We start from the raw sequence: 461,373 nt of genomic DNA, 5'->3' as shown, positions 1-461,373 counted from the left end.
GCTCGGGACTGCTGGGACTGCCTGGACTCGTCGGATCCGGGCTAGTGGGCTCCGCCGGCGGAGGTGGCGGTTCCGGAGCGGGCGCGTGGGTCGGATCGATGGTGTTCTCCATGATGCTCTCCTAGTCTCCTGACTTCACGCCAGGTTCCTTCCATTCAAGGACAGAATGCTCTGGCAGACAACCCCTTAGGGAACTCTGAGGCAGTCTGCTTTGATGGCCCAAGCGCTGCCTCGGTCGGTTTTGCCGCCCGGAATATTAGGGTCTGAAGGCTAATGGATGTCTTCCGATCCTGGTTCCTGCACTGCAGTCGTTGGATCTGCCGGCCGATCTGGCGTGGCCGGAGCTGTTGGGTCAAATGGCGGAGGTCCAATTGGTCCATCGGGAGCTGGACGATTTGGTGGATTCGTCGGATCGGGCGGGTCATTCGGTGTCGTCGGTTCCTCAGGAATACTCGGCCGGGCTGGATCTGGCGGCAACGTGCGGCCTGAGTCTTCTGCCGAATGCGGATTTGTCGACTCCATGATCAGTCCTCTGCTTTCGATCGGCGCTCGCTTAGCAATACGAGTGAGACCATTCAAGATCCAGCGACTTGGTAAAGCAAGAGGCTTCAGGCAATACTCAGCAGAAAATAAGTGCAGCGAGGCCCAGCGCCGTCTGACGGCAAGCGCTGGGCCTCGCTGGATGCTCATGGGCGCGGGCGGGCATTACTGGTGCCACCGGCCCATTACTTTCGCTCAGGCAATATTGCTGCGGTCAAACGCGTCCAGACTGATGCCTTGTTCCAGAATCAGCTTGGCCCATTCCTTTGCCGAGTGCAGGCTGTGATCGCGGTAGTTACCGCAGCTCACCGCTTCGGTGCCCGGAACGTCATCCCAGGTGACTCGCTCTGCCAGATCTTCAAGTGAAGACTTGATCGCTTTGGCAACTTCTTCAGGAGTTGGCTCGCCCCAAACAATCATGTGGAACCCGGTACGGCAACCGAAAGGCGAGAAATCAATGAGACCTTCGAAGCGGGTACGGATCAGACCCGCCATGGTGTGCTCGATGGTGTGCAGGCCAGCGGTAGGGATCTCACCGTGGTTTGGCTGCACAAAACGAATGTCGTAGTTCGTGATGGCGTCACCCTTGGGGCCACGCTCAACGCCGATCTTACGCACGTAGGGAGCCTTGACCTTGGTGTGGTCCAGGGCAAAACTTTCAACAGCTGCAAGTTCAATTTCACTCATGGTTTCAGTCTATCCGCTCCCCCATTAGCAAAATTGAAAAACTTCATAGCCCGTAACCGATAAACTCGAGTGAGCATGCTGGCCGTCGAATCTGTTTCCGGTCAGAATCAAAAAGACTTATTTGTTGTTGAGAGGAACCGAATGTCGGACCAGAAGACCCTGCTCGTATTCGCGCACAGTGATGAAGCATCTGCCTTCGCAGACGTGCCACACATCGTATCCGGAGTAGGGAAGGTCAACGCTTCGGTAGCACTTGCCGGTGCGCTTCCCGACGGCGGCATAGAGCGAGTTATCGTTTTGGGCACCGCAGGGGTAGTCGGTAATGCCGACGAAGACCGTCCGAGCTTGGATACAATTTACCAGGTGACTCGTTTGATCCAGCACGATTTCCCATTGGCCTCAGATGATGTGGTGCCAACCGGCGAGATCCTACTGCCTGATACTCAAGCCACTATGGCTACCGGAGATGTGTTTGTCAGCAACGACGAGCAGCGCGCCCACATTTCCGGCTTGAATGCGCAGCTGGTAGATATGGAAGGTTACGCCTACGCGAGCATGTGCCAGCGTTTTGACGTTCCACTGCAGATCTTCAAGGTTCCTTCGGACTACGCCGATAGCTCCACCAGCATGGACGATTGGGATGCGATTGTCATCGCCAAGAGCGTTCAGCTACGTGAGTTCTATGATGCGCACCTGATTCCGGCTAGCCCAATTAGCTAGAACTACCCTATATTCGGTCTCTGAGCTGTAGGTTCCTAACGGAATCGACGGCGAGGATACCCTAATCACGCAGAACCCCGGCTTCGCAGATTAGCCGGGGTTTTATCGTCCTAGACGATCTTGCATTGACTATTTTCAGGACAAGAGTCCCGAGATCAAACGTGTTCCGTGAGCAAGTTTTCCACAGCCCTAGTCGCATTCTCGAATATTCAATATGATTCATCTATGATCCAACATACATCGAGCACCTCTTGCCAAAGTGGTGCCAATAGTGGAACCATAGAGATATGTCGGGAATAGACGACATAGAAGTTAAAATGAGGGAGAGCCCAAAGAACGTTAAGTTCGCTGACATTCGCAAAGTTTGCGATGCGCACTTTGGACTACCCAGAAATCGGGCAGCAAGCCACTTAGTATATAAGACTCCTTAGCCCGGTGATCCTCGAGTTAATATTCAAAATAAAGACGGAATGGCTAAGCCTTACCAGGTAAGGCAAGTTCTCGAGGCAATCGAGAAAATGAAGGAGATGAGCGGAGTTGACTAATTTGCCTACACCGGCAGTCGCAGCTCACTATAAATACAACGTGTCTTGGTCTCCGGAAGATGATGAGTTTATTGCAACCGTTGCAGAATTCCCATCATTGTCATGGATGGATGAAAACCAGATCTTGGCCCTGACTGGTCTGCGCGATCTTATCGCCGAAGTTATTCAGGATATGAGAGATTCCGGCGAAGAGGTGCCTGTCCCTTTTTCGGTTCGGAAATTCAGCGGGAGCATCCGTGTACGCGTTAGCCCGGAAAAGCATCGAGACCTAACCATCGCTGCTGCCGACCAGAGAGTTTCACTGAATCGGTATCTTACAGAACGCTTAGCTTCCTGCTAAAGGTATGCGCCAACGTAGTACATCTACATTTTAATTTAGTCGTTGCAACTTTGCGCGTTGCAGTGGCTAATTTGTGCCCCTCTCCGATTGCCTTCAGTTAACAATCGCGTCTGGGCAGTAGAAAACCCCGGCTCACAAATGTGAACCGGGGTTTTCAAACTAGAGGAGAGTATTACTCTGCTGCTTCTTCCGAAGCCTCGTCCTCTTCAACAACTGGAGACAGCGACAGCTTTCCGCGGTCATCGATCTTGGTGATCTCAACCTGGATCTTCTGGCCGACCGAGACTACGTCCTCAACATCATCGACGCGCTTGCCGTCGTTGATCTTGCGCAGCTCGGAGATGTGCAACAGTCCGTCCTTGCCTGGGGTCAGCGAGATGAACGCACCGAAGGTGGTCAGCTTCACTACGGTACCCAAGTAACGCTCGCCAATCTCAGGAACCTGAGGGTTGGCGATGGCGTTGATGGCCGAACGTGCGGCTTCAGCGGACTCACCGTTGGTGGCGCCGATCAGCACGGTGCCGTCATCTTCAATCGAGATGTCAGCTCCGGTGTCTTCCTGAATGGTGTTGATCATCTTGCCCTTCGGGCCGATGACCTCGCCGATCTTATCCACTGGGATCTTCACCGAGATGATGCGTGGCGCGTAGGTGGACAGCTCATCCGGGGTGTCGATGGCCTGGTTGACCACGTTCAGGATGTGCAGGCGAGCCTCGCGAGCCTGAGTCAGCGCTGCGGCGAGCACCGATGCAGGAATACCATCAAGCTTGGTATCAAGCTGGATCGCGGTGATGAACTCAGGAGTACCAGCCACCTTGAAGTCCATATCACCCATGGCATCCTCGGCACCGAGGATATCGGTCAGGGCAGCGTAACGGGTTTCGCCGTCAACGGTGTCCGAAACCAGACCCATAGCGATACCTGCAACCGGTGCGCGCAGTGGCACGCCGGCGTTCAGCAGCGACAGGGTCGAGGCGCAAACCGAGCCCATCGAGGTCGAGCCGTTGGAGCTCAATGCCTCAGAGACCTGACGGATTGCGTATGGGAATTCTTCACGCGTTGGAAGAACAGGCACGATGGCGCGTTCTGCCAGGGCACCGTGGCCGATTTCGCGGCGCTTAGGTGAACCCACACGGCCGGTTTCACCGGTCGAGTATGGCGGGAAGTTGTAGTTGTGCATGTAACGCTTGCGGGTTACCGGGCTCAACGAGTCGATCTGCTGTTCCATCTTGAGCATGTTCAAGGTGGTGACGCCCATGATCTGGGTTTCGCCACGCTCGAAGATTGCCGAACCGTGGACGCGAGGCAGAACCTCAACCTCGGCGGAAAGCTGACGGATGTCAGCTAGACCACGGCCGTCGATACGGATCTGCTCGGTCAGGATGCGCTGACGCACGATGTGCTTGGTCACGGCACCGAAAGCCTTGGAGATTTCGCCTGCACGCTCGGCGAAGGCTGAGCCTTCACCGGTAAGCGATGCAACGATCTCGTCCTTGAATTCGCCGGCGGCGTTGTCGCGATCCTGCTTGTCTGCGATGGCGTAGATTTCTGCCAGGCGGGTGGAAGCTGCTGCTTCAACCGCTGCGTAGGCGTCATCTTCGTAGTCGCGGAAGATTGGGAACTCAACGGTTTCCTTCGCTGCACGCGAAGCCAAATCGGCCTGCGCTTCGCAAAGTACCTTGATGAATGGCTTAGCAGCTTCCAGACCCTCGGCAACGACCTCTTCGGTTGGCGCGGTAGCGCCGCCCTGGATCAGTTCCCAAGCGTTGTCGGTAGCATCGGCTTCAACCATCATGATGGCTACGTCGTCGCCTGCAACACGGCCGGCAACGACCATGTTGAACACGGCGTTCTTCAGCTGGCTGTGCTTAGGGAATGCAACCCACTGGGCGCCTTCTCCATCGTCAACCAAGGCAACGCGAACGCCACCGATTGGGCCGGAGAATGGCAGACCCGAAAGCTGAGTAGACATCGAGGAAGCGTTGATTGCTACAACGTCGTACAGCTCATCTGGATCGATAGCTAGGACGGTCACAACAACCTGAACCTCGTTGCGCAGGCCCTTGACGAATGCTGGGCGCAGTGGGCGGTCCATCAGACGGCAAGCCAAGATGGCTTCGGTCGATGGGCGGCCTTCGCGGCGGAAGAAGCTGCCCGGAATACGGCCAGCTGCGTACATGCGCTCTTCAACGTCCACGGTCAGTGGGAAGAAGTCGAAGCCTTCGCGTGGGTGCTTACCGGCCGAGGTGGCCGAGAGCAGTACGGTCTCTTCGTCGATGTAAACCATTGCAGCGCCAGCGGCCTGCTTAGCCAAACGGCCGGTCTCAAAACGAATGGTGCGGGTACCGAAGCGACCGTTGTCGATCTGTGCTTCGGCGAATTGAATTTCTGGACCCTCCATTAAGGGGGTTCTCCTTTCGATCGCTCCCATAGCTGACGAGCGATCCGTGACGCCCTACCCAGATCTGGTCTTCGATCGAGACCCGCGCTTCAGCCATCAATAGGCTAAAGCGAAAGCCACTACCGAGGACCGCGATACTGGCGGTCAGGACTCACGGTGACGCGGTCAAGGGAGTGTTTTTATCGTTGAGGTCTTGGCCAGCGGCCAAGTCCTACCCTAAGCCTACCGGGAATTGGCAAAAGGTGCAGTTCCACGCGATTTTCGCGGGTGTCTGACCGCGACGGCAGGTGCCTGAATTCAACTCTGCCAAAGTTCTTGTTTGATTCCCGATTGGGTTCAGCGAACCCACCAACTGGCGAGTGCAATATATAGGTCAAGTATTTTCGGCTCTTTCCACTGCCCTGGTTCGTGCCTTTGGCGGACACCTCCACTGCTCAGCCACTACCATTTGGCGCTCATCACCTCTTCCTGGAGCTTCCAACTCATTGGCATGAGCCACCACGCCATCGGTTGATGATTCCACTATGTCGACACCGAACTTGGAATTTGGATTGAGGTGAGACTCCGCCTATGAATGGATGACGTTGGCAAAAGACGGGAAGATGTTGTTATGGACAATAAGGCGTGTTCTGACCTTTGGACCTGATGTCCGATGGGAGGTTCGCGCACACACAAATAGAGGCTGGCTATATTCGCTAGATCGACATATGGACTAGCCCTCTAAATGAAAACCTTATGAATAAAGGCAAACACGAGGTCAAAGCCCGTTGGGAAGATCGTAAAATCCATTTGGTGGTTGAATCGGTTACCGATTCGCGATCTACTGGCGTGAGCTCCGAGTACCTTGACGGTACTGGGTTCACACTTGCCCGCATCTTTTTGAAGCTAAAGGTTTTCATTCATGAACCAGACCCCAAAAAACCACGCTCGCAAAGCGCGCCTTCCTCTTGCAGTCATCGCAGCCGGTTCACTGGCCTTAGGCGGTATCACCGGTGGAACGATGCTTACTGCCCCCGCCATGGCGGCCCAAACAGCGGAAGTCAGCGCAGCTTCGCCAGCAGCTGATGTACCCCCAGTCTTCCAGTATGGCCCCTTCAAAGTTGGCAACCCTGGAGAAGAGCTCATCTCCTTTGACTACGAGAAGAGTGATCCGGAAAATGGTGTCATCTATCTGACTGACAACGCTGGTTCAGCCAGTGAAGGTGACGAAGTTTCGATGGGTGCATCTTCGCTGCCCCAAACTGGGGTTACCTTTGCCGCCAAGTATGAAGACGGTCAATTTGCCTACAATGGCCCTCGCGATACACCAAATAGTTATCTGACTTGGTCCGGTATGGATAGTGGGCGACAAGTAAGCTTCGGAGCATACATCGGAGCCGACTCTGACAATTATCAAGGTGGAACACACTACATTCCGGCTAATTCTCCGACGCTAGTCGCTGACAAAATCGAGAAAAATAGCAACACGCCGATTCTTCCGGTTGGGACTGAGTCTTGGACCTTCAATATCCCAGCGGGCCAAAGTTGGATTGCGGATTCGAAAGTCACAGTTTCGTACTGGAGCGATGCCCCAGATGCCCCCGATAAGGGGTTTATGTACTACGACTTGAACGTTGATTCATTCTCCGACGGCCAGCTCGTAGTATCGGACGCAGTATTGCCGAAGCTCTCTGAAGGCGACGGCTATTTCGTTACTTTTAGAGGCGCTTCGGAAGAAGAAAGCGCCTCGGTCTATATGGGACTCTATGGGCAGCTCCCCAGTCCCACCCCGGAACCCACTACCGAGCCGACTGTAGAACCAACTGCTACGCCAACCACGGAACCTACTGCTGATCCAACGACCGAGCCTACCGAGGAACCAACCACCGAACCCACGGAAGAGCCAACGGCTACGCCAACATCCGAACCAACTTCGGAACCGACTGCGGAGCCGACAACTGACCCAACCACGGAACCTACGGTAGAACCAACGGCTACGCCAACATCCGAACCAACTTCGGAACCGACCACGGAGCCAACGGCTGAACCGACAGTAGAACCGACGGCGACTCCAACGTCCGACCCTACCGAGGAACCAACAGCTGAACCGACCACGGAGCCAACGGCTGAACCGACAGTAGAACCGACGGCGACTCCCACGTCCGACCCTACCGAGGAACCAACAGCTGAACCGACAGCTGAACCGACCACGGAGCCAACGGCTGAACCAACGCAAGAACCTACCTCAGAACCGAGTGCACCGACTGAAGTCCCCGAAGCGCAGGACCCAGAGTCAGGCGATCAGGTAGCTCCCGGCGAGGAAAATCTCTCCCACGACAGTGATTCCTCCGCGCCAGAGACAGGTAAGTACGTCTTTAACACCAATGGAGATGTAGAAGATGGGTCAGTTACCGTCACCTACCGCACCTCACCGGATGCCAAGCCACAGACCGTAGAAGGCTCTGTAAAGGAGGGCAAGCTCACCGTGCAAGGTGATAAGACCTTCACCGATAACGTCAAGGACTTCAACCAGTTGCTCATCACTGTCAAGGACGCGGAAGGAAAAACCATCTCTGCGCTCTTGTCGGGCAAGAGTGTTCTTGCGCTGCAGTCAGACATTGTCGATAACCGACTAGGTCTTCCACTCGCCGAAGCCGGTTCGAAAGAACTAATCTTCGACGTGCCAACGGGTTTCCCGACTTTGACCGCTGAGAACTTCTACTTCGATCTCAAGTTCACCGATACCAAGGGCGAACCTGCCACCGTCGCGAACGTGGAATACACCGTGGATGGCAACAAGCTGAGAGTCAGCGACCCACGAGTCGCGAAGCTCACCGCAGGAACCTACTACCTCACTGGTACTCAGCAGAACGAGGAAAACAACGCCGCAGCGATCGAGAATCCTGCAGCTGAGTCTGTAGTTACTGTTTCTACTTGGTTCGGCCTGTTCGATCCGGCAGTCGAAGAATCACCAGTTCCCACTGACGAACCAACCGAGAAACCAACTTCGGAGCCCACGGAAGATCCAACCACGGAACCATCTGCCACGGTGATGCCAACCCAGGACGCACCAGAACAGGAAAATCCGAAGGATGAGGAATCCAGGAACAAGGACTCCAACAATGATGAGCTTGCCGACACCGGTGCCAACGACGGTTTGCTCATCGCAGGCAGCGTAGCACTTGGCTTGATTATCCTAGGTGGAATTGCCCTCGCGCTCCGTCGCCGAGGACGCCACAGCTAACCTGGGCGCTTAGCAAAGCTAGCAGGGTTCATAGACCGGTGGGCCGACATAGAAATATGTCGGCCCACCGGTCTATTTTTTATCCACAACAATTCATCGAGCTAATTGCCCTCAGCTAACGAGGGCAATTCTTTTGAGCCAAGAACGTACCTGCGTGGCTACTGCGAGTCCTGCGGTGCCGTCTGCATCTCTACGATCAGGGCAGCAGCAATCGAATCGAAAGCGCCCAATGTGGCATAAAGCTTGATCGGATCCTGCGGCAATGGCCAACTGGAGAGTTTCACTGCCACCATCTGCGCTGGACGGTTAATGTAGACCATCTGTCCATGAATACCCATGCACAGCACCACGTCATTCCCAGGATATGGAAACCACATTTGGTTCCGGTACATCCCACCGGGCATACGGTAATCCCCCGGACTAGCAGCAAAAGCGTCTCGTGAATCCGGATCACCTTCCAACGTTTGTGCTATCCATTTTTCAGAGAGCACACGTTCCCCGGTCAATGACAGTCCGTCATTGAGGAATACTGCACCAAATCGGGCCATATCTCGCAGCGTGGCATTGATGCCGCCGTCGAAAGTTCCGGTCCCGTACTGATCAATGCATATCGTCGCGTCAGCTTCGCTACCCAGTTTGCTCCATAAGACTTCAGACATCAGCTGTGGCATTGCGGTTCCTGAAGCGGCTTCACACACCCAGCCGAGCATGTCAGTCTCGCAGGAGCGATACTCAAATACTCCGCCGTGAGCTGTTTTGCGTTGAAGTGTTTTCAGGAACGGGTACATCCCGGTCGGTCCAGGCGTACTGGTTGGTGCCCAACCGATAGCCTCCGACATCCGGCGGATCCCGGAGAGTGGATCCAAATAATTTTCGGAGAAATCAATTCCTGAACACATATCGAGCAAGTGGCGTACCCTCGCCCCGGCATAACCTGAGTCGGCTAATTCGGGGATATAGCCCGTGATCTGGGCCTCGGGATCTAGAACTCCCGAGTCACATAAGGAACCGGCCACGGCACCAATGAGAGATTTACTCATCGACATCAAAAGGTGCGAAGAATCTTCAGTCATCTGCCCGAAGTATTGTTCTGTGATCACTGTGCCCCGATGCGAAACCATCCATGCATCGGTATGTGTCGTAGCCATGATCGATCCAACCGTCACCGGCGGAGCACCCGGAATGCTGGACGGTGCCAGTACTAAATCCAGATTGCGAAGCCCAACGGGGAGCTCAGAAGGCGATGCTGAACCGCGTGGAATTTCGGCTGTGGGCAAGAAGTCAGCCATATGCTGAAAAGACCAGTGCAGGTTCTCAGGCAATTTCCAATTCAGTGCGTTGATTGCGCCAACGCCAGTACCAGCGTCTATTTGAGTGTCATCCATGAGAGATCCTTTCAGCGCCACTCCAGTTAGTAAATGGGAGACTACCATTGAGTAACTCGGATGTGTCTCTTGGACTGTCACGGACCAGTTACTTAGGTTCATACCATGACGGCAATAAATGAGAGCTAGGTTCTTCCCGGTACTTCCGACCCGTGTTCCTTGGATTTATCCGAGCTAGCTGGGAATTGGCAAACAATCGGGCTCGTCGGGATTATTCTGGCTATTTGCGCCGTTGTAAATTTCCGGAACACCCGCTTTGCCCGATCAGATCTACCCGATTCTTTTGGGGTAAAGCGCATTTACTGAGTATGAGGAAAGAGAACTATGACAACCATGGTCAATGCATACGCTGCACCTTCGGCTACCGAAGGATTAATTCCAACTCAGATCGAGCGACGCGAGGTAGGTCCGCGCGATGTCCTGATCGACATCAAGTTCTCCGGCATCTGCCACTCGGACATTCACACCGTGCGCGGCGAATGGGGACCTCGGTCCTACCCATTGGCTCCAGGCCATGAAATCGCCGGTATCGTGACCGAGGTCGGATCCGAAGTCACCAAACACAAGATCGGTGACCGTGTTGGTGTGGGATGCATGGTTAACTCCTGCATGGAGTGCGAAAACTGCCTCGCTGGCGACCAGCAATTCTGCGACAGCTCCGTCGGAACCTATGGTTCAGTCGATCGCGATGGGACCATCACCCAGGGTGGGTATTCCACCCACGTGGTGGTCACCGAAAACTTCGTCTTGAGCATCCCAGAAGGTATCGAGCTTGATGTGGCCGCGCCGCTACTCTGCGCCGGCATCACCACTTTCTCCCCACTGAAGCGCTGGGGTGCAGGCCCTGGCAAGAAGGTGGCAGTGGTGGGCCTTGGCGGTCTAGGCCATATGGCCGTGAAGATCGCTAGCGCTATGGGAGCCGAAGTTACCGTGCTCTCCCAGTCGTTGAAGAAGAAAGACGAAGGACTGAGCATGGGTGCCAGCGATTACCGCGCCACCAGCGACGAGAGCACCTTCAAGGATCTGCACAAGAACTTCGACCTGATCATTAACACGGTCAGCGCCTCGATCAATATCAGCAATTACCTTGAGCTGCTGCGGGTCAACGGCACCATGGTCAATGTGGGTGCCCCGGCGGAGCCATTGCCGGTGAATGCCTTCGCTTTGATCGGTGGACGCCGTTCGTTCGCCGGTTCACAGATTGGCGGCATCGAAGAAACCCAAGAGATGTTGGATTTCTGTGCCGAGCATGGCATTGGTGCTGAAATTGAGGTCATTGGGGCCGAGCAGATCAACGATGCCTATGAGCGCGTGATGAAGTCCGACGTTCGCTACCGCTTCGTTATTGACACAGCATCCTTGGTCTAAAAGTAGTATCCAGCGTGCTGCGGACGGCGTTCGAACTAATGATTTACAGTTGATAGTTCGAACGCCGTATCCGCATGCGGCTTCGGGACACAGCTAACGATTACGCAAAACGCTGCTCGATTACAGAGGAATCTCAATGACCGCTCCTGATTTCGCCGAATACTCTTGGAATCATCTTGAACGTGGCAGCATCCTGGTAGTCACGCTCAGCGGACCGGCCTACCTCAGGCTCATGGACCCGGAAAATTTCGCCGCGTTCCAAGATTCAGAAGATTACGATTTTCGAGGTGGATTAGCGCGTAAAGCACCGTACCGAATCAAGGTTCCCCGTTCAGGCCCCTGGTATTTAGCGGTTGATCTCAGCGGATTGAGAGTCCGCGGGGTACGCCACGCAGTGAGCGTCGAACCGCCACGGCGGCTCGACGGTCCACTAATCGACAAGTTCGAGTGAGAGCTCAACTAGATTTTGCGCGTTCATACCCGGCCAACCATGCAGTATTTCCAACCACTGCGCCGGAATAGCCCGTAGCCCACAAGCGGCACCGACCAACGATCCAGCAATTGCAGCCACGGTATCGGTATCGACCCCGCCGCGTACCGCAGCTTCGACAGATGCGACGAGGCGCTCGGCGCTCCCACCGTCAGCAGCTTTGGAAACCATGATGGAACTCCAAGCTCCTTGGAAAGCTTCAACCACCCAGCCATTATGTGAGAAATCGCGTGGGCGTTTTTCTTCAGCCTGCTGGATACGCCGTTCCCAAACTAAGGCGCGTTCAGGATCTAGCAGTGGTAGCCCTACGCGGATATTTAGTTCTGCGGTGAGTAAGGCGTGACGCACTGCTAGTGTCCATAATGCGCAGGCTTCGGCGGCCTCATCATCGAAGTGAGTCAGTTTACTAATCTTGACTGCCGCCTGGTAAGTATCGTCCGGCGTACGGTCTAGATAGGCCAAGGCGATGGGAGCAGTGCGCATTAGGCTTCCGTTGCCTCCCGAGCGACCTGTTTGCCGGTGAATCGCAGTCGCGGCCGCGACTGCATCCGCCGTGTTCGGAGCATCCCGCTTATCAACCCGCGCGGTTTGTTCAGCCGCACGGAGAACAGCCCGCGTCTGGGTACCCACGTCCGGCGCATCTTTCGCCCAGACAGCCCACTGGCGCACCATGTAATCAGATGCGCCTGTGTCGAGTTGACCTTCGGAGTTCGCTAGCGCGCGTGCAATCACGATTGCCATCGAGGTATCGTCTGTCCACTCTCCGGGGGCAAAGTCACCAAGCCCGCCACCGATCATGGCTACTGGTTGGTTAGCCGGCATAGGGGAATCAAATTCGTACCCCGCGCCAAGAGCATCTCCCGCGGCCATACCTGTAAGAACTCCACAGATACGGTCTTTCACATCAGACGAAAACTTCATACTATCCCCATCAGAACACTTGCACTTTGCCAACGTATTGGCGGTAAATCCAAGTTATCCCGTGTAACCGACACTTTTAAGCATTCAGTCTTTAGGGTTGCCAAGTGGAAACACAAGAAGTGATCCCGACGCGGTTGCTACCGTCTTCCCGTTTTTATCTACAACTTCTCCTTCGGCGAAGATCACCCGTCGTCCCGGCTTGGTAACAGTTCCGGTGCAACGCAGCGGTCCGCTATCGGCCAACACCGGACGCAGGTAGTTCACTTTGATTTCAATGGAGGTGTATCCCATTCCTGCCGGAAGCGTCGAGTGTGCGGCGCAGCCAAGTGCAGAGTCCAACACTGCGCAAACTAGTCCTCCATGCACGGTCCCAATCGGGTTATACAAAGACTCATCCGGTGTACTTGTGAAAGTTACCGACCCTTCGATGACTTCAACTAGATCCATATTGAGATGCGACGCGATTGGTGCACCAGGAAGTTCACCGGACGCCATCTTTTTCAGATATTCCAGTCCGGAAAGTAAAGGGAGCTGTTCCATGGCGCCAGCAGGATCTCGCCACTTCACAAGTTTTTCACGTGCGTCAGTGCTAGCTTCCATTGATATGACTCCTTTAGCCTTGAACTTCGGTTGATTTTTCGGGCAACGGCACATTTTGTAAGCGCAGTTGCCCGCGGGCCAGCACCTTGGAACTAGCGTCATCGGTGATGATGACTTCCCATAATTGCTGGGTACGTCCTTGATGCAAAGCAGTGGCCTTCACTAAAGCCAATCCGGAACTGCCTGGCCGTAAAAAATCTGTGGCATTGTGAACACCGACAGCAAATTGTCCGTACTCGTTGACTGCGAAGCTCGCCCCAATACTGGCGGCACTTTCTACGATTGTGGTGAACAGTCCTCCATGCACCACTCCCCACGGCGTGTGATGATTTGTTCCTAATTGCACGTGTCCGCGCAAGGACGTGGCGTTGAGTTCATCAACGACAAAGCCGGTAGCAGCCACAAACTCGCTGGACTCAGTTCGCGTCATACCTGGCAGAAGTTCTTCATTCGTATTCAATCTCTTGCCCTTCAAAAGCTGGCTGTTATATTTGAAGCTAGCTAGATCGTCAGGATCTGTCAACGGTAAGGGGCCGCTTTGAACATGCAGTGGCTGGACTACGACACCGAGAACTGTTCTATTCAGCGCGCCTTGGAAATCGTCGGTGAAAAGTGGAGTTTGTTGATACTCCGAGAAGCATTTAATGGAGTGCGTCGATTTGATGCGATCCGCAGTCACCTCGGGGCTTCCGAAGCGATTATCTCCGCCCGGCTAAATTCCCTCATAACCAGTGGAATACTCGTAGCCACACCATACAAGGAACCTGGCCACCGTACGCGTAACGAATATCGCCTCACCCCGAAAGGCTTGGATCTTTATCCAATAATAATTTCGCTGCTTCGTTGGGGCGACAGATACGAGGCAGATCCCGCCGGACCACCGATACTCATCAAGCACCGCGATTGTGGCGAGCAGGTTTCTACCGTGGTGCAGTGCGCGCTCGGGCACGTTCTAGACTCGCCACGAGAGTCTCAGGTATCCCCCGGGCCCGGGGCGAAACTGCGCGGATCAGTTCACTAAAGTTACGGTCTTGCCGGCAATCAATTTCGCAGTTTCCAGTGAATTTTCTTCAGCGCTGCATCTCTTATCGCTGATCTCTGCGCGACGCTTGCGGTGGACCTGCCGTTGGCTCTCCAAGGCTTGACGCCCCGTCCAGCATTGTGAGCCGGGCCTTAACTTGCTCTAAATCAATCTTGAGTTGGTCAACAGTCGCACGGTAATTATTGAGCTCTCGCTTTCGACGTCTAGCAGCTCTGTAACTCATAACCACGACGAGAAGCATCAGTGGAACAGCGATGAGTAGCGCCCAGCCGCTCTTCGTGAAGAAATCCAGTGCTACCGGAAGCGCCTGTTGGAACGCCACAAGCGAGTTCACACTTCCAACCATTGATTGGAGTGCGGAATTTAATGGGTCCAAATATTGCCCGACGAGAGGTGTTTCGCTCAGGGAAGGTGCGCTGAGCGGGACGGTTCCCTCCTGCGCCCACCTAGAATCCCCAACGGTCCGCAAAACATAGATCCCCGTGCCTGCGTTAAGCACTGCAAAGAGCACCACAGAACTAAGAGCTACCCATTGCAGTTGTCGCCGTTGCCAGATGCCCATCACCGCAGCGAAAACTGCGACGCATACCCAAATCGCGACCGATAGGTCTTCTAGGCTTAAACCGCGCAGTAGATCCATAAAATTTCCCGCCTATTCACTGTACGAGCGCCATCGGGCCCCTAGCTCAAGGCAAGCCTACCTGAGGAGAAAATAGTGCCACAGGTCTCAGAACTTACTTCTGAGCACTCCCAAAGTTATCAAGCCATCGATGGGCCCATTCCGCGAAAATGTTACTGTGCAGTAACTCACCGTGGTTCAGATGAGCGAAATATAGCCAAAAAGACTGTGAGTTTCTTGCTAACCGCTGAAAATAGTGTGCCCGTGTACGCACTGTGCGCCAACAAGGAATACGGTAGAGATAGACGTTTTTTATTATGGCTCATAAAGCATCAAACTACTTCTACTTCGTTGCGTCCGAGCACGGCGCGACAGCCCCGACACAAAGGCTACATTTTGAACGGCAACGCCACTTTTAAACACCACAACGTGGCCCTCTTAGCGGTAAATAGCGTACTTGCACCAGAGGTCATGAGTTCAGCAGAATTCGACGAGCGACTGGCTCCAAGCCTCAAGCGTCTGCGTCTATCTAAGAAGTTGCTTGAACGGGTGTCGGGCGTAAAAGAACGCCGGTGGTGGTCGGAGGGTGTCGAGTTTGACGACGCTGCAATCGTTGCTGGTAAAAATGCGCTTACGCAGGCAGGTGTGGAACCGGGCGAGATTGGTCTCCTGATTAATACCTCAGTCACCCGCCGCAACCTAGAGCCTTCGGTAGCTTCCAAGATCCATAATGGTTTGGGTTTACCATCCTCCGCTATGAATTTTGACATAACAAATGCCTGCCTAGGATTCGTCAATGGTATGAGCTTGGCAGCAAACATGATTGATTCCGGGCAGATCAAGTACGCATTGATCGTGGCTGGCGAAGATTCCCGCCCGACTCAAGAAACGACATTCCAGCGCCTGAATCATGAGAGCTCTACTCGTGAAGATTACATGCGCGAGTTTGCGACTTTGACCCTTGGTTCGGGCGCAGCTGCAGCCGTCATTGGCCCCGCAGATCTGCATCCGGACGGACACCGCATCATTGGTGGCGTCTCCCGCGCTGGTACCGAACATCATGAACTGTGCGTAGGTGGCCCGGCAGGAATGTACACCGACACCAAGGGATTGTTGGACAACGGCCTTGAACTGGTGGTAAATGCTTGGGATGAAGCCCAGGAATCCGGATGGAATTGGAAGTCCATGGATAGGTATGTCACCCACCAAGTTTCCAAGTCGTACACCAACGCCATCATCAAGGCTGTGGGTCTGGTCAAGGATCGCGTTCCGATTACCTTCTCCAAGTGGGGAAACGTTGGCCCAGCCTCTTTGCCGATGACCCTGTCGCAGGAAGCTGACACCTTAAAGCCAGGCGACCGTGTTCTGTGCATGGGCGTTGGTTCAGGATTGAATACCGCGATGATGGAGATTGCCTGGTGACCGAGCTTTTCCCCGGTGTAGATGGAATTTATTCGAATTATCTAGAGGTTCCTTCCACTTCAAAAGTGGATGATCCAGGGACGCTGCACATGTGGCATCTGCTCGATAACGAAGACGAACTTCTAGCACGAGGAATTGAGCCCATCGGCACCCTCGTGTGTGTCCATGGCAACCCAACTTGGTCTTACCTCTGGCGCAGCCTGTTGAACCATGTCTCGGCTAATGCCCTGCCGTGGCGCGTCGTCGCAGTGGACCAGCTAGATATGGGATTCTCCGCACGTACCGGCAAGTTCCGTCGGTTAGCTGACAGAGTTAATGATTTGGGAGACCTAATCGACTCGCTCGGACTCAGTGGCAAGGTCACCACTGTGGGTCATGACTGGGGTGGTGTCATTTCTCTGGGATGGGCCATCAGCCACCAGAATCAGCTGGCCAACGTCATTTTAACTAACACCGCGATTCATCCTGCTGGCTTTGAACTCCCCGCGGCCTTGAAGCTCGCTTCGCATCCTGCGGTTCATGGCTGGGGCACCAAGACCACCAGCGCATTCTTACAAGTAACCCACTCACTGGCCCAGCCTGCGCTGGATCCAGAAGTCCGCAAAGCATTCATGGCACCTTACACAAGTGCTGCCAAACGCGATGGCGTAGCGAACTTTGTGGCAGATATTCCTTTTGCCGAAGACCATCCCAGCCGCTCAACGCTGAACGAAATTGCGCAGGCCGTACGCACGCTCACCGTTCCGGTCTTGATGTTGTGGGGTCCCAAAGATCCAGTCTTCTCAGACCGCTACCTACGCGATCTAATGGGTCGACTCCCGCACGCGCAGGTGCACCGCTTCGAGGGCGCCAGTCATTTGGTAGGCGAAGACAAAGATATCGCCACCCCAATGTTTGACTGGTTGTCCAGCAATCAGAACTCCACAAATTCTTCACGAGCAGACAGCCTCGGTGACTACCGGCCAATGCTCGCAGAGTTGGATTCACGCACCACAGATCACAGCGTCGCTGTGGTAGATATTAATCCTCCACGGTCCCTTTCCTGGTCAGAGTTGGGCCAGCGAGTCAACGCTTTGGCCGCAGGTCTCCAGGAAATTGGTGTTAAGGCCGGAGACCGCGTTAATTTACTAGTTCCTCCGGGCATTGAGCTAACAACTTTGATCTATGCTTGCCTGCGTTTAGGGGCTGTCATAGTAGTGGCCGATGCTGGACTCGGCACCAAGGGTTTGGGACGCGCCATCAAGGGCGCTGGGCCAAGCTATCTTATTGGTATTGACCGGGCACTCACCGGGGCACGACTATTCAACTGGCCAGGTACCAAAGTTTCAGTGGAAACCTTGCCTGCCGCCAAGCGCAAACTATTAGGCGTTGAGCATTCTCTTCCCGAGCTTTTCGAAGTAGGAAACAAGCTCTCATCGAAGGCTTCAAATTTTGTGTCGGCCGAACCAGATGCTGACGCCGCGGTGCTTTTCACCTCGGGTTCGACCGGCCCTGCTAAGGGTGTTGTTTATACACACCGTCAGTTGGGCGCAATGCGCGACACCCTGCGCGAAACTTACAATCTCAAAGCCGGTTCTGCCCTTGTTGCTGGCTTTGCACCATTTGCCTTGCTTGGTCCAGCATTGGGCGCTACCTCGGTCACTCCAGATATGGATGTCACCGCACCACGTACGCTGACTGCCTCCGCCCTAGCAGACGCTGCGGTGGCCGTAGATGCAACGACGGTATTCGCCTCGCCCGCAGCACTGGCCAACGTTTTGAAAACCAAGAATTCCTTGGATGCAACCCACCGGGAGACTCTCGCGAACGTTTCGGTGATGCTCTCGGCTGGTGCGCCCATTCCAGAACCATTGTTAGCCAAAGTCCAAGAGCTTGTACCTAACGCACAGGTACACACGCCTTATGGCATGACCGAGGCACTTCCCGTCACAGATATCGACCTTGCGGGTATTCGCGCTGCAGGCCAGGGCAACGGTGTATGCGTTGGTACGGCCGTCGCTGGCGCAAAAGTAGCCATTGCCCCCATAGATTCAATGGGCATCGCGGGAGACCAACCGGAATACACGCCTCACGTCACTGGTGAAATTCTGGTGCGCGCCCCACATATCAAGGATCGTTATGACCGGCTTTGGATTACCGAGCAGGTAAGCATTTCAATCCCGGGCTGGCATAGGACCGGAGATGTTGGACATCTCGATGATGACGGACGGCTTTGGGTAGAGGGCCGGCTTGGGCATGTATTGAGTACCGCTAAAGGTGCAATTACCCCGGTAGCCGCTGAACACGCAGTTGAGTCTGTGGCCGGCGCTGGTCGCGCCGCATTGGTGGGCGTAGGACCGGCCGGCACGCAAGCTGCCGTAGTCGTAATGGAAACTATTCCGCCAGCGCGCAAAGCAGGCCCCGCAAGCAACGAGTTATCGCAAAAAGTTCGTAGTGCCGTCGCCGAAACCGGCGTGGACGTGGCTGCAGTTTTGATTGTTTCATCGCTGCCAACTGACATTCGTCATAACTCCAAAATCGATCGTGCCGCACTAGCTACTTGGGCAACTGCCACGCTCGCCGGCGGAAAGGTCCGCCAGCCATGAGCACAGCAGCAAATAATACAAAACCTCGTCGTGTCTTGGTTACCGGAGCCAGTGGCATGCTCGGTGGGGCGGTAGCTCAGCTATTGCGCGACAAAGGGCACCAGGTTCGAACTTTCCAGCGCGGTGCTTCAAGCCAAGCAACGGACGAGATCCGTGGTTCACTCACCGATCAGGATGTCGTGGCCACAGCCGTAGAATCCATGGATGCGGTGATTCATCTGGCCGCGAAGGTCTCCTTTACCGGCCATTGGAACGAATTTGTCGCCACTAACATCGATGGAACAGCAAATTTGTTAGCGGCTGCGAAAAGCGCCGGCATTAAGGATTTTGTTTTTGTTTCCTCGCCGTCGGTCGCTCATTTCGGCAATTCGTTGGCGGGCGCGTCAGCAGGTGTTGCGAACCCGAATTTGGCTCGCGGAAACTATGCTCGCTCTAAGGCAGCTGCTGAGCTAAGTGCACTGGCCGAGGACTCCCCCGAATTCCGGGTGGCTGCTATTCGACCACATGTGGTGTGGGGCCCTGGCGATACTCAACTGGTTGAGCGCGTGGTTGACCGTGCCAAGAGCGGCCGGCTTCCTCTGCTAGACAGTGGTGTGGCACTTATTGATACTACGTACATTGATAATGCTGCCTCGGCGATTGTTCGCGGGCTGGAACGCATGGATTACGCCCACGGACGTGCACTTGTTGTCACCAATGGTGAACCTCGCCCGGTGGGGGAACTCATTGCTGGAATCTGCAAGGCTGGTGGAGCTCCGGCTCCGAAACTCAATGTTCCCGGTTGGTTAGCGCGTGGTGCTGGTTCGGTCATCGAGAAGGTCTGGCTGGCCGCAGGTTCTCGCAACCTAGTGCATGATGAGCCGCCGATGACTCGGTTCTTGGCCGAGCAGCTTTCAACCGCACACTGGTTTGACCAACGCGAGACGCACGAAGTGTTGGATTGGAAGCCAACGGTAAGTATTGACGAAGGCTTGGCAAAACTTACAACCTACTATGGGCAGTTATAACTCAAAAGTACGTAGCCGTTAGACCTCTGGCGGTGGCCGTTCCAGGTAGCGCGACCCCGAAGCCTTGGGGGAATCTTCGGGGTCGCTATCCTGAACGTTGGTTTTCCGAGTCTTGGGGGTACCCAGGAAATACTGCGCAGGAGGTTTAGAGGCTGTTTGGAACGCTAGATATCGTAGTTGGTCCGTAGCACTCGCGCTACATCCTGGATTTCTAGATTCCTGCTGAACTTCTATGTCTCCATCATCGCTGGTGGGCCAATTGGTCAACAAGAGACAAGATTTCAAATACTGATAAGAGATGGCCCCATCGCAAGACCGAGACGTCTCGCAGCCCTCTTAAGGCTTGCTTCTTCGCTTTCCAGCATCTTGCGTTGCGAAGGTAGAGAAACTGCAATCGCGCCAACCATCCCGCTATTCTGAATGGGAGCCGCGTGACAGGAAATACCTAGTAGATATTCTTCTTTATCTGACCAAATATTGGAACCGACGGACAAGTTGCGCTCCAGACCGCCCCGGCTAGTAATGGTGTTAGGCGTTAGATCATACAGATCGTGTCGGTTGATGTAATCATCACGCAGTTCGTCGCTGAGGTTTGCCAAAATCGCCTTGCCGAATGCCGTTGCATGCCCGGATTCATGCACTCCTACCCACAAATCTACGCTTCGCCCTTCGGGACCTTCGACCATTGCTAGGAGATGGATCTCGTCATCCTGGTAAGTGGTTAAATACGTGGCTGCGCCAAGCTCATCACTCAACGACCGAAGCACTGGGCGAACCCGTGGCACCAGTTCTTGTATCTCATCATTTTGCACCGTAAGTGACGATGCACCGAGCGCATATCCACCATCAATTTTGCACAGGTAACCCTCAAATTCGAGGGTCCGCAGCAAGTGATAGGTCGTTGGTAAGGGAAATTCGGTGACTCGTGCAAGCTTCTTCGCCGAAACGGCAGTACCGCTCGCCGCAACAGCCTCCAAAAGGCGCAATGCCTTCTGCACAGACCCAATCAAAGTTGGTTGTGCCACTTCACACCCCCATGAAAAGCTGAGATCCCAGAGACAGCAGTGACCTACATCATAACCTAAGCTGATTAGAACCGTTGGGGGCTCTAAATTCTGTCAAATTTTGCACCCACATAAATCGACACTCACCGCAGTATCTGGCTTACCGCGAACGACCAGACAGAAATTATTTGGGGGAATTTTACTCTCTGAGATTGTAAGCAACATTCATAGATCGGCCGCTTCGAAACATCCTTGCTAGCATTCATCGGTGGCGAGCACTCTGCGCTAAATTGAACTAATGAGCAAAAAGATTTCGTATCAGGGCGAAGCCGGATCCAATTCGAATATGGCCTGCACCGAGCAGTTCCCCGATATGGAAGCCATACCTTGTGCGAGCTTTGAAGACGCCTTCGCCATGGTGGAAAGCGGCGAAGCCGATCTTGCCATGATCCCGATTGAGAACTCGATTGCGGGACGAGTTGCCGACATTCACGTTTTACTCCCCGAATCTGGACTACAGATTGTCGGCGAGCACTATTTACGTATCCGTTTTGACCTGTTGGGACTTCCTGGAAGCAGCATTGAAGAAGCTACCGAAGTCCATAGTCATATCCATGCACTAGGACAGTGCCGCAAGATCATCCGTGAGAACAAGCTGATACCAGTGATCGCTGGAGACACCGCAGGTTCCGCGCGCGAGGTCCGAGACTGGAACGACCCGACCAAACTATCTCTGGCACCACCACTTGCTGCCGAACTGTATGGACTAGAAGTACTAGCTTCTTCGGTAGAAGACGACGAAACGAACACCACTCGTTTCGTGGTTCTTGCGCGGAAGCAAGAGCTCCCCGCGCGCGCTAAACTACCCGAATCTGTGATCACCACCTTGGTCTTCCACGCTCGCAACGTGCCTAGCGCACTGTACAAAGCATTAGGCGGATTTGCTACCAACGGGGTAAACCTGACCCGCATGGAAAGTTACATGCTCGACTCAAGTTTCGCTGCCACAATTTTCATGGTTGACATCGAGGGCCATCCCGAAGATCTACCGGTACGCCTTGCCCTAGAAGAATTGGACTTCTTCACTTGGGAAATCAAGATCCTAGGCACCTACGCAGCAAGTGAGCATCGCCAAAAAATCTCTGCCTCCTTCGTGTAAAGGTTGGCAGCTCAATAGTCTCCGATTCCTCGGTACTCACTCCTAGGTGTTGGCGTTATTTGCTGTGCCTCAAGGTGAAATACCGAGCACGAATTTCTCTGAAACGACATCAAACCTCCCCCTCAATAGATGCTTTAAAATTCCAAAAAATGAATAACTGATAAACTCAAGGGTGGAGTCCCTTGAACAGGACAAGTTTTCCCTCGGCATGTGAACGTTTTCTATGCGTGACTGGTCGACTGGTTTAGAGCATTTTTGTTGAATTGCGCGACGCTGACGAACTCGATTGTTGGTTCGATTCTCGGCGCGCAACTGATATAAGGCTTAGATAGCCGGAGAGGTACGTTTGACTCAACGCGTCGCCATCATTGGAGCAGGACCCAGCGGCATTGCCCAGCTGCGGGCATTCGATTCTGCCAAGAAATCCGGGCGAGAGATCCCTGAGATCGTCTGCTTTGAAAAGCAAGACGACTGGGGAGGCCAGTGGAATTACAACTGGCGTAGCGGCATCGACAAGTACGGCGAACCAGTACATTCGAGCATGTACCGCAACCTTTGGTCTAACGGCCCCAAAGAAGCCCTAGAATTCGCCGAGTACACATTTGATGAGCATTTTGGCCGCCCAATTTCTTCCTACCCACCACGTGCAGTGCTGTGGGATTACATCAATGGTCGCGCCGAGAAGTCCGATGTTAAAAAGCACGTTCGCTTCGCTACTGTGGTGCGTTGGGTTGATTTTGACGAGAGCACCAACCTATTTACTGTCACCACCGAAGATCTCAAGACCGGGCAAACGGAAACTTCCGAATTCGATCACGTCATTGTGGGCTCCGGACACTTCAGTTTCCCTAACGTCCCAGATTTTAAGGGCATTGAAACGTTCCCTGGCGAGCTTATGCATGCCCACGATTTCCGCGGAGCTGAACGCTTAGCAGATAAAGATGTTCTGCTGATCGGAGCAAGTTATTCGGCTGAAGACATTGGTGTCCAATCATTCAAAATGGGCGCACGCTCAGTCACGTATAGCTACCGCTCAGGTCCTATGGGGTTCGACTGGCCAGAAGGCATTGAGGAACTCCCCCTCATTGACCGCTTCGAAGGTTCAACCGCGTACTTCAGCAACGGCATGTCCCGCTCATTTGATACGGTCATCCTGTGCACCGGATACTTGCACCACTATCCATTCTTGCCCTCTGACCTGGCATTGGATTCACCAAACAACGTTTACCCGGATACTTTGTACCGCGGTGTTGTTTCTGAAAACAACGACAGCCTGTACTACCTTGGCGCTCAAGATCAGTGGTTCACCTTTAATATGTTTGATGCCCAGGCTTGGTACGTTCGCGATATAATTTTGGGTGAGCTAACCATCCCTTCGCCGAGCGAACAACGCGAAAGCATCGATGCATGGCTTGAACGTTTTAACGCTATCGAAACAGCAGAAGACGAAGTGAAATTCCAGGCCGACTACATACGGGATCTCATTGAACTGACGGACTACCCGATGTTTGATTTGGATGAGGTCACCCGAACCTTTATGGCTTGGAAAACGGATAAGAAGAAAAATATCCTGACCTACCGCGACAAGGTTTATCGTTCAGTGATGACCGGTACGATGGCAGACAAGCACCACACTCCATGGCTCAGCGAACTGGATGACAGCATGGAACGCTACGTTTCCGCTGCCCCGCGAGAAAAACTCGAAGATCTCGCCTCCAACGAGCACTCCAAGTCGAGCAAGGCATAGCTAAATCTTGACCTTGCAGCTTTAGCCTTGACCGCATAGTGGCCTTGCACCGAGTACCTAGTGCAAGGCCACAGCCATGTCTAGAACTTTATTCGCCTCAGATACACCGAGCCTGCTTTAGTCCTGATGACGTGTTTAATGGCTAGTTACTCCACGAGTACCGGCGTTCAGGCCGGCCTACTCCTCCATAACGCAGATTGACCTGTGCCAGATTTTCATCGGCCAGGTACTCCAGATACCGGCGAGCGCTCACCCGTGAGGTGCCGAGTTTTTCTGCAGTTTCTGTGGCGGAAATGGGTTGTACCGCCTCTTTGACGATGTTTTCTACCAGTGTCATAGTCTCGGCGCTGCATCCCTTGGGCAGTGGACGGCGATTTTGTCCGCTGAGTCCAAAGAGCCGATTGACGTCTGCTTGTTGCAGTTCTTGATCGGCTTGATGCAATGGCTGATATGTTTTCAGATAATGTTCGAGTCGTTCATGTAGGTCTTCGCGGGAGAACGGCTTCATCAGGTAGTGCACGATTCCGCCACGCAGCGCCCGTCGCACGGTGTCCATTTCGCGTGCCGCGCTGATGACTAGAACGTCGAGGTCTGGCTGAATGTCGCGCAAGCGTTGCAACAGGTCTAGGCCGTTCATGTCTGGCAGGTGGATATCGAGCAAGACGAGGTCCGGTGACAACGCAGTGGCTGCTATTAGTGCGTCTTTGGCCGAGTGAGCTACTCCCACCACGGAGAATCCTGGCTCGTTGTTGACGAACCCGGAGTGAACCTTGGCGACCATGAAGTCATCATCAATCACCAGTACTTTGATCACGAGTTGTTTCCTACTTCCTGAGTGTGGCGGTGAATTGCGCGCCACCAGCGTTGATGGCTTGCACGTCCCCTGCGCGCCGCCGGCAGACTAGCCTGGTTAGCGCCAGTCCAAAACCTCTTCCGCCGGATACTGTGGTGTCTTTGGTTGAGAATCCTTGAGTAAAGATCTCATTGATTGCCGCGTCATCTATCCCGGATCCATTATCGCTTACCTGAACGATTACGTGGGTTTCGGATTCTTCGATGCGTAGCTCGATGTGCGGTTGAGTCACTGCTGATACCGCATCCATCGCGTTATCTACGAGGTTGCCGATGACCGTGGTGAGGTCTCGTGCTAGTTGCTCATCATTACGTCCAAGATGTGAATTCTCGGCGACGCTTAGCTTGATCCCCCGTTCCGTCGCCACACTGGCCTTGGCGATCAATAGCGCAGCAATGGTCGGCTCGTTGATCCTGGCCGCAACATCTTCAAATAGTTTGCTTCGGCTGAAGCTCACCCCATCAATGAAACCCACTACTTCATCATATTCACCTAGCTGGATCAGCCCCGAGATGGCATGTAGCTGGTTGGCAAATTCGTGGGTCTGTGCCCGCAACATGTCCGAGGTTGCCTTACTGTCGCCTAATTCTTGTTCTAGGAGAGTTAGCTCGGTTCGGTCACGAAAGGTGGTGACCGATCCGAGGTCGCGTCCGGCGACAGCCACCGGCATTCGATTGAAGACAAGGACTTTCTCGGCCACGAGGAATTGACGATCGGGGTGATTCTGCTTGGTGGTTAGTGCACGGGTCACCTGCGGTGCGACCTTTAGCTGTTCCAGTGTTTGGCCTACACAGTCATTGGGTAGCTGCAGTAGTTCAATAGCAATGTCGTTGGCCAGCATCACTCGTTGGTCGGGGGAAACGGAGACGATTCCTTCTTTGACCCCGTGTAGCAGGGCTTCGCGGTGCTCAAAGAGTTCTGAGATTTCCCGAGGTTCCATGCCACGAGTTTGACGTTTAACTCGTCTGGAGAGAAGTACGGAGCCGACCGTTCCCAAAAGCACGGACACCAAGAGCGTAAATAGGGCGCTGGGTGCGATCTCGCGGATCACCGCTTGCGTTGAAGGATATTTTTGTCCGGCACTGACAATGCCCACCATTATCCCCTCATCGTCTAGAACCGGAACTTGTGCGATCAGCACATGATTTCCGTTGCGCCAGATATCTCCGGTCCACCCTCGACCTTCTATTACCTGAGATTGCGGATGAAGAATTGAGGTTCCTACATCGTCAGGGAAACTAGAGGTGATCACTTCGCCTTGCGGGTCAGCAACGGTGACGAATTGCAGTCCAGAGGTGCTTCGTACCGATTCCGCCATGGCTGGCAGCGCTGAGCCCATTTCTGGTTCGGCGCCCGGAAGCATGATGCGCATCAGTGGGTTAGCGGCCAGTGATTCTGCTGCTGCAAGACTGCGTCTACCTTCTTCTTGCTCAAAATTATTTGTTGCTTGAGTTGTGGAAACCACTACGACACCGGTAAGTACCACGGCAATGATCAGCAGCTGTAGGACGAGGTACTGCGCTGCCAGCGAGATTCGATTGGGAAACATTTTGCCGAACCATGCCTTGATCGCCCGCACTGCCCCACCTCTTGCCTACCGTTTTGTTATCACCGAACATTTCATTGTCACGGGTGCACCCATGCAACTGGCAACTTTACCGACAATTTACATGAAGCAGATCACGTTTTTTGGTTACACAATGAACAGTATTTTCTTTGCGTACGCAAGAGTGACCTGCTTCACTCTTGCACTTAGGGTTGAACTATTCGCACCCGATGAAAGCAAAGAGGCTGAATCAATGAAAACCTTCAAATCCATGCGTGTCATGGCAGCAGTTGCCGCTGCAGCAGCGCTGGCCCTAACCGGCTGTGGCGTCACAAGCTCCGGTTCCGACTCCGATTCCAGCACTTCCCCCAGCGCCGAGAGCGGCCCGCTGAAGGATCTGCGCATCATGGTTCCTAATACTCCCGGCGGCGGTTACGACACCACCGCTCGTGTGGCGGCCAAGGTCATGGACGATGCTGACATCGCAGCAAACCTGGAAGTCTTCAACCTTGCCGGTGCTGGCGGCACCGTAGGTCTTGCACGACTGGTCAATGAAAAGGGCAATGGAGATCTGGCCATGTTGATGGGGCTTGGCGTAGTGGGCGCTAGCTACACCAATGAATCAGATGCCAAACTCACCGAGACCACCCCGATTGCCAAGCTCATCGAAGAGCCAGGCGCCATCATGGTCTCCAAGGATTCCCCATACAAGACCATTGATGACCTAGTAGCTGCCTGGAAGAAAGATCCAGGAAAGCTCTCGGTCGGTGGCGGCTCCTCACCAGGCGGTCCGGATCACCTGTTGCCAATGCAGCTAGCAGAAGCAGTGGGCATCGATCCTAAGCAGGTGAACTTCGTTTCCTACGACGGCGGTGGCGATCTTCTTCCAGCCATCTTGGGCAACAAGCTCGCATTCGCAGCCTCCGGCGCTGGCGAATACATGCAGCAGATCGAAGAGGGCTCGGTTCGCGTGCTGGCTACCAGTGGCGACAAGCGTCTCGAAGGTGTGGATTCTCCAACTCTGAAGGAATCCAACATTGATCTAATCTTCTCCAACTGGCGCGGACTAGTAGCCCCACCGGAGATCTCAGATGCTGATAAGGCGAAGTGGACCGATGCCATCACCAAGATGCACGAGTCCGCGGAGTGGAAGGAAGCATTGAAGACCAACGGTTGGACCGATGCGTTCATGACCGGTGACGATTTCTCAGCATTCCTTACCGGGCAGGATGAGCGCGTAGCAAACGTACTCAAGACCCTGGGTCTGGCGTGAGCGAAGTAACCACAGTGAAGAAGAAGCGCGTCGAACTCCTGTTCGCCGCGTTTCTTTTTCTGGTGGGAATCATTGTGTTCGTTGATGCGTCGCAACTTCATGTGACGTACTCCCAAGCCGATGTGGTGGGCCCTAAGGCTCTGCCCTACGCGGTCTCTGGGATTCTGGTTCTGTCATCTATTGCCCTGGCCATCACCGTTCTCCGCGGAAACCTGGCGGAGGGCGAAGAAGGCGAAGACGTTGATCTGAGCCAGCCCTCAGACTGGAAGGTTCTTCTCCCACTGCTGGCAGCATTTGTGATCAATATTTTATTGATCAACACCGCCGGCTGGGTTATCTCGGGAACGATCTTGTTCTTTGGCTCAGCAGTGGCATTGGGAAGTCGCCGATATGTACTGACGGCCCTGATCTCCATAGCTATGGCTTTTGGTACGTTCTACGGCTTCTATCTAGGTTTGGGAATCAAACTTCCAGCCGGAATTCTCTCGGGGGTGCTGTAAATGGAAACTCTTAGTCTCCTCATGGATGGCTTCGCCTCAGCACTAACACCTATCAACTTGTTGTTCGCGCTCGTTGGCGTGATCCTCGGTACCGCGGTGGGTGTCTTGCCAGGTATTGGCCCGGCTATGGCAGTTGCGCTGTTGCTTCCTGTCACCTACGGCATGGAAACTTCCAGTGCCCTGATCATGTTTGCCGGTATTTACTACGGTGGCATGTACGGTGGCTCGACCACCTCGATCCTGCTCAACACTCCGGGTGAGTCTTCAACGGTGATCACCGCCATAGAGGGCCACAAGATGGCCAAGAACGGTCGCGCAGCCCAAGCGCTAGCTACCGCCGCCATTGGGTCATTCGTTGCAGGCACCATCGGCACCGCGCTGTTGGTCGGTTTCGCACCGATCGTGGTGAAGTTTGCAGTTAGCCTTGGCGCACCAAGTTACTTCGCCATCATGGTCCTCGCATTGATTACCGTGACCGCAGTGCTCGGTTCCTCAAAAATCCGTGGTTTCGCTGCCCTGGGTCTTGGTCTGGCCATTGGTTTGGTTGGCATGGATCCGGTTTCCGGACAGAGCCGTCTGACCTTCGGCTTTGCACCTTTGGTTGATGGTTTAGATATCGTAGTGGTCGCCGTAGCTATTTTTGCCATCGGCGAGGCACTCTGGATTGCCGCTCACCTACGCAGCAATCCATCACGCACCATTCCAGTGGGCCGTCCTTGGATGGGCAAGGAAGACTGGAAGCGTTCGTGGAAGCCTTGGCTGCGCGGTACCGCGTATGGATTCCCATTCGGCGCACTTCCTGCCGGTGGCGCAGAGGTACCCACCTTCTTGTCCTACGTGACGGAAAAGAAGCTTTCAAAGCATCCTGAAGAATTCGGTCATGGTGCTATCGAAGGAGTTGCAGGTCCTGAAGCTGCCAACAACGCTTCAGCTGCCGGTACGCTCACTCCGATGCTTGCACTTGGTCTACCAACCAACGCTACTGCTGCGGTGATGCTGGCCTTCTTAACCATGAAGGGTATTCAGCCAGGTCCGTTGCTTTTTGAAAATGAGCCGGCCTTGGTTTGGACACTGATTGCCAGCCTGTTTATTGGCAACACCTTGCTACTGCTGATCAACCTGCCGTTGGCGCCAGTCTGGGCCAAGCTGTTGAAAATCCCGCGTCCGTTCTTGTACGCAGGTATCTTGTTCTTCGCCACCTTGGGCGCGTTCTCTGTCAATATGCAGACCGCAGACCTATGGCTGTTGCTGTTGATCGGTATTCTCGGCTTTGCACTTCGCCGTTTCGGTCTGCCGATTCTTCCACTGATCCTCGGTGTGATTATTGGTCCAATGGCCGAGCAGCAACTGCGTAAATCATTCCAGCTTAGTGCCGGTGAGGTTTCAGGCCTGTGGAGCGAACCAGTAGCAGTAACGGTGTACATCATTATTGCCATTCTGTTGCTCGTCCCATTGATCCTCGCGTTCCTTCGCAAATCACGTGGTGGCTCTTCAGAGCTCACCGCGGGCCTCGCATCAGGTGGAATGATCAGTGAAGACGAACTGGACAAAGTCGAATCTCAGCAGCCATCGAGCGGACGCCATTCGACCGAAGATGATCTGGATGGAAAGGACAAGCCATGACAGTTGTTGTTGGATATCTGCCCACTCCACAAGGAGAAGCAGCGTTAGAGCAGGCAATCGTCGAAGCGCAACGTGCGAAGGTAAAGCTTGTGGTGGTGAACTCCTCCAAAGGTGATGCACTAGTTGATGATCGACTGATCGATGCCCGAGAATTTCACCTCCTCGAAGAACGGCTTACCTCGGCGGGGTTAGATTTCTGGATCGAACGCTCCACACAAGGTCACGATGCTGCAGACGAGGTATTACGAGTTGCCCAAGCACAACGAGCCCAACTCATCGTGATTGGTTTGCGAAAACGAACCACGGTAGGAAAATTCATCATGGGTAGCACCGCGCAACGCATCCTGATGCAGGCAGGTTGTCCGGTCCTCTCAGTGAAGGCCGACGGCACCTGGTAGAGATAATGAAAACTGAAGCCGGGTGTGCAAGAGATTCTCTTGCACCCGGCTTCAGCATTTTATTGCTAAATACCGCTTACCACTATTGCTTGTAAGGGTTCTCAGGTGGGGTTTGGCCACCTTCTGGATTCTGACGATTCACCGGACGTGTCGGATCCGCCTGAGCCGCGGGGCGAACCTGTGGGTTCGTTGGTCCGGCTGGGTGTGGAGGGACTTCGCCGAATTGCTGTTCACTCGGAGGAGTGCCACCCGCCAAACGCACAAGCTCAGAGGTGTTCTCTGCAGTTCGGATCTGCGCGATAAGCGATTCCAAGCTTGCACGTGCCAACGCGAGGTAAATCAGCGTAAATAGTGGGCCAAGAATGAGTAGCACCAAGATGCCAAACATGACGCTCTCGGTGAAGGCCAAGACCGTGAAACTGATGTAGCCCACTGCCAACATGATCATGATCAGGATGTAGACAATCTTGATGATGGACGGCGTGACAAATTTGCGGAAACCAAAATCGAATAGTGCTTTCAATGTTCAATCCTCTTTCTCTTGGGGATGCGACTGATCTGTTCGAGGCTATCGTTAACCAAGGAGAATATCCTGAAACATGACAAACTATTTTCAGTTGAACCGAAAGAACGGAAATTTAACTACAAGGTTCAATCAACTACTGGAATGATCCTCTACATATCTCAGTACCCAAGTAAACTTGCCGCAACATGAAAGCATTGCATACAAGAGGAATTAGGCTTCCAGAATGAATCGCGAAATTTCCTGACGCTTGTCGTAAATCGCCTGACGATTATCGGCGTTCGAGTACTTGAAGTCCATGATTCGTCCGATCACATGCCACAGTTCCGTTGTAGGGATATAGCTGTCTGTGGAAATAGGGGCTCGAAGGTTTGGGTCCCAGTAGCCAAAGTTTTTAAGAACCTCAGATACATGAACGAACTCTCTCGCCTCCGTTGTAGCTTTCGTATATCTGTCCAAGTTATAGCCACCGGCGCAGAGTACCCACTCCGAAAATGTCGCATCAACTTCTACGTCCTTCGTTACCACAGAGCGCAGTTCATTGAGGATATAGCGAACCATCGCCAGTGGATCTTGGAGCAGCGAAGAGCCAAGCTTTGTAGCGATGAGTTTACCCTTGTACTTTCGGATCAATCGAAGCTTAATAACTACGTCGCGCATGATTGAAATGGTGGGCAGATCAACTTCCCGTTTCACCTTGCCTCGTTCGTAATCGATCCCGTTCAATTCGCAATGAGTCATCAACTCGGCAATCATTGCTGGGGGCATCCAACCGGCTTTGGTCAGGGTGATACCTTGATCCGTGCACATTTCAACCAGGGCAGTAAAAGGCTGGAGAAGCTCAACAAACCATTCCGGAATTTGTTCGCCGGTAGGCTCGAGTCCAATGTGGCAATGCGCGAATACTAAGGACAAATACTGCCGAATTCCCTCGTGAAATCGGGCGGTCCATTGCCCGGCCGCGTTAGCGCCGGTGAAACCGTTAGCAAGAAGTTTCAGGCGCGCGTTAGCAAAATCGATATCGAAGGTATCTGGATCAAACGCTTTCCAGGGTCCCCCTCTCCACTCCATCCAATCCACGGTGTCTTCGTCTTCGTCGCTACGTTCTGTGGAGCGATATATCTCTAGCTTGTTAGACCAGCCGCCAAGTCCCCCACTGTCTTCCAAAGGAGCGCGCAACTGACCTTCCAGAACTCTATATTTAGAGTCTTCAGGCTTCGTCTCGCGTCGAGACTCAACAGTGATTCGATGGATCCAGTCATCACCAAAATCGTATTCAAAATAGAGTTCGTCATTTGCGACCCGCAGAGCCTGACCTAGTGTGGTGTCTTCTAAAGACTCTCCGTCGCCGCTCTCAGCGCGCATCTGTTCGTCATACCATTTGATGGCCGACTTCGAACCGAGTTCAGTGTATGGACTGAGGTTCGTAAAAGCCTGCAGATGAGCATGTTCCCACCCCATAGCAATTTGCACCGCTAACCCGACTTCGTCAAGTGCAACGCTGTCTTCGATCTCAAGTCTGCGCCAAATTACTGGTTCTGAGCCGACCAACTCAATTCGAAGGGTCAATATTTTGTGAAGGGTAAGAACATTACTCATGAAACGAGTCTAGAGGCCGTGGCGGCCTAATACATAGGTACTCGCCACGACCTCTAGAAACTACTTCCTTGCCTGCCTAGGCCTTGTTAATAGCTTCCTTCAGCGAAGCAAGGATCAGCGCCACCGAGGAAGGGTTAGCGTTTGGTCCCATCAGACCGATACGCCATACGGTGTTCGCATACTGTCCAACGCCACCACCGATTTCGATGTTGAAACGCTCCAGCAAGTAAGCGCGGACCTTCGCCGAGTCCACACCTTCGGGAACCTTCACTGTAGTCAGCTGTGGCAGGCGGTAACCCTCGGCTGCAAACAGCTCCAAGCCCATCGCTTCGATACCGTCCTGCAATGATTTGCCCGCTTCTTGGTGCCGCTTGGTGACCGCATCCAATCCTTCGGCGAGAATTCGATCGATACCGGCTTCAAGCGAAGCCACCATGGCCACTGGTGCAGTGTGGTGATAGGTTCGTCCACCACCGGTAGTACCGGTGGTGTAACCGCCGAGTAGTCCAAGATCTAAGTACCAGGATTGTGGTTTCTGCACACGACGTTCGAAGGCACGGTCCGAAATGGTGAATGGTGCAAGCCCCGGGGCCACACCAATGCATTTTTGTGTTCCGGCATAACCAATGTCAATGCCCCACTCGTCGGCCAACACTGGCATACCACCAATGGAAGTCACAGCGTCAGTGATCAGCAGCGCGTCACCCTTGATGGCTCCCAGCGCCGCAATGTCTGAAACTACGCCCGTGCTGGTTTCGGCGTGCACGCCGGCAATAACGGTTGGGTTCGGGTGCGCCGCGGCAACGCGCTCGGCGTCGATTGGAGTTCCGTATTCGTGATCCACCCGAACGATTTCTGCACCGACTCGCGAGGCAACCTCGCACATGCGCTCGCCGAACAGTCCGTTGATCGCAATAACCGCGACGTCGCCTGGGTTGATGGTGTTAACGAAGGCGGCTTCCATGCCTGCCGAACCGGTAGCACTGAGCGGCAGGGTGCGGGAGTTCTTGGTTCCCCACAAGGTGCGTAGTCCATCGCCCACACGATCCATGCGTGCGATGAATTCAGGGTCCAAGTGTCCCAGCAATGGCAAACCCAGTGCGGCAGTTGCTTCTGGGTAAGGGTTACATGGACCAGGGCCGAACAAATGACGTTGCAGAACAGTCGCGCTCATGACTACTCGCTCTCCTTGTAGGTACTGAAATCTCCTTCAGCCTAACCTCAATTCAGATAAAAACGAAAGTAGAATTTCACACAGCAGAATTATTTGTCATTCGAGGAAGGCAGATAATATTTGCGCCCGCTTCCAGAATCTGCGTAATGCGCAGTTCCTATGCCCATAGCGTTGCACCAGTTTTGTCCATTAGACCCAAAAAATCCCCGTCTCCCAATGAAGGGAAACGGGGATTTTCACACCGAAGCGTGAGACTACTTGCGTAGGCCCAAACGCTCGATCAGCGCACGGTAGCGCTCGATGTCGGTGTTCTTGAGGTAGCCGAGCATACGACGACGACGACCAACCAGAGCCATCAGGCCACGGCGGGTGTGGTGGTCATGCTTGTGCTCTTTCAGGTGCTCGGTCAGGTCCTTGATACGACGGGACATGACTGCAACCTGAACCTCAGGCGAACCGGTGTCACCCTCGTGGGTGGCGTAAGCCTTGATGATTTCATTCTTTACTGCGGCATCTAATGCCATAACAAACTCCTGGAGTTGGACCGCGTTAATAAGTCAGTGTGTACGCCAGAGCGTTCACGGTGGTTCTTCGCAACCGCGGACTGCAGCGTGAACCATCGTCAATCATATCACCGACGCACCCGTCGGCGCGCCCTCCAAGCATGGGTGAGATAGGGCACTTCAACAATTTGTTCGGCCGCGTAGCCCAAGTGTTCACACCAATACCAGCGAAGATTGTTTTCCACCTTGGTCCGGGTTTCTTCTTTAGAACGCCGATAGTAGCTTCGCGAACGTGTCAGCTCCAAGATTCCGTGAAGGTCTAATTTCATGAACCAATGCCAAACCCCGGATTCTGGGGTGCTGAAGTCTTTGCCTAGCGGCGGAGCCAGCTCCGGGCGGTGCACATCGCCGGCATGCATGATGCGTGCTAGCCGGTGAACCCAAGGGACTTGAACGTCTAATTGATTCCAGAGCAACACCAACGAGCCCTCATCATGAAGCAAACGTGCGGCCTCGGCGCTAGCAAGCGGCGGATCCACCCAGTGCCAAGCTTGAGCGTAGGTAATTAGATCTGCGCTATCTTCGGGTAACCCGGTTGATTCTCCCGAAGCACATACGGTGTGCACTTGGGGGGTGCGTTCTTTGAGCACGCTCAACATATCGGCTGACGGGTCCACCGCCCAAACCTCAAGCCCTGCTTCGATTAGTTGGGCGGTGAAAATCCCCGAGCCGCAGCCTATATCGATGGCCAGTTTGGCCGTACGTCCGGCCAAAGAGAACTCGAGTGATTCGCGCGGGTAAGCGGGACGAATGCTGTCGTAGTCTTTGGCTCCTACTTCATACGCGGAAGCTAGATCAGTGCGACGCTCGGCCTTCATGGTGAATGCACGCTTAGGTAGTGCAGGAATTTCTGGCATAACCTAGTGTGACTCGGTGGCCAATACGCTTCGCGCCTGCACCACGTCATCATTCATCTGCTCAATCAGTGCTTCGATACCGCGGTAGGCAACCATCGGGCGCAGGTGCGCGGTGAACTCCACGACGATCTGCTGACCGTAAAGGTCAAAGTCTTCAAAACCTTCTTCGGGGCGGTCAATGACGTGGGATTCAACCACGCGAGATACACCCTCGAATGTTGGGTTGGAGCCGACGGAGATTGCAGCTGGCCAGCGCACGCCGGCCTCGTCAATAACCCATCCGGCGTAGACCCCATCGGCAGGGATAATCCCGGCTGCGTCCGGAGCAAGGTTAGCGGTAGGGAAACCGAGCTCGCGTCCCCGTGCAGCTCCGTGCACGACTTCGCCACGCATCCGATGCGGACGACCAAGAATTGCCGCGGCGGCTTCTACGTTGCCGGCAGCGAGTTCTTCACGAACCCAGGTGGAAGACAAGCGTCGTTTGTCACCCACATCTTGTACACCGATCACTTCAAAACCGTATCTGGTTCCAAGCTCACACATGTAGTCAAAATCGCCGGAGTTGTCTTTGCCGAAACGTACGTCGTGGCCAACCACCACGGCTACGGCATTGAGCTTCTCCACGATGATTGAACGCACGAATTCTTCGGCGCTCTGGTCCGCAAATTCAAGTGTGTAGTGAATCATCAGTGTGGCGTCTAAGCCAACACTGGCCAGTGTGTCGACGCGGTCTTCGATCCCCATGATGAGTTCAGGTGCAGAACCCGGGCGGTGCACCTGCGCCGGGTGTGGATCGAAGGAGATGGCAACCGATTTAGCCGAACGTTTTTTAGCCTGCGTGACTGCCGAGTCTAGGACTTCGCAGTGCCCCAGATGGACGCCGTCGAAGTTGCCGATGGTGACAACAGTGGGAGCCATGTCCGCGGGGACTGAGTCGAGGCCCTTCCAATAGTGCACTTTGCTCCTTTTGACTCTGCAACGAAAGTTAAATTGTTTACCGAGGTAATTCTTGCACGTCTTTAGGCGTGACGCTCATTACGATTACGGAAGAGCCACCACAGGCCGACTATCGGTAGCAACAACGGAATGTAACCGTAGCCCTTGCCAAAGTAGCTCCATACGGAGTCGTGACCAAAATGAGCTGGCATGGTGAAGGACAGCAAGCCGACTACAAGTACACCAAGAAGTTCAAAGCTGACGGCAAATACCGAAACCTTCCAAGCTCCCGGCTTCTTCGAAGCCAGGGTGAACGTGGCCAAGATATAAACCAGCCCAGACAACAATGACAGTGTGTACGCTAGCGGTGCTTCAGAGAAGTCACGAAAGAACATTTGATACAGCGCTCGGACGGTCGCCGATAGCGCCAGCACCCCGTAAACCGCAATAATAATGCGACCTAACCCGGAGGTACGCCCGGGGCGGGGAGCCTTATTTACGCCGCGAGCCTGTGCGGCTTGAACGATACGTGAATTGCGTGGTTTTTCGCTCATGCGATTACTCCTACATGCCAGATTTGTTCCATACGGAACAGCATCACAAAGGTGATGGCTCCCGAAACAGCTAAGACGGTATTGGCCCAACGACTCTTGTCGCTAACCGCCCAGAAGAAAGCAATGGGTGGCATGATCAATGCGGTCAGTAGATAACCCCAGAATTCCCAAGGCTCACCGAGGACCATTTCTCCCCCGACCTGACGTATGCCGGCGGCTACCGCATAAACAATCAGGAATAACTCGGTACCAGCGGTGGCTACTAACGCCCAATCATCCGGGTATCGCCGAATGACGGTAGCGATAAGGCCAAGCAGTACGGCGAGCGCACAAATAATTGTGCCGGCAATGAAAAAGCCGTTAAGGACGAACAAGGCTGAGCCTTTCTGAAAGTCTCAAATAAAAGTGAGTTACTGCTTTCCGGTGAAGACTATTTGCCCTCGGGCTTTTTCGCCCTTATCGGCAATGAGGGCAACCAATGCACCATCTGGCGCGAAAGCCGCGACGAGGTCATCTGCCGGTTCATCCATAACGTTCTTAGATGCGGTGATGGTTCGCCCGAAGGACAGCTCTGATGCTTCTTCTTCGGTCAGCTGGCGGTTAGCAAAAAGTGCTCCGGCTGCTTTTTCCAAGGGAAGTACCTCGAACTCTTCGGCGAGCTCTTCAAGTCGCTTAGATTTTTCGATGGAGTATGGACCCACTTCGGTGCGGCGCAATGCAGTGAGGTGCCCACCGACGTGGAGCGCTTCGCCGAGGTCTCGGGCCAGAGCACGAATGTAGGTTCCTGAGGTGCAAGAAACTGTTACGTCAACATCTAGCACCTTGCCACCAACTTCGCGGCGGATCTTGTGGATGTCAAAGCGTGAAATGGTCACCGGGCGTGCCTTCAGCTCTACCTGCTCACCAGCGCGAACGCGGGCGTAGGAACGCTTACCGTCTACCTTGATGGCGGAAACCTGGCTCGGGATTTGTTCGATATCTCCGCGAAGCTTCGAGATCTCGCGTTCAATATCTTCATCTGTTACCGCAGCGGCGATGCGCTCAGAGATGATGTCACCTTCGGCGTCGTCGGTGACGGTGTTCTGTCCCAGACGGATGGTGGCGGTGTAAGTCTTGTCGTGTCCCACGATATAGGTGAGTAAGCGTGTGGCTTTGTTAACCCCGATCACCAGCACACCGGTGGCCATCGGATCAAGGGTGCCAGCATGGCCCACCTTGCGGGTTCCCGCGAGACGGCGGATGCGACCCACTACATCATGGGAGGTCATTCCCTGGTCTTTGTCGACTAATACGAGGCCTGAGGCCTGCTCTTCAGTATTCTGCCCGGCTTTACTCACGCCTACCAGTATAGGCGTTATATAGACGGTGCCTGCGGTGATGCGTGTCATGCAGTTGTCGCGTTGATTTTGGAAGCATCCCATTGCCCGATCCCCCAGAAAGCATCCAGTAATTTCGAAGTAAGCTCTGTTCACTGACTATTTAGGCTCCGCCTTGACCAGAGTTTCTCAAGTAGATAGGTTCGGATAACCCGATTTCCCCGACAACTTCCTAGGACAATTTGCAAGACAACAAACCAAAACCACACGAATTGCTCATCTTCGTTCTTTTCTTGTTGGGATGTGTGTTGTTTGCGGGTCTGCCCGTAGCACTTGGTTTCTTGACTCCACTGGCACTGCCCGTGCTAGGTGAACTCAAAGCTGGGCTGTGGGGTTGGGTTCCGATACTAACTATTGGATTCACACTGGTTGTAATGCTCTCCGGTGAGATTACCGACCGAATTGTTCTTCACTCTTTTAAGGGCGCGGGCAAATGGGGAATCGAGACTCTGCAGTCCCTACTGACTTTTGCAGTGCTGGTATTGCTTTTCAATTTGGTGATGGACACCTACACTTTGGCCCTGACGAGTGCAGCCGTGGCGGTCGTGCTGTATCTACTTTTTGCACCATTGATCAGCAAGATGTACAAGAAAGTGCCACACGGTTCTTGAGAATCTCATCTACTCTTTCTTGACAGTCCGTGCAAGACCTATTTTTGTAGATAGGCACCCACCATTCAGCAAACTGTCGATTCGCCGAGAGGGCAGCAACCTAGCTTTCGGTGCTAAGCCTGGCGTTCGCTGCAGTCCAGTGCTCAACCATGCTTGCGCCTCCATGCCGGTCACCTTCATCAATAATGAGTGTGCTGTTCGGCCATAACCGGTGCAGTTTCCACGCAGTTGCAGCTGGGCTAGAAATATCTCGGCGTCCGTGAATCAAAGTTGCCGGTATGTGCTGAATCCGATTCATGCGTTTAAGGATCTCGGACTCGTCTGTAGCAACTATTGACCAGTAGTGCGTGGTTAGCCGGACAAAGGCAAGTCGAAATGCCTCGTTGTCCCACCGAGCGTCGCGAACGAATCCATCAGTCCCTATGGAGACGTGAGTATCTTCCCACAAGGCCCATTCCTTAGAAGCTTCATTACGGATTTTAATATCTTCAGAGTTCATCAGTCGCCTGTATGCCTCGATTAAGCGCCTCGACCCACGCTTATATCCGGTGACATTATTTTCCGCATATGAGGCAAGTCGTTCCCACGCTTCAGGAAAAATCTTCCCCACGCCCTCGGTAATCCATCGAATTTCGTCCTGGCTGGTTGTAGTCACCGCAAATAAGACGATGCCACGCACCCGCTCGGGGTGAGCCTGGGCGTAGGCAAGAGCTAGCGTGGAACCCCACGAGACACCATTGAGGATCCACGTATCAATCCTCATCGATTCGCGCAGCCGTTCGATGTCGTCAATGAGCCGCTCTAGCGTATTTGAGCTCAGGGAAGTATCAGCTACCGAAGCGTGCGGCTTTGAACGGCCGCAACCACGTTGTTCAAAGCCAATAACTCTTGTTCTGTCCAAGTCGAAACGATGACGATAGCCACTTTTGCCCAGCGTTCCACCAGGACCTCCATGAATAAACAAGGCGGGCAAGCCGTCGGGGTTTCCCCATTGTTCCCAATAGATACTCTGCTCGTCACTCACATCGAGTATCCCGTGCACTGGCTCAAAATCGGTCATTGGTGCGCTTTACCTTTCAGTTACTAGTACTTGCTACGATCACGAGCGCACATGGTGCTGAGAAACCAATAATTGCCAATGTAAGACGTCACAGGTTCCGAACGAACCTCGTCGGCACAACCGCTTTCACCTATTGATATTGGAACATCGAGTCGCCAACAACGCGCCATGAGTACGCGTAGGGCTAATGGCGCGTTGCACTGTATCGCTCACCGCGAAGCCTGCGTCCTCGACCCGGGAAACAAATAGTTCCATAGGCCAGCTATAGGCAGTAGTAACAGCATGATCAAACGAGACTAGCTCGGGGCCAGTAAAAAACCCGAGGGCCAAACCACCGCCTGGCCGAATACACCGCGCAAATTCAGCCAGTGGCGTCTTGAGCTGTTCGGGATCGGTATGAATCAGCGAATACCAAGCCAACACCCCGCCTAAGCTTTGCGCTGGCACATCCAGCGCTTCGGCTCGACCTGGCCGAAACTTCACGTCCGGGTAAGTCTGCTTGGCGATTGACAGGAATTCCGGCACCGGTTCAATGCCTTCGATATCATTTCCGGATCCCGTAAGAAACTGTGTCCATTGCCCCGGGCCACTTCCCACATCAAGTATTTTTCCCTTGACCTTGCGGGCCCACCCCTGAACCAGACTTAGATCTTCATCCGCGATATGCTCTAGCCCGCCAACCGCGTCAGCGTATTCCAAAGCTCTGGCACCGTAGGCCGATCTGACAGCTTCAAAAGTCATGGCCTCACTCTAATCGCTCAGAGAAATGTGGCGGAGTCTGGACTTTCTCGATGCTTCGCCTGATTTTCAGGCCCCGGGGGTGAAGTTCGTCCACAGATCACAGGATGTGTTGATCTGACTAGATTAAGAAAAGGTACGTCTAAACCTGACAAATGTCGTGTAACCTGCGTGTTTGCTACTGAAATTCATCTTCTATGTGAGCCCCACCCCGCGAGAGCCAAATAGACATGTAGAGTTTTTCCTAGTCGGTGACGTTGCTTAATTGCACCCACCATTCGAGAAAATTTCATTTGAAGCGTTGCGCCAGAACAACGGATAATCTCCGAATTGTTTGGCAATCACCAGAACCCCCTCAGAAGGAGACCAGCGTGAAAATCGCCGTCCTGACCAAACAGGTACCCGATACGTGGTCGAGCCGTCGCTTGGACCTGCAAACCGGAATGCTCGATCGCGAAGCAGCGGATCTCGTTGCCGACGAGATCTGTGAGCGTGCCTGCGAGGTGGCTTTGCAAGCCGAAAAAGCACTTGGCGAGGTCGAGGTGATTGCGGTAGCCATGGGCGGGGACAAAGCAGCCCTTGCACTACGTCGGTTACTGTCCATGGGGGCACATTCAGCGGTGCACATCTCTGACCCGGCGCTCGCCGGCTCAGACATGATCTCTACCGCCCGAGTTTTAGCCGCTGCCCTTGAAAAACTCGACGTTGATCTTGTCCTGGCTGGAAATGAATCCACCGACGGCAAGGGTGGCATGGTTCCGGCGATGATCGCCGAACTAATGGACCGCCCGTTCCTGCCCTACGCAGATGAGCTTGAGATCAGCGCAACCGAGGTGACAGGTTCAAGCCAGCTTTCCGAGGCAACCATGAAGCTCAGCGTGGCTTATCCTGCGGTAGTTTCCGTTACCGAGAAATCGGCCGAACCTCGCTTCCCGAACTTTAAGGGCATCCGCGCAGCGAAAACCAAGCCGTTGGAAACCTGGACTCTGGCAGATCTAGGCATCGAAGCGGGACCAGAGTCCGCCTTCTACCGTTCGGTGATGGTGTCCGCAGAAGATCGTCCAGAGCGCGTGGCCGGTCCAAAGATTACCGATGACGGAACGGCAGCAAAGCAGCTGGCCGATTTCTTGGCTGAGAAGCACTTTATCTAAGTCCCCCTCTCAGTTTTCCGTAATCTTTAGTCCCCCACGACTTATCCTTGCTCAGGAGAATTCACCTCATGTCAGTAAATAATCAGCCGGTTGTTGTCCACGTTCAGGTCGCAACCGATGGAACACCTCAAAACACCACCGCAGGCCTGCTTGGCACGGCAGCTCAGTTCGGCAGTCCGGTAGCGGTTGCTGTCTGTGCCACCGGTCAAGAACAGCAACTAGCGACCAAGCTCGGCGAACTGGGTGCTGCCGAAGTACAGGTTCTGCCTATCGATTTAGATGCGCTCGCACTCGGCTCCGCAGATGTCGCCGCTTTGGCTTCAGTCATCAAGACGACTTCACCGGCCGCCGTTCTCATCTCCAATACCGCCATTGGACGCACCATTGCAGGTCGTTTGGCGATCCGTGTTGAAGGCGCAGTAAGCGTTGATGCAGTATCGGTGCGTTGGGCAGATGATGAGCCAATCGCTTTGCACTCAATCTTTGGCGGCGACGTCACCTCGGAGTCCACCGTTGAAGGCGGGCCGCGAATTATTACCATCCGTCCAGGTGCCTCCGATCTCAAGGCGGAAGCAGTTGCTTCTCCGAAGATCACCGTCATTGAGCCTTCGGCACTACCTAAGGTTTCTAAAGGTGCGCAGATCCGCTCGGTTGAGTCGGTACAAACCGATGCCAGCCGCCCAGACTTGCGTAGCGCCAAGATTGTCGTTTCCGGTGGACGCGGCGTGGGCTCGGCCGAGAAGTTCGAGATTGTCGAACAGCTCGCAGATCACTTCGGTGCGGCGGTTGGCGCCTCGCGTGCGGCCGTCGATTCGGGCTATGTTTCCCCGAAGTTGCAGGTTGGCCAGACCGGCGTCATTGTCTCTCCCGAGCTGTACATTTCCTTGGGTATCTCCGGAGCTATTCAGCACCGTGCAGGCATGCAGACCGCCAAGACTATTGTTGCCATTGATAAGGACGAAAACGCCCCAATCTTTGACCACGCCGACTTTGGCGTAGTGGGCGACTTGTTCACCATAGTTCCGCAGTTGCTCGAAGAAATTCGTACCCGCAAAGGATAATCGTGGGCATTGTCCACTCAGGTAGGTTCCGGCCCCGCAAGATCCGCCGGATACGACGACGCGATGAGGTTCAACGATCATGACCAAGCAACGGATGGCAGGCTACATCCCCCTGCGTTCCAAGGGCGGTGTGCAACCCGAAGCACCTGCCAATGCCAAAGAAATACACACGACGCAACCGGTGACTGCCGAGCCAATTGAGGCTCCCGTACCAATGCAGGCCACGCCAGCTGCGGTGACCCCACCAGAACAGAAAGCTGTGCCAGCTGAAGCACCTGTGCCAGTAGTTCCAGCGGTAACCCCAGCGGAAGCTAGCCCCGCCGCAGCGGCGAGCGAAGTTTCATGCCCGGAGACTACGTCAACACGTCAGCGTATGGCCGGTTACACCCCCTTGCGGTTGCGCGACGGGGTTGCAGCCAGCGTAGCGGCAACGACGCCATTCGGCGCGGCTACCGCCTCTCCAACAGCGGTTCCAACCGATGAGCCACCCACTGATGTGGCTCCGGACGCCGTTCAGGCGCAGGTGGCCCCATCCGTTGAATCGGAAAGCACACCAGTCACCGCTGTGGCTGCAACGCCCGTTGCCGAGGCACCTGCAATCCCAGCTTCCGTACCGTCGACGATTCCAGCAAACCGGATGAAGGGCTACACGCCGTTGCGTCCACGCGATGGCTCAACCGGATCTGAGGCTGTCTCAGCAGACCTTGCAGCCGAGGAATCCTTCAAGGGACAGCCTGTCGCAGAACCGGTATCCGAACCGGTAGCCGTTGCGTCGGCAGCCACCGACCAGCCCGAGGCTTCGCAAGAAGCCGTGGCAAGCAAACCGGTGGCAGAAGAAGTTCTTGCGCCCCAGACACCCGCCGCGGCTGCAAAAATCACGCCTCCAGTGACGGACTCCGAGTCCCAGGCCCCAGCGACGCCAGCAAAGCAGGATGCTTCATCGATCAAGATGAAGCCTTGGGTCAAGCCGGCAGTCATCATCCTTGGCGCAGTATTACTGGCACTGCTAGTAGTACTGGCGGCCCGTGGCCTGCGTCTGATTAGCCCGGTCCAGGATTTCATTGGCACCTATGACGGTCACTCGACCATGCCTGACTCGGCGCCCACGGGTATTCCTGGATGGCTCGGTTGGCAGCACTTCCTGAATATGTTCTTTATCGTGCTGATCATCCGCACAGGCTTGCAGGTGCGTCATGAAAAACGTCCGGCGGCTATGTGGACTCCGAAGCCTAACTCGTGGTTCTCCCCGAAGGGTAATAGTCCAAAGAAATACTCGCTGAGCATCTGGACCCACCAGGCTTTGGATGTGTTGTGGGTAGTGAACGGCGTGATCTTCGTGATTCTTTTGGCCGTCACCGGTCAGTGGATGCGCGTGGTCCCAACCAGCTGGGATATTTTCCCGAATATGCTCTCTGGTGCACTGCAGTACGCTTCGCTCAATTGGCCTGTGGAGAACGGCTGGATCCACTACAACGCCTTGCAGATGGTCTCCTACTTCTTGGTGATCTACATTGCCGCACCGCTCGCAATCCTGACCGGCGTGCGCATGTCCAGTTGGTGGCCAACACAGCCGAAGGCACTGAATAAGTTCTACCCGGTTGAAGTGGCTCGCAAGATTCACTTCCCGGTCATGCTCTTCTTCTCGGCATTCATCGTGGTTCACGTGTTCTTGGTACTGACCACCGGTGCATTAAAGAATCTGAACCACATGTATAGCTCTCGTGATGCGACCGATGCATGGGGACTAGTGATCTTCTTAGCTTCCGTAGCGGTTATTGCCGCTGCTTGGATCTTCATGAAGCCAATGTTCTTGCTACCGGTAGCCTCAGCGACGGGCAAGATTTCCAAAAACTAGGTTCCACTTCACAAGGCGCCTGCCAAACTTTCCCTTGAAAGTTCGGCAGGCGCCTTGTGTTTTTCGCTAGCTAACCAAGTTCCGCCTCGAACAGCAACAGCTTGGAAGCCCCGTCATCTGCGCGCACTGAATGGATTTCTTCGGCTTCTGCGAGCCGTTCAAACCCGAGGTTCGCGTGTAGCGCTCTGGAGGCCTGATTCTGTTCGTTGGTGAAGTAGTACGCGTACTTGGCGCGTTGGCCTATCCACCGAAGCCGTGCGGCCGTGAGCTCCGCCCCTATCCCCTGCCGTCGCCAGCCCGGATGCACGATGATGCCTCCAAGATAGTGTCCTGCCGGAGCAATCCCGTCGGCTTGTGCATGCCAATGAGTCTTGGCTAATCCAACAATCTGTGAATTGTGCACGGCCACTTGGACGGTCTTGGTTTCACCGGACGCTAATGATGCTGGCGCCCAGGGAAGCAGTCCGCCGGCCCGGCATAGTTCGGCAATCGGCTCAAAATCTGCCTCTTCTGCCTGGCGTAGTTCAAACCATCGCTGGTCATTGCTTGCCGCATTGATTGCACTCACCTCCAGACTTGTACGTGACTAAAGGAAATTATTCGCTGCGTAGCGCCTTGATGACTTTTTCTACCCTACGGGTCCGGGTATCTTCGCCGCGCGCCGTGATGATCGGATCAACGTGGCCGCGTTGCTTGCTGTAGGAGAGCTTGTTCCAGGCATCGGCGAGCTCTGGTTCAGCCGATAGCAGCACGGCCAGCGGTTCGGGTACCTCAACGGTGCGTGGTTCTTCGTCAAGCTCCAACTGCACCGTAATCTCATCTCCCGCACCTTTGCCAGTAGCTTCGCGAGTCTCCGAATTGAAAGAGATGAGAAACTGTCCTGCCATCGAGGCAATGGTATTACGGTAGGTATACTCCCCATTGATTTGCACCGTCACCGGGACGCGTTTTCCGCGGCCAAAACCAAACACGATGTCATCGGGCACAACGATTCCCACGTTGTTACCGCTAGCTGCTACGAGGGTCGTGGTGAATTCTGGCATGAGTTTTACCTTTGATCGGAGCCTACGGTGTGAGCCCACGCTATCCCAAGACCTCCGAGGTGACTAGTCATAAACAACAAATTCAGCTTCGCTGTGAGGGTAATTCGTACGCCGACTGAAACCAACAAACGCCCCGGGTAGCACGCACACTGTGCGCACCGCCCGAGGCGTTGGTGTTCAGACTAAACGTTCACAAGCCTTTAGGCTTCTTCTTCGTCTTCGTCCTTCTTGTATGGATCTGCGTCACCGGCGAAGGACTTGCCTTCACGCAGCGAGGCGACCTCGGCGTCCTTTTCCCGGGCCACGGCCAGCAGTTCATCCAGCTGCGAAGCATTCTCTGGAATCTCATCTGCCACGAAGGTCAGGGTGGGGGTCAACCGGATGGTCAGGTTACGTCCAAGTTCCTTGCGCAGTGCGCCGGTTCGCTTAGCCAAGATCTCGGCAATTTCAGCCTTGATCTCACCCTCGCCGAACACCGTGTAGTACACGGTGGCGTGCTGCAGGTCGTTGGTGACGCGTGCGTCGGTCACGGTCACGTTGTCGATGCGCTCATCTTTGATGACGGTGCGCAGCGACTGGGCCATGAGGACCTGCACGCGCTTGGCCAGGCGGGCCGCGCGGGCTGAATCAGCCATGGTTCTCTCCTAATGAAAATTGTGGTGAAACTGAGCAACGTGGGCGCCAGCCGGTCAGCTGACCGGCAAGCGCCCACGTGGTACTTAGTTAAGGATTAAGCTCGTGGCTTTTCGCGCATCTCGAAGGTTTCGATGATGTCGCCTTCCTTGACGTCGTTGAACGAGCCCAGGCCGATACCACATTCGAAGCCCTCGCGGACCTCTGTGACGTCGTCCTTTTCGCGGCGCAGCGAATCGATATTCAGGTTGTCTCCCACGACCTTGCCATCGCGAACCAGGCGTGCCTTGGTGTTTCGCTTGATGGTGCCGGAGCGGATGATCGAACCTGCGATGTTGCCGAACTTCGAGGAGCGGAAGACCATACGAATCTCGGCGCTGCCCAGGGCAACTTCCTCGTATTCTGGCTTCAGCATACCGGTGAGGGCTGCCTCGATGTCGTCGATTGCGGAGTAGATGACCGAGTAGAAGCGCATGTCGACGCCTTCCTTGTCGGCCAGGTCTGCCACGCGCTCTGCCGGACGCACGTTGAAGCCAATGATGATGGCGTTATCAACGGTTGCCAGGTTGACGTCGTTCTGGGTGATCGCGCCGACGCCGCGGTGGATCACGCGCAGCTGCACGTCATCGCCCACGTCAATCTTCATCAACGAGTCTTCCAGTGCTTCAACAGCACCGGAGGCATCGCCCTTGAGGATCAGGTTCAGCGTATCGATCTTGCCGTCTGCCACAGCCTGGTCGAAGTCTTCCAGGGTGATGCGCTTACGACGCTTGGCCAGCATTGCGTTACGCTCTGCGGTCTCGCGCTTGTCAGCGATCTGGCGGGCGGTACGCTCGTCATCGGTGATCAAGAAGCCGTCACCGGCGCGAGGCACCGAGGACATGCCCAAGACCTGGACCGGGCGCGAAGGCAAGGCCACGTCGAGGTTCTCGCCGTTTTCGTTGAACATTGCACGCACACGGCCGTGGGCGGTGCCCACCACCATGGTGTCGCCAACTGCCAAGGTACCGGACTGAACCAGCACGGTGACAACCGAACCGCGACCCTTATCAAGGTTCGCTTCAATGGCCACACCGCGGGCTGACTTGTCAGGGTTTGCCTGCAGTTCGAGCACGTCAGAGGTCAACAGCACCGCGTCAAGCAGTTCGTTGATACCTTCACGCTGCAGCGCGGAGACGTGGATGAACATGGTGTCGCCACCGTATTCTTCGGGAACCAGACCGTATTCGGCGAGCTGGCCCTTGACCTTGTCAGGGTTTGCAGCTGGCTTATCGATCTTGTTGACCGCGACGATGATTGGCACGCCAGCGGACTGTGCGTGGTTCAGCGCCTCAACGGTCTGTGGCATGACGCCGTCATCTGCTGCGACAACCAGTACGGCAACGTCGGTGACCTTGGCACCACGAGCACGCATGGCGGTGAACGCCTCGTGACCCGGGGTGTCAATGAAGGTCATCGCGCGCTCGCGGTCCTCGTGCTCGTGGACGATCTGGTATGCACCGATGTGCTGGGTGATACCACCGTGCTCGCCTTCGATAACGTTGGACTGGCGGATCGCGTCAAGCAGACGGGTCTTACCGTGGTCAACGTGACCCATGATGGTGATGACCGGAGCGCGCTCTTCGAGCTCGTCCTCGCCTTCAGCCTCAAGTTCGGCGTCAAGGTCAAGGCCGAAGCCTTCGAGCAGTTCCTTGTCTTCGTCCTCTGGGGAGACCACTGCAACCTTGTAGCCCAGCTCTGCGCCGAGGACCTCAAAGGTTGCCTCGTCCAGGGACTGGGTGGCGGTAGCCATTTCACCAAGGTGGAACAGTACGGTGACAAGCGCTGCCGGGTTGGCACCAATCTTGTCTGCGAAGTCGGTGATCGATGCGCCACGGCGCATACGGATCTCGGTTGCCCCGTTGCCGCGTGGAACGTTTACGCCGCCCAGCGACGGAGCACTCATCTGCTCCAATTCCTGGCGCTTAGCGCGCTTGGACTTGCGCTGCTTGCCGCGTCCTGCGCCGCCCTTACCGAAGGCACCGCCAACGCCGCCACGGCCACGTGGTGCGCCTGGACGGAATCCGCCACCGGCACCTGGTGCGCCACCGGTACCGCCTGGACCGCCGCCGCCTGGGCGACCGCGTCCGCCGGCACCCGGACGACCGCCGGCTGCTGGAGCCGGACGATCGGTGCGGTTAGGCATCATGCGTGGGGTTGCGCCGCCTGCTGCGGCACCCGGACGTGGGCCACCTGCGCCAGCGCCTGCTGGACGAGGTGCTCCTGCGCCTGCTGGGCGTGGACCGCCCGCGCCGGCACCGGCTGGACGCTGTCCGCCGGCACCCTGTGGGCGTGGTCCGCGACCTGGTGCGCCACCTTCACGTGGTGGGCGTGGGCCGCCGGTACCCTGACCGCCTGCGCCCTGTGGGCGTGGGCCGCGACCTGGTGCGCCACCATCGCGTGGTGGGCGTGGTCCGCCAGTTCCGCCTTCGCCGCGCATGCCCTGCTGAGCAGAGAATGGCGAGTTGCCCGGACGTGGACCGCCTGGACGCGGGCCACCGGCTCCGGCGCCCTGTGGGCGTGGTGCACGGTTGCCGCCTTCGCGGTTTCCACGGCGTTCGTCGCCGGCTGAGCGCATTCCCTGCTGTGAGGAGAATGGGCTGTTGCCCGGACGTGGGGTACCTGCTGGCTTAGGTGCTGGCTTTGGACCGGGACGTGGACCGCCTGGAGCCGGAGCCGAAGGAGCCTTGGCTGCCGGGGCCTCGGAGGCTGCTGCCTCTGGAGCCTTAGCTGCTGGGGTCGCTGGAGTAGCAGGTGCCGCTGGCGCAGCCGGAGCTGACGGGGCAACTGGTGCCTTGGCAGCAGGTGCTTCGGCAGCCTTCGGAGCTGGCCGCATACCTGGCTTTGGGCCACCGGCACGTGGTGCTGGCGTGGCGCCTGCTGGCTTTGCAGCCGGTGCCGAACCTGGGAAGGCTTCGCGCAGTTTGCGCGCTACCGGAGGCTCGACGGTTGAGGATGCCGAACGAACGAATTCGCCCATATCCTGCAATTTAGTCAATGCTTCTTTTGAAGTAATTCCGAGCTCTTTAGCGAGCTCGTGAACGCGGGGTTTAGCCACATCTCTCCTGTATCGATGTGATCGGCTAGAACCCCGGGTTCAATAAGACTTGGGTGTTCTGGCTGATCAACGTTGTAATTCGTGAAATTCTTCCGTCGCACGGTTAATCACGCAAAACTGATTGTTCATCGTTGTGCGCTCAACTTAGCGGACTCATCGGGTTGCCATCAGATTTCTGACCCGCTTTCATCATGATTGCCAGATAGCCGGCCTTTTACCGACTGATCTTCGTATGCAGCGAACTGCTGTGCCACGCAGGAATCATTCACCGCGCTTCTAAAAGCTCGGGAAAACGCCTTGCGCCGCACAGCATGCTGCACACACTTTTCTGTCCTATGGGTCCAGGCTCCCCGCCCTGAGGCGGCGGCCGAAAGATCCAGTTGCACACCGCGTAGCGGCGCTTCCTGGTTTAATACCCAACGGAGTAGCTCATCTTGAGATGTGATGGTTCGACAGCCAATGCACGTACGTTGCTGATGCAGTTTCATGCGAGCGCCATCCTCACCTTCCACAACTTGTCAACGAGCCAACTACTAGTCTAGCGCGTTTGAGCCCCGGTGCGTGCGTGAGGTTCAGATCACAGGCACACCGAGGCTGAAAAACGTGCTAAGCAAATCTTTCTTCCACGCAGCGTTCTTTGCTGTCCGGAAGAGCAGCTTTTTAAAGCTGTGGTTCCTTACCGCCGGAGACGGCGATGATGTCAATACGCCAACCGGTGAGCTTGGCGGCCAGACGCGCGTTCTGGCCTTCCTTGCCGATAGCCAGAGACAACTGGCTATCCGGAACCACAACTCGAGCCCGGCGCTCATCTTCATCAAGGATCTCTACCGAGACGACCTTCGATGGTGACAATGCAGACGCGATGAATCTGGCTGGATCTTCGTTGTAGTCGACGATGTCGATCTTTTCGTCATTGAGTTCGTTCATCACCGAGCGCACGCGGGTACCCATTTCACCGATGCAAGCGCCCTTGGCGTTCACTCCGGCCTGGGTGGCGTGCACCGCGATCTTGGTGCGGTGGCCAGCTTCGCGAGCCAGCGCTTCAACGACAACGGTGCCGTCTGCGATTTCCGGAACTTCCATTTCGAAGAGCAGGCGAACCAGGTTTGGGTGTGACCGGGACAAGGTGATAGCCGGACCCTTGGTACCGCGTTCGGCGGACACCACGTAGGAACGCAGTCGCGCACCGTGGACGTAACGCTCGCCAGGAGCTTGTTCAACCGGTGGCAGCAGCGCTTCGACGTCACCGATTTTGACCTGCACCATGTGCGAGGAATGACCCTGCTGGATCACACCGGAAATCAGGGTACCCACACGTGAGGAGTATTCCCCGACAACTACTGCGTCTTCGGCTTCGCGCAGACGCTGCATGATGACCTGGCGTGCGGTCGAGGCAGCAATGCGGCCAAAACCGTGCGGGGTGTCGTCAAATTCGCCCAACAGCACGCCGGCATTGTCGCGGTCCTCTACGAGGATCGCTACGTGTCCGGTGCTTGGCTCGATGTGAGCGCGAGCGCCTGGCATAGCGCCATCGGTCTTGTTGTAAGCCAGCAACAGTGCCGACTCAATGGTAGGGATCAGCACATCCATAGGGATGTCGCGGTCTTTTTCCAGGATGCGCAGCGCATCGAGATCTATATCCACGCTTAGCCCTCCAAATCTTCGTTATTAATATTTTCAAACAGCGCGTCGTCGAAATTGATTTCCGGGTCTACGACTGCCTTGCGGATGTCAGACAGGGCAAAGGTCTTAGGATCATCAATCTTGACCTTCATACCCTTCTTAGCAGGCTCGTGGTGTACGGAAATCACGACTTCGGTGTCTGTTACCTCAGTCAGTCGGCCGCGCAGCTTGGTGCCATCGCTCAGGGTGAATTTCACCATCCGGTTCTTCGCGCGAACCCAGTGACGGTTCAGGCTCAGCGGACGGGAAAGACCTGGGGAGCTTACTTCGAGTTCATAAGGATCTGCAGACGCAAATTTGGCGTCCTTGTCCAGTGCATTTGAAATGGTGGTGGTAACTTCGCCCAGTTCGTCCAAGATCACCGATTCGGTGCCTTCGGCTTTGTCGACGAGGACCTGGACAAGCAGCTGCTTGCCCGAGGGGCGCACAGAGACCTCTTCCAGGACCAGCCCGTGGGATTCCACTTCCTTCTGAAGCACAGTCGTCAACCGTAGCGCTTCTTGTTCGGTATCGGCCGGCTTAGCGGTCATGGATATCCTCCCACATTATTCGATGTTGTTCTTTAAGGGTATATGCACCCGCGCAAGATGAGAACTGCTTAATGGCCTCAGGTGAAAGAACTCACGCCCAATTCGCACCGATGGCGAGTTTGAGCCGGGTTCTGCACCGTGTTTCGTGGCATGATCGATACGCCATGACTGAGAATTCCACGCCAACAGCATCTAACCGCAGTACACGAATCAAACGTGCACCGGGGTGGATTGCGCCGGTTATTGCCGCAGTGCTCTGCATGGCACTCACCTGGGGCATAGGGATGAGCCTATTTCGCGGAAGTCTAGAAAATCGTGGACTGCCCGAAGAGATCCGTGACAGTTCTGCCGAACAACGGCAGTTATGGCAGTATGGCTCGACGCTGGCGAATCTCGGCTCTCAAGCTAAAGCCCTGGCCGCGGTGGCCGATAAGAAGACCGCCCCTGCACTCAACGATTTAAGTTCCACCCTGAGTTATGGCGCGCAACTGACCGGACAACTGAGCTTTGATGACCAACCCAAGGTTGAATTGGCGCAAGCTTTCACTCCGGCAGCGCTCTCCGAACTCACAGCGAAAGTCACGCAACTCAGTACCGTGCTCCCAACTCTGCCAGCGGACCAAAGTCACTTGGGCGGAGCGCTAACCAAAATGGCGTACCAATCAAATCTTCAGGCGCGCAGCGCGCTGCGCACGGTGCAGTCGCAAAAGAAGGTTAATCAGCTTCCCACCCCGCTGGTTGCCGGCGCCGGTGATACCGCAGGAGAACCGGTTGGCTGCCTGACTGATCTGAGCCGGTTACCCACCACTTCCGAAATTACCGATCCGGCATTGGCCGATGACGTATTGGTGGCCCGTGCGTTGGACCGTGGTTATGCCCTGGACTACACCTTGCAATTGCAGGCAGCCCGCGGCTCCAATGACCAGGCACCCAAAATCGAAGAGCGCCGCGCAAAACTCAATGATGAAATTCGCTCCGTGCGTTCGGTCTTGCCGGATAACTGTGCAGATCTGCGGCAACCGGCCTACGTTCTACCGCAAGATGGTCTGCAAGATCTGAGTTCGGTGGCCACCGCCGCGGAAGAAGACTTTGCCACCCAGCTGGTGCTGGCCTCTGGCGCGTCCGCAGATCGCGCGCAGGATACCTTGGCGAAGACCACCTGGCAGGTCCTGCAGGATCAACGCCAACGCGGACTAAACCTGCAGCTGTTTGCTCCAGTTAAGCAGTGAACTTACCTGCTCAGAATGATGCCCTCATCTGCTCCCCTATGACAAGATGCTCTTAACTGCATGAATTTAGGAGGGTCCGTGGCTATATTCCTCGGCGACGTTCACTGCTCCACGCTGAGTTCGCATTCGCTGACTATCTTCACAGCAACCCATAAGACTCTGGAAAGCCGTTGCCGTGGTTGCTCTGATGCGTTCCGGTCCCACCCAGAATTTCCCGGGATCTCCAAGTCGCTCCACGGCCGGCCGCTCCATGCTTGATCGGGTGAAGGTCTTAAGCCGTACCGTCGCTTGGCAGCGATCAATCATTGCCCTTGCCGGTTTTTTCCTCGAAATGTATATCTGGTACGCGCGTAATCCCCGGGAGTTTAACGGTTCAATTTCCTTGTGGATCATCGCAGCGGTTTCTTTCTTGGGATACTGCACACTGGTGTATTCACGGTCATTTGTTCCTGCCTATTTGACGATGCTGGTGCTGAGTACCGTTTGCCTCTTCGTGCCCGGAGCGCCGACCATGATGGCTGGCTTCCTGATAGCGCTCTTTTTTCTCGCCAGGCATCTGCCGCCGCCGCGTGCTTACCTGGCCCTGCCAGGCGCGATTATTCCGATCCTCACTGCCTCTTTCGCTTCCACGAAGCTACAACTGCTAGGCAATCTCACCTCAGCGCTTCCCAGCTTCTTTGTGATGACCCTATTGGTACTCTCGGTGTGGTTTTCCGCTGTGGCCTTGTCCCGTTATGAACACGCGTTGCGTACCGAACGTGCGTGGGCCATTCAAGCTCGCGAAGAAGCGACAATAATGGAGCGGCTGCGGATCAGCCGCGACCTTCACGACAGCGTGGCGCATGCGCTGACCGCCATAGTGTTGCAAACCGCGGGCTTGCGCACCGTGCAACGCACCAACTCCCGAGCTGTAGATTGGGACGCCGCGTTGGCGGATGTTCAACAAACCGCAGAGCAAAGTATCCGAGAACTCCACCGGTTACTGGGAATATTGCGCAGCGAAGACACTAAGGAACCGGGGTCACTGCCTCGCGAGCTAGATGATATCGCAGAGCTCATCGACGCGGCTCGGGCTTCAGGCGTAGAAATTTCAGAGAAAGTTACCGGCACCAAGGGTCCCATCGATCCAAGTATTGGCCACGCAGGCTACCGGGTAGTGCAAGAAAGCTTGTCCAATGTCATGCGCCATGCGGGGCAAGGCGCCAAGGCATCGGTTGAAATACACTGGGATCCGTTGTCATTAACAATTGTCGTCCGGTCAATTTCCGGTGCGGTTAAAACTCCGGGGCTCTCCGGAGGATTCGGACTTGTTGGATTGCGCGAACGCGTCACTATCAGCGGTGGAACTTTAGTCGCTGAACCGACTAAGGATGGGTTCTTGGTCAAGGCAGTATTGCCAGCCAAGAACGATCAGGATTTACGCGAGCAAGCTCAAATAGACGATGCAGGGTGAAAGGCGAGTTAACGAAGTGAATACCGAAAATTCCTCAATTCTTCCTGCGCAGCTCAAGACGAAAACGCGAGTGCTCATCGTAGACGATCAACACATGGTCAGAGCCGGGATTTCCATGCTGCTTTCGGCAGAGCCAGACGTTGAAGTTGTTGCTGAGGCTGGATCGGGTATCGAAGCACTGTCAATGGCTCGTGAATACGCCGTCGATGTTGTGCTCATGGATGTCCGCATGCCTGGCATTGACGGCGTCGAAGCGACGAGGAGACTTGTTCAAGAAACACGTGAGTCCCGGGATCATCTGGTCCGGGTACTGATCATGACTACCTTTGACGACGAAGAAATTGTAGCTCAAGCCTTGCAGGCAGGGGCCAGCGGATATCTGCTCAAACATGCCTTGCCTACCGAAATTTCCATCGCGATTCGGCGTGTGGCAGCTGGCGAAACCTGGCTGGATGCCACGGCCGCAACCCGGCTCGTCAACCGAATTCGGGCAAGCTCCACGGACCTACCCGATGTCTCAACTTTATTGACCCGACGCGAACAGGAAGTTCTGCGGTTAGTCGCCGCGGGAATGTCCAACCACGAAATCCGGGACTTGCTGGTCCTCAGTGAAGCAACGGTGAAAACACATGTTGCCCGGATTCTTTTCAAAACCGGTTCACGGGATCGAGCGTCGGCGGTCGCGTTGGCCTATCGTTCAGGTTTTTCCCTGCCAAATGACCCCGTGCCGAAACGAAGCTGAGTGTTACCCGTGAAAGATACCGTGCTGGTATGACGCGGCCGATCCATAATTTTGAGATTCTTAAGTGAACGTCAGGTTGATCCGCTCGAAGTAGGGATTTCTCTGGCACAGCGGGAACTGTTGTTACCAAAAAACGTCCTAGAAGACGTTCAGCTTTCGCGGGCACCTGCAAGGAGGGAGAAAGATTGGTTGTGGCAATACAACCGATTCGACTCTTCAAGCCGCACCGGCCTATGGGGATGGGCCAGAGCTGATTGATGTTGATTCTAGGTAAGGCAATATGGGGACATTGCCTCTAGAGATTGTCGGTTCGCTTTTAAGCGAACCGACAATTTTTGGTTAAGCGGCCGAGCGGTTTCGGTGTTCATGCAAAGTGCTGAGAGGCATTTATGCCTAAGGATTCCACGTCCGAAGCTGCCCACTCAGTGATGCGCACCTGACTGCGAGGTGCTTGACCTCGATTAGGCGAATAACATGTCGGAACCGAGTTTGATTATCAATGCGCAAACGACGATCACGAAGATGATCCGAATGAACTTGCTGCCCTTGGATATTGCCATGCGAGCGCCGAGGTAGCCGCCGGCCATGTTCATCACGCCCAGAGCCAAACCGAGGCCAAAAACTACGTGCCCGGCGGGGATGAATAAAACCAGCGCACCAAAGTTGGTGGCAAGGTTGACGATTTTTGCTTTGGCCGAAGACTGCAAGAAGTTGTAGCCGAGCACCGTGACCATGGCGATGATCAGGAACGATCCGGTGCCCGGTCCAATCATTCCGTCATAACCACCAATAATCAGACCGATCAGAATTGCGCGTAGGTAATGACCGCTGCCTTGATACCGTAGTTTGCTTAGCTCTCCGGCCGCAGGTTTAAAAATTGTAAAGGCCAACACCGCGACCAGAGCGGCAATAATAATCGGCTGGATCCACCGTTCTGGAAGGACCGTCGCAATGGCTGCTCCCCCGAAAGCACCAAGCATCGCCATCAACGCCATGGGAATGGCGGTCTTTAGATCCGGACTAGTTCGCCGGTAATAGGTAATGGCACTGGTTGTTGTGCCAAAAATTGAGCCCAGCTTATTGGTAGCCAAGGCCTGCACAGGGCTCATTCCGGGAAAAAGCAGCAGCGCGGGCAACTGGATCAATCCTCCACCACCGACAACCGCATCAATCCAGCCCGCCGCGAATCCTGCAAGTAAAAGCAGGATCAGCGACGTCCAAGTGAATTCAAGACCGTCAAGTGACAAAAAAGAAAGAATCTCCGGCACCGCGCTGCTACCTCTATTCATTTACTACTGGTGAAACGCACCGGTATTAAGCGGTCAATTCCTCCACGACATCGGCCAGTGCCACGTCGCGGCGTTCGCCGGTCGCACGGTCCTTGACCTCAACAACTCCGTCGGCAAGTCCGCGGCCAACCACCACGATGGTTGGCACGCCGATGAGCTCTGCATCGGAGAACTTCACACCAGCGGAGACCTTCGGGCGGTCATCAAAGATGACCTCCATGCCCTTAGCTTCGAATTCCTTGGCAAGGTTGTCGGCTGCTGCCAAAAGCTCTTCACCCTTACCTGTCACCACAATGTGGATGTCCGCCGGAGCAACCTGCTTAGGCCAGGCCAGGCCATTCTCATCATGATAAGCCTCGGCCAGCGCCGCCACCGCACGGGTGACACCGATTCCATAGGAACCCATGGTCACTACGGAAAGTTTGCCGTTCTTGTCCAGTACCTTCAGGTCCAGCGACGCAGCATACTTACGGCCGAGCTGGAAGATATGTCCCATTTCGATACCGCGTTCGGTACGTAGCGGTCCGGAACCATCCGGTGCTGGGTCGCCTTCGCGGACCTTGACTGACTCGATGGTGCCGTCAAAGGAGAAATCACGTTCAGCCACCAGTCCGAAGACGTGCTTGCCCTTTTCATTGGCGCCGGTAATCCAGCTGGAGCCGGAAACAATGCGCGGATCTACTAGGTAGATGATCCCACTGGAAGCTTCGGTACCAAGTACCTGCTGATCTAGTCCGTTGCCTGGGCCAATGTAGCCCGCGATCAGTTCCGGGTGCTTGGCAAGGTCTTCGGCGTTAGCAGCTTCGACAGCTACTTCACCATTGATCTGCAACGCAAGGCCGATGGTTGCTTCGGCTCGCTTCAAGTCGACCTGACGGTCACCTGGGATACCGATAACAACCACGTGACGGTTGCCTTCTGGATCAATGACAGCGACAACAACGTTTTTCAGGGTGTCAGCTGCGGTCCATTGGCCTTCGGCGCGCGGGCGCAGCTGGTTAGCCGCCTCGACCAAGGACTCAATGGTTGGCGTATCCGGGGTGTCCAGTACTTCGAAGGCCGCGGCATCGCCGAAATCAATTGCTTCCGGAACCACCGTGGTCACTGCTTCGACGTTCGCGGCATAACCGCCTGGCGAACGCACGAAGGTATCTTCACCAACAGCAGTTGGGTGCAGGAATTCTTCAGACTTGGACCCACCCATGGCACCGGCCTGCGCGAACACAGGAACAACTTCAAGGCCCAAACGTTCAAAGATTCGGACGTAGGCGCCTCGGTGCGCAGCATAAGCTTCGTCCAGGCCCTCATCATCAATGTTGAAGGAGTAAGAATCCTTCATGATGAATTCGCGACCACGCAACAGACCCGCACGTGGACGAGCTTCATCACGGTACTTATTCTGAATCTGGTACAGGTACGCCGGAAGGTCCTTGTAGGAGGAGTACAAGTCCTTGACCAACAAAGTGAACATTTCCTCATGGGTCGGAGCCAGTAGGTAATCGGCTCCCTTGCGGTCCTTCAGACGGAACAGGCCTTCGCCGTATTCAGTCCAGCGACCGGTCTGCTCATAAGGTTCACGAGGTAACAATGCCGGGAAGTGAACTTCTTGGGCGCCAATGGCGTTCATTTCTTCTCGAACAATGGCCTCTACCCGAGCAAGCACCTTCAAGCCCAGTGGCAGCCAGGTGTAAATGCCCGGTGCTGCGCGGCGAATGTACCCGGCACGAACTAGCAGCTTATGGCTGTCTACTTCTGCTTCAACGGGATCTTCGCGCAAGGTGCGCAGGAACAGGGTGGAGAGCTTCAAAACCACGCGGGGCGTCCTTTTCCGTCCGTCAACTCCCGAGGCGTTTTCGGGTGCCGACCAGCTATGCAAAATCAAATGGGTTTCGGCCATAATCTCGACCATCTTCAATCCTACCGCTTCCCGCCACTTGCCAATAAATTCAAGGGATACACGAGATCGGGTTTCGCCGACAGCGGCCTATAAAAGACCTCGGCCGGGCCGTTTCCTACATGCCAGTAACCTCGTTCTTCGGTTCCATCTTCTTGATCCTTGCTACTAGAACCTGTTTTAGCGTTTCTTCGGTCACTTTTCGGTGTGCGCCTGAGGGGACTTCGGTGCTCGGACGACAAAATCCCGGAGTCATTGGGTGAGAGGAATTCAACAGCCCTAATTCCTGGGAAAACTACTTTCGGCTATTTTAGTTTGCCTAAGCTTTCACTACCCTTGACGAGGGATTCCAACCCGTTCAGATAGCCCTACGTTGGCGACATATTCAATTGATTCGGAAAACAGCATTCAGACCACTGTATTTCAAATGAATTTCAGGATAAAGACCCTTAGTGCGAATTCAGCACATACACAGCGGGTCCGGAGAAAGTGTAAGGAAGCAGAACTCGGGATCGGTAGTACGTCTTGTCGAGCGCAAATACCGGGGTGGATGTCCCCTTGCATCTAGCCTTGAGTTGCAAGCCCAAATATTTCCAGTAGTGCCGAAGAACAATGTCGTCGCTCTGCGACCCGGCGCATCCCCAAGAACATGCGACTACCGCACGAGCTACTCAGGGAATCCGTGTTCCTTCTGCCCACCGCTGATGCAGGGCTTTGAGACCTCTCGCTTTACTGGAGGATCTTCACCGGCAGTGAGCGCTGCTTGATACGTCACTTCGGAATGGCAGCGGTTCACATCCACTTATTGAGAATGCCACGCAACGCATTGGACGCGAAAGATTTTCTCTAACTTACGTTCTGCAGCCCGGATTTTGTGAGGCAACCGATGCTTTCAACTAACTATTTTGTTCTCCGCTGATCAAAATGCCGCCTGAACCCTTCAGCGGGCACACGCGGCATTCATGAAAACAAATCTAGCTACTGAGTCTTCTTCAGCTCGGCAACAGCGACGTTCAATTCTTTGGTGAGTTCATCTAGCTTAGTTTGCTCGTCATCGACCTCGCCCGAGTAGGCAACAGAAACCATGTTCGGGCCAACGAAGCCCTGTAGCGTGAGGCTGCCCATGGGAACCTCCTAGCCATCCATGGAAATATTCGACTTGGTGGCGACAGTCAGTTCCGCATCCGAAGTAGCCTCGAGAATTTCGGCTGAGGCGTTCAACTTCATACCCTGCATCTCCATAGAGAACTTATCGCACCCCTGCAGATCCTTAGTTTCCGCTGCTTTCTTGTCCGTCGCCAGCTTAGCGTCATCCTCGTAGGATGCAACGCTGTAGCTGGTTGATTCGCCAGGCTTTTCGCCGGCAACGATGGCCGTGGCCATGTTAATGCCCGTGATATCTTGAGAACTCTGCTGAACAACTAAATCGGCGCATTCAGCTGGTTCGATCTTCATGCTCTCGATCATTTTTTTGGCCTGGGGAGAGACTCAGCGATCGCGGCACTATCAATGACCTGTGCGCCGGATTTGTCAGCCACAAGTTTTTCGACAATCGTCTTGACTGCAGCCGCGTTCAAAGGTTCTGCTGCTACAGCTTCTTGTGTAGGCTGTGCATCGCCCGAGGCTGCGGGAGCATCGGTGCCCGCATCGGAACAACCCGCTAGAGCGAGCGCGCCGGCAAGTGGAAGTAACCACAATGAGCGTTTTTCATGATTCAATCCTCACGTCGAGTAGCTTTCGGTTCCACTGTATTTGAATATTGGTTAGAAATAAAAGACATTCGTGGGTTTATTGCACCAATTTGATTTCGTCAAACGCTTCACTTCACTACAACGACAACGCTTCACGCAAAAAGCTCTGGAACTTGCTTGAGGAATCCGAAAATGCGCACTGCCCACGCAGGAGCACCCAAAGTAATTTTTCATGCTCCACACCGTATCCCGAGTTACTGGCTCAATTTCCGTATATGGACATAGGTTAGAAATAAAGATGCACTTCGCATTTACTGCAGTGCTTTGATTTCCTCAAATGCTTGATCCGCTAGCTGCATAGCTTCACCGGCAAGTAATGGCGCTTCCACAGTACCGCTAGAAAAAGTCACCAGTACGAAGTTGTTTCCTTCGAGGGCTTGAACCGCGACGGAATTCAAGTGCTGATCTGCCCCGACTTTCATTTGCGTAGCCATGGTCAGCGACTGATTCGCAGTGGAATCAAGCTTCAGGATCTGCCTGACTGCGTTGACATCCTGCCCAGAAACACTCACCGTGATAGTTTCGCAGCCATCTATATTAGGCAACTTTAAGGCCTCTGAGATCTTTGCACGCGTCGCGTCATCCGTAATCGAGAAAATCTGGATTACTTTACCGGTAGCGTCACCTTGGACTGTGGCTGAAGCCGCTACAGTCCCCGTCAGGTCGGTGACGCTATATTTTTCCTGCTCTTTGGCACATTTTTCAGGTTTGATTCCGCTCGCACCAGACATGCTCTTAGCCTGTTCCAACTGGGGTTTCATCACCTCGTTGTTCAAGATCTGGGCTGAAGAGTCATCCCCCACCAACTTAGTGACCACGTTCTTAACCTGGTCTGCTGACAGCGTCTTACCTGACTTCGACTCTTGTTGCTGCGACGGCTGGGAGCTCGGCGCGGAGGATGCCGCATCGTCCCCACCGCTTGAGGAACAACCGCTCAGGGCCAGCATCGCGGCCAGAGGAAGTATCCATAGGGAACGTTTAGTCATTGGTCATCCTTAGAATGTGCCACGGGCTACAGCCGGGCTGGAAGTACAAGATTTTGTGAAGCCAATAAAAGGCTATTCGAGTTGCTCAAACAGCGCGTCTATACGTTCTGCGCCATGTTGAAGTTGTTCTTGAGTCTGTTTCGCCGAGGTTTCCTGCTGGAAACCAATCATGACGTTGCCACGAGCGGCACGGATTACCAGCTGCTGTTGCGTCGTCGATCCGTCACTGCTAGTAACCACATATGCGTCGTTTAACTCGGCTTTGGTCTTCAAAGACTGTTTCGCCAAATGATAAGCACGTGTTTTTCCATCAATGGTCACCGAGTATCTAGCGCATTCACCACTAGCTTTCGATTCGCTTTCCCACTGGTTTTTTAGTGCTTGGACTTCTTGGTAGACGGCGACCGTCAGATAACGGTCATCAAACTGTACCGCTGCCATTTTTGAATTTGCTAGCTGTTCGGTAACCGGGGCAGCAAAGGTCACACCGCACTTACTCGGCGATACGCTCAACCCCTCAATCCATGCTTGGGCCTCTGGGATACTCTTCCGCAATTTCGCGTCAGAAATGACCTCTGCCCTCGAATCATCTTTGACGAATTCCTTCAAATGACTTTCAAGTTCGTCTGCGTTGATTTGCAAAGCGGTGCCGGAAGTTTCTTCGGTCGGTTCAGCCGGTGTGCTGCATCCGCTAAGGAACAGTCCGGCGAGGCAAAGCCCCGAGACAAAGTAGAGTTTGGTGCGTCTGGCTAGAGCCACAGAATTTCCCGTCACGATAGTTACTGTCCTCGAGTCTAGAAGACGGGAGCCTACTCATCGTGGATTGTGACCATAGAAGGTGACAGAAGGCCGTATTTAGGGGCTAGAAGAGGATGGTTGCAAAAGTTCCAACCTGCTCAAAACCAACGCGTTCGTAGGACCTGATAGCAGCTTGGTTGAAGTCGTTGACATAGAGACTGACAGTTGGAGCAAATCGTAGGGCGTAAGCAACCGTGGCCGCCATATATCCAGCGGACATGCCCTGACCTCGATATCGGGGACTGATCCACACTCCCTGAATCTGCACTGCAGCAGTGGTGACCGTGCCCAGATCCGCTTTGAAGATGATCTCACCGTATTCATCAGTGTCGATGAGCGTATGGCCTTCACGAATCAACTGGCGTACCCGGCTGCGGTAGTACCCTCCGCCATTTTCTAACGGAGAATATCCGAGCTCCTCTTCAAACATGGCAGCACTGGCCGGTAAGACGAGGTCAAAGTCCTGCAAAGTAGCCACACGCAGCGAACGTATCGCCACCGCTTCAGAACGGCGGCGGATACTCATCATTGGTTGATTTTCTCGTACGTCAAAAAAATCTTGCGGACCGGTAGCAAGCACTTCACGCATAGCCAAGACGGTTTGCGCTGGTCCGAACACCGAAGCGAAGCGTTGTCTGGTGTCTAACGCATATTGGGCGTAGGCACGAGCATGTTCATTGCTCATGGCGGTAGGCGCAATATTTGCACCCACCCAGCAGGCTGATTCCAACCCGTCCTCGCCGTTAATGCCCAGCAAGTGCGCGAACCCATCTGGGACGGCAGAACGGTGCAGAGCAAGCTGGGAACGAGTAAAGATATTGGCGACAGGGTCTTGATCAAGCAATGCGAGTAGGGCCGCAGTGTCCCTGCGGCCCAACACTCGAACTTCCCCCGGTGGGCTCTGTCTAGCTGACGGAGACCACGGGAGAACCCGAGGTAGGATTCTCGTCATTGTCCAGATCCATCTGTTCAGCTAAACGATTAGCCTCTTCAATGAGAGTTTCGACAATCTGGTCTTCGGGGACGGTCTTGATGACCTCGCCCTTGACGAAGATCTGTCCCTTACCGTTACCGGAAGCAACTCCAAGGTCAGCGTCACGAGCCTCGCCTGGGCCGTTGACAACACAACCCATCACTGCAACGCGCAATGGAGCCTTCATACCCTCTAGGCCAGCGGTGACCTTTTCAGCCAACGTGTAAACGTCGACCTGTGCACGACCACACGATGGGCAGGAAACAATGTCGAGCTTACGGGGACGCAAGTTCAACGATTCAAGAATTTGGTTGCCCACCTTGACCTCTTCGACCGGAGGGGCCGAGAGCGAGACACGAATAGTGTCACCAATGCCACGCGAGAGCAAGGAACCGAAGGCCACAGACGACTTGATAGTTCCTTGGAAGGTAGGACCTGCTTCGGTCACACCTAGGTGCAAGGGCCAATCTCCAGATTCAGCCAAAAGCTCGTAGGCACGAACCATGATGACCGGATCGCTGTGCTTGACCGAAATCTTAAAGTCGTGGAACCCATGCTCTTCAAAGAGGGAAGCTTCCCAAATGGCTGATTCGACCAATGCTTCTGGGGTCGCCTTGCCATACTTTTTCAGCAGTTTCGGGTGCAGCGATCCACCGTTGACACCGATACGGATCGAGGTACCGTGATCTTTCGCAGCAGCTGCGATTTCTTTGACCTGGTCATCAAACTTGCGAATGTTGCCTGGGTTTACACGAACAGCTCCGCAGCCAGCCTCGATCGCAGCAAAAACATACTTCGGCTGGAAGTGGATGTCAGCAATGACCGGGATCTGCGATTTCATCGCAATAATCGGCAACGCCTCAGCATCTTTATCGGTCGGGCATGCGATGCGCACGATATCGCAACCGGCGGCCGTCACCTCAGCGATTTGCTGCAAAGTTGCGTTGATGTCATAAGTCTTGGTGGTAGTCATCGTCTGTACGCTGATGGGCGAGTTCGAACCGATGCCCACACTGCCGACATTAAACTGACGAGTCTTACGACGTGGAGTAATTACCGGCGGTGGTGCCGCCGGCATGCCGAGTTTGACCGACGTCAATGGATGCCTCCGAAGTGATTGTAGGTTTTTCTATACCAAGTATCGCACCGTCTGGCGTGCTAGTGGTAAGGATGCGAGAAAAGCCACGGCGAAGCCGTGGCTTTTCTCGCAAATTCACGGATATAAGCTTAGTTGGCTTCGGCTACCGTGCGAATGTTTGCCAGTACTTCGGCAACCTGCCCAACAACCTCGGAATCATCCTTCGGGTGAAGTTCAGCAAAACGCACCACAGAGTTAGGGATGGAAAGCTTCACGTCTTCCAAAACGTTTGCACCGGCGATGGTCAATGCCTTGCGAGCCTCATCCTGTGCCCATACGCCGCCGTACTGGCCGAAAGCAGTACCGATGACGGCAGATGGCTTGTCCTTCACGGCACCAGTACCGAAAGGACGGGACAGCCAATCGATGGCGTTCTTCAGTACCGCTGGCATGGTGCCGTTGTACTCCGGGGAAATCAGCAGGAGTGCGTCTGCTTCACCGGCTGCATCGCGAAGCGCCTGAGCTGCTGCTGGCACGGCACCTTCAACATCGTGATCTTCGTTGTAAAACGGAAGGCTTTCAAGGCCCGAGTAAACGCTGACTTCAACGCCTTCTGGTGAGTTCAATGCGGTTGCTTCAGCAAGCTGCTGATTTGTTGAACCTGCACGAAGGGAACCAACCAGGGTAAGGACCTTAGTAGCCATATTATGTTGCTCCTATTTTGCGAATCGAAAAGTAGATAAAGCTGACGCTTCATCTATTCCAACGAGCAGTTCTCCAATTCAATTCCGAAGCCTTACGTGACATGAAGCACTAGACCGATGAAAGCAGCAACGGCATTGTTTGCGCGCCGCGGCAACGTCTCCTATGGAAAAACCCAACGTTGCACAAGCAATCGTTGGGTTTTTTGCCACAAATTTGGGTTAGGAAGCGAACTCGGAAAGCAGACCAATAACCGGATTCCATTCGGTGATGGTTGCCTTGGCCAGGCCACCGACTTTGTTGAACGGATCAAGGGCTAGTACTTCTTTTAAAGCTTCTTCGCTCGCCGCGACAAATATCAGCAACGCACCGTCAAGTACCGGAGTGGGACCAGAGGCCAGTAGTCGAACGCTGCCCTCCCCCAAGTACTCAGTAAGGAAAGCTCGGTGGGCCGGACGGTGCTCGTTGCGCAGTTCCGTAGAATCCTGCGCATACTCGTATTCAACAGCAAAAACAGTCATGGCTAAAGCTTATTTCTTTCAAGGCTAGAAGATGCTTATTGGTTTGAAAATGTCCGCGTATATTAAGAGGCCGCCCATCAGCAACATTGCTGCCGCCACCACGTAGGTGAGAGGCAACAACTTAATGGTGTCTACCGGCGCCACATTTTTGCGGCCAAAGATGCGTGCCACGGTTCGCTTCACACCCTCATATAAGGCACCAATCACATGCCCGCCATCTAGGGGTAGCAACGGAATGAGGTTAAACGCGAACAACGCGAGGTTTAATCCGCCCGCTAGGGAAAGCAGAGAGGCAATCTTGTCCCCCATCGCGATTCCTTCGTGGGCGTTGATTTCACCGGCGATACGACCCACACCCACAATAGAAACCGGACCGTTTGGGTCTCGTTCTTCCGTACCGAAAGCGGCCTGCGCAACGTCAACCATGCGTTGCGGTAGATGCAAAATAACGTTGCCAATCGTCAGCAGCTGGTTTCCCACCACACTAGGAACTTCGGTCACTGGTTGAGCTATATTCTCTACCTGCGAGCTCATTCCCACGAAGCCGACCTGCGCAGTTTTCATGGTGCCGTTTTCATCAGTAACCGGGTAACCCTGGTCATCTAGTACCGGGCGTTCGGTCAAATATGGCTTGAGCGTGGTCTGTTGCTCCACTCCTCCGCGGGTATACGTCAGAGCAATGCTCTGACCAGGATGATCACGAATTACTCCGGTGAGCTCGTACCACGCGTCGTGAGCCACGGCGGTCCCGTTGACCGAAGTGATGGTGTCCCCCGGTAGTAAACCAGCGGCGTAGGCGGGAGCCTCGGTGTCCTTAGCCGTGCATTCGGTTGCATCCGCATTTTCGGCGCTTGCAATGCACTGGTACACCTCGGAAACTGTCGTGGTTGTTGTGGGAACGCCAAATCCGGTAATCACCACACCAATGAGCAAGAATCCTAGCAAGAGGTTTACGAACGGGCCGCCGAGCATGATGATGACGCGCTTGTAAATGGGCAGCTGGTAGAAAAGCCGCCCTTCGTCGCTGCTTTGTACATTTTCGTTGGCTTGCGAGCGGGCATCATCCACCATCTGGCCAAAGATCTTGTTAAAGAATCCTGGTTTCTTCTGCTTCCCGGCTTCAGTGGCCGGACGTGGCGGATACATGCCCACCATGGAGATGTAGCCGCCTAGGGGCAGCGCCTTGAGCCCGTATTCGGTTTCTCCTCGCTTGAACGAGAAGATCGTTTTGCCGAAGCCAATCATGTATTGCGGAACACGCAATCCAAATTTCTTGGCGGGAATCAAATGTCCCACCTCGTGCAGAGCAATCGATATGGCAATGACAACGACCATGAAGAGCACGCCGCCAAGGAACATTAGTACGTTCATGCTTTTTCCTTCAGCAACGCGGTGGCGTGGGCGCGCGCCCACTGATCTGTCTGGAGAACTACTTCAGCCGAAAGCTCCGCATTAACAGGCGTATATGCGTCAAGCACGCGGTTAATGGTTTCAACGATATCCGTGAAACGAATCCGGCCTTCGTGGAAAGCTTCAACGGCGACTTCATTTGCCGCGTTGTACACAGCCATGTGGGTCCCGGAGGCAGCAGCTGCCTGTTTCGCCAACTTCACCGCGGTAAACACCGACTCGTCCAATGGCTCAAAGGTCCATGAGGACGCGGTGGAAAAATCGCAGGGTTTTGCGGCGCCAGCGACTCGGTGTGGCCAATTGATGCCCAGCGCAATTGCCAGACGCATATCCGGCGGAGAAGCTTGCGCGATCACCGAACCGTCGATGAACTCAACCATTGAATGCACAATAGATTGGCGGTGAACTAAGGGTTCGATGCGCTCTAGTGGCACACCAAAGAGCAGGTGGGCTTCGATAACTTCCAATGCCTTGTTGACCATGGTCGCCGAATTCGTGGTCACCATGCGTCCCATATCCCACGTTGGATGCGCCAATGCTTGTGCTGGGCTCACCTCGCGGAGCTGTTCATAGCTATAACCGAAGAAGGGGCCACCTGACGCGGTGACAATCAATTTGGAAACTTCTTCCGGTGTCCCAGAACGCAGTGCCTGAGCCAGCGCGGAATGCTCGGAATCGACCGGAGAAATCTGTCCGGGGGCCGCGATTTGCTTAACGACTTGCCCGCCGATAATCAGCGACTCTTTATTTGCCAGCGCCAGGAGGTGTCCGGCCTTGAGCGCAGCGATGGTTGGTTCCAACCCAATCGCTCCGGTAATACCGTTGAGAACTACGTCGGTTTCACTGTATCCGGCTATCTGCGTCGCAGCATCGGCTCCACTGAGCAGCTGTGGCGCATAGCCGGTCGCACCTGCCTCTCGCGCGGCTGAAGAAATCGCGGTAGCCAGTTCGTCAACATTATCCACTGCGGCGCCAACCACCTCCGGGCGGAACGTGACTGCTTGCTCGGCCAACAGTGTCAGGTTGTAGCCGCCGCTAAGTGCTGTCACGCTAAATTGTTCTGGCGCATTCTTGATGACGTCTAGGCCCTGAGTACCAATTGACCCGGTAGAACCGATCAGTGTGACACGGCGGGGACCATCCGCAGTTTTAAAAGAAGATTGGGTGCTCACCCAATCCATTATGGGCGCTATAACTGTGAGGTCCCAAAGTGCCAATCCATTGGAGCATCAAAAAACAGTTCGGGCCGGTGAACAACCGCGGATAAGCGTTGTTCACCGGCCCGAGTACTGGGATACTTTTACAGTCCGAGGCTGCGGGCAATCAGCATCAATTGCACCTGGGTGGTGCCTTCACCGATCTCCAAGATCTTCGAGTCTCGGTAATGGCGTGCCACCAAGGATTCGTTGATGAATCCGTAACCGCCGAAGATCTGGGTCGCGTCTCGCGCGTTGTCCATCGCGGCCTCGCTGGCCACGAGTTTTGCGTGTGCGGCTTCGATCTTGAAGTCTTTGCCTGCCAGCATTTTCGCCGCAGCCGCGTAGTAGGCCAGACGTGAAGTGTGTACCCGTGATGCCATGCGGGCAATCATGAAGGAGATCCCCTGATTTTTACCAATGGCCGCGCCGAAGCTCTGGCGGGTCTTCGCGTAGTTTACGGCCTCATCAAGGCATCCCTGTGCAGCGCCGGTTGCCAGAGCTGCGATGGCGATGCGGCCCTCATCAAGGATCTCCAGGAAGTAAGCGTAGCCACGCCCGCGCTCCCCCAGCAGATTTTCTTCCGGCACCCGGGCACCATTAAAGCTGAGCGGGTGGGTGTCACTGGCGTGCCAACCGACCTTGTTATAGGCAGGCTCCACGGTAAATCCTTCGGTTCCGCTGGGAACGATGATTGTGGAGATTTCTTTTTTGCCGGTGGATTCGTTCACCCCAGTCACCGCGCTGACTGTGACCAGAGAGGTGATATCTGTCCCGGAGTTCGTGATGAACTCCTTCGAACCGTCGATAACCCATTGGCCATCCTCAACCTTGGCTCTGGTCCGTGAAGCCGAAGCATCAGAACCGGCGCCTGGCTCGGTTAGGCCGAAACCTGCGAGTTTTTTGCCAGCTGCTAGATCTGGTAGCCAAAGCTGTTTTTGTTCTTCATTGCCAAATCGGAAAATCGGCATAGCACCGAGGGACACACCTGCTTCGAGGGTGATGGCGACTGATTGATCGACTCGGCCTAGTTCCTCTAGTGCTAAGGCTAGAGCGAAGTAGTCGCCACCGGAGCCACCGTATTCTTCGGAGATCGGAAGGCCAAATAGCCCCAATTCACCCATTTGTGCGACCACGTCATAGGGGAAGCTATGTTCCGCGTCGTGCTTGGCACTGACAGGAGCAACGACTTGCTGGGCAAATTCACGCACGACATCGACCAGGTCTTGGTACAGTTCGTCGAGTTCGAGATCAATCACGGGCACTCTCTTCTTTCGAGGTTGTCCTCACCGAGGCGACCCTTGTGATGTCGTCTGCGGTGACGGGTTATACGGAACGCGGACGCAATACCTTGGAAGCTGACAGTCCGGCGCGTATGGTTAATTCTTATTAACTGTGTTTTCTACCTACATTTTGACATTAGTGGCGTAGATCATAGTTGTCCAGTTGTGGGCGGGGTTTCTAAGGAGTAAATGCATTGAGCAGATATCAATCTCTCACTGAGCCAACAGATCGCGAGCGCGCCAAGGCAGAACGCCGTGACGCGTTGTTGCGTGAAGCTACCCGGCTCTTTGCGTTGCACGGATATTCAGGAGTGTCCCTAGAAGATCTAGGTGCCGCCTGCGGTATTTCGGGCCCTGCTGTGTATCGGCATTTCGCAGGTAAGCAGGCTTTGCTTATTGCTTTGCTCGTGGACATGTCGAAAGATATCTACGCCGGCGGGCTGGAAGCTGCTGAAAACGGTGGGGATCCATTTCAGGTCTTGTCACGTTTAGTAGATTTTCACACCGATTTTTCACTTTCTCGGCCCGATATCCTTCAGGTCCAGGACCGAGATTTGAAGTCATTACCAAAGTCGGAACTCGCTTTAGTTCGTAAACTTCAAAATAGTTATATCTCTTTATGGACCGAGCAGCTGGCCAAAATGCACCCCACCGGCAGTCCGCAATCGCACCGATTCAGGGCTCATGCGGTCTTCGGGTTGCTGAACTCGACGGCGCACTCCGCACACTCACCACGTACCAAAAAATCAGGGTTAAAACCGTTACTGTCCAATATGGCACTCGCGGCACTAACATCCCCGGTAGTCTAGAACCTAAGTCCCACACATCTTTGGGCGCGTTCAATCGGGCGCGTACCACCTCACGAAAGAAAGGTCTTTATCGTGCAACTACGTGAAGTCCGCCCTTCCGACTTGGACGCCTTCTTTGCTCATCAGCAAGAGCCCGAGGCGAACCTCATGGCCGCATACCAGGCGCGTAATCCGTCAGATCGTGCGGTATTCGATCACCACTGGAGCTCCATCCTCAACGACGAATCGGTGCTGGTTCGCACCATCGAGCACGAGGGTGAAGTTGCCGGATCAATCTTGGTTTTTGATGGCGCGAAGCCAGAAATCAATTTCTGGACCTCCACCAAGTTCTGGGGTAAGGGAATCACCACCAGCGCGGTAGACGCCTTCTTGGCAGAGTTCACCAAGCGTCCGTTGACCGCTCACGTTGTCCAGGACAATCTTGGTTCGCTGAAGGTCTTGGAGCGTCGCGGATTTAAGCAGGTTGGCACGGAGCAGATCTTCTCCAACGCACGCGCCGCAGTTGTCACCGAGATCGTTTTAGAACTCAACGACTAATTTTCGGAGCTTTCAAACTAGCCGTGGTTCACTCAATGACGAGTGAACCACGGCTAGCTTTTAAGCTGCTTCAGGGAAACGAGCAGCCCGTTCATCGCCCACAATTCTCTGGTGCTCGGTGCAAGGCATTAGCCGTCTGTACATCGCATTCCTCCAGGCCTAGGGAGTTGCTCCTTAGTCCTCTAAAATCAAGAACAAACGGCTACGCACACAGCACTACTCTCACGCGACGATGAGAATCAATACAAATCCCCAAAATCCACAGTTCTAGTGGCGAGCAAACCGTATTAGGCGTCTTGACAGACCCAGCCTTCGGGAAGCGCTCCCCCAGCTAAAGATGGGCAACCTTTTGTTGCTCCTGCACACTGAGCGCGGTATCCATCTGCGGATAGATGATCGGCTCTTCTTTAGAATTATGGTTGTCCAACAAGGACAACAATTCTTGACAGTCCGCCATCAACTGTTCATCGGCACTTCCGCTTTGCAATGATTCTTCTAGGACGTCCATCCGGCGCCACAGTTCACCGTGTTCCCGGTGCATAACCATCAACGGCATCATAAGCGTGGCGCGAGGTAGGTCGGGAAACACTACCTCTTCTTCAAGATAAATATGTCGTCGCAACGCGATGACTGCTTCCAGCAACATCTTGGCCCGCTGTTCTGGGCCCTCATGAGTCGAAGCCAGGTAGTTCTCAATCGCCGCATCAATATCATGATGCTCTTTGGTAAAAGCTTCGGCCAATGATCCGTCGGGAACACTCGACACGTTTACAGGCCAAACAACCTCACTCCAGTATTTAGCCAGTGGCCAGCGAATTCTGCTTCAACTCTAGGCAGACAGAGACAAATACGAAAGGGACTGGCTTGTCGAGTATTGCCTCGGCAAACCAGCCCCTTATCCACGCACAGCTCTTCGGCTACTTAGTGCTGTTCAAAATTCTCCATGCATCACGACGTACGGCCTGCTCGATCGGGTCTGGCACCGGAGCGGCGGCCAACAAGCGACGAGTGTAATCGTGGGTAGGTGCGTGCAATACGGTATCAACACGCCCTTGCTCTACGGCCTTGCCGTTTTGCATGACGACCACTGAATCGGCGAGCATATCCACCACGGCCAGATCATGGCTGACGAAGAGGCACGCAAAATTGAAGTCGCGCTGCAAATCTTGGAGCATCTCCAAGACGACTGCTTGAACAGATACGTCCAAGGCACTGGTTGGCTCGTCAGCGATTAGCAATTCTGGATTCATGGTTAGCGCACGAGCGATACAAATACGCTGGCGCTGACCGCCGGAAAGCTCATGTGGGTAACGGTTGATCACGTTGCGTGGCAGCTTGACCGCATCCAGCAGCTCCAAGGCACGCTTGGTCCGAGAGGCCTTGTTTCCGACCTTGTGCACCACCATGGGTTCGGTAATGCAGTCACCAATCGGGAAACGCGGATTTAATGACGCGGCAGGATCCTGGAAGATCACACCGATGTCCTTACGCACAGCACGTGCCTGACGTGTCGATAGCTTAGGCAGGTTATGTCCCTTGACCGCCAGCGTGCCTGCGGCCACCGGTAGCAGTCCGAGTACCGCCTTAGCAATGGTCGACTTACCCGAGCCGGACTCGCCCACGATACCCAGTACCTCGCCCTTAGCGACGTCGAAGCTGACGTTTTCCACCGCACGGAAGATCTTGCCACGCATGTTGTATTCCAACACCAGATCTTTGGCTTCCAGCACCAGCTCGCGTTCCGCCGGGACGGTCGGCTCACTGCGTGGGGCGTTCTCATCGATGATCACCGGAGAAAGCCGGGGTACCGAGGAAAGCAAGCGCTGAGTGTACTCGTGTTGCGGGTGGAGCAAGACTTGCTGAACGTCGCCGGTTTCCACCAAGTTGCCTTGGAACATCACCGCAACTTGGTCTGCCATATCTGCCACGACACCCATATTGTGGGTAATCAGCAAGATACCAGTGTTCAGTCGGTCTTTGAGCTCACGCAGCAGGTCAAGAATTTCTGCCTGCACGGTGACGTCCAACGCGGTGGTTGGCTCATCGGCGATAATCACCTTCGGATCACAGGAGATCGCCATGGCGATCACGATGCGCTGACGCTGACCACCAGAGAACTGGTGTGGGTACTGCTTAATACGTTTGGCTGGATCTGGGATGCCTACCAGGGTGAGCAGCTCGATTGCCCTGTCGGTAGCTTCCTTACCGTATGCCACGTCATGCAGTTCTAGTGCTTCGGTGAGCTGGCGTTCAATGGTCAGCACCGGGTTCAATGCCGTCATAGGTTCTTGGAACACCATGGCGATGTCGGTAGCACGCATCTTGCGCATCTTGCCTTGGTCTAGGCCCACCACGTTTACGTTTCCAACTCTGGCTTCGCCAGTGATGTACGCGTTCTCCGGAAGCAATCCCATGGCGGCGGTGGAGGTGACGGACTTACCCGAACCGGACTCGCCCACCAAGGCAACAACTTCGCCGGGGCGTACAGCTAGGGACAAACCCTTCACCGCGTGTACGTCAGGTCCGGCGGTTTCAAAGGTGACCTTCAGGTCGGTGAAGCTCAGGGCATAATTTTCTGCTGCTTCGGTGCTCATGGCTTCTCCTTACGAGTTGGCAGGGCGAAGAGCCCAGCTCGGCGGCGGCGCTTCTTGCCAGTGTGGCGTGGGTCAAAAGCATCTCGCAGGCCATCGCCGAGGAAGTTCACGCTCAGCGCGATGGCAACGATAATCATGCCTGGCCACCAGAAGAGCCACGGACGAGAGGTGAACGCATTCTGGTACTGGCTGATCAGTAGACCCAGTGAGGATTCCGGTGGCTGGACACCGAAGCCTAGGTAGGACAGCGAGGATTCCAGCAGGATCGCGCCGGCGATCGCGAAGGTCGCGTTGACCACGATCACACCGATGGTGTTTGGCAGCAAGTGTTTGAAGATCACACGCGAGGTCTTGGAACCCATGGCTTGGGCTGCCGCCACGTATTCGCGTTCACGTAGCGAGAGGATCTCACCGCGAACCAGACGGGCCAAGCCCGTCCAGGTGACCAGACCCAAAACGAAGGCCAAGGTGATAATAGAGCCTGAGCTCGCACCGGCGATCTGGCCCAACACAGCGGCCAGCACCAACAGTGGGATCACGATGAACAGATCGGTGATGCGCATCAGTACTTCATCAACCCAGCCGCGGAAGTAACCGGCAACCGCGCCGATGACTGCACCGAGGAATGTGGAGACCAATCCGACTACCACGCCGATGATGATGGACTTCTGTGTTCCTGTCATCACCAGTGCAAAGTAATCTTTGCCAATGGAATCCTGGCCGAAGGGATTTTCTCCCCAGCGGATTCCTTCGCCACCTAACCAGGTAGGCACCAGGCTAAGCGTTGGCTTGCCACCATTGATTACTGCACCAGCGTCTAGATAAGACTTGTCCCACCATCCGGGGATTACTCCCCACCCTACGGAGCTGAAAGCAAAGATGGTGATAAAAACTAGGATCACGCTGGAGGTCATGGCGAGCTTATGCTTGACGAACCGTCCAATGACGATGCGGCCTTGGCTCTTTGAATCTTCGGACTGGCGAGCCAGCTTCGCGTCCTCTACCTCGGCTACGGAGGTGAGGTTCTGCGGCAGATTGTCGTTGGTGTTACTCATCGTTTGTCCTTAATGTCCCAGACACGATTGCTGATGATTGTCATGGCCGCCTAGACGCGAATGCGTGGGTCGAGCATGGCGTAGACAATGTCTGCCAGCAGGTTGAAAATGATCGCTGCGGTACCGGTGACCAAGAAGAAGGCCATTACCGGGTTGGCGTCCACATGGTCCAGGCCGGTGGCGAACATTTCGCCCATGCCCTTCCAACCGAAGACGCGCTCGGTAATCACCGCACCACCGATGAGCCCTGCGAAGTCGAAGGCCGCGATGGTGGCGATAGGGATCATCGCGTTGCGGAATGCGTGACGGAAAATCACCGTACGTTCGCTTAGTCCCTTAGAGCGGGCGGTACGAATGTAATCCTGCTGCTGTACTTCCAGCATTGAAGAGCGGGTGTAGCGCGAGTAGCTTGCCAGCGAAATGATTGCCAACAAAATGGTGGGCAGCAGCAACTGGGTGCCGTTATCCAAGAAGTGATCCCAATAACCGCCCTCAAAGTTCGCGGTAGAGGAACCAATAGTGGAAATTGGGCGGCCCTTGTTGTCCAAGAAGCCCGGCCAAGCACGGAATATGTGGTCGATAACGGTGAGCGCGGCGCCGACAAAACCTGTCACCATTGCTACGCTGGCCGCGTTCTTACGAAGTCGTCCACCCATAAGGCGTCCAACAAGCGCCGGGATCGCTACGGCGAGGATCAGCCCGCCCAAGAGGATCCAGGTGTTCGGTTCGGACATCAGGTAGAAGGTCGCGTAGTAGGCGGCAAGCACGAGCACCACGGTGATCAGCGCCGGATAAAGTACACGTTTTTCCTTCAGGCCAGCCGTCATCGAGGTGGCGGATAGTGCCACCAGCAAGGTCAAGACGACCACGATTGCTGGGCCCATTTGCGGGAAACGGTAGAAGTTCAGCCAGAGCGAGTATTGCAGTACCAAGGGCACAAAGATCGCTACAGCGACGAAGGTCAGAGCACGACGTTTGAGCGAGCCGGCTAAGAACATCTGCATAATCAGGCCCAAGACTATGCCGATGAGTATGGAGGTACCCAAGGATATGTCTGGCGAGGCTATCCAGTCATTAAATCCAATGGCCAGGTATTCCTTCAGCAATACAGCTGCCCAGAAGACTGGAAGTGAGAAGAAGAGGAAGGTCAGGAAGGTGACGATGTAGTCAAGGCCGGAGTATTGACGCACCGCGGTGAGCACACCGATGGCGATACCGAGGATTGCGGCGATCACCGTGGCGATGAGCACCAGGCGCAAGGTCGAGGCGGCAGCGTTGGCAAGGAGTCCCGAGACTTCCACGCCGTTGATATTACGGCCTAAGTCGCACTGTCCAACGAAGCACTTGGAAACGCCGGTCAGCCAGTCCCAGTAGCGAAGGTACCAGGGCTGATCTAGCTCCATGTATTCGATACGTTGTGCCATCAGGTATTCGCGGTTATCTGCGTTACTTTCACGCAGGTCTTTCAGCGGGTCACCCGAATTAATGACCAGGATGTACAGCAGCAGCGAAGCTGCAAAGAGCACACCGATGGCCGATCCAAGTCGTTTGGCGATGAATTTCAACACGGCGTTTATGTCCTACTTTCGTTTCTCACCGGACGATTCGCTTACCTTGGGTGGTGGCGTCAACGAATCATTGTGGGGATGTGGTGGACACACTGCGGGGCCCGACGGTCTATCGGGCCCCGCAGTCGTTCACTCACGGTGTCTGAGCTCAGTGCCTAATGGCAGCTACTCTGCACGTACCCACTGTTCGGCGTTCCAGACGATCTGTGACTGCGTCGCGGTGTGGCGGACATTCTGGATATCTGAACCCGAGGCACTCAGCCCTGGGTGGGCAAATACTGGGATGCCGTACAGGTCATCCCACAAGAGCTTCTCAATCTTCTTGGTCTGCTCCAGGTGTACCGCTGGGTCCAAGGAACTTGCCAAGGTCTTCCATTCGGCGTCAACCTGCTCGTTGGAGTACTGGCCGTAGTTCTGTGGCTTACCGGTGGCGTAGATGTTCTGGCCTGAAGAGATCTGGCCTGAACCTGCCCATGCGAACAGTGCTACGTCGTAGTCACCGCGTTCCTGGGTTCCGCCTGGTGCGAAGAACTTCGGATCTCCAGCGTCTTCGACCTTGAAGCCAGCCTCATCACAGGAGGACTTGATGGCAGCAACTTCGTTGGTGCGACGCTCGTTGGGAGCGGAGTAGCCAATGCGCACCTTGGTGCCCACTGCATCCTCGGCTTCGAGGATCTTCTTTGCCCCTTCAATGTCAACCTGATCGTAGCGACCGTCATAGGAAGCTGAGACAACTTCTTCGTAGTTGTCCTGGAATGGGAATACTTCGCGAGCATTCATGACCACTGCTTCTGGGTTCAGAGGCTTGACCAAGTTGTCGACGATGTTCTGACGCGGAACGCACATGGCAAATGCTTTGCGCAGTTCCAGGTTCTTGAACGCATTCTTTCCACGGAAGTTGAAGTCCAAGTGCTCCCAGGTCAGGGTGTCACCCTGCTGGATGGCTACTTGGTCACCAAGTGCCTCAAGCTGAGCCAAGGTATCAACCGTTGGCTGTGGGTTGATGACGTCGATGTCCTTGTTCTGCAGTGCCTGAACCATTGCAGCGTCTTCAACGAAGCGGAAGTTCAGCTGCTTGGTGGCGGCGGGGGTACCGTAGTAGTCCTCGTTCGCTACCAGGGTGACCGATTCGCCAGCCTTCCAGGATCCGAGCTTGTACGGCCCGGAAACTGGCATGATTTCTTCCTTTGGAAGGGTGCCCGGGTTGGTGTTCCAGCCTTCGTTCCAGAACTTGGCGGCCTTCTTCAGCTTGTCTGATTCACCGGCAAGGATGGCGTTAGCCAGCTCTTCGGTGCTCATGCCAGCTTCCTTGGCTACCACGTGAGCTGGCTGCAGTAGCCAGGACTGCAGCGCCCAGTCAGGGTCCGGGGCCGAGAATTCAACGGTGAATTCCTTGCCTGCAACGTCACCCTGTGGGCCCTTTGGCACGGTATCGCCCAGGTCGACGGAGACCGAGTTGAACAGCGGCTTTTCTTTGGAACCTTCGTTGAGGTTCAAGTTCTGCACGCCCCAGGCCAAGACCGAGTCAGCCACGGTGATAGGCGTTCCATCTGACCATTTAGCATTATCGCTGATGGTGTACTTGATGGTCAGCGGATCGTCGCTGACCTTCTCATAAGAGCCGAGATCTTCGTTCGGGTAGAGCTTTCCATCGGTACCGAAGTACGAGAAGCTTGCGAACATGCGGTCCGTGATAGCGGAGTTGTAAGTCGAGTAGGTGTTCGGAGTGAACCCGTTGTAGCTGATGAATTCTGGTGCGCCCACCGAGACCGCAATGGTGTCGTCCTTGGTAGTGATGTCACCGAGGTCTGCGAGACCACTGTTGGTCACTTCAGCTGAACCGTTCCCGCTGGTGTTGCCTGACTCCGAAGCCTTCGGATCGGTGCCGCTGCCACCTGGTGCACATGCCGACAGGGCCAAAGCCATTGCAGCACCTACTACTACTGCCTTCGAAACACGTTGGAATCGCATTCCGCCTCCTTGAGAATATGAACGATACGAGTTCTGAACCATGCGGTCCACTGTGGAACACATCACATGATGGAACCATTGAGCAATAGACTAACTGGCTTTTGCCATCTTGGATATAGAAAGATCCGCTTCATATCTCTTAGGAACGTTTCCAAAACTTTCGAGTTTCGATTCGCTTGTTACTGGCGAGTTTAGCGACTTGGCTCACTTCCCCCGGGATTTCAAGGATTTCTTTCACATTGGGTTTTTTCAATCAGAAGCGGTGATTGAGCCCCGCCACCACCAAACTCGTTTATAACGTTTTTGCAACATTTATTTCAGATCCGAAAAAACTGAAACATTTCTTGAATAAGTCATTTTTTAACGAACTCAGGGCAGCGACTCTTCGAAGAGTTCACTGCCCTGAGTTGGTGGCAAAAAGCCGAAAAATCCTTAAATCAAGCTGGCACCTGGGATGGCCGACAACAGGTTTCGGGTGTAATCGCTCTTCGCATTCTCGAAAATCTCATCCACCGTTCCCTGCTCAACGAGCTTCCCATGCTCCATCACACAGACGTTATCTGCGATCTGGCGCACAACAGCCAAGTCGTGGGTGATGAACAGGTAGGTTAGGCCCAATTCACGCTGTAGCTCATCAAGCAGCTCCAGCACCTGCGCTTGCACCAGCACGTCCAGCGCGGAGACCGCCTCGTCGCAGACGATCATCTCCGGCTGCAAGGCCAACGCTCGCGCGATGGCAATACGCTGCCGCTGACCGCCAGAGAGCTCGTTCGGGAATCGGTGCATGGTCGAGGCCGGCATGGATACCTGCCCCAGCAGTTCCTTGACCTTCTTCTCGCGAGATGCCTGATTACCAATACCGTGGATGCGCAGAGGCTCCTCGATGGTGCGGTAAATCGAGTACATCGGGTCCAGGGAACCATAAGGGTCCTGGAAGATCGGTTGCACACGGCGACGGTACTTGAACAATTCGCGTTCGCTGAGCTTGCCGATAGCTTGCCCGTCGAAGACGATGTCTCCGGAGGTCGCATCCAGCAGGTTCAGCACCATCTGCGCGATTGTCGATTTGCCCGATCCGGACTCACCGACCACTGCGGTCGTGGTGCCCTTGGGAATCTCAAAAGATACCTTGTCCACTGCGGTGAACTTTTCTTTGCGACCGAAGCCCTTGCGGATGTCGAAGACCTTCGTCAAATTTGAGATCTTCAGCAGTGGTTCGGACTTTTCTGCCACTACTTCGTCCACTGCCATCTCGTGCTTGTCACCACGCTGCGCGGCCAACGACGGCGCGGAGTTGATCAGTCGCTTGGTGTACGGGTGCTGTGGATTGCGCAGCAGTTCCAACGCTGGACCAGATTCAACAACCTGGCCCTTGTACATCACGATGACCTTCTCGGCGCGTTCTGCGGCCAAGCCCAAATCGTGGGTGATCAGCAGGACGGCGGTGCCCAGTTCGCTGGTCATGGTGTCCAAGTGATCCAGGATCTGCTGCTGCACGGTAACATCCAACGCACTGGTGGGCTCATCAGCGATCAGCAAGCGTGGACGGCAGGCCAAACCGATGGCAATCAGCGCACGCTGCCGCATACCGCCAGAGAACTCATGCGGATACTGATTCATCCGCGTTTCCGGATCGGGCAGGCCAGCATCGGCCAAGACCTGCGCCACGCGCTGCTTGGGATTGCTGCCAGCCAGGCCATTGGCTTTCAAAGTCTCTTTGACCTGGAAACCAATTTTCCACACTGGGTTGAGGTTGCTCATCGGGTCCTGCGGAACCATGCCGATGTGGTTGCCGCGCAACTCAACAAACCGCTTTTCACTGGCCTTGGAAATATCCTCGCCGTCAAAAAGAATCTGCCCAGCTGAGACTTCGCCGTTGCTTGGAAGCAGGCCGATGGCCGCCAGAGCGGTGGTGGACTTGCCCGAACCGGACTCACCGACAATGGCCACGGTCTCGCCGGGCATCACCGTCAGGTTGGCGTTGCGCACCGCGTTGACCGGGCCGTCAGGCGTGCTGAAGGTAATGGCCAAGTCTTTGATTTCCAGCAGGGGCTTGGGTTCTGAATTCTGCACCACAGTTAGTTCCCCTTTCGAGACTTAGGATCCAGTGCATCACGCACTGCATCGCCGAGCATGATGAAGCTCAAGACGGTGACGGACAAGAACAGTGCAGGCCACATCAACATCATCGGGTTATTACGAAGTTGAGATTGAGCCGAAGAGATATCGTTACCCCAGCTCATCACCTCAAATGGAAGTCCAAGACCAAGGAAGGAGAGCGTCGCCTCGGCGACGATGTACACACCTAGGTTTACGGTAGCGACGACGATCACCGGTGCCATGGCGTTCGGGATCACGTGCTTGAGCAATGACTTGCCACGCGACAGTCCCAACGCACGTGAGGCTTTAACGAAGTCCGCATCGCGCGCTTCGAGCACCGCACCACGGGTAATACGCGCGACCTGAGGCCATCCGAAAATTGCGAGCGTGACAATAACTGTCCATACGCTTTTATTGTCTCGGAATGCGGGAAGCTGCATGACGATGATGGCACCAAGCACCATTGGAAGTGCAAAGAAGATGTCACCGAGGCGAGCCAAGATGGTATCCAACCAGCCGCCATAGAAACCAGCAAGAGCACCGATGGTGCCGCCAATGAGCACCACGAAGATTGTGGTGAAAATGCCGACCATCAGCGAGGCACGTGTTCCGTGGATGGCGCGTGCGTACACGTCGCAACCTTGGAAGTTATAACCCATCGGGTGGCCTGAGCTTGGTCCTTCATTAGAAAATTCCAAGTAGCAGGAGGTTGGATCAACCGATGTAAACAACCCTGGAATCGTCGCAATAGCGATCACCACGATGATCAATAGCGCAGAAATGATGAACAACGGGCGTTTGCGCAGCGAACGCCAGGCTTCTGCCCACATGGATAGTGGCTTTCCCGTTTCCTTGACCGCATCGACACCCTGCAACGGGGTCTCGTCTAGTGGCGCAACAAAGTGCGGAATGGTGTACTTAGAAACTTTTCCGGCACGGATCTTGCTGATAGGCAATCCGGCCTCAGGATTTTGATTCTGGTTCTCAGGCATAACGGATCCTTGGGTCAAGCAGGGCGTAAAGCATGTCTACGATGAGGTTGGCGAGCACGAAGACGATCACGAGCACACCGACCACCGCGACAACCGTGGGGGTTTCACCCTTGAGGATTGCGCGGTACAGCAGGTTGCCGACACCGGGAACGTTGAAGATACCCTCGGTGACGATCGCGCCACCCATGAGCGATCCCAGGTCGGCACCTAGGAAGGTCACCACTGGGATCAGCGAATTTCGCAGGATGTGCACGTTGATAACACGCCCGCGGCTCAAGCCCTTAGCGGTAGCGGTGCGTACATAGTCCGCCTGTTTGTTCTCGATAATCGAGGTACGGGTCAGACGCAGGACATAGGCGAAGGAAACCAAGCCAAGAACCACCGCGGGAAGAATGAGCTCGCCCCATGTTGCTCCGCCGGAGACGGTAGGTTTGGCCCATTCGAGCTTAACTCCGACGACAAACTGCAGCACAAAGCCCAGCACGAAGGTAGGAATTGCGATCACGATCAACGAAAGGATCAGCACGGTGGAATCAAAGGCCTTGCCTTTGCGCATGCCTGCGATGACACCGAAGAAAATGCCGAAGACTGCTTCGATAGCCAATGCCATCACTGCCAACCGTGCGGTAACTGGGAATGCACGGGCCAGCAGGTCTCGGACTTCCTGTCCGGAGAAGGACATACCCAGATCCAGGGTAACCAAGTTTTTCAAGTACAAGCCATATTGAACCCAGAATGGCTGGTCCAGGTTGTACTGGGCACGTAGCGCGGATTCGACGGCTGGCGTCATTGGCTTACCGCCAGAAAGTGCGGAGATTGGATCTCCGGGGGTCGCGAAGACCAAGAAGTATACGAGCAGCGTGGCACCGATAAACACCGGAATCAGCTGCAAGAATCGCTTGAGCGTAAAAGCTAGCATGAGTGCGTCTCACCTCGAGACGTTGCAAGGCACGTGGCCATTTTTATTTCCTCTTTCCGTCGGCACAAACCAGACGTTCAGATAGAGAGGGAGGACTGACACGCCAAAGGGAGACCCTGATGTTGCCGGGTCTCCCTGAGACGTTTTCAACTGAGTCGAACCTGACTAGGCGACTTAGCTAGTGAATCTATTTGCCGGTGATGGCGTTGTAGATTGGAACACCGTTCCAACCGAACTCGACGTTTGAAACGTTCTCGCTCCAGCCGCCCTGGACTGCCTGGTACCACAGTGGAATAGCTGGCAGATCCTTGAAAAGGATTTCCTGCGACTCGTTGAAGATCTTTGCGCCTTCGGCCGGATCGGTTGCGGCGAGACCTTCCTTGAGCTTGTCGTCGAATTCCTTGTTCGAGTAATCGCCATCGTTGGAACCTGCTCCGGTGCCGTACAGGGCGCCGAGGAAGTTGTACATCGATGGGTAGTCTGCCTGCCAACCGGAGCGGTGTGCGCCGGTCATCTTCTTCTTGGTAACGTCATCGCGCAACGCCTTGAAGGAGGTGTAAGGCTTGGCGACAGCATTGATACCCAGGGTGTTCTTGACCTGGTTGGCTACAGCTTCGACGAATTCCTTGTTGCCGGCGCCATCAACGTTGTAGCCGATGGAGAATTCTTCGGAATCATCCCAGTTTTCAATGGCGTTGGCTTCATCCCACAGCTTTTTGGCTGCATCGGCATCGAAGTCGAGAACTTCACTGCCCGGGATATCGGCACTGTAGCCTTCGAGCACCGGTGCGGTGAATTCTTCGGCCTTGACCTTGCCGCCGAAGTACACCTTGTCGATGATCTGCTGACGGTCAATGGAGCGAGAGATCGCTGCACGACGCAGGTTGCCTTCTTCGCCCTGCTTGAAGTGATCCAAGTAGCCGGAGATGGTGATGGTTGCGTTACCTGCGTAAGGTGCGTTGACCGAACGGTCACCCAGATCGGACTGGTAGTTGGCCAGTGCTGATGGTGGGATCTGGTCCAGTACGTCCAAGTTGCCGGCCATGATGTCCTGGTATGCGGACTCCGTGGACTGGTAGACCTTGAAGTCGATACCGCCGTTAGCGGCCTTACGTGGTCCCTCGTAGGATTCGTTGACTTCGAGCTTCAGGTTGACGTCGTGGTTCCACTCCGCCAACTTGTATGGTCCGTTGCTGACAGGTGCTTCGCCGTAGGCCTTTGGATCTTTGAAGGCTGCTTCTGGAAGCGGCATGAAGGCGGTGTAGCCAAGACGCAGCGGGAAGTCAGACTCCGGCTGGCTCAGTTCAACGGTGAAGGTATTGTCATCGACAATCTTCAACCCTTCCATCTTCTCGGTCTTCGCATTCTCAGCGCTGACTTCTTTGTAACCCTTGATGGATTCGAAGAAGTAGGAGTTCAACTGCGCGTTCTTAGCGGCTGCACCGAAGTTCCAGGCATCTACGAATGAAGCAGCGGTGACTGGGGAGCCGTCGGAGAAGGTGTGACCTGGAACGAGCTTGATGGTGTAGTTCTGGGAATCTGTTGTTTCAATCGATTCCGCGATCTCATTAACAGGCTTGCCCTTGGCGTCATAGCTGACCAGCCCGGTGAAGATCAGGTCCATCACACGGCCGCCACCAACTTCGTTGGTGTTTGCCGGCAATAGGCCGTTCTGTGGTTCGGTGGTGTTAGCGGTGATGACCTTGGTGGCATCGCCCTCGGAACCGCCGTTGGCAGATTCCTCCGGGGTCCCTCCGCCACAGGCGGTTAGTGTCAATGCCAAGGCAGCGGACAAAACCAGCGCCTTCGATGCGTGCGAGTATCGCATCTTTCTTCTCCTCAAAAGTTCGTTGCTGCTTCTGCAATTCACAGATGCCGTGCGCCTCGAAAGTGAGCTATAGCACGTAGTGAACGAGATTACATCAAATATTGCGAAACAACCAATGAATAAATATGAAAGTAGTACTTGAGGTCGATCTGATCAACCAGATATTCTAATTTTCAAGACATGAAGCAACCATGGAATCAAATAAAAATATTCATCATCCCAGGGTCCTCCAGCACTGCGCCGATGCCAGCAAGGAACTCGCTAGCTTCCTTGCCATCGACAACGCGATGATCGAAGGACAGCGCCAACGTTGAGGTGTGACGCAAGGCCACTTGATCCTCGAACTCCCACGGACGGCGCTTGACCTGTCCAAGGGCAAGAATTCCGGACTGGCCCGGAGGAAGAATCGGGGTGCCGGCGTCCACGCCAAACACTCCAACGTTCGTAATCGAGAACGTTCCACCGCTAAGTTGCGCCGGCGAGAGCTTCCCTGCCCTGCCCAATTCAATGATTTGCGTGAGCTCTTCGGCTAAATCACGCAACGACTTTGACTGCGCATCTTTGACCACCGGCACCAGCAGTCCACGATCACTGGCCACAGCCATACCCAAATGCACCGAGCCGAACTCAACGATTTCGTCATTTGCCGCATCCCACCGCGAGTTCAGCGCGCGGTAGGTACCCAGCAAACGGGTGACTATCAACGAAGTCAGTGTCGTGATGTTGAGCTTCACGTCCTTGAGCAACGGATGCTTGCGCAGCTTCTCGACAAGCTGCATCGACTCGGTCAGATCCACGGTAAGGAATTCGGTGGCGTGCGGGGCGGTGAAAGCCGAGTCGACCATGGCCTTAGCCGTCGCGCGGCGCACCGCACTGATCTTTACCCGGCGGTCGCCCGCCACTGTTCCCGTCGTTGCAGGCTCTGGCTGCATGTCCTGCTGCGGAGCACCAATCAGGGCCTCAATATCGGCACGCAGCACCGCGCCGTCGGCACCGGTTCCGCGCACCGAGGAAATCTCGATGCCATGATCCCGGGCCAGCTTGCGCACCGGCGGTGTGCTGCGAGTGGCGGTTCGGCGAGCGCCGCTATCCTCGGCCTGTGAGTTGTGAGCCGATGCCTGGGGCGTTGCCGCTGGCAGTACGGTAGCCGAAGGCTGGTTCTGCGACGCGCGTCCACGGCGAGCCGGGCGATGTCCACTGGTTGCAGGAGCGCCATAGCCAACCAGGGTCGGAGTCCGGTCCCCGGATCCCGCGTCGCCGCTTTCTCCGCGTGGATTCCCGGTATCAGATTCTGCTGCCTCATCTCCAAAGGTCACCAGTGGTCCGCCCACGGGGACTACCTCGCCGGCGGAGGCATGCAGTTTCTGCACAATTCCGGCAAATGGCGAGGGCAGCTCAACGACTGCCTTCGCGGTTTCCACCTCGGCGATGATCTGGTTCAGCGCGACATGCTCGCCTACCTGAATTTTCCAGTTCAAAACTTCGGACTCGGTGAGCCCTTCACCGAGGTCTGGCAACTTGAAAGTATTGGGAGCCATCACTTGGCACCTCCGGCGTGTGTCTCGTTGCGGCGCATGACCGTGTCCACGGCATGCATCACTTTGTCCAGGTCTGGCAAATGATGGGATTCGAGCCGTGAAGGTGGATACGGAATATCAAACCCAGTCACGCGCAATGGTGCATGCTCCAGATAGTCGAAACAGGTCTCGGTGATCTGAGCGCAGATCTCCGCACCGATTCCTGAGGTCCTGCTCGCTTCATGGACCACCACAAGTTTTCCGGTGTGCTTGACCGATTCGGCGACCGTTTCCAGGTCCAACGGATCCAGGCAGCGTAGGTCAATGACCTCCAGGCTCACGCCTTCGTCTTCGGCTGCCAGCACCGCATCATTGAGGGTATAAACGGTGGGGCCATATCCCACCACCGTCACGTCGTTTCCTTGATGGAGCACCTTTGCCTTGGGTGAACCGGTCTGCTCTGGGGTGCTTAGCTCAATGTCCGCTTTTTCGTGATACCGGCGTTTGGGTTCAAAGAAGATCACCGGATCGTCGCAAGCGATCGCCTGACGCAACATCACATAGGCATCTTCCACGCTGGAGGGTGCAAAAACCCGCAATCCCGCGGTGTGGGAGAAATAGGCCTCCGGAGATTCCGAGTGGTGTTCCGGTGAGCCGATTCCGCCGCCATATGGAATACGCACGGTCACCGGCATTTTCACCCGGCCCCGTGAACGGAAGTGCATCTTTGCCAGCTGTGAAACCAACTGATCAAAGGCGGGGTATGTGAATCCATCAAATTGGATCTCCACCACTGGACGGTAACCACGGTAGGCCAAACCGATGGCGCTACCGACGATCCCGGATTCGGCAAGTGGTGTGTCAACCACCCGATGCTCGCCAAATTCGTCTTTCAGCCCGTCGGTAATGCGGAATACGCCGCCGAGGGTGCCAATGTCTTCGCCGAGCAGTATGACCTTTTCGTCTTCGGTCAGCGCGTCACGCAAGGACTGGTTTAGCGCCTTCATCATTGAAACGCTCATAGTCCACCATCCTGGAAATTTGTTAGGTACTGCAGGTAGGTGTCCCGCTCCCTGCGGCTTGGTTCATGCTCTTCGGCATACACATGATCAAAAAGTTCATGTGGTTCAGGATCGGGCATCGTGGTGATGGCCTCACGTAGCTCGGCAGCTAGTTTGTCCGCTGCATTCTGGGCTCGCTGCTGGTAGGACTGCACATCAGCGCCGAGCACCGTCAGGTGATTGACCAATCGATCAATAGGATCCTTGGCCCGCCACTCTTCAACCTGCTCATTTTTTCGGTAACGAGTGGGATCATCGGCGGTGGTATGCGAACCCATACGGTAGGTCACTGCCTCGATAAAGGTTGGGCCTAGTCCATGACGAGCGTGTGCCAGCGCGGCCTTGGTGGCTGCATAAACCGCGAGTACGTCGTTGCCGTCCACCCGCCAGGTCTTGACGCCAAATCCACTGGCACGGTCAGCAATCTGCGTGCGGCTCTGCAAGCCGACCGGCTCGGAGATGGCCCACTGGTTGTTCTGGCAGAAGAACAGCACCGGCGCCTGGTAGCTCGCGGCGAAGACCAGCGCTTCGTTGACGTCGCCTTGGCTGGTCGCCCCGTCCCCAAAGTAGGCCACGGCAACTTCTTTACCACCATCAAATTTGATGCCCATGCCATACCCGGCGGCGTGCAACGCCTGAGATCCAATGACAATCTGCTGGCAAGCAATATTTACCTCATGAGGGTCCCAACCGCTGGCGGTGGCACCGCGCCAGACGCTGAGCAGATCTTCGGCTTTAACGCCTCGGGCCCAGGCAACTCCGTGCTCACGGTAGGAAGGGAAAATGAAGTCGGTATCTTCGGTGGCGCGGATTGAACCAATTTGGGCAGCTTCTTGGCCAAGCAATGGCGCCCAGAGGCCCAACTGTCCTTGGCGTTGCAGCGCCGTGGCCTCATTATCTAGGCGACGCAAGACAACCATGTCGCGGAGGAAATCTGCCAGGTCTTGCTCGGTGAGCCCGGTCAGATGATGGTCTAGTTCTTCGTCTGGAGTTCGTTCTCCAGAGACGTTGAGCAGCTGGTGCGTGGGTAGGCATCCGGCGGCTACGTCGATGTGCTGGGTGGACACGATCGGCATCCTTACTCTCGCGTAGTCAGTGGTGGACGGCTAATTCAGCGCGACCACTTACCTGTGATGCTACTCACATGGCGCAAGTTGCACAATGGCAAGAAAGTAAATAAAGCAAAACGCACTATCCAGACCCGTGAGCGGGTGCTAATGTGCGCATTATGCAACCTTTAGACACCACTGATCGACGAATCCTGCTCTCGCTATCAAAGCTCACCCGAAGAACCGCTTCATCGCTGGCAACAGCGCTTGGCTTGGGCAGAAATACCGTGCAGTCAAGACTCAATCGTTTAGAAACCGAAGTTCTCTCCCCCATAGATCGACGGATCCCACCGACGGCTCTGGGCTTTGGCTTGTTGTCCTTTATTGAGCTGCACGTGGACCAACGTCATTTGGAGGAGATTGCCAAGAAGTTGGCGCAGATCCCCGAAGTTTTAGAAGCTCATGGGCTGACCGGTTCGGCCGATATTTTAGTGCGTGCCGCAGCCGCAAACGCCGAGGAACTTTTCCGCGTGCATGGGTTGCTGTTGAATATCGAAGGAGTCAACCGCGCCGATTCGGCCCTATCCATGGCTGAGCTAGTTCCTTATCGCACCACTAAACTCATTGAACTCTCGCTGGCCCAAGATTTGGAGGGCAAGCGCGGCTAAGAAGGCACTAGTTACCCCAGCGCATCCATCTCTTCGCAAGGGTTCATCCCCGGTTGCGCCCGATGAATACTTGTCGAAAGCTCCGAGACCAGATGCGCTAATTGCGCGGATTGCTCTACATTCAGGCCTACCAAAAGTTCTGCCTCCGCCTCACGCACTTTATTTTCGAGTTCTTTCAACCGCTCTTTACCGTGTGGTGTTGCAATAATCTTGCGCGCTCGTCGATCACTCGGTGCAGGCACTCTTTCCACCAGCAGGGCCTCAACGAGGTCATCGATGAGATAGGTCAGCACTGTGCGGTCAATTCCAAGATGGGCACCGAGCGCCTGTTGGTTGGCGGGGTCACGATGGACCACCGTGGAGAGCAGCTGAAACCCACGCACCGAACCTGGCAGATCCCCCACGCAGTGCGTAAGCGCCAGTTGGTGTCCACGCAAGATCATTCCGAGATGCCACCCAAGGTCTCCGGGCAGGAAATCGCCGAGGGCGGTGTCGTTATGGTGCGCGGCAGTGCGTGAGGTACTCATGATCACCAGCATATCCGAATTTACGGGGTTGCACAGATGTTCTGTTATCAATATAGTCTGCTTTACAGAACAAATTGCTGAAAGGCGGCTCAGCTCGTCATGCAAGAAACCGGTCGATCAACACAAACCATTGGCATCCTCGGCGCCGGGCGCGGAAGCGGTCTCGGCAGGCGAAGTAGCCTCCACCGACATAGTGATTATGGCAATGCCGCTGCATAAATACACGCCGCTCGATGCCCAAGCGTTGCATGGGAAAACCGTCGTAGACGCCATGAACTACTGGGCTGGAGCCGACGGCCAGATTGCAGATTTTGCCCAGCCACTTTTGCCTTCCAGCCAGGTCGTCGCAGGACATCATTCCGGCTCCCACGTTACAAAGTCCTCTCACCACGTTGGTTACCACGAGCTGGAACCTGATGCCTCGCCTGCGCGCACCACAGGCCGCCGGGCTCTTGCCGTCGCCGGAGATAATGCACAAGCTAAAGCTAATGTCCTGGACTTCATCCACCGACTCGGATTCGACTGCGTTGATGCCGGAGCGCTCAGTGCTGGCCGCCAATTCGTACCGGGCAACCCACTGTTCAACGGCCGCGTTGATACGGCGCAGTTATCCGCACTGTTCGCGGACTCAAAATCTCAATCTGATGACCAATTCGGCGAGTAACCAAGGACGGCAAACTTATGGAAATCGGCTCTTACAGTTTCGGTGATACTCAACGAAACTCTGACGGATCATTAGGTTCAACAGCCCAAGCCATCACCAACCTTTTCCAAGCGATCAAGGTGGCTGACCAAAGCGGACTGGATTACTTCGGTATTGGTGAACACCACACCACTACGATGCCAGCTTCTTCTCCTGGCGCACTGATCAACGCCGCCGCGGCAGCAACTAAGCAGATTATCCTAGGAAGTGCCGCCAGTATTATCAGTACCGATGACCCGGTGCGCGTATACCAACAGTTCGCCACGGCAGATATCATCTCCGGCGGCGGACGCGTTGAAATTACCGCCGGCCGTGGCTCTTCGGTCGAGACGTTTCCGCTCTTTGGATATGACCTCCAAGAGTATGACGAGCTCTACGCTCAGAAGCTTGACCTGCTGATGACCATCAACAATTCAACGAATGAAAATGTCACATGGTCTGGCAGTAAACGTCCGGCGTTAGCCGACCTCGCCGTGGTACCTCGCCCAGTTCAAGGAACGCTGCCCATCTGGCTAGCCACCGGCGGAAACGCGGCATCTTCTGCTCGCGCCGGTCAATTAGGTCTACCCATCTCCTACGGAATTATCGGCGGGGCACCACACCGGTTTGCCCCGCTCGCTGAGCTCTACCGGAAGTCTGGTGCTGCTGCCGGACGCAATGAACAAGACCTGAAGATTTCCGTCGCTGCCTTGGGACTTGTCGCACCCACAAAACAAGAAGCGCTGGATCGTTTCTACCCGGGTTGGTACAACTTGAACGTGGAAATGGGCAGACTACGGGGCTGGCCGGCACCGGATAAACGCGCCTATGATTCCCAAGCCGAAGCCCCGGGCGCCTACTACGTCGGGTCCCCCGATGAGGTAGCCGAACGAATCGTGCATTTGCACGGCTACCTCGGACATATGCGCCATTTCTTACAGACCGACATTGGTGGCCTACCGCAAGAACACCTCTTAGAATCCATTACCTTACTGGCCACCGAGGTTAAACCTCGAGTCCAACGCTTATTGGCCCAAAAGTAGATTTTCTCCACAGCACAAAGCAGTGGCCGGGACCGTTCTTGACGACTGGTCCCGGCCACTACCGGTTGTTCACCTACAAACTAGATTGTTGATCGTTTAGTGATCAACTGCCTTCTCGGCACCCACACCGGTCAGCGAACGAACTTCCATTTCTGCCTGCTTGGTGATGTCTTCGGTACCTGGATCGGTAATCGAACCCAACCAACCGAGAATGAAGGCCAATGGGATGGACACAATGCCCGGGTTAGCCAGCGGGAAGATGGAGATATCGATGCCTGGAACCATCGCAGTTGGCGATCCGGAGAATACTGGGGAGAAGATGATCAGCAAGATTGCCGAACCCAAACCACCGTACATGGACCACACCGCGCCGCGGGTCTTGAAGCCCTTCCAGAACAGCGAGTACAGAATCGTTGGCAGGTTTGCCGAGGCTGCTACGGCGAAGGCCAGCGCCACCAAGAAGGCGACGTTCTGTCCCTGAGCACCGATACCACCGGCGATAGCGAAGATACCGATCACGATCACCGTGCGACGGGCAACCTTCATTTCCTTTTCCGGGGTCGTCTTGTCCTTGGCAATCACCGAAGCGTAGACATCGTGTGCGAAGGATGCCGCGGCGGTAATCGTCAGACCAGCGACCACTGCAAGGATCGTCGCGAATGCGACCGCGGAAATCAGACCCAGCAGCAGGGTGCCGCCCAGTTCATAGGCCAGCAATGGAGCCGCGGAGTTCACGCCGCCCGGAGCGGCCTTGATCTTGTCTGGGCCGATCAGCGCGCCGGCGCCGAAGCCAAGAACCAGGGTGAACAGGTAGAAAGCGCCGATCAACCAGATCGCCCAAACTACGGACTTGCGAGCTTCCTTCGCGGTAGGAACCGTGTAGAAGCGCATCAGCACGTGCGGCAGGCCAGCGGTACCAAGCACCAGGGCCAAGGCCAAGGAGATGAAGTCGAGCTTCGAGGTTTCGGACTTACCGTACTGCATACCCGGGTTCAGAATTTCTGGGTTGCCAGCTACCTCGGCGGCTTTGCCCAGCAGAGCTGAGAAGTTGAAATCGAATAGTGCCAGAGTCCAGATGGTCATGACCAATGCGCCGGCGATCAGCAGGCAGGCCTTGATGATCTGCACCCAGGTGGTGCCCTTCATCCCGCCGATCAGTACATACATGATCATCAATGCGCCCACGACGATGATGACCAGTGACTGGCCAAACTTCTCATCGATACCCAACAACAGCGAGACCAGCGCACCGGCGCCAGCCATCTGTGCCAGCAGGTAGAACACGCATACGGCAAGAGTGGAGATCGCCGCGGCAATTCGTACCGGACGCTGCTTGAGGCGGAAGGAAAGCACATCAGCCATGGTGAACTTACCGGTGTTACGCAGTAGTTCGGCCACCAGCAGCAGTGCAACAAGCCATGCGACGAGGAAGCCAATGGAGTAAAGGAATCCGTCATACCCGTTGATCGCGATCGCGCCAACAATGCCCAGGAAGGAAGCTGCCGAAAGGTAGTCGCCGGCGATGGCGGTACCATTTTGGGTTCCGGTGAAGGAACGACCACCGGCATAATAATCCGCCGCGGTCTTGTTGTTCTTACTTGCCTTCAGCACAATCACCAGAGTGATGCCGACAAAGGCTGCGAAAATCGCAATGTTTACTAGCGGGTTACCCACCTGGGTAGCCTCGGCCGCTTGGGCCAGGATCAGCGAAGAATTCATTAGTTCACGCCCTCTTTTTCAAGGCGCTTACGAATTTTCGCTGCCTTAGGATCAAGCTTTTTGTTGGAGAAGTGCACATACATGCCGGTAATGACGAAGGTTGAGACAAACTGCAACAGGCCAAGAAGGATACCCATGTTGACGTTGCCGAAGACCTTGATGGACATGAAGTCGTGGAAGTAGTCGGCAAGTAAGACGTAAGCGAAATACCAGACGAGGAAAAAGATTGCCATGGGGAAAACGAAGCTGCGGTGAGTCTTGCGCAGTTCCTGGAATTCTTCCGAATCCCTTTCCGCCACAAAATCAATGTCCTCTGAGACATCGGGTTGCGGTTCAGCACTCATTGGTGCCCTCCTTGAGCGAATTGCAAAATAGTGATGATGCACACATGTGCGTTGTGACTAAGTTCACTATTGGCTATTTGTGTCCAGCTCACTAGGGGTTGCGTAACATACGTGGCCTAACGGATAAATTCTTGCGCCCAACGGCAGGTTGCCTAACGACGAACGGTTAGCGGTATTGGGTGGCTTTAGGATGGGCTTATGTCTCCCGCGTTGCAGATCACCCTCATCGTCACCATCGTGATTGTTGGCATCGCCATTGTTGGCTACCTTGGTTTTAAGATTTCCCGCTCCACTAAGGAGCTGGGTACCTACGCCGAAGAAGCTACCTTCCAGGCCCTGCACCATATGTCTGTAGCGGTACCGCACCTAGGACGCGGCCTCACCGAAGAAGGGGCTGCAAAAAGTGCCAAGGCGTTACGTAAACTTCTGGGCTGCTCAGCATTTGTGATTAGTGATTCTCAACAAATTCTCGCTACCGACTCGGCTATTGACTTTACGCCCGGGCTTGAAGAGCGCGCTCAGGCTATCGGCATCTCGGCAATCACTAGTCAGAAAACGCAAGTTCATCGCACCCCCGGCTTTGATCTTGTGGCCGCCCCCATATTGGCCGGTGGGCAAGCAGTAGGCACCGTGACTGCGTTGTCCGAACGCGCTGGAGCAAGCTTCGTACGCGCCGTATCTGAGGTAGCGGTTTTCGTTTCTGCCCAGGTCAGCACCGCAGAACTCGACGAGTCAAAAGCGAAGTTGCTCGAGGCGCAGATGCGTGCGCTACGTGCGCAAATCTCCCCACATTTCATCTACAACTCGCTGAACGCCATTGCCTCATTTATCAACACCGATCCGGCCAGGGCACGTGAGCTAGTGATTGAATTTGCTGACTTCACCCGGTATTCGTTCCGCCGGCGTGGTGAATTCACTACTTTGGCCGAAGAGCTCGAGGCAATTGACCGGTACCTGCTGTTGGAAAAGGCGCGTTTTGGGGACCGCATCAAGGTCTCCTTGCAAATCGCTCCCGAAGTACTTACCACCCAAATCCCCTTCCTCTGTCTACAGCCATTAGTGGAGAACGCCGTCCACCACGGATTGGAAGCACGCCCCGATGGCGGGAGAATCTCGATTACCGCCACCGAGGACGGACTACACGCGGTGATCAGCGTCGAAGACGACGGGGCAGGTATGGATCCAGAGCAGCTAGCCTCTGTTTTGGCCGGAACTACCGTCAATATGCATGTGGGACTGCGTAACGTGGATGTCAGGCTACGTCAGCTCTATGGCAACGCCAATGGCCTGATTATCGATACCGCGCCAGACGAGGGAACGCTTATCACCTTAAGAATCCCGAAGTTCCGCCCCCCACAGACCTTAGAACCAGACGTAATGCCCTAAGCAAAGGTAGAGTTTTAGGCATGATTAATGTGGTCGTTGCCGATGATGAACTTCCAGCGGTAGAAGAAATATCTTTTCTGCTCGGACAAGACTCGCGAATCGGAAAAATTCACCGAGCAACCTCCGGCGCCGCAGCGCTCAAAGCCTTAGAAGAAAACGATGTAGATGCCCTGTTCTTGGACATCCACATGCCAGCACTGTCTGGACTGGATATTGCCCGAGTAATCTCCCGTTTCACTCATCCGCCACTGATCGTATTTGTCACCGCAGACGAAGACCAAGCCTTAGAGGCCTTCGAACTGGCGGCTATCGACTACGTGCTTAAACCCATCCGCCCGCAGCGACTGGCCGAATCCGTCCGCCGCATCTGCGAATTGGTTGAAGACGAACCGGCAAAGCCGGAAATGATCACCGTTGATCAAGGTGGCATCACCAAGCTCATACCGCGTGACGAAATCGGTTTTGTACAGGCTCAAGGTGATTACGCCCGGCTACACACTCGCGAGTCCAGCTACCTGATTCGTGTACCGCTCAACGATTTGGAACAGCAGTGGGCAGAATCCGGTTATGTGCGCATTCACCGCTCCTATTTGGTCTCCATGGACAAGATCGAGACTGTGCGGTTGCAAACTGGTAAGGCTGCGGTAGTGGTCAACGGCGTTGAACTGCCGATTTCGCGCCGGGCGCTGCCCTACCTTCGCGAACGCCTGGCCGCAAACCGGGTTCGTCCATTGTGAGCGAACCTTTAGGTCGCTTTGCCCAGCAACGTCCGCAACGTGTGCGGGTACAGGCTCCGCAGGACGCAAGCCTAGACATCCCCGCTACGCGGCCCGAGCAGAGCGCCGAGAACTTTTATGTACGCCAGTTGATCAGCTCCCAGCTACGTCTGGCGGTGGCCGTAGCTGCTGGGTTACTGATCATGCTGGTGGGGATCTCCGCGATCTTGGTTTTTTGGCCTGTGGTCTCGCAGATCATGCTCTTTAATATTCCACTGCCTTGGTGGATTTTGGGTGTAGGTATTTACCCATTGATCATCATTGCCGGCTTGCTTTATAACCGGGCGGCAACACGTAACGAACGGCGCTACCGGAGTATCTCTCGATGACTAACTTGTTTTCCGTGTTGGCTTTGGTTCTTGTCAGCCTGACCACCATGCTGATCGCCTTCTACGGGCTGCGACTATCTCGCACCACCAGTGACTTTTATGTTGCTTCGCGTACCGTGCGACCGTGGTGGAATGCGTCTGCCATCGGTGGCGAGTACCTCTCGGCCGCCTCATTCTTGGGCGTCGCAGGACTGATTGTGCTCAGTGGTCAATCCGGGCTGTGGTTCCCGATTGGCTACACAGCCGGATATTTGATGCTCTTGTTATTCGTTGCTGCACCGTTGCGCCGGTCGCAGGCTTATACGATTCCGGACTTTGCCCAGATCCGCTTCGAAGATTCGATCATGCTACGTAAAATCACCACCTACTTGGTGGTGATCATCTGTTGGTTATATATCGTCCCCCAGATGCATGGGGCGGCATTAACGCTGTCCATTGCCACCGGGCTCCCTGGCTGGATTGGCCCACTTATTGTCGCCGCGGTGGTGTGTCTGACGGTGGTATCCGGTGGCATGCGTTCGGTGACGTTTGTGCAGGCATTCCAATACTGGTTCAAACTTGCGGCCTTAGTGATCCCCACACTTTTTGTACTCTTCCAAGTCTTGCCCGAGTATTCGGTCCCCGAGCGAGCCGCGGCGGTTGCTGGGCAATTAAAATCGATCAGTTCGATGAGCCTGTATGAAACCATCTCGATTATCCTGGCTCTGCTCTTTGGCACGCTCGGTCTACCGCACGTTCTGGTGCGCTTCTATACAAACCCGACGGGACACGCGGCACGCACCACTACGGCGATAGTGCTCTGCCTGCTCTCTGTTTTTTACCTGTTGCCGACCACCTTGGGTGTCTTGGGAATTCTCTACACCAAAGATCTTTCGGCATCCAACGCTGATGCCACCATCTTGCTCTTACCGCACAGTGTCTTTGACGGGGTCCTTGCAGATTTATTGACCGCCGTGGTGGTGGGGGGCGCGTTTGCCGCGTTCTTGTCTACCACCTCCGGGTTGGCAGTCTCATTGGCCGGAGCACTTTCACAGGAGTTCTTCAATGGCACCGTGCGCGGTTTTAGGATCTCCACGGTACTTGCCACAGCGATTCCGGTAGTTGTGGCCTTACTAACTAGCTCGTTGGCGCTAGCCGGTGCTATTGGCAACGTCTTCGCGTTTACCGCGTCGACGATCTGCCCGCTGCTACTACTGGGCATCTGGTGGCGTTCTTTGACTGCGCGCGGGGCGATTGCCGGCATGTTGGCAGGTGCTGCAAGCTGTGGGCTCGCTCTGCTCGGTTCAAGCATGATGCCGAACAACGACTCGTTCTGGGTGTTGATGCTCCGCCAGCCGGCCGCATGGAGCGTCCCACTAGCCTTTGTGGTGATGATCTTGGTATCCAAAAAATCTCCACGGAAGATTCCCACGAATGTCGACCTCGTCATGGCATTACTGCACGTGCCAGAACGCAGCTACAAGTAGCCTGTTTCAGACCCAAAAGTTCGCCCAGACCAGCCGGTACGAGTCGCTAACGAGCTTTCTGTAGTGCAATCAAGCAGGCATCGTTACGCCCCCTAGTACTTAAGGACGATGTACTGATTTCAGTGAGACTGTTAGCCTCGAATGAATAGTTCATCTAACGAAAGTTCGCGTAATCCGCATGTCGAACTTGAGATGTAAGAATCTGCTTTGAGCGTTGCTCACGTCTCGGCTGTCAGAGGGAGAGGACAGGAATGTACGTTTTTATTGGAATTTTTTTAATGATAATCGTTGCCTTTGGGAGCCCATATTTTTGGAATTCCTCTGCTGATCCTTCACTGTACTCAGCGATCACGACCTCAGTTGCTTCGGTACTGTTCATTGGAACAGGGTGGCTCATTGACCGGCGGATACAGCAGAACAAGGCCAAACGCACAGCGGCTGAGATTTAAGGGGCCACGGCCCCGTTTTGATGGCTATGTACTAGCGCATTCAGATCTCAGGGATCCTAAACTGAAACCAGAAAATCTCTAGCGACTCACAGGGAGGATCACAGATGCCCACAGAACACCCTGTTAACGACCCCGCATGGACTCCGCCCCGACTGATCCACACATTCACCGGTCATTTGTTCACCGGAACACTGAAACTATTGGTTGTTGCGCTGCTTTTCTGGGTGTCCACCCTATTCGGTGACTCTATGACCGCAAGTTTGGGAACTAGCATAGGCGTGCTGGTGGCGACTCTGCTCCTCGGAGAGCTTCTCGCCGTAGGTATTGAACGTCCCTTTGTGATTCGAGGAAGACTCAACGAACCTGGCGGCTGGGGTTATAGCGTACTGCCGTTGCTCGCATACCTTCTGACCGGGGCCGTGTTTGCCTTCATTGCGTGGGGCAATTCAGTCACCGCAGTGGTCTTTGGAATTATTCATGCGGCGGTGAACATGGGTTTATTTTTCCTGATTAGGCCCTGGCAGGCAGGTGAAACTCAGCAGGAGACCGACGCGAAGTTGGCCGAGTTCAAAGCCATGACTAAGGAGCACTTCGCAGAGGACATCGTGGAAATTAAAACACGAGCCCGGGAACGAACTAAAAACGCCTACTACGCTACAAAAGACAAAAAACGACGTCAGTCAAAATCTGAAGACCAAGACTAAACGCTTAAACTACATCGCGGCCGCTACGGAACATCTGTTCCCTAGCGGCCGCGGCGTGTTTTGTGCGTGAAAATCTAGTCTATCGAGGCCATCAGCTCGACCACACGGTCCAAGAAGGCATCCACCTGCGACTCTTCATAGCCTTCTGTACCCACCGCAGAGCGGAACTCCACGCGACGTACCGAGTCGACTGCCATAGGCACGTCACGCTCGAAGTAATCGATGAGCTGATCACACAGGCGGTCAACGTCCTCAATGTTGTAGCTCGCTGCGTTTGCTCGAGAAGGGCGACGGAAACGCTCACCCTTAGAACGGTGCAAACGTCCGCGTAAGATCGCTGCGAGGCGGCCGACCTGTTGCAGCCACACTTCTTCACCTTGGTGGGCAATCAGGTCATCACGCTCGCGCTTAGCAAAGACGTCTTCTAGACGGTCCAATGCACCATCAACTTCACGGGCCTGGTAGCCGCCCTTTTGCGGCGCAAAGGTAGTGCGACGGATTAGGTGGCTAGTCACCACGGCATCATCGTTTCCGCCGCCGTTGAAGGTGGCACGCGCCCGGCTCAGAAACGCATCAACCTGCTTAACGTTGTAGCCGAAGTCCTTTTCCGGGACCCGGGAGAACGGAGCATCTTGTTGCTGCGACACGACTATTCCTTAGTTCTAGACGAAAAGTCATCAGGCGTACCGCGATGACGCGGCACCCTTCAATCTTATGTGTTGTGAAATATTTTGGTGCCATAGGCACACCGAATGGTGCAGATCCGTGTGCGGGTCCACACCATTCGGGTTTAGAAGACTGCGACGCTCCACTCCAAGAAGTGCGAGACAAGGTAGGCCAACGGGATAGCGAAGAGCAACGAATCGAGTCGATCCATAATGCCGCCGTGACCCGGCAACAGGTTACTCATATCCTTGATCCCCAGTTCACGCTTAACCATCGACTCGGCGAAGTCGCCAGTTGTCGCTGCGATGGTCGTGAAGCAAGCGAGAATGACGCCAGACCACCAAGGCATGTCCAGCCAGTAGTTCGCGGCCAGCGCGCCAATGACCATGGAACCAACCATGGATCCGGCAAAGCCTTCCCAAGATTTCTTGGGAGAAATCTTTGGAGCCATAGGATGTTTACCGAAGAGCACGCCCACCGCGTAGCCAAAGGTGTCGTTACTGACCACAAGCAACAAAATGGTGGTAATCAGTAGGTTGCCGTTATCCCCGCGCATCACCAGCAAGGCGAAACTAAGTAGTAATGGCACCCAACTGATAATGAAGACACTGCTCATCACCGAGGCCACAGCGCCCTTGAGTCCATCCAAAATTCGGAAGACCAAAGCAAGGACCAGACTACCTAAGTAGGCAAAACTCAACGCATCTAGTCCCCCGAGGATCGCGCTTACGGGAAGGAGCACAGAGGCCAGATACAGCGGGAACTGCTGCACCTCAGTTTTCGCATAGGTTGTCGCACGAGCGACTTCCCACGAGCCGATGCCCGCCAAGATCACGATGAGCGCAACCAGTAGCGCAGGTACCCAGAAAAGTCCCACCATAGCCAGGCCAAGCATGCCCAAACCTACACCGATGGCAGCTGGCAGGTTTCGTCCCGCCCGCGACTTCTTCGGCGGTCCACCGATGAGTAGTTCGGCTGGAATCTCAGCTTCTTCAGGCTCGGCATGTCCAGTTTCGGCTAAGTCTTTGCTATCCGAGTGCGGCGGAGCCGGTTGAGCTTCTGCCGGTGACTTTGAAGCCTGAGTTTTTTCAACGGACCGTCCGGTGGCCGGTACCGGGGCGAGAAGTTGAGCTTTCGCCTCGGCCTTCGCCTTCGATTTGGCCGCATCACTTGCCGGTGTCGGAGCCTGAACCGGCTCCGGCGTTGCTACTGGCTTTGCTGATTGCTGCGTCTTTCCTACAGGCTTGGATGTACCTGGCGTATCAACCGGCGCCTTCACATTAGCCGGACGGATCACCGGCACCGGCTTTGGTGCGGCGTGATCCTTCGACTTTGGCTTTTCCCCTACCGGGATCTTTGCCTTGGCTTCTGCCTGAGGTTCGATACTTTTTGGGGTCGCCACAGGAGTTTGAGGCGGCACTGTCTCGGGGGTGTTCGGTGCTGAAGCCTGTGGCTGCACGCTCTCGGACTTCTCCCCCGACAAAGCACGCTTAAGTTTCGAGGCGCGGGAATTTCCGCGTTCGGCGGCTTCGCGCTGTGCGCGAGCTTCTCGCCGAGTCATAGGCTGGTTTTCGCCGGATGCCACTGAGGGCACCGCCGAAGCGTTGCCCTCAGTGTTGTCTGTCGAGCCTGGCATTAGACTTCCAGCAGCTCTGCTTCTTTTTTCTTCAGAATCTCATCGACCGAATCAACGTGTGACTTGGTCAGTGCGTCGAGTTCCTTTTCAGCGCGGCTGCCGTCATCTTCACCAATTTCGCCATCCTTGACGAACTTATCGATGCTGTCCTTGGCCTTGCGACGGTGGCTACGCACCGCAACCTTGGCATCTTCGCCCTTGGAGCGAGCCAGCTTGACGTATTCTTTACGACGTTCCTCGGTCAGTACCGGAAGCGTAACGCGAATCATCTTGCCATCGCTCGATGGGTTAGCACCGACCTCTGGGTCACCCAAGGCCTTTTCGATAGCTCGCATTGCGGAGATATCGAACGGGCTGATGGTGATGGTGCGTGCTTCAGGCACAGCAAAGGATGCCAGCTGCATCAGTGGGGTTGGGGAACCGTAGTAGTCCACCATGACCTTGGAATACATGCCTGGGTGGGCGCGACCGGTACGGATCGTCGCGAAGTCCTCCTTGGCGGCTTCAATGGTGCGGTCCATCTTTTCGGCGGCTTCCGCCAACGTTTCGTCAATCACCGGTACTCCTCAGTACTTTTACCTTGTGTTCCACGCTCCCCGACCCCCGCAGCACGGGCGATCCTAGGAGCGCAGAACAACTACATCTAATTCAATCCTATGTCACGAACACCCTTATGGGGTGACGGTGGTGCCAATCCGCTCGCCGCGAATGGCGCGGGCCACATTTCCTTCGCCTTCCATGCCGAAGACCAGCATGTTCAAGGCATTGTCTTGGCACATGGTCATAGCGGTCTGGTCCATCACGCGGATGTCGCGTTGTAGCGCCTCGGAGTAGGTCAGGGTGTCCAGCTTCTTAGCGTTTGGATCCTTCTTTGGGTCTGCGGTGTAGACACCATCTACGCCGCTCTTGGCCATCAGCACCTCGTCAGCATCAACTTCGAGGGCACGCTGAGCGGCCACGGTGTCGGTGGAGAAATATGGCAGGCCGGCGCCGGCACCGAAGATGACCACGCGGTCTTTTTCCATGTGGCGGATGGCGCGACGTGGAATGTAGTTCTCCGCCACCTGAGCCATGGCAATGGCGGACTGGACGCGAGTTTCTACTCCGCACTGTTCCAAGAAGTCCTGCAGCGCCAGACAGTTCATGACGGTGCCAAGCATGCCCATGTAGTCCGCGCGGGAGCGATCCATACCAGCGGCTGATAGCTCGGCGCCACGGAAGAAGTTTCCGCCACCGACAACGATGGCTACTTCTACTTCACCAACGGTCGCTGCAATCTGTTCTGCAATTCCGCGCACGGTGGTCGGGTCAACACCGACGTTACCTCCGCCGAAGACCTCTCCGGAAAGCTTTAGCAGGACGCGGCGTCGTTTAGTTTCTGGACTGGTAGGCATGGAATCTATCTCCTGAGGGTTGAGAATTCTATTTCCGGATCTCAAAACTATCTTGCCATCCGGGCTCAAGAAAAGGGAGGTGAGTCACCGAGTATGCTCGGTGGCTCACCTCCCTTATCTTGGTTAGCCGCCGTTCAACGGCGACTGTCGCTTACTGTGTGGCTGAACCCTTAGGCACCAACACGGAAACGTGCGAAGGCAACTGGCTTGGTGCCAGCTTCTTCGAAGACCTTGGCTACGGACTTCTTTGCGTCCTTAGCGAATGCCTGGTCAACCAATACGATTTCCTTGAAGAAGCCGGTCAAACGGCCTTCAACGATCTTGGTAAGGGCAGCTTCTGGCTTGCCCTCTGCGCGTGCGGTCTCATCAGCGATGCGACGCTCGTCAGCAACCTTGTCCGCAGGAACTTCTTCGCGGGACAGGTAGATTGGCGACATTGCTGCGGTGTGCACTGCAACATCGTGTGCAACGGTTGCTGCAGCTTCACTGTCAGCGTCAACAGCCATCAGAACGCCAACCTGTGCTGGCAGGTCCTTGCTGGTCTTGTGCAGGTAAGCTGCAACCTTTGCACCCTCAATGCGGGCGACACGGCGGACAACGATCTTCTCGCCGAGGATTGCGCCCTCTTCGATAACGATCTCAGAAACAGGCTTGCCGTCTAGCTCGTAAGCCAACAGGGCTTCGGCATCTGCCGCGCCGGAAGCCACAGCGGCATCCAGAACCTTGTTTGCCAGCTCGATGAACTTCTCGTTCTTGGCGACGAAGTCGGTCTCGCAGTTGATCTCGACCATGACACCAACGGTGCCATCGACCTTAGCGGCGACAAGGCCTTCTGCGGTCGAACGGCCTTCGCGCTTGGTAGCGCCCTTCAGACCCTTGACGCGGATGATCTCGATGGCCTTCTCGGCATTGCCGTCAGCCTCGTCGAGAGCCTTCTTCACGTCCATCATGCCTGCGCCGGTACGTTCGCGCAGAGCCTTGATATCAGCAGCGGTGTAGTTTGCCACGTGCATCCCCGTTCACTAGGAGGTTTCAAGTTTATGTCGCTCGTGGGACGGGTCGGATAACCAACCCGTCCCACGAGACTTTTTGAGTATCCTTCCGCCCACGCTAGCGCGCGGAAGCAAACTCTAAGAGATAGTCAGATGACTACTTGGCTTCTGGAGCCTCTTCAGCAGCAGCCTCGGCAGGAGCCTCGGTTGCGGCTTCGGCAGGAGCCTCAGCCTTTGCCTTTGCCTTTTCGCCTTCGAGAAGCTCGCGCTCCCACTCAGCCATTGGCTCTGCTGCACCCTCGGTCTTGCCGGTTGCCTTGTTGTTCTTGGCGATGAGGCCTTCAGCAACGGCGTCTGCAACAACGCGGGTCAACAGGTTGACGGAGCGGATTGCGTCGTCGTTGCCTGGGATTGGGTAGGTTACTTCGTCTGGATCGCAGTTGGTGTCCAAGATGGCAACAACTGGGATGCCCAGCTTGCGAGCTTCGTCGATAGCCAAGTGTTCCTTCTTGGTGTCAACGATCCAGATAGCGGAAGGGGTACGGGTCAGGTTGCGGATACCACCGAGGTTGTTCTGCAGCTTGGTCAGCTCGCGCTTGAGCAGCAGAAGTTCCTTCTTGGTGTGGCCCGAACCGGCAACGTCCTCGAAGTTGATCTCTTCCAGTTCCTTCATGCGCTGAACGCGCTTGGAGACGGTCTGGAAGTTGGTCAGCATACCGCCGAGCCAACGCTGGTTCACGTATGGCTGGCCAACGCGGTTAGCCTGCTCAGCGATCGATTCCTGAGCCTGCTTCTTGGTACCGACGAACAGTACGGTGCCACCGTGGGCAACGGTCTGCTTGACGAACTCGTAAGCGCGGTCAATGAACGACAGCGACTGCTGCAGGTCAATGATGTAGATGCCGTTGCGCTCGGTGAAAATGAAGCGCTTCATCTTTGGGTTCCAACGACGGGTCTGGTGGCCGAAGTGGACGCCGCTGTCTAGCAGCTCTCGCATGGTTACGACTGGCATGTCGCAACTCCTCTCAGCAGTGGCGGACCGGACGCGTGCGCGTCCGCGGTAACTGCTCTTAGTTGTTTGGGTTGTACGCAGATTTTCATTTTGAATATCCGCCCTAGTGCGCGATCCTGACTGCTTAGCAGCCTGTCTAAGTCCACCGATTCTCTCGGACCACTGGAACTTATGACCACTTCCTCAAAAAGGATGTGGAACCTCGCACGCGAAGTCAATCCCTTGGGAGGTGAACCAATTTTGGACACACCTCTGACAAGAAACTGCAGTTTCAAGTGTACTACACCGACTTCGCTCCAGAGACCGTGATCTATGGTGATCTAGCGCCTAAAACCCGACCAACGAAGTTACCCACATCTTGCGGTCAATCACCAAAATTCCGCACCTCGTTGCCACAGGCTGAACTTATGAAACCCAAACGACTTTTATTGCTACTCCCGGCACTACTGATTCTGACTTTGGCCCCGCTGGGTGCCCGCGCAGAAACCACACAGAACTATGCGCAACCTGCAGCCGCAGCTCAGTGGCGCTGGCCGCTAGCCGGAGAGCCGAAGATCCTCAAGGCTTTTGATAAGCCGGCCGAGCAGTGGTCGGCCGGTCATCGTGGTGTGGATCTGGCGGCATCTGTTGGTAACCAAGTCGTTGCCCCGAATCGTGGACGTATCACCTTCCGGGGTGTGGTCGTTGACCGCCCCGTGGTTGTGATTGACCACGGGCATGGGTTCAAGACCAGTTTGGAACCTGTGACCAGCGAGCTCTCGGTGGGTAGCTGGGTGGAATCTGGAGCCAAGCTCGGAACCGTGTCGACGGGTGCTCATTGCTCAAATCGCTGTATTCACTGGGGCGTCCGGTTAGATGGAGAATATATCGACCCAGCACTTCTCATCGAAGATTTGCGCCCCTCGATCTTGCTGCCGTTGAACGACTGAATGAGTGAAAACTATGGTTAAACCGTGATCTGAGATTTAAATAGAAGAACGCCGGGTCACTTGTTCATACAGGTGACCCGGCGTTTTCATACTGTAGGGCGTGTCGGACTTGAACCGACGACCAAGGAATTATGAGTTCCCTGCTCTAACCAACTGAGCTAACGCCCCACTATGAGAATTACCGCCGAAGCAGTAACCACACTCGAAATATTCTAGGGCATGACCAGCCAAAATCTCGATTCGAGGTCCTTGCGGCGTCGCCAAGTGCTAATGCGTAGTGACGCTCTGCCCACGATAGAGCGCTTCGAAGGAGTTCATGGTTTTCTCCTGCGCATGATTCATGACCTTTCGGTGCCCCGCAGATCCTAGGCGTTCACGTTCCTGAGGTTCGAGACTTAACACCTTGTCCAGCTTCTGCGCCAGATCTTCTCGGTTACCAGGTTCAAACATATAACCGTTCACACCGACGTCGACAAGGTGTGGCAACGCCATCGCGTTGGCTAGGATCACGGGCTTCGAGGCTGAAAGCGCTTCGAGCGTCACCAAGGACTGCAATTCCGCGGTTCCTGGTTGGCAGAAGACGTCACAGCGCAGATAAGCCTCGCGAAGCTCCTCTTCGCTGACATGCCCAAGGAATCGAACACGGTCACGCACACCTTTTTCATTGGCAATCTTCTCCAACAGTGAACGTTGCTCGCCACCGCCAACAACTTCGAGAATCGAGTTAGGTACCTGCTTCATCAATGCCAGGGCCTCGATTAGCTCGTTTACGTTTTTCTCGACGGCTAGTCGACCAACAAAAAGTATGGTTGGTGCTTCGTTGCGAACAATTTCTTCCTCGTTGCCCAGCTCATAGTTGCCAACTTCGATTCCATTGGATAAAGGCAGCACCTTCGTCAGCCCCGCGTGCTCCTTCATGGCTTTCGCAGCCAACGGAGTCGGAGTGGTCACCGCATCCGCTCTTCCGAAAATCTTCCCCATATCTCGCCACGAGTTGCGGGCAACGATCTTCTTAAACCACTTAGGAAAGGGTAAGAAAGGATCAAGATTCTCCGGCATAAAATGGTTCGTCGCGACGGCTCGCACCCCATGTTTACGTGCGTAAGCCAAGGTCTGCTGGCCAATCATGTAGTGGCTCTGCGCGTGCACGACGTCAGGTTTGATGTCTGCCAAGATCTTGTTGATTTGCGAATTAACTTCCCAAGGAAATGCGATACGGAAATACTCGTGGGTTGGTACCCCGTGTGATTGCAGTCGGTGCACGATGGCTTCGGGGCGAACCTCAGTGTAGGTCTTGCCCTTTTCGCCGCGTACCGCCAATACGTGCACTCGGTGTCCGCGTTCTTTCATGGCACTAGCCAATCGGTAGCAGAACATTGCCGCACCATTAATATCAGGCAGGTAAGTATCGGCGGCGATGACTATCGTCAGCGGTTTTTCCTCGGCCACGTATTGTCCTTGTTCGTTCAACATATTGTCTTGTGGAAGATTTTCTACTGCTTTTATGCATCTTTATGAGACATTTTTTGTGAATGTCTTGCTTTAGCTTTGCGTTCTAGAACATCCGGGTGGTGGCGAGATAACGCCACCACGCCGATGATGGCCAGCACGGCGGCTACCACCATCAAGATCGCCAACACCGCAGGAACATCTGGGCGAAGCTCTCCAAGAATAGAGATGCCGATGGCGATGCCGACCATCGGATCGATCACGGTCAGTCCGGCGATCACCAAATCTGGTGGCCCCTTCGAATAAGCCGTTTGTACAAAATATGATCCGAGTAAACCTGCCACTACCACTGCGGCCAGTGCAATCCACGGTAGCGACTTCCAATCTTGTACTTCGAAATTCAATATCGCAATCGCGATGGTGCGCACGAGTACCGCCACAAACCCAAAAAGTACGCCCGCCCCGACGATATAAAAGAAGGCGCCCAGTTTGTGCCGGAAGAGAAGCACAAGAATTCCAAAGACCACAACCACGACGGCCAGAATCATCTCAATGAGTAATGCCTCGGCGTTATTTACAAGGTGCTGCTCGCCAGTGACGTTGATAGCCATCAAAACGAATGCGGCCGAACCGACCATGCAACTAATAATTGCCAGCACCGTCGGCCTGTTCATGGTGAGCTTGTGTTCTCGCGAATTCACCACGGTGGTTACCACCAGGGCAATAGCCCCAATGGGTTGCACTACGGTCAACGGGGCGCTTGCCAGAGCAAATACGTTAAGCACCATACCCAGGCCCAGCAAGAGCAACCCGCTCATCCACCGCCTGTTGCCCGCCAGTTTCCCCAAGTTTTTCAGGGTGAGCTCTAGCCCGCCCGAAGCTTTCCTCACCGCGCTCGATTGAAATTGAGCTCCAAAGGCAAGGCAAAAGGCACCGCATAGTGCCGCTGTAATAGCGATCCAAACCATGTCAGTGCCTTTCCCAAGAGTTCTTTATTGTCCGAGAGGTCATGCCGCCGGATGGCGTGAAGTCTGCGCGTCACCTCATCGGTTCAGGAACCTAGGAACGCTTGATCCACTTACGGATAATTGCAACAAGCGCAGCCGCCGAGGCAGCGATGATCGCGAAAGGCTTAGCTTTTTCTGCCCGTTCTTGGCCTGCCCGACCAGCCTCGTTATTTTCTCCGGTATTTGCGGAAGGTGTGACGAAGCTACGTGCCTTAGCAGCAGCGTTGGTCACTGATTCTCCGGCATTCTCAGCAAAATGACGTGCTTTATCCAATTTTGCTTTGGGACCCAGAACGCTCTGGCCCAAGTTGTCACGCAGTGCCTGAATCTGACGGCGGCGACGCTTGGTACGAAGAATCAGTTCGTCCGCGCTTGGAGCAGGAGGTTTAGGCTCCTTCTTCTTGTCCTTCGCGTCCTTGTCTTCCTCGTCCTTCTTACGCTTAGGCTCATCCAAGGTGCTGACGTCAAAGTTGCTACCGTCCTTGAGCACACCAATATCGTGGCGGATGCCTCGAATTGCTGCATCAGGAGTCAGTGGCAAGGCCTTCTTGATCTTCAGGTACATCACTAGCGCCAGAATTAATGCCACGATCAGGAAGAACCCGGCAACTATCAATCCTGCGGCCCAGCCAAGGAACCAAATTTCTAAAACATTCACTAGAGTGACGACTACCGCAATCACGAATAGTAAAACAACGACGAGCGCGCCAGCGCCCAAACCCGCTGCCATGCCCAGGCTGATGCCTTTTTTCTTGAGCAGGGTGGTGCCAAGCTTGAGCTCGTCCGTCAGCTGCTGTGGGACAAGCTCTTTGAGTCCATCAACTTGAGCCTTGGCACTCTTCACGCTTGACTTCAGGCTTTCATCTGCTTGCGTCGATTCAGCTTCAGACATGGTTTCTCCATATTCTCGATCGCTCGGCAACCGGTGTTTCCACGCTAGCACCCCGGTTACCGTCTACGTATCAGTCTTCAGGCGTAAACCCCACAGCTCTATCTCATGCCACGGGTGTAAGTGTTAACGATTTGAAAGTCTATCGTCTATTCACTTGAGCTTATAGGAAGCGACCCAATCAATATGTGCGCTTCATTGTTCATAAGCTGTTCATGGCTAATCTGCAGACTAATCGTGTTGTAGAGAAGACAAGCTTTCACCTGATCAATACCTTCATCACGCTGAATGAAGGAAAGTATTAGTACTATTCCCATCAGTCGTCTCCACCTAGCAAGCGGATCAACCAAAACCCACGTGCACTGAAACTGGCGATTATCTAGTAAATATCCTAGCCAACTCGATATGGGCAGTGATATCCGGGTTCCCCCTGATTTTTTGCGGGAAAACCCTAGGCAGCCGAACTCTGAGCTACGCTGCAGCGTTAAGAAAAATAAAACCCCAACCGTTCGAAACGGTTGGGGTTTTACGAGAGCTCCTCCAACTGGACTTGAACCAGTAACCCTTCGATTAACAGTCGAATGCTCTGCCAATTGAGCTATGGAGGAATGCAACGTGTAATACCTTAGCACTGGCCAAGATGGGTTTTCAAATCGACCAACTTCTACGCTTGAAGACGTAAATAGCCCCGACGTTCAAGGGGTTCGGCAGCGATTTTCGACGTTTGGTTCCGCAACACCTCAGCAATTCACTTAGTGATGCGCAGCATAAAAAGAAACGATCATATAGGTCAAGAAGTTGCACCAGCCATGGTTCATCTAGGCTTGTCTCCATGTCTAACAGACTGGTGAACTCCTCAGCTACAAACGAACCACACTTGCAGCGCAATAATCAGTTAATGCTCGCCAGGACGTATTTCGCGGTTCAGGGGGTTGGCGGGTTGTTATGGTGGTTCGCGGTTTTCGTAAGCCCGACCGTCACCATGTTGACGCTTGGCGATCTGCCGCCTCTCTTATTGGCATGGTTCGACATCCCTTTGTTTGCTCTCGCCTCACTGCTAATCGCCTGCAATATACGTGCGGCATTATGGGTGGCGATACCGTGGACCTGGCTCATGACAGGGTTGATGCTTGTCTACGCCCTGATATCCACCAATGCCGGCTGGGGCGCCTTGATCATGCTGGCCGCAAGCTTTGCTTCCGGAGCAGCCGGTCTGGTCTTATGGTTCGGGCGGTTTCCCTCGCAGTGGTTTGCATCTGGCCCTTTTCGCTTCAGGACTGCACGATCCAAACGTACCCGAGCCCACATACGTCAGACCTTCGCCCAGCTACTTTGTTTTTGGTTTGTGTTCCTTGCGCTCTTTCCTTCGCTCATAATCTTTGCTGAACACCGATTCGCAGTGCACGTGAGCTTTGCTGACTGGGTTCGTTTGACTGGTTATGTCTTGCTCTTACTCGCCAGCGCGTTGGGTGTTTGGTCGGCAACCATTATGGCCAAATTGGGACAGGGCACTCCCCTGCCCTCTGCAATGCCACAGTATCTGGTGGTCCGTGGCCCTTACCGATATGTTCGCAATCCTATGGCGGTTGCAGGCATCGTACAGGGAGTCAGTGTAGGGCTGATCGCAAATTCATGGCTCATAATCCTCTATTCTTTGAGCGGCTCAATCATCTGGAATTTGATGGTGCGCCCACTGGAGGAAAGGGACTTGGAAGAAAAGTTCGGTGAAAGTTTCACTCGCTACTGCGCAGAGGTTTCTTGCTGGTTGCCAAAGTTCAGACATACTTCAAAACGAGGATAAACAAAATCACCCTGTTGCTAGCTTTCACAAACTGACAACAGGGTGATTCTTCGGCTCCTCCAACTGGACTTGAACCAGTAACCCTTCGATTAACAGTCGAATGCTCTGCCAATTGAGCTATGGAGGAATGCTACGAGAACAACCTTAGCACTAGCCAAGTCCCGTTTTGAAATCCACTCTTAGGTGCTGCTCCAGTTAATGCTTGAAGGCTAGTTTGTGGTCTTTGCTGAGTTGTTGATGGCAAACTGTGCCAGCTCAATCAACTGGTGCGCAGAGGTTTCCCATGAGTAGTGCGCGGCACGGCGCAGTGCACGCTCTGAGTACTTCCGCCATTCTTCTGGTGCTGAGAGCTGGTGCACCCGGTCTGCGAAGGCCTGGGCGCTATCGGGATGCGCGTAGAGCGCCGCGTCCTGAGCTACTTCTCTAAAAATGGGCATGTCGGTAACGACCACAGGTGTTCCCATGCTCATCGCTTCAACCAGTGGAAGACCGTAGCCCTCTTCGCGAGAAAGCGTCACCAGCGCGGTGCACTCGCCGAGCATCTTCGCATACTGCTCGTCGCTAACCCCATTGTGGAAGATTATTTGGGTACTATCAGGGGTTTTCGCTTCCAACTCCGCGCGACGCTCCGCGCTGATACCACTAAGCAAATGCAGCTGATATTCAGGAAGCAAACTCATGGCTTGAATCAAGGTCTCGACATTTTTGTATTCCATGAACGAGCCCATATATAGCAACGTCTTGGCCGCGACACGATTTTGGTCACGAACAGAGGTTTGTGCCGAGGCGGCATTTGAAACTAAACCAATATGTCGTTTAGTCAACCGATGCTCTCGCATGAGTGTGGCCGTGGTATTTGAAACTGTCGCGACGGCGTCCGCGCGGTTCAGCAATAGTCGTTGAGGGAAGTAGACCTGATGAAACAGGAACCATCCCCATCGAATCGGGGCAGGCAAGAATTTTGGCGCATTCGGGTGCGAATAGTAGATCAGATCATGCAGGGTGAGGATTACCGGAAATTTTCGTCCCAGTGTTCCCATGGTCTGCATCGGGGAGAAAACCACGTCTGGCTGCAACTTATTGATCTGCAGGGCAACGAAGGGTTCTAGGACGCTGGTCGGACCGGAAATTTTTAGGTACGGGACCTCTGGCAGGAGTGCAAGCTGTCGCATGTCATTGATCAGCATCGTTACATCGGCAATTTTCGAGGTAGCCTCAATGAGTCCTGCGGTGTAACGGCTAATTCCATCGTGATGGGTGACCCTGGTATATCGGGCATCAATGACGAGTTTCACGGGCGTATTAGCCTTCTGTTGAGGACGTGGCACTCCAAGCCTATCGGTTACCGCCGGCGCACTTGCGCTACCTCAGGCTGCACCTTGCTGGGCCGAACAATCAAGTAACCGATGAGTCCTACGGCAATAGATAGTGGCCACAGCGCGAGCGCGGCCGGCAGCCCGAACGCTGAACCAATGGCGCCACCAGCCAAGCTTCCTATCGGAACCGCGCCAAAGGTAAACAACCGGCGAGCGCTACTAACCCTACCTAGCAGGTACTCGGGAGTAATATCAGCAACCCACGCAGTGACCGCGACGTTAAAAATGATCAAAGCAACGCCCCAAAATGCTGATTGCACCGCGAGCAGGGTCATGGAAATTGTAGGAGAGGTAAAGGCCGCCAAAAATACCATTGTGGCCAACACAAGTTTGATCATCATGGTGACCGTAGTCAGTTGGGTCGTACTGAAACGAACAGCGATCCGCGTGGCTAGTGCAGCTCCGAGTAGTCCCCCAGCACCGCCAAGACCAGCGAGGATACCAAAGCCGAAGGCTCCAAAGCCTAGATAGTTGATAATGAACAGCGCTTCAACCGCACTGCCTAAGGCCAAACCGAAGTTTGAGCACATCATTGCCAAAGTTACGGCGATCAATATTCGGTTATGGCGAAGGTATGTGAGGCCGGAGCGCCAATGGGTGTCGTGCTCGGCGTTCTGCCCCGTATCTTCCTCCCTCCGCTGGCCGTCTTGGCGAGGAAGTTTGACCAGACAGGCCAAACTCAGCGCGATCAGCGCCAAGACTGCGCTCACGGTCAAGAGTGCTGAGGCCCCGAGGAGAGTAAATGCGGTGCCTGCGGCCACTGGAACGATGATCGCCAAGGACTGATCCGCAGCCGTCAGCCGGGCGATCAATGCGCTGATGGAGCTGGAGCGCTGGGCACCCGAGACCGCATTGAGTTGTGGGACTGCGGAAACTTGAGCGGTTTCCCCTACGACATTGCACATTCCCAGTATCGTCACCAGCAAAAATCCGTAACCGATATTCAACGTGCCGGTGACGGTCAGCAGGAAAAGGCAAACGGTGAGCACGACCTTCACTGCGAGTCCAATGCGCAACAGTCGCAAAGGTCGATAACGGTCCACCAAATAGCCGATGGGAATTGTCGCCACGAGGAAGGCCAGGGAACCCAAGGTGTTCAGAAGCCCCATTTGCCATGCGCTCGCACCCAAGGTGGTGACAAAAATAAGGTCCACAGTGAAATCCGTCAGTGAACGGCTGGCCGCATCACCTGCATTCGAATAAAGGAAACGACGCTCGCTTCGCACATTAGATTTCACCACAGCTCCTGAAAAAGTGTTAGGAAGCTCACCTGAGCCGAGATTGGCAACGATACCGCATTTCCTCTTAAGCGAATAAGAGTTTTGGTAGGTCACTAGTTGTTTTAGGTTGCATCTGATCAATAATTCTAAAAACTTTTCCCCCTCGAGCGCTGAACCCACCCTGCCGAATTCTCGGTGTTTTTGAATTACTTCAACAGCGTCCACCGGCCAGTCAAATACACACTGGGGTTGCAATACATTACTTACTTGTGATGTTAATAGTCTGCAGTTAGGGAAGACTAACCAAACTACATAATTACCATGCGAGGAGTATCCGTGGGAACCTCACTTGAGACCCTGCACATCCCCCAGTCTGAATCACAGCTTTTTGATAATTCATTACTCTGCTCAGACACCTTAGACCACTACGAAGCCGAAGCACGCGAAGCATTATTGCGCGTCACCGACCAACTGGCAGCCGTCGAGTCTCCCACCACGGGACCGAGTCCACACGACCTTCAGAAGCTGGTGTCGGGGATTGACCTCGACGCACCGTTGGGAAACCACGCCGACTCCTTTGATGAACTGAAGAAGATTTACCTCCGTGACGCCGTCTACTTCCATCATCCGAAGTACGCCGCTCATTTGAACTGCCCGGTGGCCATTCCCGCAGTCGCTGCCGAAGCGTTTGTCACCAGCTTGAATACCTCCATGGATACCTTTGACCAGAGTGCCGGAGCAACATTGATTGAGCGCCGACTCATCGACTGGACCACACGGCTCATCGGATACTCAGCAAACACCGCCGATGGTATCTTCACCTCCGGCGGAACCCAGTCCAATCTGCAAGCGATGCTCATTGCGCGCAATATCGCGGTATCCAAAATGACAGGTTCGCTACCGCAACGCCTACAGAATTTGCGTATCTACACCTCCCAGGACGCACACTTCAGCATCTCCAACGCAGCGATGATGATGGGTCTCGGCCATGAAGCCGTGATCGCTATCGGCACCGATGCGTGGCACCGCATGGACGCAGACGCACTTCGCACACAGCTCACCAATGACTTACAGGCCGGCCTGCTCCCCATGGCCATTTCTGCCACCGCGGGAACTACCGACTTCGGTTCCATCGACCCGCTTGCGCCGATAGCTGCCTTGGCTAAAGAAACCGGCGCCTGGTTCCATGTCGATGCCGCTTACGGTGGCGGACTGCTGCTTTCCGCGGTGCATCGCCAGCGATTAGACAATATTGAACTGGCAGACTCGGTCACCGTGGACTTCCATAAGTCCTTCTTCCAGCCCATCGGCTCCAGCGCACTGCTCCTCAAGGACGCGCACTCTTTTGAATCAATCACGCATTACGCTGAATACCTCAATCCGCGGTCGCAAGCGCAACAGACACCGAACCAGGTAGATAAATCGTTGCAGACCACCAGAAGATTTGATGCGCTGAAACTTTGGGTCACTCTGCGCACCCTTGGCGCGCAACGCCTAGGTGCCATGTTCGACCAGGTCCTCAAACTCGCAGAAAGTTTGGAGGCTGAAATTTCGCTGAGACAACAGCTAACGCTGGAAGCCCCGGTGCAGCTAAGCACCCTAGTCTTCAGATTCACTGTCCCCAATGCCCAGTTGAACCAAGCCGAGCATAACGAGCTGACAAATCAGATTCGTCACCGGCTCTACCAAACCGGTGAAGCAATGATCGCGGCAACCACCGTCCGCGGGGAACGCATGCTCAAACTGACCTTGTTGAATCCAAACACCACTATGAAAGACCTCACCGAGATACTCGACGCGATCTGCCGGGTCGGCAACGACCTACTGTTCGAACGCACAGAAGGAGCCCGCGCATGACCCGTGCACTAGCCCAAGAACACTTTGACGTCATTGCCATTGGCGCTGGGCCGTTTAATCTCGGATTTGCTGCCCTCACCGCTCCGCTCCCGGAGCTGAAGGTCGCGGTATTAGACGCCAGCGACCACTTCGTCTGGCACCCCGGCATGATGCTCGATGGTGCACATCTTCAGGTGCCGTTCATGGCAGACCTCGTCACCCTCGCAGACCCCACCAATAAATTTTCTTTCCTGAACTATCTGAAGGAACAGGGGAGAATTTACCCGTTCTATATTCGCGAAAATTTCTACGCCTTACGCAACGAATATAGTAACTATCTCGCTTGGGCTTCGCGCCTACTGCCCAGCGTCCGATTCGGACATCGCGTGCTCTCGGCCGAATACACGGACGGGGCTTACCAGCTATCGGTGCTCACCGCTCAAGGGGTCACCCATTTCAGCGCAGACAAGCTAGTCCTTGGCACCGGATCCAAGCCTTACCTCCCACCGATTATTGACGAAGCAGCCCAAACAACGGGCAAGGTCATGCATTCAAGTGATTACATGTTCCATCGCGAAGAAATCTTCGCTCCACGCCAACAAGCATCCCGCCCGCAGATCGCCTGCGTGCTGGGCAGCGGACAGAGCGCAGCCGAGATCTTTTTGGACCTGCTGCGTAATTTGCCCGAGGAAGACCATCTAATTTGGGCCACCCGCTCGGAACGCTATTTTCCACTGGAATACACCAAACTCACCTTGGAAATGACATCCCCGGAATATATCGACCACTTTCATGCGCTGCCCGTGGAAAAGCGTGACGCGCTCAGCGCCGAACAAAAGGGACTCTACAAGGGCATCAATGCGGATCTGATTGATGAAATCTACGAAGAGCTCTACCAGCGCAGCATCAGCAAAGCGGCCAATGTCCACCTGCGTACCGGCTGCAGTGCAAGCGGTATCGGTGCACTAGGCGAGGGCCTGTCGGTCAGCTTGCGCCACGAACGTACCGAAGAAAACTTGGAGTTCTGCGCCGATACTTTGGTGATGGCTACCGGCTACCGCTCCCGAACCCCTGACTTCCTCAATGGAATCACCCAGCGGATAACATACCTCGCCGACGGGCGGGTCGACGTGGACCGTGAATACTCCATCGGGGCCTGTGAAGATATTTTTGTGCAAAACGCGGAACTGCATACTCATGGGTTTACGGCCCCTGATCTGGGTATGGGCGCCTACCGAAACTCGGTGATCATCAACCGAATCACCGGCCGTGAGGTCTACCCGGTCGAAGAGCGCATTGCTTTCCAACGATTCGGCGCGGCAGAACTGACCGACCTGCCGACCGTAACCACCTCCAGCTCGCGCGACTAAGGAAAGAAGAACCATGACCACCTACACCTTCCGCACGCTCATCCTGCCCGAAGATACCGCGTTGCTCCACGCGTGGATCGCTACCGAACATGCCACCTACTGGGGGATGCCCACCGCAACCGCGACAGAAATAGCTGCCGAATACCGTGGCCTGCTGTCCACAGCGGACTACCAAGTATTGCTGGGCCTTGATGAGACCGGCACCGAAAAATTTCTGCTCGAGCTTTACAACCCGGAGAGCACTGCGTTGGGCGAAGCCTACAATTACGTTCGCGGAGATCGCGGCTTGCACTTCTTAGCGCCGCAAACCAGCGAACCGCAACCGGGCTTCACATTGGAAGCACTCACCCAAGCAATGCGCCACGCCTTCACCCGCCCCGGAGTCGAACGCGTCATCGTGGAACCAGACCTACGCAATAAAGCCATCCAGGCTCTCAACGCTCGGGTGGGTTTCCGCCCGGTCCGCCCGATAGCTCTGTCAGAACCAGACGGATCAATCAAGCAGGCGTTGCTTTCCGTCTGTACCCGAAATGATTTTGAACAAGCAACCGGCCACAGCCTAGGTTCCTCATTCCTCACTCCACCACGCTGGGAGGCCGCCAATCGTCATGTGCTGGCCAAAGCACTCGGCGAATTCTGTCACGAACGCCTCCTTGATCCGGTCGAATACGGCGAGCGGCGCTACTGCGTGCAGAAAGATGGACACCGCTTGATCTTCTCCGCCGGCCGCTACCAACTTAATCACTGGCTTGTCGCCGCAGAATCACTGCAATACCAGCAGCTCGTCAATGATTCATGGCACGAAGCGGAGGTTGATGTCATTGATTTCATCACCTTGTTCTACCGTGAGTTGACGCTCTCCGAAGCTCAGCTGCCGGTCTATCTGGAAGAGCTCTCTTCCACCTTGTCTAGCTACTGCTACAAGCAGGCGCACGCCACCCATACCTCGGCCCAGCTAGCCCAGTTCCCGGGCAGCGCGGCCCAGTCCTTCCAGCTTGTGGAATCTTCGATGACCGAGGGCCACCCCTGCTTTGTGGCTAACAATGGCCGCATGGGTGTAGGCCGCAGCGACTATCTGCGTTACGCTCCGGAAACTGGCTCGGCCCTGAAGCTCGGGTGGGTCGCGGCACACACGTCGCGTGCCCAATTTGATGCCATCGACACCCTCGATTACGAGACACTATTGGCTACACAGTTAGACCCGGAGGAACGCGAATACCTTGATGAAACTCTTGACAGTGCACTGTTCGGTACCGGATTGTCGCCGAGCGACTACATTTACATGCCCGTTCACCCTTGGCAGTGGGAAAACCGTTTATCAATCACTTTCGCGAATGACATTGCGCGCAAGCACCTGATCTGGCTCGGCTATAGCCAGGACGAATACCAGGCACAACAATCGATTCGCACCTTCTTCAATCTTTCTGACCCCACACGTCACTACGTCAAGACCGCGATGTCGATCCTGAATATGGGCTTCATGCGTGGGTTGAGCGCGGAATATATGAAGGTCACCCCCGCTATCAACCAGTGGCTGGGTGAATTGTTTGACAACGACCCGGTGCTCTCCACAGCACCGGTGGCTCTGTTGCGCGAAATCGCCGCGGTGGGCTATCGCAACCCACAGTTTGAAGCAGCTACTAATAAAACCGCACCGCAACGCAAGATGCTCGCGGCACTTTGGCGCGAGTCGCCCATCAGTATGCTCAAATCTGAAGAAAAACTAGCCACGATGGCCAGTCTGCTCCATGTAGATTTCTCCGGGAACTCCTTCGCCGGGGCGCTAATCCGCCGCAGTGGTTTAGCGCCGGCCGACTGGTTGACCCGCTATCTAGACGCTTATCTGGTGCCCTTGGTTCATTGCCTGGCCGCTTATGACTTAGTCTTCATGCCACATGGCGAGAACGTGATTATGGTGTTGGAAAACGGTGTAGTCAAGAAGGTCCTACTGAAGGACTTGGGAGAAGAGATTGCGATTTTATCCGATCGTGTCGAGCTTCCAGAGGAAATCCGTCGGGTGCGCACCGGCGGAGATCCAGTGTTGTCGGTATTCACCGATGTCTTCGACTCCTTCTTCCGTTTCCTTGCACCGTTGCTAGACACCGAGGGGCTCCTGGCGGAGGGGGAATTCTGGACTATCGTCGCGGAACGCTTGTTGGAGTACAGGACGCAGCATCCACAGTTCGCGCAGCACTTTGATGACTTGGGCTTGTTTGCCCCAAGCTTCCCGCTGTCTTGCCTGAACCGTTTACAGCTTCGCAATAATCAGCAGATGTTAGATCTCACGGATCAATCCGGCGGCCTGCTCTACGCCGGTGATTTGGATAATCCGTTGGTTCGGGTGGTTTCCCCGGTTTAGCGGACGTAGGACAATGCTCGCGTCGTTTGGCCTGTGCCGAATGACGCGAGCATTTTTGATTAACCTTGCAGCCTTATTACTGAACAGTGTTCAATGGTTGAAGAATTCCCTGTACAGTGAAGTCAAACATTCTTGAACACCGTTCAATTGGAGATTTCTCATGGCTACTATGACCGCACCAAAACGCATCCCGGTTGACCCTTTTGCCCTAGTCTCAAGGATCAGCGCGGGACATCGACTCACCGTCGCCGAAGCCCACATGATCATCTCGACCTCAGATGAGCAGACACTCACGCTGGTGTCCGCCGCAGGCCTCCTGCGCCGCAAGCACTTCGCCAATACCGTCAAGGTGAACTACTTGGTCAACCTCAAGTCCGGACTATGCCCCGAGGACTGCACCTACTGCTCCCAACGACTGGGGTCCAAAGCAGAAATCCTGAAATACACCTGGCTCAAACCAGAGGAAGCGGTCCGCCAAGCAGGGCTTGGAATTGCCGGTGGGGCCTCGCGGGTTTGCCTCGTGGCCTCGGGCAAGGGACCCAGCGACCGGGACGTCAATCGGGTATCCACCATGATCGACCAGCTCAAAACCGAGCATCCCCAGATCGAAGTCTGCGCATGCCTCGGCATCCTAAAGGACGGGCAGGCCGCACAGCTTAGGTCCGCCGGAGCTGACGCCTATAACCACAATCTGAACACTGCGGAATCCCTCTACCCTCAGATCTGTAGCACCCACAGTTACCAGGAGCGCGTGGAAACCGTCGAGCAAGCGAAGACAGCCGGACTGTCCCCATGCTCCGGATTAATTGTCGGAATGGGCGAAAGCACCGACCAACTCATCGAAGCCGTCTTCGCGCTGCGCGCCCTGAACTCGGATTCAATCCCGGTCAACTTCCTCATGCCTTTTGACGGCACACCTTTGGAAGGCACTTGGAATCTCAGCCCGCTCGCTTGCCTGCGCATCCTCGCGCTAGTACGACTAGCTTGCCCAGACAAGGAGCTGCGTATTGCTGGTGGCCGGGAAATGCACTTGCGTTCGATGCAAGCCACAGCCCTAGAAGTAGCCAACTCAATTTTCTTGGGCGACTACCTGACCAGCGAAGGGCAAGATGCCCGCACCGACCTAGCGATGATCGCCGATGCCGGATTTGTAGTACTCGGGCAGGAAGGCCAGGATTCAGCGCAGATCGCCCAAGCGCTGCACGAAGCCGCCGACCATGCCTCCCGCCAGCCGAGCGATGCCGGCAATGCCAACTCCTCCGGGTGCGCAGGATCCTGCTGTTCCGGTGCGACCGCCGGTTGCGGCACTGGCAAGGCCGAGCCGGTGCTGCGCCGTCGCGGCGCCGGAACTCCAGAAATTCCCAACGCGTGATGGTGAAGCAAGAAAGCCTGCTCACCCGTAAAGCCGCGGTGTTCTACCCTCCCTTGGCCGCACCAGATTCAGTGGCACATTAAAGGTCGCCGCGGTCCATTGCTGCTAGCTGATCAACCCGCCGGCTCCCAAGGAATAATGATCGGAAACTACTCGTTGGGTCAAGTATGAAGAACATCGGATTTCTGTCCTTTGGACACTGGACTGATCACCCACAGTCAGGAACTCGCACTGCCTCGGATGCGCTGCTGCAAGCCATAGATCTTTCGGTCGCCGCTGAGGAGCTCGGAGCGGATGGCGCGTATTTCCGAGTGCATCACTTCGCTCAGCAATACGCTTCCCCATTCCCGCTGCTCGCCGCAATTGGTGCACGCACTAGCCGCATTGAAATCGGTACCGGTGTGATCGATATGCGCTACGAAAACCCGTTGTATATGGCTGAGGACGCCGGCTCCGCAGACCTCATCTCCAATCGCCGGCTACAGCTGGGCATCAGCCGCGGTTCACCGGAGCAGGTAATTGACGGTTGGCGCCACTTCGGTTTTGAACCGCGTGATGGTGAGTCGGACGCAGAGATGGGACGCCGTCATACTGAACGGCTCCTTGAAGTACTTTCCGGTGAAGGGTTTGCCCAACCTAGCCCGAAGCCAATGTTCCCCAATCCCCCGGGACTGCTACGCATCGAGCCATATTCGGAAGGATTACGCGAACGCATCTGGTGGGGGTCCGGCTCTAATTCCACCGCGGTGTGGGCCGCGAAACTCGGTATGAATTTGCAAAGCTCCACACTCAAGGACGACGAATCTGGCAAGCCGTTCCATGTTCAGCAGGCCGAGCAGATTGAACTGTACCGCCAGGCATGGAAGGAAGCCGGCCACCAGCGCGAACCACGTGTCTCGGTTAGCCGAAGCATTTTTGCACTCACCGATGAACGCGACTGGCAGTACTTCGGGCGTGACCGATACAGCTCGGACCAAGTCGGCAACATTGATGCGAAAACTCGCGCGGTCTTCGGCAAGTCCTACGCTGGAGAACCCGATGAACTGGCCGCGAAGCTGGCTGAGGACCAGGCCATTGCCGCGGCAGATACGTTGCTGCTCACCGTTCCCAATCAGCTGGGCGTTGACTATAACGCGCACGTCATCGAATCGATCTTGAAACATGTCGCTCCGCTGCTGGGCTGGCGCTAAGCCAAAGCGCATTGCAGCCCAGCAACTGAAATGATCAAGCGATAATGACGTGGGTTGTCGACGCCATTAAGCCAATGAGATGCAGGACACTAAGCTGTCATTAGTGAGCCAAAAATTTAGCTATCAAAAGACCTGACCTACGGAGAATTATATGAGCAAGCAACTCAACATCGCGTTTATCAAAGCGAGCTGGCATGCAGATATTGTCGACCAAGCTTTAGCCGGCTTCGAAGCCGATATGGACGAGTCCGGCACCGACTACACGCTGAACGTGGTCACCGTACCGGGCGCCTATGAAATGCCGCTTCAGGCGAAGCGCCTCGCACAGAGCGAAAAGTACGATGCCGTAGTGGCTGCCGCACTTGTGGTGGATGGCGGCATTTATCGCCATGATTTTGTTGCCCAAGCAGTGGTCGACGGGTTGATGCGAGTTCAGTTGGACACGAATGTGCCAACGTTCTCGGTGAGCCTGACCCCACATCATTTCCACTCAAATGACGAGCACCAGACGTTCTACTTTGAGCACTTCGTCAAGAAGGGTGCAGAGGCTGCGCGCGCGGTGCGTGCCATCGCTGCGTTAGATCAGTAGCGCTAACAGATTATTCAAAAACTTTGAAGGTGGAGCCGCGCTTGCAGAGCGCCGCTTCGCCTTCTTTGCTTTTAGCTATTTGAATACCAGACTTTCAAGGTCTCATACATACCGCGACGACGGTTGAGTGGACCGGGCATGCGACGCATAGTTCGAGACTAAAGTGTTCCCGACAAGCTCAGATGCCACAATTTTCCGCCACGGCACGCTTCAAACCTACTTGACAGTAGCTGAAGAAACAGTGTGTTCTTACCAAGGGTAAACAGCTGTTTACCCTTATTTGATTCAGCTATTTTGTTAGGCCACCGCCGTGCCGATTCGTTCCGTCCCCTCATGGGCTACCACCACCGTCCTAGCCCTGTGCGGAATGGTAGTGGCGCTCCAGCAAACCCTTGTTGTCCCGCTCCTACCGGATTTTCCGGTGATCCTCGGTGTCTCCGCAGAAGACTCATCGTGGCTGGTCACCGCCACACTGCTCAGCGCCGCAATTTTCACCCCGGTCATCTCACGCATGGCCGACATGTACGGCAAACGCAAGATGCTGATACTGGCGCTGGCCGTCATGACCGCGGGCTCGCTAGTGGCAGCAATTGGCGGAAGTTTTGGCTCACTGATCGCAGGCCGAGCAATGCAGGGATTTGCATCTTCCTTAATTCCTGTCGGCATCTCAGTACTCCGTGATGAACTACCCAAGGAAAAAGTAGCCTCCGCCGTCGCATTGATGAGTGCAACCCTGGGCATCGGTTCGGCCTTAGGCATGCCAATGTCGGGCTTACTTTACAACGCCTACGGTTGGGAATCCCTGTTCTGGGTTTCCGCCGCACTGGGACTAGTTTTCCTCGTGGGCGTGCTGCTGCTGGTCAAAGAATCAAAGATCACCACACCGGGCCGCTTCGACATCGCCGGCGCGCTAGTGCTCTCAGTTCTTTTGACCGCCGCATTGCTCGCAATTTCCAAGGGTGCCAGCTGGGGTTGGACCAGCCCTCTCACGCTGGGTCTTTTTGCCCTTTCGCTCGCATTGCTTGCAGGCTGGATTCCGTTGCAGTTACGCGTCAACCAACCCATGATTGACCTGCGCACCGCCGTCAAACGCCCAGTGTTACTAACCAACGTTTCCTCGTTTTTCCTCTGCGTGGCGATGTTCGTTAACATGCTTATCACCACTCAGCAGCTACAGATCCCCGAACAAACGGGCTATGGCTTTGGCCTCTCGGTATTAGTTGCAGGTTTGGCCATGGTGCCCTCGGGATTGGCCATGGTTGCGCTCTCCGGCGCGGCCGGAGCAATGCTCAATCGTTGGGGCGGCAAACCTACCATTATCTTTGGTGGCGCCATCATGGCGTTAACCTATATTGCCAGAGTCTTCCTCGATGATGCAGTTTGGCAGATCATTGTGGGAGCCACACTGGTCAACGTTGGCGTCGCGTTCTCCTACGCGGCGATGCCAACACTGATCATGAGTGCGGTACCAATTACCGAAACCGCCTCCGCCAACGGCGTGAACGCACTGATCCGCTCGCTAGGCACCACGGTGGCCAGTGCTTTGACCGGACTAATCCTTGCCACGATGGTCGTGGAGTACAACGGCGTTCCCTTGCCCTCGCTTAACGCAATGCACTTATCCTTTTGGCTCGCCGCGTTGGCCGCCATCATCGGTATCGGTATTGCGCTGTTTATCCCTAGTAGCAGCCCAGTGCCTAAAATTGAGACCGATGTCGAAGAGACCATGGTTCATGGCCGGGTCATCATGACTCCGCGACCCGGGACCCAACAACCTGCCATCGTGACTTTTGTCCGCGAGGATGGAGTACCTGGCGACTGGGCTCGTACCGACCACGAAGGTCAATTTAGCGCGGTACTGCCTGGACCTGGCCGTTATGTGGTGGTCGCCAACGCCGCTGGATGGGTTCCCAGCTCCCATTTAGTAACATTCTCCGAAGGCATCACGGAACATGACATTGAACTGCACCATATGCTCTCGCTCAGTGGCGTGGTAGCTTCCGGTGAAACCGTCGTAGCCGGTGCGCTGGTAAGCCTCAGTGCAGGCGCCGGTGACTTCATCGCTGCGACCCACACCGATGATCTAGGTAGTTACACCTTAGATCTTCCTCCGGTGGGTACCTATGTGCTCACGGCAGCTTCGCCGCAGACCGAGACAGCTGCGTCAGTCAAGGTCATTTTGCGTGCCCGGACCGAACGGGTTGATATCGAGCTCCCAGCATGAGCACGGACAATGGGCGGGCACGAATTCGCAAAGCCGCTGCCGGGCTCTTTGGCGAACGCGGATTCCACGATGTCACCGTGCGCGAGATCGCCGAAATTGCCGAAGTCTCCCCCGCGTTGGTGATCAAGCTTTTTGGATCCAAGGCCGAGTTATATACGGTCGCGAACACGGTCACGGTTCCACTCGCAGATTTGGATCTTCCGCGTGAGAGTCTTGGCCGGGCCATGGTGCAGCAGATCCTGAATCGTCGCGAGGATGACGTTATCGATCCGTGGCAAACGCTAGTTCCACGGATCAGACAATCCCCTACCCCGAAAATCACACAACAGGAGTTGCGTGAAAAGTACCTCAATGGGGTCGCTCGGATCATTGGAGACACCACCGAAGACCGTCGCCATGCCTCCGCCGTGGCCTGTCAACTGCTTGGGTTGGCTGAAGGGCTACGAGTGTTGGGATATTTCCCGTCCGAAGAATTTGATCCTGATGAAGTGGTTGAACAGTACGCATACACTGTGCAGATCCACATCGATAGAGTAGCTACTGCGGGCTAATACAGAGATGGGCCAGGCCGCACGGGATATCCGTGCGGCCTGGCCCATGCTCATTAGCAGATTTCGCTAGATTACTTGGTAGCCCAAAGTCCTGCAGCATCATCAAATGACAGGCTCTCAGTGACACGAATTTTCGCGTCGCTCAGTGCCTTTTCAGGCACGTCGAAGACGACCTGGTAAACACCCTTGCCACCATTGGTCAGGGTCGGGACATCCATCGCCGGCTTGGCTGGCGTGGCCATCGAGGTGGTGGTGCTATAGATACGCGAGTCGGCTCCCACAAGTTCTGCTTGCAGGTCAATCCATGCGTCGCCCTCTTCGTCCCCGTTGTAGACCACCGAAAGGTCTACCAGGACGTACTGTCCCTCGGCTTTGTCGTTGTACGGGTTCGCCTTGGCGATTGCCGCGTCAGCGTTCAGATTTACCGAACTAACGTTGACGGAATATTCGCCTATCGTTATTGCCTCGCCCACCTTGAACACAGCGGATTCATCCGCTGCCTGCTCGATAACCTTCTCTGGGGCTGCGACCTCACCGTCCGCAGCATCTTCAATGGCTGCTGAGACACCATCTATGGCTTTGACGTAGGCGGCCTGTGTAACAAAAACCAGGATGATTGCCACGATAGCGATCACGCTTGAGGCAATACCCAGTCCTTTGCTCCCGTGACGCTTGGCAGCGAAGACCAGTGAAACAATACCCAAGATTAGGGCGACAAAGCCGAGCACCGCAGCAAAATTATTAACAATCGGGACCCAGCACAGGGTTAAGGCAACAATCGCGATGACCAAGGCTGCAATGCCTAGACCTTTACCTGCGGTGGACTTAGCCGGCGGGACCGGCGAGTGTGGTGCGGGCTCCAATGGAGTTCCAACAGTCATGATTTTTCCTCAAGTGATGGCAACGCTAAGAAAAGCGTTGAGGTGAACCGCTCACTACCCCATGGTCGTGAGACGATTTGAATCTTGGTTGATCCATCAATGACATTACGGTCAGGCTCCGACACTTTAGCCTGAGCGAGCTTTGAAAGAGCAGATGCTGGATGATACGTCGCATAGGAAATCACACACTGACCAAGGCAACAGGGGCCAGGAATCAACGCCGTACGTGATGATCAGCTGCGCTGGTGGCATCGGCATCAACGAAGCCGCAGGTGGACACTTTATGGCGTGCTCCCAGCTCTGTTAGGCAACGTACAGCACCACTGTAGCTAGCGCTTTCTAAGGCCTCGGGCGGTGAATGCGGCGGCCAATTGTTCAACTGCTGGTGCACCTTGCAGACCAAGCGGGGTCGAATAGACACGGCAGGTTAGCTCTTCGGTTGGGGTACTTGGGAAAAGGTCTAAACCATCGACGGTAATCGTTGGAGATCCGGCAAATTCGGTGCCAAGCACGTCTGCGCGCGTTTTCATCACACGGTGCACCACTGAGGCTCCATCGATTCCTAGCAACTTGAACGCCGCCTCAAGGCGATTAGATGCCACGGCTGAATTAGGACAGTCCTCAATGACCAGCAATTGAACGCGCAAAGTTTGATCTTCCTCGAAAAGTCCTTGGTGGATAACTAGTTACTGAGTCCATCTTCGGCCATGGATGGGCCGGAAGTTGATTCCTGACACCGCAATTCCTACAAACTATCGCCACGCCGACACGCTGAGTTGCAAACAATTCCTAGCCAACGCAGCGGCTGTTGCAGAATTCAAGTATGAGTAGCAAAGACGAAATCCTCTATGGCCGAGACACCCTACGCTACGTCAGGCTGGCCCTACTGGTGGTTCCGCTACTGCTCATGGTGGCCATCGTGATCTATGGTCTGTTAAACGGTAAAGTCGAGGACTCGATCAGTTCCTACTATCTGGGTCCCAGCCGAGATCTCTTCGTCGCGATGCTCGTTTCCACTGGAGTCCTGCTGGTGGTCTACAAGGGCGCTCCCCTAGAAGACTACGCACTAAACCTCGCCGGATTCTACGCAATCTTTGTGGCGTTAGTACCGACAAGACTCGGCCAAACGCTGTCGTCGCTAACCTCATCCGCGCAAATTCAGCTCATTCGGTCAGTGCAAATCTCGATAGTCGCGGTCTTAGTCGTATCTGCGGTGTTTGTCTGGCTTGAATGGAAAACCAAGAAGTGGACTCCACGCGCGCTGCACACGAGTAAACTCAGTACGATTCTGAGCCTTTCGAGCACCGTGGCGCTAGTTGCATTCATCGGCTTGTTGTTTTGGCGAAGCATAGAAGGCACGGACTTTGCCGGCGTTCATTACGCTGCAGCCTTGTTGCTGATCCTCAGCATGGGCGTTGCGATTGCCAGCCATCTTGGACGAGAAGACCTCTGCGAGGTAGATACCAGCGGCGGACGCCCAATACATTATGCGGTGTTACTGATCCTGATGGCACTGGGCATCATCGGTTGGTTTGTACTCAATGCTTTAGGGATAGCCCAGGCGTTATTCATCGTCGAATGGTACGAAATCGGTCTGTTTAGCTACTTTTGGTATTTAGAGTCCCGCAGGTTGTGGGAAGCTCCCACGCCCCGAGAAAAACTTGGTGACTAACCCTCGGATCCAGGATCCCAAACTTGCGTGCAAATGTGAAAAGTCCCGATCCGCAGTGCGGATCGGGACTTCGTAAGCTCCTCCAACTGGACTTGAACCAGTAACCCTTCGTTTTATAGTCAAGTCTGACCAATACCCCATAAAACAGGGGTAAAACGGGATTCCATCAGGGCGAACGCCCCAGAATGATCTACATATCGTACTGTCTCAATACTGTGCTCTACTGACTCATGCACGGAATTTACGACTATAAAACGACTACCTCGCGTCTCGGAAACGCTCAAGGATGACTCGATTATCAGTCGCCATTTTATTGTGCTCAATGTAGTGCTTCCGCGTGACCGTATCGTTTGAGTGCCCAAGCTGTGACGCTGCATGAGTACTGTCAGATTCCCGGTCTATCACGGTGGCCACCGCAGCGCGGAAACTCTTAGGTGTCACCCAAGCCCACTCTTCACCGCGCGCGTCACGCCACACCCTGTTCAGGTTGGCCGGCTCTCGCAGTCCCCCATCACGGTTTGGGAACACGTAGTCATTCCCGTTTGCGCGCAGCCGGCGACGGCGCAGGATCGACACCACAAAATCTGGGATGCGCAATTGCCGTTCACTGCTCTCACTCTTAGGGTTGTCTTGCCTGTGCAACCCGCGCTCTTTGGTGCGCTTCGCGGTGCCTGTGATCTCGATGTACGGCTCATCGCTGAGGATCACGCCGTCTGACCAGCGCAGGGCGAGGACTTCACCAGGACGAACACCGGTGCCTATAAGTACTTCGATCATGTCCAGAACGCTCTGATCCCGTGCGGGGCCGTAGGTGCCACCCGCAGCCCATTCTTTGACGTGCGCTAGTAGCTCTTGAAGCATGTCTGTACTGAGGGCGCGTACCGGCTTGCGTCCGCTCTTAGGTGTGCGGGCTTCACGAACCGGGTTGACGTCGCACAGCTCGTACCGGACGGCCATGCTCATCATCTGGGTTAGGACAGCGCGCGCGGTAACGGCGGCGCTCGGACCCCCAATGAGGACCGACTCCCCGTTAGATTTCGTGTGGGTGCCAGCGTGCTTAGTGCCGACCAATTGCAGAAACTTGTCTGCCCTGCCCGGTGTTAGCTCCCGGATGCGTAGCGAACCGATCTTAGGCGTGATGTGCCGTTCAATGGTCCCCGCGTACTGCTCCAAGGCGCCGGGTGACGCTTCATGCTGTGCTATCCACACTTTGGCGAGATCCTGGATGCGACTGTCCGCGGTCAAATCATCATCGTGCCCGCGGTTGCGTACCGCTATCTTCGCTCCCAATGCGTCATTGGCCGCGCGCTTAGTTCTACCCGTCGCAGTGACGCGACGGGTAACGCCGTCCATGTCCCTGTAGCGACATGTGGCCTGGAATGTGCCAGCGGCGGACTCCACGACTTTGATTGTGCCGTGAGTGCCTAGGCTCAGTGGAGGTCGCCCCCTCATAGGACTACCAGCTCTCAGGTTCGATTTTTCTAGAATGATCCGCTAGCCGGGTGACAAGCTTCCCCGAATGTCACACGGGCGTGCAGTGGTCAGTCTTGAGGCTTTTCGAGTTTCACGACGTTATCTAATGGCTCGTCGTAGATAGCTGGAGTGCCTGGGCGCGACATGCGCCGGGTGAGTTCAGCGACTAGTGCAGCGTCATCGACCTGTGAGAGGTCAGTAGCGTTGGCCACTGCTTCCACTTCATCCCCTGTGAGGAGACCAGCGATACCCAAGGCCTGAATGATTGGGGACTTATAGGTACGGCAGATCGCTACGACAGTATCGAATTTCAGGCCGTCTTGTAGCTGACGGGTGAGGGTCGCTGAATTGACATCGATCTCAGCTGCAATAGATCTAAGACTCTTGCTCCCTGTGATCGTGTCCAGATGGTCTTTGAAGGATATATGTTTCATTCCTTTATCGTGCCTCATAGATGAGTCAGAATCAAGCATTTTTGAGTAACAAAGATTACACGGCACGTACTTTTTCATGCACTGATTGACTCAATATCTACTCAAAGTGTTGCATTCGTGAGTCAGTCCATGCTTTACTGAATTTGTGATTAGAAAACGAGTCACGTCACAACAATTTTGAGTCATCGAATGGAGCGGGATTTTGTACATCACGCCTGGACTACTCGACAAGGTCAAGAAAGATTTCGACATCCCCAGTGATGAAGAACTTTCCAAACTGCTGGGGTGCAGCCGTAGCACTCTCCACAGGATCGACACCCACGAGCAAGGGGTTACGGCACGCGTTTCCACTCTCTTGCACACGAGATTCAGCATTCCGCTGGAAGACATCGCAACTACAAGCGAGGGACGCATTGGAAGAAACCAAGATCCGATACCTGACAGCCGCGGAAGTGGCGGAACAGCTCAAGATCAAACCCCGAACCGTGGATAACTGGCGTTACCGCACAGAACCCTACGGCCCCCCATATACGCACATAGCCGGCCAGGTCCGGTATCCGGCAGAGAAGTTCAACGCATGGTGCGAAGAACAGAACTCCAAAGCAATCCAGTAATCATTCATCAAAGGAAAATTCCATGAGCAACACTGCACAACAGCGCGTACGAGCGCTCAAGGTAGACAACTTCATGCGTTTGCGAACGCTGGACATTCAGTTTGACGGCCACACGATGACTCTTTCTGGCCGGAACGAGCAGGGCAAGTCCACGGTATTGAACTCGATTGTTTGGGCTCTAGGCGGCGGCGCTGCCGGTAAGAAATTCCCCAACCCTATCCACAATGGTGAAACGAAAGCCACGGTAGAAGTCACCCTGGATGATTTCGTGGTTACCCGGACTGCATCAGTGGATCGTAAGACCTCCACTCTCACGGTGACGAGTCGGGACGGCTCCCAGAAATACGCGTCTCCTCAGAAACTCTTGGATGCGCTGATTGGCAAGCTCAGTTTTGATCCTCTGGAATTCTCCCGCATGAACGACAAGGACCAGCTAGCAGTACTGCTGGATTGTGTGGATCTCGGATTCGATTTGCAGGAGCTGGAAGCAGACCGGAAGTCCACCTTTGAAGAACGCACTTTCGTGAACCGTGAAGTCAAATCTCTGGACGCTCAGGTGCAAGGCATTGACGCACCAGACGAGGCACCGGCGCTGGTTGATGTTGGGGTGTTGATGCAGGAACTGACCGCGGCTCAACGAGCCTACGCGGATGTGGACTCTGCTATCCGTGACGTGTCGTCATGGGAAATGAAACTGATCGACGTGCAGACCGCTTTAGACAGGGCACGCCAAGTTTCTGTGGATTTGTTGGCAGCTCGCGACGATCACCGCGACCCTGACGAGATCCAAGAGCAGATCGCCGGGTCCACCGAAGCCAACAAAGCCGGTGAGCTTATCCGTCAAAAGGCTATCTTCTCCGATCAGCTCAAGGCTAAGACTGCCGAGGCTGACGAGCTTAGCAACAAGATCAAGGCGTTGGATAAGAAAAAGTCTGACGCTCTCGCTAAAGCTGAAATGCCTATCGACGGTCTAGGCCTAGATGAGAACGGTGTGACCTTCCAAGGCCAGCCACTCTCCCAGGCATCCAGTGCCGGCCTCACCAAAGTGTCTGTGGCCATGGCTATCTCCCTGAACCCGAACCTGCGCCTCGCTTACATCCGTGACGGCTCACTGCTGGATTCCGAAAACATGAAGATCATTCAGGACATGGCCGAGGCGTGCGACTTCATGGTGCTCATCGAAGTTGTAGACGAGAGCGGCGAGGTCGGAATCGTGATTGAGGACGGCATGGTTGCCACTGATCCCGAATGGTAGCCACCTGCGCGTTTGAGGTTGTCCCAGCGTCATGGAGCGTGGACCCTCACCCACCGGAGTACTGCGAAGAGGTTGTAGAACCCGGTTCTGAGTATTGCTGGAACCACATTGAAAGGGCAACGACATGGTAATCAAGATTGGCGCTAAACCTACTGCACCGCCTGCGAAGCCTGGACTGCTCTTTGAAGCGGAAAAGCATCTCTACCGGATGAACACCTTTACGAACTCCCCTGAGTACAGGCGCGTCTCAGGTGTCACCACAGTCATAGGTAGCACCCTGAACAAGCCCGCGCTTGTGGACTACAAGATGAACTCTGTGGCACGTGCAGTGCGGGAAAACCTCGCTGACGTTCTGGCGATGCACGCAGATGTGAAAGCGTCCCGTCTTCACCCGTTCGATTTCGATAAGAAACTGATCGCGATGTCTGAGGTACGCCGTGACCGTGCAGCAGCACGAGGCACCGCCGTTCACGCTGCCGCTGAGAAAGTCGCTGACGGGCAGAAAGTCTCTGTCCCTAAAGAACTACAGAAACCTGTCGATCACTACGACAAGTGGTTATACGACAACGATGTGGAAGTGGTTCTGAAAGAACGCCCATGCGGTAACCGTACCCATTGGTATGCCGGAACGTTTGACCTCATCTGCAAGTTCCATAGGGGCGCGTATGCGGGGCAGACGTGGATGGTTGACCTGAAAACGTCGAACCAGGTGTACGGCGAAACGGCTCTTCAAACTATCGCCTACAAGAACTGTGAGTTCTACGTAGACGAGGACCAGATAGACCGTCCTATGCCAGAGGTTGAGGGCATTGGTGTCCTGCATCTGACCAAGGAGGGCGCATTCTTGCACCCCCTTGGAGACATGCAAGCGGCCTCCGACGAGTTCGCTGCGATTCTACTTCTCTTCAATTCACGTAAACGCCGTGACGGACTCATTAGGAGGGCATCATGAGTGAAGTTGCAACCCAGACACAGACCACTGCACTGGCGATTAGCGCCACTCAGACGGAGTTCAACGAGGCGCAGGTAGCTACGCTCTCCCAGCTGGGATTGGCTGGGGCTGACCGGTCTAACCTGGCCGTGTTCTTCCACCAGTCCAAGAAAACTGGGCTAGACCCTTTCGCCAAGCAGATCTACATGATTGGGCGCCAAGCGAAAGAACGCGTCCAGAACGAGAACGGCGCGTGGATTGAACGCTACGTCACTAAGTACACGATTCAGACCGGCATTGACGGCTACCGTCTGCTAGCCCGCCGTGGTGCCACACAAGCCAAAGTGAGTCTGTCCGTTGAAGACACTCAATGGTGTGGCGCTGACGGGGTGTGGGTGGACGTGTGGCTGCACTCAGATCCACCGTTGGCCGCAAAGGTCACCGTGTGGCGCGGAGCTGAGCATTTCAGCGCTGTAGCCCTATGGAGTGAGTACGTGCAGACCTACTACAACAAAAAGGTTGGCGAGCACACACCTAACTCGATGTGGCAGAAAATGCCGACAAGCCAACTGGCCAAGTGTGCGGAGGCCGCGGCCTTGCGTAAGGCTTTCCCTCTGGATCTCTCAGGTATATACACCGACGAGGAAATGCCGTCTGTAGACGGTAGCCCAGCCCCGGAGATTGTGGATGAGGGACAAGCAACGATTACCCCTCGTATCCGTACTCAGCGCGCACCGGAGCCAGCCCCGGAGGAACCACCTGTAGAGGAGACGACACCGGAACCTGTGGAGCCTCCTGCCGACGTAGTAGAAGAGGAGCCACAGCATGAAGAACCTGCCCTGCCTGATACCGGAGGAGCTGCTGGACATGATCATGAACCCGCCGACCCTCCCGCCTCCGATCCCTGGACAGATGGACTCCCAGAAGCACCTGCTGAAACCGCCCCCGAACCAGCAGAAGCTGAACCAACGCCGGTTGCAGTCCAAGCCCGTGAACCGGAGCCAACAGCGACCAAGGAACAGATGAACCAGATCAACGGGAAGCTGAAAACGATGGGCGTGACGAACAAGGAACAAGCGTCAACCATGCTTTCCAACTTCGCTGGCCGGCAGATCGACCACTCACGTGAACTCACTGTCACTGAGGCGAACAGTTTCTTGGAGCGCACCTCATGAGTGACTACGCCCGGATTTATGAGCGTGACGGGTACCGCTGCCCACATTGCGGGGAACGTGCAACGTCGGTTCAACATCGTGTGAATCGCCAAATGGGAGGCTCCAAGAACCCTAAGCGTCACGCACCGTCTAACCTGATCGCGTTCTGCTGGGCCGGGAATGTGGGCATGGAGAACGACTCGGAGACCGCGCGGGATGCCCTGGCCAAAGGTTGGAAGCTACCCAGTCATGAGGACCCGGTAGAGAAGCCTTACTTCGATGTCATGGACAACTGTTGGTACTCGATTGACGACGAGTACAACCGTACCCCTTACTACGACCCTGAACTGGAGGAGTAATGGCCGGGGAGTATGTGCTAGTCCGCCGCGCATTGTGGGCTGACGACGTGTTCACGCTGCTCTCCCCCATGGCTCAGTGGTTGTATTTCGCTACTCTCAGCGCACCTTCCATGGAGCTGAACGGGGTGTGCGAATGGCGTAGGAAACACATTCTGAAACGTGCGTCTGCACTCACTGAGGAGGTGCTGGATATGGCTGAACTGGAGCTTCGCGAGAGGCGCGTCATGGTAGTTGATGACGAAACGGAGGAGGCCTTTCTAATCCGCTTCATGCATGAGGACGGGTTACTGAAACAGCCCAATATGGGCGTTGCAGTGCACAAGCTTTACCCGCGTATTGCGTCACCAAAAATTCGGGGGGTGTTCGTCTGGGAGCTACAGAGGTTGCAGATGAATGAGCCGGATTTGGGTGCGTTCAAACATGACAAGAATGGTCGCCCCCCGGTGCTTATGCAGTTGCTGGGGAACAACTCGATTGACCCTTGGGGGGCTGATTTCGATGTTTGAACCCCTCCATAAACCCATCGGATAACCCTTTCATAAAGGGATCTGGAAAGGGTTGCATAAACCCTTTCAGGAACCCTTTCTAGCCCCTAAACGCAAGCCTTCGATAAAGGGATCGATAAAGGGATGCCTCACTACGTACTACTAACTACAGACTCCCTGCACCCTACATCTAACTCCACCGATCGTTGCGTTTCTTAACAAAGGGGGGAACCAAAAAACGATGAATGACAAACCAGGTTGGCGCGAACGCTTCGCCAATGAAATTGAAGCCGGAAAGCAAGAGCAAAGACACCGGATCGAAAACATCGACGCTGAACAGCTCAAGTACGAGCGTCGTCTAAAGCAATTCAAAGAGGCGAAACGTCTCAACCGTTTTATCCCGTCGCAGCCAACAGCAATTGAAAGATCACAACCACGAGAGGAGGAACCGGAATGGTAACCACAGAGTGTGTTCTCGGCTTGGATCTGTCGCTCACGTCTACCGGCCTGTGCATGGCCTACAGCGACCGTCCAGCGGTTCTAGGGGTAATTACCTCTAAGGGGTCCAAGGATGCGTCATGGAAAGACCGTGACGACCGTCTAGGAAAGATTACCTACCAGATCCTTGAGTGGGTCCAGGCGAATCGTGAAGGCGATTTGGTAGGCGTTTTCGTTGAGGGGCCGTCTTACGGCTCCACGGTAGGTCACCAGCACGACCGTAGCGGGCTGTGGTGGCAGGTTTACAGCGCTTACGCGTGGAATGTGCCCGTAGGTGTCATTCAGCCTCAAACACGCGCCAAATACGCCACAGGGGCCGGTAACGCGTCCAAGGACACCGTGCTCGCTGCCACCGTAAAGCAATTCCTTGATTTGGACATCCGAAACAACGACATTGCGGACGCTACCCAGTTGGCCGCTATGGGTGCCAGGTTGCACGGCTGGCCTATCGACGGTGAGAAGTCGAAGCTGTGTCTCACTGCTATGGAAAAGATCATGCGATGAACCGGCGCCACAACGAGCAACACCCGCGGTGCCCGTTCTGCGGGGCATGGGCTCAATGGGACGGCATAGAACTCATCTGCAATAACGTCCGCTGCCGTAGAGGCCCAGCACCCGGAAGTGGTGGCGGGAAATCGAAGATCTGCGGACGCTGCCCACTGCACCGAATGCCGAAAGCAAGACAACCCCAACCAATCGACGGGCAACTAACCCTGGACCTAGGAGGTGAAGACGATGAACCAGCCACTGATCATCATCAATGACGCAGTACTCAGCAGGGCCACAATCCTGTACCGGACTACGCACGACGATGAGCATATTGAAAATTTGGCGAGTGTCTGCCCCATCCCAAACGCGGACATTACTGCCCGGTACGAATGGGCTGAATTCAAACTAGCGTCCACCTGCCTAGCCCACGCTTGCAAGCTCGGATACGAGACCTGGCGGTTGGCGGAGAAGAACGAAAAATATGTGTACGTAGCCCGTCTGATCGTACGCAAATACGACGCTGACAGAGCTAACGAATCGGGGCAGGCATGAAGACCATCGCCGTAGCCCCGACCCCAAGTTATTTGGCTTGGAAAGCTGACCGTGACGCACGGATCAAACGCACTGGCGGGGTGCTACCGGAGGGCATTGCTGCGTGTGGAACGAACGAGGGGTATCTGCTTCACAGGGAGAACGGCGAACGGGCTTGCAGCCCCTGCGCTGAGGCTCACCGGGCGTTCAAGGCAACCACCTTCAACCCGGCCAAAAAACAGTTGAAGCCGTGCGGTACCACAGCAGCTTACAGCAGGCATATCAAGCGGGGGAACCTGTAGACGACGCTTGCGCGGAGGCGATACGGGTCTACAAGCGGGCACTCAAAGGGACTAAACCTTTTACCCCGGCCCCGTGTGGCACTGCGGCAGGCGACGCTCGGCACCGACGAGAGAAGACCCCTGTATGCGACCCGTGTAAGGAAGCAAGAAACAAGAGACGCCGTGAAGAACGGGCAAAAGCCAAAGAGTTGGAGAACAAAGAATGAGCCACAACCTCACCATCACAGATATGTTTTGTGGTGCTGGCGGGTCATCGACTGGGCTTATGCAGATCCCTGGCGTACACGTTCGCACGGCCATGAATCACTGGGACCGGGCGATTGAAACGCACAACACGAACCACCCCGACACTGACCACGTTCTAGCGGACATCAAGAACACAGATCCCCGCTACATCGCGGGCTCGGATATTCTCTGGGCTTCACCAGAGTGCACCAACCACTCAGTAGCGAAGGGCAAGCGCCGCGCAACCAATCAGCCGGACCTCTTTGGGGATTCCATCGCTGACGAGGCCGCGGAAAAGTCCCGCGCAACTATGTGGGATGTCCCCCGCTATGCGGAAGAGCACAAGTACAAAGTCATCATGACTGAGAATGTCGTGGATGCCGCTAAATGGGTGATGTTTGAGGCTTGGCTGCACGCCATGGATCTGCTCGGCTATGAGCACCACATCGTGTATCTGAACTCAATGCACGCCCAATTGGGTGGAATGCCAGCCCCACAGTCACGTGACCGCATGTACGTAGTTTTCTGGTTGAAGGGTAACCGGAAGCCGGACTTCGACAAACTACGCCCACAGGCTTACTGCCCTACCTGCGACAAGGTAGTGCGGGCAGTCCAGTCTTTCAAGAACGGGAAGCGTTGGGGCCGGTACCGCGCACAATACGTCTACCGCTGCCCCTCCACTAAATGCCGTAACGAAATCATCGAACCAGCATGGCTCCCAGCAGCGCACGCGATTGACTGGTCTATCCGTGGCCAGAAAATTGGGGACCGTAAACGCCCGTTGGCTGATAAGACCATGGCACGTATCCAGGCAGGTCTGGAGAAGTACGGTAACACGCGGATCTCGATTGACGCAGTACGCGGCGCTCCCATCCTCTCAGCTGTCGATACTGAGCCCTTCGCGACTCAGACCACGAGCTACACCCGTGGCCTGTTGTCCCCTCTGATTGTGAATAATCTCAGCGGTTCGGATAGCTCACGGACTGACACCGTAGACGGACCACTGAGGACACTGACCGCGGGCGGGCTGCATGAGTCCCTACTGATCCCAGTTGAGGGCCGGGACGGGAAATACGCGCAGCAGGTTCACGATGCCCTACGCACGCAGACGACCCGGAATGAAACCGGATTGTTGACCACGCCTGGTCATCACATGCTCATGGAGTACTACGGCAACGGCGTAACTCACCCGGTGACCAAAGCGATTCCGACGATTCCGACTGTGGACCGCTTCGCAATGATCACCACCATGCGTGGCACCGCCGAAAACCAGCTGGCAAACAGCTCCAAACCCGCCACCGACCCACTGGGCACGCTCACAGCCGGAGGTAACCACCACGGGCTCACTGAATGGACGGTGGAGGACATCAACCAGTGTGAATTCCGAATGTTGGAGCCTCACGAGATTAGCGCTGGCATGGCGTTCCCAGAGGATTACATCATGACCGGCAACAAGCGTGAACAGGTCAAGCAAGCAGGTAACGCTGTCACCCCACCCGCTGCACGAGACATCGGCATTGTCGCCGTCGAATCACTGAACTAGGAGAACCAAATGTTCATCAATCTTTATGCACCATCAGCCGGCTGCGTGCAGTGCAACAGCACTAAGAAAAAGCTGGACGCGATAGGCGCCACCTACACGGTGTTCAAAGCAGACCCGACAGAGGACGTAGACCACTTGTTGGGTGACGCTATCCGGGATCGTGCCAACGAACAAGGACTAGGCCAGCAGTTCCCGTTCGTGCAGGTGTTCAACACTAAGCACGAGCTAGTGATGGAGTGGTGCGGGTTCCGTCCCGACAAGATCGAGGAACTACAGGCGGCACTGTCATGACCACGCAACCGCTCACCGGATTCTTGAGCGAACGACAGAAACGTGTGGAGATCCAAGAACGCTTGTTAGAGGCCCGCCGTGCTGTAGGCCGTGCACAAATACTAGCGAATCAGATTGTTCGTGAAGCACAGGCGTTGCAGGCCCGCACCCTGGCGGACACGGAAACGCACAAGCAGCAGATCCTACGTGACGCACACATGGAAGCGCGGGACATCGTACGGGACGCGAACGACAAGTCTGCTAGGGCGAACGTGCTCTTGAAGAACACGGAAGCGCGCACGCAAACAATGCTGAAACAAGCATCCAAGCGGGTAGAGGATTCCAAGACCAAACGGGCGAACATCATCAGCGGTGCTTATGAGCAGAAACGCCGAATTCTGACCACCGCGAAAGCTGCAACAGGGGACATTGACCTGCTGTATGCGACTACTGACCAGGACTGCCAGCGGATACGCCGGCTAGCTCGTGTGGAGGCGGAGAAAGAAGTGAAACTCATCCGGGAGAAAGCCCGCAACGAGGGGCTGGCTATGGCGGATGTTGAGTTGGATCGCCGGGTGATGCGTGATCTGAACCTTGCCAAGGTGAGGGGTTAGGCCGTGGCTAGTTGTGATGGGTGCAGGCAGTCGTGTTGCAGGGTCCCGTTTGAGGGGGTCTGTGCACGTCAGTGGAAGTGCGAGTGTCATGTACCGAAAACAGAGTTTGACCGGCGCGTGTATGGCACACCGAATAACTGGTTATTCAAACCGATTGGGAAGGACAAATGATGAGCGAAACAATCAACCCGGCAGCACACCTGGGCATGGCACGGGACACTATCGAATTCTTGCGTGTGAAGCGTGAGGAGGACGCACGAGATCTGAGCATTTTGCAGGGCCAGTTCGACTCTATGAGCAACCGGTTCGACGCTATGCGCCGCCAGCGCGACGGGGAACGTTCACGCGCACGGCGAGCCGAAAACCGCCTTGCAACCGCTGAGGCTCAGATAGAGGACGTGCGGGAACTGGCAGACACATGGGAGACCGGCGCAATGCGCTGGGAAGACCCACTGCCGGTACCGCGTGAAGTGAGCCTTATTCGTGAAGCCCTGGGCATCCAGACCCATAACCGTGATCGGGGTGACGCCCTGAATGGAGAGGACCCATCGTGCTCGTGTGGCTACAACGGGACACCGAAAGAATGCTGGCAGTCCCGACGCACACAGGGCGGTGAGCCGAATGAGTAAGCTGCACACACTAACCGCTGACGATGTGGAGTACTGCGACAACAAGAACCGGGGCAGCTACACCGGATTGTTGCAGACGTTCAATAAGAACCTTGGTGATCACGTGATGACCGTCCTGCATGACGAGGGATTGTACCGTCACCTGCGATTCAAAAACCCTAAGAACGGCTTCTATTGGTTCGACCTAATCACTTGGCCAGGTAACCTCACGATCACCGGCGACATGGGAACCTACACGTTCGCTCGGACTGAGGACATGTTCACGTTCTTCACCGGGCAAATCAACACCGGGTATTGGGCTGAGAAGCTGCGAGCAGGAGCCAGCGGAGGCAGATCTGAGGTCAAAAACTATGACGTGGACCTGTGCAAGAGGTGGATTTTCCAAGACTTCTGGGAGTACTCACGCGACATGGACACTGACGTGACGCTCGAATGGTGGAACCAACTCAAGATATACATCCTGGGTGAGTACTCCATCGCAGATCTTTCCTCCACGGAGTCGGCTATAGATACGCTGCGCGACCTCGACATGCCAAAGCGTGCACGCCGCCACTACTCCGACGTGTACGAGCACGCTGACGGCTGGGAACAATACGACTGGCATTTCGAACTCTGCCTAGCGTCCATCGTGGCCGGCATCCGCACCTACAACGCAAGCAAGGCGACCTCCGATGAGTGAGAACGGACTGCACCGCATCCCGCTGATGAAAACAGTTTTGGAGCAGATCACGGCACTGCATGAGCCGCGGTTCATTGGAACAGAATCTGACGGTACGCCTCGTTATGCGTGCTTGCAGTGCTTCGAGGGTGCATGTAAGACCTACAAGCTACTCACTGACGCTGATCTAGCAGGTGGCGACCGTGGCTAGGAACCGTTGGCAGGTGGCGTGCATCAATTGGGGTCACGCGACCGCACCTAAAGCCATTGCCTACCGCATCGCGGACGAGGGCTGGGCAGAGTGCGAAAAGTATTTCCCCACATGGCGTGAAGCCTACGACCACGCAGACCGCACAGCGAGGGGCAAACAATGATCACCCACTACGCCGTCATCAGTTTCAGTGGCGACCCAACCGGAGAACACGGCGATGGCTCCCTAAACGGACAGCCACCGTCCCTAAGCCTTATAGCGGCTGGCAATGAAAAGTTCTGCTGGGAAGCGCTCACCCGTTGGACGGGGAAACAGCCTCTCCGAATGCGGGAGCACGCAGAAGTACTAGCACGCACTAACCAAGGAGACATCAATGGGAATGTTTGACAGCTTCTACGACTCGGAAGAAAACGAGTGGCAGACCAAAGCATATGAGAACCAACTCGCCCTTTACCGCCAGGGCGACGAGCTACCACCACTGGAAGACCACCCGAACGTCACCGACTACCAAGTGGAGATCTTTGGCGGCAGGCGCACGCTAGGAGAACCGGTGGACTCATTCGCCACGGTCATCGGCAACAGGCTAACCACCATCAACACGCCCCGCAACAAGGATCTACCGCGCATCAACTACGGCGGGGCTATGTACCATCCTGAAGCTGAACGAGAACTCGAACTCAGGGCAGACAAATGAGTTTGCACCTGTACCGGGTGACCATCAATTCCTACCCGACACCTGACGGCAAACCCTTCGCGGAACAGTCAGTGGAGTTCTGGCAGAAATGCCTAGACGCGCACTACGACCCTAGCGCCGGTGAGCTTCCCGCTTTCATGGACTGGGACTTTGAGGAATGGATCTACCAGGAAGACCCGCCACAGTACCCGTACTACGAGGGTGGGAACTCGTACGGTGGCCGCGGCGGATTCCATGTGATGACTGATCCACCGATGGTCGTTCCGGTGACGCGTCGTAGGCACTGGTTGTCGCCCTCCGCTGCACGTGCGGAATCAGCGCGACTCCGCGAATGGGGTTGTGAAGTCACCGTGGAGAAGTCCAAACCAATCGAATTCGAGGACACAAAATGAGCCACCTACCCGGCAACCCGTATCCAGAGGATGCAAGTAACTTCGCGGTTGAAGCGTCACAGCGCCAAGCGTGGCCGTCTGCTGAGCGCGTTATTCTCGCTCAGCAAGCCACCACCTACGCCACCCTCGCCCTCGCATATGAGCAGCGGTTAACAACCCTGGCATTACTGTTCAGCGCACCTGACGATGCTGGCGTAGTCACCAACTTGAACTACACCGAAGCTGCCCGACAGCTCTGCGAGGGATTAGGAATGAGGGCAGGGGAATGAGTGCGTATGAGGAACTTGAAGAAGCTTGGATGAACGGCGAAATCAGTCACGCAGAAGCCTGTGAAATCGCGGAAGAAATGGGATATGACAATGAGTAACACCCCGCTAAACGAGGAAGCTGTTGATGCTGGCGCGAAAGCATTATTCCTGCGCGAACGGAAGTTTCACGAGGGATCACTATTCTTCCCGGAACCACCGAACTGGGAAGACCTGAACGGAACCAGCTTGGAGCACTACCGAGACAACGCCCGTGCAGTCCTTTCCGCTCTCCCTACCCCGCTCAAAACCCCAGAGGGCGACACTCTCGAATTTGAGATGACCGCAACCGCAGCTAATGGCGTGCAGATCCCCATGAAGTTCGTTGTCTCCTACCCCACGAACTACGGATTCTATGCGGTGAAAGCGGTGGAAGAACTTTCAACGATGACGACAGAGCTGTACCAGCAGATGATCAACCGTTCGGACATGTCCACGCTTGAAGCACTCATGAACCTAAAGGACGAGGGTAACGACGATGAATAACTACCAGGCGCTTGGCCTCGTGTGCATCGCATTAGCCGCGCTAATCCTCCTCATAGGGATTTGCGCCGCTAGTTTGGCGTGGTGGTAACCATGAAGTACTTCTACGACACAGAGTTCTTTGAAGACAGTAAGAACATCGAACTGATCAGTATCGGCATAGTGCGGGAAAGCGACGGGGAAACCTACTACGCAGTAAACGCCGACATGCCAATGGACCGTATCCGCCAACATGATTGGCTACTACGAAACGTCATGAACAGCATCCCCGTCACCCCGAAAACCTTACTAGACAAGTACATAGCGAACCCGGAAAACCACCACCCACGCCCTGGAGTCACCACGCTACAAGTGGACCGCACCAAATCGTGCGTAAAGCCTGCATGGGTGATCGCCAATGAAGTCCGCGACTTCCTCGCCGTGGGAGAGAAAACTGAACTATGGGCATGGTACGGAGCCTACGACCATGTCGTACTAGCCCAACTCTTCGGAAGAATGATCGACCTCCCCGCGGGTATCCCCATGTACACCAACGATGTCCGCTCACTCGTGGACATTACCGGAGTGGACAAGCTACCCCAGCAGCAAGGCGGCGTGCATAACGCGTTGGCAGACGCACTCCACGTCAAAACCATGTACGACCACATCATGAGGAGCTGGGAAAGGTGAACATCTTCGATCTGAACAAGCAACTCGACCTACACCGACCAGACAACCCGGACGCGGTGCGGGAGGAACGAACCCGCTGGCTTAGCACGGACGGCACCATACGCCACCACCGTAGGGAACTGCTCGTATTCATCAACCCGCTCACCCTGGCAGACCATCAAACCGTCAACCAGTACTTGTCAGATAGTGGTGTCCCAGCAGACGCAGAGATCCGCACCAAAGACACCTACATCAGCACCACGATCACAGCCTCATGGAAAGAGGAAACATGAGGTTCAGCCGCGGCTCAGAGGAATACTTTGTCACCGTCCCATTGCCGGAGCCGACCCCGTTCACCGCCAAAGTCCTCCAAGAATGGTTGGAGAGAATGAACACCCAGCTCGCCACCGCTGTAGGAATCGAGCAAATAGCCGAAACCATGCGACAGACCGGCACTGCGCCTCAACCAAAAGCCGGTAACACCACCATCAAATACCCGACCAGCACACCAACCTGGGGCAGGAGGAAACCATGAAACGCACTTACGGGCATGGCCGGCCACCGGTAGGGGTGATTATCGAGAGCGGTATGCACGCCTACCGGGTGCTGAAGATCCGGGAACCACTCGACGACAGCTACAAGTTCGAAGTGGTCACTGAACGGCTCACCGGCATAGACAAAGGCGACCACTACACCATTCGCCCCACGAGAGACCAACCGTACTGGACATACCTGGATGAGCACTACGCGGTCTGCAACCAGTGCGGCGAACTCCCACCATGCAGCGGTGTAAAAGCCGAACGAGCCTTAGAGAAATCAATGGAAGCCATGGCCGTCCCAGACGGGTACTGCCCAGCTTGCAAGGAACCAATCACCCGCCGACAGAAAAAGCATGTGTTCCCCGGCCCCAACCTGATAAACCCTTTCGGCGCACACACCGTCCAATTCCACCAACGCTCACAATGCGCATCCAGCGCCGCCGAGTACGAGGAACGATGGGTAAACGCCGAACCCGGCAGGGAACGATCACTCCTCACCCTCAAATGCACCGGACACATCACCGTCCACCATGACGGAACCGGCGAATGCCACGGCAGGAACGACGGGACAGACTGCCCCAGCATCTACGCATGGCACCGGAGCCGCGCAGCTTGCTACGCGATGAACCACGGATGCGGGAAACAATGCCGGGCCGAGGGGCACCCAGGCATCCGACTACACCACGACCTCACCCCGGACGGACAGCTGAAAGGAATGCTGAACCAATGACCGCACTAGCTAAAGCCGTCCTATCCGCAGCATGGATTCTGGTTTGTCTCGCCGGGTGGATCATTCTAGGGCTGACCGTACTCAACACGCCTTATTGGTGGACCATAGGCTTCATGGTTACCGGCGCAGTCATCGCCACACCAATGGTCATCTACGCATCGAACGAGGTAAAACGATGAGCACTTACTACGTGTTAGGCGAAGAACCAACCATCCATGGAACAGGTGGGGAGAAAGTATTTTCGCCGTACGACTGTGACCCTGAGTACCACTCCACGATAGAAGAAGCTCAGCGCGAGCTCGAAGATTTCTACCCGAATGGCAAAGCGCCTGATTCCGTGGGCATCTGGAAGATTGAAAAGGTCGAACCATGAGCCAACGATTCACGGATGCAGAACTAGCAGCCGAGCACTGGGCCAAAGCTTGGGAGATCAAATGCCTAACCGGTGACGGATACTCACCAGAGCACGCACTCAGGGAAGGCGAAATAATCTACCGCTTCGCCCGACTCCCCCACGCACACCGGGAACAACCAGACCCGAACCGTACTACGCCGACTATCGCGAAATACGGGCACGTAGCCCCCACCGACGACATGACCGGATAAGGGGACCGGCTACGAAAATACTTGAGGCCGTACACAGTATTCGTGTACGGCTTCATTCATACCCAAAAACAGGGTAGTTCTCACCACTTAGGACCAGCCAACGCGTATACCCGTTGCCTACTGATCCCCAATTCCTTACCCAACACTGTAGGGCTCTCCCCCGCCTCTAACGCCGCACGCACAGCCTCCTCCCTCAGTTGAGCCAACCGCGCCACCTCCACCCGCGCAACACGCCAAGCCTGATCAGCCAACAAAACCTCATCCAAACCAAACACCCCCACCAACACTCAAAACAAAACACCGTAAACAACACATTGACACACCCCACACCGACAACACAACCTTTACACCATATAAGGGGTGACTAGGGGCCGGAGCAACGCGCATGACGGGCAACGCCCCTTTTGCCCACCTGACCTTGTTTTGATGACTCAATAATGTTTGAGACTGACTTGTTTTTGAGTCACAACCGTGGCACTCTATGAGTACAGTCACACGTTGCAAGTTGAGCCTCACCGCTCCTTGGACGCCACCAATCTGGCACACCACACACCCGCACAAAACTTTGGGGAACACCATGAACACGACAGTAAAAGACACCTTCACCGTTGGGGAAGACATTCTCGTTTACGTCCCGAACGAGGGTTGGCTGAACGGGCGCATCACAGAACCTGTAGATGGATCTGGGATGTACGGGATTCACGGACCCGCCGAGGGCAGACAATCACACCCACGTAAGGTGCATAACTCGTCGCTCCTCAAGAGCCCTGGCATTCCGCTCTGCGAAGGTATGAACGTTGAAGCGTATGTGACCGCTGGACCCTACATTTTGGATGCAGGTTGGTATGCGGGCGAAATCGTAGAAACGAGTGTCCGTGCTATCAAGGTCAACATTGTTGTCAGTGATGGATCTGCACACGTTTTCATCTTTCCACCCACGAGTGTGCGTCCGTCGCCTAAGCGGGTTGTTCGTGCACCGCGCAGGGCTGTAGTCCCCACCGTCGCTAAAGACCACAAGTACGTCGCTGAGGACATGGACTTCCGCATAGTCGCCCTAGAAGCCGCCAAGGAACTCCTCGCATCTTCGAACATCACCGACATCATGCGTCTCACCCACTTCATTCTGACAGGCGAAGACCATGATCAAGTTTCGTAAGCGCCGGCTAACCGCCCTCGTCGCTGTAACGCTCGCTTTGCTCCCAGGGTGGGCTGCACTCACAGGCTGGGTTACCTTCCCTGATTGGTTGGCAGTCCTCGCGATGATCTACACAACCACCATTCTGGGAGTCCTGGCACTCATCGCAGCGTCCGCCCTCGCACTGGGTGTCGTGTATCTCATCAACTGGGAAGTCGAGTACCAGCTGGAGTTGGCACGCACCACACGCGCTCACCGCCGTAACGCACTCCGCGTACAGCAGGCACGCTACCGGGACGCAGCATGATCCCCACCAAACAACCAGCGCGCGGCCTCCACATAGCCGGCCTCGTCATCATCTTCACCACCACAGCCATAATCGAACGCCTCCCCTACTGGTTGGCCAGCATCGCCCGCCGCATGGAAACCGCGTTCTTCGAGAAAGACCAGTCCGATGACCAACACCATTGAACCCCTCATCCGAACAGCACGACACGGCAGGATCTACCCCAACCGTGTCCGAGTGTTCAAAGACCCGTACTCCTACCCATCATGGGTGGTGTACAAAGGCTCGCACTGGGTGGGCTCAGCACATTCTCGCCTCGTCGCCAACGTCGCCGTAGACGTACTCATTCAGAACCGGCTCATCCATCTTGGCGGGCTGAACATGCAGGAAATGCTGATCAGCATGACCACGCACCGTGTGGCAGAACGCGGATACCACGAGCAGTGGGAACCAGCGACGTATGGGAAGCACCACGACGGGACCACCGCTGACGTACTCCACATCAAGCACATTGACGGCCCTATCGCGCACTACACAGTCCACCAGGACGGGCGCATATCCCAGAACTTCGCCATGGACGAAATCAGCTTCATAGCTGACGCGACTTTAGACAAGCCCCGTGACTTCCTCCTCAACGAATACGGGTGCGAATCCCTCCGAGACCTCCGAGGCAACGGCATCGACCACACAGGCAAAGCCGTCGCATGGCCCCACCCATAGACGACTGGGGAGACATCCAAATGAACTCCCCCACCCACCGCCCACAATTCACCTTCCGCGACCTCACCAACGGGCGCACCCTCGTCACCTGGACCACCAAAGACCCACAAGGCAACACAACAGGCGCCGGCCACGCAACATTCGAAAGCATCGCCCACGCCCGCCAATACCGCCACCATCCAGGCCACGTACCCGCAGCCGCGAAAGCCTACATCGAACGGAAAATCCAATGAGCACCACCAACCCAGACACAGCGCACACCTGCAAAACATGCGGGAAAGTGCACTACGTGGCATCACTAGCCCGCGACTGCGAAAAGCGTCACGAGAAAGCAGGCTCACGTTGGAACAACTAGAGATCCCACTCAACGAGGTAGTCCAAATCATGGCCAGGCGCATAGGCCAACTCGAGTACGACCTCGCAGTGGCCACCGTCCAAGCACAGGTAGCCATGACCAAGCTCGCAGAACTCCAAGCACAACAGCACACCCCGAAAGCAGGCAAAGCATAATGGCACTCCTAGTAGCCCGCACCTCACTCTCAGACCCCATTGGCCTCTCAGTGCCTCGCAGGGGCATGAACATGGGTGCCAGCCCCTCAACGCTCGACTCCCGCCCGTACACGTATCACGGCACAGACGTGGACGTACTCACACCCAACAAAAAAGCAAAACCCACAGCACGCCCCAAAATCACCAACCGCGGCAACCACGCCACCAACTGCTACTGCAACACCTGCCAACTAGCACGGGCCAGAATGCTATGACCGCCGCAACCACAGACAAGACCACACGCCCAACCACCAGCATGGGCGACAACGACGACTCAGACGACCTCGTACACCGGTTCTGCGATAAGTCCCGCATCACCTCCAGGTGCGGGAAAACCAAAACTGATTGGGTTGTCCCAAACCCCACAGACCTGTACTGCGCAGTATGCGACGACATGCAGAAACGACAGTACTGCTCACACTGCGCCGAGGGCGACGACACATGACCGCCCCATTCACCCCGCAGTACATCGAATACGAGCAAGACGGGCAATGGTGGCTGGACCTCCTCATCCCCGGCGCCGGCTACCGCACCTACGGCCCGTACACGCAACGCACCGACCAATGCCCCCGCTGCCAAAACCCCGAATTCGTGGTTACCAACGGGACAGGCCAATGCCCACGCTGCAACCACCAATGGGAACAACCCCAGCACCCGGAACCATCACCCGGCCAAGTAGGGCACATCAGCATCAACACGAGGGACACGCAATGAGTGAAAAAATCGAAGCCGTCCGCCAAGCACTCCAAGACCTCATGAACGAGGGCGCTAAAGGCCCGCTACTCCTCACCGGCTGGGTTGCTTGCGTGAACGTCGTCATGGAGAACGGGGCCACCATCGTCCTGAAAGCGTCCCCATCTGAACAACCACGAGCCCTGGACTACGGCCTCCTCGCCCTCGTACACGAGTCTGAGACGTCGCAGATCCGCGGGCAGTCATCAATCCGAGATCTTTACCCAGAGGAGGACTAGACCATGACCCGCCGCAACGCCCTTGTGAACAACCTGCACGGCGCTATCTACAACCTCAACTACCAGCTGCACGTAGAACACCTCACCGCACAGCTAGCGCAGAACGTGGACCCGGAAGACATGAGCGCCACACTCCGCCGAATCGAATACAAGGTGTCCACCGGCAAAGCATCCCGCATCCAAGCGATCTCCCGCGAAATCAACAAGGCACTAGCGTGAACCTCCACCCTCGCGAAGAGTGCGCGTTCTGCACCATCATCCACGAATACGCCCCGGCAAAGGACTTCCGATACCACGGCAGTTTCGTCTACTCATTCGTACCGCTCAACCCGGTAACTCCAGGGCACCGGTTGTTCATACCACGCAGGCACGTCCCCACCGCAGCACACGCACCTGAGCTAGTCGCAGACTGCATGAGATCCGCAGCCGTACATGGCTCAGCGATACACGACGAGTTCAACCTCATCGTGAACAGCGGCCCCAATGCCTCCCAAACCGTCCCACACCTCCACATCCACTACGTACCCCGCCGTGAGAACGACGGGCTGCACCTCCCATGGACAGGACAAACCCATTGAGCGAAGCAAAGCAATTCCGTAAAAAGCCCGTCACCATCGAAGCAATGCAGTTCCAAGATCTACGCCCCGGTGAAACCATCCGAGACTTTGAACGCCGAGCAATCGACATAGCCCATTGGTGCGGTGGACGGTTCGACTGTGAGGCCAAGGCCAGTGATCCGACAGACGTTGCCTACTGGATCGACATCCCAACACTTGAGGGCGTGATGAAAGCGCGCCTAGGTTGGTGGATCATCCGAGGCGTACAAGGCGAGTTCTACCCGTGCGAACCGCAAATATTCGAAGCAACCTACGACCAGGTCTAAACCCACCAAAGGAAACACCATGAGCATGACCACCGAAGAATTTCACACACTTTTCGAGCAGACATTCAACGTGCAAACCAACTCCGAGCTACGCCGTGAAGACTACGGCAAAGCCAAAGCCCTCATTGGAGTTATTTCGAAGTCCACCGCTTCACTCTCAGACGTAGTCAAGCTAGCCGACGCACTAGGCCTGAATCTGAGCATTTCAGCGTCATCGAAGCCACTACCCGAACCCCCAGTGGAAAAAGACGACGGCAAGGCAGACAGATAGCCATGGGCCTCCTCCCAACACTCCCAGGCGCTGTACGTGGCATTGTCGCCGTCCGCACCCACGAGGACGGCAAAGAACGGTACACACTGCAATGCGAGAACTGTTATGAAACAGAGGAACCAGCACGCCTCATCCTCATGACGTTTAAGTTCAGGGGCCGGCACCACGGCGAAAACCTGCGACTCTGCCCACCCTGCCGACGCGCAGCCACCAGAGAGTGCCCATGCAGCGGGTGCATGAACATGAGGGAACCACGATGAGCCACAGCCCCGTCTACCGCGAAGATTCACCATTCCAGGACGAGTGCACGTGTGGTTGGCGAGCTTACGGGGCCCGCGACCGATACGAGGGCTATCAGGACTTGAACCGGCATCTTGACCGCGAACGCGATAAAGAACGCGCACAAGCCGCAGCCGAGAAAGAACGTATCCGCCTACTCACCCAAGGACAGAACTGGGACCTACCATGATGCACCCCATGATGCACCCCATGATGCACTCCAATGAGATCCGACTTGAAGCACTCAAACTAGCCGTACAGACCGTCACGGAAACAAAAAACGAACTGAACCCGGCATTGGACGTACTCAAGGTAGCCCGCCAGTACGAGGCCTACATTCTGGATGTCGAAGCCAAATGACACCGCTGGAGCTACTAGAAGCGCACCAATTCGAACCCGGATACCTCTGCAACTCAGACAACCGGTGCAAATGTGGCTATCTCTATAACCGTGGCTACGGGGGCAACCAGAGCCTACGCCAACGGCATGACACGCACCTAGCTCACATGATCGACAACCACATGCAGGAACGGGAAGCGAAGATGCGCCAACTGATCCGCGACCTAACAGACCCCGGCAAGTGTTGGTTCGACCATAACGGGGGTTGCCAAGAACACGGGTACCTCACTTTGGAACCTGGCGAACTCTGCCCGCACGCTGAGGCCACACAACTGCTAGGAGACGAAACCGAATGACCGCCCTCGAAATCCTAGAAGAGCACGAGTTCATGCTCACCGGCGATGTAACGGCAGACGAGGGCACATGGAAAACAGTGTGTTCCGGTTGCGATTGGTGCGAACCATTCAGCGACGCATCATTAGACCTGCACCAACGCCACGTAGCCACGGTTCTGGACGAACACATACGGGAAGCTCGTGCGCAGGAGCTGGAAGATATGGCCAACATCCTGGAATCACGTTTAGCGGGACACACACGGGAGAGTGGGCAAACTATCGCCGGACGCGGAATCATCCGCGAGATCAGAGACCGCGCAGGGAAGGTCCGAACCCAACTATGAGCGTATCCCCATGCAAATACCCCCGATGCCAAGACATCGAAGGCAACCCCGAACTCACCGACACCCAGTTCTGCGCAGCCTGCCAACGCCGGTTCGAACGCCTACTCAACCAGGCCATGCAAGACTACATCGACCTGAAAACCTACCTGCCACGCCCCGCAGTCACCACCACCAGCGGACGCGGCACTGTGAAAGCCGGCTACGGGCACCCACGCGAATGGGCGTCAAGCTTGGCACAGGACATAGTGAAAATCAGTGTCGCCTACACCACGGCTTTCATCAAAGAGAAAGGCACCACCCTCAGCCAGAAATGGGGACCCAGCTACCACCCAGGGCAAAGCGAACTCCTACAAGCCGTAGCCACCAAAGACTACTGGACCAAACACTACGAGGAACTGGCCGAATGGGACCAAGCGCCAGACATGGCCGGCGAACTCGCAGTACTCACCCGCCAAGCAAAACAAGGCTTAGGCCAAGGCCGTAAAGTCACACACCTCATCCCGCCCTGCCCCAAATGCCTCCTACGCGCACTATTCACCTGGGAAGGCTCAGACACCATCGAATGCGGTAACTGCTACCACCGCATGGGCGAACAAGGCTACGCCGACGCGCTCAACGAATCACTGGCAGCACAGCAACGCTACAACTTCCACCGGGTAGACGACCTCATAGCCGAATACGACGCTACTGCCGAAACACCGGAACCTGAGACGGGTCAATCACCTGCACCACAGATGTCAGGTCCCGAGCTACCGCAGCACACGTAGAATCCGTCACTACCAGATCCGGGTTGTACCGGCACTCGTTAGCCCACTCCAGTGATAAGTCATTCATCTGCTCATACGCCGTCTCCTGCTCAGGGGACGGCGTACTTGTATCCCCGTACACGTCTAGAGCAATCATCACCTTGTCTGAAAGCTCAGTTGTGCACTGTGCATGGGTGAGGCTCTGACAGTAAGTATCTGGGGTACTGGGAGTGCTTGGTCCACTCTCAGGAATGCAGCCCGTGAGACACAGGACTGCCAACACCAAAACGTAGGGTGTGTGTGATCTCATAGCTGAACTATACCTTTCAAGTTAAAAGAGGAGCCCCGCCACGGCTGGGGGTCCGTGGCGGGGCTGGATTGTAGGGGGATCTTCGGGGAAGAGGGTTAGAGCATTAGTGGCCTCCTGGGTGCCTGCCGTTTTCCTATGTGGTGATGAATCAATCATGAACGCCTTCTATTGTCGTGTCAAGAGTCTAAACATAAATTCTTTGCGTTCTGCTATTGCATCCAAGTGATTACGGGGAAGTAACTTAAAATAGCTTGTTTAGACCGTTGACACTTAGTGCACCAACGTTTAGGCTCTAAACATAGAAACAGTTACCCGCAGGGCACCAGCCCCGCACCGTCTCCCTTTGGAGGACACCATGGCCACCAGCACCACTGCCCGTCAGATCTTTGCAGATGCGCACAGCATCGCAGGCGATGAGCTACGAGCCCACACATCAGGCGACTTGCACGCCGCCGCCGAACTGGCCGTGGAAGCAGGAGACGCCAAGATAGCGTGCCGACTCGCTTACTACGCTGGCATGGCGACTGTCCTAGAAGACTTATAACCACCGTGGCGGGACTGAAACCCCGCCACCCCAAAACTTCGCCAGCAATGGCAAGACGGGCAGGGCAAAGAGGCTAGCCCGTAGCAAACGACACATGGGGGTACCAAATGTCACTCGCACAACCAGCCTGGACCACAGAATGGCCAATAGCCGGGGGAATCATCAACCCAGCTATCCACGTCTCTGAACCCAGCACCACCAACGGGATCACCGTGCAACTCACCTGGGATGAACTAGATGACAGCACACTAGTCCACATCAAAGAGGGCAACGACGAACTGGACATCACCATAGCCCAGATGCTCAGCCTCCGAGACCAACTCATCGAATTCACCCACATCTACGAACACAGCCGTTAGGGGCCCAAAATGTTACTCAAGATGCTGCAAGCCAAACTGCCGGGATACTTCCCCGACACGTGCACACCAGAACTTTTGGACATGCTTTTCGAAGAACGCCCAGCGTTGCAAGAAATGCGTACTCGAGTCCTGCGCACCCTGAAAACCATTAGGGAACTGGACGAGGACAACCCGCGCCGGCAGGCACTAGAACAAATCCCACCAGAGGACGCCTACTGCCAAGCACTACGCCAGTACCTACAACACGACCAGAACTGCTACAAATCCCGCCAGCAAGGCCGCGAACTCCCCCAGGGGTACGACTACCTAGGCGACGTATACGAGGACTACCTGAACTGGATGGAGGTCAACTCTGCTATTGCGCACCTGGACTTCATCAGCGCATAACCACACACCAAAGAACGGCCCACCATAAAATATGGTGGGCCGTTCTCGTGACTCAAAGATAAATAAGTCTGTTGCAACAATGAGTCAGTGTGACATACACTCAACACGTACCAGTGGCACACCTGTATCCACATCCCAGAGGAGGCAATCATGAGCATTCAGATTGAAAACCTCACCTCCGCCGATTTGGACCAGCTCGTGAGCACCGTGCAAGCTGCCGAAGCCGCAGGCGTACACCCGCAAACCGTAAGACAGTGGCGTTCCCGCGGAAAAATCGAACCAAGCGGCCTAGACAAGTACAGCCGGCCACTCTACAAACTCATTGATGTGCTCCGCACAGAACAAGGGACCAGGTACCGGCGATGAACGAGCTACTAGCAATCGACATCCACTGCGACATTTGCGGGCGTAACTGGGAACTCCGCGACGCGACCATGCCCCAGGCTGAACTCATGTTCAAACTGAGCGAGTCCCACGTACACACGGATGACCAGCTCGCCATGTACATGAACAGCGAACCGGACTACTCCATGCACTACGACGACCAGACCGACACTCAGGATGAAGACTGAACACGAGGCATCTCAGGTAATATCCCGCCGTTGCCCTCTTTAGCTTTCTTGATCATCGTCGCCCGTGAGTACCCTGTAGCCTCGCCTATCTGAGCCCATGAAGCGCCGGCCAATCGTGCCCGTGCAATCACACCGGGCTCTTCCTCCAAGAACGTGCGCACTGCGTGCAGCTGCTCCAGGCGTGTCAAAGCTGCCACTTTAGGGTCTACTGCTGGATCTGCCATGCTGACCAGTTTAGTGAGTGCATCTTCTCCGCTGAGCATTTCGTACCTTCCGGGTATGGCGGGATGTTTAGAGCCTACCCACATGGTGTGTGGGCGCGTCTGCTTGTTCCCGCGCTTTTTGGCGACTTGTTCAATTATAGTGTGTTTAGGGTGTTGACACTATAGATAAGAGTGTTTAGACTCTAAACATGGAAACTCTAGTAATCACCCTCATAGTAGCAACCATCATCTGGGCCGTCCTCGCCGCCGCAATCATCGTATTTATGGCGGGATGTAGCCGAAACTGGAAAGCCGAAAAAGCCGCACAGGAGAAACAAAACAATGCCAATCACGTTTAACGGGGTAGGCGCAAACTGGCCAACCAGTGAACAACTCCGCAAAGACCTAGCCGAGCGAGACGTACCACTCATGCTCAGCTTCTCCCGCGGGAAAGACGCCCTCGCAGCATGGCTTGCCATGCTAGACAGTGGCATCAAACCCCAGAACATCCACCCCATCTACTACGAACTAGTCCCAGGCCTCAAATTCACCAAAGAGTCCGTGGAGTACTACGAGGACGTATTCAAGACAAAGGTAACCACGTTCCCACACCCTGCGATGTACCGCATGTGGAACGCCGGGGTCTACCAGCCGATAGACCGCACCTGGATCATCGAAGCCTCACACATGCCCGAACCGTCGTTCGAAGACATGCAGCAGATGTACCGCGAAGACCACGACCTGCCAGATGACACTCTCATCTGCACAGGCGTTCGTGCAGCCGACAGCATCGCCCGCCGTACCTTCATCAAGAAAACCGGGCCACTCACGACCTCCAAGAACCGCTTAGCGATCATCTGGGACTGGACACGTGGCGAATGCTACGACCGTATCGCAGCCGAAGGCATCGACCTGCCACCAGACTACGAATGGTTCCTACGCCCTCACCCAAGGACTGGGAAACTCGTCAAGAACAGCGGGCGCACCTTTGACGGGCTGGCCGCTCAGTTCCTCGTCCCACTGCGTGAACACGCACCCGAAGATTTTGCCACCATCCTCGAATGGTTCCCACTAGTCGAATTGGACCTGATCCGCAATGAGCAACGATAACGAACTAGACCTCTCCGCCCTACTAGGTGGAGGGCTGGACGTAAACGCGCTCACCCAGGGGTTAGACCTCGACATGGACAGTGGCTTGGATCTGGACGCGCTCACAGGCGTTCCCGCCGAAGAGCTACCCGACCCGCTCGCAGACGTGGACTACACCGACGACCTGGAGGAAGACGCACGCGCCGAATGGGACGCAATCAAAGCGTCCTACAAGAAACAGGACGCACAGCAGAAAGCCCAGTTCGCTGGCCTCTACGATTCCCGCTTCTACTTCTCAGAGGTTTACCAGACCGCTGAGGAATGCGAACAAGCCATGCGCATCCAAGCCCGCATCCTAGGCTTTGATTACAAAAAAGCTGGATTTGGTTACTACCGCGAAGGCAAACAGGTAATGAAGCGTATGCGCCTGCTAGCTGACCGCCTAGGCATCGACATAAGCGACCTCCTCTAAACTTCCCCCATACCCCGCAGATAAGCCCTCACAAATGATTGTGGGGGCTTTTCTCATGCGCCAATGAGGGGGTGAACAACTTTGCGTAACCGACTATCTCGTGTGCGTGCTGGCATCGCCCGTGCAACCCGTGGCATTACTAGCCGTCTTTCCCGCCGCGCATCCAGTGCCGGCAGCTCAGGTTCAGGTTCCTAACCCTTGGAGACCCAATGCGTAACCGATCTCTACGTCAGTACATCGATGGAGGCATAGCCTCCCTAGAAGGCTTTGCCAACCTGCAAGGAAACCGTAACCTCACCCAGCGTGCAGGCTCCGCAGCGTCCTCCGCGTCAGGCTCCTAAAGCTCGTGCAGGGCCCGACCCCAAACGGGCCCTGCACGCAAAAACCATTCCACACCCTCGCCAGGCGCTGAGGGGTACAACGCTTTGCCGCCAGGTGCGGGGAAGGAAACGCCGTCATGGGTAACTCATCAGCGCGGGACAACCGCATCGCGAACACACGCGAACGCCAAAAGAAAGCGCTTGAACTGCGCAAAGCCGGCGCAACCTATGAGCAGATAGCGGAAGCCAACATAGGCTACGCCAACCGGGGCACCGTGCAGAAAGCCGTGAAACGCGCGATCTTAGAGATCCCCCGCGAGGAAGCCAAGGAAGTACTCGCCCTTGAGCTATCCCGCCTCGATGACGCACTACGGGCTATCTGGCCCAAGATCATCACCGGCGACCTATGGGCCATAGACCGGCTCATCAACCTGCAAAACCGTCGCGCACAGTACCTAGGCCTCAACGAACGTATCCCAGAGGACAACAGTGGCGAAGTGAAAGCCGCTCTACTCGGATTCTTGGAAGGCGCCAAAGCGAAAGCCGCCGAGATCGAAGCACGCGAAGCGACCGAACAGGAATTGCCGACAGTCACGGAGGATTAGCCCGTGGCCAACGTAATGTCTGACCGGCAAATAACAGCTGTCGCCAACGCTGAGGGCCGTGTCAACATTTACGAAGGCGCGATCCGCTCCGGCAAAACCTTCGCCTCAATCCTCCGGTGGCTAGCGTTTGTTATCACTGCCCCACCCAACGGGCAGCTGATCATGATTGGCAAAAATAAAGACTCCATCTTCCGTAACGTGTTCGAACCTATCGAATCCGAACCGGCACTGAACATGGTTGCCCAGCACGTCCACTACCGCCAAGGCTCACCGACTGCCCGCATCTTTGGGCGACGTGTCCACGTGGTAGGCGCGAACGATCAGAAAGCGGAATCAAAGATCCGCGGTATGACGGTAGGCGGGGCATACGTTGACGAGGTCACCGTGTTACCCGTGGAGTTCTTCAAACAGCTACTAGGGCGCATGTCCGTAGACGGCGCCAAGCTCTTCGGAACGACCAACCCAGACTCACCCTCCCATTGGCTGAAAACTGAGTACCTGGACAAGATCGACCATCCAGACCCAGAGGTAAAACTCATTGGGTGGAAGCGATTTCACTTCACCATTGACGACAACCCCAGCCTGTCCGACGACTATAAGAACTCGCTACGCCGTGAATACACGGGGCTGTGGTTCCGCAGGTTCATCCTCGGACTGTGGGTATCTGCTGAGGGCGCGATCTACGACATGTGGGACGCAGCCCAATTCAACCGGGACCGACCTAAAGACGGTGGCCACCTCGTGCAGTGGGAAGACCTCCCAGAGATGGAAGACCTGCTGTGTGTGGGCCTCGACTACGGTACGACCAACCCGACCAGTGCAATCCTCCTGGGGATGGGCATTGACGGGCGACTCTACGCCATAGACGAATACCGCCACGTGTCCAAAGACGGCGAAATCCGCCTCACGGACAAGCAACTGTCCGAACGGCTGATCTCGTGGATAGGTAAGAAACACCTCCCAGACTCCACACCGGAACGGCCAAGGGATGACGGGTTCCTAGAACCACGATTCCTCATCATCGACCCTTCCGCAGCATCCCTGCAAACACAGCTCCTCGTGGACGGGGTAACGAACGTGGAACACGCAGAAAACGATGTCACCTACGGCATCCGTAAAGTCGCGTCTCTCATGTCTCAGAAACTCCTCCTCGTGTCATCGCTGTGCCACGGTCTGATCTCTGAGCTTCCCGGCTATTCATGGGACCCAGACGAACAGCTCAAGGGCCGGGACAAGCCACTCAAGACCGCTGACCACTCCTGTGACGCGATCCGCTACGCAGTAGCAACTACCGAACAAATGTGGGCTCGCCGGGTGAACTACCGGGTAGCCGCCTAAACTTAGGAGGCTCAACGTGCCACTGCCAACATCCGACACTAAATGGCCACCAGCACCGTATGACCGGTTGCAAAAGGACATCAGCAAGTGGAACGCCTGGTATACCGGGGACGTGTCCACACTGGCCAGTCTCTACGGTGCACAGGACAACCGTTCAGGGTTCCAAAAGGGTGGGATTGTTGGTGTGGCCAAACGGATGTTCCACGGCTCCCCGCAGTCCAGCGCATCACAAAAGCGTTTGCACCTGCCAATCCCTGCTGACCTCGCACGCACGTCCTCTGATCTGCTCTTCGCTGAGCCTCCAACATTCGTTGTAGGTGACGGCACTTCGCAGGACAAGACCACGCAGGACGCTATCAGCAACATCTTTGGCACACCACAGACCGCCTCCGAACTCCTAGAAGCCGGTGAACTGCAAGCCGCCCTCACAGGCGTGTACCTACGCATCGTGTGGGACATAGAAGCCGGCGACTGGGTAACCATCGACGCGCAAGACGCTGACTCAGCTATCCCAGAGTGGCAGCGTGGCCAGTTGCAAGCAGTGACGTTCTGGCAGAAACTCTCCGGTGGAGGCAAAGGGCAGGTCTTCCGGTTCCTTGAACGCCACGAACGCGGGTTCATCGAATACGGGCTATTCATGGGAGACGACAACACCCTAGGTGTCCGTATCCCATTGGATGACCACCCAGACTCTGCATGGGCTGCTGAGATAGTCGATACCGACTCACGCCAGATGACCGGCGCTACCGGCCTCACCGCCGTATACGTGCCGAACATCCGCCCTAACCGCGGATACCGCAACGTGCCTGGGCTATCACTCATGGGACGTAGCGACTTTGACCAGCTAGAGGGCTTGTTTGATGCAGCCGATGAAACGTACTCGGCGCTCATGCGGGAAATCAACCTGAGCAAGGCGCGCGCAGTCGTGAACTCCACAGCATTGCAGGACAACGGGCCGGGGCAAGGCTCCACGTTCGACAGTAACCGTGAAATCTACTCACCCCTGCAAGGCATTGGCTCACTGAAAGACGGCTCACCCGTCACCCTCATTCAACCTGAGATCCGCTCAGCACAGCTCATCGCCACCACCAAAGACATCATGGGGCAGATCCTCCGAACCGCAGGCTACTCCGGCGCATCGTTCGGCGGTGACGACATGGTAAGCAACTTGACCGCAACAGAGGTCAACAGCCGACGTGAACTGTCCAACCGTACCCGCAACAAGAAAATCCATTACTGGAAAGCCGCGCTCACTGAGCTAGGCAAATCAGCGTTGGAAGTTCAGAGCTTTGTGTACGGCACCACCATGAAGATGGACACGGTCAACGTCCAGTTCCCGAAGCAAACCGACGTGGCCCCACAGGTCATGGCAGCGACCCTCTCACAACTGAACGCCGCTGAGGCTATCAGCATTGAGCAGAAAGTGCGGATGCTCCACCCCAACTGGTCAAGCACTGAGATCAACGATGAGGTAGACGCGATCCAAAAGGAACGCGGCACCCCAGTCACAGACCCTACCAAAATCAAGTTTTAGGTTAGGGGGCCAGCGTGGCATGGATTCCCCCGGAAGACATGGACATGGCCGACGTGATCGACCGTCTAGCCCGTGACGTAGTCGAAATGTACGCAGACGCAGAACAACGCCTCCTCAAAGCCATTCAGGTGGAAGTCCTCACCGGACAGAACACCCCAGGCCTAGAGGAAATGTACTTGCGTATGGGCAAGCTACGCCAAGCAGCCCGTGAGATTGTCGCTGAGCTGGAGACCCGGATGCCGGAAACTGTGGAGGCTGTCATGGCCTCCTCAGTGGAAGGTGGCCGGCAGGCAGTGATCCAACAGCTATCCGCGCTGGGGATCACCACCGACATAGCCGTAGTCAGTGGGGCTGTGGTTGGCTCCGTCGCCGCGGCCTACGTCAAAGCAGACCTCGTCAACAAGCTCTCAGACCTGCACAATCGCATCCTCCGTTACCCCGATGACGTGTACCAGAAAGTCATTGGCAGGAACGTCACCAACGCGATCCTCGGCGCCACCACGAACCGTCTTGCACAGCAGGACGCATGGCGTGAATTCCTCGCACAGGGTGTGTATGGATTTGTGGATAAGTCAGGGCGTAACTGGAATCTGGCGACGTACACGGAAATGGCGACCCGGACCGCGATCATGCGGTCATGGGATGAGGCGCACAACGATCAGATGGGCCATTACGGGCTGGATCTCGTCACCCCGATTGTTCGTCAGGACGCGTGCGACCGTTGCGCACGGTGGGCTAAGAAAATCCTTTCCATCAGAGGCCCCGCTGGAACTCAGATGATCGAGCACGCCACCATCGATGGGCGCTACATCGAAGTTCATGTGCACTCCACTGTGGAGCAAGCACGTGAAGACGGATTCAAGCATCCCAACTGTGTGTGCTCGCTCGTCGCATACCTCCCCGGCCTGTCCATCCCGCATGACGCGGTCAAATACGACCCGGAACTGGAAAAGAACCGGGATGATCTCCGCGCTGCTGAACGGGCAGTGCGTAAGGCGAAACGTGAACTTGCGTTAGCCACCCCGCAGGAACAAGCGGCCTACCGTGCAGACCTCAACGAGGCGCGCGCCAAGATCCGCGACATTGTCAAAAACACCCCTCAGCTACGCAAACGCTACCGGGAGCAGTTGAACCTCGGCGCTACACGCAGTTGACCTATCTAGGCCTTGGCGAGGTGCCAGGAGCTTCACCAAACCCCAGGAGGGCAAAGTGTCCATGAACAAGCAGTTCCCGCACGGGATCGACATCACCGCACCGGGTGGAATCGAAGCGCTTATGGCGTTCCACTTCAAGACGTTCGGCATCGCTCAGATGAATGCGAACGCGGGCGGTGACACAGGAGCAACCAACACCGGGGCCACCGGCACAACCGACGATGGTTCTGGCGCAGGAGCCACGACAGCTGGCGCTGAGACAACTACCACCGAAACCACCGTCACGGGCACACAGGCCACCACCAACGCCCCACCGTGGGGCAGTGACGAGGAATTCAACGCTGAAAAGGCCTGGAACCTCGTGCAGGGGCTACGCGCCGACAAAGCCAAGCTCGCAGACGGACGCGAAACCGCGATCCAAGACGCAGTAGCGAAAGCCGTCAAAGACGCGCAGTCCTCCTACACGCAGGACATCGCCAAAGCTTTGGGCCTCGTCGCAGACGAACCAGACCCAGCCAAGCTACTTGAAACCGTCACCGGGGAACGCGACACGCTCACCGGCGAACGAGACACATGGAAGAACGACGCGCTAGACGCCAAACGTCAGCTCGGAGTCTTCACCGCAGCATCCGTCAACAATGCGGATGCCACCAAACTTCTTGACTCCATGAGCTTCATGAACAAAGTCAAGGATTTCGACCCTGCCGCAGACGACTTCAATTCCCAGGTGGAAACAGTAGTCAAGGCAGCGGTTGAAGCCGACAAGTCACTACGCGTCCAGGCGGCGGCGGCACGTGGCGGAGGCGATCTCACAGGAGGAAACGGCACTGGTCAACACCAGCTCAGCCGTGAAGATCTAGCCGGTATGTCTCCGGCAGAAATCCTCAAAGCCAACAAAGAGGGCCGACTCAAGACCCTCGCCACCAACCCCAAAGAGGGTTAGTCAGGAGATAAGCCGCCATGGCTATCGAAAACTTCATCCCAGAACTGTGGTCCGCCGCAATTCTCGAACCATTCGAGCAGGCGCTCGTGTTCGCGCAGCCACAGATCTGCAACCGTGACTACGAGGGCCAGATCCGCCAGATGGGAGACACCGTCAACGTGACCTCCGTGGGCGCACCTACCATCCGCTCCTACGCCAAGGACACCGACCTCACTTTCGAGGATCTGACCGACACCGGCGCCAAGCTGATCATCGATCAGGGCGATTACTTCGGCTTCCGTGTCAACGACATTGACCGGACCCAGGCCGCGGGTAACTTCGAGGGCTCCGGCGTGGCTCAGGCCGGCACCGGCCTCCGCGACAAGGTAGACAAGTACATCGCCTCTCTCATCAAGACCAACGCGCTCACCGGCAACAAGCTCGGAGATGCCAAGGTCATCGATGATGACCCAGCGTTTGCAGACGCTGCAACTCAGACCACCGCTTACCAGGTGCTGATCAAGCTTCGCGAGAAGCTGGATGTGAACGGTGTACCTACCGTTGGTCGCTACGTCGTGGTCAACCCTGAGTTCGTTTCTGCGCTGCTCATGGACAAGCGCTACACCGACCTGTCTGCCTCCGGTAGCCTCGTGCCCCTGCTCAATGGCCAGGTTGGCCGTGGTGCGGGCTTCGATGTGCTCGTGTCAAACAACCTTGCCACCGTTGGTGGCGCCGGCGCGAACAAGGATTACAAGGTCATCACCGCAGGTGTGGCTGCTGCATCCTCATTCGCTATGCAGCTCACTCAGGTTGAAGCGATCCGTGAAGAGAAGCGCTTCGCGAACATCGTTCGTGGCCTCCAGGTCTACGGCGCAAAGGTCTTCCGCCCAGCCGGTCTGGCCACCGCCAACATCCTGTTGCAGCCACGCGTAGTGCCAACCCCATAGTTCAGGGGACACAAAGCTAGGCGGTGTGGCGTCAACACGTTACCGGCGCTCATGGAATCAACGTGAAGGTTAACCCGGGGGCTTATGCTTGCCGGTTCCTTTCTACCCCTGCAATGGGCTTTCCTGCGCCACACCGCCTTCATTCCCCTGTGTCAGATGGAGGCGCTATGCAAGTCATCAAATTACCTGAACCTGTAGACGGGCTGATCCTCGGCATTCAATTCCGCAACGGTGTAGGACGTACCAACTCACCAATGGTTGCGTCGTTCTTCGCCAAGTACAAGGGTGCCCGTCTAACTACCCCCAGCGAGGTGCACGCGACCATGGCGCGCATGTTCGCCCGCGAACTCGTCCGGCGTGAAAGCTAATGGCACGCGTCTATGCTTCCACCGCAGAGTTCACCAACTCCGTATGGTGCCCCGAACTAGGTGCACCCACAGGCAAGACCTTAGAACGCCTGTTGCACACGGCCTCAGGCCAAGTGGAACGGCTTACCCGGAACGCGTTATACGACACCGACAATGACGGCCTACCAACCAACCAGGCGATTGCTACGGCATTCCGTGAAGCGACGTGTGCACAGGCTGCATACGCTCACGAAACGGGAGACGTTAGTGGCGCCGGCGTTGGAATGTCGAACATGTCGATAGGTTCCCTCAGCCTGGGTGGCTCAAAAGTACGTGCCGAATCCGTCTCAGACATTCAGACCGCGCTCATGTCCACTGAGTCAGTGGACATCCTCGCTAACGCTGGATTACTCACGGGATGGGTTGGTGACGTGTGGTAGCCATACCAGCGAGGCTCATGCCTCACCAGATCTCCTACAAGCCTTTATTGGGGCAGGGACCCAATGGGCAAGTATTCGGGGCTCCAGTGAACGTTGAGCGGGCATACGTCGAAGACAAGATCCAAGTCATCAAAGGCACCAACGGCGCTGATGTGACTTCAAACAGTTTCGTAGTCGTAGACCCCGATGTGGTGGTACCCGCTGAATCACTGATCACAGTGTGGGCAGGTACCCCGCATGAACGGGAATCAAAGCTTGCGGGATCGAACTACTTCAACCATCCGAACGCACCGTCTCATTCGGTCCTGTACTTGGAGTGACCAATGATCGAAGTCAAAGTAGACATGAATTTTGATCGTGCCATGTTCGGTAGCGGGCCAGGTGCCGCTGCTGCCGCTAACGGTCTGAACATCGCGGCGGAACGGCTCAAAGCCCTCTCCGTCCCACTTACGCCTATCGATCAAGGTCCACTCTCGGCAGGAACGTCCGTCATCCCCGCTACACCGGGGAATCTCTTGGCCAAAGTTCATAACGATACTGTTTATGCTGCCCGCCAGCATGAAGAGCTGGGCTGGAAGCACACGAGCGGACGACAAGCGAAGTACTTGGAGAATCCTGCTGAGGAGAACGCTCAGGAGCTTATGGAGATCGTGGCCGCGCAGATACGGCGGGCCATGCGATGAGCTTCACGACTGATCTTCTCAAAGGTATTGCCCGATTACTCGCTGACTCCGGTATTGGCGAATGGAGCGACGACCCGCAGTTCGTTTATACGGGTGCGCTCCCCGCGATCATCCTGAAACGTGTCCCCGCAGACCCTGACAAAGTGATCGTGCTGTCCGCTTATGGCGGGCCAGACCACGAGTACTTACCGATGAGTGATGTGAGTGTCCAAGTACGGGCACGCGGGGCACGCAACAATCCGACCGGCCCGGACGACATCCTAGACGCGGTGTTCGACCTACTGCACAACGCACGATACGTGCCACTGATTGCCGGTGTCCCGCCAGTCAGTCGCATTCATCGTAAATCGTCTGTCCCCATGGGGGTAGACGGAAACAACCGGTGGGAAGTCGCAGACAACTACAAGATTGCCTGCGCACGACCCACCACGAACCGATAACCCCGCACACTCTCGTGTGCTTCACCTGGAGGCAAAGCAATGTCAGTAACCATCCCAGAGCCTACTGCCGGTAGTGTCGCCAACTCTTACGAGCTGTGCGTAGACATCAACACCGGCCCTGTTGGCACCCCTGCATGGGACAACATCCCAGACATCACCGGCGTAAACCCTACGCCCGCTGCACGAATGGTAGACGTAGCCACCTACGCTCACCACGGCAAGTCCGCACAGTCCAAGGTGGGCGAAGACTTCACCATGGACTTCTCCGTAATGGCGATCCGTGACGAGACCGGCGAGTTCCAGCCATACCTCGTGGCCCTGCTGGCGATCTGCTCCCCTGAGAACGTCGGCTCCGCCGCTGTTGGGCACTTCCGTTACTACGACGAGAAGGGCGCAACCTACGCCTACGAGTTCACCGGCACCGTGAACGACACCCGCGCCAACACCGGTAACGCTGACCCAAACCTGTTCAGCTTCAACATCACTTCGATGGGCGACCGCAAGTCGATTGCCAACCCAAACAAGACCGTCTAGCTGACGCACATCTTCTAAAGGAAAAACCATGAGCACCATAAAGATCAAAGAGACCCCGCTCGGATTGTTGCAGGTAGTGACACCGCGCGGGAAGTTCGACATTGAGCCACTCTCAGCCCGCCAGGGTGCACCACTGGCCTCCATGGTCATGGGCGTATCTTTCGCAGGTGAAGGACTCACTGCCGAAGAGCAGGAGAACATGTACCGGCTCGCGCTAGGTCAAAAGAACTACGACTGGATCATGGATAACCTCCGGTTGCCAGACGCCCAAGACTCATGCAACCTCAGCCTGTTCTGGCAGGTGTCCGGGCTTGAAGCCGCAGAGGCATTCATTGCAGGTGGCGTGGAAAAAGCACTGGAGGTCCACATGGCGCGGATGGGCCTCTCACTCTCGACGATATTGCGCCATTTGGCCGCGGAAAACGAGACCCTGTCACCGGACGATTCGAACGATACGTCTACCCCAAGTCATTCAGAGACGAAATCCAACGTCGATCTGGGCGAGGGGTAGCGGGAGACAAGGAAAACGAGTCTTTCGAATGGCGAAACATCCTGGCCAAATGGAACCTCATTGAAGTTGATCTTCACGAGACCTACGGCATCGACATTCTAGATAAGCCCCTCATGAACGCCCGCACCTATGCATGGTTGCGTCGCCGGATTGAGGGGCTTCTTACTACTGATAGCCGTTTATCAAGGGCTTTCCAACGTACTGAATAGGGAGACCACCATGGGCTACGCCCACTACACACTGTCAGACGGGCGCGAAGCCGGTTATGGCGTGGAAGCAACCTGTGACAAATCCGGGTGCGAAACCAAGATTGACCGCGGCCTTGGCTACCTATGCGGCGACAACCCGGAAGGTCATCGTGACGCTGACGAACCAGGTTGCGGTAACTACTACTGCGAAACACACCGCTACGGCGAGCACGACTGCACGAACGCCGAATGTGGCAAACATTCAGCAGACGGCAACTCGTATTGCGGACTCGTTATAGAGCATGACGGGCCGCACAAAGACACAAACGACGATCTCGAATTCACGGAGACCGAAAGCGAATAGGCGGTAGCAATGAGTGAGTTCACTGTAGCGGACCTGACCGCCAAACTACGTTTGGATAAGGGTACCTTCGATTCTGATCTGGCTCACTCCAAGCAGAACGTACAGTCCTTTGGTGACGGGCTAGCTAACGCTGGCAAGCGCGGCGCGCAGACCCTCAAGAGTGGTCTAACCGCCACGTCTGTCGCCACAGGCGTAGTCGCTGGCACTACCGTTGCTCTGCTCAAGAATCTTGTGCAGACCGGTGGAGCCTACAACATCTTGCAACAGAACTCCCGTGCAGCACTGAAAACCATTATGGGTGGTGGCGAAGCCGCTAACGCTCAGATGGACAAGCTAGACGCGTTCGCACGTAACAGCCCGTTCGCTAAAGACGTGTTCATTGGTGCTCAACAGCAGCTCCTCGGCTTTGGTGTAGAAGCAAAAAAGGTCATCCCCATCATGGATGCTGTCCAGCAGGCCGTAGCGGCCACTGGTGGCTCCTCGCAGGACGTGGCCGGCATCGTGGACATCCTCGCTAAGATCCAGTCCACAGGCAAGATGACCGCGGAAGATTTGAACATGCTCGGCGGGCGCGGCATCGACGCTGCAACCCTCATTGGTCAAGCCATGGGCAAGACCGGCACTGAGATCCGCGAATCCATCTCTAAGGGCACCATAGGCGCTGATGAAGCCCTGGACGCTCTAACCACTGGCATGAAAACTAAGTTTGATGGGGCAACCGCTGCCGTCAAACAGCAGATGACCGGCGCACTAGACCGCGTCAAGGGTGCTAGCCGTGACATCGGCTCCGCCCTCGCTGAACCGTTCATCCGTAAAAATGGTGGCGGGCGCATGGTGGAGTGGACTAACCAGTTCGCTGACCTCCTCCGTGCAGCTGAAAAGCAGGCCGGCCCGCTAGTAACCATGCTGAACCGTCGCATGGGTCCCGCATTCAATAACATCTCCACCTACCTAGTGGACGCTAAGAACGCAGTCAACGGGTTCGACGTGAAAGACCTCGAATGGGGTGTAGCGAAGCTAGCAGGCCACGGCCCCGGCATCGCTGCCGTTGCTACCGGCTTCATGGCCATGGGTACGCAACTGCCGATCCTCCGCAACCTTGGCTTTGCTATCAACCCATTGGCCGCTGGCATCACCGCGCTTGTCCTGGCATCCCCAGAACTGCGAGGCGTACTGTCCGACGCGCTGGCCGCGGGTGAACCGCTGATCCCAGTGTTAGGCGAACTAGCAGGCACCATGTCCGGTGCCCTGAACTCTGCCATTAGTGCAGCCGTGCCACTTCTCGAGTCCGGGGTGGAAGGCCTCGCTGGGCTTGTAGAGGCTGGCATACCTGTCATTGGCTTTGTAGGCGACCTAGTCGAAGGCTTCTCACAGCTCCCCGGCCCAGTGCAACTAGCCGTTGGTGGGATGCTCGCGTTCTCTGCCATGAAGGGCAAATTCGACTGGATCGAAAACCTAGGCTCACGGCTAACTAATACCGCTACCGGTGGGCTAGCTAAGTTCCGGTCCCAAATGGACAACCTGCACAATCTCCAGGCACCGAACATCGAGCAGGCTATGATCCGCCCGCTACAACTCCTAGACCGCCAAGTATCACTCACCGCAGACAACTCCCGTCGTGGATTTGCTCGCATCGTTGACGGGGCACGTGTCGCAGGCAAGGGCCTTGGCTCAGGGCTCAAGAACGCCCTCGGCGGCGTGATGAGCGTATTCGGTGGCCCGTGGGGGCTAGCAATTGGTGCAGGCGTTGCAGCACTTGGCGCTTACTCAGCCGCTCAAGCTGAGGCGAAAGCCCGCGTGCAGGAATTCAAGGGCACCCTGGATGAAGCTACAGGCGCTATCACTGACAACACAGACAAGATGGTGGCCAACGCGCTAGCCGGCGACACCGGCGCCAAGGGCTTCTACTTGTTCAACAGTGGTGCTGAGTCTGTCGCTGACACCCTCGGCATCCTAGGTAAGAGCGTGCAAGACACCGCGTCCCTTGTATCCAAGGGTGGTGCTGATTATGACGGCATGATCAAACAGCTGGAGCAGTACAACACTGCCATGGCTGCAAGCACGACGCAGACCGACAACTTCGGAAACGTGATTGCCTCCGGCGACGGTGGGCAGGCACTGGAGAACTGGCGTATGTCCATGGGGCTTACCAGTGAAGCGATGTCTAAGCTATCGACTGTGGACATGACGCACCTTATCGGGGCGCTCAAGACACAGCGTGAAGCTATCGCAGGATCTTCCGACGAGTGGGCTCGTGCAAACGACTCCATGAGCGCGGCGCCGGAAGTGCAGTCTCGGATTTCCGAAGCTATCAGTGCCGTGGGTGACTCCGCAGCAGATACGACGACCCGGCTTGAAGCTTATAAGTCGATCATCGATGCGCTGAATGGTGTAGTCCCAGATCAAGAGGAGCAACAGCGTAAGCTGGCAACCACCTCACGCACCCTGGGTGAATTCTTTGGTGAGACCGGTGAGAACGGCAAGAAGCTCCACAAGGGGCTGATTGACGCTAAGACCGGCGCGGTGGAGTTCTCAGACGCGGGCGACCGCCTCATGGGTATGCTGACACCGTTGCAGGATCAAGCGCTAGCCGCCGCTCTCGCTGCCTCGGACCATGAGAAAGCACTCGGCAACGAGGCAGGAGCCGCAGCCGCCGCAGACGCAGCACTGGAGCCCTACCGTGCACAGATCCGAAAGTTGGGTGAAGACGGAAAGATCTCCAAGGGTGAAGCGGAAGCGCTCTCCAAGACGCTATTCGGTATGCCAGGTGAAACATCCGTAGCTATCACTGACGCTGGATCTGCTGAGGCCTTGTCTATCAAGCTTCAAGAACTGTACAAGCTCGTCATGGCCTCACCTGATGGTGAGATCAGCATCGATGACAACTCACCGGAAGTACGGGCCGGGTTGGAAGCTCTCGGCTTCAAAGTGGAGACGCTACCTAACGGGCGTATCAAGGTCACGGAAACTGGCACAGCTGAAACTGGCAACAAGATCGACGCAACAGCGAAGAAAAAGCGCACAGCGACGATTGGGGCTAAGGCCGCTAAGGAAGCCGCAGAGAAAGCACTCAACGGCACTGCGTCCAAGAAACGCACGGCCACGATCTTCGCGACCGCTGCCACAGGTGATGCTAACCGGCAACTAGACAACGCTGCCCGTGATCGAACCTCACGTATCCGTGTGGTCACAACCAACGTCACGTATGAAAGTACGGGGCGTGGTGGCTCTGGTGGTATCACTCGTGCAGCTGGTGGCCCCGTTCGTGGTCCCGGTACTGGCACCTCTGATGAAGTCCCTGCAATGCTCTCCAATGGTGAGCACGTGTGGACTGCCTCGGAAGTTCAAGCTGCCGGTGGCCAATCGCAGATGTACAAGCTCCGCTCTATGGTCCGTCAAGGCCTCCTAGGCGTGAAGGCGTTCGCTAAGGGTGGTGCTGTCTACCGCGTGAAGAACGGAGATACCCTCTCCGAAATCGCGCAACGGTACGGCACTACGTGGCAACAGCTCGCGAAGTCGAACAACATCAAGAACGCGAACCGTATTCATGTGGGCGACTCAATTACCGTCCCATCGTCAAGCGGTGGTGGCGGGTCTAGTTCGTCTGGTAAGGCTAAGGCTCAGCCGGCGAAGAAACGCAACGTCAAAAAGGTGGACACAAGCGGTTGGACGAACTCGCAGTTCGCCCAACGTCAAGCAGATGTCTACGCCGATCAGATCGAAGACATCCAGGCCACGGTCAAGTCCCGTAAGGCCGCAGTGAAAGCTGCCGAATCCCGGTACAACAAAGCTAAGGGCAAGAACAAGACCACGGCTAAGAAAGCACTGGACAGGGCAGAGAAAACGCTGAAAACGTCTGAGGCAAAGCTGGACAAAGTACAGCAACGGTTGCAGGATCAGAAAGCCAAGACCGCCCGCTTGTACGAGCTGGAATATGATCTCCGGCAGGATCTCCGCCGTGGTGAAGTGCAGGACGCTTTCACTTCCGGTGGGGGCATGTCGCAGGTAGACCGGCTCTTGGATCTGTCCCGCAACACTGACCTGTCCCGTGGCAAACGCAGCCAAGCGGGCGCTACAGGCCGCAACGCTGAACGCCAACTCCTCAAGCTGGAGAAAGCCGCTGAACGAGTCGCTACCCGTCTAGACACGGCTAACGACAAGTACGCGGAACTCCTCGGCGTGAAGAACCAGGTCAAGGATCAGCTCTCAGGTGAGTTTGGCTTTGACACGTTGCTCTCAATGGACACGTTGAAAGACGGCCCTTTGAACGCCGGAATGATCCTCAGCGGTGCGAAGCAGAAAGCATCCCAGATCCGTACGTTCGCCAAGAAATTGGATGACCTACGGAAAAAGGGTTACTCATCGCTGATCATCCAAGAGGTTGCAGCCCTCGGCACGAATGAGGGCACGTACGTTGCTGATGCTCTACTCGCCGGTTCTGGCGGGGATGTAAAGCAGATCAACAAGTCATTCCAGGACATCGAAAAGTACGCGGGTCATGCTGGCGACAACGTCACTAAATCCATGTATGAAGGCGGTATCCAAGCAGCACGCGGGCTCGTGAGGGGTCTTGAAGCTGAGCAAAAGAACATCGAAAAGGCCATGGAAAACCTAGGGAAGCTGATGGAGCGGGCACTGAAACGTGCTCTCGGCATCCGCTCCCCGTCACGGGTAGCCATGGACATTTCGGGGAACTTCGCAACCACGCTGAAAGACAACCTGATCAAGATGACACCCGCTGTCGGTGTCGCTGCAACTGGTTTGGGTGGCGCTATCGCTCAAGGTACCCAGCAGGCAGCGAAGCAACCGCAAATCGCTCAGAACACGATGAAGCGACTCACCACGGAAGAACAGGAAGCGTTGAACGGCCCACGGGTTGTTCAGCACAACAAGTTCTACTACCCAATCGCTGAGCCCACGTCTAAGGGCGTGGAGCGTGCGAACCAACTAGCTAACTTGTAGGAGGTCCGCATGTACACGGTCGATGGATTAGGGCCGGAAGGCGCCGGCTGGTTGCTCTTCATCACAGGGTCCGGTATTCGAGGGACCTCTGGCCGTGTAGGTGGGTTGCTGGAGCTCCCCGGCATGGACGGCGGTATTCCCCAAATGGGGGCGCCGTTCATGCCTGGGACTCTTACCCTCCGCTACAGAATCCTTGTGAGTACTCACGAGGAGTTCATGGCGATAATCGAGAAGTTCAATGGTGTGTTTGGGCAGCGACGGAAGCTGTTGCCCATCACCCACGCCTACAGTGGCTCGGTATCGAGGATGAACTATGGGACGGTGCTGGAAACGATTGTTCCTGAGCCTGTCTCTAATGATTATGCCTACTACCAGGTGACGTTGACGCTACCTGAACCGTTCTGGCGTTCTCCTCTGACCTACACGATCCCAACCCCAGCACTCACTGAAACCCTGACCGCGCAGATCCTCACAAATCTGGACGGGACAGGGCCAATCAATGACGCACTGATCCGCGTCAAGGGCGCGTTCTCCACAGCGGTAGTTGAGGACTATGTGACCGGCGACCGCATCACAGTGAACACGCCGTTGACCGCGACACAGTACGTGGTCATTGACTGTGCTAACTGGACTGCCCGCCGTGTCACCACAGACACGTGGACAGGAGGCACCGACATAAGCGCTCTGGTGTCCTCCAATAAGGGACGCGGCCCAATGCTCACTCTGGAGCCGGACAACGTCATCAACGCCGGACGGTACCGGCTACGTGTCCAAGCCACTAACCCGGCATCCTCCCCCGTTGCGGAAGTACGCGCGCGAAAGTCATACCACTAGGAGAAACAATGAGCATTTCATTCCCCATCGTTGGGACCACAGCCCCTACCGTCCCAGGCCGGTACGACGGCGACAAATACCACCACATCGCAAATGACCATATCGAGGGTATCTACGACTGGGACGGCACTCACTGGGTGCCCCGACAGATAGAGCACTTGTCTTTGGACTCAATCGACGTTGGGCGCAGCAACGTTGGATTCATCCCCGTTGAATCCGGGCATTCGCTGATGCAACACAAAAACCGCAACTAAATAAGGGGGACCCTTGGAAACTCGCGTTCTGATAACTTCACCATTTGCTAGCGACTTCCAAGTAGTCCCTCACTTTTTGTCTGCACAGGTGGTGTGGCCGTTCCGGGATAAGTCCACGATGAACCTGCACTACCCAGAGGCGGGCGTGAAGTCCGGGCTGCTGAACAGTGAGTGCGAGGCCGTCTATGAGTACTTTGACGGTACGAACTGGGTTGAGCCACTAGATTCCCGGTTCCGCCTGTCCGGTAAGGACCGGGACCGTCTGGAGCAAACACCGACAACCCGTTTTGATTTCATCTCGCTCATCCCGTCAATGTTGGAATCTGCTTATGTGTGGGATGACGGTGGTATGGAAACCGACACGGACGGGAATATTCTTTTCTCTGCCGCGTCACCGGGCCGGATACTGCGCACCCTCATCCTGAACGCACAGACCCGCGGGTGGGGCACCGCCCTGGACATGGACTTCACGGATACCCGCGACTCAAACGGCGCACTGTGGACTAGCTCCATCAACCTCTCGCTGAATCCGACACAGACCCTTTTCGAAGTACTGTCCGCGCTCGGCAATCAAGGCGTCGTGGACTGGGCTGGGCAAGGCCGCACTTTGCGGGTATTCAACCCAGATACTTTCTTAGGCCGTGATCGTACCGCCATACGCTTACTCGCAGGGCAGGGCGAAACCTCGGCCCCTGAGCAGACTTCATACCGTGACCGTGCCACCGTGCTACGTGTCGTGGGTGAATCTGGAGAGAAATGGGACCGGCCTAACGGCACTAGCCCGTGGGGCCGGCTGGAGTCCATAATGTCTGCCGGTGGTGTCGCTGATCAAGGCACCGCGTTCCTCCTCTCTGACGAGGAGCTACTGAAACTCTCTGGCGCTCGCGTGTCGCGCACCCGCGAATTCGACCAGGACTCTAAGTACCTCCCTCACCGGGATTACCGTGCGGGCGACCACGTAAGCTACCAGACTGGCACGGGCATGGAATCCATGCGCGTGTTCTCCCTGTCTGTGACAGTGGAGAATCGACTCACCGGCTACGCGGTGCTGGGTGACCGTTTTGAGGACGCGCTCATAGCCGCGGCCCGCAAACAGAACTCACTGGTTATTGGCCGTGTGAATGGTGGCAACGGGCAGCAACCCTCCCCAGAGTCTGACACTCGCACGCCTGCTGTGCCTGCCGGATTCCTCGGCTCATCGTCCGCATACATGGACGCTGAGGGTAACGAGATGGGGCAAGTCTCCCTAGGGTGGACGCACACTGGGAAAGCTACTGACGGAACGGCAATTGAGATTGACCGTTTCGAATTTATGACGCGTGTCTCCGCAGTGGGTGCGAAATATAAGAGTTTCCGCTCGGTGCCAGGTGCTGAACGTGCAGCGTCGTTCTCACCTATTCGGGTGCGTAAAGAAAACAACTCCCCTGAGTTCTATGACTACGCGATCCGCGCGGTAGCTGCAAGTAGCCGTGTGTCCCCGTGGGTGTATCTCAACGGGCTGATGATGGAGACGGACACGACGCCTCCGCCTGTGCCGTCTGCACCGGTGGGCGTGGCCTCGTACGGCACTGTCATTGTCACCTGGGACGGGCTCGGCGCAGGTGGCGAAACTATGCCACCGGACTTCCTGCACACCGAGACAGAGGTGGGGACTAGCCCCGCTGGGCCGTGGCAGTTCGCAGGTAACTTTGAGCGCGCTGGCGCGTTCCCTATCCCGTTCAAACTGGACTATGGCACCTACTGGTTGCGTTTGCGTTCAGTGGACCGTGTAGGGAACAAATCCGAATGGTCTGCCCTCTCCGAAGTCACCACTACACCATTGGTGGATCTCCCAGATGTTCACGATCTGATTGACGAGTGGAATCAGAAACTAGCCGAAGCCCTAGACGGTGTAGGCCAAGCACTGAACTCAGCTAACGGCAAGAACAAAGTCACTCACTCAACATCGTTGCCAAGCATCAATGGTGGCGAGGTTGACGGGGATGTTTGGTGGCGGTATTCCAACAGCCAAATGAACATTCTCATTGGTACGTGGCAGTTCTCTGGCGGGGCATGGAAACCACACTCTTTCGGGCACCAAACATTGGACTCCATCGACCTGGGCAAAGCCACGGTGGGAATGCTTGACGGCATTTACATCAAGGTCAAATCCTTGTCTGCCGAACATATTATGGTTGGCGACTTCACGAACCTCACCACAATTGACCCGCTCGCTAACGTAAACGTCACCACCCCCGCAGCTTTCAGCACGGTGGCCGCTGGCGGGTACACGTACAAAGCAGACGGTGGATCTGAATACCTCATGTTCCTAGACCAGACCGGCCCTGTGCCGTTCGAATCTGGGGACTGGTTGCGTGTGTCGTTTGACGCGCTGGCAACCACTGAGGTGGATGTGCCTACTACCTTGTTTGTGTACCCGAACAAGACCGGAATTTCTGGGTCTGTCTCGGCAGCTGGCGAAACCGTAACGATCACCCCGACTGTGCAGCATTACGCATTCGATATTGAGGTCCCCGACCTGTCATCTATTGGTGGCGGTCGTTCGTGGATTCTTGGTCTTGTGGGTGCTAACGCTCGTGCGGTAGGTGTGCGTAATGTGCGTGCGTACAAGAAAACCAACGCAACCACCATTGCTCCTGACTCGATCCGTACCCCAATGCTGGGCGCGGACATCATCGAGGCGTACCACATCAAGTCCAACACCATTGAGACTGACAACATGATTGGCGGCTTCGCTGACTTCATCGTGATCTCAGGCTCGTTGATCCAGACCCGCATTCTCGCTGACCGTGGCATCAAGCTAGACGGCTTCGATAACCGAATGCGTGCCTGGAATGACCTTGGCGAACAAACACTGAATATCAACGGTGAATCCGGTGATATTTGGCTGGGCAAGGGTGGGCAGTTCCGTGTTTGGGGCGATACCGGCGACACGTGGATAGGCAACGGCACATTCAAGGTTGACGGCACTACCGGCAGTCTTGATATTGGGTACGGCAAGTTCCTAGTTGACGGCACTACGGGCAACGTCCTCATGGAGAACGCCACACTGACAGCCGGCGTGGTACGCACAAGCTCAACAGCTAACCGTGGACTACGCATGGACTCCAACGGGCTCCGTGGGTGGAACACAGACGGTGTACAGCGTTTCTCGTTGGACCCGAACACGGGGCGCATCGTAGCTGAGGGTGAGTTCTCAACATCGACCGCTGGTCGTAGGGTCCGTATCTCTGATACGAACCTCACCGCAGCAGTTGCGATGTATGCAGACGAGACCGACAAGCGCGGTTCAATCTACGCAGTGAAACCCGAATCATCGAACCAGGTTCAGACTGTCTACCGTATGCACGGGGACGCTTCACAGGCGTTTGCATTCCAGTATGCGATGACTGAGAACACCTGGCGTATCGGCACCAACGATACTGAGTTCTTCATTGGTTACGGGCCGTCCGGCGCTCCTACGGCGGATACCTACGTTGAGTCTCCGGTGATCTTTGCCCGCGGGTATAGCCTCACCGCCAATATGGTGATCACGTCTAACGGGATTATCGGCATGGCTACCTCGGCGGCACGGTACAAGCTGGACGTGCAACCGCTCGAACTGTCTGACCAATTGTTGGATATAGAGGTCAAGGACTGGCTAGACCGCACCACGCGTGAGGAACAGCTCGAACTCGACTTTATGGGTGTCCGCACCATGGAACAGCAGGAACGTTTCGAAAACCGGGCACCGGAAGTTCGTATACCGGGTGTTATCGCTGAGCACGTAGCGGCGGTACCAGGCGGACGTAGTTTCGTGGCTTTCAACGCTGACGGTGAAGAGCAATCTGTAGCGTATGACCGTTTGGCTATCGCTCAAATCGCTGTACTCAACCGGCAGTTGAAAGAGGAGCGTGCCCGCAGCGACGGGCTCGAAGATCGCCTAACCGCACTCGAAGCACTACTAACCAAATAGGGGGTACCGTGGCGCGCACAGTGAACTTTGACTTCACCACAGGGCCAAACCCTGCCACCACCGGCAGAATCATCATGGCTGGCACCCAGCTAACCAATGACGGGCCTAGCATCACACTCCCACCCACCTATGTGGCGTACCTCGTTGGGGGGTTGGCATCCATCCCGGATGTGGTGCCAACCCCCACAGACGGGTCTTGGAAGTATCAAGTAAAGCTTGAACCGGACACCGGCGGTGCGTTCTGGTGGATCGTCTCCGTATCGAATCTGACAACCCCAGTAAACTTCAACGCCCTGCCCGTCACTGAATCCATTGCCATGCCGATAGACCGCACCGGCACGCAACTTGAAACGTGGATGAACTCAGTACGGGCGCAGGCAAACGCAGCGAACATCAACGCTACTAACGCCCTCGCGCTCATTGAGGAATACCACGGAGGCTCAGCTAGCCCAACAGAGTTTGAAGCTGTAGACAACTGGGACAGTAAGAAAATTGTTACCTACTCAGACGGCACTGTGCGGGCAATCCCTTACGGCGACATGCCACCTGGACAGCCCGCCACCCCCGGCGCTGTAGCAGGCTCCACGCTTATCACGGTCACTTGGACTCTCGCAGCCGCTGCACGGAAAATTCAACTACTCCGCAACGGCACCGTCATCTATACAGGAGACAGCACCCGGTTCGTGGACCGCGCTGTGACAGACGGTGTGACCTACACGTACACGCTCATCGCCTTTGACCAGTGGAACCAACGCTCCGTACTTTCAGGGTCCGCTACAGCCGCCGCTGACTCGGCGCTAAACCTCACCCCGCAGTGCATCGTCACATGCTGGCCTAACCCGCTACCAATGAACGGCACCGGAATTATCCGAGTCACAGGCACTGACGGTGAAGCGCAGAACCTCGCGCTCACTTTGGGTATAAGCGTCGGGACTATCAAGACGACCCGCGACCCATCTAAATGGATCTACACAGCTTAGGAGAAACCAGTGGCAAGAATCATTGGGCACGCCCATTGGGTGCTCACCAACCCTGACGGGACCATTGCTGGACAGGGCGAAACACACAACATTGTCACAGCCAACGGCGAACAGGTGTATGCGAAGCGTGGCGCCGGCCTAGCAACCCCACCCAACGAACCAATCGGGATGAAGCTCGGCACAGGCTCAACTACCCCATCACGTACCGGGGCCGGGTCAACCCTCGCCACGTATCTGTCCAACAGCCATAAGCTATTTGATTCTGGATTCCCTACGGTCACCACACCATCGGGAACCACGCGCGTCACCTACCAGTGCACGTTCGCAGCGGGCAAAGCAACCAGCGCGTCACCGATCACCGAAGCGGTAATCGTAAACAACGCGCTCGCAGATTCCGACTCGGCAGCATCCAATGTCGTCGCCCGCGTTTTGCTCTCCGGCATCCCCAGTAAATCAGCTGCACAGGAACTTATCGTGACGTGGACGCATGACCTAACAGGAGGATAACCCTTGGCTATTTACAGCATCTTCGGGCAAGCCGCACCCACCGGGATTACCCTGGACGCTGGAACCGAACCAGTCAACTTGGCCACGGGATTCTATGTTGTCGGCGTCGCGGGCTGGCGCGCACGCGGCGCACGCGTGTGGGTCCCAGCCGGCGCAGTAGTTTCACCGACCGGGCACAAAGCCTACTTATGGTCTGGGAAAGACATGGCAACCGCTACCTTGCTAGCGACAGCGGACTTCGCTAGCTTCGGGGCAAACAAGTGGAATGAAGTAGAGTTCAGCACCACCTACGCACTGACTGCGAGTAGCTATTACTGGGTCTCGGTCTACTTCCCAGACGGTGGATTCGGTGCCAAATCATCCGTGTTCTCAGGGAGCGTCCAAGCCCCAGGAGGCACACCACTCTACGGTGCAGCGGATTCTGAAATGGTCCCCGGCAATGCCGCCTTTGCCTATGGCTCTGCTGGCGCGCGAACGGTCATCAAAGCCAACGCGGCAGGTTGGTATGGCGTAGACGTCATCGTTGATGACGGCACCGGTGGCGCTAGTGAAGCGTACATAAGTTCCGTAGCTATCACTGACAGTGTGAACGCTTACCGTTCGGGCGGCGCTGCAACCGTCATTGCTACGGGAACAGCAAAGGACGTTCTCAACGTCACTGACACAGACGTGAAGACATTCAACCTCGATGGGGACGCACGCCGCACCGTACGTCGCTCAATGTGGGAAGACCGCATCAACCTAAGCTCCATGCAGTACGTGGACAGCACCTACGGCCCAGACTTCACCAGCGCTGAACCTAACGAGTTCGGTGTGGAATTCATGGTGCAAGCACCCGTGACCATCATTGGATCACGCATCTACAAACACCCCGAAGCGGCAGGAACCATCCCCGTCACCCTTTGGTCACCCGCTGGCGCAGCATTAGCCACGGCGACGATGAACTGGTCAGCAGACGCAGGAGGCTGGCGAGAAATCCTATTCCCGTCACCTGTAGCTGTATCCCCAGATACCCGGTACGTGATGAGCTACTTTGCGGCTAATGGCAAATGGTGTCAGAACGTATGGGTCTACAACGATATGAACTACTATGAGTGGCCATTCTTTGTAGAACGCTACCTTGAGACATCTACCGGTAAATCCGGGGCATCACGTGTGGGTGGACTAATCACCAGTGAGCACGTCTACCCAACCGGCGTACTGCCACACAACTACTACGTGGACCCCATCGCGCAGTGGGTGGAGAGTGAAGCCGGACCCGGCCCCAACTACTTTGATCAGTTCCCGAACGGCGGGAGTTCATTCGAGATCCCCATGGCCGTGTTCTACCCCGACCCCCCATGGTTAGAGGACTATGCCAGCATCGGAGTGAACACCGCTTGTGGTGTGCCGATCAACGTGCCAGGGTACCGTGAATCAATTCTTGCATCCGGCATGGACATTTTCGCATCGTCAGATGACGGAGTTGCCACGCAGGAGACAGTACTTGCAGACCCGGCAATATCCGCACGTGTCAAAGGGTATTTCTTGTGGGATGAGCCGGACATGGTCCACAACGGCGGCACCCCAGACCAGCTATGGACCCGCTTATCAAATATTAGGCATGTGGACTCTAGCCGACCTATCGTGTTGAACCTGGGCCAGTGGCCCGCTCAGTCAATCAGCTATCAGTGGTGGCCGGTTGGCGCCAAGGTGGATGACGTTACCCCTATGTGGTACGGGTATGGAGAAATACCAGATGTAATCTCTTGCGACTGGTACAACATCACCAAACCCCGCCTCGGAATCTGGACCATGCCAAAACAGGTACAGAAAATGCGTCAACTTTCGCACGGGCGAATCCCCGTATGGGCGTACGTAGAAACGTGCCCCATTGAAACGTCCAACCCATCCCCAGAGCAGATGAAGCGGGCCGTGTGGGCTGCGTTCATCGCAGGGGCTACCGGGATAGTGTTTTTCGATCACCGGTTCGATGAGTTGTGGCACGGGCGCGGGCAGGACTTCGCTTCATCGCTACATGATCCACCAATGCGTGCAGCAGTCCAAGAAATCTGTGCACAAGCCCAGTCGCTAGCGGGCGCTATCAAAGCCAGCCCGCTACAGCTAGTCATCAACGTGGCAAGCACCAACACAACGGCGGGACCAATGGGTGGAACATACGGTGTACCTATCCAACAGACCAGCCGACGCTATGGGCCGTACACATTCGTATTCACCCAGTCCATCCGCCCCGGCACTACAACTGGCACATTCACTGTGCCAGACGCAGCCGGAAAAACTATCACCGTGCTGGGTGAATCGCGCACCCTCACCGCAAACGGGTCCGGGACATTCTCTGACACGTTCAGCTCGGATTACGAGTACCACCTTTACCGGTACACAACATAGGAGGCTATCGTGCCAATCCAAACCACCGCACAAAAGAACACCCTCGCAACCGCTTACGGTGCTGCTGCAACGCATGGTGCTGTGTACACCACCGCACCGGGAGCGACCGCAGGCACTGAACCGACTGGCGTGTACGCGCGTAAGCCACTCACCTGGAGCGCGCCGGCGAACGGAGTCATCACCGCCTCGGCAACGTTCGATATACCTTCCGGGGTAACCGTCGTGGGAACCGGCGTCCACTCCGCGCTCACCGCAGGAACGTACTTGGACGGTGAGGATGTCACCGCGCAGGCGTTCGCATCGCAGGGAACACTGACGGTGAATTACACCTACACGCAGGAATAGTAGTTAGGGGGCTGTCGGCATGGCTGAATATGAGCTATTTACAGAAACCCCAACGTCCGGTGCCAATGCCGATTCGTCGGTTACGGTTGGGTGCGAGTTCCGCGTAGACACTGCATGTGAGCTTTCCGGTGTCAGGTACTTTCACCCAACAGGCGGCAACCTGAATGCACGAACCATGGGCGTGTTCTCGATGTCTTCCGGCGCGCTCGTCGCTGGCCCATATGTGATGCCTATAGGGGTACCTGGGACGTGGTGCGAGCTAACGATTGGCTCGACGGTCGATCTCGTCCCAGGGTATTACCGTGTGGGCTGTTTGCACCCGGCAGGTGACTACCCATTTACATCTAGCTACTTCGATAACATTGATGACACCCCACGAGGTCCAATCACCCTACTCTCAACCTTTTCGGTTACAGGTGGGGCTCAAGGTAGCTACTCGTATGGGGCCTCTCTAACTAATCCCACTTCGCATGGCGGTGGCGGTAATTTCTGGTCAGATGTCACTGTCTCAGATGCTACCGGTGGCGGGGAAGACTACACGGCTAGTGCCAACCTATCCGGGGCTGGGCAACTTGCCAGGGTAATAACAGTGGCGTTCAACAAGGCGCTGAGCCTCAGTGGCGCTGGGCAACTCAGCGGGGCTGTGGTCCCGGTACTATCCACCGCTGTGGCGTTGTCCGGGGCTGGCATAGCGTCATCCTCGCTCACACCGCATATTGCAGTCACCGCGGGAATGTCCGGGGCCGGGAACCTGCAAGCTGGCGCAGAGAGCGCGCGCGTTGTCAGCGTGGATCTTTCCGGCACTGGCGACCTCCTGGGCATCATGCACCCATCATGGGTTGAACAGGCCAACTTGAATGGGGCCGGCGAACTCTCCACAAGCGTCACCCCCGCAGCGACCGTGGACATTCCATTCACGGGCGCTGGCACGCTAACGGCAGACATCCACAGCATCGGCAAGACCGACGTCCAGCTGACAGGCGCCGGCGAGCTAATCGCCGGAGCATCCCCAGCAGTGTCCACTCTCGGAGAATTGACTGGCGCCGGGGTGCTGCAACCCATAGTCCATCCTCACCCGACAGTGGACGTGGATCTCGCAGGCGACGGACAACTAACAGCTACCGCTGATAACAGTCGCACCGTAACAACCCGTCTTGACGGTGCTGGAACCCTATCCACCAGCGCCATAACGGCAGTCACGATCACAACCCACCATGACGGTATCGGCACGCTTACCACTACCAAGCGCATTGCAACCAATACGCAAACCTCATTTGGCGGGATAGGAACACTCACCATCGACCTACCAGACTCACGGCGTGACATTACCGTAACCGCTACCCTCACATCCCCCCAATGGGAGGCCCAACTTATTACGAAACCACGCAATGCGGCACTTCCGTCCCGCAGATGGAGCGCAAACCTATGAGCACGTATCTCAAAGAGTCCATCGAATTTCAACAGATACTCGTCACAGTAGACGGGCAACCTCGTACAGACTTCCAAGTGTCCCTCGTGTCGTATGGGCAACGCCCCGGCGAATGGGCGGCAAACGTCGAAGTAGACGGCAAGCACGGTGTCATGATCGAAAATCTTGAACCGGGAGAGTACTGGATCTATACCAAAGTTGAGGACAACCCCGAAACCCCAGTTCTTCTAGCTGGGCGGGTGTACATCCGATGAGCCCCGAATGGTTCGTACCATTAGCCGCACTCATAGGTGCCGTGCTTGCTTTCGCTGGCGGGCTCGTAGGGCACTTATTCACCGCGAAGAAAAACCGGGCAGATGCACAATCTGATCTGATCGACCAGATCCAGGAGGAACGCGACCGGCTGGACAGGAAATTGGAAGCCGCGGAAACACGGCATTCCAAAGACATCAACCAGCTAAATATTAGGATCACCGGATTCTATGCGGACAAGTCAGCGTCCCGTGGCTACATAAACATGCTGAGGGCTCGTGAAGCCGAACTCATGGCACACATCATGCTCGGCAACCCACCCCCACCACCTGGCGCGTCACCTGAACCCCCTGACGGTTATGTGCCCTAACCCCACAGCCTCACACCATCCGGTGTGGGGCTTTTGCTTTACTCGAAAGATTGGAGTCACCCCGTGACTGTCAAAATGCCAGGTGTGGTTTGGAAGCCCATCAGCCGGAACTACACTAAGCGCCGTCGTGCCCGCACTGACTGCGTCATCCTGCACATTGCAGTGACCGAAGCATCCAGCCTCAAAGGTTGGTTCAATAACCCATCAGCCGGCGCATCCAGCCACTTCTACGTCCGTCGTGACGGCACCATTGAGCAGTACATGGGCGCCGAGTACATCAGCTGGGCTAACGGTGCAGGTAACAGCCGGTCCATCACCGTAGAGACCCAGGGTATGGGCACAGGCTCATGGACTGGCCCGCAGGTGAAGTCGCTGGCTCGTATCTGCTCGTTCGCACACGAGAAGTTCGGTGTACGCACCAGCCTCATGCAGAACTCCCTCCCATCGTCTAAGGGCATTGGCTACCACCGCCTCGGCGTCAACCCGTGGCGTGTGAATGGCGGTGAGCTCTGGTCATCGTCGCGTGGCAAGATCTGCCCAGGCTATGACCGCATCCCTCAGATTCCGACTATCGCAGCCAACGCTGCCGGGGGCACCTACGCGCCGGTAGCTAACCCTGAGAAGCGTCCGGTGAAGAATCCGAAGCCGGTACAGGGCACCAAGAACAAGCACTTGTCCAAGGCACAGGTAAAGAATGTTCAGCGTGCGCTGGCCACATGCGGTATCTACCGCGGCAAGATCGACGGTGTAGCCGGCCCGGTAACCGAAGAGGCTATCGAGTACTACCAGCGCAACCAGCTCTGGGGCAACCTCGTTGCAGACGGCATGTGGGGTCCGGTCTGCGTTGCTCACTACAAGTGGGTGAAGCAGCTCCAGACCGCCATGAACAACTGGAAGGGCTCCAAGATCGCCGTAGACGGAGACTACCGCAAGGTAACCCGTGCCCGCGTCGAAGACATCATGGAACGCAACCACGGCGGCGCATACAAGGGCGTCATCGACGCTAAGCCGGGTCCAGTGTTCTGCAAGATGCTCGAAATCCCAACCCACCCATAACGAGGAGTCCACCATGCAACCGACAGTTGGACGCACAGTGCACTATCAGTCCTACGGCACCCCAGGCGGTGAATATCTGCCGGAACCGCGCGCGGCAATTGTGACCAGCGTCGAAGGTGCCATAGAGGACGCAGATGGTGTCGTGACGCAGTATTTGTCGCTGGCAGTCCTAAATCCGACCGGATTTTTCTTCAACCTCGCAGTCCCTTCCAGCCCTGAACCTAAACCCGGTCATTGGAACTGGCCACCAATCGTCTAAGGAGACAACAATGCTCATCTCAATACTACGAACGTTCATCCCCTATGTGTGGGGCATTGTCGTAGGCTCTCTGCTCTCCGCAGTGCCTGTGCTGGAGCCTCTGCGTGAGCAGTTGCTAGCGTATGGTGACCTGGCCGTGCCAGTGATCGCTGCAATCCTCGCTGGGCTTTGGTACACGCTGTGGCGGTGGCTGGAGCCTAAGCTCCCTGTGTGGCTTGTCCGTGTTGTTCTCGGCTCTGCACAGGCACCGTCCTACGATACTGGCGGTTACGAGCCAGAGGGCACCCTAGGCGCATAAAGCTTCTCCGGTAGCTCCGGGGAGTCGCGCGGTAGCGACTGGACTGCCGCAACGCCCGCTCTGCTGAGTCCTAGGCCACCAGCAGAGTGGCACCACGTGAAAGACCCCCGAACTCATTATGAGTTCGGGGGCTCTTTTCTGTGCCTATGGTGCACGAATTTACACACCGATTACCCTAATGTGCATGGAATTTACGACTAATAAGCGTCTAAAACAGGCGTTTTACCGGAAAATAAGAAAGCCCCTCACCTGCATTAGTGCAGGTGAGGGGCTTCTTTTCGGCTCCTCCAACTGGACTTGAACCAGTAACCCTTCGATTAACAGTCGAATGCTCTGCCAATTGAGCTATGGAGGAATGCAACGAGATATAACTTTACCCGAAGCTCAACTAAAAACCAAAACCAGATACTTAGGTGCCCCGGAGTATTCGCCGGCGCATTTCAAGTTCCATTAGTTCCCTGTTGATCTGGGCGTATTCCTCACCCTCAGGTTCCATTTCGGCACGTTGCAACCGCCCAATAAGCTCCGCCTTGCGGTGTGTGATTTGAAGCTCAATCAGACCATTGATGATGTCGGAGCAATAGCGTGCAAGGTTATGTTCATCCGATGCCGGAATACTCGTCACCGCGACCTCGGAGACGTAGGAACGCAGCTGCTCCGGAACCTCATCACGAATGACTTCAACCCATGACGAAGCAGAAGCTCCGGCGGCGCTGGCGGCCACGATGCCGTCATGCACTGCTGCATGCACTGGAGCCATGAAACGAGCCTCGTAGAAGGCCTGCCACTGTTCTTCGTTGAGCCGGTGCGGCTGCTGAATCACTACTTCCAGTGCCTGTCGTTCTAATCGCATGACCGGGTCGCGACTATCGGGGCGCTCAAAAGCGTTAGCCGATGCTTGTTGCCCCTGTCCTTCGCTCTGGTTACCCCGGGTATCTGGCGGAGTATTTTTTGGCAGCCTGGCTCGCTTGATGGAGGCCGCCACCGAACGGTTGACGTCTTCGTTGTTCATTCCCAACCAGCCGGCAAGTTCCCTCGCGTAGGCCGGGCGAATCGACGAATCACGAATTTGTGCAACGATGGGTGCGGTCTGCCGCAAGGCCTGCACTCGTCCCTCGACGGTATTCAAATTGAACTTCTTCAGCTCGGCACGGATCGCAAATTCAAAGAGCGGGCGTTTTAGTTCTATGAGTTCGCGGACGGCCTCATCACCGCGATGCAATCGTAGATCGCAGGGGTCTGCGCCATTTGGCTCCACGCACACATAGGTCTGCGCGATAAAACGCTGGTCTTCGTCGAAGGCACGCAATGCGGCTTTCTGTCCGGCGGCGTCACCATCAAAGGTGAAGATGACTTCACCACCGGTGCCATCATCTTGCAGGAGTCTTCTGGCTATTTTGATGTGGTCGGTACCAAAGGCCGTGCCACAGGTAGCGACCGCCGTTGTGATGCCCGCAAGATGGCAAGCCATCACGTCCGTGTACCCTTCAACCACCACGATCTGTCTGGTCTTGGAAATCTGCTTTTTTGCCAGATCCAGGCCATAAAGAACTTGAGACTTCTTATACAACTGTGTTTCAGGGGTGTTCAGGTATTTAGGTCCCTGATCATCGTCGTAGAGTTTACGTGCACCAAAACCGATGGTGGCTCCGGACAGGTCGCGGATGGGCCACACTAAACGCCCACGGAAACGGTCATAAATTCCGCGGTTTCCTTCCGCGAACATGCCAGTTAGTTTCAATTCTTCGTCAACGAAGCCTTGAGCACGCAGGTGCTTGAGCAACGCGTCCCAACCCTTGGGTGCATATCCGACGGAGAAGTCCGCAGCAGCCTGTGGTTCAAAACCACGCCCACTGAGGAAGTCACGGGCGGTCTGAGCTTCTTCGGAGGCCAGCTGGGCCTGGAAGAATTCCTCAGCTACCTTGTGTGCATCGACCAGGCGCTGACGCTTGCCATAGTCTTCGCGGCGTGGCCCGGTGCCACCATCTTCGTAGTGCAGTTCGTAGTTGATACGAGCGGCCAGTGACTCGACGGTTTCGGAGAAAGATGAGTGATCCATCTTTTGAATGAACGCGAACACGTCGCCCGATTCACCACAGCCAAAGCAGTGAAAGGTTCCCAGCTGGGGACGAATGTGGAAGGACGGACTGCGTTCGTCGTGGAACGGGCACAGTCCTTTATAGGAGCCCACGCCCGCAGATTTGAGCGTGACGTAGGATTCGACGACCTCGCGGAGGTCGATGCGGTTACGCACCTCGTCGATGTCTTCTCGTTTAATCAGCCCTGCCATGATTCCCATTCTAAGAAGTTGCGCTCGGCATAGGCCGAGCGCGTCACGGGCTGTGCATGAAGCTCAGCCTAGAAAAGCTTTGGTTCGTAACTTTCGCCTTTGACCAGCGACGCATGCCATTCCAGCGCCGAAGCGTCGGTCAGTGAGGCCACCTGGTCGATGACCACGCGCAGTCGTCCTTGTTCATTCGCGGCATCCTTGTAGTCCGCAGCGAAGATCGGTTCGAGGTATTTATCTTCATTATCCGACAATAGATCCACTAGATCAGTCAGTATTTGCCGTTGATTCAAATACATCGGCTGAAGCTCTTCTTTAGTCATCACGAAGTTTGCGGCAATACCCTTCATCACCGCAATCTCGTGTTCGGTCTCCTCCGGGACGATCAGCTGTGCGTTGTACCGGGTGAGGTTTCCCTGCCCAAACTCGCTGCGCGTGGCATCCATTGCTGCCTGACAGAACCGTCCAATAAATTGGCTGGTCATGTCTTTGAGCGCGGCCCGTGCTCGGCGCGAACCATCTGCATGGGAAACCCATTCTGCTGATGCTTCTAGCCGCGTCAGGGCCGCATCGATATCCGACTCATCCGTGGTGGGCAGGTACCAATCCTTGGTCACCTGCAACGCACGGTCACGTACCGAAGATTCCAACAACCAACGCAGCTGAAAGCGTCCGCCGACAATAGCGTCTTCCACGTCATGGACCGAATAAGAAATATCATCGGCCAAGTCCATCACTTGGCCTTCCATGCACACTCGTCCAGGGACCGAATCCGGTCCACTACGCAACCAATCAAAAACCGGCTGGTCATCGGTGTACACACCAAACTTCTTGGTCTGCTTTCCATTGCGCAGCGGTGCCTCTTCGCGTAACCAAGGGTATTTACACGACGCGTCCAAGGCAGCCCGTGACAGGTTTAATCCTGCCGAGTGTCCGTTGTGCCGAAAAGTTTTAGTTTCCAAGCGGGTCAGCAAGCGCAGGGTCTGCGCGTTGCCTTCAAAACCGCCAATGTCTTTGGCCAGTTTATTTAATGCTTTTTCACCGTTATGTCCGAAGGGTGGGTGCCCCAGGTCATGGGCAAGACAGGCGGTATCAACGATGTCTGGATCACAGCCCAATGCCGCGCCGAGTTCGCGTCCCACTTGCGCTACTTCCAAGGAATGAGTCAGCCTGGTGCGCACAAAATCGTTGAGCGTCGGAGAGACCACCTGGGTCTTGGCGCCCAGCCGGCGTAGCGCCGAAGAGTGCAAAACCCGAGCGCGATCACGTGCGAACGCGGTGCGATACGACTTCTTAGCCGGCTCGGGTACCCAACGTTCCTGATCAGCTTCGGTATATCCGTTGATCTGGGTCATATTACGAGTCTAGTGACCTTTTGGGTCACTCGCTGACTTATCCACCGGAGATGTCTAACTCAGCGGCCTTAATCATCACTCGGTGCTCGTCACTCATCTCCCGAGTGGACAACCATCCGTCGGGTAGGTGAGTTTTCTTCGGCGTTCCGGCGCGGCCGCGAGTTCCTTCTGCGGCCGTACCCGGGTAACCCAGATCGAGATCGAGTTCATTCAGCAGTTCACGCAGTCGTTCCAAGGAAGGCACCTGCGCCAGCTGTGAGCGAATGTCGCCACCGACCGGGTAGCCCTTGAAGTACCAGGCGATGTGCTTGCGAATATCGCGCATCCCTTTGCCTTCATCTTCAAAGAATTCGGCCAGCAGTTCCCCGTGACGGTACACGGTATCGGCGACCTCACGTACACCGGGACGGAACCGATCGGCGCGGCCTTCGAAGGCTGCCTGTAGGTCACCAAACAGCCACGGACGACCCTGGCAACCACGGCCAATAACCACTCCGTCTACACCGGTCTGTTCGACCATCTCGATCGCGTCTTCGGCACTGAAAATGTCGCCATTGCCCAAGATTGGCATATCGGGTATTGCTTCACGCAGGGTGGCGATGGCTTCCCAATCGGCCTTGCCCGCATAGTACTGACGCGAGGTGCGCCCGTGCAGGGTTACTGCGGCGGCGCCGTGGTCACGAGCGATCTTGGCTGACTCGATATACGTCAGGTGATCGTCGTCGATGCCTTTGCGCATTTTGATGGTCAACGGCACCTCGCCCTTGGCGGCCTCCGAGGTGGCAGCTTCAATGATGGAGGTGAACAGATCCGTTTTCCACGGTAGCGCCGCTCCCCCGCCCTTGCGGGTCACCTTGGGAACCGGGCAACCGAAGTTCAGGTCAATGTGGTCCGCTCGGTTCTCGTCGATCACCATGCGCACCGCGGCGCGCACGGTGTTCGGATCCACCCCGTAAATCTGGATGGAACGGAAGTCTTCATCCGCGTCATGGGAGATGATGCGCATCGATTCGGTATTACGTTCTACCAAAGCGCGTGCGGTCACCATTTCGGTGACATACACGCCACCACCGTATTCGCGGCACAGTCGACGGAACGCCCGGTTGGTAATGCCTGCCATCGGAGCCAAGATCACCGGTGTTTCAATGGTGTGCTTGCCCAGTTGCAATGGAGGCAGTTCGAGGGTCGGAACGTCGGTCGACGTACTAGTTTGGGTGGGAGAAAGAATCGTCACTAAACAAGTATCTCAAATATGAGCAAATCGCGGGTGAGATCTTTATCAATTCGGAACATTTCATTGCTAGGTTATTCACCTTGGAAACGGCAAAATGAGGGTATGACAAGTAATTTTTCACGAGTGCGCTGGGTCTTAGCAGGCTTAGCGGCGCTATGTGTGGCGTTGGTTATAGCCGCGCTGATCTCGGTGGCACTGCGCCCCACTGCTCCGCTACTTCCACCGAATACCCCCGAGGGGACCATCCAGCGTTATGTGATGGCCATCGCGGATGGAGATTTCGCCGAAGCGAAGGGGTATGTGAAAAATTCTGCCGCCACCGGGCTGTGCGACCCCTACTCGGTGGACAGTCAAGACCTGAACCTTGACCTGGTCAATACGTCGGTCAACGGAAACGGTGCCGTGGTCACCGTGCACTTTGTGGAAAGCTCCAGCGCCTTTGGTTCCCTGCTCGGCATGGGAAATTATCCAGAAACCTTTGAACTGTCCAAGAGTGGAAATGAATGGCGGATTACCTCCGCCCCGTGGCAGGTCACCCTGTGCACCGACGAAGAAATGTCCGGGTACTGAGCATGAGCACGTTATCCGCCCCCCGCTCAAATCAGGTAGTCACCAGCCTGCGTCAGCTCATCTTGCATGGGTTGTTATTCGTATTGCTGATGGTGCTCGGTTCGGGCCTGTCCACCCTGATCACCATGGCTCTTCGGGGGTTTGTCCCCACCTATCCCGGCTCCTCCGAAATCGCGATCGGCCTGTCCTTCACTCTCATTGCCGGGCCGTTGGCCTGGCTCTTATGGCGAGATCTGAAGGAAAAAATTGCTACGTTGCAACCGGCCGATTCGGCGATCTGGACGCTACAGGCCGCGTCGGTCTACGTCATCTCCCTGGCCATGTCAGCGGTGTCCTTCCTGCGTCTTTGTTCCGAACTGATCAGTCCGACACGCGCCGCCGACTGGCAACCACTACTCGGTGCCACCCTTGGCTGGGCGTTGATTTTCATCTGGCAATACCGGATCCTGAAAAGCCCCAAATTTGCGCCGACTCAGCTGCCTTCCCTGCCCGGGGCTTTGGGCAGCGCCTTCGCTCTGGTGCTGTTCGCCCTGTCAGCGGTGGTGCTGGTGGAGCTAGCTTTGGACGAAATCATCTCACCGCAACCAACGCTGATCGGCCCGGCCTCGGCACTGCCAAGCCTCTTCAGTGCCACCGCGTGGACTGCAGGCGCCGGGTTGTTGTGGTGGTGGTTATGGATCGTTCAGCGGGTTCATCAGGCAGTGGACGAATTCACCGACTTCCTCTTTGTTTTGCTCTTCCTCGCGATCCCGGGGGTTCTGACCCTCTTGAGCGCGTGTCTGCTGCTCGGGCTGGTACTCCCACTACCGGGTACAGCCGGTCTCTTCTCCGAAAACTTGTCGACCCGAGCCCCGCTCCTGCTCGCTGCGGTTCTGGTTGGCCTGATGGTTTGGACCTATCATCAGGCCAAGGGTGCCTCGCGGCCCACACGAGTCGCCGAGGCTTCACGCCAGCTCATCAGCGGTGGGGCGCTGGCGCTCGGTGCCAGCGGTCTTGGCATGGTGATCAACGCCCTGCTCGCCGGCCTGGCGACCAGCTATGCATCGGAAACTTCAAACAACGTCCTGCGCTATGGCCTCGGCCTGCTGATTGTCGGCGCTATCGCGTGGGTCTATTTCTTCCGCCCTCAGCGAGCGTCAGACCCCGCCAGCCGGCGGGTATATCTGGTGTTGTTCTTCGGTTGCAGCGCCGTGGTGGCGTTAATTTCCTTGCTGGTCATCGCCTACCGGGTATTTGAATTCTTGCTGGTCACCACCGGCTCGGGAAGCTTACTGGACTTAGTTCGCGCACCCTTCGGTTGGCTGATCGCCACCGTGGCCGTGGCCGTGTATCACTTCGCTTTGTGGCGCTCGGACCGCGCACGCATGTCTACCGAAACTCCGCAGATTCCCACACCGTCCGCGGCATCTACGCCATTAAAGACCTTGATGATTGTGGCGCCATATGGCTGTGAGCCGCTGATGGATGAACTTCTAAAATTGCATTCCGCGCAGCTTCACTGGATACCCAGGGTCGGCCAGCCACCTGAAAAAGAGAAATTACTGGCGCTGATTTCCGAGATCTCCACATCGTTCACTACCGAACCGTCCGGTTTGATGGCGGTGATTAGCCCCTCTGGCGACATTGAGTTCATCTCTCTTGCCTCGCCGCCGGTTCTAGCTGAATAAAATTTCGCCAAGGTTTTCTCCTAACGACCACCCGTCATCGCTGCCATAAGGCTGCGATGGCGGGTTTCGTTTTCTCCAGCTGGCTATTCACCTCCCATCAGCGAGCAAAGAGTTGGCGTTTTTCGGACTGTTCTTGGGTTGCTCTCCTTGAGCAAGCTGCTATAAATCAGGAAGTGTGGAGCTCATTTCTTGGGCAGGCGCCCATTTGCCGATGGCCGAGACTTCATACACGTTCCGTAGAATCCAGCTCATTAAATGCGTAGGACTAGGTCTGACGGCCGTAATCGTGACATACAAAATAATAAAGAGATGATATCGTGTGCTTTTGTGCCACTAAATAGGTGAGCATAACCTTACCAAAGGGGCACGATGCGCGCTCAACTGCAGATCTCCAGTGGCTCTATGGCCGGCCGGGACGAGGACCCGACTGCTCTGAGCGCCATTGATGATCCGTCACGACAAGAGCCTCCAAGTGCCCCCGAAACCGACTTCGAACCAGAACATGCCGGTCTAGCCACCAGCAATGCAAAACGAATGCTTGGATTTGTCCTGGCTATGCTGGCCCTCAGCTTCTGCGTAGTTCTGTCGCTCGCAGTCGGAGCCAAGTGGATTGCCCCCGTGGATGTCTTAAACAGTGTTCGTGGCATCGGCACACCAGAAAATATGGTCATAGTTAACGATTTGAGAGTCCCCCGTACCCTGGTTGGGCTCCTGACCGGATTGGCGCTGGCCGTAGCAGGAGCTTTAATTCAGGCACTGACACGCAATCCCCTTGCCGATCCGGGGATCCTTGGAGTCAACGCTGGTGCCGCATTCGCAGTGGTGATCGCCGTTGCCGTTTTCGGACTCGTGAATATCACCGATTACATCTGGTTCTCATTTGGCGGGGCAATCATCTCAACGGTGCTGGTGTATCTCATCAGTTCGCGTGGCCGTGCCGGAGCTACCCCGATTAAGCTCACGCTCGCGGGAGTCGCGCTGGGAGCTGTACTAGGCGGTGTCTCAAGCGGTATTACCTTGCTCAACCCAGAGGCTTTCGACCGAATGAGATATTGGGGCGCTGGGACATTAAATAACCGGAGCATGGAGATGGTTCTGGTGGTACTGCCATTTATTCTTCTCGGCATCTGCCTGGCGTTTTTCTGCACCCGGTCGTTAAACGCGATTTCCCTGGGCGATGATCTGGCCCAGGCGTTGGGGAGCAACGTGCAACGGACCCGAATAACGGTCATCGTTGCCGTCACCTTGCTGTGCGGCGCGGCAACGGCCGCGGCTGGCCCCATAGGCTTTGTTGGATTGATGATTCCGCACATTGCTCGCTGGATCGTCGGTGCAGATCAGCGTTGGATACTGAGCTACAGCCTGGCGTTGGGTCCGGTTTTACTGTTGCTCGCGGATGTCATTGGCCGCATAGCGGTTCCACCGGGCGAATTGCAGGTAGGCATCGTGACCGCGTTTGTCGGCGCCCCGATACTAATTTTGCTGGTCCGGCGTAAGAAAGTTAGTGGGCTATGAGCATCGAGCCGAGCATCAAATATCAGGCGCAACGGGTAAATTTCGGTCCCAGCCAAATTATTCTTGCATCGCCTAAGGGCCGCTTTTCCATCCGAATGCAGCGTCGTTCCGTGGTTGCCGGCGTCGTAATTGCCGCGGTCGGCATGGTGCTAGCGCTGTGGTCCTTGGCTATGGGGGAAATTAGTTTCACGGCCGCCGAGCTGCTGAACACGATCTTCGGCAATGGCACCGCAGCAAGCGAACGAGTGGTGCTCTCGTGGCGCCTGCCACGGGTTGTCATGGCCCTAGCCCTCGGCGCGGCCTTGGGTGCTAGCGGAGCCATTTTCCAATCGCTGACTCGAAATCCTTTGGGCAGCCCGGACATCATCGGTTTTAACACCGGAGCATATACCGGCGCTCTGGCCGTTATTTTTCTTGCCGGCGGAGGGTACTTCCAGATCGCTGCCGGAGCCTTAGCCGGTGGCCTGATCACTGCGGCTCTGGTTTACCTGCTGGCCTACCGCCGCGGGTCACAAGGTTTTAGATTAATCATCGTCGGCATTGCGTTTAGCGCGCTCCTTGCATCATTTAATTCTTGGCTGATTATTCGTTCGGAGCTGGAAGAAGCGATGTCTGCCGCCGTTTGGGGTGCGGGCTCGCTTAATGCCATCGGGTGGGAACAGGCAAAGCCTGCGTTGCTCGCAGCCATCGTATTTTTTATTGCGGCCGCCATGATTGCCCCGAGAATGCACATGCTGGAGTTGGGAGACGATGCTGCCAACGCCCTGGGTATCCGGGTTGAACGATCCCGTCTACTGCTAATGGTTGTCGGTGTAGGACTCACCGCACTGGCGACAGCTGCGGCCGGGCCCATCTCTTTTATTGCCCTCGCGGCGCCCCAAGTTGCCCGTCGGATAACTCGCAGCGCGGGTGTCCAGCTGGGTTCTTCGGCCATTCTGGGTGCAGTATTTCTGCTCCTCAGCGATGTGATCGCCCAACGCATTGTCCCTGATACGTCGCTGCCGGTTGGGGTCGTCACGGTCAGCGTTGGTGGGGCTTATTTGATCTGGCTATTGCTCCGGGAAGCGAAACGAAATTGAGAAAGACGAGTGAATTGATACAAGCCGATCTGCCGAAGGTAAAGAGCCACCAGCACAACATTGATGCGGAGAATCATGAGGATTTAAGTACTTCCCGGTTGAATGGGCACGATCTGACTCTGGGCTACGAACAGCGAATTGTCTCCCAAGGACTCGACGTGAACATTCCCGATGGTTCTTTTACCGTCATTATTGGGCCAAATGCCTGTGGGAAATCAACGCTTTTACGCGCGCTTTCGCGTCTGCTTAAACCAGTGGCGGGACAGGTGATCCTGGATGGAAAACCCATCCACAGGTTGCCGGCCAAAGAAGTAGCCAAACGATTGGGATTGCTACCCCAATCCTCAATTGCCCCGGAAGGAATCACCGTCGCAGATCTCGTTGCGCGCGGCCGGTACCCGCATCAGAAATTGCTCTCGCAGTGGTCAGCGGCCGATGAGCAGGCGGTATTGGAGGCCCTGCAGGCCACCAAAACCGGCCCCCTGTCCCACCGACTGGTCGATGAACTTTCCGGCGGGCAACGTCAACGAGTCTGGGTTGCGATGGTGCTCGCGCAGCAGACTCCCCTGCTGCTTCTGGATGAACCGACCACATACCTGGATATCGCTCATCAAATAGAGATCATGGAGCTATGCCGACAGCTCAACCGCGGCAATGGGCACACCGTCGTTGCGGTACTGCACGATTTGAACCACGCCTGCCGCTATGCCAGTCATCTGATCGCCATGAAAGACGGCAACGTCGTGGCAGCGGGGGCACCTCGAGAGATTGTTACCGAAGAACTCATTCACGAAGTCTTCGGGCTTCACAGCCAGATCATCGAGGATCCCGTTTCACGGACTCCCCTGGTGATCCCCTTGGGCGAATCCGGCAGCTGGGATTAAGCACACATCTAGAAAACAAGCCACACATCAGGCGGTCCCAAAAAACCGCATCGCATCACATGAAGGAAATACCGAACATGAATGGTTCCACCCGAGTCAAGCTACTCGCAACTCTTGGCCTTGCCGCCGTCATCGGGCTAACCAGCTGCGGGGCGCAAAGCATGAGCTCCACGCAGGACGACCCGTCGTCAAAGGCTTCGCAGGACGCTTGGTCATTTACCGACTCGTCCTATCAAAAGACAACCACCCTGGAGCAGGCACCGGATTCGATCGTCGTCGATTCCTACTCTGCTGCCGCCTTGTGGGATTACGGGGTCCGTCCAACGGGCGTCTTCGGATACGGTCTGACCGAAGATGGCGGACTATCGGTAGGCAATGCGGACGTCAGCCAGATGACCATCATTGGCAAAGACGCAGAATTTAATCTGGAGAAGCTGCTGTCTTTGGACCCCGACGTGATCATCGGCTACGGCAACGCGGAGGGCACGGGCTGGACGTGGTGGGATGAAAAAGTACAGTCCGAAGCCACCTCCACTGCTCCATACCTGCCCATCAAATCCGGTGGACGCCCCGTCAAAGCGGTCATTGAAGACTACGCAGAGCTCGCAAAAGCCCTTGGCGGAGACACCAAATCTGCGTCAGCCGTGCAAGATAAAAAGGAGTTCACCGATCGGCTGAGCACCCTAAAAGAGATTGCGGAGCAAAAGCCCGGGCTGAAAATCATTGCATTGAATGGTTACGACGACCTGTATGTTGGACAGAAAACCATCGGCCAGCTGGCCCTGCTGGAAGACCTCGGATTCGAGATCACCGGCCCAACTGACACGAGCGCATGGGCCTCACTCAGTTGGGAAAAGGTCGGCGATTTTCCCGCAGACGTGGTGCTGAGCTATTCCGGGACGGCGGAACAGGTTAAAGATCATCCGGTGTTCTCCTCACTTCCAGCCGTAAAGGCTCAACAAGTTGTGGAGTGGGATGACAAACGCCCATATACCTATGGAAGTTACGTGCAATGGTTCGATCAGCTGATCGATGTCCTCCAAGACGCCAAGGCTCTGAACTCCTAACGGCTAGGGGGCCCAGCTTTTGCTGAGATCAAGGCAGTGGCGGTTCCCGAGCGGGTCAGCGCTGAACCGTTCCGGAATCGCCACTCGTTGCTGGCATATCCCCTGCCACCTGTCCGGTTTTGCGCCTCGATGACTGGCTGCCCCAAACGCACAAGCCGGCACGCTACATCATCGATGAAGTAAAAAACTGATAGCCCCGCAACGGAAAACCCGGCCAACTTCATTCGAACCGAGAAGCCAAAAGTCAGCCTAGCGGCGGCGTGTCTTGGCACTTCCGCCGCCGCTGACCGAAGCCAGGCCAACCGCCAGCAGGGTGAGCACGGTACCGGCAACGGTGGCAAAACCTATCTGCGAACCTGCGGTAGGCACCACCACATCAAGCAGCAGCGACCCGAGCAGCTGACCGCAAATCATGCACAGGCCGGTAAAAAGCACTCCCAAATGCCGGACCATAAAGGCCGAGACTCCAATAAACACGCAGCCAAGAAGCCCTCCGATGTAGTACCACCACCCAGTGGGGAAGGCCCCGTCGGTCGAGACCAGAGGCAACCGGACCAGCAAGATCAGCCCCAACATCAGCGTGCCGACCACAAAGTTCATCAGGGTTGCGGTCAACGGATTTCCATAGGCTTGGGCTTGCACCCCATTGGACGCCGATTGATAGCCCATGAGCACTCCGACGATAAGAGTAAAAATCATCGGAAACAGCAGCGAGCCAAGTTCCACATCGGTGATGATTCGGGGACTGACCGCCCACAGCACCCCCACCAGGGTCAATAGCGCACCGATCAGCCGCAAGGCACTAATTTTCCGCGGGCCCGCCGGCCCAAATCCAAACCGATCCACAACCATTGACCCCATGGTTTGACCGGTCACCAGACTCACCGTAAACAGCGCCACACCAACTATGGGCACCGCAGTGGACTGACTGACCACCACAAAGGCACCGACGGCTCCAGCGCCCAAATACCACCAAGGAAACCGGCGCTGCGCAATGACCCTCGGGATGGATTGGGCGGCCCGGCGAGGCCCGGGAAACACCAAGTGAATGAGCGTTAATGCCACAAGCCCCACCACAAAACTGACAAGCGCTGCGGCAAAGGGGTCGTCAAGCTGCACCCCCAACGCACCATTAACGCGGCTTTGAATCGGCATCAGCAACCCGGTAGCCACCGCGATGATCAGATATGCCAGCTTTGTCCCTGGGCGCAAGGCCGGGCTTGCCGTTTGATTCACTACTCAGTCTTCCTCAAATTTGCTACACAAATTTTGTGCAGGGAGAACAAAAACGGGACCAGTTCACACAATGAATTGGTCCCGTTTTTGGTTGGTTCAGCTACTGTGGTCGCTCGCCAGAATATGCGTCGTCGAGATGACCGTCGCCTGCTCCACGCTTGCCAGTGCATCCACCAAGGAAGAGAGCACAAACATCGAGGAGTCGACTTCGAGCTTGACCGGGTATTGGTACACCAGCATGGCTACCAGGTCACGGATCGACTCGGCAACCTGATCATCGCTGTATTCCGGGTTGAAGCCCACCAACACGTCGGTTGGTGACTCTTCGCGCGCCGGAATGTAGCTGATCGCGAAGGCCAAGATCTTGCCGCCGTCAACACGTGGCCGGTCACGCAACACGATAGCCCCCTGGGCACCGGTGCGGTCATCCAGCAACATCTTCTGTGCCGAGCCCAAGGTCATCTTCGCCGGGTCCCACTGGTGAGTGGCGTTATAGAAGTCCATCACCAGTTTGGTCAGCTCGACGCTGCCGGTGGCGATGTCCTCGATCACGCGGTCATTGGTGTCAAACACCGGTTCGGCCAGCGCACCGGGTTCAACAATCACGTCACGCGAAACCTGAATCTCACCCAAACCCAGCGCGGCGCAGAAGCCCTGTGCCGCGGTTGCCGGGTCCCCGGCAGTAACCGTGTAACGCGACTTCAGCTCGGTGCTCTGCCCCGCAGGAATCAGTTCACGTAAACGTGCCACCAAAGCCGTGCCCACACCTTGTCGACGCTGCCCCGGAGCCACCTCAACATAAAGCCACAAACGCTGCGGGTGCAACGAGGAAGCAAAAATGACGCCGGCGCCGATGGCTACCGATTCACTGGTCGCCACCAACGTGCGGGAAAACGGCGAATCGCTGTTCTCGCGCAGCATCGTGCGGTCCTGATGGGCGTGCGGGGACAGCGGATCACCAAAGAGCTGCAGCAGTTCGAGGTCATCGCCCGAACGCCAGGGACGAATCTCTAGGTCGCTCATGCGCTCTAGGCTCCGTTCAGACGCTCGGATAGGTAGGTCGTGACCTGGTCCAAGGCCACGCGTTCCTGCGCCATGGTGTCGCGTGATCGGATGGTCACGGCCTGGTCTTCGAGGGTGTCGAAGTCCACGGTGATGCAGAACGGAGTACCGATCTCATCCTGACGGCGGTAACGACGGCCAATAGCCCCGGCATCATCAAAGTCGATATTCCAGCGCTTGCGCAGCTCCGCGGCCAGGTCCTTAGCCTTTGGCGACAACGATTCGTTGCGCGAGAGCGGCAGCACGGCGGCCTTGACCGGAGCCAGACGTGGGTCCAGCTTCAGCACGGTGCGCTTGTCCACGCCACCCTTGGTGTTCGGTGCTTCGTCCTCGGTGTAGGCATCCACCAAGAAAGCCATCATGGAACGGGTCAGACCGAAGGAAGGCTCAATGACAAATGGTACGTAGCGTTCGCCCGATGCCTGGTTGAAGTAGGACAGGTCGGTGCCCGAAGCGTCCTTGTGGCTGGTCAGGTCGTAATCGGTACGGTTGGCGACGCCCATCAGCTCGCCCCATTCTGAACCCTGGAAGCCAAAGCGGTATTCGAAGTCGATGGTGCCGGCAGAGTAGTGCGCACGATCATCTTCGGGCACATCAAACTGGCGCAGGTTTTCTGGGTTCAGGCCTAGATCCAAGAACCAAGCCCAGCAAGCATCCACCCAGTGCTTGAACCATTCATCGGCTTCTTCTGGTGCGGTGAAGAACTCGATTTCCATCTGTTCAAACTCGCGGGTGCGGAAGATGAAGTTACCTGGGGTAATTTCGTTACGGAAGGCCTTGCCAATCTGGCCGATGCCAAAGGGTGGCTTCTTGCGGCTGGCGTTGAGCACGTTGGCGAAGTTCACAAAGATACCCTGGGCGGTTTCCGGGCGCATGTACGCCATGCCAGCCTCGGTATCCAGCGGACCCAAGAAGGTCTTCATTAGGCCGGAGAACTGCTGTGGCTCGGTGAACTGGCCTTTAGTTCCGCAATCTGGGCAGGCGATTTCGCTCATGCCGTCTTTTGGATCGCGACCCTTCTTCGCAACGAATGCCTCGATGAGGTGATCCTCGCGGTGGCGCTTGTGGCACTGGGTGCACTCAATGAGTGGATCGGTGAAGGTCTTCACGTGGCCGGAGGCTTCCCATACTGCCTTAGGCAGGATGATGGACGAGTCCAGTCCCACCATATCTTCGCGCCCACGCACAAAGGACTGCCACCATTCGCGCTTGATGTTTTCTTTCAGCTCGGTGCCTAGTGGCCCGTAATCCCATGCGGAACGGGAACCACCGTAAATTTCACCAGCCTGAAAAACGAATCCGCGACGTTTCGCGAGGGAAATAACCTGATCAAGCTTGGACTGTGGCGCCATCTTCAACTCCAAAGGAAAGTACGAGGCCGCTGGTTGCGGTCCGTAGGAAACACATACCGCTTAAGCCTATCGCGTCCATCTCGTGGGGCGCACCCTTCTCGGGTGACTCAGCACCGTCTGTACTGTGTTTGATCCGCCACAAAAGCCGGTGCGTGGCTGAAAAGCATTCACAGTCCCTCCTCGATGCGAGATGATGGAACCATGGCAAACTCCGAGGTATTCCCCATTCAGATCCGTGACGAATCGATTCGCCTAGGACAGCTACTGAAGCTGGCGTCCTTAGCCGAAGACGGAATTCACGCCAAACAGTTGATCGAAGACGGTCAGGTACTGGTTAACGGCAAGATCGAAACTCGCCGCGGTGCCCAGATGCGCAATGGAGACACGATCTCCGTACGCGGCGAATCGGTAGTTGTCGAAACCGCGTAGTTCAATTTATATTCTGCGCTTGTGGCGATGTCTTGTTTTATTGGAGACACCGCCACAAGTTTTTGTAAGATTAAACTTCTTGCTCGGCCTCGGTTTTCAGGACCACGGCGCTGAGAAATTCATGTACGTGAGCCATCTCCTGCGCATTGACCGAGTGCAACATATTTGAGTAGAGCACCTTGGTGAGATGAACGTCGGTGGTTGCCCATCCATGGGTGTACTCAACTTTTTCCGCCGTAATCACCGGATCTTCTTGATCGCGTCCCCAGAAAAGTGGCTTGCGCAGCTGGCGAAGCTTTTCGTCGTTAAAGAAGCCTGTTCCTTCTTCGGGAACGGCAAAACCGGAGAGTCCCACGACGGTTTTGATGGCCTCCGGCTGATAACGCAGCAACGAAGTTGCCACGGCCATGCCCATAGAGAACCCAAGCAAGCTCACCGAGGAATGTTGCTTGCTAATTGGCTCTAGCCAACTCCACAAATCCGTGATTGCTGATTTCACTTCATTAAAGGAGTAATCCAGATCTTGCATCAGTGGGAACCAGGTGAAACCCGGCCCCAGTGCTTGAGGTGCACGCACGGAGACAATCGTGAATTCCTTAGGCAGCATAGGAGCCAACCCCATGAGGTCTTCTTCATTGGATAGGTAGCCGTGCAAGAGCACGAGCAACGGTGTACCCGCCCGTTCTTCCTCGGGACGAGACCAGATAACTGTAGGATTCCAAGTTTTTTCGTTCACCCAACAAGTCAACCAGAATCTTGCGCACTTTGATCCGCAATAGTGGTCACAAGTCTTTTGTTGCAATAGCGTAAACTTCAAAAATCATCTTACATTCTGTTCATAAACATGTTTGACTAGTGATAATTATTCAAATACGCAGCACCAGCGGTCATAGATCTTTGTGGTCGACAGGGGCCAACTCGCAGAATTACGGGACTCATGGACGAGATGGATATAACACAGCTGATCGATTCTAATGAATTGCAGGATTTCGGTTTCATCGACGAAGACCCTCTGGGTGGTTCAACTTTCGTGGAAACGACCTTTAGCGCTATTCCGTTACTAACGGGAATATTTGCCGTGCTCTTTATCCTTTTCGTGGGCTTCATCATTTACATCGCAGTTCGAAATTACAAGGCAACCAGAAAAGCGGGATTTGATCCATTCACCCTACAGACAGACGTCGCCACCCGGTTGGCTCGCTCGCAGATGCTAGCTCCGAAGAAAACTACGGAACAGAAACTATCCGAGCTAGACGATCTGCTTACACGCGGAATCATTTCTCGCGAAGAATATACGCAAGCGCGAAGCCAAGCGCTGCGCGATTAATTGTTCTCATCCGTTGACATAAAGTTACCCAAGAGTAACAATGTAGGAGTGTCTGAAAACCCAATCTCCGGCCCGGCAGCCCCACCCCAAGAAGTACATCATCCATGGCGGCGTTACGTTGCGCTCGGAGATTCTTTTACAGAGGGAATAGGTGACCCCGATCCGCACAATCCGGGAAGACATCGTGGGTGGGCTGACCGCGTCGCCCAGCAATTAAGTACCACCGTTCCGGATTTCGCCTATGCAAACTTAGCCATCCGCGGACGGCTAATCAATCAAATAGTTGCAGAACAGCTTGAACCAGCAATCGCGCTTAAACCGGATTTGATCAGCATTTGCGCGGGCGGAAATGATGTCATCCGGCCCGGCGGCGACCCGGATAAAATCGCCGAAAAGCTAGATGGCGCCATCAATGAGTTAAGTGGCACTGGGGCCACCATTGTTTTACTGACCGGCCCGGACATTCGCGACACCCCGGTACTTGGTGGGATTCGTGGCAAGGTCGCAATTTACAACGAAAACGTCCGTGCCATCGCCCAACGTCATGACGCAGTCGTGGGAGATCTCTGGGCATTGGGCGAGCTGCGCCAAACACAAATGTGGGATCCGGATCGCTTGCACTTTTCCCCCGCGGGCCACCAAGTGATCTCCGCAATGGTGCTCGATGCACTGAACGTTCCCCACGAACGCGTCATGGACGCGCAATTAGAACACGCAACCCGAAGCTGGCGCGAAGCACGAATTGAAGACCTGCAATGGGCTCGCGAGTACTTTGGTCCGTGGATCCTGCGCAGGATTCGCCACCAGTCTTCCGGTGATGGAGTTAGCGCAAAAAGACCGCTTCCCACGCCCTTCGCCGTGCAGCCGCCGAATGCCTCGCTGGGTGCTGGAGATAGCGCTCCCGGACAAAAATAAAGACACAAAACAAATGGGACGTGGTTTGTTGCACCGATTACTGGTGCGAAAATCCACGTCCCAAATGTATATGACTGCTTAGTTTTTAGCCCTTAGTCATCAAAGACTAGGGCGGTCAGTACTGGGCCAAGTTGCTTGGCGTCCGTCAGGAAACCGTCATGTCCAATCGGTGAATCGATGTAATGCACCGGCTTAGGCTTCGGCAACGAGGCGGCGAGCAGTTCAGACTGCGCCGGGAAGTACAACCGGTCGCTGTTGACCGCGGCGACCACCACATTCACCTTCTCCAGTCGAGCCAGCGCAACCGTGAGCGATTCGTAACCGCGCGCCACGTCATGGCTCATCAAAGCCTCGGTGAGCACCAGGTAGCTATTCGCGTCAAAACGATGAACCAGCTTGGTCGCCTGGTGATCAAGATAGCTTTCCACCTGGTATCGGCCGCGTGGGCCGCGTGTTGTAACAAACGGCTGTTCGCCGGTCTGCGCATTACGCGCAAACCGCGCTTCAAGCTCAGCCTCCGAACGATAGGTAATATGCGCCAGGCGTCGAGCCAGGCCCAATCCGGCATCCGGGCGCACTCCGTTGGCATAGTAGTCGCCCTGCGCAAAGTTGGGATCGAGGCGAATGGCCTCGGTCTGCACCTGCGCAAAAGCGATCTGTTCTGCCGTGGCTTGCGCCGTGGAGGCCATCACCACCACGTTCTTTACGCGTTGCGGGAATTCAACCGCCCATTCAAGGGCTCGTGCCCCACCCATGGAACCGCCGATGACCGTATGCCAGGAGTGCACCCCGAGCAGGTCGGCCAACCGCGCTTCGAGGCGCACGGAATCCTTGATGGTAATAAAGGGGAAGCGTGAACCCCAGGCGTTGCCGTGCTCATCTGGCGAACTAGGTCCGGTGGACCCATTGCAACCACCGATGATGTTGATGGCCACGACAAAATACTTGTCGGTATCAACAGTTAGCCCGGGGCCGACAAAATCTTCCCACCAGCCCGGGGTCTGCGAATCTCCGCGCGATACGTGCGCATCACCGGTCAACGCGTGCTTCACCAGCACCGCGTTGGTCCCCTCCGCGTTAAGCTGGCCCCATGTTTCGTAGGCCAACTCGATCTGCGGTAGGTAGCCACCGGTTTCGAAGGTGTACTCCCCCACGAACGCACGACGCAAAATGCCGTCTTGCCCGTCGGTAAGTTCCTGCGATGGCAGAGTTTCTTCGGTAGTCACTATGGATGCCATGCCTAAAGGGTTTCCTGCAATTCCTGGTGAGAGAGCTGCTTAGTGGCAGCAAAACCAAGTTGCAGATCAGCGAGAATATCCTTGATGTTTTCAAGTCCCACACTCAACCGAACGAGGCCCGGACGCACACCGGCGGCCAGACGTTCGTCTTCGGTCAATTGCGCGTGGGTGGTCGACGCCGGGTGGATGACGAGCGAACGAACGTCACCGAGGTTGGCCACATGTGAATGCAGCTTCAGCGCATCCACAAAAGCCTTGCCAGCTTCGAGTCCACCAGCAATATCGAAGGCAATAATCGCGCCGACACCGTTTGCCGAGTACTTCTGTCCGCGTTCAAACCACGGCGAGGAAGGCAGGCCAGCGTAAGCGACCTTTTCAACCTGCTCCTGGCTTTCAAGCCAGACGGCTACTTCCTTCGCGTTTTGCACGTGACGCTCGATACGCAGAGACAAAGTCTCCAGACCTTGAGCAATAAGGAAAGCATTAAACGGTGCGACAGCCGCGCCCAGATCGCGGAGCAACTGCACGCGAGCCTTCAGAATGTAGGCAAGATTGGCACCAAGGATGCCATCAACGCCCAGATCGCGGGCGAACACCAAACCGTTGTAGGACTCATCGGGGGTGTTGAAGTCCGGGAAACGTTCCGGATCCTTCGCAAAATCAAATTTGCCCGAGTCCACGATTACGCCGGCAATGGCGGTGCCGTGACCACCGAGGTACTTGGTGGCCGAGTGGATGACGATATCCGCGCCCCACTCGATGGGGCGGATCAGATATGGGGTTGCCAAGGTGTTATCAACCAGCAGTGGAACCCCGACCTCATGGGCAATCTGTGAGACTCCCTCGATGTCCAAAATGTCTTGGCGCGGGTTGGAGACGACTTCACCGAAGAAGGCCTTGGTATTTGGCTTCACCGCTGCACGCCACTGATCCAAGTTGTCTGGATCCGCCACGAAGGTGACCTCGATACCGAGCTTGCGCAGCGTGTGCTTGAGCAGGTTCTGCGTTCCACCGTAGAGGCTCGGGCTGGCCACCAAGTGGTCTCCAGACTGAGCCAAGTTGAGAATTGCGAGGGTGGTTGCTGCCTGCCCCGAGGCGACCAGCAGTGCGCCGACGCCGCCTTCAAGATCCGCGATACGGTTTTCGACCGCTTCCTGCGTTGGATTACCGATACGGGTGTAAATCGGCTCCAGCTCCTGCAGTGCGAAGCGAGCCGCGGCGCTCTCGGCGTTCGGGAAAACAAAAGACGTGGTTTGGAAAATCGGCAGGGCACGCGCACCGGTGACCGGATCTGGTTGCTGCCCGGAATGGATCTGACGTGTTTCAAAAGACCAGTTGTTACTCATGGTTTCCTCCATATTGTTTGTCGACTATGGGGGTACACCACTCAAAAACACACCGACGGCAAATTCCTCGTCGAGGAGCTTTCGAAGGGGGTAACCCGCGCTTGTCCTCAACGCTTGGTGCGTCGAGGGCCAGGTCTTCACCCGGGGCACCCCACCGCGGCGGAGGGTTGCCGCCCAGTAAGCCGGGGCTTGTTACTGGGACTCATGACCTGACTCAAGTCTGCCCGATAGCCGAAGAATTTGGCAATATGAGATAGCTTAACGTGACTCAATCGGTCATATAGATCTTTAATGAAGAAATTTATGCAGACTGTTCGATCCCACCATTACCACTTAGGGTCGCCTAAGTCGAGACTGAGATCACATAGTGACATGATGGGGCACATGATGAGGCTAGATCACGTTAGTTACGCATGTGGCCCCGATGGGCTCATGCCAACCGCCGAAAGAATCTCCAAGGCTTTGGGCCTGGAATTCGTCAAGGGGGGCGTACATCCGCGTTTTGGAACGCGGAATGTAATTTTCCCGCTCAAGCACAACCAGTACCTAGAAGTTGTTGAAGTTCTAAACCACCCTTCCAGCGACAAAGCACCGTTTGGGCAGGCAGTACGAGCCCGCTCCGAGCTTGGCGGCGGCTGGATGGGATGGTGCGTTTCCGTTGAAGACCTCTCCAGCGCCGAAGAGCGGCTGGGACGTAAATCTGTTCCGGGAAACCGCAAGTTCCCAGACGGCCGCGAACTCACCTGGCAGCAAGTTGGAATCAAGGGGCTCATCGCTGATCCGCAGGTTCCGTATTTGCTTCGCTGGGACGCAGGAACGGAGGATCTGCACCCTTCGAAGGCTCTAGAGCCTGTAGGTGCGATTCAAAGCATCACTATCGCTGGTTCCCGCGACCGCGTCCTAGACTGGCTAGGCCAGCCAGAGAACGTCAATCTTGGCGCGGTGAGCATGGAATACGAAGCACCCAACGGCACTCCGGGCATCTTGTCGGTCACCTTTGAAACCGACAATGGTTTGGTCACGCTATAACAAAGAACGTCGAAATAAAGGGTAGGTGCGGACGGCAACGTCCTCGCCTACCCTTTGTCGTTCCAACTATCCAAGCCTTTTGCCTAGGACCACCACTTCTTGAGCTTCGTAGCCTAGCCGCTCGTAAAATCCGATCACATCAGTGTTCTCGGTACGCACCATGAGCTGTACTTTGGGCACCCCTTGTTCAGCAAGCCAACGCGACGCTGCCCCCATAATCTCCTGTCCAAACCCCTGGCCCTGCATGCCGGGTTGGACCGCCACGTAATATAGCCAGCCTCGGTGTCCGTCGAACCCAACCATGGCTGTAGCTACCAGTCTTTGCTCATGACGTCCCGCAAGAATCGTAGAGCTCTGATTCTCCAGTGTTTTACGTGCATCTGCCTCCGGATCATTCCATGGCCGCGTAAGCTCGACGCTCCGCCACAGGGCTGTTGCTTCGCCTATTTCGGTCAGTTTGAGTTCACTGATTTGCATAAGTAAAACGTACCGTTGAAAACGTCGTTTATTGCCATTGCGCAATGCTTGCCGTTGTGGGGTTAGCCTCCGATACCGATAGCGGGGCCGAAGAGCATGAACCCGACAAATCCCACTGCGTCCAACAAGAAGTGCGCGATCACCAACGGCATCACTCGCCCATATTTCTGGTAAATCCAACCGAAAATCACACCCATGGCTATGTTTCCCAGCATCGGGCCGACGCCTTGGTAGAGGTGGTAGCTACCGCGGATCAGCGCAGATCCGAGAATCAGCGTCCACGGTCCCAGGTTCAGCTTCTTACCGTAGGTAAACAGGAAACCGAGCATGATCACTTCTTCAAGCACCGCGTGGCGTACGGCAGAAAGCAGCAGCACCGGCACGCTCCACCAATAGTCACCAAGATTAGCCGTGGACAACGCGGTGGTTACTCCCAAGGCACGGCCTGCGGCATATACGCCCAGGGTTCCAAGGCCCATGGCAAGAAACAATCCGGCCCCAAGTAACAGATCTTTACCCGGACGGCGGAAGTCGAACCCTACATCCTTCACGCTTCGGCCCAGGGTGCGGTGCATCAAATACAGTGCGAGAAGAACCGGGATCAGTGCGAAGAAAATATCCAGCAACTGATAGGACAGGTCAAAGTATTCGCGCGTGTTTAACGGATTATTCATCGACGTGGTCTGGTCGCGCAACGGCGCACGGCTCACCTTGTCGGCGAAACTAATCAGTGAATACACCGCGCTCTGCCCCAAAGACAGGGCTAGAACCAAGATGATCTCAAACCTGAGAGTTTTGCGGGTTGCTGTCTGCTCAATTTGTTCAGCGTTCACATTTTCGATCATAGGCTGATCTGACTGTGCGCGTGCTGAGGAGCCTCATGACTAACCTGCGACAACCTGAAGTTGAGACCACCAGCAAGCTGAACAAAAAGAGTGCGAGTGAGTCGTCCTGTGGCATCGGAGGAAAAGGCGGGAAAGGCAATTTGTCGCGTTCAGTCACCGCCTCAGTTAGCTTGTCTGCAGGTGGAGGTGTGTGCATCAAAGCATTCAACGCAAATACGAACTTCACGGTCCAAAGCTCGCTAACTACAATTTTGTCTTCCGCGTCGTCTAAAATGAACTCACGTCAAATGTATGTTGCTCGCCCACAAAGCACTTTCTACATCTTCAAATGGCGGCAGTACACTGCGGGATTCAAAACTTCGAGCGGATCAGGGACTGCAATTTCTCCTACGGGAATCCAGTTCCGAGTAGTTGTTGCCTAACAAGGAATTAATCTTGAGATCAAAAAGCACTCTAATTTTCGCAACAATCGTTGCACTTGCCCTCTCATTCACAGGTTGCTCCGTTGGCAAATCAGAAATCTCCACACCATCAACAGGACCGTCGCTAGTGCCGATGCAAAAAAATGAAATTGCGGCGACCAAAACGACCATCGAAGAAAAGATCCAAACTGTCTCAGTTGGAATTCCACTGAATGGTGGCCAACATTCAGCGGTACTTGGACGCAAAGGCGAAGACACCTCGTCCACCGTGGTATGGCAGGATGACAAGCACCAGGATCAGGGAAAGATCAAAGTCATTTGCACGCCTGAAGGTGGGACTGTTCAGGAACAGATTGATGTCAACGGCTTTTCAAGCTCGCTAAGCTTCATCGTTAATGAATTGCAGGGGCGAGATTTATCGGTTTCGATCGCCCCTACTCACTCTCTAAAAGCTAGTAAGACTGCTTAACCAATCAGCCAAACCCGCAACTCGCCGAATAAGCGAGATCTCATTCGATGTTTTACGTCCGATTCAGATCATAAACGTCTGCCGAAGTATGCGTGGAGCAAACGGTAGTCATTGACCCCATTTATTGTTTAGACGCAAAATGCCCACCCGAGCACGGGTGGGCATTTTCTGCGCATCATTATCGATGCGAACAAGCGACTAGCTCAGAGCTGCAATTGCAGCATCGTAGTCTGGCTCGGTGGTGATTTCCGGAACGATCTGGGTGTAAACGACCTTGCCGGTCTCGTCCAAGACGACGACGGAACGTGCCAAGAGGCCCGCTAGTGGCCCATCTACCTGGGTCACGCCGTAGTCCGAGCCAAAATCCGAGCGGAACACGGAAGCAGCGGTCACATTTTCGATGTTCTCTGCACCGCAGAAGCGGCCCAAGGCGAATGGCAGGTCAGCGGAAACGCACACTACGGTGGTGTTCTCCAGGCCGGCAGCCAGTTCGTTGAAACGGCGAACGCTGGCAGCGCAGACACCGGTATCAACTGATGGGAAGATGTTCAGGACTACGCGGCGGCCAGCCAGCGACTCGCTGGTGACATCTGCAAGGCCGGTGTCGGTGAGGGTGAATGCTGGAGCCTGCGAGCCTACGGCTGGCAGTTCACCAATGGTCTGTACGGGAGTTCCCTTAAAAGCAGTATTAGCCATAGGTCTTGTTTATCATGGATGCCTAATCCGGAGCCATATTTTCAGCCAACAAGCGCAAACAAGTCGCTCACGCCTTGTGCTCATGCAAGACTGTGGAGATGGGCACGAACTACGATGCATATGCGGCCAAGATGCGAGCGCTGACTCTGGACGGTACTGATTTGGAAGTAGTCGCCCGATTCACTGACATGCTATGCCACCGTGAATCACAGGTTCTGGACATCGGCTGCGGCGTGGGCAATACGGTCAATGCGCTGCGCCGCATGGGACACCATGCCTACGGCATAGACCCCACACCCCAAGTCCTGGAGGTAGCTGCAGAGCTATTCGACGGGACCTGGTTCAGGCAGCTGTCAGCGAATCAGCTGGAGAGCGCCTCTTTGCGCAGCCATGGCCTGCCCGAACAGTACGACGCCATTTTGCTGGCCGGCAATGTTCCGGCATTCATCCCACGCGAACAGCTACGTGGAATTTTCAGTTTGGCCGATCAGGTGCGCAGTTCTTCGGGCGTGCTCATTATCGGCACCACCAGCCATACCAAAGGCGGGTCAGCAGACCAGGACGAGCTTCGCCAAGGTACTTCGCTGCAACTGATGCAACGATTCTCCGACTGGCATTTATCTCCCTACCAGTCATATTCCCCGTGGTCGGTCAGCGTCTACGCGCACATCAAGCAGCGTTCCGGGTTCCCGAGCCCAGACGGAATATTCGTATTGCCGTCCTAGTCTCATGGACAGTGAGAGTCGAAATGGCGGCTACCATTTCATCGGCTTCCTCACTCGCCGGCGGGAATCCCCGAGCATAGTGTCCGGTGCAGCACGGTTCTCGGTGGCCTGCGGCAAACCGCTAGATTGCTTTGCCGGCCCGATATACGCTGTGGGTCAGGTTCATTCCGGGACGGTATGCCAGATGCGCAGCAACCGGAGCGTCAAGCACATGCAGATCAGCACGTTTGCCTACCTCGATGGAACCGGTTTGGCCGGCAACTCCGAGGGCCAAGGCGCCGCCGTAGGTTGCCGCTTCGATTGCCTCAGCCAGCGACAGGTTCATTTGGAGCACTGCGGTAGCCACGCAGAAGTTCATATTGCTCGTGTAGCTGGTACCCGGATTGCAGTTGCTGGCCAAAGCAATTCGCACACCTGCATCAAGCAGTTCGCGGCCCGGTGCAAACGGCTGTCGCGTAGACAGGTCGCAGGCGGGCAAGCAGGTTGCTACCGTGCCCGGAGTTCCTGTCCGTGTGGCTGAGTCCCAGCCGGCCCAGCTTCCGGCGAGCGCCTGGATGTCCTCTTCCTCCAGATAATTCACGTGGTCTACAGAGTGGCTGCCGAACTCCACTGCCAGCTGCACTCCTGGGCCAGGACCCAGCTGGTTTCCGTGGACCTTGGTCGCCAGTCCCTTTGCCCTTGCCGCTTCCAGGACCCGGCGAGATTGTTCTTCAGTGAAAGCTCCGCGTTCGCAGAAGACATCGACGAAGTCAACGTTATCTGCCACGGCATCCAGCATCGGGCCAGTTACCAACTCCGTGTACTCATCGGCATCCCATCCTGCAGGTACCAAGTGCGCACCGAGGAAGGTCAAGGAATCAACCAGCGGTTTGCCCAGCACCGAATGCCGGGTCTCTTCATCCACTGCCAGGCCATAACCGGTCTTGGTTTCCATCCATGTGGTGCCCATTGCCAGAGCTTCCGCCCGGCGTGCAGCCACAGCTTCGCTCAGCTCGTTATCGGAAAGCTGGCTGGTAGCTGAAGTGGTGACCGCGATGCCGCCGGCAGCATACGACTGCCCGGCCATGCGTGCCACGAATTCTTCGGCCCGGTCGCCCCCGAAAATTAGGTGGCTGTGGGAGTCAACCCAGCCGGGCAAAACCGCACGCCCGCCGAGATCAATCGATTCATCGGCTTGCGGTGCCTGGCCCATGTCACCGACCCATGCGATCAGGCTGTCTTGGATCAGCACCGCGGCGTGTTCCAGCACCCGGGCGTTTTGGTCAGCCGTAGTCAGCTGTCCAATGTTGGTAAGCAACAGGGTTGCCATGAGAATTCCGCCTTCGTGGTGTTGCTGGTCCTTTAGGCATGAGCCTACCTAGGATTCATGGCTTGGGAACAGAGAACCAGAGGGTGTCCGTCTGAGATTTCAGACGGACACCCTCTGGTTCTGGAACGAGCTCGACTTAGCCCTTGCTGGCTCCTGCCAGCAAACCTCGCACGAAGAATCGTTGCAGTGCGAAGAAGACAACCAGCGGAATGATCATCGAGATGAACGCTCCGGCTGTGAGCAGCTCCCACGATTGGCCATAAGAACCTGAGAGGTCTTGAAGCGCCTTGGTAATCGGAAGTTCCCCACCGGAGGTGAAGACCGTGGCCACCAGCAAGTCATTCCATACCCAGAGGAATTGGAAAATTCCAAACGACGCGATGGCAGGAGTCGCCAGCGGAAGGACGATACGAGTGAATATAGTTCCGTGCCCGGCACCGTCTACTCGTGCAGCTTCAATGACTTCTTCCGGGATTTCCGAAATGAAGTTATGCAGCATGAAGATCGCCAGAGGCAAGGCGAAAATCGTATGGGCAATCCAAACCTTGGCATAGGCGCCGTCGAGCCCATTAACGCCTAGCCCGGGAAGGATATACAACCCACCGATTTTCACGCCATCGGAAAACATCTGCAGCATTGGAACCAGCGCCATCTGGATCGGGACAATCTGCAATGCAAAGACCAAGATGAATAGAGTGTTGCGCCCTTTGAAATTGATCCAGGCAAAAGCGTAGGCCGCCAAGCTGGCAATGATGATCGGGATGATGGCAGCCGGGATCGTAATGACCAAGGAGTTCAAGAACGCCTTGGACAGCGGCAAGCTGTCGCCCGAGACGAACGCTTGCGCGTAGTTCTCCAGCGTAAATGACGGGTTGGACAGGGCCGTCCACCAACCAGTGGTTTTGATGTCGTTGGCTTCACGGAATGAGGAGACAAAAAGCCCAAATGTCGGGATGGTCCAGATCGCGGCGATAAGGAACGCAGCGGCCGTGGCAATTCGAGACGAACTGGCCTTGCGCAGTTTCCCGCCGGTTTTTTCGGTGGCTTTAAGCAAGCGGCGCGAGGAATCACTGACCGTACTCATCGAGTGCCTCCTTGTTTCTTTTGCTGGCGAACGTTGTAGATGATGATCGGAAGCACCAGGACAAACAGGACTACTGCCAATGCGGAGCTGTAACCGGTGCGGCTGCCCAGCTGGAACTGCCGGACCATTTCGTAGGCCAGAACCGTGGTCTCGGAGCGTCCACCGGTCATGGAGGACACGATGTCATAGACCTTCAGCGAAGCAATGGAAATGGTGGTCAGCACAACGATGACCGATGAGCGGATTCCCGGCAGCGTGACATTCATGAAGCTCTGCCACGGGGTGGTACCGTCCAAGGCAGCTGCTTCAAGCTGTTCGGCAGGGACCGCTTTAATTGCCGCGGACAGAATCACCATGGCGAAGCCAGCTTGGGTCCAGATCAGGATGATGACCAGGAACAGGGTGTTCCATGGTTCCAGTCCTAGCCAGTCCACCGGTTTCGCCCCGAAGGCGGTGATGATTGCGTTCAATACGCCAATTTGTTCGCCTTGCCGCACATCATAGAAGAATTTGAAGATGATCGACGCGCCAACAAATGAAATTGCCATCGGCATGAAAACGAGCAGCTTGAAGAACTTCTCACCACGGCTCTTGTCGATGAAGGCGGCGTAGGCCAAGCCGATAATCGTTGAAACCACCGGGGCTACCAAGACCCAGACCAGCGTATTGAGCAGGGCGGTCAAGCCATCGGGGCTGGTAAAGACCCAGGCGAAGTTCGCCAGCCCGGCAAATCCGGAGCCGTCGTTGGTCATGAAAGCACTAATTGCTGTTCGGATGGTTGGGTAAATCAGCCCTATTGCCAGCAAGATCATGGCCGGGGCCAGGAATCCTGTTAGCTGAAGAAAAGTGCCGGCCCCCGACCGTGAGCGGCGGTCATAGAAATACACGGCAAGACCGAGAACGGCAGCCACTGCGGCGACCCACATGACCGAGGCATATAGCCCGAGCAATAAGAGTATTACTACAGGAACGAGCACGGAGGCGAGCAAACGAAGAATTGCGAAGCCACGTCCACGGTTCGTAGAAACCTCAACGAACGCAAGTACCAGGCCGATCACCACGGCAAAGGAAAGCAAAATTACCGGTATTTGAAGAAGCGGTGACAAGCCGGCAAGCCACTGGAAAAAATCAGACACGAATCATATCTCCTTTAAAGCTGGAGAAGGCCGGTTGAACCGGCCTCCCCCACTTATTCACTGGTGACTAAGAGTCGTAACCGGCTTGGATGTTCTCTAGAACTTCCTTGGTGGGCTTCCCATCGATCCAGTCCACAATTCCCTTCCAGAAGGAATCGGCACCGACGCTCTTTGGCATCAGGTCAGATCCGTCGAAACGGAAAGTGGTGCTTGGATCCTGCAGCAGTTCCACCGCAGAGCGCAGCAGATCACTGCTGGCATTTTCTGGATCAAGGCCGGAGTTTGCCGAGATCACGCCACCGAGCTTAACTCGGCTATTGGCCCAGTCTGCACTGGCCAGGTATTCCTGCACCTTCGCAGTGTCTTCGTCGTTCGAGAAGGCCGCGACGAATTCGCCACCGCCGACAACCGAAGTTGGATCACCCTCGTTGAATTGTGGTGCGATGAATGCCCAGACATCTCCGTCAGGAGCTACCGTAGGTGTTTCACCGTCTGCGTTCTTGGCATCAAGGATGAAGCCTTCGAGGAATGAAGCCTGGTGGGTCAGCGGGCAAGTGCCCTTGGCAACTGCGGTGCCGATGTCACCAAACGCGGTGGCATTAATGGACTTTACATCTCCATAGCCTGCGTTGACCTGCTTTGGATCCAGCAAGATCTCGCCAACTGAATCAAATGCGCTGGTGATTTCTGGCGAGGTGAATTCCAGTTCTCCGGACACCCATTTGTCATAGGCTTCGGTGCCCGACTGGCGCAGGACAGCGTCCTCAATCCAGTCAGTGCCTGGCCAACCCGATGCTTCGCCCGAGGCAAATCCTGCACACCAGGCAGGCTCATCGGTCTTCTTGGTAATTTCGGTTCCCAGCGCGGTCATTTCGTCCCAAGTCTTGGGAACGCTGACGCCCCATTCCTCGAACTGCTTGGGCGAATACCAGATGTAGCCCTTGACGCTGGCCATCAGCGGAGCACCATACTGGACGCCGTCCACCTTGCCGTAGTTCTGCCAGTCCTCAGACCAGTTCTTCCCCACTTCAGCTTGGGCGCCTTCAGGAAGTTTCTGCACCTTGCCCGAAGCTACGGTAGCTTCCAGCAAACCTGGCTGAGGGAAGACTGCTAGGTCAGGCGTATCTCCGCCCTGGACCTTGATGCCCAACTGGGATTCGAAGTTCTTGTCGCCGGTGTAGCGGATCTTGATGCCGTTCTCTTCAGACCAGTCGGCCCAGGACTTCTCGAGCAGCTCAGCTTCGGTGCCAGTGACTGGTCCGTAGACATCCACTACTCCGTCGGATTCGGCAACTTGGGTCTCCCCGCCTTGGGCATTGGGATCATTGGGATCTGCTCCCCCGGAGCAACCGGCCAGCAGCAAACCGATTGAGGCCACGGAAAGAGCGGGAACGAGCTTCAACCCACGTTTTGTTTTTTTCATGATGCCTTCCACTTTTGAGTTGTACCCTGCGGGAAGTTCCAGCTTGGCACGAGTGATCCCCTCTATAGTGACGCAGATCATCGACGCGCGTCAACAGCTGAGCGCACGAGACCCGGAGAAAATCCTCAAGAGGGGGCTAAACGGGAGCTATTCCAGAACTTTCCCTGATCACCATGACGGGAGTGACGAGCTGTTGAATGACGTCGCTGGATCGGCCTTCGATTTGTTCCACCAGCGCGTCAACCGCGGTGTGGGCAATAACTTCACCGGAAGGTGCCACCGTGGTCAGCGCAGGCGAAACCATTTCTGCCGAACGGTCACCGATTCCCAAAGCGACAACCGAGACGTCCGCTGGAATCGACAAGCCAGCCATTCCTGCAGCATTCAGGAAACCAGCAGTGGCGAACTCTTTGAGTCCTACCACCGCACTCGGGCGCGGGTTGAATTTCAGGTAGCCGTCCAAGGCTTGCCGGCCACCGCGGGCGTTATTCTCCACGGGCATCTCAACAATTGACATATTCTGTGCCTGCGCTGATTCGGTGATGGCTCGTGCGGTACGGATTGCCGGGCCATTGCCAGCGGCCTGATCTTGTTGCGAAACATTGATGTACATGATGGATCGGTGACCCAATTCGGCCAGATGCTCTATTGCTAGGCGTCCTGCTTCAGCGAAATCATTGTCAACATAAATCACGTCATCGCTGTCATCGGGCCGGCCAATGGAAGCGAAAGGAATTTTGGCGCGACGCAGAACATCAAAGCGCGGATCAGAAATTGAAACCTCCATGAGCAGCACTCCGGCCACTAATTTCTGGGCAACAAGGCTTTCCATGCCCATGACGTCGGTCATCGGGTTGGACCAGAGCAGCATGTGATAGCCCAGGGCACGAGCCCGCTCCATGGCCGCAGTGACATACTCGAACTCAGTGGATGAGTAGCCGTCAACACTGGTTGGAAAATGCAATGCAAGGATGCCGCGACGTGCACCCGCCAGCCCCTGAGCAAAAGCGTTCGGGGTGTAATTCAAGTCCCGCATGGCGGCCAAAACCCGGGTCTTGGTCGCATCTGAGATGGTGCGCCGTCCACTGATCACGTAGGAAACGGTACTGGGAGATACGCCGGCAAGGCGTGCAACATCATCCCTTGTAGCCATTTGTCCTCCGCTTCAACATGCAGTTACGTAGCTTCTATTGAAACACGTCAGTGAACGGGCGCACTGTCAACAGCTGTGCAAATGCCGGCTACCGGCTGGCTACGAATGCCTGCACGCAGGCTTCGATATCCTCAGCCGAATGCGCAGCAGAAAGCTGGACTCGGATACGCGCGGCACCCTTTGGCACCACAGGGAAGCTGAAGGCGGTCACGAAGACGCCCTGCTCCAGCATCTTGCCTGCAACTTCTGCGGCCTTGACCGCATCGCCGAACATCACCGGAATGATGGCGTGCTCGCCGTCAAGCAGATCAAAACCTTCCTCGGTCATCCGGCGGCGGAAGTGCGCCGCGTTTTCGAAGAGCTTCTCGCGCAGATCACCTGAACCTTCCACCAGGTCCAGTGCGGTCAGCGTGGCAGCCACGATGGACGGAGCAAGTGAGTTGGAGAACAGGTAGGGGCGGGCTTTCTGGCGAAGCATCGCCACGATCTCGCCACGGCCGGAAACGTAACCGCCCGAGGCTCCGCCCAAGGCCTTGCCGAAGGTGCCGGTGTAGATATCTACACGGTCAGAGACCCCTGCGTGTTCCGGAGTTCCGGCGCCGGTGGCTCCCATGAAGCCCACCGCGTGAGAATCATCCACCATGACCAATGCGCCATACTTGTCAGCCAGATCGCAGATGGCTTCCAGGGGAGCCAAGAAGCCGTCCATGGAGAACACACCGTCGGTGACGATGATGGTGCGGCGAGCGCCTGCCCCATCATTTGATGCCGCAACTGCTTGCAGCTGAGTTTCCAGATCCGCCATATCCTGGTTGGCATAGCGGAAACGTGCTGCCTTGGACAAACGAATGCCATCGATGATCGATGCGTGGTTCAGCGCATCGGAGATGATCGCGTCTTCCTTGCCGAACAAGGATTCAAAAACTCCGCCATTGGCGTCGAAGCAACTGGAGAACAGGATCGTGTCTTCGGTTCCGAGGAATGCCGAGAGCTTTGCTTCAAGTTCAAGGTGCAAATCCTGGGTACCGCAGATGAATCGGACCGAGGCCATGCCGAAGCCACGTTCGTCCATGGCGTTTTTCGCCGCGTCAATGATGCGCGCGTCATCTGCCAAACCGAGGTAGTTGTTCGCGCAGAAGTTCAGTACCTTACGCGATTCACTGCCCAGGGAACCAGCCATGATCGAGGCCGACTGCGCCGAGTCGATGTGGCGTTCTGCTTTAAAAAGTCCTGCTTCTTTGAGCTGTTCCAGTTCCGCGGACAGCTGGTCTTTCATATCTGTGTACATGTCATATCTCCTAGAAAACTGTCCAGTCCAAAACAACCTTGCCGCCGTGCCCACCGCGTGCGGCGGTGAATCCGTCCTGCCATTCGGTGGCAGGGATGAAGTCGGTAACTACCGAAGCTACGCGTTCGCGCAAAACGTCCGAGGTGGTGAGCATGGCGCTCATGGCGTACCAAGTTTCAAACATTTCGCGCCCATAGATCCCCTTCAAGGTGAGCATGTGGGTGACAACCTTGCCCCAGTTGATGTCGATCGATTCGCTGGGAAGTCCCAGCATGCTGATCTTGCCGCCGTGGTTCATGTTTTCGATCATTTCTGGCAATGCGGTCTTGTGCCCCGACATTTCCATGCCGAAGTCGAAACCTTCGCGCATGCCCAGTTCCTTCTGAGCGTCGGCGACGCGCTGCTTAGAAACGTTGATGGCGAGGTTTACGCCCATGCTGCGGGCCAGTTCCAGGCGTTGCTCGGAGACGTCGGTGATGGCGATGTTGCGCGCTCCGGCATGGCGGGCTACCGCTGCCGCCATCAAACCGATGGGTCCCGCTCCGGTGATCAGGACATCCTCGCCGACCATGGGGAACTGCAGCGCGGTGTGTACCGCATTGCCGAACGGATCAAAAATTGCGCCGAGCAGCGGGGTGATGCGCTCGTCGCGGTGAATGTACACATTGCTTGCCGGAATTACCACGTATTCGGCGAACGCGCCATCGCGCTGCACGCCAACGGAATTGACGTTGATGCACATGTGCGGGCGTCCGGCGCGGCAATTTCTGCAGATACCGCAGACCACGTGGCCCTCGCCGGAAACGCGGTCTCCGACTTTAACGCCGTGTGCGAAGGATCCAACCTCCACGACTTCGCCGTAAAACTCGTGCCCCGGGACCAGCGGTGTGTTGATCATGGCCTGCGCGGCCTCATCATAGGCTTCAATATGCAGGTCGGTGCCGCAGATGCCAGCGGTCATGACGCGGATTTTCACGTCATGGGCTCCGGTCTCTGGCTCAGGCCGGTCAACGAGTTCCAGTCCGGCGTGTGGGCCGGACTTATATAGAGCTTTCATGCTGGTTCCTTTGAGATCGGGCACCGAGGTGCGCACGACAGACTTGGCGTTGCTTCAAGTGTCGCACCCAACACCGCGGGATAAAACCTTAGAAGAACTTCGATTTCCTGATCTAACGATTTAGTATTTACTTCATGGAATTACATCAGTTGCGAATTCTTCGCGAGCTAGCGGACTTAGGTAGCGTCAACGCCGTGGCCAAGGCCCTCTACGTCTCGCCTTCGGCGGTGTCCCAACACCTCGCGCAGTTGCAACGCGGCTTCCCGACTCCGCTGACTCAAAAGGATGGACGCAGGTTGGTGTTAACGGCAGAGGGTAAATTATTGGCATCAGCTGCCGCGTCGGTCGCCTCAACGTTGGCTGAGGTTTCAGCAAAAATCCGCACCCAGGATCAGGACCGCGATGCCCCCGTTCGCATCGCCGGGTTCCACTCTATCGGGCAGACGCTCTTCGCTCCGTTGCTGGCCTACCCGCAAGGCAGCCTACCCCCGCTGCGGTTCTCGGATGAAGACGTATCCCAGCAGGACTTTCCGGCATTGACCTCCGCCTACGATCTGGTCCTCGCCCACCGCATGCCGCATACCGCTCCGTGGCCTGAAAACCAGATCACCGTCATCCCCTTGGCCTTCGAACCACTGGACATCGCGATTCACCGGGAGCACCCGCTGGCAGCCTTCGAGGAATTGACCCCGCAACAGCTGATCGGCGAACGCTGGGTGGTCTCCCGTGCGGGCTACTCCCCCGCCGATGTGCTGGAAACTATTGCCGCTCTGGCCGGCAGCGCACCGGTGGTTGAGCATCGAGTCAACGACTATGCCACCGCCGGTGCCCTAGTGCAGGCCAGTAGCTGCCTAGGAATCCTTCCGCGATATACGGCGCGCAAATCGCTGGACGAGTCGGTGACTTTACGACCCATTAAAGGGCTAAACTCCGGACGACAAATCGACCTGCTACTGCGCGCCGAACATCTGCACCGTGCACCGGTCAACGAGGTGATCGAGGCTATACGCAGTACCGTGCGACGTCTGATGCTCAGCTAATGCCCGCGCACAGCAAGCACACTTGAACATGGTGCTGGTCGATGCGCTGACCGTGGAAGCTGGCAGGATCATCGAGCCGATCATCTACTTCATATCGCCGGTAGGCTCGGCGGGCCCTGAGTCCGCCGAGCCTACCGGCGAAAGGTTCTAGATACAGCACCGCCCGCCCTCAAACCAGAGGACGGGCGGTGCTTGCGAATGCTGCAGATCAGCCGTTGAAGCTGTCAGGATCCGGGCCGGTGCGGCCGCCGCGATCCAGCGCGTCAATCGCGGCTAGTTCTTCGCCGGACAGCTCGAAGCCGAACAGATCCAGGTTCTGCACGATGCGCGATTCGGTGACCGACTTCGGGATGATCACCCGGCCCCGCTGCAGGTGCCAGCGCAGAATTACCTGCGCGGCGGTGACCTGGTGCGCTTCGCCGATCGCCAGGATCGATGCGTCGTTCAGCAGCGCCCCCTGGGCCAGCGGGCTCCACGCCTCGGTGGCAATGCCATGCCCGGCATTGGCGGCGCTGACTTCAGCATTCTGCAAGGCAGGATGCAGCTCAACCTGGTTGACCGCAGGAACAACATCCGTGGCATCAATCAGCTTCTGCAGGTGAGTCGGCTGGAAATTAGAGACGCCGATAGCGCGGATCTTCTTCTCGGCATACAGCTTCTCCAGCGCCTTCCAGGTCTCCACATACAGTTCCTTCTCCGGAGCCGGCCAGTGGATCAGGAACAAGTCCAGGTAATCCAGGCCCAGGCGCTGCAGGCTCTCGTCAAATGCTTTTAAGGTCTGCTCGTAGCCCATGTCCGAGATCCAGATCTTGGACGTGATGAACAGTTCCTCACGGTTAATGCCGGACTCGGCCAACGCCTTGCCCACGCCTTCTTCGTTACCGTAGATCGCTGCGGTGTCAATACTGCGGTAGCCGGCCTTCAGTGCGGCGGCCACGGCGGTGGTGGTTTCTTCGTTCGGAACCTGGAAGACACCGAAGCCGATCTGCGGCATCTGCACGCCGTTATTCAGGGTAACTGCGGGAATAACTGTCGTCATTTCTAACTCCTTAAATTGTGTGGTGGATCAGTGAAAATTGGGGGTTCAGTTAGCCGGGGTCAGTTCCGCCACGACCGGGGCCTTCTTGGCCAGGTTCATGGCCAACAGCATCAGCAGCAGCGCGGCGACGGTGATCGCGGCGCCAATCCAGATTGGCGAGGTATAGCCCAGTCCCGCGGCGATGCCCATGCCGCCGGCCCAGGCACCCAGGGCGTTGCCGACATTAAAGGCGCCGATGTTTGCGCCGGAGGCCAAGGTGGGTGCTGAGCCTGCGTAGCGCATGATGCGGCTTTGCAGGCCAGGCACGGTACCGAAGCCAAAACCACCCATGAGGAACAACGCCACGATGGTGGCCACCTGACTGGTAGCCAGCGCGCCGAAGGCAATGAGGACCACGAGCAATGCGCCAATGAAGATCAGCAGGGTGCGGTCGATGTTCTTGTCGGCCATGCGTCCACCTAGCCAGTTGCCGGCGAACAGACCGGCACCGAAGAGGACCAGCAGCCACGGCACGGTATGGGAATTAAATCCGGAGACTTCGGTCAGGGTGTAAGCGATATAAGTGAAGGCACCAAACATGCCGCCGTAACCGAGCACCGTCACACCCAGCGACAGCCAGACCTGCCGGGATTTGAAGGCTCCCAGCTCGCTGCGCAGCGAGATTGCCTCAGCCGCCTGCTTAAGTACCGGTACCAGCGCCAGGATGCCGATCAGCGCGATCACGCCGATGCCTGAGATCGCCCAGAAGGTGGAACGCCACCCTGCCTGCTGGCCTAGGAAAGTGCCAAAAGGCACGCCCAGTACGTTGGCTGCGGTGAGTCCGGTGAACATGATGGCAATAGCACCCGCCTTCTTATTGGCGGGAACCAGATCGGCGGCGACCACGGACCCGATGCCGAAGAAGGCGCCATGGCACAGGGCGGCGATGACGCGGCCAAGCATGGCGACCTCGTAGGTCGCGGCGACGGCCGTGAGCGTATTACCGATGATGAACAGCACCAGCAGGCCGGCCAGCACGGGTTTGCGCGGCAATCGCACGGTAGCTGCAGTTAGTCCGAGCGCACCGACCACCACGCTGAGCGCGTAGCCGGAGATCAGCCAGCCGGCGGCTGCCTCGCTGACGGCGAAGTCCGCAGCCACCTCCGGAAGCAGGCCCATGATCACAAATTCGGTGAGCCCGATGCCGAAGGCACCGAGGGCCAACGCAATAAGTCCGAGCGGCATGACGTTACTCCTGATAAGCTGGAAGAAATTAGTTGCAGACGCTTGTTATTGCGTCGATGAATATAATAGTTGCACACGCAAGTAATGAGCGCAAGCAACAAATATGGGAGTTGTTATGGGAATCGCAGATGACGCCGTTGAAATCCGCTCACGCGGATGGCGCACTTTGGCGGCATTGCACGGAATAATCGAGGCCGCACTGGAAAAGGATCTCACCGCTCACGCCGGCCTTTCCGTGGTCGAGTTCACACTGCTGGACGCGCTGAACCGGCAAGACGGATGGCATATGCGCATGGCGCAGTTAGCCCGAGCCACCGCATTAAGCCCGAGCGCCACCACCAGGCTGGTCACCCGTCTGGAGGACCGGCACCTGCTCTCGCGCGTGCTGTGCGCCGATGACCGGCGCGGCATTTACACCGAACTGACCGAAGCTGGCCAGGAGCTGTACCTGAGGGCCAAACCGATTCACGATGAAACGCTGGAACGAGTGCTCAACGATGCCGAGAAACTACCCGAGCTGGCCCCGCTGGCCCGGACCCTGCATCAGCTCCCCGTCTCCTAGCCTCCGCATTCGGATTCAAAAAGGAACCACCGATGAACCCAAAATTCTCCGCTCTGCTCTTTGACTGCGACGGGGTCCTGGTGGACTCCGAATCCCTCACTAACGCGGTGCTGCGCCAGATGCTGATCGAGCTTGGATGGAATCTCAGCCAGGAAGAATGCATCCAGATTTTCATCGGCAAGGCATTGAAAGATCAATGGCAGCCAATTCTCGCCCACACCGGATTCCGCATCGACGACGCCTGGATCTCCCGGTTCCGGACACGACGCGACGAGGCGCTGCGCGCGAACCTGCAGCCCATTCCCGGCGCCCTGGAAGCAGTCGCGCAAATTTCCGGGAGCTACGGCAACAAGATCGCCTGCGCCACCGGGGCCGATCGCGGCAAGGTGGAAATGCAGCTCTCGCTCACCGGGCTGGCACCGTTTTTCGGCGACCGGGTGTTCAGCGGCATGGAATACCCGCGCAGTAAACCGGCACCGGATGTCTATCTGGCGGCTGCAGCTGCGCTCGGGGTCGATCCGCGTCAGGCGCTGGTAATCGAAGATACCGCCACCGGAGTCACCGCAGGTGTCGCCGCCGGGGCCACCGTGTACGGATATTGCTCGGGCGGCCCGACCAGCACCAGCCCTCAGGCGCTGACCGCCGCGGGTGCCAGCCACATTTTCACCAGCATGGGCGAACTCCCCGCGCTAGTCTCGTCGAATTAGCGCCCCAGAAAACCCCCGGCAGGGACGATCCGTGGTGCCTCCGGAAACGGCCGTTTTGGCATCAACATCTAAGATCCGGATCAGCCGCTCCGGCACACTCACCTCTTCAGCAGCATATTCAGGGTATCCAAGCCGATTCGTCCCAAGGGGTCGGCGGTGCCCAGCGGCGCGGTGAGCATGGCGTAGCGCAGTGCCCAACCACGCGCCCGCAGCCACATTGCTGTCCCGCGATCTGCAGCGTACCGACGCAACTCTTGATCACGCACCGGCTCGGTAAAGTGCATCCACAGCATTCCCAGATCCGAAGCGGGATCTCCGGCGCAGAGGTCTCCAAAATCCACCAATGCGGACAGTTCAGCCTTGCCACCACCGGTGGTCACAATCGTATTGTGCGGATGCGGATCGCCGTGGAGCCAGCGTGGCGGCCCGCCGTAGGCATCAGCTTCTAATGACTGTTCCCAGATGAATTGCGCACCGCGTCGGTACGTCGTTGGAAGCTGGGAGATCTGCTCTCTGGTGCGTTGATCCACTACTTGCAATTCGCAGCCTCTGAATTCACTGCGTGGCGCATCTTCGGGGGCAGGGCCATGCACCACCGACAAATAGTCGGTAAAAGCCGGCGCATAGGCATCACGTTGCCTTCGCCCCAGCGTCGCCGCGCTGATGCCAGGGACGTAACGGCAGATCGAAAAGGTGAACGGGTAGTCCGCTGACGGCTCCCCGATGAATACCGGAGCCCCCACATCCAAGCCGCTGTCGGACGACAGGCGAGGCAACCATTTCCGCTCCTTGTGCCCGATCTTCTCGGCGAGTGCACGACGAGGCAGTCGCACCAGTAAATCATCACCCAAACGGTAAACCTCGTTGTCCCACCCGGTAGCCAGATAAGTCAGAGTTCTTCCGGACCACTGACTCGCTTGCGCGCAGATCAATTCGCGCACCAACGCCCGATCAATAGACACTTCCGCCGCAGGTTTTGCCGAAACGGCCATTTCTTGGAAGGTCATTGCTCCATGCTAAATCAATCCCGCCAAAGCGATCGCGCGCATTCCGCTCGGTACGAGAATCCGAGACTAGATCTGGGAGATTTTTCATCCACTTTTCGCGGCAAAATCATCCGTGTCATCTGTTCGGTAATAGCGTGCGTGGAAACAACGTGCGGGACAATCGTGCTTTCCGCTACCTTGCGGTTTTCGTTCAGTGCGCTCGAGTTCTAGATGCGGACCTCATGACTAGTACCGCGTTTCTGTCTTCAGTTTGGCTTGGCAGCTCGGCATAGGCCTAGGCAAGTGACTGATTTTCGCGTTGTGTGAATAGGAAATTTAGGATTTGCTGTCCGGCATAGCATTAGCGTCGTGAAGGGAGGCCTATTTCCTTCGTCGATTGGCGGGTTCTCTTTTTCGTTTTTCAGAAACAGTACAAAGCCCCCTAGAACGCGTGCTCGAACACTGGAGCTTAAGGCCACTGGCTGCATAATTCCGAGAAATAACCCCCTTCACCGAACACTCAAAGGGATGTTAATCATCCAAATTGACGATAGCCGTGGCCGCCAAAGCAACGTACTGTGAAGATGGTAGTTCTAATAGGAACCAGTCAGTTTGAACTTGGATTGGATTACCTGACATGCACAGAAGGGCTTCGTGAGTCGCATGCTTGCTTGGTTTGGCTTGGAAGAAAAGGCTAAAAACGAATCGGAACAACCAGACGATGGCGTGAGCGAAAAAACTAAATGGGGATCCCTGCTCCTCTGCCTCGCTTTGGCATTTGCGGTTTTTGCCGTAACTCATTGGCTACTTAGCGGCGCTTCCGGCTTTGCATCCTATGTGCCCGGAATATGCGCCGCAGGCACCCTGCTCATTGGTTCGCTCATTTCCGAACACTCCCTAGCCCGCGGTGAAGACCATTCCCCGGACCCACGCTCCGGCAAAAACTAAATCCCGTAACGTCAATCGCGTGTCGCGCGCGTTGGCCGCATCCTGAGGTCAAATGGTGATCTGGGCCGGCTCCGGCAACGCGGGTGCCAGCGAGTTGAACTTCGAAGCTCTTCTCCACTATCCCACCGCTCCCGCCCACGCTATAAGATTCACCATTCTAAAAAACGGCACCGTCTGGCGAGCGCCGCCACACGAAACCGCCCGCAGAGGCGGCGATGGCCAGACTGATCCGAGTATTACTTCCGAACTCTGGCAACGCCCGCGAGCGATCACCGGAACATCGTGGCTTATGAAGAAAAACAGCGAACCCCGAATTCCTTTGAAAGGAATTCGGGGTTCGCTGTTTTAGTACCGAAGGATGAGTCTTACAGACCCAACTTCTCGATCACGATTTCGCGCACGCGACCGGCATCGGCCTGACCGCGGGTGGCTTTCATAACCGGTCCCATCAGGGCGCCGATGGCCTGCATCTTGCCGCCCTTGATCTTCTCGACCACGTCCGGCATGGCGGCCATAGCTTCATCCACGGCCTTGCCCAACGCATCATCGTCGTTGACCACAGCTAGGCTGCGCTTCTCAACGATCTCGTTTGGAGTTCCTTCGCCATCAACCACAAATTCCAGCACCTGACGGGCGATCTTGTCATTGATCTTCTTCGAGGTGATCAGCGAATTCAGCTCAACGATGGTTGCCGGGGTGACCCCCAGATCCGCAATTTCCTTGTCCGCAGCCTTGGCCAGACGGGCGATCTCGCCCATCCACCACTTGCGGGCTACCGCGGCACTGGTACCGGCGGCAATGGTTGCCTCGATCTCGTCGAGCACGCCCGCGTTGACCACGTCACGGAATTCCTTGTCCGCATAACCCCAGTCGGCCTTCAGTCGCTTGCGGCGATCTGCCGGCGGCTCGGGCAGACGCGAACGCAGTTCCTCAACCCATTCGGCAGTGGTGACGATTGGCACCAGGTCCGGCTCCGGGAAGTAACGGTAGTCATCGGCATCCGACTTCGGACGGCCCGAGGTGGTGCTGCGAGTGTCTTCGTGCCAGTGACGGGTTTCCTGAACGATCTTCGCTCCGGAATCGAGCACCGCTGCGTGGCGTTCAATTTCGAAGTGCACCGCGTGCTCCACGGCACGCAACGAGTTTACGTTCTTGGTTTCGGTACGGGTACCGAACTTGTCCGCTCCCTTGAGCATCAGCGAAACGTTGGCGTCGCAACGCACGTTGCCGCGCTCCATTTTCGCATCCGATACCCCGAGGTTCTTCACGATTTCACGGATGGCGGCCACGTAGGCCTTGGCCAGCTCCGGCGCCCGCTTGCCGGCGCCCTCGATGGTCTTGGTGACGATTTCAACCAGCGGCACACCTGAACGGTTGTAATCAACCAGCGAGTAGTCCGCACCCTGGATACGTCCGGTGGATCCACCCATGTGGGTTAGCTTTCCGGCGTCTTCCTCCATGTGAGCGCGTTCAATCTCCACACGGAAGATCTCTCCGTCTTCCAGTTCGATGTCGATCCAGCCGTCGTACGCGATCGGATCGTCATACTGGGAGGTCTGGAAGTTCTTCGGGGTGTCCGGGTAGAAGTAGTTCTTCCGGGCGAAACCGCAGCGCTCGGCGATCTTACAGTTCAGTGCCAGGCCGATCAGGATGGAGTACTCCACCGCGGTCTTATTGACCACCGGCAGCACGCCTGGCAGACCCAGGTCTACCGGGGTGACGTTGGTGTTCGGGGCGTCGCCGAAGGCATTCGGGGCGTCCGAGAACATCTTGGTTTTGGTATTGAGCTCTACGTGGACCTCAAAGCCGAGCACCGGATCATACTTTTCCAGTGCCACATCAAAGTCGACTAGTTCATCGGTGTAGTTAGACATGTGCTCCCCTTAGGCCTTTGGCGCGATCGACGCGGAATCAATGGCAGGTGCCTGCGAGATCAGGGTGTGGCCCCAGCTCTTTTCCAGCAGTGCTTCCAATGCGGCACCCGCGCGGTACACGCGGGCGTCTTCGAAAGCAGGCGCCAAGAACTGGATACCCACCGGCAGGTCCTCAGACAATCCGCCGGGCACGGTGATGCCCGGGATGCCGGCGAGGTTAGCCGGGATGGTTGCCACGTCGTTGAGGTACATAGCCAATGGATCGTTGTCGTTCTCGCCCAGTTCGAAGGCGACGGTTGGTGCCGTTGGAGACACCAGTACGTCTGCTTGTTCAAATGCTGCGGCGAAGTCGCGCTGAATCAGTGTGCGAACCTTCTGTGCCGAGCCGTAGTACGCATCGTAGTAACCGGCGCTCAATGCGTAGGTGCCCAAGATGATGCGGCGTTTTACCTCATCGCCAAAACCTGCGGCGCGGGTGGAGCCCATGACGCGTTCAATGGTCATTGGGCCGGATTCTGGCAGCACGCGTTTGCCGAAGCGCACGCCGTCGAACTTGGCCAGGTTGGAAGAGACTTCCGAAGGCATGATCAGGTAGTAGGCGCCCAGCGCGTACTTCAGGTTAGGGCAAGAAACCTCGACGATTTCTGCGCCCGCACCCTTGAGCAATTCCAGAGATTCTTCGAAGCGTGCCTGCACGCCAGCTTGGTAGCCTTCACCCTGCAATTCTTTAACCACACCAATGCGCAGACCCTTCAGATCTCCGGTGGCACCAGCTTCCGCGGCAGCAACCAGACCTTCAAGGGCTTTTGGCAGCGAGGTTGAATCCTTCGGGTCGTGCCCGCCGATCAGTTCCTGCAAGTATGCCGAGTCAAGCACGGTACGGGAGACCGGGCCGATCTGGTCCAGCGAGGAAGCCATGGCGATCGCACCATAGCGCGAAACACCGCCATAGGTTGGCTTCACACCCACGGTGCCGGTGACGGCGCCCGGCTGGCGGATGGAGCCACCGGTATCCGTACCCAGTGCGAGTGGGGCTTCGAAGGAGGCAACTGCAGCGGCCGAGCCACCGCCGGAACCACCGGGGATGCGGTTCAGATTCCACGGATTGCGAGTCACACCGTAGGCGGAGTGCTCGGTGGACGAACCCATGGCAAATTCGTCCAGGTTGGTCTTGCCCAACATTGGAAGCTTTGCCGCGCGGATCTTTTCGATCACGGTCGCGTCATATGGGCTCATCCAGCCTTCGAGCATCTTCGATGCTGCGGTGGTGGGCTGGCCCTTGGTGACGATCAGGTCCTTGATGGCAATTGGTACACCGGCAAGTGGGTGCAGCGCTTCGGCTTCGGCTCCGCCGGCTGCGCGAATCGCGTCCACCTCGGCCGCGACGGCGAGCGCCTCTTCGGCGTTCACGTGCAGGAAGGCGTTTAGTGCACCATCAACTTCGGCGATACGGTCCAGGTGAGCCTGGACTGCCTGGACGGAGGTTACGTCGCCAGCGCGCAGCTTTGCTGACAGTGCGGTGGCGGAAAGACGAATCAGATCAGACACAGAATTATTCACCATCCAAAATTGCTGGGACCCTAAAGCGGTCCGAGTCCGAGTCAGGCGCGTTGAGCAGAACTTCATCGATGCTCAGCGTCTGCCCCACCACGTCTTCACGCAACACGTTGGTCAACGGGATTGGGTGGCTGGTGGCTGGAATATCGGAAGAGGCGACTTCGCTGACAGATGCGATGGCATCGACGATCACGCCGAGCTCACCGGTCATCTTATCCAGCTCTGCGCCGCTCATCTCGATGTGGGCCAATTGTGCCAAATGCACAAGGTCCTCACGGCTGATGGCAGACATATATCTCCCTAAAGTGGGCGGATGGGTTTCACAGACAAGTCTATCCCTTGCCCGCCCTCAGCTAGGTCGATTTGGTCTTCAAGCGGTTATGCTATGCGCAATACCAGACCACTGAGCGGTTGGCCTAGCGCGTTTTCCCACGAACCGACCACACCTTGCCCGGTTACTTCGCCTGCGACTGGGCGACGAATCACTTCAAGCGTGCCGCTAACCCCGTTACCTAAGACCCGGACATTTGAGTCTTCTTCGAAGGAATTGTTCTGATGTTGTGGGACAGCCCGGCCGGCAAGAAGTTCATTGAGCTGCGCAGTAAAAACCGGGTCACCGGTCGCGTCATAGATGTAACGCAAGCCGAGAATCCCGTGATCGCTGGTGCCCACGAGATATGCCTCGGCGTCTTCCAGCGCTTCGGCTCGGTAGCTGAAAGGCACGTGGTAAATCACCTCGGAGCGATCGGCACGGTCTGCGACTAAGCGCAGTTCCATACCCACTTCTCCGGCTGGATCCTCCAAACGGAAGCCACCGACGTCCTGTAAGTCTGGAGCGCCCTGACCGTCATAAAAATCCTGCGTCACCAGCCACTTAGCGAGCAACTCATTTTTTGAAGGATTCATGGAGGTGTTGTAGATAATGCCCATGGGCTCAGTCTGCCAAGCGCGCGCTGAGCACACAAGAGCCTAGGGCTAGTGTTGTTCACACTTCTTTGACAAATAGTTTGTTTTTCTCTTTACTAACAAACTTCCGCGTCGACTAGATAGCATGGGTTTCATGTTCGGTGAGGCGCAGTGGAATCAAATGGAACAGGCCCAAGACTATGGAAAGAGCCTGCTCTGTGATGAGCAGGTGGATTTGCGCGAAGTGGAACCAGAGGATCTTGCGCAACTTGCCCAATGGTGGAATGACCCGCGTTGGGCAGTGTTACAACAACGCATTATCAAACCCCGTCCTGCCCAATCGGTGACGGAAATGCTTGCTAGTTGGAGCGTAAATAAACCCCACAGCGGTGATGCTGGGTTTAGCATTTTTGAATGCCAGGATGGACGGCTTATCGGGCACATCACGCTCAGTGGTGGATCCTTACCGCACCGAGCCGCCGAGTTAGCGATCATGCTCGGCGGTGACCAGGTAAACCGAGGTTACGGCACCCGTGCCATCGGCCTAATGCTCAAATACGGCTTCGCGGAGATGGGTCTAAACCGTATAGGGCTGAAAGTCGCCGCCTTTAACACTCGCGCGGTACGCACTTATGAAAAAGCAGGCTTCATCCTTGAAGGACGAGAACGAGAGATCTATTTCCATCAGGGGCGTTTCCACGACCAGCTAATTTTCAGCGTTCTCTCCCGCGATTATTTCGCGGCAGTTACCCCCGCAAGCTAAACAGTGATTACTTACCAACTTTGGTAAGGAAGTCGGCAACTAACGGTCCGGCAGTCTGCGCGCCCCCATCACCGTCTTCGACAAAGGCTGCGACGGCCAGATCCCCTTGGGCGGCAATCACCCAGGCGTGCGCGTTTCGTTCGGCGTCGTATTCGGCGGTACCACTCTTGCCGATAATTTTTGCCCCAGGAACCGACTTTAATGCTTTGAGCGTTCCGTGGTCCACCGTGCCGGCCATCATTTCTTGCAACTGCTCAGCTTCTTTTTCAGTCAGCGCGCTCTTAGCCTTGGCCGGTTCTTTGACCTTCGGGTTCAGCACGAGTTGTGGATGCACGGTGCTGGCGTTAGCAATGGAAGCCATCACTGTTGCCATGCCCAATGGAGAGGATTCCACCACGCCCTGTCCAATCATGTTTGCAGCCAACTCGGTACCTTCGGAGTCATCTGGCACCGAACCGATAAATGCTTCGGCTCCAGTTCCATCATCTGCTAGTAGCCCTAATGAGCTGGCAGCGTCGGCCACCGCTTTGGCGCCAAGTCCCTTACCTGCATTGACGAAAACCGTGTTGCAAGACTCTGCAATGGCTTCTGCGAATGGAATCGTACCCACCGCTTTGGTTGGGTAACCGTCATAGTTTTTGAAACTTTTGCCATCAACCTCGGTACTTGCCGGGCACTGCACCTTGCTCTGGGGTGTTTCGCCGTCACGCAGCATTGCTAGGGCACCGACTACTTTGAAGACAGATCCCGGTGCGTAGCGTCCTTTGAGCGCCGTATTCAGCCCGTTGGTTTCCGGTCCGGATGCGGCCGCGAGAATTTGGCCGGTGGAAGGTTTAATGGCCACGATGGAGGAGGCTGAATCAGTTTCAGCAACCAACGACTCTGCAACGGTCTGCATATTTTCATTGAGCGTCAGTTTGAGGTCTTCGCCCGCGACCGGTTCACTGCTCAGCAGTTCTGCCACGGCCTCGTGGTCCGCGTTGTAGCGGGAAACGGTGACGCCTGAGGCCCCCGCTAATGACTCGTTATAGGCCGATTGCAGACCGGAAAGACCCACCTGGTCACCGGCCTGAATTTTGCCTTCAGACTTTTTGATAATTTCAGCGGTGGCTTGTCCGACGCTTCCAAGGATTGGTCGGGCGAAGGTACGCGTGGGCGCCAAGGGCATCTCATCAGGTTGCGCGACGGCACCTGGGATCCCGGTAATTTCGTCATCGCTCACCTCGCGGCTGGCGTCATCACGCAATACGATGGCCTGCACCCACGCCTTGGCCCCAGATTTTTCGACCCGATTTGCGAACGAATCTTCATCGATCTCTAGCAATTTGGCCAGACTCCGTGCCGAGGAGTCCCACTGATCTGCCTCGGTGCGGGTCTTGTCGATTCCTACCCGTACCACCGGACGATTCTTTACTAGGGCATTGCCGTTACCACCCAGAATCTGTCCACGTTTAGCTTCGCTAAATCGTGCGTCAAGATATTCTCCGGCGACCAAGTCGGGTGCGAGAATCGCCGGGTCAAAGCGCAGCTTCCACTGCTCGGCGTCCTGATCAAATTCCATGACCGCTTGAGTTTCATAGGTGAGGTCGTTCTCGGAGGAGTCAACATCCCACGTGGTCTGCACTGTTGCGGTAGCCGTTTTCACCCCGTCTTGGGCTTCTTCGTCTTCCGCTGCATTCAGCACGGTGTGGGTATGCTTGATGTCGCCCATCGGACCGAATGCTGTTTCGACGCTTTTGTTCGCGGCGCTAGCGTCGCTTCCAGCGAGTGGCACCTGACTAAAGTCCCCGGAACCGAGCGCGGCTGTTAAGGCCTCGGCCGCGGGTTTTGGGTCCGGCGTTGCTGCGCTGCACGCAGTAAAGGTACTGGCAACGAGCGCGGCGACAGACAGGACAACAACACTTCGGGGGAAACGACGCATGGCGTCAGTCTATGCACTTCGAACTGCAGCACGCTAGAACGGCTCGCCACATGTCAGCGTTCGATATGCGGCTTAGTCAGCTAAGTTCAGCGAATACACCACAAGGCGGATATCGGTATTTGGCACTACCCAATCACGTTCGGCTCGGTGGATAAATCCCAGTGACTCGTAAAGACTTCGTGCTGCTAACCAACGTTCACCGGTGGTTAGCGAGACAGTATGTACATCGGCAAGTTGGCGGGCAAAGTTAATCGCAGCCACCACCATCGCTTTGCCAGCACCGGTGCGTTGTACGCCCGGATCAACGCTGAGCATACGGATTTCTAGCTCGCCTTCAAGCGCAATGTCAGCATATTCATTACCGGCTTGAATGAGGGTCATTGAGGCAACAAGATGACCATCCTTGCGCGCTACCAAAATGTCGCAGTATTTATCCCTTCGTGCAACCTGGCGAACAAACTTTAGGTATTCGTGCTGCGGATCAGCAAAGTGCCCGGCCTGCACGTACGCATCAACCGTTAGCTGGCCAATTCGTTCATAGTCGGCCACGGTAGCGGCTTCGATCAGTAATGGGCTACTGGTAACTTTGGCATCATCAATTTCAGACATAGTTCTACTATTTTGTCACCATTTCTGAATCTTCAGAGCCCTTTGTGCGGGTTCTGTCGCCACTTCGAATTCTGTTTAGTGAAGTCTTTCCGCGTGAATTCACGGATGAGCGACCCGGTGCCGAAGGCATGAAGAAGTTGTGATGGTTTGACATGAAATAAAAGACAGCGTTGCTGTGCTGTCTGCCAGCAACCAGTAAACTAGTAAGCATTGCCCTCGGGCATATGGTCTTTCTCTTTGATCACAATGTTGTGCTCGCCTACACCACGTCAATGGCTGAGGAAGTAACTTTCCTTCTAATCACCCCTAATCGGATTGATTTTTAGCTGTCTTCGGTGCGGTGAGAAGTTTTAGAGAAGTACAGACACAACCCAATAATTTCAATTTGTAAGGGACAACATTTTGGTTCAGATCCAAAGATTTGCGCTGCGGCGCGTAGCCTGCCCTCACTAATTTTATTTTTCACTATCAGATCGGAGAGTGAACGACTTGCGCGTTCTCATTGGTTCATCCGCGGAACATGTTGCTCGCATTGCAGCAGATAACGTCCTTGCTGGGTTAGCACACCACGGGCATGGAAAAAATCCCGTACTCGGTGTCGCTACGGGCTCATCCCCCTTGGGCCTATATCGCGAGTTACGTGTGGCGGTTGCCGAAGGACGAGCAGATTTCTCCAACGCGCAAGGCTTCGCCTTGGACGAATACATCGGCATCCCCGATACCCATGAGCTCTCCTACCGTCAGACTCTGATCACCGAAGTGTGCAACACTTTTGGCTTGCCCGTCAGCGGTCTACACACTCCTCGCGGAATGGCAGATTCTGTCGAGGAAATCGAAGCCGCAGCACATGCGTATGACCAGGCTATCAAGGCTTCCGGTGGCGTACAGGTCCAGATTCTTGGCATTGGTAGCAACGGCCACGTGGGGTTTAACGAACCGGGAAGCGCTTTACGAAGCCGTACCCGTATCAAGCGTTTAGCCGCGCAAACCCGTATCGACAATGCACGCTTTTTCGACGGCATCGAACACGTTCCTACCCATTGCGTGACCCAAGGTCTGGGTACTGTTTTGGAAGCTGGACGTCTAGTCCTCGTGGCTACGGGAGAAGCTAAAGCAGAAGCCGTGGCGCTAGCCGTCGAAGGGCCACTGTCCGCGTCGTGCCCGGGGTCGGTTCTGCAACTTCACCAAGACGCTGTGGTTGTTCTCGACGAAGCCGCCGCGGCCGGTCTTAAGAAACGTGCCTACTACGATGATGCGGCGGAAGGCATCAGCTTAGAGAACCTGCGGGTCCACTAGGCCTATTCAATACGGTCATTGGCCTACCGGGAGTGCAAGACTAAGAACTATGGCAGTCTATTTCGAATGCGTCACCCACACTCAGATGAGTCGAACCGAACTTTTTGACCGTTCACGGAGCATCGACGCGCACCTAGGTTCAATGTCTCAGACAAAGGAACAAGCTGTCGCTGGAGTGCAAAGTGGCTTAATCTCATTCGGTGAGCAGGTCACGTGGAAGGCCCGACATTTTGGGATACCGTTTCGGCTCACCACGAAAATCACGGCTATGGATCCAGCTCGCATGTTCATTGATGAACAGTTGCGTGGACCGTTTAAGTCATTCCATCATGTCCATGAATTCTTTGACGTAGACGGCAAGACAATGATGATTGATCGGGTCAGTTTTGCGGCCCCTTTCGGCCCCCTTGGGTGGGTGGCCGAAAGGTTAGTTTTAGGCTGGTACATGCCTCAGCTGATCAGGCAGCGAAATAAATTTCTTTTGGAAAATTAAGGCTCAAACAACAGAGTATCTAGATGATCAAGGACGCTCGGTGCTGACTCGTCCTCGTCGGCAGTAACTGTGAACGAGTGAGAGTATGCGGCGCAGGAGTCTAAGTCCCCACACTCGTCATATGGACTACCTGAAATTAGCAATATGGCTGCCCCTTGGGGGAACTCCACAGGGATCGGGACTTCGTCGCTGAAAGAACCATCGGTATTCACACGAATTTCTCGCGCCTTGATTGGATCTTTTTCGGAGTACTCCGAAATTAGCTGGAGTGTATATTCCTTGCCCTCTGCGTAACCCAGATCGCACTTGGCAGCGGGCGCTGCGACGGTAATCGTCGCTCCTGGCCGGGCCGTCGTTTCAGAAAGAGACATGGCTTCAGGTAAACACTGATCTTGGGCCTTGGAACAACCTGTAGCTAAAAGTAGAGGCACCATCAGCGTGATAGCACCTGCTAAAGCATAAATTCTCTTCGGACTGCTCTTCAAGATTTTTACCTTTCCAGCGCCTGCCACTCCGTCTGAATGTCCATGACGCAGAATCTCGGAACGGTCGCAGGCAATAGACACTTTACTTTCGAGGATCACGACTGTGACCTGATAACTCCTTTATTCAATCCTACGTATAAAAAGAATTGATAGCTAGGATTCAGCCGTGACAGGAAGTAATTATTTTCCTCGCGTGTCCCAACGGCGCGGTTTCTTAGACGCTACTTATAGGCTTAAGGTCGCCCGCATTTAGACTCGCAGGGCAGAGCCAACAGAGCCAACAAGCAAGGGACCGTCTCATTACCGCTCAAATTCAGCGACTCGATTCCCGTAATGACCGTATCGGAAAAATTGCGCTTTTCCTCTCGCATATTTTCACCCCAGTGATCTTAGCCAGCTTGCTGTTGCTTTCTACGCCCTTGCGGCACAGCGAAGTCTCCTGGGTTGAAGTATGCGTTGCCACAGCTTTCACCATGGTTCTTCCGTGGCTGTATCTGCTGTGGTCCACCTACCGCGGAACAGTGACCGATTTACACGTCACCAGGCGCGGCCAACGCCATAAAATATTCGCCCTCACCGCGGTATCGATTGGGCTCGGACTCCTATTGCTTAGCCTGATGGGCGCGAGCCAGCGGATATTTGTTGAAGTACTCTCCATCTTGGCCGGGCTGCTAATGGTGGCAGTGATTAACCTGTGGTGGAAGGTCTCTGTGCACATGGCGGTCGGCTGCTACGTGGCGCTACAACTTTGTACGAGTTTGGCATTGGTCCCACCCGTCCTGGCGTTTATCGCGGTGCTCTCGTGGTCCCGCATTCGTAGCCAACAACATACCCCCTCGCAGGTCTGCGGCGGCGTCATTGTTGGCATAGCCGTGAGCTACCTTAGCGGTTGGATAGCAATGCTCAGCTAACCGCTCCAAAAACACTTCTGGCTCGTACCGCTACCTTGAGAAGGGGCGCAGGTACGAGCCAGAAGTGTTTAACTACACTTTAGGGCTAACCAGTTTGCTGGTATCAACCAGTCCGGCATATTGCCAACCGGGGTATCCCACCGGTCGTCCCACCGGGGTGCCAGTTTCTTCAGCGATCAAGGCACCGGCAGCCCAATCGTATTCTTGAGTTCCAAATTCCGCGTAGGCGTCCAAAGACCCCTCGGCGACCAAACACAAGTCCAAGGCTGCCGAACCAATCCGGCGAATATTGACAAAATCTGGCAGCAGTTCGGTCAGTACGCTTAGTTGGAACTCACGGCGTTCTGCGTCGTAGCCAAAGCCGGTACCCAACAATTTGGCATCCGACTCGACCGGGCCGGTGAGCTGGGTGATCTTCTTGGTACGTAGATCATGCTTCCAAGCTCCCTGCCCCCGTCCGGCGAAGTATTCGACCTGCAGCGCGGGTGCAACGATAGCTGCTGCCACCCATAAGTCGGTACCATCATCTTGTCTCTGGCATACGCCTACCGAGGAGCAGTAATACGCGATGTTGCGCACGAAGTTTGTCGTGCCATCCAGTGGGTCAATACTCCAGCGGTAGCCGCTGGGATTAGCCGGCTTCTGACTGGGGAATTCTTCACCTGTCAGTTCGTCGTTAGGACGTGCGGTGAAAATCGTGGCACGGATGGCTTCTTCCGCCGCGCGGTCAAAATCGGTAACCCAGTCCCCCGCAGCCGACTTTTCATCCGTATTAAACTTTTCCTCATCACGGCCGGAAAGTACCTGGGCACCGGCAGCAGCAGCACGACGTGCCAAAAGTACCAGTGGGTCATGCGCTATCTTTTTGTTCTCCACTTAGGCTCCTTCACTTGCCTTTATTGCGACCTCGCGCGCAGCATCCGGTCCTTGTTCAATCAACACCACAAAGCCAGCCTCATCCAGTACAGGCACGCCTAGGGACTGCGCCTTATCAAGCTTTGACCCGGCGGCCTCGCCGGCCACCAGAAAATCTGTCTTCTTGGAAACGCTCCCGGTGGCTTTTCCACCGCGAATAATGATTGCTTCTTTAGCGGTGTCCCGGGAGAAGTTCTCCAACGTACCGGTGACCACAATGGCCAATGAATCTAGATGCTTGATGACATTTTCGTCTTGCTCATCTTCCATCTTCACCCCGGCGGCTTGCCACTGGGTGACGATGTCACGATGCCAATCAACCTTGAACCAGTCGACCAGGGCTTCGGCAATAATTGAGCCCACCGAATCGATCTGACTCAGCTCATCCACTGCCGTCGGTGATTTCAAGGCTTCCAGGATAGCGTCCATAGACCCGTAGCGGGTTGCAATGGCGCGTGAAGCGTTGGGTCCAACATGACGAATCGACAGGGCGACCAAGACGCGCCAGAGTGGATTGCTCTTAGCCTTTTCCAGTTCTTCGAAGAGCTTTAATGTGCTCTTGGTAGGTGCCGACGGCTTTTTCGCCGTGGCCTTGGTGTAGAAGTATGGAACCAGCTCGAATTTTCCGGTGCCTTCACCCTTGGAGCGTTTTTCGCGCCAGACTTTCACCTCGGCAAGCTGCTCAAGCTTTTCTTTCAGATCAAAAAGTTCGGCTTCGTTGTGGAGCGGACCTGCGCCAGCCGGCAAAATCAATCCGCCCTGAGTGGCGGGGTCTTCACCCGGCCCACTGGTCAACGCCGCGGCAGCCTCGTAGCCCAGCGCCTCGATGTCCAATGCGCTGCGCCCACCGAGGTAGGCTACTCGTTCGGTGAGCTGTACCGGGCACGATTCAGCGTTGAGGCAACGAATATCTACGTCGCCTTCCTTAGCCGGCGCCAGTGGTTGACCACAAGACGGGCAAGAAGTAGGCATCACGAATTCACGCAGTTCCGTATTGCCCTCACGCAAGGCGAGCACTGGACCAACAATCTCTGGGATCACGTCTCCGGCTTTACGCAGGATCACGGTATCGCCGATCAACACGTTTTTAGCCTTAACAACTTCTTGGTTGTGCAAGGTGGCGCGCGCGACGGTGGAACCGGCCACGAGCACCGGCTCCATCACGCCGAAGGGAGTCACTCGTCCGGTGCGACCGACCTGCACCTGGATATCGAGTAGTTTGGTGTGTACTTCTTCCGGCGGATATTTGTAGGCCACCGCCCAGCGTGGCACACGCGAGGTGTAACCTAGCTGTTCTTGTGTGGCCAGGTCATCAACCTTGATGACAATTCCATCAATGTCGTGGATCAGCTCATGGCGTTTTTGACCATTCTCGGCGATAAAGTCGGTGACCTCGGAAAGTGAGGTGACTACCCGACCGTAAGGAGAAACTGGTAGACCCCAATCGCGCATCAGCTCATAGGCTTCGGACTGGTGCGTCATTGCAAAGTCTTTACTGCGACCAAGACCATGGACAAACATCCGCAGTGGGCGCTTTGCGGTCTGTGCCGGGTCCTTTTGGCGCAGCGAACCGGCGGCTGCGTTGCGGGGGTTCGCCAACGGCGCCTTGCCGTCTGCGATCAGCATCTCGTTGTAGGCGTTAAAATCATCGGTGCCGATGTAAACCTCACCGCGGACTTCAAATTCTTGCGGGTATCCATTGCCGCTCAGTTCTTGCGGGATATCGGCGATGGTCAGCGCGTTATGTGTCACGTCTTCACCGGTAGTGCCGTCGCCTCGGGTGACCGCACGCAACAGCTTTCCGTCACGATAGGTCAGGTTCAGCGCCAACCCATCGATTTTTACTTCGCACAACCACTTCATGGGCGATTCGGGATGAAGCTTTAATGCGTTGGCTTGGGCCCGTTCCAGCCACACGGTGAGCTCTTCGAGCGAAAAGACGTCCTCTAACGAGTACATTCGGCTGGCATGGGTTACCGGAGCAAAAGCGCTGCTGACCTCACCGCCGACTTCTAACGTGGGTGAGTCCTGGCCCATCAGAATCGGGTACTGGCTCTCCACAAGCTGCAGATCGTGGAACAGCTGGTCATACTCGGCGTCCGAGACCATCGGAGCGTCTTGCAGGTAGTAGGCCTCGCGATGTGCACGCACTTGTTCCACCAGCGTCGCATAGCGCTCGCGAACGCTATCCGGCGGGGTCATCGTGGAGTCTGTTGGTGTTACTGGATTTTCACTCACGTATCCAATTGTGCCCCAACCAAGCGACGCTTTGACTCTTGCGAGCACCGCGTGTTTAAGAGTCCGCGGCGGGTAACACGTCGATGACTACCACCGCGATATTATCCCGGCCTCCAGCTTCCAGCGCAGCCTGAGTCAAAACTTGAGAAGCCGCTTCTCGTTCCGGGTAGCCAACAAGAATTTCTTGAATTGCTTCTTCGGTCAATTCCCCGCTTAACCCGTCACTGCACAGCAGATAACGATCACCGATGCGCGGCTGCAATACGGTTAAATCCGGTTGGCTGTCGGCCCCGGCACCTAAGGCGCGGGTGATCAGGTTGCGGTGTGGGTGGCTACGTGCCTCGGCCTCGGTAATCTGACCGGCGTCCACCATTTCTTGCACTGCGGAGTGGTCCCGGGTAAGTTGACGCAGTTCCTTGCCCCGTAGACGATAACCGCGCGAATCACCGACGTTGACCAACAGCAAGCTGGTGTACTCGGCGCTACTTTGGGTTTCGGCACTGACCTTTTCGGTCCGTGCCCGATGTTCGGCCAGCATTTCGGGGGTAATCTTGCTGAGCACATCGGTGTTTTGGCTCATTTTAAAGCTACCGGTCCACGGTGGGATCACCATTGGCTGGCTCACCTGGTCACGGCCTGGCCCTGCACTACGGATCAAAGCCAGTGCGCAAAGCGTAGTGCCACCACGCGATTCCAGCACATCTCGGATGCGGTCATCGGCCAGTTGCACCTGTTTTTGAACTTGCTCAACGGTCGGTAACCGGCGCGCTATGGTTTTCAGGCTGAAGGTGTTCAGCTCTTCGAGGGTTTCTACTGCCAGTTGACTGGCTACCTCGCCCGCCTCATGTCCGCCCATCCCATCGGCCACCGCCTGGACCACGTCAGTGATCAGGATGCGGTCTTGATTGTCCTGGCGTTTGAGCCCGACATCTGTTTGACCGCAGACGGCCAGGCGGAAGCTTTCGAAGTTCTCTTCGGAATCCATTTAGTCCAGCACCAGCCTGCCACCCTCACCAGCGGAGAGTTCATAGGGTTGAATTTCACCAAAACCACGCACTGAGGTTATTTCTTGAGCAGTGAGGATAAAGCGTGCGTCTTGTTTCAGCGTGTTCGCGGTAACCGCGTCGGTTAGTACCATTCCGGGCTCCGCCAACGAGGTCAGTCGAGCTGCCAAGTTAACCGTGGGACCGTAAATATCTCCCAGCCGGGAGAGCAAACGTCCCCAGACCACCGCAACACGAGTGCGCGGCAACAGTTCGTCAGCTTCAAATTCACGCGAAAGCGCCAAGGAGATTTGGGCTCCCGCCTGCGGAGTTTCGGCCACGAATAAGACTTCGTCACCAATGGTTTTGACGAGTCGGCCGCCACCAACGGAAATGATTTCGGCGCTCTTAGATTCAAAGCGCTGCACCATTTGGGCGAGGGTGCGTTCGTTCATCCGACGCGACAAGGAGGTGTAAGAAACTAGGTCGGCAAAGCCGACCGCGCGGGCCAGCGGCAGTGGAGTTCCGTCGTCGTCACCCGAATCTTGGTTATAGGCCGCCACTCCGGCTTCGGCGCGTAGTGCAAGACGGTGAATTCCGGCGTTGAGCTGGCGACGCCAGGAGTAAACCAGCAAATCTTCCAACGGACCGATGAGATCAGGCAGACTTTCCAAGAGTTGCCGGCGTGCTTGTCGGTCGCTCATATTCTGGTTGGCGACCATATCCTCGACGATCGCCTCGACCTGCCAGACCACCATGCGGTCTGTCATTTGCCCTACCGAACGCATCAGCGAGATGGCGGTTTCGTCGGTGAGTTTTCCTTCGCGCACCAGGTCAACCATGGTCTTGAGGGCTTCGGTGTCTCGTCCACTGAAAAAGACTTCGTCGTCGCCGAGCTCCGGAAAGCCCATGGCGCGCCAAAGTTTGCGGGCCGAGAGTAGTGAAACACCGGCGTCGGCGGCTACCTCACGACGTTTAAACTCGCGTTGCCCGCCAATGAGACGGTGCTCCAAATCGGCCATGTGGTTTTTGACCGCGTCCGAGGCATGATGTGGAACCTGGAGCGGACTCTTCATGGCTTGGGCCAATTCGGCGATGGGGTCTAGCTCCGCCGGGTTCTCAGGATTAGGGGTGTGCTCGCGGGCTTCTTTGACTGCCTCAGAAGCCGCCTGCGGGGTGTCTGGACGTGATGGATTGGAGTTGTCGGTGCTCATTGTCCAATGCCCTCACTGTTCGATGTATCTACCGCGGCGTTTGTTCTCTGATGCTGGTGCACGTTGTTCATCGTCTCGATGGCTAAGGTGCGGAAATAGGATACTGCGGGCACATGCATGATACGCACATGTCCATGGCTTAATACAACGTCTAAGGTCCCGGGTTTCGTGCTTACCGCCTGTTGCTTGGTGTGCGCAATCAAATCACGCACGGAATAAAGACCAATAGATTCTAGGTCCGAGCGACCATAGGAAGTCCGGAATAAGATCCGCTCGGTGGTCAACACGATGCAGGTGCGTAACCAACGAACCCACGGTGTAACACACCAGATCAGCACAAGTATGAACCACAGTACGGCGGATAAAATCATCCAGAGCTCGGATTCGTTCGTGAGCCAATCAGAAAGGTCTTCACGGGAGAGATAACCGAGTAGAAACGCGCACCCAGCGGTGAGGAATAAAAAGACGGCAAAAGGCTGGCGTAACACTCGGGAATGTTCTCGGGTCTTGATGACCACGCGCTCCCTGTCATGTAACGGCACCTTCATCGTCGAGTTCCTCGCCCCTCCTACCGTAAGTTCTTCCGAACAGTCACCTCATCTAATACTAGTCCGCGTACTCTGCGCTTGGCTCGTTAAGCGTATTTACCGTCGGCGCGCCGCACATGGTGTACGTCGCCGGCCAGAATCCGGTGGCTTTGGCCCGTAGCGTCTTGCACGACAAGTGCGCCATCCTCAGCCAGTTGCACTGCCTTACCCAACAGAGTTGATCCATCGGGGAATTCCACACGTACTTCTTGGCCTAAGGTCGCCAGTCGTTCCGCCACCAGTTCGCGCAGTGAGTGGTTCCCAAAGGGCTCCATGGCCACGTCACTTTGCCCGCCTACCGCTCGGAATGCTGCGTCGAGGGCAACAAACTGACGCAGGTATTCGGCAAGCAATGCCGAGCGATCCACCCGGTGACCGCCGGCTAGGCGAAGCGAGGTCGCTGTTTCTACAGGTAACTCAGCTGGCTCTTGGTCTACGTTCATACCGGTGCCCACCACCACGGCAAAGCCTTGGGGAGTTTGCACCATTTGGGCCAAAATCCCGCAGATTTTCCGGTCACCTGCAAGTAAGTCATTGGGCCATTTGATCCGCGCATTAACTGGAACTAGCTCTTGGACTGCGTGAGACCAAGCCAGCGCCGCCAGCATCGTGTACCAGCTCAACGACTGAGGCTCCATCGCAGTGCCCGGTGAGGCCAAAATGCTCACGGTGATCGCAGACCCGGCCGGTGTCACCCATTCGCGCCCCAAACGCCCCTTGCCCTGTTGCTGGTGCTCGCTGAAGTACACGCTCAGGTGGCTAGCTAGTCCGTCGCTTGCAAGTTGGGCAAGTTCGGTGTTGGTGGAGCCAGAGCTGGTCACTACCTTGATGAAGCCCAGCCGCAGTTGCGCGGCCAGCTCTTCTAAGGGGGCTGAGTCCAGCGCTGCCCGTGCCGCCGAGGTTTCAGGGTTCATCCTTTAACCCTATGACATCTCTTCCGTGGGGAACCTGTTTTTAGAGGAAGATGTCCTCGATGAGTTCAGCCTGCGGATTTACCGCATACTTCTCCAGGTCGCTGATTCCGCACCTTTCGAGCACCTGCACGTCGGTGAAGAAATTCCCACTAACTCCTTGTGGCTCACTGGCAAGAATGCACACCGCGGCGTCCGCCACGATATCGGTGGTGCGAGCGGCTTGGATCATCTTCATCCCACCGGGCATAGCTCGAATGGCGGCGGTATCAATCAACGTTGCCGGCCACAGCGAATTCACCGCAATTCCCTCGTTTTTGAGTTCTTCGGCTAGTCCCAACGTGGTCAGTGACATTCCATATTTGGCCATGGTGTAGCCCAGGTGAAGTCCCGCCCAATGTGGATCTAGATTCAGCGGTGGTGAGAGGGTCAGAATATGCGCGTGTGAGGATTTACGCAGGTATCGCAACGCTGTTTTTGATAACAGGAACGTCCCCCGCACGTTGATGTCTTGCATCAGGTCGTAGCGCTTCATGTCCAGATCATCGGTTTTTGTCAGGTTGATAGCCGAAGCGTTGTTGATGACGATGTCGATGCCGCCGAATTTTTCGACCGCCGCATCCACCGCGCGCTGTACGTCCGCGTCTTCACGCACGTCGCCGGCAACCGCCAAGCCGTGCCCGCCGGCCGCATTAATCTGCTCGACGGCCGTGTGAATGGTGCCTTCCAAGCTGGGGTGTGGCTTATCGGTTTTGGACAGCAAGACTACGTTGGCTCCGGCCTTAGCTGCGGCGAGCGCGATGGCCAGTCCGATGCCGCGGCTACCTCCGCTCATCAACACGGTGCGGCCCTTGAGCCGAGTTATTTCTGGGGCGATCTCACTACGCGATTCATTAGTCATGTGACCTAGGTTACGCGATGTTCCCGCGCTAAGCTACTCATGAGTAACTTATTCTGGTGTGCTTCATGTTCACACCACGGGCGTTTTGTGAGTTTCCTACAACAAAAACCGCAAATAACCCGGTTAGACTGACTTAGTTGGCATTTTTCTTGTGCCATTCCTACACATCAGCAGAACCCGAGGGAGCCGAAGGTATGACGCAGGGCCACACCGAGACGGACGAAGTGACCGATCTGTCCACCACCGCTGGCAAGCTTGCCGAATTCCGCCGCCGCCAGAACTTGGCGCAGGCACCTTCGGGCGAGGTAGCCATCGAAAAGCAGCACGCACGCGGCAAGCACACCGCCCGCGAACGCATTAACATGCTGATGGATGAAGATTCCTTCGTCGAATTTGATGCCCTGGCGACACACCGTTCCACTGCTTTCGGCATGGAGAAGAAGAAACCACTGGGTGACGGACTGGTCTCCGGTTATGGCACAGTAGACGGCCGATTGGTCGCCGTCTACTCACAAGATTTCACCGTATACGGTGGCTCACTTTCCCAGGTTAACGGCGAAAAAATCGTCAAGGTTCAGGAATTCGCCCTGCGCAATGGTTGCCCTATCGTAGGTATCCTCGACGGCGGCGGAGCACGCATCCAAGAGGGCGTCGCCTCGCTGGCGATGTTTGCCGACATCTTCCGCAATAACGTTCATGCCTCAGGTGTTGTGCCACAGATTTCTTTGATCATGGGTCCTAGCGCCGGAGGGGCCGCCTACTCCCCCGCGCTCACCGACTACGTCATCATGGTCGACAAGACCAGCCACATGTTCATCACCGGTCCAGATGTCATCAAGACGGTCACCGGCGAAGAGATCGACATGGAGTCCTTGGGTGGTGCACGCCAGCACAACGCCAACACCGGCACCTCCACGTACCTAGCCACCGATGAGGAAGACGCGGTGGAGTTCTGCAAGGAACTGCTGGGCTTCCTCCCATCCTCAAACCTCGCCGACGGATTGACCGCGGAATTTGATGAAGATCTAGAAATCAATGAAGATGATCTCTCCCTAGATGCGCTGATCCCCGATTCGGCAAACCAGCCATATGACATGCGCAAGGTTATTGAATCCGTAGTTGACGACGAGCACTTCTTTGAGATGCAGTCACTCTACGCACCGAACGTGATGATTGGTTATGCGCGCGTCGAAGGCCGCACGGTAGGCATTGTGGCTAACCAGCCGATGCAGTTTGCTGGCACCTTGGATATCGCCGCCTCTGAGAAGGCCGCACGCTTCGTACGCAACTGCGACGCTTTTAACGTCCCACTGCTCACCTTCGTGGACGTGCCGGGCTTCCTGCCTGGCAAGGACCAAGAATTCCAGGGAATTATCCGCCGCGGAGCGAAGCTGCTCTATGCCTATGCAGAAGCCACCGTGCCCAAGCTAACCGTAATCACCCGCAAGGCTTACGGTGGCGCGTATATCGTGATGGGTTCCAAGAAGCTTGGAGCGGACCTGAACTTGGCATGGCCTACCGCGCAGATTGGCGTGATGGGCGCACAGGGTGCGGTCAACATTCTTTACCGTCGTGATCTGGCCGCAGTGGAAGCCGAGGGCGGAGACGTCGAGGCGCGCCGCAAGCAGATCATTGAAGATTATGAGGCAGAGCTTCTTAATCCTTATCAGGCTGCAGAGTTGGGCTACATTGACGCGGTCATTGCGCCGAGCGAGACCCGTCTACAGCTAGTCCGCGGATTGCGCGCACTGCGTGAAAAGCATGCCACCTTGCCTCCGAAGAAGCATGGCAATATCCCGCTGTAAAGCCGGATTCCGCAGCCAGCATCCACCTTTGAAGGAGTAGCCAGTGACCGAGCAAAGCAACGCACCTGCGGCCGCACAGATTCAGGTGACCAAGGGTAAACCCACCGCAGAAGAACTCGCGGCGGTAACCGCCCTACTCACCGCCATGGGGAGCGCCACGTCTGAGGAGATTGAAGTTCCTGCGGTGCCCGAGCGTATGACTCGACTTCGCAAACGTCGGGCGCTGTCTCCACGTTTGGGCTGGAGCCTAGGCCGACGCTAAGCGATTCGACCCGCAATTCCCCGGTGTTCTACCTTTGGGTAGATCACCGGGGAATTTCATTTTAAGAAGTAGCTTCCAGCAAAAAACCTAAAAGTCTTCAACAAATCTTTCATATCAATTACTGTTAGCTACATGACATCTCCCACAGCGCAGCGCATACCTTCGCGCATCGACGCCATTGCCGAAAACTTCTTTGCTAAGACCCTAGAGCTTGCCCCGGAATACGGCGTTTCTTTTGGGTTACCCGGATACGAAGCCGCTTACTCTGATTACTCCCCCAGGGGAACCGAAGCGCAGATTGAATTAATACGCGAAACCCTCGCCGCGCTGGAGACGACTACGCCCCAAGATGACATCGATGCGGTCACCCTCGATGCCATGCAAGAAAGGCTTGGATTAGATCTAGAGATTGCGCTTTCTGGTCGCACAGAATTAAACAACATTGCCTGCGCCGCGCAGGAAATCCGTTCGATCTTTGACCTCATGCCGCAAGAGCGCGTGGAGGACTTCGAATTTATCGGCATGCGCCTAGTTAACGTTCCACAAGCCATCGACGGATACATCGCATCGCTGCGAGATTCCGCTTCTAAGGGATTGGTCTCTGCCAAGCGTCAGGTCAATATCGTCATGGGTCAATGCGCAGACTACGCCAAGGACGGTGGATTCTTTGACAAGTTAGCTAGCGCAGGAGCTGCCTTAGATCCGTCCCTTTCTGTTTCATTGGACGCTGGAGCAAATCTCGCAAAAGATGCATACCGAAAGCTCGCGCAGGTACTCAACGATGAGTTGCTTTCCCAAGCACCAGAAGCCGATGCGGTGGGCCGCGAATACTATTCACTAATGTCGCGCCGCTTCCTGGGCTCCGCAGTAGATCTTGAAGAAACCTACGCGTGGGGCGTAGCCGAACTGGACGCGATCATCGCCGAACAGCAGCGCGTGGCTGAAAAGATCAAACCCACAGCCAGCATCGAAGAAGCCAAAAAGATCCTCAATGCCGACCCGAAACGCACCCTCGACGGTACCGATGCGCTTAAGTCATGGATGCAGGAAAAGGCCGACGCGGCCATCGTGGCACTACGCGACGTGCACTTCGAGATTCCCGCGCCAATGGACCGTATCGAATGCATGATTGCTCCAACCGAAGACGGCGGGATCTACTACACCGGCCCTTCCGAAGACTTTGAACGCCCCGGACGGATGTGGTGGTCGGTACCTCCTGGCGAGGACCAGTTCACCACCTGGGCCGAGCTGACCACCGTGTATCACGAAGGTGTTCCGGGTCATCATCTGCAAATCGCGACCGCACAGCTGCAGGCCGATACGCTCAACAGCTGGCGCCGACTACTGTGCTGGGTTTCCGGTCATGGCGAAGGTTGGGCACTATATTCCGAACGCTTGATGCACCAGCTGGGCTACCTCGACGACCCGGGCGATTACATGGGCATGCTCGATGCGCAACGACTGCGTGCTGCCCGCGTGGTCTTCGACATCGGCGTACACCTTGGATTAGAAGTACCTTCCCAGTGGGGCACCGGAACGTGGAACGCGGACAACGGCTACGAATTCCTCAAACAGAATCTGGATATCTCCGAGGGACAACTGGACTTCGAATACAACCGCTACCTTGGTTGGCCGGGCCAAGCTCCGAGCTACAAGATTGGTCAGCGCCTCTGGGAACAGGCACGCGACCAGGTGGCCGCGCGTGAAGGTGAAAACTTTGAGCTCAAGGATTTCCACACCCGCGCGCTGAAGCTTGGGTCCGTAGGACTCGATACCCTCAACCGCGCGTTATTAGGCTAACCCTGCCCCGAGCGAATCAAATATGTTGGCTGTCAGATCTTCTGGCAGCCAACAGTTTTAACCACCCAACCTCACGGCGTATAGGTGGACAACTGGATCAAATTGCCACAGGTGTCATCAAATACCGCGGTACTCACCGGTCCCATCTGCGTTGGTTCTTGGGTAAATCTCACGCCCAAGGCTGACAATCGTTCGAATTCGCCCTGCAGATCCTGAACCGAGAATGAGGTCAGCGGAACACCATCGGCAAACAAGGCTTCTTGGAACGGACGCGCGGCCGGATGCGCCACCGGTTCCAACAAAATTTCGACCCCACCTTGATCCTCCGGTGAAACCAGGGTTAACCACTTATATTCACCCATGGGTACATCGTGCTTCTTCACAAAGCCGAGTAGCTCGGTGTAGAACTTCTCGGCCTTAGCCTGATCATCAACCAAGACACTGGTGATATAAACCTTCATCTAAACCCTCCATCTTGTTGCTCTTGCTCGTCATCGGCAGATCCGGTGCTTTCAGTTAATGCATATTTGGTACCCAAAAGCCATCAACTCGGTTAGTCCCCTGCGCGCTGCGCTTTCTGAGCGCAGCTTCAAAAAGAAAACTATGCATCGGTTTATTCCAAGATTTCTCTAGAATTCGGCTCATTCCAGTGACCCTTCACACAAAATGGCCACCCTTTCGTTGGAATAACCGCCGCGCGTCATGTTGCGTAACATTAACTGCAATGGTTCCGCTTTTCCCCCCTACCGTTTTACTCATGTCTAACTCCGCACCATCATCGAGACTGCCTCGTTGGATGACCAGCTTCGGTCCGCAGATTATCGCTGCGTTGATCGTTGGTCTGATCCTCGGCCTAGTCGCAAAGTACACCGGCAGCACCGCCGACGCACCCAATGCCCTGGGTGAAGCACTGCAGATTATAGGATCCAGCTACGTAGCCTTACTGCGCACCGCTGTCATTCCACTGATCTTCTTTGCCGTGGTCGCTTCCATCGCAAATCTGGCCCAGGTCACCAATGCCGCACGCCTCGCGTGGCAGACCCTGCTCTGGTTCGGCATCACCGCACTCATCTCGGTGACCATCGGCATGGGGTTGGGCGCGTTCATGCAGCCTGGCGCCAATACCGGCCAAAGTGCCCCGGCCGAATACGACGGCAAGACCGGGGACTGGCTCGGCTTCCTCACCGGGCTGATCCCAGCAAACTTCTTAGGCCTAGGTGCCAGCACCAAGATGACCGAGGGCGTTGCTACCACCTCGATCAGCTTTAACGTGTTGCAGATCTTGGTCATTGCGATCGCCGTGGGCATTGCAGCCCTGAAGGTCGGCAAACAGGCCGAACCATTCCTCGCATTCTCCGCCTCGATGCTTTCTATCATTCAGAAGGTGCTGTGGTGGATCATCCGCATTGCACCACTGGGCACCGTGGGTTTGATCGGTAACGCGGTAGCCAGCTACGGCTGGGACACCATTGGCGCACTGGGCAAGTTCACCGCAGCCATCTACATTGGCTTGGCCCTTGTACTCTTTGCGCTGTACCCGGTCCTGGTGCGCAGCCACGGACTGTCGATTAAGCAGTACTTCTCCGGGGTTTGGCCTGCGGTCCAGCTCGGCTTTGTGTCGCGCTCCTCGATCGGCACGCTGCCACTGACCCAGCGGGTCACCGAACGCAACCTTGGCGTACCTTCGGCTTACGCTTCCTTCGCAGTGCCATTGGGCGCCACCACCAAGATGGACGGCTGCGCCGCGATCTACCCGGCCATTGCTGCGACCTTCGTCGCTCAGTTCTTCGGCATTGATCTTGGCCTCACCGATTACCTGCTGATCGCCTTGGTTTCGGTATTGGGCTCGGCCGCTACCGCCGGAACCACCGGCGCCGTCGTGATGCTGACCTTGACCCTTTCAACCCTGGGTCTGCCATTGGCTGGCGTGGGTCTACTGCTCGCAGTTGATCCAATTGTCGATATGGGCCGTACCGCAGTGAACGTCGCCGGTCAGGCCTTAGTGCCAACCATCGTCGCCAAGCGCGAAGGCATCCTGAATATGGAGCTCTACAATGCACCGCGTAACGGCGATCCCTTCGCCGACGACTCCGTGGCGGCAACTGCTAGCCAGTCTGAAGCAAACTCGGTAAGCAGCTAGTTCGTTCCCCGGTTTAGTTACCGGAGTACCCAAGCGGTCAGCATTCACCCATCGCGGTGCGTACTGGCCGCTTGTTTTTAATGCACAACCTAATTCGTGGCGCAGAACACGCATTTCATTTTGCACAGCGTGCAAGTTTGCACGTAGTGTAATTATGTGACTTCTCAAAGTACCGGCACACGCCGCGAACTCAATAAGCAGGCGACGCATCAAGCGATCGTCGACGCGGCGTTGCAGCTGCTACGCGAGGGCCACGGCACCGCCATGACTGCCACCCAAATCGCCGAAGCCGCCGGCATCTCCCGGCGCACGCTGTTTAATTACTTCCCCTCCGTGGATGCAATCCTCTCCTATCCGCTGCATGCGGTGCTCGAACATATGGTGGAGACGCTATCGCCACTGACCGAGCATCTTCCGCTCATGCAAGCGGTGGTGCGCGCACTTCAATCCGAGCGGGCCACCGAACTTTTAGGCCAGGTCGCCCAATTTGGGGCTTATCTTCGCCAGCAGGCCAGCGGCGGCTGCTACCCCCAAAATTTCATCGCCTGGCAAAGCGCCACCGGCGAGGTCATCGCAAAGGTAGTCTCGCGCTACCCCCAGGCAGATGCCTACTCAATCCGCGTGTTTACCCACGCGACCTTGGGCGCCGGGCAGGCAGCCTTCGACACCTGGATTGACCAGCTACCCGAGCCTGGTGCCTCGGGACTCCATATCTCCGATGAACTCATCGATTCCTTCCACCGGCTAATTACCCGCGCCATGGAAACGCTCGACGCGGGTTTTAACTCGCTGCTCTTAACTGCCTCAACCTCGCTTCAGGAAGACTAAGCCATGGCTACATACCTCTACCGCCTCGCCTCGTGGGCGCATAAAAACCGTCTACGCATGCTAGCCATGTGGATTGCTGCCTTCATCGCTATCGGCGTGTGCGCCTCCCTCTTCATGGGACAGCTATCTAATACCTTCACCCTGCCGGGCACCGAAACCCAGCGCACCATGGACCGGATGAAAAATGAGTTGCCTGATTTGGCCGGCGGCCAAGGCACCATCGTCTTCCGTGAAGGTTCCAACCGGGCGCTGAACGCAGATCAAAAGTCCGCGATTCAGGATTCCTTGGAGCAGCTGGCGTTGCACCCACAGGTTGTCGAGGCCATGAGTCCCTTCGAGCTGCAAAAGCAGCTTGATGATGCCAAACCGGAACTGGATAAGGCTCAGCAAAAACTGGTTGACGGACAGCAAGACCTTGACAAGGCTAAAGAGCAGATAGCCGACGGCAAGGTGCAGCTGGCCGATGGTAAAGAGCAGATCACTGAAGGGTGGTCCCAGCTCTTTGACGGCACCAAGGAAATCGAGGATGCCCAGCCACAGATTGACGCGGCAGAAAAGAAACTTGCCGCCGGGTGGAGTGAACTTCGCGCAGGCGAGGCCCAGCTGAAAAGCGGTCAGGCACAATTTGATGCGGGTGAAAAGAAATACCAGTCAGGTCTGGCAGAGTACAACGCTGGATACAAGAAGTACCAGTCAGGCAGCAGCCAGTTTGCTGCCGGAGAAAAACAACTTGATCAGGCCGATGCCAAGCTCGCCCAGGGCGAGAAGGAATACCAAAATGGTCTGAAACAGCTTCTAGATGGCAAGTCGCGTGGTGCCTTGGAAAAGGAACTTACCGCCGGCAAAAAGCAGGCCACCGAGGGCCTGGCGAAGGCTGAAGAGGGTCTTAAAACCATCGAGCCGCAAATCTCGGAATTGAACACCCAAATCACCGGTGTTCAGCAGCTGCTGAAGCAGGCCGAAGCCGAGGGTAACGACGCAGATATTGCTAAACACCAGGCCACCTTGCAAGACATGCAGGCGGGTCTTGACCAGCTCACCGCTGCGAAGACTAAGGCCACCGAAGGCAAGACGCAGGCCAACGCCGCGCTGAAACAGATTGCCCAAGCCCAGTCCGGGCTCAGGCAGTTAGATGGCGCCCGTAAGGAACTGGATGCCGGTGCTAAAAAGGCCACCGAGGGACGCAAGGAACTCGAAGCCAACCGTAGCCAACTAACTTCCGCAAAAAAGCAGCTTGATCAGGCAAAAGCCCAGCTTGCCTCGGGCAAAAAAGAACTTGATGCGAATAAGGCAAAACTTGCCCAAGCCCGGGTGCAGCTTGCTTCCGGTCGTGCAGAATTGAACTCCGGACAGGCCCAGTTCGACAAACAAAAGGCCACGTTCGAAGCGGGCAAGGCTCAGCTGGTGACTGCAGAAAAGACGCTGCGCGACTCTGAGACCACGCTCAAGGAAAAGACCAAGGAGCTGGAAGACGGAGAAAAAGAAATCGTCACCGGCGAAAAGGAGCTAGAACGCGGACGCGCAGAGCTAGAGTTCGCCTCCCGTCAGGTCGGCGCCAGCGGCGACATGCGCTTCGTCTCCAAGGACGCCTCCACCGCCGTCTCCCAGGTCAGCTTCCGCATCCAAACCGACGCGTTGACCGCCTCTGACCGTGAAGCAATCACCGCGATCGCCGCAGGCCCACAGGCCACCGGGGTTGAAGTACTTTTCTCCAAGGAAATCCTGCAAGATATTTCCGAGGTCTTTGGTACCGCAGAAATCATCGGTGTGGTCATCGCCGCCGTGGTGCTGCTGGTCATGCTCGGCACGCTCATCGCGGCCGGGCTGCCACTACTCCTGGCACTTCTTGGCGTAGGCGCAGGTGTAGGAACCACGCTGGCCTTCTCCTCAATGTTCTCAATGGCCTCAATTACCCCAGCGCTGGCATTGATGTTAGGCCTGGCCGTCGGTATTGACTACGCACTGTTCATTATTCACCGCCACCGTACCCAGCTGCTGTCCGGCATGGAGGTAGGCGAATCCATCGCCCGTGCGGTAGGCACCAGCGGCAACGCGGTAGTCTTCGCAGGCTTGACGGTCATCATTGCGCTGGCCGCGCTGGCCGTACCAGGTTTGCCATTCCTGACCGTACTGGGGTTGTCCGCGGCCTTCACCGTGCTCTGCTCGGTACTGCTGAACATCACCTTGCTGCCGGCCCTGTTGTCCTTCGCCGGCAACAAACTGGTCTCCAAGCGTGCCCGGAAGAACGCGAAAAAACCGGTGACCAAGGAACCGATCTCGGCACGCTGGGTGCGCATGGTTACCAAGATCGCGATTCCCGTCTCCCTGCTGGTGATCGTGGTGCTCGGAGCAATTGCACTGCCGGTCTCACAGATGCGGACCGCCTTGCCCGACGGCAGCGCCGAAGCCGCCGATTCGCAAGCCTTCCAGGCCTACCAACAGACCAGTGATAAGTTCGGCGCCGGCTACAACGGCCCACTGCTGGTACTCGCCGACCTGCCCGAGGGACTCTCCCAGCGTCAGGCGGATACCAAGTCACTGGATATCGCCGATATGTTGCGCGAATACCACGGCGTGGTAGCAGCCATCCCGGTCACCATGACCGATGACCGTTCGCTGTCCGCCATTCAGGTGATCCCGGAAGGCGGTCCGGCCTCCGCCGAGACCGAGGCACTGGTCCACGAATTACGTGACAACGCCGGAAAGTTCACCGACGCCACCGGAGCGAAGATCGCTGTCACCGGTCAGGTTGCGGCGCAGATTGATGTGTCGGAGAAGGTCACCAGCGCGTTGCCACCGTATCTGGCCATCGTGGTAGGACTTTCACTGATCTTGCTGTTGTTAGTCTTCCGTTCGGTGGTTGTGCCCCTGCTAGCCACCGGCGGCTTCCTGCTATCCCTAGCCGCCGCCTTCGGCGCCAGCGTGATGGTTTACCAGTTCGGTTGGATGTCTTCGGCCTTCGACGTCAATGTCCCTGGCCCGCTGCTCAGCTTCCTGCCGATCTTGCTCACCGGTATCCTTTTTGGCCTGGCCATGGACTACCAGGTGTTCTTGGTTTCGGCGATGCGCGAGCATTACGCCCACGGTGTATCGGCTCGTGATGCGGTACGTTCTGGGTTCTCCATGGCGGCCCCGGTGGTCACCGCGGCGGCGCTGATCATGATTGCGGTCTTCGCCGGCTTCATCTTCTCGCACCTGTCGATGATCCGCCCGCTGGGCTTTGCACTGGCAACCGGAGTACTCTTTGACGCCTTTGTGGTCCGTATGACGCTGATCCCAGCGGTCATGCACCTGCTCGGCGACAAGGCTTGGTACCTTCCCAAGTGGCTGGATAAGATCCTTCCAGACGTTGACGTTGAAGGCGCTAAGCTCAACGCAATGCTTGAACGCAAGGCCGAAGAAAACGCAGCTCACAACCCCACCAAGGAGACCGCCAGCGTATGAGCACCACGATAAGCACGCCGCGATTGCTACTTGCCTCCGCCAGCGCCGGAAGGCAGAAGTTGCTCCGCGACGCCGGCTTGGCTTTCACCACGCAGGTCTCCAGGGTGGACGAAGATGCGGTGCTGAGCGCTGCCGAAGCGGAGCATGGGCCACAAAGCCCGTCGGCCACGGCGTTGCTGCTAGCCAAAGCGAAGGCAGAAAATGTCGCCGGGGACGCCCATCTTGAGGGCACTCTAGTGCTCGGTTGCGACTCGGTCTTCGAGCTTAATTCCCTGGCCTACGGCAAACCTCATACCGCACAGGTTGCCCGCGAACGCTGGCAACAACTGAGCGGCGCTACCGGGATCCTGCATTCGGGACATTGGCTGATCGATACTGCCAATCCGGAAGCTGCTACCGGAGAGATCTCCTCAACCACGGTGCACTTCGCCACCGTGAGCGACGCGGAAATCGAAGCCTACGTGGCCAGCGGAGAACCGTTGCCCTGCGCCGGTGCGTTTACCATCGACGGTTTGGCCTCGGCCTTTATCGAATCCATCGAAGGCAATTTCCAAAACGTGGTGGGTCTCGATATTTTTGTGCTTCGCAAATTGCTGACCCAGTCAGGTATCAGCATCACCGAGCTATGGAAATAGTCTCCATACATCGTGCTGAACGGCGCTTGGCGCGGCATCCCCTGCAGCAAGCGCCGTTCGCTTACCGCTAGACCGAGAGAACTTAGATCATTGAGTGTCCAACGACGTTTCACCTTGCCCGCAGTGGCCACCGCCGCAGCGTTAGTCTTATCCAGTTGCGCTTCGGATGCCGGCTCTAATTCAGGCTTCGAGTCCACCCCAGAAGACACGGTTTACTGTGTTGATCAAGACAACGTCGTAGTTGACGAAGCACAGTGCAATGACGCTCAAGGCTCCTCCGCGCACCATGGCGGCTCGGGCATCGGCACCGCACTCATGTTCTTCATGATCGGCCGCTACGCCGGCGGACTGCGCCCGGGCACCAGGCTTGATCCTACTCAGTCCACGCAGCGTTTTAGCACCACAGACAATGCTGCCCGGACCAAGGCTGGATTATCAGGCACCTTCCGCAATGGCTATTCGGCATCCACCGGAAAACCGGCAGGTTTTGGCTCCAGCAACAAGCAGCGCAGCGGCACCGGTCATTCCGGTGGCTTCGGCGGCGGACACACCGGAGGCTAAGCACAGTGCAACGCAAGATGACCACCGCACGTCCAGATTATCTTTCCAAGGTCCAAGCCGCAGGGCTGGTGTACACACACGATGATGCCCACAGTTCCGCACCGCAGCTCTACAGATACTGGCGCGATGACGCCTACTACGAGCTGACCCCTCAAGAAATCGAGGTGCTGCACCAGGCAGCCACCGCGGTGTTTTCCATGATGGAGGAAGCCGGAGACTATCTGCTCTCTCCCGCTGGCGCCTCGGATCTAGCACGCTTTGGCATCCCGCACCGCGCCATGCGCGCTATCCGCGATAGCTGGAATGAAGAGCCAGCTGCCGGATCTGTCTACGGCCGTTTCGACTTCCGTTTTGGCGGGCTGACCCACCCCGAGCCGGACCAGCGCATCCCCAAACTTTACGAGTTTAATGCCGACACCCCCACCTCACTGGTCGAGTCCCTAGTGCAGTGGCAATGGTTCGAGGATCAGCCTCAGCTAGGCTCCAGCCAATGGACCAATATGTATGAGGACCTGGTGGCGGCCTGGCAGCGAAACCTTGAAATTATCTCGCGCAAGATTGGTGCCGTGCCCACCGTCTACTTTGCCTGCAGTGAAGAAGATACCTCCCACGAGGATCAGATGAATACCCTGGTGTTGCGCGATACCTGCGCCGCGGCCGGATACCGTACCGAAACCATCTATATCGAGAATCTCTGGGTCGATGAGCAGGGACGCTATTGCGCGGGCGAAAACGGCCCGCACATCCAGGTCATTTTTAAGCTGTACCCCTGGGAGCATATGGTGCACAGCGAGAATGCCGATGAGCTTTTCGAGGATATGCGTGACTCGGGATTCGACGGTGCCAGCTACCGTGGTGGCACCATCTGGATCGAACCACCGTACAAGATGCTGTGGAGCACCAAGGCTATCTTGCCGGTGCTGTGGAAGCTCTTCGGCGAGGTTCCGGATCGCTCCCAGTATCTGCTCCCTGCATGGTTTGACGGCCAGGCCCCGTACTACATCCAACGCCTTGGCTACGTGCGCAAACCATTACTCAGCCGCGAAGGTGCCGACATCACCATGTACCTGCCAGACGGTGGCCTCACCCTAGGCGAAGCTCAGGGTTATGGCGAGGAAGGGTTCATCATTCAAGAGCTCGCCTTGCCTCCGGTGTTCCGCCGCGCGGATGAAGCAACGGATGTCAGCACGGTGTTGGGCATCTGGATGATCGATGGCGAGCCTTCTGGTCTTGCGGTGCGTGAAAGTCAGGGACCGATTACCGATAATTTCGCCAACTTCATCCCGCATGTGATTTCCCACTAGCCGGTCCGGATTAAATGCCCCACGTTTTTGTAGGAACCCTCTAAATTTTTTGGTCTAACACCCCGGAATTTGCGGATAAGTACATATAGTTCCCACAAAACCGATAGGCTCCTAGGTGAGAAACCGTAACTTTTTAAAGACAAGGTTCACCCATGAATCCATTGACGAAGGTGCTGGTCGCCAACCGCGGCGAGATTGCAGTGCGAATTATCCGTGCGGCACGCGACGAAGGAATCGAGTCGGTCGCTATCTACGCCGATTCGGACCGCGATGCACTGCACGTGCGACTGGCCGATGAGGCCTACGCACTGGGCGGCACCACGGCCGCCGAATCCTACCTTCGTATCGAGAAGATTCTGGACATCGCGCAGCGCTCCGGCGCCGACGCGGTACACCCCGGCTACGGCTTCCTGGCCGAGAATGCCGACTTCGCGCAAGCGGTTATCGATGCCGGGCTGACCTGGATTGGGCCAAGCCCACAGGCCATTGACCAGCTTGGTGACAAGGTCAAGGCGCGTCATATCGCTGAAAAGGTCGGCGCTCCACTGGTTCCAGGCACCAAGGATCCGGTGGCCTCGGCCGAAGAGGTATACGCTTTTGCCGATGAATTCGGTTTGCCGCTGGCCATCAAGGCCGCCTACGGCGGCGGTGGCCGCGGAATCAAGGTAGTGCGCAACCGCGAGGACATCGGCGAGATGTACGAGTCCGCAGTCCGTGAAGCCATTGCGGCCTTTGGCCGCGGTGAATGCTTTGTCGAGCGGTTCTTAGATGCCCCGCGCCACGTCGAAACCCAGTGCCTAGCAGATAATCAGGGCAACGTCGTGGTCGTTTCCACCCGTGACTGCTCCTTGCAGCGTCGCAACCAGAAGCTCGTCGAGGAGGCTCCGGCTCCCTTCTTGAACGAGGAGCAGGTCACCCGACTCTACGAAGCTTCCAAGGCGATCCTGCGCGAAGCAAACTACACAGGTGCCGGCACCTGTGAGTTCCTCGTCGGACAAGACGGCGTCATCTCCTTCCTCGAGGTCAACACCCGACTGCAGGTCGAGCACACGGTATCCGAGGAAGTTACCGGTCTTGATCTGGTGCGCGAACAGTTCCGCATTGCCCGCGGCGAAGAGCTGGGCTACACCGACCCTGAGGTCCGCGGCCACTCTTTCGAATTCCGAATTAATGGCGAAGACGCCGGCCGCGGCTTCGTGCCAACCCCTGGCACCATCACCAAGATGAGCCTGCCTACCGGTCCTGGCGTCCGCGTAGATTCGGGTATCGAAGCCGGCGAGAGTGTCTCAGGAAACTTTGACTCGATGATCTCCAAGCTGATCATCACCGGCGCCACCCGGGAGATCGCCGCCGCCCGTGCACGCCGTGCGCTGGAAGAATTTAAGCTCGAAGGAATGGCAACGGTATTGCCATTCCACCGTGCGGTCATGTCAGATGCCGCGTTCGTGCCAGAATCAGGCCCCTTCAAGGTCCACACCCGCTGGATTGAAACCGAATTTGCCACCGTCATTGAACCGCACCCAATGCCGATGGCAGAAGCGGAAGAAGCCGACGAACGCACCTCGGTGACCGTAGAGGTTGCCGGCAAGCGTCTGGAAGTCACTCTACCTTCCTCGCTGGGGTCGGTATCGGCCACCGCAGATAAGGGTGCCAAGAAAAAGCGTAAGCCAGGGCGCAAGGCCGGGGCTGCCGCCGCTGGCAACAGTGCAGAGCTGCGTTCGCCGATGCAGGGCACTATCGTGAAGGTTGCGGTGGCCAACGGGGATACCGTCGCCGCCGGAGATCTGATCGTAGTACTTGAAGCAATGAAGATGGAACAGCCAATTACCGCACACCGTGCAGGTACCGTCCAAGGCCTAGAGGTGAGCCCCGGAGAGTCACTGTCCTCCGGAGCGGTGATCGCCTCGATCATCGAAGCGGACTAAGTACCCACCGCCAATTTGGGCCGTTCAAACGTTACGCGTTTGGACGGCCCTGGGCGTTTAACCAATCGGAAAAGGTTTCGCTACCCAGCCGCGCGCCCGGCCCGGGAAGCAAAGAGCCATCACGCATGGCGCGGCTCATCGGCCCGGGTAACGGTATTTCGAACACCCGTTTGACCCGCCCGGTATACTACTCGATGACTCGACAGCACTCAAAGCGGTTATGCTTGCGCACTTGCTGGCGTGCTGGTTCTAATTATTGAATCCGCGGGAGTCGTGGAAAGTTTTAATCTACTCATACAAGGATCAATAGTTTCGTTTGTCGCCATGGCATTTGCGGGAGTGTTGTTCATTTTAGTCCGCAAAGTTTTTGTCGATCACCAATAACACAGAGTACGGCGAAAGTGGATTTTGGTGTTTTGGATATGCAGCCCACCAGCTTCCCTTTGATTTGGAACCCTTGCATTTTAGTGAGACTTGGAGAATATTCGTTTGGTCGAAAATGGCTTGTCTAAAGTACGCCTCTTGACATGGCTTCCGCAGATCCCCCAGCCAAACACGGTCCCCAGAGAGTACATAATGATGTCAGTTACGGTGAGCGCACGTCCCCAGTTCGTGAGTAACTGAGAAATCTCGATGAGCCCACCGAATCCGATAAGAAAGATGAATGCGGCACTGGTTCTCATTTTTGTGAACCACAAGGTAAGAATCATGCCAGGTACAAAAAGAATCGCGTTGAGCGCGGATTCTCGTACAGCAGTTAGATTCAGGCCATACTGGTCAAACCATCCATCAAGGGGAACTAATGAGAATCTTGCCCTGTCCTCTCCTTCGAATTGAATCGGAGCACTTCCACCGTTGGGAATGATGGTAATCATGACGACACCGATATACCAGCAAGCTAAGCACCATAAACCCAGGGTTTCCCGAACGTCTCGTTTGTTTGGCCGCTTCGAAAATCGGCTAACAAAGAGCATCACAATTAACACGATGACGCTAACGAGAAAGAACCAGGGAACGAGCCAACCAAAAGCCCGAATTGCGTTTGTCACGTGTTAGTAGCCTTATCTCCGGTGTAACAATTTTTCCATTGACAGTAACATATCCGACGTTGTCAAGCACATAAATATGGAATTTGAAGGACCACTTTCGCGTGTCGTCAAAGCGTCTTGCACCCGCAGAACCGCAATTCAATGTGAAGTCACCGTTGTTGCGCCGGATAAGACCCGTGGGTTGATTGCTGATTCTCTAGATCTGTACTTTGAGTGAACGAAAAACTCCGTCAGCGTCAGAACGTTTAGGCTCTGGCTGGATACTGAAAGCTGGCATAAGTGAATGAAATTTTCGTTCACTTATATGCCCGATCCCTTTAGAACCCTGTTGCTGGCTATAGCCAGCGCGGGCGGCTTGTTTCGGGTATTTCATCGTTGCGTACGTTACTGGTTCTAGGTTTCTAACCCGAACGAAAATATGGCCGGGTTCCTTCTCCCCCACCTAAAACAACCTGTTCGGCTATCAGCCCTGGATATAAGTTCGAACCTGCGGTTGATAGTGAATGAAATTTTCGTTCACGAAATTCTCTGAACCGGAGGCAGACCCGCAGCAGCCGTTTTGCCCTCTAGCCACGCCCAGGACAAATGAAAGATGGCGTGTAATGCGAATCCTTGCGGACTGCCTTACACGCCATCTTGAAGATTTTTCAGCCGTTATTACTCGACGAATTCTTCCATATCTACATCTTTAGTATCGCGGGTAAGGAACAGTGCCACCAAGGTGAGCACAGCGGCAATTGCCAGGTAGATGCCCACGCCCGTCGTGCTGCCATTTCCAGCGCTCCACAATGCGATTGCCACGAATGAAGCCGGGGCTGCACCAATGACCGAGGACAGGTTGTAAGCAACCGCGGATCCGGTGTAACGCACGTTGGAGGGAAAAAGCTCCGGCAAGTACGAGGCCATCGGACCGAAGGTCAGACCCATGAGGGTGAAACCGACAATCAGACCTGCCATCGCTGCGGCCTGTCCAGGGCCGAAGAATAGCGTCCAGGCTAAACCGAAAATTAGAATTCCAATGGTAACCCAAATCAAGAACTTGCGACGGCCATATTTCTCGGCCAACGGTCCCGAAAGCATAGTGAAAATACCGAAGAATACGACGCCGATAATCAGCATGGTGAGGAAGGTCGGGCGGTCAATTCCCAGACCTGGAACGAATCCTTCAGCGTTAAAGGTTTTGCCGGCCGCTTTCGCAGTAGCCTGCCCTTGTTCAACGGATGATGCTGTAGTGCCGTATGTCAGGGTAAACGAGGTCATTAGGTAGAACAGCACGTAGGTGGCCAACATGATGAAGGTACCGGCCAGAGTTGGACGCCAGTGATGTTTCATCGTGACCGAGAAAGGTGACTTTACGACCTTCTTCTCGTTAAGTACCTTCTGGAATGACAAGGATTCAACGAGCTTCAAACGTACCCACAGGCCAATGATCACCATGACAGCGGAGAAGTAGAACGGTACGCGCCAGCCCCATGCTAAGAACTGTTCTGCGGTCAGGGTGGTCTGCAGGACCACGAAGATCAGGTTAGAAAGAATAAAGCCGACCGGTGCCCCCAATTGCGGGAAGGTGCCGTAGATAGCTCTCTTATTCTTTGGAGCGTTCTCCGTCGCAAGCAATGCCGCGCCAGACCATTCACCACCAAGCGCCAGTCCTTGAGCGAATCGCAAAATCACCAAAGCCAGAGGAGCGAGGACCGTCCAGTGCCCCTGCGCAGCAGGTAGGAAGCCCATCAGGAAGGTAGCGATACCCATCAATAGCAATGACGCAACCAGAGTTCCCTTACGTCCCAACCTGTCGCCGTAGTGGCCGAAGATTATGGAGCCAAGCGGACGCGCAACGAATGCCACACCAAAGATGGCAAAGGAGGACAAGATTGCGTTAATCGGCGTTGCGTTAGGGAAGAACAGCGTAGGGAAAACCAATACCGACGCAGTGGCGTAAGCATAAAAGTCGAAGAATTCGACGGTGGTGCCGATCATGCTGGCGAACAGCACGCGACCTCTGGTGTTTTCCTTTGGCGCTACTGTCTGGTTAGCCTGCGACATGCTGGCGGCTCCTTCTAAGATGCGAATAAAGGCTCGTTTATGACTTCATAATGGTACGTCGAACTGACCAGCATGTGGATATTTGTGTCCAACATTCGGACACATTTCTTCCATCAAGTCATTTTGAACCTGAGTTCGGACACTGACCTGCAGAAAAAGCGCTTCCAAATAATGAGACTAATGACCCTAGATCTCTGCGGCACTTGTACCAAAGATAGAACTTCCTGTGAGGTGATTCGCAAAAGTTGCTTCAAATCCGTCCGTGGCTAGCAACGCGGAACACCATAGAACCTAAAAACCGAAAAAGCCGAGCTTCCCGATCAAAATCAGGAAGCCCGGCTTTTGCTCGGAACGGGTAAAACTACATGCGGCGGTGCAACCGTCGAGCAGCTTCGGCCAACGAACCTGACAAGGATGGGTAAACCGAGAAGGTTTCCGCGACATCGTCTACGTGCAAGCTATTTTGCACGGCGAGCGCGAGCGAGAAGATGAGCTCACTGGCACGTGGTGCAACGACAACGCCACCAATAACGGTTCCCGAACCCTTGCGTGAAACGATTTTCACGAAGCCCTTTTCAACGTTCATCATCTTCGCACGAGCGTTCGTGTTCAGATCTACCTTGATGATGTTGGCCTGGTATTTACCTTCAGCTACTGCACGCTGGGAAACACCAACAGTGGCAATTTCCGGCGAGGTAAAGACGTTCGAGGAGACCAGATTCAAATCCAGTGGCTTCACCGAGTCACCTAGCAAGTGAGCTACGGCGATACGCCCCTGCATAGCCGCTACCGAGGCCAGTGCGAAGACTCCGGTGCAGTCACCGGCAGAGTAAATGTTGGTCACGGTGGTGCGCGAAACGCCATCAACCTTGATATGGCCAGAATCAGTCAACTGCACGCCAACTTCTTCTAGTCCCAGACCTTCGGTGTTAGGGATACCGCCAACTGCAATCAAGCAGTGGCTTCCTTCAAGCACTCGTCCGTCTGCCAGCGAAACGAAGACCTTATCGCCCTTACGCTCAACACCCTCGGCGCGAGCCTGCGAGACAACGTTGACACCGTTTTCTTTAAAGGTGTCTTCAAGTACCGCCGCGGCATCTGCGTCTTCGCCCGGAAGCACACGATCACGCGAGGAGACTAAGGTCACCTTGGCGCCAAGAAGATTGTAGGCGGAAGCGAACTCGGCACCGGTGACACCGGAACCAACGACGATCAGGTGCTCTGGCACCTCGTTCATGTTATAAATCTGAGTCCAGTTGAAGATACGCTCGCCATCTGGTTTGGCGGTAGGAAGTTCACGCGGATGGGCACCGACGGCCAACAGGATTGCGTCTGCTTGGATGGTCTGTTCCGAACCATCAGGGTGACTTACGGCGATGTTTTTACGGTCTAGGAGACGGCCTTCGCCGACCACAATACGCACTCCGGCACGTTCTAGGCCGGTACGGATGTCACTGGACTGCTCCTTGGCAAGTTCCAGCAATCGGTGGTTGACCACCGAGAAGTCGGTTTGCGCGTCATCGATCCCCTCGATGTGGACACCGAAGGTTTCCGCGTGCTGTACACGGCGTACCGCGTCAGCGGTGGCAATGAGGGTTTTTGACGGCACGACGTCGGTTAGAACCGCCGAACCACCCATCCCTGCACGTTCCACCACAGTGACATTGGCACCTAGTTGGGCGGCTCCCATGGCAGCTTCATAGCCACCTGGTCCACCACCGAGGATTACTAAACGGGTTGCTTTATTCCTAGGATCTGCGCTCACATTTTCCATTGTTCCCCATGCACAGCTTTTGCGCACATCACGATCGAGTGAATTTCCTCCATTTGCCACGGGTTCCACCTGACAAAGGGGCTACCTACCGGTAGCGTATTTCACGTGAATGATATGCAAAATGACCCACAGGCGTTGGCGGCACAGGCCGCCCAGGTAATTGCCGAGCAAACTAATGTCGAAAAGCACGACATTGCTCTGGTCCTCGGCTCCGGCTGGGGCGAAGCCGCTGAGCTAATTGGCGAGCGAACCCACACACTCGATGCCACCACCATCCCTGGCTTCCACGCTGCGGCGGTACCTGGCCACCGCGGCACTATTTCCTCGATTCTGACCGAATCGGGCAAGCGCATTCTCGTACTTGGCGCGCGCACCCACTACTACGAGGGACGCGGTGTGCGTTCGGTAGTGCACCCTATCCGTACCGCAGCTGCCGCCGGTTGCACCCAACTGGTGCTGACCAACGGTTGCGGTGGGCTGAACCCGAATTGGACCCCGGGCACCCCGGTCCTGATCTCAGATCACATCAACCTCACGGCGACTTCTCCGTTGGAAGGCGCCACATTTGTGGATCTAACCGACCTATATTCTTCGCGTCTACGCGAGGTGGCTCGTGAAGTTGACCCAACTCTGGACGAGGGCGTCTACGCACAGTTCACCGGCCCACATTACGAAACCCCGGCAGAGGTGCAGTATGCCAAAACCATTGGCGCCGATCTGGTAGGCATGTCCACCGCGTTGGAAGCCATTGCTGCCCGCCACGCTGGAATGGAAATTTTCGGTATTTCTTTGGTCACTAATTTGGCTGCCGGTATTAGCCCCATCCCGCTAAGCCATGAAGAGGTCATTGAAGCCGGTCAGACCGCCGGGCCACGCATCTCCAAACTACTGGCACAAATCATCGCCCGCCTCTAGGCGAGAAACACTTTCACCTGTAGAGCCAAGGAAAACGATGAATCAAACCGAGAAAAACCAACTCCTCGCGCAGGCAGCCGACTGGGCCGCTCAGGATCCTGATCCGGCCACCGCTCAAGAGCTTCGTGCACTGATCTCCACCGTTGAGTCCGGCGATGGACCTGCCCTGGAAGATCTAGCCGATCGTTTCAGCGGAGTACTCGAATTCGGTACCGCCGGGTTGCGAGCCGAGCTTGGTGCCGGCCCAATGCGGATGAACCGGGTAGTGGTGATGCGCACCGCCGCCGGAATCTCCCGCTTTTTGTCCGAGCGTGCCGCCGGGGAGTACACCCCTAAGGTGGTGATCGGTTTTGACGCACGTTATAACTCGGATGTGTTCGCCACGGATTCGGCTGCGGTGTTTACCGCGGCCGGATTTGAGGTTTTGCTGATGCCCTCGGCTCTGCCAACACCCGTATTGGCGTGGGCAGTGCGCACCTTTGGAGCCGAAGCCGGCGTCATGGTCACTGCCAGCCACAATCCGCCGCGTGATAACGGTTATAAGGTCTACGTCGGAGGAAAGGTCGCCGACGAGGTGGGCCGCGGCGCACAGATCGTCTCCCCCATCGACGCACAGATCGCCGCGTTGATCGATGCAGATCAACCCGTAGCGGACATTAAACGCGTCGACTCGGGCTGGACGGTACTGCCGGGGGCCGCAGAGGATGGCGACATCGAAGCGTCCTACCTCGATTCAATCGGCAACGTCATTCCGCGCGCCGATGGTTCGCTTGCCGCCGCGCGAAAGAACTTGAAGGTGGTAGTCACCGCGATGCACGGCGTCGGCGGGCACACCATGCGTTTAGCACTGCTCAACTCCGGGTTCAGCGACGTACATATGGTCCCGGAGCAGGAACATCCGGATCCAGATTTCCCGACCGTGAAGTTCCCTAACCCAGAGGAGCCAGGGGCCATTGACTTGTCCCTTGAACTAGCTCGGAAGCTCGGAGCGGATCTGGTCATCGCTAATGACCCGGATGCAGATCGTTGTGCCGCAGCCATTCACGACGGTAGCGCTTGGCGGATGTTGCGCGGCGACGAGGTCGGATGGTTGCTTGGAGACCAGCTTTCGCGCATCCTCCCGGCCGAGCAGAAGTTGGCAAATTCCATCGTTTCGTCTCGCATGTTGGCGGCTATCGCCAAGGACAGCGGAAGAGAACATGAGGAAACGCTCACCGGATTTAAATGGATCGCGCGCGTGGAAAACCTCGGGTTCGGCTACGAAGAAGCGTTGGGCTACGCGGTGGCCCCTTCGTTGGTGCGTGATAAGGACGGCATGTCCGCGGCGTTAGTTCTCGCAGATCTTGCGGCGGAGCTGAAGGCTGGCTCAAACAGTATCCAGGGCAGGTTAGACGAGCTCGCGGCAAAACACGGCGTACATGTCACTGACCAGCTCTCGATGCGCTTCACCGACCTGTCGCAGATCCCGGTACTGATGGAAAAGATCCGTACTCAGGCTCCGGCGCAGCTTGCCGGAGCGGAAGTTACCGAGGTCACCGACCTTTCTCAAGGCACCGAGAAGCTGCCTGCCACCAACGCCATGGTGCTACACACCTTCACCGGCGCACGCGTTATTGTGCGCCCCTCGGGAACCGAACCAAAACTGAAATGCTACCTGGAAACCGTGGAGCACGCCGAGGATCTGGCCGACGTTCCGGCGGCTCGCGCACGGGCCACGGCGCAGTGCCAAGCGATCAAGACTGAACTTGAAGCATTCCTCACAAACTAATCCGAACCTACGAACGAACAAAAGAGGATCACGATGTCCGAATTAAGTGCTCGCGAAATCGCTGGCTACATTGACCACACCCTGCTAGCGCAGAATGCCTCCCGCGAACAGATCATCACGATCTGCGAAGAGGCGAAGAAGTACGAATTTAAATCAGTCTGCGTCAACCCACTGTGGGTATCAACGGTCTCGCGCGAACTGGCAGAGTCCAACGTGTTGACTTGTTCGGTCATTGGATTCCCACTGGGCACCTCCACCACCGCAACCAAGGTCTTTGAAACCCGCACCGCGGTATCCGACGGAGCCGACGAAATCGACATGGTCATCGATGTGGCCGCAGCGCTGCGCGGAGATCGTGATTCCCTGGTCAACGAGATCTTCGCCATTGCACAGGCAGCCCATGAGGGTGGCGCAATCTTGAAGGTCATCATCGAAACCTGCCTGCTCACCGACGAGGCAAAGGTGCTGGCTTGCGAGGCAGCGAAGGCCGCCGGAGCCGATTTTGTGAAGACTTCAACCGGATTCTCTACCGGTGGCGCGACCGTTGAAGATGTCGCGTTGATGCGTCAAACCGTTGGCCCAGATCTCGGAGTGAAGGCCTCGGGCGGTGTGCGCAGCGTCGAAACCGCGCGGGCAATGATTGCTGCCGGCGCAACACGTCTCGGTTCTAGCTCAGGAGTTGCTATCCTAGAGGGAGAGCAAAGCGGATCCGCTTACTAAGATCCCGCACCCATTCGTTTCCTCAAGGAGAAAAAGTGTACTCGAACGGCAAGAACACCGCCCACTCAGGTGAAGGTCGCCTCGTTGGCAACATCGTTAATACCCTAATCTTCACGGTGATGTTCGCAGCCGGTCTTTACGCCCTGTCTTACTGGACGTTGGAGACCGCTTGGTGGCCAACCATTGCATGCTTCGCGCTGTGCTTCTTGGCCTTTGCGATTCCAATGCACCTGATGGGTCGCGCGGACTCTATCGAAGAGGCAGCCGCAGCAAACGCTGCCCTGTAATTTACGCTTGAACATTGTGGGGAGGCCGAGAGGCCTCCCCACAATTCGTTAACCGGGCGTTCTGCCCTTGCCCGAGATTATTACGCGCACTAGCCTCGACTTATGATCCGCACCTTCAATGAACAGATCGAAGCCTTCTGGCGCAGCGCCAAGGGGAAAAGCTCGCAGAAGCTACGCGAAGAACTCGATGAACTACTCGCTCAGCGGCCAGCCGGCGACGCAGTGGTACTTTTTGAGCAAGCCTCACTCCACGACTATCTCGGCGAAGAAGCCCAAGCGGTGGAACCCTACCGGGCGGCGATAGCCACCGGCCTTGATCCAGAAAAACTGGACGAAGCGCGTATTCAACTAGCCAGCACGCTACGCAACTTAGGCGAAACCGGCCAGGCCGTGCAACTGTTGCAATTGATCCAGGCATCAAGCCACGTGTACCGCGATGCTCAGGCGTTCCTTGCGCTCGCCCTACACGACGCGGGAGATCACCAGGAGGCACTGCGTGTAGCTTTACAGACGCTGGCGCCCACCCTCAGCCTTTATGGACGCCCGGTACATGACTACGCCAAGGAACTGGCGGGCACCATTTAATCGGCACCCGCCACCGGCTACTTAGCGTTGCCCTGCACCGCCGGAGCAGGTTCGAAGATCCCGTAGAGCAGACGCTCGGCCCATTCAAGGATTGCTTCGTCCGCTAGGTCCTTTCCACCCACAGGAGAGGTGCGCGGCTTCGGAATGAAGATCGCGTTGAGCGCAGGCTTGTTGACGGAGCCCGGGTAGAGACGCTCCAAACGAACCTGACGGCTGGCCGGAAGATCCTCAATCTTCGCCGGGGACACCTTGATATGGTTACCGATCTGCTGAATATCACGCAACCCCAAGGCCCTGGCACGCACGCGTAACGCCGCCACCCGCATCAGATTCTCTACCGGCTGCGGAAGCTTGCCGTAGCGATCTTCGAGTTCTTCTTGGACCTCGGCCAGCGCCTCCGTACTTTCGGCGGCGGCAATATTTCGGTAGGCTTCTAACCGCAAGCGTTCGCCAGGCACGTACTCGTGCGGCAGGTGAGCATTCACCGGGAGCTCAATCTTCATCTCGGTGGCTTCTTCTTCGCCCTCACCCTTAAAGTCTGCGACGGCCTCGCCGACAAGACGCAGGTACAAGTCGAAGCCAACCCCGGCGATATGCCCGGACTGTTCGCCACCGAGCATATTGCCCGCCCCACGCAACTCCAGATCCTTCATGGCCAGCTGGTAGCCGGAGCCTAGTTCGTTGTGCGCCGCGACGGCTTTCAACCGTTCCAACGCTACCTCCCCCAATGGCTTCTCCACGTCCCAGAGGAAGTAGGCGTAGGCACGCTCGCGGGCACGTCCCACACGGCCGCGCAACTGATGCAGCTGGGACAAGCCATAGTTATTCGCCCGGTCCACAATCAACGTGTTGGCGTTAGAAATATCCAGCCCGGTCTCGATGATGGTGGTGGACACCAGCACGTCAAATTTCTTCTCCCAGAAATCCTGGATGATCCGTTCCAACCGTGTTTCGCTCATTTTGCCGTGAGCCACCTCAACGCGTGCCTCGGGAACCAGCTCGCGCAGTTCGGCGGCAACACGGTCGATGGACGATACCCGGTTGTGCACAAAGAACACCTGGCCATCACGCATCAGCTCGCGCTTAATAGCCGCAGAAATCTGCTTGTCGCTACGTGGCCCGACGAAGGTGAGCACCGGATGGCGTTCTTCGGGCGGGGTGGCAAGCGTGGAGGTTTCACGGATGCCGGTAAGGCTCATTTCTAGGGTGCGCGGAATCGGGGTGGCGCTCATGGCCAACACGTCCACGTTGGTGCGCATCTTTTTCAGCTCTTCCTTGTGCTCTACACCGAAGCGCTGTTCCTCATCGATAATCACCAACCCAAGGTTCTTAAACTGCACGGTCTTGGACAGCAACCGGTGGGTACCGATGACGATGTCTACCGAACCGTCCTTAAGTCCGGCAAGGATTTCCTTGGATTCCTTGGCGGTTTGGAAACGTGAAAGAGTGCGTACGCGCAGTGGGAAACCCGAGTACCTTTCAGTGAATGTTTGGTGGTGCTGTGAGGCAAGCAGCGTGGTGGGTACCAAGATGGCAACCTGTTTTGAATCCTGTACTGCCTTAAACGCCGCACGCACCGCAATTTCGGTTTTGCCGAAGCCGACGTCGCCGGAGATGAGCCGGTCCATCGGGACCTCGCGTTCCATATCCTGCTTAACTTCATTAATAGCCGTCAGCTGGTCCGGGGTTTCGACATAGGCGAAAGCTTCTTCCAGCTCGTTCTGCCACGGGGTGTCCGGACCAAAGGCGTGACCACGGCTGGCCATACGCGCCGAATACAGCTTGATCAGATCCCCTGCGATCTCCTTGACCGCCTTGCGCGCCTTGGACTTAGTGCTCGCCCAATCTGAACCACCCATCTTGGACATGCTCGGGGCTTCACCACCCACATATCGGGTAATGAGATCCAGCTGTTCCATGGGGACAAAGAGTCGGTCCCCCGGTGCCCCACGTTTGGACGGCGCGTATTCCACCACCAGGTATTCGCGCTTTGAATCCTTGGACGAACCTGAGACCTTACGGGCGACCAATTCCACGAACTTACCGATACCGTGCTGTTCATGCACGATGTAGTCCCCGGTCTGCAACGACAGCGGGTCCACGGCGTTACGCTTGCGCTTGGCACTGAGCTTACGGGTTTTACGGTTTCCGTAGGCACTGGAGCGGCCTAGCAGGTCGGCCTCGGTGAGCAACCCAAATTTCAGTGCTTCGAAGACGAACCCGCGTCCGGCGGTCGCCTGGGTGATTTCGATCAGGCCGGCGGTGGGGGCTTCAGTGAGCAGTTCTACCCGGTGCGCAGGGATCTGGTATTCCTGGAATAGCTCGGAGAGCCGGGCCGCCGGGCCTGGACCTTCGGTGGCAACAACAATCCGCCATTGGTCTTTGATGCGGCCGGAGATGAATTCCATCATCGCCTCGACATCACCTTGGTAACCGCGCGGTTCGCGTGCCTCGACGCGGATTATTGCCGCGCCCAGGTCCAGATCCTCATCGGCACCCAATGAGGTTAATGACCACCAGGAGACCTGCGCGTTTTTGGCATTTTCCACTGTTTGCGCAAGTGACGCAAAATCACCGGATGCGAGCTTGCGCCCCGACTCGGCGGTACTTAAATCTAAAGGCGCGGCAGCCCCATCGGAAGCCGAAGCCCAGGCGGCGGCGAGGAACTCGGCGTTAGTCTCATTGAGGTCGTGGGCACGGGTGCGCACGCGCTCGGGTTCCATTACCAAGGCAATGGAGGACTGTGGAAGTAATGACAGCAGTGGGACCATTTCATCGACCAGCAGCGGGGCCAACGATTCCATTCCCTCTACCGCGATACCGCCGGCAATTTTAGTGAGCATCTCGGTGGCCGCTGGGAAATGTGCTTTTAGGTTTGCCGCACGGCCCATCACCTGTGGGGTGATCAGCATTTCACGGCAGGGGGTAGCAATAATTTTTGTTGGGCCCGCGCCATCTAGCGAACGTTGATCAGCGATAGAGAAGTAGCGCATGGAGTCGATTTGTTCACCGAAGAAATCGATACGTATCGGATGCTCGAGCGTCGGCGGGAACACATCGATAATGCCACCGCGTACGGCAAATTCGCCACGGTGGGTCACCATATCCACGCGTGCATAGGCGGCCGCCGCCAAATCCCGGATGACTTTTTCGAAACCCGGCTCGGCGTCTAGTTCCAGCAGCACCGGACGCAGCTGGCCGAGTCCGGCCACCAAGGGCTGGAGTACGGCGCGAATGGGGGCGATGATGACCTTCAGGTCCGGGTCTTGATCGTTGAGCCTACGTAAAACCTCCAATCGACGTCCCACCGTATCGCTGCGTGGTGAGAGCCTTTCATGCGGCAAAGTCTCCCAGGAGGGGAACTCGGCGATCTGAGATTGTGGCATATAGGCGCTCAGTGAGGCCGACACTTCTTCTGCTTCGCGTCCCGTGGCCGTGACAATGAGCATCACCGCGTGGTTGTTCCCCGCGATAAGTCCTTCGGTTGCGTGCGCCCCAAGAATGGCGCGCATGCCCTGCGGCGCAGCAATCTCTAATTCTTCGCTACGCATTGCGAAGGGTTGGGAGGCGCTTTGCTGGATTCGCCTAAATGACGGTTCCTCGCGCAGGAAGTCATGAAGTCCGGATAGGCTCATGTTGCAAAAGTTCCTCTCACTGAAGGCAAAACAGCTACGTGGCGCACCACAAACAGCAACCGCAAAATCTTTCCGCGGTCGGCGCAATGCCAATATGTTGTTTTATGTTGCCTTCCTAGCCTACCTAACCGGTGAGAGCAGATAGGGTTAATACCGACCAGAAACGGCACGGAACCTAAGTATGTTCCGCACGACCGCCGAACCTTTTTAGATTGGGATTCGCATTCATGGCATTGAACGCAAGCACGCAGATCGCCCACCGCGCGGACCAGGTCATTGCGACCCTAGCCGACCGTGGTTTCGCCGAGCACCTCACCTCGCTCGCCAAGGGCAGCTTAAGCAGCTTCACCGTGGACGGTGACACCGCAGGGGCATTTACCCTGACCACGGTCCGTGCGCTACCCACCGACCGCGTACCAGACTTCGCCCGCAAGTTTGTTGGTGCCTCCATCGACGTCACGCAGGTTGAGCAGTGGAGCGCACCGGATGCTGCAGGAAACCGTTCGGCGACAGTGAAGATCACCGTGGCAGGTGTCCCGGTGACTGTTTCCGGAACTGAATCTTTAAAAGCGGCAGGCGAGAGCACCAACTTCGCAATTGATGCGAAAGTTTCTTCGTCGATTCCCTTCATTGGCGGCAAAATTGCTTCGGCAGCCGAGCCCTACCTGGGCAAGGCACTGAACATGCAGGCCGCACAGGTCAACGAATGGCTTTCTAAGTAAGCAAGCCGTAGTTCAGCACAAATTCCCGGGACAGTGTGAAGATGCACTGGCCCGGGATTTGTGGTTCCAACCACTTTTCACGTTAGGGTGGAACTTAGGTGTGCCGGGAAGTCTGGTCGGCGAACAATTTGTCATTTAACGAAGTAAGCGAGTTTAGCTATGACTCAAACGCCATCTTCGGGTTCGCCAAAGAACCTGTTTTCGCGCCCAAGTTACAAAGAATCTGTGCGTATCGGAGATATCCTACGCAAAGAAACAGTCGGCGGCATGGTTCTCATTGCCGGTGCAATCCTGGCCCTGATCTGGGCCAACACTCCAATGCGAGATTCTTATTTTGCGTTGCGTGATTTCCACTTCGGACCCACCTTATTCGGTGTGGATCTGAATCTCTCCATCGGCCACTGGGCCGCGGACGCCCTCTTAGCAGTGTTCTTCTTCCTGACCGGTTTGGAGTTGAAGAAAGAATTCGCCATTGGCGACCTGCACAACATCAAAACCGCTGCCGTTCCAGTGGCCGCTGCCTTTGGCGGTGTTTTAGTTCCGGCACTGATCTTCGTGGCCATTGCCGCCGGGTCCGGCGGAGGCACCGAGCTACTTCGTGGCTGGGCTATTCCCACGGCAACGGATATTGCCTTTGCCGTCGCGGTCCTCGCGGTAATCGGTTCGGCGCTACCAGCCTCCCTGCGTATTTTCCTGCTGACTCTCGCCGTGGTCGATGACCTGATCGCGATCGTCATTATCGCCTTTGTTTTCACCGATGACCTGAAATTTGAATACCTCGGGCTGGCCATCATTCCGATTATTCTCTTCACGATTCTTGCCCGTTACCTTGGCAAGTTCTTCGCAAAGCGAGCCTGGGCCGCATGGCTGATCCTGTTGCCGCTGGGCATTTTGACCTGGATCTTCGTCTTTGGTTCGGGTATTCACGCAACAATTGCCGGTGTAGTTTTGGGCTTCTGTGTGCCGGTGAAACGCACCGATGGTCGCGAAGGAATAGGTCTAGCCGAACGCTTTGAACACCGATTCCGACCATTGTCCTCGGGCTTCTGTATCCCCATCTTCGCCTTCTTCGCCGCCGGAGTCACCGTCATTTCTCCCGACAAGGGCAGCGGAGGGTTACTAACAGATCCAGTCTTCTGGGGAATTGTCTTGGGCCTGATCTTCGGCAAGCCGATAGGCATCATGGGCTCTACCTGGCTCTTGACCAAGTTCACTAAGGCTTCGTTGGATAAGGACGCACGATGGGGTGACCTCTTCGGGGTGACGCTGCTGGCCGGTATCGGTTTCACCGTCTCGTTGTTGGTCTCCGAGCTATCATTCGGCTTGGAGTCGGCGCATTACGAGCATGCGAAGGTCGCGATTTTGGCCGGTTCATTTTTAGCCGCGATCCTAGGTGCCATCTGGTTGGTTCCACGTAACCGCCGCTATAAGGAGATCGCCGCGCGAGAATCGCGTGATGATGACCAAGACGGCATTCCTGATGTTTATCAGTCGGACGACAAATAACCCACTGACTACGAAAACGGCTTGGGCCTTCACACAAGTGAAGGCCCAAGCCGTTTTATTCTAAATACTAAGTTGCTAGGTCTTGGCCTGTTTAGGCGCTTGCACCGAGCATAGCGGCCTCTGCCGCAACCCAAGCGAGCATTGCGCACTTGACTCGTGCAGGGAATTTAGAGACCCCCACAAAGGCCGCAGCGTCTTCGAGCACCTCTTCATCGGGCACCATGGCCCCACGCGAACGCATCATTTCACGGAAGACTTCCAGCTTGTCCAAAAACTCGTCTTTGGTAAGTTCCGGAAGCATCTCGCTGAGCACCGAGGCGGAAGCCATAGAGATCGAACAGCCGTCGCCTTCCCAACTCATCGCGGTGAAATGATCATTTTCGCCGACTGCCACCCGGACTCGAATCTGGTCACCGCAGATTGGGTTGTGCTGGTGCGATTCACCATGCAGCTCACCGGCGGCAGGGTCCACCAGAGGTGACCCAATGCGCCTCTTGGCGTGATCGAGAATTACTTGCTGGTACAGCTGATCTAATTCATTCATTTAGACTCCAAAGTATTCACGCACGGAGGCAACTGCCTCGATCAGTGCAGTAATGTCTTGCTCGGTGTTGTAAAGGTAGGTGCTCGCACGAGTTGTAGCCGAAACGCCTAAGGCTCGGTGCAACGGCTGGGCGCAATGGTGTCCCACACGCACCGCGATACCGCGCGAATCCAGGTATTGCCCCACATCATGCGGGTGCACTCCGATCACTTCAAAAGGCACCGTGCCAATACGTGCAATGTCTGAGGGTCCAAAAACGCGGACCCCCTCGATGTTGGAGAGTCCTTCAAAGAGCATCGCGCCGAGGTGTTCTTCCCAGCTGGCAATGCGATCCATGCCGACCTCATCCAGGTAGCTGGCGGCGGTAGCCAATCCGTGAGCCTGTGCCACACGCTGGGTTCCTGCTTCGAAACGCTGCGGAGAGGGGAGGAATTCTGCATGTTCCATATCAACGACGGTGATCATCGAACCACCGGTGAGGAACGGTGGCATAGCGTCCAACAGTTCAGCACGGCCATACAAGGCGCCGATGCCTGTGGGGCCTAGCATCTTGTGACCGGAGAACGCCATGAAGTCTACGTCCAAAGATTTCACATCGATCGGCATATGCGGGACCGACTGGCACCCGTCCAATACAGTCAATGCGCCGACCGCTTTAGCGGCGGAAACAAATCGTGCTACATCGGTGATGGTGCCCAAAACGTTCGATACGTGGGTGAAGGCCACCAACTTAGTCCTGCTGTTAATTAGTTCATCAAGCATCTCGTAGCGTAGTGCGCCCTGTTCATCGACCGGGACGTAACGCAGCGTTGCTCCGGTGCGAAAAGCCAGTTCCTGCCAGGGGATGAGGTTTGCGTGGTGTTCAAGTTCGGTGACTAAAATTTCATCGCCAGCCCCCAAACGGAAGCGTTGCGCTTCGTCCCCACCGCGGCCGAGCGACGCGTTGGACATGGAGTACGAGATGAGATTTAACGCTTCGGTGGCGTTGGAGGTCCACACCAGTTCATTGCTGCGCGCACCGATGAACTTCGCTACCGTTTCACGGGCCTGTTCAAAAATATCGGTGGCTTCCACCGCAAGGCTATGAGCCCCACGATGCACCGCAGAGTTGGCATTCTCGTAGTAGTGCTGTTCGGCTTCGTAAACACAACGAGGCTTTTGGCTCGTCGCTCCAGAATCCAGATATACGAGATCCGTGCCGTTGACTTGGTGCTCCAGGATTTCGAAGTCTGCTTTGATGCGCTCAACCTCTGAAAGAGAGAGCGCCTCGGTTGCTTCTGGGTGACCGATTACCGTGTGCACTTGGTCCTCCGAGGTGATGGATATGATTTGCCCGCTCAGATTTAGCGATTAGGCAATGGGTACATTAGCTAATTATTCCACTCTAGATCCCGAATCTCATCTAAGTTAGGCCTTAGTAAGCAATGCCTCATCCAAAAAGAACAGCGCCCGGTGCACTGCCCACTAGGGGAAGTGCACGGGCGCTGTGTCTAAGTTAACTTTACGAAGTGTGAAATTTGCCCTGTGCGGTTTCTAAACCGGAGGAAATCAACAGTTCGACGGCGTCAGCCGAATTATCGATCAGGAAAGGCAAATTTTGTTTCTCTAATTTGGAGAAGTCTTGTAATACCCAGTCGGCAGTATCCATACGACCGGTAGGCCGTCCAACACCTGCGCGAACTCGCAAGTAGTCTTTAGAGCCCATGGCTTTAGAGATATCGCGCAGTCCGTTGTGGCCGCTTTCTCCCCCGCCTCGCTTGAGCTTGACGGTGTCAAAAGCAATGTCGATTTCATCGTGCACCACGATCAAATTCTCGACACCGATGCCGAAAAATTTTGCAAGATTCGCAACCGGGCCACCGGAAAGGTTCATGTAGGTCATAGGTTTGGCCAGCACCACACGTGGTCCACCAACGTTTATTCGTCCCTGAATGATCTGGGCACGCGATGGATGCGTCTTAAATTTCGACCCGACGCGTTTGGCCAATTCGTCGAGCACCATCTGCCCGACATTGTGTCTATTGCCAGCGTAGCCGGGCCCAGGATTCCCGAGCCCGGCTACCAGCCAAGTATCACTACTCATATGTTTTAGCTACTAAAAGCTGTATTCGCTCCGAAGACCGAACTTACGCAGCGATCAGTAGGTCCATGTGATCAACGGTGCGGTTGATTGCGTGGATCTGGATGTCCTTGATGGAGGTCTTAACTTCCTTGCCATCGATGTTCAGAACCAGCTGAACGCCGCGGTCACGGATAGCCAAGGTGGTCTCGTGGATTGGCAGCAAGATGTGCTGTGGCTCGGAGCCTGCACCGTAGATTACTGCTGGGATCAGGCCGTCGCGACGAGCCTGACGGGCTGCGCCCTTGCCGAAATCGGAACGAACTACGGCGTCAAGGTTGACAGATGCCATGATGAATCTCCTTATAGTGATTGAATGCTTCTTTTTACGCCCTGCGTGGACCTGGGAAGCATCCATCATCTGGAGATGAAAGAGCTTTTCCGGCCTTGTCGATAACGGTCACATCAAAAATGATGATTCCCTCGCCTGAGCACAAGTAGAAATTCTACCAGCAAGCGGGCGAGAGTAAAAAATCTGTACCCTACGCCACAACCCTGAAAGACCCCGGCGGCGTTAGCAACAATGCCCGGTAGTGTGGCACGAAAGATCATTCTTCGGTGGCGTCAAGCCATCCGATATAAAGGAGTACAAATGAGCGTCAAACAACCAGCGATGTCACCGTCCGAAATGCCCGTTGCCGAGGTACTCTCCCGTGCCCCGGGCACACGTCGTGACGAAGCCGAGCAGCTACTGGCACTCTTCCAGGAAATCACTGGCTTACCCCCGGTCGTCTGGGCGGAGCGCATCATCGGCTTCGGTGACTACGAATACCGTTACGACAGCGGACATAGTGGACACGCCCCGTTGATGGCGTTTGCGCCAGGCTCTGCAAAACACACTATTTATCTGCAAAGTGATTTCGCGGTAAAATGGCCCGAGCTTCTTGGCGCGCTTGGCCCGCACAAGGCCAGCAAAGCATGCCTTTATCTAGGCCGCTTGTCCAAAGTTAATCTGGAAGCACTGCGCGAGCTACTGGCGGCTTCCTACGCCTTGGCCCTCACCGAAGCCGGTCAGTAACTTACTTGTGGTGGCGCATTAGCCAAAACGGGGAGATCAGATGAACGCTAGTCTGCATACGGTCGCTATTGGCGGTTTGAGCCGGAGCGCACTGAAATCTAAATTACGCGACCGAGGAATTCAGCTTAACGACTTTGCCAACCAGTTAGTGCAGCATCCGGTATTCAATAACGTGCAAGCTCCGATAGTGAAGCACTTTGCCATCCGCAGGCTCGCGGATCTGGGCTTGAACGACGGAGCATCCTTGTCTGAGGTTTTTTCTGCCGCACAACGCCAACAGCTGAGTTTGTGCCCGGTAACCGCGGGGCCATATTTACGCCTGGCCTATACGAACCAGCCCATGTCTAAGCACAGCGTGCTCAACGTTGGGAAAGCTCCGAATAGCTCGCTCACGGTAGCTTCTGTGGCACTAGGCGACGATGAATTCCCCAAAGGATTTTATCTTCGTACAGTCGATGACCAACAGTGGCTACGCGGTTACCGATGCACCGACGAACACCTTTTCTCCGCCGACGACCATTTTATTTTTGTCGCAGGCAGTTAGCCCGATCATCACGGAATGACCGCCGGGAATCAGTGTTTTCAGAATCCCGTTAAATGACCAATGGCCGGCACCCGAAGGTGCCGGCCATTAGCTTGCGAAACGAGAACTACTAGGCGCGACCGTCGAATAGGTTCGTGACAGAACCCTCGTGGAAGACCTCGGAGATGGCGCGTGCCAACATCGGAGCGATCGAAAGAACCGTGAGGTTTGCGAAGCGCTTCTCTTCTGGGATTGGCAGGGTATTGGTGACCACAACTTCGGTGGCACCGCACTCGGCCAGACGCTGCGCGGCAGGGTCTGAGAAGACTGCGTGAGTCGCCGCGATGATGACATCCTTCGCGCCGGCTTCCTTCAACACGCGCACTGCGCCTGCAATGGTTCCACCGGTGTCGATCATGTCATCGATCAGTACCGCGGTACGGCCGGCAACCTGGCCTACTACGGTCTTGGACTCGGCCATATTAGGCACGGTCAAGTCACGGGACTTGTGCACGAATGCTAGTGGGGCGCCGCCGAGGCGTTCGGCCCACTGCTCAGCCACACGCACACGACCGGTGTCTGGTGAGACCACGGTGATTGGGTCATCGCCGACACGGTCACGGATGTAGTCCGCCAACAGTGGGAAGGCGAATAGGTGGTCCACCGGACCATCAAAGAAGCCCTGGATCTGCGCGGTGTGCAGATCGCAAGAAATAATACGGTCGGCACCAGCGGTCTTGAACAGGTCCGCTACCAGACGAGCCGAGATTGGCTCGCGGCCACGGCCCTTCTTGTCCTGACGAGCGTATGGGTAGAACGGTGCAACCACGGTGATACGACGCGCCGAGGCACGCTTCATCGAATCAATCATGATCAGCTGTTCCATCAGCCAATTGTTTAGTGGGGCTGGGTAGGACTGCAACAAGAAGACTTCCTTGCCACGTACCGACTCGTCCGAACGCACATAGATCTCGCCGTTAGCGAAGTCGTAGGCGTTCAGCGGGAGCAGTTCGGTGTCCAGTTCCTTAGCAACTTCTGCTGCTAGTTCCGGGTGTGCCCGGCCGGTGGCCAGGACCAGCTTTTTATCGACATTATGGCTGATTTCACTCATGGGGTTTGCTTTCTCGCTCGCTTCGCTAGCACGTATGAGGTGGTCTGAGGAAATGAATTCCTCGAATGAATTATTCGGAAGCCGAGTTATTCAACGAGGACTTGAATGCGGCATCGGCCGAAGGGGTGCCTGGACGCTTTTCCAGCGTCCAACCTTCGGTGTTCCGCTGCGGAGCCACGGACAACGCTAGTGCGCCAGCCGGGACGTTTTTACGGACGATGGCACCAGCACCGGTGTATGCGCCGTCCCCGAGTTCCACCGGTGCGATGAACACGGTGTTCGAGCTGGTGCGTACATGTGAACCAATCTTGGTTCGGTGCTTCTTTTCACCGTCGTAGTTTGCGGTGATATTGCCACACCCAATATTGGTGTACTCACCGATTTCAGCATCCCCGGCATAACCCAGGTGCGAGAGCTTAGAGCCGCGACCAATGGTCACGTTCTTGGTTTCGTAGAAAGCGCCAATCTTGCCGTCCGGACCCAAGTCGGTTCCGGGACGCAGGTAAGCGAAGGGACCAACGCTGGCGCCTTCGGAGATCCGCGAGTCGGTAGCGTCGGTGCGCTTGACCGTAGCGTTCTGGCCAACCACCACGTTGGTCAAGGTGGTGTCTGGACCAACCACGGCGTTGCTGCCGATGATGGTTTCGCCGTGTAGCTGGGTACCTGGCTTCAGAGTGACATCTTGGCCGATGATGACCGTGGCGTCGATCCACGTGGTCGCCGGGTCAATGATGGTCACACCTTGGCGCATCCAGGATTCGGTCTTGCGCTCGTTGTAGATGCGGGCCAGGTTGGAAACCTGAACGCGATCGTTCGCTCCCTCGATCTGCCAGCGGTCGGCAATCTGCGAGGACGCGACTCGGCCACCGCGGGCACGGGCAATGGCCAGTACATCGGTCAGGTACATTTCGCCCTGCGCGTTGTCGGTGGTGACCTCGGTCAGCGCCGAACGCAGCATGGCTGCATCAAAGGCATAAATACCGGAGTTGATTTCCTTGACCGCAAGTTCAGCCTCGTTGGCATCCTTCTGCTCGCGGATCCCGGAAACTTCACCGTTCTCATCACGCAAGATTCGACCGTAACCCGATGGGTCATCCAGCTCGGTGGTCAACACGGTGACAGCGTTACCGCTCGCTTCGTGGGTGACCACAAGGCCTGCCAGCACTTCACTGGTGAGCAATGGCACATCGCCATAGGTCACGACGACGGTGCCTTCGAGGTCTGGATCTACTGCGTCGAGGCCCTGCTGCACAGCACGGCCGGTGCCAGGAATGTCATCCTGATCGGCGATGGTGATGCTTGGGAACTGCTCAACGATATGAGCTGCAACGAGGTCACGTTGGTGACGCACCACGGCGACCAAGCTCTTCGGTTCCAGCGCGGAAGCGGCGTGCAATGCGTGAGAAATCATTGAACGACCTGCAATTTCGTGCATGATCTTCGGCTTAGCCGATTTCATCCGGGTTCCTGCGCCTGCGGCGAGGACGATAACGGCTACTGGTGCGTTGACCTGATCGCTCAAGTGCTTTCTCCTGCGAAGTCGAGTATGAGATTTCTGGCATCAAAATAAAACCCCGCTGACAGTCTATCGCGATGAGGAAGATCGGCTTAACTGGCGTTCAAAAAGAAAAGCGCCCACGAGGGGCGCTGAGAGCTAAATGGTTCCGCCCGTAGGATTCGAACCTACAATGCACAGCTCCAAAGGCTGGCGTGTTGCCATTACACCAGGGCGGAAAACGTACCTGACGAGCATCACCCGTTAAGCACGCTAATTATTCTGCCACGATCTAGAGTCTGAGTGAAATCGCACAACACGTTAACAAAAGATAATCTCCTCTGCGGCGTTCAGATCGGTACTAAATAGTTCTCGATTTGCGTCGCTTCGTAAACTAGAGGTGTGGCTCATTTACTCGGAGGCGAAGCCCTCCATCTCGAATATCCCACCCACGTCGTATTTGACTCGGTCACCATCGGTATTTCCGAAGGCGACCGTATCGGTCTGGTGGGACGCAATGGCGAAGGCAAATCCTCGCTACTACGCATGCTCGCGGGCAAAATCGAACCTCACTCAGGGCGTGTGACCCGACGTGGAGACGTAACCGTCGGGGTACTCGATCAGAGTGACACCCTCGATTCAGACTCCACCGTGCATTACGCACTGGTAGGAGACATGGAAGCTCATGAATGGGCCGGTGAGGCTCGCATTCGTGATGTCATCGGTGGACTTGTTGCAGACCTGGATTGGGAAGCACAGATTTCAACGCTCTCCGGTGGACAGCGACGCCGTGTCGCCTTGGCTGCACTGCTAGTTCAAGACTGGGATGTGGTCATCCTCGACGAGCCAACTAACCATTTGGACGTCGAAGGTATCTCCTGGCTGGCGACGCACCTGAACAATCGTTGGTCCAAAAGCTCCGGCGGACTGATGGTTGTCACTCACGACCGTTGGTTCCTCGACGAAGTCTGCACCAATACCTGGGAGGTGCACGACCGCTTAGTCGAGCCTTTCGAAGGCGGCTACGCGGCCTACGTACTACAGCGTGTGGAGCGTGACCGCATTGCGGCGGTCACCGAAGGCAAGCGCCAGAACATGATGAAGAAGGAACTTGCTTGGCTGCGTCGTGGTGCCCCTGCACGTACGGCCAAACCAAAGTTCCGTATTGAGGCAGCCAACCAGCTGATTGCCGACGTTCCTCCGGTTCGTAACCCGTTGGAATTGAAGAAGATGGCCACCACCCGTTTGGGCAAAGACGTGGTGGATTTGCTGGATACCGAGGTCAGCTTCGGCGACAAGCGCATCTTGAAGCCATTCACCTGGCGTATTGCTCCGGGTGAACGTACCGGACTGCTCGGTGCCAATGGTGCTGGTAAATCAACCTTGTTGGGGTTGATTGCAGGCACCGTAGTACCTACCGGCGGTACCATCAAGCGCGGCCAGACGGTGAAGCTCGCGGTGCTTGATCAGCAGTTCCGTGAGTTGGAGAAGATCGGCGAAGACCGCGTCCGCGAAGTCCTGGCTGGATTCCGCACCACTTTTAATGTGGACGGCAAGGATCTGACCCCAGCGCAGCTGCTGGAACGTCTGGGATTCTCCTCCGCGCACCTGTCCACCAAGATCAACGAACTTTCCGGTGGCCAGCGCCGCCGCTTGCAGTTGCTGATGATCTTGATGAATGAACCGAACGTCATGATCCTCGATGAGCCAACGAACGACGTCGATACCGACATGCTCGCTGCTTTGGAAGATCTGCTTGACTCCTGGCCTGGCACGCTGATCGTCGTGTCGCACGACCGCTACCTGCTGGAACGTGTCACCGATCAGCAGTACGCGATCCTGGACGGCAATTTCCGGCATGTGCCCGGCGGCGTCGATGAGTACTTGAAGTTGCGCAGCGCCGAAGGGGTCAAGGGGTCAGGCAATCCGGCCGCTGCGTCCTCCAACGGCAGTTCCGCCAACACCAAGGGTCTGAGCGCCGCGGAGCTTCGCGCCACACAGAAGGAATTGAACGCTAACGAGCGCAAGGTCGGTCAGCTGCGCGACAAGGTTGAGAAGACCCATACCAAGATGGCCGCACACGACCAGAGCGACTACGAGGCCTTAGGCAAACTCACTGCCAGAATCAACGACCTTGAATCCCAGATTGATGAACTCGAAGAACGCTGGCTGGAGCTCACCGAAATCCTCAGCTAGCCAGAGCGAGTCGTGCAATAACTAGGCAATTCGAATGAAGTGGTGGTCCAGAATGTTATTTCTGGACCACCACTTTTTTCATTGACGAGTACTCCACTTGATTCGGTTCATCTGCCACTAGGCTAGTGAAGGTATCACTAATTCTCGGCTATCCACGTAGGCTCCGGTAAATGCACACAGCAGAACGTTCGGTCTCGCTGGAGACGATAGTGCAGACAGCCGTATCAGGGCTGCCGCTTCGGATTCGACGCGCCCAACGAACAACGATCAACGAGGGTTCGGCTCATCTCGTTGTTCTGCTGGAGGACTACGCGGCCGTACGAGTGACCCGCGATAGGTTCACTGCTAGTAGGCTTCGCCAAAGGCAACAGCTCGTTGATTCACTTCCAAGCGGCATTGGCTTAACCGTGCCACGTTCGCTCGGACCGGTAGCCGAAATCGAGGGATATGCGGCGGTGGCTACGGAATTCGTCGCCGGCGCTCCTTGCCCTGCCGGTGAAGGTGAACCGGAGGAACTTCAGCGACTGCTGGAAGCAGTTTCTTCAATCGACCCCGTCCCACTTCAGCGGATGCTCAACGAGCCGTTATACTTCTGCGGCGGCGCGAATTGGTATTCCATTCAAATTGAAGAGGTCATTCCAAGAATTTATCAGCAATTTAGAAGTCTTGCCCGCGAGGCCATTGAGGCACTGTCACATCTTGAACCCGAAGAGCAGGTGTTCTCCCACGGCGATCTAGGCGGATACAACGTCATGTGGCATCGGGGTCGGGCCACGGGGATTCTCGATTGGGATTTGTCCTCCATGAGCGATCGGTCTACCGACCTCGCGTCTTTGGGTGTGTGGCACGGCTGGGAGAAGCTCTCAAAAATCGCCAGCCCTCATCAGGTTATTCGGGCCGGCATCCGGCGAAATACCTTTCGGCTCCAACAACTCGGTTTTTTGATCGTCGCGCAAAGGCCGGAAGCGGAAATCTCAGCTGCTATCGGCAGGGCAAATAGATGGATCGCTGAAAATCTCGCCTGCAAATGAAGCAAAGAAGGTACCTTGCGCAGGCGGTCTTCGTAAGTTTTAGGGTGCCAGATGGAAGTTGCCTTTCATTGCAAGATCTACTTGGCGGTTGCTATCGAACTGCGCTGGCCGTTTTCTGGCCCTAATAGTGAACCTTCTGCGGGCACCGGGTACGCCACCCAAATTCAGCGACATTCGGCATGCCTCAGTTCACAATTGCTTCATCTGAGGCGCGAATACATATACATGTCTTTTCGCTGACCACCGACTTCCTGCCAACTACGCAGCAACCCCTCACGTATGTAGCCGCAGCGCTCCGCAGCTCGCCAAGAACCTTCGTTCCAAGGCTCAATGTAAAGTTCCAGCCGGTGAATCTCGGGCAGTTCAAGACCCCACCGCGATAAGGCGTCCAGGGCGGCGGAGGCTATTCCCTTGTTTCGATGAGAAGGGCCAATCCAATAACCGGCACTGGCGCGGCCTTGACCTGAATTCTTCAGCCAGAGTCCAATTTGGCCCACTGCTTGATCGGAGCCTGCATCCGCGATGGCGAATGAATATCCGGATTGATCCACAAGCCGGAGGCGCTGCCGTTCGATGAAATCGAGTATTTCCTCGTCCACGCCGTTGCTTGGAACGGTCGTAATCAAAGGAATTAATGGATCGATCGACGCTTCTCGAACCAACTCAGCATCCTTCGCCTCGAATGGGCGCAGACGATAATCCAAGGCATCCAAAACGGGCTGATTCAAAGGGACCATTTAGAAATCCTAACGGTAGTCAAAGGCTGCAATGGCATATCCAACCACGAGCGCTAGGCTTGCCAGTCAGCGGCCACGTCCACCACGCAGTGCAATCTGGATTAGCTAGACATCGCCTGCACCCACTGCAAAGATTGCCCGACGCGAACAGCAATGAGTCTTTGCACTAGTGAGTTGACGCAACCGGCCGGCTACCCGCTACGGCTAGCCAAGACTGGAGACTGATTTGATATGGGTGGAGAAGCCAACGCCTTGGGACGGCGCGGCCCTAACCAGGCAGATTGTCCTCAATGGCGTTAATGATGGCAGGATCATTAGGCAGCGTCCGCGGGCGGAAACGCATCATTTCACCGGAAGGCAGGATCAGGAACTTCTCGAAGTTCCAGCTGACGCGGCCTGATTTCCCCGCGACATCCTTGGTCTTCTTTAGTTCGGTGTACAGCGGGTGCTCGTTCCTGCCGTTGACGCGAATGCGGTCGAAGACCGGGAAGCTCACCCCGTAAGTGGTGGAGCAGAATTCCTCAATCGCCTCGTTGCTGCCCAGTTCCTGCAGGAACTGGTTGCTGGGGAATCCCAGGACGGTGAAGCCGCGATCCTTGTAGGTGCGTTGAAGTGTTTCAAGGGTGGCATATTGGGGTGCGAGGCCACAGCGGGAAGCAACGTTCACGACGAGGATGACCTGACCTTGGTAGTCGGTCAGGGAGGTCGTGGTTCCGTCCATCTTCACGATGGGAATGACATTGATGTTCATACTTGATTCAGCAATCCGCGCTCTTGTTACATTCCCGGCGGACTAGATTGATCGATGGCACCGTGCGGAGGTCGGGACGTGTTTGGTGCCCGGGTATGCGAGCCGGAGACTTCGGGGATGGGCACCGGTGCTACCCTTTCATCATGCGGATGCTGCTTACCTTTCTCGGAATCGTTGCAATCGTCGCGTACTCCCTTCTCGGGACATTACTGATGAACGATTGGGCTGTAGTGGTCGCGAGCGGGTTGCCGCTGGATACGACGATCGCTGACATGAAGGCAGCGGATCAGCAGTACAGCACCATTCCGGGGCTGGGCTTCGCAGCGCTGGGTATCCTGATGGCACTTGTGTGGGGTGCCATAACGATGTGGTGCCGGGCCGAGCTGCCAGTTTGGGCGGCTTTGTCACTGGGAGCCGGAATCCTGGCACTGGGCGCGCCGGCATACTTTTTCGCCTCGTTCGCCAACCTGAATTCTGTAGGCGATACCTATGCCGAGTGGAATTCCGGGGCGGCATTCGTGCTGGAAGCGCCCTTGTATGCGGCCAGCGGATTCTCGTTCCTGATCGCTATGGGAGCATTGGCTGTACCGCTGACCAAGGCAGTGTCTAGGAAGACCTCACCGGGTCAGTGGCATGGCGGCAAAGATTCCGCCTAGTTCTAGTAATGCCGGTGCTGGCGACGCAGGTTGAGCATCTATGATCTTGACCAGTAGAACGTGCTTGGCAACGGTGCATCAGCATGAGTCCGGCGCACCACGGCCCACCGTAGGGATTATAGGCGTTAAACGTGTCAGATTCTGGCCGCGAAGCTAATTAAGACCAATACGCGCATTGTTTTCTCCCGAGCGGAGAATGCTCTCGAAACCGTCAGATATGTTGCCGAAGACAACGAATTATCGCGTCGTAGAAAATCTCTCTCTGAAAGCCGTCGGCGTCGTCCCCAGCTGGCGGGCAAAGGCTCGCCGAAGAGTCTCATCTGTACCTATCCCACTTAGCTGGGCTACGCGGGTGACGGGGTGGCCTTGAAGGATCAGGGTTTGCGCAGCATCGAGCCGGATCTGCTCCACCCAGCGCGCGGGACTGGTCCCGAGCTCGGCATGGAAGATTCTGTTGAGGTGACGCACGCTCACCCCGGCTGCCGTGGCCATCGAGGTTACCGTGTGGTCCCCGGGAAGATCTGATGCGACCTTTTCCAGCACGGTGCGCAGTAACTCGTTCTTCGCCGCAGGACGACTCAACGCGTGGGAGAACTGGCTCTGCCCACCGGGGCGGTGCATGAACATCACCAGCTCACGCGCCACATTCCGTGCCACTTCGACCCCTAGATCATCTTCGACAATTGCCAGGGCCAAATCGATTCCCGCTGTCACCCCCGCGGAGGTCAGAAAGCGTCCGTCCTGGAGATGGATCACGTCAGGCTCCACGAGGATTTGCGGGTACCACCGCGCCAGCAGGTTCGCGTGACGCCAGTGTGTCGTGACGCGACGACCATTGAGATATCCCAGGGCCGCCAAGACGAACGCTCCCGTGCACACCGAAGCCACCCGCTGTGCCGGAGCGGACAGGGACTGCACGGCGGCCATCAATTCGGCGTCCTGCCGTGGAGTAACCAGCGCCTCTCCGCCGGTGACCAACACGGTGTCACACGATCCAGCCTCTGATACGGCAACCGTGTCAGCCAGCACGAGACCCGACGATGCGGTCACCGACCCTCCCTCGATCGAGACAAAGATCAGCTCGTAGTGCTGGCGGGAGGGGTCGGCCAAGTGGAAAACCTCGGCTGGCCCGCTGGCATCAAGTAGCGTCATTCCATCGAAGACAAGGATTCCGATTCGATGGCTCATGTCCGAAACCGAGGGTTATGTGACAGTAAAGACATGGCTTCACCCTACCTCGTTGCGCAAAAATTGGAAGCAGGCAAACCTTTTTGCAGCCGGAAATTGTTCCCGAGTGGCAGGAACCCGGAGTAAAACAACTGAGAGGCACCATAGACCATGACTGAAATCATTGCAGGCGTGAGAATTCCCGACAGTAAAATGGTCCGAGACGCCACCGACCTACTGCGAGATGTCGCCACCGAGCTGGTGTTTGATCATTCTCGTCGGGTGTTTCTCTTCGGTTCTTTGCGGGGGCAAGAACGAGGGCTCGATTACGATCCTGAGCTGCTGTACGTCGGAGCAATGTTCCACGACCTCGGCTTGACCGAAAAGTATCGCCGCACCGATCAGCGTTTCGAGATCGACGCCGCTGACGTGGCCCGCGGCTTTCTCAGCGAGCATGGTATTGACAGTGAGGCCAGCGACAAGGTTTGGAACGCGATCGCTTTGCACACCACTCCGGAAATTCCACTGCATATGGACCCCGTCGTCGCTCTCGTGACTCGCGGAGTGGAACTGGACGTGTTGGGCATTGGATATGACGCGATCACCGATGACCAGCGTCAAGCAGTAGTCCATGCCCATCCACGCCCAGACTTCAAGAACCAGGTCTTGGCCGCTTTCACCGACGGACTCAAGGACCGTCCGGACACTACGTTCGGCAATGTCAAGGCCGATGTGCTCCAACACTTCTTGCCCGGTTTCAAGCGCGGAGACTTTGTTGAGGTTATTCGAAACAATCCTTGGCCGGAGTGAATTTGACCGATAAGAGGGCACGGTAGTTACCTGGCTTTGGACAGATCCTTCTCGAATAGCAGATTGCGTTCATCGTAGTATGTTTCAGTGACTCCGAGTAACCTCATCCCAAGGCGCTCGCAAACCCTCTGGGAGGCGACATTGAGTGGATCAGTGACGGCAATAACGGTCTGAAGCCCGCTGGTTGCAGCGTCCGTCATGACAGCACTGGCAGCTTCAGTGGCGTAGCCCGCGCCTTGGGCATCAGGGTGTAGATGCCAGCCGATTTCCACCGGAGGTTCACTCGTTGCACTTGCTGAGAGCGGGATATGTTTGAGCAGGACATTCCCCAGTAAGTGACCAGTTTCGCGGGTGGTAACTGCCCATATCCCGTGAATCGGGTCATCAATGGCGCGTCGGCGAATAATTGATTCCACAGCTTCGCAGCGAGTAGTCATCTTCTTTGCATGAGGCCCAAGAAATCTAACCGTATCCCAGCGGGATTCAAGGTCGAATAGAAAGTCCGCGTCGTCCAGTTCCCACGGCCGCATGATTAGTCGCTCGCTGTTGATAATTCTCATTCGTCAATTCTCTACCGCAGCGAGGTCAAATCCAGTGAACCCAAGCTGGCGTCCCGTAAGCCGAACTTCTACCGGGACGCGGTGAGCGTCCCGAGAGCGCATCGGCTTAAGGGCACGCGATAGCGCATCGGGATGCGCGAGAAGGTGCAGGTGAATCTGCCATCGAGCCCTACCGGGCGCGGCCACTACCGAACCGGAAGTCACTCGACGAGGCCTCACTGTGGAAAAATGGAGGGATGACGCTCTCCGACCACGACGCATACATCGCTGCGGCTCCAGAACAGTTCCGCCCACTGTTGGCCACGTTGCGCGCACAGCTCGCGCGCACCCTGCCGGACGCGGAGGAGATCATCAAATACAACATGCCCGGGTTCCAGATCGGACGATCGATCGTCGCGAGCTACGCCGCCTTCAGTAAGCAATGCGGCCTCTATCTCTCCCCAGGCGCCATCATCGCCCATGCCGAAGACATCGCCGCCGCCGGGCTGAAGGCCACCAAGACCGGGATCACATTTCCCGCGAACAACCCCATTCCTTACGACCTCATCGAACGGCTCGCGGTCACCTCGCGGAAGGACCTCGGGCTCTAACCGAGTGCGGCGTTGCAACAAACACGGCATTGCTTGGCATCGCCCTGAGGACGATCCTCTTGCGATCATGGCTTAAGCCGATGCCGCGAAGGGTTGACCGGCGACATGCACGGCATGGCACGACGCACTGCGCCCGATAGGTGAAGGCTCCGTGGGACGCCGTCATTTATTCCAGAGCTAGAATGAGGTCATCTGCGTGCAGCGATGCGTAAAGGTTTCATATCTTTGGATCTTAAGGAATGCGGGTGATGTGTATGTTGATAGTGATTCGTGGAAATTCAGGCTCAGGGAAAAGCACGATCGCGCGCATGCTGCAAACCAAACTCGGGAAACTTACAGCGGTGCTTCAGCAGGATCACTTTCGCAGAGTTATTTACCATGAGCGAGAGCGGAAAAGCCTAGCTTACGCAGACCTACTCGAAATTGCTGCCATTCATTGTCTCAACCGTGGACACAACGTAATCCTGGAAGGGATCTTTAACGCCTCCAGATACGGGGGGATGTTGGAGCGCGTGGCAGAGCATACTGCTGATGCCAGATTTTATTCATTCGATCTCGCTTTCGAAGAGACTGTCATTCGACATTCGACGAGACCGCAAGCTACTGAAATCAGCGATAAAGAAATGCGCGGTTGGTACCACGGATGGCAACCTCTTCCGTTCGTATCAGAGATGCGAATTGTTGCTGATGAAACTCCTGAGCAAATCGTTGAACGTATTTTGCAGCGTCCCATCCGCTAGTAGGAACCTTGAACCTACAACTGTCACTTAGACCGACCTCCTAGAAGAGCGCCCGCAAGAGGAACCTTGACCAGGCATGACCAACAGCGTGAAGTGCGGTGTCGAATCAAGAGGGTATGTGAGACTCGACCTTCGAGTGTTTGGCGCAATGCCAAGCAATGGGCGCCACCTGGGATTCGCGGGCGAATCAACATACGAAGTGAGAGAATAAACCGCATGACATTCCAGATCGAATACGCACGAGACCCATCTGCTGTCCGCCGCATCCTGGAGGCGCTGCCGGAGTGGTTCGGAGATCCGGAAGCGATCGACGAGTACGTTGCCGATGCCGCCAACGACGACTTTGTGAGCATGCTCGCGCGCGAATCTGGAACTACGATTGGTGTTGCCCTTGTCCGTCGGCATTTTCCTGAATCCGCAGAATTGCACCTCATCGCAATCTCCCCGGAAGTGAGAGGCCAAGGAGCTGGGCGTGCACTTATCGACGGCGTCGCCGCCGACCTTGCGGAAGACGGATGCGTGCTGCTATCTGTTCATACGGTAGGGCCGTCCTTCGACAGCGATTCGTACGCCCAGACTCGGTCCTTCTATCGGGCGACCGATTTCTATCCCTTGGAAGAGCACCGCAACCTTGACTGGTCAGGACCGACGCTCATCCTCGTCCGCAGGCTAGTCTTGGTTTCATAAGGCGAACCTCTACTGGGACGTTCTACGAAAGCCAAACGGACTCCTTTGGCTACTCCCAATTTCTATACGCAACACCCCTACTAGACTAGCGATAAGCATCCAGCTCAGCAGTACAGATGATCGGCAACGCAGCGCACCCAGCCAACAGAGCCCAAATCCACAGCAATAACACCGGCCCTGTGAAAACAGCCAAGACTCCACCAAGCAGCGCAGCGACCGGCATAACACCCAAGGTGATAGTGCGCTGGGCGGAACCTACAGAAGCCAGAGTCTCAGCAGGAATGGCACGAGGCAAGACCTCCGCCCCAGCAACCGAAGCTATAGCCACCAAGAAACTCCAACTCATCGACTGCGCAGCAAGCCAAATCAATTCGTGTCCAGGAAGCTGTTGGCAAGCAATAGCCATGGCGACCACTGGCATCGACAGCAGCGCAGCAGCAGTCCGCAAAATCCGGAGCCCTAATTTCGCCGACAATCGCGGAGCGACCGCTGCGCCAAGTATCGCCCCGACGGCCGAGACAATTCCCAAAGCAGCGAAAAACGCCGGAGCGATACCCAGATCCCGCAACAGGAAGACAGGAAGTACCGTGTTGCCGAGCATCACCCCAGCATTGACTAGCGCGCTGGAAATCGTCAATGACCACAGCGCAGGATTCCGCCGCAGGGTACGAAACCCATCGGAAAACTTTCTGCGTTCTCGTCGATTCAGATTGGAAGAAGCTACTTTCGGTGGAATCCCGCGTTGCAGCAAGAAGGAGACAGCATAGGAGCTGATCGCTAGCCACAACAAACCTGGCAGGCCCCAGAGACCGAGCATAGCGCTTCCGATAGCGGATGCTGTTGTACCAGCGCTCTGATCAGTAATCGTCATACGAGAGTACGCAAGCTTCAGCCCTTCTTTGGGAACAATCCCTTGGATGACAGGACCCTGGGCCGTGGTGAAAACGACATCGGCCATTCCGATGACTACTGCAACTCCAACGACAACTGGCCCCGAAAGCCAGCCAGCGAAAAAGGTGGCAGCAAGTATCCCTAGGGCCAAAAAGCGGGCGAGACTTGCGGCACCCATGGCCCTGCGCCGGTCCCGAAGACGGTCGATGAGCATGCCGATCGGCATCCCCAGCAGCAGGAACGCACCCAAGCCGATTGAGTTGATGACACCGACAAATCCGGTTCCGTATCCCAAGACGGTGACTGCGAGCAAGGGCATGAGCGTGCGCGCCATCGCGTCTCCGAACCCTTCGGCAGCAGTGGTGGCCAAGATGAATCGGAAAGACCTGGGGAGTTTTTCCGGCGTGAGTGTGCGCAGCGCTGGTGTTTCATTCGAAGTCATGATGCAACTCAACATTCTGTAAGGTAATACCTGACAGAATGTCAGGTACTACCTTACAGGTCAAGTGCCTCCCGTAGACTGGGCACCATGGAACAGAGCGCTAAAGGTGTCAGAGAGATTGCTTCAGCAGATCAGCCATTCATGTGTTCATTCTGCCTTCGACCTCGTGAGGAAACCGGCGTGCTCGTGGGTGCTCCCGCGGTGGGTATCTGCCGTAAGTGCACAGAAGCTGCGGTGGTCCTTTTCCAGAATTCCGTTCCTGAAGCAGGGCCGATGCAGCGAGCTCCATGGGACGCTTTGGATAACGAAGAGCTCCTACGCCAGCTACCCAAGGTCGCGAAAGCCCGAGATGACGTTGAAAATCACCTTAGAATTTGGGTCGGGGCAGCGAGGAGCCGGAAAATCAGTTGGGCCAGCATCGGAGAATCTCTAGGAATGTCCCGCCAGTCAGCCTGGGAACGCTTCCATCAGTCTGTTGTGGCTGAAGATAAATCTGCTTGACGCTAACCGTCCGCCAGCGGACTTTGTGCGGCTCGCTTGATCGGGTCTACTTATCTGCGGAGAAAAGCTCACGTCGTACGTGCTCGACAGTCGTGCTTCGATTCCTAGATCTGGTTGGCTGAGAAGAGCGCAATGCAGTTAAGTACGAGAAACCAAGGTAGCAAATGCTTATTCGGTACCAATCGAGTGTTCCTAATCATCGTGGAATATACCCTGGGATTTTCGGTCTTGCCAATACGCTGGCCCACAATGGAAAACTGAGCGATACAGACTGGGCCACTTGGAGGTCAGGCAACGACTGGTACAACGCGGCGTACCCCGATCCGTGCAAAACGAATCCCGCTGTTTACGATTCTCAAGTGAACCCGCACGCGGCAGCTTGGTTCAAGGACACTGCTACGCATTTGCTAGAACGCATCGAACCGTATCTGGAACTGCTCAAACGGCACGACGTTCAGGTTGTGAAACTCATCAGCGCTGATCCAGGGCAAATCATCTACGAGGATACGGTGCAGATCGTCGTTGTTCCGCACGAAGTCAAGATCTGATAGGCCTTCTAAGGTTGAGTCACACCGCCCGTTAGGGGAACCCTTTGCGGGACTGCTCAGCATAAGCGCAGGCGTCCCTCTGCCTTATGATTCATTCCGGCGGGGGAATGAGGATTAACTAGCGATCGCTTCCGCAACTAGCTCGGCGTCTTGAGAGTTGGCCAAGACGAACTGGTACCGGTGGCCATTGGAATCCGAGAAGGTCACGGAGGCGGATCCGCCCATGTTCAATCTCGTGAGCGAGCCGCGTTCATGCGTCGTCACGGGCCAGTTGACCAAACCAAGGTTCATACCGTTATCAGGTGCAACCGAAATCGTATGCACGTCCTGTCGTGGCACGACCCGTTTCCATGCAGGGCCAGTGAGAGTGACCGCTCTCTCGTCAACCGTCACCGTGATCCGTGCCAGCAGCCAGCACCACACGGCAGCAAATATCAGGGCAGCAGCGATCAGGTGGAACCACCAAAGTGATTCAATGACAGCTTCCACGACGAAAACAACTACAAGGACTGCAGAAATGAGGGAGCCGACCCATCGCTGCCAATTTGGCAAGCGTTCCGCGAATCTGAGATTTTCATTCACTGTCTGAGGTGTCATTGTGCTTCTCTCATTGTGATTTGGTCGGAGGCCCAAGGTCTCCAGCCTCACCAGATGAACCCTAGCCCGACGTGCTGGCTTCACACAAAATATTTACATAGTAGGTGGAGGAACGACACGGTAGGGCGTCCTGGCCATCGCCGGCCTGGATAGTACCGATAAAGGAACCTTCACCGGGACGCACTCACTTCTCCCGAATCTTGCCTGTTTCTAGGCTTTAAAAGTTGCGCGACTGAGGCCTTGAAGTTGATATTTCGCGCGTTGAGCACTTAATCAAAACCATAACTCGATTGGTTATCTGTTAACCTTGAATTTTTGCCGGACCATCTATGCGACCCATGACTCGGGTGCATCAAGGAGTTTTTTCGTGAGTACCTCGAACGGTTCATCTTCTATCCCGACTGGGGCGCAGGGAGCCGGCGTCGTTTCTGTAGCTCGCGCCGGATCTTGGATCTGGTTGTTGCTCATTGGTGTGGCTGTGTTCGCCGTAGTGATGGTTGTAGTTGTCAAGGATCCGGTCACGACCTGGACTATGGGGCCAACGGCTGTTTTCTCATTGTTTGCAGGATGGTGCTTCAGCCGTGGAAAAGTCGTCGTAGACGATTCAGGAGTACGAGTTTACGGCGGCGGAGTCGTCAAGATGCTCGGCGTGAAGGCTGAAGACGTCACCTCGGCAGAAGCGAAAGACATCAGCCCCGCAGAATACGGTGGCTGGGGCCTACGCGTGTCCGGGGCCGGAACGGCATTCATCCTCAAGGAAGGTCCGGGTCTGGTGGTGGAGCGGAAGCACGGTGCGCCTCGTATCTACTCGGTAGCGACCGAAACAGATGGACAGCAAATGGCTAAGACGCTGAATCAGATTGCAGCAAAAAACGCGGGCTAGTTCACCGCGTCGGGGGTTCTGGGCAGAACAAAAGGGAACCCCTGAACCAGCAAAAGCACTGTCAGTCCATGCGATCGTTCAATGGACAGACAGTGCTTTTGCTGTCTTAAGTGCCCAGATTCTTGTTATCCACTGCTCCGAATTTCCTGGAGATGAAAAGTGTCCCGCAAGCCGGTCGTCATACGGGACATTCGATCCGTTGACTTGGTAAATTTTCAAAACTCCGAGTTTTCAAAGATTTAAGATTCCCGTATACCCCGCCCGAGAAAATGCCCGGTGAAGGGACCTTATACGGAGCACTTAAAATCAGGCCAAATTGCCACTCTCAGCGACAAGATACTCACCCAAGTTTCGGCCACTCTGCGACGAGAAAAGTTTCGAACCCCTTGGCGTGATGGACGAACATTCCTGCTCTGGGTTAGTCCTTGCCGATAGCTATAAGAACCATTTTGGAATCTATGATGACACGGCAAAGTTACGTTCCTAAAAGACTGTCGTTCACACTGAAGAATCCAGTAACTGGATTCCTAATGCGCCTGCGGAAAATCCCGTCGCCCGACTGCCCGCAGAATTGGACATCGTCGCGGAACTTCTAAACATGCAGACAAGCAACACCTTGGGAACGTACACGGCCTAATTTTTGACAAGACCCATAGCCGTAAAGGCTCGGTGATAGATTTCTTTGATCACGGATTCTTTACGGGCGTTGTATTGCATAGTGTGTTCGTCTGCTGCCGTAGCCTGCGCTGCGGCTATCCGTTTCGCTTCTGCGTACACCCGTCGCTCGTTTGGGTGCGCACGCAACCAATCACGGAAAATGCGATGTTTGATTAATTCTGGACTGTCATACCCGAAGACATGTAAGTTGCATGCTGGGTTCGAGTGCCGCAGTACGCGATGTCCATACCACCAAGGTTCGCGGACAACTAGGTGAAAGCCGACTTTTTCGAGCGACGGAACATAGAGCTGTTCTTCATTTGGATCAGCAACCACCAAATCTATGTCGATGATTGGTTTCGCAGGGAGTTCCTGCACAGATGTCGAACCGACATGCTCAATCGCCAGAGCCCGCCATCCCAAGCCGTTTCTGATTTGCGTAGCAAGAAACTGGAATTGTCCTGCCCACTTGTCGTTCCACTCGGCAATCTCAACACCTTGCAATGGTCCAGCTCCAGGTAGGTACGGAGATTGCCCTTCGGGCGGTACAGGTTCGTGGAATGAGGTAATTTCGACAAGTTGGGGCATGACAACCATTATCAACTGTTCTTTCGCTCTTGGCATTCAGCTTGCCAAAAATCCATATTCAAATCTTCAACACAGCACTAGCCGTCATCGGCATGTGCTTTCCTAACTGCAAGACGCGCAGCCTCTTCCTGCCAATGGATGAGTTCAATACTCATGCATTAAGATGTCTCCTCCGGCGCAACTGCCAAACATTCAAGGCGATTCCATGGGGCGCGATGAGGAATAAAAATGGCACTGGATTACATAAGTGGTTCCTGATACCAATAGCCACGGCCCAGTATCGCTCGGGTCCGTCTTGCCACTATCGAGACTACGGAGAAGCGCCAAAACGTATCATCCTTCAATTCTGCTCTCCCAATTTAATCTTTCCGTGCGATCATGACCTTATGGATCGACCTAGCATCTGGTCAGAGATCGATACCGAGCGTACTGCCTTGGCTCATCAATTAGCATTCATCAATGCGCCGCAGTGGCAAGCCCAATCGCTCTGTACCGAGCTGACAGTTCGGGAGGTATTGGCACACTTGACCGCCAGCGGCACCTTGTCAGGGACAGCTTGGTTTCTTGGTGTCCTGCGAGCACGCTTTGATTTTGATCAACAAGTGGCGGACCGGCTCAGAGAACAGCTCGGTTCTACCCCGGACGATACGCTGAAACGTTTTTGTGCAACCATCGGCAGTAGGACCTCTCCCCCGATTCCTAAATTAGCTTTACTCGGAGAAATGATCGTCCACGGCAATGATATTCGGCAACCGCTCGGGTTGCATCATACTCACCGGCAAGAAACCCTTGATGCTTTACTTCGATACTACGCAGGCAGCGACCAAATTGTTGTCGCCAAGAAAAGAATCAAGGGCTTGCAATTAGAGAGCCTCGAAAGCGGCATCACCATTGGGCATGGCCTGCCCGTTCGTGGCAGAACTCTGGCACTAATCATGGCGATGACCGGAAGGAAAGCGTACTGCTCCGAACTGTCCGGAAGCGGGCCATCTCTACTCGCATCACGCTGCGACTAGTCCGCTTTCTATACCGATCAGGCACTGCTTTCCCTTATCCAGAATTGCACTGTAAAGGTCGCTGGCCCCGGCCACGTTCGGTACGGATCATCAATCCTTGGTTCAGGGTTACCTGCCGAAAAGACGTGCGAAAAAGCCCTTGCCCGACTTATTTTCTTGAGCCGCGTTCGGGTCGCAAGCACAGCGTGAATTGCGTGGAACGTTAGCCATAACTTGCTCAACGTGCTGCCCGCACCCTGCCCAGGTGGTTTTTTGGCACTTGCTACATTTCACGGCACGACACATTTTATGCTCCCTAAACTCAATGATTCATCCGTATGCAAACTACGAAATTAGCCTACATCAGAATACCCCTAGGGGTATAGAAATAATATTACCATAATCAAATAAACCCCCTGGGGTATAGGATTGAAGAAATTTCAACATGACAGGAACGCGCCATGCAGTTAGAAGCAGAAACTATGAAACCTGCGATCAACAGACTTAAAAGAGCTCAGGGGCAGCTTAATGCTGTGATCAGGATGCTCGAAGAAGGCAGTGATTGCCGTGCGGTCGTTACCCAGCTCTCCGCAGCGTCGAAAGCCATCGACCGCGCGGGCTTCTCTATCATCGCCACCGGTTTAGAAAAATGCCTTGAGTCAGACGATCCCACCGTGGACCGCGCCGAAATGGAAAAGCTCTTCCTATCATTGGCTTAGTCATGCAGCCGTGAGCTTCCTGATTTACCTGATATGAGTAGACGTAAAAGTGCCGGTTTCTTTCCCCCAGGAAAAAACCGGCACCCTCCACTGCAGTTCACCAATACTGGAAATCGTTACTTACGTCCAAACCCACGCAGTCGTAGCGAATTGGCCACAACCAGCACGGAGCTGGCAGCCATGGCAGCGCCTGCAATCATCGGATTCAGGAACCCCAGAGCTGCCACCGGGATGCCGGCGGTGTTGTAGATGAACGCCCAGAAAAGGTTCATCTTGATGGTTCCCAAAGTCTTGCGGGACAGTTCAATGGAGTGGGCTACCTGATCGATATCGTTGCCCATAATGGTCACATCCGCAGCCTCGATAGCGACATCAGTGCCGGATCCCATCGCGATGCCCAGGTCAGCCTGAGCCAACGCAGGGGCATCATTAACACCGTCACCCACCATGGCCACAACCTTGCCTTGCGCCTGGAGCTTACGCACGGCCTCGGCTTTGCCCTCGGGGAAGACATCTGCAAAGACATCTTCGGGTGCAATGCCTACCTTGGCCGCCACGAGTTCGGCCACCGCCCTATTGTCACCGGTGAGCAGCACCGGGCGCAGTCCCAAATCCTTGAGCCTGGCGATAGCGGCCACAGAGGATTCCTTGATCGTATCGGTCAAGTTGACCAACCCCGCGAAGACCCCATCAACGCCAACCATGATCGAGGTAGCACCGGCTTGCTGCGCAGCAGCCAGGTCCGCATGCTGCCCCTCGGTCAGCTCAATACCGTTCTCTTTCAACCAGCTGACGCGCCCTGCTACCACCGTCTGTCCGTCAACTACCGCGCGAACGCCTCCGCCAGCGGCCGAGCTGAAATCGCTTGATCCCAACAGGTCGCCATCAGCTTTTGCGGCCGCGACAATCGCCTGGGCGATTGGATGCTCGGAGTTGGACTCGGCAGCGCCTGCCAGTGCCAAAACAGTGCTTTCAGCAAACCCGTCAGCCGCGGTGGTGGAGGTGACCGCAAGGTTTCCCTCGGTAACGGTTCCGGTCTTATCCAGCAGAACCGTGTCAACCTTCCGCGTGTCCTCCAGAACTTGCGGACCGCGAATCAGGATACCTAGCTGGGCTCCTCGCCCAGTACCAACCAGCAATCCAATAGGCGTTGCCAGACCTAATGCACAGGGGCAAGCGATAACCAGTACCGCAACGGAGGCAGCAACAGCCGCGCCCATATCTCCGGCGACAAGCAACCAGGTCACAAAAGTCCCGAGAGCGATAACCAGCACAATAGGTACGAATACCGAGGAGATCCTGTCCGCCAGCCGGGCAATCGGAGCCTTGCCGGTCTGCGCTTCGGAGACCAAGCGTCCCATTTGCGCCAACGTGGTGTCCTGACCCACTCGGGTAGCGCGAATGATTAGCGCACCTGAAGTATTGATCGTAGCTCCGGTGACCGTGTCATCCGGGCCAACCTCTACGGGGACCGATTCACCTGTCACCAGCGCGGTATCTACCGCCGAGTGTCCAGAGACCACAAAGCCGTCTGTGGCGATCTTTTCCCCTGGACGCACAATGAATTCATCTCCGGGCACCAGAGTAGCGGCCGAAACCTTCGTTTCCACACCGTCGCGGATCAGGGTAGCTTCTTTGGCTCCCAGATCCAGCAGCGTTTTTAATGCGTCACCCGCGCGGGCTTTAGCGCGTGCTTCCAGCCATCGGCCAAGCAGTAGGAAAGTCGCTACCACGCCGGCAGTTTCAAAGTACAAGGCATGCTCGCTCATCGACATGCCAATGTGGGCGGTGATATTAGGATCTGCAATCAACTGCCACAGCGAATAGAAGTAAGCGGCCAGGACACCGATGGACACCAAGGTATCCATGGTGGAGGCGAAGTGGCGTGCATTGATCGCGGCTGCTCGGTGAAATGGCCAGGCCGACCAGAAGGTGACCGGCGTAGCCAGGACCAGCGCTACCCAACCCCAGTGCGGGAATTGGGCACCGGGAATCATGGAAATGACAAAGAGCGGAGTGGTGAAGATGGCAGCTACAATCAGCCGTTTCTTCAGGTCCGCACCGACCGCAGGCGCTGCTTTCACTGGAATTGGTTCAAGCTGTGCCGGAGATTCGGAAACGTCTTGATCACCGTCATCCAGCGTTGGAACCGATGGCTTCGCGTACTGGTCAACCTTGAGGCTGGCCTTATAACCGGCCGATTCCACGGTTGAGATCAATATTTCGTCGCTCACGTCTTGCGGAACGGTGATGCGCGCTGATTCCAACGGCAAGTTGACCAAGGCTTCAACGCCTTCAATCTTGCCCAGTTTGCGCTCGACTCGACCCACACAGGAGGCGCAGGTCATTCCCTGAATGTCCAACTCGACTATGCGCTGGTTAGTGGGGAATGCAGTGTCGTTACTCATGATTCCATTTCTTTCTCACGTCTGGCTGGGGCTTAAAGCACTGGACCTCGCCCCGCGGGGCCACCCTTTAGGCGTCAACAGAGATGAGGTTATATCCGGCCTCGGAAATAGCTGCTTCGAATGCAGAATTCTCCACCTGCGTCTCGGTAGCAACCGTCGCAGTAGATGTTCCACCGACCACAAGGTCAACCTCGACCGCGCTGACCCCGGCTATTTCCTGCAGCTCCTCAGTGACCGAAGAGACACAGTGTCCACAGGTCAAGCCGTCAATTTTCAAAGTGATGCTGGAGCTCATGACTTCCTCCGTAAGTTGTATTTTGCTCGTAGTTTCTTCGTATTACGAGTCCTAACCTTGGCAACCGGAGACGAATACTCACCAGCTTGCCAACATCCAGAGCATATACCCCTAGTGGGTATATTTCAAGTACCCCCTGAGGGTATAGAAGAGTCGCGAATGACCAATCAGGTCGCATCCGCGAAACCAGACTGGGTAAAAAGTGCACAGAAATGAGACCCCGGTCCTTAATCTAGAACCAGTTATGCTCGGAGCGCCCTGGCACGACTAGGGTGCCAGGGCAAAGCTTTAGCGCTTACCTGTCACCAGATCCGCGAAATGAGCAATCGGCGAAGTATGCGAACTACCTTTAGCCTCTTGCCGGTCCGCCAGCCCATATGCGGCATAGAGCCCTTTTGTGGCAATCCATCGCAAAGGTTCGGGTTCCCATAGTCTTGCTTGATGGTTTACCCACGGCAGGTCAACTAGGTCAGAATTCCGCCCTAACACCAAGTCTCGCAAGGTACGACCCGCAAGATTAGTGGTGGCCACCCCGGTGCCCACATATCCTCCTGCCCACGCGATTCCGCTGTGTGAATCGAGCCCAACAGTTGCCGCCCAATCACGCGGAACCCCAAGCACCCCGGACCAGGCATGATCGATATTGGTAAGCCGTGTTTGCGGGAAGAGAGTATGCAAAATTTCTTGTAACCCTTTAACGCTCGCTTCTGGCGTCTGGCCATCAAGATCCGTGCGGGAACCATATTTGTATGGGACGCCGCGCCCGCCGATGGCAATGCGGTCATCCGCCGTGCGTTGCGCGTACATGTAAACGTGGGCGAAGTCGCCAAGTACTTCGCCTTGGCTCCAGTTCACTTCATCCCAAAAATCTGCCCCTAAAGGCTCGGTGGCGATCATTGACGAATTCATCGGAAGCCAGAGCCGCTTATGCCCCTTGAGCCCGGCAGTAAAACCCTCTGTCGCTCGGATGACAAATTCCGCAGTCACCTGACCGCCCACAAAATCTAGTTGATGGGGTCGAATTTCGGTCACACGGGTATTCTCATAAATTTCTATGCCAAGAGACTCGACTACCCGCGCTAAGCCACTGACCAGTTTCGCCGGTTGAATCCGTGCGGCATGAGGATGCCAGGCAGCACCCAGAGCACCTTCCACACCGATTCTCTCTGTTGCATCACTTTGCGTCAGCAGTTGTACGTCGGTGTGTTCCCAGGAATTTTCGTCCTTGACGAATTCACGCAGTCGGGTAAATTGTGCTGCGTTGTAGGCGACTTCAAATTCACCACCAGGCAAGATATCTGCCTCGATTTGCTCAGACTGGCAGACCCGGATCACTTCAGCGACGGTTCGGTTCATAGTCAACTGAAAGTCTGTAGCCGCCTGACGGCCATGGGATTTGAGATATTGTTCGCGCCCGCCGGTAATAGTGTTGGTTAACCAACCACCGTTCCGTCCCGAGGCACCATAACCAACGTGCCGTTGTTCCAAAATTGCGATTCGCAGGGATGGATCCGCCTGCTTCAAATAATAAGCGGTCCATAGACCGGTAAATCCAGCGCCTACGATCGCTACATCAACTTCGAGCGATTCGTTCAGCGTTGGGCGGGCGGCGGGCAACCCAATTTGTTCCCACCAATGAGAAACCTGGCCATTGATCATGTGATTCTTTCGTCCGCAACGAATAAATGAACCACGCTCACTTTATGGTTCTGGAATCACTCTAGGGTCAGCCCGATACTCTGGCAAGGCTCTGGACTTTTACTCGGAAAGTTCCACCCGAGCGCCCGGAGCAGGGGCAGTGACCATCAGTGTAGCAACGCCTACCTCGTCGCCAAGCTGCGTCATCACCTGCTGGGCATGGTCTGAATCTCGCACCAGTAACGCGAGGGTTGGGCCCGAACCGGAGACCATTGCGCGCAGCGCTCCCGCGCCTTCGGCGAGGTCTCGCACAGTTCCTAACTCGGGAGCCAAAGCCAACGAAGCTTGAGTCAGATCATTGACCAGCAATTGCGACAGCGCTTCGGCATCTGAGGCCATCAGCGCCTTGATCACCTGCGGATCTATCTCTTGCGGGACCTCAACGTCTTGCCCTGCGCGCAATCGGTCTAGCATCGAGTAGACCCGAGGAGTAGACAGTCCAAAGCTTGCGGGAATCAATACCCATTGAGTTTTTGCTCGGGTGAGCAAGGGGGCAAGCTGGTCACCGATACCCAAACCAATAGCGGCCCCACCCATCAGGGCGAAGGGAACGTCGGCTCCTAGTCGCGCTCCCAGTCGTCCAAGTTCCTCGCGGTCTAGCCCGGTCCCCCACAACTCATTGCAAGCCACCAATGCGGCTGCCGCATCTGCGGAACCACCACCCATACCCCCGGCAATGGGAACGCGTTTGGTGATGTGCAGATTAGCTCCCAAAGTGCACCCGGTATGCTCGCGCAGAAGCTGCGCAGCTTTCCACACTAGGTTGTTTGGGCCCAACGGGAAATTATCAGGATCAGAGACCACAGGAGAACCAGGTTCAAGGCTCAGCTGTAATTCGCCGTCTTCACGCAGCGTCGCTTCAATCTGCTCCAGCAAGGAGACCGCCACATAGAGGCTAGCGACCTCGTGGTAGCCATCTTCACGAGGCGGTCCCACCCGGAAGTAACAGTTGATCTTCCCTGGGGCAGTAGTGATGACACGTTGTTTGACCATTATTATTTTTCGGTCTTTTCTAGCGCCGGCACTGTGTGGGCGGCCCGAGCGATCAAGATGAAGCCTTCAACGTCCAGCTTCTCGCCACGTTCCTTCGGATCAATACCCGCGGCCAGCAAAATTTGTTCGGCGCGAGCACCTGAACCTGCCCAGCCAGACAACGCAGCACGCAAAGTCTTGCGACGTTGGGCAAAAGCCGCATCAATAATGGCAAAAACTTCTTTGCGGTCTGGCGCTTCACTGCGGTCTTTATCGCGGGTGAAAGCCACCAGTCCAGAATGAATCTTAGGTGCTGGCCAAAAGACGTTCATACCAATGACGCCAGCTTTGCGCATGGTGCCATACCAGGCGCCCTTCACCGAAGGGACGCCGTAGGTCTTATTACCGGGCGCAGCGCACATTCGGTCTGCAACCTCGTCTTGGACCATTACCAGACCGTGTTTGATGGATTCAAAGTGTTCCATCAGGTGCAGCACCACAGGCACCGCGACGTTATATGGCAAGTTGGCAACCAACGCGGTTGGGTTTCCGGGAAGTTCGCTGATCTTCATGGCATCGTTGAGGATCACCGTTAGGTCTTCCTCACGGCCCGGGCGCATTTCCGCTATGGTCTGTGGCAACCGTTTAGCAAGCGGCGGATCGATCTCGACTGCCACCACCTTTGCGGCGGCGTCCATGATGCCGAGGGTCAACGAACCGAGGCCCGGACCGACCTCAAGAACTGTCTCGTCTGGCGAGACATTCGCGGTGGCTACGATCCTGCGGATCGTGTTTCCATCAATCACAAAGTTCTGCCCGAGAGTTTTAGTGGGACGAATCCCAAGTTCCTCGGCCAGTCGACGGATTTCGGTAGCCCCAAGCAGTGGCAAAGATTCCTTAGACATCACAGCTACAATTCTAGTTCAGTCCGCGAGCACTGCGAACGCGACGCGACGCGCCCACCCCGGTGAGGGTGGACGCGTCGCGTCAAAAGTTATTTCAGGGCTTAGCGCAGTCCAAGCTTGGACGAGCAGTGTGGCCAGTGACCCCATCCGCCGTTAGCGCGTAGCTTCTCTGCGGTTGCAATCTGCTCCTGGGCACTTGCCTGGTGTGGCAACGGCGCGTACTTTGTACCGCCGGCTCCACGCCATGAGGAAGCGGAGAACTGTAGGCCACCGTAGTAACCATTACCGGTGTTGATTGACCAGTTGCCACCCGACTCGCACTTGGCCAAGGCTGCCCATGTGGAGGAGATACTTCCGGTTGGTGCCTTTGACTTAGAATCAGAGCTCTTAGAATCCGACTTCGATTCTTCCTTCTTGGTACCAACCTTGATGATCTCGGCGACCGGTTTCTTGGTGACCTTCGACTTCAGGACTTCTTCCTCGCCCTTTTTGCCGTTTCGAGTTTCTTGGCGAAGAGTGAGTTCTCGTTCACCCTTCTCACCCTCGGTCTTTACCTTGGTCTTGCCCTTTTCAAGCTTCGAATCCTTGACCTTCTCGGTCTCAAAATCGATCTTTCGGGTTTCATCCCAGGTCTTCACCGAAACTTCAATGACCTCGATCTTGGCATCTTCCTCGATCTTGGTGCTGGTCTTCGCGTTCTTATCGGTATCCTTACCGATCTGAACGTTGACCTCATCGTCCTTATCTAGCGTGACCTTCTGTTCGTCAAGTAGTTCCTTGACGGTCTGCGCGGTGGTCGAAATCTTCTGCTTTTTCTTATCCGCAACCAGCGTGATGGCCTTGGGGGTGATGATTTCGATTTCTTCGCTGAGGCTCACAAGCTGAATTTCTTCACCGAGTGAAATCTCAGATTTCGCATCAACCTTCAGTTCGTCCATTACATCCGCCACGGTCATCCCGGTGGTGTGTACAACGCGGTCTGTTCCGTCGATACTGACCTGAACCGACTTATTTCGGTTGATCTCGATGCGCTGGTCATCGGAAAGTTCCGAGTCCGCAGGAACATTCAACTCGTCGCGAGCATCTACACTGATACCTTCTTGCTCAAGGGCAGCCTGCACGGTAGCGGCGCGAGTGGTGAAGCTCTGATCCTGCCCATCGATGGCAACAGTCACGGACTTCTGGCCGGAAATATAAAATACTGCTCCGGCGATAACCACAGCAACAGCTACGGCCTGGGCCAGATATTTGACCCAGCTTTTTTTGAGCAAGTGCATCACGGTAGTGAGGTCTCCATCGTTTGTAGGTTGAACGCCGAGGAGATGATCCCGGTACATCTTGCTCAACCTTGGCGGACAATTCCGCCAATCTAAAATTTGGTGTTGGCTTTGCTCGACCTTCAGACCAAAGGACGTGGTCCGCCGATAGGGCAACTCTTTATAGTGCGAACGACACGAAGGCGCGCTCGCAACTCAACGCATTCTGTTAACCGTAACCGAATTGTAATAATTGGCGCAACCTTTATATGGCCGAAAGCACATCCGGCGGTACTACAATTCTCCGTAAACTGCGCCGGTATTCTGAGAAATCTGCTCACAGAACTGCGCGAGATCCATCGCTCGGGCCTCAGCCATAAAACGAGTCGTATACGGGATCATGTAACTCGCATTAGGCCTTCCCCTAAATGGGTGAGGGGTCAAAAATGGTGCGTCGGTCTCCACTAGCAGGAGCTGTGGGTCCGCTAAGCGTAAGGCCTCCTGCAGGTCAATCGAGTTTTTGAAGGTAACAGTTCCCGAGAACGACATGTACCACCCGTTGTCATTGCAGATCCGCGCCAATTCTGCGTCACCCGAAAAGCAATGGAAGACCACGCGCTCTGGTAACACCGCATCTTTGAGCACTCGCACTACATCGCTGTGTGCGTCACGGTCATGAATTTGTACGGCATTTCCATGCTCCACCGCAATCCACAGGTGCTCACGGAAGGAATCTTCCTGAGCTTGGTGACCTTCTTCTCCGGTACGGAAATAGTCCAGGCCGGTCTCACCAATGGCCCGCACCCGCTCTTCAGATGCCAAAGCCTCGATTTGTTCGATTGCGGTTTGAAGTTCTCCAGCCTCGGCAAGTCGGGCAGCATCATTGGGGTGGATAGCAATAGCAGCCAGAACATTTGGATATTCCTTTGCTGCTTGCACCGCAAAGCGTGAGGATTCAACATCGCACCCCACTTGGATCAGCCCTTCGACACCCACCGCAGCCGCAGCATCAAGCGCTTGTTGCACAGTGACGTTGAGCGAACCATCCCGGAAGTCTAAATGAGTGTGGTTATCAATCACTGGATACGGCAAAGGCTCCGGTGCGTCCGGATAGCGGGTGTTCCTTTTATTGCCGCCCTTTTCATTCTTAGGTGAGCGGGTACGGTCATTCAACAGTGTGCTGTCACCCTCCGGGAGCGGACGATAGCCCTCCGGAATTGCCGAAAAATCTGAATCGCTCATCTGCTCACCGATATCTTTCATCAAAATGCTGTCAGTTCTTGGGTCTAATTCTTCCACCACCGCCTTAGCAGCAAAGAATCAATACATTAAGATGCTGTTGGTGGAGAAAAGAACCCCATATGATGTGAACACAAGCTATGGAAATCGCTTGGCGTGTCAACGACAACCTCGGCACGATAAGTTGCCCAGCCAGGAGGATGCGCATGAGTGCCCACCCAACACTGCCCTCAGTTGATTCGACCTTTAGGTCGAATTACCAGCGGATGTTTGATGCAATTCAAGAAGTCATCACCGGCAAACCGGAGGCGATTACGAACACCATCGTGGTGCTGCTTGCCCAGGGCCATCTGCTGCTGGAGGACGTGCCCGGGGTTGGCAAAACGATGCTCGCCAAATCACTGGCGCGTAGTGTTAATGGAAGCGTGCATCGAATTCAGTTCACCCCGGACCTATTACCTAGCGACGTCACCGGAGTTTCGGTGTTCTCCCCGCAGGATCATAAGTTCACTTTTCACCCGGGCCCCATTTTCGCAAATATCGTAATCGCAGACGAGATCAACCGTGCCAACGCCAAGACGCAATCCGCGCTGCTTGAATGCATGGAAGAACAACAGGTAACGGTCGATTCCATCACCCATCCGCTGCAAAAACCATTTATGGTCGTAGCTACGCAAAACCCAATCGATTCCGAAGGAACCTTCGCGTTGCCCGAGGCGCAACGAGACAGATTTATGGGTCGGATTTCATTGGGCTACCCCGACAGGGAAGCGGAAATCTCAATGCTTTCCACCCATCACATCTCCGAACCGCTAGATGCGCTCACCCCAGTTCTCGAACTTGATCAGCTTCATCAGATGATTGAGCAAGTAAAACAGGTTACCGTTACCCAGCGGCTGAGCAGCTATATCGTCGATTTGGGCCGTGCCACCCGTGAACACCCATATATTTCCCTCGGTGCATCACCCCGAGCACTCGTGCAGTGGGTTCGAGCCGCAAAATCCCATGCTGCTATTAACGGACGCGACCATGTTCTGCCCGAAGACGTGCGAGCAGTAGCACCGATGATTTTGTCCCACCGTCTGATCCTCACCCGCAGGGCATTATCAGAGGGTGTGGAACCGCTGGCATTGATCCAAGATCTCGTGTCCACTACACCTGTCGGATAGCTGAGTTTTCTCATGGCTCAGATACCACGGTTCGATTCCAAAGACTCACTGTCGTGGGCGCGTACCGTCTCGGCACCACAAAACTTAAAAAAGTTCCGCCTGGACTTACTCACCCGGCGTGGTTGGTGCACCGTATTGGGCGGGGCCGCTCTCATTTTTCTTGCCTACATTCTGGGACGTCACGAAATGATGGCTCTCGGAACCGGGCTCATTGCCTTGGTTCTGGTTAGTTGGTTGTTGGTATTGCGTTTGCGAAATTCTTCCACCCTGACGCGCACGCTGCTCAGCCCAAACCCGGTAGTTGGAGACATCACCAGAGTGCAACTAAGTTGCGCGGATCAGGCCACCGTTCAAGAGGGGCTACCAGAGGAATTCGGACCGGGCCCAGAATTTACCGGTCCCGGTGGAAGCACCTACGAATTGGTCTTCCGCAACCGAGGCTTCCACCTGGTGGGTCCAGCAAAACAGATCTTGGCAGACCCTTTAGGCCTGATCTACGGTCTGGTCGACACCGGTCAGGCCACGCCGATACCCGTCTGTGCCCAAATCCACCCGTTGGAACGCTTTGCCGCACTGGGTGAAAAGATGCTCACCGGCGATGCTCGTTTCTCCCGCAGCACCACCGCCGACTACTACGATGTGGCCACCCGTGAATACCAGCAGGGTGACTCAATTCGCCAGGTGCATTGGAAGGCTACCGCCCGCCAAGGAAAACTCATGGTCCGCCAAGAAAACCATGTGGCCACAGCCCAAGCGCTGTTGGTCTTAGACCGAACCTTTGAACACTGGCACAGCAACGGCGCAGATCTACGGCTAAGCATTCCGCAGGGTGAGAAGCCCGCACTTCAAAGCAGCCGCCGCTTCGAAACAGCATTGAGCCTAGCGTGCAGCATCGGTCAGCGTTACGCGTCCAACGGCTATCAGCTGCTCTTTCGAGATTTGTCCGGCGAGCAACTCTTAGACGCTACCAGCGCCTCACTGTCCGGGGCTTCCGCGCGCAGTGGATTTGAAGACTTTCACTCGGCGAGCGCGCAGATGTCCTTAAGTGCGCCGAGCACCGTCGTCCCAGGAGCTGAGATCTTGGGCGAAGAACTTCGCAAGTTACTGCAGGGATTGCCTGATGAACCGGTCATCATGATTCTTGGGGAAATTCACAGCACGCAGGCTGCTTGGCTAGCAACACTTTCACGGTCGGTCAGACATGTAGAACTATTCCTTCTCGTTTCTCACCCGGAGCGCTACCAAGAAATGCAACATATTCTGTCGCACACCGGTTGGAAGGTGCACTGCCTGGCAGCCAACACAAATATTGACGACTTATGGTCCCGCTCATGAGCGCCACGATCACTGACATTCCTGCTTCGAGCCCACCGCCGAAGGCGAAAGAGCCTGTGGTCCCGGAGGCGACAAATAATCTCACTGCGCGTTTACTTGCTGCCAGCACCTTAGCGCTCGCAATGCTCGCGGGTTTCGCGTCGCTTAGTGGTGTGGTTCAAGGTGCTGCTTGGTTGCAGGCGCTGATTTGGCCGGTCTTTTTAATTCATTTCTGTGCCGGATTGCTCCGTGGGGTGCATCGGGTGCGCTGGCTTGCGCTACCGGTTGCAGTGCTCATTGCTGGTGGTGCGGTATTTTTGCATCCAACCATGCGCACCACCATCCCGGGGTTGGGTATTTTTGATTGGTTCGGCGCGGTGCTTTCCGAGGGCACGTTGCAGTTCTCCACGCAGGTTCCACCGGTTGCTTACTCACGTTATGTCGAGTTTGTACTGTTGCTGCTTGCGGTCTTACTCAGCGTCATGGTGGAGGTTTTGGCGACCTTCAGACGTTTGGCACCGTTAGTGCTCTTACCGATATCTTTTGCACCGGTGATCGCTTCCTTGTTCAAACAAGAGGGCGCCGGGATCGGGTATGTGGTTCTGCTGATACTCGCGCTGCTCGGTTATTTTGCGTTACTCCCCTACATCTTTCCGGCGAAGGGTACGGGCCCCGGGCTTCCTTCCAAACGTCAGTTGAATATTTTGTTGCTCACCGCGATGGTCTGCGCCTTGGTGATGGTACTTAGCAGTGCGTTCATGCCGGGGTTTCGCAAAGGCATGCTCCCTGAAGGTACTCGGCCCTCAGGAGACCTTCTAGCAAGTAACGTCGATCCATTGCTGAATCTCGGACGAGACCTGCGAGCAAATAATGGCTCCGTGGCTTTTAGCTACCTGACGACCTCTAACGAGCCGGTATATCTGCGTACCTCGGTGATCGAGGATCTAAGCGCCACCCGGTGGGAACCGGACGAGGGGCTACTGAAATCGGCTTACTTTGGTGACACCGCAATGGACACGGACTCCGATGTTTTTAACGGCAGCGCACAGGTCACCCAACTACGCTGGAACGACCGGGTGAGCAGTCCGAGTCTGCCGATACCGGATCGAAGTTTTTTCATTTCCGGCATTAATGGCCCGTGGAATTGGACCAAGGAAACTTCTGTGGCGCGACTTGGCGGTGACGCGTTATCAAACACCGAAGAAGTGACTGTCGGGCACACACAAATGAATTTGAGTCCGCAGATCGCGCGTAGCCTTGGCTACTACGGCGACGGCATGCAGTCAGAGATCGATGACGTGTACCTGTCAATGCCAGAAGATTTGGATGGACAGTTCGGCCAGTTACTTCAACGCACTCTCGCGGAGGCTTACGAGCCACTCCAGGGACCGCCGACCAATGATTTTGACATTGCCGTTGCGATTCAAGATTTCCTGCGCTCGGCAACTTTTGGGTATTCCGAACGTACTCCCCTACGCGAAGGCTATGACGGAGCCAACCGTCAGGTGGTCAAGGCATTCTTAGAACGCCGTCAAGGCTACTGCGTGCATTTTGCGTCCACGATGGCCCTACTGGCTCGGGCCGCGGGAATCCCCTCACGCATCGTTGTCGGATATGCGCCGGGTGAGCCTACGGGAGAAACACTGGAGGCTGGAGATCTGCCGGGCTTCGCAGGGAACGGACTTCCGGCAGATACAGAGCTGACCAAATTTGAGGTGACCGGGCAGCAGGCCCACGCCTGGCCGGAACTATTCCTGCCAGGTATCGGCTGGGTACCTTTTGAACCTACCCCCGGGCAAGGCCAAGCCCCAGATTATGCCCCGGAGCCCACTTCCAGTCAGCCGCCGGCTGAAGTACCCGAGGAACAGAACCCGACAGGCGCTCCGACCGTGGATGATCCCGAAACCCAAGAAAGCCCGGGAGCCAACGTCGAGGAGCCCATGGCAGATACGGCGCAGGATTATGGTTGGTTTATTTTCGCCGGCCTGCTGATCATCGCGCTTATTCTTGCGGCTATCCCTTGGCAGCGCACACGTTTGCGTCACCGCCGAATAGATCGGGTCAGAGCTGGCGGTCAATCAGCTGCCCAAGCACTATGGGATGAATTGTGTGCGGTCGGTGCCGATACGGGCACCCCCGCTACAGAACATGAATCGGTTGGCGACTACACCAGACGCCTGAGCTCCACTCACCCGCAGCACGGCCAGCAATTGCAACTGCTGAGGTCGGTCATCGAAGCGAGCTTTTACGCTCAGCGGCACCCAGATCCAGAAGATACACCGGCTTTCGTCGAGGCGTTAGCGCAGGTGCGCACACAGTTACACCATGAGCTTCCGCTCGGCAAACGCATGCTGGGCTTCTGTTTCCCTGCGTCATTACGTCAGCGGCGGTTACGTCAGGTGGCGTCGGCTCAAACAGTTCGCTGAGTTATCCAATGTAAAAGCTGTGGCCCCAACATCTAGTCAGATGTTGGGGCCACAGCTTACTGTCCTACCGCTGAGCTCAGCGGTTAGTCTTGCGTTGGTATTACTTTACCGGTGCGTATGGATCGGCAATACCGATGTACTGCACGGTGGTGTATTCGCCCAGTCCTTCGGCGCCGCCTTCGCGGCCCAATCCGGACTGCTTCACGCCACCGAATGGTGCTGCAGCGTTGGAGATGACCCCAGCGTTAAAGCCAACCAGACCAAACTCAATCTGCTCCGAGACGCGGAACATCCGGTTGAAGTCACGCGAGTAAATGTATGATGCCAGACCGTACTCGCTGGCGTTGGCCAGACGAATTGCGTCGGCTTCATCCTTAAACGTGGTCACCGGGGCAACCGGGCCGAAGATCTCCTGTGTGAGGATCTTGGCATCATTAGCCACATTGGCCAACACGGTTGGCTGGTAGAAGTAGCCAGGGCCATCCACCGGGGCGCCACCGGTAACGGCGGTTGCGCCATCGGCGATTGCAGCTTCAACCAGTGCGTGGACTTCGTCGCGTGCCTTTTCCTCAACCAGTGGGCCCACGGTGGAGCTTGGGTCGGTGCCTCGGCCTGGCTTCAGGGTCTTCATAGCTGCTGCGAACTTTGCGGTGAATTCCTCGGCAACGTCCTCGTGCACTAAGAATCGGTTAGCCGCGGTGCAGGCCTCGCCCATGTTGCGCATCTTCGCAGCCATGGCGCCTTCAACCGCTGCGTCGAGGTCTGCATCCTCAAAGACCAGGAATGGTGCGTTACCGCCCAATTCCATCGAGGTGCGCAGAACATTCTCCGTAGCATCCTTCATTAACTGCTTACCCACTGGGGTGGAGCCGGTGAAGGAGACTTTACGCAGACGGCTATCTTTCATCAATGGTCCGGAGATCTTCGAAGCAGAAGCACCCGACACCACGTTGAGCACGCCTGCTGGAAGACCAGCTTCCATCATGGTTGCTGCGAAAAGCTGGGTGGTCAGCGGGGTGAGCTTCGCTGGTTTGAGCACCATGGTGCAACCGGCAGCAATGGCCGGGCCGACCTTGCGAGTTGCCATAGCCAGTGGGAAGTTCCACGGGGTGATTAACAGGCACGGGCCTACCGGCTTGTGGTGCACCAGAAGCTTATTTTTGCCTTCTGGAGAGGTGATGTAGCGGCCGTAGTGGCGCACGGTCTCTTCGGAGAACCAGCGCAGGAATTCGGCGCCATAGGTAACCTCGCCGCGGGCCTCGGCCAGTGGCTTACCCATTTCAAGGCTCATTAATAGCGCAAAATCATCGGCACGCGAGGTGACCAGGTCAAAACCGCGGCGCAGGATTTCGGCGCGTTCACGTGGCGCGGTCAAAGCCCATTCGGCCTGTACGGCATCTGCCGCGTCCAAAGCAGCTAGCGCGTCTTCACTGGTAGCACTAGCCAGCGTCGCCAGCTTTTCACCGGTGGCAGGGTCCAACACGTCAAAGGTGCTGCCGTCTGAGGAATCTCGCCATTCACCGTTAATAAGTAATCCGGTAGGTACCTTGGCGAGCAGTTCTGCTTCGCGCTCAGCGGTAATCGACATAACGCGGTTCTCCTGAAATTCGTAAATGAAAAAAATCTTCGTTGATCACAACGCTAGTGCTGGATCCAACGGACTGTATATCGCCCGGTGCACTACAACTTGGTTGTTTCATTGTGCATTCAGCCTAAATGATTGCGGCTATTTTTTCGCTTCATGACGTTCGGCAAGGACCGCTTCATACAGCTCGCGCTTCTTCACGCCAGCGGACTCGGCTACTTCAGCGACCGCTTGTTTCATCCGCATCCCTTCGCCAATCAGTGCAGATACCTGAGGAAGTAAATCATCAATGGAAGGAGCTTGAGGAGCAGAAGCTCCCGAAATTACCACCACAATCTCACCGCGCACCCCTTCATCTGCCCAGACTTTGAGTACACCAAGTTCATCGCGGCGCACCTCTTCGAACTTTTTAGTGAGCTCGCGTGCCACGGCGGCCTGGCGTTGGGCGCCGAAAACCTCGACGGCAGAGCCCAAAAATTCAGCGACTCGGTGAGGGGATTCGAAGAACACCATGGTGCGCTCCTCATGCAGCAAGGCGTTCAGACGTTTACGTCGTTCTCCCGCTTTACGCGGCAAGAATCCTTCAAAGGTGAACCGTCCGGTGGGAAGCCCGGAGAGAGCCAACGCGGTTAATACCGCAGAGGGGCCCGGTACCGCCGTCACTCGGATGCCCTCTTGCATTGCCGCTGCCACCAACGGGTATCCCGGATCTGAGACTGCTGGCATGCCGGCATCGGAGACCACAAGCACTGTGGAGCCTTGGCGGGCCAATTCGATGACCTCGCCGAGCTTATGCGCCTCATTGTGTTCATGCAGGCTCATTACTCGCCCTGAGGGTTTGATTCCCAGCGCGTGCGCCAAGTGATGGAAGTTGCGAGTGTCCTCCGCGGCGATCACATCTGCGCTTTGCATGATCTCGCGTAGCCGCGGGGATGCATCTGACAAGTTGCCTATTGGGGTGGCGCCCAGGACGATTACGCCCTCTTCGTCTGAATTCTGCACACCCTTTAGCCTACGCGAAGTACCAAAAGCACACATTCTGGTGGTTACGCCGGTAGCATGAACAACGATGAGCACCACTGCAGCAAAGACCCCAGACACCGGCCACGTGCGCTCTGCGCGCGTTGCCTTCACCTTTGAGAGCCTGAAACAACGGTTATTACCGGTGGCAGCACCCTCGGGTGCGTTGATGTGGATTGTGCCGCTGGTGGTGACAATCATCGGCGGCTTGTTGCGGTTCGTGCATCTGTCCCACCCGAATATGTTGATCTTTGACGAGACTTACTATGTCAAGGACGCCTACTCATTGATGCATTTCGGTTATGAAATGGAATGGGTGGACGATAGCAATGACCAGTTTGTTGCAGGAGACCCACAACTCAAAGACACCGCTTCCTTTGTGGTGCACCCGCCCCTAGGTAAATGGCTCATCGCCTTTGGCATGATGGCTTTTGGGGAATTTGACGGGTTTGGTTGGCGTTTTGCCACCGCATTATTTGGTACGCTCGCGGTGCTTTTGACCACACTCTGTGCACGGTTGCTGTTCGGGTCACACCTGTTAGCAGGTATCGCGGGGCTGTTGATCGCTATCGATGGACACTCAATTGTCATGTCGCGCACGGCATTGTTGGACATCTTCTTGATGTTCTTCGTGCTCGCTGCTTTTTACGCACTGCTCAAAGACCGGGTCCACGGGCGTACCCAATTGGCCAAAAAACTCTCGGTTCCTTTAGGGAACCGACCCGATGAATTTTTGCTGGATCTTGGCCCCATGCTTTGGTGGCGGCCGTGGCGTTTAGTCGCAGCTCTCATGCTCGGTGGCGCGGTAGGTATCAAATGGTCGGCCTTAGCCTTCGTTGCGGTGTTCTGTCTCATGGCAGTGTTGTGGGACTTTGGCGCGCGACGTACCGCGGGAATCCAGCGTTGGCAGTCTGCCGCATTCACACGTGATGGTATCTACTCCTTCGTGACCATGATGCCGGTAGTGCTCCTGACCTACCTGGCCACGTGGACCGGGTGGCTGATCACCGCAGGAGGCCGTTACCGCCAGTGGGCCGTGGAAAACCCTGGTGAGGGTGTTACTTGGTTGCCTGCGACGCTGCGTAGCCTCTGGCACTACCATCAGGCAGCATATGACTTCCATTCGGGTCTGAGCTCCGAACATGGTTGGGCTTCGGCCCCGTGGACTTGGTTATTTTCTGGACGCCCCGTACTGATGTATTTCGAGGGCTACGACAACGGCCAAAATGGGTGTGCACTGGATCGCTGCACCGAAGTGATCATGGACATGCCCAACCCGGTGATGTGGTGGGCCTGCACGATCAGCATGATCCTATTAGTTTTCTGGTGGCTTGGTGCCCGCGATTGGCGCGCTGGCGCGCTTCTTTCTAGCGTTGTCGCCGGTTTCCTTCCGTGGCTGATGTACCCCGAACGCACCATGTTTTTCTTCTACACCCTGCCGCTGGTGCCATTTATGGTGCTCGCATTGACCTATATGATTGGCAGGTTCATTCCTCGCAAACCGCGCTCCGACGCGGGCTATCGAACGAGGATCATTTTAGTCGCTGTGTCGTTAGCCTTGCTGTTGCTAGTTTCAGCCTTCTTCTGGTCGGTCTGGTCTGGAGAGCTCACTTCGGATGACTATTACCGCATGCACGTATGGATCCCAAGCTGGGGATAAACCTTCGCGCGACGGTGTCTAGCGCTCTACAGTCGGCGGCCCCTCTTCAGATTTTTAAGAGGGTTCAGGCATTAGTTAACCGTCAGGCATCCGCCTGGCTTCTGCCCTGAAACGAAAGCTACTGTCCTGATGCTTTAGCTGTAGCCTTCCTTCCCTAAAGAACCCCAGCCCATGCTGTCACGCCCTCGGACAGTACGGGACGGGTGCAGAAGCGTTTCTCTAGGTTCTGAAGCTAACGGCTCCGTTGGACAACGGTGGGTTCCGACAGTTTTAGTAGACCAGGCACAGGCTCTGACGAGAAGAATCAAATAGCCTCCGCAGTTGAAGCTGCGCTGTTCCTCCCCCGGTACACAACTGGTGAGGCACCGACCGGTACAGCTAACCGAAAGCACCACACCAGTCACCGGCAACCAATCGCATTGGACTCGTGGAGCCCTAGAACATCCACTATCCGGAGACGAATTCACGACAATAGATATCGAAAAATCCTGCGCAAGCTAGCCGTGCCTTCGCCAAACAGCAAGGCTACTCTCGGACTCTGAATCGAGAATCAGGAATTTTAGCGGCGTCGGAAGACCGTAGCATGAACAAAACCTCGGGTCCCGCATCAAACGGAACCCGAGGTTTAGTTGTTTCTCGCTTAGTTGCTTAGTTGCTTAGTTGCTTAGTTGCTTAGTCCGAAGACCCTAGCTTCTTGGCGTAGACGTGAGCCTTCGCGACGACGTGCCGTTGGCCAGCAGGTAATGAGCACCATGAGCACGGTCAGCACCATCAGCACACCAATAGCCACGGCCGAGTCCATCCAAAATTGTTCTGGGTAGAGTCGAATGAGCGTGTCACTGACGCTGAAGGTCCAAGTCCCTTCGGCGAAGAACAGGCTGTGGAATCCTGAGAAGAAGGTGTTCCACCCGGTAATTGCAAGGGCCGCGACCGCTGCGAAGAGCACCACCGTCACGATAGCCCCGGCGAACAGTGCACGGCGAACTCCCCCGGCGTATCGGTTAGCTAGGTACACGATGAAAACTATTGCTAAGACAGCAAGCACCGCTCCGATCACATAGCCCAGTCCGATTAAGTTCTTCACGTCTAGCATGTGCTGAACTTCTTGGCTACTGAACATACTTGAACCGGTGGGCAATTTGAGTCCGGACAGGTATTCAGGACCAGCAAAGTTATTGAGGTAGTCCACCCCGTAGCTACCGTAGGTCAACCGTTCGGGGTCTGTGAAGCCAAACCGATCGCTTGGGAAACCGGGACGTGCGTAAGCCATGGCCAAGAATGCCGGGGTGGCGACCAAACGAATCGCCACGATTAAGGTAAGTACGGGAAAGATGATGGCGAGAAGCACCTGGGCGGTACGCGCCATCGGTGGTTTGGAGTTCAACGCACGTTCCCGGGCGACACGACGCTTTACCGCGGCTTCCGAGGGCACGGGCTCGGGGGTGTAATTACCAAAGACGCGAGTACGAGCTTGGGCCACAGCTGCCGAGGAAGTCTCTGGGTTGTCCTTTTGCGGTGCTGCGCTCACCGGAGGGACGCCTTGTTTGGCCTGCGCGACCGGTGCTTTAGCGGTGGCTGCAGGCTTCGAATCTGGCGTAGCCACCTTTTTTTCTGCCTCAATCTCATGCGGAAGTTTGATCGCACGGATGACATCTTCTACAGGTTCCTCAACCTTTGGCTTGGCCGCGCTGGCTGCTACCGGCTTAGAAGGTGCAGGTTTGGTAGCAGCAGGCTTCGCGGCAACAGGCTTCTTCACCGCCGGTTTGGAAGCGGCAGGAGCGGTTGCAGGCTTATCCGCAGCAGGTTTAGCCGGCGCAGCAGCAGGAGCGGTCGCAGGCTTAACCGCAGCAGGTTTGCTGACGGCAGGTTTAGCGGCAACTGGCTTACTGGCAGGTTGAACCGTGGTTGGAGGTGCGGCGGGGCTCGGCTGGGCAACGGTTGCTGCTGATTTATTTTCAGCCGGCTTAGTTTCTGCCGTTTTGGACTGCGCAGGCGTAGCCCCTGTGGGATTCAAAAATGCGGCCTTCGCGGCAGCTGCAGCCTTGGCGGCACGCTCATCTTGAGCAGCCTTAGCCTGTTTTTTGTGCTCTTCTAAACGTGCCGACAATTCCTCGGCCCGCTGGCTCAGTGAGCCTTTACTGGCTTGGTCGCTCGATTCCGAAAGAGTGGCCGCGATGGGCTTATCTGAACCTTCTGGCCCCTTAGCACCGGGGGTGTTCTTCGCCGCCTCAGCCATGAGGAGTCCTCCTGCAAATCGCGCGATTTCTGATTAACATCAATAGACGAAACCTGCAGTACAGGCTCCGCGGTTTCAGCTTATCCAGCAAGCCGTGTCAATCCGCGCATTACCACACCTAAATTAGGACCGTGGTGCGGGAAACGGCTTATTGCACCATTCTCATCCGATTGGTAGGAAGGCAGTCTTTTTCGAGAATTAACGTCGCGGCTTCAAATAGTTCTAGCCGCTTACCGTTCGCTACCGATTTCTTGGCTTAGCGCTCATCGGTTTCAGGTGGAAGCATCGCCAGACGCGGACGCGCATCAAATCGGGTTCCACGTAGCTCACGCGGAGCAGGAGTTTCTGTCGCTTCTCGAGGCTTTCGGTCCTCGCGCACCGCGTTCATCAAGGCATGCAGTTCATCTTCATTTTCAATCACGTCTGGCAACGCGCCACGCAATAAATTCCAGCCACTGGGCACGGTCAATCGGTTAGCGTGCCGAGCACACAAGTCATAACAGTGCGGCTCAGGGTATTGCGCCAACGGGCCAAGCACTGCCGTCGAGTCGGCATAGTTGTAGGTAAGCGTTGCGCGGGCCGATTCACGGCACGCAGGGCGAGAGCAAAGACGAAGACTTTCCACGGCTTCAAGTCTACTCTCGTATCGGTCCCGAGCTCGGTAATCTGGACCCAACGGCCACGTTCGCCAGCACGAACCATTACTCTGGAGCCATGGAGCACAACCAGCACACACCGCCGCAACGTTCACGGCGTAACCGGCATGGCCGTGGACGGCGAGGTCCGCTGATGCCCATGCATTTACCGGCCTATCGAACTCGTCCTGAACGCTTCGATGACGCGGTGATGGCCAGCGCGCAACGCTTGGGTGAACGCTGGGGCAGCAAACTTGCAATCATCGATTTTCGTATCATTCCGGTGCCGGGCGAAAAAGTGATGACGCAGGCGGCGGCCGTCGGAGACCGGATGCCGTTGTCTTCAGCTCGCCCAGCCACCGCGCAACGCCGAGCGCGGATATCCGTTTACCGGTTGCCCTTAGAGCAAGCCAGTCACAATCACACGGAACTAGTCGACCTCGTACACCAGTGTGTGGTGCACGAGGTCGCTAATTTGTGGATGCTGACGCCCCACGATGTTGATCCCGAATATTTTCCCAAAGACCCGGATTTTTAGTTTGTTCAGCCTCCGACGTTGACCACAATGCCGTCACGACCGGCATTTGCCGGTGGCATCGCGGCCCAAGCCAGCGAACGATCCGAACCGAAAATCAACTGACCGATGTAGGCGTTGGCATCTGATGAGAAGATCACCGCTTGGGCCTCTGCGCTGACATCCTTGGGCTTGAAGACCATGCTCTGCCCGGTCTTGACCGTGAGTTTGGTTGGTTTGGACAGCTTGCCATCCTTATCAACAACAACTGCCTCTACCGAAGCATCGGCCGTTGGGGCCGCAATACTAAATTCACCGGTACCGTTGGCCGAAATCGGTGCGACCTGCGTGCCAGCAAGTGGCATCGTGCTTGCTGCCCAGGCAGTATCCGAGGACTGCTTTGGATCTGCGCCACGCACCATACGCACGCTGCTGGTCACTGGGGCATCGGCTTCTACGACCACTGAATACGCGCCAGCGTCCAAGCCGTTGAGGCTGATGATGCTGGTGGCGTCGGAGGAGACTGCGAGGTTAGAACCTAGGTCTGCGGCGACTTCACCGTCGGCACCTAATATTTTCACCTTAAATCCTGCACCCTGCGCGCCAGTGGCCGAGACATGGAGTTGCGGAACAAGTTTCTTATCGGCTTTGCTCAACTTGTCTCGGTCATTCTTGTTACCAATCCATACGCCGGGAATCACCTGGGTATTGGAGGCCGAAGCATTCGCAGCAACCAAGTCCACGCCAGCCGGGATCAAACCACGCAGGGCAGCTTGTTGTACCGAAGCGGTGATCTTTCCGCCTAAGCTCGTGATATCTGCGGAGACCGAATCTAGGTTCTGGGCGTATCCGCCAAGCACTAGTGCACGCGAAGTGCCCGGGGCGAGCACCACATTTTGCAAGGTGGAGGTATCTATCATTCCTTCTGGACCACGCAAATCTACGGAGACTTGAGCCGTCGTATGTGTGGGGTTCGACAGGTGCAAGACGCTGGTTGCCCCGGTATGGGTCTGTAAGCCGGTGAAGCGCCAATTTGAGGCTGGTGCCTGGCAGGTTGCTGCCGCAAGACCGGCTAGGTCTCCGTCCTTGGCAAGGAAGCTACGCATCGCACTGCCCCACGACGGCAGTTCGCCCAGTGGCTGAAGTGCCAATATTTGCGCCTTGTCTCGGCCGTTGGAAGTATCAACTTTGCCAACTCGACCGGTTAGGCCTTGTTCGTCGGCTCCCAACGATTTACTGGCTTCATCTTCGGCGATCCGCTTAGTCAGCTCGTTTGCTTCTGAACTTCCGAGCTCACTGAGCGTGGCTCCGGGAATTCGCTTGCCTAAATCAGAGATCACGGCCACACGGATATTGCTTGAAATCTTCTTCGCACCGGCGGCGAACTGTGGATCGGTGCCGTCGACACCCTTCAACAGCTGCGGTGTGGCGGCGCAAACTGCTTGGGCATCACCGGCCGGGAGGCTGGTTACCGCGGCCGGCAGTGCAGTTTGAGCTGGTTGCGGGGCAAGAACCGAACCGGCAGCGACCACTGCGCCGGCAGCTACGACGGCTACCACTCCGAGCAATACGGCACCGGTACGGCGGCGCACCACGGCGGATTCTTGGTCCTTACGCGCAGCCTTGGTGGCTTGGGCTAACTTACGGCGTCGACGGTTCGCCGTGGCGTCCGTCGCGGTCGGTTCCACTGTGCTTGCTATAGCGCCGGTAGCCACCGGTACAGGCTCAGCCTTGTGGTCCTCACTAGGTTCCGTTTTAGTAGCCGCGGTGGCCATCGCATCGGTCTTAGGCCGGGTTTTGTTCCGATCCTTGGCCTCTGCCTTGGCTGTGGCCTTGGCGTCAGCCGCCGTTTTGGCGTCAGCTTTGGCTGAAGCCTTTGCAGCGGCTTTGGCCTCTGCTGCAGCTTCTTTCTCTGCCTTGGCCTCAGCACGAAGATCCGACTTGCTCTTCGCGCGACCATCCGCGCGAGCAGGTTCTTTAGCTGCAGAAGCTGGCGGTGTCTGGGCGGCTACCGGTTGTGGCGCAGGTTTCTCAGGCTCCGTGGCGGAGTCTGTTCCCGGCTTGGCATCTTCGGGCTTTACCGTTTTGTCAGCCGAGGAAGTGCCCGGCTCCGATTCCGGTTTGGCAGCATGGGTTCCATGAGGTGCGGGTTGGTTTGCAGCATCATCGGCGGCCGGGGTCTTCTCGTCACTCACTACTTTTTCTCCTGCTCGGTGTCGGTGTCCGAAATACGGTCACCGAGCTTCGGGGTCAAGTTTTCTCGGATCTCGTGATCCCGTTCGCGTGCTTCGCGACGACTCAACGGTGTGGAGTTGGTTGCTGGTTCCGTCTCTTGCTCAACGTCAACGGTGTCGATGGGCTGCTCGGCTAGTAGCTCGTTGTCATCCACCGGTTCTTCGGCGGCACGAAAACGATACTCAGTGTTGCGGTAGCTTGCCAGACGGCGTGTACTTGGTACCGGTATCGCCAGCAAGATGGCAACTAGCAACACTAATCCGCCAAGGATCAGCAGAGGCAAAGCCAATGGTTCTTCGTGTGTCAGCGTCAGTTTTCCACCCTCGGCAGGGACCTCGTAGGCCTGAGCCCAGCGGGTATCCGAGTCTTGTGGGTAAGCTACCGAACGCAGCGCAGTACCATCGATACTCGCACGCATTTTAGGATCTTGGGCGGTGGACAAGACCAGGGTTCGCGAGGCGTCTGCCGCGGGAATTTCAAGATTCTGAATCTTCCCGCGTTGTGTTGGCACTACCTGTACCCGGTCAGATTCATCGATCAAGCGAGCGAAACCTGCTCCGGAATTTTGGTCCGAATCCTGATAGTTCACTCGCCATAGCCAACCATTATCGGTCTGGCCTACGGCGGCTAAACCAGTCGCAGCGTCTAACACTCGGACGCTAGCAGAAACGGATTCTCCGGTTTCGTTGAGCACCACAAATCCAACGCCCAGATCCGCTAATGCCTCACGTGAGTCCAAAGCAGATTCGGAGAGCAACATTGCCGCTGCTTCGCGCTGTAGGTTGTTGGTGACCGACTGCTCATTACGCGCTGGTTTCAGCAGCGAACCGGTCAGCTGAGCTACCTGCGAGGAACGAGACATCGAGTCCAGAGTTTCCCCGGCACCCGAGAGCAGCACGCTATCGATTTCCCCCGAGGAGCGTGGAGTGAGTACCAAGGTACGCTCCGCGGTATCCGAGCGTCCTGCGTCTGCTGCCGTGGCAGGAATCGTGCGCTCTTGTGAAGCCGCGACTCGTTGTTCAGCAGTCAGCGAGGTCAACTCGCCATCCGGATTTTGCGAATTCAATTGCGCAGCCAGACCCACCGAACCGGCGGCCAGCAAACTCACAACGCTCAACGCACTCATCAGGCTCAGCGCACCACGATTAGCCGGACGGCGCAGTGCGCGTGGCTGATTTTCATGTCGCAGAGCCGCTAGCGCGTTGGCCGCGGCGGCAAGCATCGCGAAGATCGCGAAGGAAACAAATGGTGCGGTGTACGCACTGACGGTAGTTGAGGAGTCCAACGAGACCGGGATGAACCCAATCCCCCAACCTGCAACCAAGGACAACGCCGCCGCCCAAATAAGTTTGCGCGAGTTGCGGCGCATGGTGGCATCGAGGCTGAAAGCAGATCCAAGTGCACCCAAGACCGCCAAAATTACCAGCGGTGCACCAACAAGAAGTGCAGCGCCCAGGGCCCATGGACCGGCCGGTAGAATTCCCCAACCCAGTGGGCTGAGCATCGCGTCAAAAGCCTCGGGAAAACCTAGAACCATCTGCCACAGCGGTGCCGGGTCAAACGCCAAAGGCGCTCCGGGTTCGGTGAACAACAGCCGCGGATTTCCCAACGCTTCGAAGAGCAACGGCAGGTTCCACACCACTGCTGGTAATGGAACCCACCAGAGGGTGCGTGCCCGGCGTGGCGCGGAAATCGCCAGAATGTAAATGAGCACCAAAAGAGTGAGGAAGAACGGCATTGAACCGGTCGAAATAACCCACATGATCAATGCTGCGCAAGCCGAAGCGGTCCACGCGGACGTTTTACGCTGCCCCTCAGTTGCTGCGGGTTTACCTTCGGGAAGCACCTGGGCGTTGAGCGCACGAAGCATAGCCAGGAAGAACAATGGCAACATCACGTGAATCAAAACCGATCCCACGCGACCCGAAGCCAACGCCGAGAACAGCGCTGGTTGCAGTGCCCAAATCACGGCCGCAAAAAAACGTACGGCTCGTGAACGGCTAACGACACCTACACCCCACCAGGCGCTCAACGCAGCCAACGGCATGGCTGCGATGAACAGGATCACGAGGGCTTGGTTGGCGTGGTTGAAACTCACGACAGAAAGTAACCAATAAACAACGTCGGTGTTATCCGGTGCGGCGCTCAGGCCGGTGCCCACATTCTGCCACCAGGATGTGGCGTTGGCGCCGATCTCACTTAGTGAGCGTGATAGTGGGCGGATAGCACCACCGCTGAGTGCGCTAGCACCGATCACCGTGCGCCAAGCTATCAGTGAGGTCGCGGTGGTGATCAGCAAGGCAAGAATAAGTGAAAGCACTGCTGTGGTTCGTGGCGGACGGGCAATACGAACGAAGTCCGAGAAGTTCTCACCACTCGGTTCCACCATGCCCTCGGCCCCGGAGCCATCACCAAATACCTGCGAGTCGTCCTGACCGCTTGAAATGTTGCGACGGTATTCGCGGACCTCGGTATTTGAGGTCATCAACTTGCGCACCTGACGGCGCGGAACCTGACGAGTTTCCTTGACCTGACGCCGCGACGCACCCAACTTCACCGGAGATAACAAGCCTTTAAGCGTGGCAGCTAAATGGCTAAATCCATGTCCCGGGTCTTTGGCTAACAAGGCTAAAAGGAAATGCCCAATACCGCCGAAGAGAATCCCTAACCAGATAAATGGCAGGCCTATTGGGGAGGCGAACTTAAGACGCTGGAACACCTCGGCACGGCGTGCCTCACCTGGTCCGGCCAGTGAATCGACAACATCGATCTGATGATAAATTTTTGCTGCCGGAACCACTACTACGCGGTGTCCAGCAAGTCGGTTACGCCAGCACAGATCCACATCGTCGCCGCGGCCAGGAAGAGCCGGGTCAAAACCACCGAGCTCTTCGAAAACCTCGCGACGAATGAACATTCCGGCAGAGGACACGGCGAAGTAGTCGCTACGTCCGTCGTACTGGCCTTGATCAACCTCGTCCATGTCGATCATCGTCAGGCGCTGTGCCCTACGGTCGACGCTGAGTCCCACCTCGGCCAAGCGGCGCGGGTTGTCGATGTCTAAAATCTTGCAACCAGCAATACTTACAGATTCGGAGGCTTCAACCGTGCGTGTGAGATGTTCTAACGCATCGGGAGCCGGCATCGAATCATCGTGGATAATCCATATCCACTCATCGCGATCGGTGCGTGCTTCGGGCAGCGCATCCACTGCTTCTTGAACTGAAAGCCCCAATGATCCGGCAGGAGCCGAAAGCAAAGTGGCATTAGAAGGAAGATTTGCTTTTAATACCTGATGTGACGCGTCTTGTGAGGACGCGTCCACCCCGAGGTACCGTTCAATCGGCCGCGACTGATTTCGCAGTGCAGCTAAAGTGCGTGGTAAAAAGTCAGCGCCATCGTGCGCAGCAACGATGGCGGTGACATGAATTGGCGGTCGAATTAGATTGCTCGTTTCCGTAGTCGGCGGCGTTCGCGCTCGGAGAGCCCTCCCCAGATGCCAAAGCGCTCGTCGTTGCTCAACGCGTATTCCAAACATTCTGAACGTACAACACAGGCCCCGCAGACACGCTTAGCGTCGCGGGTCGAACCGCCCTTTTCTGGGAAAAATGCTTCGGGGTCAGTTTGTGCACACAGGGCACGGGCCTGCCAACCCAGCTCACCTTCGTCGACTTCTCCGCCGACGCCGAGCCATACCGCCTTGATACTTTCGCGGACCTGCTCGTCTTCATCCAGCTCAGGAGCCCACGAACCGGCACTCGAGCCACCTTCGGTCTCTGCCGGCGCATGCTCACGGAGGAAGTCCTCTGCAGCTGTCTCCAAATCTGTGGCTACCGCTACCCGTGCGGATTCCCCAGCTTGTGGATCGACAAACCAATCCGACGGTGCGCCTTCAACCCCGTATTGGGCGGATGCCACTGCCGATGTCGAAAAATCGGAGTACCTCTGCTCCAGCTTCGTCATGTTGATGTTGACCTTTCGCTTGGTTTGAGAAGATCGAGCCATCAATGCTCCCGATCCATACGTCTCTCTTTATTCCATCGAAGTAGTGAAATGATGGACGAGCCGAACTCACCATCTAATTACAGCCGTGTAACTCGGTCATAGTCAAGCGGGGAGGTTATTCTATGGAGGGTTCACAGCAAACTCCCGGCACAACACGCCACGAAAAGACACCAATGAATCCGGCGAGTCGCAACTTCCGCGAATTGTCGGTAAATTCTCAGTAAATAAATTAAGGTGGAAAATGCCGTTCAACTCCGCTACCGGAACCTTCGCTGAAGGCTTACTGGCGCCGCGCCGCTCCGATGCCACACCGTGGCTCACCTGGTACTCACAATCCGGAGAACGCATCGAGCTCTCGGGCAAGGTCTTTGACAATTGGGTTGCCAAAAGTGCGAACCTATTGGGCGAGTGTTTCGATCTTGAACAAGAGTCCCTCATCGTTCTAGATTTGCCGTCTCATTGGAAATCACTGGTGCTCGGCTTGGCCGTATTGCATCACGGGGCGACGCTACTGGATGCTGATGATGATCAGGCCGCTAACGCCACCTTATGGATCACCCAAGACCCTAATGATCAACGCATACCCGGGTCATCCGAGATTCTTGCGGTTAATCCCGCCGCCATGGCGTTGTCATTTGGCGCCGACCTAGGCCCGGTCGCCGAGGATTACAACGCAAATGTGCGCACTTACGGGGACCAGTTTTACCCCTCGGCAGTATCGGGGGAAACTACCGCGTTGCGCAACAGCGCAGGCAATGCCCTGTCCTTAGCCGAGCTTTTTGCCCCCGAGGTCAACGCCTTGGGCACTATCTTGGTTCGCGCAGATATCCCGGTATTGCAACTATTGCCCTATGCGGTCGCCCAGTGGAAGGCTGGAGACTCCATCGTGCTTGTTGAGGCGCAAATGGAAGTCAGTGACCGGCTCCGTCAAGGAGAAAAGATCAGTCACGACTACGTGCCAGCTGTTTAGCTCTTGGCGGTAGGAATGGTGCCGGTATCCGGAGTAACACTCTGGGTATCGGCTCCGTTTTCGCGCAGGGTCAGCAGTTCGTGGTCGTGGGCGAATTCTGCGTCTTGGTCCATTTCTGCGCCGAAGACCCAGAAGCGGTAGGCAAAGAATCGGAAGATTGTTCCCAACACCAGACCAACCACGGAACCGGCAATAAAGACGCTGGTCGGGTCCGTCATATTTAGTACGTATTTGGTGAACCAAACACAGGCTGCGGCGATACCCAAACCGATGGCATTCATAATCAGGAACATCACCAATTCACGGGCCACATTAGCTTGGCGACGATGACGGAACGTCCAATAGCGGTTGGCCACCCAGGAGAACAGGGTCGCCACGATGCCAGCAATGATCTTCGCTTTAACCTGTGAATCGCTCATTGGGCCATGAAGCAACCAGACATAAATTCCAGAGTCGATGATGAACGCGATTCCGCCGACAACGCCGAACTTTGCCACTTCGCGCCACAGCATCGAAATAAGTCCGGTTAGTTTTTGTGTAATGCGCTCGAACATTTTCCTCCAGACAAATCAACGTGGCTCGCGTGTCGATGCAGACATCGATACGACCACAAGATCGTCAGAATCTTGGGAAGTTCAGTTCCCTAGGTCAGTAGTTTGGTGGTGCCCTTTTACGCCAAGGCGCAGGAACACTAGCTACCTATTTTATCCGCATTTCCTGACAAAACCCCGGATTTCGTGAGTAATCAGTCAACGCGAAGACGGGAAGCTGGAACTCTTTCGCTAACCTAGGAGAGTGAGCTTCCCTAAAATTGGTGTGATTGGTGGCGGGCAATTAGCCCGAATGATGGCCCCTGAGGCCCTAAACCTCGGATTTGAACTGCATGTTCTCGCCGAAGGTCCGGACGTATCGGCGGCACGTTGTGTGCCCGATGCGCCCGTTGGTGACTACAAAGACTTGGCCACCCTGCGCGCTTTTGCCCAGGGTAAAGATGTCGTGACCTTTGATCATGAGCATGTTCCTAATGAGTTCCTCACCACACTGATCAATGAGGGAGTCAACGTCCAGCCACGTCCCGAAGCTCTGATCCATGCCCAGGACAAGCTGGTGATGCGTGCGGCAATCGAAAAGCTTGGACTGCCAAATCCAGCGTGGGCGAAGGTAAAGAATGTTGCCCAGTTACTTGCCTTTGGCGAGCAAACCGGATGGCCGATTGTGCTCAAAACCCCACGCGGTGGTTACGACGGCAAGGGCGTACGCATGCTCGATAACGCAGAACAGGCCAAAGACTGCGAGGACTGGTTCGCGCACGGTGCCTTATTGGCCGAAGACAAGGTGGAATTCACCCGCGAGCTGTCAGCCATGGTGGCACGCACTCCCTCGGGCGAAACCAAAGCCTGGCCGGTAGTCCACACCATTCAGGTGGCAGGCGTCTGCGACGAAGTCATTGCCCCCGCCCAAGACATCTCCGATGAAACTGCGGCCACGGCCTCACAGGCTGCCATACGTATCGCCGAAGAATTCGGCGTTACTGGCGTCATGGCAGCAGAGCTCTTCGAAACTCCCGGACAGGGTGCCGGCTTCGTGATTAACGAGTTGGCCATGCGCCCACACAACACCGGGCACTGGACCATGAACGGTTCGGTCACCAGCCAGTTTGAACAGCACCTGCGCGCGGTCTTGGATTTGCCACTGGGCGAAACCCGCGAGCTCGGGGTCACCGTAATGAAGAATTTCCTGGGTGGAGCAAATCAAGATTTGTTCTCCGCCTACCAAGCCGCTTTGGCTGCCGCACCCGAAGTTAAGGTGCATTCCTACGGGAAATCTGTGCGTCCCGGACGCAAGATCGGACACGTGAACGTCGTTGGCACGAAGACGCAGAGCGTCGCCGAACTACGCGAACGCGCCGACGCAGTGGCCAGCTTAATCCGAGATGGTCTGCCCGAGACCGCTTAGGCTTTCACCTAGGCTCATTGAACCGGGCCACGACATTCAAGGATTTTAATTCAAATGACTCAAGCACCACTTGTCGGACTCGTCATGGGCTCAGACTCGGACTGGCCCGTCATGCGCCTAGCCGCCGAGGCACTGACCGAATTCGGCATCCCCTTCGAGGCCGATGTCGTCTCGGCGCACCGCATGCCGACCGAAATGATCGAGTACGGCCAGCAGGCCCACGCTCGTGGCCTGCGCGTGATCATCGCCGGTGCCGGCGGCGCCGCGCACCTGCCGGGAATGCTCGCTTCGGTGACGCCACTTCCGGTGGTCGGTGTTCCGGTACCATTAGCCAAGCTTGATGGAATGGATTCTTTGCTGTCCATCGTGCAGATGCCAGCCGGAGTTCCGGTGGCTACGGTCTCCATCGGTGGTGCCCGCAATGCCGGCTTGTTAGCTGTGCGTATGCTGGCGTCGGGAACCGATGAGCTTGCTAAGTCGTTACAGGTTAAGTTGCTAGCCTTTGCAGACTCGCTGCGCGAGTCTGCCTACGCCAAGGGCGCCGCGTTGCGTGCCGAGGTTGCCAACGAGAACTTCTCTTCCTAAGGAAAGTCACTAAGTACATGGGTTCTGCCAGTCACCGCGCTCCAAGTCCGCTTCGGAACCCGGAGAGCATTTCCTCTCCGGCCCGGAGCAAACGCGCCATAATTCTGGTCATTCTGACCATAATTTTCCCCGGTAGCGCTCAGCTCATCGCAGGAAACCGCAAGCTGGGACGGATCGCGGTCACGGTCACCATGCTGTGCTGGGCAGTGCTCATCCTGCTCGCGGCCCTGTACTTTATTAACCGCTCAATCCTGCTTGGCTGGGCGGCACATCCTAACTTCCAGTTGTTCCTGATTGTGGTGCTCTCGGTACTCGCCGTGGGCTGGCTGATCATGTTCATCAACACGCTGTTCATCATCAGGCCACGCATGCTGGCTCCCGGGATGCGCGCGATCGTCACGATCTTCACGCTGGCGGCGGTCATCGCCACCAGCGGCATCTTCGTTTATGGTGCGTCCATCCTGAATACCGGTCGCGAAACCATCGTTAAAGTCTTTGACGAAGGTCCTGCCTTTGACCCGGTCAACGGGCGTTACAACATTGCGGTGCTCGGCGCAGACTCCGGTTCAAACCGTGACGGGGTACGTACCGACTCGATAGCGCTGCTTTCGGTAGACGCCAAAACCGGCAAATCGCTGATGATCTCCGTACCGCGTAACTTCCAGAAGGCCCGCTTCGCCAAGGATTCCCCGATGGCCGAGGTCTACCCTGACGGTTATGACTGCGGCGACGAATGCCTGTTCAACGCCATTTATCGCGATGCGGTAGACAACCACGCCGATGCTTTCCCAGACTCGGTGAAAAACGTTGGCGCCCAGGCGGTCATGGACGCACTATCGGGAACCACCGATCTCAAGGTTCAGGGTTACGTCATGGTTGACATGGCCGGCTTTGCGAACTTCGTTGACGCCTTGGGCGGGGTAACCATCGATTCCGGTGGCTGGGTCCCTTACAACGGGAAGAAGTGGGAAAACTCGCTAGTCAACACCCACTGGTTCGCTCCAGGGGTGCAGACCTTCAACGGCAAGGACGCACTCTGGTTTGCTCGTTCGCGTGATTTCACCGACGACTACCACCGCATCAAGCGCCAGCAGTGCCTGCAGCAGGCAATTATCAAGCAGTTCACCCCGCAGACCATCCTGACAAACTTCAGCAGCATCATGCAGGCCGGCGAGCAGCTGGTTGAAACGAACATTCCTGCAAGCCAGCTCAGTTCCTTCGTTTCAGTCGCCGACAAGGTCGCTGGTACACCATTTAGCCGCCTGACTCTTGGTTCTCCGGACTTCGAACGTTCCTTCTCCACGTACCCTGACTTTGATAAGATTCATGATCGCATCAACGGAATCATCGAAAAGCAGAACGCACCAAAGAAGCCCAAGGAATCCAAGAAGTCCCAAGACCCAGAGAAGTCCAAGGAGACTACCGAGGCTAGTGGCTCGGCAGAACCCACTGAGGAAGCCCCGGAAGAAGCCACAGACATCAACGATGCCCCGAAGCTATCCAACGGTGATGAAGTACCAATGACCAAGCGCGATGGCTCCCCTATCGATGAGCAGTACCTGGTAGAGCTTGAAATGATTGGCCAGAATACGCGTCTGGCTCAGATCGCCGCAAACAACGACGAATGCTCGGTTCCATAAAGAGCCTTCACGGTTACGCCACGGTTACGACCCCCCGACCGTTTTGAAACCATGATCGTTAGTGAAAGTTAAGGGTACAAAACGTGTTTGAGTTGAAAAATTCCATTCGGGATTACCATTGGGGTTCAACGCAAGAAATCACCGAGTTGTTGGGACAACCAGCAACCATCAGCCCTCAGGCTGAACTGTGGCTCGGCGCCCACCCCGGGTGCCCGAGCACGGTGCTGGACAGTGGCGAGCCATTGCACGAGGTTATTGCCGCGAACTCGGCGGCAATGCTTGGTGCGGACCTCGAAGCACGCTATGGCCGGTTGCCATTCCTGTTCAAGGTGCTCTCCGCTTCCCAGCCGTTGTCGATTCAAGTTCACCCGACCCTAGACCAAGCCCGTGAACGTTTCGCCAAGGAAGAAGCAGCAGGCGTCGCCCGCGACGCGGCGAATCGAAACTACAAAGATGACAACCACAAACCGGAAATGCTGTACGCACTCACCGATTTTGTGGCGTTATCAGGCTTCCGTGTTCCACAGGACATCGTTGCTGACTTACGGCTTTTCCTGCCCCGACTTTCTACCAACGACACAAAACTTGTCAGCGAACTGATTCGCTTACTGGAGGGTGGCGAACCGCTGGGGCACTCGCTGCGCTACGTGCTTACCGGTGGTCGCGGAATCAGCGATCTAGTGCTCAACCTTTGTGGCGCTATCTCGGCCGATCCGGCACTGCAAGAGAACGTCCAGCTTGCCGAGTTGGTCAGGATCAACGAGATCTATCCAGGCGACGCTGGCGTCTTGGTGGCGCTGCTACTGAATTTGGTGTTCTTAAAGCCTGGCGAGGCGATCAGCCTCGGCGCCGGTAATGTCCACGCTTACCTGCGCGGGCTTGGTATCGAGGTGATGGCGAATTCAGACAACGTGTTACGCGGCGGGCTGACCAGCAAACACATCGATGTTCCCGAACTATTGGAGATCTCCATCGCCGAACCCTCCGCGGCTCCGCTGTTGGCAGGCCTCAAGGTTTCAGATCATTCGCAATTGTTCCAGCCAAACTTTGACGAATTTCAGTTGCAGGTTACCCAAACTCACCAGGCGCAAGTGCGTACCGAGTTGCAGCTCCACGGTGCATCGGTGGTGCTCTGCACCGCCGGGGAGTTCACCTTGGAATCTGCCACGCAGTCCTTGCAGCTGTCCCGCGGTGATTCGGCATTCATCACTGCCGAAGATTTGCCGGTCGGAGCGATTTCTCGCAGTTCCGAACCAGCCACACTTTTTGCCGCCAGTGCACAGGAAAAATCGAACTAATCAGTCATTAAACAATTCAAGCCGCTGGCTTCCTCTCGAGGGAAGCCAGCGGCTTGAATGGTTAACTCGTTTTTAGCGGGTGTAAGCTTCCCACTTGTCTTGCTGGTGCTCACCATCAACAAAGCGGATGGTGCCAGACTTGGCACGAGTCACGATCGACTGGGTGTGGATGCGACCATTCTTGTAACGTACTCCGCGCAACAGATCACCATCGGTGATGCCGGTGGCTGCGAAGTAGCAGTTATCGGAAGTGACCAGATCATTGGTGGTCAAAACGCGGCCTAGTTCGTGGCCAGCGTCGATCGCCTTCTGCTTCTCGTCATCATCGGTTGGCCACAGACGGCCCTGAATCACGCCACCCATTGCCTTGATGGCACATGCGGTGACGATACCCTCAGGAGTGCCGCCGATACCCATCAAGGCATCAACGCCGGTACCTTCACGGGTTGCCGCGATGGCGCCTGCAACGTCGCCGTCCATCAAAAGCTTGGTGCGAGCGCCGGCAGCACGAATTTCTTCGATGAGTCCGGCATGGCGCGGGCGGTCCAGCAAGGTGACGGTGATCTGGCTGATCTTCTTGCCCTTGGCCTTAGCGATCAGGTGCAAGTTCTGCTTGACCGGCAAACGCAGATCAACCAGGTCGGCCGCTTCGGGACCGGTAACGAGCTTTTCCATGTAGAACACGGCAGAAGGATCAAACATCGAACCGCGGTCGGCCACAGCCAGAACCGACAGGGCGTTGTTCAGACCAAGTGCGGTCAAACGGGTGCCATCGATTGGGTCAACAGCAACATCGCATTCGGCTCCGGAGCCGTTGCCAACCTGTTCGCCGTTGAACAGCATCGGGGCTTCGTCTTTTTCGCCTTCGCCGATTACCACGACGCCGTTGAAGTTCACTGTGGATAGTAGGCCACGCATGGCATCTACTGCTGCGCCGTCGGCGGCATTCTTGTCACCGAATCCAACCCACGGGGATGAAGCGATGGCTGCCGCTTCCGTTGCGCGCACCAGCTCCAGTGCGAGGTTGCGGTCCGGTTCCGCGTCGGTTACCGACAGTCGCGGAGATAGGTGGGCATAATTGTTGTCTTCGGTCACGAAAGATCCCATCACTGAGTCGTAGTCATTGCGCCTATGCAAACACCTCCATCATATCCCCATCGTTTTTCTGCTTGTAATTCATGTCGCATAAACTGAGCAAGCGTCTACGTGTGATTGGGCACCTCGGTTCGATTTGCACAGGAACTTCGGGGAGAATGGGGATTGTGCAGCCAGAGAATACTTCCCAGAATGATGTCCCGGTAGGCGAACAGCCGATACGTCGTGATTTGAACGACCCCGAAGCAACCTTTGAGGATCTGCCATTCACGCCGCTGCTGACCGAAAAGCAGTCAAAGCGTGCAAACCAAACTTTCAAAGGCATGCTCTTATCGGTAGGCTTCACCATTGCGGTGATCATTCCGTTGTTGCTGCTGAACCCGGCGAACAAGGAAGAATCCTTTCAGCATCCGGTAGATTTGCAGGCCGTGGCCAGCGAGGTATCGGGCGTTGCCGACTTTAAAGTTTTTGCGCCACAGGTTTCTGGCGATGAATACGCAAACTTCGCTCGCTGGAAGAGCAACCAGATCCAGGACGTCTCCTACTGGGAATTCGGTTTGGTGATGGATGAGACAAACTTCGTTTATGTTCGCCAGAGCGCAGATGCGAACCCTACATGGATCGCACTGGTAACCGACAACGCGATTCCAAGCGACGAACGAGTCATCAACGGCCATAATTGGGAAGTCCGCAAGAAGGATCAAACCGTTTACATGATTTCCAATTTCAAGGATTCAACGTTGATTATTTCCAGCGACACCGGCGAGGAAGAATTGATGACGGTCGTTCAGGCCGCCGAAGCTCAGGGTCTGTAATTTTTGCATCTGCGATGTCATTAGGTGGAAAGAACTTCTTGGCACCGGCGTAGAATTCGAATTATGGAATCTGAACACGGCAAATCGGCACTAACACCACAGCAGGCTTGGGAAAAGCTGACCAATGGTAACCAGCGATTCATCCTCGGCAACACTCAGCACCCCAACCAGGATGGCGCTCGGCGAGAGTCCTTGGTCGCCGGCCAGGAACCCTTTGCAGTAATTTTCGGTTGCTCCGATTCACGTCTTGCAGCAGAGATCATTTTTGATGTGGGCTTGGGAGATGTCTTCGTGGTGCGTACCGCCGGTCACGTGCTTGATCCCGCCAGCCTGGGATCTTTGGAATTCGCCGTTGATATCCTCAATATTCCGCTGATCGTCATTCTGGGTCATGACAGCTGTGGCGCGGTAACCGCGGCCATTGATGCCAAAGAGTCAGGCAATATGCCCAAGGGCTTCGTGCGAGACCTCGTGGAGCACATCATCCCGTCGGTATTTGCCGCAGAACGATCAAATATTACCGACGTTAACGGCACCGTTGTCGAACACGTCAAACAGACCACCTCGCGTCTGGTAGATCTTTCCAGCATCATCGAAACCGCCATTGCTGAGGGACGAACTGCTGTAGCAGGCGTGGCCTATAAGCTTGCCGAAGGTGAAGCTCAGTTAGTTTCAAGCATGGGCCTTGAGTAAATTTCAAGCCAAGCAGTAAGTGGTCCGCGGTTCACCCGCGGACCACTTTTGTTTAACCCTAAATTTATTCCCACTCTCTCTAACATCACTAGTGGTTGTGATGTTAGAGGCAGATCCCTTTTGGACATCGTCTTCTCGGCGTAGTGTGAGCCTCATGAGCAACAACGACGAATTCCGCATTGAGCACGACACTATGGGCGAAGTCCGGGTTCCGGCACAAGCTCTCTATCGGGCACAGACCCAACGCGCCGTGGAGAACTTTCCGATCTCTGGGAAAAAACTCGAATCGGCCCACATCAAGGCGCTCGCGCAGGTTAAAAAGGCTGCTGCCCATGCCAATCAGGCCTTGGGCGTTTTGGATGCCGAACGTGCAGACGCAATTGTGGCCGCCGCCGATCTGGTCGCCACCGGCGACTTTGACGAACATTTCCCCATCGACGTTTTTCAAACCGGCTCGGGCACCAGCTCGAATATGAACACCAATGAGGTTCTCGCCGAATTAGCTACCCGTGCTTTGAAAGAGGCAGGCAGCTCGACCGAGGTTCATCCCAACGATCATGTGAACGCCTCACAGTCGTCAAATGATGTTTTCCCGACCTCAGTACACGTAGCCGCCACCAATGCACTGGTTAACGAGCTTATTCCAGCCTTGGAATCATTGGCGATCTCACTTGAGTCCAAGAAAGCGGAGTTCAAGGATGTGGTGAAGTCCGGGCGTACACACCTTATGGATGCAACCCCGGTGACCCTCGGACAGGAATTTGGTGGGTATGCAGCACAGATCCGTTACGGTGTGGAACGAATTGAGGCTGCACTTCCCCGGGTAGCTGAGGTCCCGCTCGGCGGCACCGCCGTCGGTACCGGGATCAACACCCCCGAAGGTTTCCCAGCTCAAGTTCTGGAGTTCTTGCGCGAAGACACCGGGTTAGAGATCACCGAGGCACGCAATCACTTTGAAGCTCAGGCGAACCGTGACGGACTTGTCGAAGGTTCCGCTGCATTGCGGACCATTGCGATCTCGCTCATCAAAATCGCCAATGACCTTCGTTGGATGGGTTCAGGCCCCAATACCGGGCTAGGCGAAATCTCCATCCCCGACCTCCAGCCGGGCTCATCCATCATGCCGGGCAAGGTCAACCCGGTCATTTCCGAGGCCGCCATTCAGGTGGCCGCACAGGTAATCGGCAACGACACCACCATCGCGTGGGCAGGAACCAATGGGGCCTTCGAGCTGAATGTGGGCATCCCGGTGATGGCTTCGAACCTGCTCGAATCCATTCGTCTGCTGTCAAATGTATCGCGCGTGATGGCTGAGAAAATGATCGATGGGATTACCGCAAATGTGGAACGTGCTCGTTTCCTCGCCGAAGCATCACCGTCAATCGTGACTCCATTAAACAAGCTCATCGGGTATGAGAATGCTGCGAAGATTGCCAAGAAGGCTGTGGCCGAGGGTCTGACGGTGCGTGAAGCGACCATTGCTTTAGGGTTCGTAGAACGTGGCGAAGTCACCGAAGCACAGCTTGATGAGCTGCTAGACGTTTCGACGATGACCGGAAAGTACTAAAACCGCATTCCGCATTACCGCAAAGACTAAAAGTTGCTACGAGCCGGCCACCCTGGGACTTCCTAGTGTGGCCGGCTTGACGCGTTGGTCAACGGCACCGGCTTAGAGATCGATCCAATATCTTCGAACGGGCGCAACAGAACCAAATTGGGCGGCGAGCTCCTCGACTGGGAGAATTCTTTCGAGCCGTCCCCCGCAGGCCACAATCGTTTTTGCTGAACCAATATTTGAATCGTCGCAGGTCAGCAGCACCTGTCGCATCCCGCGGGTTCTAGCCACTTCGAGTATTGCCTTGAGTGCTTGTGCGGCAAGGCCTTCCCCGCGGGCACTCGGACGAATTCCATAACCAATATGCCCGCCGACGACTTGAAGGAAATCGTTGATCAGCGCATACCGCAGGCTTACCGCACCGAGGTATTCTTCATCCCGTTCCAGCCAGAGCGTGCACTGGTTAACAAATCCAGTCGGTGGCTGATGCTGTGTATCGGCAAGGTCGTTGAGCAAACGCACCCAGCGCGAGAAATCTTTAGGGCTCTTCAGGTCCCAACCGTATTTATCTGCCAAGAAGACCGAAGCGCCCTGTTGGTCCGCTCCATCCCATTCTTCCGTATTGCGAAGCCACGATTCATGCAGATGAGCGCTGGGCGGGAGCAGTCGTAGCGAGGTCATGGATCACAGCCTATTACGAGGCAACACACTCGCGCGAGCGTTCGGCTAACGAGCTGAGATTGTGTTCCCGATAACATAATTTGCACTGAGGTGCCAGTAGGTGCAAAACTGCATCTTGTGAACAATAGTGCAACTACCGGTACTGTCCCGGCTACCGCTCCAGCCGGGCTCAGCGCACGCATGCAAAAAACACGCCTGTCGATCACCCAACATGCACGCGAACTGACCGCAGAACACGGCTTTGCCGGGTTCACCGTCGACCAGCTCTGCGCTGGGGTGGGAATCTCACGGCGGACTTTTTTTAATTACTTCGCTGCAAAAATCGACGCCGTTTTCGGTCACGACGACGACGGAATCCCAGCCGATGCTTTAGACCGGTTCATGGCCTCGCGTCCGGCCGGAATCCAAGGGATCTCCCCTACCCTGCAGGCAGATCTTGTCGCCTTGTTCGTCGAACTGCTCAATCGAGACGAACAGGCCATCGGTAGCACCCAAGGATTCTTCGCCGCAGTACACCGTGAACCGGAGCTCTTAGAGCGGATGATCAAGGTCGGTCCCGAACGCCAGGCCGAATTCATGAAACTCATCGCCCAACGTGAAGGCGTTGAGGCTTCACACCCGGGACTTGAACTACTGGTTCATTCCCTGCAGTTCGCCACGTTCAAAGCCGTCGACCGGTATTTGGCCTCGGACAGCGAACGTTCATTGGCCGAGGAATATCTCGCGGTGCTCACTATGGGACGCGAGATTTACAGCCAGCCACTGACCCGCTCTTAACCGAGCGCCACCCCGCCCGACTCTCATATCTTGCAAGGATCCCACGCATGACTTCAACCACCGAATCCCGGAAATCCCCGGAATCGGCGCCGTTGCTCCTGACGCAACGAAGGATTTGGATCATTTTCTCCGCGCTCATCGCCGGAATGATGCTTTCCTCCTTAGACCAGACCATCGTGTCCACCGCAATGCCAACCATCGTTGGACAGCTCGGCGGCGTCGAGCACCAGGCCTGGATCACCACCGCCTACCTGCTGGCCACCACCATTGTGATGCCGATTTACGGCAAGTTCGGTGACGTCCTTGGCCGTCGTAATCTCTTCCTTATTGCCATCGCGCTGTTCACCTTAGCTTCCGTAGGCGCAGCCTTCGCCGGAACATTCTGGACCTTCGTCTTCTTCCGCGCCATGCAGGGCCTGGGCGGCGGTGGCCTGATGATCCTCTCGCAGGCAATCATTGCCGACATCGTCCCGGCATCCCAGCGCGGCAAGTACATGGGCCCGCTGGGTGCTATCTTTGGCCTCTCGGCGGTTGCCGGTCCGTTGCTCGGTGGATTCTTTGTCGACCATCTGACCTGGCAGTGGGCTTTCTACATCAACATCCCTATCGGCATCGGCGCGTTCTTGATTGCTTGGTTTGCGCTGACCATCCCGAATAAGAAGTCCACCAAGAAAATCGACATTCTTGGTGTGCTGTTGCTGTCGATCGCAACTACCTGCCTGATCTTCTTCACCGACTTTGGTGGGTCGAAAAACCACGGCTGGACTGCTTTGGAAACCTGGGGTTGGGGCCTTGGCATGCTCACCGCGGCGGTGCTGTTCATCATCGTTGAAGCCCGCGCCGAAGATCCAATCATCCCGCTGTCGCTATTCAAAAACCGCATCTTCATCAACGCTACGGCGATCGGCTTTACGCTGGGTCTAGGCATGTTCGCGGCCATCGCCTTCGTGCCGACCTTCTTGCAGATGTCCTCCGGGACCTCGGCGGCCGTATCGGGTCTGTTAATGCTTCCAATGATGGTGGGCATGATGGGTACCAGCATTTGGTCTGGTATCGCCATCACCAAATCCGGCAAGTATAAGGGCTACCCGATTGCCGGTGCCCTGGTCACCGCCTTGGCCATGCTCGCATTCACCTCATTGAGCGCAAGCACCCCGTTGTGGCTTATCTGCGTGTACCTGTTTGTCTTCGGCACAGGCCTGGGCCTGATCATGCAAGTGGTAGTGCTTGTGGTGCAGAATGCGGTAGATCCGGCGATGGTCGGAACCGCCACGTCGACTAACAACTACTTCCGTGAAGTTGGCGCATCCTTGGGTGTGGCGATCTTCGGTGCGATGTTCACCAATAGACTTTCGGAGAATCTCACCGAGGTCTTTACGGCGTCCGGCGCGAGCGCGGCCGATGCGGGCAACGCGACGGCAACCTTGGACCCGCAGACCTTGGCCCAGCTTCCTGAGCAGCTACGCGATGGCATTGTCACCGCTTACGCTGACTCGTTGGCCCCGGTGTTCTGGTACCTGATTCCGTTTATTCTTCTAGCCTTCGTACTGGCACTGTTCCTCAAGCAGGTTCCGCTCTCGGACACCGCCGGTATGGTGGCACGTGGTGAGGCGATCGGCGGGCTGGAAGCCAAGGAACTTGAAGAGGCCGAGCGCGCTGCCAAACACGGTGGTGGAGTTCTGCTTACTGATCATGACTCACCAGTTAGTGACTCATCGGTGGAACATCCCAAGGAGTAGTCTGCTCTCAGCGGTTCATCGCCCCGTACGAGCGTCGCTATCCCCCAAAATTATTGGGTGGATGCGAACCGCTTCGTGCGGGGCGTTGGCGTTTATCTCAGGCGAAATATCCGCCGGGCTTCGGATTCAGTGCCCAGTCAATGGCTCGCTCATGCAGTGGTGGCAGGCTCGGGCGGTCGGAAAGTTCAAAATAACCGACTTCTAAATTCTCGTCATCGTTGATTCGTGCTTCGCCGCCCAGATGTATGGCCCGAAATACGATATCTAAATACTGCGCGTGGTCACCATTTGGATAGGTCGCTGGGGCGGTCACTCCCACTCCTAATAAATGCGTCAGCTCACAGCGCACCCCGGTCTCCTCCAAAACTTCACGGACCGCGGTATGCGAGGCTTCGTCACCTGGTTCAATGATTCCCGCAGGCAAGGTCCACAGTCCGTTGTCCACCCTGCGCACCAGCAACACCTGAGATCCGTTAAAAACCACGACCTTCACCCCGCTCAACCAGAGCAGGTCATGTCCAATACGAGTGCGCAGATCGGTGATGAATTCCGGAGTTGTCATGGCCCTATGGTGTCATAAGCAAAGCAAGTGCTGCACCTAGGATCATGAACGGGCCAAAGGCCACCGCGGACTTCGCGTTCAGTTTGCCAGCAATCATTCCACTCAGCACCACTAGGCTAGCCAGCACAAACGCGAACACACTGGCCAAGAATAGGGCAGATAAGGAAAAGTAGCCGACGTTCAGACCCAGCACTATCGCAAGCTTCACGTCGCCCATGCCCATGGCTCCACGCGAAATCAGTGCAAGTAGCAGATACGCCCCACCCAAAATGAGCGCTCCCAGCCCGGCATTGAGCAATGGAAGGTACTGCCCACGCACTATGCTCAGCCCCAGTAGAAGCACCGCACTCATTACTACCCAGCGAAGTAACAACCTGTTCGGTAGCCGGTGCTCTTTGATATCTGTTAGCGACAAAAGCACTCCGAAACAAAGGAAACTTGCGCAGAACAGCACCAGAGGTAGAGCGGTCCACAAAGATTCTTGCCAGAGCGTGATCATGTTTAGAGCATAGGGCCAGTACCTCAGGTGCTCTAGTACGATGTGCTGGGTTGTGAATAACGCGGGTGCTTCTACACTGGAAATATGATCACGTCAGCTTCCGAGCAGTTATTTCCCGATCACCCGGCACCTGATTCTGCCGCCCGGCGACGTTTCCGTGCGCTGGCCCGCTCCGCACCATGGTTGAGCACTTCCCTGCGACTGGAGCTAAATGTTCCTGAACACTTGGCCCAATCTGGTCTGCACGGCACGTTGGGTCTAATACTGCGTGGGCGCGAAGCCATCGCGATCAGCAACCACGAAGATACCGTCTGCTATCAACGTGAACTTTTTACTGCAGAACGAGGCCAAGACTACGTGGCTGCCACCGGCTCCTCCTGGTCCTTACCTGCCTCGCTAACGTCCCCGGTCTATACCGAGGACCATCTCATTGCCAGACGCCCGCAAATCGACGGCTATCAAGACTTGTTGCCCCTGGATTTCTTGGCATCCGTACTTGATCCCTATGAACTGGCGGGCACCGAGCCAGCTTCCCTGGATCTAGCTTTTGAACACCCGACCTACATTCATGAGCTCGCCGAAACGCGTAGCTCGCACGGACGCGCGCAACTTTCGGCGGTGCTCACCGCCGGGCATAATTACCATCCACGGAGCCCGGTGTTCGCTTTGGTTCCGGCTGGGACCCAAACACTGATCGTGCTGGATCTTGACACCGGAATATGTGTTGAACGCAGGGTCTTAGGCAGCAGCGAGGCCCCGCTGGGTATCACGGTGTTGGCGAAAAATGAGTACTATATTGACTCTCTGTTTACCAGCCCCACCCCAACGATGACCGATGTGCGCGCACACATCCCGTGGACGGTGCGCGCCGCACCTTAGGTCAGCGGACCGTCCAGCATTTCGGTGACCAGCGCGGCGATAGCCGAGCGTTCCGAACGCATCAGGGTCACATGCCCGAAGAGGCTATGGCCCTTAAGCTGCTCAACCACCGCGGAGACCCCATCATGTCGTCCAACATGCAGGTTATCTCGCTGTGCCACGTCATGGGTGAGCACTACCTTTGAGTTCTGCCCGATCCGTGAAAGGACCGTGAGCAGCACATTGCGTTCCAGCGACTGAGCCTCATCGACAATCACAAAAGAATCGTGCAAGGAGCGTCCCCGAATGTGGGTCAGTGGCAACACTTCGAGCATGCCTCGTTCGACTACCTCGTCTATGACGTTCTTAGACACGATGGATCCGAGAGTATCGAAGACCGCTTGAGCCCAGGGCCCCATCTTCTCCCCTTCGGAACCGGGCAAATAACCAAGCTCCTGGCCACCGACCGCATAGAGCGGGCGGAACACCGTGATCTTTCGGTGTTCGCGGCGTTCGAGCAACGCTTCCATCCCAGCACACAACGCAAGAGCGGATTTTCCTGTACCTGCGCTACCACCCATCGACACGATTCCCACGTTGGGATCCAACAATAGGTCCAGTGCAATACGTTGCTCGGCGCTTCTTCCATGCAAACCGAAAGCTTGCTGGTCACCACGGACCAGCTTGACGGTGTCAGCCGTGACCTTGCGCGCCAACGCGCTACCTCTGGGCGAGGTAATGACGAAGCCGGTATTGATCGGGCTCTGGCTGGCTTCGGGTAGATTGATGAGCTTTTCGGACTCATAAAGCGTAGCCATGCTCGCTTCGTCTAGCTCCAGTGATTGGACCCCGCTCCATCCGCTGGAGGCGATCAATTCATTACGATAAACCTCGGCATGGATACCAATGGCGGAGGCCTTGATACGCATGGGCAAGTCCTTGGTCACCAAGGCCACGTCTTGGCCCTCATCAAGCAGGTGCTTAGCCACCGCAAGAATACGGGTGTCATTTTCTGCCGAGCGCATTCCCACGGGCAGAACATCGGAGGCAATGTTATTCAGCTCAATGCGCAGGGTGCCTCCGGCGTCGGAAACCGGGACAGGCTGGGATAGTCCGCCGTGGCTGGAGATCAGTTCATCGAGCAAGCGCAATGCTTGTCGCGCAAAAAAGCCCAGATCCGGATCTTTGCGCTTATGCTCCAGCTCGGTAATGACTGTCAACGGGATCACCACATGGTGCTCCTCGAAGTGGAACATCGCTTTCGGGTCCGACAACAACACCGAAGTGTCAATGACGTATGTGCGGACGGCCGAGTTGGTAGTTCGGGTCATAACAGCGCACCCATTCTCGAATCCGGCGTGGGGAAACTCCCCACGCTTTAGTGGGAAGCTCCACCACCGGATGCCAAGGGTGAACCACGAATCGCTTCGTGTGTACGCCGCATCTTGTCATCTAGTGAGGAACCTTTCGGTCTGACGGGACTTGAGCGTCCCGCCATATCCTCACCATAGACGGCTAATTGACCTAATAGGTTAAGTCCAAGCATCGTTTTTGGAAACGATCGGTACTTAGCAGCTCAGCGTGGCATTAAGCACCGAAACGACGCTGGCGATCGGCAAAATCACGCAGTGCGCGTAAGAAATCGACGCGACGGAAATCCGGCCACAGGGCCTCACAGAAATAAAACTCCGAGTAGGCGCTTTGCCACGTCAAGAAGCCGCTCAGGCGTTGCTCACCACTGGTACGAATCACGAGATCCGGATCCGGCTGTCCTTTGGTGTACAGATACGATTCGAGTTCTTCGATACACAGCGAATCACTGACAGTCTCCAATGACCGCCCATGTTCGGAAGCATCGCGCAGCAAGGACTTAATCGCATCGATAATTTCACGTCGCCCACCGTAACCAATGGCCACGTTAACGTGGACTCCGGTCCGTTGAGCGGTGCTCGTTTCCAGCGCGGCAAGTTTCGCGGCTAGCTCCGCAGGCAGCACGTCCACCGCACCAACTTGCTGCACCTTCACCTGGTTCGTTTCGCCCAACCGATCCAGCGTATTGCCGATGACCTCTAACAAATCACGCAGCTCACTGGGTTCGCGGTTGAGGTTGTCGGTGGAAAGCATGTAGAGGGTGACTACCTTGATGCCCAGGTCCTCACACCATTCGAGGAACTCAAGGATCTTATCCGCGCCGGCCTGATGGCCTGCCATGGTGGGGCTACCTGCTAATTTCGCCCAGCGGCGATTACCATCAACCATGACACCAATGTGGTGGGGCAGCTTGTCACCGGGTAACGACTTCGCTAGGCGCCGTTCGTAGAAACGGTACACAAGAGAGGGAAGACGCACCGGGTTCCTCGCTTTCGCACACGTTCAAAAGTTTTCTTGAAACTAAATCTATCGTGTTTCCCCCACAACACCGTGCAGCCAAGCATCCGCAGCTAAGGCTTATTTACCTGCCAACAAAGTCAACAACGAGGAAACATCGTGCACCGGAAGATTACATTGCGACAGCCGGCAAGGCTGAATTTCTAGGTCCTGTGCCCCGGAAGTGGTCTGCGCAGAGGTCCGGACTTCGATCCCCAGGCCCCGGCATAAGCTCAGCAAATGGTGGCGCTCGGCTGAGCCTGCGCCGTTTAACTTCACATAATGAACCGCCGAGTCGAGTACCGACTGCACCTCAAGTGCGGTCGCGACCTGGGTGGGAGCCTGACCGGCGAGCGCCACACCGTGAGCGCTAAGCCGGTGTGCCAGGTCAAATTGTTCCTGGCCCGAATCGTCAAAATTTTCGTCGGCCATCCGCTGGATGGCTAACCGGCTCAATGCCTTGGCGTAGAGCGCGGCCGCAGCGGGAATAGCTTCGTCGAGTACCGTCACCGGGGCAATCTGTGAACGTTGCTTGCTCAAGCGGTCATCCAGGGCCAAGGCGTCGCGAGGAATCCCGGTCTCCAGATCGATGAAGCGTGCGGTCTTTTCGATCAGAAGGCCGGCGCGTTCTTGCCACATGCTGTAGTGAGGACTCTGGGTCAGCGCTAAGAACCCCAGGGTCAGCCCGGCATAGTCTTCTAAGGTTCCCTCATTATCTGCCGAACGTTGACCGGCAAAGCTCACTCGCGCCAACGTTTGGCTCTGCGCATCCCAGTGCACCTCCCAGAGCGTGGTGGCAACCTGTTCCGCTAGTTGGGCGAGCTGCGGTTCACCGAGTAGTTCTCCGGCTTCCGCGAGCGCTTCAATGGCCAGGCCATTCCATCCGGCGATGATCTTCTCATCGCGTCCCGGGCTTGGCCTGGTGGCGCGCACGGTGCGCAGTTCGGCTTTGAAGGCATCCCAAATCTGTGCCTCGCCGTCAACCGGGATCCGGGTCAACGAGACGTGGTAGTACCCAGGATCTTCAGCAATTCCAGCTAATCGCACCAGGTCCGTGGGCAGCTCGACACCTGCCCGGCGCACCGCCTCGAGGCATTCTTCCCGGGTGAACGTATAGGCTGCGCCTTCGACGCTCGACGTGCCGCGCAGCGAATCTGCGTCGAGCGAAGCGGCAAAAGCGCGGTGGGGCGCACCGGCCTCGGAGGTCAACAGGTCGCTGCTCAAGAAGTTCGCCGTATCCAGCGCCGCTTGGCGGGCTAAGCGCGCCAGCTGTGTGGCCCGCTGCGACTGCTGGGGATGCTGCTGGGCAAACTGCGTTGCGAAGACCGCGGTCCGCGCGCATAAGGAAAGCAAGCCGGCGTTGTCGTAGAGCATTTTTTCAAAGTGTGGGATCGTCCAATGTTCATCCACGCAATAGCGGGCGAAGCCTCCGGAAAGATGATCTCGCAGGCCCCCAAGCAGTATCGCTTCTAGGCTGGTCGCCAGCGGTTCAAAGGCTTCGGCACCGAGTTCTGGGTCCAGGAGCACGGTGCGCCACATGGTCTTCAGCGCCCAGGTGGGTGGGAACTTTGGTGCAGGGGTGAAGCCGCCTTCGGTTTTGCTCGTTGCGATCCACTGACGGCTGGCCTGACGCAGGGCCTTTGCAGCTGTGGAGTCCGCTCTCATCGCCAGCAGGGCCCCTTGCCGCGACCCCAGGTCGGCGAGGTGCTCAGCGAGCATCTGGGCTTGCTCTTCGAGTCCCTCTCGGTGTTCTTCCCACCCTTGTTGGACGGCGTCCACCACTTGGGTGAAGGACGGCATTTTTCCGCGGGGCTCGCTCGGATAGTAGGTGCCCGTATGGAAAGCACGTCCGTCGGGCATCGCGAAGATCGTCATGGGCCACCCTCCGGCCCCCGTCAGCGCCTGGGTTGCCATCATGTAGGTGTCGTCGACCAGCGGGTGCTCTTCGCGGTCCACCTTGATGGAAATAAAGTTTTCGTTGAGTTTCCGGGCGATCTGCGGGTCATCAAAAGATTCATGGCTCATCACGTGGCACCAGTGGCAGGCCGCGTAGCCGATGGAAAGCATCACCGGCACGTCACGCAGGCGGGCCTGTTCGAAGGCTTCGTCTCCATAGGGCCACCAGTCAACCTCTTGATGCGAGTGCTGGCGTAGGTAGGCGCTGGAGCTATTGGCGATTCGTTGTCCCATATCGCCATTCTGCCTCACCACGCCGCCAAGGTGTCCTTGCTCACCTCCAATTCGGCCGAAGGCTGAGCGATTTGATGTACCTCGCGGCAAAAGAAAAGGCCCCGTGCTGAACTTCCACTAAGCGGTGGGTCAGCATGAGGCCTGTTCCAGGCTCTGCGGCCTAGCTGTCTTCGGAGGTTTTCGGATCCACTGGATCGGTAGGCTCTTGAACTGGTTGGTTCTCGCCCTTGAGCATCAGCTCATTCTGCTTGGATTCGGCTTCCGAGGCGTAACGGACACGACGGACGCGGCGCACCATGTCACGAATCAGGAAGATCACTGCCAGTGCCAGAAACGCGGTGAACACAAAGCCGAGGAAACCCGGGCCATAGCTGTTCTCGTCCAGCGCTTCTTTCTGCACATTGGTACTCGCAACCATCATGGTCGCGTAAATCGCATTCACGGTGTGGGGACAACTCTTTTCTGGAACTGGAAGGTACGTGGTTCTATCTTAGTCCGGCAAACAGATCTGTTTCGGGCAGTTGTGTAGCAACCTTCGACGAAATCAGCGTGTAATCCTCCCACGGCCATGACTCGGCGTAAATATGTTCTGGCACCGCGAAGAAGAATCCCTCCGGGTCAATCTGTGTTCGGTGCGCTAAGAGTGCCTGATCTCGCAACGTGAAATAATCTGCGCAGTGCACCTGAGTGGTCGTGGTGTGTGGCGAAACCCACTTGAACATTTCGTTCTCTTCGTCGTTTTCCCACTTTGCGACGCGTTCGGTGTACGGGGATTCGTAGCCACCTTCCAACATCGCATAGTGCAGGGTACGCAAGCGATCCGAGGAGAACGCACGGTCATAGTAGAGCTTGTCGACCTCCCAAGGCTCCCCCAGCTCGGGATACAACTGTGCGTTGCCAGCCTGTTCGAAGGCGAAAGCTGAGACGTTATGACAGTGGATATGGTCCGGGTGCGGGTACCCACCGTTTTCGTCATAGGTGGTGATGACGTGTGGGCGGAACTCGCGAATCAATTTGATAATGCCTGCCGCAGCGATTTCTACCGGCTGCAAGGCAAAAGCACCAAATGGGAGTTCCGGCAGCGGGTCACCCTCGGGTAGGCCGGAGTCGACATAACCCAGCCAACGGTGCTTGATGCCCAAGACCGAGGCAGCTTCAGCCATTTCGGTGCGGCGTACCCCCGGTAGATCACGATGCGCGTGCGCAAGTTCGCCAACGGCAGCGTTCAGAATGTCTCCGCGTTCGCCACCGGTGCAACTGACAACCATCACCTCTGCGCCGGCATCAACATAGGCGGCCATGGTGGCAGCACCCTTTGATGACTCGTCATCCGGGTGGGCATGAATCGCCATGAGACGCAGCCCCTGGGACGGCGCTAACTTCTTCACGTCGTGAATCTCCACGTAAACTCTTCCTTCTGCACTGTGAACAGGCCGGCATGCCTGCATGGCATGCCATCAATGACAACTCTCACGTAGCCCTACGTTATTCCCTGAAGGCCCGACCGGTAGACTAGAGACACCTCATAGTCGGCGGCAGAGAGTGGTACAGGGTAAGCAATGTCTGATCCAAGCTTAACGGCTCGATACAACAACCCCAACAAGCGCCCGCTGACTAAGCGCACACGTAACTTGCTCATCGGTGGCGCGCTGACCGTCGGAGTCGTCGGAGCAGCCTGGGTTGGCTTTAGTAATTTTAGTGCCATCAGCGCCCAAGACATCAATTTTTCGGTGCAGTCCCCCTCCCAAGCCACAGCGGTCATCGAGGTCGAATATAACTCCAAGCATCGTCTGCAATGTGATGTTCGCGCGATGAATGAGTCAAAGGCCACCGTTGGTTTTAATACCGTCCTGCTTGAAGCGACCGACCCCGGGGTACTGACCACCAAACGTCTGACGGTGCCGATGCACACCGATAATCTTGCGGTAACCGCCGGCGTTGAGTCTTGCTACAAGGTGCCGAACGAGTTCACCAAGTAATAAAGCAGGCAATCTTCAACCTCAGAGCTGAACGCATTGGGATTATTTCCCAATCGCGACTATTATCGTGGGAAAGTACGTTTCACCCCGCATCGGTTTGTGCGCCCAGTTGAAGATCAACTGGAACAGGAGCCTAGCGGGGTCTTTGCTTGCATCCGCCGAATTTCGACAGATCACTAATTCGTACCGAATCTGATTTCTTCAACGCCACCGCAGGGTGGCGTTTGGCTTTACCGCCCAACATGGACGGTACACATAAGAAATCCCTGACTGACCAAAGGAAGTACAACGTGAGCACCAACAGCAACGAACCTGTCGTGTGGCTGACTCAGGAGGCCTTCGACCGCCTTCAGACTGAACTGACCTTCCTCTCCGGTCCAGGTCGCACCGAAATCGTCGCCCGCATCGAGCAGGCACGTTCGGAGGGCGACCTCAAGGAGAACGGTGGCTACCACGCTGCTCGTGAAGAGCAAGGCAAGGCCGAGGCCCGTATCTTGTACCTGAAGGATCTACTACGCCGCGCCCATGTTGGCGACGCGCCTGCAGATGACGGAGTCGTCGAGCCAGGCATGCTGGTAGTTGCCACCATCGCCGGCGATGAGACCACCTTCTTGTTTGGTTCCCGCGAGGTTGCTGGCGACAGCGACCTCGAGGTCTACTCCGAGCAGTCCCCTATCGGCCAGGCTGTTCATGGCAAGAAGGTTGGCGACAAGCTGACTTACACCGCGCCTAACGGACGCGAGATCGCCGTGGAGATTGTTTCTGCGACACCTTTCGAGGGCTAATCCTCCTCCTATTAAATGAGTGGCTCGACACCCCGGGGTGTCGAGCCACTTTTTTAGGCTAATTTTGTTCTGCTAGGCGACCGAACCACCGGCACTATTGGTGATGTGCGGATCAAAGCCCTCTGCCCGCAAGTTATCCAGTACCTGCTCGGAGTGCTTATGCCCCTTGGTTTCCAAGTCGATGGTGATGGCCACGTCCCCCATGGACAGCGAGCCGCCGATCCGCGTGTGGTCCAAACGCGTCACATTGGCATCGGATTCGGCAATCACCCGGGAGATGGTGGCCAGTGCGCCGGGGCGATCTGGCAGCATGATGCGCACGGTGAGGAATCGTCCCGCGGCGTTCAAACCACGCTGGATTACCTTGAGCATCAGCAGTGGATCAATATTGCCGCCGGAGAGGATCACCACGGTCGTGGCCGGGTTGATTCCATGCTCCTGCAAGCGGTCTTCCAAGAGCGCGGCAACTCCCACGGCTCCAGCTGGCTCCACGACGAGCTTGTTGCGCTCCAGCAGTACTACCAGTGCTTGTGCAAGCGCGTCCTCGGAGACCGTAACAACCTCGTCAACGAGTTCCTTGATGATCGCGAAGGGCAGCTGGCCTGGCTTGCCGACGGCAATGCCGTCGGCAATGGTGTGCACGGTATCCAACGGGACCAGCGCATCGGCGGCCAACGACGGCGGGTAGGCTGCGGCGTTTTCGGCCTGCACACCCACAACCTTGATTTCGCGGCCAAGCTGGCGGGCCTTTTCCTTGATCGCAATGGCAACACCGGCAAGTAAACCGCCGCCGCCGACACCCATCAGCACGGTCTCCACCTGGGGAAGCTGCTCCAGGATCTCCAGGCCAATGGTGCCCTGTCCGGCAATGATGTCCGGGTGGTCAAAGGGATGCACAAACACGGCACCGGTTTCATCAGCGAATTTCTGCGCCTCGGCCAAGGCCTCATCGACGGTGTCACCGTGCAGTACCACCTGCGCTCCGTGGTCTTCGGTGGCCGCCAATTTTGGCAATGCCACCCCTCGGGGCATGTAAATGCGTGCCTTGATCCCCAGATGCGATGCCGCTTGAGCCACACCTTGGGCGTGGTTGCCCGCCGAGGCAGCAACCACGCCACGGGCGCGCTCTTCGTCGGTTAGTTTGGCCATGCGTACGTATGCGCCGCGGATCTTGAAGGAGCCTGCACGCTGCAGGTTCTCGCACTTCAAGAATACTTCCGCTCCCGCGTGCAGAGAGAGGACTCGGGAGTGCTCAATGGGGGTGCGGGCGATCACTGGCTGGAGCACCTTCGCGGCTTGTTCAATATCGGCCAATGTCACAGGTAGTTCCGGCTTGCTACTCATCTATCTAGTCCTCAGTTGCGATGTGCTCTGGGCGCTCACGCGCCGGCAAAAGTTCGGGGGATTTTTCGGTGGATGGCTCCGGAGGGGCGTGAGGGTCTTCGCCTACCCCATATTGATCGCGGACGAACGGGTCATCGTCCCATCCGCGTCGAGCCAGATATTTCACCACCGCATTTAATACGGCCATAATGGGTACCGCGAAAAGGGCGCCGGGAATGCCAGCAACCATGGTGCCTCCGGCGACAGCCAGGACAACCGCCAGCGGGTGCAGGCTCACCGCTTTACCCATAATCAGCGGTTGCAGGATATTTGATTCAGCCTGCTGCACCAGCAAAACTACGCCGAGCATGATCAGGGCATTGACCCAGCCGTTGGCTACCAGCGCCAGCAGGACAGCTAGGGCGCCGGTTACCAGTGCACCGATAATTGGAATGAAGGAGCCGATAAAAACGATGATTCCCAACGGCATGGCCAAAGGTACGCCCAGGAAGAAGGCACCAAAGCCAATGCCGACCGCGTCAATGAATGCCACCAAGAGCTGCACTCGGACATAACTGACCAATGCGGACCAACCGCGGGTCATCGCGCCGTCCATGGCAGGCCGCGCACGGCGTGGCAGGAGGTTGATCAGGAAAAGTCCAATCTTCCGGCCGTCGAGAAGCAGGAAGATCAAGGTAAACAGCGCCAGCAATACGCCGGTGAGGATCTGGCCTAAGGCCGAGCCCCAGCTAATGGCTTCGCTGAGGATATTTGTCGCGTTGGAACGCAGTTCTCGCAGTGCATCGTCGAAGACGTTTTGCAGGTCAGCGTTGGTTAGTTGCAGAGGTCCGGTGAAGAGCCACGTTTGAATCTGTTCCACGCCGACAATGGCTTGATTCCACAGCGCAGCAAATCCGGCGGTAAGCCGTTGTCCTGCCATCGACAGTCCGCTGATCACCAGCGCCAGGAAAGCAATGACGGTGATCGCTACGGAAAGTACACGCGGTAGCGCCAGTTTGCGGTTCAGCACGTGGACGACAGGTGAAAGCAGGCCAGTGATTAGCGCCGCAATCATTACCGGGATGAGCAGCAAGGACAGCTTTGAAAGCAACCATACGAGCACGCCAACGGCGGCAACCACCACGAGGAAACGCCAAGACCACCAGGCCGCTAAACGCATCCCGTAGGGTGTATCTTCGGCCTCGCGGAAATCCAGGTTCGCCGATACAGGGGCCGGATGCCCAGCCGTTTTGGCCGGCAACACCACGCGGAACCGACGCAGTCGAGACAGCCGATTACTCTTCATCCCTCTAAGTTACCGTGACTTCGACACCCAACCGGGATCCATGTCGGAATTGTGACATAAAAAATAGAACCAGTGCCCTTATTGGGCACTGGTTCTAGAAATTTATTTCAATATGCTTATTCGTCGCCACGCAGAATAGCCAGAATGCGCAGAATCTCCAAGTAGAGCCAGACCAAGGTCATGGTCAGGCCGAAAGCACCGCGCCAAGCCATGATGGCAGGGGCTCCCTCACGGGAAAGCTGCTCAATCATGGTGAAGTCCGAGACCAACGCATAGGTTGCCAGCAGTACAGCCACAGCTCCAATGACCAGACCCAAGACACCGCTGCGCATGCCGAACATGCCGTCGACGGTGCCGGTCATCATCATGACCATGTTGGCCAGCGAGAAGACAACCATGCCGATCATCGCGATCATGAACATCTTGTTAAGTTTCGGCGTCATCCGGTACTTACCCGAGCGGTACAGGGCCAGAGTCACGCCGGCGACACAGAAGGTCGCGACGATTGCTTGGATAGCGATGCCCTCGTACATCCGCTCAAGGAACCCGGACAGTCCACCCAGGAACAGGCCTTCGGCTGCCGCGTAAAGAAGAATCAAAGCCGGTGACGGCTTTTTCTTGAAGACGTTCACCAGACCGAGTACGAAGCCAATCAATGCACCTGGCAGCATCAGTGCTGGTACGGTCCAACCTACGGCGGCACCTACAACAACCAGCGCCAAGCACAGGATGGTCTTGTTGATGGTGTCGCCAATGGTCATGCGACCGGTGTCTTGGCTGTTGGCCGACGGCTGCTGGTACATTCCCTGCAACTGTTCGGCGCTGAGGTTGCCGGATTCGTGGAATCCGACCGGGCTGCCTGCATTGGAGCCGGTGCCCCAGCTTGCAGACTGGTTCTTGGAACCGAAGATCGGGTTACCGCTCAACCTAAATTCCCCCATAAGTCGTAAGTTTAAGTGCAGAATGATGTTCTGCTGTGTATAGATGATCTTATTTGGGTTTGCTGTGAATCGGCTCAGCCATAGGGATGATATCGATATATTTCAAGCGAATTATGCCTAGAGCGTGCCAGTGAGTCACGCTCGGAAGAAATCCTGCCCGCAGCACTTGATCATGAGTCTATTCCGGGCAAAGCAAAAGACCTCTGCATCCTTATAAACAAAGGGATGCAGAGGCCTTTTTCACAAGTGCCCCCAGTGGGACTCGAACCCACAAGCCTTTCGGCAGCTGATTTTAAGTCAGCCGTGTATGCCAATTCCACCATGAGGGCAAGACTCTAAAATCTTACGCGATAACTTCGCAATTTCTGAAATTACCGCACCGCTTGATGCCACAGGAGCCAGAATTCCTTCCGGCTCCTGCGGCCAGCGATCGTCGATCAGCGAAACTTATTTAGCGGCTGGAGCCTTTTTTGGCTTAGCCGATTCTTCGAAAGCCGCACGCGGGGTCTCAAGGTTGTTCAGCTGCAGTGCATCGCGCGAGAAGAACCACGCAACCATCCAGTCGCCTACGACGCGGAATTTGCGTTCGAAGGTTGGCATGGCCATACCGTGGTAACCGCGGTGAGCCATCCATGCTGGCCAGCCCTTGAGCTTCAGGCCAAGAACCTTTGCCACGCCCTTGTTGCGGCCAAAGCCTGCAACTGCGCCGAGGTTCTTGTGCTTGTATTCCTTGACGGTGCCCACACCGTAACGCAAAGCGTAGAGGTTCTTCGCCAGCAACTTCGCCTGGCGTACCGCGTGCTGTGCGTTTGGCACGCAGGTACCGTCCGGCAGGCCGCCGGTGACGTCCTTGACGGCCGAGATGTCGCCGGCAGCCCATGCGCCTTCCAGCGGGTTGCCGTTCTCGTCCTTGATACGCAGGTCGGTGCGGGTCTCGATGCGGCCGCGCTGCTCGATCGGGAAGTCGGTGGAACGGACCATTGGGTTCGCCATCACACCGGCGCACCAGATCAAGGTGTCTGATCCGAAGGTTCCTGCTGGGGACTTGTCAGCCATGTTGATCAGCTGCAGGACACCGTCGGTGGCGTCTGCCAGCGAGGTGTTCAGCAGAACCTCGATACCGCGGCTACGCAAGTGGTCAACAACCCACAGTGCCTGCTCTTCGGTAACTTCTGGCATGATGCGGCCCATGGCCTCAACAAGAACGAAGCGTGCTTCCTTCTCATCGATGCGATCGTTGAGCTTGATCAGGTGACGAGCCATGTCTTCCAGCTCGGCGATGGTCTCGATGCCGGCGAAGCCGCCACCGACCACTACGAAGGTCAGGGCACGCTTGCGCGCTACCGGATCAGTCATGTTCGATGCGGATTCGATACGCTCGGCAACCTGGTTGCGCAGCGCTACGGCCTCTTCGATGGTCTTCAGGCCGATACCCGCGTCGCCTAGTCCCGGAATCGGGAAGGTACGAGTGATCGCACCTGCAGACATCACAATATCGGTGTACTCCAGCTCGAATTCTTCGCCACTCACGGGAGCGACGACTGCCTTCTTTGCTGCGTGGTCAATACTCAGCACCCGACCGTTAACCAGTTCGGAGTGCTTCAAGTGCGCACGGTGGGAAACCACAACGTGACGCGGTTCAATCTGGCCACCTGCAACTTCTGGCAGGAATGGCTGGTAAGTCATGTATGGGTTCGGGTCTACGACGGTGACAATGCCACCGTGATCCTTGACCTTCTTCTGCAATTTCATCGCGACGTAAAGGCCAACATAGCCACCGCCAACGACAAGAATGCGCGGACGCTTCTGGGAGCTTTCGATGATCGACATATTCCTTATTCTACGCGGGTTTTCGGAGTTAGTGAAAACATTCACTAACTTTCTGTGTTGGCTTCGTCTCCAGCCACGCACACGGTCTGCACGCAGTCCGGCCCAACCTACTTTTAGTTCATCACGCACACGAGGTTTTCTGCTGATTTCGGCTCCCCCTGCACCACCGTTTTCACGGCGGTTAACGCATCGTGGCGACAGACAAACGAGGAATATTTCTACGTTTATCTGCCGCCACAACGTTGCGTCAACTATTTTTCATCTTCGGGAATCTCGTCGAAGAAATCACGCCCATCGTTTGGTTCATCCACCGGGAGTTTACTCAACGCGGCAAGTTCAACCTCACGAATCTTCTTCTGCCGGCGCGCACTGACCCCTATTTGAGTTCCGCCGAGCAGAAGCGCGAGCAGTAGCAACACACTGCCGCCAACAACGATTACCGGCTGCAAGACCGGAGTCGAGTCATCAGGAAGGATAGGTTTTGGTGCGGCCACCGGGTTGAGTGTGGACTTCTCCATGGACACGCCCGGATCTGGGGCCTCGGTGGTGCTATCGACATTGCGACGGTGAATTCGAATCCATTCAGTAATGGTATTCAACGGGTTTTCTTTAGCCACCGGCACATTCGCGGTCACGGCTGCATGGGCATCAATAATTCCGTAGCCATACAGGTTATCCACGCCCGGTGCCCCGGTGTCCTTAGCGGTCTGCAAGATTCGATTGATCACCTGCGGGGCTTTCATCTGTGGATGCTCCGCACGGATCAAGGCAGCCACTCCGGCGACTAACGGAGCTGCACCGGATGTTCCGGACCAGCGGGCATAACCACCGCCTGGCAAACCACCGACAAGTTGTTCAGCCGGAGCGGCGACACCGATGGAGATGCCCTCCGTGGAGGAATCTTTCGATGCCTTGCCCGACTCGTCGACACCAGCGACGGTCAACACGCCTGGGATTGTCGCCGGGGCGCCAACCTGGCTCATTCCACCGGAACGGTTACCGGCGGCGGCCACGATCACCACGTCCTTATCTTCGGCGTATTTGAACGCGTCGTCCCAGCTCTCGGGCCATGCCGGAGAGGTTGATCCCAGAGACATATTGATCACCTTAGCGCCGGAATCAACCGCCCAACGCACTGCCTTAGGAATCTGTTCTTCCACCGGAATGCCCGCAGGGTTGTCCCCGCCCATCCACAACGAGACCGAAAGTAGTTCCGCCTCCGGAGCCACGCCAAGTACCCCATCGTTACCTGCGCGCAGAGCAGGGATCTTCTCGTATTCGGGTTCCTTGGGGACCTCTACCTTTTCTTCGTCGTCCTCTTTGTCTTTATTTTCATCTTCGGCGTGTTTCTTCGCCTTTTCCCAAGCGGTCTTTAAACGTTCGTTCTCGGATTTAACCCGTTCAATTTCTTGCTTGTTATTTCCGCGGCCGCCCAGCAGCGTAGCCACGAGCGTGCCGTGTTCGCTCATCACGCCGATCGGTTTGTCACCTTGTGGTCCGCCGGAACCGGACATATCAGCGCCACCGGTGACCGCCCCCTTCAGATCGGGGTGACTGGTATCAATACCAGTGTCAATGATGGCGACTTTAACGCCTTTGCCCTTGGTGACCTTGTGCGCTTCGCTAATTCCGCGTGCTTTGAGCCAGTACTCGCTACTGCGAATGTCGTCTGCATGAGCCGGAACGGCACCAACAAAGGTTGCGCTGATCAGCAACGCCGCGAGTACGGCGGCTATCCAAGTCCGCGCCACAACGGGTTTACCGGTTCTCATGTAACCCACAATCATCTCCTCGCAAGGGGGCTCCGGCACACCTAGCCGGTAGGGCAAAGTGTTGCAGTTGACTAGTTTCTCGCGGCCGAAGCCGCAATTCCATCGAGAATATCGTGTTCTGAAGCAATCAACGTCATTGGACGTTGCGCGCTAGCTCGTTCAAGGTAATCCAAGATGCGTTCCACGATTAGCGCTCCCGCCTGAATCACATCAACGCGTCCAGGATGCATGAACCCTAAGGCTTCGCGCTGTTCTCGGTTATAGGAGAGCATTTGCTTGGTGGCACGACGCATGTCACTAAAGCTCAGTTCGGCTCCGTGAATGGCAGCCGAGTCATAAGCGCTGAGTCCCAGGGCCTGCGCGGTCAGCGTGGTAAACGTCCCCGCCACCACAATCACCGCGTCAACTTCTGACACATCAACACGATTTTCCAGGGTGGACAGCGTCTGATCGATAAACTCGACCGCGTCGCTGAGCTGGGCAAAGCGTTCGGTAACCCGCACGCAACCCATATCCAGGGAGGTAGCCGCCAACATTCCAGATCCGTCACCGAGCACAAACTCGGTCGATCCTCCGCCTAAGTCGATGACCAGTATCTTGCCATCTTTGGCTTCGCGGACCGAGGCGGCACCGGCGAATGACAGGTTTGCTTCCTCATCTCCGGTGATCACCTCCGGGGTGACACCTAGCAGGTCGGTGATGGTGGAGAGGAAAACATCACGGTTTGACGCGTCACGGGCGGCGCTCGTCGCAGCAAAACGAATCTGCTGGACTTCATGCTCATCACACAGTGCCTTGTATTCGCGAACCGCTGCAAAGGTACGTTCCAAAGCCTCGGGGGCAAAGCCGCCGGTCGCATCAACGTCTTGGCCCAGACGTACTATGCGCATGGTGCGAAGCACGTCGCTCAGCTGCATACCGCTGTCGGTTTCGACAGAGTCGGCGATCAGCAGACGGATGGAGTTGGTACCGCAATCAATTCCAGCGACACGCATTAGGCTTGATCCGCTTCGTTGGCTTCACGCTCTGCACGCTTACGTGCACGTTCGGCCCGTTTGACGGAAGGGTCAACCTTTTCCTGAGTCTTCACATGACGTGAACGATCCTGGCTCGGCGCCTGGCCGGTAGTCTCCCACGCACCTTCACAGAAGCATTTGTCTTTAGTCCACCACTCGGCGATCTGAGCGATTGCCTCATCTCCGAGTGGGTTAACACCTTCGCCAGAGGCCAAAGCGTGACCGACCAGTACGTGCAAACATTTAACTCGGGTTGGCATGCCACCAGCAGAGACGCCGGCGATCTCCGGGACCTCACCGGTGCCCGAGCGTGCGCCGATAGCATCACGGTTTGCTAGGTAAGCCTCATGGGCCAACTCGTAGTCGGCAGCCAGCTGTGTGTCATCACCTAGGCGTTCGTTCATTGTGCCCATCAGTCCCGCTGCTTCCAGCCGAGACACCGCGGCGGTAATCACCGGGTGCGTCAGGTAGTAGGTGGTGGGGAACGGGATGCCACTGGAAAGCCGTGGTGCCGTGGTCGCTACCAAGGGGTTGCCACAAACGCAGCGTGCACCAATTTCCACCACGTCACGTACCGGACGGTTGAGTTGGCGGCTGAGCGTGTCTAGGTCCTGTTCGCTCGGAACTCGTCCGGCGGCGTCGAGGGCTTCGCGGATGGGCTTATCAGTCAAGTTTTTGTCTTTTCGCGTCGTGTGGTTCGGCTTGGGTATGTTTGCTTATTAGTCGGTCGCTGAGCGGTGTACCGAATCAAGCAGCGCATCAACCCAAGGAAGATCTGCGCGCACCTCATAGGTGCTGCCGTTAGGCGTTGCGGTAGCTTCCTCGGTAGGAAGTTCACCGACAACCTTGTAAAGCTTTTCACCCGGCATGACCAAGTTTATCCGCTCACGAGCCTGCTGCTTGATGTACAACGGATCATCCCACCGTGCGATCTCTGCATTCAGCTCATCACGCTGCGCCTCTTTTTCACTGATTGAGGCTCGCAGTTCACTAATCTCGGTCATTTGTGTCCGGTAAAAATTCACCGTAGGTACCAGCATCACAGCAAAAAACGCGAGTACCACTAGCAGCGCAGCAACGCGTCCGGAAAAACGGTGGGCCGCTACCGGAGCTCCGGCCGGAGTCTCATGTGGGGTCTGCGCCTTCTCACCCGGCTTGCGGCGTACCGCTGCGGAGAACTTCATCCGGTCATCACGGCGGCGTTCGTTTTGCTTCTTTTTAGCACGCTCCCGCAAAGGTGTTTTCGACTTATTTTCCTGAGCGCCTTGGCTCTTGGCCGTAGTGCTGCGCGAATTGGCTTTGGGCGCGCCAAAAGAAGATGTTCTAGGTGTTTTGCGCTCTTCGGAAGGCAACTGCCGAACCCGGCGTGCGCTAGGGGTGCTCGGCGACGCTGTGGGCACAATGTGCAACGCATCGGTGCTTGGATCGGCTTCGTGTGCTCCGCGTGGGGCATGAGGCGTATGCTCGGCCGAAGTGTGGCCCTGTGGATCCGTGTGCGTCGCGGCCACCTCAGGTGGCTGATCACCTGTAGGGGTATTTCGTCGCGGCATGCGCGGTGGTCGCTGCGCCATACTCCCCCATTCAAACTTGTACTTCCAACGTTGTCTTCATTAAATAACGAAAAGCTCGTCGGTATCCACTACCGACGAGCTTATGCGTTTTACCTGAATATTAGCTGTTGAAACGCGGGAACGCGCTGGTTCCAGCGTAAACTGCTGCCTCGCCCAGGTCCTCTTCGATGCGTAGCAGCTGGTTGTACTTTGCTACGCGCTCGCTTCGGGCTGGAGCACCGGTCTTGATCTGACCTGCGTTGGTTGCCACGCAGATCTCTGCGATGGTGACATCCTCGGTCTCGCCCGAACGGTGCGAGGTGATCGTGGTGTAACCGGCGCGCTGAGCCATCGAGATGGCGTCCAGGGTTTCGGTCAGGGTGCCAATCTGGTTAACCTTCACCAGCAACGAGTTAGCGGTGTCGGACTTAATGCCCTGTGCCAAACGCACTGGGTTGGTAACGAACAAGTCATCACCGACCAGCTGAACCTTGTCACCGATGTTTTCGGTAAGGGTCTTCCAACCCTCCCAGTCGTTCTCATCGAGTGGATCTTCGATGGAGACCAGTGGGAAGTCTGCAACAAGCTGTGCATAGTAGTCGCTCATCTGCTGAGCGCTGCGAGCTTCGCCCTCGAACTGGTAAGCACCGTTCTCGTAGAACTCCGAGGAAGCAACGTCCAACGCCAAGGCGATGTCCTTGCCCGGGGTGTAACCGGCGCGCTTAATGGCTTCGGTGATCAGTTCCAGTGCCGCACGGTTGCTTGGCAGGTTCGGCGCGAAGCCGCCCTCGTCACCCAGACCGGTGGACAGGTTCTTTTCCTGCAGTACGGCCTTGAGGTTGTGGTAAACCTCGACGCCCCAGCGCAGACCCTCGGAGAACGTTTCCGCCCCCAGTGGGGCGATCATGAATTCCTGGATGTCCACATCGGAGTCGGCATGGGAGCCACCGTTGAGGATGTTCATCAGTGGCACCGGCAGTACGTGTGCGTTCGGGCCACCCAGGTACTTGAACAGTGGCAGGTTGGCGCTGGCGGCTGCGGCGTTAGCCACGGCCAGGGAAACACCCAAGATGGCGTTGGCGCCGAGCTTTGACTTATTCTCGGTACCGTCCAACTCGATCATTGCCTGGTCGATGGAGCGCTGGTCGGTGGCGTCAAGGCCCTCCAACTCGTCGGCGATCTCTTCGATGACCGATGCAACAGCGCCTAACACGCCCTTGCCTAGGTAACGCTTCTTGTCCCCGTCGCGACGTTCCGCGGCTTCGAACTGGCCGGTGGATGCACCGGATGGAACCGCGGCACGGCCGTGGGCACCATCGGTGAGTAGGACCTCGACCTCAACGGTCGGATTTCCGCGGGAATCGAGAATTTCGCGCGCGTGAATGGCGTCAATCAATGCCATGAGTAAGGACTCCTTGTATAAAGGGGTTGTCTAAGGGCTGGTCGATCCAGCGGTCCGATCGACCGTTGGCACCATTGCCTGTTCCTAGCCTAGCGCGTCACACCTTGTTAGGGCGACGTTGTTTCGTTCTTCATCCCTGCATATTTTTTCGTCAACGCATCACGCAGCACCGATTCGGCGTCTAATCCCAGCTCTTCGGCCCGGGCAGACAGGGCCAGTAATTCTGCACCAAGACCCTGCTCATCATGCACCCGGGCGCGCATTTGCTCCGTCGCTTCGGGAAGATTTGAGGCACCTGAGCGATGGTGTCGATCCAATAGCTTTTGTGACAAGGTCAGTGCTGGAAGACCAGCGGGAAGGCCTGCATTATTTCGTTTTGGTGCCCCGTCACGCTCGGCTTGTTTGGCCGCATCCCAAATGCGAATAATCTCCGCAACGTCGTCCGTGATCGCCGGCTCAAGGTTTCCCTGAGCATCAAAGACGTGGCGGTTGCGCCGCAGAAGTTTATCGGCCAGCGCTTTAGCCACGTCCTGTAGACCGAAGTGTTCCTGCTCGCTCGCGATTTGTGCATGCAATAAAATCTGGAAGAGCAAGTCGCCAAGTTCTTCGCACAACAGCTGCGGATCCTTCGCCCCAATAGCGTCGAGCACCTCATAGGATTCCTCAACTAGATAGGTACGCAGCGACTCATGAGTCAGTGCGCCGGTCCAGGCACAACGCTCTCGCAAGGTCTCAATAATCCCGATGAGCCGGTCTAGTTCGCTCTCACTTCGCATAAAGACAAGCTAATCACATCGGTGAGTCCAGCCCCGGCAGGCCATCGATGCTCAACGAATTCTTCTGACCACGATATTCGTTCAGCCCAGCTTCGCCCTTTTTCTGTGCCCAAAGGTCCATGGTGTCGCGTTCACCGGTCAGCTCCATTTGCGGAACGCCCCATCCGCAAGAGTCACTGATCCGAGTCACTTCAACCTCGATGACCGCGCGTGTACCCAAATTTTTGGGGTGCAAGGCAACGACCTCGTCGAAAATTTGATCACCCGGGACATGCACCGTTCCACGACCATGTAGCCGAACAATGCGTGGTCGTTGCTCGAAGGAGTTAAACATCAGGCAGATCCGACCGTTTTCGCGCAGGTGCGCAATCGTTTCTACGCCACTCCCGGTGAAATCCACCCAGGCGACCCGGTTGGGTCCCAAAATCGAAAAAGAATCCAAACCCCGCGGCGACATGTTCACATGCCCTTGGGCGGAAAGTGGCGCTGTGGCCACAAACCACATTGGGTGTTGCCCGATCCAGGCCTTCAGGTTCTCGTCGATTTCCTCGTATATTTTACCCACGCTACGAGCATAGTTGACGCAGAAATCTAAGGCGCGAGGTCATCCCAGTCAAAAGTGGTGACGGTGTTATTTGCCCAGTCTTGGCGCAAGATGGTGTAAGCCACCGAGGCGAGGTATCGCCCATCGCTGGTCGGCCACCCCATACGATAATGTGCTTCTTTCACAAACCCCGCACGCACGAACGTCTTTCTCATCGCGATGTTGTCCTCACGCGTCTGACCTTCGAAACGCAACACCTGAGGCATGGTCTCAAAAACTAGGTCACACAGCGCGCGAAGGACTTTTAACCCAAGTCCATTGCCTCGCTGGTCTTCGGCCAACCGCAGATCAAACACTGGAGAGTCCTCATCTTGCAGGTCTTCCAGAGCAACCATTCCAACCCGGCGCGCATCATCATTGATCCAGTAGCCTTGGGTATCGTCGTTCCAGAAACGTCCCGCAGAAACTTTTGCTCTGGCCTCCTGCTCTTGTGGAGCGGGCTGAACATGAAAAGGAAATGAATTGGATACCAAGAAGTCGACGACTTCGTCGGTATCGGTTTCATTCAGGGCGACAAAAGTGATGGGCATGAGTCGACCCTATCTGCTGAAGCTGGAACCGTGGCTAAAAGATGCAGAAGAATAGTCTGCCAAGGGTCGTTTCCGTTTTCTTACGCTTGCCCACAGGGCAGCAAAGCCACGAGCGAGAATTTATGACAGGTAACGTGCGAATCAGCTTAGTCTCTGCGTCATGGTGATGCTCGCTGAGGCCATCACCGGTCATTACTCCTAAATTCTTTGTCGGCGTTGGTATTCGAAGTTAACCGCTGATCGCGATAAATCCGCAACGGGGTTCGGAAATGTAATATTTCCACGCCTAATGCAGGTTTTTAAACACCACAAGGGCCACCGTCTAGGTGACCCTTGTGGTCAAAAGTATGCGTCGAGAATTAGATCTCTTCGTATTCCTCATCGTCATCATCGTCGTCTTCGTCGAGCAGGTCGGCGTAGTAATCGTTGATGTATTCAACCAGCAGTTCACGCATTTCCAACGGTACGAAGGCAGCCTCTGCTGCGTTCAATGTCAGATCCAGCAGATCTTCGAGGTCATAGTCGAAAGCTTCGACCAGAAGTTCGAACTCGTCTGACAGACTGGTGCCACTCATCAGTCGGTTATCCGGGGAGATCGTGACGTTAAAACCTGTCTGCACCAGCAGGTCGATCGGGTGGGATTCAATTCCCTCACCGAAGGCGGCGGTAGCACCGGTCTGAAGGTTTGAAGATGGGCAGATTTCCAGTGGGATTCCACGTTCACGAACCCAGTTGGCCACTGGGCCCAAGGCAACCAGTCCGGTGTCCTGGTCCAGGGTTTCCCCGTCATCATCAACGCCACCGAATTCAATTTCGATATCTTCGGCAACGCGTACGCCATGGCCCAAACGGGTGGCACGGCCAACCAAGATCGCGTCCTTGATCGAGTCTAGGCCGGCACCTTCGCCAGCGTGCACCGTCGTCGGGAAGAGATTTTCCGCCAGCAGATCGAAGGCTTCCTTCATCCGCGAGGCAGGGAATCCTTCCTCCGGCCCGGCAATGTCGAACCCCACAACACCGTGCCCACGGTGACGCAAAGCCAGCTGTGCGATCTCCAGACCGCGGTCAGCCTGACGCATCGCCGAGATTACCTGACCAACCTGAATCGGGTGACCCTCATTGTTTAGCGCCTCAACGGCCTGCTCCATGCCTTCCTGCACGGCGTCAACGACGTCGTCCAGGCTCAGACCTTCGCGTAGGTGTTGTTCTGGTGCATAGCGTACTTCGCCGTAGATCACGCCATCGGCGGCGAGGTCCTCTACGAATTCGCGAGCCACACGGATCAACGCGTCACGCGTCTGCATGACCGCAAGGGTGTGTTCGAAGGTCTCTAAGTAGCGTGGCAATGAACCAGAATCAGCCGATTCATGGAACCAGTCAGCCAGGGCTTCAGCCTCGGTGGCAGGCAGCTCATGGCCGACCTCCGCCGACAACTCAATGATGGTTTGCGGGCGCAAGCCACCGTCTAGGTGGTCATGTAGCGAAACTTTGGGCAGATCCCGGAAGTCGAACTCTGGATCATAGGCAAGATGAATCATTTCTTCAGTCACAGGTCGAGCCTAGTCGCATTTTGCCCGCACAGATAGTTCTAATGGGTAAAGATCTGCGAGCCTGTATGTGACCATCGTCAAGCCAGCAGGTTAACCCTGCTCACGCTCTGGCGGAACAAGTTCCAATACCCCGGTCGATTGCACGGTATCAGCCTTTTGCGGACGCTTACCGTACTTGCTCAACACACGATTAACCAACAAATCAATAAGGTAACCCAAGACCACGGCAATCACTACTGAGGCGATAATTCCGACCAGTTTGTTGTGTGCCAGCCAGTTGCCCGCCAAAGCTCCGATACCCACCGAATAGGCACCCCAAGTCACACAGCCGATCACGTCGAAGAGCGTAAACCGGCGGTGGCTGAAACCGGTAGCCCCGGCAGTCAGGTTCACCGCCACACGACCAATGGGGATATATCTTGCGGTGAAGATCAAAAGTGCGCCGGAGGTTTCAAGTTTTCGCGCGGAGAACCGCAGCACCCGCTGGGCCCTCGCACCACGCATCCAACGGAAACCTTTCGCACCAAGCTTGCGCCCGATGAAGAAAGTAATTTGATCGCCCAGGATGGCTCCGGCGATGCCGAGCAACGCGACGAGGAACAAGTTGGGCGTACCGGTGCTAATACCCACGGCAGCAAGCGACACAAGAAAAGATTCGGAAGGCACTATCGGGAAAAAAGCATCAATCATGCAGAACAAGAACAGCAGCGGCAAAACCCACCACGCACTGGCAGCCTGCGTGATTGCCTCGTTGATCAGTTCCATTAATCCTTACTTCTTCCCCGAGCATGTGCGTGAGCACTGATAATCCATTCTCACTCGAGGATCGGCGCCTTGGCATCCAACCTTCGTCGTATTATGGAATTCTTTGAGACACACCTCCCGGCGGACTCATCAAATCAACGATTGACTATGTCATTTTGGTTCCCACGAGTTTACTGGGAGTTACTGGTGAACATTGCGATTGGCTTCGTGGAAGAAGCTACTTGAACTGGCTAGCGATCATCAAGCCGAAGTTTTGGGATAAAAATACTGCCGCGGCAAACCTCGTGTGTTTTAAGAAGGTCGCAGCTGTTTCAAGGAGCCCACGATTGCCTCGCCGGCCCCGATGCGCAGGCCACCAATCTCACCCACCAGTCTAAAAAGCCTGAGTTTCTGAGCATTCAACGCTATCTGTTCGCAGCTGGTTGGCCCAAATCAGCGAGTAAAAAACCGGCGACAGCAGGAAACCAATTCCATTGCTGTCGCCGGAAATGAATCACGTCAAAGAGTATTCGACCTAATTCAGCGAAATTATTTTGCTACGATCCGACCCAAGATCAGTCGGGTATCTGCACGGTCAGTATCCGAACCGATCAGGATCGCCTTTTCCACCAGTTCGATAGCACGCGGGAACTTCTCCGGGGTATCGGTGAGCAGGGTAGCAATTGGCTGACCACGGCGCACCAGGGCACCTGGCTTCACGTGCAGGCGCACACCGGCTCCGGCCTGCACCGAATCTTCCTTGCGTGCACGTCCAGCACCCAGGCTCCACGCAGCCAGACCAATATCCATGGCATCGAGCTTTAACAACGCACCTTCAGCCTGCGCGTACACGGTGTGCGACTCTTTGGCCACCGGCAACTTCACATCCGGATCGCCGCCCTGAGCGATGATCATCTGACGCCAGCGGTCCATGGCCTGTCCATTATTTAGCGCACCTCGCACATCCACGTCGGTGATCCCGGCTCCTGCCAACATCTCGGTGGCCAAAGCGACGGTCAGCTCGATCACGTCTTCGGGTCCCCCACCGGCGAGCACCTCAACGGATTCATCCACCTCGATCGCGTTACCGGCGGTCAAGCCCAGCGGGGTGTCCATATTTGTCAGCAACGCCACGGTATTCACCCCGGCGTCCGTACCTAGGTACACCATCGTTTCGGCCAGCTCGCGAGCCATGGCCTCGTCCTTCATGAACGCGCCGGAACCGACCTTCACGTCCAAGATCAGTGTGCCGGTGCCTTCGGCGATCTTCTTGCTCATAATCGACGAGGCGATCAGTGGCAAAGAATCTACCGTGGCGGTCACATCACGCAGTGCGTAAAGTTTTTTATCGGCCGGAGCTAACCCGGTTCCCGCCGCGCAAATTACCGCTCCGGCACCGGCTAGCTGAGCAAACATTTCCTCGTTGGATAGCGCCGCGCGCCAGCCCGGGATCGCTTCGAGCTTGTCCAAGGTACCGCCGGTGTGGCCCAGTCCACGGCCTGAAAGCTGCGGAACCGCAACCCCAAAGCTGGCGACCAATGGTGCCAGAGGCAAGGTGATTTTGTCCCCTACCCCACCGGTGGAGTGCTTATCGGTGGTGGCCAAAATCTTCCCGGTGGTGTCCTTGAGTCCGGAGAAATCCATGCGCTCACCGGAGTTGATCATCGCGTGGGTCCAGCGCGAGATTTCCTTGCGATTCATGCCTTGGAAAAAGATCGCCATATTCAGCGCGGACATCTGCTCTTCGGCGATGGCCCCGCGGGTGTAGGCGTCGATGGTCCAGTCGATCATCTCATCGCTGAGGATTCCGCCATCGCGTTTGGTACGAATGATGTCAACGGTGCTGAATGCTTCGGTAGCCACTTTCGGCTCCTTACTGGTGGAAAGCGTCGGTGTTTGAGACCGCTGGGAAACTACGGCTTAGAGTGAAATATCGTTGGGTCCAAAGGCATAGGGCAACAGCTGCTCCATGCTCAGTACACCCGTGTCGGTTTGTACTTCCATATCCGGTGCGCGGTGCTCAAAGAGCAGCTGACGGCAGCGGCCGCAAGGAGTGATCAGCTGAACCGGACCATCTTCGAGCTGGCCCAAGCACAAAAAGTGCTGGAGCTTGCCGCCGCCGGTGGCAAATAATTCGCCGACCATCGCGCATTCGGCGCACAGGGTCACCCCGTAGGCGGCATTTTCGATATTGCAACCGGAGATCAACCGTCCATCGGTGGTCATCGCCGCGGCACCCACCCGGAACTTCGAATAGGGTGCGTACGCCTTGGACAGCGCCGCCGCGGCCGCAGCTTCAAGCTGCGACCACGGCGCGGTGTTGTTTTCCATGGGAAATGTCATTCCTTCACATAGGGTTCGCCGGCGGCGGCAGGTCCGCGTGAGCGGCCCACCAGACCGGCGACGGCGAAGATCGTCACCAGGTACGGCATCATTGCCATGAACTGGCTTGGCACCGGGGTGCCGATGATCGTGAGGATCACCTGGAGGTTGTCCGCGAAGCCGAAGAGCAACGCGGCGGCGAAGGCGCCAATCGGGTTCCAGCGGCCAAAGATCACCGCGGCCAACGCGATGAAGCCGCGTCCGCCGGAGATTTCCTTGGTGAAGGAGTCGATGGCCACCAGGGTGAAGAAGGAGCCACCAATACCGGCGATGATGCCGCCCAAGGTGACATTCCAAAAGCGGGTGGCGTTAACCTTGATGCCTAGGGTGTCGGCCGCCTTCGGGTGTTCACCGACCGCACGCACGCGCAGACCCCAACGGGTTTTGAACAACCCGAACCAGACCAGGAAGACCGCCAGGTACATCAGGTAGCCGATGACCGACTGCTTGAACAGGATCGGGCCCAGCACCGGAATGGCGCTCAGCCCGGGGATCGCAATGACCGGAAGGTGCGCCGGGGAGTTAAACAGTTCCGGATCTTCCTGCATCACCGTGGTGAACAGGAACCCGGTGATGCCCGAGACGAGCACGTTGAGCACCACACCGACGATGATCTGGTTGACCAGGTACTTGATCGCAAATAACGCGAGCACCAGGGAGACCAGTGCGCCGGCGATGCCTGCGGCGATCAACCCGGCAAAGGCGTTCTTGGTGATCGAAGCGACGATCGCCGCGGTGAATGCACCACCGAGTAGTTGGCCTTCGATGGCGATGTTGACCACGCCGGCACGCTCACAGAGCACCCCGGACAGCGAACCGAACACCAGTGGGACGGCGAGCACTACCGCACCGGCCAGTAGGCTGGCCAGAGAAATACTGTTGATGTTCGCGCCAGAGACCACCCAAATAAGGAAGCCGAGCACAAAAAGCACCGCGCAGAGCACTACAGCGTAGGTGGGCAATGTGCGTCCCTTGGAACGTAGCCACCAGGAGTAGCCAGCGACCGCGAGCAGCAGCACACCGAAGACGATATTTGTCGCCATACCTGGGAAGACCAGGTCAGGGATCTTAAACGCATCGGTGTTGGTGCTCAACGAGAAGTTCGCGGCCTGGCTGCTGCCTAGGAAACCGAAGCTGATTAGCGTGATCAAAGCGATCACACTAAGCACTATTGGAGTCTTTTTGCTAGGTAACAGGGAGATCGACGGCTGCAGGGCCGCTGAGGTCGTGGTGGTCACTTGGCACCTGCCTTGATGGTTTCGGTTTTGCGGACGCGCTTTTTAGGATTCATCCCAAAGATCGACTTCACCAGTGGTGGGGCGGCGATGAACAGGACGATCAGTGACTGCACCACCAAGACAATGTCGATCGGGGTTCCGGTGGAAATCTGCATGTTGACCGCACCGGCGCGGAAGGCGCCGAAGAGCAACCCAGCGAAGAAGGTTCCCCACGGGGTGGAGCGGCCAAGGAGCGCGACGGTGATCGCGTCAAAGCCCAACGAACCGGCCACACCAACGGTGAGCACCTTCTCGGTGCCGGCTACCTGTGCAACACCAGCGGCGCCTGCCAACGCACCGGCGAAGGCCATCGCCAAGATGGTGGTGCGCGCGACGTTCACGCCGGCGGTACGGGCGGCTTCAGGGTTATGCCCTACCGCACGGAATTCGAAGCCCAGCGTGGAGCGTTTAAGCATCCAGGCCACCAGCACCGTCAACAAGATCGCCATCACAAAACCAAGGTGCAAGCGCGAGCCAGTCAGTACCGGGAAGGTCGCATTGGCATCCAGAATCGGGGAGATCGGGTTAGTCTCACCGGGACGACGGAAGGCGGTGGTATTCATCAAGAAATCCAACAGGTACAGCGCCACGTAGTTGAACATGATCGTCAAGATCACTTCGTGTGCGCCGGTGCGAGCCTTAAGCAGGCCTACCAGTCCGCCCCATAACGCGCCACCGAGCAGACCGAAGAGCACCACCAAGAGCAGGTGCAGCACCAGCGGCAGGTGCCAAGCGAAGCCGACATATCCGGCCATGGTGGCGCCGATGATGATCTGACCTTGGGCGCCGATGTTGAACATGCCGGCGCGGAAGGCCAAAGCAACGCCCAAACCTGCACAGATCAGCGGTGTGGAGACCGTAAGCGTCTCCAAGAAGGGGGAAAAACCCTGTGCGGAGTTGTAGATGGAGCCGTTAAACAGCGCCACGTAGCTCTCGGTTCCGGCACGCCACAGCTGGGTGAAAAAATCGCTGGGGCGGGCGAAGACGTAGCCGGCGGTCTCGATAACTTTTTTGTCGGTGACAGCCACCAACAGTCCGCCGATGACCAGCGCGACAAAAACACCCAGCACCGAGACGAGGCCCGGACCCTGCGTGATTTTGCGAAATAGCTCGTTATTCGAGTTTTTGCCCTCGGGCGGCGCTACGGGCTTGTCGCCGGCAGGCGGCTGACCGATGGTTTGCTCACTCACTGCGCATCTCCTTCCGCTGTGGTGCTGTGCTTAGGTTTGTGGGTGACCTGCGGTGCTTGGGCAGGTACCGGTTGTGCTTCTACTGGTTCGGCGTCGGCCTTAACATGATCGGCCTGGCTGATCGCATCGGCTTGGGAGACTCCGGCCATCATCAGGCCGAGCACCTCGCGGGAGGTATTGCCCGGCACGATGCCGTTGATCTTGCCCTTGTAGAGCACCGCAATGCGGTCCGCGAGCTCCATGACCTCGTCCAGTTCGGTGGAGACGATCATTACCGGGGTTCCCTTGTCGCGTTCGGCGACGATGCGCCGGTGCAGGAATTCAATCGAGCCCACGTCCACGCCGCGGGTAGGCTGCGAGGCGATGAACAGCTTCAAGTCGCGGCTCAGCTCGCGGGCCATCACGACCTTTTGCTGGTTGCCGCCGGACAGGCTGGAGGCCGGGTTCAACGCGTTGTCGGTACGCACGTCGAAGTCCGCGATCTGCTTGGTCGCGTTCTTCTTCATCGCGTCCAGGTTCATCGAAATACCCTTGCCGAAGGGTTTGCGGTCATACAGGTCCAAGATCAGGTTCTCTTCGATGGAGAACTGGGTGACCAGTCCGTGCACCGAGCGGTCCTCGGGGACAAAGCCGACGCCGGCGCGCAAAACCTGCTTGACCGATTTGCCAACAAGTTCCAAACCGTCAAGCTTGATCGATCCGGCGGTCACCGGCTGGGTGCCTAGAATCGCCTCGGTCAGCTCGGTTTGTCCGTTGCCCTGAACACCTGCCACGGCGAGGATTTCGCCCTGGTGGATTTCGAAGGAGACATGGTCCAAGGTGGTGGTGCCGGCGGCGTTGACCACACTGACATCGCGGACCACCAAGCTCGCTGCACCCGGAGTTGCGGCTTCCTTGTTCAGATTTAGCTGCACCGCACGGCCCACCATCAGGTTAGCCAGGTCGGTGGTGGAAGTTTCGGGGGCCACCGAATCGATCACCAGACCGCGGCGCACTACGGTGATCACATCGGAGACCGCACGGACCTCGCGCAGCTTGTGTGAGATAAACACGATCGAGGTGCCATTGGCTTTGAGCTGGCGCATGATGTCCAACAGCTCGTCGGTTTCCTGCGGGGTCAGCACCGCGGTCGGCTCATCAAGAATGAGCACCTTCGCCTCACGGACCAGGGCCTTGATAATTTCCACGCGCTGTTGCACGCCGACCGGCAAATCCTCGACGATCGCGTCGGGGTCAACGTCGAACCCGTAGCGATCGGAGATTTCACGGATCTTCTTGCGCGTAACTTGAAGGTCCAGGACGCCGCCGGCCTTCGTGGCCTCGGCTCCCAGAGCAATGTTTTCGGCGACGGTGAAGACCGGGATCAGCATAAAGTGCTGGTGCACCATGCCGATGCCGGCTGCCATCGCATCGCCTGGCCCGGAGAATTGTACGGGCTTGTCGTCGATCAGGATTTGACCCTCGGTCGGCTGATACAGGCCGTAGAGCACGTTCATCAGCGTGGACTTTCCCGCGCCATTTTCACCGAGCAAACAGTGGATTTGGGCATTATCGACCACGAGGTCGATATCCTTATTGGCGTAGAAAGAACCGAAGGCCTTCGAGATTCCTCGTAGTTCGAGTTTCACGATTCCACCATCTTTGTTGTTCGGTTGTTGGGCGGTGGGCAGTCATAGAGCGCGTCACCAGTTCACCGCTCAGGCGGTGAGCGGTGACGCGCTCGGATGACTTATTCTGTGGTGGTGCAAACCCTACTTAGGGCTGGCCTTCGATTCAACCTTCAGGTCACCGGAGATGATCGATGCCTTCAGTGCGTCCAGTTCGGACTTGGTCTCATCGGAGATCTTGGAGTCAAAATCGTGGAATGGGGCCAGTGCCACACCCTCGTTCTCCAGGGTTCCCACGTAAGGGGTTGCGTCGAAATTGCCGTCAGCGTCGGTGACGATGACTTCTTCGACTGCCTTGTCCATGGTCTTGACCACGGAAGTCAGCATGACGGCCTTGTAGTCTGGAGCGGTTTCGTAACCGTCGGAGTCAACCCAAATCAGTTTGACGTCCTTGCCGCCCTTATTTGCGTCAACCACTGCAGCACCGGCGCCCTTGCCTACGGGGCCTGCAACCGGCATGACCACGTCTGCACCGTTGTCGATGAAGTTCTTGGTCACCTGCTTGCCCTTATCCTGCTTTTCGAAGTCGCCGGTGAAGGTACCATCCTGCTTCTTCTTATCCCAGCCAAGGAGCTTGACGTTTTCGCCCTTGTCTTCGTTGAACTTTGCGACGCCGTCGGCGAAGCCGTCCATGAAGATGGTCACGGTAGGGATCTTGACGCCGCCGAAGGTGGCTACTGTGCCGGTCTCGGAGGCTGCTGCAGCTGCGTAGCCTGCCAAGAAGGCAGCCTGAGCCGTGTCATAGATGATCGGCTTGACGTTTTCGATCGGCTTCTCGTACTGGAAGTCGACGATCGCGAAGTGCTTTTCAGGGTTAGCGGCAGCGGCCTGCGCAGTCGCATCGCCAAGCAGGAAGCCAACGGTGACGGTCAGATTACAACCGGCATTCATCATGCCAGTGAGGTTAGTGGCGAAGTCCGAGTTGGACTTCGACTCTGCCTCGCGTGGCTTAAAACCAATATCATCGGCAGCGGCCATCAGGCCACGGTGCGATGACTCGTTGAAGGACTGGTCATCAAATCCGCCGGAGTCGGAAACGATGCAGCCAATGTAGTCAGAGTTTCCGGCGGCTTTGTCGGAATCTTCTGGGGCAGCGCCACAGGCGCTTAATGCCAAAGCTGAAATGCCGAGCATGGCCGCGGCCACACCGGTCTTGCGCGATAAGAAGCGCATCTAAACCTCCATGAGTGAAGTGCGAGATTACCGGGAGGCGAGGAACCTTTAGATTCGTGAAGTTGACCTTCGCGAGTGGCAAAAAAGTACTAGCTTTCCCATCGTTTCCATAGCCTATCGGAGATACGCCTTAGGTAAAGACGTTGAAGATTACAAACCGGTAACTTCCAGACCACAAGACGGCAAGCGCTTAACGCCAACACCCTAGTCAGATGACAGTTTGTTAAAGCGTCAAACAAGTGTTAAAAATTTTCGGGTTTCCCCTAGTTGGCCAGCGCTTCGTCGATGGCTTGAATGGCCGCCGCTGCCATCAGCCGGACGCCAACAGAAATACTGCGCTCGTCCGGGTTGTAGTCCCCCCGATGCAGGTCAAAGGTTTTGCCACCCGGGGTACGGGTACCCAAGCGCAACATCGCCCCAGAAACCTTCTGCGTCATCCACGCAAAGTCTTCCCCGCCCATGGACTGCGGAGTCAGCTCAATAGCGGCAGCACCGAATTCACGACGCGCCGCGTCTTCGATCAAGGCCGTCTCCGCCGGGGCATTAATTACCGGCGGAACCCCGCGGGTATGCTGCATTTTAATTTCAACGCCATAGGGCGCGGCCACCTGACGAACGGTCGCATCCAGTAGCTCTCCGGCGGCGTACCAAACCTCACCGTCGAGGCAACGCATGGTGCCAGCAAGGTAGCCGGTGGCCGGAATCGCGTTCGGCGCGCTCCCGGCGTGAATTTGCCCCCACACCACCGATACCGCTGAACGTACATCAAGCTTGCGTCCGAGCACCGCCGGGACCTGGGTGGCGATCTGGCTCATCGCAAAGACAATATCTTCGGTCAGATGTGGCCGTGAGGTATGCCCTCCCCGACCATTAACCTCGATGCGGATGGTGTCGCTGGCAGAGGTGATCGCTCCGATACGAGTACCGATCTTTCCCACGTCGATGCGCGGATCACAGTGCAATGCGAGCACGCGGGGAACCTCGTCCAAAATCCCCTGTTCGATCACCGAGAGCGCACCGCCAGGTAGCTTTTCTTCGGCAGGCTGGAAGATCACCCGGATTTTGCCGTGCAGTGCACCGGCATCGTCCATGGATTTGAGCGCCAAGGCCACCCCGAGCATCACCGTCGTGTGAATGTCGTGGCCGCACGCGTGGGCTACCCCGTCGGTCATTGAGGCGAATTCCAGTCCGGTTTCTTCGAGCACCGGCAAGGCATCAATGTCGGCGCGCAGCCCCAAACGAATCGGACCCTGCCCCACATCAACAAACGCTCCGGTTTGCTCCATCGGCACCGGGTCCAATCCGGCTTCACGCAACGTGTTAAGGATCCGTGCGGTGCTCTGGAACTCGGCGAAGGAAAGCTCCGGGTTGCGGTGTAGCTCGCGGCGGAACTCCAGCAGCGCAGGCAGTAACGGCTCGGTCCACTGCTGGACGGATGCTAACTTGCCATTTTCATTCATCGAAGACACCTTAACGAAGATACGCCCCGAGCCATGCGCTTCCTAGCCAGCACGTAACTTTTGGACACCCGATGAAATAGTCTTGCGCTCTGCCCGACCTAGAGGACCGAGGTATCCCCGCGCTCCTTGAGCTGTTCCACGGTCGCTTTGACCTTTTGCGCGTGCTCCTTGGTGGTCACCAACAACGCATCGGTGGTATCCACCACGATCACGTCATCGATGCCGATCAGTGCAACCACTCGTGGTCGATCGCTGTAGACCACGCCGGTGGCGTTGTCGGCGTACACCCGCACTGCCTCACCGAGGGTGATGACGCCCTCTTCGGCGTCTTCGCTGTTCAAACGGCCGATGGCGGCGAAGTCTCCGACATCATCCCAGTTGAAAATACCCGGGATCACCGCGACGTCACCGGCGGCCGCGGCCGGCTCGGCCACCGCGTAGTCAATCGCGGTCTTTGGCAGGTTTTCCCACACCTCGGTCATGACCTCGTCGCGCTGCTCGGTATCCCACGCGTCGGCGATGCGCATCAGTCCCGTATAGAGGTCCGGTTCATTAGCTTCGAGATGTTTGAGCATCAATCCCACCGGTGCGACAAACATTCCGGCGTTCCAGAGGAATCCGCCCCCGGCTAGATAACGCCGGGCGGTATCTTCGTCCGGCTTCTCCACGAACTCCACCACACCACGCGCACTGGGCGCGTTAACTACGTCCAGAGATTCACCGGCCTTGATGTAGCCAAAGGCGGTGGAGGCGTGGGTGGGGTGAATACCGATGGTGACGATCTTGCCGGTGGCCGCGGTATGGATCGCTTCGACCAGCGCCTGCTGGAAGATTTCTACCGGACCGATAACCTGGTCCGCCGCGAAAGAACCCATGATGATGTTGGGGTCGCGGCGGTAAAGAATTGCGGCAGCCAAACCGATAGCTGCGGCCGAATCGCGTGGTGCCGGTTCGAGCACCAGGTTTTCATCGGAGATTTCGGGCAGTTGGGCTACGACCGCTCCACGGTGCGCCTTGCCGGTGACGACCATAATCCGTTCGCCGGCCAGCGGGACCAGACGATCAAAGGTCGCACGAATCAGCGTCGAGCCCGATCCGGTGAGATCGTGCAGGAATTTGGGAGCCGAGGCTCGGGAGAGGGGCCACAATCGGGTTCCGACGCCACCGGCCGGGATGACGCCATGGAAGCGCGCTAAAAGGTCTGCATTCACACGGTCTACACTAATTCATTCGGTGGGCAAACCCCGTCATTGAGACACTTCGCCACCAATAAATACGCCATGCAACTATGCGTTATTACGCGCGTATTCCCGGCCGTTAAGCGCAAAAATGCCACTATTCGGTGAACATACTCACAAGCACAAGACTCAAGATAGAACCAAGGCTCATTTGTGGTTTAGACTCGCACAAGGAACGCTCGCACAAGTGCGTCAAATCTCATTGTGTGCAATATACACATGCGCCGTTGCGAGCCTTGGAGGTTTAGTTCAGTGTCGAAGACTTCGTCAGGCACCCTATACCGCGGCCGTGAAGGCATGTGGTCCTGGGTGGGACACCGGGTCACCGGTGTCGTTATTTTCCTTTTTCTTTTAGTGCACGTGCTTGATACAGCACTTGTACGCGTCGATGCCAGTGCATACGACGCAGTGATTGCCACGTACAAAAACCCCTTGATGGCATTGGGCGAAACCGCTTTGGTCGCTGCCATCCTTTTCCACGCGTTTAATGGTCTGCGTTTGATCTTGGTTGACTTCTGGAAACAGGGCACCAAGTACCAGCGTCAGCTGTTGTGGGGTGTCATCGGCGTTTGGGTAGTTGTATTCGCCGGCTTCGCAATCCGTCACCTCTCGCTTGCATTCGGAGGACACTAAACCATGAGCGCAGAAATTGCTGAACCACGTAGCCAGCGTCTAGATCCGAAGTATGTTCGCGGACCAAAGTCGCGCGGCAACTTCGAGATGCTTGCATGGCTGTTTATGCGCCTCTCGGGCGTAGTGCTGGTCATCCTGATTTTCGGGCACCTCATCGCTAACCTGCTCACCGGCGAGGGCGTAAACGGCCTCTCCTTCGGCTTTGTTGCCGGCAAGTGGGCCGATCCAGTATGGCAGTTCTGGGATTTGGCACTGCTGTGGTTGTCGATGCTGCACGGCACTAACGGTGTGCGTACCATCATCAACGATTACGCCGAGAAGCACGCAACCCGTGCGTGGCTAAAGGGTCTGCTCTACGTAGCAACGATCTTCATCATCGTGCTTGGCTCCCTGGTGATCTTCACCTTCGATCCATGCATCGTGAACAGCCCGTTGCCACAGTGCTAGAACCCGTTTTTTAGTCACAAAGATTTTTTAGAAAAGAGAGCATCAAGAATGCAGGTACACAAGTACGACGTAGTCATCGTCGGTGCCGGTGGTGCAGGTATGCGTGCGGCGATCGAATCCGGTCAGCGCGCACACACCGCAGTGCTAACCAAGCTTTACCCAACCCGTTCGCACACCGGTGCGGCCCAGGGCGGCATGTGTGCAGCACTTGCCAACGTCGAGGAAGACAACTGGGAGTGGCACACCTTCGACACCGTTAAGGGTGGCGACTACCTGGTTGACCAGGACGCAGCGGAGGTCATGGCGAAGGAAGCCATCGACGCCGTGCTCGACCTGGAAAAAATGGGTCTGCCATTCAACCGCACCCCAGAGGGCAAGATTGACCAGCGTCGCTTCGGCGGTCACACCCGTGACCACGGCAAGGCAGCGGTTCGCCGTGCTTGCTACGCAGCAGACCGCACCGGTCACATGATCTTGCAGACCCTCTACCAAAACTGCGTCAAGCACAACGTTGAGTTCTACAACGAGTACTACGTGCTGGACATGCTGATGGTTGAAGAAGATGCCTACCGCGAGGATGGCACCGCCTACAAGCAGAAGCGCGTTGCTGGCGTCGTATCTTACGATCTGGCTACCGGCGAGCTACACATCTTCCAGGCCAAGTCGGTTGTCTTCGCAACCGGTGGCGCCGGCAAGGTCTTCAAGACCACCTCCAACGCCCACACCCTCACCGGTGACGGCATGGGCATCGCCTTCCGCAAGGGCATCCCGCTGGAAGATATGGAATTTGTGCAGTTCCACCCGACCGGCTTGGCCGGGCTGGGCATCCTGCTTTCCGAGGCTGCTCGTGGCGAAGGCGCAATCCTGCGTAACTCCGAAGGTGAGCGCTTCATGGAGCGCTACGCACCAACCATTAAGGACCTCGCACCGCGTGACATTGTCGCGCGTTCGATGGCCAACGAGGTGCGCGAAGGCCGCGGCTGTGGTCCTAACAAGGATTACGTACTGCTTGACCTCACCCACCTGGAACCAGCGCACATCGATGCGAAGCTTCCGGACATCACCGAGTTCGCCCGTACCTACCTGGGTGTAGAGCCATACACCGAGCCGGTACCGGTCTTCCCGACCGCGCACTACGTGATGGGTGGCATCCCTACCAACATCGATGCCGAGGTCCTGCAGGACAACGACACCGTGATCCCAGGGCTTTACGCGGCCGGCGAAGTCGCCTGCGTCTCGGTCCACGGATCAAACCGTCTGGGCACCAACTCGCTGTTGGACATCAATGTCTTCGGTAAGCGCGCCGGCCTCTCGGCAGCGAAGTACGCGGCTACCGCTGACTTCGTCGCACTTCCAGAAGATCCAGAGAAGTTCACCAGCACCCAGATCGATGCGATGCTGAACTCCACCGGTACCGAGCGTGTTGCGGTACTGCGTAAGGAACTTCAGGACATCATGGACGCTAACGTTCAGGTATTCCGCGATAAGGATTCGCTGGATCGCGCACTGGTTGTCATCGAAGAACTACGCGAGCGTTATAAGAACGTTTCGGTCCAGGATAAGGGCAAGCGCTTCAACCTTGACCTTCTGGAAGCCATCGAGCTTGGCTTCTTGCTGGACATGGCAGAGGTTATGACCGCTGCCGCCATGCACCGCAAGGAATCACGCGGTGGTCACTACCGCGAGGACTTCCCGAACCGCGACGACGAGAACTTCATGAAGCACTCGATGTCCTACCGCGACGCAACGGCTACCACCGAGGGCATTTCAGGCATTCGCATGGAAACCAAGCCCGTCATCTTTACCCGTTACCAGCCGATGGAGCGTAAGTACTAATGAGCACGGAACTTCCGGAACCAGCATCAAAGATCGAGCTGAAGCCAGGTGTCGGCGGTGGCGGAGAAATCCCTACCTTCAACATCACCCTGCGCGTTCGCCGTTACACCCCGGAGAGCACCGCTGACGCGTACTGGGAAGACTTCAAGCTGACCATGTACGGCACCGACCGCGTGCTGGACGCCCTGCACAAGGTCAAGTGGGAGCACGACGGTTCACTGTCCTTCCGTCGCTCTTGCGCACACGGCGTCTGCGGTTCGGATGCCATGCGCATCAACGGCCGCAACCGTCTTGCTTGCAAGACCCTGCTCAAGGATCTAGACACTTCCAAGCCGATCACCGTTGAAGCCATCAAGGGCCTGCCCCTTGAAAAGGACCTCATCGTCGACATGGAACCGTTCTTCCAGTCCTACCGCGAGATCATGCCGTTCTTGATCAACGATGGCCACGAGCCATCGGGCGAGCGTTACCAGTCGGCAGCGGACCACGCTAAGTTCGAGGACACCACCAAGTGCATTCTTTGCGCTGCGTGCACCTCGTCTTGCCCGGTCTTCTGGACCGATGGCCAGTACTTCGGCCCGGCAGCAATCGTCAACGCTCACCGCTTCATCTTCGACTCGCGCGATGATGCAGGCGATATGCGTTTGGAGATCCTGAACGACAAGGAAGGTGTGTGGCGTTGCCGCACCACCTTCAACTGCACCGAAGCATGCCCACGTGGCATCCAGGTGACCCAGGCTATCGCCGAGGTCAAGCAGGCAATCTTGTCGCGCACCGTCTAAGGATTAGTCCTTAGTCCTCCCAAAGAGGCTCGAACCACTTGGTTCGAGCCTCTTTGTGCGTTAACCAGGCAATTAACGCCTAGCAACAATGCGGTAAATTCCACATTCCCTATTTGGATCCATTCAAATTTATGGCATGATGGGAGCTATGGGCTTCACCGGTTATTTGTACCAGTTTGCACACCGCGCCTCTGGGCGTAGGCAAACTCTGAGCCGTCCGGAACCCAAAAATTTCACAGACCTCTACGGTGCGTTCCGCGCCCGTGGATGAGGCCCTTGCCAGGGCGAAGCACAGCGGAGTCAATCCCCGCCACACTCTTCCTGACAAAAATGTAGGATCCATGCAAAAGGAGAAACAATGGCTGAGAATCAGAACGTGAACCCTGGCGGTTCGACCACCCAGGCAGGTATCCCAGCGGTCAGTGACCGCAACTCCCTGACCGTAGGCGCAGATGGCCCGATCGTCCTGCACGACCACCACCTGGTCGAAACCCTGCAGCACTTCAACCGCATGAACGTGCCCGAACGCCGCCCGCACGCTAAGGGCGCCGGCGCATTCGGCGAATTCGAAACCACCGAAGACATTTCGCAGTACACCAAGGCTGCACTGTTCCAGCCAGGCGTGAAAACCGAAACCCTGATGCGCTTCTCCACCGTCGCCGGTGAGCTTGGCTCCCCCGACACCTGGCGCGACGTGCGTGGCTTCTCAATGAAGTTCTACACCACCGAAGGCAACTTTGACCTGGTCGGCAACAACACCCCGGTCTTCTTCCTGCGCGACCCAATGAAGTTCCCACACTTCATCCGCTCGCAGAAGCGCCTGCCAGATTCTGGCCTTCGCGACGGCACCATGCAGTGGGACTTCTGGACGCAGAACCCCGAATCAGCTCACCAGGTCACCTACATCATGGGCCAGCGCGGCCTACCTAAGACCTGGCGCGAAATGAACGGCTACGGCTCGCACACCTATATGTGGGTCAACGCTGCCGGTGAGAAGTTCTGGGTTAAGTACCACTTCCTGAACAAGCAGTCCGACAAGTTCGAGACCATGCCTGGCGCCGAGGCCGAGGCACTGGCTGGATCGGACGCCGAATTCCACCGCCGCGACTTGTTCGACAACATTAAGGCCGGCAATTTCCCCAAGTGGGACCTCTACGTACAGATCATGCCGTACGACGAGGCAAAGACCTACCGCTATAACCCGTTTGACCTGACCAAGGTCTGGTCCAAGAAGGATTACCCGCGTATCAAGGTCGGCACCCTGACCCTGAACCGTAACCCGGAGAACTTCTTCGCGCAGATCGAGCAGGCAGCCTTCTCGCCGGGCAACATGGTCCCAGGTATGGGCATGAGCCCGGACAAGATGTTGCTGGGCCGTAACTTCGCCTACGCCGACGCACAGCGCTACCGCATCGGCACTAACTTCCAGCAGCTGCCGGTCAACAAGCCAAAGTGCCCGGTCAACTCGTACAACTTCGAGGGCAATATGACCTTCGAGCACACCGGGGACCGCAGCGTCTACGCGCCAAACTCCTTCGGCGATTCCTACAGCGACCAGACCGGACCGGTGGATAACTCCTTCGAGTCCGATGGTGAGCTGGTCCGTGCGGCCTACACGCTGCGCGAGGATGACGGCGACTTCGTCCAGCCAGGCATCCTGGTCCGCGAGGTCATGGACGACGCCCAGCGCGCCGAACTGGTCAACACCGTCACCGGTGCCCTCGACGGGGTTGCCGAGCCGGTGCTGAGCAATGCGTTGGAGTACTGGAAGAACATCGACGCGGACACCGGCGCGAAGATCGAAGCCAACGTACGCGCCAAGTAATTCAGATGCTGCTACGTTAGGGCAATAAAAATCCCGTGGAACATTTTTGTTCCACGGGATTTTTTGGCTTCTGCACTGAGGGATGCAGGTTCAGCGGCCCAACGCGATTTGTTCGCAGAAGTTCCACGCCCCATTCCGAGTATCGAACAGCTGCACGCTGTGCACCTCGAAGCGCAGATCCACCTCCTGCAACGCGGTGTACGCGGCAGCCAAATCGGCCTCCGCCACATTCTGTGCGATCGTCAGGTGCGGATGATAGTCGAACTTCGACTCGTGACGCAGCGGCCCGGCAAGTAGTGCCTCATGCAACGCCCAACAACGCTCTGCACCCGCAGCCAACGGCAGATACACTACGTCACTGGCGGGCTGGAAAGAACGCGCCGCGGCAAGCCGAACGGTAAAGCGCGAATTTTCCTGCGCCACTTCACGCACCCGTGCCGCGGCTTGCGCCCACGATTTAAGGTAGCCCCCGGAGATCAGCGTGATATGAGGGTCGATCGACTCGGTGTCCGCTCCCCCAAATTTCCTGCGCCATTCACGCAAGACGCTGCGCTGCGGTTCGGGCACGGGAATGACGACCCCCAAGGTGAACTGGGGGTCGCTAATTTCCGTGGCCTGATCGCTCACGATTAGCTGTGGCTTCCCAATGGCGGCAGGAAGCCGACCTTCTGGTAGACATCGGCCACGGTGGCCGAGGCGACTTCGCGGGCCTTCGTCGCGCCGGCCAGCAGCAACCGGTCAAGCTCCGCCGGATCATCGAGCAGTTCCAGGGTGCGCGTGCGGATCGGGGTCAGGCGGTCGACCACCGCTTCGGCCACCGCAACCTTCAGGTGTCCGTACATCTTGCCTTCAAATTCGGTGACCAGTTCCGGGACGTGCCTGCCGGTCATCGCCGCGAGGATGTTCAGCAAGTTGGACACCCCAGGCTTTTCTTCCTTGTCGTAGGCCACGACGCTGCCCGCATCGGTGACCGCGGACTTGATGCGCTTGGCGATCAGCTTCGGCTCGTCGAGCACATTAATCAGGCCAGCAGGCGACTCGGAGGACTTGGACATCTTCGAGGTCGGGCTCTGCAGGTCGTAAATGCGTGCGCCCTCCTTGGGAATGAACGCCTCGGGCACCACAAAGGTCTCACCAAAGCGGTGGTTAAAACGCTTCGCCAGATCGCGGGCCAACTCCACATGCTGACGCTGGTCATCACCGACCGGCACACCCTGCGGCTGGTAGAGCAAGATGTCCGCTGCCATCAGCACCGGGTAGGTGAACAAGCCAACGCTGGCAGCATCGGCGCCACCCTTGGAGGACTTGTCCTTAAACTGGGTCATTCGGCTGGCTTCACCAAAACCGGTGATGCAGTTGAGCACCCAGGCCAGCTGCGCATGTTCGGGTACCTGGGACTGGACGAAGAGCGTGGACTTGTCCAGATCGATGCCCCCGGCGATAAACTGCGCCGCGGTTTTACGAGTACGTGCACGCAACTCGGCGGGGTCCTGCGAGACGGTGATCGCGTGCATATCTGGAATGAAGAAGAACGCGTCGTGGTCATCCTGAGTTTTGACCCAGTTGACCAAGGCGCCCAGATAGTTACCTAGGTGTAGCGAGTCACCAGAAGGCTGCATGCCGGACAGGACGCGGGGACGAAGTGTTTCCATGAATTGTGGTTCCTTCTAGAACTGGTAGTCGACAACCAACGGTGCGTGGTCGGAGAAGCGCAGATCGTAGGCCGAGGCGCGGTCTACGTGAGACTTGATCGCCTTCGCGGCAAGATCCGCGGTGGCCATCTGGTAGTCGATACGCCAACCGGCATCGTTATCGAAGGCCTGCCCGCGGAAGGACCACCAGGTGTATGGGCCCTGAGCTTCGGGACCGGCAAGCTGCCGGGCCACATCCGTGTAGCCGATCTGCGGACCGAAGAACCCGTCGAAGTAGGCGATCTCCTCATCCATCACACCGGCGCGCTTATTGTGGTTCGGCTTCCAGTTCTTAATGTCCTTATGTGTGTGCACGACGTTCAAATCGCCCACCACCAGCACATGGTCCTTCTCGTTTTTCAGCTCCACCAGGCGCACGTTCATGCGCTCTAGGAAACGGTACTTATCTTCTTGCTTTTGCGTGTTCAGCTCACCGGAGTGTACGTAGGCGGAGACCACGCACAGGGTGGATCCGTCGGACATGGTGAAATCGGCTTCCACCCAGCGACCTGATTGCGCGAAGTACTCCTCGCCAATATGTTCACGCACGGCGGTTGGTTCGGCACGCGAGAGCACGGCCACCCCGGCACGGCCCTTGTCCTTGGCTTCGGCGTGCAAAATGAACCAACCCTCACCGATCAGCTCGCGCAGGATCGCATCCGGTGCGCGCACCTCCTGCAGGCAGAGGATGTCCGCGTCACGCGCGTCGATCCAGTCGGGCATATTACGCTTGTAGGCCGCACGTATGCCGTTGACGTTGACCGAAGCCACACGCACGGCGCCGGCATTCTTGCTCAAAATTTCCACGCTGGTAGGTATCACAATTCCACCTTACAAAAAGACAGCGCAACGTTCTGCCTGAACGTTGCGCTGCGCGGTAACAAATTTATTTAGTTCACGATTTCGCCGTCGATAGCGTCCCCGGAAGGCTTCATCATGTCGCGGGCGTTTGTCGCGGTCATCTGAATAGTTTCCAAGGCGCGGTCGATCATCTCGGCGGAGCCGGCATCGTTCTTTGCGCGCTGCTCGTCGATCACCCGGGTCTGCACCTGAATGATCTTGAAGGAGTGGTCCAGCTTCATATCGCGCTGGCTGGTGCCCTCGTCGACGACGACGGTGGAGGCGCCCTGTGCGCGGCCAGTGGCCGCCGCGGTCGCTTCACGCAACGAATTGTTGATCTTATCCGCGCCGCGCTTGAGGCCGAACATCATAAATGCTGCCAGCAGCAGCCAACCGGCAGAGATCGCGACGATGAACCAGCCGACGACCTGATTGGAGTTAGCGGCGAAGACTACCGCCACCAAAAGGACGACAACCATCACGGCCATGGCCAAAGTTGATGCGTTCAGGGTAACTTTTTTGCCCTGCTTCGCGGTGCTGCCTAGAGGTTCCATACTGACAATTATCTCACCTTGTCTCACCGGTGACCAATTAGATGAGCCCGGTTCGCCCACAGCGTGCCCCCGCTCGCTAAGAGTTAAACGCCCGTTCAAACAAGGACTGCAGATCCGTCCCGCTCAGCGCGCTGCGGATCAGCAGATAACCGGCGATCCCCACCACCCAACCCAGCGTTTCCTGCGCATAACGACCAAGCTTGACCCCGACCCGTTGCAGCCAGCCATCAAGCCGTTCCCCGGCCAGCGCACGAACCCCCACCAACAGCAGCGCCGGCAGGATCATCACCAGGCAGTACAGTCCCAGCGCGATGAGCTGCGTCGGCTCCGCCCAGCCGGAGTTTTTCAGCACCGTCATTGCCCCAAGGTAGGGAAGCATCGTGGGAAGTTCAAGCAACCCCGCCACCAACGCCAACACCAGCACCCCGAATTTAGTGTCCAACGCACCGGCCAACAGCCCGCGAAGGTTCTTCGGCACATCGGGTTGAACCGTTGTTGTGGGGTCGGCCTGGGTTCGCGGCACCCCGGCATCTGCGGCGGCACCAGTTTTTGCACCGGTTTTTGCTAGGGCCGCTTCCTTCTGCGCATCGGTTTTGTAGGTCAGCGCCCAAATAATCATGCCAGCCCCGAGCACCAAGCCCAGCAGCCTCAGCGCCGGTTGCTGGAAGAACCCTTCGGGAATCAGGGCCGCACCAAGATCCCAGCCGGAGCGAAGCAACAATCCAACGACCGCATAGAAAAACGCCAAAATCGCCAAATAGGCGATCACTCGGGGGATCGCGCGCCGATACTCGCTGCGTAGCAGCAACCAGATCGGGATGATCAGCGTACCGATGGAGGTCGCATCGATCAGCGCCAAAATGAAAAGTGTCAGGCCCGGAGCCTGTGTCATGAGGTCCATAGTTCCAGTGTGACGCCCGCTGACGTGAGGGAACATCGGGCAACGGGCCACCGGTTCTCCTACTAAAGGAGGACGCGCCGGGACTAAGTTTCTGCGCATAATTAATTGGTGAGAAAAAATCTAGCCACGTTGCTTCGGCGTTTGAGCCGCGGTGATCAGGAACCCGAAACTGCCGGTATGTACGTGGTGCTCACGCTCGTGCTTCATCTTTCCCAACTGGTCAACCCACCCTGGCCGATGTTCCAGCCGCTGGCCGGCTGGTGGTTCCCGGTGCTGCTGCTTGGTGTCGCGGCGATGTTCACCCGGCGCAAGGCACCGACGCTCAGCGCACTGTGGATGACGGCGTTCGCCCTACTGCTGTTGGGGCAGGGCAGCATCGGCGGCTACTTTTTGCTCTTCGAAGCGGTGTTCACCATCTACCTGCTTGCCGCAGAGCCGGTGCGGCGTTGGACGCTGATCATCCTATGCCTGCTCACCCTGCTTGCCGCCGGATATGTGTGGTCGCGTACCGGTTCGTCCAGCGAGGCGGTACTGGTGGTGTTTGTTGCCGGTTTCATCCTCTTTACCCCGATGTTGTGGGCGCAGAATGTGCGCACCGCCAAGGAGCTGGCCAGCAGCGAATCGGCGCGCGCCACCGCGGTCAGTGCCGCCGCCGCGAACCGCGAAGAGCTGCTGGTCGCCGAACATCGTGCGCAGAGCATCGAGGAACGCACGGCCCTCGCCCGGGAGATGCATGATGTGCTCTCCGCCCGGTTATCCTCGATCGCACTGCTCAGCGGGGCGTTGCTGGAACGTGAACCGGTGATCGCGCAGGGAAGCTTGCGGGCCCCGCTGGAAAGTATTCGCAGCGAATCGGTGGCCGGATTGGAAGAAATGACCGCGATGGTGCGCATGCTGCATGCCGGCCAAAGCTCCATGCTGCGCGCCGATCTGAGTGGACTACCCGAACTGGTCCAATCTTTCCAAGCGGCCGGCCAACATATTAACTTCACCATCACGCCGGGTTTTGGTCTGTCGCAGGTGCCCGAGCAAACCCAGACGGCGATCTACCGTACGGTGCGTGAGCTGCTCGTTAACCACGCAAAACATGCGCCGGGCACGCCGCTGACGCTCGAACTTTTCCGCCAGGCAGAGGTCCTGGTGGTCCGCGCGCACAATCCGCTGCCCACAAGGCCGCAACACACAACGTCGGTGACCGGGGCCGGTAGCGGGCTGAAGAACATTCGGGCGCGCGCCGAGATGCTCGACGGGCACTTCGATTGTGACGGCGACACCGACTTTTGGGTGCGTTGCGAATTCCCGCTCACGGCCACCACGGCACCGACCACAGCCACTTTGCAGGAAGACGACGGACAACTATGAGTTTGAAGGTTTTGATAGTGGATGACCACTCGACGGTGCGCATGGGGATCCGCATGATTCTCGAGGCGGACCCGGAATTAGAGGTGGTCGGCGAGGCCGCCGATGGGCGCCAGGCGGTGAGCATGACCCGCGCGCTGCGACCGGATGTGGTGCTGATGGATCTGCGCATGCCGGTTCTCGACGGGGTGGCTGCCACCGGGCAAATCACCGACGCGCAGCTGTCTCGCGTGCTGGTATTGACCACCTTCGACGATGACGACTACCTCTTCGGTGCGCTGCAGGCCGGGGCGCACGGTTTCCTGCTCAAAAGCTCCACGCCGACGCAGATTCTCGCCGGCGTCAAAACCGCTGCCAGTGGGAATTCGGTACTCGATCCGGCGGTGACGGCCCGGGTTGTCGCGCAGGCGATGAGCGCGCTGAGCGAAGCGACACCGCCGGCCAGCGCACTACCTGAGACGCTCACCGGTCGCGAAATTCAGGTGCTTCAAGGTCTGGGCCAGGGGCTGAGCAATCCGCAGATCGCCCAAGATTTAGGTATTGGGGAGACCACCGTCAAAACGCATGTGTCCCGGGTGATGGCCAAATTAGGTGTCGCCTCACGGTTGCAGGCGGCGAAGATCGCCTTCACGCACTGGGGTTAGGCGCATACCTCTGGCAGTTGGCTACCAACTGACCAGGCAGAAGGGATGCTGCTGCGGGTCAAGGTACACACGAAAGGTTTCCGAGCCCTCCCCCGTCACCGTCGCCCCGAGTGCGAGCACCTGCTCCTCGGCCAGATCCAGGTCTTTAACCTTCACGTCCACGTGGGCTTGCGCCGGGGAAATATGCCCCGGCCATGCTGGGGCGACATACGGAGTGACGGCCGCAAACGCGAGCCCCGGACGATCTGGCGCATCGCCAATACTCACCCAGTCGGGCTGATCGTCCAGTCGAATCATGCCGAGCAGTTGCTCGTAAAATGTTGCCAACGCGCTGGGATCTTCACAGTCGATGACCATCGCCTGCCATGTGCCAATCATGTCCTTAGCCCCTTCGGTATGTAGCTCCTACGGCGTGCTTCGGTTCACCTCCCATTATGCCCAGCACGGTGTCTGGGCGATAGCCCCGAAATCTCATCGTGCTGCGCCCGACGAGGTGAGCCGGGGTATCGGCTGGCCAGCTAGGTCTAATTACCCGGTGAGCTCTCACGCCACGAATCGTTCATCGCGATGATGGCGTAGTCGATCAGCGCCAGCACGCGGGCCGGAAGCTGCGCCGTGCCCGGCCAGATGGCCACCACGGCGCTGGGGTAATTGGGCGCACGCAGCGGGCGGAAGGCGAGTTTGCGTCCTTCCAGGGAAAGTTCGGCATTGTTCGGACGCGACATCAGCAGGCCGTAGCCCAGCCCCCGGCCGACCATCGCGTTGACCAGGATCATCTGCGGCACCGAGGCGGTGATCTTCGGAACCAGCCCCTGCGCGGCAAAAAGCTGCATCACATAACCGGTGCTGGGCGTGGAGTCATACATGATCAGCGGTTCGTCCACCAGGTCGCTCAGCTCCAAGGGCCGCTGCAGCTGCGCCAGCCGATGGCCGGGGTGCAGCACTACCTGCATTTCGGTTTCGTAGATCACCTGCTTGCCCAGCTGCGCGGGCAGCAGCAGGTCGTAAACGAAGGCCACGTCCAGCTCCCCGGAGTTCAGCGCCGGAATCAGCTCGTCGTGGGTGCCTACGCGGACGCTGACATCCAGATCCGGGTGCAGCGGCGGGAAGCCCTCAAGCAGTGCGGGAATCACATGCGGGGACAGCGAGGCAAAGCAGCCAAAGCGGACCGGGCCGCGCAGCTGGCCATCCTGGTGCGGGAAGGTGGCCTGCAGTTCGTCGACCTGGGCAATAATTTTGCGTGCCATCAACGCGAAGTACTCCCCCGAGGCGGTCATTGTGATGCCATGGGCCTTGCGGCGCAGGCACAGCGGTTCCCGAGCGATTTTTTCGATTGCGGTAATGGACTGAGACAGGGCCGATTCCGAAATTCTCAGTTCGCTGGCCGCCGAGCCCAGGGTCGTGTGCTCGGGCAGCTCGGCCATGATTTCCAGATGCCGTAGGGAGAACTTCGACATACTCTTAAGCTCACCTTCACTTGTTCTGCAGATCTTTGAAGTTTACCTTAGGTTTGTGCGGTGCAACACTTGGTAGTGACTTACAACTCACGCAGTAACGGCCATGGGGTCCGCTACGGCTCAGCGAGGAGCATCATGGGTACCACCGCAGCATCAGCAGGACGGAGCGCCAAGTCCAATCAACGGCGCGTCGCCTTCGCCACCATCATCGGCACCACCGTTGAATGGTACGACTTCTTCATCTACGCGACCGCCGCCGGCCTGGTCTTCAGCCACCTGTTCTTTGAACCGGCAGGCAAGGACATCGCGCTACTGATCTCCTTCGCTTCGGTGGGCTTGTCCTTCCTCTTCCGCCCGCTGGGCGCGTTCCTCGCCGGGCACTATGGCGACAAGATCGGCCGCCGCGCCATGCTGGTCCTGACACTGAGCCTGATGGGAGCGGCCACGATGCTCATCGGCGTGCTGCCAACCTATGAGACCGCCGGCATCTGGGCGCCAATCCTGTTGTTGCTGCTGCGCATCGTGCAGGGCATCTCCGCGGGCGGCGAATGGGGCGGCGCGGTACTGATGGCCGTGGAACACGCGCCGGATACGCATCGCGGACGTGCCGGCTCCTACCCGCAGATCGGTGTGCCGCTGGGCATGCTGCTCGCCTCGGGCACCATGGCGCTGATGACCGGCGTCATCTCCCCGGGCGAAGAATTTGTGCAGTGGGGCTGGCGCGTACCGTTCCTGGCCTCGATCGTACTGATCGCTATTGGCTACTTTGTGCGCCGTGCCGTTGATGAGTCCCCGGTCTTTGAGGAAATCGCCGAGCAGAAGGCACAGACCAAGGTCCCGGTCGTGGAACTGTTCCGCAAGCACTGGCGTCTGGTTCTGGTGGCCGCGCTAGTCTTCGCTGGCAACAACGCTGCCGGCTACATGACTACCGGTGGGTTCTTCCAGTCCTACACCACCGACCCCGACGGCCCGATCGGGCTGGAGCGTACCGACGTGCTGCTCGCGGTGGTCTTCGGCGCAACGATCTGGTTAATCTTCACGATGGTCGCCGGCGTGCTGGCGGACCTACTGGGCCGCGTGCGTACCTACCAGTTAGGGTTCGTGATCCTCGGGCTCTCGCTCTTCCCAGTCTTTGCGCTGGTCAACTCCGGTTCACTGGGTCTGCTCTATCTGGCCTTCGGAATCTTCGGCATCGGATTAGGCCTGACCTACGGCGCACAGTCCGCGCTCTACTCCGAGATGTTCCCCGCCTCGGTGCGCTTCTCCGGGGTGTCGATCTCCTACGCGATCGGCGCAATCGTCGGCGGTGCCTTCGCCCCAACCATCGCTCAGGCGCTGGTGCAGGCCACCGGCGGCACCAATGCGGTGGCCGTGTACCTGCTGATCGTCGTGGTCATCTCGCTGACCGCGGTCAGCCTGATCCGCGATCGCCAGGGCATCGATCTGTCCTTCCGCAACCAGGCAGAGCAGGAAGTTGGTGCGCTGATCTTTGACAAGCGCACCGCGGAACCAGCGAAGAAGCTGGCCAATCACTAGGCAGCACCGCTAACAACGCCCCGGCAAGAACTTTCGGTTCTTGCCGGGGCTTCGCTGTGCCCGGAGCACGAATAGGGATCTGCGCATTCCTCTTGGATCCGCGTCAGCTAGCCGGTGCACTTGAGGTTAAGCGAGCGGCCCGTGGGGCCATCTGCGCCGCGGCGCAGATGGCCCCACGGGCCGCTTGGTTGTGCTGTGCGTTGAACCTAGTTGGAGGTTTTGACGGCGTTGGCGGCGTTGCGTTCGGCGGCTTCAACCACGTTGTTCAGCAGCATCGCGCGGGTCATCGGACCCACGCCGCCCGGGTTCGGCGAAATCCAGCTGGCGACCTCGGCAACCGCCGGATCCACGTCGCCGGTGACCTTGCCATCCACGCGGGAGACTCCCACGTCGAGCACGATCGCCCCGGCCTTGACGTCCTGCGGCTTGATGATGTGCGGCACCCCGGCGGCGGCGATGATCACGTCGGCCCGGGCCAGCAGCTCGGGCAGGTTGGTGGTTCCGGTGTGCGCCAAGGTGACCGTCGCGTTGATCTCGCGGCGGGTGAGCAACAACCCGACCGGACGGCCGATGGTCACGCCGCGGCCGACCACCAAAACGTGCTTGCCGGCCAGTTCGATGCCGTGGCGTTCGAGCAGCTCCACGCAGCCCAGCGGGGTGCAGGGAAGCGGTGAGGTCATCGGGCGGTTCACGTTCGCGACCAGGCGGCCCAGATTCATCGGGTGCAGCCCGTCCGCGTCCTTGGCCGGGTCCATCGCCTCCAGGATGACGTCCTGGTCGATGTGCTTGGGCAGCGGCAGCTGCACGATGTAGCCGGTGCAGTCAGGGTTTTCGTTGAGCTGGCGCACCTGGGCGAGCAGCTCATCCTGGGTGGTATCTTCGGGCAGATCCACGCGGATCGACTCGATGCCGACCTGCGCGCAGTCCTTGTGCTTGCCGCCGACGTACCACTTCGATCCCGGGTCCTCGCCCACCAGAATGGTGCCCAATCCGGTGGTGTGGCCCTGCTCCTTGAGCTTGGCCACGCGCTGGGTCAACTCGGCCTTGATGGTTGCCGCGGTGGCCTTGCCATCGAGAATACGTGCGCTCATGCTGTTCCTTCCGGTGGCGTCCCGCGGTGACTGCGGGACTCACGATGCTGATCGGTACAAGACCCAGGCGCGCGGTCCGTATTCACAATGGTTGATCGCTCCCCGGTGGTATTCCACCCAACGCCAGTCACGATACTTACGCGCTTAAGTCTAACGAACTTCACCGGCCGCGCGCAGGTGGATGACGGAGGAAAAATGTGATCTGCCCGGTGCCGCGCGGGTGAGCCAAACCCGTGGTGTTTCCGCTCACCCGCGGAATGCCCGGCGCGCTGAGCGTGTTGCACCAGATAACAGGACAGCGAGTACCCCGCGAAGAGAGAAGACCGCGTGATCTACCAGAGCATCGTGATCGGCGCAGGTCAAGCAGGTCTTTCAGCCGCCTACCAGTTGCAACGGCGCGATCTGGTGTCCGGAAAAGATTTTTTGGTGCTCGACGCGAACGCGCACCCCGGCGGCGCCTGGCAGCACCGTTGGGACAGCCTCACGCTCGGCGCGGCACACCATATCCACCCGCTGCCAGATTTCCCCTTCGAGCATCAAGACCCCACTCGTCCTGCCTCCGAAGTGGTGTCCGCCTACTATGCGGACTTTGAAAAGCAGATGGGTCTGGCCGTACGGCACGGCGCGGCGGTGCGATCGCTGAGCCACGACGGTTCGGTCTTCACCGTGGAGCTCACCACCGGGGAAACCCTTGACGCGCTCACCATCATCAATGCGACCGGCACCTGGACCAACCCGTTCTGGCCCGTCTACCCCGGGATACAAAATTTCGCCGGCCCCCAGGTACACACCGCAACCTATGCCGCGCCGGAACAATTTGCCGGCCAACGTGTGCTGGTGGTCGGCGGCGGCGCGAGCGCCACCCAGTTCATCGTGCAACTTCGAGCCGCCGGAATCGACACGCTGTGGTCCACCCGGCGCGCCCCAGATTGGCGCGAGGTGGGCAATGACCCCGAATGGGGTGTGGCGGTGGAACGCGAAGTTAACGAACGCACCCGCGCCGGGCTGCCACCCAAATCGGTGGTCGGCACCACCGGGCTGATCCTGTCCGATTCGATGAAGACCGGCATCAACTCCGGAGCGTTGGTTTCGCGCGGGCAAATCAGCTGCCTCGGTGCCCAGTCGGTGCGTTTTGCCGACGGCACGCAGGAAAAAATCGACGCGATCCTCTGGGCCACCGGCTTCCGGCACGCCCACCGGCACCTGCGCGGGCTGAAACTACACACCAAAGACGGCGGAATCCGGGTGCTGGAAGACTCGGTCAGCGCCGCCGACGTGCCGGGATTGTATTTTGTCGGCTACGGGGCCTCGGCCTCCACCATTGGCGCCACCCGCGCGGGGCGCAAGGCAGCCCTCGCGGCGGTGCGCCGGTTACGCACCGTAGCCGCCACCGCGCACTCATCGGGCCCGGAATCCACGGACCGGCGCGAGACGGCGAGCGCGTAAGGAAAGTTAAGGATTCGGTGCTGGGGCCTTGCGGAGGTTAACCTCGAACCATGAGCAACCAGTACATCGTGACCCTATCCTGCCTCGACCAACCGGGCATCGTGCATGCAATTTCCGGCGGATTGCTGGGCGCTGGTTGCAATATCACCGAATCCCAGCAGTATGAATCCCCCGATTCGCGCACCTTTTTCATGCGCATCGAGGTGGCCACCGAACAGTCACTCATGCAGGTGCGTGCCGCGCTAGCGCCCATCCGTGAACAATTTGTGATGTCGCTGCGGGTGGACGACGCCGCCAAACGCACCCGCACCATGATCATGTGCTCCAAGGCCGGGCATGCGCTCAACGATCTGCTCTTCGCCCAGCGTGCCGGGAATCTGGCCATCGAGGTGCCGGTGATCGTCTCCAACCACCTGGATCTGAAGCCGATGGCCGACTTCTACGGGGTGGACTTTGTGCACCTGCCGGTGACCGCGGCGAATAAGTCGCAGGCCGAGGCGGAGCTGCTGGCCCTGGCCGATGAGTACAACATCGAACTGGTGGTGCTCGCACGCTACATGCAGATCCTCTCCGACGCGTTGTGCGAGCGGATGAGTGGGCGAGTGATCAACATCCACCACTCCTTCCTGCCCTCCTTCAAAGGGGCGAAGCCGTACCACCAGGCTCATGCCCGCGGGGTGAAGCTGATCGGCGCGACCGCGCACTATGTGACCGCGGATCTCGACGAGGGCCCGATCATCGATCAGGAGGTCACCTCCGTCACCCACGCACGCACACCGGCGCAGCTGGTGAACTTGGGGCGCAGCGTCGAGGGGCGCACGCTGACCCGAGCGGTGCAGTGGCATGCCGAGCACCGGGTGATGCTTGACGGGCAGCGCACCATCGTCTTTTCCTAGGCTTTACGGTGGCACGCGGTATTGCACACCGGGCCGGATCAATTCGCTGCAGTGCACACTGGCGATAGGATGGGTGCCATGGCTCACATAATTACCATTGACGGCGCCACCCCTACCGTGGGCGCCGAAGTTTTCCTTGCCCCTACCGCGACGCTCAGCGCCGACGTAACATTTGGCGACCGCGCCAGCGCCTTCTACGGCGTCTCGGTGCGCGGTGATTCGGCGCCGATCCGGGTGGGCTCGGGCACAAACCTTCAAGACAACGTGGTGCTGCACGCGGACAAGGGATTTCCCTGCACCATCGGCACCGGGGTCTCCGTCGGGCACAGCGCGGTGGTTCACGGGGCTACCGTGGGCGATGGCTGCCTGGTCGGAATGAGCGCCACCATCATGAACGGTGCGGTCATCGGCGAAAAGTCGCTGGTAGCGGCCGGGGCGCTGGTGCTCGAAGGCACCCAGGTGCCGCCACGCTCGCTGGTGGCCGGTGTGCCGGCGAAGGTCCGCCGCGAACTGAGCGATGAGGAAGTTCGCAGCCTCAACGTCAACGCCGAGCACTACCTGGTGCTCGCCGCCAAGCATTTGGCCGCGAACGCCTCCTAGCCCATCCCGGCCTCTTCCCCGCTAGCCAAAGGATCGTATCCTCCCGTGAAGTCCCATATCCTTACCCCGCCCGTCGCCCAGCCGGGCGCAGCACCATCGCAGGCCGCGACCGGACGAACGCTGAATTGGGGCGTGGTGGCCACCGGGCGGATCGTCGCCAAGGTCCTGGGCGACCTGCAAGCCCTGGAGGATGCAAACGTGTGCGCGGTATCCTCCCGCGACGTGGTTAAGGCACGCGCCTTCGCCGACGAGCACGGCATCGAACGCGCCTACGGTTCCTACCAGGAGCTTTTGGCCGATGCCCAGCTGGACGCCGTTTACATTGCGACCCCGCATGGGCAGCACTTCGAGATCGCGATGGCCGCGTTGGCCGCCGGCAAGCATGTGGTCTGCGAGAAGTCGCTGACCATCAACGCCGCCGAGGCGCGCACCCTTGTTAACTTCGCCGGCGAACGCTCGCTGTTCCTCATGGAGGCACTCTGGGCGCGGTTCACCCCCGCTTTCGCCCGGGCACTGGCGATTATCGAATCCGGGGAACTGGGCGAGATCAGCTGGGTACAAGCGGACCTCGGATTCCTTGCTCAATACGATCCGGCCTGGCGTCTCTTTGACCCGAAGGCCGGCGGAGGGGCGCTATTGGATTTAGCGGTGTACCCGTTGACTTGGGCCGTCGGTGCGCTAGGATTCCCGGATTCGGTGCAGGCGGTAGCGCAGCTCAACGCAGACGGGGTGGATACTCAAACCGCGATCAACCTGGGGTACGCAGCCGGTGGGCACGCGCAACTCATGGTGACGCTGACCGGCAATGCACCCCAGCAGGCGCGGGTGGTCGGTTCGGCCGGATGGCTGGCGACCAACACGCCGCTGCATAACGCCAGTCAACTGATCGTTCACCCCACCGACGGGCCGGCACGCGTGGAAGAGTTCGAGGCGGTAGGCGAGAACTACGGGTACGAGTTCCGTGAGGCGACCCGCTGCATTCAGCAGGGACTCACCGCGTCCCCCACCATGCCGTGGGAGCACTCGGTGAAAACCATGGAACTCTTCGATACGATCCGCGCATCGGTGGGGGTCCGCTACCCGAACGATCTGCTCACCCACTAAACCACCACGTTTTAAACCGCGCAGCGCCGGCCCCAGAATTTCTGGGGCCGGCGCTGCGTGCATGGTGCGCAGGGGCTTGGTTACTTCACCGTTTGCGCCTCCGCGGCCGCACGTTGAGCATTCTTTGCGCTGCTGCGACGCCAGTACGCTGCGATCAGCGCGCCGGACAGGTTGTGCCAGACGGAGAACACGGCGCCGGGAAGGGCAGCCTCGGGGGTGAAGAACTGCTTGGCCAGACCGGAGGCCAGACCAGAATTCTGCATCCCCACCTCGACGGCCATGGTGCGGCGGCTGGCGATCGGCTGCTTGAAGAGTTTTGCGGTGCCGTAGCCCAGCGCGATGCCGCCGGCGTTGTGCAGGATGACCGCCAGCAGGATCAGCAGGCCGGCACTGAAAATCGCCGCCGAGCTGCCGGCGACCACGATGACCACCACAAACGTGATCGCGATGACCGAAACCCATGGAAGGGCCGGCAGCACCGCGTTGACCAGACGCGGAATGATCGCACGCAGCACCAGTCCGAGCACTACCGGGATCAGGACGATCTGCACGATGGACAGTGCCATGGTGCCGGCGTCCACCGGCAGGTACTGTCCGGCCAGCCACAAGGTGAGCAGCGGGGTGAAGATCGGGGCGAGCAGGGTGGAGATCGAGGTCATCGTTACCGACAGTGCGACGTCGCCCTTGGCGAGGTAGGTGACGACGTTTGATGCCGTGCCGCCCGGGGCGCAGCCGACCAGGATCACGCCGGCGGCCAGTGCTGGTGGCAATTGCAGCAACATCGCGATGCCCAGGCCCAGCAGCGGCATGATGACGTACTGGGCGATGACGCCCAGGACCACCGGCAGCGGCTTGCGCACTACCAGGGCGAAGTCCGGCCAGGTCAGCGTGAGTCCCATGCCGAACATGATGACCATCAGCAACGGATTGATCAGCTTGGAGAAGCCGGTGAAGGTTTCGGGGGTGAGTAGTGCGATGGCTCCGCCGGCGAGAACCAGCAGCGGGAAGAGGGTGACGGCAACCTTGGCGTTGCGTTCCTCGCCGGCCGACTCGGGTGCGGAGTGAACAGGAAGATCAGAAGACATGAACTCATCTTGGCAAAACGATCACCCTCGCGCCAATTATGACGACAAAACGATCAAGATTCGCACGCTCAACATGATTACGCCGCATGATTTTCCGGACGCGGCCACCGGGCATTGTCTGGAGGCCGGGAGCGCCGGGTGGCAAGGGCCGCGCAGCTTTGGCGGTTCGAGGCGATTCGTTGCTTAGGGGTCGACTATTTCTACATCGAGCTTCCCTGCACGCCACAACCTGGTCATGGAATCGGCCAATGCATTTGCCTCCAAGGCTTCATCGGGTGTCAGGAAAAACGTGTTCACCCGCAAACGCTGCTCCGGATCCAGCTCCTGAGACAGCAACACCATCGGACGGCATCCTGGAATTTTTACCGCGTGGAACAAGCCACAGTGCCGTTCAATATGGTGCACAGGACAGCCCAGGTCCGAGGAGCAGAGATCGGTATTTCCGCCCTTCTCCCATGCATCTAAATGATCCAGCTCGCACCGTTCGGCAGGCATACTGCACCCCGGATATGAACAACCCCGGTAGGCGGCACGGATCGCACGACCCTGCGCCTTGGAATATAACCGTTGAGTCCGCCCCAAATCCAACGGAAGGCTCTTGCCATTGAGCACCAACGGATACACTCCCGCATTGCACAACGCCGCGCGCGTCTCGCCCACCGATAAGGCCAGGCCAGAGGAAGTCACCTCGAAGTCCTTGCCGCGTTCGACCATCTTCTCGTAGTCAATGATGATGCTCACCTGCGGGGTGGCCAACCCGGGTTGTTTACCTGGCGAACCCCCTGAACCTGTGCGATCGATCAGCAGCAGCGCCATGAACCCGATCAGATGTCTCCGCTCGGGGCTCAGATTTTCCCATGGTGCGTCCATTTGCTCAAGGCGCGGTGTGCGGGCCGCCGGTTCTGCGGTCGGTTCGTTGTTGACCTGCCCTGCGGGCTGCTCGTCAGGTTCCTCGGCGGTGGATGAAAGAAGTTCCCCGTCGCCGGCTTCCTCCGACTGTGTGGCGTCGGCTCGCGCCCAGTCGGGCATGGAACTGACATCGTCCCATTGACTGGCTGGTTCTCCGGTTAGCTCAGAATCCAGCTCCCGGAGCGCGTCGCGATTCCCCGCGATCGTCTTCGGGTTGTTTAGCTGCTGCCGGAACGCCTCGATGACCGCGGCCTGCGCGGGCAGTACGCGAAGTAGATATTCCACTAGTCCGTTGCGGGTGCCGACTTTGAAAAAACCGATTTCCGCAAGCAGCGCCTCCATTTCACGGGTTCCAGACTTGACCTCCGCCACCAGATCCGACAGATGCTTCCGCGCGGTCTCCGGCTCGTTTTTGATGAAGTGAACCGCGTCGGCCTGTAATTTTGTCTTCGCCGCTTCGCGCACGTGGTCCTGGCCTAAGTCATTACGCACGGCATGGATCTTCTTTGAGGCGGCCACGACCAGCCGCGGGTCCGTGTTCGCGTCGGTAAACTGCTTGGCGAGTTCAGGCAGCCATGGTGCGGTGAGTTGGCCGGCATCGTTGACCCCGGCGATCAGGCAATCGGCCTGCACCAAGCGATCCCGTGCGGTAGACAACGGGATACCCAACCAGCCATGCAAGAGGTCCGCGGTGTGCCTAAAGTGTGTGCGTCCGCTGGTGGTGCGCCCCACGGTGGCGTCCACATCCTGCGCGGTGGGTTTCGGGCCCGCGTCGCTGATCGTTTGGAGAGACTCTTGGTCGAGTTTGTGTGCACCGGTGCGGCGTGCCGCTTCGGCGGCGTGAATCTGTGCGCGGGTGAGCTGTTGCCCGAGGTGTTCGGTGAGCATCGCAAAGTAGGCGGCGTGCCCAGCGGGAAGATCTGGCTGGGCGAGCGCTGCCGTGGCGGAGGCGACCAAGCTGGCTGCCTCCGCCAGCTGCCTCAAGGCTGCGTTCATGGATGCTGTCATGAACACAGCATGGTGCCTTCGCGCAATGTTGGGGTTGTGCTGCTGACGAATGTGGATAACTAGGCGGAAGCCATGGCGGGGCGTGGGACGTTCATGACAGCGGAGCGTGCGGCGGCCAGCCCGGCGGTGAGATCGTTGATGAGGTCCTCCGGTTCCTCGATGCCCACCGAAAGGCGGACCAGGTTGGCCGGGATTTCCAGCTCGGTGCCGATCAGTGAGGCGTGGGTCATTTCGCGCGGGTAGCAGACCAGGGATTCGACGCCGCCCAGAGAGACCGAGAGCTGGAAGTACTCCATGGATTGGGCGAAGGCGCGGGCTGCTGCTTCATCGGAGAGCTGCAACGAGAGGATCCCGCCAAAGCCGCGGCCGGCCGCGGACTGGGATTTGGCCAGTTCATGGCCCGGGTGGCGTTCCAGTCCCGGGTAGTAGACGCGGGTGACCTCGGGCTGGTCATCGAGCCAGCGGGCCAGGGTGGAGGCGGTAGCCCCGTGGCGTTCCATGCGCAGGCCCAGGGTCTTCAGCCCGCGGGCGGCCAGGTAGGAATCCTGCGGACCGGAGACCGCTCCCCCGGCGAACTGCTGGTAGCCCACGGCTTCGGCCAGGCTCTGCCCGCGGTGCAGGTGGTCGGCCACGATGACCGCGCCACCGAGCACGTCGGAGTGCCCGCCGATGTACTTGGTGGTGGAATGGACCACCGCGTGGGCGCCGAAATCCAGAGGCCGCTGCAGGTACGGGGTGGCGAAGGTGTTATCCACCACCAGCAGGGCGCCGTGCTCGGCGGCGATGGCGGCCCAGCCGGCCAGGTCGGCGATGCCCAGCAGCGGGTTGGACGGGGTCTCCACCCAGAGCAGCGCGGTGTTCGGGCGCACCGCGGCGCGCACCGAATCCAGGCTGGTGATGTCCACCGCGGAAGAGGTGATCCCCCATTTGCCGTGCAGCTTGGAGATCAGCCGGTTGGTGCCGCCGTAGCCGTCGGCGCCGAGGATGATGTGGTCGCCCGGTTCCAGCACCGCGCGCAGCAGCGCGTCTTCGGCGGCGATCCCCGAGGCGAAGGAGAAGCCGGCGGTGCCGCCTTCCAGCGCGGTGAGCTGGGATTCGAACCCGTTGCGGGTGGGGTTCGAGCCGCGGGAGTATTCATGCCCGGAACGCAGCACGTTGATGCCGTCCTGGATGAAGGTGCTGGTCTGGTAGATCGGGGGCACGACCGCCCCGGTGTGCGGATCCTTGTGCTGGCCGGCGTGCACGGCGAGGGTGTTGAAGCCAGTCATCATGCTCCTTGGGTTTGTGGGGCCAGGGCCTGGTCCAATGCCAGATCCAGTGCCTGGGTGATATCTGCGAGCAGGTCGGCGGGGTCTTCCAGACCGACCGACAGGCGCAGGGTGGAGGTGTTCAGGCCGGCGTCGGCCAGCTGTTGTGCGGAGAGCCGGCAGTGCGTCATGGTGGCCGGGTGGGAGACCATGGTGCGGGTGTCCCCCACATTCGCGGCCAGGGAAATCAGCTTGAGCCCGTCGATCACCGGGGAAACCAGGGATGGGTGGGCCAGCTCGATGGCCAGCACGCAGCCGGTGCCCTTCGGCGCCAGCGCCCGGGCCAGCTCGTGGCTGGGGTGCTCGGGCAGCGCAGGGTGGTGGATGGCGGCAATGCCCGGATACTCGGCAAGCGCGTCGATCAGCCTGGTCACGCTGCGCTGCACGTGGGCGGCGCGCACCGGCAGGGTTTCGATTCCGGCCAGGATGCTCTGGGCGCTGGCCGGGGCCAGGGTCGGGCCCAGATCGTGCAGGAACTTGGAACGCACCAGCATTGCGTAGGCGGCCGGTCCGTGGCGCTCAAGCAGCGAGGTGTTGTTCAGACGCACCCGCGGGGCGGCGATCTGTGGCCAGCGGGCGGCATCGGAGAAGTCGAATTTCCCCGAGTCCACCACGACCCCACCGAGCACCGAGCCGTGTCCGGCCAGGCCCTTGGTGGCCGAGTGCACCACGATGTCGGCGCCATGATCCAGCGGCCTAATATTCAGCGGTGTAGCCAGGGTGTTGTCGACCACCACCGGGATGTTGTGCTCGTGGGCGATCGCCGCGATGGCGGGCAGATCGGCCACGGTGCACAGCGGGTTGGAGACCGACTCCAGGAAGAACGCCCGGGTGTCCGACTCAATGGCAGCGGCCCAAGCGGACGGATCGGCCTGGTCGACAAAGCTGATGCGGATGCCGAAGTCCGCGAAGGTGTCGGTGAACAGGTCCACGGTGCCGCCATAGAGCGAGGAAGAGGCCACGATGTGCTTGGGTCCCTGGGTCAGGGCCAGCAGGGACAGGGCCACGGCTGCCTGCCCGGTGGCGGTGGCCACCGCGTGGGCCCCGCCTTCCAAAGCGGCCACGCGCTGTTCGAGAATCGAAACGGTGGGGTTGCCGGTGCGCGAGTAGGTGAAGCCGGCCTGGCGCAGCGCGAACTTCTCCACCGCTTCGGCATGCGTTGCGAATTGGTAGGCCGCGGAATTGTGCAGTGGCGGCAGCATCGGGCGGAAGTCTCCGCTCGGGCGGTACCCTGCGTGCACCGCGTCGGTTTCCTGGCTCATGGCTCCTCCTCGATTATCTGCGAGGGAGTGCACCGATTGGCATCGTGCGGCGGCACGAAGCACAGCGCGAAAGCGCGTTCGGAACTGCTCCATCGTTCCTGGCAGTAGCACCTTTCGGTTTCCCGATGGTTGCTGCGACGTCAACGAGCCAGATCTCTTAGTCGCTCTTGATGGTTTGTTGTTCTTCCATGGTTGGCTATCTGCCGCAAACGGTGCAAGCGTTATCGGGCGGCCGGCTTCATACAAGGCCGCCAGGCTTCATATGACTTCTCGTTGTCATGATGACGCGGTGGCCGACAGCACTTTATGACGCGACCTTTTGAGATGAATCGGCGTGATGCAGGGGTTTTGCTGGAAGTTTGTGACGATGTGCCGGTGCTCGGTGACCGGGCGTTACGCTGCTGGCGGCTCAGCCGAGCACTTCTACCCCGAAGCTGGCGACCACGGTGCGGACTTCTTGCAGGTAGCGCTGGGCCTGGTCGGTGAGCGGGATGGCGGCGTGGTCAATCCAGCCGATTTCGATGCGCTCCTCGATGGCCAACGGGATGGCAACGATGGAGGGGTCCAGCTCGTCGCTGATGATGCCGGTGGAAATCGTGTACCCGCCCAAGCCGATCATCAGGTTGAAGATGGTGGCGCGGTCCGAGACCTGGATTTCGCGCTGGCTGGAGCGCGTGGAGAGCACCTCCTCGGCGAAGTAGAACGAGTTGTTCGCCCCCTGGTCGAAGGTCAGCCGGGGCAGGTCTTCGAGGTCTTCGAGCGTGACCTGGGTTCGGGTGGCCAGCGGGTTGCTGCGTGAGATGAAAATGTGCGGATCGGCCAGGAACAGCGGGTGGAAGACCAGCCGCGATTCGCGCAGCAGCTTGTCGATGACCTTCCGGTTGAAGTCGTTGCGGTACAGGATCCCGATGTCGCTGCGCAGCGTGCGCACGTCCTCGATGATCTGCTCGGTGCGGGTCTCGCGCAGCGAAAACTGGTACTCCTCGGCCCCGCTGGCCTGGACCATCCGCACGAAGGCATCCACCGAAAAGGAGTAGTGCTGAGTGGAGACGCCCAGCAGCCGCCGGGCCGAGGGGCGGCCGAGGTACCGATGCTCAAGAAGCTCCACCTGCTCCAGGACCTGTCGGGCGTAGCCGAGGAATTCAGCACCTTCGGCGGTGAGCGTCACTCCCCTGGCCGAACGCATCAGCAAGGTGCGCCCCACTCGTGATTCAAGCTCTTTCATCGCCGCGGACATGCTGGGCTGCGCGACGTAAATGAGGTCGGCGGCAGCCGAGATTGAGCCCTCGGAGGCCACCGCCACAAAATAGCGAAGCTGCTGCAGTGTCAGACCATTCGTTCCCTGAACCATAGCCAGAGTCTATATGAATCCATAGTTATATCGAGTTACCCGATATCAAGAATCACCCTGCATGATTGACGCAACGACATCCCCTCGGCCTGCCCAGGCCTCCCAAATACAGATTGGCCGTCATGGCAGACGCATTAAATTTCAGCATTAACACCACAAGATTCGACGAGAATTACTCGCCTTCGGCGAATTCTCGAACCACGACAAACTTCGCCAATTTGGCACGCGGAGAGCGTCGCGAAGAGAACCTTCGCAATGCCCTGACGATGATCAACCGTCGCTTCAATTCCCTGGCTCACTGGGACAATCCCCAGGGTGACCGCTATTCCCTGGAATTGGAAATCATTTCAGCAAATGTGCATTTTGCTGCCGATAATAACGATCAGGAATTCCCGCTTTTAGAAGTGCTTGAAACCACGATCGTGGATAAACTCACGGGTACTCGGTCCCAGGGCATGGTCGGCAATAATTTCTCTTCTTATGTCCGCGATTACGACTTCAGCGTCGTGCTCCCAGCATCTTGCAATGACAGCGGAGCTCCGGTGCTTCCGGAAGATTTTGGCGATCTCCACGGACAGCTCTTCCAGCATTTCTTGAACTCACAGGCATACCGTGAGCGTTTTGCCCAGCTGCCAGTGGTCTGCATCAGCGTCTCGACTTCCAAGACCTATTTCCGCACCGGCAACAGCCATCCAGTGCTCGGTTTGGAATACCAGCAGGATGAAAATTCATTGACCGACGCGTACTTCGGAAAAATGGGCTTGAGCGTACGTTACTTCATGCCGCCGGGCGCTGTTGCGCCATTGGCTTTCTACTTCCGCGGCGACCTGCTCAATGACTACACGAACCTTCAGCTGATCAGCCTCATCAGCACCATGGAGACGTTCCAGAAGATCTACCGTCCGGAAATCTACAACGCCAATTCAGCAGCACCTTCCGTGTACCACCCGAGCCTGGGCGGCGAGGACTTCTCCCCCACCCGTGTCTTTTATGACCGCGAAGAACGAACTCAGTTGGGCAAGATCCAAGGCAAGTTCACCGAAGAGCACTTCATCATCCCGAATCGCCAACTGCTCGATCAGTGGTCCTCTTCCTACCCGACTCCTGTCGCCTAAGAATCCGAAAGATAACGTATGACTTCCCCGCTTATCCCCACGTCAATTGTCGGCAGCCTACCCAAGCCTTCCTGGCTTGCCGAGCCTGAAAAGCTCTGGTCCCCATGGAAGCTTGAAGGCGAGCAATTGCGCGAAGGCCAGCAAGACGCCATGCGTGCTGCGGTCCTCGAACAGAACCAGCGTGGCATCGACATCATTAGTGATGGCGAACAGACCCGTCAGCACTTCGTAACCACATTCATCGAGCACCTGAGCGGTGTTGATTTTGAAAAGCGCGAGACGGTGCGAATCCGCAACCGCTACGACGCGAGCGTGCCTACCGTCGTTAGTGCCGTGGAACGTGAAAAGCCAGTTTTTGTCGAGGACGCAAAGGCCCTTCGCACATTTACCGACAAGCCCATCAAGTGGACTCTGCCTGGCCCGATGACCATGGTTGATACTTTGTATGATGCTCATTACCAGAGTCGCGAAAAGCTCGCTTGGGAGTTCGCTACCATCCTGAACCAGGAAGCCAGGGAACTCGAAGCAGCCGGCGTGGATGTCATCCAGTTTGATGAGCCAGCCTTTAATGTCTTCTTTGATGAAGTTGCTGACTGGGGCATCGCAGCGCTGGAGCGTGCTTGCGAAGGTTTGAAGGCAGAAACCGTTGCGCACATTTGCTTCGGTTACGGCATCAAGGCCAATAACGATTGGAAGGCCACTCTGGGCGCTCAGTGGCGCCATTATGAGAAGTCCTTCCCACTGTTGCAGGCTTCAACCATCGACACCGTTTCTTTGGAATCTCACCATTCCAACGTGCCGCTTGAAGTAGTTGAGATGGTTCGCGGCAAGAAGGTCATGCTCGGTGCCATCGACGTAGCCAATGTTGCCATTGAGACCCCACAAGAAGTCGCACAGACTCTACGTAAGGCGCTGGAATTTGTTGACGCAGACAAGGTCATTGCCAGCACCAACTGTGGCATGGCTCCATTCCCTCGCGATGTCTCGCTGGCAAAGCTCAGTGCTTTAAGCGCCGGAGCCGGAATCCTGCGCGAGGAGCTCGTCGGTGCCAGTGTCTAAAGTCTCGATAGACGCAACCGACTCCCTGCCCGCAGAAGACTTCAAAGCAGTCTTTCGAGGGCACCCGGGTGGGGTCAGTGTCATCACTGCCGATGCTGGCCAGGGCCCAGTTGCCCTCACCGCAACATCGGTTGCCTCCATCAGCGTAGATCCGCCATTGCTAGTCTTCTCAATTTCGGCGCTCTCCTCTGCCTCTGACGTACTCTCTCGCGCTCAGACGGTCGTTGTTCATTCCTTGGATGTGCATGACATTGAGCTGGCTAAGTTGGGTGCTACCAGCGGGGTAGATCGTTTTGCCCAGGACCAGACATGGACTCGTTTGAGCACCGGCGAAACTGTCTTTGATAACGTCCGAGCTTGGGTACGGTGCGAGGTTGTGGAACGCATCCAAGCAGGGACCTCAACGGTCATCGTGGCTCGCGGACTGCAGTCACACATTGCACGCGACTCGCAACCAGACGAGCTTGGTGACGCATTGGTTTACCACAACCGTTCGTGGCACCACTTGAATTCCGGCTCGCATCTGGGCCACTGATACACAAATAGTTGACGCTGGGAACCACCCTTTGGTGGTTCCCAGCGTCAGCTGCATTACGGGACCGTTATCGGCTTAAGCTACTTCGCAGAAGCCTTGCGTGAGCGGGCAATAAATACCACACCGCCAATGGCTAGCAGTATCCCAACCCCAGCAGCCCAGAAACCATCAAAACCTGTGTTGGCCAGTGCAGGCGCTGAGGCCTCAACAACCGCTACGGGTTCAGTGGACTTGCTTGCCTTTTGCGCCTTGGTAACGATTGTCTTGCCGATTGAACCTACGGGCTTGATTTCAGCGTCAGCAACGGGTCGTTCGCTTTCTGAAACGTCAGGTTCGTCCACAGTTTCGGAGCCACCAGTTGAACCATCCGTCGTTTCCGGTGTAATCCCCAAGTACATTTCGAGGTAGTACGCACGTAGCTCAGGATCATCGGCAAAGACTTCTTCGAGGAAGGCTTGAGGACCAGCTGCATCTTCATCGGTTTCTACACTGTCAGCGATGATTGGCAACAGCTGCTCGATGAACTCAAGGCCAGCGTCGCTGCGGAAGTACTCTTCCCACTCGGAATCATCCCATTCAAGGCTGTCCTGTGGGAGGGTATCGAGGATTAAGTCCCAGAAGGCTTGTTCCTCCTCGGAGAGTTCAAAGTCATCCTCGACGGGGTACTCTTCCTCTAGGAGTTCATTGAGCTGTCGAAAGTACTCTTCCCCAGCTTCGGTCTCGACAAACACTTCCCATTGCTCGTCGCTCCAGTCTTCGGAACCTTCAGGTAAGAGGGCGTTGATTTCGTCCCAGCGGTCATCGCTGGAAACCAGGCCGAAACTGTTTGATGATTGCTTCGGCGATTCGGGGAGTACGGTAGCCACACTCTTGACTTCCGGATTAACGGATTTCGATTCCTCCTGCACCCGAGCTGGCGTCGGTTCGGTTGCTTCTGAGGCTGGCTCGGACGCTGGGGCCTCATTTGAGTCCTCAACCCGAGCCTCACTGGCTTCGTCGGTGGCCTTGGCCGACTTACTAACTTCATCAGTGAGCTCAGATGTAGCGTCAGATTCTGCCGAAGCAGCTGATTCCGTCACCGTAAGCCAAGGCCGCCGAAAAGCAAGCTTTCGCCGCTGCATTGAAGAAGGGATGGACGCAAACCGAGCTGAACAAAATTGGCTCACCATCCCGTCGCCGGCCTCGCAAAAAGGCCGACCAAACCACACCAGCAGCAGAGCTCTAAACGAGCACATAATCGAGTAGGCGGGGGTGTCTAGCCCCCGCCTCTCACACCACCGGACATGCGGGCCCGCATCCGGCGGTTCGCCAAGTCACTGAAAACGATCCCAAGCACGGCGAAAGAACAGCACACCCAACTCCTCCCAATAAGAAGTTGGCAAGGCACGATGAAGAATCGGGGACTTCGCCACACGCCAATACGCACGTGAACTGTTTCCCCACTGGTAAGCCTTATCCTTGACAATCCCCAGACGGCGAAGATTCGCCACCCGAGTACGAGGACGCTTCCATTCAACCCAACGGATCTGACGCAACCGACGTCTAAACCATTGATCGAGTGTGGCAAATTTATCCGCCGTCATCGACAACCGGAAATAACCCATCCAACCCCGAACAAAACGATTCAACTGCTCGATACGGTACTCCATCGACACACTCCACCGCCGAGAAGTCAACCTCCGAATCCGCTCCTTCATGCGTATCCACGCCTTCGGAACAACCCTGATCCTGACCTTCGAACCTTTGACGAAGTAGAAACCAAAACCCAGCAACGTTGCAACACTCGCCGGATTGATCACTGATTTCTGCCGATTAACCTTCAACTTCAGGCGCTGTTCAAGGACTTTCGTCGCCTGATCCAACACCCGTTCGGCAGCACGTTTCGACTTCACAAAAATTCTGATGTCATCGGCATACCGCACAAAACGGTGATCCCTCGACCAGAACTCCTGATCAAAATCATCCAACATGATGTTCGAGAGCAACGGCGATAAAGGCGACCCCTGCGGAGTGCCCTCCACCGTTTCCCGACGAACACCCTGCGCCATGATCCCAGCCGTCAAATACTTCCGAACAAGCTTCAGAACCCGCTTGTCTTTCACCTTCCGCGCAACCCTGGACATCAGCACGTCATGGTTCACCCGATCAAAGAATGCATCCAGATCAACCTCCACAACCCACCGATACCCCTGCTCAATAACCTTACGAGCCATCGAAGCAGCGTCATGGGCGCTTTTGCCCGGCCGAAATCCATAAGACATCGGTGCGAACCCCTCATCGAAAATCGGGGAAAGCACTTGCGCGAGAGCCTGCTGAATCAACCGATCCAACACAGACGGAACACCCAGCATCCGTTCCCCACCATCAGGCTTCGGAATCATCACCTGACGCGCCGGCAACGGCGCATACGTTCCAGCATCAAGCGACTTCCGAGTCTCGATCCAATGCTCACGGCACCAATCACGCAATTCATGCGCTTCAAGCCCATCAACACCAGCAGAACCCTTATTCCGCTCAACACGTTTCAATGCAATCAACAAATTACCTCGCGAGAACACTTGCTCCCACAGATCAACTTGTTGATCCCTGATGTCTTTCCCATCAGCCGCCGGCTCAACGCTACACGCAAGAAAATACTCTCCCGGATTCACCGGTACCATCCCCTCTCTGCCCCACCACGTCCGTGGGTTTTCTGCGATAATCACGTGAGCACGAGAACTCATGCTTCAGTCCATCAATTCCCAGCGTTCAGCCCTTCCCTGCCTCCCTCATCAACCACAATGGGTCTCAGGCAAACGATCAGGTTCCTCACCCGACGCGATTCCTAGGCAGGTACTATGACCTCTGCTGACTTCTGCCCCATCAGTTACTGACCTCTCGGCCAGAACCGCCCCACTCAGTCAGAAGACAGGTGGTGCACTGGGACAGACCTCCCCAGATAAGAGCATTCACTTTCTCCCTGCGCCCGCCACATATACACATCTGCCGTTTCGATGGAGCGGGCTTCACCATCTTGCGCTGGCTTACCCCGACAGACATGCCTCACATGTGATTCGTGTTCCTCGGTGCAGAGGTTTGCCTCCGGCTTCCTTCCCACCCCACCTCGCGGTGACGCAGTTGCCTTCAGCTAGGCCTTAAACCATCTTCCCGGCCAGAGGACTTTCACCTCCAAGTAAATGCCCATGCTGGGCGTACGCAATGGGCCGGCACTCACCCAAAGGTGAGTACCGGCCCATTTTTTACACCTGGTTACGTGAGTAGCCTCCTGCCCACATGTGCACGAAAAAAGCCCTCTCGCTCCGCTGCTTTTTCGCACACATGCTGGACAGCAGGAACCAATCGACCGCCCGCACACAAGCCACAAGCTGCGGTACATGAGTTCACTTACGACGAGTGATCGCGGCCTGTGCACGGCCTCAGTCTGTTATTGCATCGAGAGGTGGGATAGCTTTGCCTCATAGGCGGATTGCCGACCGCTTCCCCAGAAAGAGAGCACAGCAATGACCTTAAACTACCCTTACGATTGCACACTGGAAGAACACGAAGTATCAGCGATGTACGATCGCATCATGAATCTGGTTAAGACCCGCCATCCAGATGCCAGATATGCGTGTTTTCATGTGAATTTCGATGAAGACAACGAATCCAATCCACACTTCTACTTAGCAAATCTCTACGATGCCCAAATAGAGGACATCGACACTGGCGATTATGCTGGACCGCCATACAAACTAGGAATAATGGGGCTGGCAGCGAATGGCACAACAAGAGCTGTTTATGCGTTAGGTATTCCCGACGAAATCATCAGACAGTGGGATGGCCATTCAGTAGTTTTCGATCTGGAAGAACACCGGACATTGGATGATGGAGAACCAGAATCTCTTGGGTTCTTGGGCTAAAACCCCCATCAGAGACCACTAGCAATCGAACCGCCCCCGCTCACGATGCCAGAATATGAAAAGCATCGGAGGCCGGGGAGTATTCGCCGCTAGTCTCCGATCCCGGTTCCGCGATCCCGACTGGATCGGTTCGACTTTCCTATAGTTTTCGGCACCCCGTGGCCCTTAGGGAAACCTTGCCGTGCCGTCGCTGCACGACGCGCCATGAGCTTGCCATCCTGCTTCACCTGGTCAATTTCAGGGATGGCAGAACCTCGACGGAACTGGTTGAAACTGGTAACCCCCTTGCCATTCTCAGCCAACCATCTGGCCGCTTCCTCGGTAGCAGACTTGCCCTCCGGCGTGACCAGATTATTCGCAAAATCAGATGGCACCGGACGGCCCCCAAATTGACTCTCTCCGCGTTCAAAAGCTTCGCGCCCGGCCTGCCACCGGCCATAAATTCCGGCCTTGGACTCCTCGAAGGTGGCCTGCACACTCACCACATCGTAGGTGTAGCCGCGCTTGTCCAAAGTAACGGCGACTTCCTGCGCCGACCCTTGCGATTTGAGCACCGTATCAATGACATAGTTCGTTCCATCCTTGCGCAGCGCCTTTTGCAGCTTAGAGCTGAGCATCGAGGATTCTTCATGCACTAACGCAGCAAACTCCATCGGCGCGAACTTGTACCCCTGGGCCTCAAGTTCTTTCACCAATGGAGTTTTCAGACGATCCAGATTGCCGCTATCCAGCTCGTGCTGGATGATCTTCTCCTTGAAAATATCCGGGTCACACTGCACATAACCAGGAACATCATTCAAGTGCTCCCACTGCACAGTGCCTTTGCCAGCCCCGGGCGGTCCAGCCATCACAATGGCTCTTCCCTCGTGCTTGATTTCGCCGCGTTCAGATGACTTATCCAAGACTTCCTGAATCCACTGGCGATGCAGCGCGCGCCGCTCGCTCGTTTCGCGCGGCCGCGCTCCGCTGTTATCGAAATACTGCTCTTGACTGATCGTGGCATACGGCCCTCGCGGGTTCATATCGGGATCAGCCATCACCTGACGCAGAGCTGCGTAATGTCGTTCTATCGATTCGTCGTTAGCCAACGATTCACCTTTCGGTTGGTCGCCGTCTAACCGGCCGTCCTCTTCAAAACTTCATCGTAGATCGCATCGTCAATCAAGCCGTTATCGGCCGCTTCGACAACCTCTTGCCAGGTTCCATCCATGCTCTCTTCGTACTCGCCGTACTCATTCGCCCAAGGGGTTGGCTTGTACGGCCACGCAACCAACTGACGCACCACTTCGGCACGATCAATAAACCCGGCCGCGTACCGCTGGCACAACTCATAGGGGCTTGCAGCATTGAACTCGCCCACTACCGCCGGCACGGCCTGGGCACGCTGCAACGCCTTCGCCACCGCAGGCTGGGACATACCCAGCAGCGCCGCCATCTCACGCTGAGTCATCCCGCCAGCAGCAGCCTTCAAAGTGCGCTTGTAGTCCAGCGCGTCAACCTCTACACGCTGCCGAGCTTTCAGCAGCCGCGCACGCATATCATCATGCTGCGGCCGTTCCATCACCTGACTCATGGCAACCTCCTAAACCTCAAAACAAACATTTCTTCACTTCAAAGATAACATTAGTTATCATTATGGATCAAGGATTTTCACTCGATAATGAACGGTAAATACTCGCTGCACTAACACCAAGAATCTTGCCGATCTGCGCATAACTTTTCCCTTCCTCGCGCAGCTGCCGCGCCGTCGCGGTGCGGTCTGCATCCATGACGCGCGGCCGGCCGCCGACCCTGTCCTGGGCGCGCGTGCGCTAATCCCCTGCGGGTGTTCTCCCGGATCATAGAAACTCGCAGCTGAGCCATCACCGCCATGATGCCCACTATGGCTTCGCCCATCGGCGTAGATATGTCCACGTCCAAGAATGGCTCGGTGAGACTTTTGATCCTCACGCCGCGCTCCACCAGCTCGCGGATAATCTCAATAGCCATGCGCTCTTCACCTGCCACGCGATCCAGGGCACGGATGACCAACGTATCCCCCGACTGCAATTGCGCTTTGCACGCGAGCCACTGCGGCCGCGCAGCTTCCCGGCTCGACTCCCCACGGTCAGTAAATATCTGTTCGGCCCCGGTGCCGAATAGGGCGAAATGGTACGCCCGTTCCGGCGACTTGGTACGACTCGATTCCACCTACCGGGTACCGCAATTCCGGCTTGTTGGTACCGCTGCATCGGCATTGGCATCGTTCTGAGCCCGGCGCGTGCCGGACCCAGAACGATATGATTGAGCCATCAGGATCCGAGGATCATCAAGGACCTAGGAGTATTCAGGGCTTCGAAACCTATTCCCAGAAGTCCTTGGATTTTCGGGCCTAATCTCCAAGTTGCTTACGCATGTCCAACGCTCCAAGTGGCAACCACCTGGTATTGGTGGCCAACCGATTCACTATTGAATCCCCGGCAATCCTGTCCGGGATTACCGAAACCCAGTACTCCGGATCAGTCTGCGAAGCGATAATCGTCGGCAACGTGTACTCACGGTCAGAAAGTACCGCAAACAGTTCACTGGCCCCTTGCTGGTCAATACCCACGGTCATGAAATCGTCAATGATCAACACGTCAACAGTACGCAGCTTGATCAGCAGCCGTTGGTAATCACGGGCATCTTCCCGCGCAAGGCGGAAGTCCCTGACCAAATCGTCCATCCGACGATAAAACACCGTGTGCTCGGTATGGCAGGCAGCCACCCCTATCGCGCACGCCAAGTACGTCTTGCCACCGCCCGTTGGTGAAATGATCAACAGGTTCTTCGGATCAGCCCGCCATTCATGGCTCAGGTACCGGCGCATCCTGACCTCATCAATCTTCCTGCCGGGAAGATAATGGATCTGGGCAATCGATGCGGTCGGCAACGGGAATCCGGCCTGTAAAATCAACTTGTCGATCCGCCGGCCTCGACGGGTATCGACCGCATGCTCAACAGCCTGCATGAACACTTCTTCCGGGGTCAGCCGCTCGTTGGCTTGTTCGCCGGTCAGCTCGAAGAACTTCTGCGCGAAGGCCGTCAGCCGCAAGTCCTTGATCTTCTTCTGGTCTGCGTCGCTGAGCATTACTGGCCACCGCCCATCGAGTAATAGCCAGGTGCCCTGACGAATTCACGCAGTCGCTCAGATTCCGCGGACAAGTCCTTGGCGGCTTCCGGAACCGGAACCGCAGGCCCCCGCTGCTTTTCTTCGTGAGCCATCGTTGCGATGATCCGCTTCAACCCGCTGTATGAGGAATATCCACCGCGCTCCAACAGATACTCGCAGGCTGGCTCCAGCAAGCTACGGTGCTTGACCCCCAACCCCTTGACGATATTGCGGCACTCGACAAATGCTTGCGCTTCAACAACGGCACGATCCAACACGACCGTGATGACATCAACGGTTGCAGGGCCGAAAGACTGTGCATGAGCGATGAACCACTCCCGGCTCCAAAGACCGGAAACATCCTTATGCTGCGGCGGAATGTGGGCTTCCAGCGTGGAATGCTGGCCTCGGCGTCCGCCCAGGCGCGGATGCTCGGCCACCACGAGCGTCCCGTCGATCAACGTCACCTTGGTTTGCGTCAGCTGCGTGCTCAACGTGCGCCCGACCAGCTGATACGGAACCGAGTAATACTGGTAATCGCAATGCACGTGATAATTCGGGCCCACCTTCAACTGCTTGTATTCAACCTGCTCGAACCGGTGCGGCGGCAAGGGTCTGAGCAAGGATTTCTCTGAACTGGCAAACAGTTCGGCCCGGCTGATCCCATTGGTGCGGTGCACCTTGGAATTCACATGTTCCAGCCTGTCTTGCACTGCCTCGTTGAGCTGCTCGAAGCTCTCGAAGTCCGCATCGGCCAGATACCCCAGGATCATTGTTTCGATGACCTGCACCATCCGCTCAACATGGGCCTTGTCTCGGGGCTTTCCCGGCCGTGCCGGCACGATCGCTGTCCCATAGTGATCAGCCAACGCAGCGTAGGACTTGGTGACCACCACTTCGCGGGCACCGCCCTTGGCACCGGTGCGTCGCTCCTGCCGGAAGTGGGTGGCGGTCTTGGCATTATCTGGAACGATCATTTGCGGAACGCCGCCGAAGAACTCCAACGCGTCAGCATGGGCTTGATTCCATGCATCTTGCCTCATGTTCGCAAACGCCTTGGTGAACACCATGGACGAGAAGGGCAACGAGGCAACGAAGAAGAACGCTTTGAACTGCTCGCCAGTCACCGCGTCAACCACCGTCAAGGTCGGACCAGCCCAGTCAACGAACATGGCCTTGCCCGGCTCATGCTGCAGCGTCGCCACCAAATCATGGGTCCGCGCGTGCTGGTGGAACTTTGAACAGAACTGGGAATAGCCGTATTTTCTCAGCCCATCATCCAGATCCGTGTATTTCACCCAGGCTTGCTGCAGCGTGAAGAACCGATTGCGCTGCAGCTGCTCGGCAACCAGGGCGAAGTCCGGCTCCGAATAGTTCGAGCTGATCACTTTGCGCCGGTCCGGGAAAATCTCCACCAACCTGGCGTGGGTGATCCCAGCGAGGTTCTGTGCGGTGATCTGGTGGGAGTCGATGGCTTTCTTGGCTGCTGAAATATCTCTTCGAGAACAGTTCATCGCGGCCGTGATTTCCGTGTAGGTGTATCCATCGAAGAGCATCTGCATGATGCGCCGATAATCCATTTTCAAGGATTCTCCTTGGGTCAGGGATACTCCCTGGAACCTTGTGTGGTTCACATCGGGGAATATCCATGACTAGAAAATCAGCGCTCGGTGACCAGCCGTACCAACTCGGCAGAACAGCAGTACCTTCTTGCAAGAACAGAAGTACCCGGAAGCGCTATTCGGCACCCGGCCGCGCGCAGCTCGGCCGCCTGCGCCTGCGGGTTCTGCTCGCGCGTGCTCACTCGCGCGTATCCAATGACTGCCATATCAAAAACGGTACACAGCCAGGTTGTGCAACGTTTCGGTTTTGAAAGACGTTTCTGTAATAAAAAACCCCGGCGTGTCGCCGGGGTTCGCTGTTCGTTTCAAAAACGACCGTTTTTGGGAAGTGGAAACCGCCGATCCGAGCAGCTGCTCGGATCGGCGGTTTTTCAATGTTTTTGTTTTCCCGAAACTTGTGGCTTCGTTCGCTTGGTGGCGGGGTTTTTGCAGCGCTCCGTGGCGGTCTTGTTGCCGCGATCACGCAGGACTGGCTGCAGGTTGGTGTCGCGGTCTGAACCGAGAGGGGTGCGCCCGGTCGGGGCCGTTTGGATCGCTGCCGCTACGTCAGAGTCCGAAGGCTCCGCCGCTGACGAGGATCACGATGCCGAGGCCGATGAGAACGATGGGGAAGAGGATGTGCTCCCAGCGTTCGAGCACTTCGGCGATCGGGGGGCGGGTGGCGACGAACTTTGCCAGGGCCACCAGGACCGCGACGAGCGCGAGGAAGACGATGCAGTAGGCGACTACTGCGAGAGGTTCCACGCTGAGGAAGACAGGGGTGTAGACGCCGATGTTGTCGCCGCCGTTGGCAAGGGTGACGCCTGCGACTGTCCACACGCCGACCTTCTTGCCGGCAACCTTGGCCTCGTCGCCATCGTCGTCATCGTCTCCGCGCCAGGCCTGCCATGCGGCCCAGAGGCCGAGGCCCAGAGGGATGAGACCGAAGTACGGGATGGCTGCCGAGGGCAGGAATGTTCCGGCGCCGATGGTCACCAGGACCGCGGCACCGAGGATGCCGGCGAATCCGAGGTACTGGCCGGCCAGAATGCGGGCGGTAGTGCCGCGCTGGCCTGCCCCTCGCGCGAAGAAGAGGGAGAGCACGATGATGTCGTCGATGTTGGTCGCTGCGAACAGGCCCATCGCCTGCAAGACCGAGGTGAGGATCATGCGCCCACCCCAGCTGCGTCGCATCCGGGAAGCGAGCAGGCGGGATCGATGCACGGGGCGTCTTCGTCCACTGCCAGGGTGGCATCGACCAGTGCCGTCAGCGCCTGCGCCAGGTGCGAATCGGCGATCTCATATCGTGTCCGACGACCCTCGGGCTCGGAGACGACGATCCCGCAATCGCGCAGGCATGCCAGGTGGTTGGACACGTTCGGGCGTGTCAGGTCCAGATCTCGGGCCAGTTCCGCCGGGTAAGCGGGATGGTCGAGCAGGGTCAAGATGATCCGGGATCGAGTGGGGTCGGCCAGTGCACGACCCAGGCGGTTCATCACGTCGAGACGCGAAGCAATAGTCAGCATGCTCTGAACTATACAGCACGCACTGAACACTCGGTCACAGGCGTCAGCCCAGATCGCATGCCCGCAAGGGGAACCCTCTGCGGGACACTAATGCCTCTCCTGTTCAAATCGAGGATTTACATCAGTCCTCCCAATGGCAAAATTGCCTCATGAGCCTCGATACGCCATTAATTCTGATTGGTCCGGCCGCCACAGGGAAAACTACCCTAGGCCAAATAGTTGCGGCCAGTTTGTCCGTTCCGTTTGTCGATATAGATGAAATCGCCGAACCCTACTACGAGGAATCCGGCTGGAACCTCGAAAAACTCTCTCATAGAAGTTCAACAGTCGGGCGCGTTGCCGCCGAACGAGAATGGGAAGCTGCTCGAGCGCACGCTGTATGTCGCGTACTGGATGACCACCCTGATGCGGTTATCGCTTTAGGCGCGGGCCACACCTCGTACAAAAATGAGCATCATCTCCAACGCGTTAGGACCGCTTTGAAGGATGCGCCCTGCATCTTGCTCGTCTTGCCTTCGGCAGACCGGGCCGAAGCACTGAGCACGCTGCGCAACAGGTCCTTGGTTTCAAAAGCAACGGACTGGATCAGCTCAGGACATGATTTTCTTGCTGAATGGCTAGATGACCAAGGAACACGGAGCCTGGCCACTGAAACCATGATTACAGGTAGCGAATCACCCGAGACAACTGCCAAGAGAATCGTGACGATGCTTCAACGCACTAACTCATAAGTACTGGCCAGTGCTTGAATACCAACGAAGCCAGTTTTTGTAGCTACGACCTGGAGGTGCAGTCTTGGGTGCGAAGACGACGTTCAGCAAATATCGGGCTTTGGAAAGCAGGTGTGTGCGATGCGGTCATATATGGCAAGATCATATGCCTGAAAATGACGGTTACTGTTGCGGAGAGTGCGAGTACGAAATCGAACACAGCGACCCGAACGCTCCACTGGAATCATGCACTCTCACTCCAGCATCTGGCGCTCTTCGATACCTCTAACGGCTGCCCGTCCACGGGACCTCTACCGGACAGGCCAAGAGCTGCTTGAGGTTCCTTGATAGTGCTACGTTTTCGTTGCCACCCCGAGGGGCAATCCACAGCTTTACTTGATCCATTGCTGTATGGTTCCAAGTGTAAAAACGGCAAAGAAGAATGCACAAATCCAGAAGGCGACGAGAACCTAATTTCTGAAGAACTTGCTTTCCTGTGCGCAGGTTCGATTTCGGTCTCGACGTTCCCACGCGAAAATTCCGAGAAACAACAAGGCCAAGAGCAACGTGATGACGGCTGCGGGTAGCAAGGCGACCCTACTTTCGGCTAGCGAGTGCTCGCGGTGTTTCGATGCAGTGAGAGAAAATGGTGGCCATGACTTTGAATGCGGCGCGCCATTCGTGCTGACTCGGCTTTAAAGGTCGAGGCGTGTACTCAATTCGCTCGAATTCAAGAACGAGTGAGTAAGCCATTGAAGCCACTACATGCAGTGCAAAAATGAGGCCAAGAGGTACACTCAGCACTGTCACTGAACCCCTACCCCACGCGATGTGATCCGGCAGGAATTCCAAGCCGCTCACCGCAACATTGTGAAGTGCGAACACAAAATAAGCACCAAGCGCAACAAATATGAATTGAGCCGATCGACCGGCAATTCGGATCCGAGGGACAGCGAATAGCGCCAATGCCGCGATGACAGCCGAAAGGGTCGCGAATGCAGTTTGAATCGCGAACCCTGGAAATACGACCTCGAAGTAAGCCGAAAACCCTCCGAGAAATAACCCCTCCGAGGCTGCGAAGCACACAATCAATAAGACGCTGGCGGTCCTCTTGGCGACGATGGCTAGCCAGCCCCCGGCAACGAAACTGCCCAGTAGGCCAACTATCCAGGGTGATGCGATTGGATCGTACGTATGGCCGCTCTTCAATGCGGGTTCAACTGCCCAGAAAATTCCAGCAAGGGCGGCGAAATGCAGAATCGCAAACAGTCCGAGCGTCTTCCATAGCACTCCAGAGATCCCCATGCTGCGGCGCGATATCGTCGCGCGTGAACGATCGGAGCGGGATTTCGGATTATTCTGTGTGAATTTCTCCATGAGATTAGTTCTTCCGAATTTCTGATAGCTCGTAGAGAAGATCTGCACAGCTGCCAGCTCTGAGACCATTGGATCTACAAGAGTTTCCAGGAAGTTGCGAGTACCACCTGTTCAGGCAAACGCTGCCCCCAGCAGATACGACACAATGACAGTCTGCGAGCAAGCGCCAGCTACTAGCGCGACCCCCGCTGTGAGCTGCAGATGATTGCGGGACCGGTGCCATCGCTCGTAGCGAGCCAAGCGGAGATGCGTGCCAGATTGATTCTTGCTCAATTGCAGACATAGACATGCCGTCTGGCCAGGTCATCATTGTCAATGACGTCGAGCATTGCACTGGCCAAGTCTGATGCGGTGATCATCCAACCTCGCGGGAGCGGCTCAGTGTCGAGCCGGTACCGCTTTTTGGCGGGGGCGTTCCTGATTCGCGGCGCGCGAATCGCGGTCCACTTTGCGTGGCTCTCCCAGAGAGCGATATCCATCCGCCGCATGTCATCGTAAGTTGCTCCAAGGAACTTCTGCAGCAGTGGCAGAACAATCCAGAGCTTGAGCGGCCCCTGATGCGCCCAGTGCTCGGCAACTTCCGAGGATATGACGACTATCCTTTCGACACCATGCTTGTTCATGCCTGCAAGAAGGCTTCTCGTTCCTGCTGAATAGAGCGTAGTCGGAGTTTTTGAGGCACCGATCCCCACGGTGCTCACGACGGCATCGATGCCGTCCAGTAGCGGTTCCACGACTTTCGCATCGAGGATGTCGGCTGACACTTTAGTGAGTCGAGAATGTTCAATGACGAGATTTGCAGGGTTGCGAGCAATTGCTACTACCTGGTGACCGCGTTCTAGCGCTTGCCTTACGACCTCGCTTCCGACCGTTCCCGTTGCGCCTGGCACCAGAATTCTCATGCAGCTTCTTCTCTCATCGGGTAAAATGTTACTAAATCAGGATATTCCCGATTCGGAACTAACGTTAGCAGGGAGTGCAGCAATGAGCAGCAACGATCTAGTGGGGCAGGTTCGCGCCGCCTTGCAGCGACAGCTAGTAGATGCTGTCCTTGGCAATGAAAGGGTTGCTCGTCAGCATGGATTGCTCGTCACTGACTTGCAAACGCTTCATCTGCTGGTGCTGCGCAAGGGCGTGCGAACGCCACGCCAGATCAGCGAGACCACGGGCATGCCGACGAGCACGGTAACCAAGCTTGTCGACCGCTTGGAAGCTTCAGGCTACGTTCGCCGGACAGCTGATGCCAACGATCGCCGCAAGACCTTGATAGAGCTGGTGCCAGAAAAAATCGCGCCGCTTCAAGTTCTTTATGGTCGCACCGATGAAGAATTTGACGCGTTCACTGGAACTTTTGATCGCAGGGAACTAGCAATAATCATTCGATACTTGGAAGGCGTTAGCGACTTCTACCAGCTTGGGGATCCTGGGGAATCACAGGCCAACGTCGTCAACCGGGAGCGTCGTCAATAAACTAAACTGCGCGGAATGTACCGTTCAGAAAGATTATGCTGTGATCACCGTTTCGGTTAGGGGCCAATAAGAGCGCTTCGTGACCTTCGGAACAGGCGTATCGTCCCGCTAGGGGTATGTCCAGCTTGGCAGTTCGAACCGTTCCGCTAGGGGGTCCTATAAAGGAGCGCCCGGAAGCCGAACCCTAAACGGGCAATTTCGGAGTCAGTCCAGTCGTACTTGGCATGTCTTGCCGGTTAGTTCATCATCGAGGGTGAATTCAAGGGTGAGGATCTGCGCCGCCTTCGGAGGCTCGGGAAGATATACCCAGGTGGACTCCCACCCCGTCGCGCTACCGGCGACCTGTCCGGCACTCAATCGATATGTGGTTCCCTCGTCGTCCGAGATGACCGCTCCAACCGGTCCAAGAACGAGCTGGCCGGGCATTGAAGGCGCGTCTCCCGCAGCTTCCGCCCCATCACGATTCCTCAGGTCTGCCCATTGCACCAGTTGTTCTTCGTAGCGAACGTCGCGTTGCCACGTCTCATGGCTGCGAATCCCTTGAAAGTAGATCCTTAGGCCCTCTCTTCCCAGCCATTCGGCGGAAACGATCGGAACATCTGCAATCGACTCGATGCCGGCAAACCGTACGCCCACGCCATCATTGGTTACGACAACGAGATCACCGGGGGCTGAAATAACTGTCATCATGTGATCACCTTAGCGCCACCCACTAGATTTCCTTCGGGAACTGCTGTTCCATTCCCATAAGACGAACCTTTACCGGGCTTCCTACTTGCGGGTCATCCGTGCGGAGAACGGTGCCCGAAGGATCTTCGTCCACAGTGACCGACGGTGTGCAGCACCTGGAGAAGAGCCGAATTCGTTTTCTGCGCGATCCAGGCTTTCTTCGATAAGCGCGTCATGCATGGGCCGGAAGAATAGTGGCCAGGTAAGTTTTGCCGTTCCACTTGGCGACATGGAAAGCTCGTGCCGGAGCAGCGTTAATGTGTCTGTAAGGCTGGTGGCAGTGAAAGAGTGGTGCCCGTTAAAGCCCGATGGACTAGTGAACTGAAATTCGATCCGTCTGCCGGGCTCGTATGCAGTCACGAAATAGCGCACTGGCCCATGTCCTCCCGCTGCGCCCACACCAAGCGGTCCGTTCAGGCGCATTGCTGGCCACTCGCTTCGGGGCCATAGTCGATCGTTCTTACCCGCAAGCGAGTCGATGAGCGGCCCTACTTCGCTAGCGGGGGCTGCAATTTCGCGCTGATGAGTGTTGTAGACCATGTGGCAAGCGTATCTTTGATCGTCACCCAGGCAGGCTCAATTCAACCTCGGTGATTGGTGTCCCGCAAGCCGGTCCCCGAGAGGAACGCCCGTAAGAGGAACCTTCACCGGGACAGAAACCGTGGGAAGGCCGAGACATCCCTTTGCAACGGGGTGGAGGGACACGGCTTTGGGTCATGAGACTGCGGGGTTGGCGTTCTCCCATGTCCGCAGGCTCGGCCATGCGATGAGAGCGCAGAGGGCGAACACGAGTGCCCCCGCCAGGAACGGGGTTGCAAGACCACTGGCCGTCGCAAACAGGCCCCCGAGCCCAGCTCCGATGGCGAGACCGGCGAGGCCATGTGGATTGGTGTCATGTGACACCGGTTGGCCGACAGTTTTAATGGCACGGATAGCTATTGGGTCGAGCTACAGGCACCGCAACGTTGAAGGTGAAGACGAAATCCGCAATTGGATCAGTGCTCTGGGAACCGAGACAGCACGAGGCTCCGACATCGGCGAGGCCTCAGAGTTAGGACTCCCGGCTCTAACTCGTCTCCTCTTTTGCTCTCACCCGCATAACGATCACCTGGCCGACGATAACGGCTGTCGCAACCGCTGCAGTGACAATTACGGTTTGAAGATCGCTTTGCACTTTAAGAATCGTGAAGGGAATCAGAATCGAGAAGTTGAGCAATATTGTGAGAAGCGGTGCCCACGGCTTTGCCTTGATTTTTGTCCGGAGGTGCCGAATCACGCCCCATTGCACCGCGATGTCCATTGCGAGGTAGAGGAACGCTCCCATCGATGCGATCTGAGTGAGGTCCAGGAAGGCTGTGGCGATAATCGCGAGCCCAGCCGTGATGATCAGCGGCTGTTGCGGGACGCGCGCAGGCAGTGACGGCATCTGGCGCATGTCTTGGAGCATTCCGTAGAGGCGTGATACCGAATACAGACTGGCCAGCAGCCCGGACAGTGTGGCGACAACGGCGATCGCCACCGTGATTCCGATACCCCACGAGCCAAAGAGCGGTTCGGCTGCCGCAGCCAACGCATAATCACGCGCTTTTACCGCGCCTGCGGCCCCAATACTGGACTCTACCGAGACGGTGATCAGCATGTAGAGGACCGTGCAGACCGCCAGGGAAATGACGATCGAGCGCGCAATGTTCTTTTTCGCGTCCTGAATGTCGTCACCTTGGTTGGTTATGGTGGTGAACCCTTTGTAGGCGAGCACACACAGGACCGTTCCGGCGAGCAGTCCGACGATATCGGGGGCCTCGCCTGAGCTTTGGGCGAAGAGTCCGGATCCTGATGCGACAGCACCGACGAGTCCCGCTATAGCGAGCAGTGCGATGCCCACGATCTTGATGATCGCAGTCGTGGTCGCGGATCCTTCAACGAGCTTATTACCGAGCAAGTTCACGATGGCTGCTGCCACGATCGCAAGCACGCCCAGGAGGGGGACGAGAATTGCAGAGTCTTGTAGGCCAAATGGGCGCAGCAGGTAAGTTCCGAAGGTGCGGGCGAGGAGACTTTCCGCGACCACCATTGAGACGTACATGAACAGGGTAAACGATCCCGCAGCGACCCCCGGTCCGTACGCATCTTTCAGTAGCATCGCAATACCACCCGCAGAGGGGTTCACGCTTGAATATCGCGTGTACGAGTAGGCGCTGACACCGGCGACAATCGCGCCGAGCAGAAACGCGAGCGGAAACCAGTCTCCGGCGAAGCCCGCGACCTGCCCGACGAGCGCAAAGATTCCCGCCCCGATCATCACTCCGGTGCCGAGCGAAACGGACCCGACGAGTGAAATCTTGCCCTTCGTTGCGACCATGTGAACCCCTCGCTCCTTCTCGTTCAATTTCGGTTTTCACGCCATGCTTACTAAGCAGGGAGCAGTACTTTGCACTTTCCCACGTTCTAGTTTGAAGTGCAACATCAGGGTGTGGGGATGGGATCCCAGGCTAACTCGTTGAACACCTCCGCAGGAGTCGCCCAACCAAAAACTCATCGGGGACGGTTATTGACCTCGGCCACGAACTCATCCAACTCATCCTGGTGAGGTCCCCAAAACTGGTTCCCTTGGGGAGATACCGACGCAACCGCCCATTGAAATGCTCATTCATACCACGCTGCCAAGCCGAGTATGGGTCAGCGAAAGTAGGTGGGAACCGCGAGCCGGTCGGCAAGGTCGTAATAGAATGCGAACTCGGACCCGTTATCACCGGTGGGTGCCGCCGAAATCGGGCCAGTTAGTTCGGTCAGAACTACGATGCCGCTTCCACCGTGAACACTGAGGAAAATATAAGTCAGCTTTTGGCCATTTTAGCCAAGTAGGGCATGGGGTCGATAGCTTCACCGTTCAGACGAAGGGCCAAGTGCAGGTGCGGTCCGAACGACATGCCAGTGTTGCCCACCTGCCCAGCCAGATCACCGATTTTTATGGTGTCTCCGACTTGATAGCTGTGGGAGTTGTTGGCCATATGACAGTACCGACTTGTGAGTGTCTGATCGTCGACAAGATGCTGCAGTTTTAGGCTAAAGCCACAACCGTCATTGGCAAATCCTGCTTCTAGGACGACGCCGGACGCTATCGCACGAATTGGAGTGCCGTGCGGCGCAGCCATGTCCTGTGCATCGTGAAATTGTTCGACTGGAGCGGTCCGGTATCCGAATGGATCGGTCAGACGAATTTCTTGGTCAAATGGGTAGCGCACTTTTGAGTTTTCCAGTGAGTTTGGATCGATCAATCCTTGTTCATTAGGAGCGCTTAACGGTGCACTTGTCGCTTCAACTGTATTGATAGCGTCAAACGTGGCGTCCGCCGATTCGAACGGTATACCATCAAGTGAGAGTAACTGGTTCGTCGTAACTGCGCCGGCAGCCGTTGGCTCGTTGCCGGGTATGTCAAGGGCGGGTGTGATGCTAGAAATTGCTAGCGCTCCCGCTGCCATAGTCGCGGACGTGACAACGAGCAACTTGCGAAATCGTGACCGCCCAGCTGCACGCTTGACCAGGCTACCGATTGGAGCTTCAAAATTTACTTCCTCTGAAGGGGGTGGCTCAGACGATTTCATTTGCACGTCCCGCGCGGACTCCGCTGCATCAGCGGCAAGACGGAGTGATCTTCGGGAGGGATAGCTTCGCGAGTCAGGAGTGAGTGGATTGTCGGGCATGTGATCCTTTCGAAAGGATTTGGTTTAAGAACAGAGCGCTTCCTGGTCATGTCTCGGGCTAATGAACGGGAAACAGTGACGTGATCACTGCAAAGCTTGCAATGGCAACAACCGCAGCGGCAATCAGCGCCAGGGCAATAAAAAGTATCGGCTTCTTCAATGGGTTGTTCGATTCGGACATGAGCTGGCTATCGAACCAAGGGACTGAGAACCTGAGCTCCCTGTGGGGTGATCTCGACTATGCCTCGGTCATCGACGAAGACGGGGTGATCATCGCTCGTGACGCCAAGTGCTTGTACTTGACCAGTCACACGTTCACCCTTTTCCCACTCGCCGCCAGGAGGCAGCGACCAGAGCAAACCCTCAACATCGACACCAATAACTCCACCCGAAGCTTTGGCAGCGACCTGGTAGAGAATCGGTGCCCCCTCTAGGACGCGAAACGTTGCCCCCTGATCAGTACTGATCTGCACCCCATTCTCGGTTGCAGCGTAAATTCCGCCGCCAGTGACCGCGAGGTCGATCGCCGAGATTTCTCTCTGAGGCTCCCAGTTCACACCGTCGTCTCGACTGATGACCAGGTTCGGTTGGCTCGATCCAATCCCATACAGAAACCCGTCAGGTCCGGTCGTCAGCACATGGAAATCCTCAATGCCGGTCAGAGAAACCGGTGCCCAGCTTTTTCCGGAGTCATCGCTTCGGATTATGCCCAGGTTTGGAGACCCGAGTTCAGAAGGAGTCTCCACACCAGGGTGACCCGACGCGAACAGTGTGGCGCCAAGCCCGGTGAAGCCCATCGCATCGAAGTCGTAGCCGCCGACCGGGCCCGCGACGGTGCCCTCCTGTGAGACCGAGAAAATTCCGTTATGGGTGGCGATGAGTACATCGTCAGAACCTGGATCAGGTGTGATGCCATGCACATGCTCGATCACAGGAGGCGCGGTAGCAGAAGAGTTCACTTCAGGAGAGGCGCAACCAACGAGCGTGGGTGCAAGCACTGCGGCGGCAATGATACCGGTGAATAGTTTCATGAAATTATTCCAAAAGATAAGGGCAACTCGGTGAGAACTGACAAATTTCGACCGCTCACGTGAGCTGACTGTGAATGTTTGTTCGGGCTGGTTCCGATGCTGCGCGTGAGCTGCTCAGGCAACGGACGCCATACGAAGGGCTCGCCTTCCGGTCACCCGAAGTTATACAACTCACGGGTGACCGGAACTGAATTAGAGCGTCCCTAGAAGTTCTCGCATTTCACTGATCTCAGAAGTTTGATCATCGATCACTTGCTCGGCGAGATCACGAACGTCAGCATTCTGGGCATCGTCGATCGCGGTGCGTGCCATATCAACGGCACCCTCATGATGCATGATCATCTGCTCTAAGAACAGCCGACTCGCGTCCGCACCATCCACTTCTTCTAGCGCGCTCATATCAGATTCGGCCATCATGCCATCACCAGACCCGTGGTCCATGCCATTGCCTGCAGCTGGGTCGTAATCGACTCCCCAGCCTTCAAGCCATGAAAGCATTCGTTCGATCTCGGGGCCTTGCGCTTTCTTGATCCGCTGCGCCACTTCGGTGACCCGAGAATCTACGCCGTCCTTCTCCAGCACGACGTCCGCCATATCGATGGCTTGTTGGTGGTGCGGGATCATCATGGTGACAAACATCTCATCGGCTGCGTTCGCGGGGGCCGATGAGGATTCTGACGCTGGAGGAGAGTTCTCCGAGTTTTGTTCGTTGCTCTCAAGGCTGCATCCGGTCAGCGCTAGGGTCAAAGCAAGGACGCTCGCGCCGAGCGAAGCGTGGAGTTTGGTCTTCATTATTCAACTTTCAGTCGCGTTACATCGGTCGATGAGGTACCGCAATACACAGGCGATACATTCCCGGGACGATTCAGGTAGCCCGTAGGTAACGTTCACAGTTACCGATCCTTCGGGCACATTGAGAATTGCTGTTGCTAAACTCTCGGCGTATTCCTGGACCTCGCTGAGCTTCTTGGCTGCGGTCACTTGGTCAAGTTCGGGGATGGAAATTTCCCACCATTTGCCGTCTTTGATGGCCACGGCCTCTAGAGTTCGCTGAGTCTCCATGATGATCCTTTCTGAGGCCATCGCTGAAATTTGTGTATCCGACGCTCATGCGGGGTCGTGTTTGTTGCGCTACTGTGCAAGTTGCTTAAAGGGTTCAGTTCACGATCTCAAAGTGGTAGCGTCCGCGGTATCCATCGAGACTAAGGAGCAAAATCAATGAGTCACATCATCTCCATGCTGAAAACCCACCCCAACAAACCCAATGACCCGGACCTTCAGAAGCTTGCGGACTGTATCGCCGCCTGTTTCGAATGCGCCCAGAGCTGTACCGCGTGTGCCGACGCGTGCTTGGCCGAAGACATGGTCGCCGAGTTGCGTCTCTGCATCCGGACCAATCTCGACTGCGCCGATATCTGCAACGCCACCGTCAACGTTCTGACTCGCCAAACCGGCCAGAACCCATCGGCAGTCAAGGCAATGCTTGAAGCCTGCCGGACAGCCTGCCAGCAGTGTGCCACCGAATGCGAGAAGCATGCTGTCATGCACGAGCATTGCCAGGTCTGCGCTGAAGCTTGCCGCCGGTGCGAAAAAGCTTGTGCCCTGCTGTTGGCGGCCATCGGCTAAGCGTCTGTTGTTGGGCACGAGTGGACAGATGAGGCTTGCCAGAAAACTCGAGTTATACCCCCTTAGGGTATATTCTGAACCTACGCAGGACTTAACGGGCGGTTGCCCCCAGTGTTAGGGCCGGCGTATTCAGACGAGAATTCGAGACCGCCCTCGGGGGTCCAGGAGGGAAGCCATCATGAACCACGCACCGGAGAACCGGGAACACGGCCACTCAGTCTCCCCTGGGCACGGGGGTCGCACTCTCGCATCCAAAGACAGTCACACGGGACACCCGATGTCTGAACAGCCAACTCATGGCCAGGCGACGCCGGCTGGCCATGCGCATTCGGCAGTTGACGATGAACACGCCGTCCACAGCCACGGCGAGCACGCAGGACACAGTACCGCGATGTTCAAGAATAAGTTCTGGTTGAGCCTGGCACTCTCAATCCCGGTGGTAATTTTCAGCCCGATGTTCGCCCACCTCTTCGGCTATCAGATCCCGGACTTCCCCGGCGCCGCCTGGATCGCTCCGGTGCTCGGATCGGTGATCTTCTTCTACGGAGGACTGCCCTTCCTGAAGGGCGGCTGGAAAGAACTGCGCAGCAAGCAGCCTGGAATGATGCTGCTGATCACGCTGGCAATCACTATCGCCTTTCTCTCCTCGTGGATCACCACGCTAGGCATCGGCAACTTCAACCTCGACTTCTGGTGGGAACTGGCCCTGCTGGTAGTGATCATGCTTCTGGGCCACTGGATCGAGATGCGCGCCCTAGGCTCGGCGCGCGGCGCACTAGATGCTCTGGCAGAACTGCTACCTGATGAAGCCGAACGCGTCACCGCAGAGGGCACGGACACAGTACGAATCAGCGATCTATCCGTCGGCGATATCGTACTGGTCCGCTCCGGTAGCCGGCTGCCTGCTGACGGGGAAATCACCGAAGGCCAAGCGGAACTGGACGAATCGATGATCACCGGCGAATCCAAGACCGTACCGCGAGGTCCCGGAGACAGCGTAGTGGCCGGCACTGTGGCCACGGACAGCTCCCTGCGCATCAAGGTGGCAGCCGTCGGGTCAGATACCGCTCTAGCCGGAATCCAGCGTCTGGTCTCTGAGGCCCAGGCCTCCTCCTCGAAAGCCCAAGCGCTAGCGGACCGTGCAGCGGCTTTTCTGTTCTACTTCGCTCTTGGCGCTGGCATCATCACTTTCCTCACCTGGGTGCTCCTGGGCAGTTCCAACGAGGCGGTTATCCGCACCGTCACCGTTCTGGTCATCGCCTGCCCGCACGCACTGGGCCTTGCCATTCCACTGGTCATCGCGATCTCCACCGAACGGGCGGCACGGGCTGGAGTGCTGATCAAGAACCGCATGGCCTTGGAACGGATGCGCACCATCGATGTGGTCCTCTTCGACAAAACCGGCACTCTAACTCTGGGCCAGCCTGCTCTGACCGGCATTTCCACAGCCCCTGGTCTCAGCGATAACGACTTGCTGGCACTGGCGGCCGCAGTTGAGGCGGACAGCGAACATCCCTCGGCCCGGGCTATCGTCGCAGCGGCCCGGGCCCGAGACATCCGGATTCCGACTGCTACCGAATTTACCTCGCTGACCGGGCGTGGCGTGACCGCCAGCGTCGATGGAGCCGACATCATGATCGGCGGACCTAACTTGCTTGACTCCCAAGCCCTGACGATCCCGCGAGAACTGCAGGAGCAGACTCAGCCTTGGGTAGAGCGAGGCGCCTCCGTACTCCACGTGGTTCGTACTGGGCAAGTGATTGGTGCCCTGAGTTTGGAAGATGAGATCCGCGCCGATTCCCGCCAGGCCGTTGCCGCGTTGCAGTCCCGGGGCCTCAAAGTCGCGATGATCACCGGTGATGCGCAGCAGGTCGCCGAAGCAGTGGCTGGAAAGCTGGGCATCGACGAGGTCTTCGCCCAAGTTCTGCCCCAGGACAAGGATAAGAAGGTTGCCGAGCTGCAGGCCCGCGGCCTGAAAGTGGCCATGGTCGGGGACGGGGTCAACGACTCCCCAGCACTGGCTCGGGCCGAGGTTGGCATTGCCATCGGTGCCGGCACCGATGTGGCAATAGAATCGGCGGGGGTTGTCTTGGCCGGCAACGACCCGCGGGCGGTGATGTCTATGCTGGAACTATCCAGAGCCAGCTACCGCAAGATGATCCAGAACCTGGCGTGGGCCACCGGCTATAACGTGATTGCGGTCCCGCTGGCTGCCGGAGCACTGGCGTTTGCTGGGGTGTCGATCTCTCCGGCCATCGCAGCGATCCTGATGTCCCTGTCCACCATCGTGGTCGCGCTCAACGCCCAATTGCTGCGACGCATCAATCTCGATCCAGACACCATACATTAATCACACTAGACCAGTTTCAAGCGCTTTCTTTTGCCGGGCACAGGATGCGCCAGTACCCTTGAGATGAAAACCTTCACTCTGGTGGAAAGGCAGGATGCGATGAATCAGGTTATGACGCCTCGTCGTTTCCTGTCTCTGCTTGTCCCTGCGCCGGGCAATCCTGCTGGCCGCCGCCCGGTTATTCTTATGCTGGGTTTGGCCGGAATCATCCTCGGAATCTTGGGGATGCATGTCTTAGGAGCGTCCTACCAAGCGCCAGATACTGCTGGTCTGAGCGCGACCTCTGCGCACCAAGCGGTCTCCCACGATCACGGTCCACCCGTAATGGCCACAGATGGGACGGTCGGTGGCGACGCAGATAGTACCTGCTACGGGCCATGCAATGGCGAGCATCATCTCATGGCTGCCATGTGCGTACTCATGGTCATTGTCCTGGCCGTCTTGTGGTTTCTTCCTAAGCGTTGGTTCATTATTCCTGGCAAGGGGCTGCGCGCCCCGCCAGTCATGTCTGCACCGGCAAACCGGTTGCCGTGGACTCCCTCACTCATCGAACTCTCTATCAGTCGCACATAAAAACGCCGGCCGCTTTCCCCATACCGGGGAGAGCTCCGGCTATTCGTGCGCACCCTTGTGTGCCGTCTTGGCCGGATATTGATGGATACCCCGTTTGAGAACACTTTGAAGGAATACCCACATGAAACGCCTGACTTCCATTTCGGCAACCGCTCTCGCAGCAGCACTCGTCCTGTCCGGATGCTCCACGGACGCTGGCACCACCGAACCTGAAAGCACTATGTCCGGCATGGATCATGGCAGCATGCCGCCTTCGGCCTCCGATGCTGCAGCCGACCACAATAGTGCCGATGCCATGTTCGCGCAGATGATGACGCCTCATCACGAACAGGCTGTCCAGATGAGCGACATCATGCTGGCCAAGAAAAACCTGGATCCCCGGGTTACCGAGCTTGCCCAGGACATCAAAGCCGCCCAGGGGCCGGAAATCAAGAAAATGAACGACTGGCTCCAGACCTGGGGCGAGCCTATGAAGATGTCCGGAAGCCATGAGATGGACGGGATGATGACCCCGGAGGACCTTTCCAACCTCGAAGCCACCCAGGGCACCGAAGCTTCGCGGTTGTTCCTGACCCAAATGATCGCCCACCATGAGGGGGCCATCACTATGGCTGAGGACGAAGTCGCCAACGGATCGAATCCTGCAGCCGTCGAGCTGGCTAAGGATGTTGTCTCCAGCCAGGGAACCGAAATTCAGGCCATGAAGACCCTGCTAGCCGACCTCTAAAGACTCCACGTTGCCGCTGCTGCCTAGGGTGCCGACTCCCCTGACCCATCTGACCAGCACTTCTGACTGATTCAAGGAACCACCATGCTTACACAGAACTCACTTTTGCGCGCTCAAAAACGCGCAGTCTTGTCCGTCGCCGCGCTCTCTATGGTCCTACTCACGGGCTGCACGCAGTCAATCAGCGAAGGACCCGCTGCGCAAGAAGCTGCCAGCGTCGCAGTCTTCAGCCACGTCCACGGCATGAGCGTTGACCCGGATTCCGGGCGCATCCTTTTGGCCACCCATGAGGGACTCTTCGATGCCACAGCTGACGAACCGCAGAAAATCGGGCCCACCATTGACCTGATGGGATTCGCCACCGCCGGAAAAGACGAGTATTACGCTTCCGGGCACCCGTCGGCTGAGACCGGTCTGCCCGACCCGGCGGGTTTGATCCGATCAACTGATGGCGGGTCCACGTGGGAACCGCTCTCTCTTCAAGGCAAATCCGATTTCCACGCCTTGGCCGTCACCGGCGAGAGCGTCATCGGTTTTGACGGCACACTGCGGGTGACCGATGACACGGTCACATGGAACACCATAGATGCCGGCATCCAGCCCTATCATCTCGCCGGAAGCCCGCTGTCCCAAGTCGTGCTGGCCACCACCGAACAAGGAGTACACCGTTCTGAAGATGGCGGGAAAACCTGGACCTTACCCCAAGACGCTCCGGTCCTGCTGCTGACCGCTGTTGCCAGCAAATCGGTCGCCGTCGGAGTGGAACCGGATGGTGCGGTGCAGCTCAGCCGCGATGCCGGACGCACTTGGCAAGAGACTGGTGGAGTCGTCACCGGGCAACCGGCTGCCATTGCCGCCACCGGCGACGATGGCGGACAGGTGCGGATCTGGGTGGCCACCAGTACGGGTATCTCACACTCCACGGACGACGGAGCGACTTTCACCGAGAAAACCCCATGAGCCGAATAACCTCAAAGAATCCCGGCACCGGCTCACCTGTCGTCATCAGAGATGCCACAGAACAAGACCTGAGCAGGATGGCCTCGGACATGATCCGCTACCTTCCAGATGGATTATTCCCCCACTTAGGAAACCACTTCGTACGTCGTTGGATGAAAACGTTCCTCACCGAACGATTCGGGATTGCCCTTGTCGCCGTGAGTGACGATGAACAGCCAATAGGCTTCCTAATTGGCTCGACCAACCAAGTCCGCCACATCGCCGACGTACTTGCCAACCAGAAGTGGGGACTTCTCCTCTCGGGTCTCGCGGCGCTCTCCATCCGGCCACGTGTACTTCTTCATTTTCTGGGCACCCGCGCACGTCCCTATGCCCGTCGTCTGCTAGGACGCACCGCTAGCCCGGTATCCAGCGACAGAGTGATACCGTCGCCTGCTGTCATTACATCACTTGTGGTGTTGCCAGATCGGCGTGGTGAAGGAATAGGCGTTTTTCTGATGGACGCATTCCTTAAACGTGCAACAGCGGACCATGCTAGGTTGGCCGAGCTCGCCACCGCGGCCGGTGCCAACGGGGCAGGTAAATTCTATGAGAAGCACGGTTGGACATGCGTCGAGCAGCGATTCTCCAAGGATGGAATGGCAACCAGTATCTACCACCGCTATCTTCAGTAACCGGAAATGTATGCTTCGGCCGGATCAACGACCCGCCGAACATCGGTCACGATCTCTAATCACCGCAGGTTAGCTCTTAGGCACCGTGTTCCTCCAAGATCATAGAGCTAGGAGTCGAAATACCAGACGGCGGCCAGCGGCATTGCAGACACGGCGGACCGCCAAAGCGGCATGAGGCTGCGTAAAAACCGTAATCCGTTGGATTGACTGCGTGCCACGAGCTGGCCGCCATCCTCTATTTTCCTATGCTCCCCCAAGACTCACACTTCATAAAGGACTGCTTCATGACTTACCAATTCAACCGACGTTCCTTCCTTGGACTGTCCATTGCCACGACCGCAGCTGCTGCCCTAAGCGCCTGCGCACCCAAGGCCCAGAACTCCACCGGGGTGTCCCGAGTCCTGCCCACCGACCCGCTCATCGCAGAAGTCGAAAACCTGCGCCCCAGTACCGGAAAGACGGTCACGAAAACGCTGAAGGCAGAGTCGATAAGCACGGCAATGGCCGGAGAGAAGATCACTACATGGGGATACGACAAGAAGCTGGTCGCCCCCACACTACGTGGCATGGTCGGTGACCAGCTCAACCTGAATCTCACCAATGAGCTTCCTGAATCCACCAGCATCCACTGGCACGGTCTTGCCTTACGCAACAACGCCGACGGCGTGCCTGGACTCACACAGGAGGCAGTGGAGACCGCGACCAGTTATTCCTATGACTTCAAGTTGGCACATCCCGGCACGTATTGGTATCACTCCCACGTCGAGATGCAGCGCGAACGCGCCCTCTATGGCGCTCTGATCATTGATGATCCGCAAGAACCATTGCAGTACGACAAGGAGTGGGTGATCGTCTTGGATGACTGGCTTGATGGTGTCACCGGAACCCCTGATGAAGCGATGAAGGAGCTCGCTAAGGGGATGGCTCCGATGAGTGGAATGAGCCACGGTAGCGAAGACGGCGGCATGGTGATGGGCCATATGCTCATGGGTGCAACCAGCGATTTTTTGGGCGGAGATGCCGGTGACGTGGCCTATCCGTTGCACTTGTTCAACGGCACCACCATCGAAAAACCCGAGGTTTTTATGGCACAACCCGGGGATCGAGTTCGATTGCGTATTATCAACGCCGCGGGCGACACTGCCTACCGGGTCGGAGTTCCGAAACAGAAACTTATCGTGACCCATACCGATGGATTCCCGGTCGTTCACGCTGAGGTTGACGCCGTCGTCTTGGGCATGGGAGAGCGCATCGACGCGCTTTTGACGATCCAAGATGGTTTCACACCGTTGTTGGCCTTGGCCGAAGGGAAAGCCCAAATGGCCTACGGTCTCATTGCAACCGGGACAGGGACGGCCCCAAGAAGGGGTGATCTCCCGACGGTCTTGACCGGAGAGATCGTTGACGGTGGACAGCTCACCGCCGACCCTTCCGTGAATCTTGCGGTCAAGATGCCGGACCAAGTCCACGAGCTGCGGTTGACCGGCGGAATGGAGGACTACGACTGGGGCATCAACGGCCATCGTTTCGACATGGCCAAGCCATTTGAGCATACCTTTGATCTGAAAGAAGGACAGCGCGTGGAAGTGAAATTCATCAACGACACCGACATGTGGCACCCGATGCACATCCACGGCCATACCTTCCAAATCGGGCAGTCCGGGGCACGAAAGGACACCGTGATTGTCCGTCCACGGGAAACTGTCACCGTCCAATTTAATGCCGATAACCCGGGCCAATGGCTCACACATTGCCACAATGCTTATCATGCGGAACGCGGCATGATGGGAGTATTCTCCTACGTCAAGTAGCTCACGAAACCATGGGCATGTGCATAAATCCAGTTCTACAACCATGTATAAACCGGCGCCGATCTCACAAACCGTCTCTGCAAACCTCTCAGGAGTCTGACAACATGAAAACCCTCAGCGAGTCCCAAGCACAGCGCTTGGGACGGCGTACCTTCTTGCGCGCCGGCATGCTTGCTGCCTTAGTTAAAGTGAAGGCCGAATTTATCGGCATCAATATCCGTGACGAGAAAGAAGCTGCACAATCCTTCGAGCGCACTTTCGGGATCTCATACCCATCGGTGCAAGACACCCAAGGTGAAATCCGGCTGGCTATGACCCAATATGTCCCATTGCAGGCAGTGCCCACCACGCTGGTGCTCGACAAACAGGGACGGGTCGCGTCACGTGTCCTTGGAGCGGCCGAAAAGGCCACGCTTAAGGCCCTGATAGATACCTCCCTTCAGGAGTCGCTGTGATGAATTTGCCGCTCACCACCACCTTGGCAATTTCGGTCCAGGGCAACCCTTTTGCTGAGGTTATCCAAGATGGATCCTTGCTGCTTGCGGTTCCCGTGGCCGTCCTTGCCGGCCTCGTCTCGTTTCTGTCGCCGTGCGTTCTTCCTTTGGTTCCGGGTTATCTTGGCTACGTGACTGGGCTATCTGGTGCTGATCTCGTCGAGCAGAAACGTGGCCGCATGGTCGCGGGTATTGCTCTGTTCATCCTCGGGTTCACTGCCGTCTTCGTGCTCGCCGGAGTGGTCTTTTCTCAAATCGCCGCATGGATGCGGTTCGAAGGTGCCTGGGTCACTCAGCTTCTCGGTGTGCTGGTGATTTTCATGGGCATTGTGTTCATGGGTGGATTTTCTTTCATGCAACGCGACGCGAAGATGCGCCGCAAACCACCGGCTGGCTTGTGGGGTGCCCCGGTACTGGGTGTGACCTTCGGGCTTGGTTGGGCACCTTGTATCGGACCCACACTTGCCGCAGTGTTGGCAATGAGTACCGGCCTTGACCCCAACCCTGCGAAGGGCGCCTTACTGACATTCTTCTATTGCATGGGGCTGGGGCTGCCATTCCTTTTCATCGCAGTGGGGTTGCGACGCGGAATGGGTGCCATGAAGTTCCTGCGTCGGCACCAGCTATCGATCATGCGCGTGGGCGGCGGCATCTTGATTCTTCTTGGAATTCTGATGGCCACCGGCCTGTGGGGCTCCTGGGTGACGCAATTGCAGGACTGGTTCGCCAATGAGATCAGGTTGCCCATCTAATGGCACAAAAGATGTAATGGTCACAGCTACTGCCTGGACAGGCATGTCGCACTCGCTCTGAACACAGCCCACCAGCGTGTATACCGACACTCTGCTGCTGAACCGTCGCTGTAGCTAGGCATAGTTCTTCTCCGGCACTTGGTAAACCCAGAATCGGCGACAAAGTATTGGTTACTAATCTTTTCCGATGAGGCCAGAGCCGTCCAGATATGGCCGAGTCGCTGTGATGGTTACCCGAAGATGCTGCGGTGAACCACAGCCGGTCACCCTCGGATTCCTCCATGGATTCACCGAATCTCAAGCACGAAATAACAACCACCTTATGGGTAGGCACCTCGCGAAGAGTTCGGGGTGGCTACCCATTTATTTATCCAAACTGTCAAACCTATGTTCTATATTTTAAGAAACCAATTCGCTTAGATAGATCATGGGTTCAATAAAGGTGTCATTGGGTCAACTCTTCTTAGCGAATATCAACGAAAGTGATACCGATGGTTACCAACATAGACTCCCCCGGCCCGGCACAGCGGGGCGAATACATCGCACACGTGGACGTGAACAGCTTCTATGTCTCCTGCGAACGGGCTTTTGATCCGACATTGGAAGGCCGGCCGGTGATCGTGCTTTCTAACAATGACGGTTGCGCGGTCGCCCGCAGCGCCGAGGCCAAAGCACTGGGCATTGAAATGGGCGCACCGTGGTTCAAACTCGCTGCCGACGCTGACCGATACTGGTAGATAGTGTTATTGGTTTTGTCGTTATTCTTCCCGCGATAGGAGCCTATGATCCGGATTGAGAGAGCACCCGTTCATCACAAACGGCTCCATAAGACAGGGAGGACGTTCAATCGAGCGGGATTTCTCCAGGCTAAAAATAGTGAAGAAGGCAATCGGTCAAGGGCGCTGGCGATGAAGCGATCTGCGAAACTGAGCGTATGACGATACGACGACTCCCCGATCTCACACCCGAACAGGTGGCACAGCTACAGGATGCGTTGCTCGAAAACGCAGACACCCTCCTGAACTCCGCTATCGCCGTGCTCGAACTCGGGCATGTCTCACTGGCTCGATCACTAGCAATTTTGGGACTCGAGGAATCCGGAAAAGCAATAGCCATACATGAACGACGAGTTGCCCTCGAGTACGCCCCCGACGGAGAACTCTTCAGATGCGAAGAACTGGATAAGCTCTGGGCGAGCCATGAAAAGAAACTAGAAGCAGTACACAACTTTCTACTGGAGGAACCATATTGGTTCGACACTGAGGCACCAGATTACGAAGAAAATTCTCGTTACCTGGGCACCATTAAATCTTGGTCACGCCGCCACGACCGCTCCAAACAACGCGGCTTCTATGTGGACCTGAGCAAAACAGGCCAGATCATGGCGCCTACTGACATGAAGGATGAATCGGCACTGCGTGAAGTTCTCGCGCATGTGCATCAAATCGGATGGCAACTGCGGCTAGGTGAGCATATCGAGGGTAAACGCCAAGATGAGCGTGAAGCGGGCGTCCCCGCAGCCTCTGAGAAAGATCTCGCCTTGTTGAATATATTGCCGCGCCTCATGAATGAGCATCCAGCACTTTACCGTTCGATTCGTGATTCGCTAGGCGAAGGAATTCCTGGCGAAGTTTTGCCCAACGCCGCATACCGGTTTAATCCTCCGGGCAAGAATCAGGAAGCCTTCCGCAACTTGGCTAAACGTGGCCATGAAGCTGAAACACGTGAAGTGTTGCGCCTTGCTCAGGAGCTTTCGCAAAGCGCCAACGAGCATGAGTAGCTTTCTCGACTCCTTATCGGACCGAAGTTAGATCCAATATTGATTTCTTGGCTGGATTACGCCGAGCAACTCACTTTTGAGGACCAGACTCAGCCTACAAATTTGGTGGGTACGCCGACCGATCAAATTCTGTGTCAGGCCGGGCCTTTACCCGGTATGCAACAGCATCGTGGGACTTAGACGTCTCACTGACCACATAAATCCCCTTACGCCGCTGGCAATACTCACTCCTCTAGAACTACCGGACCCTCATTGAAACGAGTGCTGGCACCTTGGGCGTATGCACTGCCGCTGGCCCCGGTTGCTTCAGACCACATGATTGCAGAACTGATCTCCAGCCCAGTCAAACGGCTCAACACCACCGGCGGCAGCTCTTGGATCAAAGCGATCAGGGCACTCGTTCGAGCCAACCGCGGAGGAATCCCAATCCGACGCAATCGCCCGTTGAGGTTTCGTGGAGCCATATGATGCCCTGCCGTCGTGCCTGGATAAAGCCATTCTTGCTGCCTGCTATCAACGAAGAGGCGTGGCGCAGTGCGCTGCTCAGATAACTCTCGCGCTACGGGAGCAAATTCAGCCGGCAGCACCAATGGCACTGATCCCCAGCGGACACGGACCGCCGCTTCGCTGATCTCGAGATCGTCGATTCGCAATTGCACAATCTTTGGAGCGCGGATGCCATACAGCAGCATCATGCCGGCCGCGAATTTGGTACGCGGTTCAAGCGTCCCATCCGAAGTCACATCAGCTAACAGACGCCATCGTTCTTCTTGGCTAAGGGCGTACGGGCTGAGAACTGACCGCTGGGGAGAAGGCGCAGAAAGTTTGGCCGTGATGTTTTGTTGGGAAGTCCAATGCACAAAGTGATGGATGTGCATTCGAGTTCCCTGGGCCAACCATTCATCTAGGTCTTTTTGTGCCAAGGAAGCAAGTGATCCCCCGAGCTGTTGCTTCCACTTCAGCAGAGCGAGAACTTCCATAATTTCAATACGTCGCCAGGATATCTGCTGCATTCGCAGTGGCATGGTGTTCTTGCGGAGCAACCGCAAATGCCGCCACCGCGCGTATTGGGTGACATACCGATACTCTTGCGGATCGGCGATGCTCCGTAGGACTGCTACAAGCCATGCTTCGAACCGAGCGAGTAGCTCATCGCGCGGTGGCAACAGCTCATGCTCAACGAGCACGGCTCGCAGTGAGCGGGTCTGACTCTCCGAACCTGCGCCATCAATAAATTCATGGGTTCGCAAGGACGGGTCGGCAAGAATTTTGGTGATGAGTGTAGCAGCGGTTGTTCCACGTTCAAACGCATAAATGATCTTCGACGGTGCTCCTTGAAACCAGCGTTGCCGGAGTTTGGCGATTCTTTCATCAGAAGCAGCAAGGTCATCGGGCACCATCTGTCGGATCATCTGATCTGCTCTACATCGGGGACAATGTTTGGCAATGAGCCGAGTGATCGTTCCGCATCCTGCGCATGGGCGGAAGGTTTCATGTTGCTTTGGATAGCACCGGAGACAAAACGGACGGCCTCCTAGCCTTCCGTTGACGATAGCTTTCTGACCGCAGTTCGTGCAGGGTTCAATGATCGGTGGGACGCAAGCCCAGCACAGATACCCCGTCCCGCTCGCATGTCGTTTGTGTCGCAGCCGCACTTCGCCACACGCCCTGCACGGTGAGCGGGGATTGGAGCATTGTTCGCAAACGGCCCGAGCTGTCCCTGCCCAACGGCAACGGCGCGTATTGCGACATTCCGTGCACTGATCGATCCTCTTCGTGTCACTACATGCCTTACACAAGGCCTCTTCAGTTCCTTGGAAGACGCAAGGAGCTTGAATCCCGCAGTTGCTGCACGTATCGATTTTCGAGGTTTGACGGCAAGTTGAGCAAAGCGGGCCTCGGATATCTCGAAATGCGATGAGTCGAAGGTTCCCACACGAAAAGCACACCGCACGCTCGTCTGGGAGCTGATGGGTGCACCGTTGACACAGACGCCTCCCCTCCGAGAGGACACGCTCCATGGTGGCATACTCTCCGCAGCCGTCGCAGCTCTTTCGATGCGCCTGCTGGTAGCATCGTCGGCAGCTAATTTGTCCCTCGACTCGTTCCGTTAGGGTTCGCGTCGTCCCGCAGCCTGCGCACTGGCGTTCTGGCAACCGCGCCCCTGCGTGACGCAACAGATCGTAGAATCGGCAGAATTGCCTCGAGCCTTGCGCAGGTTCAGCAAACCAGAGCTCCCCATGACTCTCGATCTCAAGCATTAGTCGAACCAACCGGTTCCTCAAGGTGGGAAGCGAGTCCAAAGCAGCACGGGTCATTGGGGGTGCAATGAGTTGATGAATGCGGACGTAATTGATAATTCGGTCCGGCGCTTCCGTGCTCAATTCATTCATACATCGTCGGCAGTAGTTGGCTTTTGCCGGTCCCTTGCTTACTAGCCGTTCTTCTTTGCATCGATGGCACTGGCCATTTATCTTCTTCTGTGCCGCGCTGCACGGATCGCAGATGCGTCCGGCTGGCGCTAACCGGCGTAGCGGACGTTGCTGGCCACAGTGCGCGCATTCAGGAGGTTGAATGTGTTGCGCGCCTTCTTGGCTCAGGCGTTGAAGAAGCTTGGCCACTGCCGCTGGCATGTGCGGGTCCTTGGATGTCAACAGCTCCGGTGAGGCTTCCAAGATGTCTAAGGTTCGTCTTGCCACAGGTAGCTGGCGGAAACTATCGATAACCACTTCCTGGACGTGAGGACGACTAAGGGCACTTTCAACTGAGCAGATCAGGTTCGTTAGCTGTTCGAATACCTGGTCAGCCATGAGGTGGAATCTGCGCTCTACGCGGCCGCAAACCGCTCGCTCGCAGCTGATCCGCTGCCGTGCTTCCCCGTTCAACGCCGAGATCCATGGTTCCGGTAGCGGCTCCCGCATTCTCGGAAACGACACGGGGAGCAAGCTCTTCAAACGTGCAATCGAAAATATCCAGGAGCGCGATCAGCGCCTGCATATTCATTCGCTCCGGCTTCTCGGCCGCCAGCCGATACACTTGGCTCGTTGAAAGATGCACACCGCGCTCAGCCAGCAACGGAACCAGCTTAGTCGTGGAAAACATGCCCGCAGCGGCCATGACTTCCCGCAATTTCCATTGATACTCAATACGCTTCATGAGGTTGAACCTTCGTCCTTGATTACGTGTTGACGTGTTCTTTCTATTGCCTGGCCCATCATCGTATTCATGTAGTCCGCGCTAATCCCCGTATAGATTGCGGTCGTTGCCGAATACTGATGCCCTACCTGTCGCTGCACGAACGTTGGATCCACACCTGATTCGATCAAGTGCGTCACATAGGAGTGCCTCAAAGCATGTGGAGTCAACACTCGATCCAATCCCAGTTCATCGCGATATGCCGCAAACCGCGAAGAAACTTCTCGGGACCTTAATCGCGTGCCGCGTTCAGAGAGCCAGAGCGCGCTGGTCTCCGATTGAACCATCAGCGGCCTGACCTGCTCTACGTATTCTTGCAATGCCTCCACAGCCCAATCGAAAATCGACAACACCGCCCGCCTCTTAGGAGGGCCTCCCCTACTCGACTTTCCATGACGCACCTGCATGACACCATACTGACCAAACTGAGGCGCCTTGGCATTCCGATAGAAATCGCTGATATCAAGACCCACCGCCTCGCTCGAACGCAGGCCCCAGGCATACACGACCTTCAACAGCGTTGCGTCCCGGAATGCCGGCAGCGCTCCTTTGCGACGCCCATCCAACAGACACGAGACCTCATCATCGGCACGGTCAAACAACAGTTGGAGCTCATCACGGTCCAAAGGTCTGCGTCCAGAACCACCTTCATACTCATAAAGATGGGGCAGGCTATTCCACTCATGGCACACCTGCACCGGATGAGTGCCAAAACGATCCAAGCATTCCTCGACCCATCCGTAGTGCTCGGAACATATGTACTCACAGAACTGGCGGACCGCGCCTTGATATCCACGAATTGTCGACGCCGCAAGAGCTCGCTGCGAGACCAACAGCGTCATCCACTCATCAAAATCACCAGCAGACCACTCCCACGGCTTCTTCAGCGTGTAGGTTTCAAACCGCCGTACGATATTCAGAGCCCGGTCCACTGAATTCGGCTTGAGTCGACGGCCTCCAACTTGTTGCATCCGCCAACCAGTCAACATCGCTTCAAAGACCGCATCAGGCGCGTCAAGGAAGGAAACACCGCGCACCAGATACAGCGATGACACTCCATGCGGCACCCCGTCAGACATCGAAACCCCACTCGATAAACGCTCTATTCATGCATTAAACGCGAAGTTTGGCCTCACGGCAAGGATTTATACCGATTAGATGGGTCGTCAATTTTCCCGAGGCCCAGTATTGCGACATGGCAAATCACCACTAGCTCGCATCTGATGCAATATCGCGCGGAACTCGGGCTGGTCGCGAAGTCCTCTAATTACGAGCTGTACGGGGAAATGTCCGCCCGCGTCATGAAGCTTTTAGGCCGTTTCTCGGCGTGGGTGGAGGTCTATTCCATTGACGAGGCGTTTCTGGGCGTGTCCGGCACACTGGATGAGCTGCAAGCCCTGGGTGAGCGGATCAAGGCTGAGGTGTTCAGGCTGACCGGGTTGCCCGTCTGCGTGGGGATCGCCAAGTCTACCGGTATAGCCGAGTATTCATGAGTAGCTTATTCGCCCGATCCATTCGGAATTTGTCGTGGAACAGGAGGGTCGTTTTCAGGCTCCTTCTGCATAGCCTTTCCCGACCGCAAGGGAACCATCATCGGGCACATAATTGGGCGGGGCAAACGGGAATTCAGGTTGTTTAGGACTTCTTTCCATAGTTGTCACTTTTTGAGCTCCGCGGCGCGGCGCCGAACTGTCCGTAAGGGACCTTCCGCGGGACACCTGCGACAATCGATTGGCTTCCGCTGCTCTGGCATTCGAATATCTTCACTTGGCATAGAGTGCAATCTATTTCTTACGGAATGTCACAAGATCCAAAGCGCAAGGATCACGGATCCTGACCAACCCACTTGAAACATATAATGCCTCACGATCACTAGCGCGTAAGCAACTCTGTATATGGAAGAAGAGTCAATTTCAGCCGTCCATCAACGAGCGCAATAGTGGACCAGATCTGCAGGGAAGCGCAACCTAGCATTAAAATGCCGGACCGCCTTGCCAAGAACGGCAAGACGGTCCGAGAATATTAGAATTGAATTATCCTCAGGCAATATCCACGGAATCTTTAGACGTAGATACTCCCTCGGTAAGTTTTTATACCGGGTTTCGAATGCATCCGCCCGTTGCATACTCAATCACGCGCTGAGAGGTTGCCGACCAATAGCTATACTGGGTGCGAGAATTAGACGTATTCGGCCCCAAACCCGAGAAAGTCTGCTTGACAGTGGTAACCCCATGTTTGTGGGAGTGCGTTGTTGACTGGGTTCCCACGCCTGAAGCATTGAGCTTGGTTGTCAGACTTGCGCTGTAGCCAGACGCGCAGTTCTTGTAGCCACTCTTCGTGTCTGCCTGGGCAGCGCCTGCACCAGCAACTGCCAGTCCCGCAACAAGGACGGTGGCCGCCATAGTACGTAAACGGTTCTTCATTGAATATCCCTTCGAGCAATGACGCGTCCGTGGCATCGATTATCAAATCAAGACAAAGCCACGATAAAAACCTAAAAGCAACCTGAGCGTGACCTGAAAATGAACCTACCGGGATTTATTGAAAATTTCTAGACCTGGATGAATATTTCTAGCATTAGCCTTATCAAAGCAACAGTGGCTGCACCGGGCTCATGACCTCAACATACTTAATCATGCGAAACTTTCCACCTGCTAGGTTCTTTTACTTCGATAGTCGCACGCAATGTATATACTACCGAGTAAGGCAGGTCACAGCAGCGGGTTTGTTATCGCTTTGAGATGAAGCCAGTACCCGTAAGAACCGTTTACGAAAGACGATTCCATGACTAGAACTCCCAAGTTCCGCGCATTGAGCCTCATCGCAATATTTTCGCTGGCCCTTGCCTCATGCAGTAGCGGCGGAGACCCTACTGCCGAGCTGACCGCACCGACGGGAGCCACCCCCTCGGAGAGCTTAGTGAGTGAAGAAGCTCCAACTCTAAGCAGCAAGGACGACCCGCTCGATAACGGCGGCTATGGCGAATTCACCTGGGACGACTTCGTGAAGGGCAAGCAAGAAGAATCCGGCCTCAGCTCCTGGCCAGAAGTCGAGCGAATCCGATATGTCTCTCAAGAAGTCTGGCCCGAAGAGCAAGCAACATGCCTCACCAATCTAGGGTTCCCGACAACAGTGGAAGAAGGCGGTTCTTTCTCCACGAAATTCACTGAAGACCAGGAGCAAGCTGCCGCTGAAGCCAGCTACACCTGTGCGCTTCAATATCCTCAGGACCTCAAATACAGCCAGGCACTGACTCGCACGCAGTTGCGGACGTTCTACGCGTACTACCGCGACGCGCTCGTGCCTTGCCTTCAGGGCCTTAATCTGGACACAGGTTCCTTGCCGAGCGAAGAAACCTTCGTCGAGGGGATGGCCAGCGGTACAGCACCGTGGACCCCCTACGACACCATGGATCTCGCTTCTGCCGATACTACTGAAATGAACCAGAAGTGCCCTCCTTCTCCATCTGCGGAGGAACTCTATGGGAACTAGAAATGCCTCCGAAAGCAAGAAGCTTTCACCTAGGTTCCTCTCGCTCTTGCTGGTCGTAGCGGTTGTTTGCGGAACACTCGGCTGGGCGATCAACGCAACTTTGGTAGGGCAAAGCGCCAATGCATCTCCCGAAGCTTCGCAATCCGTCTGGGTCAAAGCCGAGTTGTCATCAATTGGGTCATCACTGAACTTGAGCACCACGGTGAAACAGCCGACCCAGGTAGTTGCCAGCAACCATCTTCCCGGCGTCGTCTCCGCCGCCACTCCGGGACAAAAGAAGTCCGGCGAAGCCCTCTATTCCGTGGCCGGCACCGATGTCTATGCCATTTCCGGAACGACACCCTTCTACCAGGACATGGGCCCCGGAGCCTCCGGCGCAAACGTAAAGCAGCTTGAAGACTTCCTCAAGGACCAAGGGCATTTCACCGGTACCCCGGATACGCGCTTCACCTCGCAGACCACACTGGCCATCAAGAAATGGCAGAAAGAAACCAACCAGAAGCCCACCGGGATCATTCCGCTCGGTCGGATCGTTGCCATCCCCGCACTGCCAGGCCAGGCAGACCTCGCTGAATCCATCCGGACAGGGAAGACCCTGACTGGTGGCGAAGATGCGGTGCTGGCTCCAAGCGGGGAGCGAACGTTCACTCTCTCCTTGACCGCAGACCAAGCCGCGCTGATCCCGCAGGACTCCATCATTGAGGTCCAGCATGGAAAGCTTTCCTGGAAGGCGCAGATCGGGCAAACCACCACCGACGAGTCAGACAATGTCATCCACACCCTGACCGCGCCAGACGGCGAAGCTGTCTGCAAGAAGGAATGCGACCAACTACCGACCGGCAGCAACGTCACCCTGCGCTCCAAGGTCATTGTCGTGCCTGAAACCAAGGGCATCGGCATCCCAGCAGCCGCGGTAACCACCACCGCCGGCGGCGGCACCGAAGTTGTCACCGAGAACGGAACAGTTCCGGTCGAGATCGTGGCCAGCGGGCAGGGAATTGTAATTGTCACCGGGGTGGAGAGAGGCACCAACGTCCAGGTGCTCAACGCTCAAGGTGAGGAGAATTGAGTGTCCTGAGCGTCAAAGATTTGGGGTTCCGCTACACCAAGGACGGCGAAGAACTTTTTGGCGGGCTCAGCTACGAATTCACCCCGGGGAAAGTCACGGCGCTAACCGGCCCTTCGGGACGCGGGAAATCCACGCTCCTCTATGTGCTGGGCCTGATGCTCACGCCGAGCCGCGGAGAGGTGATTCTCCATGATCAGCCGCAGTCAATGGCAGCGGATGCAATCCGGTCCAAGGTGCGGGCCCATCAGCTGGGCTTCGTCTTCCAGGATTCATCGTTGGACCCTTCGCGTACCATCATCGATTCGGTCATCGAACCGACCATCTATGCCGGTGTTGACCGCCAGGTTGCCTTGGACAGGGCAGCGCTGCTCTTGGAGCAGCTCGGTGTGGCCGCACGCAGCGACCACAAACCGGGCCAGATTTCCGGAGGCCAAGCCCAGCGTGTCGCCGTGGCCAGGGCGCTGATCAACGACCCGTCGGTGATTTTGGCTGATGAGCCGACAGGCAACCTTGACCCCGCCAATGCCGCTAGCGTCTTGGACATCTTCTGCGAAGCGGCCGCGGCCAAACAGCGAACCATTGTCATCGCCACCCACGACCCCTACGTCATCAGCCGGGCAGACGAGGTGCTGGAACTATGAACCTGCGAACACTGCTGCGCGAAGCCCTAGCCACGGCGTGGGCCAGCAAGGTGCCTTCGGCACTGGTATGCCTGATCACCGCGGCGATGTGCATCATGACCATATCCACCGTGGGGCGAACCGCTGCGGCAGAAGATCAGGTAGCCCAGCGCATCAATTCCGCAGGAGCTCGGGAACTGGTGGTCACCGACAAGAAGTCCGCTGGCTTGATCAGCGCCTCGCTGATTGCCATGGCGGCGAATTTCTCTGTGTCCGACCGGGCTGTTGGATTGAGTTCGCCGGTTGATGTGAAGAATACGGTCATCGGCGATGGGGCAGAACCGGTGCCAGCGTGGGCTGTCACCGGCGAGCTCGAATCTGCCGTCCGCTTGGAATCAGGCCGTTATCCAGGTCCAGGTGAAGCGCTGGTCTCTACCACAGCGTTGGCCAAGCTCGGCCTGCAGCACCCGGTAGGGGTCGTTGGCATCGCGGATAGGGAAATCCCGGTGGATTACGCGATCGTCGGGTCGTATATGCCCTTGGAGCCCTTCGACAATTTGTCCCAGGGAGTGGTTTTCAAGGCACCCCCCGGCAGCACTGCAACGAATCTGCATCTAATCCTGAGCGATTCCAGCCAAGCGGCGGCTGCACAGCGCTCAGTAATTGGGCTCTTTGGGCAGCTGAATGACCCTGAAGCCATTTCAGTTCGCTCGCCGCTTCAACTGGCGCAGTTGCATGATGAGATCGTCGGAGACTTGGGCGCTTTTGGACGCTCCATGCTGTACGGGTCCCTTGGCATCGGTGCACTTCTGGTAGCCGTCGTGGTCTTCGCTGATATTCTCGTGCGTCGCAAGGATCTCGGGCGGCGGCGAGCCTTGGGAGCAAAGCGCAACGACATCGTCCAGCTCATGTTGCTGCGTACGCTGATCCCTGCTGTTGCTGGAGCTTTGGCGGGGATGTCTGTGGGCCTGGGAATCACCATGAGTACGGGCACAGCACCCCCGCTGGCCTTCTGCTTCGGCGTCGTAGTGCTGGCGCTGTTTGCCGCTGGAGCCAGCACTTTAGTGCCTGCTGCCTATGCGGCGCATTCGGATCCGGTCAAGGTGTTGCGCACTCCGTAAGGCTAAGCAGAGTTCAGGATCTCTTCTTTAGTCTTCGAACGTATCGCTGCGGTCAGCATGGTGTTCTTTTTTCCTGTTCTCACATAAGCCGCTTGCCCAAGAGGGGAGAGTCAAGCCAGGTCGAAACGTCCTACTTTGCAAATGTCCCGTACGACGGTCCCTGCGCGATGCAAAGGGACATAATGGATGAACTCATTCGCCGTGAGATCAAGCTCTGCATCGGTGGCTCCGTCTATGACCCCTCGGACTCCGTGGGCAAGCTCCTTTTCAATGCTCTGGCCTTGGTCGCCGAATTAGAGATAGACCTGATCCGGGCCCGAATCCGCGAAGGGATGGCTTTCGCCAAAGCAAAGGGCAAGTTACGTGGAAAGAGCAAAGGGCAAGCTACGTGGAAAGAAGCTCAAACTCGCCAAGGTGCAGGAAGATCACTTGGGTTCCATTCACGAGGCATGAACGCACATGACTGTTGAAATTGCCTAGCTTTTCGGCATCGCCCGTTCCACCATCTAGCCTGCGATCAAACGCGCCGACGAGGCCGCCGCTTAGATCCACAGAACTTCACCCTCCAAGCCGGATTCAACTCCGGAACGTCCTTAGCGTGAATCTCCGCACCGATCTTCCGGACCCAGATTCACAGGAAAGTCGAGTGTTCCCTATGACCCGTCCGGCGAAGTGTTCAGTGACGGAGCGCTGTCAGGGGTAGCTGAACACCCGGCTGGGGATGCTTAGAATTTGGTATTGATGCCTAGCCGGGTCCTGTCGTAAGTCGGATACGAGGGTAATCGGTCCAATCGTGGCCGCTTTGTGCACTCCAGCGTTCCGCGGCGTAGACGGAAATTCCCCTGGAGATCAGCCAAGACCGAGGGCGGTAGGTCCCTGGAGAGGTTCACGAGCGCGACATTCTTTGCCGCACGTATGTTGATCCCTTTTTTCGTGAGCGGGAGGCGCAACGCGGCGGTGGTGAGATGGCGACCGGGGCGGCGGCCCTTGAAGAGCCACGTGTCGTCGTCGTGGAACCCTGTCGGCGTGGCGTCCAAGAGCTGCCGGAGGAGCGACCCGACCGCGTCCGGAAGTTTGATCGGATCGGTACCGAGCAAAATGTACGTTGAATCACCGTCTAATATGACAGCTTCACATCGAAGCGAGACAACGCGGGTCAGTGCCGTCCCATAGATGAGCGCAAGGAGTCCACCGACGCGCGAGCTCAACCCGATGTCCTCAGCAGCTAGGAGGTTCTTCACCCAAGCCCAACGTTCATCGTCGGAAGCTCCCGATACTCCCGATGCCCCCAAATCGCTTTTCAAGTACTCACTGTTCAAACGGGTAAGGCCGCGGGTGCGCGCCCAGCGAATAAAGGGCGTGAGCTGTTTGCCAGTCCGCCCGCGGTTGGCCACATAAGCGTCGAAAATGCGTTGGGGGATGGTTCCGAGATCCAGATTAAGGTCATCGAGCGTTCCTAGGAGTTCGGCGACCGCGATGAGATGCGCTTTGGAACCTCTGTGGCGAAGGCTCTCATCTTTGGTACTTAGGTGTGCGGAATGTGCGAATCGGGGGTTGACGATCCATGCCGAATATTGTTTCAGAAGTGATCGGTCGGTCGGATTTGGCAGCGTTGCGAAGTACTCTTCTTGCCACACTTCTAATCTAATTCGGTCGAAGTTTTCGGTGGGAACAACCCCTGATTCCATGAGCAGTGCGGCGAGATGCCCAGTCGCACCTCCTGCGGGGTGTTCGGCAACTGCACGGAGGGAAATGGGCGTGTGATTAGTAGCCATGTCATGAATGACGCGCCTCATCGGGCTGCGGCGGGCCCAACTGACCACTGCATCGGCGTTGTTCTCATTGCGGAGGAGGTAACTTTCAAGAGCCAGTAGCTGTGGATGCGGGGTGCCGTCATCGTTGGAGATCAAGGTTCGAAGAAGTCGAGGAGCCACGCAAATGGAGCAGTAGTTTCCTTGGAGCGGTCGTTGGTCGTTGCAGCAGCCGGCACATTTGCCCAGTTCATATTGGTCCGCGCAGCTAGGGCAAATGGGACCGTCTTCGCGCAGATAGGGCGTGATTCGGTATTCCCCGCAGCGAGGGCAGACACGTGGTTTTTTGCGTAGTGACTGATTGCATTTCGTGCACAGCGGCTTGCCTGCGTTTCGGATGGCCGCGGGGCGAGTGTCACCACAGTAGCTACAGGTCACTGGTGGTGGGGAATAGCATTTGCTGCAAACTGGCTGGTTGTTTTTTCTCCCGACGATTGCGTCTAGATTCCCACAGAGAGCACAGTTTTCATGCCTGCGTGCATCTTGGTTCGCGCATCTAACACAGTAGGGTGCGCCGTCGATTATTCGGTATCCGCTCTTGCGTACTTTGCCACAGGATGTGCAATCAGGGGTAGTCGCGCGACGATTGCAGGTAGCACATCGCTTCCCTCCATTATCATCCTTGTGGGGAAGTTTCTGGGCACGCCCGCAGGTGGAACACCGCGGCAGTTGGATGTTTTCGAAACCCCTTGACCGTAGTTCTTTGATCAGACGGTAGGCTGTCGGCGATGCGTCCGAGCGGCCCGAAATGAGCAAATCGGGTTTTGAAGCTAGTTCTCTTACAAGCCAGGTACGAGCATGCGGGCCTCCTACACTGGTCGCTGCCGAGGCAAGCATTGATTTGGGGAGCTCGGGAACCTGTTCTTTGCAGGCCGACACGATTCTGTCGACGACAAGCTTTGGGTCCTGAGATGGCGTACTCATTTGCCCTGAGGAGCGTGTGGCGGGCGGTGGATTCTGGCAGGCTTTGGCCGAATGTTGCGGATGGAACCTCGGGACGGCTCAACGGTGTTCACGACGGCTTTCTCCTCCACGACTCGAACTTCAATCAGGTCCGAGACTGTGCATTTCAGTGCGGCGCACACCGCTCCGATGAAGTTCAAGTTCGCTCGCTCGGGTGTCTGGATGACCAGACGGAAAACTTGCTCCCGGGAGAGGCTGACGCCGAAATCCTCAAGCATGGGAATCAGTTCAGTGGTTTTGAAAAGCCCCTGATCAGCCATCAATCGGCGCAGGTTCCACACGGTCTCAACTCGCTTGGTCATGGCATCTCCAGGGTGTTGAAGCGGCTCAATGCGTCCGCGAGAATTCGGTTCTTGTAGTCGCCGCTGACCGAGGTATAGATCGCCGTCGTTGAGGAATGTTGGTGACCGACCTGTTCTTGGACGAATCGATCTGCGTAGCCGTACTCGATCAAGTGGGTGACGTAGGAATGACGCAGGCAATGCAACGTTAATGCGGGGTCGAGGCCGGCTTCATGCCGGAGGGCCGTAAATCGGCGATCAATGTATTCAAGGGACACTCGGGTTTTTCGTTCGGTGGGCCACATCGCCGGAAGTTCTCCAGGTGCAAAGAGTGCGCGACCTTCGTCAACCCACTGCTGCATGCCATCTACCCACCATGAGAGTTCAGGAACGAGCAAAACAGTCCGACGTTTCGGCGCGCTTCCCTTGCTCGATTTTCCCCATCGAACGTGCATGGCGGCGTACTGTCCCCATTGGGGAACGCGTGCGTTCGCATGAAGGTCGTGGATGTCCAGACCGCGCAGTTCGGCCCGTCGCAGGCCGAAGGCGTAGGCGGTCTTGAACATTTGGGTGTCTCGAAGTGCTGCCAATGCGCCCTTGCGGCCATCCTTGGCGGCGGTTTCAACTCTAGAGTCGGCGTAGTTGAACAGCTTCTCAATCTCGTCGAAGGTCAATGCGCGCCTAGCCGGAATACCTTCGTAGTCTGCAACGTGTTTTGTGGTGTTCCATGGCAGGCAGATTTGGGATGGTGTATCTCCGAATTGGGCTTCGCAGATTTCGACCCAGTCGTATTCGGGGCTGATCAGGTAGTTGCAGAATACTTGCAAGATTCCTTGTCGTTGTCTGATGGTTGAGATCGCGAGGCGTTCGGAACGCATGTGACTCGTGTATTCGTCTAGATCGGACGCCTGCCACTTCCACGGGTAGGAGCCTGCGTAGTCTGCGAAGTGCCTGACGGCGGAAGTTCGGGCTTTGATGGTGGTTTCGGCAAGGCTTCGGCTTCGCTGTTGTTGTTCCCAGGAGCCGAGCATCGATTCGTAGACCGCTTCGTCAGGGTGAAGGGCCGCGGTTCCGGAATCGAGTGATAGCACTTGCCGGAGGTTGCTGACATCCAAAAAATGTTGCATCTAATCCCCGACTGTTTGGATAGATGCAACAACTGTCAATGCTCAATCTGGTCTCGCATTGGCTAGGCTGGAGCTGCGAGAGCCTCATATCGAAGGCATGCCCTATTGGTCATCAATGGATACGTATCTAGTTGCATTTGATGCAACAATCCATGGTTCAAGACGCTGGCGAAAATGGCGAACAAGACCGCCAAGCACATCAAAGAACTGGGTGGGGTGTGCGTGTGGGATCGTGCCCCAGCACAGACCACCGAGAACCTGCTGGCGCGTCTGCCGGTAGTGGAAGTGTGGGGCATCGGCCCCCGGTTGACCAAACGGCTGCGCGGGTTAGGCATCTGGACGGCCAAAGACCTCCGCGATGCGAACGAGGTAAGAATCAGGGATAAGTTCTCCGTGGTGCAGATGCGCACCGTCCTAGAGCTGCGCGGGATTCCCTGCATCCCATGGAAGAAGAACGCGTGATCAAGGATCAGTTGATCTTCTCCCGTAGCTTCTCCGATCCCATCACTGACCGGGTAGGCATGGAACAAGTAATGGGAATTTACGCGCACCGAGCCTCCGCACGGCTGCATAAGCACCAGAAAGCAGGCCAAGATCCTCTCGGCGTGGGCGATGACCAGCTACTACAACCAGCACCAGGACCACCAGCCAGCGATCACTGTGAAACTACCAGAACCCACGGTTGACCCGGTAGTGCTCACCCGCGCAGCGAAACGGCTACTCCCCCAGATCCTGGTTGGAGCGAAATACGCGCGGGCAGGGGTGGTAGTCATGGATCTTCAACCTTGGGCGATGCAGGAAACTTTTGACCCGTACATCTCAGCACATGAGGCGAAACAGATTGGCCCGCTGATCCAGCAAATCCGTTCCGAGCACGGTGTGAAGTCCATTGGCTTGGGTGTTGCTGGGCTGCAGCAGGGTCCGGCGTGGGAAATGAGGAGCGAAATGATGAGCCCCGGTACACGACGCTTTGGAAAGAACTGCTCGCCGTCAAATCCATCTAAGCGCGGAGTAGGGATTTGTCACGGTCCGGGATGCCTGGTCCTGTTGCCTTTCCAAGAACTACGGCTTCGTTTCGAGCTAGCAAGTTAATGAGTAAAAACTCATCTAAGTAATGTGGCAGTCTCCACGGCAGTGGAGAACTTCGGCGGATTGAACGGCTTGGTCAACAACGCTCATGCTTCCCGCCAGGCACCGTTCACCTATCTGGACCAAGATGCCTGGGATCTCTCGTTCAATACCGGTTTCTTGGCCACTCGCCAGTTCATGCTCGCTGCCTACCCGCACTTGAAGGACAACGGCGGCTCGATTGTCAACTTCGGCTCCGGCTCGGCCATGGTCGGCCAGCCGACCCAGGCCGCCTGTGCTTCGGCCAAGGAAGCCGTCCGTGGCCTGTCCTGCGTAATCGCCAACGATTGGGCGGCCAACAACATCCGCGTCAACGTGGTCTCCTCTACGGCGCTGACCGACGGCGTCAAGGCCTGGAGCCAGGCCTTCCCAGACCTGTACGAACAGTCGCTGACTAAGGTTCCGCTAGGCTGCTTCGGCGATCCGGAATCCTATGTCGCACCACTTGTCGCTTTCCTGCTCTCAGACGATGCCAAGTACGTCACCGGCCAGACCCTCATGGCAGATGGAGGTGCGAATAAGCTCTAGTAACCTCTAGACCTCTTTCCTGCACTCTAGGCTCCGGGACATTGTGCTGGGGCCTGGACTGCTTTAACGCCGATCGGTTCAAAGCCTACCGGCGGTTGGACTCGGCAACCATCGCGCCGGCTTGGAGCACAGCACCTGACACCACCAGCAACCCACCGCCTACTGGTTCTCCGAGCACGAAAACAAATAGGCCAATTACAGCCTGCGTCCATCCGATCACCATTGCTGCGGTGGAACCGGCTGTGGCCTTCTGGCCAGTGGGCTCTGAAGTTTGAGTCATACTTTCATTCTATCCGCTTGATTATTTCTTCATAGACCAATGCACTGGAAATAGGACGGATAAGTTCATCGTTGACACTCAAGTTTGTACAGTTGCGGCCGCAGCAGACACAATAGCCTCGTACCCACCGATGATGGGAAAGCACTTGTCCCTGCGCGTTCTCGTCCCCTGGCAACGACTCGTCGACGAGTTGACGATTCCCGGCATCGAACCGATCCTCTGGCACATCAATGATGACCCCAATAACGCCCCGACGGCCGACGTCCTAGTTACCGAACGTCCGAGCAATCCTGAGCTGCGTTCAAGGGGCTGAAGCATGTCCAACTGCTCTCCATCGAATACGAGTGGGTTCTGGAGCATCTTCCTGAACGAGTGTCATTGACCAATTCCAAGGGCGCCGTGGACGATGCCACTGCCGAACACTGCCTCGCCCTGGTCCTCGCATCCGTGCACCGACTGCCGCAGATCGGACAGCAGCAGCGCGAACGGCAGTGGACCAGGACGTGGACCGGCTCGTTGCACGGGTCCAAGGTGGTGCTTCTCGGGGCTGGCGGAGTCGGCAGCGAAATCCGTTCGCGGCTGCTGCCGTTCAAACCTGCCGAACTAACGACCTTTGCCCGTACCGAACGAGTCCACGAGCAGGGCTACCCCATTTATTCTCTCGACCGGCTCTGGGCATTTCTTCCCGCTGCCGATGTGGTAATTGTTGCCCTGCCGCATACCGGGGAAACCGAGCAACTCATCGACGCCAAATTCCTTTCGGCAATGAAGGACGGATCACTGTTGGTCAATGTGGGACGAGGTCCCATCGTTGACACCGACGCTCTGTTGCCGGAGCTGCAATCCGGCAGGCTGCACGCCGCCTTGGACGTCACCGATCCTGAGCCGTTACCGGCAAACCACGCACTATGGAGCGCACCGAATTGCATCACTACCCCGCACATGGCCGGAGACACTGCACAGTTCATCTCGCTGGTCTCAGAACTGGCAGTGGACCAGGTCATCGCCTTTGCACACGGCGAAGAACTCACCAACCGAATCATCAATTAACATAGTGTCAAGTCCCGGGGTTAGCAGAGGCTCCTTAACTTGTTTTCCTACGCGGCTCCCACAACCGTGCCATTCTGTTCGTCCCACTGTTGATGGACCTCGGCCCAGCTTCCAATGTGGTGGACGTTTCCATGCGTTGTATGCGCGATGAGATCGGCGCCGAACGCATTAATTCCATCCGCGGGGCGGGATACAGATGGAAATGACCAAGGTCTACGACCGCACCAAACCGGCGAGCACCCCGGTACCGCCGAAGCCGGGAAGGCAGTGCCATCGGCGGATGGGCTGGATCATTCCAGTGATTTCGGCCTTCACACCCGTCGCACCCGGAACCGCGGAAGCACTGACCGTTGGCATTTTCGCCATCGCGATCTGGGCGTGGACGTCCATGCAGCTTGCCGACACCTATGTGGCCCTGTGCGCCTGACTTGCCTTGGTGACTGTCAGCGCTTTGGACACCCCGCAGCCGTGCCATGGTCGGCGCCAAAATCCGAAAACAAGTTTGGGTTGTCAATGACCTACCGGGTGAGTACTTTCTCTGCGTCAATCTGAGTCAGGTTTTTGAAGCGTTCAAAAATTTCTGAACATGATCCGGATATTCAATCCCACAAATACTGAAGGAAACGGCGGCTGGTCTTTAGGAACGAGCCCGCGGTTTCTTCGCTAGGGCGGACATTGCCAGTACCGCAGTGTGCGCCCAGGTGCCGGGTCCAGACGCGAAGCAACGCCGCACCAAACCGTACTGGCCAAGGCCCCTAGGAAAGCCGAACAGTTCAACCGGACACCGCCGCACGAATAGGCATATACCGGCCTTGTGGCAGGGATGAAGCCAGGGCCGCAGTCTGCAGCGCCTGGCCTCACCACCATGAGCATCGTCGACCCCACACTAGGATCAGCGCACATACTCCGTCAGATCATATTCACGACCCCACGGGGAACCGCGTCTAGACCAGTGCGGCCTGCAGTTCCTTGGCTGCTTGTGCCGGGTCGTCGGCGGAGTAGATGGCACCGCCAGCTACGGCTACCTGCGCACCGGACTTCTGGACGTTGGCGATCGTGCTGATGCTGACACCTCCAGCCACCGAGAACGGCACCTGGGATGCAGTGCCAGCGCTCAGCAGCACGTCCAGGTCGTAGCCCGGCTGCGCCTGCTCGTCCAGGCCAGCATGGAATTCGACAAACTGGACACCCAGCGCAGCAACTTCGCGGGCCCGGGCTGGCTTGTCAGCGATGCCGATCAGATCCACGACGATGCCCTTGCCGCGCTCGGTGGCGGCCTTGACTGCGCCGGCGATCGTGGAATTATCGGCCGCCCCGAGGATGGAGACCAGATCCGCGCCAGCGGCGAAAGCGATATCCGCTTCCAGTTCACCGGCGTCCATGGTCTTCATATCCGCGAAGACGGTCTTGTCCGGGTGGGCCTGCTTGATGGCGGTGATCACCGAAAGCCCTTCGGCCTTGATCAGCGGGGTGCCCAGCTCGATGATGTCCACATACGGGGCGACTTTTCCAGCCAGCTCCAGCGCTTCGGCGGTGCTGAGCAGATCGATGGCAACTTGGATTTTCATGATGTTCCCTTTCAGGGGTTATTAATGGTGGGTTGGTATTGGCGCCAAAACGCCGCTCTACTCCAGATTCGCGTGGCGCTGCCACAGCTGCTGGGCGGTGGCATCATCCGCGTTCCAGAGCGTGTGGAACACGATTTCGGTGATCAGGAACAGCGCCTGCTCGAAGAGGCTGCCGGAGTATTGGCGGGTAATGGACGATCCGTGGTCCGTTTTCCCGGCGGCCGGGACTTCCACGAGGACGTGGGCGGCCGACCCGATGGGGCTGGATGGATCGGTGGTGATGGCCGCGATCCGGGCGCCGGCCCCCCGTGCAGTGTTAACGCTCTGGACCACGCCCGCGGTGGTTCCGGATCCGGAGGCCACGAGCAGCAGGTCCCCGTCGGCGATGGCCGGCGTGGTGGCATCCCCGGCGACGTGCACGGCCAGGCCCAGATGCATCAGGCGCATCGCCGCCATGCGCAAAGCCAGCCCGCTGCGTCCGGCGCCGGCTACGAACACCCTGGGTGCCGCGCGCAGCTGCGCTGCGAGCTCGATGACCTGCTGCGGCTTCACGCCTCGCACGGTTGCCTCGATCTCCGAGTGGACCAGGTCCATGGTGTCCAGCACGTCCTGCTGGGATATCGCTTCGGCGATGGGTTCGGCCATGGTGTTCATGCCATTCCTTTCGACAGCGCCTCCCGGCGGACCGGATAGGCTTTGATGGGCATGAGTCAATTCTCCGGCCAGAAAGGGGTGGCCGCTACGCCATTTACAGGCAGTTGAACCTATCCTTTCGGATAGTGCCTGGTCCCCCGAGCTGCGATACACTGGCCTGCATGAGCATTCTGGACTCCTCCTCCGCCCCTGGCCTGCAAGCTGCCGCACCGGCACCAGGGGTGCTCGAATCGATCGCGCTGCTGGCCACGGCTGCGCTGCCGCAGATCGCCGTTCGCCTGCGTGATGCCCTGGCTCCGGAAATCCGTTGCGCGGCCCTGGCCATTTTCACCGAGGAGTGCACCGATAGGCCCAGGAAGCTCGCCGGCGACCAGCGCATCACGGATCTGGTGGGCATTGCGGAACTGGATCGGATCCGCGGTTCCCATCCCGGTGAGAACCGCTGGAGCGAGCGTGCCGAGATCGGCGGAGCTCCGCGGGAGATCCTTGCCCTGCGCTACCCGCCCAGCAACGCGCTGCTAGTGCTCATCGAGCCCCGCCCCACCGGTGGCCAGCCCGAGATGATCGGATACCTGTGGAATCTGGCCGCCAACCGGATCCGCGAGAAGGTGGCCGATGCCCCTCCGTCCTATCTGCGCGAATCGCGCGCGGTCTCGGCAGAGCGGGTCCGGGTCACCGGCGAGCTGGTGGAACAGTATGCGACGAGCCTCGATATCCTGCTGGCGACCTTGCGCTCCACGCAATTGGACGATGCGGCCGCGCGCGTTGCCGCCATCGACCTGGCGGCCAAGACCCTGGTCGGGCTCAAGACCGTGGATGACCGCACCAATAGCATCGTGGAGGAACCGGTCGCTTCGGCTTTCACCCGCTTGCGCGATGACCTGCGCCCGTTGACCACTTTGAGCGGCGTGGACCTGCAATTCGTCGAGCCGCCCAAGAACGGCAGGGCGTTGCCCGGCGAGGTGGCTCATGCCGCCCGGGCCATCGTGCGCGGCCTGGCCTTGGCGATGATGGAGCAGGAAGACATCCAGCGGATCCGGGTGCAGTGGGACTGCGACGGTGAGAATTTGCTGATCAACGTCCGCGACGATGCACGCGGCGGCATCGATCCCTCCGCGGCGGCCTTGAACCGCCTCGTGCGGCGCGTGGAGGCGTTGAACGGGCTGATCGAGATCGAGGTCATGGGCGGATGGGGCACGGAAGTCTCGGTGAGGCTCCCGCTGGACGCCCCGCCGTCAGACGCGGCGGACATCGCCGAATGGAGCCTGGGCGGCCGGGAATTCGAGGTCCTGCAGCTTCTGGCAGCGGGGCAGCGCAACCGGGCTATTTCGCAGGCGCTGGGAATTAGCGAGAACACGGTGAAATTCCACGTGCGCAATCTCTTCAAGAAGATGGGCGTCGGCTCCCGCGCCCAAGCTGTCGCGCTGGCGCACAGCCATGGTGTGGCAAGCTCCACTTAGCCTCCCGGCATTGATGCTGGGCTTGGCGATGACCAGGACTGCGGACACAAACTGGTGCAGGGAAAATGCCGCCCTCGAGCCCTCATCGCTATGGCCGGCCGACGGCTGACCGCGCTCTTCGCCATGATCCGTGGCGTGTCGATTTATGATGTACCGGAGCAGGAAATTGCTCCACGGTCTCCGGCCACGTCCCGCCGTCCTTCGGGCAAGCAATGGCAGGCACCATCCCGACGGCGAGTCCAGGCTCTAGCAACTATGGGCAACGAGGTGCAGGATAGGTTCCATGGATCCACAAGATGCTTTGATTCTTCCTGATGCCACCGCTTGGCGCGCTTGGCTCGACGAACACGAAGAAACCAGCGATGGCGTTTGGCTGGTAGTGGCAAAGAAGGGAACGACTTCTCCAACCTCGCTCGCTGTCGCACAAGCATTGCCCGAGGCGCTTTGCAGCGGATGGATCGATGCCATCCGCCGCAAGCGCGATGAGACGACTTTCCTCCAGCGCTACACTCCCCGCCGGAAGAACTCTGTCTGGTCGCAGAAGAACACTGAATTCGCCCAGGAATTGATTGATCAAGGACGCATGCGGCCACGGGGCTTCGCGGAAATCCAGAAGGCCAAGGAAGATGGACGGTGGGAGCGTGCCTACCAAGGCCAGGCCACCGCCCAGGTACCGCAAGATCTCCAAGATGCGCTGGACCGATCTCCTCTTGCTGCCAAAAATTTCGCCGCGTTGAAGTCCCAGCCGCGCTATCACATCCTGCATCAGCTGATGATTTCCCGGACCCAGAAGACCCGCAGCGCGCGGCTCGCCAAGTTCCTGGCCGAGCTGGAAGCCACGGACTCGGAGGGCTGAGCCGCCAACTCCCTGTCCACGATGTGCAAAACGGTCGGCGCTGCTATTGTGTGCGGCTCGCCTCGGTGATGGCGGTTCAGACGAAGGGCGCGGCACTGGTGCGAGGTATCAGAGCACCGGCGATTCTGTCATTTCATCTGGTTCCCTGGGTTATCAAGTTATTGAGCGGAACGTGTAGTTAGAAGGAGCGCAGTCATTAGTTGAGCGCCGAGGAGCAAATGTAGCGCCGATGAGTCCTTGCGCGAACGGCGTTGGCCCCAACCGTCGGTAGGACATGTCAGCATTTATTAGAACCTCGATCGAAGGATGTCAATTGGACTCTCAGCTTCCTCTGCGAATACTTGAAGCCGTTGGGCTGCTGCACCGTTTGGGCTACTACGCTCTGCGTATTTTGCCCGGAATCAATGCCTCAGGTACGGCCTGGCGGATTGTTATTTTCAACGTCACGGAATGGAATTTCGAGGATGAGTTCGGCGACCCCTATAACGCGGAAGAGCGCTGCCTGTACTCCACGGCTGGCCAAAACGTTTTCAATAATGACGTCCAATTTCCCGAAGACGTCAGCCATGTGAGCGTTGCGGAAGCAATTCTTGAGGCGATGCCCTCGCTGCAGCGCAGTACGGGTCAAGAGAGCGGAAACCAGCAATACACCAACTGGTACGCGATGCTTTTGTCCCAAGTTCATAGCCTGGCTGATCTCCCCGTTGCCTATGCCGATTACTTCGACGATTCACTCGGCTGGGAGCTGGGCTGGGGAAGCACGCGGCGTGTGCCCGAGCCACCGAAGCATCTGCCGGCACCCAAGCCCAGTAAACGTGCCGACAGCGACGAGCACTACGTGCTCGAGCTCTGCGATCAGGTGCTGGCGGCAAAGCGGACAGGCCAGCAAACGTTCCCCTGGCTGGTCGGCGACCCATCGATAACGAACGGAAAAGTTAAGCCACTTCCGGTGGACGGTTATTGGGCTGAACTCGGAATAGTCGTGGAATATCACGAAAGGCAGCACACCGAATCGGTGCCATTTTTCGACGACAAGATGACGGCGAGCGGACGGCGACGCGGCGACCAGCGCAGGATCTACGATGCCCGTAAAGCAGAACTCATCCCGGAGCACAATTTGAAGCTTGTCATCATTGATTTTAAGAACTTCAGCAACAAGCGCGGCAAGATCGTTCGGAAGCCGAGCGAAGATTTGAAAATCGTCGAATCGATGCTCTCACAGGTTATGGAAGATTCCGCAGGAGATATCACAAGATAAAGATCGCAGAACTACCTGCAGGGCCAATCAGAACGGCAAGGCTGGGATGACACTTCCGGATCTGTGTTTTAGTTGGTCGGTGCGAGTACCTGCGGCGGCTGAGCCGCTCCCCCGGCCACGATGTGCCACACGGTCGGCGTTGCTATTTGGTGCGTATTGCCTCGGTGATAGTGGTTCCCACATAGAGCACAGCGCCGGAAAGAAGTACCAGTCCACCGGTGATTCCACCGCCCAAGATGAGGCTGGCGAGGCCGAGAACCATCACTGTGCATCCCAAATACATGAAGATCGACGAGCTGGTATTCGCCTGAGTTTTTCCGGACATTTTCACGTTTTCTACAGGCTGCGACATGCCTAAACTCTAACATCTTGATAATCAGATTGTCCTCATGAAGCGACCGATTCGCCTAATCAACTCGTGCTTCACACTAGGACTGGGCACTTGCACGGCGGGGCAAAGATGCGCAGAATGAGCTTTGAGGCTCACCCCGGACAACTACGGCCCCGGTACGATCCATACGGGAGGAACCCTTTGACTTTACGCGTGCTCGTCCCCAATGGCCGGCTCTTGGCGAAACTCGACGTACCCGGCGTCACTCCGATCTACTGGCACCTCAACGACTCGGTCGAGGAAGCCCCGGAAGCAGATGTGCTGATTACCGAACGTCCGTTGTTGGTCGAACGGCGCGCTCGGGTCTCTCGAATTCCGGGATTGCGCCACGTGCATCTGCTCTCCCTCGGGTACGAATGGGTTCTGGAACATCTGCCTCCCGACGTTAGTTTGAGCAATTCCCGCGGTGCGGTAGAAGATGCCACTGCTGAGCACACGCTGGCTCTGGTGCTGGCTTCTCTGCGCGAGCTTCCCGCAGCAGGAGTTCAACAACAAAAGCAAGTTTGGAATCCGCTGTGGGGTGGCACTCTGCACGGAGCCACCGTTTTATTGTTGGGATTTGGCGGGGTTGGACAAGAGATCTACCAACGCCTTCTGCCCTTCAAACCCAAGGAGGTGTTCGCGGTAGCCAGCAGTGCTCGGCAGCTCGACGACGGCACACAGGTCCATGGGATCGATGAGATGCCAGATCTTCTGCCACAAGCGCAGCTCGTGATCGTGGCCCTGCCAGACGCCCCGTCCACGCGCGGAATCGTCGATGATAAATTTTTAGCGAGCATGCCAGATCGATCCCTGCTGGTGAATGTCGGACGCGGACCCGTGGTCGACACCGAGGCACTGCTCTTCGAGCTCCAGTCAGAAAGACTGTGCGCGGCGCTGGATGTCACCGACCCGGAACCGCTACCCGAAGCACACCCCTTGTGGACGGCACCAAATTGCTTGATCACCCCGCATATAGCTGGAAATACGTCGAAGTTCATCGATCTTGCGATGAACTTGGCCGTGGAACAGGTCAAGCGCTTGGCCGTCGGGCAGGAACCACTTCATCTGGTGCGTGTGGTTGGTCCGGCGAATTAGAAACTCCCAATCACCGGTTTTACCTGCTCGTTTGGGGTGCATGACTTAGGCTAGTTCCTACGATGGATATCAGGCAGAAAACTCATGACACCGGCGGCCGAGAACGCGCAATCATCGAGCAGAATCGTACCGACGAGGACGATTTCCGCATCGATATCGAACGCATCCGCTTTTCCCCGTACTTTTCACGCCTCTCCGCGGTCACCCAGGTTATTCCGCAGGCCGGCTCGGGCACCACGGTGCATAACCGGCTGACTCACTCATTGAAGGTTTCCGCCGTGGCACGCAGCATCGCCATCCGGTTGCGCACCGCAGACGAGGAGACCCGCAACCTTGTCGCGGAACTAGGCGGTTGCGATCCGGTCGTCGTCCAGGCGGCGGCTGCCGCCCACGATTTGGGCCACCCTCCTTTCGGACATTTGGGCGAACAAGAACTGGACCGGGTGGCCCGCAACATTTTGGGGTTGCCCGACGGTTTTGAGGGCAACGCGCAAACCTTCCGTATTTTGACCGCGCTGGATAGTTGTGGTGCTACGGCGCGTGGGATGAATCTGACCCGTGCGGTACGTGCCGCGGTGCTGAAATATCCTTGGACGCGAAACGAGTGGCGCACCATGGCACCGATTTCCTCGGAGTTGCTTCCCCGCGGGGTGGGTCCCGATCCAGCGGCAGGCGCCATCAAGTATTCTGCCTACGATATTGAAGCCGCCGAGATGCGTGACGTGCTCTCGGTGTTCCCCGCCGTCGCCAAGTACCAGCAGACCGTTGAAAGTTCGGTCATGGATATCGCCGATGACATCGCCTACGCGGTTCATGATCTGGATGATTTTTACCGCGCGGGAATTTTGCAGTACACCACGGTGTCCGCCGAATTCCGGGCCTGGCTGGAGCAGACCGAACAGTTGGCCGCCTTGCGCCAAGCAGATCTGGACCAGCGCAAGCCGGGCCATGCACTGGAAATGACCTGGCGTCGCGCCTTCGCCAAGGATCCATGGATTGCCGACGCGGATGCTTTCCGTGACTCGGTGCAGCGTGTAGGACATGACCTGGTTGAGGGGCTGCTGGCGGTTCCTTACGATGGAGGGTTAGAAGCTGACCGCGCCGTGACCGCATTTACCCGCCGGTGGATCGACCGGTTGCAAGAATCGGTGACCGTGGAACGTACGCCAACGATCCGCAGCGGACATGTGCGGCTCACCAAGGAGGCGTGGCATGATGTGGGCGTGCTGAAGTTTGTGCACTCGCGCTTCGTCTTGGATCGCTCGGACTTAGCCGTGTACCAGCGCGGGCAGACTCGCATCATCAAGTCCTTGGCCGAAGGATTTAACTCATGGCTTAATGACCCCGATGATGCGGCGCGTGCGCCGCGCCGCCTTCTGGACTCCGTTCAGGCCGCCACCGAGGAATACCGGCAGTTGCGCGCGCACTCCCCCGAGCTGTTCTTGCAGGCCGGCCCGAATGAGGTGCAGCGCTTAGGCCAGGCCCGCGCGATCGTGGATTACATTGCCTCGTTTACCGATGCGCAGGCGGTCTCGTTGAACGCCCTGTTGGCGGGTACGGCAGATAATTTGTGGGAGGCCGGCCGCGGGCTTTAAGCCCGCGCGGCTCCTCGGATGTTTGGACCTAAGGATCAGATAAAGGCGACGCCGGGGCCGTGTATAGAACCTCTTCGTTCCTCACGCCCGGTAACCAGCATCAACAGTTCAATCAGCGGGCCCCTAATTTCCATCCCAGTGCCAAGGTTGAAGTTGTCATCCTCGGCGACCAAGGTGACCCGGCGCGCCAACTCTTTTGCGCCACCGAAGGCTTTGCTCGTGCGCGTCTGGTAGCTAATGGCTAGTTGCACTGACTGTGGCGGGTAGTTGCGTTCAATTCCCAGCGGACGCCGGATGTCTTCGCCGTGCGCGATTTCTTCTACCAAGCGGCTGGCGAGTGGGGCCGGTGGCCCGCTGCGTCGTTCGGCCACTTCGCGGAGTGCTGCGAGGGTCTCCTGGGCGCTCGCGCCTTTTTCTGCGGCGACACCGTTTGCGTTCTGTTGGTCAAAATCAAAGCGGGCTTTTGCCATGGCTATCGCAAGTCGAGGCGTTGTAGTGCGCGCGTTATCAATCAGATGCGCGGCAACATCTTGAACCGTCCAGCCGGCGCATAAGGACGGTGTGGCCCATTGTTCCTCGCTCAGTTCGGCGAGATCCTTGATCAGTGCTTTGCGTTCGGCATGTACTAGTTCCCAGATCTGACTCATAAATTGAGTCTTCCAGTTCGGCCGACCAGAGACAACATCAGGCTCTGCGCGCATTGGCTGACTACACGGATAAGCTCTCAACAAAATGACATTGAACGGGTGGCCCAAGTGATTTGCAAATGTTAACGACGAAGGCCGCGTAACTACCAATCGGTAGTTACGCGGCCCTCGTTGACTAGCTTGAGACTACTTGGTCAGCAATTCCAGAGCCTTGTTCAAGGTAGCGCTTGGACGCATGATGGCCGCGGTCTTTGCCTCGTCCGGACGGTAGTAACCAGCGATATCCACTGCCTTGCCCTGGACCTGGGCGAGCTCGGAAACGATGGCTTCCTCATTCTCGTCCAGTGCCTTGGCTACAGCGGAGAAGGCCTGCGCAAGCGCAGCATCCTTGTCCTGCTTGGAAAGCTCTTCGGCCCAGAACTTAGCTAGGTAGAAGTGGCTGCCACGGTTGTCCAACTCGCCAACCTTACGCTTAGGCGACTTGTCTTCCAGCAGGAAGGTGCCGGTTGCGGCATCCAAGGTATCTGCCAGAATCTGTGCGCGAGCGTTGTCAGTGGTGTTGGCCAGGTGTTCGAAGGAAGCACCCAGAGCCATGAATTCACCCAGTGAATCCCAGCGCAGGTGGTTTTCGTTCACCAGCTGCTGCACATGCTTTGGAGCCGAACCACCGGCGCCGGTCTCGAACAGTCCACCACCGGCAAGCAGTGGGACGATCGAAAGCATCTTGGCCGAGGTACCCAGTTCCAGAATTGGGAACAGGTCGGTCAGGTAGTCGCGAAGCACGTTACCGGTCACCGAGATGGTGTCCTCGCCCTTGCGGATACGCTCGATGGTGTACTTGGTAGCCTCGATCGGATTCAGGATTTCGATGGTCAGGCCATCGGTGTCGTATTCCTTGAGGTACTCGTTGACCTTGGTGATCAGCACGGCGTCGTGTGCGCGCTTCTCATCCAACCAGAAGACCGCTGGGGTCTGCGAGGCGCGGGCACGGTTTACAGCAAGCTTGACCCAGTCACGGATGGCAACATCCTTGGCCTGGCAGGCACGCCAGATGTCGCCGGCGAAGACCTGGTGTTCGATCAGCACGGTGTCGTTCTCGTCCAAGATCTGCACGTGGCCGTCGGCAGCCAGCTCGAAGGTCTTGTCGTGGGAACCGTATTCTTCGGCCTTCTGAGCCATCAGGCCCACGTTTGGTACGGTGCCCATGGTGGTTGGATCGTAGGCGCCATTTGCACGGCAATCATCGATAACCGCCTGGTATACGCCCGAGTAGGACGAGTCCGGCAGGACGGCCAAGGTTTCGGCTTCCTTACCGTCTGGGCCCCACATTTTTCCGCCGAGGCGGATCATTGCTGGCATCGAAGCGTCAACGATGACATCCGATGGAACGTGCAGGTTGGTGATGCCCTTGTCGGAATCGACCATGGCAACGGCGGGGCCTTCTTCCAGACCCTTAGCGATCAGCTTCTCCACCCCGGCGCGAACGTCATCAGAGAGTTCATCTAGTCCGCCAAGGATGGCAGCTAGGCCGTTGTTTGGGTTCAGACCCGCGGCCTTTAGCTCGTCACCGTAGGTAGCGAACAGCTCGGAGAAGTACGCCTTGACGACGTGACCGAAGATGATTGGGTCCGAAACCTTCATCATGGTGGCCTTCAGGTGAGCCGAGAAGAGCACACCGTCTTCCTTCGCACGGGCTACTGCGTTCTTCAGGAACTCGGTCAGTGCAGCGACGTGCATGACGGTACCGTCGATAACTTCGCCTTCAAGAACCTTGAATGGCTTCTTCAGAACTTTAACCGCTCCGTCTTCGCCAACGAAGCGGATGGAGATGGACTTGTCCTTGTCGATGACGATGGACTTCTCATTGGAGGCGAAGTCATCGGCTGCCATGGTGGCAACGTTGGTCTTTGAGTCCGAGGCCCAGGCACCCATGGAGTGTGGGTACTTGCGTGCGTAGTTCTTCACGCTCAATGGTGCGCGGCGATCCGAGTTACCTTCACGTAGCACTGGGTTCACGGCAGAGCCCTTGAGCTTGTCGTAACGTGCTCGGACATCGGTGTCCTCATCCGAGGATGGGTTCTCCGGGTAATCTGGCAATGCGTAGCCAGCTGCCTGAAGTTCGGTGATGGCAGCCTTGAGCTGTGGGATCGATGCCGAGATGTTTGGAAGCTTGATGATGTTTGCTTCCGGGGTCTTGGCTAGGTCGCCAAGCTCGCTCAGTGCATCGGCGATGCGCTGTTCTTCGGTGACATAATCCGGGAAAGTGGCGATGATGCGCCCTGCCAGCGAAATGTCGCGGGTCTCAAGTTCAACACCGGCGGTTGACGCGAAGGCCTCCACGATCGGCAGGAACGAGTGCGTTGCCAGCATCGGGGCTTCGTCGGTGTGGGTGTAAATAATCTTGGCCATAAGTGTGGCGTCTCCCTGAACGTCGTGCGGAAGCGGGCTATCCGCCCTAAACTCAACGTTCTCAACTTACCTGATTTTGTCCTGCACCACACTTTTGGGCGTTTACTTTATAGCTAAATTTCACGCTTTTTCCCTGAAATACCGCGATGAATAGTGCCCGAGCACTTTGTCACACTTAAGTTAATGAGCAGTAACTCAATGTGCAAACGAGAAGGTTTAGGCCCCACGGGAATCTATCGACGCTATCTGCGAGAGACTAATGATTGCCTTCTCGAAAAGTTCAGCTGGCGTTGAGGTCAGCCCAGCAGCTTCTTCATACGCAAAACACTGCCACGCAACACGCCAAGCAGTTGCCACCAATTCAGCGACCAGCATCGCCTGCATCACGTCTAGCACTTCGCGTTCGATCAATGACTGACTCAGTGAAACGACTAGTTCTTGCTCGCGGCGCGTGGCGATCACCAGCAATTTGGGGTCTTGACGCATGAGCCGGGAGATCCGTCGGATTTCATGGTGACGAACCTCGACACTGAAATGCATTCGACACACTTCAAGCAGTGCATGGAAAATTTCAGAGGAGGATTTTCCTGCCACAATTTCAGCTCCGGCGAGCGCGGCGATGAGATCGCCTTGGCCCGGGACGATGGCCGATTCTTTCGAATCGAAGTAACGGAAAAATGTACGCTCGGAGATTCCCGCGCGTTCGGCAATTCGCGCCACGGTAGTTGCCTCAAGCCCCAAAGATTCAATGAGATCTAGGGTCGCTGCCTGAATAGCCTGCTTGGTAGCGGCTTTATGATCGTCACGAATTCCCATTAAATTTCCTACTTGTTGTTCTGCCTCTAGTCATCATCCTACGACCCTCCAGCGCAGAGTTGTTTTCTGTCACACTCTGCCAGTTTCGCTTACGAAATTGTGTCACCTTGTGACAGAATTTGAAAGTTGAACAATTCTAGAAAGAGGAATCCGTGGCTCCTGAGCGCACCGAAATCAAGGCCGAAACCGCGCCTTCACGACCCAAAAATCCGGTACTGCCCACTAAGCAGCTCACCGGAATCATCGGAGCACTGGCGCTAGCCGCGTTCTTGATGATTATGAACGAAACTGTCCTGACGGTGGCTCTCCCAGCCATTATGGCGGATATGGACATTTCGGCTTCGGCCGGGCAGTGGCTCACCACAGGATTCCTCGTGACAATGTCCGTAGTTATCCCGACCACCGGCTTCCTACTGCAGCGCTTCAGCAGTCGTTCGTTGTTCGTCTTCGCGCTGTCCAGCTTCTTGGTCGGCACATTGATTGCAATTTTCGCCCCGAGTTTCGCTTTCTTGCTGCTCGCTCGAATCATTCAGGCCGTTGGCACCGCTATCGTCTTGCCATTGTTGATGACTACCACCTTGTCCTTAGTCCCGGTGCACAAGCGCGGCATGGTCATGGGCCTGAACTCCATCGTGATCTCAGTCGGTCCTGCCGTTGGCCCGACCGTCTCCGGCGCAATTGTTCACGCGTGGGGATGGCACTACATCTTCGTACTGATGGCTCCGTTGGCAGTGATCACCTTAATCTTGGGCATTATTTTCATCAAGCTTCCATCAAACGCACGCAAGCTTCCGGTCGATATTTTCTCGGTGATCCTTTCCGCGCTCGCCTTTGGTTTGCTGGTCTACGGCATCGCCAGCATTGAAAAGGCCAGCGAAAATATGGGCTTGACCGTGGCAACCTTTGTTGTCGGCCTGGCCTCCTTGGCACTGTTCATCAAGCGTCAGATTCGCTTGACCCGCGAGGGGAAGGAACTACTGAACCTCACCCCCTTCGCCTCGCGCAACTTCACCTTTGCAATCGTGCTGATCATGATTGCCTTCGGCACATTGCTCGGCACGATCATGATGGTTCCCATCATTCTCGAATCAGGCAAGGGCATTAGCGCTCTAGCCATTGGCATGATGTTATTGCCAGGCGGTCTCGCACAGGCCATCGTTTCACCAATTTTCGGCCGCATTTACGACAAGCACGGCCCTCGCCCAGTCTTGATCCCCGGCGCCATCATGCTGGCCTTGGGCCAGTGGATGTACGTCACGGTCACCACCGAAACCGAACTGTGGATGTTCATGATCTGCCACGTCATCTTCTCGATCGGTCTGGCATTGCTGATGACCGGTTTGATGTCCTCGGCTATGGCCTCGGTCAATCCCCGCCTTTACGGACACGGTTCGGCGATCTTCAGCACCGGTCAGCAACTCGGCGGCGCCATCGGCACCACGATCTTCATCACCGTGATGTCAGTACTATCCAACAACGAACTCGCCCAGGGCTCCGACCTGGCGCAGTCGCTCTTCACCGGTGCGCATGCCGCCTTTATCGTGGGCGCATTGTTGGGCACAATCGGCGTGGTGCTCTCGTTCTTCATCAAGGTCGAAAAGCGCGCCTAATGTCAGCTAGCAACTTCGGTTGAAGCGCTGAATAGGGGTCCGCAGCCAGTGGCTGCGGACCCCTGCTGCGTTTAATAATTGCCTTCACCTGGCTACGCATTAATATTTTGCGCGAAGCCAAGAAAGATTGTTGAACAATATGCGTTTTTGGTGCATGCTTAGATAAACGACGCGGAGAGACGGGGATCACAGATGACGTATATCGACCTTAATTCTGATGTAGGCGAGTCCTTTGGCAACTGGGCCATGGGTGATGATGCAGCAATCTTCACCTCGGTCTCCTCGGCTAATGTGGCCTGTGGTTTCCACGCAGGCGATCCAAGCGGTATCGCGCAGACCTGTCGTGACGCGGTCAGCGCGGGAGTCATCATTGGCGCTCACGTCGGTTACCGGGATTTGGCCGGATTCGGCCGTCGCTTCCTAGACTGCTCGGCCACCGAGCTAGCAGACGATGTGCTCTACCAGCTCGGGGCGCTCCAGGCCCTGGCGCGCGCAGCAGGTTCCAATATCAAATACGTCAAACCCCATGGGGCGTTGTACAACACGATTGTTCATCATGAGGTTCATGCCCAGGCCGTCATCGATGCAATTAAGGCCTTTGGCGAAGATCTCCCCGTGCTCTTACTTCCTGGTTCGGTGGCGTTAGCGAAGGCAGAACACGCCGGATTGCGCCCAGTAGCCGAAGCTTTTGCGGACCGTAATTACAACCCCGACGGCACCTTGGTTTCTCGTCGCGAAGCCAATGCGGTGCTCCATGACAGTGCCCAGGTGACCGAAAATATGATTCGTCTGGCAAGTGACGGCACGCTCAAAGCCATCGACGGATCGGTTATCCAGATGCCGGCCGAATCCATCTGCGTTCACGGAGATACCGCC

The 461,373-nt window shown here is 56.6% G+C and carries 457 protein-coding genes, 6 tRNA genes, 5 pseudogenes and 3 riboswitches (1 of these 471 running past the window's edge); of the genes and pseudogenes, 241 read left to right on the top strand and 227 right to left on the bottom strand.

The features are described 5' to 3' along the window. Positions 1–735 precede the first annotated feature (735 nt). Complete coding sequence (locus IEX04_RS07365) at positions 736–1,227, bottom strand: S-ribosylhomocysteine lyase (protein WP_096254522.1); 492 nt, start codon at positions 1,225–1,227, stop codon at positions 736–738. Positions 1,228–1,368: 141 nt separating this feature from the next. Between IEX04_RS07365 and IEX04_RS07360 the strand changes: the two genes are divergently transcribed. Beyond that, positions 1,369–1,947 (top strand): phosphorylase family protein, encoded by a 579-nt coding sequence (locus IEX04_RS07360; protein WP_188684788.1) that lies wholly within the window; start codon positions 1,369–1,371, stop codon positions 1,945–1,947. Positions 1,948–2,484: 537 nt separating this feature from the next. Further along, a complete protein-coding gene (locus IEX04_RS07355) occupies positions 2,485–2,832 on the top strand; it encodes a type II toxin-antitoxin system HicB family antitoxin (protein ID WP_229677053.1) in 348 nt (115 codons plus the stop codon). Between the two features lie 172 nt (positions 2,833–3,004). On the opposite strand, the gene IEX04_RS07350 is transcribed toward IEX04_RS07355, so the two are convergent. Then, positions 3,005–5,233: a polyribonucleotide nucleotidyltransferase gene (locus tag IEX04_RS07350; protein ID WP_188684786.1), complete on the bottom strand. Its 2,229-nt coding sequence runs from the start codon at positions 5,231–5,233 to the stop codon at positions 3,005–3,007. 901 nt (positions 5,234–6,134) lie between these two features. Between IEX04_RS07350 and IEX04_RS07345 the strand changes: the two genes are divergently transcribed. Continuing rightward, positions 6,135–8,456 (top strand): hypothetical protein, encoded by a 2,322-nt coding sequence (locus tag IEX04_RS07345; RefSeq protein ID WP_188684784.1) that lies wholly within the window; start codon positions 6,135–6,137, stop codon positions 8,454–8,456. Positions 8,457–8,614: 158 nt separating this feature from the next. Here the strand turns inward: IEX04_RS07345 and IEX04_RS07340 are convergent, their stop codons facing one another. Then, on the bottom strand, positions 8,615–9,841 hold the full coding sequence (locus tag IEX04_RS07340; RefSeq protein WP_188684782.1) for a serine hydrolase domain-containing protein: 1,227 nt from the start codon (positions 9,839–9,841) through the stop codon (positions 8,615–8,617). Between the two features lie 324 nt (positions 9,842–10,165). Here IEX04_RS07340 and IEX04_RS07335 point away from each other — a divergent pair, with 324 nt between their 5' ends. Together IEX04_RS07335 and IEX04_RS07330 are read left to right on the top strand one after the other, a co-directional pair. Continuing rightward, positions 10,166–11,209 carry an NAD(P)-dependent alcohol dehydrogenase gene (locus tag IEX04_RS07335; protein WP_188684780.1) on the top strand — a complete coding sequence of 348 codons (1,044 nt, stop codon included), beginning with the start codon at positions 10,166–10,168 and terminating at the stop codon, positions 11,207–11,209. A gap of 136 nt (positions 11,210–11,345) precedes the next feature. Further along, positions 11,346–11,660, top strand: a complete 315-nt coding sequence (locus tag IEX04_RS07330) for a DUF1883 domain-containing protein (protein ID WP_188684778.1) — start codon at positions 11,346–11,348, stop codon at positions 11,658–11,660. Here the strand turns inward: IEX04_RS07330 and IEX04_RS07325 are convergent. The 3 genes from IEX04_RS07325 to IEX04_RS07315 all read right to left on the bottom strand — a co-directional run bounded on the left by IEX04_RS07325 (position 11,640) and on the right by IEX04_RS07315 (position 13,650). Then, positions 11,640–12,620 (bottom strand): ADP-ribosylglycohydrolase family protein, encoded by a 981-nt coding sequence (locus IEX04_RS07325; protein ID WP_188684776.1) that lies wholly within the window; start codon positions 12,618–12,620, stop codon positions 11,640–11,642. The two genes, IEX04_RS07330 and IEX04_RS07325, sit on opposite strands and share 21 nt — an antisense overlap. A gap of 84 nt (positions 12,621–12,704) precedes the next feature. Continuing rightward, the gene (locus IEX04_RS07320; RefSeq protein ID WP_188684774.1) at positions 12,705–13,220 is read right to left on the bottom strand and encodes a PaaI family thioesterase; all 516 of its coding nucleotides are present in this window, start codon (positions 13,218–13,220) and stop codon (positions 12,705–12,707) included. Between the two features lie 13 nt (positions 13,221–13,233). Further along, positions 13,234–13,650, bottom strand: a complete 417-nt coding sequence (locus IEX04_RS07315) for a PaaI family thioesterase (RefSeq protein ID WP_188684898.1) — start codon at positions 13,648–13,650, stop codon at positions 13,234–13,236. Positions 13,651–13,764: 114 nt separating this feature from the next. Between IEX04_RS07315 and IEX04_RS07310 the strand changes: the two genes are divergently transcribed. The 4 genes from IEX04_RS07310 to IEX04_RS07295 all read left to right on the top strand — a co-directional run bounded on the left by IEX04_RS07310 (position 13,765) and on the right by IEX04_RS07295 (position 19,895). Next, positions 13,765–14,241, top strand: coding sequence for a winged helix-turn-helix transcriptional regulator (locus IEX04_RS07310; RefSeq protein WP_188684896.1), 477 nt, complete (start codon positions 13,765–13,767; stop codon positions 14,239–14,241). A gap of 1,036 nt (positions 14,242–15,277) precedes the next feature. Then, positions 15,278–16,303 carry a 3-oxoacyl-ACP synthase III gene (locus IEX04_RS07305; RefSeq protein ID WP_188684771.1) on the top strand — a complete coding sequence of 342 codons (1,026 nt, stop codon included), beginning with the start codon at positions 15,278–15,280 and terminating at the stop codon, positions 16,301–16,303. Further along, complete coding sequence (locus IEX04_RS07300) at positions 16,300–18,888, top strand: alpha/beta fold hydrolase (protein WP_188684769.1); 2,589 nt, start codon at positions 16,300–16,302, stop codon at positions 18,886–18,888. Before IEX04_RS07305 ends, IEX04_RS07300 begins: the two co-directional genes overlap by 4 nt. Further along, positions 18,885–19,895, top strand: coding sequence for an NAD-dependent epimerase/dehydratase family protein (locus IEX04_RS07295; RefSeq protein ID WP_188684767.1), 1,011 nt, complete (start codon positions 18,885–18,887; stop codon positions 19,893–19,895). Before IEX04_RS07300 ends, IEX04_RS07295 begins: the two co-directional genes overlap by 4 nt. A 281-nt stretch (positions 19,896–20,176) precedes the next feature. Here the strand turns inward: IEX04_RS07295 and IEX04_RS07290 are convergent, their stop codons facing one another. Beyond that, positions 20,177–20,920, bottom strand: coding sequence for an IclR family transcriptional regulator (locus tag IEX04_RS07290; RefSeq protein WP_188684765.1), 744 nt, complete (start codon positions 20,918–20,920; stop codon positions 20,177–20,179). Between the two features lie 277 nt (positions 20,921–21,197). On the opposite strand from IEX04_RS07290, the gene IEX04_RS07285 reads away from it, so the two are divergent. Beyond that, complete coding sequence (locus IEX04_RS07285) at positions 21,198–22,058, top strand: prephenate dehydratase (RefSeq protein ID WP_096254540.1); 861 nt, start codon at positions 21,198–21,200, stop codon at positions 22,056–22,058. A 346-nt stretch (positions 22,059–22,404) separates the two neighbouring features. Beyond that, positions 22,405–23,805 (top strand): trimethylamine monooxygenase, encoded by a 1,401-nt coding sequence (locus IEX04_RS07280; RefSeq protein WP_188684763.1) that lies wholly within the window; start codon positions 22,405–22,407, stop codon positions 23,803–23,805. A gap of 142 nt (positions 23,806–23,947) precedes the next feature. On the opposite strand, the gene IEX04_RS07275 is transcribed toward IEX04_RS07280, so the two are convergent. Then, positions 23,948–24,619 (bottom strand): response regulator, encoded by a 672-nt coding sequence (locus tag IEX04_RS07275; protein ID WP_096257835.1) that lies wholly within the window; start codon positions 24,617–24,619, stop codon positions 23,948–23,950. A 10-nt stretch (positions 24,620–24,629) separates the two neighbouring features. Further along, a complete protein-coding gene (locus IEX04_RS07270) occupies positions 24,630–26,207 on the bottom strand; it encodes a sensor histidine kinase (RefSeq protein ID WP_229677052.1) in 1,578 nt (525 codons plus the stop codon). Positions 26,208–26,457: 250 nt separating this feature from the next. Between IEX04_RS07270 and IEX04_RS07265 the strand changes: the two genes are divergently transcribed. Genes IEX04_RS07265 through IEX04_RS07250 form a run of 4 tightly spaced genes read left to right on the top strand, consistent with a single transcriptional unit; the run spans position 26,458 to position 29,998 of the window. Continuing rightward, positions 26,458–27,477 (top strand): Bug family tripartite tricarboxylate transporter substrate binding protein, encoded by a 1,020-nt coding sequence (locus IEX04_RS07265; RefSeq protein WP_188684762.1) that lies wholly within the window; start codon positions 26,458–26,460, stop codon positions 27,475–27,477. Continuing rightward, entirely contained in the window at positions 27,474–27,977 is a 504-nt protein-coding gene (locus IEX04_RS07260; RefSeq protein WP_096257836.1) for a tripartite tricarboxylate transporter TctB family protein, read from the top strand. The genes IEX04_RS07265 and IEX04_RS07260 overlap by 4 nt, the downstream gene beginning before the upstream one ends. Beyond that, positions 27,978–29,600 carry a tripartite tricarboxylate transporter permease gene (locus IEX04_RS07255; RefSeq protein ID WP_229677051.1) on the top strand — a complete coding sequence of 541 codons (1,623 nt, stop codon included), beginning with the start codon at positions 27,978–27,980 and terminating at the stop codon, positions 29,598–29,600. Then, a complete protein-coding gene (locus tag IEX04_RS07250; RefSeq protein WP_188684760.1) occupies positions 29,597–29,998 on the top strand; it encodes a universal stress protein in 402 nt (133 codons plus the stop codon). Before IEX04_RS07255 ends, IEX04_RS07250 begins: the two co-directional genes overlap by 4 nt. 82 nt (positions 29,999–30,080) lie before the next feature. Here the strand turns inward: IEX04_RS07250 and IEX04_RS07245 are convergent, their stop codons facing one another. The 9 genes from IEX04_RS07245 to truB form a co-directional block, all read right to left on the bottom strand. Further along, positions 30,081–30,521, bottom strand: coding sequence for a DUF4282 domain-containing protein (locus IEX04_RS07245; RefSeq protein WP_096257838.1), 441 nt, complete (start codon positions 30,519–30,521; stop codon positions 30,081–30,083). 213 nt (positions 30,522–30,734) lie between these two features. Beyond that, complete coding sequence (locus IEX04_RS07240) at positions 30,735–32,120, bottom strand: plasmid pRiA4b ORF-3 family protein (RefSeq protein WP_188684758.1); 1,386 nt, start codon at positions 32,118–32,120, stop codon at positions 30,735–30,737. Between the two features lie 76 nt (positions 32,121–32,196). Further along, a complete protein-coding gene (locus IEX04_RS07235; RefSeq protein ID WP_096257845.1) occupies positions 32,197–33,294 on the bottom strand; it encodes a pyridoxal-phosphate-dependent aminotransferase family protein in 1,098 nt (365 codons plus the stop codon). A 254-nt stretch (positions 33,295–33,548) separates the two neighbouring features. After that, positions 33,549–33,818, bottom strand: coding sequence for a 30S ribosomal protein S15 (rpsO, locus tag IEX04_RS07230; protein WP_096257846.1), 270 nt, complete (start codon positions 33,816–33,818; stop codon positions 33,549–33,551). 107 nt (positions 33,819–33,925) lie between these two features. Then, positions 33,926–34,714, bottom strand: coding sequence for a class I SAM-dependent methyltransferase (locus IEX04_RS07225; protein ID WP_188684756.1), 789 nt, complete (start codon positions 34,712–34,714; stop codon positions 33,926–33,928). Between the two features lie 3 nt (positions 34,715–34,717). Further along, complete coding sequence (locus IEX04_RS07220) at positions 34,718–35,671, bottom strand: bifunctional riboflavin kinase/FAD synthetase (protein ID WP_096257848.1); 954 nt, start codon at positions 35,669–35,671, stop codon at positions 34,718–34,720. A 62-nt stretch (positions 35,672–35,733) separates the two neighbouring features. Further along, positions 35,734–36,204, bottom strand: a complete 471-nt coding sequence (locus tag IEX04_RS07215) for a hypothetical protein (protein WP_170947951.1) — start codon at positions 36,202–36,204, stop codon at positions 35,734–35,736. Continuing rightward, on the bottom strand, positions 36,201–36,578 hold the full coding sequence (locus IEX04_RS07210; RefSeq protein ID WP_188684754.1) for a hypothetical protein: 378 nt from the start codon (positions 36,576–36,578) through the stop codon (positions 36,201–36,203). The genes IEX04_RS07215 and IEX04_RS07210 overlap by 4 nt, the downstream gene beginning before the upstream one ends. Positions 36,579–36,614: 36 nt before the next feature. Beyond that, positions 36,615–37,592, bottom strand: coding sequence for a tRNA pseudouridine(55) synthase TruB (gene truB / locus IEX04_RS07205; protein WP_096257879.1), 978 nt, complete (start codon positions 37,590–37,592; stop codon positions 36,615–36,617). Positions 37,593–37,861: 269 nt separating this feature from the next. Between truB and IEX04_RS07200 the strand changes: the two genes are divergently transcribed. Continuing rightward, positions 37,862–38,191 carry a hypothetical protein gene (locus IEX04_RS07200; RefSeq protein WP_188684752.1) on the top strand — a complete coding sequence of 110 codons (330 nt, stop codon included), beginning with the start codon at positions 37,862–37,864 and terminating at the stop codon, positions 38,189–38,191. Positions 38,192–38,291: 100 nt separating this feature from the next. Here the strand turns inward: IEX04_RS07200 and IEX04_RS07195 are convergent, their stop codons facing one another. Together IEX04_RS07195 and IEX04_RS07190 are read right to left on the bottom strand one after the other, a co-directional pair. After that, positions 38,292–39,251, bottom strand: coding sequence for an alpha/beta fold hydrolase (locus tag IEX04_RS07195; protein ID WP_188684751.1), 960 nt, complete (start codon positions 39,249–39,251; stop codon positions 38,292–38,294). A 126-nt stretch (positions 39,252–39,377) separates the two neighbouring features. Next, on the bottom strand, positions 39,378–39,992 hold the full coding sequence (locus tag IEX04_RS07190; protein WP_188684749.1) for a class I SAM-dependent methyltransferase: 615 nt from the start codon (positions 39,990–39,992) through the stop codon (positions 39,378–39,380). Between the two features lie 368 nt (positions 39,993–40,360). Between IEX04_RS07190 and IEX04_RS07185 the strand changes: the two genes are divergently transcribed. The 3 genes from IEX04_RS07185 to IEX04_RS18780 all read left to right on the top strand — a co-directional run bounded on the left by IEX04_RS07185 (position 40,361) and on the right by IEX04_RS18780 (position 44,056). Then, positions 40,361–41,140 carry an electron transfer flavoprotein subunit beta/FixA family protein gene (locus IEX04_RS07185; protein ID WP_188684747.1) on the top strand — a complete coding sequence of 260 codons (780 nt, stop codon included), beginning with the start codon at positions 40,361–40,363 and terminating at the stop codon, positions 41,138–41,140. A 68-nt stretch (positions 41,141–41,208) separates the two neighbouring features. Then, the gene (locus IEX04_RS07180; protein WP_096257854.1) at positions 41,209–42,201 is read left to right on the top strand and encodes an electron transfer flavoprotein subunit alpha/FixB family protein; all 993 of its coding nucleotides are present in this window, start codon (positions 41,209–41,211) and stop codon (positions 42,199–42,201) included. 79 nt (positions 42,202–42,280) lie between these two features. Continuing rightward, positions 42,281–44,056: a cytochrome b/b6 domain-containing protein gene (locus tag IEX04_RS18780; RefSeq protein WP_229677050.1), complete on the top strand. Its 1,776-nt coding sequence runs from the start codon at positions 42,281–42,283 to the stop codon at positions 44,054–44,056. A gap of 70 nt (positions 44,057–44,126) precedes the next feature. Here the strand turns inward: IEX04_RS18780 and IEX04_RS07170 are convergent, their stop codons facing one another. From IEX04_RS07170 to rimP, 7 genes are all read right to left on the bottom strand, one after another. After that, entirely contained in the window at positions 44,127–44,624 is a 498-nt protein-coding gene (locus IEX04_RS07170; protein ID WP_170947952.1) for a GNAT family N-acetyltransferase, read from the bottom strand. A 28-nt stretch (positions 44,625–44,652) separates the two neighbouring features. Further along, complete coding sequence (locus tag IEX04_RS07165; protein ID WP_188684745.1) at positions 44,653–45,099, bottom strand: YdeI/OmpD-associated family protein; 447 nt, start codon at positions 45,097–45,099, stop codon at positions 44,653–44,655. 200 nt (positions 45,100–45,299) lie between these two features. Continuing rightward, positions 45,300–45,734 (bottom strand): 30S ribosome-binding factor RbfA, encoded by a 435-nt coding sequence (rbfA, locus tag IEX04_RS07160; RefSeq protein WP_188684743.1) that lies wholly within the window; start codon positions 45,732–45,734, stop codon positions 45,300–45,302. Between the two features lie 95 nt (positions 45,735–45,829). After that, positions 45,830–48,829, bottom strand: a complete 3,000-nt coding sequence (infB, locus tag IEX04_RS07155; RefSeq protein ID WP_188684741.1) for a translation initiation factor IF-2 — start codon at positions 48,827–48,829, stop codon at positions 45,830–45,832. Positions 48,830–48,996: 167 nt separating this feature from the next. Next, entirely contained in the window at positions 48,997–49,317 is a 321-nt protein-coding gene (locus IEX04_RS19125; RefSeq protein ID WP_188684739.1) for a YlxR family protein, read from the bottom strand. A gap of 172 nt (positions 49,318–49,489) precedes the next feature. After that, positions 49,490–50,473 carry a transcription termination factor NusA gene (nusA, locus tag IEX04_RS07145; RefSeq protein WP_188684737.1) on the bottom strand — a complete coding sequence of 328 codons (984 nt, stop codon included), beginning with the start codon at positions 50,471–50,473 and terminating at the stop codon, positions 49,490–49,492. Positions 50,474–50,475: 2 nt separating this feature from the next. After that, positions 50,476–51,042, bottom strand: coding sequence for a ribosome maturation factor RimP (gene rimP / locus IEX04_RS07140; protein ID WP_096257861.1), 567 nt, complete (start codon positions 51,040–51,042; stop codon positions 50,476–50,478). A gap of 164 nt (positions 51,043–51,206) precedes the next feature. On the opposite strand from rimP, the gene IEX04_RS07135 reads away from it, so the two are divergent. The 3 genes from IEX04_RS07135 (at position 51,207) to IEX04_RS07125 (ending at position 54,466) form a co-directional block, all read left to right on the top strand. Continuing rightward, positions 51,207–52,271 carry a hypothetical protein gene (locus IEX04_RS07135; protein WP_188684735.1) on the top strand — a complete coding sequence of 355 codons (1,065 nt, stop codon included), beginning with the start codon at positions 51,207–51,209 and terminating at the stop codon, positions 52,269–52,271. A 175-nt stretch (positions 52,272–52,446) separates the two neighbouring features. Next, positions 52,447–53,724 (top strand): sensor histidine kinase, encoded by a 1,278-nt coding sequence (locus tag IEX04_RS07130; RefSeq protein ID WP_188684733.1) that lies wholly within the window; start codon positions 52,447–52,449, stop codon positions 53,722–53,724. 16 nt (positions 53,725–53,740) lie between these two features. Continuing rightward, positions 53,741–54,466 carry a response regulator gene (locus IEX04_RS07125; protein ID WP_229677049.1) on the top strand — a complete coding sequence of 242 codons (726 nt, stop codon included), beginning with the start codon at positions 53,741–53,743 and terminating at the stop codon, positions 54,464–54,466. Between the two features lie 461 nt (positions 54,467–54,927). On the opposite strand, the gene IEX04_RS07120 is transcribed toward IEX04_RS07125, so the two are convergent. The 14 genes from IEX04_RS07120 to IEX04_RS07055 form a co-directional block, all read right to left on the bottom strand. Then, on the bottom strand, positions 54,928–55,755 hold the full coding sequence (locus tag IEX04_RS07120; protein ID WP_188684729.1) for a sulfite exporter TauE/SafE family protein: 828 nt from the start codon (positions 55,753–55,755) through the stop codon (positions 54,928–54,930). Positions 55,756–55,780: 25 nt separating this feature from the next. Further along, positions 55,781–57,568, bottom strand: coding sequence for a proline--tRNA ligase (locus IEX04_RS07115; protein ID WP_188684890.1), 1,788 nt, complete (start codon positions 57,566–57,568; stop codon positions 55,781–55,783). Between the two features lie 1,059 nt (positions 57,569–58,627). Beyond that, complete coding sequence (locus IEX04_RS07110; RefSeq protein WP_188684720.1) at positions 58,628–58,774, bottom strand: hypothetical protein; 147 nt, start codon at positions 58,772–58,774, stop codon at positions 58,628–58,630. A gap of 9 nt (positions 58,775–58,783) precedes the next feature. Beyond that, entirely contained in the window at positions 58,784–59,104 is a 321-nt protein-coding gene (locus IEX04_RS07105; RefSeq protein WP_188684718.1) for a hypothetical protein, read from the bottom strand. A gap of 8 nt (positions 59,105–59,112) precedes the next feature. After that, positions 59,113–59,367 (bottom strand): hypothetical protein, encoded by a 255-nt coding sequence (locus IEX04_RS07100; RefSeq protein WP_188684716.1) that lies wholly within the window; start codon positions 59,365–59,367, stop codon positions 59,113–59,115. Positions 59,368–59,651: 284 nt separating this feature from the next. Next, on the bottom strand, positions 59,652–60,386 hold the full coding sequence (locus IEX04_RS07095; RefSeq protein ID WP_188684714.1) for a hypothetical protein: 735 nt from the start codon (positions 60,384–60,386) through the stop codon (positions 59,652–59,654). Between the two features lie 72 nt (positions 60,387–60,458). After that, positions 60,459–61,160 carry a VCBS domain-containing protein gene (locus IEX04_RS07090; RefSeq protein ID WP_188684712.1) on the bottom strand — a complete coding sequence of 234 codons (702 nt, stop codon included), beginning with the start codon at positions 61,158–61,160 and terminating at the stop codon, positions 60,459–60,461. A gap of 88 nt (positions 61,161–61,248) precedes the next feature. Further along, a complete protein-coding gene (locus tag IEX04_RS07085) occupies positions 61,249–62,064 on the bottom strand; it encodes a GNAT family N-acetyltransferase (RefSeq protein WP_229677048.1) in 816 nt (271 codons plus the stop codon). Between the two features lie 25 nt (positions 62,065–62,089). Then, a complete protein-coding gene (gene ispG, locus IEX04_RS07080) occupies positions 62,090–63,256 on the bottom strand; it encodes a flavodoxin-dependent (E)-4-hydroxy-3-methylbut-2-enyl-diphosphate synthase (RefSeq protein WP_096257874.1) in 1,167 nt (388 codons plus the stop codon). Positions 63,257–63,384: 128 nt separating this feature from the next. Then, positions 63,385–63,939 carry an NAD(P)H-dependent oxidoreductase gene (locus tag IEX04_RS07075; protein ID WP_188684710.1) on the bottom strand — a complete coding sequence of 185 codons (555 nt, stop codon included), beginning with the start codon at positions 63,937–63,939 and terminating at the stop codon, positions 63,385–63,387. 219 nt (positions 63,940–64,158) lie between these two features. Next, entirely contained in the window at positions 64,159–64,458 is a 300-nt protein-coding gene (locus IEX04_RS07070; RefSeq protein ID WP_188684708.1) for a YciI family protein, read from the bottom strand. 24 nt (positions 64,459–64,482) lie between these two features. After that, positions 64,483–65,829, bottom strand: a complete 1,347-nt coding sequence (locus IEX04_RS07065) for a M50 family metallopeptidase (protein WP_188684706.1) — start codon at positions 65,827–65,829, stop codon at positions 64,483–64,485. Further along, positions 65,826–67,049: a 1-deoxy-D-xylulose-5-phosphate reductoisomerase gene (gene dxr, locus IEX04_RS07060; RefSeq protein WP_188684704.1), complete on the bottom strand. Its 1,224-nt coding sequence runs from the start codon at positions 67,047–67,049 to the stop codon at positions 65,826–65,828. Before dxr ends, IEX04_RS07065 begins: the two co-directional genes overlap by 4 nt. A 119-nt stretch (positions 67,050–67,168) precedes the next feature. Continuing rightward, positions 67,169–68,323 carry an acyl-CoA dehydrogenase family protein gene (locus IEX04_RS07055; protein ID WP_096256769.1) on the bottom strand — a complete coding sequence of 385 codons (1,155 nt, stop codon included), beginning with the start codon at positions 68,321–68,323 and terminating at the stop codon, positions 67,169–67,171. A 218-nt stretch (positions 68,324–68,541) separates the two neighbouring features. On the opposite strand from IEX04_RS07055, the gene IEX04_RS07050 reads away from it, so the two are divergent. Both IEX04_RS07050 and IEX04_RS07045 read left to right on the top strand, forming a co-directional pair. Then, positions 68,542–69,156 carry a TetR/AcrR family transcriptional regulator gene (locus IEX04_RS07050; protein ID WP_096256768.1) on the top strand — a complete coding sequence of 205 codons (615 nt, stop codon included), beginning with the start codon at positions 68,542–68,544 and terminating at the stop codon, positions 69,154–69,156. Between the two features lie 72 nt (positions 69,157–69,228). Then, positions 69,229–69,693 (top strand): GNAT family N-acetyltransferase, encoded by a 465-nt coding sequence (locus IEX04_RS07045; protein WP_096256767.1) that lies wholly within the window; start codon positions 69,229–69,231, stop codon positions 69,691–69,693. A 331-nt stretch (positions 69,694–70,024) separates the two neighbouring features. Here IEX04_RS07045 and IEX04_RS07040 read toward each other — a convergent pair whose 3' ends face one another. The 12 genes from IEX04_RS07040 to pdhA all read right to left on the bottom strand — a co-directional run bounded on the left by IEX04_RS07040 (position 70,025) and on the right by pdhA (position 86,374). After that, the gene (locus IEX04_RS07040) at positions 70,025–70,459 is read right to left on the bottom strand and encodes a hemerythrin domain-containing protein (RefSeq protein ID WP_229677047.1); all 435 of its coding nucleotides are present in this window, start codon (positions 70,457–70,459) and stop codon (positions 70,025–70,027) included. Between the two features lie 151 nt (positions 70,460–70,610). Continuing rightward, a complete protein-coding gene (locus IEX04_RS07035) occupies positions 70,611–72,287 on the bottom strand; it encodes an ABC transporter ATP-binding protein (RefSeq protein WP_096256766.1) in 1,677 nt (558 codons plus the stop codon). Next, entirely contained in the window at positions 72,284–73,342 is a 1,059-nt protein-coding gene (locus IEX04_RS07030) for an ABC transporter permease (protein ID WP_096256765.1), read from the bottom strand. Before IEX04_RS07030 ends, IEX04_RS07035 begins: the two co-directional genes overlap by 4 nt. Positions 73,343–73,392: 50 nt before the next feature. After that, positions 73,393–74,910 carry an ABC transporter permease gene (locus IEX04_RS07025; protein ID WP_096256764.1) on the bottom strand — a complete coding sequence of 506 codons (1,518 nt, stop codon included), beginning with the start codon at positions 74,908–74,910 and terminating at the stop codon, positions 73,393–73,395. A gap of 165 nt (positions 74,911–75,075) precedes the next feature. Beyond that, complete coding sequence (locus IEX04_RS07020; protein ID WP_188684702.1) at positions 75,076–76,881, bottom strand: ABC transporter family substrate-binding protein; 1,806 nt, start codon at positions 76,879–76,881, stop codon at positions 75,076–75,078. Between the two features lie 432 nt (positions 76,882–77,313). Then, positions 77,314–78,957, bottom strand: a complete 1,644-nt coding sequence (locus IEX04_RS07015) for an ABC transporter ATP-binding protein (RefSeq protein ID WP_188684701.1) — start codon at positions 78,955–78,957, stop codon at positions 77,314–77,316. Positions 78,958–78,959: 2 nt separating this feature from the next. Next, positions 78,960–79,973, bottom strand: a complete 1,014-nt coding sequence (locus IEX04_RS07010) for an ABC transporter permease (RefSeq protein ID WP_188684700.1) — start codon at positions 79,971–79,973, stop codon at positions 78,960–78,962. Further along, on the bottom strand, positions 79,966–80,892 hold the full coding sequence (locus tag IEX04_RS07005; RefSeq protein ID WP_188684699.1) for an ABC transporter permease: 927 nt from the start codon (positions 80,890–80,892) through the stop codon (positions 79,966–79,968). The genes IEX04_RS07010 and IEX04_RS07005 overlap by 8 nt, the downstream gene beginning before the upstream one ends. Positions 80,893–81,079: 187 nt before the next feature. Next, entirely contained in the window at positions 81,080–82,720 is a 1,641-nt protein-coding gene (locus tag IEX04_RS07000; protein WP_188684698.1) for a peptide ABC transporter substrate-binding protein, read from the bottom strand. Between the two features lie 197 nt (positions 82,721–82,917). Further along, a complete protein-coding gene (locus IEX04_RS06995) occupies positions 82,918–84,258 on the bottom strand; it encodes a dihydrolipoamide acetyltransferase family protein (protein WP_188684697.1) in 1,341 nt (446 codons plus the stop codon). After that, positions 84,258–85,259, bottom strand: a complete 1,002-nt coding sequence (locus IEX04_RS06990) for an alpha-ketoacid dehydrogenase subunit beta (protein WP_188684696.1) — start codon at positions 85,257–85,259, stop codon at positions 84,258–84,260. Before IEX04_RS06990 ends, IEX04_RS06995 begins: the two co-directional genes overlap by 1 nt. Beyond that, complete coding sequence (gene pdhA / locus IEX04_RS06985; RefSeq protein WP_141392965.1) at positions 85,256–86,374, bottom strand: pyruvate dehydrogenase (acetyl-transferring) E1 component subunit alpha; 1,119 nt, start codon at positions 86,372–86,374, stop codon at positions 85,256–85,258. The genes IEX04_RS06990 and pdhA overlap by 4 nt, the downstream gene beginning before the upstream one ends. A 152-nt stretch (positions 86,375–86,526) precedes the next feature. On the opposite strand from pdhA, the gene IEX04_RS06980 reads away from it, so the two are divergent. Continuing rightward, the gene (locus IEX04_RS06980) at positions 86,527–87,015 is read left to right on the top strand and encodes an Lrp/AsnC family transcriptional regulator (RefSeq protein ID WP_096256756.1); all 489 of its coding nucleotides are present in this window, start codon (positions 86,527–86,529) and stop codon (positions 87,013–87,015) included. An 11-nt stretch (positions 87,016–87,026) separates the two neighbouring features. Here IEX04_RS06980 and IEX04_RS06975 read toward each other — a convergent pair whose 3' ends face one another. Continuing rightward, on the bottom strand, positions 87,027–87,542 hold the full coding sequence (locus tag IEX04_RS06975; protein ID WP_188684695.1) for a MarR family winged helix-turn-helix transcriptional regulator: 516 nt from the start codon (positions 87,540–87,542) through the stop codon (positions 87,027–87,029). Positions 87,543–87,672: 130 nt separating this feature from the next. Between IEX04_RS06975 and IEX04_RS06970 the strand changes: the two genes are divergently transcribed. Both IEX04_RS06970 and IEX04_RS06965 read left to right on the top strand, forming a co-directional pair. After that, positions 87,673–88,206 carry an NADPH-dependent F420 reductase gene (locus IEX04_RS06970; RefSeq protein ID WP_188684694.1) on the top strand — a complete coding sequence of 178 codons (534 nt, stop codon included), beginning with the start codon at positions 87,673–87,675 and terminating at the stop codon, positions 88,204–88,206. Positions 88,207–88,223: 17 nt separating this feature from the next. Then, the gene (locus IEX04_RS06965) at positions 88,224–89,267 is read left to right on the top strand and encodes an LLM class flavin-dependent oxidoreductase (protein WP_188684692.1); all 1,044 of its coding nucleotides are present in this window, start codon (positions 88,224–88,226) and stop codon (positions 89,265–89,267) included. Between the two features lie 96 nt (positions 89,268–89,363). Here IEX04_RS06965 and IEX04_RS06960 read toward each other — a convergent pair whose 3' ends face one another. Both IEX04_RS06960 and IEX04_RS06955 read right to left on the bottom strand, forming a co-directional pair. Then, a complete protein-coding gene (locus IEX04_RS06960) occupies positions 89,364–90,986 on the bottom strand; it encodes a monocarboxylic acid transporter (protein ID WP_096256752.1) in 1,623 nt (540 codons plus the stop codon). Then, complete coding sequence (locus IEX04_RS06955) at positions 90,986–91,330, bottom strand: DUF485 domain-containing protein (protein ID WP_096256751.1); 345 nt, start codon at positions 91,328–91,330, stop codon at positions 90,986–90,988. Before IEX04_RS06955 ends, IEX04_RS06960 begins: the two co-directional genes overlap by 1 nt. 198 nt (positions 91,331–91,528) lie before the next feature. Here IEX04_RS06955 and IEX04_RS06950 point away from each other — a divergent pair, with 198 nt between their 5' ends. The 5 genes from IEX04_RS06950 to IEX04_RS06930 all read left to right on the top strand — a co-directional run bounded on the left by IEX04_RS06950 (position 91,529) and on the right by IEX04_RS06930 (position 96,440). Next, positions 91,529–92,716 (top strand): sensor histidine kinase, encoded by a 1,188-nt coding sequence (locus IEX04_RS06950; RefSeq protein WP_188684690.1) that lies wholly within the window; start codon positions 91,529–91,531, stop codon positions 92,714–92,716. Between the two features lie 20 nt (positions 92,717–92,736). After that, positions 92,737–93,453, top strand: coding sequence for a LytR/AlgR family response regulator transcription factor (locus tag IEX04_RS06945; protein WP_096256749.1), 717 nt, complete (start codon positions 92,737–92,739; stop codon positions 93,451–93,453). Further along, the gene (locus IEX04_RS06940) at positions 93,450–93,821 is read left to right on the top strand and encodes a hypothetical protein (protein WP_229677046.1); all 372 of its coding nucleotides are present in this window, start codon (positions 93,450–93,452) and stop codon (positions 93,819–93,821) included. Before IEX04_RS06945 ends, IEX04_RS06940 begins: the two co-directional genes overlap by 4 nt. Beyond that, the gene (locus IEX04_RS06935; RefSeq protein ID WP_188684688.1) at positions 93,818–95,287 is read left to right on the top strand and encodes a sodium/solute symporter; all 1,470 of its coding nucleotides are present in this window, start codon (positions 93,818–93,820) and stop codon (positions 95,285–95,287) included. The genes IEX04_RS06940 and IEX04_RS06935 overlap by 4 nt, the downstream gene beginning before the upstream one ends. Before the next feature lie 553 nt (positions 95,288–95,840). After that, the gene (locus IEX04_RS06930; RefSeq protein WP_188684686.1) at positions 95,841–96,440 is read left to right on the top strand and encodes a hypothetical protein; all 600 of its coding nucleotides are present in this window, start codon (positions 95,841–95,843) and stop codon (positions 96,438–96,440) included. Between the two features lie 74 nt (positions 96,441–96,514). Here the strand turns inward: IEX04_RS06930 and IEX04_RS06925 are convergent, their stop codons facing one another. From IEX04_RS06925 to rpsB, 6 genes are all read right to left on the bottom strand, one after another. Beyond that, positions 96,515–97,087, bottom strand: coding sequence for a DivIVA domain-containing protein (locus IEX04_RS06925; protein WP_382344636.1), 573 nt, complete (start codon positions 97,085–97,087; stop codon positions 96,515–96,517). A gap of 143 nt (positions 97,088–97,230) precedes the next feature. Then, positions 97,231–98,742 carry a phosphatidate cytidylyltransferase gene (locus tag IEX04_RS18775; protein ID WP_229677045.1) on the bottom strand — a complete coding sequence of 504 codons (1,512 nt, stop codon included), beginning with the start codon at positions 98,740–98,742 and terminating at the stop codon, positions 97,231–97,233. Continuing rightward, the gene (gene frr / locus IEX04_RS06915; protein WP_096256744.1) at positions 98,742–99,299 is read right to left on the bottom strand and encodes a ribosome recycling factor; all 558 of its coding nucleotides are present in this window, start codon (positions 99,297–99,299) and stop codon (positions 98,742–98,744) included. Before frr ends, IEX04_RS18775 begins: the two co-directional genes overlap by 1 nt. Positions 99,300–99,413: 114 nt before the next feature. Further along, positions 99,414–100,136, bottom strand: a complete 723-nt coding sequence (gene pyrH / locus IEX04_RS06910) for a UMP kinase (RefSeq protein WP_096256743.1) — start codon at positions 100,134–100,136, stop codon at positions 99,414–99,416. A gap of 170 nt (positions 100,137–100,306) precedes the next feature. Beyond that, positions 100,307–101,143, bottom strand: coding sequence for a translation elongation factor Ts (tsf, locus tag IEX04_RS06905; RefSeq protein ID WP_096256799.1), 837 nt, complete (start codon positions 101,141–101,143; stop codon positions 100,307–100,309). Positions 101,144–101,285: 142 nt separating this feature from the next. Further along, a complete protein-coding gene (rpsB, locus tag IEX04_RS06900; protein ID WP_188684684.1) occupies positions 101,286–102,140 on the bottom strand; it encodes a 30S ribosomal protein S2 in 855 nt (284 codons plus the stop codon). A 407-nt stretch (positions 102,141–102,547) separates the two neighbouring features. Between rpsB and IEX04_RS06895 the strand changes: the two genes are divergently transcribed. Next, a complete protein-coding gene (locus tag IEX04_RS06895) occupies positions 102,548–103,069 on the top strand; it encodes a M23 family metallopeptidase (RefSeq protein WP_188684682.1) in 522 nt (173 codons plus the stop codon). Between the two features lie 94 nt (positions 103,070–103,163). Here the strand turns inward: IEX04_RS06895 and IEX04_RS06890 are convergent. The 5 genes from IEX04_RS06890 to IEX04_RS06870 form a co-directional block, all read right to left on the bottom strand. Further along, positions 103,164–103,237: transfer RNA gene (locus IEX04_RS06890), tRNA-Ile, on the bottom strand. Between the two features lie 99 nt (positions 103,238–103,336). Beyond that, complete coding sequence (locus tag IEX04_RS06885; protein WP_096256741.1) at positions 103,337–104,518, bottom strand: glycosyltransferase; 1,182 nt, start codon at positions 104,516–104,518, stop codon at positions 103,337–103,339. A 53-nt stretch (positions 104,519–104,571) separates the two neighbouring features. Continuing rightward, positions 104,572–105,486: a DMT family transporter gene (locus IEX04_RS06880; protein ID WP_188684678.1), complete on the bottom strand. Its 915-nt coding sequence runs from the start codon at positions 105,484–105,486 to the stop codon at positions 104,572–104,574. Positions 105,487–105,577: 91 nt separating this feature from the next. After that, positions 105,578–106,417: a phage holin family protein gene (locus IEX04_RS06875; protein WP_188684676.1), complete on the bottom strand. Its 840-nt coding sequence runs from the start codon at positions 106,415–106,417 to the stop codon at positions 105,578–105,580. Positions 106,418–106,949: 532 nt separating this feature from the next. Beyond that, positions 106,950–107,022, bottom strand: a tRNA-Asn gene (locus tag IEX04_RS06870). 269 nt (positions 107,023–107,291) lie between these two features. On the opposite strand from IEX04_RS06870, the gene IEX04_RS06865 reads away from it, so the two are divergent. Continuing rightward, entirely contained in the window at positions 107,292–108,215 is a 924-nt protein-coding gene (locus IEX04_RS06865; RefSeq protein WP_229677044.1) for a methyltransferase family protein, read from the top strand. Positions 108,216–108,269: 54 nt separating this feature from the next. On the opposite strand, the gene IEX04_RS06860 is transcribed toward IEX04_RS06865, so the two are convergent. The 3 genes from IEX04_RS06860 to IEX04_RS06850 all read right to left on the bottom strand — a co-directional run bounded on the left by IEX04_RS06860 (position 108,270) and on the right by IEX04_RS06850 (position 110,829). Further along, positions 108,270–108,342: transfer RNA gene (locus tag IEX04_RS06860), tRNA-Asn, on the bottom strand. Between the two features lie 82 nt (positions 108,343–108,424). Beyond that, entirely contained in the window at positions 108,425–109,510 is a 1,086-nt protein-coding gene (locus tag IEX04_RS06855) for a glycosyltransferase family 4 protein (protein ID WP_096256738.1), read from the bottom strand. Positions 109,511–109,557: 47 nt separating this feature from the next. Continuing rightward, the gene (locus IEX04_RS06850; protein ID WP_188684674.1) at positions 109,558–110,829 is read right to left on the bottom strand and encodes an MFS transporter; all 1,272 of its coding nucleotides are present in this window, start codon (positions 110,827–110,829) and stop codon (positions 109,558–109,560) included. A 318-nt stretch (positions 110,830–111,147) separates the two neighbouring features. Here IEX04_RS06850 and IEX04_RS06845 point away from each other — a divergent pair, with 318 nt between their 5' ends. The 8 genes from IEX04_RS06845 (at position 111,148) to IEX04_RS18765 (ending at position 122,302) form a co-directional block, all read left to right on the top strand. Then, a complete protein-coding gene (locus tag IEX04_RS06845; RefSeq protein ID WP_229677043.1) occupies positions 111,148–112,668 on the top strand; it encodes a pyridoxal phosphate-dependent decarboxylase family protein in 1,521 nt (506 codons plus the stop codon). Then, on the top strand, positions 112,665–114,017 hold the full coding sequence (locus IEX04_RS06840) for a lysine N(6)-hydroxylase/L-ornithine N(5)-oxygenase family protein (RefSeq protein WP_188684670.1): 1,353 nt from the start codon (positions 112,665–112,667) through the stop codon (positions 114,015–114,017). Before IEX04_RS06845 ends, IEX04_RS06840 begins: the two co-directional genes overlap by 4 nt. Positions 114,018–114,030: 13 nt before the next feature. Then, complete coding sequence (locus tag IEX04_RS06835; protein WP_188684668.1) at positions 114,031–116,376, top strand: GNAT family N-acetyltransferase; 2,346 nt, start codon at positions 114,031–114,033, stop codon at positions 116,374–116,376. Between the two features lie 169 nt (positions 116,377–116,545). After that, a complete protein-coding gene (gene bioB, locus IEX04_RS06830; protein WP_096256796.1) occupies positions 116,546–117,748 on the top strand; it encodes a biotin synthase BioB in 1,203 nt (400 codons plus the stop codon). Between the two features lie 167 nt (positions 117,749–117,915). Next, positions 117,916–118,938: an LLM class flavin-dependent oxidoreductase gene (locus IEX04_RS06825; RefSeq protein WP_188684666.1), complete on the top strand. Its 1,023-nt coding sequence runs from the start codon at positions 117,916–117,918 to the stop codon at positions 118,936–118,938. Positions 118,939–119,089: 151 nt separating this feature from the next. Then, positions 119,090–119,527 (top strand): 6,7-dimethyl-8-ribityllumazine synthase, encoded by a 438-nt coding sequence (locus tag IEX04_RS06820; RefSeq protein WP_096256732.1) that lies wholly within the window; start codon positions 119,090–119,092, stop codon positions 119,525–119,527. A gap of 310 nt (positions 119,528–119,837) precedes the next feature. Next, positions 119,838–121,751 (top strand): MFS transporter, encoded by a 1,914-nt coding sequence (locus IEX04_RS06815; protein WP_229677042.1) that lies wholly within the window; start codon positions 119,838–119,840, stop codon positions 121,749–121,751. Further along, entirely contained in the window at positions 121,748–122,302 is a 555-nt protein-coding gene (locus IEX04_RS18765) for a TetR/AcrR family transcriptional regulator (RefSeq protein WP_188684665.1), read from the top strand. Before IEX04_RS06815 ends, IEX04_RS18765 begins: the two co-directional genes overlap by 4 nt. Positions 122,303–122,373: 71 nt before the next feature. On the opposite strand, the gene IEX04_RS06805 is transcribed toward IEX04_RS18765, so the two are convergent. Together IEX04_RS06805 and IEX04_RS18760 are read right to left on the bottom strand one after the other, a co-directional pair. Further along, a complete protein-coding gene (locus IEX04_RS06805) occupies positions 122,374–123,183 on the bottom strand; it encodes a DUF4352 domain-containing protein (protein WP_188684662.1) in 810 nt (269 codons plus the stop codon). Between the two features lie 329 nt (positions 123,184–123,512). Further along, on the bottom strand, positions 123,513–123,716 hold the full coding sequence (locus tag IEX04_RS18760; RefSeq protein WP_229677041.1) for a hypothetical protein: 204 nt from the start codon (positions 123,714–123,716) through the stop codon (positions 123,513–123,515). A gap of 290 nt (positions 123,717–124,006) precedes the next feature. On the opposite strand from IEX04_RS18760, the gene IEX04_RS06795 reads away from it, so the two are divergent. Continuing rightward, positions 124,007–124,855 carry a hypothetical protein gene (locus IEX04_RS06795; RefSeq protein WP_188684658.1) on the top strand — a complete coding sequence of 283 codons (849 nt, stop codon included), beginning with the start codon at positions 124,007–124,009 and terminating at the stop codon, positions 124,853–124,855. Between the two features lie 258 nt (positions 124,856–125,113). Here IEX04_RS06795 and IEX04_RS06790 read toward each other — a convergent pair whose 3' ends face one another. Together IEX04_RS06790 and IEX04_RS06785 are read right to left on the bottom strand one after the other, a co-directional pair. Further along, positions 125,114–126,208 (bottom strand): tyrosine-type recombinase/integrase, encoded by a 1,095-nt coding sequence (locus IEX04_RS06790; protein WP_188684656.1) that lies wholly within the window; start codon positions 126,206–126,208, stop codon positions 125,114–125,116. A 188-nt stretch (positions 126,209–126,396) separates the two neighbouring features. Beyond that, the gene (locus tag IEX04_RS06785; protein WP_188684654.1) at positions 126,397–126,762 is read right to left on the bottom strand and encodes a hypothetical protein; all 366 of its coding nucleotides are present in this window, start codon (positions 126,760–126,762) and stop codon (positions 126,397–126,399) included. A gap of 413 nt (positions 126,763–127,175) precedes the next feature. Here IEX04_RS06785 and IEX04_RS06780 point away from each other — a divergent pair, with 413 nt between their 5' ends. The 47 genes from IEX04_RS06780 to IEX04_RS06550 all read left to right on the top strand — a co-directional run bounded on the left by IEX04_RS06780 (position 127,176) and on the right by IEX04_RS06550 (position 150,957). Then, positions 127,176–127,376: a helix-turn-helix transcriptional regulator gene (locus tag IEX04_RS06780; protein WP_188684652.1), complete on the top strand. Its 201-nt coding sequence runs from the start codon at positions 127,176–127,178 to the stop codon at positions 127,374–127,376. Between the two features lie 22 nt (positions 127,377–127,398). After that, positions 127,399–128,631, top strand: a complete 1,233-nt coding sequence (locus tag IEX04_RS06775) for an AAA family ATPase (protein WP_188684651.1) — start codon at positions 127,399–127,401, stop codon at positions 128,629–128,631. Positions 128,632–128,755: 124 nt separating this feature from the next. Beyond that, a complete protein-coding gene (locus IEX04_RS06770; protein ID WP_188684649.1) occupies positions 128,756–129,583 on the top strand; it encodes a hypothetical protein in 828 nt (275 codons plus the stop codon). Beyond that, positions 129,580–130,737: a phage recombination protein Bet gene (bet, locus tag IEX04_RS06765; RefSeq protein ID WP_188684647.1), complete on the top strand. Its 1,158-nt coding sequence runs from the start codon at positions 129,580–129,582 to the stop codon at positions 130,735–130,737. Before IEX04_RS06770 ends, bet begins: the two co-directional genes overlap by 4 nt. Then, positions 130,734–131,075: an HNH endonuclease gene (locus tag IEX04_RS06760; protein ID WP_188684645.1), complete on the top strand. Its 342-nt coding sequence runs from the start codon at positions 130,734–130,736 to the stop codon at positions 131,073–131,075. The genes bet and IEX04_RS06760 overlap by 4 nt, the downstream gene beginning before the upstream one ends. After that, positions 131,075–131,581 carry a hypothetical protein gene (locus IEX04_RS06755; RefSeq protein ID WP_188684643.1) on the top strand — a complete coding sequence of 169 codons (507 nt, stop codon included), beginning with the start codon at positions 131,075–131,077 and terminating at the stop codon, positions 131,579–131,581. The genes IEX04_RS06760 and IEX04_RS06755 overlap by 1 nt, the downstream gene beginning before the upstream one ends. A gap of 220 nt (positions 131,582–131,801) precedes the next feature. After that, complete coding sequence (locus IEX04_RS06750; protein ID WP_188684641.1) at positions 131,802–132,020, top strand: hypothetical protein; 219 nt, start codon at positions 131,802–131,804, stop codon at positions 132,018–132,020. Then, positions 132,014–132,562 (top strand): hypothetical protein, encoded by a 549-nt coding sequence (locus tag IEX04_RS06745; protein ID WP_188684639.1) that lies wholly within the window; start codon positions 132,014–132,016, stop codon positions 132,560–132,562. Before IEX04_RS06750 ends, IEX04_RS06745 begins: the two co-directional genes overlap by 7 nt. Before the next feature lie 231 nt (positions 132,563–132,793). Further along, a complete protein-coding gene (locus tag IEX04_RS06740) occupies positions 132,794–133,099 on the top strand; it encodes a hypothetical protein (RefSeq protein ID WP_188684637.1) in 306 nt (101 codons plus the stop codon). A 483-nt stretch (positions 133,100–133,582) separates the two neighbouring features. Further along, entirely contained in the window at positions 133,583–135,148 is a 1,566-nt protein-coding gene (locus tag IEX04_RS06735; protein ID WP_188684635.1) for a DNA cytosine methyltransferase, read from the top strand. Positions 135,149–135,157: 9 nt separating this feature from the next. After that, positions 135,158–135,439, top strand: a complete 282-nt coding sequence (locus IEX04_RS06730) for a thioredoxin domain-containing protein (protein WP_188684633.1) — start codon at positions 135,158–135,160, stop codon at positions 135,437–135,439. Continuing rightward, positions 135,436–136,032: a hypothetical protein gene (locus tag IEX04_RS06725; protein ID WP_188684631.1), complete on the top strand. Its 597-nt coding sequence runs from the start codon at positions 135,436–135,438 to the stop codon at positions 136,030–136,032. The genes IEX04_RS06730 and IEX04_RS06725 overlap by 4 nt, the downstream gene beginning before the upstream one ends. A gap of 167 nt (positions 136,033–136,199) precedes the next feature. Continuing rightward, a complete protein-coding gene (locus IEX04_RS06720; RefSeq protein WP_229677040.1) occupies positions 136,200–136,661 on the top strand; it encodes a hypothetical protein in 462 nt (153 codons plus the stop codon). Beyond that, positions 136,654–137,340 (top strand): hypothetical protein, encoded by a 687-nt coding sequence (locus IEX04_RS06715; RefSeq protein WP_188684626.1) that lies wholly within the window; start codon positions 136,654–136,656, stop codon positions 137,338–137,340. The genes IEX04_RS06720 and IEX04_RS06715 overlap by 8 nt, the downstream gene beginning before the upstream one ends. Continuing rightward, positions 137,333–137,530 (top strand): hypothetical protein, encoded by a 198-nt coding sequence (locus tag IEX04_RS06710; RefSeq protein WP_188684624.1) that lies wholly within the window; start codon positions 137,333–137,335, stop codon positions 137,528–137,530. The genes IEX04_RS06715 and IEX04_RS06710 overlap by 8 nt, the downstream gene beginning before the upstream one ends. 373 nt (positions 137,531–137,903) lie before the next feature. Then, a complete protein-coding gene (locus tag IEX04_RS06705; protein ID WP_188684622.1) occupies positions 137,904–138,224 on the top strand; it encodes a hypothetical protein in 321 nt (106 codons plus the stop codon). Continuing rightward, positions 138,221–138,616 carry a hypothetical protein gene (locus tag IEX04_RS06700; RefSeq protein WP_188684620.1) on the top strand — a complete coding sequence of 132 codons (396 nt, stop codon included), beginning with the start codon at positions 138,221–138,223 and terminating at the stop codon, positions 138,614–138,616. The genes IEX04_RS06705 and IEX04_RS06700 overlap by 4 nt, the downstream gene beginning before the upstream one ends. After that, positions 138,613–138,885 (top strand): hypothetical protein, encoded by a 273-nt coding sequence (locus IEX04_RS06695; protein WP_188684618.1) that lies wholly within the window; start codon positions 138,613–138,615, stop codon positions 138,883–138,885. Before IEX04_RS06700 ends, IEX04_RS06695 begins: the two co-directional genes overlap by 4 nt. Positions 138,886–138,975: 90 nt before the next feature. Beyond that, positions 138,976–139,407, top strand: coding sequence for a hypothetical protein (locus IEX04_RS06690; protein ID WP_188684616.1), 432 nt, complete (start codon positions 138,976–138,978; stop codon positions 139,405–139,407). A gap of 90 nt (positions 139,408–139,497) precedes the next feature. Then, positions 139,498–140,073: a 3'-5' exoribonuclease domain-containing protein gene (locus IEX04_RS06685; RefSeq protein WP_188684613.1), complete on the top strand. Its 576-nt coding sequence runs from the start codon at positions 139,498–139,500 to the stop codon at positions 140,071–140,073. Continuing rightward, positions 140,070–140,345 carry a hypothetical protein gene (locus IEX04_RS06680; RefSeq protein WP_188684611.1) on the top strand — a complete coding sequence of 92 codons (276 nt, stop codon included), beginning with the start codon at positions 140,070–140,072 and terminating at the stop codon, positions 140,343–140,345. Before IEX04_RS06685 ends, IEX04_RS06680 begins: the two co-directional genes overlap by 4 nt. Beyond that, positions 140,342–140,587 (top strand): hypothetical protein, encoded by a 246-nt coding sequence (locus IEX04_RS06675; protein WP_188684609.1) that lies wholly within the window; start codon positions 140,342–140,344, stop codon positions 140,585–140,587. The genes IEX04_RS06680 and IEX04_RS06675 overlap by 4 nt, the downstream gene beginning before the upstream one ends. Beyond that, positions 140,584–141,321: a hypothetical protein gene (locus IEX04_RS06670; protein ID WP_188684607.1), complete on the top strand. Its 738-nt coding sequence runs from the start codon at positions 140,584–140,586 to the stop codon at positions 141,319–141,321. Before IEX04_RS06675 ends, IEX04_RS06670 begins: the two co-directional genes overlap by 4 nt. After that, positions 141,318–141,500, top strand: coding sequence for a hypothetical protein (locus IEX04_RS06665; RefSeq protein WP_188684605.1), 183 nt, complete (start codon positions 141,318–141,320; stop codon positions 141,498–141,500). The genes IEX04_RS06670 and IEX04_RS06665 overlap by 4 nt, the downstream gene beginning before the upstream one ends. Further along, complete coding sequence (locus IEX04_RS06660) at positions 141,497–141,694, top strand: hypothetical protein (protein WP_188684603.1); 198 nt, start codon at positions 141,497–141,499, stop codon at positions 141,692–141,694. The genes IEX04_RS06665 and IEX04_RS06660 overlap by 4 nt, the downstream gene beginning before the upstream one ends. Beyond that, the gene (locus tag IEX04_RS06655) at positions 141,691–141,927 is read left to right on the top strand and encodes a hypothetical protein (protein ID WP_188684601.1); all 237 of its coding nucleotides are present in this window, start codon (positions 141,691–141,693) and stop codon (positions 141,925–141,927) included. Before IEX04_RS06660 ends, IEX04_RS06655 begins: the two co-directional genes overlap by 4 nt. Before the next feature lie 577 nt (positions 141,928–142,504). After that, a complete protein-coding gene (locus tag IEX04_RS06650) occupies positions 142,505–143,083 on the top strand; it encodes a hypothetical protein (RefSeq protein ID WP_188684599.1) in 579 nt (192 codons plus the stop codon). After that, positions 143,067–143,369, top strand: coding sequence for a hypothetical protein (locus IEX04_RS06645; protein WP_188684597.1), 303 nt, complete (start codon positions 143,067–143,069; stop codon positions 143,367–143,369). The genes IEX04_RS06650 and IEX04_RS06645 overlap by 17 nt, the downstream gene beginning before the upstream one ends. After that, entirely contained in the window at positions 143,366–143,533 is a 168-nt protein-coding gene (locus IEX04_RS06640; protein WP_188684595.1) for a hypothetical protein, read from the top strand. Before IEX04_RS06645 ends, IEX04_RS06640 begins: the two co-directional genes overlap by 4 nt. Beyond that, positions 143,517–144,068 carry a hypothetical protein gene (locus IEX04_RS06635; protein ID WP_188684593.1) on the top strand — a complete coding sequence of 184 codons (552 nt, stop codon included), beginning with the start codon at positions 143,517–143,519 and terminating at the stop codon, positions 144,066–144,068. Before IEX04_RS06640 ends, IEX04_RS06635 begins: the two co-directional genes overlap by 17 nt. After that, on the top strand, positions 144,053–144,301 hold the full coding sequence (locus tag IEX04_RS06630) for a hypothetical protein (RefSeq protein ID WP_229677039.1): 249 nt from the start codon (positions 144,053–144,055) through the stop codon (positions 144,299–144,301). The genes IEX04_RS06635 and IEX04_RS06630 overlap by 16 nt, the downstream gene beginning before the upstream one ends. 109 nt (positions 144,302–144,410) lie before the next feature. Continuing rightward, positions 144,411–144,578: a hypothetical protein gene (locus tag IEX04_RS06625; protein ID WP_188684589.1), complete on the top strand. Its 168-nt coding sequence runs from the start codon at positions 144,411–144,413 to the stop codon at positions 144,576–144,578. A gap of 480 nt (positions 144,579–145,058) precedes the next feature. Beyond that, entirely contained in the window at positions 145,059–145,331 is a 273-nt protein-coding gene (locus tag IEX04_RS06620; RefSeq protein WP_188684587.1) for an FYVE zinc finger domain-containing protein, read from the top strand. After that, on the top strand, positions 145,328–145,588 hold the full coding sequence (locus IEX04_RS06615) for a hypothetical protein (protein WP_188684585.1): 261 nt from the start codon (positions 145,328–145,330) through the stop codon (positions 145,586–145,588). Before IEX04_RS06620 ends, IEX04_RS06615 begins: the two co-directional genes overlap by 4 nt. 3 nt (positions 145,589–145,591) lie before the next feature. Further along, positions 145,592–145,807, top strand: coding sequence for a hypothetical protein (locus IEX04_RS06610; protein ID WP_188684584.1), 216 nt, complete (start codon positions 145,592–145,594; stop codon positions 145,805–145,807). Further along, on the top strand, positions 145,804–146,166 hold the full coding sequence (locus tag IEX04_RS06605) for an HIT family protein (protein ID WP_188684582.1): 363 nt from the start codon (positions 145,804–145,806) through the stop codon (positions 146,164–146,166). The genes IEX04_RS06610 and IEX04_RS06605 overlap by 4 nt, the downstream gene beginning before the upstream one ends. Continuing rightward, positions 146,163–146,471, top strand: coding sequence for a hypothetical protein (locus tag IEX04_RS06600; RefSeq protein WP_229677038.1), 309 nt, complete (start codon positions 146,163–146,165; stop codon positions 146,469–146,471). The genes IEX04_RS06605 and IEX04_RS06600 overlap by 4 nt, the downstream gene beginning before the upstream one ends. A gap of 19 nt (positions 146,472–146,490) precedes the next feature. After that, a complete protein-coding gene (locus tag IEX04_RS06595; RefSeq protein WP_188684578.1) occupies positions 146,491–146,742 on the top strand; it encodes a hypothetical protein in 252 nt (83 codons plus the stop codon). Between the two features lie 256 nt (positions 146,743–146,998). Beyond that, complete coding sequence (locus tag IEX04_RS06590) at positions 146,999–147,211, top strand: hypothetical protein (RefSeq protein ID WP_188684576.1); 213 nt, start codon at positions 146,999–147,001, stop codon at positions 147,209–147,211. A gap of 20 nt (positions 147,212–147,231) precedes the next feature. Next, entirely contained in the window at positions 147,232–147,381 is a 150-nt protein-coding gene (locus IEX04_RS06585) for a hypothetical protein (protein WP_194446437.1), read from the top strand. 331 nt (positions 147,382–147,712) lie between these two features. After that, entirely contained in the window at positions 147,713–148,039 is a 327-nt protein-coding gene (locus IEX04_RS06580; RefSeq protein WP_188684572.1) for a hypothetical protein, read from the top strand. Then, positions 148,036–148,806: a hypothetical protein gene (locus IEX04_RS06575; protein ID WP_188684570.1), complete on the top strand. Its 771-nt coding sequence runs from the start codon at positions 148,036–148,038 to the stop codon at positions 148,804–148,806. The genes IEX04_RS06580 and IEX04_RS06575 overlap by 4 nt, the downstream gene beginning before the upstream one ends. Before the next feature lie 644 nt (positions 148,807–149,450). Then, positions 149,451–149,639, top strand: coding sequence for a hypothetical protein (locus tag IEX04_RS06570; RefSeq protein ID WP_188684568.1), 189 nt, complete (start codon positions 149,451–149,453; stop codon positions 149,637–149,639). 107 nt (positions 149,640–149,746) lie between these two features. Further along, positions 149,747–149,998, top strand: a complete 252-nt coding sequence (locus IEX04_RS06565) for a hypothetical protein (protein WP_188684566.1) — start codon at positions 149,747–149,749, stop codon at positions 149,996–149,998. 9 nt (positions 149,999–150,007) lie between these two features. Further along, positions 150,008–150,385 carry a hypothetical protein gene (locus IEX04_RS06560; protein WP_188684564.1) on the top strand — a complete coding sequence of 126 codons (378 nt, stop codon included), beginning with the start codon at positions 150,008–150,010 and terminating at the stop codon, positions 150,383–150,385. Between the two features lie 150 nt (positions 150,386–150,535). Beyond that, complete coding sequence (locus IEX04_RS06555) at positions 150,536–150,751, top strand: MerR family transcriptional regulator (protein WP_188684562.1); 216 nt, start codon at positions 150,536–150,538, stop codon at positions 150,749–150,751. Continuing rightward, positions 150,748–150,957 (top strand): hypothetical protein, encoded by a 210-nt coding sequence (locus tag IEX04_RS06550; RefSeq protein WP_188684560.1) that lies wholly within the window; start codon positions 150,748–150,750, stop codon positions 150,955–150,957. The genes IEX04_RS06555 and IEX04_RS06550 overlap by 4 nt, the downstream gene beginning before the upstream one ends. Here the strand turns inward: IEX04_RS06550 and IEX04_RS06545 are convergent. Beyond that, complete coding sequence (locus tag IEX04_RS06545; protein ID WP_229677037.1) at positions 150,942–151,220, bottom strand: hypothetical protein; 279 nt, start codon at positions 151,218–151,220, stop codon at positions 150,942–150,944. The two genes, IEX04_RS06550 and IEX04_RS06545, sit on opposite strands and share 16 nt — an antisense overlap. A 149-nt stretch (positions 151,221–151,369) precedes the next feature. Here IEX04_RS06545 and IEX04_RS06540 point away from each other — a divergent pair, with 149 nt between their 5' ends. From IEX04_RS06540 to IEX04_RS06390, 32 genes are all read left to right on the top strand, one after another. Continuing rightward, positions 151,370–151,519, top strand: coding sequence for a hypothetical protein (locus IEX04_RS06540; RefSeq protein ID WP_188684556.1), 150 nt, complete (start codon positions 151,370–151,372; stop codon positions 151,517–151,519). Then, positions 151,503–152,270 carry an adenine nucleotide alpha hydrolase family protein gene (locus IEX04_RS06535; RefSeq protein ID WP_188684554.1) on the top strand — a complete coding sequence of 256 codons (768 nt, stop codon included), beginning with the start codon at positions 151,503–151,505 and terminating at the stop codon, positions 152,268–152,270. The genes IEX04_RS06540 and IEX04_RS06535 overlap by 17 nt, the downstream gene beginning before the upstream one ends. Continuing rightward, a complete protein-coding gene (locus IEX04_RS06530) occupies positions 152,257–152,721 on the top strand; it encodes a hypothetical protein (protein ID WP_188684552.1) in 465 nt (154 codons plus the stop codon). Before IEX04_RS06535 ends, IEX04_RS06530 begins: the two co-directional genes overlap by 14 nt. Before the next feature lie 209 nt (positions 152,722–152,930). Continuing rightward, complete coding sequence (locus tag IEX04_RS19010; RefSeq protein ID WP_268236913.1) at positions 152,931–153,062, top strand: hypothetical protein; 132 nt, start codon at positions 152,931–152,933, stop codon at positions 153,060–153,062. 116 nt (positions 153,063–153,178) lie between these two features. Continuing rightward, entirely contained in the window at positions 153,179–153,646 is a 468-nt protein-coding gene (locus tag IEX04_RS06525) for a hypothetical protein (RefSeq protein ID WP_188684550.1), read from the top strand. A gap of 3 nt (positions 153,647–153,649) precedes the next feature. Continuing rightward, a complete protein-coding gene (locus tag IEX04_RS06520; RefSeq protein WP_229677036.1) occupies positions 153,650–154,984 on the top strand; it encodes a PBSX family phage terminase large subunit in 1,335 nt (444 codons plus the stop codon). Between the two features lie 16 nt (positions 154,985–155,000). Continuing rightward, complete coding sequence (locus IEX04_RS06515; protein WP_188684548.1) at positions 155,001–156,518, top strand: phage portal protein; 1,518 nt, start codon at positions 155,001–155,003, stop codon at positions 156,516–156,518. Between the two features lie 14 nt (positions 156,519–156,532). Next, the gene (locus IEX04_RS06510) at positions 156,533–157,672 is read left to right on the top strand and encodes a phage minor capsid protein (RefSeq protein WP_188684546.1); all 1,140 of its coding nucleotides are present in this window, start codon (positions 156,533–156,535) and stop codon (positions 157,670–157,672) included. A 55-nt stretch (positions 157,673–157,727) separates the two neighbouring features. Continuing rightward, positions 157,728–158,615, top strand: coding sequence for a hypothetical protein (locus IEX04_RS06505; RefSeq protein WP_194446436.1), 888 nt, complete (start codon positions 157,728–157,730; stop codon positions 158,613–158,615). 17 nt (positions 158,616–158,632) lie between these two features. Further along, entirely contained in the window at positions 158,633–159,541 is a 909-nt protein-coding gene (locus tag IEX04_RS06500) for a phage major capsid protein (RefSeq protein WP_188684542.1), read from the top strand. A gap of 167 nt (positions 159,542–159,708) precedes the next feature. Continuing rightward, positions 159,709–159,909, top strand: a complete 201-nt coding sequence (locus IEX04_RS06495; protein WP_188684540.1) for a hypothetical protein — start codon at positions 159,709–159,711, stop codon at positions 159,907–159,909. Next, positions 159,909–160,328, top strand: coding sequence for a head-tail connector protein (locus IEX04_RS06490; protein WP_188684538.1), 420 nt, complete (start codon positions 159,909–159,911; stop codon positions 160,326–160,328). The genes IEX04_RS06495 and IEX04_RS06490 overlap by 1 nt, the downstream gene beginning before the upstream one ends. Before the next feature lie 17 nt (positions 160,329–160,345). Then, positions 160,346–160,648, top strand: coding sequence for a hypothetical protein (locus IEX04_RS06485; RefSeq protein WP_188684536.1), 303 nt, complete (start codon positions 160,346–160,348; stop codon positions 160,646–160,648). A gap of 3 nt (positions 160,649–160,651) precedes the next feature. Further along, complete coding sequence (locus IEX04_RS06480) at positions 160,652–161,011, top strand: hypothetical protein (RefSeq protein WP_188684534.1); 360 nt, start codon at positions 160,652–160,654, stop codon at positions 161,009–161,011. After that, positions 161,008–161,451 (top strand): minor capsid protein, encoded by a 444-nt coding sequence (locus tag IEX04_RS06475; protein WP_188684532.1) that lies wholly within the window; start codon positions 161,008–161,010, stop codon positions 161,449–161,451. The genes IEX04_RS06480 and IEX04_RS06475 overlap by 4 nt, the downstream gene beginning before the upstream one ends. A 39-nt stretch (positions 161,452–161,490) precedes the next feature. Further along, complete coding sequence (locus IEX04_RS06470) at positions 161,491–161,985, top strand: phage tail tube protein (protein WP_188684530.1); 495 nt, start codon at positions 161,491–161,493, stop codon at positions 161,983–161,985. Positions 161,986–162,013: 28 nt separating this feature from the next. Next, complete coding sequence (locus IEX04_RS06465) at positions 162,014–162,496, top strand: hypothetical protein (RefSeq protein ID WP_188684528.1); 483 nt, start codon at positions 162,014–162,016, stop codon at positions 162,494–162,496. A gap of 219 nt (positions 162,497–162,715) precedes the next feature. Next, on the top strand, positions 162,716–163,048 hold the full coding sequence (locus IEX04_RS06460; protein ID WP_188684527.1) for a hypothetical protein: 333 nt from the start codon (positions 162,716–162,718) through the stop codon (positions 163,046–163,048). Between the two features lie 9 nt (positions 163,049–163,057). Further along, entirely contained in the window at positions 163,058–168,010 is a 4,953-nt protein-coding gene (locus IEX04_RS06455) for a tape measure protein (RefSeq protein ID WP_188684524.1), read from the top strand. A gap of 9 nt (positions 168,011–168,019) precedes the next feature. Then, positions 168,020–168,844, top strand: a complete 825-nt coding sequence (locus IEX04_RS06450) for a phage tail family protein (protein ID WP_188684521.1) — start codon at positions 168,020–168,022, stop codon at positions 168,842–168,844. Between the two features lie 8 nt (positions 168,845–168,852). Beyond that, positions 168,853–169,098, top strand: coding sequence for a hypothetical protein (locus tag IEX04_RS06445; RefSeq protein ID WP_188684519.1), 246 nt, complete (start codon positions 168,853–168,855; stop codon positions 169,096–169,098). A 76-nt stretch (positions 169,099–169,174) separates the two neighbouring features. Next, entirely contained in the window at positions 169,175–173,053 is a 3,879-nt protein-coding gene (locus IEX04_RS06440; RefSeq protein WP_188684517.1) for a hypothetical protein, read from the top strand. 8 nt (positions 173,054–173,061) lie between these two features. After that, positions 173,062–174,033 carry a hypothetical protein gene (locus IEX04_RS06435; protein WP_188684515.1) on the top strand — a complete coding sequence of 324 codons (972 nt, stop codon included), beginning with the start codon at positions 173,062–173,064 and terminating at the stop codon, positions 174,031–174,033. 9 nt (positions 174,034–174,042) lie between these two features. Continuing rightward, a complete protein-coding gene (locus IEX04_RS06430) occupies positions 174,043–174,540 on the top strand; it encodes a hypothetical protein (RefSeq protein ID WP_188684513.1) in 498 nt (165 codons plus the stop codon). 3 nt (positions 174,541–174,543) lie between these two features. Further along, positions 174,544–176,928 (top strand): DUF4082 domain-containing protein, encoded by a 2,385-nt coding sequence (locus IEX04_RS06425; RefSeq protein WP_188684511.1) that lies wholly within the window; start codon positions 174,544–174,546, stop codon positions 176,926–176,928. Between the two features lie 9 nt (positions 176,929–176,937). Beyond that, entirely contained in the window at positions 176,938–177,273 is a 336-nt protein-coding gene (locus IEX04_RS06420; protein ID WP_188684509.1) for a hypothetical protein, read from the top strand. A gap of 19 nt (positions 177,274–177,292) precedes the next feature. After that, positions 177,293–178,702, top strand: a complete 1,410-nt coding sequence (locus IEX04_RS06415) for a DUF4082 domain-containing protein (RefSeq protein WP_188684507.1) — start codon at positions 177,293–177,295, stop codon at positions 178,700–178,702. Then, positions 178,699–178,956 carry a hypothetical protein gene (locus IEX04_RS06410; RefSeq protein WP_188684506.1) on the top strand — a complete coding sequence of 86 codons (258 nt, stop codon included), beginning with the start codon at positions 178,699–178,701 and terminating at the stop codon, positions 178,954–178,956. The genes IEX04_RS06415 and IEX04_RS06410 overlap by 4 nt, the downstream gene beginning before the upstream one ends. Continuing rightward, positions 178,953–179,324 (top strand): hypothetical protein, encoded by a 372-nt coding sequence (locus tag IEX04_RS06405; RefSeq protein WP_188684504.1) that lies wholly within the window; start codon positions 178,953–178,955, stop codon positions 179,322–179,324. The genes IEX04_RS06410 and IEX04_RS06405 overlap by 4 nt, the downstream gene beginning before the upstream one ends. Positions 179,325–179,387: 63 nt before the next feature. Beyond that, positions 179,388–180,380, top strand: a complete 993-nt coding sequence (locus tag IEX04_RS06400; RefSeq protein WP_188684502.1) for a peptidoglycan recognition protein family protein — start codon at positions 179,388–179,390, stop codon at positions 180,378–180,380. A gap of 13 nt (positions 180,381–180,393) precedes the next feature. Further along, positions 180,394–180,639: a hypothetical protein gene (locus IEX04_RS06395; protein WP_188684500.1), complete on the top strand. Its 246-nt coding sequence runs from the start codon at positions 180,394–180,396 to the stop codon at positions 180,637–180,639. A gap of 10 nt (positions 180,640–180,649) precedes the next feature. Beyond that, a complete protein-coding gene (locus IEX04_RS06390) occupies positions 180,650–180,937 on the top strand; it encodes a hypothetical protein (RefSeq protein ID WP_188684498.1) in 288 nt (95 codons plus the stop codon). A 282-nt stretch (positions 180,938–181,219) separates the two neighbouring features. On the opposite strand, the gene IEX04_RS06385 is transcribed toward IEX04_RS06390, so the two are convergent. The 4 genes from IEX04_RS06385 to dusB form a co-directional block, all read right to left on the bottom strand. Continuing rightward, positions 181,220–181,292 (bottom strand) — tRNA-Asn (locus IEX04_RS06385). A 54-nt stretch (positions 181,293–181,346) separates the two neighbouring features. Next, a complete protein-coding gene (dnaG, locus tag IEX04_RS06380; protein ID WP_096256726.1) occupies positions 181,347–183,227 on the bottom strand; it encodes a DNA primase in 1,881 nt (626 codons plus the stop codon). A gap of 68 nt (positions 183,228–183,295) precedes the next feature. Next, positions 183,296–184,579 carry a deoxyguanosinetriphosphate triphosphohydrolase gene (locus IEX04_RS06375; RefSeq protein ID WP_096256725.1) on the bottom strand — a complete coding sequence of 428 codons (1,284 nt, stop codon included), beginning with the start codon at positions 184,577–184,579 and terminating at the stop codon, positions 183,296–183,298. Between the two features lie 37 nt (positions 184,580–184,616). Further along, positions 184,617–185,813 (bottom strand): tRNA dihydrouridine synthase DusB, encoded by a 1,197-nt coding sequence (gene dusB, locus IEX04_RS06370; protein ID WP_229677035.1) that lies wholly within the window; start codon positions 185,811–185,813, stop codon positions 184,617–184,619. 102 nt (positions 185,814–185,915) lie between these two features. Between dusB and IEX04_RS06365 the strand changes: the two genes are divergently transcribed. The 6 genes from IEX04_RS06365 (at position 185,916) to IEX04_RS06340 (ending at position 192,595) form a co-directional block, all read left to right on the top strand. After that, a complete protein-coding gene (locus IEX04_RS06365; protein WP_141392963.1) occupies positions 185,916–186,383 on the top strand; it encodes a hypothetical protein in 468 nt (155 codons plus the stop codon). 2 nt (positions 186,384–186,385) lie between these two features. After that, positions 186,386–188,050 carry a DUF5671 domain-containing protein gene (locus IEX04_RS06360; RefSeq protein ID WP_188684496.1) on the top strand — a complete coding sequence of 555 codons (1,665 nt, stop codon included), beginning with the start codon at positions 186,386–186,388 and terminating at the stop codon, positions 188,048–188,050. Between the two features lie 369 nt (positions 188,051–188,419). Further along, positions 188,420–189,565: an iron chelate uptake ABC transporter family permease subunit gene (locus IEX04_RS06355; RefSeq protein ID WP_229677034.1), complete on the top strand. Its 1,146-nt coding sequence runs from the start codon at positions 188,420–188,422 to the stop codon at positions 189,563–189,565. After that, complete coding sequence (locus IEX04_RS06350) at positions 189,562–190,644, top strand: FecCD family ABC transporter permease (protein ID WP_188684494.1); 1,083 nt, start codon at positions 189,562–189,564, stop codon at positions 190,642–190,644. Before IEX04_RS06355 ends, IEX04_RS06350 begins: the two co-directional genes overlap by 4 nt. Positions 190,645–190,703: 59 nt before the next feature. After that, positions 190,704–191,528, top strand: coding sequence for an ABC transporter ATP-binding protein (locus tag IEX04_RS06345; protein WP_188684879.1), 825 nt, complete (start codon positions 190,704–190,706; stop codon positions 191,526–191,528). Positions 191,529–191,605: 77 nt separating this feature from the next. Further along, positions 191,606–192,595: an ABC transporter substrate-binding protein gene (locus IEX04_RS06340; RefSeq protein ID WP_188684492.1), complete on the top strand. Its 990-nt coding sequence runs from the start codon at positions 191,606–191,608 to the stop codon at positions 192,593–192,595. A 249-nt stretch (positions 192,596–192,844) separates the two neighbouring features. Here IEX04_RS06340 and IEX04_RS06335 read toward each other — a convergent pair whose 3' ends face one another. The 3 genes from IEX04_RS06335 to IEX04_RS06325 all read right to left on the bottom strand — a co-directional run bounded on the left by IEX04_RS06335 (position 192,845) and on the right by IEX04_RS06325 (position 196,245). After that, complete coding sequence (locus tag IEX04_RS06335; protein WP_229677033.1) at positions 192,845–193,831, bottom strand: DMT family transporter; 987 nt, start codon at positions 193,829–193,831, stop codon at positions 192,845–192,847. Between the two features lie 96 nt (positions 193,832–193,927). Further along, positions 193,928–194,854: a GNAT family N-acetyltransferase gene (locus IEX04_RS06330; RefSeq protein ID WP_096256720.1), complete on the bottom strand. Its 927-nt coding sequence runs from the start codon at positions 194,852–194,854 to the stop codon at positions 193,928–193,930. Between the two features lie 5 nt (positions 194,855–194,859). Then, positions 194,860–196,245, bottom strand: coding sequence for a glycine--tRNA ligase (locus tag IEX04_RS06325; protein WP_096256719.1), 1,386 nt, complete (start codon positions 196,243–196,245; stop codon positions 194,860–194,862). 201 nt (positions 196,246–196,446) lie between these two features. Here IEX04_RS06325 and IEX04_RS06320 point away from each other — a divergent pair, with 201 nt between their 5' ends. Continuing rightward, positions 196,447–196,674 (top strand): RNA-binding S4 domain-containing protein, encoded by a 228-nt coding sequence (locus IEX04_RS06320; protein WP_105678708.1) that lies wholly within the window; start codon positions 196,447–196,449, stop codon positions 196,672–196,674. A 70-nt stretch (positions 196,675–196,744) separates the two neighbouring features. Here the strand turns inward: IEX04_RS06320 and IEX04_RS06315 are convergent, their stop codons facing one another. Then, positions 196,745–197,410 carry an alpha/beta hydrolase gene (locus IEX04_RS06315; protein WP_096256717.1) on the bottom strand — a complete coding sequence of 222 codons (666 nt, stop codon included), beginning with the start codon at positions 197,408–197,410 and terminating at the stop codon, positions 196,745–196,747. A 201-nt stretch (positions 197,411–197,611) separates the two neighbouring features. Between IEX04_RS06315 and IEX04_RS06310 the strand changes: the two genes are divergently transcribed. Beyond that, positions 197,612–198,001: an SHOCT domain-containing protein gene (locus IEX04_RS06310; RefSeq protein ID WP_096256716.1), complete on the top strand. Its 390-nt coding sequence runs from the start codon at positions 197,612–197,614 to the stop codon at positions 197,999–198,001. A 48-nt stretch (positions 198,002–198,049) separates the two neighbouring features. Continuing rightward, complete coding sequence (locus IEX04_RS06305; RefSeq protein WP_188684490.1) at positions 198,050–198,916, top strand: SGNH/GDSL hydrolase family protein; 867 nt, start codon at positions 198,050–198,052, stop codon at positions 198,914–198,916. A gap of 92 nt (positions 198,917–199,008) precedes the next feature. On the opposite strand, the gene metX is transcribed toward IEX04_RS06305, so the two are convergent. Together metX and IEX04_RS06295 are read right to left on the bottom strand one after the other, a co-directional pair. After that, positions 199,009–200,154 (bottom strand): homoserine O-acetyltransferase MetX, encoded by a 1,146-nt coding sequence (gene metX, locus IEX04_RS06300; RefSeq protein ID WP_096256714.1) that lies wholly within the window; start codon positions 200,152–200,154, stop codon positions 199,009–199,011. 2 nt (positions 200,155–200,156) lie between these two features. Next, positions 200,157–201,512: a bifunctional o-acetylhomoserine/o-acetylserine sulfhydrylase gene (locus IEX04_RS06295; protein WP_268236912.1), complete on the bottom strand. Its 1,356-nt coding sequence runs from the start codon at positions 201,510–201,512 to the stop codon at positions 200,157–200,159. A gap of 80 nt (positions 201,513–201,592) precedes the next feature. Continuing rightward, positions 201,593–201,710, bottom strand: a riboswitch (SAM riboswitch). Between the two features lie 174 nt (positions 201,711–201,884). Between IEX04_RS06295 and IEX04_RS06290 the strand changes: the two genes are divergently transcribed. Continuing rightward, positions 201,885–202,529, top strand: coding sequence for a VOC family protein (locus IEX04_RS06290; RefSeq protein ID WP_170947882.1), 645 nt, complete (start codon positions 201,885–201,887; stop codon positions 202,527–202,529). 66 nt (positions 202,530–202,595) lie between these two features. Here IEX04_RS06290 and IEX04_RS06285 read toward each other — a convergent pair whose 3' ends face one another. Together IEX04_RS06285 and IEX04_RS06280 are read right to left on the bottom strand one after the other, a co-directional pair. Next, positions 202,596–203,006 carry a GNAT family acetyltransferase gene (locus tag IEX04_RS06285; protein WP_096256712.1) on the bottom strand — a complete coding sequence of 137 codons (411 nt, stop codon included), beginning with the start codon at positions 203,004–203,006 and terminating at the stop codon, positions 202,596–202,598. 62 nt (positions 203,007–203,068) lie between these two features. Continuing rightward, entirely contained in the window at positions 203,069–203,851 is a 783-nt protein-coding gene (locus tag IEX04_RS06280; RefSeq protein ID WP_096256711.1) for a CPBP family intramembrane glutamic endopeptidase, read from the bottom strand. Positions 203,852–204,286: 435 nt separating this feature from the next. Here IEX04_RS06280 and IEX04_RS06270 point away from each other — a divergent pair, with 435 nt between their 5' ends. Further along, a complete protein-coding gene (locus IEX04_RS06270) occupies positions 204,287–204,742 on the top strand; it encodes a hypothetical protein (protein WP_188684484.1) in 456 nt (151 codons plus the stop codon). Between the two features lie 198 nt (positions 204,743–204,940). On the opposite strand, the gene tpx is transcribed toward IEX04_RS06270, so the two are convergent. Continuing rightward, positions 204,941–205,438: a thiol peroxidase gene (gene tpx, locus IEX04_RS06265; protein ID WP_096256708.1), complete on the bottom strand. Its 498-nt coding sequence runs from the start codon at positions 205,436–205,438 to the stop codon at positions 204,941–204,943. 98 nt (positions 205,439–205,536) lie between these two features. Here tpx and IEX04_RS06260 point away from each other — a divergent pair, with 98 nt between their 5' ends. Continuing rightward, the gene (locus IEX04_RS06260; protein WP_188684482.1) at positions 205,537–206,163 is read left to right on the top strand and encodes a class I SAM-dependent methyltransferase; all 627 of its coding nucleotides are present in this window, start codon (positions 205,537–205,539) and stop codon (positions 206,161–206,163) included. 121 nt (positions 206,164–206,284) lie between these two features. Here the strand turns inward: IEX04_RS06260 and hutI are convergent, their stop codons facing one another. From hutI to tdh, 7 genes are all read right to left on the bottom strand, one after another. Beyond that, positions 206,285–207,472, bottom strand: a complete 1,188-nt coding sequence (gene hutI, locus IEX04_RS06255) for an imidazolonepropionase (protein ID WP_188684480.1) — start codon at positions 207,470–207,472, stop codon at positions 206,285–206,287. A gap of 136 nt (positions 207,473–207,608) precedes the next feature. Next, positions 207,609–208,556: a carbohydrate ABC transporter permease gene (locus tag IEX04_RS06250; protein ID WP_102598168.1), complete on the bottom strand. Its 948-nt coding sequence runs from the start codon at positions 208,554–208,556 to the stop codon at positions 207,609–207,611. Beyond that, positions 208,553–209,692: a carbohydrate ABC transporter permease gene (locus tag IEX04_RS06245; protein ID WP_096256704.1), complete on the bottom strand. Its 1,140-nt coding sequence runs from the start codon at positions 209,690–209,692 to the stop codon at positions 208,553–208,555. Before IEX04_RS06245 ends, IEX04_RS06250 begins: the two co-directional genes overlap by 4 nt. A 67-nt stretch (positions 209,693–209,759) precedes the next feature. Then, entirely contained in the window at positions 209,760–211,115 is a 1,356-nt protein-coding gene (locus IEX04_RS06240) for an ABC transporter substrate-binding protein (RefSeq protein ID WP_041649406.1), read from the bottom strand. A 136-nt stretch (positions 211,116–211,251) separates the two neighbouring features. After that, entirely contained in the window at positions 211,252–212,268 is a 1,017-nt protein-coding gene (locus IEX04_RS06235) for a LacI family DNA-binding transcriptional regulator (protein WP_188684478.1), read from the bottom strand. An 88-nt stretch (positions 212,269–212,356) separates the two neighbouring features. Continuing rightward, positions 212,357–213,556, bottom strand: a complete 1,200-nt coding sequence (locus IEX04_RS06230) for a glycine C-acetyltransferase (RefSeq protein WP_096256702.1) — start codon at positions 213,554–213,556, stop codon at positions 212,357–212,359. 10 nt (positions 213,557–213,566) lie between these two features. Beyond that, positions 213,567–214,613: an L-threonine 3-dehydrogenase gene (gene tdh, locus IEX04_RS06225; protein WP_096256701.1), complete on the bottom strand. Its 1,047-nt coding sequence runs from the start codon at positions 214,611–214,613 to the stop codon at positions 213,567–213,569. A gap of 134 nt (positions 214,614–214,747) precedes the next feature. Between tdh and IEX04_RS06220 the strand changes: the two genes are divergently transcribed. Continuing rightward, a complete protein-coding gene (locus IEX04_RS06220) occupies positions 214,748–215,653 on the top strand; it encodes a LysR family transcriptional regulator (protein WP_096256700.1) in 906 nt (301 codons plus the stop codon). 208 nt (positions 215,654–215,861) lie between these two features. On the opposite strand, the gene IEX04_RS06215 is transcribed toward IEX04_RS06220, so the two are convergent. Both IEX04_RS06215 and IEX04_RS06210 read right to left on the bottom strand, forming a co-directional pair. Then, complete coding sequence (locus IEX04_RS06215) at positions 215,862–216,692, bottom strand: aldo/keto reductase (protein ID WP_188684476.1); 831 nt, start codon at positions 216,690–216,692, stop codon at positions 215,862–215,864. Positions 216,693–216,737: 45 nt separating this feature from the next. Continuing rightward, complete coding sequence (locus IEX04_RS06210; RefSeq protein WP_096287494.1) at positions 216,738–217,916, bottom strand: MFS transporter; 1,179 nt, start codon at positions 217,914–217,916, stop codon at positions 216,738–216,740. Between the two features lie 115 nt (positions 217,917–218,031). Between IEX04_RS06210 and IEX04_RS06205 the strand changes: the two genes are divergently transcribed. Together IEX04_RS06205 and IEX04_RS06200 are read left to right on the top strand one after the other, a co-directional pair. After that, positions 218,032–218,478, top strand: a complete 447-nt coding sequence (locus IEX04_RS06205; RefSeq protein ID WP_096256698.1) for a MarR family winged helix-turn-helix transcriptional regulator — start codon at positions 218,032–218,034, stop codon at positions 218,476–218,478. A gap of 32 nt (positions 218,479–218,510) precedes the next feature. Then, positions 218,511–219,185 carry an HAD family hydrolase gene (locus IEX04_RS06200; RefSeq protein WP_188684474.1) on the top strand — a complete coding sequence of 225 codons (675 nt, stop codon included), beginning with the start codon at positions 218,511–218,513 and terminating at the stop codon, positions 219,183–219,185. Between the two features lie 98 nt (positions 219,186–219,283). Here the strand turns inward: IEX04_RS06200 and IEX04_RS06195 are convergent, their stop codons facing one another. Continuing rightward, entirely contained in the window at positions 219,284–220,192 is a 909-nt protein-coding gene (locus IEX04_RS06195; RefSeq protein ID WP_096256696.1) for an aminoglycoside phosphotransferase family protein, read from the bottom strand. 633 nt (positions 220,193–220,825) lie between these two features. Here IEX04_RS06195 and IEX04_RS06190 point away from each other — a divergent pair. Continuing rightward, on the top strand, positions 220,826–221,119 hold the full coding sequence (locus tag IEX04_RS06190; protein ID WP_141392961.1) for a hypothetical protein: 294 nt from the start codon (positions 220,826–220,828) through the stop codon (positions 221,117–221,119). A 365-nt stretch (positions 221,120–221,484) separates the two neighbouring features. On the opposite strand, the gene gatB is transcribed toward IEX04_RS06190, so the two are convergent. The 4 genes from gatB to IEX04_RS06170 all read right to left on the bottom strand — a co-directional run bounded on the left by gatB (position 221,485) and on the right by IEX04_RS06170 (position 225,480). Further along, positions 221,485–222,993 (bottom strand): Asp-tRNA(Asn)/Glu-tRNA(Gln) amidotransferase subunit GatB, encoded by a 1,509-nt coding sequence (gatB, locus tag IEX04_RS06185; protein WP_096256693.1) that lies wholly within the window; start codon positions 222,991–222,993, stop codon positions 221,485–221,487. Positions 222,994–223,002: 9 nt separating this feature from the next. Further along, a complete protein-coding gene (gene gatA / locus IEX04_RS06180) occupies positions 223,003–224,556 on the bottom strand; it encodes an Asp-tRNA(Asn)/Glu-tRNA(Gln) amidotransferase subunit GatA (RefSeq protein ID WP_096256692.1) in 1,554 nt (517 codons plus the stop codon). Continuing rightward, positions 224,546–224,842 (bottom strand): Asp-tRNA(Asn)/Glu-tRNA(Gln) amidotransferase subunit GatC, encoded by a 297-nt coding sequence (gatC, locus tag IEX04_RS06175; protein ID WP_096256691.1) that lies wholly within the window; start codon positions 224,840–224,842, stop codon positions 224,546–224,548. Before gatC ends, gatA begins: the two co-directional genes overlap by 11 nt. Before the next feature lie 86 nt (positions 224,843–224,928). Further along, on the bottom strand, positions 224,929–225,480 hold the full coding sequence (locus IEX04_RS06170) for a maltokinase N-terminal cap-like domain-containing protein (RefSeq protein WP_188684472.1): 552 nt from the start codon (positions 225,478–225,480) through the stop codon (positions 224,929–224,931). Positions 225,481–225,637: 157 nt separating this feature from the next. On the opposite strand from IEX04_RS06170, the gene IEX04_RS06165 reads away from it, so the two are divergent. Further along, positions 225,638–226,219 (top strand): GNAT family N-acetyltransferase, encoded by a 582-nt coding sequence (locus IEX04_RS06165; RefSeq protein WP_229677032.1) that lies wholly within the window; start codon positions 225,638–225,640, stop codon positions 226,217–226,219. A gap of 7 nt (positions 226,220–226,226) precedes the next feature. Here IEX04_RS06165 and IEX04_RS06160 read toward each other — a convergent pair whose 3' ends face one another. Both IEX04_RS06160 and IEX04_RS06155 read right to left on the bottom strand, forming a co-directional pair. Then, positions 226,227–228,140, bottom strand: a complete 1,914-nt coding sequence (locus tag IEX04_RS06160) for a penicillin-binding transpeptidase domain-containing protein (protein WP_188684468.1) — start codon at positions 228,138–228,140, stop codon at positions 226,227–226,229. A 72-nt stretch (positions 228,141–228,212) separates the two neighbouring features. Further along, entirely contained in the window at positions 228,213–228,749 is a 537-nt protein-coding gene (locus tag IEX04_RS06155; RefSeq protein ID WP_096256686.1) for a GNAT family N-acetyltransferase, read from the bottom strand. 480 nt (positions 228,750–229,229) lie between these two features. On the opposite strand from IEX04_RS06155, the gene IEX04_RS06150 reads away from it, so the two are divergent. Then, on the top strand, positions 229,230–230,045 hold the full coding sequence (locus IEX04_RS06150) for a glucosamine-6-phosphate deaminase (RefSeq protein WP_229677031.1): 816 nt from the start codon (positions 229,230–229,232) through the stop codon (positions 230,043–230,045). Positions 230,046–230,187: 142 nt separating this feature from the next. Continuing rightward, entirely contained in the window at positions 230,188–230,538 is a 351-nt protein-coding gene (locus IEX04_RS06145; protein ID WP_308422401.1) for an SRPBCC family protein, read from the top strand. Here the strand turns inward: IEX04_RS06145 and IEX04_RS06140 are convergent. After that, positions 230,535–231,122, bottom strand: a complete 588-nt coding sequence (locus IEX04_RS06140; RefSeq protein WP_096256684.1) for a hypothetical protein — start codon at positions 231,120–231,122, stop codon at positions 230,535–230,537. The genes IEX04_RS06145 and IEX04_RS06140 overlap by 4 nt on opposite strands. A 284-nt stretch (positions 231,123–231,406) precedes the next feature. Here IEX04_RS06140 and IEX04_RS06135 point away from each other — a divergent pair, with 284 nt between their 5' ends. Then, positions 231,407–231,934, top strand: coding sequence for a hypothetical protein (locus IEX04_RS06135; RefSeq protein ID WP_141392960.1), 528 nt, complete (start codon positions 231,407–231,409; stop codon positions 231,932–231,934). 72 nt (positions 231,935–232,006) lie between these two features. On the opposite strand, the gene IEX04_RS06130 is transcribed toward IEX04_RS06135, so the two are convergent. The 7 genes from IEX04_RS06130 to IEX04_RS06100 form a co-directional block, all read right to left on the bottom strand. Beyond that, positions 232,007–232,810, bottom strand: coding sequence for an inositol monophosphatase family protein (locus tag IEX04_RS06130; RefSeq protein WP_188684466.1), 804 nt, complete (start codon positions 232,808–232,810; stop codon positions 232,007–232,009). Next, positions 232,811–235,051, bottom strand: coding sequence for an NAD-dependent DNA ligase LigA (ligA, locus tag IEX04_RS06125; protein ID WP_188684877.1), 2,241 nt, complete (start codon positions 235,049–235,051; stop codon positions 232,811–232,813). A 91-nt stretch (positions 235,052–235,142) separates the two neighbouring features. Next, a complete protein-coding gene (locus IEX04_RS06120) occupies positions 235,143–236,072 on the bottom strand; it encodes a PP2C family protein-serine/threonine phosphatase (RefSeq protein WP_096256680.1) in 930 nt (309 codons plus the stop codon). Then, positions 236,073–237,284, bottom strand: a complete 1,212-nt coding sequence (locus tag IEX04_RS06115) for an adenylate/guanylate cyclase domain-containing protein (RefSeq protein ID WP_096256679.1) — start codon at positions 237,282–237,284, stop codon at positions 236,073–236,075. After that, the gene (locus tag IEX04_RS06110) at positions 237,281–237,832 is read right to left on the bottom strand and encodes a hypothetical protein (protein WP_096256678.1); all 552 of its coding nucleotides are present in this window, start codon (positions 237,830–237,832) and stop codon (positions 237,281–237,283) included. Before IEX04_RS06110 ends, IEX04_RS06115 begins: the two co-directional genes overlap by 4 nt. Before the next feature lie 86 nt (positions 237,833–237,918). Beyond that, positions 237,919–238,785, bottom strand: a complete 867-nt coding sequence (locus tag IEX04_RS06105) for a biotin--[acetyl-CoA-carboxylase] ligase (RefSeq protein ID WP_096256677.1) — start codon at positions 238,783–238,785, stop codon at positions 237,919–237,921. A gap of 40 nt (positions 238,786–238,825) precedes the next feature. Next, positions 238,826–239,683 (bottom strand): SDR family oxidoreductase, encoded by an 858-nt coding sequence (locus IEX04_RS06100; RefSeq protein WP_188684462.1) that lies wholly within the window; start codon positions 239,681–239,683, stop codon positions 238,826–238,828. Positions 239,684–239,877: 194 nt separating this feature from the next. Between IEX04_RS06100 and IEX04_RS06095 the strand changes: the two genes are divergently transcribed. The 3 genes from IEX04_RS06095 to IEX04_RS06085 all read left to right on the top strand — a co-directional run bounded on the left by IEX04_RS06095 (position 239,878) and on the right by IEX04_RS06085 (position 243,550). Then, complete coding sequence (locus IEX04_RS06095; RefSeq protein WP_188684460.1) at positions 239,878–241,488, top strand: acyl-CoA carboxylase subunit beta; 1,611 nt, start codon at positions 239,878–239,880, stop codon at positions 241,486–241,488. Between the two features lie 43 nt (positions 241,489–241,531). Continuing rightward, a complete protein-coding gene (locus tag IEX04_RS06090) occupies positions 241,532–241,750 on the top strand; it encodes an acyl-CoA carboxylase subunit epsilon (RefSeq protein ID WP_188684458.1) in 219 nt (72 codons plus the stop codon). 132 nt (positions 241,751–241,882) lie between these two features. Continuing rightward, positions 241,883–243,550: a DUF885 domain-containing protein gene (locus IEX04_RS06085; RefSeq protein WP_096256673.1), complete on the top strand. Its 1,668-nt coding sequence runs from the start codon at positions 241,883–241,885 to the stop codon at positions 243,548–243,550. A 71-nt stretch (positions 243,551–243,621) separates the two neighbouring features. On the opposite strand, the gene IEX04_RS06080 is transcribed toward IEX04_RS06085, so the two are convergent. Then, a complete protein-coding gene (locus IEX04_RS06080; protein WP_188684456.1) occupies positions 243,622–244,011 on the bottom strand; it encodes a VOC family protein in 390 nt (129 codons plus the stop codon). Positions 244,012–244,307: 296 nt separating this feature from the next. Between IEX04_RS06080 and IEX04_RS06075 the strand changes: the two genes are divergently transcribed. The 7 genes from IEX04_RS06075 (at position 244,308) to IEX04_RS06045 (ending at position 254,387) form a co-directional block, all read left to right on the top strand. After that, entirely contained in the window at positions 244,308–245,690 is a 1,383-nt protein-coding gene (locus tag IEX04_RS06075; RefSeq protein WP_188684454.1) for a dicarboxylate/amino acid:cation symporter, read from the top strand. 156 nt (positions 245,691–245,846) lie between these two features. Next, entirely contained in the window at positions 245,847–246,518 is a 672-nt protein-coding gene (locus IEX04_RS06070; RefSeq protein ID WP_188684452.1) for a TetR family transcriptional regulator, read from the top strand. A 3-nt stretch (positions 246,519–246,521) separates the two neighbouring features. Further along, entirely contained in the window at positions 246,522–249,962 is a 3,441-nt protein-coding gene (locus IEX04_RS06065) for an MMPL family transporter (protein ID WP_188684450.1), read from the top strand. Next, positions 249,959–250,597, top strand: a complete 639-nt coding sequence (locus IEX04_RS06060; protein WP_188684448.1) for a Maf family protein — start codon at positions 249,959–249,961, stop codon at positions 250,595–250,597. The genes IEX04_RS06065 and IEX04_RS06060 overlap by 4 nt, the downstream gene beginning before the upstream one ends. A gap of 90 nt (positions 250,598–250,687) precedes the next feature. Continuing rightward, positions 250,688–251,158, top strand: coding sequence for a hypothetical protein (locus IEX04_RS06055; RefSeq protein WP_141392959.1), 471 nt, complete (start codon positions 250,688–250,690; stop codon positions 251,156–251,158). A 5-nt stretch (positions 251,159–251,163) separates the two neighbouring features. Beyond that, a complete protein-coding gene (locus IEX04_RS06050) occupies positions 251,164–252,462 on the top strand; it encodes a glutathionylspermidine synthase family protein (RefSeq protein ID WP_188684446.1) in 1,299 nt (432 codons plus the stop codon). Between the two features lie 152 nt (positions 252,463–252,614). Then, a complete protein-coding gene (locus tag IEX04_RS06045; RefSeq protein ID WP_188684444.1) occupies positions 252,615–254,387 on the top strand; it encodes an acetyl/propionyl/methylcrotonyl-CoA carboxylase subunit alpha in 1,773 nt (590 codons plus the stop codon). A gap of 464 nt (positions 254,388–254,851) precedes the next feature. Here IEX04_RS06045 and IEX04_RS06040 read toward each other — a convergent pair whose 3' ends face one another. From IEX04_RS06040 to IEX04_RS06030, 3 genes are all read right to left on the bottom strand, one after another. Next, the gene (locus IEX04_RS06040) at positions 254,852–255,436 is read right to left on the bottom strand and encodes a VanZ family protein (RefSeq protein WP_188684442.1); all 585 of its coding nucleotides are present in this window, start codon (positions 255,434–255,436) and stop codon (positions 254,852–254,854) included. A 657-nt stretch (positions 255,437–256,093) separates the two neighbouring features. Continuing rightward, positions 256,094–257,482 (bottom strand): MFS transporter, encoded by a 1,389-nt coding sequence (locus IEX04_RS06035; RefSeq protein ID WP_188684440.1) that lies wholly within the window; start codon positions 257,480–257,482, stop codon positions 256,094–256,096. 361 nt (positions 257,483–257,843) lie between these two features. After that, positions 257,844–259,256 (bottom strand): NAD(P)H-quinone dehydrogenase, encoded by a 1,413-nt coding sequence (locus tag IEX04_RS06030; RefSeq protein ID WP_096256660.1) that lies wholly within the window; start codon positions 259,254–259,256, stop codon positions 257,844–257,846. A gap of 114 nt (positions 259,257–259,370) precedes the next feature. Between IEX04_RS06030 and IEX04_RS06025 the strand changes: the two genes are divergently transcribed. The 5 genes from IEX04_RS06025 (at position 259,371) to IEX04_RS06005 (ending at position 263,531) form a co-directional block, all read left to right on the top strand. Then, entirely contained in the window at positions 259,371–260,171 is an 801-nt protein-coding gene (locus tag IEX04_RS06025; RefSeq protein WP_096256659.1) for a purine-nucleoside phosphorylase, read from the top strand. Positions 260,172–260,208: 37 nt separating this feature from the next. After that, on the top strand, positions 260,209–261,939 hold the full coding sequence (locus IEX04_RS06020; protein WP_188684438.1) for a phospho-sugar mutase: 1,731 nt from the start codon (positions 260,209–260,211) through the stop codon (positions 261,937–261,939). Positions 261,940–261,972: 33 nt separating this feature from the next. Next, on the top strand, positions 261,973–262,659 hold the full coding sequence (gene deoC, locus IEX04_RS06015; protein WP_096256657.1) for a deoxyribose-phosphate aldolase: 687 nt from the start codon (positions 261,973–261,975) through the stop codon (positions 262,657–262,659). A gap of 35 nt (positions 262,660–262,694) precedes the next feature. Then, a complete protein-coding gene (locus tag IEX04_RS06010; RefSeq protein ID WP_096256656.1) occupies positions 262,695–262,946 on the top strand; it encodes a hypothetical protein in 252 nt (83 codons plus the stop codon). A 102-nt stretch (positions 262,947–263,048) separates the two neighbouring features. Continuing rightward, positions 263,049–263,531, top strand: coding sequence for a tetratricopeptide repeat protein (locus tag IEX04_RS06005; RefSeq protein ID WP_188684436.1), 483 nt, complete (start codon positions 263,049–263,051; stop codon positions 263,529–263,531). 17 nt (positions 263,532–263,548) lie between these two features. Here IEX04_RS06005 and mfd read toward each other — a convergent pair whose 3' ends face one another. Further along, complete coding sequence (gene mfd, locus IEX04_RS06000; RefSeq protein ID WP_096256654.1) at positions 263,549–267,166, bottom strand: transcription-repair coupling factor; 3,618 nt, start codon at positions 267,164–267,166, stop codon at positions 263,549–263,551. A gap of 227 nt (positions 267,167–267,393) precedes the next feature. Between mfd and IEX04_RS05995 the strand changes: the two genes are divergently transcribed. Together IEX04_RS05995 and nhaA are read left to right on the top strand one after the other, a co-directional pair. Continuing rightward, on the top strand, positions 267,394–267,888 hold the full coding sequence (locus IEX04_RS05995) for a DUF2505 domain-containing protein (RefSeq protein WP_096256653.1): 495 nt from the start codon (positions 267,394–267,396) through the stop codon (positions 267,886–267,888). 159 nt (positions 267,889–268,047) lie between these two features. Beyond that, positions 268,048–269,394 carry a Na+/H+ antiporter NhaA gene (nhaA, locus tag IEX04_RS05990; protein WP_096256652.1) on the top strand — a complete coding sequence of 449 codons (1,347 nt, stop codon included), beginning with the start codon at positions 268,048–268,050 and terminating at the stop codon, positions 269,392–269,394. Between the two features lie 91 nt (positions 269,395–269,485). On the opposite strand, the gene sufU is transcribed toward nhaA, so the two are convergent. The 4 genes from sufU to IEX04_RS05970 form a co-directional block, all read right to left on the bottom strand. Beyond that, positions 269,486–269,938, bottom strand: coding sequence for a Fe-S cluster assembly sulfur transfer protein SufU (gene sufU / locus IEX04_RS05985; RefSeq protein WP_096256651.1), 453 nt, complete (start codon positions 269,936–269,938; stop codon positions 269,486–269,488). Further along, positions 269,939–271,240 carry a SufS family cysteine desulfurase gene (locus tag IEX04_RS05980; RefSeq protein WP_308422400.1) on the bottom strand — a complete coding sequence of 434 codons (1,302 nt, stop codon included), beginning with the start codon at positions 271,238–271,240 and terminating at the stop codon, positions 269,939–269,941. A gap of 199 nt (positions 271,241–271,439) precedes the next feature. Further along, a complete protein-coding gene (gene pth, locus IEX04_RS05975; protein WP_188684434.1) occupies positions 271,440–272,021 on the bottom strand; it encodes an aminoacyl-tRNA hydrolase in 582 nt (193 codons plus the stop codon). 43 nt (positions 272,022–272,064) lie between these two features. Beyond that, positions 272,065–272,349, bottom strand: coding sequence for a 50S ribosomal protein L25 (locus IEX04_RS05970; RefSeq protein ID WP_188684432.1), 285 nt, complete (start codon positions 272,347–272,349; stop codon positions 272,065–272,067). 300 nt (positions 272,350–272,649) lie between these two features. Between IEX04_RS05970 and IEX04_RS05965 the strand changes: the two genes are divergently transcribed. Both IEX04_RS05965 and IEX04_RS05960 read left to right on the top strand, forming a co-directional pair. After that, positions 272,650–273,075, top strand: a complete 426-nt coding sequence (locus tag IEX04_RS05965; RefSeq protein WP_096256648.1) for a DUF1801 domain-containing protein — start codon at positions 272,650–272,652, stop codon at positions 273,073–273,075. Positions 273,076–273,115: 40 nt separating this feature from the next. Beyond that, on the top strand, positions 273,116–273,619 hold the full coding sequence (locus IEX04_RS05960) for a hypothetical protein (RefSeq protein WP_188684431.1): 504 nt from the start codon (positions 273,116–273,118) through the stop codon (positions 273,617–273,619). 109 nt (positions 273,620–273,728) lie between these two features. On the opposite strand, the gene IEX04_RS05955 is transcribed toward IEX04_RS05960, so the two are convergent. The 3 genes from IEX04_RS05955 to IEX04_RS05945 all read right to left on the bottom strand — a co-directional run bounded on the left by IEX04_RS05955 (position 273,729) and on the right by IEX04_RS05945 (position 276,443). Then, a complete protein-coding gene (locus IEX04_RS05955) occupies positions 273,729–274,709 on the bottom strand; it encodes a ribose-phosphate diphosphokinase (RefSeq protein ID WP_096256646.1) in 981 nt (326 codons plus the stop codon). Between the two features lie 70 nt (positions 274,710–274,779). Then, positions 274,780–276,231, bottom strand: a complete 1,452-nt coding sequence (glmU, locus tag IEX04_RS05950; protein WP_096256645.1) for a bifunctional UDP-N-acetylglucosamine diphosphorylase/glucosamine-1-phosphate N-acetyltransferase GlmU — start codon at positions 276,229–276,231, stop codon at positions 274,780–274,782. Between the two features lie 137 nt (positions 276,232–276,368). Next, positions 276,369–276,443: transfer RNA gene (locus IEX04_RS05945), tRNA-Gln, on the bottom strand. A gap of 163 nt (positions 276,444–276,606) precedes the next feature. Here IEX04_RS05945 and IEX04_RS05940 point away from each other — a divergent pair. Together IEX04_RS05940 and IEX04_RS05935 are read left to right on the top strand one after the other, a co-directional pair. Next, positions 276,607–278,400 (top strand): ABC-F family ATP-binding cassette domain-containing protein, encoded by a 1,794-nt coding sequence (locus IEX04_RS05940; protein WP_188684429.1) that lies wholly within the window; start codon positions 276,607–276,609, stop codon positions 278,398–278,400. 170 nt (positions 278,401–278,570) lie between these two features. Next, on the top strand, positions 278,571–279,431 hold the full coding sequence (locus tag IEX04_RS05935; RefSeq protein WP_188684427.1) for a phosphotransferase family protein: 861 nt from the start codon (positions 278,571–278,573) through the stop codon (positions 279,429–279,431). A gap of 200 nt (positions 279,432–279,631) precedes the next feature. On the opposite strand, the gene IEX04_RS05930 is transcribed toward IEX04_RS05935, so the two are convergent. Further along, a complete protein-coding gene (locus IEX04_RS05930) occupies positions 279,632–280,168 on the bottom strand; it encodes a GNAT family N-acetyltransferase (protein ID WP_188684425.1) in 537 nt (178 codons plus the stop codon). A gap of 268 nt (positions 280,169–280,436) precedes the next feature. Further along, positions 280,437–280,919 carry a glutathione peroxidase gene (locus IEX04_RS05925; RefSeq protein WP_188684423.1) on the bottom strand — a complete coding sequence of 161 codons (483 nt, stop codon included), beginning with the start codon at positions 280,917–280,919 and terminating at the stop codon, positions 280,437–280,439. 212 nt (positions 280,920–281,131) lie between these two features. On the opposite strand from IEX04_RS05925, the gene IEX04_RS05920 reads away from it, so the two are divergent. Continuing rightward, the gene (locus IEX04_RS05920) at positions 281,132–281,575 is read left to right on the top strand and encodes a hypothetical protein (RefSeq protein ID WP_229677030.1); all 444 of its coding nucleotides are present in this window, start codon (positions 281,132–281,134) and stop codon (positions 281,573–281,575) included. 237 nt (positions 281,576–281,812) lie between these two features. Here IEX04_RS05920 and IEX04_RS05915 read toward each other — a convergent pair whose 3' ends face one another. After that, complete coding sequence (locus IEX04_RS05915) at positions 281,813–282,763, bottom strand: GlxA family transcriptional regulator (protein ID WP_188684419.1); 951 nt, start codon at positions 282,761–282,763, stop codon at positions 281,813–281,815. A gap of 150 nt (positions 282,764–282,913) precedes the next feature. On the opposite strand from IEX04_RS05915, the gene IEX04_RS05910 reads away from it, so the two are divergent. Then, positions 282,914–283,552, top strand: coding sequence for an HD domain-containing protein (locus IEX04_RS05910; RefSeq protein WP_188684417.1), 639 nt, complete (start codon positions 282,914–282,916; stop codon positions 283,550–283,552). Positions 283,553–283,578: 26 nt separating this feature from the next. On the opposite strand, the gene IEX04_RS05905 is transcribed toward IEX04_RS05910, so the two are convergent. Continuing rightward, complete coding sequence (locus IEX04_RS05905) at positions 283,579–284,112, bottom strand: GNAT family N-acetyltransferase (RefSeq protein WP_188684415.1); 534 nt, start codon at positions 284,110–284,112, stop codon at positions 283,579–283,581. 236 nt (positions 284,113–284,348) lie between these two features. Here IEX04_RS05905 and IEX04_RS05900 point away from each other — a divergent pair, with 236 nt between their 5' ends. The 3 genes from IEX04_RS05900 (at position 284,349) to IEX04_RS05890 (ending at position 286,129) form a co-directional block, all read left to right on the top strand. Then, entirely contained in the window at positions 284,349–284,702 is a 354-nt protein-coding gene (locus IEX04_RS05900) for an iron chaperone (RefSeq protein WP_188684413.1), read from the top strand. Between the two features lie 254 nt (positions 284,703–284,956). After that, positions 284,957–285,442, top strand: a complete 486-nt coding sequence (locus tag IEX04_RS05895; protein ID WP_188684411.1) for an AAA family ATPase — start codon at positions 284,957–284,959, stop codon at positions 285,440–285,442. A gap of 216 nt (positions 285,443–285,658) precedes the next feature. Next, on the top strand, positions 285,659–286,129 hold the full coding sequence (locus tag IEX04_RS05890) for a GNAT family N-acetyltransferase (protein ID WP_188684409.1): 471 nt from the start codon (positions 285,659–285,661) through the stop codon (positions 286,127–286,129). Between the two features lie 85 nt (positions 286,130–286,214). Here IEX04_RS05890 and IEX04_RS05885 read toward each other — a convergent pair whose 3' ends face one another. Next, on the bottom strand, positions 286,215–287,462 hold the full coding sequence (locus IEX04_RS05885) for an MFS transporter (protein ID WP_188684407.1): 1,248 nt from the start codon (positions 287,460–287,462) through the stop codon (positions 286,215–286,217). A gap of 87 nt (positions 287,463–287,549) precedes the next feature. Here IEX04_RS05885 and IEX04_RS19120 point away from each other — a divergent pair, with 87 nt between their 5' ends. Next, on the top strand, positions 287,550–287,963 hold the full coding sequence (locus tag IEX04_RS19120; RefSeq protein ID WP_188684405.1) for a ClpX C4-type zinc finger protein: 414 nt from the start codon (positions 287,550–287,552) through the stop codon (positions 287,961–287,963). A 359-nt stretch (positions 287,964–288,322) separates the two neighbouring features. Next, on the top strand, positions 288,323–288,511 hold the full coding sequence (locus IEX04_RS18755; protein WP_229677029.1) for a hypothetical protein: 189 nt from the start codon (positions 288,323–288,325) through the stop codon (positions 288,509–288,511). 114 nt (positions 288,512–288,625) lie between these two features. Here the strand turns inward: IEX04_RS18755 and IEX04_RS05870 are convergent, their stop codons facing one another. Next, the gene (locus IEX04_RS05870; RefSeq protein ID WP_188684401.1) at positions 288,626–289,108 is read right to left on the bottom strand and encodes a hypothetical protein; all 483 of its coding nucleotides are present in this window, start codon (positions 289,106–289,108) and stop codon (positions 288,626–288,628) included. 367 nt (positions 289,109–289,475) lie between these two features. Here IEX04_RS05870 and IEX04_RS05865 point away from each other — a divergent pair, with 367 nt between their 5' ends. Beyond that, the gene (locus tag IEX04_RS05865; protein WP_146113319.1) at positions 289,476–289,991 is read left to right on the top strand and encodes a hypothetical protein; all 516 of its coding nucleotides are present in this window, start codon (positions 289,476–289,478) and stop codon (positions 289,989–289,991) included. Between the two features lie 633 nt (positions 289,992–290,624). Here the strand turns inward: IEX04_RS05865 and IEX04_RS05860 are convergent. Continuing rightward, on the bottom strand, positions 290,625–291,245 hold the full coding sequence (locus tag IEX04_RS05860; protein WP_229677028.1) for a GrpB family protein: 621 nt from the start codon (positions 291,243–291,245) through the stop codon (positions 290,625–290,627). Positions 291,246–291,277: 32 nt separating this feature from the next. On the opposite strand from IEX04_RS05860, the gene IEX04_RS18750 reads away from it, so the two are divergent. Further along, a complete protein-coding gene (locus IEX04_RS18750) occupies positions 291,278–292,252 on the top strand; it encodes a maleylpyruvate isomerase family mycothiol-dependent enzyme (RefSeq protein WP_229677027.1) in 975 nt (324 codons plus the stop codon). A gap of 108 nt (positions 292,253–292,360) precedes the next feature. On the opposite strand, the gene IEX04_RS19235 is transcribed toward IEX04_RS18750, so the two are convergent. After that, a complete protein-coding gene (locus tag IEX04_RS19235) occupies positions 292,361–292,537 on the bottom strand; it encodes a DUF8730 family Cys-rich protein (protein WP_514131836.1) in 177 nt (58 codons plus the stop codon). 155 nt (positions 292,538–292,692) lie between these two features. On the opposite strand from IEX04_RS19235, the gene IEX04_RS05850 reads away from it, so the two are divergent. Next, positions 292,693–292,950 carry a metal-sensitive transcriptional regulator gene (locus IEX04_RS05850; protein ID WP_096256609.1) on the top strand — a complete coding sequence of 86 codons (258 nt, stop codon included), beginning with the start codon at positions 292,693–292,695 and terminating at the stop codon, positions 292,948–292,950. Between the two features lie 116 nt (positions 292,951–293,066). Here the strand turns inward: IEX04_RS05850 and IEX04_RS05845 are convergent, their stop codons facing one another. From IEX04_RS05845 to IEX04_RS05815, 7 genes are all read right to left on the bottom strand, one after another. Continuing rightward, positions 293,067–295,358: a heavy metal translocating P-type ATPase gene (locus IEX04_RS05845; RefSeq protein WP_188684399.1), complete on the bottom strand. Its 2,292-nt coding sequence runs from the start codon at positions 295,356–295,358 to the stop codon at positions 293,067–293,069. A 67-nt stretch (positions 295,359–295,425) separates the two neighbouring features. Beyond that, positions 295,426–295,653 carry a heavy-metal-associated domain-containing protein gene (locus IEX04_RS05840; protein ID WP_188684397.1) on the bottom strand — a complete coding sequence of 76 codons (228 nt, stop codon included), beginning with the start codon at positions 295,651–295,653 and terminating at the stop codon, positions 295,426–295,428. Positions 295,654–295,941: 288 nt separating this feature from the next. Continuing rightward, positions 295,942–297,312 carry an NAD(P)/FAD-dependent oxidoreductase gene (locus IEX04_RS05835; protein ID WP_188684395.1) on the bottom strand — a complete coding sequence of 457 codons (1,371 nt, stop codon included), beginning with the start codon at positions 297,310–297,312 and terminating at the stop codon, positions 295,942–295,944. A gap of 99 nt (positions 297,313–297,411) precedes the next feature. Then, entirely contained in the window at positions 297,412–298,344 is a 933-nt protein-coding gene (locus IEX04_RS05830; RefSeq protein WP_188684393.1) for a 4-(cytidine 5'-diphospho)-2-C-methyl-D-erythritol kinase, read from the bottom strand. A 2-nt stretch (positions 298,345–298,346) separates the two neighbouring features. Continuing rightward, a complete protein-coding gene (gene rsmA, locus IEX04_RS05825; RefSeq protein WP_188684391.1) occupies positions 298,347–299,228 on the bottom strand; it encodes a 16S rRNA (adenine(1518)-N(6)/adenine(1519)-N(6))-dimethyltransferase RsmA in 882 nt (293 codons plus the stop codon). A gap of 101 nt (positions 299,229–299,329) precedes the next feature. Then, positions 299,330–300,565: a resuscitation-promoting factor gene (locus IEX04_RS05820; protein ID WP_275542574.1), complete on the bottom strand. Its 1,236-nt coding sequence runs from the start codon at positions 300,563–300,565 to the stop codon at positions 299,330–299,332. 213 nt (positions 300,566–300,778) lie between these two features. Continuing rightward, positions 300,779–301,726, bottom strand: a complete 948-nt coding sequence (locus IEX04_RS05815) for a TatD family hydrolase (protein WP_188684389.1) — start codon at positions 301,724–301,726, stop codon at positions 300,779–300,781. Between the two features lie 203 nt (positions 301,727–301,929). Between IEX04_RS05815 and IEX04_RS05810 the strand changes: the two genes are divergently transcribed. The 3 genes from IEX04_RS05810 to IEX04_RS05800 are packed head-to-tail and all read left to right on the top strand — an operon-like array spanning position 301,930 to position 306,632. Next, positions 301,930–302,892 carry an AAA family ATPase gene (locus IEX04_RS05810; protein WP_188684387.1) on the top strand — a complete coding sequence of 321 codons (963 nt, stop codon included), beginning with the start codon at positions 301,930–301,932 and terminating at the stop codon, positions 302,890–302,892. A 12-nt stretch (positions 302,893–302,904) separates the two neighbouring features. Beyond that, positions 302,905–304,227 (top strand): DUF58 domain-containing protein, encoded by a 1,323-nt coding sequence (locus IEX04_RS05805; protein WP_096256602.1) that lies wholly within the window; start codon positions 302,905–302,907, stop codon positions 304,225–304,227. Further along, the gene (locus IEX04_RS05800; protein ID WP_188684385.1) at positions 304,224–306,632 is read left to right on the top strand and encodes a transglutaminase TgpA family protein; all 2,409 of its coding nucleotides are present in this window, start codon (positions 304,224–304,226) and stop codon (positions 306,630–306,632) included. Before IEX04_RS05805 ends, IEX04_RS05800 begins: the two co-directional genes overlap by 4 nt. 100 nt (positions 306,633–306,732) lie before the next feature. Here the strand turns inward: IEX04_RS05800 and IEX04_RS05795 are convergent, their stop codons facing one another. Together IEX04_RS05795 and rsmI are read right to left on the bottom strand one after the other, a co-directional pair. Next, entirely contained in the window at positions 306,733–308,220 is a 1,488-nt protein-coding gene (locus IEX04_RS05795) for an NAD-dependent succinate-semialdehyde dehydrogenase (RefSeq protein ID WP_188684383.1), read from the bottom strand. Between the two features lie 138 nt (positions 308,221–308,358). Next, positions 308,359–309,219 (bottom strand): 16S rRNA (cytidine(1402)-2'-O)-methyltransferase, encoded by an 861-nt coding sequence (gene rsmI, locus IEX04_RS05790; protein ID WP_096256599.1) that lies wholly within the window; start codon positions 309,217–309,219, stop codon positions 308,359–308,361. Between the two features lie 67 nt (positions 309,220–309,286). On the opposite strand from rsmI, the gene IEX04_RS05785 reads away from it, so the two are divergent. Further along, positions 309,287–310,897, top strand: a complete 1,611-nt coding sequence (locus IEX04_RS05785) for a dolichyl-phosphate-mannose--protein mannosyltransferase (protein ID WP_096256598.1) — start codon at positions 309,287–309,289, stop codon at positions 310,895–310,897. A 664-nt stretch (positions 310,898–311,561) separates the two neighbouring features. On the opposite strand, the gene IEX04_RS05780 is transcribed toward IEX04_RS05785, so the two are convergent. Together IEX04_RS05780 and IEX04_RS05775 are read right to left on the bottom strand one after the other, a co-directional pair. Next, positions 311,562–313,133, bottom strand: coding sequence for a TIGR01906 family membrane protein (locus IEX04_RS05780; protein ID WP_188684382.1), 1,572 nt, complete (start codon positions 313,131–313,133; stop codon positions 311,562–311,564). A 256-nt stretch (positions 313,134–313,389) separates the two neighbouring features. After that, positions 313,390–313,758, bottom strand: a complete 369-nt coding sequence (locus IEX04_RS05775) for a DUF3499 domain-containing protein (protein WP_096256596.1) — start codon at positions 313,756–313,758, stop codon at positions 313,390–313,392. Here IEX04_RS05775 and IEX04_RS05770 point away from each other — a divergent pair. Beyond that, positions 313,704–314,306 carry a metallopeptidase family protein gene (locus IEX04_RS05770; RefSeq protein ID WP_229677026.1) on the top strand — a complete coding sequence of 201 codons (603 nt, stop codon included), beginning with the start codon at positions 313,704–313,706 and terminating at the stop codon, positions 314,304–314,306. The two genes, IEX04_RS05775 and IEX04_RS05770, sit on opposite strands and share 55 nt — an antisense overlap. A 5-nt stretch (positions 314,307–314,311) precedes the next feature. On the opposite strand, the gene IEX04_RS05765 is transcribed toward IEX04_RS05770, so the two are convergent. From IEX04_RS05765 to IEX04_RS19080, 3 genes are read right to left on the bottom strand one after another with little or no spacing between them, the layout of a single operon-like run. Beyond that, entirely contained in the window at positions 314,312–316,477 is a 2,166-nt protein-coding gene (locus IEX04_RS05765; RefSeq protein ID WP_188684380.1) for a DUF5719 family protein, read from the bottom strand. After that, positions 316,477–320,055, bottom strand: coding sequence for a glycosyltransferase (locus IEX04_RS05760; RefSeq protein ID WP_188684378.1), 3,579 nt, complete (start codon positions 320,053–320,055; stop codon positions 316,477–316,479). The genes IEX04_RS05765 and IEX04_RS05760 overlap by 1 nt, the downstream gene beginning before the upstream one ends. Then, positions 319,959–320,480 (bottom strand): WhiB family transcriptional regulator, encoded by a 522-nt coding sequence (locus IEX04_RS19080; RefSeq protein WP_096256780.1) that lies wholly within the window; start codon positions 320,478–320,480, stop codon positions 319,959–319,961. The genes IEX04_RS05760 and IEX04_RS19080 overlap by 97 nt, the downstream gene beginning before the upstream one ends. Before the next feature lie 283 nt (positions 320,481–320,763). Here IEX04_RS19080 and IEX04_RS05750 point away from each other — a divergent pair, with 283 nt between their 5' ends. Continuing rightward, positions 320,764–321,492 carry a TIGR03089 family protein gene (locus tag IEX04_RS05750; RefSeq protein ID WP_188684376.1) on the top strand — a complete coding sequence of 243 codons (729 nt, stop codon included), beginning with the start codon at positions 320,764–320,766 and terminating at the stop codon, positions 321,490–321,492. Here the strand turns inward: IEX04_RS05750 and IEX04_RS05745 are convergent. After that, entirely contained in the window at positions 321,489–322,046 is a 558-nt protein-coding gene (locus tag IEX04_RS05745; protein WP_096256591.1) for a GtrA family protein, read from the bottom strand. The two genes, IEX04_RS05750 and IEX04_RS05745, sit on opposite strands and share 4 nt — an antisense overlap. A gap of 241 nt (positions 322,047–322,287) precedes the next feature. On the opposite strand from IEX04_RS05745, the gene IEX04_RS05740 reads away from it, so the two are divergent. The 4 genes from IEX04_RS05740 to manA all read left to right on the top strand — a co-directional run bounded on the left by IEX04_RS05740 (position 322,288) and on the right by manA (position 326,971). Then, the gene (locus tag IEX04_RS05740) at positions 322,288–323,448 is read left to right on the top strand and encodes a 5-(carboxyamino)imidazole ribonucleotide synthase (RefSeq protein WP_096256590.1); all 1,161 of its coding nucleotides are present in this window, start codon (positions 322,288–322,290) and stop codon (positions 323,446–323,448) included. Between the two features lie 54 nt (positions 323,449–323,502). Beyond that, positions 323,503–324,033, top strand: coding sequence for a 5-(carboxyamino)imidazole ribonucleotide mutase (gene purE / locus IEX04_RS05735; protein ID WP_096256589.1), 531 nt, complete (start codon positions 323,503–323,505; stop codon positions 324,031–324,033). A gap of 17 nt (positions 324,034–324,050) precedes the next feature. Next, entirely contained in the window at positions 324,051–325,673 is a 1,623-nt protein-coding gene (locus IEX04_RS05730; RefSeq protein ID WP_096256588.1) for an LCP family glycopolymer transferase, read from the top strand. A gap of 83 nt (positions 325,674–325,756) precedes the next feature. After that, the gene (gene manA, locus IEX04_RS05725; protein WP_188684374.1) at positions 325,757–326,971 is read left to right on the top strand and encodes a mannose-6-phosphate isomerase, class I; all 1,215 of its coding nucleotides are present in this window, start codon (positions 325,757–325,759) and stop codon (positions 326,969–326,971) included. A 72-nt stretch (positions 326,972–327,043) separates the two neighbouring features. Here the strand turns inward: manA and glpX are convergent, their stop codons facing one another. Beyond that, entirely contained in the window at positions 327,044–328,078 is a 1,035-nt protein-coding gene (gene glpX / locus IEX04_RS05720; RefSeq protein ID WP_096256586.1) for a class II fructose-bisphosphatase, read from the bottom strand. Between the two features lie 146 nt (positions 328,079–328,224). On the opposite strand from glpX, the gene IEX04_RS05715 reads away from it, so the two are divergent. The 3 genes from IEX04_RS05715 to IEX04_RS05705 all read left to right on the top strand — a co-directional run bounded on the left by IEX04_RS05715 (position 328,225) and on the right by IEX04_RS05705 (position 331,141). Then, entirely contained in the window at positions 328,225–328,881 is a 657-nt protein-coding gene (locus IEX04_RS05715; protein ID WP_170947875.1) for a DUF4245 domain-containing protein, read from the top strand. A gap of 63 nt (positions 328,882–328,944) precedes the next feature. After that, positions 328,945–329,574, top strand: a complete 630-nt coding sequence (locus IEX04_RS05710) for a carbonic anhydrase (RefSeq protein WP_096256584.1) — start codon at positions 328,945–328,947, stop codon at positions 329,572–329,574. 154 nt (positions 329,575–329,728) lie between these two features. After that, a complete protein-coding gene (locus IEX04_RS05705; RefSeq protein ID WP_096256583.1) occupies positions 329,729–331,141 on the top strand; it encodes a class II fumarate hydratase in 1,413 nt (470 codons plus the stop codon). Between the two features lie 102 nt (positions 331,142–331,243). Here the strand turns inward: IEX04_RS05705 and IEX04_RS05700 are convergent, their stop codons facing one another. Next, entirely contained in the window at positions 331,244–331,810 is a 567-nt protein-coding gene (locus tag IEX04_RS05700; RefSeq protein WP_096256582.1) for a GNAT family N-acetyltransferase, read from the bottom strand. A gap of 117 nt (positions 331,811–331,927) precedes the next feature. Between IEX04_RS05700 and IEX04_RS05695 the strand changes: the two genes are divergently transcribed. Together IEX04_RS05695 and IEX04_RS05690 are read left to right on the top strand one after the other, a co-directional pair. Next, a complete protein-coding gene (locus IEX04_RS05695) occupies positions 331,928–332,587 on the top strand; it encodes a TetR/AcrR family transcriptional regulator (protein WP_229677025.1) in 660 nt (219 codons plus the stop codon). Between the two features lie 47 nt (positions 332,588–332,634). After that, complete coding sequence (locus IEX04_RS05690) at positions 332,635–334,326, top strand: MDR family MFS transporter (RefSeq protein ID WP_188684372.1); 1,692 nt, start codon at positions 332,635–332,637, stop codon at positions 334,324–334,326. Positions 334,327–334,423: 97 nt separating this feature from the next. Here IEX04_RS05690 and IEX04_RS05685 read toward each other — a convergent pair whose 3' ends face one another. Beyond that, positions 334,424–334,888 carry an NUDIX hydrolase gene (locus IEX04_RS05685; protein ID WP_096256580.1) on the bottom strand — a complete coding sequence of 155 codons (465 nt, stop codon included), beginning with the start codon at positions 334,886–334,888 and terminating at the stop codon, positions 334,424–334,426. 4 nt (positions 334,889–334,892) lie between these two features. Beyond that, the gene (locus tag IEX04_RS05680; RefSeq protein WP_096256579.1) at positions 334,893–335,387 is read right to left on the bottom strand and encodes a prepilin peptidase; all 495 of its coding nucleotides are present in this window, start codon (positions 335,385–335,387) and stop codon (positions 334,893–334,895) included. 84 nt (positions 335,388–335,471) lie between these two features. Here IEX04_RS05680 and IEX04_RS05675 point away from each other — a divergent pair, with 84 nt between their 5' ends. After that, on the top strand, positions 335,472–336,266 hold the full coding sequence (locus IEX04_RS05675) for a hypothetical protein (RefSeq protein ID WP_188684370.1): 795 nt from the start codon (positions 335,472–335,474) through the stop codon (positions 336,264–336,266). On the opposite strand, the gene phoH2 is transcribed toward IEX04_RS05675, so the two are convergent. The 5 genes from phoH2 to mca all read right to left on the bottom strand — a co-directional run bounded on the left by phoH2 (position 336,263) and on the right by mca (position 342,154). Then, entirely contained in the window at positions 336,263–337,576 is a 1,314-nt protein-coding gene (phoH2, locus tag IEX04_RS05670; protein WP_188684368.1) for an RNA 5'-3' helicase PhoH2, read from the bottom strand. The genes IEX04_RS05675 and phoH2 overlap by 4 nt on opposite strands. A gap of 256 nt (positions 337,577–337,832) precedes the next feature. Beyond that, on the bottom strand, positions 337,833–338,594 hold the full coding sequence (locus IEX04_RS05665) for an isoprenyl transferase (protein ID WP_188684366.1): 762 nt from the start codon (positions 338,592–338,594) through the stop codon (positions 337,833–337,835). A 99-nt stretch (positions 338,595–338,693) separates the two neighbouring features. Further along, the gene (locus tag IEX04_RS05660) at positions 338,694–340,802 is read right to left on the bottom strand and encodes a thioredoxin domain-containing protein (RefSeq protein ID WP_188684364.1); all 2,109 of its coding nucleotides are present in this window, start codon (positions 340,800–340,802) and stop codon (positions 338,694–338,696) included. A gap of 160 nt (positions 340,803–340,962) precedes the next feature. Beyond that, positions 340,963–341,244: a hypothetical protein gene (locus IEX04_RS05655; RefSeq protein ID WP_188684362.1), complete on the bottom strand. Its 282-nt coding sequence runs from the start codon at positions 341,242–341,244 to the stop codon at positions 340,963–340,965. A gap of 43 nt (positions 341,245–341,287) precedes the next feature. Next, a complete protein-coding gene (mca, locus tag IEX04_RS05650; RefSeq protein ID WP_229677058.1) occupies positions 341,288–342,154 on the bottom strand; it encodes a mycothiol conjugate amidase Mca in 867 nt (288 codons plus the stop codon). A 207-nt stretch (positions 342,155–342,361) separates the two neighbouring features. Here mca and IEX04_RS05645 point away from each other — a divergent pair, with 207 nt between their 5' ends. Together IEX04_RS05645 and greA are read left to right on the top strand one after the other, a co-directional pair. Continuing rightward, on the top strand, positions 342,362–342,781 hold the full coding sequence (locus tag IEX04_RS05645; protein ID WP_188684359.1) for a DUF4307 domain-containing protein: 420 nt from the start codon (positions 342,362–342,364) through the stop codon (positions 342,779–342,781). Positions 342,782–343,071: 290 nt separating this feature from the next. Continuing rightward, a complete protein-coding gene (gene greA / locus IEX04_RS05640) occupies positions 343,072–343,566 on the top strand; it encodes a transcription elongation factor GreA (protein ID WP_096256571.1) in 495 nt (164 codons plus the stop codon). A 72-nt stretch (positions 343,567–343,638) separates the two neighbouring features. On the opposite strand, the gene ilvA is transcribed toward greA, so the two are convergent. The 23 genes from ilvA to IEX04_RS05525 all read right to left on the bottom strand — a co-directional run bounded on the left by ilvA (position 343,639) and on the right by IEX04_RS05525 (position 369,270). After that, positions 343,639–344,910, bottom strand: a complete 1,272-nt coding sequence (ilvA, locus tag IEX04_RS05635) for a threonine ammonia-lyase (RefSeq protein WP_096256570.1) — start codon at positions 344,908–344,910, stop codon at positions 343,639–343,641. Positions 344,911–344,914: 4 nt separating this feature from the next. Beyond that, positions 344,915–346,195 (bottom strand): AI-2E family transporter, encoded by a 1,281-nt coding sequence (locus IEX04_RS05630; RefSeq protein ID WP_188684357.1) that lies wholly within the window; start codon positions 346,193–346,195, stop codon positions 344,915–344,917. A gap of 116 nt (positions 346,196–346,311) precedes the next feature. Further along, a complete protein-coding gene (locus IEX04_RS05625; protein WP_188684355.1) occupies positions 346,312–347,136 on the bottom strand; it encodes a Bax inhibitor-1/YccA family protein in 825 nt (274 codons plus the stop codon). Between the two features lie 247 nt (positions 347,137–347,383). After that, positions 347,384–347,465, bottom strand: a tRNA-Leu gene (locus IEX04_RS05620). A gap of 118 nt (positions 347,466–347,583) precedes the next feature. After that, complete coding sequence (locus IEX04_RS05615; RefSeq protein WP_096256567.1) at positions 347,584–348,966, bottom strand: NAD(P)/FAD-dependent oxidoreductase; 1,383 nt, start codon at positions 348,964–348,966, stop codon at positions 347,584–347,586. 251 nt (positions 348,967–349,217) lie between these two features. After that, positions 349,218–350,753 (bottom strand): S8 family serine peptidase, encoded by a 1,536-nt coding sequence (locus IEX04_RS05610; RefSeq protein ID WP_382344639.1) that lies wholly within the window; start codon positions 350,751–350,753, stop codon positions 349,218–349,220. Between the two features lie 56 nt (positions 350,754–350,809). Continuing rightward, complete coding sequence (locus IEX04_RS05605; RefSeq protein WP_170947873.1) at positions 350,810–351,733, bottom strand: Ppx/GppA phosphatase family protein; 924 nt, start codon at positions 351,731–351,733, stop codon at positions 350,810–350,812. Further along, entirely contained in the window at positions 351,733–352,425 is a 693-nt protein-coding gene (locus IEX04_RS05600) for a DUF501 domain-containing protein (protein ID WP_170947872.1), read from the bottom strand. The genes IEX04_RS05605 and IEX04_RS05600 overlap by 1 nt, the downstream gene beginning before the upstream one ends. Before the next feature lie 48 nt (positions 352,426–352,473). Next, entirely contained in the window at positions 352,474–353,325 is an 852-nt protein-coding gene (locus tag IEX04_RS05595; protein ID WP_188684353.1) for an FtsB family cell division protein, read from the bottom strand. A gap of 100 nt (positions 353,326–353,425) precedes the next feature. Further along, on the bottom strand, positions 353,426–354,706 hold the full coding sequence (eno, locus tag IEX04_RS05590) for a phosphopyruvate hydratase (RefSeq protein ID WP_188684351.1): 1,281 nt from the start codon (positions 354,704–354,706) through the stop codon (positions 353,426–353,428). A gap of 107 nt (positions 354,707–354,813) precedes the next feature. Then, positions 354,814–355,482: a MazG nucleotide pyrophosphohydrolase domain-containing protein gene (locus IEX04_RS05585; RefSeq protein ID WP_096256564.1), complete on the bottom strand. Its 669-nt coding sequence runs from the start codon at positions 355,480–355,482 to the stop codon at positions 354,814–354,816. A 13-nt stretch (positions 355,483–355,495) separates the two neighbouring features. After that, positions 355,496–356,047: a pyridoxamine 5'-phosphate oxidase family protein gene (locus tag IEX04_RS05580; RefSeq protein ID WP_096256563.1), complete on the bottom strand. Its 552-nt coding sequence runs from the start codon at positions 356,045–356,047 to the stop codon at positions 355,496–355,498. Positions 356,048–356,073: 26 nt separating this feature from the next. After that, positions 356,074–356,616, bottom strand: a complete 543-nt coding sequence (locus tag IEX04_RS05575) for a GNAT family N-acetyltransferase (protein ID WP_096256562.1) — start codon at positions 356,614–356,616, stop codon at positions 356,074–356,076. A gap of 359 nt (positions 356,617–356,975) precedes the next feature. Then, positions 356,976–358,154 carry an adenosine deaminase gene (locus IEX04_RS05570; RefSeq protein WP_382344643.1) on the bottom strand — a complete coding sequence of 393 codons (1,179 nt, stop codon included), beginning with the start codon at positions 358,152–358,154 and terminating at the stop codon, positions 356,976–356,978. Between the two features lie 102 nt (positions 358,155–358,256). Next, a complete protein-coding gene (locus IEX04_RS05565) occupies positions 358,257–358,931 on the bottom strand; it encodes a DedA family protein (protein WP_096256560.1) in 675 nt (224 codons plus the stop codon). Between the two features lie 528 nt (positions 358,932–359,459). After that, positions 359,460–360,773, bottom strand: coding sequence for a thymidine phosphorylase (locus IEX04_RS05560; protein WP_188684349.1), 1,314 nt, complete (start codon positions 360,771–360,773; stop codon positions 359,460–359,462). Between the two features lie 57 nt (positions 360,774–360,830). Next, positions 360,831–361,241, bottom strand: a complete 411-nt coding sequence (locus tag IEX04_RS05555) for a cytidine deaminase (RefSeq protein WP_096256558.1) — start codon at positions 361,239–361,241, stop codon at positions 360,831–360,833. A gap of 8 nt (positions 361,242–361,249) precedes the next feature. Continuing rightward, entirely contained in the window at positions 361,250–362,530 is a 1,281-nt protein-coding gene (locus IEX04_RS05550) for an ABC transporter permease (RefSeq protein ID WP_096256557.1), read from the bottom strand. Further along, positions 362,527–363,759, bottom strand: coding sequence for an ABC transporter permease (locus IEX04_RS05545; protein WP_382344640.1), 1,233 nt, complete (start codon positions 363,757–363,759; stop codon positions 362,527–362,529). Before IEX04_RS05545 ends, IEX04_RS05550 begins: the two co-directional genes overlap by 4 nt. Next, the gene (locus IEX04_RS05540; protein ID WP_229677023.1) at positions 363,756–365,387 is read right to left on the bottom strand and encodes an ABC transporter ATP-binding protein; all 1,632 of its coding nucleotides are present in this window, start codon (positions 365,385–365,387) and stop codon (positions 363,756–363,758) included. Before IEX04_RS05540 ends, IEX04_RS05545 begins: the two co-directional genes overlap by 4 nt. A gap of 123 nt (positions 365,388–365,510) precedes the next feature. Beyond that, a complete protein-coding gene (locus tag IEX04_RS05535) occupies positions 365,511–366,599 on the bottom strand; it encodes a BMP family lipoprotein (protein WP_096256556.1) in 1,089 nt (362 codons plus the stop codon). A gap of 263 nt (positions 366,600–366,862) precedes the next feature. Beyond that, entirely contained in the window at positions 366,863–368,059 is a 1,197-nt protein-coding gene (locus IEX04_RS05530) for an amidohydrolase (protein WP_188684347.1), read from the bottom strand. 98 nt (positions 368,060–368,157) lie between these two features. Then, positions 368,158–369,270 (bottom strand): mannose-1-phosphate guanylyltransferase, encoded by a 1,113-nt coding sequence (locus tag IEX04_RS05525; protein ID WP_188684345.1) that lies wholly within the window; start codon positions 369,268–369,270, stop codon positions 368,158–368,160. Between the two features lie 246 nt (positions 369,271–369,516). On the opposite strand from IEX04_RS05525, the gene sdhC reads away from it, so the two are divergent. From sdhC to IEX04_RS05500, 5 genes are all read left to right on the top strand, one after another. Further along, positions 369,517–369,930: a succinate dehydrogenase, cytochrome b556 subunit gene (gene sdhC / locus IEX04_RS05520; RefSeq protein ID WP_170947871.1), complete on the top strand. Its 414-nt coding sequence runs from the start codon at positions 369,517–369,519 to the stop codon at positions 369,928–369,930. A gap of 3 nt (positions 369,931–369,933) precedes the next feature. Then, complete coding sequence (locus IEX04_RS05515) at positions 369,934–370,377, top strand: succinate dehydrogenase hydrophobic membrane anchor subunit (RefSeq protein ID WP_105678178.1); 444 nt, start codon at positions 369,934–369,936, stop codon at positions 370,375–370,377. 48 nt (positions 370,378–370,425) lie between these two features. After that, a complete protein-coding gene (sdhA, locus tag IEX04_RS05510; RefSeq protein ID WP_188684343.1) occupies positions 370,426–372,213 on the top strand; it encodes a succinate dehydrogenase flavoprotein subunit in 1,788 nt (595 codons plus the stop codon). Further along, on the top strand, positions 372,213–372,995 hold the full coding sequence (locus IEX04_RS05505) for a succinate dehydrogenase iron-sulfur subunit (protein ID WP_096256550.1): 783 nt from the start codon (positions 372,213–372,215) through the stop codon (positions 372,993–372,995). Before sdhA ends, IEX04_RS05505 begins: the two co-directional genes overlap by 1 nt. Before the next feature lie 358 nt (positions 372,996–373,353). Next, positions 373,354–374,820 (top strand): catalase, encoded by a 1,467-nt coding sequence (locus IEX04_RS05500; RefSeq protein ID WP_188684341.1) that lies wholly within the window; start codon positions 373,354–373,356, stop codon positions 374,818–374,820. Between the two features lie 90 nt (positions 374,821–374,910). Here the strand turns inward: IEX04_RS05500 and IEX04_RS05495 are convergent, their stop codons facing one another. From IEX04_RS05495 to IEX04_RS05475, 5 genes are all read right to left on the bottom strand, one after another. Further along, a complete protein-coding gene (locus IEX04_RS05495) occupies positions 374,911–375,447 on the bottom strand; it encodes a 2'-5' RNA ligase family protein (RefSeq protein WP_188684339.1) in 537 nt (178 codons plus the stop codon). Between the two features lie 2 nt (positions 375,448–375,449). Further along, the gene (trpS, locus tag IEX04_RS05490) at positions 375,450–376,472 is read right to left on the bottom strand and encodes a tryptophan--tRNA ligase (RefSeq protein ID WP_188684338.1); all 1,023 of its coding nucleotides are present in this window, start codon (positions 376,470–376,472) and stop codon (positions 375,450–375,452) included. A gap of 15 nt (positions 376,473–376,487) precedes the next feature. Beyond that, positions 376,488–377,333, bottom strand: coding sequence for an exodeoxyribonuclease III (locus tag IEX04_RS05485; RefSeq protein WP_170947869.1), 846 nt, complete (start codon positions 377,331–377,333; stop codon positions 376,488–376,490). Positions 377,334–377,401: 68 nt separating this feature from the next. Next, positions 377,402–377,905, bottom strand: coding sequence for a hypothetical protein (locus IEX04_RS05480; protein ID WP_096256546.1), 504 nt, complete (start codon positions 377,903–377,905; stop codon positions 377,402–377,404). Between the two features lie 76 nt (positions 377,906–377,981). Continuing rightward, the gene (locus tag IEX04_RS05475; RefSeq protein WP_229677022.1) at positions 377,982–378,857 is read right to left on the bottom strand and encodes a GAP family protein; all 876 of its coding nucleotides are present in this window, start codon (positions 378,855–378,857) and stop codon (positions 377,982–377,984) included. 57 nt (positions 378,858–378,914) lie between these two features. Here IEX04_RS05475 and IEX04_RS05470 point away from each other — a divergent pair, with 57 nt between their 5' ends. Beyond that, positions 378,915–380,168 (top strand): sensor histidine kinase, encoded by a 1,254-nt coding sequence (locus tag IEX04_RS05470; protein WP_188684334.1) that lies wholly within the window; start codon positions 378,915–378,917, stop codon positions 380,166–380,168. Further along, entirely contained in the window at positions 380,165–380,809 is a 645-nt protein-coding gene (locus IEX04_RS05465) for a response regulator (protein WP_188684332.1), read from the top strand. Before IEX04_RS05470 ends, IEX04_RS05465 begins: the two co-directional genes overlap by 4 nt. 21 nt (positions 380,810–380,830) lie before the next feature. On the opposite strand, the gene IEX04_RS05460 is transcribed toward IEX04_RS05465, so the two are convergent. Both IEX04_RS05460 and IEX04_RS05455 read right to left on the bottom strand, forming a co-directional pair. Beyond that, complete coding sequence (locus tag IEX04_RS05460; RefSeq protein WP_188684331.1) at positions 380,831–381,187, bottom strand: VOC family protein; 357 nt, start codon at positions 381,185–381,187, stop codon at positions 380,831–380,833. Between the two features lie 146 nt (positions 381,188–381,333). Next, a complete protein-coding gene (locus tag IEX04_RS05455) occupies positions 381,334–382,266 on the bottom strand; it encodes a LysR family transcriptional regulator (RefSeq protein ID WP_096256541.1) in 933 nt (310 codons plus the stop codon). Positions 382,267–382,401: 135 nt separating this feature from the next. Between IEX04_RS05455 and IEX04_RS05450 the strand changes: the two genes are divergently transcribed. Then, positions 382,402–383,802: an MFS transporter gene (locus IEX04_RS05450; protein WP_096256540.1), complete on the top strand. Its 1,401-nt coding sequence runs from the start codon at positions 382,402–382,404 to the stop codon at positions 383,800–383,802. A gap of 206 nt (positions 383,803–384,008) precedes the next feature. On the opposite strand, the gene IEX04_RS05445 is transcribed toward IEX04_RS05450, so the two are convergent. Then, complete coding sequence (locus IEX04_RS05445; protein WP_188684329.1) at positions 384,009–384,893, bottom strand: bifunctional methylenetetrahydrofolate dehydrogenase/methenyltetrahydrofolate cyclohydrolase; 885 nt, start codon at positions 384,891–384,893, stop codon at positions 384,009–384,011. 54 nt (positions 384,894–384,947) lie between these two features. Next, positions 384,948–385,034, bottom strand: a riboswitch (ZMP/ZTP riboswitch). 186 nt (positions 385,035–385,220) lie between these two features. On the opposite strand from IEX04_RS05445, the gene IEX04_RS05440 reads away from it, so the two are divergent. From IEX04_RS05440 to IEX04_RS05425, 4 genes are all read left to right on the top strand, one after another. Continuing rightward, positions 385,221–386,339 (top strand): flavin-containing monooxygenase, encoded by a 1,119-nt coding sequence (locus IEX04_RS05440; protein ID WP_308422399.1) that lies wholly within the window; start codon positions 385,221–385,223, stop codon positions 386,337–386,339. A gap of 50 nt (positions 386,340–386,389) precedes the next feature. Further along, a complete protein-coding gene (gene purU / locus IEX04_RS05435) occupies positions 386,390–387,235 on the top strand; it encodes a formyltetrahydrofolate deformylase (protein WP_096256538.1) in 846 nt (281 codons plus the stop codon). Positions 387,236–387,313: 78 nt separating this feature from the next. Further along, on the top strand, positions 387,314–387,835 hold the full coding sequence (locus tag IEX04_RS05430; RefSeq protein ID WP_096256537.1) for a gamma carbonic anhydrase family protein: 522 nt from the start codon (positions 387,314–387,316) through the stop codon (positions 387,833–387,835). Positions 387,836–387,880: 45 nt separating this feature from the next. Further along, positions 387,881–388,939, top strand: a complete 1,059-nt coding sequence (locus IEX04_RS05425) for a Gfo/Idh/MocA family protein (RefSeq protein ID WP_096256536.1) — start codon at positions 387,881–387,883, stop codon at positions 388,937–388,939. An 80-nt stretch (positions 388,940–389,019) separates the two neighbouring features. Here the strand turns inward: IEX04_RS05425 and IEX04_RS05420 are convergent, their stop codons facing one another. The 5 genes from IEX04_RS05420 to IEX04_RS05395 form a co-directional block, all read right to left on the bottom strand. After that, positions 389,020–390,024, bottom strand: coding sequence for a bile acid:sodium symporter family protein (locus IEX04_RS05420; protein ID WP_096256535.1), 1,005 nt, complete (start codon positions 390,022–390,024; stop codon positions 389,020–389,022). Between the two features lie 183 nt (positions 390,025–390,207). Continuing rightward, positions 390,208–391,941, bottom strand: a complete 1,734-nt coding sequence (locus IEX04_RS05410; RefSeq protein WP_188684327.1) for an HNH endonuclease signature motif containing protein — start codon at positions 391,939–391,941, stop codon at positions 390,208–390,210. 59 nt (positions 391,942–392,000) lie between these two features. After that, on the bottom strand, positions 392,001–393,209 hold the full coding sequence (locus IEX04_RS05405) for a cystathionine gamma-synthase (protein ID WP_188684866.1): 1,209 nt from the start codon (positions 393,207–393,209) through the stop codon (positions 392,001–392,003). After that, on the bottom strand, positions 393,209–394,510 hold the full coding sequence (locus tag IEX04_RS05400) for an O-acetylhomoserine aminocarboxypropyltransferase/cysteine synthase family protein (RefSeq protein ID WP_188684325.1): 1,302 nt from the start codon (positions 394,508–394,510) through the stop codon (positions 393,209–393,211). Before IEX04_RS05400 ends, IEX04_RS05405 begins: the two co-directional genes overlap by 1 nt. An 86-nt stretch (positions 394,511–394,596) precedes the next feature. After that, positions 394,597–394,687: riboswitch (SAM riboswitch) on the bottom strand. A gap of 232 nt (positions 394,688–394,919) precedes the next feature. After that, a complete protein-coding gene (locus tag IEX04_RS05395) occupies positions 394,920–395,861 on the bottom strand; it encodes a LysR family transcriptional regulator (RefSeq protein ID WP_105657395.1) in 942 nt (313 codons plus the stop codon). 122 nt (positions 395,862–395,983) lie between these two features. On the opposite strand from IEX04_RS05395, the gene IEX04_RS05390 reads away from it, so the two are divergent. Genes IEX04_RS05390 through IEX04_RS05380 form a run of 3 tightly spaced genes read left to right on the top strand, consistent with a single transcriptional unit; the run spans position 395,984 to position 398,570 of the window. After that, on the top strand, positions 395,984–396,976 hold the full coding sequence (locus tag IEX04_RS05390) for a DUF1852 domain-containing protein (protein ID WP_188684323.1): 993 nt from the start codon (positions 395,984–395,986) through the stop codon (positions 396,974–396,976). Positions 396,977–396,994: 18 nt separating this feature from the next. Continuing rightward, positions 396,995–398,035 (top strand): methionine synthase, encoded by a 1,041-nt coding sequence (locus IEX04_RS05385; RefSeq protein ID WP_188684321.1) that lies wholly within the window; start codon positions 396,995–396,997, stop codon positions 398,033–398,035. Then, a complete protein-coding gene (locus IEX04_RS05380; protein ID WP_188684864.1) occupies positions 398,028–398,570 on the top strand; it encodes a flavin reductase family protein in 543 nt (180 codons plus the stop codon). Before IEX04_RS05385 ends, IEX04_RS05380 begins: the two co-directional genes overlap by 8 nt. A gap of 80 nt (positions 398,571–398,650) precedes the next feature. On the opposite strand, the gene IEX04_RS05375 is transcribed toward IEX04_RS05380, so the two are convergent. Then, entirely contained in the window at positions 398,651–399,649 is a 999-nt protein-coding gene (locus IEX04_RS05375) for an LPXTG cell wall anchor domain-containing protein (protein WP_188684319.1), read from the bottom strand. Between the two features lie 234 nt (positions 399,650–399,883). Next, complete coding sequence (ltrA, locus tag IEX04_RS05370) at positions 399,884–401,293, bottom strand: group II intron reverse transcriptase/maturase (RefSeq protein WP_229677021.1); 1,410 nt, start codon at positions 401,291–401,293, stop codon at positions 399,884–399,886. Positions 401,294–402,070: 777 nt separating this feature from the next. On the opposite strand from ltrA, the gene IEX04_RS05365 reads away from it, so the two are divergent. After that, positions 402,071–402,469 carry a hypothetical protein gene (locus tag IEX04_RS05365; RefSeq protein WP_188684317.1) on the top strand — a complete coding sequence of 133 codons (399 nt, stop codon included), beginning with the start codon at positions 402,071–402,073 and terminating at the stop codon, positions 402,467–402,469. Between the two features lie 89 nt (positions 402,470–402,558). On the opposite strand, the gene IEX04_RS05360 is transcribed toward IEX04_RS05365, so the two are convergent. From IEX04_RS05360 to cmtR, 9 genes and pseudogenes are all read right to left on the bottom strand, one after another. Beyond that, positions 402,559–403,557 carry a zeta toxin family protein gene (locus IEX04_RS05360; protein ID WP_188684315.1) on the bottom strand — a complete coding sequence of 333 codons (999 nt, stop codon included), beginning with the start codon at positions 403,555–403,557 and terminating at the stop codon, positions 402,559–402,561. A 26-nt stretch (positions 403,558–403,583) separates the two neighbouring features. After that, positions 403,584–404,042, bottom strand: a complete 459-nt coding sequence (locus tag IEX04_RS05355; protein ID WP_188684312.1) for a MarR family transcriptional regulator — start codon at positions 404,040–404,042, stop codon at positions 403,584–403,586. 67 nt (positions 404,043–404,109) lie between these two features. Then, complete coding sequence (locus IEX04_RS18740; protein WP_229677020.1) at positions 404,110–404,238, bottom strand: helix-turn-helix domain-containing protein; 129 nt, start codon at positions 404,236–404,238, stop codon at positions 404,110–404,112. Positions 404,239–404,329: 91 nt separating this feature from the next. Then, positions 404,330–404,659, bottom strand: a pseudogene (locus tag IEX04_RS18735) (recombinase family protein); the annotation flags it as partial. Positions 404,660–404,840: 181 nt separating this feature from the next. Continuing rightward, positions 404,841–405,578, bottom strand: a complete 738-nt coding sequence (locus IEX04_RS05345) for an ATP-binding protein (RefSeq protein WP_188684310.1) — start codon at positions 405,576–405,578, stop codon at positions 404,841–404,843. After that, positions 405,578–407,179 (bottom strand): IS21 family transposase, encoded by a 1,602-nt coding sequence (istA, locus tag IEX04_RS05340; RefSeq protein ID WP_188684860.1) that lies wholly within the window; start codon positions 407,177–407,179, stop codon positions 405,578–405,580. Before istA ends, IEX04_RS05345 begins: the two co-directional genes overlap by 1 nt. A gap of 80 nt (positions 407,180–407,259) precedes the next feature. Next, the gene (locus IEX04_RS18730; RefSeq protein ID WP_229677019.1) at positions 407,260–407,427 is read right to left on the bottom strand and encodes a recombinase family protein; all 168 of its coding nucleotides are present in this window, start codon (positions 407,425–407,427) and stop codon (positions 407,260–407,262) included. 340 nt (positions 407,428–407,767) lie between these two features. Beyond that, positions 407,768–408,370 (bottom strand): cadmium resistance transporter, encoded by a 603-nt coding sequence (locus IEX04_RS05330; protein ID WP_188684308.1) that lies wholly within the window; start codon positions 408,368–408,370, stop codon positions 407,768–407,770. Then, positions 408,367–408,726, bottom strand: coding sequence for a Cd(II)/Pb(II)-sensing metalloregulatory transcriptional regulator CmtR (gene cmtR, locus IEX04_RS05325; protein WP_038992393.1), 360 nt, complete (start codon positions 408,724–408,726; stop codon positions 408,367–408,369). Before cmtR ends, IEX04_RS05330 begins: the two co-directional genes overlap by 4 nt. Before the next feature lie 149 nt (positions 408,727–408,875). On the opposite strand from cmtR, the gene IEX04_RS05320 reads away from it, so the two are divergent. Further along, a complete protein-coding gene (locus IEX04_RS05320) occupies positions 408,876–409,457 on the top strand; it encodes a shikimate kinase (protein ID WP_188684306.1) in 582 nt (193 codons plus the stop codon). A gap of 576 nt (positions 409,458–410,033) precedes the next feature. Here IEX04_RS05320 and IEX04_RS05315 read toward each other — a convergent pair. After that, positions 410,034–410,813, bottom strand: coding sequence for a Bax inhibitor-1/YccA family membrane protein (locus IEX04_RS05315; RefSeq protein WP_188684304.1), 780 nt, complete (start codon positions 410,811–410,813; stop codon positions 410,034–410,036). Between the two features lie 269 nt (positions 410,814–411,082). Continuing rightward, positions 411,083–411,715: an NAD(P)-dependent oxidoreductase gene (locus tag IEX04_RS05310; RefSeq protein WP_188684302.1), complete on the bottom strand. Its 633-nt coding sequence runs from the start codon at positions 411,713–411,715 to the stop codon at positions 411,083–411,085. Positions 411,716–411,797: 82 nt separating this feature from the next. Between IEX04_RS05310 and IEX04_RS05305 the strand changes: the two genes are divergently transcribed. Further along, positions 411,798–412,283, top strand: a complete 486-nt coding sequence (locus IEX04_RS05305; protein WP_188684300.1) for a MarR family winged helix-turn-helix transcriptional regulator — start codon at positions 411,798–411,800, stop codon at positions 412,281–412,283. Positions 412,284–412,487: 204 nt separating this feature from the next. On the opposite strand, the gene IEX04_RS05300 is transcribed toward IEX04_RS05305, so the two are convergent. The 9 genes and pseudogenes from IEX04_RS05300 to IEX04_RS05270 form a co-directional block, all read right to left on the bottom strand. Further along, positions 412,488–412,973 (bottom strand): hypothetical protein, encoded by a 486-nt coding sequence (locus tag IEX04_RS05300; RefSeq protein WP_188684298.1) that lies wholly within the window; start codon positions 412,971–412,973, stop codon positions 412,488–412,490. A gap of 81 nt (positions 412,974–413,054) precedes the next feature. Further along, the gene (locus IEX04_RS18725; protein WP_229677018.1) at positions 413,055–413,243 is read right to left on the bottom strand and encodes a hypothetical protein; all 189 of its coding nucleotides are present in this window, start codon (positions 413,241–413,243) and stop codon (positions 413,055–413,057) included. Positions 413,244–414,078: 835 nt separating this feature from the next. Further along, positions 414,079–415,371 carry an APC family permease gene (locus tag IEX04_RS05290; RefSeq protein WP_188684296.1) on the bottom strand — a complete coding sequence of 431 codons (1,293 nt, stop codon included), beginning with the start codon at positions 415,369–415,371 and terminating at the stop codon, positions 414,079–414,081. Positions 415,372–415,544: 173 nt separating this feature from the next. Further along, a pseudogene (locus tag IEX04_RS19205) lies at positions 415,545–415,766 on the bottom strand (IS30 family transposase); the annotation flags it as partial. 80 nt (positions 415,767–415,846) lie between these two features. After that, on the bottom strand, positions 415,847–416,614 hold the full coding sequence (locus tag IEX04_RS05285) for a M23 family metallopeptidase (protein WP_229677017.1): 768 nt from the start codon (positions 416,612–416,614) through the stop codon (positions 415,847–415,849). Between the two features lie 157 nt (positions 416,615–416,771). Beyond that, positions 416,772–416,894: a hypothetical protein gene (locus IEX04_RS19005; protein WP_268236911.1), complete on the bottom strand. Its 123-nt coding sequence runs from the start codon at positions 416,892–416,894 to the stop codon at positions 416,772–416,774. A 7-nt stretch (positions 416,895–416,901) separates the two neighbouring features. After that, the gene (locus tag IEX04_RS05280; RefSeq protein WP_188684294.1) at positions 416,902–417,744 is read right to left on the bottom strand and encodes a F510_1955 family glycosylhydrolase; all 843 of its coding nucleotides are present in this window, start codon (positions 417,742–417,744) and stop codon (positions 416,902–416,904) included. Between the two features lie 192 nt (positions 417,745–417,936). Beyond that, entirely contained in the window at positions 417,937–418,536 is a 600-nt protein-coding gene (locus tag IEX04_RS05275; protein ID WP_188684292.1) for a DUF305 domain-containing protein, read from the bottom strand. 3 nt (positions 418,537–418,539) lie between these two features. After that, complete coding sequence (locus IEX04_RS05270) at positions 418,540–418,806, bottom strand: hypothetical protein (RefSeq protein ID WP_188684290.1); 267 nt, start codon at positions 418,804–418,806, stop codon at positions 418,540–418,542. A gap of 156 nt (positions 418,807–418,962) precedes the next feature. Here IEX04_RS05270 and IEX04_RS05265 point away from each other — a divergent pair, with 156 nt between their 5' ends. The 11 genes and pseudogenes from IEX04_RS05265 to IEX04_RS05215 all read left to right on the top strand — a co-directional run bounded on the left by IEX04_RS05265 (position 418,963) and on the right by IEX04_RS05215 (position 429,491). Continuing rightward, the gene (locus tag IEX04_RS05265) at positions 418,963–419,370 is read left to right on the top strand and encodes a four-helix bundle copper-binding protein (protein ID WP_188684288.1); all 408 of its coding nucleotides are present in this window, start codon (positions 418,963–418,965) and stop codon (positions 419,368–419,370) included. A gap of 277 nt (positions 419,371–419,647) precedes the next feature. Next, complete coding sequence (locus tag IEX04_RS05260) at positions 419,648–421,720, top strand: copper-translocating P-type ATPase (RefSeq protein WP_229677016.1); 2,073 nt, start codon at positions 419,648–419,650, stop codon at positions 421,718–421,720. A 99-nt stretch (positions 421,721–421,819) separates the two neighbouring features. Continuing rightward, the gene (locus IEX04_RS05255) at positions 421,820–422,293 is read left to right on the top strand and encodes a DUF6153 family protein (RefSeq protein WP_229677015.1); all 474 of its coding nucleotides are present in this window, start codon (positions 421,820–421,822) and stop codon (positions 422,291–422,293) included. Between the two features lie 121 nt (positions 422,294–422,414). Continuing rightward, entirely contained in the window at positions 422,415–423,020 is a 606-nt protein-coding gene (locus tag IEX04_RS05250; protein WP_013348043.1) for a DUF305 domain-containing protein, read from the top strand. An 84-nt stretch (positions 423,021–423,104) separates the two neighbouring features. Beyond that, the gene (locus IEX04_RS05245; RefSeq protein WP_188684284.1) at positions 423,105–423,980 is read left to right on the top strand and encodes a F510_1955 family glycosylhydrolase; all 876 of its coding nucleotides are present in this window, start codon (positions 423,105–423,107) and stop codon (positions 423,978–423,980) included. Continuing rightward, a complete protein-coding gene (locus IEX04_RS05240; RefSeq protein WP_047118363.1) occupies positions 423,977–424,654 on the top strand; it encodes a GNAT family N-acetyltransferase in 678 nt (225 codons plus the stop codon). The genes IEX04_RS05245 and IEX04_RS05240 overlap by 4 nt, the downstream gene beginning before the upstream one ends. Positions 424,655–424,938: 284 nt before the next feature. Beyond that, positions 424,939–426,465, top strand: coding sequence for a multicopper oxidase family protein (locus IEX04_RS05235; RefSeq protein ID WP_188684282.1), 1,527 nt, complete (start codon positions 424,939–424,941; stop codon positions 426,463–426,465). 104 nt (positions 426,466–426,569) lie between these two features. Next, positions 426,570–426,920 (top strand): TlpA family protein disulfide reductase, encoded by a 351-nt coding sequence (locus IEX04_RS05230; protein ID WP_188684280.1) that lies wholly within the window; start codon positions 426,570–426,572, stop codon positions 426,918–426,920. Then, complete coding sequence (locus IEX04_RS05225) at positions 426,920–427,711, top strand: cytochrome c biogenesis CcdA family protein (RefSeq protein WP_188684855.1); 792 nt, start codon at positions 426,920–426,922, stop codon at positions 427,709–427,711. The genes IEX04_RS05230 and IEX04_RS05225 overlap by 1 nt, the downstream gene beginning before the upstream one ends. A 491-nt stretch (positions 427,712–428,202) precedes the next feature. Further along, positions 428,203–428,442, top strand: a pseudogene (locus IEX04_RS05220) (Y-family DNA polymerase); the annotation flags it as partial. 203 nt (positions 428,443–428,645) lie between these two features. After that, positions 428,646–429,491, top strand: a complete 846-nt coding sequence (locus tag IEX04_RS05215) for an AbiV family abortive infection protein (RefSeq protein ID WP_188684278.1) — start codon at positions 428,646–428,648, stop codon at positions 429,489–429,491. 224 nt (positions 429,492–429,715) lie between these two features. Here the strand turns inward: IEX04_RS05215 and IEX04_RS05210 are convergent, their stop codons facing one another. The 3 genes from IEX04_RS05210 to IEX04_RS05200 all read right to left on the bottom strand — a co-directional run bounded on the left by IEX04_RS05210 (position 429,716) and on the right by IEX04_RS05200 (position 433,765). Next, a complete protein-coding gene (locus tag IEX04_RS05210; RefSeq protein WP_188684275.1) occupies positions 429,716–430,903 on the bottom strand; it encodes a site-specific integrase in 1,188 nt (395 codons plus the stop codon). Between the two features lie 1,390 nt (positions 430,904–432,293). Then, positions 432,294–432,647, bottom strand: coding sequence for a helix-turn-helix domain-containing protein (locus IEX04_RS05205; protein WP_188684273.1), 354 nt, complete (start codon positions 432,645–432,647; stop codon positions 432,294–432,296). After that, positions 432,644–433,765 (bottom strand): tyrosine-type recombinase/integrase, encoded by a 1,122-nt coding sequence (locus IEX04_RS05200; RefSeq protein ID WP_188684271.1) that lies wholly within the window; start codon positions 433,763–433,765, stop codon positions 432,644–432,646. The genes IEX04_RS05205 and IEX04_RS05200 overlap by 4 nt, the downstream gene beginning before the upstream one ends. 159 nt (positions 433,766–433,924) lie before the next feature. Here IEX04_RS05200 and IEX04_RS05195 point away from each other — a divergent pair. The 6 genes and pseudogenes from IEX04_RS05195 to IEX04_RS05170 all read left to right on the top strand — a co-directional run. Beyond that, a pseudogene (locus IEX04_RS05195) lies at positions 433,925–434,170 on the top strand (Y-family DNA polymerase); the annotation flags it as partial. A gap of 1,300 nt (positions 434,171–435,470) precedes the next feature. Then, positions 435,471–436,178, top strand: coding sequence for a hypothetical protein (locus IEX04_RS05190; RefSeq protein WP_188684269.1), 708 nt, complete (start codon positions 435,471–435,473; stop codon positions 436,176–436,178). Further along, on the top strand, positions 436,168–437,247 hold the full coding sequence (locus IEX04_RS05185) for a peptidoglycan-binding domain-containing protein (protein WP_188684267.1): 1,080 nt from the start codon (positions 436,168–436,170) through the stop codon (positions 437,245–437,247). The genes IEX04_RS05190 and IEX04_RS05185 overlap by 11 nt, the downstream gene beginning before the upstream one ends. Next, positions 437,244–437,888: an ABC transporter ATP-binding protein gene (locus IEX04_RS05180; protein WP_188684265.1), complete on the top strand. Its 645-nt coding sequence runs from the start codon at positions 437,244–437,246 to the stop codon at positions 437,886–437,888. The genes IEX04_RS05185 and IEX04_RS05180 overlap by 4 nt, the downstream gene beginning before the upstream one ends. Then, a complete protein-coding gene (locus IEX04_RS05175; protein WP_188684263.1) occupies positions 437,885–438,988 on the top strand; it encodes an ABC transporter permease in 1,104 nt (367 codons plus the stop codon). The genes IEX04_RS05180 and IEX04_RS05175 overlap by 4 nt, the downstream gene beginning before the upstream one ends. Before the next feature lie 182 nt (positions 438,989–439,170). Beyond that, entirely contained in the window at positions 439,171–439,458 is a 288-nt protein-coding gene (locus tag IEX04_RS05170; protein WP_229677014.1) for a recombinase family protein, read from the top strand. A gap of 255 nt (positions 439,459–439,713) precedes the next feature. Here the strand turns inward: IEX04_RS05170 and IEX04_RS05165 are convergent, their stop codons facing one another. The 3 genes from IEX04_RS05165 to IEX04_RS05155 all read right to left on the bottom strand — a co-directional run bounded on the left by IEX04_RS05165 (position 439,714) and on the right by IEX04_RS05155 (position 443,134). After that, entirely contained in the window at positions 439,714–440,922 is a 1,209-nt protein-coding gene (locus IEX04_RS05165; protein WP_188684261.1) for a hypothetical protein, read from the bottom strand. 797 nt (positions 440,923–441,719) lie between these two features. Further along, positions 441,720–442,064 carry a helix-turn-helix domain-containing protein gene (locus IEX04_RS05160; protein ID WP_188684259.1) on the bottom strand — a complete coding sequence of 115 codons (345 nt, stop codon included), beginning with the start codon at positions 442,062–442,064 and terminating at the stop codon, positions 441,720–441,722. Then, positions 442,061–443,134: a tyrosine-type recombinase/integrase gene (locus IEX04_RS05155; RefSeq protein WP_229677013.1), complete on the bottom strand. Its 1,074-nt coding sequence runs from the start codon at positions 443,132–443,134 to the stop codon at positions 442,061–442,063. Before IEX04_RS05155 ends, IEX04_RS05160 begins: the two co-directional genes overlap by 4 nt. 210 nt (positions 443,135–443,344) lie before the next feature. Between IEX04_RS05155 and IEX04_RS18715 the strand changes: the two genes are divergently transcribed. The 4 genes from IEX04_RS18715 to IEX04_RS05145 are packed head-to-tail and all read left to right on the top strand — an operon-like array spanning position 443,345 to position 444,826. Beyond that, positions 443,345–443,632, top strand: a complete 288-nt coding sequence (locus tag IEX04_RS18715) for a DNA polymerase Y subunit UmuC family protein (protein ID WP_229677012.1) — start codon at positions 443,345–443,347, stop codon at positions 443,630–443,632. Further along, entirely contained in the window at positions 443,629–443,856 is a 228-nt protein-coding gene (locus IEX04_RS18710; protein ID WP_229677011.1) for a hypothetical protein, read from the top strand. The genes IEX04_RS18715 and IEX04_RS18710 overlap by 4 nt, the downstream gene beginning before the upstream one ends. Continuing rightward, positions 443,783–444,262, top strand: a complete 480-nt coding sequence (locus IEX04_RS18705) for a DinB/UmuC family translesion DNA polymerase (protein WP_494195251.1) — start codon at positions 443,783–443,785, stop codon at positions 444,260–444,262. The genes IEX04_RS18710 and IEX04_RS18705 overlap by 74 nt, the downstream gene beginning before the upstream one ends. Before the next feature lie 24 nt (positions 444,263–444,286). Further along, complete coding sequence (locus IEX04_RS05145) at positions 444,287–444,826, top strand: SDR family NAD(P)-dependent oxidoreductase (protein WP_188684255.1); 540 nt, start codon at positions 444,287–444,289, stop codon at positions 444,824–444,826. A gap of 85 nt (positions 444,827–444,911) precedes the next feature. Here IEX04_RS05145 and IEX04_RS05140 read toward each other — a convergent pair whose 3' ends face one another. Then, a complete protein-coding gene (locus IEX04_RS05140) occupies positions 444,912–445,106 on the bottom strand; it encodes a hypothetical protein (protein ID WP_188684253.1) in 195 nt (64 codons plus the stop codon). 130 nt (positions 445,107–445,236) lie between these two features. Between IEX04_RS05140 and IEX04_RS05135 the strand changes: the two genes are divergently transcribed. The 3 genes from IEX04_RS05135 to IEX04_RS05125 all read left to right on the top strand — a co-directional run bounded on the left by IEX04_RS05135 (position 445,237) and on the right by IEX04_RS05125 (position 446,583). Further along, complete coding sequence (locus IEX04_RS05135; RefSeq protein ID WP_188684251.1) at positions 445,237–445,419, top strand: hypothetical protein; 183 nt, start codon at positions 445,237–445,239, stop codon at positions 445,417–445,419. Positions 445,420–445,484: 65 nt separating this feature from the next. Beyond that, positions 445,485–446,156, top strand: coding sequence for an NAD(P)-dependent oxidoreductase (locus IEX04_RS05130; RefSeq protein ID WP_229677009.1), 672 nt, complete (start codon positions 445,485–445,487; stop codon positions 446,154–446,156). 196 nt (positions 446,157–446,352) lie between these two features. After that, positions 446,353–446,583 carry a hypothetical protein gene (locus tag IEX04_RS05125; RefSeq protein WP_188684247.1) on the top strand — a complete coding sequence of 77 codons (231 nt, stop codon included), beginning with the start codon at positions 446,353–446,355 and terminating at the stop codon, positions 446,581–446,583. A 517-nt stretch (positions 446,584–447,100) separates the two neighbouring features. Here IEX04_RS05125 and hxlA read toward each other — a convergent pair. After that, a complete protein-coding gene (gene hxlA, locus IEX04_RS05120) occupies positions 447,101–447,724 on the bottom strand; it encodes a 3-hexulose-6-phosphate synthase (RefSeq protein ID WP_188684245.1) in 624 nt (207 codons plus the stop codon). A 57-nt stretch (positions 447,725–447,781) separates the two neighbouring features. Next, positions 447,782–448,378, bottom strand: coding sequence for a 6-phospho-3-hexuloisomerase (gene hxlB / locus IEX04_RS05115; protein WP_188684243.1), 597 nt, complete (start codon positions 448,376–448,378; stop codon positions 447,782–447,784). A 161-nt stretch (positions 448,379–448,539) separates the two neighbouring features. Between hxlB and IEX04_RS05110 the strand changes: the two genes are divergently transcribed. The 4 genes and pseudogenes from IEX04_RS05110 (at position 448,540) to IEX04_RS18700 (ending at position 451,952) form a co-directional block, all read left to right on the top strand. Beyond that, the gene (locus tag IEX04_RS05110) at positions 448,540–449,838 is read left to right on the top strand and encodes a helix-turn-helix transcriptional regulator (protein WP_188684241.1); all 1,299 of its coding nucleotides are present in this window, start codon (positions 448,540–448,542) and stop codon (positions 449,836–449,838) included. Positions 449,839–449,886: 48 nt separating this feature from the next. Then, positions 449,887–450,009 (top strand): annotated as a pseudogene (locus IEX04_RS19115) (IS110 family transposase); the annotation flags it as partial. A gap of 112 nt (positions 450,010–450,121) precedes the next feature. Continuing rightward, complete coding sequence (locus tag IEX04_RS05105; protein WP_188684239.1) at positions 450,122–450,694, top strand: YdeI/OmpD-associated family protein; 573 nt, start codon at positions 450,122–450,124, stop codon at positions 450,692–450,694. A gap of 313 nt (positions 450,695–451,007) precedes the next feature. Beyond that, positions 451,008–451,952 carry a hypothetical protein gene (locus tag IEX04_RS18700; RefSeq protein ID WP_205738299.1) on the top strand — a complete coding sequence of 315 codons (945 nt, stop codon included), beginning with the start codon at positions 451,008–451,010 and terminating at the stop codon, positions 451,950–451,952. Between the two features lie 142 nt (positions 451,953–452,094). Here IEX04_RS18700 and IEX04_RS05095 read toward each other — a convergent pair whose 3' ends face one another. Continuing rightward, on the bottom strand, positions 452,095–452,304 hold the full coding sequence (locus tag IEX04_RS05095; RefSeq protein WP_096257421.1) for a hypothetical protein: 210 nt from the start codon (positions 452,302–452,304) through the stop codon (positions 452,095–452,097). A gap of 180 nt (positions 452,305–452,484) precedes the next feature. Between IEX04_RS05095 and IEX04_RS05090 the strand changes: the two genes are divergently transcribed. After that, on the top strand, positions 452,485–453,420 hold the full coding sequence (locus IEX04_RS05090) for a 2-hydroxyacid dehydrogenase (RefSeq protein ID WP_188684237.1): 936 nt from the start codon (positions 452,485–452,487) through the stop codon (positions 453,418–453,420). Positions 453,421–453,482: 62 nt separating this feature from the next. After that, a complete protein-coding gene (locus IEX04_RS05085) occupies positions 453,483–455,015 on the top strand; it encodes a deoxyguanosinetriphosphate triphosphohydrolase family protein (protein WP_188684235.1) in 1,533 nt (510 codons plus the stop codon). Between the two features lie 35 nt (positions 455,016–455,050). Here the strand turns inward: IEX04_RS05085 and IEX04_RS05080 are convergent, their stop codons facing one another. The 3 genes from IEX04_RS05080 to IEX04_RS05070 all read right to left on the bottom strand — a co-directional run bounded on the left by IEX04_RS05080 (position 455,051) and on the right by IEX04_RS05070 (position 458,887). Beyond that, positions 455,051–455,662 (bottom strand): maleylpyruvate isomerase family mycothiol-dependent enzyme, encoded by a 612-nt coding sequence (locus IEX04_RS05080; protein ID WP_096257416.1) that lies wholly within the window; start codon positions 455,660–455,662, stop codon positions 455,051–455,053. Between the two features lie 186 nt (positions 455,663–455,848). Beyond that, entirely contained in the window at positions 455,849–458,071 is a 2,223-nt protein-coding gene (locus tag IEX04_RS05075; protein WP_096257414.1) for an NADP-dependent isocitrate dehydrogenase, read from the bottom strand. 216 nt (positions 458,072–458,287) lie between these two features. After that, the gene (locus IEX04_RS05070) at positions 458,288–458,887 is read right to left on the bottom strand and encodes a TetR/AcrR family transcriptional regulator (protein WP_188684233.1); all 600 of its coding nucleotides are present in this window, start codon (positions 458,885–458,887) and stop codon (positions 458,288–458,290) included. 152 nt (positions 458,888–459,039) lie between these two features. Between IEX04_RS05070 and IEX04_RS05065 the strand changes: the two genes are divergently transcribed. After that, positions 459,040–460,497 carry an MDR family MFS transporter gene (locus IEX04_RS05065; protein ID WP_229677008.1) on the top strand — a complete coding sequence of 486 codons (1,458 nt, stop codon included), beginning with the start codon at positions 459,040–459,042 and terminating at the stop codon, positions 460,495–460,497. Positions 460,498–460,689: 192 nt separating this feature from the next. Next, positions 460,690–461,373: the 5' portion of a LamB/YcsF family protein gene (locus tag IEX04_RS05060; RefSeq protein ID WP_188684231.1), read on the top strand. It continues 75 nt past the right edge of the window; only the first 684 of its 759 coding nucleotides appear in the window; the start codon lies at positions 460,690–460,692; its stop codon lies off the right edge, out of view.

This window comes from Glutamicibacter ardleyensis, from assembly GCF_014644555.1.
Classification (GTDB): Bacteria; Actinomycetota; Actinomycetes; order Actinomycetales; family Micrococcaceae; genus Glutamicibacter; species Glutamicibacter bergerei.
The sequence above is the reverse complement of the archived record's forward strand: the minus strand, read 5'-3'. Positions and strand labels throughout refer to the sequence as shown.

Bases quoted from the DNA above. Each gene is read 5' to 3' on its own strand.
- IEX04_RS07365 (WP_096254522.1), bottom strand. From the start codon at position 1,227: ATGAGTGAAATTGAACTTGCAGCTGTTGAAAGTTTTGCCCTGGACCAC.
- IEX04_RS07360 (WP_188684788.1), top strand. From the start codon at position 1,369: ATGTCGGACCAGAAGACCCTGCTCGTATTCGCGCACAGTGATGAAGCA.
- IEX04_RS07350 (WP_188684786.1), bottom strand. From the start codon at position 5,233: ATGGAGGGTCCAGAAATTCAATTCGCCGAAGCACAGATCGACAACGGT.
- IEX04_RS07345 (WP_188684784.1), top strand. From the start codon at position 6,135: ATGAACCAGACCCCAAAAAACCACGCTCGCAAAGCGCGCCTTCCTCTT.
- IEX04_RS07340 (WP_188684782.1), bottom strand. From the start codon at position 9,841: ATGGATGACACTCAAATAGACGCTGGTACTGGCGTTGGCGCAATCAAC.
- IEX04_RS07335 (WP_188684780.1), top strand. From the start codon at position 10,166: ATGACAACCATGGTCAATGCATACGCTGCACCTTCGGCTACCGAAGGA.
- IEX04_RS07330 (WP_188684778.1), top strand. From the start codon at position 11,346: ATGACCGCTCCTGATTTCGCCGAATACTCTTGGAATCATCTTGAACGT.
- IEX04_RS07325 (WP_188684776.1), bottom strand. From the start codon at position 12,620: ATGAAGTTTTCGTCTGATGTGAAAGACCGTATCTGTGGAGTTCTTACA.
- IEX04_RS07320 (WP_188684774.1), bottom strand. From the start codon at position 13,220: ATGGAAGCTAGCACTGACGCACGTGAAAAACTTGTGAAGTGGCGAGAT.
- IEX04_RS07315 (WP_188684898.1), bottom strand. From the start codon at position 13,650: ATGACGCGAACTGAGTCCAGCGAGTTTGTGGCTGCTACCGGCTTTGTC.
- IEX04_RS07310 (WP_188684896.1), top strand. From the start codon at position 13,765: ATGCAGTGGCTGGACTACGACACCGAGAACTGTTCTATTCAGCGCGCC.
- IEX04_RS07295 (WP_188684767.1), top strand. From the start codon at position 18,885: ATGAGCACAGCAGCAAATAATACAAAACCTCGTCGTGTCTTGGTTACC.
- IEX04_RS07285 (WP_096254540.1), top strand. From the start codon at position 21,198: ATGAGCAAAAAGATTTCGTATCAGGGCGAAGCCGGATCCAATTCGAAT.
- IEX04_RS07270 (WP_229677052.1), bottom strand. From the start codon at position 26,207: ATGTTTCCCAATCGAATCTCGCTGGCAGCGCAGTACCTCGTCCTACAG.
- IEX04_RS07265 (WP_188684762.1), top strand. From the start codon at position 26,458: ATGAAAACCTTCAAATCCATGCGTGTCATGGCAGCAGTTGCCGCTGCA.
- IEX04_RS07255 (WP_229677051.1), top strand. From the start codon at position 27,978: ATGGAAACTCTTAGTCTCCTCATGGATGGCTTCGCCTCAGCACTAACA.
- IEX04_RS07250 (WP_188684760.1), top strand. From the start codon at position 29,597: ATGACAGTTGTTGTTGGATATCTGCCCACTCCACAAGGAGAAGCAGCG.
- IEX04_RS07240 (WP_188684758.1), bottom strand. From the start codon at position 32,120: ATGAGTAATGTTCTTACCCTTCACAAAATATTGACCCTTCGAATTGAG.
- IEX04_RS07235 (WP_096257845.1), bottom strand. From the start codon at position 33,294: ATGAGCGCGACTGTTCTGCAACGTCATTTGTTCGGCCCTGGTCCATGT.
- rpsO (WP_096257846.1), bottom strand. From the start codon at position 33,818: ATGGCATTAGATGCCGCAGTAAAGAATGAAATCATCAAGGCTTACGCC.
- IEX04_RS07225 (WP_188684756.1), bottom strand. From the start codon at position 34,714: ATGCCAGAAATTCCTGCACTACCTAAGCGTGCATTCACCATGAAGGCC.
- IEX04_RS07215 (WP_170947951.1), bottom strand. From the start codon at position 36,204: ATGAGCGAAAAACCACGCAATTCACGTATCGTTCAAGCCGCACAGGCT.
- truB (WP_096257879.1), bottom strand. From the start codon at position 37,592: ATGACACGCATCACCGCAGGCACCGTCTATATAACGCCTATACTGGTA.
- IEX04_RS07195 (WP_188684751.1), bottom strand. From the start codon at position 39,251: ATGACCGATTTTGAGCCAGTGCACGGGATACTCGATGTGAGTGACGAG.
- IEX04_RS07190 (WP_188684749.1), bottom strand. From the start codon at position 39,992: ATGACTTTTGAAGCTGTCAGATCGGCCTACGGTGCCAGAGCTTTGGAA.
- IEX04_RS07180 (WP_096257854.1), top strand. From the start codon at position 41,209: ATGTCAGTAAATAATCAGCCGGTTGTTGTCCACGTTCAGGTCGCAACC.
- IEX04_RS18780 (WP_229677050.1), top strand. From the start codon at position 42,281: ATGACCAAGCAACGGATGGCAGGCTACATCCCCCTGCGTTCCAAGGGC.
- IEX04_RS07165 (WP_188684745.1), bottom strand. From the start codon at position 45,099: ATGCCAGAATTCACCACGACCCTCGTAGCAGCTAGCGGTAACAACGTG.
- rbfA (WP_188684743.1), bottom strand. From the start codon at position 45,734: ATGGCTGATTCAGCCCGCGCGGCCCGCCTGGCCAAGCGCGTGCAGGTC.
- IEX04_RS19125 (WP_188684739.1), bottom strand. From the start codon at position 49,317: ATGAAACTGCATCAGCAACGTACGTGCATTGGCTGTCGAACCATCACA.
- rimP (WP_096257861.1), bottom strand. From the start codon at position 51,042: ATGACCGCTAAGCCGGCCGATACCGAACAAGAAGCGCTACGGTTGACG.
- IEX04_RS07135 (WP_188684735.1), top strand. From the start codon at position 51,207: ATGACTGAGAATTCCACGCCAACAGCATCTAACCGCAGTACACGAATC.
- IEX04_RS07120 (WP_188684729.1), bottom strand. From the start codon at position 55,755: ATGAATAGAGGTAGCAGCGCGGTGCCGGAGATTCTTTCTTTTTTGTCA.
- IEX04_RS07110 (WP_188684720.1), bottom strand. From the start codon at position 58,774: ATGGGCAGCCTCACGCTACAGGGCTTCGTTGGCCCGAACATGGTTTCT.
- IEX04_RS07105 (WP_188684718.1), bottom strand. From the start codon at position 59,104: ATGAAGATCGAACCAGCTGAATGCGCCGATTTAGTTGTTCAGCAGAGT.
- IEX04_RS07095 (WP_188684714.1), bottom strand. From the start codon at position 60,386: ATGACTAAACGTTCCCTATGGATACTTCCTCTGGCCGCGATGCTGGCC.
- IEX04_RS07075 (WP_188684710.1), bottom strand. From the start codon at position 63,939: ATGGCTACTAAGGTCCTTACCCTGGTTGGTTCCCTTCGTGCAGGTTCA.
- IEX04_RS07070 (WP_188684708.1), bottom strand. From the start codon at position 64,458: ATGACTGTTTTTGCTGTTGAATACGAGTATGCGCAGGATTCTACGGAA.
- IEX04_RS07065 (WP_188684706.1), bottom strand. From the start codon at position 65,829: ATGAACGTACTAATGTTCCTTGGCGGCGTGCTCTTCATGGTCGTTGTC.
- dxr (WP_188684704.1), bottom strand. From the start codon at position 67,049: ATGGATTGGGTGAGCACCCAATCTTCTTTTAAAACTGCGGATGGTCCC.
- IEX04_RS07035 (WP_096256766.1), bottom strand. From the start codon at position 72,287: ATGAGCACCGAAGCAGCAGAAAATTATGCCCTGAGCTTCACCGACCTG.
- IEX04_RS07030 (WP_096256765.1), bottom strand. From the start codon at position 73,342: ATGAGTAACACCAACGACAATCTGCCGCAGAACCTCACCTCCGTAGCC.
- IEX04_RS07020 (WP_188684702.1), bottom strand. From the start codon at position 76,881: ATGCGATTCCAACGTGTTTCGAAGGCAGTAGTAGTAGGTGCTGCAATG.
- IEX04_RS07010 (WP_188684700.1), bottom strand. From the start codon at position 79,973: ATGCCTGAGAACCAGAATCAAAATCCTGAGGCCGGATTGCCTATCAGC.
- IEX04_RS07005 (WP_188684699.1), bottom strand. From the start codon at position 80,892: ATGCTAGCTTTTACGCTCAAGCGATTCTTGCAGCTGATTCCGGTGTTT.
- IEX04_RS07000 (WP_188684698.1), bottom strand. From the start codon at position 82,720: ATGCGATACTCGCACGCATCGAAGGCGCTGGTTTTGTCCGCTGCCTTG.
- IEX04_RS06995 (WP_188684697.1), bottom strand. From the start codon at position 84,258: ATGGCTCCCAATACTTTCAAGTTGCCAGACCTCGGTGAAGGGCTCACC.
- IEX04_RS06990 (WP_188684696.1), bottom strand. From the start codon at position 85,259: ATGAGCGTTTCAATGATGAAGGCGCTAAACCAGTCCTTGCGTGACGCG.
- pdhA (WP_141392965.1), bottom strand. From the start codon at position 86,374: ATGCCGATCGTGTCCACCCAGCACATCGACGTAGCCGCCGGATGCCTA.
- IEX04_RS06980 (WP_096256756.1), top strand. From the start codon at position 86,527: ATGCAACCTTTAGACACCACTGATCGACGAATCCTGCTCTCGCTATCA.
- IEX04_RS06975 (WP_188684695.1), bottom strand. From the start codon at position 87,542: ATGAGTACCTCACGCACTGCCGCGCACCATAACGACACCGCCCTCGGC.
- IEX04_RS06965 (WP_188684692.1), top strand. From the start codon at position 88,224: ATGGAAATCGGCTCTTACAGTTTCGGTGATACTCAACGAAACTCTGAC.
- IEX04_RS06960 (WP_096256752.1), bottom strand. From the start codon at position 90,986: ATGAATTCTTCGCTGATCCTGGCCCAAGCGGCCGAGGCTACCCAGGTG.
- IEX04_RS06955 (WP_096256751.1), bottom strand. From the start codon at position 91,330: ATGAGTGCTGAACCGCAACCCGATGTCTCAGAGGACATTGATTTTGTG.
- IEX04_RS06950 (WP_188684690.1), top strand. From the start codon at position 91,529: ATGTCTCCCGCGTTGCAGATCACCCTCATCGTCACCATCGTGATTGTT.
- IEX04_RS06945 (WP_096256749.1), top strand. From the start codon at position 92,737: ATGATTAATGTGGTCGTTGCCGATGATGAACTTCCAGCGGTAGAAGAA.
- IEX04_RS06935 (WP_188684688.1), top strand. From the start codon at position 93,818: ATGACTAACTTGTTTTCCGTGTTGGCTTTGGTTCTTGTCAGCCTGACC.
- IEX04_RS06930 (WP_188684686.1), top strand. From the start codon at position 95,841: ATGCCCACAGAACACCCTGTTAACGACCCCGCATGGACTCCGCCCCGA.
- IEX04_RS18775 (WP_229677045.1), bottom strand. From the start codon at position 98,742: ATGCCAGGCTCGACAGACAACACTGAGGGCAACGCTTCGGCGGTGCCC.
- pyrH (WP_096256743.1), bottom strand. From the start codon at position 100,136: ATGCCTACCAGTCCAGAAACTAAACGACGCCGCGTCCTGCTAAAGCTT.
- rpsB (WP_188684684.1), bottom strand. From the start codon at position 102,140: ATGCCAGTCGTAACCATGCGAGAGCTGCTAGACAGCGGCGTCCACTTC.
- IEX04_RS06895 (WP_188684682.1), top strand. From the start codon at position 102,548: ATGAAACCCAAACGACTTTTATTGCTACTCCCGGCACTACTGATTCTG.
- IEX04_RS06880 (WP_188684678.1), bottom strand. From the start codon at position 105,486: ATGGTTTGGATCGCTATTACAGCGGCACTATGCGGTGCCTTTTGCCTT.
- IEX04_RS06875 (WP_188684676.1), bottom strand. From the start codon at position 106,417: ATGTCTGAAGCTGAATCGACGCAAGCAGATGAAAGCCTGAAGTCAAGC.
- IEX04_RS06840 (WP_188684670.1), top strand. From the start codon at position 112,665: ATGACCCGTGCACTAGCCCAAGAACACTTTGACGTCATTGCCATTGGC.
- IEX04_RS06835 (WP_188684668.1), top strand. From the start codon at position 114,031: ATGACCACCTACACCTTCCGCACGCTCATCCTGCCCGAAGATACCGCG.
- bioB (WP_096256796.1), top strand. From the start codon at position 116,546: ATGACCGCACCAAAACGCATCCCGGTTGACCCTTTTGCCCTAGTCTCA.
- IEX04_RS06825 (WP_188684666.1), top strand. From the start codon at position 117,916: ATGAAGAACATCGGATTTCTGTCCTTTGGACACTGGACTGATCACCCA.
- IEX04_RS06820 (WP_096256732.1), top strand. From the start codon at position 119,090: ATGAGCAAGCAACTCAACATCGCGTTTATCAAAGCGAGCTGGCATGCA.
- IEX04_RS18765 (WP_188684665.1), top strand. From the start codon at position 121,748: ATGAGCACGGACAATGGGCGGGCACGAATTCGCAAAGCCGCTGCCGGG.
- IEX04_RS06805 (WP_188684662.1), bottom strand. From the start codon at position 123,183: ATGACTGTTGGAACTCCATTGGAGCCCGCACCACACTCGCCGGTCCCG.
- IEX04_RS06795 (WP_188684658.1), top strand. From the start codon at position 124,007: ATGAGTAGCAAAGACGAAATCCTCTATGGCCGAGACACCCTACGCTAC.
- IEX04_RS06790 (WP_188684656.1), bottom strand. From the start codon at position 126,208: ATGGACGGCGTTACCCGTCGCGTCACTGCGACGGGTAGAACTAAGCGC.
- IEX04_RS06785 (WP_188684654.1), bottom strand. From the start codon at position 126,762: ATGAAACATATATCCTTCAAAGACCATCTGGACACGATCACAGGGAGC.
- IEX04_RS06775 (WP_188684651.1), top strand. From the start codon at position 127,399: ATGAGCAACACTGCACAACAGCGCGTACGAGCGCTCAAGGTAGACAAC.
- IEX04_RS06770 (WP_188684649.1), top strand. From the start codon at position 128,756: ATGGTAATCAAGATTGGCGCTAAACCTACTGCACCGCCTGCGAAGCCT.
- bet (WP_188684647.1), top strand. From the start codon at position 129,580: ATGAGTGAAGTTGCAACCCAGACACAGACCACTGCACTGGCGATTAGC.
- IEX04_RS06760 (WP_188684645.1), top strand. From the start codon at position 130,734: ATGAGTGACTACGCCCGGATTTATGAGCGTGACGGGTACCGCTGCCCA.
- IEX04_RS06755 (WP_188684643.1), top strand. From the start codon at position 131,075: ATGGCCGGGGAGTATGTGCTAGTCCGCCGCGCATTGTGGGCTGACGAC.
- IEX04_RS06750 (WP_188684641.1), top strand. From the start codon at position 131,802: ATGAATGACAAACCAGGTTGGCGCGAACGCTTCGCCAATGAAATTGAA.
- IEX04_RS06745 (WP_188684639.1), top strand. From the start codon at position 132,014: ATGGTAACCACAGAGTGTGTTCTCGGCTTGGATCTGTCGCTCACGTCT.
- IEX04_RS06740 (WP_188684637.1), top strand. From the start codon at position 132,794: ATGAACCAGCCACTGATCATCATCAATGACGCAGTACTCAGCAGGGCC.
- IEX04_RS06735 (WP_188684635.1), top strand. From the start codon at position 133,583: ATGAGCCACAACCTCACCATCACAGATATGTTTTGTGGTGCTGGCGGG.
- IEX04_RS06730 (WP_188684633.1), top strand. From the start codon at position 135,158: ATGTTCATCAATCTTTATGCACCATCAGCCGGCTGCGTGCAGTGCAAC.
- IEX04_RS06725 (WP_188684631.1), top strand. From the start codon at position 135,436: ATGACCACGCAACCGCTCACCGGATTCTTGAGCGAACGACAGAAACGT.
- IEX04_RS06720 (WP_229677040.1), top strand. From the start codon at position 136,200: ATGATGAGCGAAACAATCAACCCGGCAGCACACCTGGGCATGGCACGG.
- IEX04_RS06715 (WP_188684626.1), top strand. From the start codon at position 136,654: ATGAGTAAGCTGCACACACTAACCGCTGACGATGTGGAGTACTGCGAC.
- IEX04_RS06710 (WP_188684624.1), top strand. From the start codon at position 137,333: ATGAGTGAGAACGGACTGCACCGCATCCCGCTGATGAAAACAGTTTTG.
- IEX04_RS06705 (WP_188684622.1), top strand. From the start codon at position 137,904: ATGGGAATGTTTGACAGCTTCTACGACTCGGAAGAAAACGAGTGGCAG.
- IEX04_RS06700 (WP_188684620.1), top strand. From the start codon at position 138,221: ATGAGTTTGCACCTGTACCGGGTGACCATCAATTCCTACCCGACACCT.
- IEX04_RS06695 (WP_188684618.1), top strand. From the start codon at position 138,613: ATGAGCCACCTACCCGGCAACCCGTATCCAGAGGATGCAAGTAACTTC.
- IEX04_RS06690 (WP_188684616.1), top strand. From the start codon at position 138,976: ATGAGTAACACCCCGCTAAACGAGGAAGCTGTTGATGCTGGCGCGAAA.
- IEX04_RS06685 (WP_188684613.1), top strand. From the start codon at position 139,498: ATGAAGTACTTCTACGACACAGAGTTCTTTGAAGACAGTAAGAACATC.
- IEX04_RS06675 (WP_188684609.1), top strand. From the start codon at position 140,342: ATGAGGTTCAGCCGCGGCTCAGAGGAATACTTTGTCACCGTCCCATTG.
- IEX04_RS06670 (WP_188684607.1), top strand. From the start codon at position 140,584: ATGAAACGCACTTACGGGCATGGCCGGCCACCGGTAGGGGTGATTATC.
- IEX04_RS06665 (WP_188684605.1), top strand. From the start codon at position 141,318: ATGACCGCACTAGCTAAAGCCGTCCTATCCGCAGCATGGATTCTGGTT.
- IEX04_RS06660 (WP_188684603.1), top strand. From the start codon at position 141,497: ATGAGCACTTACTACGTGTTAGGCGAAGAACCAACCATCCATGGAACA.
- IEX04_RS06655 (WP_188684601.1), top strand. From the start codon at position 141,691: ATGAGCCAACGATTCACGGATGCAGAACTAGCAGCCGAGCACTGGGCC.
- IEX04_RS06650 (WP_188684599.1), top strand. From the start codon at position 142,505: ATGAACACGACAGTAAAAGACACCTTCACCGTTGGGGAAGACATTCTC.
- IEX04_RS06645 (WP_188684597.1), top strand. From the start codon at position 143,067: ATGATCAAGTTTCGTAAGCGCCGGCTAACCGCCCTCGTCGCTGTAACG.
- IEX04_RS06640 (WP_188684595.1), top strand. From the start codon at position 143,366: ATGATCCCCACCAAACAACCAGCGCGCGGCCTCCACATAGCCGGCCTC.
- IEX04_RS06635 (WP_188684593.1), top strand. From the start codon at position 143,517: ATGACCAACACCATTGAACCCCTCATCCGAACAGCACGACACGGCAGG.
- IEX04_RS06630 (WP_229677039.1), top strand. From the start codon at position 144,053: ATGGCCCCACCCATAGACGACTGGGGAGACATCCAAATGAACTCCCCC.
- IEX04_RS06620 (WP_188684587.1), top strand. From the start codon at position 145,059: ATGACCGCCCCATTCACCCCGCAGTACATCGAATACGAGCAAGACGGG.
- IEX04_RS06615 (WP_188684585.1), top strand. From the start codon at position 145,328: ATGAGTGAAAAAATCGAAGCCGTCCGCCAAGCACTCCAAGACCTCATG.
- IEX04_RS06610 (WP_188684584.1), top strand. From the start codon at position 145,592: ATGACCCGCCGCAACGCCCTTGTGAACAACCTGCACGGCGCTATCTAC.
- IEX04_RS06595 (WP_188684578.1), top strand. From the start codon at position 146,491: ATGAGCATGACCACCGAAGAATTTCACACACTTTTCGAGCAGACATTC.
- IEX04_RS06590 (WP_188684576.1), top strand. From the start codon at position 146,999: ATGAGCCACAGCCCCGTCTACCGCGAAGATTCACCATTCCAGGACGAG.
- IEX04_RS06585 (WP_194446437.1), top strand. From the start codon at position 147,232: ATGATGCACTCCAATGAGATCCGACTTGAAGCACTCAAACTAGCCGTA.
- IEX04_RS06580 (WP_188684572.1), top strand. From the start codon at position 147,713: ATGACCGCCCTCGAAATCCTAGAAGAGCACGAGTTCATGCTCACCGGC.
- IEX04_RS06575 (WP_188684570.1), top strand. From the start codon at position 148,036: ATGAGCGTATCCCCATGCAAATACCCCCGATGCCAAGACATCGAAGGC.
- IEX04_RS06570 (WP_188684568.1), top strand. From the start codon at position 149,451: ATGGCCACCAGCACCACTGCCCGTCAGATCTTTGCAGATGCGCACAGC.
- IEX04_RS06565 (WP_188684566.1), top strand. From the start codon at position 149,747: ATGTCACTCGCACAACCAGCCTGGACCACAGAATGGCCAATAGCCGGG.
- IEX04_RS06560 (WP_188684564.1), top strand. From the start codon at position 150,008: ATGTTACTCAAGATGCTGCAAGCCAAACTGCCGGGATACTTCCCCGAC.
- IEX04_RS06555 (WP_188684562.1), top strand. From the start codon at position 150,536: ATGAGCATTCAGATTGAAAACCTCACCTCCGCCGATTTGGACCAGCTC.
- IEX04_RS06550 (WP_188684560.1), top strand. From the start codon at position 150,748: ATGAACGAGCTACTAGCAATCGACATCCACTGCGACATTTGCGGGCGT.
- IEX04_RS06545 (WP_229677037.1), bottom strand. From the start codon at position 151,220: ATGCTCAGCGGAGAAGATGCACTCACTAAACTGGTCAGCATGGCAGAT.
- IEX04_RS06540 (WP_188684556.1), top strand. From the start codon at position 151,370: ATGGAAACTCTAGTAATCACCCTCATAGTAGCAACCATCATCTGGGCC.
- IEX04_RS06535 (WP_188684554.1), top strand. From the start codon at position 151,503: ATGCCAATCACGTTTAACGGGGTAGGCGCAAACTGGCCAACCAGTGAA.
- IEX04_RS06530 (WP_188684552.1), top strand. From the start codon at position 152,257: ATGAGCAACGATAACGAACTAGACCTCTCCGCCCTACTAGGTGGAGGG.
- IEX04_RS19010 (WP_268236913.1), top strand. From the start codon at position 152,931: ATGCGTAACCGATCTCTACGTCAGTACATCGATGGAGGCATAGCCTCC.
- IEX04_RS06525 (WP_188684550.1), top strand. From the start codon at position 153,179: ATGGGTAACTCATCAGCGCGGGACAACCGCATCGCGAACACACGCGAA.
- IEX04_RS06500 (WP_188684542.1), top strand. From the start codon at position 158,633: ATGGCTATCGAAAACTTCATCCCAGAACTGTGGTCCGCCGCAATTCTC.
- IEX04_RS06495 (WP_188684540.1), top strand. From the start codon at position 159,709: ATGCAAGTCATCAAATTACCTGAACCTGTAGACGGGCTGATCCTCGGC.
- IEX04_RS06490 (WP_188684538.1), top strand. From the start codon at position 159,909: ATGGCACGCGTCTATGCTTCCACCGCAGAGTTCACCAACTCCGTATGG.
- IEX04_RS06485 (WP_188684536.1), top strand. From the start codon at position 160,346: ATGCCTCACCAGATCTCCTACAAGCCTTTATTGGGGCAGGGACCCAAT.
- IEX04_RS06480 (WP_188684534.1), top strand. From the start codon at position 160,652: ATGATCGAAGTCAAAGTAGACATGAATTTTGATCGTGCCATGTTCGGT.
- IEX04_RS06475 (WP_188684532.1), top strand. From the start codon at position 161,008: ATGAGCTTCACGACTGATCTTCTCAAAGGTATTGCCCGATTACTCGCT.
- IEX04_RS06470 (WP_188684530.1), top strand. From the start codon at position 161,491: ATGTCAGTAACCATCCCAGAGCCTACTGCCGGTAGTGTCGCCAACTCT.
- IEX04_RS06465 (WP_188684528.1), top strand. From the start codon at position 162,014: ATGAGCACCATAAAGATCAAAGAGACCCCGCTCGGATTGTTGCAGGTA.
- IEX04_RS06460 (WP_188684527.1), top strand. From the start codon at position 162,716: ATGGGCTACGCCCACTACACACTGTCAGACGGGCGCGAAGCCGGTTAT.
- IEX04_RS06455 (WP_188684524.1), top strand. From the start codon at position 163,058: ATGAGTGAGTTCACTGTAGCGGACCTGACCGCCAAACTACGTTTGGAT.
- IEX04_RS06450 (WP_188684521.1), top strand. From the start codon at position 168,020: ATGTACACGGTCGATGGATTAGGGCCGGAAGGCGCCGGCTGGTTGCTC.
- IEX04_RS06445 (WP_188684519.1), top strand. From the start codon at position 168,853: ATGAGCATTTCATTCCCCATCGTTGGGACCACAGCCCCTACCGTCCCA.
- IEX04_RS06415 (WP_188684507.1), top strand. From the start codon at position 177,293: ATGGCTGAATATGAGCTATTTACAGAAACCCCAACGTCCGGTGCCAAT.
- IEX04_RS06410 (WP_188684506.1), top strand. From the start codon at position 178,699: ATGAGCACGTATCTCAAAGAGTCCATCGAATTTCAACAGATACTCGTC.
- IEX04_RS06405 (WP_188684504.1), top strand. From the start codon at position 178,953: ATGAGCCCCGAATGGTTCGTACCATTAGCCGCACTCATAGGTGCCGTG.
- IEX04_RS06395 (WP_188684500.1), top strand. From the start codon at position 180,394: ATGCAACCGACAGTTGGACGCACAGTGCACTATCAGTCCTACGGCACC.
- IEX04_RS06390 (WP_188684498.1), top strand. From the start codon at position 180,650: ATGCTCATCTCAATACTACGAACGTTCATCCCCTATGTGTGGGGCATT.
- dnaG (WP_096256726.1), bottom strand. From the start codon at position 183,227: ATGGCAGGGCTGATTAAACGAGAAGACATCGACGAGGTGCGTAACCGC.
- IEX04_RS06375 (WP_096256725.1), bottom strand. From the start codon at position 184,579: ATGACCCAGATCAACGGATATACCGAAGCTGATCAGGAACGTTGGGTA.
- IEX04_RS06365 (WP_141392963.1), top strand. From the start codon at position 185,916: ATGACAAGTAATTTTTCACGAGTGCGCTGGGTCTTAGCAGGCTTAGCG.
- IEX04_RS06360 (WP_188684496.1), top strand. From the start codon at position 186,386: ATGAGCACGTTATCCGCCCCCCGCTCAAATCAGGTAGTCACCAGCCTG.
- IEX04_RS06355 (WP_229677034.1), top strand. From the start codon at position 188,420: ATGCGCGCTCAACTGCAGATCTCCAGTGGCTCTATGGCCGGCCGGGAC.
- IEX04_RS06350 (WP_188684494.1), top strand. From the start codon at position 189,562: ATGAGCATCGAGCCGAGCATCAAATATCAGGCGCAACGGGTAAATTTC.
- IEX04_RS06340 (WP_188684492.1), top strand. From the start codon at position 191,606: ATGAATGGTTCCACCCGAGTCAAGCTACTCGCAACTCTTGGCCTTGCC.
- IEX04_RS06330 (WP_096256720.1), bottom strand. From the start codon at position 194,854: ATGAGCGACCTAGAGATTCGTCCCTGGCGTTCGGGCGATGACCTCGAA.
- IEX04_RS06325 (WP_096256719.1), bottom strand. From the start codon at position 196,245: ATGGCGCCACAGTCCAAGCTTGATCAGGTTATTTCCCTCGCGAAACGT.
- IEX04_RS06320 (WP_105678708.1), top strand. From the start codon at position 196,447: ATGGCAAACTCCGAGGTATTCCCCATTCAGATCCGTGACGAATCGATT.
- IEX04_RS06310 (WP_096256716.1), top strand. From the start codon at position 197,612: ATGGACGAGATGGATATAACACAGCTGATCGATTCTAATGAATTGCAG.
- metX (WP_096256714.1), bottom strand. From the start codon at position 200,154: ATGGCATCCATAGTGACTACCGAAGAAACTCTGCCATCGCAGGAACTT.
- IEX04_RS06295 (WP_268236912.1), bottom strand. From the start codon at position 201,512: ATGGAGGAAACCATGAGTAACAACTGGTCTTTTGAAACACGTCAGATC.
- IEX04_RS06290 (WP_170947882.1), top strand. From the start codon at position 201,885: ATGATGAGGCTAGATCACGTTAGTTACGCATGTGGCCCCGATGGGCTC.
- IEX04_RS06285 (WP_096256712.1), bottom strand. From the start codon at position 203,006: ATGCAAATCAGTGAACTCAAACTGACCGAAATAGGCGAAGCAACAGCC.
- IEX04_RS06280 (WP_096256711.1), bottom strand. From the start codon at position 203,851: ATGATCGAAAATGTGAACGCTGAACAAATTGAGCAGACAGCAACCCGC.
- tpx (WP_096256708.1), bottom strand. From the start codon at position 205,438: ATGGCTAATACTGCTTTTAAGGGAACTCCCGTACAGACCATTGGTGAA.
- IEX04_RS06260 (WP_188684482.1), top strand. From the start codon at position 205,537: ATGGGCACGAACTACGATGCATATGCGGCCAAGATGCGAGCGCTGACT.
- hutI (WP_188684480.1), bottom strand. From the start codon at position 207,472: ATGGCAACCCTGTTGCTTACCAACATTGGACAGCTGACTACGGCTGAC.
- IEX04_RS06250 (WP_102598168.1), bottom strand. From the start codon at position 208,556: ATGAGTACGGTCAGTGATTCCTCGCGCCGCTTGCTTAAAGCCACCGAA.
- IEX04_RS06240 (WP_041649406.1), bottom strand. From the start codon at position 211,115: ATGAAAAAAACAAAACGTGGGTTGAAGCTCGTTCCCGCTCTTTCCGTG.
- IEX04_RS06235 (WP_188684478.1), bottom strand. From the start codon at position 212,268: ATGGCTACAAGGGATGATGTTGCACGCCTTGCCGGCGTATCTCCCAGT.
- IEX04_RS06230 (WP_096256702.1), bottom strand. From the start codon at position 213,556: ATGTACACAGATATGAAAGACCAGCTGTCCGCGGAACTGGAACAGCTC.
- tdh (WP_096256701.1), bottom strand. From the start codon at position 214,613: ATGAAAGCTCTATATAAGTCCGGCCCACACGCCGGACTGGAACTCGTT.
- IEX04_RS06220 (WP_096256700.1), top strand. From the start codon at position 214,748: ATGGAATTACATCAGTTGCGAATTCTTCGCGAGCTAGCGGACTTAGGT.
- IEX04_RS06215 (WP_188684476.1), bottom strand. From the start codon at position 216,692: ATGACGACAGTTATTCCCGCAGTTACCCTGAATAACGGCGTGCAGATG.
- IEX04_RS06210 (WP_096287494.1), bottom strand. From the start codon at position 217,916: ATGCCGCTCGGACTTATTGCGTTGGCCCTCGGTGCCTTCGGCATCGGG.
- IEX04_RS06205 (WP_096256698.1), top strand. From the start codon at position 218,032: ATGGGAATCGCAGATGACGCCGTTGAAATCCGCTCACGCGGATGGCGC.
- IEX04_RS06200 (WP_188684474.1), top strand. From the start codon at position 218,511: ATGAACCCAAAATTCTCCGCTCTGCTCTTTGACTGCGACGGGGTCCTG.
- IEX04_RS06195 (WP_096256696.1), bottom strand. From the start codon at position 220,192: ATGACCTTCCAAGAAATGGCCGTTTCGGCAAAACCTGCGGCGGAAGTG.
- gatB (WP_096256693.1), bottom strand. From the start codon at position 222,993: ATGTCTAACTACACCGATGAACTAGTCGACTTTGATGTGGCACTGGAA.
- gatA (WP_096256692.1), bottom strand. From the start codon at position 224,556: ATGGTGAATAATTCTGTGTCTGATCTGATTCGTCTTTCCGCCACCGCA.
- gatC (WP_096256691.1), bottom strand. From the start codon at position 224,842: ATGTCTGCCATCAGCCGTGAGGACCTTGTGCATTTGGCACAATTGGCC.
- IEX04_RS06170 (WP_188684472.1), bottom strand. From the start codon at position 225,480: ATGGGCATTATCTACAACACCTCCATGAATCCTTCAAAAAATGAGTTG.
- IEX04_RS06165 (WP_229677032.1), top strand. From the start codon at position 225,638: ATGGAACAGGCCCAAGACTATGGAAAGAGCCTGCTCTGTGATGAGCAG.
- IEX04_RS06160 (WP_188684468.1), bottom strand. From the start codon at position 228,140: ATGCGTCGTTTCCCCCGAAGTGTTGTTGTCCTGTCTGTCGCCGCGCTC.
- IEX04_RS06155 (WP_096256686.1), bottom strand. From the start codon at position 228,749: ATGTCTGAAATTGATGATGCCAAAGTTACCAGTAGCCCATTACTGATC.
- IEX04_RS06145 (WP_308422401.1), top strand. From the start codon at position 230,188: ATGTCTCAGACAAAGGAACAAGCTGTCGCTGGAGTGCAAAGTGGCTTA.
- ligA (WP_188684877.1), bottom strand. From the start codon at position 235,051: ATGACCCCGCCGGATAGCGTTCGCGAGCGCTATGCGACGCTGGTGGAA.
- IEX04_RS06120 (WP_096256680.1), bottom strand. From the start codon at position 236,072: ATGGATTCCGAAGAGAACTTCGAAAGCTTCCGCCTGGCCGTCTGCGGT.
- IEX04_RS06115 (WP_096256679.1), bottom strand. From the start codon at position 237,284: ATGAGCACCGACAACTCCAATCCATCACGTCCAGACACCCCGCAGGCG.
- IEX04_RS06110 (WP_096256678.1), bottom strand. From the start codon at position 237,832: ATGAAGGTGCCGTTACATGACAGGGAGCGCGTGGTCATCAAGACCCGA.
- IEX04_RS06105 (WP_096256677.1), bottom strand. From the start codon at position 238,785: ATGAACCCTGAAACCTCGGCGGCACGGGCAGCGCTGGACTCAGCCCCC.
- IEX04_RS06100 (WP_188684462.1), bottom strand. From the start codon at position 239,683: ATGACTAATGAATCGCGTAGTGAGATCGCCCCAGAAATAACTCGGCTC.
- IEX04_RS06095 (WP_188684460.1), top strand. From the start codon at position 239,878: ATGACGCAGGGCCACACCGAGACGGACGAAGTGACCGATCTGTCCACC.
- IEX04_RS06085 (WP_096256673.1), top strand. From the start codon at position 241,883: ATGACATCTCCCACAGCGCAGCGCATACCTTCGCGCATCGACGCCATT.
- IEX04_RS06080 (WP_188684456.1), bottom strand. From the start codon at position 244,011: ATGAAGGTTTATATCACCAGTGTCTTGGTTGATGATCAGGCTAAGGCC.
- IEX04_RS06075 (WP_188684454.1), top strand. From the start codon at position 244,308: ATGTCTAACTCCGCACCATCATCGAGACTGCCTCGTTGGATGACCAGC.
- IEX04_RS06065 (WP_188684450.1), top strand. From the start codon at position 246,522: ATGGCTACATACCTCTACCGCCTCGCCTCGTGGGCGCATAAAAACCGT.
- IEX04_RS06060 (WP_188684448.1), top strand. From the start codon at position 249,959: ATGAGCACCACGATAAGCACGCCGCGATTGCTACTTGCCTCCGCCAGC.
- IEX04_RS06045 (WP_188684444.1), top strand. From the start codon at position 252,615: ATGAATCCATTGACGAAGGTGCTGGTCGCCAACCGCGGCGAGATTGCA.
- IEX04_RS06035 (WP_188684440.1), bottom strand. From the start codon at position 257,482: ATGTCGCAGGCTAACCAGACAGTAGCGCCAAAGGAAAACACCAGAGGT.
- IEX04_RS06030 (WP_096256660.1), bottom strand. From the start codon at position 259,256: ATGGAAAATGTGAGCGCAGATCCTAGGAATAAAGCAACCCGTTTAGTA.
- IEX04_RS06025 (WP_096256659.1), top strand. From the start codon at position 259,371: ATGCAAAATGACCCACAGGCGTTGGCGGCACAGGCCGCCCAGGTAATT.
- IEX04_RS06020 (WP_188684438.1), top strand. From the start codon at position 260,209: ATGAATCAAACCGAGAAAAACCAACTCCTCGCGCAGGCAGCCGACTGG.
- deoC (WP_096256657.1), top strand. From the start codon at position 261,973: ATGTCCGAATTAAGTGCTCGCGAAATCGCTGGCTACATTGACCACACC.
- IEX04_RS06005 (WP_188684436.1), top strand. From the start codon at position 263,049: ATGATCCGCACCTTCAATGAACAGATCGAAGCCTTCTGGCGCAGCGCC.
- mfd (WP_096256654.1), bottom strand. From the start codon at position 267,166: ATGAGCCTATCCGGACTTCATGACTTCCTGCGCGAGGAACCGTCATTT.
- IEX04_RS05995 (WP_096256653.1), top strand. From the start codon at position 267,394: ATGGCATTGAACGCAAGCACGCAGATCGCCCACCGCGCGGACCAGGTC.
- nhaA (WP_096256652.1), top strand. From the start codon at position 268,048: ATGACTCAAACGCCATCTTCGGGTTCGCCAAAGAACCTGTTTTCGCGC.
- sufU (WP_096256651.1), bottom strand. From the start codon at position 269,938: ATGAATGAATTAGATCAGCTGTACCAGCAAGTAATTCTCGATCACGCC.
- pth (WP_188684434.1), bottom strand. From the start codon at position 272,021: ATGAGTAGTGATACTTGGCTGGTAGCCGGGCTCGGGAATCCTGGGCCC.
- IEX04_RS05970 (WP_188684432.1), bottom strand. From the start codon at position 272,349: ATGGCATCTGTCAACCTTGACGCCGTAGTTCGTTCCGATTTCGGCAAG.
- IEX04_RS05965 (WP_096256648.1), top strand. From the start codon at position 272,650: ATGAGCGTCAAACAACCAGCGATGTCACCGTCCGAAATGCCCGTTGCC.
- IEX04_RS05960 (WP_188684431.1), top strand. From the start codon at position 273,116: ATGAACGCTAGTCTGCATACGGTCGCTATTGGCGGTTTGAGCCGGAGC.
- IEX04_RS05955 (WP_096256646.1), bottom strand. From the start codon at position 274,709: ATGAGTGAAATCAGCCATAATGTCGATAAAAAGCTGGTCCTGGCCACC.
- IEX04_RS05935 (WP_188684427.1), top strand. From the start codon at position 278,571: ATGCACACAGCAGAACGTTCGGTCTCGCTGGAGACGATAGTGCAGACA.
- IEX04_RS05930 (WP_188684425.1), bottom strand. From the start codon at position 280,168: ATGGTCCCTTTGAATCAGCCCGTTTTGGATGCCTTGGATTATCGTCTG.
- IEX04_RS05925 (WP_188684423.1), bottom strand. From the start codon at position 280,919: ATGAACATCAATGTCATTCCCATCGTGAAGATGGACGGAACCACGACC.
- IEX04_RS05920 (WP_229677030.1), top strand. From the start codon at position 281,132: ATGAACGATTGGGCTGTAGTGGTCGCGAGCGGGTTGCCGCTGGATACG.
- IEX04_RS05915 (WP_188684419.1), bottom strand. From the start codon at position 282,763: ATGAGCCATCGAATCGGAATCCTTGTCTTCGATGGAATGACGCTACTT.
- IEX04_RS05910 (WP_188684417.1), top strand. From the start codon at position 282,914: ATGACTGAAATCATTGCAGGCGTGAGAATTCCCGACAGTAAAATGGTC.
- IEX04_RS05905 (WP_188684415.1), bottom strand. From the start codon at position 284,112: ATGAGAATTATCAACAGCGAGCGACTAATCATGCGGCCGTGGGAACTG.
- IEX04_RS05900 (WP_188684413.1), top strand. From the start codon at position 284,349: ATGACGCTCTCCGACCACGACGCATACATCGCTGCGGCTCCAGAACAG.
- IEX04_RS05895 (WP_188684411.1), top strand. From the start codon at position 284,957: ATGTTGATAGTGATTCGTGGAAATTCAGGCTCAGGGAAAAGCACGATC.
- IEX04_RS05890 (WP_188684409.1), top strand. From the start codon at position 285,659: ATGACATTCCAGATCGAATACGCACGAGACCCATCTGCTGTCCGCCGC.
- IEX04_RS05885 (WP_188684407.1), bottom strand. From the start codon at position 287,462: ATGACTTCGAATGAAACACCAGCGCTGCGCACACTCACGCCGGAAAAA.
- IEX04_RS19120 (WP_188684405.1), top strand. From the start codon at position 287,550: ATGGAACAGAGCGCTAAAGGTGTCAGAGAGATTGCTTCAGCAGATCAG.
- IEX04_RS05870 (WP_188684401.1), bottom strand. From the start codon at position 289,108: ATGACACCTCAGACAGTGAATGAAAATCTCAGATTCGCGGAACGCTTG.
- IEX04_RS05860 (WP_229677028.1), bottom strand. From the start codon at position 291,245: ATGGTTGTCATGCCCCAACTTGTCGAAATTACCTCATTCCACGAACCT.
- IEX04_RS19235 (WP_514131836.1), bottom strand. From the start codon at position 292,537: ATGTGTCGTGCCGTGAAATGTAGCAAGTGCCAAAAAACCACCTGGGCA.
- IEX04_RS05850 (WP_096256609.1), top strand. From the start codon at position 292,693: ATGCAGTTAGAAGCAGAAACTATGAAACCTGCGATCAACAGACTTAAA.
- IEX04_RS05845 (WP_188684399.1), bottom strand. From the start codon at position 295,358: ATGAGTAACGACACTGCATTCCCCACTAACCAGCGCATAGTCGAGTTG.
- IEX04_RS05840 (WP_188684397.1), bottom strand. From the start codon at position 295,653: ATGAGCTCCAGCATCACTTTGAAAATTGACGGCTTGACCTGTGGACAC.
- IEX04_RS05835 (WP_188684395.1), bottom strand. From the start codon at position 297,312: ATGATCAATGGCCAGGTTTCTCATTGGTGGGAACAAATTGGGTTGCCC.
- IEX04_RS05830 (WP_188684393.1), bottom strand. From the start codon at position 298,344: ATGGTCAAACAACGTGTCATCACTACTGCCCCAGGGAAGATCAACTGT.
- rsmA (WP_188684391.1), bottom strand. From the start codon at position 299,228: ATGTCTAAGGAATCTTTGCCACTGCTTGGGGCTACCGAAATCCGTCGA.
- IEX04_RS05820 (WP_275542574.1), bottom strand. From the start codon at position 300,565: ATGTACCGGGATCATCTCCTCGGCGTTCAACCTACAAACGATGGAGAC.
- IEX04_RS05815 (WP_188684389.1), bottom strand. From the start codon at position 301,726: ATGAGCGATTCAGATTTTTCGGCAATTCCGGAGGGCTATCGTCCGCTC.
- IEX04_RS05810 (WP_188684387.1), top strand. From the start codon at position 301,930: ATGAGTGCCCACCCAACACTGCCCTCAGTTGATTCGACCTTTAGGTCG.
- IEX04_RS05805 (WP_096256602.1), top strand. From the start codon at position 302,905: ATGGCTCAGATACCACGGTTCGATTCCAAAGACTCACTGTCGTGGGCG.
- IEX04_RS05800 (WP_188684385.1), top strand. From the start codon at position 304,224: ATGAGCGCCACGATCACTGACATTCCTGCTTCGAGCCCACCGCCGAAG.
- IEX04_RS05795 (WP_188684383.1), bottom strand. From the start codon at position 308,220: ATGTCGATTACCGCTGAGCGCGAAGCAGAACTGCTCGCCAAGGTACCT.
- IEX04_RS05785 (WP_096256598.1), top strand. From the start codon at position 309,287: ATGAGCACCACTGCAGCAAAGACCCCAGACACCGGCCACGTGCGCTCT.
- IEX04_RS05780 (WP_188684382.1), bottom strand. From the start codon at position 313,133: ATGGCTGAGGCGGCGAAGAACACCCCCGGTGCTAAGGGGCCAGAAGGT.
- IEX04_RS05760 (WP_188684378.1), bottom strand. From the start codon at position 320,055: ATGTTTGGAATACGCGTTGAGCAACGACGAGCGCTTTGGCATCTGGGG.
- IEX04_RS19080 (WP_096256780.1), bottom strand. From the start codon at position 320,480: ATGACGAAGCTGGAGCAGAGGTACTCCGATTTTTCGACATCGGCAGTG.
- IEX04_RS05750 (WP_188684376.1), top strand. From the start codon at position 320,764: ATGCCGTTCAACTCCGCTACCGGAACCTTCGCTGAAGGCTTACTGGCG.
- IEX04_RS05745 (WP_096256591.1), bottom strand. From the start codon at position 322,046: ATGTTCGAGCGCATTACACAAAAACTAACCGGACTTATTTCGATGCTG.
- purE (WP_096256589.1), top strand. From the start codon at position 323,503: ATGACTCAAGCACCACTTGTCGGACTCGTCATGGGCTCAGACTCGGAC.
- IEX04_RS05730 (WP_096256588.1), top strand. From the start codon at position 324,051: ATGGGTTCTGCCAGTCACCGCGCTCCAAGTCCGCTTCGGAACCCGGAG.
- glpX (WP_096256586.1), bottom strand. From the start codon at position 328,078: ATGGGATCTTTCGTGACCGAAGACAACAATTATGCCCACCTATCTCCG.
- IEX04_RS05715 (WP_170947875.1), top strand. From the start codon at position 328,225: ATGGGGATTGTGCAGCCAGAGAATACTTCCCAGAATGATGTCCCGGTA.
- IEX04_RS05710 (WP_096256584.1), top strand. From the start codon at position 328,945: ATGGAATCTGAACACGGCAAATCGGCACTAACACCACAGCAGGCTTGG.
- IEX04_RS05705 (WP_096256583.1), top strand. From the start codon at position 329,729: ATGAGCAACAACGACGAATTCCGCATTGAGCACGACACTATGGGCGAA.
- IEX04_RS05700 (WP_096256582.1), bottom strand. From the start codon at position 331,810: ATGACCTCGCTACGACTGCTCCCGCCCAGCGCTCATCTGCATGAATCG.
- IEX04_RS05690 (WP_188684372.1), top strand. From the start codon at position 332,635: ATGACTTCAACCACCGAATCCCGGAAATCCCCGGAATCGGCGCCGTTG.
- IEX04_RS05685 (WP_096256580.1), bottom strand. From the start codon at position 334,888: ATGACAACTCCGGAATTCATCACCGATCTGCGCACTCGTATTGGACAT.
- IEX04_RS05680 (WP_096256579.1), bottom strand. From the start codon at position 335,387: ATGATCACGCTCTGGCAAGAATCTTTGTGGACCGCTCTACCTCTGGTG.
- IEX04_RS05675 (WP_188684370.1), top strand. From the start codon at position 335,472: ATGATCACGTCAGCTTCCGAGCAGTTATTTCCCGATCACCCGGCACCT.
- phoH2 (WP_188684368.1), bottom strand. From the start codon at position 337,576: ATGACCCGAACTACCAACTCGGCCGTCCGCACATACGTCATTGACACT.
- IEX04_RS05660 (WP_188684364.1), bottom strand. From the start codon at position 340,802: ATGGGACAACGAATCGCCAATAGCTCCAGCGCCTACCTACGCCAGCAC.
- mca (WP_229677058.1), bottom strand. From the start codon at position 342,154: ATGGCGATTCATGCCCACCCGGATGACGAGTCATCAAAGGGTGCTGCC.
- IEX04_RS05645 (WP_188684359.1), top strand. From the start codon at position 342,362: ATGTCTGATCCAAGCTTAACGGCTCGATACAACAACCCCAACAAGCGC.
- ilvA (WP_096256570.1), bottom strand. From the start codon at position 344,910: ATGAGTAGCAAGCCGGAACTACCTGTGACATTGGCCGATATTGAACAA.
- IEX04_RS05630 (WP_188684357.1), bottom strand. From the start codon at position 346,195: ATGAAGAGTAATCGGCTGTCTCGACTGCGTCGGTTCCGCGTGGTGTTG.
- IEX04_RS05625 (WP_188684355.1), bottom strand. From the start codon at position 347,136: ATGGGGGAATTTAGGTTGAGCGGTAACCCGATCTTCGGTTCCAAGAAC.
- IEX04_RS05615 (WP_096256567.1), bottom strand. From the start codon at position 348,966: ATGTCGATCATCGAAAGCTCCCAGAAGCGTCCGCGCATTCTTGTCGTT.
- IEX04_RS05610 (WP_382344639.1), bottom strand. From the start codon at position 350,753: ATGATTGTGGGTTACATGAGAACCGGTAAACCCGTTGTGGCGCGGACT.
- IEX04_RS05605 (WP_170947873.1), bottom strand. From the start codon at position 351,733: ATGCGTGTCGCTGGAATTGATTGCGGTACCAACTCCATCCGTCTGCTG.
- IEX04_RS05595 (WP_188684353.1), bottom strand. From the start codon at position 353,325: ATGGCGCAGCGACCACCGCGCATGCCGCGACGAAATACCCCTACAGGT.
- eno (WP_188684351.1), bottom strand. From the start codon at position 354,706: ATGGCATTGATTGACGCCATTCACGCGCGCGAAATTCTCGATTCCCGC.
- IEX04_RS05585 (WP_096256564.1), bottom strand. From the start codon at position 355,482: ATGCGAAGTGAGAGCGAACTAGACCGGCTCATCGGGATTATTGAGACC.
- IEX04_RS05575 (WP_096256562.1), bottom strand. From the start codon at position 356,616: ATGCCCATCACTTTTGTCGCCCTGAATGAAACCGATACCGACGAAGTC.
- IEX04_RS05570 (WP_382344643.1), bottom strand. From the start codon at position 358,154: ATGATTCATCTTGCCTATGATCCAGAGTTCGACTTCCGGGATCTGCCC.
- IEX04_RS05565 (WP_096256560.1), bottom strand. From the start codon at position 358,931: ATGGAACTGATCAACGAGGCAATCACGCAGGCTGCCAGTGCGTGGTGG.
- IEX04_RS05555 (WP_096256558.1), bottom strand. From the start codon at position 361,241: ATGGAAAACAACACCGCGCCGTGGTCGCAGCTTGAAGCTGCGGCCGCG.
- IEX04_RS05535 (WP_096256556.1), bottom strand. From the start codon at position 366,599: ATGCGCTTCTTATCGCGCAAGACCGGTGTGGCCGCGGCCATGCTCGGC.
- IEX04_RS05530 (WP_188684347.1), bottom strand. From the start codon at position 368,059: ATGAATGAAAATGGCAAGTTAGCATCCGTCCAGCAGTGGACCGAGCCG.
- sdhC (WP_170947871.1), top strand. From the start codon at position 369,517: ATGCGCCGTTGCGAGCCTTGGAGGTTTAGTTCAGTGTCGAAGACTTCG.
- IEX04_RS05515 (WP_105678178.1), top strand. From the start codon at position 369,934: ATGAGCGCAGAAATTGCTGAACCACGTAGCCAGCGTCTAGATCCGAAG.
- sdhA (WP_188684343.1), top strand. From the start codon at position 370,426: ATGCAGGTACACAAGTACGACGTAGTCATCGTCGGTGCCGGTGGTGCA.
- IEX04_RS05505 (WP_096256550.1), top strand. From the start codon at position 372,213: ATGAGCACGGAACTTCCGGAACCAGCATCAAAGATCGAGCTGAAGCCA.
- IEX04_RS05500 (WP_188684341.1), top strand. From the start codon at position 373,354: ATGGCTGAGAATCAGAACGTGAACCCTGGCGGTTCGACCACCCAGGCA.
- trpS (WP_188684338.1), bottom strand. From the start codon at position 376,472: ATGGAAACACTTCGTCCCCGCGTCCTGTCCGGCATGCAGCCTTCTGGT.
- IEX04_RS05480 (WP_096256546.1), bottom strand. From the start codon at position 377,905: ATGGAACCTCTAGGCAGCACCGCGAAGCAGGGCAAAAAAGTTACCCTG.
- IEX04_RS05465 (WP_188684332.1), top strand. From the start codon at position 380,165: ATGAGTTTGAAGGTTTTGATAGTGGATGACCACTCGACGGTGCGCATG.
- IEX04_RS05460 (WP_188684331.1), bottom strand. From the start codon at position 381,187: ATGATTGGCACATGGCAGGCGATGGTCATCGACTGTGAAGATCCCAGC.
- IEX04_RS05455 (WP_096256541.1), bottom strand. From the start codon at position 382,266: ATGTCGAAGTTCTCCCTACGGCATCTGGAAATCATGGCCGAGCTGCCC.
- IEX04_RS05450 (WP_096256540.1), top strand. From the start codon at position 382,402: ATGGGTACCACCGCAGCATCAGCAGGACGGAGCGCCAAGTCCAATCAA.
- IEX04_RS05445 (WP_188684329.1), bottom strand. From the start codon at position 384,893: ATGAGCGCACGTATTCTCGATGGCAAGGCCACCGCGGCAACCATCAAG.
- purU (WP_096256538.1), top strand. From the start codon at position 386,390: ATGAGCAACCAGTACATCGTGACCCTATCCTGCCTCGACCAACCGGGC.
- IEX04_RS05430 (WP_096256537.1), top strand. From the start codon at position 387,314: ATGGCTCACATAATTACCATTGACGGCGCCACCCCTACCGTGGGCGCC.
- IEX04_RS05420 (WP_096256535.1), bottom strand. From the start codon at position 390,024: ATGTCTTCTGATCTTCCTGTTCACTCCGCACCCGAGTCGGCCGGCGAG.
- IEX04_RS05410 (WP_188684327.1), bottom strand. From the start codon at position 391,941: ATGACAGCATCCATGAACGCAGCCTTGAGGCAGCTGGCGGAGGCAGCC.
- IEX04_RS05405 (WP_188684866.1), bottom strand. From the start codon at position 393,209: ATGACTGGCTTCAACACCCTCGCCGTGCACGCCGGCCAGCACAAGGAT.
- IEX04_RS05400 (WP_188684325.1), bottom strand. From the start codon at position 394,510: ATGAGCCAGGAAACCGACGCGGTGCACGCAGGGTACCGCCCGAGCGGA.
- IEX04_RS05395 (WP_105657395.1), bottom strand. From the start codon at position 395,861: ATGGTTCAGGGAACGAATGGTCTGACACTGCAGCAGCTTCGCTATTTT.
- IEX04_RS05390 (WP_188684323.1), top strand. From the start codon at position 395,984: ATGGCAGACGCATTAAATTTCAGCATTAACACCACAAGATTCGACGAG.
- IEX04_RS05385 (WP_188684321.1), top strand. From the start codon at position 396,995: ATGACTTCCCCGCTTATCCCCACGTCAATTGTCGGCAGCCTACCCAAG.
- ltrA (WP_229677021.1), bottom strand. From the start codon at position 401,293: ATGAGTTCTCGTGCTCACGTGATTATCGCAGAAAACCCACGGACGTGG.
- IEX04_RS05365 (WP_188684317.1), top strand. From the start codon at position 402,071: ATGACCTTAAACTACCCTTACGATTGCACACTGGAAGAACACGAAGTA.
- IEX04_RS05355 (WP_188684312.1), bottom strand. From the start codon at position 404,042: ATGAGTCAGGTGATGGAACGGCCGCAGCATGATGATATGCGTGCGCGG.
- IEX04_RS18740 (WP_229677020.1), bottom strand. From the start codon at position 404,238: ATGGATGCAGACCGCACCGCGACGGCGCGGCAGCTGCGCGAGGAAGGG.
- IEX04_RS05345 (WP_188684310.1), bottom strand. From the start codon at position 405,578: ATGCTCAGCGACGCAGACCAGAAGAAGATCAAGGACTTGCGGCTGACG.
- istA (WP_188684860.1), bottom strand. From the start codon at position 407,179: ATGGATTATCGGCGCATCATGCAGATGCTCTTCGATGGATACACCTAC.
- IEX04_RS18730 (WP_229677019.1), bottom strand. From the start codon at position 407,427: ATGGCAGTCATTGGATACGCGCGAGTGAGCACGCGCGAGCAGAACCCG.
- IEX04_RS05330 (WP_188684308.1), bottom strand. From the start codon at position 408,370: ATGATCCTCACCTCGGTCTTGCAGGCGATGGGCCTGTTCGCAGCGACC.
- cmtR (WP_038992393.1), bottom strand. From the start codon at position 408,726: ATGCTGACTATTGCTTCGCGTCTCGACGTGATGAACCGCCTGGGTCGT.
- IEX04_RS05320 (WP_188684306.1), top strand. From the start codon at position 408,876: ATGAGCCTCGATACGCCATTAATTCTGATTGGTCCGGCCGCCACAGGG.
- IEX04_RS05315 (WP_188684304.1), bottom strand. From the start codon at position 410,813: ATGGAGAAATTCACACAGAATAATCCGAAATCCCGCTCCGATCGTTCA.
- IEX04_RS05310 (WP_188684302.1), bottom strand. From the start codon at position 411,715: ATGAGAATTCTGGTGCCAGGCGCAACGGGAACGGTCGGAAGCGAGGTC.
- IEX04_RS05305 (WP_188684300.1), top strand. From the start codon at position 411,798: ATGAGCAGCAACGATCTAGTGGGGCAGGTTCGCGCCGCCTTGCAGCGA.
- IEX04_RS05300 (WP_188684298.1), bottom strand. From the start codon at position 412,973: ATGATGACAGTTATTTCAGCCCCCGGTGATCTCGTTGTCGTAACCAAT.
- IEX04_RS18725 (WP_229677018.1), bottom strand. From the start codon at position 413,243: ATGTCGCCAAGTGGAACGGCAAAACTTACCTGGCCACTATTCTTCCGG.
- IEX04_RS05290 (WP_188684296.1), bottom strand. From the start codon at position 415,371: ATGGTCGCAACGAAGGGCAAGATTTCACTCGTCGGGTCCGTTTCGCTC.
- IEX04_RS05285 (WP_229677017.1), bottom strand. From the start codon at position 416,614: ATGAAATCGTCTGAGCCACCCCCTTCAGAGGAAGTAAATTTTGAAGCT.
- IEX04_RS19005 (WP_268236911.1), bottom strand. From the start codon at position 416,894: ATGTCCGAATCGAACAACCCATTGAAGAAGCCGATACTTTTTATTGCC.
- IEX04_RS05280 (WP_188684294.1), bottom strand. From the start codon at position 417,744: ATGAAACTATTCACCGGTATCATTGCCGCCGCAGTGCTTGCACCCACG.
- IEX04_RS05275 (WP_188684292.1), bottom strand. From the start codon at position 418,536: ATGAAGACCAAACTCCACGCTTCGCTCGGCGCGAGCGTCCTTGCTTTG.
- IEX04_RS05270 (WP_188684290.1), bottom strand. From the start codon at position 418,806: ATGGAGACTCAGCGAACTCTAGAGGCCGTGGCCATCAAAGACGGCAAA.
- IEX04_RS05265 (WP_188684288.1), top strand. From the start codon at position 418,963: ATGAGTCACATCATCTCCATGCTGAAAACCCACCCCAACAAACCCAAT.
- IEX04_RS05260 (WP_229677016.1), top strand. From the start codon at position 419,648: ATGTCTGAACAGCCAACTCATGGCCAGGCGACGCCGGCTGGCCATGCG.
- IEX04_RS05255 (WP_229677015.1), top strand. From the start codon at position 421,820: ATGAATCAGGTTATGACGCCTCGTCGTTTCCTGTCTCTGCTTGTCCCT.
- IEX04_RS05250 (WP_013348043.1), top strand. From the start codon at position 422,415: ATGAAACGCCTGACTTCCATTTCGGCAACCGCTCTCGCAGCAGCACTC.
- IEX04_RS05245 (WP_188684284.1), top strand. From the start codon at position 423,105: ATGCTTACACAGAACTCACTTTTGCGCGCTCAAAAACGCGCAGTCTTG.
- IEX04_RS05240 (WP_047118363.1), top strand. From the start codon at position 423,977: ATGAGCCGAATAACCTCAAAGAATCCCGGCACCGGCTCACCTGTCGTC.
- IEX04_RS05235 (WP_188684282.1), top strand. From the start codon at position 424,939: ATGACTTACCAATTCAACCGACGTTCCTTCCTTGGACTGTCCATTGCC.
- IEX04_RS05230 (WP_188684280.1), top strand. From the start codon at position 426,570: ATGAAAACCCTCAGCGAGTCCCAAGCACAGCGCTTGGGACGGCGTACC.
- IEX04_RS05225 (WP_188684855.1), top strand. From the start codon at position 426,920: ATGAATTTGCCGCTCACCACCACCTTGGCAATTTCGGTCCAGGGCAAC.
- IEX04_RS05215 (WP_188684278.1), top strand. From the start codon at position 428,646: ATGACGATACGACGACTCCCCGATCTCACACCCGAACAGGTGGCACAG.
- IEX04_RS05210 (WP_188684275.1), bottom strand. From the start codon at position 430,903: ATGATCCGACAGATGGTGCCCGATGACCTTGCTGCTTCTGATGAAAGA.
- IEX04_RS05205 (WP_188684273.1), bottom strand. From the start codon at position 432,647: ATGAAGCGTATTGAGTATCAATGGAAATTGCGGGAAGTCATGGCCGCT.
- IEX04_RS05200 (WP_188684271.1), bottom strand. From the start codon at position 433,765: ATGTCTGACGGGGTGCCGCATGGAGTGTCATCGCTGTATCTGGTGCGC.
- IEX04_RS05190 (WP_188684269.1), top strand. From the start codon at position 435,471: ATGACTAGAACTCCCAAGTTCCGCGCATTGAGCCTCATCGCAATATTT.
- IEX04_RS05185 (WP_188684267.1), top strand. From the start codon at position 436,168: ATGGGAACTAGAAATGCCTCCGAAAGCAAGAAGCTTTCACCTAGGTTC.
- IEX04_RS05175 (WP_188684263.1), top strand. From the start codon at position 437,885: ATGAACCTGCGAACACTGCTGCGCGAAGCCCTAGCCACGGCGTGGGCC.
- IEX04_RS05170 (WP_229677014.1), top strand. From the start codon at position 439,171: ATGGATGAACTCATTCGCCGTGAGATCAAGCTCTGCATCGGTGGCTCC.
- IEX04_RS05160 (WP_188684259.1), bottom strand. From the start codon at position 442,064: ATGACCAAGCGAGTTGAGACCGTGTGGAACCTGCGCCGATTGATGGCT.
- IEX04_RS18715 (WP_229677012.1), top strand. From the start codon at position 443,345: ATGGCGAACAAGACCGCCAAGCACATCAAAGAACTGGGTGGGGTGTGC.
- IEX04_RS18705 (WP_494195251.1), top strand. From the start codon at position 443,783: ATGACCAGCTACTACAACCAGCACCAGGACCACCAGCCAGCGATCACT.
- IEX04_RS05140 (WP_188684253.1), bottom strand. From the start codon at position 445,106: ATGACTCAAACTTCAGAGCCCACTGGCCAGAAGGCCACAGCCGGTTCC.
- IEX04_RS05135 (WP_188684251.1), top strand. From the start codon at position 445,237: ATGATGGGAAAGCACTTGTCCCTGCGCGTTCTCGTCCCCTGGCAACGA.
- IEX04_RS05125 (WP_188684247.1), top strand. From the start codon at position 446,353: ATGGAAATGACCAAGGTCTACGACCGCACCAAACCGGCGAGCACCCCG.
- hxlA (WP_188684245.1), bottom strand. From the start codon at position 447,724: ATGAAAATCCAAGTTGCCATCGATCTGCTCAGCACCGCCGAAGCGCTG.
- hxlB (WP_188684243.1), bottom strand. From the start codon at position 448,378: ATGAACACCATGGCCGAACCCATCGCCGAAGCGATATCCCAGCAGGAC.
- IEX04_RS05110 (WP_188684241.1), top strand. From the start codon at position 448,540: ATGAGCATTCTGGACTCCTCCTCCGCCCCTGGCCTGCAAGCTGCCGCA.
- IEX04_RS05105 (WP_188684239.1), top strand. From the start codon at position 450,122: ATGGATCCACAAGATGCTTTGATTCTTCCTGATGCCACCGCTTGGCGC.
- IEX04_RS05095 (WP_096257421.1), bottom strand. From the start codon at position 452,304: ATGTCGCAGCCTGTAGAAAACGTGAAAATGTCCGGAAAAACTCAGGCG.
- IEX04_RS05085 (WP_188684235.1), top strand. From the start codon at position 453,483: ATGGATATCAGGCAGAAAACTCATGACACCGGCGGCCGAGAACGCGCA.
- IEX04_RS05080 (WP_096257416.1), bottom strand. From the start codon at position 455,662: ATGAGTCAGATCTGGGAACTAGTACATGCCGAACGCAAAGCACTGATC.
- IEX04_RS05075 (WP_096257414.1), bottom strand. From the start codon at position 458,071: ATGGCCAAGATTATTTACACCCACACCGACGAAGCCCCGATGCTGGCA.
- IEX04_RS05070 (WP_188684233.1), bottom strand. From the start codon at position 458,887: ATGGGAATTCGTGACGATCATAAAGCCGCTACCAAGCAGGCTATTCAG.